Source organism: Burkholderia sp. AU31652 (assembly GCF_002223155.1).
GTDB lineage: Bacteria > Pseudomonadota > Gammaproteobacteria > Burkholderiales > Burkholderiaceae > Burkholderia.
The window spans coordinates 1-452,523 of sequence record NZ_NKFG01000005.1; the positions used below are offsets into that span (position 1 = coordinate 1).

The window sequence follows — 452,523 nt, forward strand, 5'->3', positions numbered from 1 at the left end:
TCGGTGTGATGCCTGCTCGGTGTGATGCCTGCTCGGTGTGATGCCTGCTCGGTGTGATGCCTGCTCGGTGTGATGCCTGCTCGGTGTGATGCCTGCTCGGTGTGATGCCTGCTCGGTGTGATGCCTGCTCGGTGTGATGCCTGCTCGGTGTGATGCCTGCTCGGTGTGATGCCTGTTTCGCTGGGATGCATGCATCGGTGCGTCGGAATGCTGCCTCGCAAGTAGGCCGCCCGGCACTGGATTCCGGCGCGGCCGGGAGGTGACCTTCGTTACTCGCCGTTTATCGCGCGCGGTTTATGCGCATAAACGTAGCGCCTGGATAGCGCGTTGGGGCGAAGTACGCAGGTCAAGTGGGATACCTCGATGCTGCATACCCAACCAGGTTGGATCACTCGCAACCTACGATCAGAAGCACCTGCCCTCCTGGCACGATCGCGCGCCACGCTTTCCGCGGAGAGTTTATGCGCACAAACTCTCCAGCTCTCAGCCGGGGCTACTCCATCGAACGATAGGGCAGTGCACGCTGCCCATGAGTCAACTCGCTACTCACACCGACGACGCCACACGCAACGCGACCGAGTCGCTCACCGACCTCGCAGGCATCCGCCACACCATCCGATCAAGTCATCTGCCATCGTCGCTTCGTTTATGCGCATAAACCGATAGCCCAAATGGCCAATGCGTAGTTGTCTAACGACAATTTCATTGAAATCCAAATATCGTCCTGTAGAATTCCAACGACCAAAATAGGAGTGAAAATTGGCCGCGGAAATCATTGCAGTCACTCAACAAAAAGGTGGCGTCGGCAAAAGCACGATTGCCATGCACCTCGGTGCCGCGTTCCATGAAAAAGGGAAGCGCGTCCTCGTCATCGACGCAGACCGTCAAAACACACTGGTTCACTGGTCGAGCGCATCCGGCGGCAGCGACACCGGCATTCCGTTTCCGGTCGTCAACCTGGCCGAAGCCGATGGCCAGATCCATCGCGAGATCAAGAAGTTCATCAACGACTACGACATCATCGTCGTGGACTGCCCGCCGTCGATCACCGAAAAAGTATCGGGCGTGGTCCTGTTGGCCGCATCGATTGCCGTGATCCCGACGTCGTCGTCGCCGGCCGATTACTGGTCGAGCGTCGGGCTGGTCAAACTGATCCAGCAAGCGCAGGTCATGAACGAAGACCTCCGCGCCGTCTTCCTGCTGAACAAGACCGAAGAGAAGCGCATGCTGACCCGCGAGCTCAAGCGTGCGCTCGAGGAACTCGGCTTCCCGTTGCTGAAAACGCAGATCCCGACCCGGGAAGCGTACAAGCAGGCGATGGCGCTCGGTCAGACCGTACTGCAGATGAACGATCGTGGCGGCAAGCTGGCCGCCGCAGAAATTCGCGCATGCGCCGACGAAATCGTCGCCATGCTGCCCTGACTTTATGCGCACAAAGGAGTCATATGAAACCCTCCCAATTTGCCAAAGGATTCCAAGCGCGCCCGGATATCACGACGAGCGAGAAGCGCACGGCGCTTGATCGACTCAATGCGATCGACGGCATCGTCAAGTCCGAGACACCTACGCCGGCACCGACCAAATCCGCGAAGAAAGACATCGCGCCGTTGCCCGCTCCCGAACTCACGCTCGATCCGTCGATCGATGAATCGGCGCAATATCGCGCGTGGCGTCTCGAGAATCGCTATGCGCCGGGGCAGGTGATCGAGCTGCCGCTGAAGGCGATCAAGCATAGCCCGTTCAATCCGCGGCACTTCTATCTGAAGTCGTCGATTGCCGAACTCGCCGTCAACCTCGCCAAGCAAGGGCAGCAGCAGGCGATCCACGTGATTCCGGACTACGAGAACCCGGGCACGTATTTCGTCAGCGACGGCGGCCGCCGCGTGCGGGCACTGAAGGAAGCGAACAAGGAATCGGTCAAGGCGATCGTGATCGACGTGCCGATCGGCATCCAGAGCTACAAGCTTGGCTACGATCTCAACGTCCAGCGCGATTCACAAACGGTGTTCGACAACGCCGTCGTATGGCGCCGCTTCCTCGACGACAAGCATTTCCAGAGCCAGAAGGAGCTCTCCGAGCACCTCGGCCTCGACGAATCGACGGTGGCCGTCGCGCTGTCGATCGGCAAGCTGCCGGAAGCGATCATGCAGGAAATGGTCGCGCGCCCTGATCGCTTCGGTTCGAACATGGCGTATCAGGTCGGCCGCTATCACAACGCGCGCGGCACCGAGGCGACGCTGCGGCTGATCAACAAGATCGTGTCCGACGATCTCAGCACGCGCCAGGTGTCGGACATCGTCAAGGGCCGCGTCGCGGCGCAGGAAACGCCGAAGGCCGCAGGCCGTCAGCGCTATGCGCAGCGTCTCGAGATCAAGCTCGGCGGCAAGTCGGTCGGCGACCTGAAATCGTATGGTGAAGATCGCATCGAATTGCGCCTGCGCGGTCTCCCGAAGGACAAGCGCGACGCGATCCTCGAGCAGCTCGAGCGGATGCTGTTGTCGGAGTGATGGAAACGGCCGGCAGGGCCTGGTGAGGACGCCGGGCCCGCCAATCGAGGGCGGGGCCGGCGGCGGCCCGTCAGCGGGCCTGAGCGGGCCTCAGGCGGCCCGCGACTGATTCAGCGTGAACGACAGCAGATCGCCGTCCGTCGGCTCGCCCCAGGTCCTCTGGGCCAGCCAGTCGAAAAAGGCCGTCTCGGCCAGCTTGGAATCGAGGCCGCGCTTGCGCCAGTCATCGCGCAGATGCGTGCCCATCGTCGGCAGTGCCTCCGATTCGAACGACTCGCGCGCCACTTCGCGCTCCGCGTCGCCCTGCTCTTCGTACAGCACCTTCGCTTCCTTGCGGCGGAACGCCGCGAACTCGCTCAGCAGGCGTGCCTTCAGATCGTCCGGCTGGGCCGCTGCAACCTTCGGGGACGGCGTGCCGGCAGGCAGCGCATCGACCGACTCGACCGGCGGCGCATAACCCTTCTTCAGCGCATCCTTGAACAACGCCGGCGCGCTGCGCACCGGCGGCAGCGTGGTGCTGCGCATCCGCTGCTCGGTCATCTGCAGTGCGGCACGAATGCGATTCTCCTCGCTGTCCGCATAGAGCGTCTGCGCTTCCTTCAACGGGATCCCGAGCTTCACCATCCGGTCGACCAGCGTGCTGTCGAACACGTTCGGGTGTTCGTCGAGCGCGAGCATCGGCTGCTTGCGTTCGGTCACGCGGAACTGGATCTCCGCGACCCGGCGCCCTTCACGGTGCTCGATCAGCTCGACGAAGATGTTGGTGACCGCATTGACTTCCGCGATCGCGGGACGCAGATAGTCGCGCTTGAAGTACTTGTACTCACGCTTCGCCTCGTCGCCGGCTTCCGTGTCGGGCGTGCCCGACAGGATCGGCCGCCACCATTCCCACGGCTCGCGCATCGTCAGGTGGCTCGGGTTCGTCAGGTAGCGCACGCAGATTTCGTACAGCGCGAGACCGGCGCTGCTGCGCAGCTGGCTCTGGAACTGCAGGCTCAGACGCGCATACTGGACCGGGTCGAGCAGCTTCTTCTTGATCTTCGGCGCGAACGAGAATTCGACCCACACGCGGCGGGTCGCCGGATCCTCGAGAATTTCCGCGTCGGCGATCAGCGTCGAGATCCCCCACTTCCGGCCCGGCTTCTGGCTCGACGTCCCCGTGCTCCATTCGACCTGCACCGACACCATGCGGCGCAGGTGTTCCTTCACCAGCGCGGTGTCGTTCGAATCGAAAGCGGAGTTGGCGACGATGTCCGACAGCAGCGCGCGATACGTATCGCCCGAGTCGTCGGCCTGCTGCGCCACGGCCAGCAGGACATTGAACAGCTTGCGAGTGAGGAGCGTGATCTTGCCGCTCTTCGGCTGAATTGCGATCGCCTCGACGGCCTTCCGCAATTCGGCTGAACTGGCACTCACCACATCCACATCGGTTTTCTTGGCGCGCTTCGTCGTGGCCATACGTCGGGTCGGAGGAGAAGTTTTCCGGAAGGATAGCGCCTGCGGTGAAGTGCGTCCAGAACGACATGCTCACCATAGCGGGTGAAGTGCGCGTGCAAAACGGCACTCACCCCAGACGCTCCCGAAAACCCTCACCGCTCCGGATTTGCAGCGTTCCGGACTCGTCCAGACGTGCTGCGGGATGCGCCGATTCACAGAATTTCCCCTGTGCAAGACACGTGCGAAATGGGCTCCCGTATCGGCTCACCTTTCGATTTGTCGTAATTTTACGACTGCGCAGCCGTGCGTTCGGCACAGGGTTGCGATCCCACGTCGATGCGCCTCCCGATCGCCCTCCATCGGCCTGTATGCATGTACAGGCGTGACTTGCCGGGAAATCGGAATCGGATCCGGCATCCCGAAAGACGCCTGCGAAACCGGCCCGCGCGACCCGATCAGGCGTGGTTTGCCGGCCCGGGCGCGCATTGTACAGCGCACAAACCGTATCGGGTCCCGAAAATACTCACCTCGAGCACAGTGACTTCATTCGTCCGGATATCGGCGAATGCCCGACACGCGGGGGATTCACTACCAAGGCCTCCCGAAAACGCTCACCTTACCTAAAAAATGCTGTGCCACCCCAGGCAGGGAAACGACTCCCGAAAAACCTCACCGTAACCGCCTCGGTATCAAAAATCCCAATGCCTTCCGATACTTATGCACAGAAGGCATTTGGCTGTGCGCCGCCGACATCACCCGAAAAGCCTCACCTTTCGACGGAAATCCTTCATGCGACAACCTCATGTCAGGCCCCGAAAAATCTCACCTGTGCCAAAAAGTGGCACAGCAAAAATGAGATTTCTTCCAGTCCTGGCGGGCTTTTCGACGAATTCAGCCGTTCAGAGGTCCCGAAAAACCTCACCTTTGACCATTTTTCGGGCAAATTCCATTCCCGAAAAGTCTCACCTGTGGCCGGCATCACAGCCTGTGATCGGGGCCCCGAAAAATCTCACCTCAAGGGGATCTGGGCAGGAAAACCCGCATTTCCCTCCCGAAAAACCTCACCTTTAGGGCTTCACAGGCCCTCACAAGCGCTTTTACTGTGCAAAATGGCGGTCGCTTCCCGGAAATCCTCACACCAAACACCCGTGGAGTCCCGTGAAACCTCACCTTTCAGAAAAACTGCCTAAAAGATGGGCAGAATCGGGGCGCGAAGAAGGTCCCGCAAATTCTCACCTATGTCTGCACAGGCAGAAAACTGTGCGGTCAGGCACGGTGCGGGTTCTGTGGCTGTGAGGCCCCGAAAAACCTCACCTTTGGTAAATCTCGTGTTTCACTGTGATCCCGAATCCGCTCACGACCTTTCCCGCAACGGCTCACGCAGCTCCCTGAACCCCATCACGTCAGCTCCCGCAGAAGATCACCTTGGCTCCCGTAAAACTTCACCTTGTCGGCCGGAAAGCCTTGCAGCATAAGGCTGTGCCGTGGCGTTAACGTTTTTAACTAAGGGTTCAAGGGTGTTTACTTCTAATACTCTCAAGACATCGGCTGACGAGTTTTCCACAGACACCCCAACCCCTGAACACCGACAGGCAATCGGATCCGCTGTCATGTGAAACAAATGCCGAAATTCGAGGTCTGCAGGAAAATGCTTGCGCGACAAGGACTTGGCTAACTTTCTTCGCTTTGTTTCACGGAATCCTGGACCACAGTCGACCGGATTGGCTCACGGACCCGATTTCTGTGCAAAGCGACGTAAATTCACAACGGCAAGCCGAAACAAGTATCGATAGATACGTATTTCGTTATGATTGCCACATTTCAATGTCTGTGAGCACAGCGATGACCCTGGACGAAATACGTCAAGCCATTCGGGACGAACTGGAATCGCTACGGGCGAACGGTGCACGACGGCAGGAACTGTCGCTGCACGCCTGCAAGCGGTTGTTCTTTGATCTCGGCATCCGGCCGTCGGCTGCCAATGTCCGCGATCTCACCCAGACCGGCAGCGCCAGCGATATCCCGAAAGACATCGACCATTTCTGGGAGCGCATCCGTTCCGCCTCCAAAGTCAGGCTCGACGGTGCCGCAATTCCCAAAGCCGTCGAGGAAAAGGCAGGTGCGTTGCTCGGCGCACTCTATGAAGAAGCGTTGAAAGCCGCGCGGGACAGTCTCGATGCAGATCGCGAGCAGGTTCGTGCCGGCATTGCCGACGCCGAACAGCGGTTGCGCGACGCAACCGTCCGCCAGGAGACGCTCGAAGGCGCGCTTGCACGTAGCGAAGCGAAAAACGAGCAGTTGCAGGCTCGCGTGACCGCACTCGAGGTCCAGCTCGCGTCGCAAACGACGCACGGTTCGGCTAGTGAAGCGACGTTGCTCACCACAGTCGCCCGACTGGAGAAGGAACTGGCGGCGGCCGCCGGCCGCGTCGAAGCCGAGCAGACGCAAAATGCGGCGCTGCGCGATCGCATCGATGCGCTGCAGGCCGAACTGCAGCAGCGCACCGAGCACTACGCGCAGCAAATCAAGGACGCAGTGGCCGAAGCCGAACGCCGCGTGAAGCCGATGCTGGTCGAGCTGGATTCGTTGCGCAGCATGGCGTCGACCTACCAGAGCGGTTTGCGCGACGTTCAACGCAAGGAATTCGATTTCCTGCAGCAACTGAGTTCGGCCAAGGCACGTGCCGACCGGCTCGAAGAGCAGTTGCGCAGCCAGGGTGATGAACTGGAACGTGCGACGCGCGATGTGAGTTCGTTGCGTGCGAGCCGCGGCATGAATCCGGAAATCGCCGCGCTGATCCGCCGCCTGGCAGATGCCGGGCAACTGGATGCAGAGGCGTTTGCCGCGATCGGCACCTCGCTGGATCAGGAGATTCCGGTGCCGGCCCATTGTCCGCATTGCGACGGTGAGCCGGAGCTGTCACACAGCGAAGAAGGTTTCGAAGTGGCCTGCCCCGAGTGCGAGCATGCTTCGGGCGCATGGCCGTCCCGATTCGAAGCGGCCGCGCGATTCGCGCACACGTGACGCCCGCACAGGCCGTACGGCACAGGTGAGACGATCCGGGGAGCTTGAGGTGAGTTTTTTCGGGAGCTGTGAAACGGTGAGGCTACGCCGCACAAGGCTGCTCACGGATCGCTTCGCGTGAGCAGCCAATTCGTGATCAGTGAGTTTCGTCGCTATCGGACGCGTCACCGTTGCTGTCGGCCAGACCGTCACGCCAGTTCTTCCATGCACGATGCAGGCGGTTCGACGAGATCGGCCGCATGAAGCCCAGCCATTTGCCGACCCGTTCGGGCGGCACGTCGTGTTCGAACAGTTCAGCCGCATAGGTATTGCGCAGCGTTTGCGGGCTCGCGCGCGCGGTGCGCGACGACGTGAGCCCGGCGGATTCGACGATCGCGTCGATCGCGCGTAGCATCGTCGCCTTGTGCATCGGCCGCCCGGCATGGGATGCCGGGAACACGAGCTCCCCCGGAATCTCCTGGCGCTTGCGCTCGGTGAGCCAGGCTTCCAGCAGCGCGATCGCGAACGATGCCAGGTGGGTTTCGCGTGCGAAATCCGGATGCGTCGACTCGATCCGCAGTGACGTTCCACTCGTATTGATGCAACTAATCGTAAGCGCACGTGCTTCGCCGGTTTTGATGCCGGCACCGAGAAAGGCGGCAACGAGTGCGCGGTCGCGCCGCTCTTTCCAGTACGCGGAACCGGATACGCCGATCGGCGAGAACAGGTACGCGAGCAACGTCGCGCGCTCGGCCGGCGTGAGGAAACCGGTCGGTTCGTTGTCGCGCGCCTTGCGCCAGCTCGCTTCGCCATCCTGAGCAATGAACCGGGCCGGGTTGGTCGACGCGTATTCGGTACGCCGGATGTGGTCGAGCACGCGCTCGATCAGCCGCAAATAGCGCATTCGCTGGGTTTTCCGGATCGGCAGTTCGCCGACGAAATTCGCGATGGTTGCGGTATCGACCGTTGCCAGATTCTTCTGGTGCGCGCGCATCCATGTGAGAAACGCGCCCCATTGTGCGCGATAGACGTCGGCTGACGAGCGGCGATAGTCCTGCATCGCGAGCCACGCATCGAATGCGGCTTCTGGCGAGACGATCCAGTCGGATGCGCCGCGGTCGAACAGATCTGTTTCTTCCGGGCGTGCCGGGGTGTCGGGAGAGGCGGGAAGAGACATGTGATTTATTCCGTTAGTTGCGTATATGGTAGCCCTTTCCGCAACGTCTCGGGCAGCAAGAGGCTGGACAAGGCCGCCATACGCGGCGGCCCGGGCTGGAAATCAGTCGCCCCATGCCTTGGCCGGGCGAGGAACGCGCGCGGGTGACGCGGTGTCGTTCGACGCGGTTGACGCTGCTTCATAGGCGAGAACCGCGAACGAAAATACGGCGGGCAGCGCATTCGAGCGCCCGAAGTCGATCGGATCGTCCGTTTCGGGAAACGTCATGTCCAACTGTCGTTCGAACAATTGACGCATGCCGGCGTCATGCCGGCTGGCAAAGCCGAGATCGGCAAGCGCCTCGGCCTCGATGGCGTGCAGCAGCCGCCACGTCAGCGGGACGCGCTGGTGGATGTAGCGCCCGGCGATATGCCGGACGATCAGCTCGAGGTCGTGCGCGGCAGCCTTGAAGCTGAGCGCGGCCAAATCTTGTTCTTCTGTCATTGCAGGCTCCTGTCGACCGGGCCGGCGCCTCGGTGCGCCGGCTCCGGCCCATGCATGGCGGAATGTCCGTATACTGTACAAACATACAGTACTTTCCGCAACTGGCCTGCAACAGACCCTTTGGCCGTCTGGCCAGCTATTCGCGCCGTCAGCGATGGATCACGATCAGCAATGCCCGCGCTTCGGTCTTGCCGGGATTGCGGATTGCGTGCGGCTCATCGGCCGGGTAGCGCGCGGTGTCGCCCACCTTCAGGCGCCGGCTGGCTGCCGCGGCTTCGATTTCCATCGCGCCCTGCAGCACGGTGAGGTGCTCGCGCGTGCCGGGCTCGTGGGCGTTCGATATCAGTGCACCGCCGCCCGGCAGCGTCAGCTCGTACCACTCGAACTTGCCGGCGAGGTCGATCGGGCCCCACACGCGCAACTGGTAGCGGCCGTCGTGGCCGGCGAGTGTCGGGATGTCGTGCGGGCCGTCTACCCGGATCGTCTCGGATGCCTTCGGCTGGGAGAACAGCTCATCGAGCGTGATGCCGAGCGCGTTCGTCAGCCGCCACGCCACGGCGATCGTCGGGTTGGCCTTGTCTCGTTCGATCTCGGAGAGCATCGATTTCGATACGCCGGCCGCGCGCGACAGGTCGTCGAGCGTCAGCTTGCGTTCATTGCGCAGCCGCTGGATCTGCTCGCCGACACGCGGCGGCGTTGCGGCCGGCGGTTGCGGTGCGGCGCTGGCGGGCGTGCGCCGCGAACCGGAGGAACTTGCCATCTGGATTCCGTTCGCTTAGAGTTGTTCGATATTTCGAATTCTAGTTCGGAATATCGGATAAATGCGGTCAACCGAACGACCGACTATAACAGTAGCAGGCCGTTGCGCCGCCGCCACGAGTGGCGCGTTGCGGAATGCGAAACCCTGTCAGGAGCTTTGCGATGCGTGATGCCTTTCTCGCCCAGGTGCGCGGGACGCTGGACCAGATCCGCGCGGACGGTTTTTACAAGACCGAGCGCGAGATCGCGAGTCCGCAGGCGGCGGACGTGCGGCTCGCCGGTGGTGCCGGCGTGCTCAATTTCTGCGCGAACAACTATCTGGGTCTGGCGAACGATTCGCGCCTGATCGACGCGGCGAAGGCCGGCCTCGACCAGGACGGCTTCGGCATGGCATCGGTACGCTTCATCTGCGGCACGCAAACCGTGCACAAGCAACTGGAAAGCGCGCTGGCCGCGTTTCTCGGCACCGAGGACAGCATCCTCTATTCGAGCTGCTTCGACGCGAACGGCGGGCTGTTCGAGACGCTGCTCGACGAGAACGACGCGGTGATCAGCGACGAGCTGAACCACGCCAGCATTATCGACGGCGTCCGCCTCTGCAAGGCGAAGCGCTTCCGCTACAAGAACAACGACCTGGCCGACCTCGAGGCGAAGCTCAAGGAAGCCGACGCAGCGGGCGCGCGCCACAAGCTGATCGCGACCGACGGCGTGTTCTCGATGGACGGCATCATCGCCGATCTCAAAGGCATCTGCGATCTCGCCGATCGTTACGGCGCGATCGTGATGGTCGACGATTCGCACGCGGTCGGCTTCATCGGCACGCATGGCCGCGGCACGCCCGAGCACTGCGGCGTCGAAGGTCGCGTCGACATCATCACGGGCACGCTCGGCAAGGCGCTCGGCGGTGCATCGGGCGGCTATGTCGCCGCGCGTCGCGAGGCCATCGAACTCCTGCGCCAGCGCTCGCGTCCGTACCTGTTCTCGAACACGCTCACGCCGAGCATCGCTGCGGCATCGCTGAAGGTGCTGGAGCTGCTCGGCAGCGACGAAGGCGCGAAGCTGCGCGAGCGCGTGCGCGAAAACGGCGCGCGGTTCCGCAAGCAGATGACCGAAGCCGGCTTCACGCTCGTGCCCGGCGCGCATCCGATCATCCCGGTGATGCTCGGCGACGCGCAACTCGCGACGAACATGGCCGACAAGCTGCTCGACGAAGGTGTCTACGTGATCGGCTTCTCGTTCCCCGTCGTGCCGCGCGGCCGCGCGCGCATCCGCACGCAGATGAGCGCCGCGCATACGCCCGAGCAGATCGACCGGACGGTCGCCGCGTTCGTGCGCGTCGGCAAGTCGCTCGGCATCATCTGACGGAGGCGCGATCATGAAAGCACTGGCAAAGCTCGAGCGCGGCCCCGGCCTCACGCTCACGCGCGTGAAGCGCCCCGAAGTCGGCCACAACGACGTGCTGATCAAGATCCGCCGCACGGCGATCTGCGGCACCGACATCCATATCTGGAAGTGGGACGACTGGGCGCAGAAGACGATTCCCGTGCCGATGCACGTCGGTCACGAGTATGTCGGCGAGATCGTCGAGATGGGGCAGGAAGTGCGCGGCTTCGCGATCGGCGATCGCGTGTCCGGCGAAGGCCACATCACGTGCGGTTTCTGCCGCAACTGTCGCGCGGGGCGCCGGCATCTGTGCCGCAACACGGTCGGCGTCGGCGTGAACCGCGAAGGCGCGTTCGCCGAGTATCTGGCGATTCCTGCGTTCAACGCATTCAAGATTCCGCCGGAGATTTCCGACGATCTCGCATCGATCTTCGATCCGTTCGGCAACGCGACGCACACGGCGCTGTCGTTCAACCTCGTCGGCGAGGACGTGCTGATCACCGGCGCGGGCCCGATCGGCATCATGGCCGTCGCGATCGCGAAGCACGTCGGCGCGCGCAACGTCGTCATCACCGACATCAACGACTACCGGCTCGAACTCGCGCGCAAGATGGGCGCGACACGTGCGGTCAACGTCGCGCGCGAGTCGCTGCGCGACGTGATGTCCGACCTGCACATGACCGAAGGCTTCGACGTCGGCCTCGAAATGTCGGGCGTACCGAGCGCGTTCACGAGCATGCTCGAGGCGATGAACCACGGCGGCAAGGTCGCGCTGCTCGGCATTCCGCCGGCGCAGACGGCGATCGACTGGAACCAGGTGATCTTCAAGGGGCTCGAGATCAAGGGCATCTACGGTCGCGAGATGTTCGAGACCTGGTACAAGATGGTCGCGATGCTGCAGAGCGGCCTCGATCTGTCGCCGATCATCACGCACCGCTTTGCGGCCGACGATTACGAGAAAGGCTTCGCCGCGATGTTGTCTGGTGAAAGCGGCAAGGTGATTCTCGACTGGACGGCCTGAGTGCCGAGAAGGGGCGGTGCGGCGTGTTTGCCGCCTGCCCCGTTTCTGTTTTACGTCTGCGTTTTCGAGTCGAAGCACGCGAATCCGCGCTCAAGGTGAGATTATTCGGGAGCTGTGTTTGCGCGCCGAATCGCGACACCGTCGCACATCGGTGACCAGCAATCGCACGTTCACTTCACCTGTCGGCAGCTGCCTCGCTTCCCGTCATCACGCCGTTCGGCACCTGGTTCCCCTCTTCCACGCACCTCCCTCCTTGCTTGCCGCGGGGTCGTTCGCTGCGCACGCCATGCGATGCCATGCCGAACCGCACCATCAACCGTGAGCCTTCACGCGTCATTGCGACTCACTCATGCGCGAAGCGATCGACATCGATGGATATCGACCGGTGCGCAGGCCGCTACTTGATCCGTTCACCATTCGCCCCTCGCGGGTCGAGCTGAAGACTCAACATGACGAGCCAGCGTTTCGGGCATTGCGGCGCGATGTCGGCCGGATCGCCGTGCGTGCCGGGAACGGTGACGAACCCGTGTTGCGCCGCGTATTGATAGGCGCGCAACGCGTCCGCCTGCACCCAGAAGCTGACGAGCGCGCACGTGACGAAGCGGAACAGTAGCACCGTCGCGGCATCCGGCGCGAAGCCGGCCATCACCAGCAGGCTTTCGAACGCGAACGCCAGCGCTTGAGCGACCGCGATCGTGAGAATCGTCAGCTTCAACACGCCGCGCAGCCGCCGCGCCGCACGCACCCGGGCCTGCCGGACGTCGAGCCGGGTGTGATCGTCGTCACCCTCGCGCTTCGGCATATCGTGTTTCATGAAGCGGCTCCGACGTGCCGCGTGACGTCGAATTGCGCCGTATCGCCGGCAACGATGCGACCGTTCCCGACGCTGACGGCTTTGCACAGGATCGTGCTGTCGTAGTTGTGTCCCGGAAAGCGCATCACATCGACCGGTTGAAATCCTTCGCGTCGATAGAAATCGATGAGCCGGACGGCCGCATACGGCGCGTCGAGCGCGAGGTGCGTCGCGCCGCGCGCGGCGGCCCGCCGTTGCGCGAACGCGAGCAGCGAACGGCCGATGCTGCGATCCTGCCAGACGGGATCGACGGCCAGTTGGCCGAGCGTTGCAACGTGCCGGCTGCGATACGGATCGCAGCGGGAATCGGGATCGTGCGAACGCATCGTCATCGTCGCGACCAGGTGCGCGTTGCCGAGCGCGACGAAGCACTCGCCGGTGAGCACGCGTTCGCGTGTCGCCGAGGCCGTCTGATCGACGCCCGGGCAGTTGAAGCCCAGTGCGCCAAGCGGTGCGAACGCGCGATGCAGCAGCGCGGTCAACGCGTCGTACGAATCGCTGCGCGGGTCGAAGCGCCGCACGACGACGCGGCCGTCGAGCCGCTTCGCATAAGCCGCATAGGCGCGCGCGGGGCGCGCGGATTCCGGTCGCTGCATGATGTCCTTTCGCCCAGACAGGGTGACCGAAGTGTAGTGAGCGTCGCGCGTTCGCTTCAAGAAAAAATGTCGTAAACGCGGCGGGCCACGTCACGCGGCCAGGCCGCGGTTCAGCCCTCTCGACGACAGGGCTTTTTCATGCGGGTGTTGACGGCGGAGAACGATCGTTCTACCGTAAACCCATGAACACACCTCACGACTCCTCCGCCGAACCGGGCGTTCGCGACCGGCTGCTCGATGCAGCCGAAGCGCTGATCTATTCGGGCGGTATCCATGCAACCGGCGTCGATGCGATCGTCAAGCGATCCGGCGCGGCCAGAAAGAGCTTTTATTCGCATTTCGAATCGAAGGAGGCGCTGGTCGTGGCCGCGCTCGAACGCCGCGACGAGCGCTGGATGCGCTGGTTCGTCGATGCGACGCTGGCGCGCGGCAAGGCGCCGCGCGCGCAACTGCTCGGCATGTTCGACGTGCTGCGCGACTGGTTCGGGCAGCCCGACTTTCACGGCTGCGCGTTCCTGAACGCATCGGGCGAGATTCCCGACGCGGACGATCCCGTGCGCGTCGTCGCACGCGAGCACAAGGCACGCCTGCTGGCATTCGTACGCGAGCGGTTCGACGCGTATGCCGACGAAACCGGCATCGAGCGACGCGGGCTCGCGCGTCTGGCGCGCCAATGGCTCGTGCTGATCGACGGTGCCATCGGCGTGGCACTCGTCACCGGCGATGCAAACGCTGCGCGCGACGCGCGCGCAACGGCCGAACTGCTGCTCGACGTGGTGTCCCGCTAGTCGAAGCAGCGAATCCGAACCGGCCGCGATTGTCCGCGGCCAGAACCTGAACAGGAGCAACCCATGTCCGCTTCCCCCGAAGTCCGTCCGCCCGTTCCGCCCTTCACGCTCGAAACGGCGCGCCAGAAGGTGCGCGCCGCCGAGGACGGATGGAACACGCGCGACCCGCAGCGCGTGTCGCTCGCCTATACGCCGCAAAGCCAATGGCGCAACCGCGCGGAATTCGTGACCGGCCGCGACGAGATCGTCGGGCTGCTGCAGCGCAAGTGGACGCGCGAGCTCGACTACCGGTTGATCAAGGAGCTGTGGGCGTTCGACGGCAATCGCATCGCGGTGCGCTTTGCATACGAATGGCATGACGACGCCGGCAACTGGTTCCGTTCGTACGGCAACGAAAACTGGGAGTTCGACGAGAACGGCCTGATGGCACATCGTCACGCGAGCATCAACGACCTGCCGATTCGCGAGCAGGATCGTCTCTATCACTGGCCGCTCGGCCGTCGTCCGGACGATCATCCGGGGCTGTCCGACCTCGGGCTGTGACGCACGCGTCGGCTCGACTCGACGGATCGACGAACGTATCACCAGGATGCAACGGTGAGGAAATTCGGGAGTCGGTGCGCTGAGGGTGAGATTTTTCGGGAGGAGGTGAAATGTTGCGTCGGACTGTGTGCAGTGAGCGGTTCGACGCGGCATCGCATCGGGCAAAGCGGACGTGCCGCACATGTTGGCATCGCGTGATGCACGTGTTCGCACGCAACGGTGTGCTTTACGGCGTGATGCATCTCACCGATCGCACAGCGCCGGCAGTGGATTGACGATCGGTGTGCACGCGCGCGATGTGCAACTCACCGATCGTGTCGACGTCGGATAGCGAGAGCCGTGCGCGTTGCGGTGCGGTATTGCTCACCACTCGATTCACCGTGCAGGCGACGGTACTCGCACGAGTGCGCAAATGCGTTGCGTGTTGCTCACCGCACTGCGCTCACCCCTCACCGATTCACGCAGTCACGACCCGGCGCGTGCGATCACGCCGGGCATGATCGTCAGCCCGCGATCCGCGCGGCGATTGCCTCACCCACTTCCTGCGTCCCCGCGTTGCCGCCGAGATCGCGCGAATGCGGCCCCGTGCGCAGCACGTCCTCGATCGCGGCGACGATCGCATCGTGCGCTTCGCGTTCGGGGCCGGCGCCGTTGCCGAGGAAGTCGAGCATCAACGCTGCCGACCAGATCATCGCGACCGGGTTCGCGATGAATTGCCCCGCGATGTCGGGCGCGGAGCCGTGCACGGGTTCGAACAGCGACGGGAACTTGCGGTCGGGGTTCAGGTTCGCCGACGGCGCGATGCCGATCGTGCCCGTGCAGGCCGGCCCGAGATCCGACAGGATGTCGCCGAACAGGTTCGACGCGACGACGACGTCGAAGCGGTCAGGCTGCAGCACGAAGCGCGCGCACAGGATGTCGATGTGCTGCTTGTCGACGGCGATGTCGGGATAGCGTTCGGCCATCTCGGCCGTGCGCGCGTCCCACCACGGCATGCTGATCGCGATGCCGTTGCTCTTCGTCGCGACGGTGAGGCGCTTCGCGCGCCGCTGTGCGAGGTCGAACGCGAATTTCAGCACGCGCTCGGTGCCGTGACGCGTGAAGATCGACTGCTGCACCACGATCTCGCGCTCGGTGCCTTCGAACATCGTGCCGCCGACCGACGAATATTCGCCCTCGGTGTTCTCGCGCACGATCATGAAGTCGATGTCGCCCGCGCGGCGGCCGGCGAGCGGCGACGGCACGCCGTCGAACAGGCGTGCGGGCCGCAGGTTGATGTACTGGTCGAACTCGCGGCGGAATTTCAGCAGCGAGCCCCACAGCGAAATGTGATCGGGCACCGTCGCCGGCCAGCCGACCGCGCCGAACAGGATCGCGTCCATGCCCGACAGTTGCGCCTTCCAGTCGTCCGGCATCATCTTGCCGTGCTGCGCGTAGTAGTCACAGCTCGCCCAGTCGATCTGGACGAAGTCGAAGCGGACGCCGAAGCGCGCAGTCACGGCGTCGAGTGCGCGCAGGCCCTCGGGCATCACTTCGCGGCCGATACCGTCGCCGGGAATCACGGCAATCTTGTAAGTCCTGTCGGTCATGCAAATCTCCTTGGCTGGGCGGCCGGCAGCCTGGGGCGGTAGCGGCGCGTTACATCATTCTATTTATTTCCATTCAGATTAAAATCACGCGAAAGGTTAATTGACTCTCCACGAATCGTGAACAAATCGCCGAATCTGGACGACCTGCGCGTGTTCAGCCTGGTCGTCCGCCTGACCAGCTTCAGCGCGGCCGCCGAGCAGCTCGCGGTGTCACCCGCCTATGTCAGCAAGCGCATCGCGTTGCTCGAGGCGCAGCTCGGCACGCGCCTGCTGCATCGCTCGACGCGCCGCGTGACGGTCACGGAAGCCGGCGAACGCGTGTACGCGCGCGCCGAGAAGATCCTCGACGACGTCGATCATCTCGTCGAGGACGTGTCGACCACGCGCACGGTGCCGCGCGGCACGCTGCGCATTTCGAGCAGCTTCGGCTTCGGCCGGCACATCATCGCGCCGGCGCTGCTCGACTTCACCGCGCGCTTTCCGCAGCTGAACGTGCGGCTCGATCTGTTCGACCGGCTCGTCGATGTCGCGGGTGAAGGCTACGACCTCGACGTGCGCATCGGCGACGAGATCGCCGATCACCTGATCGCGCGCCGCCTCGCCGCGAACTACCGCGTGCTGTGTGCCGCGCCCGACTATCTCGCACGGCGCGGCACGCCGCGCTCGCTCGCGGATCTCGCGTCGCACGACTGTCTGGCCATCAAGGAGCGCGATCACCCGTTCGGCGTGTGGCGGCTCAACGTGCGCGGTGAAACGGCAACGGTGAAGGTCGGCGGCGCGCTGTCGACGAACCATGGTGAAGTGGCCGTGCAGTGGGCACTGGCCGGGCGCGGCATCGTGTTGCGTTCGATCTGGGAAGCCGCGCCGCTGATCGAACGCGGCGCACTGTGTCGCGTGCTGCCGGACGCCATCCAGCCCGCGAACATCTGGGCCGTGTATCCGGAACGTGTCGCGGCGTCGGCGAAAGTGCGCGTGTGCGTGGATTTTCTGGTGGAGACGCTAGCCGGCTTGAATGCCGCCGCGGGTGACGAGACGGCTTGAAACCGGCTAAAGGTGAGCTTTTACGGGGGCATGTGCGGAACGTCGGCAGGCATTTGTTTCCGGCTCGCAATCACGTCGCGAGCCGGTAGCGTCGAACGGTTGCCCACGCTTCGCGGCCGCAATGTGCCAGGCCGGCCGACGATGGTGCCCGCACGCGGCTTACGCCGCTTTCGCCGCGCTTGCCGCGCCGAGCATCAGGTCGAGATTCTGCACGGCCGCGCCGGATGCCCCTTTGCCGAGATTGTCGAATACGGCGGACAGCAGCACCTGGCCGTGATCCGCATTGACGAACACGCCGAGCTTCAGGTCATTGGTGCCGTTCAGTGCTTGCGGATCGAGATGCGTGATCGCGTGTGTTTCCGCGAGCGGCGTGACGTCGACGTGACGCGCGTCGGCGTAATGGTGCGCAAGACACGCATGCAGCTGCTCACCGGTCACGCCGGCAGGAAGCAGGCGCAACTCGATCGGCACGGTGAGCACGATGCCTTGCCGATAGGCACCGTAGGCCGGCACGAACATCGGACGATTCGTCAGACCGGCATGCAGCTGGATCTCCGGCACATGCTTGTGCGCGAGTGCGAGGCCGTAGACCTGTAGCGGTTTGGCTTGCGAAGCATCGTTCGACTCGAATGCGTCGACGGCAGCCCGTCCGCCGCCCGAGTACCCGGAGACGGCATGGATGCTCACCGGGTAGTCGCGCGGCAGCAGGCCGGCCTGTTGCAGCGGTCGCAGCAGCGCGATCGCGCCGGTCGGATAGCAGCCCGGATTGGTGACGCGCCGTGCGTGCGCAATCGTCAGTGCGTGCCCGCTCGCCATCTCGGGAAAGCCGTAGACCCAATCCGGCTGCGTGCGATGGGCCGAACTCGCGTCGATCACGCGCACCGCCGGATTCCGGATGAAGCCGACCGCCTCGCGCGCGGCCGCGTCGGGCAGGCACAGGATCGCGATGTCGGCTGCGTTGATCGCTTCGGCGCGCCGCACGGGATCCTTGCGTTCGGTGTCCGGCAGCGTGACGAGCTGCAGGTCGTCACGCCCGCGCAGGCGTTCGTGGATCAGCAATCCGGTCGTGCCTTGATCGCCGTCGATATAGACAGTGGGCTGGCTCATGAGGGTCGCGTTCCTTCGGTTCGGTCGTCGGGAAAGCCGTATCGTCCGCCGAACACCTAGAATAGGAAAAGTTGAATTTGCTGACTGCGAGATTCAGTTTTCTTGAACGAGAGGTGAAGGATGCGAGAGATCAGCCTGGACCGCCTGCGCACGCTGGTCGCCATCGCGGACCACGGGTCCTTTGTCGCGGCGGCGCAATGGCTTCATCTCGCGCCGCCAACCGTCAGTCTTCACATTGCCGAACTGGAAAGCCGGATCGGCGCGCCGTTGCTGTCCCGCACGCGTGGCAACGTGCGGCCGTCTGCGATCGGTGAAGTGCTGGTGGAACGGGCGCGCCGCCTGCTGGCCGAGGTCGAATCCACGCTGGACGATGTGCAGCGGCAGGTGCAGGGGCTGTCCGGGCGCGTACGCCTCGGCGCATCGACCGGGGCGATCGCGCACCTGTTGCCGCAGGCGGTGGCCCGGTTACGCGACGCGCATCCGGATATCGATGTGCAGATCGCGGTGCTCACGTCGCACGACACGCTGGCGCGCATTGCGCAGGGCACGCTCGACGTCGGACTGGTGGCGCTGCCGCAGACGGCGGTCGCGGGGCTGTCGATCCGCGCGTGGCGACGCGATCCCGTGATGGCGTTTCTGCCGGCGGACTGGCCGCTTCCGGCGCGCGTGACGCCCGGCTACCTGGCCGCCCGCCCGCTGATTCTCAACGATGCGACCACGCGCCTGTCGCGGCTCACGACGGAATGGTTCGCGCTCGGCGGCCACCGGCCGGAGCCGCGGATCGAACTCAACTACAACGATGCGATCAAGAGCCTGGTCGCGGCGGGTTACGGCGCGACGCTGTTGCCCCATGAAGCGGGCGCCCCGCTACCCGATGCACGCATCGTCATGCGGGCGTTGCGCCCGGCGCTGTGGCGTGAACTGGGTATCGCGCATCGGGCGGGGCCGGTCGAGCGGGCGACCCAGCACGTGCTCGATGCGTTGTGGGCGCTGAAGGCGCGCTAGCGCGCGCACGACGGGACAGCCTGCGCGGCGGTTCGTGCCGGGCGCACGTGCGCATTCGCCGAGCGTCGTGTCAGAGCCGGTTGTCCTTCGCGAGCGTCAGCACGCGCGCCCAGCGCTGCGCATCGCGCTTGTCCGTCATTGGCAGCTTCCATTCGCTGCGCACGGCGTCGCGCACGCGCACGACGAGATGCCAGCGGCCGCCGATCGGTGCGGCCCGGCAGCCGTCGAGCTGCGACAGCGTATAGCGGCCGTCCGCGCCGTCGTGCGACAGCCACAGCAGCCCCTGCGTCGCGGACACCCGCAGCTCGCCCCACGCGCGATGCACGACGTGGGTCCAGCCTTCTTCCTTCGTATTCGGTGCGATGTCGCGTCGGCGCTTGATCCACCAGGCGACGAGCGCGATCAGGATCGCGGCGGCGAGCACGGCGGCCGCGATCGCAACCGGCTGGCCGAACTGCGCGGCGATGACGTGAAACAGGTGAACCGCGCCCCATCCGAGAGCGATGAGCGCGAAGAGTGCGATGAAGATCGGCATGGCGAATCGGAGAAGAGGACGGACCGGCGCATGCATCGCGCCGATCCGTCGCACACGGCATTACCGCTTGCGGTGAATGTCGTGCGTCACGAAGCCCGCGTCGTTGTTGGGCAGCGCGAGGCCGTCCTTGACTGCGAGCGTCTTGCGGATGTCGTCGAGACCCGCGGTCCAGTGGTCACGCATCGTCGACAGACCGAACTGATAGTCCTTGTAGTGATGCTCGTACGCCTTCTGCTGGTAGATCAGGTGCTGGATGTTGTACTTCTTGCTGCACGACATCGCATCGGCCTCGATGCACCACGGATCCGCCTTGCGCTGCTCTTCCGGCACTTGGTCGAGCACGTGGCGCAGCACGTTGCGGTAGCGCTGTTCGCGCTGCAGCGTGTCGGTGACGAAACGCGTGCGGCTCGAATACTGCACGTCCTTCGTGCGCTCGGCGACGTCGGCCATCGTGCGCGGCAGCGGCCCGCGTGCGCTCCACAGATCGACCTGGAACGCGAGCGTGTCGCGGCGCGGCCGGGCGCGGAGCACTTCCATCAGCGGCGTATTCGACACCACCCCGCCGTCCCAGTAGTACTCGCCGTCGATCTCGACCGGCGGGAACGCGGGCGGCAGCGCGCCGGACGCCATGAAGTGCTCGGGCGCGAGACGGATGCGCGAGTTGTCGAAGTACACGAAGTTGCCGGTACCGACGTTGACCGCGCCGACCGACACGCGCGTTTCGCCCGAATTGATCCGGTCGAAATCGCACAGCTTCAGCAGCGTCGCGCGCAGTTGCGACGTGTCGTACCAGCTGATCTTCTCCGGATGATCCGACACGCCCGGCAGCGGCGGCGGGAAGCGCGGCACGAAGAAGCCCTGCTGGCCCTGCATCATCGCGCTCGCGGCCTGCGACGCGGTGAAGAACGTGCGGACCTGGTCGATGCTGTTGAACAGCGCGAACTCGAATGCGGCCGGAATCGTCGGGAAGAACGCCGGCTTGCAGATCGTTTCCCAGAACTCGCGCAGCCGCTCGACACGATGCTCGGGCGCATTGCCCGCGATCAGCGCGGTGTTGAGCGCGCCGATCGAGATGCCCGCGATCCAGTCGAGCGGGATGCCCGCCTCGTGCAGCCCTTCGAACACGCCGGCCTGGTACGCGCCGAGCGCACCGCCGCCTTGCAGCACGAGCGCGATCGTCTCGTACGGCAGCGTGCGCGCGGCGGCCGGTGCGCCGGCCTCGTGATGCAGGTCCGCCGCATCGACGGCCTGCTTTTCGGTGCGGGCGTGCGGCTTCATTGCATGAACCAGCCGTGGCTGACGATGAACGACTGGCCCGTGAGCGCGGCGCTCGGGAAGGCCGACAGGAACAGCACCGTCTGCGCGACGTCCTGGACGGTCGTGAACACGCCGTCGACCGTATTGCCAAGCATCACCTTCTTCACCACTTCCTCTTCGCTGATCCCGAGCTCCTTCGCCTGCTCCGGAATCTGCTTGTCGACCAGCGGCGTGCGCACGAAGCCCGGACACACGACGTGCGAGCGCACGTTGTGCTTTGCGCCTTCCTTCGCCAGCACGCGGGCCAGGCCGAGCAGGCCGTGCTTGGCCGTCACGTACGCCGACTTCAGCGGCGACGCTTCGTGCGAGTGCACCGAACCCATGTAGATCACGACACCGCCGCGATCGTCCTTGTACATGTGCTTCAGCGCGGCCTTGGTCGTGAGGAACGCGCCGTCGACGTGGATCGCCTGCATCTTCTTCCAGTCGGCGAACGAATAGTTCTCGATCGGATTGACGATCTGGATGCCCGCGTTCGACACGAGGATGTCGACCGAGCCGAACGTTTCGGCCACCTTGTCGATACCGCTGTTCACGGCTTCCTCGTTCGTCACGTCCATCGCGACGCCGATCGCCTTGCCGCCTGCCTTGACGATTTCGTCAGCGACCGCGTTCGCGCCGTCCTGGTTCAGGTCGGCGATCGCGACGGCCGCGCCCGCTTTCGCGAGCTCGAGTGCGATTTCCTTGCCGATGCCGCTCGCGGCGCCCGTGACGACTGCGGTCTTGCCATTCAGGTTGCTCATGTTCGAATTCCCGTGGTGAAAGGATTGACAGGGAGAAAGGACTGCGGACGTGTTACTGAGCCAGGTAATCGTAGACGACTTCGCCGAGGCCCAGTGTCAAATCTGCGACGATGTGGCGGGCTTCGACGATTTCGAGCACGGGCAGGTCGGCCACCGGCGCGAGCGCATGCGGCGCCAGCTCGAGCGATGCGGGGCCCGTCCACGCGCCCTTCATCTTGATGTCCTGCATGTAGTAGCGCACCAGTTCGCAGACGCGCGCGGTGCCGTCGACGTGCGGGATGATCTTCAGCAGGAAATTGGGGCCGGCGAGACGCCTGGTCTGCTCGTCGATGTCGAGTTCCTTGTGCTTGTAGCCCATCGTGCCGGTGGCGACGCGCACCTTGCCGTAGTCGAGCGTGCCGAGGAGGTGGTCGGTGTTCACGTGCAGCGTGGGCGACGCGAGCTTCTTCGGGAAGCCCCACAACTCGCGGCCGCCGGCGATCGGCGGGTGATCGTCGAGATACATCGCGAGCGTATAGCCGCCCGGCTGGCCGTTGTATTCGACGGGAATCACCTGACCGCTTTCGGTGTAGTCGCCGAAGCCGGTCGAATCGGCCATGCGGATGAATTCGTAATGCACGAGCGGCTCGGTGACCTGCAGCGGCTCGGGGACGATTTCGCGGAGACGGTCCGGATCGGTGCGATACGTGATGATCAGGAACTCACGATCGACGAAACGGTAAGGGCCCATCGGGAAGGCGGGGCTGGTCAACGGCATCGCAAACGCTTTCGATCGGACATCGCTGGGTTTCATGCGGACTCCTTGTTGTTGATCGCTTCGTGGATGAGTGCTCGTAAGCTCGTAATCCTATGCCTGTGCGTTACCGTTGTGCGATGCCGCATATGGAATTAATTGTTGCCGATTTCGACGCATTCGCAGCGTAAATATTGAGATGAATGACGCAAACGGTCTGGATGGCACCCGGCGTCCCGATGTTTGCACGCGTCGATGACGCCACGATGTGAAAAAGGTGAGTCTTTACGGGATGCCAGGTGAGCCTTTTCGGGAGGCGGTCTCGCGGGAATATGACAAATGTGTGAACTTGTGTTGCAGTGCAGGCTCTAAGCGCGTTCGCGGCGGCGGGCTTCGTCGCGCGGTCGTCTTATTAAGCATCACTTAAGCGGGCGCGCCTTAGCATCGTTCGTAGCAGGCCGGGCAACCGGCCGATTTTTTATGCCCCACGCAACCGGATTCATGCAGACCCTCAATCTCACCCTCTTTTCCGCCATCAACGCCGGGGTTGCGCCGCAGCCGGGCGTGGCCCGCCTCGCCATCTTCGCCGCCGACTGGCTCGTCTATGCGTTGCCCGCGATGCTGCTGCTGACCTGGATCTTCGGCGCGCGCCCGACGCGGCGCCAGGCGATCGAAGCCGGCGTCGGCGTGTGCGTGGCGCTCGCGCTCGCGCAGGTCATCGGACATTTCTGGTTCTCGCCGCGCCCGTTCATGGCGGGCGTCGGCACGCAGCTGATTCCGCACGCGCCGGACAGCTCGTTTCCGAGCGATCACATGACGTTCGCGTGGAGCATGGCGGTCGGGTTGATGCTCGGCGGCACGACCCGGTTCACCGGGTTCGTGATGGTCGCGATGGCCGCGGCGATTGCATGGGGACGTATCTATGTGGGCGTGCACTGGCCGTTCGACATGGCAGGCGGCGTGCTGGTCGGCACGGCCGGCGCGCTGGCCGCGCACCTGTACGGGCAACGCGTGACCGCGCTGCTCGAACGGCTCGGCGATTCGGTGCATGCCGCCGTGATGGGCCGCCGGCACGCGCCGTAAGCGGCAGGAGAAAGGGCCGAACGCGGTCAGCCGGGTGTCTTGGCCGATTCGGCCGATGCGGACGGGCCAGCGCCCGCATCGTGCAGTTCAGCGGTATCGGCAGGGTGTTGCGCGGCGTCGCGGTCGAGTGCGCTTTCCTTCAGGATCGCGCACATCGCGACGAACAGCGCGAGTACCACCGCGGCAAGGCCGCAATAGCCGACGATCTTCAGGTTGCGAAGGAACGGCGAAGCGTGGCTTTCTTTTGTCATGACCGGGCGCTCCTGGGCGGGCTGCGGCGGCTGTCGCCCGACAGCGGCGTCGCACCCACAGATATATACCAGTCGCGATAGCGGTGCCAAGCCCGCTGGTGCGCCGACGCCACGATTGTGTCATCGGCCGGCCAACCTCAAGCGGTACCCGTTTGCCGGGCACCCGCATCCATCAGTCTTCCAGCGTTTCGTGCACGGCCGCCGCGCCGCGCTTCCAGTAGGCCGCCGCACGGATGCGCGACTTGTCGACGCCGCGCTCGCCGGTCAGGTGCTGGCGTACCGCGCGCATCGACAGCGCTTCGCCCGCCGCCCACACATAGCCGTCGCCGGACGGCGGCAGCGGCAGGTCGCGCACGGCATTCAGCAGCACGTCGCCGTCCGCCGCGTCGGCTTCGGCGCGGAAGCGCCAGATTTCATGCACGTCGGCGCGCGTGTCGAACGCGATCTGCGCGGTGCGATCCGCGACTTCCATCACGACGGCTACGCGCGCGCCGGCCGGCAATTCCTCGAGACGCCGCGCGATCGCCGGCAGCGCCGTATCGTCGCCGATCAGCAGGTGCCAGTCGAAACCGGTCGGGACGACGAACGAACCGCGCGGGCCGCCGATGCCGAGCCATTGGCCGACACGTGCCTGGGCGGCCCACTGCGACGCGGGGCCCGGGTGGTTCAGCACGAATTCCAGATCGAGCTCGCCGGCGGCGCGGTCGAAACGGCGCGGCGTGAAGTCGCGCGCGACCGGCTTCGGTTCGCCTTCCGGAAACTCGGGACCGTTCGCGCCGAGCGTCGGCAGCACGGGCCGTTCAGCGCCGGGCGGCGGGAAAAATACCTTCACGTGATCGTCGAACGACGCGGATTCGAAATCCGCGAGATCGGGGCCGCCGAGCGTGACGCGCAGCAGGTGCGGCGTGACGGTGTGCACGCGCAGGACCTGCAGCAAGCGGAACTTGAGGGTGTGGCGCACGCGGGTCACGGTGCGGTCGGATGTGTTCTGCATCAATCCGTTCTCCTTAGGGTTTGAGGGGGCGGCGCGGATTACGCACCGCTGCCGCCTTCGATTTCAGCCGTCGCGCGGCGCATGATGGCGGCGATGCGGCGCTGTTCGTCGGCGTCGGCGGCGCTCTTGTGCAGCAGCGCCCGCTTGAGTGCGAGACGCGCCTCGACGAACTCCGGCAGCCAGCCGGCTTGTGCTTCGTCCTGCGCTTCGTTGCCCGCCGATTCCCCGGCGAACGCGCGGCGCATGAATTCCATCTTGCGGGCGAGGTGCGTGAGACGCGCGAACAGCGTGTCGACGCGTTCGCGCTGCGCGTCGAGATGCACGCGGCCGGCGTCGGTCAGTGCATAGCGCTTGCGGTTGCCTTCCGCTTGCGACGCGACGAAGCCGACTTCTTCGAGATACGTGAGCGCCGGATACACCATGCCGGGGCTCGGGCTGTAGAAACCGTTCGAACGCGTGTCGAGCGCCTTGATCAGCTCGTAGCCGTGGCTCGGTTGCTCGGCGACCAGCGCGAGCAACAGCAGCTGCAGATCGTCGGAGCTGAACTGACGGCCGCGCGGCATGCCGTCGTCGCCGAAATCGCCAAAGCCGCCGCGCCCGCCACGGCCACCGAACGGGCCGCCACCGCCGAACGGATCGTGGCCGCGACGATGGCGGCCGATCGCGTACCAGAGACCGGCGAACCCGTCAGGGCGGGCATGCGCACCATGACCGTCGCATCGGGCATGGCCGCGGGAAGGGGTGTGTCGCATGATCGAGTCCTATATGTCGTAAAACATATCTAAAGATATATATCGAAAGATAGGTCGTCAAGGGGATTATTCAGGGCGGGATGGAGAGGTGGGGCTGTGGTGGAGGGCTTGCGGGCAGCCGTCCTCCTTCATCGAAAGTCGGCTTCCCACTGGCAGTTGCCGAATGCTGGCGCTGACCGATCCCTTGGGAGTGCGTGACATGACGTTCAAGTATGTCCAAAGCGCGCGGTCGCGAGCGGCGTTACTGTCAACAAGAGCGAAAAGGAAAAAGCCTGCTCTGCGAGCGGGGCATTTGAAGAGGTGGGGCAGGAAACTTGCCGAGGAATTACGTTCAAGCCAGTAAGCATGCACCATGTTTCTTGTCGCCGGTCGATCTGCAGGCTTCGTTGAGATAGCGGGGCAGGGGGCTTGGATGTAGGAGATTGGAATCCACATGGGCAGGCTCGGTGCGGGTCTGCGCGCGGGCATTCGAAAAATGCTCCGCGTGGAGAGGCTTGAGAGGCAGCCAGCGTTCGGAGCACTCCGCGTCGGTCCAGATATAGCGACGGAATTTAGTGTTCTTCGTCGAATAACATGAAAAATTGCTAATCGGTATCCCGGATTGTTACCTCTGCGTCACATTTTGGTAAACTTGCGCCCTGCCGCCGCCTATATAGAACAGCAACATCCGGCGGGTCATAACGAATCAAACTGAGAGACCGTCGTGAATATCCGAGAGTCGTTCCGCAATTTCGTATCGGGAATCGATGCGAATCGCCGGCCGGTCGTGCTGAAATGGGGTAAGGCGCAGCACGAGCTGGGATCGAAGATCGCGTTGCAGCACGCGAGCATCCGCGAAAGCATGATGACCGGTATCAGCGGTCACTTGACCTGCATTTCTCAGCAGGGCGATCTGCCTCCGAAGCTTTTCATTGGTGCCCCGGTCTCAGTCGGTATCATCACGGATCGCGGCCAACTTCATGCCATCAACGCAATCATTAGCGCCGTTGAGGTCGGCCGGACCGACGGGGAGTTGACGGTTTACCAGTTCACCGTGACCGACGCGTTGAACCTGCTGCAAAAGCGCACCAACTCTCGCATCTTCCGTAACGTCAGCGTTGTCGATGTACTTGGAGTCGTCCTGAGCGAATGGCGACAGCGTAGTGTGGCCCTTGCGCAGGCGTTCGAGTTCGACCTGTCGCAACTCGACAGATCCCGCTATCCGGTTCGCTCTTTCGTACGTCAGGTCAACGAATCTGATGCTCGTTTCATCTCCCGGATTGCGCGTCGCGACGGCATCACGCTGTTCGTGCGCGCCGGACGGGTAAGCGGGGAGACGAAAGACGGCGATTCGCCCGTGCATGCGCTGGTGTTCTGCGATGACCCTCAGAAACTGGGCGAGTCCGCCGCAGGTACAGTGCGAGTTCATCCACGAGACGCTGGAACGGAACAGCGCGATACCATCACCGCTCTGACGATGCGTCAGCAACTGATTTCGGGGGAATCGGGGCGCCCTTCGTGGGACTACCGATATGCCCGCGTGGACCACTCCAGTGCATCGACAAGGATCGACCAAGGCGAATCGGGTAACGATCTCGCGAAATTGCTGACGGACGTCGTGATCGACGTCCCGCATATGGCGGACTCGTGGGCAGACCACGAACGGATGACGGAAGATCGCATTCTGGCTCATGAAGCGCAGGCGGTGCGATACGACGGCGTGAGCGGAATTCGCGACCTTGCAGTCGGCTCATGGATCACGATCGCCGGAGAGGACGAGTGGGGCGCGCTCCCGTCCGACAAGCAGCAATTCGTGATTACATCACTGCACCACGAGATCTGGAACAATCTGCCCAAAGGGTTGAGCGAGCGTGCGCAGACACTGTTTGCCGCCAGCCACACGCTTCAGCAACCACGATCGCTGAGCGATGGGGACCCGTCCGGGCAGGATACGCGCTACGAAAATACTTTCTCGTGCGTACCGCGTGGCACGCCTCTCACGCCGCTTTACGATCCCAAGACTGACCTTCCGCCGACGCCGTTGATCACCGGGCGCGTGGTCGGGGTCGATGGCGAGGAGGTCAGTTGCGACGAGAATGGCTGCGTGTTCGTGCAGATTCTCGGGCAGGATTCCCGCGATCATGCGCACGCGCAGGGTGCCGGGACAAACAGCAACGAGAGCGACAGCGCACCGATTCGCGTGGCATCCAGTCTGGCCGGGCCGAATTTCGGCGAGACGTTCTTGCCGCGGGTGGGCACCGAAGTTCTGCTCGGGAGCCTCGGCGGAGATCCGGACAGACTGGTCATCATCGGCGTGCTGGCCAACGGCGCGAACATGCCGGCGAGTTTCACGCATACGGGCAGTTTGCCCGGCAATCGCTTTCTTTCCGGTATCAAGACGAAGGAAATCAAGGGGCAGCGCTACAACCAGCTTCGTCTCGACGACACACCGCAGCAAATCAGCGCGCAGCTTGCATCGGAGCATGCGCATAGCCAGTTGAATCTCGGCTACCTGACGCAACCGCGTGATAACGGACAGGGTGCTGACCGCGGCCAAGGCGCCGAATTGCGCACCGACGCGGCAGCCGCGTTGCGTGCGGCGCAAGGGATCCTTCTGACGACTTACGCGCGTACTCAGGCGAGCGGCGGACAGCTTGACCGCGATGAACTCGTCGGGTTGCTCGGCGAATGCGCGGAGCTGTTCAAGGCGCTGGGAGATTACGCTGGACAGCACGGCGGCACCGCCACCGATGCGACGGGGCAGCAAGCTGTCGTGACTGCCTTCAAGGAGTGGACGCCGGGCGGCCCTGCTTCAGGCGGCGATGGTGCGCCGAACGCCGACGCAAGCGATTCTCGGGCGCTGATGGCATTTGGCGCAAAGGCGGGTGCGCTCAATATCACTCCCAAGACTTACGTGACCTACGCCGGCGAGAACATCGATCAGATTGCGCAGCAGAATCTGCAATTCGCCGGGGGGCAGCGCGTGATCACGACGGCTGGCAAGGGCATCCACCTGTTCGGGCGCGGAGAAGGCGTCCGCGCGATTGCTGGCGAAGGCCCCGTTATCTTGCAGGCGCAAGAGGACACGCTTGCGGCGACTGCCCAGAAGGGGATACAGATCATGTCGGTCGGCGACGAAGTGTTGATCTCGGGCAAGTCGATCCGGCTCGTCGCGGAAGACGGAAGCTACGTGAAAGTCGGTGGGGGCGTCGAGGTCGGTTCCGACGGTGCGTTCACAGCGCATACAGCAGGACATGATTTCGTCGGCCCAAACACGGACCATGTTGCGCCGCCGGCGTTCAATCGCGGAGGAGCCGATCAGAAGTTCCGCTTGCGGTACCCCGGCACGGACGGTGACGGAACGCATCCCGTGCCGAATCGTCCGTACAAGATCACGCTGCGCAATGGCCAGGTCATTAACGGTGTCTCGGATGCACACGGGTTGACGGAGCTTGCATCGAGCGACGCGATGCACATTGCGCACATTCAGGTTTTCGACGCTTAAGGCAGGCGATCATGTCCGATACCAAAACCTCTTCGCCCCGGATCGTCGGCGAACATCAGGCGATTCTCAATTGCAACCGGCCGCAGAATGCGTTCGTCAATACCGATGTACAAAATCGTTTCCCGTGCACGACGATCCTGATCCATGGCGTGAATGACCTGGGAACGGATTTCGGCACGGTCGAAGGCGGATTGTGCGAGGGATTGAACGACCGCCTCGGTCGCACCGATTTCAAGGGCGCGGAGTACTCGCACGGCCGCATGGCGAACGACCCGAGCCAAGTGAGCGTTGCCGACATGATGAAGAACATGGACGACGTCATCTATCGTCGGCAAGAAAGCGAAGAGACGAGGAGCCCGTTGATTCCGTTTTATTGGGGACTGCGCGTCGGGAAGGAGGATTTGCCCCGGGACCCCAATAAGGCAACCGTCAATGGCCAATACGTCGACCGGTTCGGCAACCGCCTCGATGAGCACCGTGCGCGCAACGGCGGATTTTTCGCCAATGCGACCAACAACATCCCCGACATGTTCGACTCGAATTTCAAAGGGGGAATGGCGACGAAAATTCTCGACCGGATGCAGGGTGACCCGACGCATCCGCTTCGCGAGGCGGAAAATCGGCATTACATGGTGCTAGCAGCACGGCGGCTTGCGGCATTGGTGCGGCAAATCCGCCTTATCGACCCGGACGGGACGGTCAATATCATTGCGCACAGTCAGGGCACACTGATATCGCTGCTCGCCCAAGCCTATCTCGTCGAGGGGCTGACTCCAGACCAATGTGGCCCCGCTGACCGCCCTGCCGACACGTTGGTTCTGATCGACTCGCCCTACAGCTTGAGCGAGGAGTTCATGGATCGGCTGCTGCAACGCGGGGACCAGCAGCAGACGACTTATGCGCGTGCAAAGAGCCTGGCAAACCTGGTCGGGCATGTGGCGAGCGGCAAATATCCGACGCCACCATTCGATCAATTGAAGTACGAGTCGGGCCGGGACAATTTTGGCGTCGTCGGCCCGACGTGGGATCCCGCGCAGGCGAGGCGCCTGAGCGGGCCGCAAGGCAATGAATGCGTCGTGTTCGCCGAGCGCGACAATCGCGGCAAAGTGTATATGTACTTCAGCCCCGAGGACGCGACCGTCGGGCTGAGCGGCGTCAATGGCATGGGTTGCTCGGGCCTGCCCGACTCAATCGACGTGCGCGCGGCGCAGCAGGGAAGCAAGCCTGAGACTATCAATCTGCTGTCGGCGGCTTTCCGGCAGCGTATCTTTACCCGGCGTCTGCGGCAGGGCAAGCCGGTTCAGGTTGGTACGCCGCCCGGAAACTTTACGATACGGGAAAAGGGCGAAACATCCCACGGCTTGCCCGGAGGCTTCACGACATGGATCAAATCGGCGCAGATAAGCGTGGGTACCCAGCGCAATATCAATGGCGAAGCATTGACGCCACCATTTGATCCCGAAATGGAAGGCAATGTGCTGCCGGGAACGGCGGCAACGCCGCTCTCGAAAAATAATGGCGGCGAGTTTGCGCCCGGCAAGCAATCCATTGACCAGCTCGAAGCGGAAATTGCCTTGAGCACGAACAGTGGCGAAGGTGCGTTGCAGGCATTGCCTGCACAAACCATCGACTGGCCAACGAGTGAGGATGGGACGCTGCCGAACTCCACCGAGGTCGAGGCATCGTTGAATGCCGGCAAGGATCCTGACGATCAGTGCAAGGTGAGTCGGGTCGTGTCGATGGTGCCGCCGTCGCCCGGGCACATCGTCGTCTATCGGCAGGAGACGCTCAATGAAGCCAAGGTTCGGCTGATGAATAAGCATCAGGGGGAAAGCTCATATCACTCGGCGGTCATGAGCGGTCGCAGAAATCACCGCTGTGCGACTGCGTTCGATGTGTCAGTAGGCCAGGCGCGTGCGCTGGACGATCCGGACTGGGCGACGCTGCTGCGTGCTATCGCTGACTGGCGTACATCGATGAGCAGGATCGACAAATTGACAAAAGCCCATACGAACCTAGACGAGCAGACGCTGCACATCATAAGAGCGAACTGCGAATATTACGACCAAGGGAACTTCCCCGGAGAAGACGTCATTCCCAAGGCCTTTCCTGCAGGCGTTGTCAGCGAAACCATCGAGATGAGAAACGATGAAATCAACAAGCAGGTTCGAGCTCGTTCACTCCACCATATGCACGGTTGACGCTAAATGACGACAACTTCGGTCCCGCGTCTATCAGGATCGCGAATATTTATTTTCTTGTTCGCGAGCCTCACTTTGATTTGGCTCGTGGCATTCGAGTTGACTGCGAGATATGGATTTTCGTTTCTAGAAAATATGACGACGATAAGGCGATTGCTATTGTTGATCCTGCCGCCGCTGTTACTGGCTGGTGGCGTGAGCCTCACCTATGGTGCATCGCTGCGCAAGGACTCATCACGTCCAGAGGAAGCCAGTTCTGCACAGTCCGCTCAGAGTGTGGCGCCGGCAGGAGCGGGATCGCAGGATCCTCGATTCACATTGGAGATTCGGCGCATCGGCGTGACGGTTGACCGCTTCCGGCAACGGGCACTGTTGATGCGTCTGGATGAGACAGGGGCGAGCGGAACGCTGCTGCTGCAAGATCCCAAGCAATATCCGTGGTCAAGCGATACGCGCGATTCGGAATACGCCAAGCGCCAGAACAACGTATTCGGTTATGCATTGCGCAACTGGGTCGATTACTGGCCGATTCCCGTTATCGTACTGGGACCGCCCCGTAACGTCGTTGATCCGCACGCTGATCGCATGGCGACCCACATCAATAGCGCCGATAACGGCGCGGGCATTGGTAACACGCTATACATCCGGCTCGACGAGATTCACGGTGAGCATGGCGACACGGCGGTGGCGCGCCTATTCGATTTCTTCGACCAGCATCCGGATTTGCCAGCTGTAGTGGTATTGGCCGAAGATGGTCTTGTGACGCGAGGCTACATGCGCACGCCGAACGGTGATTATCTGGACAAGTCGAACGCGAACGGAAATTTCGTTCCGCAATATCCGGATAGTTTGGTCGCGATGCTGGTGACGCGCAAGGATCGCGTCGATCGGACGATTCGACCATATGTTGTCGATGCGCCGGAGGCGGTCGACAAGACCAAGACACAATTTGACGTCATCAAGCTGTGGAACTACTTCTGGGCGCAGCAGAAGTCCTATCCAAGGCCAGCGCCCGGTGTTTATGAAATGTCCTGGGACTATTGGCAATCGAAGCTCCCCGAATTCTGGAAGACCGCGTCGCCGAAGATGCCGGACGGCTTCAAGCCGAACCCGTGGGTGCCGATTCCGTGGACGACGTGGCAACTGAAGGAGTACGACAAATGGCCGGTCCTTGCCAATCTGCATCGGCCGGTGCGAGTCGATCTGAGCAACGGGCACGGGGCGCCGTTGAAGAAGGGCGAGCGAATCGAAAAGATCCGCGCCGGCTGGCAGCAGGCAGTGGGTACGCTTGCGCCCGGCGAGCAGCCGGGACGGATGTTCTACGATACCGGCACCTCGACCGCCAATCTCGCGTTGCTGGTGCAGTCGCTGCACGACAACCCGCAGCATATCGATCTTGACGACCCGAAAGACGCATTCGACATGCAACGCCGTATCGGCGGCGACACCGGAACGAGTTCGATCTGGGTTCAAAGCGCGCTGGCGCTGATGATGGGTTATGGCGACGGGAAGGCGAGCGCAGTGATCAACCTTAGGGATCCGCTGCATGCCACGATCGTTATGCTGACGCCGCCGGACGCCGCGTCGCGGCAGGCGCATCCGCAGACGTTTAGCTGGGATTTCTGACGGACCGGATCGACACGTCATGGGTCAAAAGCGATACATCATCGAAGGCGATGCGCACAGTCACGGCGGACGCGTTGTGTCCGGGGCGCCGAACTCGCGAATCAACGGGCGCGCGATCGCACGCTTGCACGATCCCGCGATCTGCGAGATTCACGGCCTGACCTTCATTGCGACGGTGTCGGGCCGCGCCCGGTTCGACGGGCAAGTCGCCGCATGCGACGGCGACTTGCTGGCATGCGGAGCACGCCTGATCGCGAGCCAGGATCAGACGGGAGGCTAACGGAAATGCGGGGCACGTGGGCGGTGCGCCTCGAGCCGGGCGGCCCTCGGCTGATGTCGCCGGTAACGCTCAGATCACGAATTCCATCGGCTTCGTGCCGCATTGCGCATCGGGCAACGGCTCGCCACGCTGCGTCGCGGCCAGCAACCGCCCGATCGCAATATGGACCACATCGGCGCGCACGCTCGACGGCGTGAATCCTGCGGCGTTGTCGAGCCCCTCGCGGTGCGCACGCATGATTCGCACATCTTGCTGGATCACCGAATGCGTGTAGAGGTGCAGCAGCGGTTTCAGCGCGCGCAACACCACCGCCGGCAACGCAAAGCGATAGCCGATGTACGTATAGACACGCGATCGACGCGTGTCGAGCGGCGTGATCTGGCTAATGATCAGAAAACTCGAGCGGCTACCCCAGTGGTAGTCGCACCGAGTGACGTTAGGTGCATAAAAATGATCGGTATGTCGAAGCGGTTCCCTGGACGGATTGGTCAGCCAGTCCAGCATGCCGATCTTGTCGCCGTCATCGTGATACGTGACTTCGATGCTCTGCTGCTTCAGTTCGACGGTCGCTCGTAGTCGCCGCCCAGTGGACGAGCGAAAGATCCGGTCGTGCACGAACACCGTATGCGGGACGTCCATGAAGTTCTCGACCAGCGCACCGAGATCGCCGTCGAACGTATTGACCATGTAGTACGACTGCCACGGCCGTTCGCCGTAATGCGGCATGTCGAATGGCCGATTCAGTGCTGGATCGCCTTGCCCACGATAGACCCAGACGAGGCCCTGCCGAATCAGCACCGGCAACCGGCGCTGACGATATGGGTAAGTCGTACCGGTCGGTCCGGCGCTTGCGCTGTCGATGCTGGGAATTCGGGTGACGCTGCCGTGCTGATCGTAATGCCAGCCGTGATACGGACAGACGAGACAGCCGTCGATGACTTTCCCGGCCGACAAGCGGGTGCCGCGATGCACACATTGATCGACGAGCGCGACGATCTCGCCGTCGGCCGCCCGGAATAGCACGATGCCGAGGCCGAGTACGCGAGTACCGAACGGTTTGTCTCGCTTGATCTCGGCTTCGGTGCTCGCGACGTACCATTGCTCGACGAGCGCGCCGAAGGCTTCGCCATCGGCATCCGGCGCGGATTCGTCGCACGGCGAGCACGTTGATGCGATCGATATGTTCAACATGAGCACGCGTCCTCGATAAATGCGCGGAGTGCGTTCGCCACGGCGGGCTTGGCCACCAGAGCGCGAGGTTTGACATCCCCAGCCCGGATGCATGCACGCTCATGGGCTCGCTGGACGAGATCCGCCAGCTGGGCAGCACCCCCGCGTATGCGAACCGCGCGCAACGGGCCAAGCTGGCCGACCGTGCGTGCGTGCCGGTAGTGAAAAGCGCGGGCGAGAGCCTGTTCCAGCGCATCGCCCAGGGCGGCGACGTCCGGCATATCGCTTGCAAGCAATAGCAGATAATGGGGCGGATCCACCTCCGCGCACGGAATCACGCAACCTTCGTCGCCCGGTTGCAGTAACTCGGAAAGCGACGCGGCCAGATAGGCTTCGTCCAGCTTTTCACCGACCAGATCGCTTTGCGTGTCCGCCCGCCCGACGAAGGCCACGCGTGGCGTTCGTCCCGCATATCCGGTTACACGGACCCGATCGCCGAGCCGATAGCGGTACAGGCCGCCTCCGGTCGTCACGACGACCTCGACCGTGTCGCCCGGCTTCAGTTCTTCCACGCCTATCGCGGTTCCATCATCGAGCAGGAACTCGAGGAAGTGGCTGCAGACGGCGAGGGGACAGCCGGCCGTATCGCCGAACGGCAGGCTGACCACTGCCTCGGTGGAAAACAAGCCTTTCGGAAGCCATGCGGCCTGCGGAAACAAGGTGCGGGCATGTGCGGCGTAGTGTTTGCTTGGACCGTCCATCCAGCAACTCACTGCCGCGAGTTGAGGCCACAGCCGGCCGCAGTGACCATCGTCGAGTGCGCGCCGCAGCGCGGCCGTACGGTTCGGCGGCAGCGAATCGAACAGGAAGGTGAGTGTATCGCGGCGTTGCGGCTCGGCGTCGTCGAACAGCGGACGAAGCATACTGGTCAGGAAGGTCGGGCTCCATACGCTGATGAAGGCCAGATCATTAGCGGCGATCAGCGCGCGCAACGTCTCGGTGCGCCACGCGCGAGCATCACCCGATAGCGATGGTACGACGAGCGTCGGCAGCAGATCGACGAGCGGGCTGCCGGCCAGATAGTCGAGATCGCTGTCCGACCCGATCATGATGCCGTTGGGAGCGCGTCCGCGCGCTTGAAGTGGAGGCGACATCGACCAGTACGCGCGGCCGGCTGCGACGCCGGGCACGGCGTGATGCAGATCGGAGAGCCAGACGACCAGTGCGAACTGCAATTCTTCGAGAAAGGCCGGCGTATAGGGGATGAGCTTTTGCTGCTCGCTGCCGCCGCTTGTGCGCTCGAAGAAGCGTGGCGTTTGCGCGGTCAGGATTGGAGCGGACTCCTGCAGTGCCCGATCGATCCATCGGGACACGCCTGCGTAGGGGGCCACCGGCACGCGCTCGCGAAATTGTACCGGATCCGCTATATCGGCGAACCCGTTGGCGATGCCGAACGCCGTGTGCTGATTGGCGGCGAGCAAGCGTGACAAATAGGCCGCCTGCGCGTCGCCCGGCGCGTCGAGCGCCGTGAGCCACGCGCAGCGAAAGGTTTCTGCAGCAGCGCCGAACGCGGCCCACGCATCCTGTGCACGCACGTGCGTCCTCACGTCAGAAATAGGTTTTTTCGAGTTGTGTCGGATCGCTTGGCAAACGCCGGGGCGCTTCGAACACATGCAGCCAACCGTACCACAGCGGCCGCGTCTCCGCCGCGTCGGAGCACGCATGAAGCTCCTGCCAGCGCAGGTTCGGACGTCGGTGATGCGTCAGGTTGTAGTTGAAGTTGAGGAATGCCCAGCGGATCAGTATGGGGGCACGCATGTTGTATGTGCCCTCGACAACGTCGAGCGGCGTGTGCATGTGATACACCCATTGGAGCGACGACCACGAAAACGCGAATGCGAGGTAGGCAAGCGTGATGTCGAGTACGCGCCAGTCCAGCAATGCCCCCAGTGCAATCCACGCGGCCACGCCTGCGACGGTTTCGTATCGAATTCGGCGAAATTCGGCCTGGCCGAAGTCTCTGAACGCGGCCGCATACGTATTGTCGTGTCCGTACTTCGCCCAACCATACGGAATGCGACTCGGAAGCACGGCCAGGACGAAGCTGCCGGCGAAACTCGCGAACCAGATGCCGCCGACGATCGCCGCGTAGTATTCGATTCGCTTGCGCCACAGCGAAGCGTCCGGCTCGACGAAGTCAACTCGCTCCGCAAGCGTTCGATTTCGCACGTGGTGACCGAGATGATTCACATGGATCAGCGTTGCCGCGGCGCCGAACATCGTCGATGCCCACCACATCATCAAGTAGTTGATTTTCCCGCGCCGATGCCCGAAGCCGTGGAATGTTTCGTGCATCATCGAAAACACACCTTGCATGATCAGGCAGAACGGTGCGAGCAACACCCAGCGCAGGGGGCTCGTACCATGCGATAGCCAGCTCAGGATGCCGGCCCATGCAACGCTCTGTAGTGCGAGCACGCAGAGATTCAGCCGATCGAACCGTCGCGAACGATTATCTATGGCGCTTGTATTGGCAACGAACATACAATTCGGACATGGATAGTGGCGGCGACGCAGAGCATACCCTCGATCGCCATCATCGAACAATATGTCCGCCTGCGCTGACCCTTCGCGCTACGCCACGATCGACCACGACCATGTACGCCAAACGAACCGACGATTCAAAGCATGAACGCTGCAACGACGCGGCAGACATCCGTCGGCGCAATCTGCGTTTTTGTTTTGCCAACCACATTCCGCGCTATTGGTATCGTGACAACCGCCGGGTGACGCGCTTTTTCGACGCATTCTCGATCATGTTTCCGCTTGGCGAGAAGTTCTTTGTCGATAGCGTGAGGCAGTATTGCGGCGCGCTGCCGGCCGACGGCACGCTCGCCGCGCAAGTGGATGCGTTCTTGTACCAGGAAGCCACTCACATACGCGAGCACCGCGCGTACAACCGGCGCCTGGCTCGCCAAGGCATGCCGGTTGACGCACTCGAGGCGCTGATGCGGAGACGGCAGGAACAATGCCGGCGTGTCGCGTCCCCGCTGCTTCAATTGACCTTCACAGCATGTCTTGAACACTACACCGCCATTCTGGCCGATCTGCTATTGCGCGATCCGGCCATTCTCGACGGCGTGGACCCATCGATGGCCGCGATCTGGCGGTGGCATGCGATCGAGGAAACTGAACACAAGTCCGTCGCATTCGACGTATTCCGCGCTTGCGGCGGCGGCGCGATCAAGCGCTATGTCATGCGGACGGCGGCGATGCTCGGTGTTACGGCATGCTTCATCGTCGATCTGGGCTATTTCATCGTCCGTCTCGCACGTGCCGACTGCGACGCCGGCAATTGGCGAAGCTGGGCACAGCTTGGCTGGTGGCTGTTTGGCGCGCCGGGCATTGTTACCCGCGTACTGCCCGCGTGGCTGGCATGGTTCTCGCCACGTTTTCACCCTGCCAGCATCGGGAATCCGGCCACGCTGGCTGCTGCCCGCGCCGCGCTCGCTGCCGATGGCGTGACAACGGAGCCGGCATGAGCGTACGGTGTCCCGCATGGTCGCCGTCCGGTTTCGATGAGTGGCGGCAACACTACCCATTGACGCCGTTCGAACCAGCGCCCGCAGCACTCGACTGGTCCGAGCGCTTCATCGAATGTTGGCACGCGCATGACGCCCACGCATCCATGGACACCGTCATTGTGCTGATTGCGGGACTCTATTCTGAGTGGATACCTGCTTGCTTCCGGCATGCTGCGCGAGCGTTGCGCGCCGCACGGTACCCAATCCTGCGTGTACCGGTCCGCTCGTCGCGCGCAGTTGCGGAGCAGGGTGCGCATATCGTGCGCAACCTGTATGCGCGGCTGCCCGCTGATCGCCGCTTTATCGTCCTTGCTCACAGCAAGGGTGGGCTCGATGCATTGGCGGCGCTGCATGCGGATTCAGGGCTTCGTGCTCGCTGCGACGGTATCGCACTCGTTCAGCCGCCCGTCGGCCCGAGTGCGGTCGTCGATGGCTTGCTCGACCAACGGGGGGCGCGCATCGATCCCGCATGGTTGGGGCGAGCCGCTGGAAGATTGCTGCGCACGCGCTGGCTGCATGCAGGTTCGCGCGATATCGGCAGCGGGCGCGACGCGGGCATCGCGACGCTGTTGTCTGCGGTGCCCGGTGGCTTGCATTGTGTGCATGTCGTGAGCTGGTCGATAGAACGCACGTCCCGGTTCGACGCACATCACTCACGCCTCGACCGCTACCGTCCCGGTTGTGCGCACGACGGACAGTTCTATCTCGACCACCAGGCGATTCGCGGCATGCCCCAAGTGTGCGTGCCGCATCTCGACCACGGCCAGCCTGTACTCGGCGGCGCCGGCTTCGATGCAGGGCGTTTCTGGCTTGCACTCGTTGCGCTCCTGAACGATACGCGAGCAGCAGCAGCGGTCGCGAGCGGTCAGACGAGATAGATCTCGAATCCCGGGATCGCTTCGGTGCCTCCCTGATCGAGTGCGCTCGCGCCGGGCGTGGATAGCGTGTATAGGTCCATCGGCAGTGCGGTGTATCGATAGCCGTGCAAGGCGGGCCATAGCGGATCGTGATCGTACAGGCAAAGCTGCAGCAAGGCATAGCGGCTCCGCTCTCGTTGCCAGACCGCATCGAGTAGTGCCTGTGCAATGCCTGGGTCGCGTCCGTTCACATGCAGATGAGTCAGGTAGATATCACGAAGCGGCTGACCGGGTGCGGCGATAGAAGGGCGTCCGAGCAAGGGTGCGATGGCGTTGAAGCTGTGGCGCAGCGCACCGAGCGGCCGCGGCAGACGTTCCAGGACGATGCGCTTGATACGCCCTGCATCCCACGGAGCAACACAGCCCACGATACGCCGCCGCGCGTTACGTGCGACCAGAAAGCGCTCGATTCCAAAGTCGGGCCAGGCGTTCAGGCGGCGCGCGAATTCATCCGTCGTAAAGACGCAACCGAAGGGTTGGGAACGAGACTCCTGATCCAGGAATGTGCGGAGCGCGTCGGCATCGGCGGCCGACGCGTTCGTGATCCTGACGGAACTGGTGCTCCGCGGAGTAATACGGCGCGCATAGATCGATACGTTGCTGTAGCCGCGCCAATGTCGAAATCCGAGCCGGGTCCGCTTGCCTGCGCCGAATAGCGATTGCGTTGCGATCCGGTTGTCGCGAATGACGCAGCAGTACGTATGCTGTACGTCTTCGTGCTGGGCGAGATCGGCGAGGCGATCGACGACATAGTCGACCCACGTGTGCGCTAGTTCGCGATCGGGTGCGATGCGCAAGTCGCCGAGGTAAGCGATGCGCTGCTTCCCGCCGGCGAGGTAACCGTCGCGAACGACCATGCTGGCTATTCCTTTGACGCGCCCGGCACTGTCCTCCGCGAGCCATGTTCGATAGTCGTTCGAATGACACCGATGCAGCGCGAAGTAATCCGGCGAACGATCGAAGCGAAGTGGTATCCCGCTGAGCATCGCATGACGTGTTTGAAACGCGAGGAGCCGTTCATTGTCGATCGCCGTGGCAAGCCGGATCCGCGTCATTGGCTCATTCACCGGTGAAGATTCGTCTCGCCATCGGGCGTAGGTTTTCCGGCGTCAGTTCGCACAGGCAGACGAGCTCGTTGCCGCACGCGTATTCTGGATTGCGCTTCAGAAAATACGCGACATCCGGCAGCCGTCGATGCACGTCGGGCACTTCGGCGAGGGCTGGGGCGAGGCGGCCTTGTGGTACCGGAAACTTGAGCACGCCGGACGAGGCGTCGTATGCGTGCCCGAAGCGCTCAACTGCCAGATGATCGAGTAGTGCCTGATTTACCGGTTCAGTCGGTTGATCGAATCGAGGGGTGAAATCATGTGCGAACGCTCGCAAGTAGCGGTATGTACGATGCCCTTTGCAGATCAGAAACCAGTATAGTGCCACGTCAGGCACGTTGCGTTTCAGCTCTCCGGCGAGTCGAATCCAGCAAAACGCGAGTTGCTGACTGCCCCAGCAGGCCGGATCCACGATCGTATCGCCGGAAAACAGGATGCGCAGTGTGGTGTCGCGCCACTGCTGCTCATATAGTTTCAACGTGGAAAAGCCGCGCAACTTGCCGGTGTCGTCGCGCATGATGACGCAATGTGTCTTGTCGTCGAGGTCGTTTTCGAAGCGTGCCTGTTCCGTATCCCGGTAACAGGTCGAGTAGAGCGCGTACATGTGTGCAACATCGACGTCGCGCAGCTGCGCACGTGTCATGGAACTGGCTCGAAGCGGCATAGCGTCGTTATTCATGCGAGCTGAAACGATTTATCATGATACGCGATTGAGCCGCTCCTTTTTTCATATGCGTGCCATACCTCCTGTTTCCGTCTCCGATTTACCGTCAGCGTTCGACGCGTGGCGCTGGCTCGCATTCTATGTTGCCGTGTCGGGTGCACTGTACTTCTGGGTCACACACGCACCGATGGCACCTGTGGCGCTGTTGCGTCCGGGACCGTACGATGCGGTCATTCCGCGTGTGTCCGCCAGCGTGCCACTTTATTTGAGTTACGCGCTCGTGATGCCGTCGATTGTCTGGTTCGGCCGATGCCGAAATTGGTTGCTGCCCGCGTTTTTCGCAGGTGCACTTGCCGCAGGCCTGTGTATCGTCAGTCATCTGTTATGGCCGACTGCCGTGAGCCGGTCGCCGGCTGCGACAGGATGGATCGCGTGGCTGTATCGGATCGACACGCCACTTGCCGCGAGTCCATGCGGGCATGTTGCGCTGCCGGTGGCGGTAACCGTGGTATTGGCGGCGCTACGTGTCCGTGCAGCGCGCTATTACGCTGCGTGGAGCGCAATGCTTGCGGTCACGGTCTTGACGACCGGGCAGCATCTGATCGCGGACATGCTTGTTGGACTCGCACTCGGAATTGGCGTTGGCTGTGCGACGACCGTGTTCATTCGTCTCGACGTTGACCTGCGTACGGCCGCCGCATTGCTGCTTGAATGGCTATGTATCGTCGTTACGCTGCGAGTTGCGTTATCGGTGGGGCATTGGGCTGGCTACTTCGTCGCTGCCGTTGTCGTCGCGACCCGGCAACACGCATTATTCATTTTGTATCACGACGCGACACACTATCACTTGACCCGCCGCCGTTTCGCGAACGACTTTTTGATCAACTTGGCAATCGGCGTGCCGGGGCTCGTGCCGATCGAATTTTATCGCCCGCTGCATCTCGCACACCATCGACACGTGGGGACCGCGGAAGATCCCGAGCGGAATTATCTGTACCACGCGCAGCCATGGAAATTCGAGCCGCTCGACACACTCCCGCTCGTCCGGCAACTCCTCGGTGATTTGCTCCTGGTCAACATGGTGAAAAACATGCGCGCATATCGGCGTGCGAACGGGCGTGGTGCGTCCATGTCACTGCCGTTGCTTACAGCGATAGCGACGTGGGGCATCCTGCTTTTGCCGCTCGTGCGTGCATGCACAGTACGCGAACTGTTGACGCTTGCGGCCCTTTGGTTCGTTCCTCTTGTGACAATCGGGGCACTGGTACAGAAGATCCGGAGTATTGCAGAGCACAGCGGCGGGCCTGGTGTCACGGCTGGCTGGAATGACTGGACTTATTCGTGGCGCGTCGGGTTACTGGGCCGCTTCTTCATCTGGCCGTACAACATCAACTATCACCAACAGCATCATCGCGAACCCGGCGTGGCGTGGCATCGCCTGCCCGGATTGCGTGCGTCCGACGACCCGGTTCTGTCTTCTCGGCAATTGCTTGCATTGCTCTGGTCGGGTGCCTCGCGCAGCGGTAGCCAAAGATAGAAAAATCCCGACGGCGCGCTGAAGATTCCCGTCGATCCTGGAGCGAAAGGTCGGCACGACCCGTCGCGATCCGTTTGACGCGTGCCGCGCAGCCATTGCACGCCGATCGCGTCATTCGACGGGCGCGTTTCGATGCGCGATCCGATCGCGAGTTGCGCGCCGCCATCGACCGGTGCGCATGGTCGTGCCGACACGTCTGCGTTTTCGGTTAATCGTCAGCCATTTTCTGCGAGTACCTGCCATCGACAGCGCTTCGCCCGCCGCCCACACGTAGCCGTCGCCGGACGGCGGCAGCGGCAGGTCGCGCACGGCATTCAGCAGCACGTCGCCGTCCGCCGCGTCGGCTTCGGCGCGGAAGCGCCAGATTTCATGCACGTCGGCGCGCGTGTCGAACGCGATCTGCGCGGTGCGATCCGCGACTTCCATCACGACGGCTACACGCGCGCCGGCCGGCAATTCCTCGAGACGCCGCGCGATCGCCGGCAGCGCCGAACGGATCGTGGCCGCGACGATGGCGGCCGATCGCGTACCAGAGACCGGCGAACCCGTCAGGGCGGGCATGCGCACCATGACCGTCGCATCGGGCATGGCCGCGGGAAGGGTGGTGTCGCATGATCGAGTCCTATATGTCGTAAAACATATCTAAAGATTTATATCGAAAGATAGGTCGTCAAGGGGATTTATTGGGGCTGGATAGCGCGCGAGGATAGGCTGGCGGCTCGGGGTGGAGATGGCCGTCGATGCGGTGCATCAAGTTGGCGTGTCGATCACGATGATCGAACCTCCGCGCGTCGCCGGCCTCTGCGGCCATTGACAGCGATTGATCGTGACGCGGCGGCGTGCCGGCACGTATCCGCTCGCCGATGACACCGCGAGAGATCGGCTGCGACGCAGTTGAACCCCACAGTAATTCACGTAATAAGATTTGATAAAACGCCGACGATAATTATTTGAATCCATGAAACTGTTTAATTTATTTTCTTTGGATCAAACAAAATTTCCGCGCCGGCAAAGGTATTTAAATCGACCCCGTCATTCAATGTGGTGACTCTGTCGATTGCAAGCCTGTCATGGCCTCCAGGGTGGTGAAGATTTTCGACCCTTTATATGCGAGCCGAAGATTCGTTGTAAATGTAAAGCATTGCAATATTAAAGTGGGATTTGAGTATTTCGATTGTGAAGCGTGATTTTATTTGGCAGGATTTTCATCAAGTTGCTCGAATTTAAAACAACAAAACAACCGACCATTCAATCAGTCGAAATAACACACACCGGATGAGCAACGATCCGAAGGGAAGTTGACGAAGAAACTGGTAACGAGGCGGCGAACGGTCGACACCGTTCGCGATCACTGAATCAATCGCTATCCCGGGCGTCGACGCGTCACTCGAGCGATCCGGGCGAATCCGATACGGGGCAGCCATGGCGATACTCAAGAACGATTCTTCCGGGCAAGCGTGCCTGCTCCGCGCGTATCACGTGTTCGGCCGCGACGCCGCGCGCTGCGATACGGTCATCCGCGACGCGTCGGTGTCCCGGGTCCACGCCCATATCCGCTGGGTCGGCGGGCGATGGGAGCTCCACGATCACAGCAGCAACGGCACGTCGGTATCGGGCGTGCCGTTGCGCGACGGCGAGCACGCGGTGCTGCAGCGAGGCGACGTGATCCGGTTCGGCAGGGCGGGTGTCGCGCCCTGGCGCGTCGAGTCGCTCGACGATCCGGCCGATACGCTATGGCCGGTACGGGGCGCCGTGCACCCGATCGTGCTCACGCCGCGCCAGATCCTGGCTGCCCACGCCGCGCAGCCGGTCACGATCGTCCGGTCGCCGGCCGGCGATTGGCTGTGCGACGACACGTTGCCGCCGCGCGCGCTCCATGACGGCGATGAAGTGTCGACGGGCGACGTCACGTGGCGCGTGGCGCTCGTGCGCCACGGCTCGACGATGACGCTGCGCGCGCCGGCCGATCCGGCCGTGCCGGCCCGATTGCTCGAATTCTTCGTCAGCCGGGACGAAGAGCATGCGCGTGCGCTGCTGCATGTTCGCGGCGGCGTGGTCGATCTCGGCGAGCGCGCGCATCACTACAGCCTCGTCACGCTCGCCCGCGCACGGTCGGCCGACATGCAGGCCGGCTACGACGCCGCCACGCAAGGCTGGATCGAACTCGACCGGCTGGCGCGCATGCTCGGTATCGATACGTCCCATCTCAACGTGCAGATTCATCGCGCCCGGAGCCAGTTCGCGGCGCTGCCGGGGCTGGACGCGAGTCAGCTGGTCGAGCGGCGGCGCGGCAGCGTCCGCTTCGGCGATTTCCCGTTCCGCGTCATGCGCGGCGAGCGCCTCGAATGCCAGTCGGTGCCGGGCGTCGAGCCGCGCATCGGCATGCATCGTCCGGCGCCGGATCCGGTCGTTCATTGCTCGTGAACGCGGAACGACAGCCCGGGTTGCCGACGGCGACACGCGCTCGCGGCGTGCCTCACGCGCATGAATCGCAGCAGGCCGCCGCGCCTTTCGCGGTGCTGGCCGGCAAGCGGCATTACCGGCTCGGTGCGCTGCTCGGCGAAGGCGGCAGCGGCGTGGTGTTTCGCGCGACTTGCGGCGAGACGGGGCAAGACGTCGCGATCAAGCTGATGCGAGACGATGTCGCATGGAACGAAGCCGAGCGCGCGCGCCAGCGCATGCGCTTCCGGCGCGAGACGAGCCTGTGCGAGGCGCTGCGGCACCCGAACATCGTGGCGCTGCTGGACCAGGGGGAAGCGCCCGACGGGCGGCTGTTCGCCGTATTCGAGCGCGTGCAGGGCCGGACCCTGCACGACCGGCTCGCGACGGAGGGGCCGCTGTCTGCCGTCGACACCGGATGGCTGATGGCGGAGGTGCTCGATGCGCTCGCGGCTGCACATCGCCGCGGCATCGTGCACCGGGATCTGAAGCCGCAAAACATCGTGCTCGCGATGGCCGACGACGGGCCGCACGCGAAGCTCCTCGATTTCGGGATCGGCGCGCTGTTGCCCGACGCGACCGAGATCGCGCCCCAGGCCGCGACGCTCGCGGCCGAGGTGCTCGGCTCGCCGTCGTACTGCGCGCCCGAGCAACTGCGCAACGAACCGCCGACGCCCGGAAGCGACCTGTATGCGTGGGGCCTGGTCGTGATCGAATGCCTGACGGGCGAAGTCGTGATGCAGGGCGCAAGCGTCGCCGACATTCTTTATCAGCAACTCAGTCCGGTGGATGTCGCGCTTCCGCCGTCGATCGCGTCGCATCCGCTCGGCTCGGTGCTGCGGCATGCGTTGAGCAAGCATCCGGCGCAGCGTGCCGCCTCGGCCGACGAACTCGCGGCGCAGTTTCGTGCGCTCAATTTCGCCGCGCTCATCGGCCCGTTCGATGCCGGCCGCGCAAGCCGCCGCACACGGCCGCAGCCATTCGCGCCGAACAGCGACGCGGCCGCAACGGCGGGCGAATACCGGCAGGTCACCACGCTGTGCTGTTGCGTGACGATCGCCGGAGACGGCCGGCAACGCCATGCGGGAACCGATCACGACGCCCTGCTCGACCGCTACGAGGCGCAGTGGCTGACGAAGTGCGCGGATATCGCCGTCGGCTATGGCGCGCAGGTCGACGAGCGGCTCGGCGACACGCTGCTGTTCCATTTCGGTCTGCAAGGCGATATCGATCGGCCCGCGCGCCGCGCGGCACGTGCGGCACTCGACATGGTGCGGGTGGCCGGGCGCGCGCGGTTGCCGGTGCCGGCCGAAGCCGGCTGTACGGACAGCGGCGAAGGCTGGCGCGTCGAATTGGCCGCCGCGATTCACGTCGGGCAGGTTCTCGCGCATGCGGCGCAGTGGGCGGGCGGATCGACGCCGGCCGCCGCGTCGCGGTTGTTGCGGCTGGCTGGGTCCGGGCAGATCCTGATCAGCGACGATGCGCGGCTCGCGCTCGAACGGCATGCCGACTTCCGGCCGACCGGGTTGCGGCTGGCGCGGGCGGGCCTCGCGCCGCAGCCGGTGCATGAACTGCTCGGCGAGCGTCGGGCCGATACGCCGTTCGATTCGCTCGACGGCGGCATGCGGGCACCGATGATCGGCCGTACGCGCGAACTCGATGCCCTGCTGCGTGCGTGGCAGGAGACGCTTGCAGGTCATCGTCGCGCAATGCACGGTGTGCCGCCGCGGCTCGTCGTCGGCGATGCAGGAATCGGCAAGTCGCGCCTCGTGCACGGGCTGTGCGAGACCGTGCGGGCACAGGGCCACGCGTTCGCGCATTGCGGATGCCAGCCGGAGCGGGAGAATCATGCGCTGTTTCCGATCCTGCGGTTCATCGGCGCGCATTGGCAACTCGACGCCGACAGTCCGGCCGACATCACGCGCGCGGCGATCGACGCGATGCTCGCGGCGCTCGAATGCGATCGTGCGGCGGCCCGTGTCGCGCTTGCGACCTGGCTGGGGCTGCCTTGCGATGCGAAGGCGGCGAGGTGGCCGGGCGCGCGCGAACAGGACGCACTGTTCGATGTGCTCGAGCAATTGATCGTGTCGCTCGGCAATGGCGCGCCGGTGTTGCTCGTCGTCGAGGATGTGCAGTGGATCGATCGCTCGACCGAGGATTTTCTGGCGTACCTGCAGCGCTCGCCGCGCGCGGCGGCGCTTTGCATCGTGCTCACGTCGCGACCCGCCAGGCTCGCGCGCTGGCGTGGCGTGACCGAGCGCCTGGTACTGCGCCGCCTGCCGCGCGACGACGCGCGGCGCCTGATGTCGGCGCACCTGGGCCAGGGCGCGCTCGATCCGGCCTGGCTCGACCCGCTCGTCCATCGTACGGCGGGCATTCCGCTGTTCATCGAGGCCGTTGCGCGCGAGCTGACGATGTGCGGCGCGGACGGCTCGCTCGCGGGGCTGCGGACGATGGACCCGTGCCCGCTTCCGCTCAGTCTCGGCGGAATGCTCGGTCGCGCGTTCGACCGGATCGACGATGCGCGCGGCACCGCGCAGCTCGCCGCGACGATCGGGCTCGAGATGGATGCGCAACTGCTGGCCGCGGCATCGCCGCATGATCGCGTCACGCTCGACGCGCACCTGCAACTGCTGCTCGAAGAGCGGATCATGTACGCGCAACATCGGCGCGATCGCGTGTTCTATTCGTTCCGCCATGCGTTGATTCGCGACGCGGCGTACGCGTCGATGCCGCCGGCCGTGCGGTGCGCCAACCATGCGCGAGTCAACCGCGCGCTGGCCGCGCAAGCCGATCGCGGCGCGGACGCACCCGCGTTCGGCGCCGACGAACACGCCACGCGCATGTGCATCTGAATCCTGCATTCGATGCACGGATGTCCCAGCGGTGCCGCCACCCGCGTCCTACAGTGGGCCAGATAGGCCGATCCGGCTTTCAGCGCCGGATCGGCTTCGACAATCTGGAGACAACCCCATGACAGCCGAGTACACCCTTCAACACCGGATCGCGGGCGACGCGTGTGACGCCGCGCAGGGCGAGTGGTTCGAGAAATTCGAACCGTGCACCGGGCACCTGCTTGCGCGCGTGGCGGCCGGCACCGGCGTCGACGTCGACCGGGCCGTGCGTGCGGCCCGCGCGGAATTCGACGGCGGACACTGGCGCCGGTTGCCCGGCGCGGCGCGAGCGAAGCTGCTGAACCGGCTGGCCGACCTGCTCGAGCATGACGCGGAACGCTTCGTCGAGTTGCTGGCGCGTGAACAGGGCCGCCCCGCGATGGAAGTGCGCATGATGGACCTGCCGATGTCGATCGACACACTGCGCTACTTCGCCGGATGGGCGGACAAGCTTGAAGGCCGCCAGATTCCGACCGGCGGCTTCATGGGACGCCCGACCGTCAACTACACGGTGCGCGAAGCAGTCGGCGTCGCCGGCCTGATCGTGCCGTGGAATGCGCCGCTGATGATCGCGTGCTGGAAACTGGCGCCCGCGCTCGCGGCCGGCTGCACGGTCGTGATCAAGCCGTCGGAGGACGCGCCGCTCGCGGTCGGGGCGCTGGCGGACCTGGCGGCGCAGGCAGGCTTTCCGCCGGGTGTCGTGAATCTCGTGCACGGCATCGGCGCGTCGGTCGGCGCCGCGCTGGTCAATCACCCGGGCGTCGACAAGGTCAGCTTTACCGGTAGCACCGAGGTCGGCCGCACGATCGCGCGCGAAGCCGGCGCACAGTTCAAGCGGCTGACGCTGGAACTCGGCGGCAAGGCGCCGCAGATCATCTTCGACGACGCGAATCTCGAGCAGGCGATCGCCGGCGTCGCGATGGGGCTGTTCGTCAACCAGGGGCAGACGTGCGCGGCCGGCACGCGCGTGCTGGTGCAGCGCCGTCACTACGACGACGTCGTCGGCGCGCTCGCGCATGCGGCGCGGTCGATCAGGGTCGGCACGCCGTTCGACCCGGCGACGCAGATGGGTGCACTGATCAGCGCCCGCCATGCCGACCGCGTGAAGACGCATATCGCCGTGGCGCTTCACGACGGCGCGACGATGGTCGCGGGCGACGAGCCGGTGCCGTCGCAAGGCTTCTTCGTGCGGCCGACGGTGTTCGCGAATGTCGATCCGGCGATGCGCATCGCGCGCGACGAAGTGTTCGGGCCGGTCGGCACGATCATGCCGTTCGATACGGAAGACGAGGCCGTCGCGCTGGCGAACGACACCGTCTACGCGTTGTCCGCCACGCTGTGGACCCGCGATCTCGCGACCGCGCACCGTACTGCCGCCCGTCTGCGGGTCGGCGCGGTCGCGGTGAACGCGTGGAGCCCGCTCGACGCACGGCTGCCGTGGGGCGGCTTCAAGGAGAGCGGCGTCGGGCGCGACCTGTCGCAGAGTGGGCTCGATGCGTACCTGGAGGAGAAGGTCGTCACGATCGCGATGTAGCCGCGCACGTGCCGGCTCGGAGACACAACAACAAGATCGCGGGCATTGCTTGCCCGCCTATCCCATTCGACAGACACATGACTACTCAAGACCTGACCTTCGATTACGTCGTCATCGGCGCGGGTTCCGCCGGTTGCGTCGTGGCCGCGCGGCTGATCCAGCAGAACGCCGGTTCGGTGCTGCTGCTGGAAGCCGGCACGCGCGACGACAATCCGTTTCACCGGATTCCGGGCGGCGTGATGCAGGTGTTCCAGAAGAAATCGTGGCCGTACATGACCGAACCGCAGCCGAACGCGAACGGCCGCAGCATGATCATCGCGCAGGGCAAGGTGCTGGGCGGCGGCAGTTCGGTCAACGGGATGATCTACATCCGCGGGCAGCGCGACGATTACGACGACTGGGCGACGCAGTGGGGATGCACGGACTGGCGCTACGACGACGTGCTGCCGTATTTCATGAAGGCGGAAGCGAACGAAAGCCTCGGGCCTGCGTATCACGGCCAGACGGGTCCGCTGCCCGTCAGCGAGAACCGTTATCGCCATCCGTTGACGGCTGCGTTCATCCGGGCCGGGCAGGAGATGGGGCTGCGCTACGTCAACGATTTCAACGGCGAAGTGCAGCAGGGCATCGGCTATTACCAGACGACGACGCGCAACGGCGAACGCGCAAGCACCGCGCAGACCTATCTGGCGTCGGTGCGCGACGACGTGAAGCTGAAGGTGGTGACCGGCGCGCTCGTGCACCGGATCCGGACCGATGCGGCGCGTGCGGTCGCGGTCGAATTCAGCGAAGGCGGCCACGCGCCCGTGTCGGTGCGCGTGCGCAACGAGGTCGTCGTGAGTGCGGGAGCGATCGGGAGTCCGAAGGTGCTGATGCTGTCCGGCATCGGGCCGGCGGAGCATCTTGCCGCGCTCGGGATCGATACGGTTGCCGCATTGCCGGTCGGCCGGAATTTCCACGATCATCTGCATATGTCGGTGCAGGCGTCGATTCGCACGCCGGCGAGCCTCTACGGCGAGAACACCGGGCTCCGGGCGATGCGCCATTTCCTGCAATGGAAGTGCTTCAGGAGCGGGCTGCTGACCAGCAACATCCTCGAAGGCGGCGCATTCATCGACACGCAGGGCACCGGGCGGCCGGACGTACAGTTCCATTTCCTGCCGCTGCTCGACAACTTCGACAATACGCCGGGAGAGAAGCCCCCGGCGAGCGAGCACGGCATGTCGGTCAAGGTCGGCCATCTGCAACCGAAATCGCGCGGGCGGGTGGCGTTGCGCAGCAAGGATCCGTCGGATCTTCCGAGGATCGATGCGAACTTCCTGAGCGACCCGGCCGACCTCGACGGCCAGATCCGGGCGGTTCAGGCCGGGCTCAGGATCCTGTCGGCGAAGGCGCTGCAGGCGCACGTGAAGGAAATCGTCGCGCCGGCTCGGATCGATGCGGACGACCTGCCAGCAATCGAGGCGTTCGTGCGGCAGGACATCAAGACCGTCTATCACCCGGCCGGCACCTGCAGGATGGGTACGGACCCGCGGACGTCGGTGGTCGACCAGAAGACGCTGCGCGTGCACGGCTTCGCCAATCTGCGCGTGATCGATTGCTCGATCTGCCCGCAGGTGCCGAGCGGCAACACCAACGCGCCGGCAATCATGATCGGCGAACGCGGCGCTGATCTGCTGCTCGGTCGGTGAAAGAGGCGGCGCAGGGCTGACCTGCGCTGACTTCGCGTCGGGCGATGCCGACGCCGTTTCGTTCGAATCAGAGCGGAAACACGGCCTTGAGCCAGAACGCCGCGCCTTCCGGGCGGTTTCGCACATCGGTTTCCATCTGGTATTTGGCGGTCACGAACCAGCCCTTCCCGCTGTCGTACTTGATCGACGGGCCGATCGCGAACGCACGGCCGCGATTGCCGGCGATGGTTTGCCCGGCCTGTGAGTCGTCCGTCATCTGCCGGTAGACATAGCCGCCCGCGCCGACCGTCAGCCCGTTGCCGAAACCCCAGCCCGCCGAATAGTCGACGATGAATTCCTGGCCGGACCGGTAGTCCGTCGCGTGGTTGCGCTGGTTGAAGGTCCACATCAGCTTTGCATCGAACACCGGCCCGGTACGGCCGCCGTACGAGATCCCCGCGATCGGCTGGATCGCCCAGACGTGTCGGCCGATGTTGGCCAGGTCGCTTTTGTCGTACCGGCCCGTTGGCGCGAAGAAATCGACGGCGAGCAGCGTGTGGAGCGTCGGCGTGACGTGCCAGCCGAGCGCCGGCCCGAACGTCATGTCGCCGACACCGGTTCGCCGCTGCGATTGCCCGCCCGCGTGCACGTCGAGCGTGACGAGCGGAAGCAGCGCATGCATGGCCAGCGACGCGCCGGCAAATGTGTAGGGTGTGACCCACACGATCCGTGGCGTCACCGAATAGGCAGTGATGCTGAAGTCCGGCGGCGCGACGTTGCGGCCGTCGTTGTCGCGCAGTTCGCCGGCGTGGTAGCGCTCCGCGTAGATCAGTGCATAGAGCCCCGGCGGCGGCAGTGCGCAGCACAGGTAGCCTTCCGCCCCGGTCGGGTAGACGGAGCCGCCGCCTTCGGTTGCGTGAGCGCCGTGCGCGACGACGAGCGCGGACAGCATCACGGAAAGGGATCGTCGTTTCATCGGTTGTCTCCTCCTGCGGCGCGCGAGCGGCCGCCGTTTGTCTTCGGGCGGCTTGCGTGACGGCATGGGCCACGCACGTGAAGCCCGGCCGGAAGCCGTTTTTCCGCCCGTCAGCAGGGTGCCGCGCCAGTTTTTCGCTCGCATGTGTTTGCGTGCAGAGCCGTCAGGAGTGCGGTGCATCTAGGGGAAATCTTTACAGCGTCAGGTAGCGTTCCGGCCACGCATGGGAGTTGTGCGAATGTTCTTTCGCATCGATGCGCCGTACGCTACGAGCCGATCCCCTCTCATCGGTGCTGGCCGGGCGCGTGTCGTCGCACATGACCGGAAGTCGGGCGAGTCGATCGTCGCGCCCGCTGCATGCGCACGCAGGCGGCCATGCAATGGACGTACTTGAAGGCCGGATATTTCTGGAGGCAAACGTCATGATCGATTCGGGTGCGCATCCGCCGCAGCGGGAAGGCGGCGTGCCGTGCTGGTCGGAGCAGATCCGGCATCGGTTCTTTCCGCTGGAGCTGAACGCCGGCGCGTCCGGCGAATTCGATGCGAGCGTCGACGTGTTCGATCATGCGCGCTGCCGCGTGGCGCGCATTGCGGCCAGCGCGCACAGCGCCTCCATCGGTCGCGACGCCTGCAAGACGCTGAAGCACCGCTACGTCAAGGTGATCTGGCAACTGAGCGGCGTGGCGAGGCTCGAGCAGGGTGCCAGCGAAGTGATCGTGCCGCCCGGGCATTTCACGCTGTACGAGGCGAGCAGCCCATACTGGATTCAAAACGACGCACACGGCGAATTCGTCACGATGCTGTGCGAAGTGGCCGACCACGACGCGCTGCTGGCGTTGGCCCGGCACGCGATCGGCCGCGCGATGCCGACGACGGGCGGCGCGGCCGTGGCGCTCGCGAGCCTGCAGGCGATGATCGCCGAGGGCCGGCGCATGAATCCGCGCAGCCGCTTCGGCGTGCTGGAACTGGTGGCGACGTTGCTCGCCGAGACCATCGATTTCGCGGACGGCACGGCGCCCGCTTCGCGGCGCAAGATCCGCGAGACGTTGCTGCGCGACGCGCAGCAATACATCCATCGGCATCTGGACGACGGCGAACTGTCGCCCGATCGTATTGCCGCCGCATTGAAGGTGTGCCGCCGCACGCTTTACCAGGCGTTCGAATCGATCGGCGAGCGGCCGCAGGCGATGATCCAGCGCCTGCGGCTCGAGAAGTGCCATGAAGTGCTGTCGCAGACCGGTGCCGACGGGGCGAGCATTACGCGCCTCGCGCTGCAGTCGGGGTTTTCCGATCCGGCGTATTTTGCGCGCCTGTTTCGCCGGCGCTTCGGCGTCACGCCGTCGCAGTGTCGGGATGCGGCGATGCAGGACGAGGGCGGTGCGGGATCGTCGGGTTAGTCGCGGCGTGCATTCGTTGCGATTCGAACCGACTCGATCGGAGGATGGCCGGCAGCGTGTGACGACGAACGCGGCAGCGCGGGCCGGCACCGCGCCTGCGTCGTCAGGCGATCCGAACACAGGGGCGTCGCCAGAATCCGCCGAGACGGCGGCCTGGAACCGCGTGCTGAACCCGATCCGCGCGATCGACTGCAGCGCGCCGCTCGACGCGCCGTTCGCATCCATCACGCCGTTGATCTGCGCGTTGCTGCCGTGGTCCGCGCGCTGGTGCACGCCCGCCACGTACACCATCGTGCGTTTCGACAGCCAGTACTGGACGGCGGCCAGGAGCTGGTGCGCGTGCGCGTTGTCGAGCGTGTCGTTGCCCTTCATGTACGTATAGCTCGCGCCGATCACCCATGCCGGCGACGGCCGCCATGCGGCACCGGCTTCCGCCGACCACGCACCCGCGCCGTTCTGCGCGTTGCGTACCGTCGTGAAGAGCGCCTTCCCGGTGACCGTGCCGAGCGTGTAGTGCACGCCCGCGCCCCAGTTGCGCACGCTGGTCGGCGGTAGCCCGTTCGTCGTGCCGTACTTCTGGTTCGTATAGGCCGCGCCCGCGCCGAACGGGCCGTTGTCGTAGCTCGCGCCGACGCTGACCGTGTTGTTCGCGCCGACCGACCCCGCGACGTTCCCGAAGCCGTACAGCGCGCCGACGGTCAGGCCCGACAGCGACGGGCTCGTGTACTTGACCGAATTCGCGACACGATTGCTGCCCGCGACGCGATCCCAGTCGAATGCGCCGGTCGGGTTGTTCGGCAACGCGAGCTTGTCGAACGGCCCGTTGCGAAAGCCGTACAGGCCGACGAGATCCTGCGCGATCTCGTTGCTGCTCGCGGCCAGCGCGTCGACCATGAACTCGTACTGGTTGCCGAGCGTCAGCGTGCCGTACCGGTCGTTCTGCAGCCCGACATAGGCGGTGCGCGCGAACAGCCCGCCGCCGATGATCGAGCCGTTGCCGAGCGAATACTGGTTGACGAGCCGGAAGATCGCGCGCGTGCCCGCGCCGAGATCCTCCTTGCCTTCGAAACCGAGCAGGTTCGGGAAGAAGATGTTGTCGTCGAACTTCGCGGCGCCGTGGCCGCCTTGATTGCTGACGTAGCTGATGCCGGCATCCATCAGCCCGAACATCGCCACGCTGCTCTGCGCGAACGACACGGCGGGAATGGTGCATGCCGCGAGCGCCAGAAGGGTCTTTTTCGTCATCTCCAATGTGCTCCTCACATGTTTCCGATCGAGTCGGATATTTTTTATTGGACTACTGATTGATATGAGCAAAGCTGAACCGGATGAATCCCGGCTCAGTGACAACCGAAGGAAATCGATGTGGGACGGGCATCGGCAGCAATCGCGGGCGTGCCGATGCCCGCTCAGCAGCGCGCTAGACCGTCGAATACCCGCCATCGACCGGCACGACCGCGCCGGTCACGAACGACGCGCTGGGCGAGCACAGGAACAGGATCGCGTCCGCGACTTCGTCGGCCGTGCCCCAGCGCCCGAGCGGCGTGCGCTCGAGGATGCGCCGCGACGCCTGCATGTCGGCCATCAGGCCGCTGCTGAGCGGCGTATCGATCCAGCCGGGCGCGACCGCATTCACGCGAATGCCGCGATCGGCCCACGCCTGCGCGAGCGAGCGCGTGAGCTGCGCGATGCCTCCCTTGCTCGCGCTGTACGCGGGCCGGTCCTTGCTGCCGAAGTACGTGTACATCGACGCGATATTGACGATGCTGCCGCCGTGTGCCGACAGCGCCGGCCGCGCGGCGTCGGAGGCACGCATCACCGACGTCAGGTTCACGTTCAGCACGAGCTCGAACTGGTCCATCCGGTATTCGTCCGCGTGCCGGCTGATGCCGACGCCGTTGACGAGCACGTCGAGCCGCGGCAGCGCCGCGATCGTGCGCGTCAGCGCATCGCTGTCGGTCACGTCGAGTTCCACGCAGCGAACGCCCGCATGCACGGGCGCATGCGGGTCGGCCGCATTGAGCCCGAGCGCGACGACCGACGCGCCGGCCTCCGCGAACCGCATCGCCGTGCGCGCACCGATGCCCGACGTGCCGCCCGTCACGACGACGGACTGCCCCTCAAACGCCCACTGACGACTCATGCTCGACGCTCCCGATGGTGTGCGCGCGACGGGCGGGCCGTTGCGCGGGTGAAACGAGGATCTTGATTTGCGCGCGGTCGGCGAGCAGCGCGTCGAAGCCGTCGGCGACGGCGTCTTCGAGCGACACGATGCGCGTGACGATCGACGTGAGGTCGAGCGCGCCCGACGCGACGATGCGCAGCAGGTCTTCGTACGCATGCCGGTAGCCGACGCTCGCCGTGAAGGTCAGCTCGTCGTTGACTGCGCGGAACGCGTCGAAGCCGGCATGCGGCATCAGGCCGACCATCACGACGCGTCCACCCTTGCGCAGTGCCTGCATCGCCGATTCGAACGTGGCCGGCAGCCCGGCCGCTTCGAAACTCGCATCGACGCCGAGCCCGCCCGTGGCCGCGCGGATCGCGTCCTGCAGCGCGGATGCACCGAGTGCGCGTGCGTCGAACGTATGCGTTGCGCCGAAGCGCGCGGCCGCCGCGAGCCGTTCGGGCGAGACGTCGACGGCCACGATCGTGGTCGCCCCCTGCAGTTTCGCGAGCATGATCAGCAGCAGGCCGATCGGGCCGAGGCCGAACACCGCACAGGTTTCGCCGAGCCGCAGTTCGCCACGCCGCAACGCGTGCAGCGCGACGGCCGCCGGCTCCATCACCGCGGCCTGCTCGAGACTCACGCCGTCAGGCAGGCGATGCAGCATGTACGCCCGCACGACCGCGAAGTCGGCCATGCCGCCGTCGCCCATCAACCCGGCGAAGCCCATCGACACGCACAGGTTGTACGACCCCGCGCGGCAATACGCGCACTGGCTGCAGCGATACTCGGGCTCGACCGCGACGCGATCACCCGCGCGCAGCGCCGTCACGTCGTCGCCGACCTCGACGACGGTGCCGCAGAACTCGTGGCCGAGCGTCAGCGGCGCGGTGCGGCGCGACAGCGGATGCGGCGTGTCGACCGGAATCGCGTGCGGGCCGTCCGCATATTCGTGCAGGTCGCTGCCGCAGATCCCGCAGTACGCGATCGCGATGCGCACGTCGCCGGGGCCGACGCGCGGCGTGTCGATTTCCACGAGACGGACGTCGCGCGGGCCATGCCATTGAAGTGCCCGCATGTCAGTGGCCTCCGAGGTTTTGTGGATCGAGATGGTTCGCGGCCGAGCCGGCGAGTGCGCGCTTGCGCAGCACGGCGGGCGCGGTCTCGACGAGGCCGAACGACAGCACGCACGCGAGGATCGCGCCGGCAGCCGACGTCCACATCGCGAACTGCAGGCCGTACTGGTCCGCCGCGAAGCCGGCAACGGTCGGTGCAACGAAGCCGCCGATCAACTCACCGGCGCCCATGATCAGGCCGAGCGCGCTGGCGATCGCGCGCGGCGGCACCGTTTCGGCCGGGATCGTCGCCATGAACAGCGTGAAGCAGCCGAGGCCCGTGTACGTGGCGAACACGAGCGCGCCGAGCGCCCACAGCGAGCCGGCATGGATCATCACGACCGGGCACACGGCCGCGATCAGCGCGAACACGATCATCGTCGGCTTGCGGCCGATCCGGTCGGAGATCGCCGGCACCGCGAAGCCCCAGAACACCCACGCGGCGCCGAGGCAGGTCATCACGACGCCCATGTCGGACGGCGACAGATGGCGGCTTTCCACGAGGAACACCGGCGCGAACGAGATGATCACGACGAACCACGTGAGAAAGAAGCCGCTGATCAGCACGCAGAGCAGGATGTTGCGCTCCTTCAGCAGCGCCCATCGGTTGATTGCCGCGCCGCTCGCGGCCGGCGCGCCGCCGGGTTCGGCCCGCGCGTGCCGCACGCCGCCGGGCGGCGCTTCGCGCACCCAGCGCCAGATGCAGAACGCGATCAGGAAGCCGGGAAGGCACGACACGTAGAACGCCTCGCGCCAGCCGTACGTGGTCGCGATGCCGATGACCACCGGCGGGCCGATCATCGCGCCGAGCAGGCCGGCGGCGGAGCCTTGCAGCAGGCCCATGTTCAGCCCGCGGCGGCTCGGCGTCGAGCTTTCGACCATCAGCGATTGCGACAGCGGCAGCACGGGGCCTTCGGCGATGCCCATCAGCGCGCGGAACGCGATCAGGCTCGCGAAGCCGCCGACGAGCCCCGACAGCGCCGAGCACGCGGAAAAGCCGAGCACGGCCGCGATCAGCAGCGGCTTGCGCGTGCCGCGCGCGTCGGACCACGCGCCCGTCGCGGCGCCGGACAATGCCCACGTAAGCGCGAGCGCGGACGACACCATGCCGAGCTGCGTGTTCGTCAGGTGCAGCTCGGCCGACATGAACGGGAACAGGAACGACAGCGCGAGGCGGTCGAAGAACACGAAGCCGAACGTCATGAACAGGATCAGCAGCAACCTGTTCTCATACGTCCACGCGGATCGGGAGGCGGAAGGGGATGTCATGGTGAGCCTCGCCGCGCGTCAGCGGAACAGCTTGTCGATCGCTTGCGCGCCGAGGCCGACCTTCTCGTAATGCGCCTTGCACATCGCGATGTACGAATGCACGTCGAAGTAGCCGTCTGGATTGCCTGCTTCGTCGAGCCAGATCAGCGGCCCCTTCACGATGAAGAACGCGCGCATCGGCTCCGGGTGATCGAACGCGACGAGCGTGTGGCCTTCGCCTGGCGTCTCGTACACGAAGTCGCCGCGCGTCGCGGTCCATTCGTGCTCCAGATAACCCCACTTTCCCGACAGCGTGTAAGCGAACACCTCGTGCGGGTGATAGTGCCGGTTCACGAGCCCGGCTTCCTTCGCCATCAGGATGTCGCACCATTTGTTCTGCGACGGCGAGATCCACAGCGGCCGCGACGAAACCGTTTCGGTGAACGGAACGTAATAGCGCTCGTCGTCGGTGGCCGCGTTCGCGATGTACGCTTCGGGCAGCGCATCGGGCTTGAACGGATTGGCAATCGGCGGGATGTTTTGCCAGAATTCGGCTACGGCTTTGTCGACCACGGTTTGTCTCCTTAGGTATCAGTTGTCGTGGGCTCGACTGTAGCCAGCCGGTGCGCGCCGCTCTTGACTGGGCTGGACGAATTGCTTGACCGCGCCGGACATTGCATCGCACCAGAATCCAGACGAACCATCCCCCAATCCGTGCCGCTCCGCACGACAGGCGCCCGCAGGAGGCGACGTGACGAATTCGACCGTTTTTTCCCGCACGCGAGGCTCGACGGCCGACGTGCCGGCGCGCGACAGGATGGCGTACTGGGATGCGTTCAATGCGGCGACGCTGGTCGGGCTGCGCTGTTCGTCGCTGTCGCCGGCCGGGCTCGAGGTCGAGAAGACCGATATCGCGTTGCCGGGCCTCGGCATCGCGGACATCAGCGGCCAGGATCACGTGATCGAGCGCAGCCCCGCGCTGGTGCGCCAGTTGCCGAAGGAGTCGCTGTTTGCGTGCCAGATCCTGAGCGGGCGCGCGTATTTCATCCAGCGAGACCGTTGCCTGCTCGCGGACGCCGGCGATGTCGTCGTCTACGACACGCGCGTGCCCTATCTGTTCGGATTCCTGACGCCGATGCGGCAGCTGCTGATCGATATCCCGATCACGACGTTCGACGACCGGCTCGATGCGGAACTGGCGGCGCTGCCGCTGCGGATCGCGCCGAAACCGGGCGCGGGCGCGATGCTTGGCGCGACGTTGCGCGCGAGCGTCGAGCGCTTCATGAAGGATCCGGTCGAGCGTGACGCCGCGCAGTTCGCCGAACACACGCGCACGCTGGTCGCGGAACTCATCGATGCGGAGGTGAACGGTGCGGGTGCCTCACGTGCGTCGCTGTCGTATCTGCTGACCGCGAAGCAGTACGTCGCGACGCATCTCGGCGATCCGGAACTCGGGCCGCAGGCCGTCGCCGACGCGGTCGGGCTGTCGCTGCGGCATCTGAGCCGGCTCTTCGCAGCCGAAGGCGAGTCGATCACGCAGCACATCTGGTCGGAACGGTTGTCGCATGCGTATCGCGAGCTGACCGATGCGCGGCTGCGCAAGACGAGCGTCGGCGAAATCGCGTTCCGCTGGGGCTTTTCGAGCCAGGCTCATTTCAGCCGTGCGATTCGCGAGCGCTATGGCGCGTCGCCGATGGCGCTGCGCGAGGCGGCGCGGGCGGACGGGGCTGATTCCGGCAGGTGATGCAGAGGGAGCGGCGGCGCGTGTCTCACGCGCCGTCTTTTTATTGTCGTGAACGAAAACGCCCGCGCGCCGCGTTGCGTTACTCCGCGAGCATGAATTCGGCGCAGCGTTCCGACATCATGATCGTCGGAGCGTTCGTATTGCCGGACACGATGCGCGGCACCACCGACGCATCGCAGATTGTGCGGCGGGCCGCCCGGACGCGCGCCATTGTACTCACCCGCCACTCACGAATGACCCGCCCCCGCGAATGCCGTGACAAGCGCGCGCACATGACACCGGCCGGTCGCGGAACCGCGCGGACTGCGCGATCCGATCGACCGGCCTGCTACAGCTGACTTCAGGCCGCGCTGGCTTCGTCGATCCGGCGAATGTCGTCCTGATCGAGCTGAACGCGGATCGCTTCGCCGAGCGATGCCAACTGCGCCAGCGACGTCGCGCTGGCGATCGGCGCGGTGATCGTCGGCCGCGCGATCTGCCAGGCGAGCGCGATGGCGGCCGGCTGCGTGCCGTGCTTCGCCGCCACCGCGTCGAGTGCCGCGAGGATGCGCAGCCCGCGTTCATTGAGATACCCGGCGACGCGATCGCCGCGCACGCTCTTCTTCAGGTCGGCCTCGCTGCGGTACTTGCCCGACAGGAAGCCGCTCGCGAGCGCGTAGTAGTTGACGACACCGAGCTTCAGGTCGCGCACGACCGGTTCGAGATCGCGTTCGTAGTCGGCGCGGTCGAGCAGGTTGTATTCGGGCTGGATGACCTGGTAGGCGGGCAGGCCGTCGCGCTTGCTGATGTCGGCCGCTTCGCGCAGCCGTGCGCCGCTGTAGTTCGATGCGCCGATGATCCGCACCTTGCCCGCGTCGATCAGCGTTTGATAGGCGCCGAGCGTTTCTTCGAGCGGGGCCGTATCGGCGAGGTCGCGATGCGAGAAATACAGGTCGATGTAGTCGGTCTGCAGGCGGCGCAGCGAATCGTCTACCGCCTTCAGGATGTTGTCTTTCGACAACCCCGCGCGCGCGCCCAGCAGGCCGACCTTGGTCGCGATCACGACCTGCTCGCGCTTGCCGGAGCGCTTGAGCCACTTGCCGATGATCGTTTCCGATTCGCCGCCGTGGTTGCCGGGTACCCAGGCCGAGTAGACGTCGGCCGTGTCGATGAAGTTGATGCCGGTGTCGGCGAGCGCGTCGAGCAGCGCAAACGACGTGTTCTCGTCGACGGTCCAGCCGAAGACGTTGCCGCCGAACGCGAGCGGCGAAACCTGGATGTTCGATGTGCCGAGGGTGCGTAGTGCCATGTTCTGCTCCGATATCTGCGGGTGACGGAATGGAACTGCGGGATGGGCCGAGACGATCACGGCGAGACGACGGGGTACGTGGTGCGGTCACGCCGTTGTCGCGGGACGCCGGACATTCTCGCCGATCGCTCCGAATCGTGCAGGCGGCGCACCGTCGCGATGGCGGACGGCCTGACGCGGATGACGGACGCTCCGTCCGTTGCGTGGGTACTTCGTGTGGCTGCGTTCGATCAGGAACCGATTTTTGTCGCGGCTGGCGCGACTTGACGCGGAACGGCGCGTGGGCGGAAGCAGGTGGGAGGGCGGGAACGTGGATGTTCCGGCATTGCGCCGAAGCGGGCGGGGACGACGGGCGGCGAGCGGCCGCCCGTGCGACGGTGAGCCGGTCAGCGCAACTGCACCGCCGCGAGAAACAGCACCATGCTGCCGATTGCGCCATCCAGTACGCGCCACGCCATGGCCTTGCGGAACCACGGCGCCAGCAGCCGCGCACCGTAGCCGAGCCCGAGGAACCACACGACGCTGACCGACATTGCGCCGATCGCGAACGCGAGCCGCGCGCCTTCCGGCTCGCGTGCGCCGGCCGTGCCGATCAGCAGGAACGTGTCGAGATACACGTGCGGGTTGAGCCACGTGAACGCGAGCGTCATCAGCACGATCGCGAGGCCGCTCTGCGGCGGCGGCGCGACCGCGTCGCCGCGCACGTCGAGCGTTTCGTGGCCCGGCTTGAACGCGCGGCGCAGCGCATTGATGCCGAACCACGCGAGATACGCGAGGCCGACGTACAGCACCGCGTGGACGAAGGTCGGATAGCGTTCGACGAGCGCCGACGCGCCGCCGACGCCCGCGCCGATCAGGATCATGTCGGACAGTGCGCACAGCAGCACGATCTTGCCGACGTGCGAGCGCATGATGCCCTGCCGCAGCACGAATGCGTTCTGTGCGCCGATGGTGACGATGAGCGAGCCGCAGAGTACGGCGCCGTGAGAAAAAGCGAGCCAGTTCATGGTGGGTGACAACAGTGGAAGCAGTAGACGAATGAATCGGGTAGCGCTAGTCTGCGGTCAGCCTGAAAATAAGAGAAGCTAAATCACCTAATGCCGATTAAGGAAATCTAATGCTCGACTACGCGTTGCTCGATGCCCTCGCGGCCGTGATCCGGCACGGCTCGTTCGAGCGGGCGGCCAAGGAGCTGAACGTCACGGCGTCGGCCGTGTCGCAGCGCGTGAAACTGCTGGAGGAGCGGGTCGGCAGCGTGCTCGTCAAGCGCGGGCAGCCATGCGTCGCGACGACGTCGGGTGCGCTGCTGTGCCGCCATACCGAGCGCGTGCAACTGCTCGAGGCCGAGCTGGGCGGCCGGATGCCCGCATTGCCGGGCCAGATCGCGAGCACGTGGCCGACGTTGCGCGTGGCCGTCAACGACGACAGCGTCGCGACGTGGTTCATCGACGCGGTCGGGCCGTTCTGCACGGAGCGCGAGACGTTGCTCGACCTCGTGATCGACGACCAGGATTACACCGCGTCGCGCATTCGCGACGGCAGCGTGCAGGGCGCGGTGACCGCGCAGGCCGAGCCGATCCAGGGGTGCCGATCGGAGCGGCTCGGGCGCATCCGCTATCGAGCGGTGTGCTCGCCGGCGTTTTACGCGCGCTACTTCGACGTGGGCATCACGCGCGATGCGCTGCGCCGCGCGCCGTGCGTGATGTTCAATCCGAAGGACGGGCTGCAGGCGCGTTTCATCCGGCGCGTGACGCGCGCGGATCTCGATCCGCCGCAGCACTGGATACCGCACGTCGCGGGCTACCTGCGTGCGTGCGAAACGGGATTGGGATGGGGGATGTGTCCGGACCGGATGGTCGACCGCCAACTGGCGGCGGGTGAACTGGTCGACATGTCGCGCGGGCGAACGATCGACATCGACCTTTACTGGCAGAGCTGGCGTTTGTCGATCGGCTGGCTCGACGATTTCAGCGCGGCGCTGAAGGCGCGCGCCGCGCTGTTTCTCGATTGACCGATCGCGTGACGCAGGCGGCGCGCGCGAGGTGCGCGCCGTGCGGCATCACATCAGACGTGATGCAGGCCGTCGAAATCGACGATCTGGACGTGGCGGCCCTGCATTTCGATCAGGCCGCGCTTCTGGAATTTCGACAGTGTGCGGCTGACCGTTTCGAGCGTCATGCCGAGGTAGCTGCCGATGTCTTCGCGCGTCATCCGCAGGTTGAATTCCGACGGCGAGTACCCGCGCTTCAGGTAGCGCGACGAGACGTCGAGCAGGAACGCGGCGACGCGCTCTTCGGCATTCAGCGAACCGAGCAGCATCGTTTGCGACGTTTCGCGCACGATCTGTTCGCTCATCAGCTTGTGCATGCGCAACTGCATCGAACCGGCTTCCGAGCAGAGCGTCTTGAGCGCGCTGTACGGAATCACGCAGACCGAGCTGTCTTCCAGCGCGACCGCGGTGCGCGGATGCGTGTCGTCGCAGATGCCGTCGAGGCCGAGCGCTTCGCCGGCGAGATGCAGGCCGGTGACCTGCTCGCGGCCGTCGTGGCGCGTCGCGACGGTTTTCAACGAGCCCGAGCGCACCGCGTACAGGTTGTCGAATGCGTCGCCTTCGCGGAACAGCGCTTCGCCGCGCTTGACGGGGCGCGCCGCGCAGATGACCGACTCGAGGCGACTGAGCGCTTCGGGCGCCAGGCCCTGCGGCATGCACAGGTGCCGCATGGCGCACGACGAGCAGTGCGCGGCCTGGCGAGGAGCCCAGCTACCGGCATGAGGCGTGGCGGCGGGACGTGTGGCGACGGGCGTCAGCATGATCGTTTACTCCGGCGTTGAATCGACGGAATCATTGTCCCACCGCAACTTGCCGCTGTCGGGTGACAAAACGTCGCGACTGCCCGCGCATGCCGAACGCTGCTTACGCAACCGTTTCGTCGACGTTGGCGGCCGCCGGAATCAGCAGCACGGGCAGCGTCGCGTGGCGCACGCACTGCTCGGCGATGCTGCCGAGCACGAGACGGCGGAACCCGCGGCGGCCGTGCGTGCCGAGTACGAGCAGATCGGCATCGAACGCTTTCGCGCCGTCGAGGATCAGCGACGACACTTCGTTGAGCGACGTCGCTTCGCCCAGCTTCGTCTCGCCCTTTACGCCCGCTGCCTGCATCAGCGCGGTGAAATCCTTCGCGAGTGCGTTGCCCTGCGCGACGAGCTGATCGCGCAGCACGGACGGATCGTAGCCGGGCACGTTGTAGTAGATCGCGGCGTTCTCGACGACGTAGAACGGTTGCAGCTCGGCGCCGTGCGATTTCGCGAGCGCCAGCGCGGCATCGAACGCATGGCGGGACGTGTCGCTGCCGTCGACGGCAACCAGAATACGCTTGTACATAGTGTCTCCGAGTGGCGGGTTGAAACGAAGTCGGCCGGATGGCCGATCGGGCTGGGCAATGCGCAATGCTGCGAGGCAGAGTAAACCAATGGCAGGGACTTTGCAGTGAGGTGCCGGTCGTGCCGCGCGGCGGCGTCGCTTCCGTTTGCGCGGCGCACGGCCAGGCACCTACGTATGCTGTGACACGCGACACGCGACACGCGACGCATGTCGTGCGACGTGGTGGTCGCTGTTGTCTGCATCGTCGGCGGGAAGGCATGCGCGCGCATCGGTGTCGCGTGTGGCGCACGCACACGCCTCGCCGCGCACGCCGATCGCATCGACACGACACGACAGTCACGCGGATGCATTGCCCGCATCGCCATTCAATCGCAACCGCGCCGTTTCGACATGACCTCGATCAACGCATGTGCGTCGGTGCAATTCACGGTGTGCATGACGCCGCCCGCGCTGCTGCGCGGAATCATTCGTTCGTGCATCGTGCACCGCGCGATTACCGGTGCACGATCGGCGCACGGTCGCGTACGCCGATCCCCAGCCATCGGCTAGTTTGCCGATACCGGTTCGCAAACGAACGATCGATTCAAACGCCGCGCCGGCTATCTCGGCACGGGCGTCAGCTCGAAGACGCGCTCTGGCCGACGCTGGTGGCCGGGCCAGTACGTGCTGCCGTACATCCGGTGGACGGGGCCGAACAGCGCGTCGCTCAGGGGCGGCGGCGCGTCGAAGCCCTTCTCGATCACCATGTAGCCGGCACGCAGCGCGAACGCCGGATGATTGCCGCCGGGGCGGCTGTCGAAACCGGCGAAGCCGTCGCCGGCTTCCGGCATCGCATTGACCAGCGACGCGTTGCTGCGCGTGATTTCGTCGGGCGAGATCGGCCCGCCGCCGGCAAGGCGTGCCGCCTCGCGGTTCTTGCCGTCGGTGTCGACCGTGCTGTCGTGCGTGTCGTCGTTGTCGAGCTCGATGCTGCGCGGACGCGAGCGATTGGTTTGACCGGATGATTCCATCGCGGCTCTCCTCGCGGCGAAGCGTTCCGGATCGAAGCAAATCCCGTTCCGGGCGTGACGGGAAAAGGCGCGCGGGCGATCGCCGCGGTCGCGCGACGCGCACTGATTTGTCATGATTTATTTCAGCTAGAAGACCCGTTTTCTACAGAGTATGATTCTTTTCCTGCGAAGCGGCGACAGGGGATTCAGTCGCGCCGCCTCTGCCCGCGCCGGGGGGCCGCAGCACCCCTTAAAGACGGGTAGTGAACAACAAAGCAAGGGACTAGAGGTGGCGGATTCATGCAAGCGACTACTGCCTTCACGCACCGCGGTTATCTGTTGAACTGCGCGCCCGCGCGCGCCAGTGACGGTTCGTTCAAACCCTACGTCGTGATCTCCCGATCGAGCGACGGGGAACTCGTTGCGAACCGATTTTTCCCGATCGAACTCCAGTTCAACGACGAAGGCGACGCGATCGCGCACGCGCGCGACTGGGCCGTGCGATGGATCGACGCGAGCAGCATCACGATCTGACGCCGTCGCGATCCCGTGGCATCGGCCGTCCGGCCGATCCCCGGCGTGCCGCTCCCGGACGGAAAACGCGGTAATCTTGCGGAACCCGTCACTTTATTAGCGGCCGTGCGACCGAGCGCGGCCGCCTGCATTGGCATATGTCGACATCACCCGCCCGTCAGTGGGGCCTTGAAGAAATCGTTGCCGGCTTGCGCGAGTCGCGCGAGGAACTCCATCGCACGCGCCATCCGCGCGGCATTCGCGAACTGCCGTCGCGCGATGCAATCTGCAAGATTGTGACCGGCCTGCGCGCGTCGATGTTTCCGACGCACTACGGCGCACCGGATCTGACCGACGAAAGCGTCGACTTCTACGTCGGCCACACGCTCGAAAGCACGCTGCGCATTCTGTCCGAACAGATCCGCCGTGCGCTGCCGTTCCTGCCCGAGCATGCCGATACGCCATTCGCGGAGCTCGACGAACGCGCGTTCGAAATCGCGCGCGAATTCGGCCGACAGTTGCCGGCGGTCCGCGCGCTGCTCGTCAGCGATATCCAGGCGGCCTATGCAGGCGATCCGGCCGCGCAGCACATCACCGAGATCCTGCTGTGCTACCCCGGCGTGCTGGCGATGATGCATCACCGGCTCGCGCATGCGCTGCACCAGCTGGGCGTGCCGCTGCTGGCGCGATTCATCAATGAAATCGCCCACTCGGCGACCGGCATCGACATCCACCCGGGCGCGCAGATCGGCCCGAGCTTCTTCATCGACCACGGCACGGGCGTCGTGATCGGCGAGACGGCGATCATCGGCGAGCGCGTGCGCGTGTACCAGGCCGTCACGCTCGGCGCGAAGAGCTTCCCCGCCGATGGCGAAGGCGCGCTGGTCAAGGGCAATGCGCGGCACCCGATCGTCGAGGACGACGTGGTGATCTACGCGGGCGCGACGATTCTCGGCCGTGTGACGATCGGGCGCGGCTCGGTGATCGGCGGCAACGTGTGGCTTACGCACAGCGTGCCGCCCGGCACGAGCGTCGCGCAGGGCAAGGTTCGAGAAGGCGGGAGCGCTGACAAGCCGTAACGCGGCGCGCGGCCGACGGCTGCCGGCCGTCGACGCGCGCACCGGTCAGTGCTTGCGGTCGGGCGCGCGGTGCTTGTACAGCACGTCCTGGTCGACGCGGATCAGGTTCTGCCCCGCATCGACGACGAAATCCACACCGTTGTACGCGTTGCCCGTCAGCATCAGGATCGCGCTCGCGACGTCGTCGGGGCCCGCGATGCGCGCGAGCGGCGTCGATGCGCGGCTCGCGTGCTCGAAGTCGGCCTGCGTCTGGTCGTCGCTCGGCAGCATCAGCCCGGGGAACACAGCATTCACGCGCAGCACCGGCGCGGACGACAGCGCGAGCATCTGCGTGAGGTTGCCGAGCGCGGCCTTCGCGACCGTATAGCTGAAATGGTCGCGGTGAAAGTTTTCCTTGATCTTCTGATCGACCACATTCACGACGACACCCTGCGTGCCGGCCGCGCGGGCCCGTTCGTAGAACGCGCGCGTGAGCAGGATCGGCGCGCGGCAGTTGACGGCCCACGCCTGATCGAACGCCGCGAGGTCGAAGCTCGGGAAATGGTCCTGCCAGAACACCGACGCGTTGTTGACGAGCACGTCGAGGCGCCCGAAGCGCGCATACACCTGGTCGATCAGCGCGGTGATCTGCGCGGCATCCGACAGGTCGGCCTGCAGCGCGACCGAATCGTGCCCGCGTTCGGCGATCGCACGGGCCGCCGCCTGCGCGGCATCGGCCGACCGGTCGTAATGCACCGCGGTGCGATAGCCGTGCGCGGCGAAATACTCGGCGAACGCGCGCCCGGCCCGGCGTGCGGCGCCGGTCACGAGCACGACGGGCGCGTGCGCCGCTTGCTTCGTCTGCTCCATTACGTATTCGTCAGATTCACGGAAGAAGGATTCGCGACGATCGACAGGAATTCGCGCCGCGTCGACGGATCGGTGCGGAATGAGCCGAGCATGCGTGACGTGACCATCTCGACGCCCGGCTTGTGCACGCCGCGTGTGGAAATGCACTGGTGCGCGGCTTCGAGGATCACGCCGACGCCCTTCGGCTGCAGCACGTCGAACAGCGTGTCGGCGATCTGCACGGTCATCTTTTCCTGGATCTGCAGGCGCTTCGCGAACGCGTCGACGAGGCGCGCGAGCTTCGAGATGCCGACCACGCGATGATTCGGCAGATACGCGACGTGCGCGCGGCCGATGATCGGCACCATGTGGTGCTCGCAGTAGCTCTCGAAACGGATGTCCTTCAGCACGATCATTTCGTCGTAGCCGTCGACTTCGCTGAACGTGCGCGCGAGGATGTCGCGCGGCTCCACCGCATAGCCGGCGAAGAATTGCTCATAGGCGCGCACGACGCGTGCGGGCGTGTCGATCAGGCCTTCGCGCGCGGGATCGTCGCCGGCCCAGCGCAACAGCACGCGAACCGCGTCTTCCGCTTCTTCGCGGCTCGGTCGGGATGCGGCCGGCTCGGGCCGCGCGGACTTCTTTTTAGCCATCTATCTGCTCCATCGAATGCCGCCGCCGGGGCGGCGCGGAATCCGGGCATTGTTTCATGCTTTCGCGGGGCGCGTGTGCGGCCCGGCACTCACTTCACTTCGGCCATTCGTCCTGCTCGTCGTTGAACAGCGACGCGACGACGCCGCGCAGCCACGCGGTGCGAGGATCGTTGTGATATTTGCGATGCCAGTGCTGCTTCAGGTCGAAGCGCGGCAGGGCCAGCGGTGGTTCGACCGGCACGATGAACGCGTGTTCCGCCGCATACGCATAGCCGATCGCGTGCGGCACCGTCGCGATCAGGTCGGTGCGGCTCAGGATGAACGGCAGGCTCATGAAGTGTGGCGTCTCGAGCACTGCGCGGCGCTGCATGCGCTGCTTCGCGAGATATTTCTCGAGCACTTCCTGGCTGCGGCCTTCGGCGCGCACCACCGCGTGCCCGCACGTGAGGAACTGCTCGACCGTGAACGGCGGCGCCTGCTCGAACGGATGGCCGCGCCGCATCAGGCACACGAACCGGTGCGTGAACAAGCGCTGTTGGAAGAAGTTGTTGCCGTCGAGATCCGGGAAGTAGCCTACCGCGAGATCGATCGAACCGGCTTCGAGCCCACGCCCGACTTCGTCGTGCGCGAGCGAGACCGAGCGCAGGTTCGCGTGCGGCGCGCGCGTCGCGAACGCCTGCAGCAGCTTCGGCAGGAACACGATCTCGCCGACGTCCGACAGCGCGATCGAGAACGTATGCGTGCTCGCGGCCGGGTCGAAGTCGTGCGGCGCGACGAGGCCGCGCTCGATCTGCGCGAGCGCGTCGCGGGCGGCCGGCAGCAGCGCGAGCGCGCGCGGCGTCGGCTCCATCCCGCGCGACGTGCGCACGAACAGCGGATCGCCGAAGTACTCGCGCAGGCGGCCGAGCGCCGTGCTCACGCGCGGCTGGCTGACGCCGAGCAGGTCGCCCGCGCGGCTCACGTTGCGCGTGTCGTCGAGCGCGACGAGGTAGGGAATGAGGTTCAGATCGAGCGCATCCATTGCCAGGCCAGTATCGTCAAAACGTATACAACATATCTCCTGAATCGCGTTGCCGCATAGTCGGGAAAGCGCTCAAATGTGTTCCATTACTCGAACCAATGTTCAGGAGACGAACAATGCGCACCCAAGTCGCGATCATCGGCGCCGGCCCGTCCGGCCTTCTGCTGTCCCATCTGCTGCGCCTGCAAGGCGTCGATTCCATCCTCGTCGAAGCGCGTTCGCGCGAATACTGCGAGAACCGCATCCGTGCCGGCGTGCTGGAGCAGGGCACGGTCGACACGCTGAACGAAGCCGGCCTCGGCGACCGGATGCGCCGCGAAGGGCTCGAACACCACGGCATCGAACTGCTGTTCTCGGGGCAGCGCCATCGCATCGACCTCTCCGAGCTGACCGGCGGGCGCGCGATCACCGTCTACAGCCAGCACGAAGTGGTACGCGACCTGATCGCGGCCGGCGTCGAGCATGGCCACGCGATGCACTTCGAGGTAAGCGACGTCGCGCTGCACGACGTCGAGGGCGAGCAGCCGTTCGTCACGTTCAAGCATGCCGACGGCCGCGAAGACCGCATCGACTGCGACTACATCGCCGGCTGCGACGGCTTCCACGGCATCGCGCGCCAGACGATTCCGGCCGAGCGGCTGAACACGTTCGAACGCGTCTATCCGTTCGCGTGGCTCGGCATCCTTGCCGACGCGGCGCCGTCGCTCGACGAACTCGTCTACGCGCATCACGACAATGGTTTCGCGCTGTTCTCGATGCGCTCGCCGACGGTCACGCGCTTGTACCTGCAGTGCAAGCCCGACGAAGATCTCACCGAATGGTCCGACACGCGGATCTGGGACGAATTGCACACGCGCTTCTCGAACGACACGGGCTGGACGCCGACCGAGGGCCGGATCACGCAGAAAAGCGTGACGCCGATGCGCAGCTTCGTGTCCGAGACGATGCAGCACGGGCGCCTGTTCCTCGCCGGCGACGCCGCGCATATCGTGCCGCCGACCGGCGCGAAGGGGATGAACCTGGCGGTGGCCGACGTCCGCGCGCTGTCCCGCGCGCTCGGCGCGCGCTACCGCCACGGCGACGCGACGCTGCTCGACACGTATTCCGCGACCTGCCTCGAGCGCGTGTGGCGCGCCGAGCACTTCTCGTACTTCATGACGAACATGCTGCATTCGTCGCCTGAAGACTCGCCGTTCGTCAATCGCCTGAAGTTTGCCGAGCTGAAATACGTGACGCGCTCGCGGGCCGCCGCGCAGGCGCTCGCCGAAAACTACGTCGGCTTGCCGTTCGACGACGCAGCGCCCCCCGAGGCAACCCGCCTTGACAACGCGCTGTGCGCGACTCTATGATCGGCCCATCGTTCGCTAATCGAATCTAGGTTCGAATAGCGAACAAAACCGGGATCGACATCGGCCCCGGCGCGGCACGCGGCACGCGCGTGTCCCCTCGACAGGCCGCGCATCGAGCCGCGGGTTCGTATCAGGAAGAGACATGGTCAACAAGATTTTCGAATCGCTTCAGTCGGCGGTGGCCGACATCCACGACGGCGCGACAATCATGATCGGCGGCTTCGGCACGGCAGGCATGCCGTCCGAGCTGATCGACGCGCTGATCGAACAGGGCGCGCGCGACCTGACGATCGTCAACAACAACGCGGGTAACGGCGAGACCGGCCTCGCGGCGCTGCTGAAGGCGAAGCAGGTGCGCAAGATCATCTGCTCGTTCCCGCGCCAGAGCGACTCGCAGATATTCGACGGGCTGTACCGCGCCGGCGAGATCGAGCTGGAGCTCGTGCCGCAGGGCAACCTCGCGGAGCGCATCCGCGCGGCGGGCGCCGGCATCGGCGGCTTCTTCACGCCGACCGGCTACGGCACCAAGCTCGCGGAAGGCAAGGAAACGCGCGTGATCGACGGCAAGCCGTATGTGTTCGAGACGCCGATCCACGCCGATTTCGCGCTCGTGAAGGCATACAAGGGCGACCGCTGGGGCAATCTCGTCTATCGCAAGACGGCACGCAACTTCGGGCCGATCATGGCCAGCGCCGCGAAGGTCGCGATCGTGCAGGTGTCGGAAGTCGTGCCGCTTGGCGCGCTGAACCCGGAACACATCGTGACGCCGGGCATTTTCGTCCAGCGCATCGTCGAGGTGCCGCAGGCCGCGCACGCGGCCGAGCTGGCCGCCGAACACGCATCGCAAGCCGCTTGAGGAGACCCGACATGAAACGACTGACCCGCGATGAAATGGCCAAGCGCGTCGCCCAGGACATTCCCGAAGGCGCGTACGTGAACCTCGGCATCGGCGTGCCGACGCTGGTGGCGAACCACCTCGATCCGAGCAAGGAAATCTTCCTCCACAGCGAGAACGGGCTGCTCGGCATGGGCCCCGCGCCCGCGCCCGGCGAGGAAGACGACGAACTGATCAATGCCGGCAAGCAGCACGTCACGCTGCTCACCGGCGGCGCGTATTTCCACCACGCGGATTCGTTCGCGATGATGCGCGGCGGCCACCTCGATTACTGCGTGCTCGGCGCGTTCCAGGTGTCGGCGAACGGCGACCTCGCGAACTGGCATACGGGTGCGCCCGATGCGATTCCGGCGGTCGGCGGCGCGATGGATCTCGCGATCGGCGCGAAGCAGGTGTTCGTGATGATGGAGCACCTGACGAAGCAGGGCGAGAGCAAGATCGTCGCGCAATGCTCGTATCCGGTCACCGGCGTGCAATGCGTGAGCCGCATCTATACGGATCTCGCCGTGCTCGACGTGACGGCCGATGGCCTCGCCGTGAGCGAGATCTTCACCGACCTGTCGTTCGACGAACTGCAGAAGCTGACCGGCGTGCCGCTGATCGACGCGACGCAAAAGGCCGCTGCCTGAACCCCGAGCGTGCCGGCGTGTGCGCTTGCGCGCAGGCCGGCACGCTTGGGTGGACAATAGGCGCACGCCGTTTCCCCAATCTGATGCCATGCTCGAAGACAGCGCCCGCCTGACCTCCCTCATCTGCGGCACCGAGCCGCTCAACCGGATCTGGTCGCCCCGCGCAACGATCCAGCGGATGCTCGACGTCGAGTCCGCACTCGCGCGCGCGCTCGCGGCGCAGCAGGTGATTCCCGCCGCCGCGGTCGCACCGATCGAACGCGCGTGCGATGCGAGCCGGCTCGACGCCGACGCGCTCGCGCACGGCGCGGCGCTCGGCGGCAATCTCGCGATTCCGCTCGTCAAGCAGCTCACCGCGCAAGTGAAGGCCGACGATCCCGAGGCCGCGAAGTTCGTGCACTGGGGCGCGACGAGCCAGGACATCATCGATACCGCCACCGTGCTGCAGTTGCGCGACACGCTCGACGTGCTCGAACCGATGCTCGACGACGCATGCGCATCGCTCGCGGCGCTCGCGCGCACGCATCGCGCGACGCCGATGATCGGCCGCACGTGGCTGCAGCAGGCGCTGCCGATCACGCTCGGCCTGAAATTCGCGCAATGGCTCGATGCGCTGCTGCGCCATCGCGCGCGCTTCACCGAATTGCGCGAGCGTGCGCTCGTGCTGCAGTTCGGCGGCGCGGCCGGCACGCTCGCGAGCCTGCGCGAGCAGGCGGCCGGCGTCACGGCCGCGCTGGCGGCCGACCTGAAGCTCGCGGCCCCGGCCGTGCCGTGGCACACGCAGCGCGACCGCATCGCGGAAGCCGCGTCCTGCTTCGGGATGCTGACGGGTACGCTCGGTAAGATCGCACGCGACGTGTCGCTGCAGATGCAGACCGAAGTCGGCGAGCTCGGCGAGCCCGTTGCCGCCGGCAAGGGCGGCTCGTCGACGATGCCGCACAAGCGCAACCCGGTCGGCTGCGCAGCGGTGCTGACGGCTGCCGTGCGTGCGCCGAACCTCGTCGCGACGGTGTTCGCGGGGATGGTGCAGGAGCATGAGCGCGCGCTCGGCGGCTGGCAGGCCGAATGGGATGCCTTGCCCGATCTCGCGCGCCTGACCGGCGGCGCGCTGGCGCAGATCGCGCAGATCGTCGCGGGTCTCGACGTGAACACCGAGCGCCTGGCCACGAACCTCGACATGACGCGCGGGCTGATTCTCGGCGAAGCGGTGATGCTCGCGCTCGGCGACAAGATCGGCCGGCTCGACGCGCATCACGTCGTCGAACACGCGTCGAAGGAAGCCGTGCGCACGGGCGCGACGCTGTTCGACGTGCTCGCCGCCGATGCGACCGTGTCGGCCCACCTGTCGCGCGACGCGCTCGCGCGGCTGCTCGATCCCGCTCATTACGTCGGCGAGGCGCAGGCCTACGTCGACGCCGTGCTCGCGCTGCACGCGGGCGCGCAATCACCAGGAGAACATTGATGCCTTTCGCCACTGTCAACGGCGTGAAACTGCATTACCGGATCGACCGTGCGGCGCGCGACGACGCGCCGTGGCTCGTCTTCTCGAACTCGCTCGGCGCCGACCTGCAGATGTGGGCGCCGCAGATCCGCCTGCTCACGCAGCACTTCAACATCCTCCGCTACGACACGCGCGGCCACGGCCATTCCGACGCGCCGGCCGGTTCGTACACGATCGAGCAGCTCGCCGGCGACGTGATCGGCCTGCTCGACCACGTCGGCATCGCCCGCGCGCATTTCTGCGGGATCTCGATGGGCGGGCTGACGGGCGCGGCGCTGGCCGCACGCTTCCCGTCGCGCATCGTTCGCGCGGTGCTGTCGAACACCGCCGCGAAGATCGGCTCGCCGGAAGTGTGGGCGCCGCGGGCGCAGAAGGCACGTGCCGAAGGGATGGCCGCGCTCGCCGACGCCGTGCTGCCGCGCTGGTTTACCGACGCGTTCGTCGAACGCGAGCCGCGCCTGTTCGATGCGATCCGCGACACCTTCGTGCATACCGACAAGGACGGCTATGCGGCGAACTGCGACGCGCTGAACGCAGCCGACCTGCGCGAAGAGGTGAAGGGCATCGCGCTGCCGGTGCTCGTCGTGACCGGCGCGAAGGACATGTCGACGCCGCCCGACCAGGGCCGCGCGCTGGCCGCCGCGATTCCGGGTGCGCAGCACGTCGAATTCGACGCCGCGCATATTTCGAACATCGAGTGCACCGACGGCTTCAACCGTGCGCTGCTCGATTTCCTGACCGCGTGAGGCACCGGCGATGGATGACCAGGAACGTTATGAAGCAGGGATGAAGGTGCGTCGCGCGGTGCTCGGCGACGCGCACGTCGACCGTTCGCTCGAGAACCGCACCGAGGTGACCGACGAATTCCAGAACCTGATCACGCGCTATGCGTGGGGCGAGATCTGGACGCGCGACGGCCTGCCGCGCCATACGCGCAGCCTGCTGACCATCGCGATGATGGTGGCGCTGAACCGCGGCGAGGAACTGGCGCTGCACCTGCGCGCCGCGCGCAACAACGGTGTGACGCGCGACGAGATCAAGGAAGTGCTGCTGCAGACCGCGATCTATTGCGGCGTGCCGGCGGCGAATTCCGCGTTTCATCTCGCGGACAAGATCTTCAAGGAGCAGGATGGGGCCGCCTAGGTGCGGCCGGTTAAGTACCTGTAGTCCGATGTTGAGCCGAGGCCTGCGGATGGTTCGCAGGCTTCGGCGATGAATGAACGCGCCGGCAGAGCATCGGCGCGCGGCGCACCGGATGGCCGGTGCGCGAACAAAGGCAAGACGTGGTTCCGAGGCCGCGTCGCTTATATATATCAGGAGACTCGCGATGAATCGCGCACCCGTGGTCGATGTCCAGACCTTCATCAACGAGCAGCCGTTCGGCGGTTTTCAATGGCTCGTATTCCTCATGTGTTTCGTGATCGTGCTGCTCGACGGCTTCGATACGGCTGCGATCGGCTTCATCGCGCCGTCGCTGCTCGGCGAATGGAACCTCACCAAACCTGATCTCGCACCGGTGCTGAGCGCCGCGCTGTTCGGCCTCGCGTGCGGCGCGCTCGTGTCGGGCCCGCTGTCCGACAAGCTCGGGCGCCGCTCGCTGCTGCTCGGCTCGGTGTTCCTGTTCGGCGTCGCATGCCTGATGTCCGCCTTCTCGACGACGATCGGACACCTGACGATCCTGCGTTTCATCACCGGCGTCGGGCTCGGTGCGGCGATGCCGAACGCGGTCACGATGATGGGCGAGTTCTGCCCGGACAAGCGCCGTGCGACCGTGATCAACCTGATGTTCTGCGGCTTCCCGCTCGGCGCCGCGTTCGGCGGATTCCTCGCCGCATGGATGATCCCGCATTTCGGCTGGCGCAGCGTGCTGATCCTCGGCGGCGTGACGCCGCTGCTGCTCGGCGTGCTGTTGCTGCTGAAGATGCCGGAATCGGTGCGCTTCATGGTCGCCAACAACCACGCCGTCGACAAGGTTCGCGCGACGCTCGCGCGCATCTCGCGCGATGCGCTGAACGCCGGCTCGTTCGCGCTGACCGAAGCCGCGCCGCAGACCGGCAGCAAGGGCCTCGGCGTCGTGCTGTCGCGCTCGTACATCGTCGGCTCGGTGATGCTGTGGCTCGCATACTTCATGGGGCTCGTGATCTTCTACGCGTCGATCAACTGGATGCCGATCCTGCTGAAGGATGCCGGCCTGACGCCGAAGAGCGCGACGCTGATCTCCGCGCTGTTCCCGCTCGGCGGCGTCGGCGCGGTGCTGTGCGGCGTGCTGATGGACCGCTTCAACGCGAACCGTGTGATTGCCGTGTGCTACGCGCTGACGGCGGTGAGCGTCTATGCGATCGGGCAGGCGGCGGGTAACGTCGGGCTGCTCGTGCTGGTCGTGTTCGTCGCCGGCGTGCTGATGAATACCGCGCAATCGTCGATGCCGGCGCTCGCCGCCGCGTTCTATCCGACCGAAGGGCGCGGCACGGGTGTTGCATGGATGCTCGGTGTCGGCCGCTTCGGCGGGATTGCGGGATCGTTCCTCGTCGCCGAGCTGACGCGCCGGCATTTCTCGTTCGCGGGCGTGTTCGCGACGATCGCCGTCGCGGGTTTGCTCGCATGTGTCGCGCTGCTGATCAAGCAGATGGCGCGGCCGCATGGCGTGACGCAGCCGGCAGGCAAGATCGAATCGCTCGGGCATTGAGCGAAGCGCGGGCCGGTGCGATGCGCCGGCCCCTGATACGGCGGCCGGCGGGCCGCCGGCTATTCTTCCGTGTCGTGTTCCCGCACGAAGTTGCGCAGATATGCGCGCAGCGCGGCCTCCCGGCCGCGATGATCGGCGAGGTTCGCGGCGCCCATGTCTTCCTCTTCACCGAACATCGTCGGCGGCGCGCTGTAGATACCGATCTCGATGTCCTCGCGCAGCACGCGAATCTCGTGCGTGAGCGGGCGATACTCGGCGATCCAGTGCATCCCCTCGATGTGTTCGCCCGCCCTCAGCAATGGCTTCATCGGCACTCTCCCGGCAGCAGCGGCGCATCCGGCGAAACGGCTGCGCGCGCCCGTAACAAAAGGGTACGCCTGCATCGGGCGAATCTCAACGGGCGCGCGGTGAGTGCTCACTACGCCAGCAGGTGCGCGATCAGCGGATACAGCGACAGGATCAGCAGCACGGCCATCGTCATGTTGAACAGGCGCAGCGCGCGGGGGTTCGACAGGAAGCGGCGCAGGCCGAGGCCGAAAGCGGCCCACAGGCAGATGCACGGGAAACCGATCAGGATGAACACGACGGCCATCCAGGCGGCGTTCATCCCGTAGTCGGCGGACAGGCGGACCGTCGTCGCGGCGGTCAGCACCATCATCCAGGCCTTCGGGTTGATCCACTGGAACGCGGCGGCTTCGATGAACGTCATCGGGCGCGGCTTGCCGCCGTGCGCCTTCACTTCACCCGACGTGCCGATGCGCCACGCGAGGTACAGCAGGTACGCGACGCTCGCGGCCTCGAGGATCGTGTACAGCAGCGGCATGCGCTTGAACGCTTCGCCGAGGCCGAAGCCGACGCAGAGCATCAGGATCGCGACGCCGATGCTGATGCCGAACAGGTGCGGCATGGTGCGGCGGAAACCGAAATTGACGCCGGAGGCGAGCAGCATCGTGTTGTTCGGGCCGGGCGTGATCGACGTGACGAGCGCGAACAGCATGCCGGCGGGCAGCGCGCTCAGGGTGAGGAATTCCATCGCGGATTCTCCATTCGGTTCTGGACTGGGATGGAGGTCAGTTTAGCGACGGTTTTCTGTACAGTACCGGTACAGTAGGGTTGACGAATGCCGGTACGGGGGAGGGGGTGAATGGGATTGCGGGCTTGTGTTGTTGTCTCTCGGAAAAGATGTCCGCAGTCTCAATAAGTTGTCTTTGAATAATTGGCTACCTTTCATGCGTTGGGCATGTAACCCGTATGGATAGGCAGAAATGATCGGAGAATATTTGGCAGTGACGGCCTACGACGCAATGTTTAGTCGATGGTGTCAGATCGATGTCGCCGCATTGACGACGCTCAATCGCCGTTTCACGTCTGGGTGTGTTTTCACAAGCCAATGGGGAGGTCGATGCTTAGTTCAGGGCGCAAGCCATCTGCCGAAGCTACTCGGCTCGTTCGTCTAACCCTCCCCGTGCAGGTCGATGTGGCACTTGAGTGCATCGCCAAGATTGGCTTCTATGGCCGCTCCGAGTCGGAGGTTGTCGTGATCTTGCTTTAGCGAGAACTTGATCGAATCGCCGGGGATGGCTTTGTCGATCGTCTTGATGACCTGACGAAGTAGACCTAGAGGCTCTGTGCAGCCTTTCTGCGCCACACACTTCCAATTGTCATGCCAATCGTGACGATGTGAGCCATGGCTATTTGTGTTGCTTTGCAACCCGGCCCACACTTGTCCTGGGAGTGTACGCCTGTCTGTGGCACTGCTTGTGGCTAGATCTCGTCGAGGGACCTAGGCGGGGTTGTGACATTCTCAAAGACGACTTTTCTGAGAATTTTCGTGGCCAAGGACATCTTTTCTGAGACAAGAAGCATGCGGTGTTCTCAAAAAAGATGTCCAAGTCCTTGATCTGTATAGGGGCCAAAAGCCCCCTTTTCTGCGAGCCCACATGTTTGTGATGCGGCGATCTGGTCGCGCGACGTCCCGCAACATCTCCGCGGCAACGTTGCGTTCGGCTCGGCCATTTGCCCCGGCTTGCACGTTGCCCACCAGACTGTGCAACGATTCGTTATAACCGTCCTCGCCTCGCCTCGCATCGGCTTGCTTTTCCTTGATTTCGGGAACGGCCTGCTAGTGATCGCCTTTTCTGATTGCCCGCAACTTCCATTCCATGAATAAAACCATTATTTGTTTACTTTAAAGAGTATTTCATTATGCTTTCTGTGAATTTCATTTATTTTCCGTTTGAGGATTTTTAACGGATCATAAAATTTTGGCGCTGAATTTGGACTCGAATGTTTGTTGACAGACGTTGGCAGGTTGACTAGATTAGCCCCATGAACGCACTTTTCGTTACGACTACCGCGACCACTACCACGACCGCCAACGGCGGGCCGGGGGGAGGTTGCACGTCGTAAGTCAGTGCCTCAAACCATCCCTAAGCCCCGCCGGAAACGGACGGGGCTTTTTTGTGCTCCGTCGACCGGTATCAAGTCAACGGAGAACATGATGGACGATTTCGATCACCGAGTGCTCGGCAACAAACTCGATCTGTTTCATCAGCAGGACGAAAGCCCGGGCGCTGTCTTCTGGCATCCGCGCGGCATGGTTCTTTATCGGGTTGTCGAGGAATATATCCGAGTCCGGATGCGTCAGGCGGGCTTTTCCGAAGTGCGGACGCCTCAGATCGTCTCGCGCGATCTTTGGGAACAGAGCGGTCATTGGGAGAAATTCGGGCGAAACATGTTTTCACTCGAGAGTGACAACAATCCGTACTGTCTCAAACCGATGAGTTGTCCGTGCCATGTGCAGGTTTTCAAAAAAGGCAGTCGGTCGTATCGCGATCTTCCAATCCGATATTCCGAATTTGGGGCGGTCCACCGGGCCGAACCGTCCGGGGCGTTGCATGGCCTTATGCGTGCCCGTGCGTTCACGCAGGACGACGCTCACGTGCTTTGCATGCAGGATCAGGTCGAGGTTGAAGTCGCACGATTCTGTGTGTTGCTGAAGACGATCTACGCAGACTTCGGATTTGGCGAATTCGATGTGGCTTTGTCGACGAGGCCGGCGGTCCGTGCGGGTGACGATGCGGTCTGGGATCGTTCGGAAGCGATGCTGGCATCCGCTGCGCGCGCGGCAGGTCTCGATTTCGCGATCCAGGCGGGAGAAGGGGCATTCTATGGTCCCAAGCTCGAATTTCATCTGCTCGACCGCCAAGGACGAAAGTGGCAGTGCGGAACGATCCAGCTCGATTTCGTATTGCCGGAACGGCTCGGTGCGTCATATGTCGCAGAGGACGGTGCGAAGGCAACGCCCGTCATGTTGCACCACGCGATCCTGGGAAGCCTTGAACGGTTCATCGGTATTCTTCTCGAACACTACGAGGGATGGTTGCCGACCTGGCTGGCACCGGACCAGATCGTCGTTGCGAACATTGGGAAAGATGACCGCGAATTTGCCGACAACGCGGCGTTCGCTTTCGAAGACATCGGCTGTCGGGTGCTGAGGGATTTCCGCGCCGAGCGCCTGCCGCGCAAGATCTTCGATGCAAGGGAACTGGCCGCGCCGATCGTCGCAATTGCAGGACGCAAGGAGGCGCTGGCCGGAGAGGTGTCGTTACGAATGAGGGACGGGGAGCAGCACGTTCTGACGATCAACGATGCGCTCGCGTACGTCAAGCAGCATGCGCGCGTCCCGTCAGCGACGCGGGTGTTCTGATTCGACGACGGGGCCGTTTCCTGCTATCGCAGGCGGATTGAGGGCGCCTTGAGAATTCATCGAATCGATTTTCAAACATAAATTGATTAGTAATTCTAAAAATTATGAGAGAAGCCAGAGAACGCGTCATTCTATGGGCCGAAGGATGTCGTGAGTCCGCATCGTGTCGGTGCGGTGAGCGGATGCTTGAGATGGTGTTCAAGATCGGCGGTTGCACTTGCATGGACGAACTGGGCCGGATGCTGGTCGACATCGGACGCCTGGCGGGATTTGACCATGTCTGTTACCAGGACTATCGAATGACGGGCGGGACACTGAAGAGCGGCCGCACACTGTCGAACTACCCGGAGGCGTGGTTGTCCCGTTATCGGGAGCGGGCTTACCTGATGATCGACCCGGTCGCGCAGCATGCGATGTCGTCGTTGACACCGCTGATCTGGTGCGACCGGATCTTCGCGACAACCGAACAGCGCGAACTTCGAGACGGAAGTCGCATGTACGGGTTAAGCGACGGAGTGTCGTTTCCGGCTCACAACAGGCATGGCGATGTGGCGTGCGTGAGCTTCGTTCGACAGGCGCGGGCGTCTGACAACGGCGATTTGCCCTTCGCCATTCCGTCGTGGGGCGCACTTGTCGCGAATCTGACGCTCGACACGTGCCGCAGGCTGGAGGCGCTGCAATCCGATGCACCGTGCCTCAGCGCGCGTGAACTCGAAATCCTGAAATGGGTCGCCGAAGGAAAGTCCAGTTGGGATATCTCGCGCATTGTCGCGTTGACCGAGCATGGCGTGCTTCATCACATCCGCAACATCATGAAGAAGTTCGACGTGCCGACACGCCGGCAAGCCGTTCTGATGGCATCCAGATTCGGATTGCTGTAACGCGTTGGTGACACGAGACGCGAAGTGGACCGGGACCGTGCGCGCGCCGATGCGTCAAATCACGCCACGTCGGCACGGGGACTACAAGCTTTTGTAGTGTGAGACCGCATCGAAAATCGGCAAAGTGGTACCGACGCAAGCGACCAGATCGACTTCTGATCGCCATACTCGGCGGCCGGCACAGGCGTTTTGTGCCGGCCCATCACAATCGCGATGGTAGATGAGGTGAACGCATGGCTGATGTTTGTGACGAAATTCTGAACCCGGTCGTCGATGGGGAAATCGATTCGCTGATGGTCAGTCTGCGCGACGGACTCGATGATCATCCGTTCCGGCACGTGTCGTCGTGTGCTGCACTGGAAAAAATCTTTCCGCACTACCTGGCGATGTCGCAGGCGTTTCCGTATCTGCAGGCGGGTGCGCAAGTTCACGCCGTTCTGGATGCCATTCAATCGAATCGACCGGTGGCGCGAGACGTCGAAATCACGAGCGTGGTGGGAAATTTTCTCTGTTGGGACGAGACGGGTGGCGCATACGTCATCGAACGATACGGCAAACAGGGACTGCAGGGCATTCTCGATACCGGCAAATGGTTTCACTCGAGCCTCCTGAAAAATGACATCGAGAGACTGACAGGACGCGTCGCGGTTCCGAATTTCAGCGTACCGACGGGGCCTTATCTGACGAAACTACTTGCCGGACTGGGTGCGAAGACGGCGCTCGAGCGGTGCGCGAACATGGTGGCGTTCGAACTGCACGCGAATGCGATGATCGACGCACTTTGGGCGTCGACGAGTCGTTGTTATGGTGTCGACCGACAAGGACTCGTTTATTTTCAATGTCACGTTGGCGGTGATGATCCTGCCGAGGCGTACCACGTCGAAATGACGAGACGAATGATTCAGCTCCTTGTCAGCGATGACGAAATTCCTGAATTCGCCGTACGGGTTGCGCAGGCCGTTTCCGACAACGTGTCGTGGTGTGCGGCGCTTGTTTCGCTGGCTGAATGAACATGAGCGCCGAATACGGTCCGGATCCGGTGTTGCTCGAGATCGACGCATATCGCGCGCGGCGAGGCGGGCTCCGCGATGCAGCTGCGATTGCGAAGGTCGTTGGCGCGATCGCGGTCGTTAGTTTGGTGGCATGGTTGGCGTGCCGATCCGGAAACGCAATGGGCCGGATCGTCCTGATGCTTGCCGAAGGTTTTGTGTTGAGCGGGTTCCTGAATCTCGCCCACGAATGTCTGCATCGAAGCCTGGTGAGTGCGAAATCCGTCAACGCGATCATCGGCAATCTGGCTGCGAATGTCCTGTTCGTAAACTTCACGGCCTATACCGACAAGCATCTGAAGCATCACCGGTGTTTGGCGACGGAAGAGGACACCGAGTCGGCCTCCCGATTCGACACGTTGCGTGCCTATGCGGGTGCGATGAGCGGTGTTGGTTTTCTCGTTTCGAATCTGCGACTGAACGTACATCTGATCGCCGGAGGCGCACCGTCCTATCTCGCAACAGTGCGACGGAAAGTGCGAGCGCGCAACGAAGCGCGGTTCATTGCAGCATGGTTGCTCGCCATCGCGGCGGCAACCTGTGCCTGGCCGTCGGCATTGGTTACGGCCTATATCGGTCCGGTGTTTTTTGCCTACTTCTGGTTGATGTTCTTCGGACTACCGGAGCATTACGGCTGTGAACCGGTGCAGCCGCGTTACCTGGCGTCGAGAACGATGACGACTAACGGCATCGTCCGGTTTTTCATGTGGAACGCGAATTTTCATACCGAGCATCATCGCTATCCGGGAGCTCCGGCACCACTGCTCGCCCGGATCGGGGCGCACCCGAATGTTGGCATTCATCGTGAATCGTCTTATCTGAAATGGCACTGGCGCGTTTGCCGGGATCTTATCCAACGTCGGGAGCACGGGGCAACTCATGGCTAAACTCATTGTAGGCAACGTCGATAACGAGGCAATGATCGGGGATACGAAGCGTGCATCGCTTCCGCTTCGTCAGGTGTCAGCGATTGCGGCAAGGCGCCTCGTATGGCAGATGGCAAGCGACGACGTGGCGATTCTGCCGTCGCCGGTATCGGTCCCCATGATCGAGTACGTATCGGCTGTGATGAGGCGTAGTCTTTCCACTACGCAGATCGTGTCACCGTCTTCCGATATCTCCGATCCGGTGGTATTGACTTCCGACCGCCTGCTCGATGAAGCGACGCTCGCTGCATTGCGTGGCCTTCGCGTCGGTGGCGCAGGGTGGACGGTTTACCCGTACTTTCATACGTCATCGGTCGGGTTGCTTTGCGATCAGCTCGACATCGCGCAGCCCGTGTCGAATGGATCGCACTTCATGGAACAGGCCGGTGCTGAACTTTTGAACCGAAAGGCCGTATTTCGAGCGCTCGCGTCGGGTCGGGTCGGATGTGCGGACGGGCGAGTCTGCCGGTCGTTCGGTGAGTTCTACCTGACGCTGCGTGACATGCTTGCGAAGTATGCGAGCGTGATTGTCAAGCAGGATGTCAATGCCGGCGGTGACGGAAACATCGCAGTCACACTCGAGCGTCGCACCAGTTATCCCGGTGTCCGCAAGGTGTATGCGCTGACGCACCTGTCGGACGTCGATACCGTATTCGCCCGTGACTTGTGGTCGAGACAGACCGACACGGCGGGCAACTGCCAGGTGGTCGTCGAACGGTTCCACGAAGGTTCGGATGTCCTGTATGCGGAATATGAGATTGGTGCGGACGCGATTCGGCTTGTGAGCTATGGCGACCTGCGGATGGACGCTTCGGGCGACAAGCGGGGCAATGGCATGATCATGTGGACCGGATTTCAAATCCCCAGCCAGTTGTCTCCGGGCGTGATCGACACATTTCTGGCGCAAGGCGACGTGCTTGCGTCGATCTCCCAGCGCCTCGGATTCGTCGGGCGCGCAAATTTCGACGCCATCGTGACCGACGACGGCGAAGTCGTCTTTACCGAGATCAACGGGCGTATCGGCGGTTGCAGCCATCTTGACGCGATCCTGTGCGAACTGGTGGGGCCGGACTACCTGTCCACGCACGCCGTCGTGACGCGCAACAGGGTGCCCGCTCGCGACCTGCGTGCTGCGCTGACTGTCTCGCATCGACTGACGCAGCAGCGCGACGAAGCCGGTGTCGTCGTCCTTACGGAAGATATGGCGGGTACAGGCACGATCGAATACATGGTATATGCGCGCAATTTGTCAGGTGCGCTTGCGCTCGAGCGCACGTTCCAGCGCGAATTCGAGATGGCTCAAGAATCAGTCGCTGTACCGGGGTGAAACGATGGATGCAATCAAGTTCACACGGCCCTCGGCATGGTTCAGCGGCATGGCCGACGGTGTGCCGGTTTCGACGCGGATCCTGCTGAGTTTTCAGTTCCTCGTGAATTTGTCTGTGTTCGGGTCGCTTCCGCTGCTCGCTGCGTTCCTTGACCTGGAGCGTCATCTGGACGCGGGCAGCGTTGCCAGCGTACTGACGGTGAATTTGCTGGCGAGCCGGTTGTTGCCGCTGGTGCTGGGTGCGTCGACGGATCGCTTCAGCAGCCGCGTGCTGGCAACACTTGGTCTGATCTGCCGCGCCGCGGGATTTGTCGGACTGGCGCTTACGCCGTCGTTTGCCGGACTGCTGATGTGGGCATTCTTGTCCGGGCTCGGCGCTGCGCTTTACGAAACGACCGCGTATTCGATCTTCGGTTCGCTCGATGCCGCGGTACGTCCAAAGGTGTTCGCGCTGAATAACCTGGCGCTCAATCTCGGCGCGCTGATCGGTCCGGCGGTGCTGATCGTCGTGCCGAACACGGACCGGACGTTACCGTTTCTGGTAAGCGGCATGATTTTCGCCGTGCTTGCGCTCGTGGCGCCCTGGATCTCAGGACGGAGAGCGAGCAACGCAGCTGCGGTACATCCGCTGCGTGGTTTGATGATCGCGTTTGGAGACAGACGGTTCCGCCGACTGTGCTGGGCGCTCGTTCCGTTCTGGACGGTGTATACGCAGATCTACGTCTTCATCCCGCTGACGTTTTCGAACGGCTCGAGCGGCTATAACGGCGTCAGGCCATTCTACATAACGAATGCGCTGGTTGGCATTGCTACAGCTTCGTTTGGCATGGGCTGGTTTCAGCGCACGACCTGGCGATCCATGATGACCATCGGGCACGCCGCGATGTGTTGCTGCTTCGCGATTGCCACACTGCTGTTCGATCACGGCTGGAGCGCTGGTGCGTCGCTGGTCATTCTGATTGCCGTCGCGGTCGTCTTCACGTTTGGTGAAAGCCTGATTCTTCCTGCATCGAATATCGCGCTCGCCGATCTGACGACCGATGGCAACGCCGGCAGCTATTTTGGCGCATCGGCGATCTCGTGGGCGATCGGCGGGATGCTCGGCAACTTCATCGGCAGCGCCGCGGCAAGCTGGACCGTGCATACCCTGGGGTGGGTCGCGTTCATGGGCATCTCCCTGATGGGTCTACTTGCATTCTGGAGATGGCATAAATGAATCGCGAGCCTGTCACGGGGAAGGGCGCGACGGGCACTGCCCTGACCACAGTGAGCCGCGCGCCTGCCGCACATTTCGGCTTCGTCAATCCGCCCGTATATCGAGGGTCGACAGTCCTTTTTGAATCATTCGACGAAATGGCACCTGGTGCGGCCCCTTATCACTACGGACGCTGGGGGACACCGACAACGGATGCGTTGTGCGATGCGATGACGGAAATCGAACATGGCGTTGCCGCGCTCGTGATGTGTTCGGGACTGGCCACTATCGCGACGGTGTTGCAGACGCTGGCGGCTCCCGAGGGGCGGGTATTGATCTCGCGTTCGTCGTATCCGGCGGCACGTAAATTCTGCGACGAGGTGCTGCATCGACAGGGTGTATCGATCGACGAATTCTCGCTGGCCGATCCGGCTGAACTGGCGGCGAAACTCGATGAACGGACGTGTGTGGTTTACCTCGACCTGCCGGGGTCGTCGCATTTCGATATGTGCGTGTTACGAGACCTCGTCGAGATTGCCGGACCCGTTCCGGTCGTTGTCGACAACACCTGGGGCACGCCGTATTTCTTCAATCCGCTCGATCAAGGTGCGAGCATCGTCATTCACAGCATGTCGAAGTACATCGGCGGGCACGCCGATTCGATGGTCGGCACAGCGGTGTTTGCGAGCTTCGACATGTACGAGCGCGTGAAGAGCGTAAGCCGTTTGACGGGGCAAGCCGTCGGTGCGGACGACGCGAATTTGGCTTTACGAGGATTGCGGACGCTGGCAGTCCGGATGGATCGGCATTTTCAGTCCGCGTGCGATGTAGCGTCGTGGTTGCGGGATCATCCGCTGATCGAAAGCGTTCACTACCCGCCGCTGGTCGGCGATAGCGGTCACGCCGCATGGCGAACACAGTATTCGGGTGCGGGCGGTGTGTTTGCATGCGTACTCAAGGATGGCGGCGAGGGGGCGGTCAGAAATGCCATCGACGGTCTCTCGCTGATCGGGCGAGGCTGGGGCTGGGGCGGTTACGAGTCCGTCGCTTGTCCGACCACGGTGTCTCGAGACAATGCCAGGCGTATCGGTATCCGGTTGAGCATCGGGCTCGAAGATCCCGACATGATTCGACAGGATCTGGATGTTGCGCTGCGTGCAGGGCACCGATGAAAGGCCGTGTGTATTTTCTGAAACGAGGGGCGATCAATGACGGAAGCAACACAATATATCTACGGAAATTGCCACTGTGGTGCGATACGCTTTCGCATTCGATCGACAGCGTCGCGCAAGGTGATCGATTGCAATTGCTCGATCTGTTTTGCATCGGGCTTCCTACACGTTCCGGTCGAGCACGACGATTTTGAGTTGCTCGAGGGTGGCGAGAAATTGACGCGATACCGCTTCAATACGGGGATTGCGGAGCACACGTTCTGCCGAGTTTGCGGCGTGAAGCCATTCTATCGTCCGCGTTCTCATCCCCGCGATTACAGCGTCAATCTGCGCTGTCTGGATCTTGCAGGGGCCAACGCTTTCGATGTGGTTCCGTTTGACGGGAAGAACTGGGAAGAAAACATCCAGTCCTTTCCGCAATGACTCGGCCGCGATGCGACAACTCCAGGAAATGAAACCCGTCGTCGGCGTGCTGTGCTCGGCGGAGGATATCGAGATACCGGGTTGGGGGTGCCTTTCCCATCAGGCGGTGTTCGACCGATATCTGCAGGCTGCGACGGAGTTTGGCGGGGTACTGCCGCTCCTGATCGGTTCGACGGACGATATTGCATCCGATCGAAGTCTCGACACGCTGCTCGATCGTCTCGACGGAATCATGCTGCCGGGCGGCGCGAGCAACGTCGACGTTGCGTTTTACGGCGGCACGCAACCACACGTCGGATCGCTCGACAGGACACGTGACAGGATGGCGATTCGTGTCGTCCGGGAGGCCATGGCATCGGGGCGCCCGGTGTTCGGGATATGCCGCGGCATGCAAGAGATCAATGTCGCGTTGGGCGGCACCCTTTGCGCGACACTTCACGACGAGCCAGGGAGACGGGATCACCGGGCGAATCGCACTCTGGCTTTCGAGGAGCGCTATCGGGACGTTCATGCGGTCGAGTTGGTGAGCGGCGGCTGGCTTGACGAGGCGATTCGGACAATGTCGCCGGATTGTCGGCGCGCTCATGTGAACTCGTTGCATGGGCAGGGCATTGCCGCCCTGGCGAACGGATTGAGTGTCGATGCATATGCCGACGACGGCACCATCGAGGCGGTGTCGCATATCAGGGCACCGATCTTCGGTGTGCAGTGGCATCCTGAGTGGTATGTGCGGGATAGTGTGTTGAACCGTGCAGTCTGGGCGCGGTTCGGTCGCGAATGTGCAACCTATTTGCGCCGTCGATTCGACGCCCAGTCCTGTCGGGATACGCCGACGGGGGCGGGCAACATTCTCAAAGACAACTTTTCCGAGAATATCCGGGGCCACGGACATCTTTTCTGAGACGAAGGACAGGCAGTCTTCTCAGAAAAGATGTCCAAGTCCTTGAACTGTCTAGGGGGCCAAAGACACCTTTTCTGAGAGCCCACATGTGGGGTCGAGTTTTTCGGCACTCGCTCGCGTTCCTCATCCACTGAGGCCGTCAGACCCTCGAGGCATGAATCAACCGTTCCCGAGTGAGCGCGTCGGGATGAAGCCGATCAAGCCGGGCGCGAACAAGCGACCCGGTGCGCCCGAGAATTGTTGAGATTGTGTGGCGTAGTTTTTTGACTACTGTCAAGGCCTTCGTATAAGAAAAATCGCGGCAAAGATACCGTATGAATATTCACGCCGGCACGCAAAAAAATCATTTAATAACATCGGCTTGCGTATTTGTATGAGTTTTCTGTTGTGAGAAAAGAAATACACAATTTCTATTTCTTCGTGGGGCTCGTTGCTTTCACTGCTCTTACACTCGCGATTCCCCAAACGGGCATCTATCCGGGCATGACCGACAGAACAAGGTCCCCGGGCGGTTGCAGACCGTTTATGAACAAGGTCGCGAGACCTGCATCTTTTTAGAAGGGAGCACCACGAATGAACAAGACCCTGATCGTTGCAGCAGCTGCGGCATCGTTCGCTACCGTCGCTCACGCGCAAAGCAGCGTGACGCTGTACGGCGTGCTGGACGCAGGCATCACCTACCAAAGCAACGTCCAGACCGCATCGGGCCAAGGCAAGTCGCGCTTCTCGATGGGTTCGGGCATTGACCAGAGCCGTTTCGGCCTGCGTGGCTCGGAAGATCTCGGTGGTGGCCTGAAGGCGATCTTCACGTTGGAAAGCGGCTTCAACATCGGTAACGGCAAGTTCGCGAACGGCAACGGCGGCATGTTCAACCGCCAGGCATTCGTCGGCCTGTCGAGCCAGTACGGCACCGTCACGCTGGGTAAGCAATACGACGCGACGCAAGACTACCTGGCACCGCTGACGGCAACGGGCTCGTGGGGCGGCACGTACTTCGCGCACCCGCTGAACAATGACCGCCTGAGCACGAACGGCGACGTCGCGCTGAACAACACGATCAAGTACACGAGCGTGAACTATGCCGGCCTGCAATTCGGCGGCACGTACTCGTTCTCGAACAGCACGAACTTTGCGAACAACCGTGCATACAGCGCTGGCGTGTCGTACCAGTTTGAAGGCCTGAAGCTGGGTGCGGCGTACTCGCAAGCGAACAACGCTGGCCTGTCCACGTCGGGCGCGGTGAACCCGTCCGTCGACACGAGCGGCAACGCGTTCGGCATTCAGGGCCGCACGCGTACGTATGGTATTGCCGCGGCCTATGCATTCGGTCCGGCTCAAGTCGGCGCGGCATGGACGCAATCGCGTCTCGACAACCAGACGAACGGCCTGGGTACGCTGCGCGCGGACAACTACGAAGTCAACGCGAAGTACAACCTGACGCCGGCCCTCGGCCTGGGCGCAGCCTATACGTACACGAACGCGAAGCAGAACGGCAACAGCACGCACTGGAATCAGTTCGGCGTGCAAGCTGATTACTTCCTGTCGAAGCGTACGGACGTCTACGCTCAGGCGGTGTACCAGCGTGGTACGAAGGGCGCCGGTTTGGGCGCATCGATCTACAACGGCGACATCAACGCGTTCCCGAGCTCGAAGGTCAGCCAAACCGCCGCAACGGTTGGCCTGCGTCACCGCTTCTAAGCGTGACGGCTGGCTAGTCAGTTCCGAAAAAGCGCCTTCGGGCGCTTTTTTTTGATGTCTGAATTGGATTCTTGAAAATCATCAGTATTGCGAAACGATGGAGAATTGTCGATTTTGGCGGGAATGTGACGGCGGAGTGAGGGAGCATGCTTGAGAGGTTGCGACAGTGCGTTGCCCAATATGGCTGGCAATGTTTGGCGAGCGAGTGGCTGGGTGTCAATTCACGTCATCCGTTCGCTTGCGCTCGTGGGCACGTTTTCGAGCGCGTGGCATTGACCCTGCTCTATCGAAATGGCGGTGCACCGGTCTGCATATCCTGTCAGCAGGAAGATATTCGTGATAGATGGTTGGCGAAATTGGCAGAGCGAGGAGGGACGCTTCTGAATGGTCCATTCATTGGATTATTCGCGCGTTACCAAATTCGTTGCGCAGCGGGGCACGAGTGGAGCGTGGAGGGAAGGAAGATCAGTGAGGGGCGTTGGTGTCCGAGCTGCGCGCATGGTGACGCGACGCGGCGAAGCTGCTGTTCGGAGGGGTTGGCCCGGCTTCACGCGAAAGCACAAGAGAGAAACGGGAAATGTCTTTCGGCTCACTATACGATCGAGAGTCGTCTATATCGATTCGAATGTGCAAAGGGGCATCGTTGGGAAGCGAGGGCAAACGATATCTTCCGGGGAACCTGGTGTGGTCGTTGCGCAAAATTGACCTCCTCCGGGCAGGTTGATCCCAATGGCTTGGCACGTCTGCAGGCGGCCGCCCGGGAAAAGGGAGGCGTTTGTTTGGCAGATGCCTATGTAGGTTCAGCCGAAAAATACCCTTTTCGTTGCGCGGTGGGACACGAATGGGTGGCAATAGCGAGTCAGATTTGGCTCGGACGCTGGTGTCGGCAATGTACGGGCCTCAAATTGCGTCAGACAATTGATGACATGCGAGCGCTTGCGGCCGCCCGTGGTGGACTGTGTTTGTCGACGGAGTATCAGGGGCGGCGGACCAAATTGACTTGGCAATGCCATCGCGGCCACGTCTGGGAGTCTCGGCCGATCAATATCAGTGCGGGAACATGGTGCCCGCAATGTGCGATTACTAACCGCACTCGCCGTAGAGACAATTGAGCGCGATACCGGCCTTAACGCTTCAGGACATGCGTATCCCGGTTGGCAACAGTACAGATCCCGCACAGCCCACCGTTACCGCGAAGTGCGGCCACGTCGACCAGACGGTTCCCTTGCACAATGCTCATCTCCCCCGTGCAAGACACGACATGAATGATGATGCGGTCTGCGCGAACTCGGCGGGCGCGCCGACAGCGAAATTGCACCGTGTGACGTGACAGGCGGAACGCGCATTTCAATTCATCGCATGCGCGTTCGCCAGGCGTCAATGAACGGTTCGGTAAGCGCTTTAGTCGTAGTACGCGTCGTCGTAGCGATGCTTGTTGCGACGCATCCTGCGCATGTTGTCGCGGTCTCGCGCGTCGTCACGCTCCCGCGCGTTGCGGCTGAGGTTGCCCCCCAACGCCGCGCCGCCGCCACCGCCGAGCGCCGCGCCGAGGAGCCCGCCGTTGCGGCCGCCCATCGCATGGCCGGCCGCGGTGCCCGCGCCGCCGCCGAGTGCGCCGCCAATGATTGCGCCGTCGCGCTCGTCGCGGTTCGCCGCGATCGCGCCGCCGGCGCCACCGCCGATCGCGCCACCCACCACCGCGCCGGTGCGGCCGCCCAGTGCGTCGCCGACGGTTGCGCCGGCGACACCGCCCAGCGCACCGCCGAGCGCGTTGTCCCAGTTGTCCGCCGCGGCCGGCAATGAAATCACCGCGGCCGCGGTGACGATGAATGCGGAGGCGATCTTCTTCAACATGCGAATGCTCTTCCTTGTGCTCAATCTGAAGTCCGGTTTCTTGCGTTGCTGCCGATTCGTTTCAACGAGTCATTTCAACGAGTCATTTCAACGAAAGGCCGGCGAAAGATAGCACTCCCATTCAAACCCGGTTCGCCATTGTCGTAACAGATTGTGTGCGCCCGGAAGGCCCCTTCGGCATCGCTACTTTTTTATTCCGAATCCATTGTTTCTCCATCAAACCGCACAAAGACGTCCATCGACGCCAGGCTCTCGCGGGACGCCGGCGATTTCACGCACGTCGATTTCGAGATCGCACCGCGCCTTCGAGCAGCACAGCAGCGCGAGGCCGCGGGTGCGCTCGTCATTGGACAGCGCCCAGATTGCACGCCGGAAGCAGATGCGCGATCGGACCGTTGCTTTGCGCTTCACTGCCTCGCCTCAGTTTCAGCCATTCACAGCGGGGAATGTGTGCGTCCATACGCGTTCTTTCGCCGTCAAGCCACACGCGCAACTGATGCAGGTCGATCTCTCGTTCGTGATAGCGGCGGAGCATGTCCTGAATATCGGGGTCCATTGCGGTCGTGCAGCTGATTTTCGACGGGTGTCGTCCGGGGGGGACAGCGTTGGAGACGGGTTTCCGATCGTCATAAATACGATGCGTCGCCTGTGTGTCAGGAATTGGCTTCCCTGACCTTGCCGCGCTCGGCCGGTGTCACGCCGAGCGCGCTCTGGACGGCCTCGTAGCGCGAGCCGACCTTGAGCTTCTCGAAGATGTTCTTCAGATGCCACTTGATGGTCTCGGGCGCGACCCGCAGCGCCCGCCCGATTTCCTTGTTCGACATGCCGCGGGCAATGTGATTGAGGATCTCGATCTCACGCGCGCTGAGCAGGTTTCGCGCGTCGCGCACGTCGCCGTCGTCCGTCGGCGTGCGACGCGGATCGAACGCGGCGAGCAGTTGGTCCACGAAGGCCGGTTGAACGGCATCGCGTCCGGGCGCTTCACGCCGCAACTGAGTCAGCAGGCGCAGCATCGGTTCGCCTTCGTCGACGAAACTGCCGATCATGCCGTTCGGCTGCGCATAGCGCAGCGCGTCCGTCAGCGCGGCCAATGCCGCTTCATGCGCGTGTTCCTGCTGGAGCGCCATGGCGTACAGCAGCGACATCCGTGCTTCCAGGTAGGTCATCCCGGCACGGGAGAGCGTGGTCCTCAACTCGCGCAGCCGTTCGGCGGCCCGATCCGGCCGGCCTGTCGCGATGTCGAGGCGTGCCTTGATCGCGCACCAGCTCGCCCACGTCTCGATGAAGCTGCCCATCGGCGTCGGGATCTGCTCGGGCATCAGCACGTCCAGTGCGTCGGCGGTTTCCCTTGCGCGATCGACCCAGCCCTGCTGCAGGCACAGCCGCACGATTTCCGCGTCACACGATGCACGCATGCGCAACCAGTGTCGGGACGCTGCGATTTCGCCGGCCTGCTGCAGGCACAGCAGCGCGGATGCGATGTCGTCGTTTCGCGCGTGGAGCCGCGCCGCGGTGCGGCAGTAGCTCGACAGGGAGCCGAGCGGGCACGCTTCCGCCGTGATGGCCGAGCGATCGTTGATCAACTGCCGTGCACGGGACACGTCATTCTGCTCGTAGCAGAGTGCCGCCAGGTAGCCCGCCGGAACCGCCGCCGCCGCCGACTGGCGGAACACGTTCGCTTCCGCATGCGCGATCGCCGACTCCATCAGCACCATCGCTTCCGGCAGGCGGCCGCTCACCAGCAGGTTCAGCCCGAACATGCATTCGCGGTAGACGTTGGCGTAGATGAAGTCGTGATCGTCGGCCGGCACGGCGGCTGCGCCGTGCCTGAGGTGCTCGACCTCGTCGAAGCGGCTGTCGTAGATCAGGCCGAAGATGTGCGCCGTTTCCCCGAGCCGCCTGACCCACGCGGACGCGGGCAACGACGAGAGGACGACTTCGCGTCCCAGTTCGAGTGACCGGTAGCTGTCGTCGTCGAAGCCGGAAATCGCCGCATCCACCGCGATCATCTCGATCGGCAGCGCCGCGTCGGGTTCGCCTTCTGTCCGCGTGCGATCGGCGTGATGGCGCGCAAAGTCGGATTGCGCGTGTCGCAGCACCTCGCCGGCTTCCGGCATGCGCATCAGGAACGCGAGCGCCCATGCATTCGCCAGTCGCAAGCGCAGCCGCGACTTCACCAGTTGGCGCGGCAGCTTGCCGATCAGGCTCAGCAGCGTGTTCACGTCGCTGCGATCCATCAACGCCGCTGCGCAGTGCTCGACCCAGATCGCGGCCTGCAGTGTGTCACCGGCGGCGAGCGCGTGACGCACGGCGTCCGGCCATTGCCGGGCATTCGCGAACCACTGGCCGGCGCGCTGGTGAAGCCGCGGCAATTCATCGGCCAGTTGCCGGGCGGCCCGCCGTCTCAGCGCGTCGGACAGCAATGCGTGATAGCGGAACCATTGACGCTCGTCGTCGAGCGCGCGGATGAACAGGTTGTGACGCTCGAGCCAGTCGAGCTTTTCCCAACTGCGTGCGCCGGCGCCCATGATGGCGTCGCAGAGGTCGGGGCTCAGGTGATCGACGATCGAGGTCCGCAGCAGGAACTGATACACGGGGCGCGGCAGATGTGACAGAACGGCGTCGTCGAGATAGGTGTCGATGCCGAATCGATTGCCGGCGAGATCGCGCGCGACCTTGGCGGCGTCCGTTTCTTCCTTCAGCGACAGCGACGCGAGTTGCAGGCCCGTGATCCATCCTTCGGTCGCGTCATTCAGCATCTCGACGGCGCCGCGATCGAGCGGCGCGGTGCCGGTGCGTGCGAAGAACGCCTGTGCATCGTCGGCGGAGAAGCGCAGATCCGATTCGTCGATCCGCAGAAGCTGGCCCTGCGTGCGGAACTGGGCCAGCGCCAGCCTCGGCTCGCCGCGCGCGCCGAGCAGGACGTGGAAATTCGCCGGCGCGTAGCGCAACAGGCGCGACACCACCGCACATACCGGGGGCGACGTGAGCCGGTCGAAATCGTCGAGGATCAGAAAGACCGGTTTGCCGCACGCGGCGATCTCGTTGAGCAGCACGGAGATGACCGTCTTGCCGGGCGTCATCGGATCGTGGCGCAGCAGCTTTTCTGCCTGCTGACCGACGCCGCCCGTGCCATGGTTCAACGAAGCAACGAGGTAGGCGCCGAGCTGATCGGGATGGTCGTCGTCATGGTCCAGGCTCAGCCACGCGACGAGCTGATGGCGGGTGCGGAGCACTTCGCACCATTCGGACAGCGTCGTCGTCTTGCCGAACCCGGCCGGCGCGATGACCAGCGTGACTGCGTGTTCGGCCGTCGCGGCCAGCTTCTTCGACAGCGTCCGCCGCGCGACTCGGAACCGGGGCGGGCGCGGTGGCGCCATTTTCGTCTGTATCAGCGAGAGATTCCAAAGGGGCTCATCGGATTCGGACGGCAAGTTCATGGGGGGAAAGTCCGGAATGCACCACATCATGTTAATGATAGTCGCCCCCACGACGATGGGGGTTTTCCCACGGTAGGGGGGCGATCGCATGGCACCCCCCCGTCGCCAGACTGCTGCCTCCCCTTTGGAGGGGGGCGAATCCCTCCGGCCTGCTCTTAGTCTTGCATTCAGTCCACGTCGGTCCGGCGCTGCGATACGGTCATCATCGTTTCGCATGACGTCGTGAACGACGTGCTTCGTCGAATCGCGCTCTACCGGAAATTCGTCAAGGAGTCCTGCGTGCATGCCGCATCGCCGGTCGGTCAGACGTCCTCGACCTGTACCTGCCTGCTGCGAACCACATCCGGGGAGCCGATGAGGTTCGCCGCCTGACGCACATGCGCATTCGCGAGCGTTGCCGCGGGTCGACGCGATTCGCGTACGCCATTCCCTCCATGTGCCGGGATCGGCCCGCCGCAGCCACATCGTTGGCCCGCGCGGGTCATCGTGAGCCGTGACGGTTCGATCGCCTCATGGTGAATGCCGGATGGCGTGTGGCGATTGATTGTCACTCGACATTCAATGCCGTCGATGAAGGCGATACGCGTCGTCGACCGCATCGACGCGCGCTCAGTTTCTGCCGGACGCGGCGCGTCCGGATCGGGAAGTCTCCGCTCGGCGCCAGCACCGGCCGTGACGGACAGGTTGTGACGTGTAGCGAAAGCGCCGATCGGCATTCCGCCGTGACGCGACATTGAAAATAACGATCTGGGTTTGGAGGATAGACATGAAATCGACATGGCGTCAGGGAACGCTCGGCCTGGCCATTGCTGCGTCGCTGGGCGCGACGTCCGGCATGGCGCATGCCCAGAGCAGCGTCACGCTCTACGGGGTGCTCGATGCCGCCGTGCTCTACACGAACAAGTCGCTGAATACGAGGACCGGCGCGAACGACGGCCACAAGTTCGCGATGGTCGACGGTGCCGCGGCGGCATCGCGATTCGGCTTGCGGGGCGTGGAGGATCTGGGCGGCGGGATGAAGGCGACGTTCGTCCTCGAGAGCGGCATCGACATCCCGAGCGGCGCGTTGGGCAATTCAAACGGCAACCTGTTCGGCCGTCAGGCGTGGATCGGGTTGAGCGGCGATTTCGGGGCGGTCAAGGCCGGCCTGCAATACTCGCCGTTCGTGCTGTCGCTGATCGGAACCGACCCGCGCGACGTGGCCTATTTCGGCAGCGGCGCCGTCATCTATGTCGACAGCGTGCTGGTGACGGGGCTGTTCAACCAGAACGCCGTGTCCTACACGAGCCCGGACATCGCCGGCGTCCAGGGTAGCGCGATGTTCGGACTGGGCGGGAAGGCGGGCGATTTCCAGGCGGGGCGGCAGTATTCGGCGAGCCTCAAGTACCAGCGAGGCGGATTCCTCGTCACGGCGGCGCTCTACAACGGCAACGCGGGCGGCACGCCGGGGACGCCGATTCCCAGCACCGTCCCGTTTACCGGACGGACCATCGGTGCGGCATACAGTGTCGGCAACCTGACCGTCAAGGGTTCCTACGCGCTCTACAAAGTGAGCGGTGGGTTCGACAGCCGCGTGTACGGCGCCGGGGCAAGTTACTTGTTCACGCCCGCGGTCGAAGCCGACGCGGGCGCCTGGCTGACGAGCGACGGCAACGATACCGGCAACCGTTCGGTGCTGACCGCGATCGGGTTGAGGTACTTCCTGTCGAAAGCGACGACGGTGTACGGGCAGGTCGGGGTGGTCCACAACCACGGCCTGATGAATACCGGGCTCGCGATCAACGGCGCGCTGCACGAGGGGCGCGGAACGACCGTCGGGACGGTGGTCGGCCTTCGTCATACGTTCTAGGCGGGAGCCTGCGCCGTCGCGGTGCCGACGGGGTACCCGGCGGCGTGCCGGCAGGGCGCGTCAGGTGTGCGCAGGACGGTTCCGGGGCGGCGATCCGGATACGGTAGTCCGTCAGTCGCGCCGCCTCACGCCCCGTCCCGCACCGCCATCGCGAGCGGCATCATCGCCGGCCCGATGGAGGCGAGCAGCCGCTCCTTCGATACGCCGTCGCGGGATTGCACGGAAATGCCGTGCAGCTGCGTCGCATAGAAATCGGCCAGCGCCTTGATGTCGGCGCCCCGCGCGAGCTGCCCCTGCTCGGCCGCGCGCTGCAGGCGTTCGACGATCGACTGCGTGCGTGCGCGCCGATGGACGGCCAGCCATTCCATGACCCCTTCGTTTTCCGCCGAATAGTTGGTCGCGGCGGACACCACCATGCAGCCATGCGGCTGGCCACGTTTGGTGTAGGCGGCAACGGCGTCGCGCAGCATCCGTTCGACGGCCGCGCGCACATCGGTTTCCTCGCCGAGCGCGCGATCGGCGAAGCCGCCTTCGCCTTGCTCATAGAGCGACACGGCTTCCTGGAACAGCGCTTCCTTGCTGCCGAAGGCGGCATAGATGCGCGCTGACGCGATGCCCATCGCTTCGACCAGGTCGGACATCGACGTGCCTTCGTAGCCGTGTCGCCAGAACGCGAGCATCGCGCGTTTCAGCGCCATGTCGCGGTCAAATTCTCTCGGTCGTCCCGCCATATCCCTTTCGTCCGTCGTCACATCGTGCGCCGATTTTATCGCGCGCCGTGTTGACACGCGCCTTTCCGTTACTCTATTCTTTGTCGATCAACAAACAATAGGAGTTGATCATGCGTACCCTCAGAGGCCCCAGTCTCCATCTCGCCCAGTTCGCCGACGATGCTGCCCCGTTCAACAGCTTGCCGAGCATCGCGCAATGGGCGGCCGGCGTCGGCTTCAAGGCGCTGCAGATTCCCGCATGGGACGGCCGGCTGTTCGACGTGGAGACGGCCGCGGAAAGCCAGGCCTATTGCGATGACATGAAGGGCATGCTGGCCGAACACGGGCTGGAGATCAGCGAACTGACCACGCACATCTTCGGGCAACTGGTCGCCGTGCATCCGGCGTACGACGCCATGTGCGACAACTTCGCGCCGGAAGCGGTGCGCGGTAATCCGGCCGCGCGCACTGCGTGGGCGCTGGATCGCCTCAAGCTGGCGGCGCGAGCTTCACGCCGCCTGGGGCTGACCGACATGGGCACTTTTTCGGGTTCGTTCGCGTGGCCCTACCTGTTTCCGTTCCCGCAACGGCCCGCCGGCCTCATCGAGACGGCTTTCGATGAACTGGCGCGCCGCTGGCGGCCGATTCTCGATGTCTGCGATGAAAACGGCGTCAACCTTTGCTACGAGATCCACCCCAGCGAAGACCTGCATGACGGCGTCAGCTTCGAGCGTTTCCATGCGCTGGTCGGCGAGCACGCGCGCTGCAAGATGCTGTTCGATCCGAGCCATTTCGTGCTGCAGCAGCTGGACTATCTCGCGTACATCGATATCTACCGCGACCACATCCGCATGTTTCATGTGAAGGATGCCGAGTTTCTGCCTTCGGGGCGTCAGGGCATTTACGGCGGCTACAGTTCGTGGCTCGAACGTGCCGGCCGTTTCCGTTCGCTCGGCGACGGTCAGGTCGACTTCAAGGCGATTTTTTCGAAATTTGCTCAGTACGACTACACAGGATGGGCGACGCTCGAGTGGGAATGCTGCCTCAAGGACCAGGAGGACGGCGCGCGCGAAGGGGTTGCGTTCATCAACGACCACATCATCCGGGTGACGGAGCGCATCTTCGACGACTTCGCCGGTGCGGCGGTCAATCAACAGCAGATCCACGACATGCTCGGCATCGCCTGAGCCGGCCCCCACTGCGAGGAACCATCGATATGTCCGCTCAACTTCAGTCGTCGTCGGCCGACGCTCAACGCTTCGATCATCAATACGTGCGCATCGACGGCCAGCGCATTCACTGCGTCACGGCCGGCGCGGGCACCCCGGTCCTGCTGATTCCGGGTTGGCCGCAAACCTGGTATGCCTGGCGTCATGTGATGCAGGCGCTCGCCGCGCGCGGCTTCATGGCCGTCGCGGTCGATCCGCCCGGCACCGGCTATTCCGACCGGCCGGATGCGGGTTACGACACGGGCCGCACGGCGGCCACGTTGCATCGCGTGATGGTGCAGCTTGGCTTCGATGTGTACCAGGTGGCCGGCCACGACGTCGGCATGTGGGTGGCCTACGCGCTGGCGAGCGATCACCCCGAGGCCGTGACGTCGCTGGCGCTCACGGAGGCGGTGATCCCCGGGCTGGCGCCCGCGCCGTCGATTTTCGCTCCGCCGGAAGAGAACATCTTCCTCTGGCATTTCATGTTCAACCAGCTGGCCGATCTGCCCGAGACGCTGATTGCGGGACGTGAACGGGCCTATCTGGAGTTCATGTTCAACCGGTGGTCGTTCCGGCGCGATTGTGTGGCCGTCGATGTGTACATCGACGCCTATTCGGCGCCGGGCGGCTTGCGCGGCGGCTTCGCCTATTACCGCGCGATTCCGGAGACGATCCGGCAGAACCAGGCACGGTCGCAGCGGAAGCTGACAATGCCGGTGCTCGCCATTGGTGCCGAACATGCGACCGGCGATGCACCGCTGGTCACGATGCGTGACAACGCGACGGATCTGCAGGGCGCGGTCGTGCCCGATTGCGGCCACTTCATCATGGAAGAGGCGCCCGACGCGTTCGTCGGCCATCTGCTGCCGTTCCTGGAACGGAGCCGCTGATCATGCCGGTCGATTGCGTCGTGCTGCCCGGATGATCCATGCGTGCATTCATATGGCCGGCGTGACGCCGACAGCCCGTCGGGTGTTCGACGTGGCTGGCGAGCAGATGCGCAGGGCTTTCCAGCGGTGAGCGCATGGACGAAGGGGACGTATGACGTGCGTGGTCGTACGGTCCGGCGTCCGCGCGATTTCGTGGGCGATCGGCGGGATGCTCGGCAACTTCATCGGCAGCGTCGCCGCAGGCTGGACGACGCTCACGCCGGGATGGTTCCTGTTTATGGGAATCGCGCTGACTGGTCTGCTTGCATTCCGCAGGCAGCGGCCGAAATAGCGAGGGCTACCTGCGCCGCTGAACCCGCGCCTTCGCACACTTGAACCACAGCCGCATCGCACCGACGCCGCCCGCGACTGTAATCCGTGGCAACAGGAACCGATCGTCGCGCATATCGGCGCAGCCGCGCCGGGTCGTCGTCGCGTTGCGGTAACCCGCGGCGGCGACCTGGTCGCGCACGCGCGGGTCCAGATCGCCGTACGGGTAGCAGAACGATTCGACCGTCTGGCCGCTCAACGCTTCGAGCCGCTGCTTCGATTCGACGATCTGAACCTCCGACACGTGCGCCGGCACGTGCGACAGCGCGACGTGGTCGAGCGTATGCGAGCCGATTTCATGGCCGTGATCGCGCCAAGCGAGCATGTCCGCGTGCGACATCAGCGGCGAGCGTGCGGTATCGGCGGCCGCATCCCAGTCGTTCTCGCCGCCGAACCGGCCGGCAACGAAGTAGCAGGTCGCGGTGAAGCCGAGCGCATCGAGCACGGGCATCGCATGCGTCAGCACGTTGAGAAAGCCATCGTCGAACGTGATGCCGAAGACCTTCCCGCTGCGCTCGCCCCGCAGGTACGGCTGCAGTTCGCGCACGCTCAGGCCGCGGTAGCCGAGCCGCCTGAACAGCGTCATCTGGCGGCGGAACGCATCGGGCGCGACGCTCAGGCTGCGCAGCCGGTCGGGCGGTGGCGGCGGCGTGCGGACCTGGTGATACATCAGGATCGGGTAGCGCGTGGCGGGCAGCAGCATGAGCGGGTCGCGGGAACGGGGAATTACGCGGCCTTGCGGAAAATCCGCAGGGTCTTGAAGTCGCCGATTTCGACGAAATCGGCATTCGCCGCCCATTGCTCGATGATCGGCTCGGCCTTCCGGTACGCCGACGAGCCCTTGTAGAACAGCAGGTGGCCGTCGCGCGCGGTGTGTCGTGCGAACAGGTCGAGCACTTCGGCGTCGGTCTTCGCGCCGTAGCGGCTGTTCGTCTCGTCGCGGAATTCGCACAGATGGAACAGCGTGACGACGTCGAACGCCGGCAGCAGATCCGAATTGCTCGTGTAGATGTCGCCGAAATAGGCCAGATAGGTCTTGCTTACCTCCGGTTGCCGTGTGACGAGATCGACGTACGACTTGTATTCCTTCGGCGACGCCGTCACGCCAAAGACCGTGTTGTTCAGGTGCGGCCGCGCGCATTCCACGCCGACATGGTGATGGCCGCCGGTGCCGAAGTGATAGATGCGGATGCCGTTGAGGCGCGCGGTTTCCAGCCATTCGACGAAGTGCACGTCACACGGGCACTCCTGCGTGCGCAGGTCCCAGTACTTCTTCCAGATATTCATTGCCATTAAACGGACCTCATGGATGTCACCCGACGATACGGGTTGTGGCGAATCGATTTCTGATAGACGGACAGCGTCGCGTCGATGAATCGTTCGAACGAGAATTCACGCTTGCCCTTCAGCCGCGCGCTGCGCCCCATCGCGCGCACGCAACCGGGCTCGCGCACGATCGCGCGCAGGATGGCCTCGATCGCTTCGGGCTCGCGCGGCGGGACGACCCAGCCGTCCACGCCCGGCTCGACGTTTTCGGGCAGCCCGCCCACGCGGGTCACGATCGCGGGGCAGCCGAGCGACATCGCTTCGCGGCACGCATACGACAGGCTCTCGTGGTACGACAGCACGAACGACACGTCGATGATCGAGAACGGAGTCCGCACGTCGTCGAGCCGGCCGGTGAAAGCCGTGCGCGCGGCCATGCGGTGCAGCGCGATCTGTTCGCGTTGCTCGGCGGTCGGCTCCGCGCCGACCAGCAGCACGCGAAACCGCTCGCGCTCGTGTTCGGGCAGGCGGCCCAGCGCCGCGATCAGGTCCATCCAGCCTTTCTCCGGCGCGGTGCCGGCACTGCTGCCCAGCACGATCGCGTCCGCGGCGGACGGCCCGAACAGCGCGATCTTGCGGCGACGGATTTCGTCACTGGCCAGTCGTTCGGCGGCCTGCCGGCGCACGCCGTGCTTGACGACGGTGACGTTCCCGTACGGCGACCGGAGCGCGAGCATGCCCGCGACGTAGTCGCTGACCGCGATGGTGTGGTCGGTGGCGAGGCGTGCGCGCAGCACGTTGCCGAAGCTGTCGGCGCGGTAGGTGTTGTGCTTGGTGAGCACGACGGCGGGCCGATACCGGCAGCCGAGCAGCGCGAGCATTACCTGCCGGTGATCGGCGGAGCCGTTCACATGGATGACGTCGAAGCGCTCGGCTGCGATCCGCTGGCGCAGCCGGAGGATTTCCTGGCACAGCCGGTTCCAGCGCGGTTTGAATTCCATGTCGAAGATGGCCACGTCGGGACTGTCCTTCAACAGTCGCGACAGGCGGCTGCCTTCCGGTGACGCGACGGTCACGCGATGACGCCGGCTCATCGCGGCGGCGAGATCACGGACGTAGGTGTCCTGGCCGCCGCCGTAGTCGCCGTGGAAGTTGGTATACAGAATGTTCATCACGATGCCGCCTTTCCCCGATCATTCATTGGGCAGGACTGCTGATAAAATGAGCGTGTCCGCCTGTTGAAAGCAATGACTCGAACCTGGTCCCGCGTTGTCGATGCGGGATCGCGCATCGACGCCCGGGCGGGGCGTCACCGCGAATCGTTTCCAAATATTACAGAAGCATTACGTACCGTAGTGTCGAGGTCTGCGCATCTTTGTGAACATGTGTCGCGATCGTTCACCGTGTCGTCACGCGGTGCGATGCCGCCGCGGAGGCGGAGAGTCCGGCGATAGGGTTCCTGTCGCCGGTGCATGGAGCGCGGCGAGCCCGGTGCGACCGGTGATGCGGCCCGATTACCCTCGTCGGCGGGGGCAGGATGCGGGCTGGATCGCGACAAAACCCGACTTTTCCACGGCATCCGGACGCAGATCAACCCCCTCGACTTTCAGATTCGAAAGCCGGGCGGCCATTTGCGTTAGAATGCCCCCCCTTGTCCGCCATGGCGACTGCCAATGGCGGACTCGTCGCACCCAGAGAGACGTGGGTTTCGATTCGTAGCCGGGCGCGGAAGATGTGCCAGCCGTTAGCAACATACGCTTTGTGATTTGGATTACTAATGAAGAAGAAGCACAACATCACCAAGTACATCGTTGTCGCGATGATTCTTGGAATCGCAGTGGGTTACGCCTGTCATAGCGCGTTTCCCGACCCGAACATGGCGAAGGAGGTCGCCGGCTACGTGTCGTTGCTGTCCGACATATTCCTGCGCCTGATCAAGATGATCATCGCGCCGCTGGTATTCGCGACGCTGACCGTCGGCATTGCGCAGATGGGCGACGGCAGTGCCGTGGGCCGCGTCGGCGTCAAGGCGTTCGGCTGGTTTTTCATCGCGTCGTTCACGTCGTTGCTGCTCGGCCTGCTGACCGCCACGATCCTGCAACCGGGCAGCCATCTGAGCCTGCCGCTGCCGGCGTCCGATGCGTCCCTCGGCCTGAAGACGGGCGCCTTCACGCTGAAGGACTTCGTGGTCCATCTGGTGCCGAAGTCGATCGCGGAAGCGATGGCGAACAACGAAATCCTGCAGATCGTCGTGTTCTCGATCTTCTTCGGCACCGCGCTGTCGGCGCTCGGCGAGTCGGGCAAGCGCCTGACCGGCGTGATCGACGATCTCGCGCAGGTGATGCTGAAGGTGACGGGCGCGGTGATGTGGTTCGCGCCGGTCGCGGTGTTCGCGGCGCTGGCGTCGACGATCACCACCCAGGGGCTCGGCATCCTGCTCACGTTCGCGAAGTTCATGGCGAGCTTCTATCTGGCACTGGCGCTGCTGTGGGGCGTGCTGACGCTCGCCGGCGTGACGTTCCTCGGCAAGCGTGCGTTCACGCTGATCCGGCTGATCCGCGAGCCGTTCCTGCTGTCGTTCGCGACGGCGAGCTCCGAGGCCGCGTATCCGAAGCTGCTGGACGCGCTCGACCGTTTCGGCGTGAACCGCAAGATCTCGAGCTTCGTGCTGCCGATCGGCTATTCGTTCAACCTCGACGGCTCGATGATGTACTGCACGTTCGCGGTGCTGTTCATCGCGCAGGTGTACGGCATTCATCTGCCGCTGGGCACGCAGATCACGATGCTGCTGATGCTGATGGTCACGTCGAAGGGGATGGCGGGCGTGCCGCGCGCGTCGCTGGTCGTGATCGCGGCGACGCTCAACCAGTTCAACCTGCCCGAAGCCGGGTTGCTGCTGATCATGGGCGTCGACATGTTCCTCGACATGGGGCGCTCGGCCACCAACGCGGTCGGCAACTCGATCGCGGCGGCCGTGGTCGCGAAGTGGGAAGGGCAGCTCGACGACCCGCGTGACGACAACGATCCGGGCAATGGACGCGCGATGCAGGTGAAGGCGCCGGAGACCTCGGCATCGGCATGATGTGCAGCAGTGCGGCAGCGCAGCGATAGGGGTGCGCTGGCTGCTTCCCGGTAGTGGATAATCGCCGGCCTGGATTCGAAACGGATTCAGGCCGGCGATTTGTTTTTGGGACGACGATTCCGTCTTGAACGCGGTCGTTTTCCTCGATTCCCTGATTGATACCTGGCGCTCGCCATTTCAATCCGTCGTCGTTGAACACACGGCGATATTCCCCCAGGTACGCGAAAGCCTGATTTTCCCGATCCCGGATTCGACGTGTAAGTGACCATTCACTGTCGCGCAGTCGCGCTCGCCATAAGCATGCTTGGGTGTCACGGGCAATGCCATTGGAGCCGAACCCGTGAAAATCGCAATGCCACGAGCGATTCGCAATTTTTTTCGATTTATATAACGCTATTCTCGCGCTGCGTATTATCGAACGCATGCTGCACGTAATACCGACTGCGCCGGATGATTCAGGGGAAGAATTTACGCATTACGGTTTTCAAGCCATCCGGCCGGCCCTTCATGTGAATGTTCGCACCATTCAGGAGAGCATCCGTCATGGTCGCCAGACAACGGTTTCAGGCTGCGCTTCTCGCCGCAGCGATCGCCGCGATTACTCCCGCCGTTTACGCAGGCAACACCACCGACTGGCTGGCGAATACGTACGGCACGCTCGCGGCCCACGTCGGCAACGTCGCGCGCGCGATGTGGGTCGCGCCCGAAGGCGTGATCTATACGGCGTCGATGTGGGACGAGGACGAGGGCGGCGTCGCGATCTACCAGAACGGCAAGAGCGTCGGCTCGATCGGCACGCACTCGGAGTTTCAGGGCAGCGCGATCACCGGTAACGCGACGTCGCTGTTCGTCGCGCTGCAGCCCGGCAAAACATACGGCAGCGGCGCGGTGGGGCGCTACAACCGCGCGACGAAGTATCGCGATCTTGTCATCCAGGTCAGCGCGGCGACCAACCAGCCGCGCATCGACGTCGTCACCGGGCTCGCGACGGCCGGCTCGCTGCTCTACGCGAGCGACTTCTACGGCAATCGCGTGCGCGTATTCACCACCGACGGCGTGTGGCAGCGGGACATCAGCGTATCGGCGCCGGGTGCGCTCGCGGTGGATGGCGCGGGCAACGTGTGGGTCGCGCAGAAGAGTGCGGGCGCGATCGCCGGCTTCAGCCCGGCCGGTGCGCTGCTGAACACGATCCGGATGCCGGCCGGGTCGGAGCCGTCGGCACTGGTTTTCGATGCGGCGGCCGGCCAGCTGCTGGTGGGCGACGAAGGCCCCGACCAGAACATCAAGCGCTATACGGTGTCGGGCCGGCCGGCGCTGGCCGGCACGTTCGGCGTGCGCGGCGGCTATCTCGACACGACGACGGGCATCAAGGGGCAGGTCGGTGCGCAGCGCTTCACGCGCATCGTCGGGCTCGGCAAGGACACCGGCGGCAATCTCTACGTGCTCAACAATCCATGGGGCGGCAGCTGGGATCTCGGCCGCAACGGCGCGACCGACATTCACGCGTACAGCAGCACCGGCAGCCTGCGGTGGACGCTGCAGTCGCTGAACTTCGAAGGGATCGCCGCGCCGGACCCGGTCACGGACGGCGCGCTGTTCTACGGCGGCACGCATGTGTATAGCGGCGGCGCGGGCGGCACGTTCGTCGCGAACACGGTCGATCCGTTCACGTATCCGGCCGATCCGCGCATCAACCTGAGCGACACGCAGCGCGGCGAGCATTTCGGGCTGCTCACGTCGGTGGGCGCGAACCGGATTCTCGTCGCGGCGGGCCAGAACCCGCCGGTCTTCTACTTCTTCCACTTCAACGCGGCGAACGGCTATATCGCGATCCCGGACGGCTCGATCCCGGGCCCCGCGTTCAACACGACGCGGCGCGTGACGAGCGGCTTCAGCATCGACAGCAAGGGCGGCGTGTGGGCCGGCCTCGACAAGACCGGCGCGATTACCCACTACCCGCTGACCGGTTTCGACGCGAGCGGCAAGCCGTCGTGGGGGCCGGGCGTCGCGACCCGCGTGCCCGACAGCATCCAGCCGCTCACGCGCATCGTCTATCTCGCGGACAGCGACACGATGGTGCTCGCGCAGGGCGCCATCGGGAGCAACGACTGGACGTCGATCGGTACGCGCATCGAGGTGTATCACGGCTGGAGCGCGGGCAACACGACGAAGCCCGACCCGGTGATCACGCTGCCGCACAGCGGCGCGAAATCGATCGACGCGGTGGGCAACCATCTGTTCGTCGGCTACTGGTTCAGCAGCAGCGGGCCGCTGTGGCCGAACGTCGACGCGTTCAACCTCACCACCGGCAAGCTCGACACCACGCTGGTCAACGCGAGCCCCGCGACCGTCGATACCAGCAGCGCGATCGATGCGATGTACAGCATCCGCGCATACCGCCGATCGAACGGCGAGTACGTGGTGATGAAGAACAACGTGAAAGGGAACAGCATCACCGTGTATCGCTGGACGCCCTGACTTTGATGAGGCATGCGCGGCCGCCTCGACCTCGGTCGGCGGCCGGGCTCGCGACGCCATGATGTGATTCATCGCGGTTTCGCGGGATTTCCATGGCGCTTCCACAGAATTTCCACATCACGCGTTCGTAATGACCGGCGTGCGCAACGCGCGCCTCACCGCCCGCCGGGCGGCTGTCCCGAACCTCCCGACACGGAAAACCCGATAAGGGCACAATGACAGCGGCATCGGCGGCACTGCGCGTGCCACGACGATGAACCGAATCGACTGACGGGTTGCGCCGGCGCATTGCTGCCCCGGTGCATGTGCGCGGCAACCCCTGCCGCGTTTTTTGAGCCGAAGTGACGAAAAGATGAAGACGAAAACCACCCCGAACCGCCTGTTGCTGATCGCCGTGCTGGCTGGCGCGCTGAGCGGGACTGCCCACGCAGAGACGGCGCCGGCCGTCGCGACCGTCGCGACGGTCAACGGTACGCCGATCACCCAGGCCGACGTCGATACGTTGCTGCGCGCGTCCGGGCAACCGGACTCGCCGCAGATCCGCCAGGCGATCAAGAATCAGCTGATCACGCGCGTGCTGGTTCAGCAGGCCGCCGAGAAGGCGAACTATGCCGACAAGCCCGAGGTCAAGGCGGCGGTGCAACAGGCGAAAACGAATGCCGAAGTGCAGCTGTATCTGCGCGACAACGTGAAGCCCGAGCCGGTGACCGAAGAACAGGTCAAGGCGCGCTACGACGAACTCGTGGCCGCGCTCGGCAAGAACGAGTACAAGCCGCGCCTGATCATCGTCCAGGATCCGGTGACGGCCGCGACGGTGCTCAGCGAGCTGAAGGCGGGCAAGTCGTTCGAAGGGCTGGCGCGTCAGTACAGCATGGCGCCGAGCCGCGATACCGGCGGCGAGCTGCCGTGGGTGAGCTTCCACACGCCGGCGACGGAAGGCAAGACGTCCGGCTTGCCGCTGCCGGTCGCGCAGGCGCTCGAGAAACTGAAGGTCGGCGCCGTGACGAACGATTCGATTCCGGTCGACGGCGTGCGGGCGATCGTGAAGCTGGATGCGAAGCGGCCGACGCAGGTGCCGGGCTTCGCGACCGCGAAGCCGGGGCTCCAGCAGCAACTGCAGGCGGCTGCCGTGGAGAAGGCGAGTGCGCAGATGATCGGCAACCTGCTGAAGGACGCGAAGATCACGCAGTGATGCAGTCACGCGGCGGCGTCGAAACGCCGGACGTCACGCGCGCCAGATCATGCTCGCGCTCGTGTCGGATTCCGACTCGCTGTGGAAGCCGAGCCGTTCGTAGAGCCGCCGCGCCGGGTTGCCGTGCAGCACGCTGAGCGACACCGGCACGTGCGCGCGTGCGGCGTCGTTCAGGAGTGCGCTCAGCACGGCTTCGCCGATGCCCCGACCCTGATGCGCGGGGAGGATCTGGATCTGGTGCACGTGCCACTCGTCGGTGGCGCGTGTCACCTTCAGCAAGCCGATGGCTTCGTCTTCTTCGCAGACGATCGTCGCATCGTCGAAGTGCGCGCGGATGCGCCGGTCGTGCGCGTCGTCGTCGGTCGGCATGCCGGCGCGTTGCAGGTGCTCCGTCATCGTGAGCTTGCGAAGCGTCAGCAGGAACGGCAGGTCGGCGGCAGACGCCGGGCGCAGGCGGATTGCGTGTGTCATCGTGCGGGCTCGTTCGTTCGGGAAGGCGGGATCGTCGACGGGAAGGTCGCCCCCCGCAGCGCATCATTCCCGATGACGGGCCGCAGGTCAAAGGGCGCCGTGCCGAATCCCGCACGCCTCCGTGGCCGATCATGCGGCGCGCCGGCCGGACACCTTCTGCGCATCCGCGAGATTGGCGATCAGCGTGTCGACCACGACGCGTTTCAGGCTCGCGAGCGCGGAAGGCGCATCGCCTCCACCCGCATGGAGGCACACGTCCACTGACGGCAGCGGCGGCAACCCGTCGCGCTCGCCAAGCTGCCGCAGTGCTGGCGGCACACCCACCATCGTTCTCGCCGTAATGCCCAATCCGCCCGCGACGCCGGCCCACAGGCTTTGCAGGCTGCCGGTCGTGTAAGCGAGTCGCCACGGGATCCCGGCCTTGTCGAGCGCATCGGTGCCGGCCTTGCGGAACAGGCATGGTGGCTTGTACAGCGCGAGATCCAGCGGCGTGCCCGCGCGCGGACGCACGTCGATGCCTTGCGGCCCGATCCACGCCATCGGCAGCGTGACCAGATGTTCGGCGTCGGCACGATGCCCGCGGCCCATCGCGAGCACGACGTCGAGTTCGCCGCCGTCGAGCCGGTCGAGCAGCACGCCGTTGCCGTCGACAACGATGTCGACGCGCACGCCCGGGTGCGTGCGCTTGAACTGGCCGAGCGCGACGGGCAGCCACGATTCGGCGAAGTCGCCCGGTAGCCCGAAACGCACGGCCCCTTCGATCGCCGCGCCGCGGATCGCGCCGACCGCCTCGTCGTTCAGCTCGAGAATGCGGCGCGCATAGGACAGCATCAGTTCGCCGGCCTCGGTCGGCACGAGGCCGCGCCCCTGGCGGCGAAACAGCGGCTGGCCGATCTGCGTTTCGAGCTTGCGCATCTGCTGGCTAACCGCCGACTGCGAGCGGCCGATCCGGTCGGCGGCGCGGTTGAGGCTGCCGAGCCGATCCGCGGCGATCAGCGTGCGCAGCGCATCCATGTCGAGATTCGGGAGCGTCATGATTCGGTTTTTCTTATAAATCGATTTCGAATTATCGTATTTATTGCATATTCCCGTCGCTACCATCAAGTGAACCGGTCGTTCCGGTTCACGGGGATGCGCGCCGTACGCGGCTGCGGATGCCCCGTGAGGTTGCTTCCCTTCTTTCTCACGAGGACAGTGAATGAACATCCGCTCGATATTCCGCCAAGGCTTTCCCGGCATGCTGCTGGCCGCTTCGATGATTCCCGGCGACGCATCGGCCGCGCCGTCGCTCGCGGGGACATGGACGTTGGTCGCGGCGGACGTACAGCATCCCGACGGCACGGTTGGCCGCGACTATGGCGCCGATCCGAAGGGGCTGCTGCTGATCGACGTGCACGGGAATTACTCGCTGCAGATCTTCAAGTCGGAGCGCCCGCGCTTCGCGTCGAACGACAAGGCGACCGGCACGCCGGACGAATTCCGTGACGCCGTGCTCGGCTCGAGCACCCACTACGGCACGCTGACCGTCGATCCCGCGAAAGACAAGCTTGCGTTTCACATCGTCAATTCGTCGTACCCGAACTGGATCGGGCAAACGCAGACGCGAAGCTATCAATTGAAGGACGGCGAGCTGAGCTACCGCGTTCCGCCGCGTGCGAACGGCGACATACCGATCTCGGTGTGGCGGCGAGTGGATTGAGGTCGGTGGGCGGCCGACGCGGGTGGCATGCGGGCGCGATCGCAGCCGGCCAGCCCGCATTGACCGATTGCCGGCGCAGGCCGGAGCCGATCGCCGTGCTGGCCGGCGCGCGCTCGGCTACCACGCCGTCGTGATCGCTGCCGGCCCGTCATGGGACGGAAAGTGCGGCAGTACTTCCTCGGCCAGTTCCTGGATGATCTCCGCCGCGGGCCGTTGCGAGAACTGGATACCGAGCGCGACATGATTCACGCCCGCCTCGCGCCATTCGTTCAGCAGCGCGATGAGCCCGTTGCGGCCGGTCCGCAGGATGAACCCGCCGCGCAGCGGCGTGCGCGGGTGATCGGGATCGTCCACGAGGTCGATCCATTCGTTGGTCATGTGCGGCCGGAATCCACCGTCGGGAATCAGTGCGCGCCACGCGCGGATTTTTTCTGCGAGTCGCAGCGGGCCGGCGCCGGTGTGCGAATCGCCGGGATAGGTCAGCCAGCCGTCCGCGTGCTCGGCGATCCACGTGAGCGACTGGCCCGATGCGCCGGTGACGATCAGCGGTACCGCGCCGGTGGTTGCCTTCGGGAGCAGTTCCGCACCGTCGAAGCTGCCGAGCGGTGATTCGATCGTCAGGTTTCCTGATCGCATCAGTTTGCGGAAATAGGCGACTGCGTGCGCGAACCGTTCGCCGCGCGATGCATGCGAGAGCCCATAGGCGGGAAACTCGATGGGCCGGTCGCCGGACGCGATGCCCATGACGAGACGGCCGCCCGACAACCGGTCGATGGTGGCCGCGCCCTTGGCCAGGTCGATCGGATGGCGCAGTGAAAAGATTGCGCTGCCGGTGGCGAGCGCAATGCGCGTGGTTCGGGCGGCGAGGAAGGACAGGTAGGTGAACGGGTCGAAGACCTGCCCCGCATCGCCGAACGACGGGTCGAACAGCGGCACGTCGCGTACCCATACGGCGGCAAAGCCGCGGCGGTCGATTTCCGTAACGAGGTCGGCCTGCCCGGTCAGGACGCGCATGTCGCCGTCGTAGGCGCGCAGCGGCAGGAAGATGCCGAGGGTCAGCTGGTTCGCGGCGAACATGCGCCGATAACCGGGGTGGGCGGAAAAGGCCGGATTCACCGCGCCGGTAGGCGCTTGCGAGGCATTCATGGCATGCATGGTCAGTGACGGTGTGGCGGTTCGGGAAGAGCGAGTCCTGGCGCGCGGTCGCTGCGTTGACGCTGTCGGGCGACCGGCCGACGCCGGGATCGATCATGGCGGTTTTGATTTAGACGGACTAAATCTGATGGCGCGCGTGTTTCGTGTGCGCTTGCGGAATGTTCGGCTACGCGTTGCAACGGGAAAAGCGATAATTTATGCCCGATGAGTTTAGGCAGGCTAAATCCCATGACCGCTGTTCCCCCGTTGCAGGCGCTGCGTACCTTTGTCGAAGTCGGCCAGCGCGGCAGCATCAAGGCTGCCGCCGAGGCGCTTCATGTCACGCCCGGCGCGATCAGCCAGCAGATCCGGTTGCTGGAAGACCGGCTCGGCGTGACGCTGTTCGAGCGGACGCGACAAGGGCTGCGCCTGACGGAAGCCGGCACGAGTGTTCATCCGTCGTTGCGTGATGCGTTCGCGCGGATCGACGCGGCGGTGGAGACGCTGGAAGCGAGCAAGGGGCGCCGGACGCTGACCGTCAGCACCGTGGCGACCTTCGCCGCCTCGTGGCTGGTCCCTCGCCTCGGGCGCTTCAACCAGCGGCATCCGGATATCGAGGTGCATGTTGAGGCGACGTCCGCGCTGGCGGACCTTCGACGCGATCGCGTGGACGTGGCTGTGCGTCACGGCCTGGGCGACTACCCGGGGCTGGACGTCGAGCGGCTGATGGCGCCCGTGCTGGTGCCGGTGGCCGGTCGCGGGCTGATCCCGAAGCGCGCCGGGTTGAAGGCGCCCGGCGATTGCCTGAAATATCCGCTGCTGCATGACGCCGACCGGGCCGACTGGCCGCTCTGGTTTGCCGCGCACGGTGTGGCCGACGAGCCGCGTGCCGCGCGCGGCTCAGCCTTCGAGGACGACTTCCTGCTGATTCGCGCCGCGGAAGCCGGGCAGGGCCTGGCGCTGGTGCCGGAGCAATACGCCCGTGCCGAAATTGCCGAGGGGCGACTCGAGCAGGTGCTGGATCTACCGTGGCCCGCGCGGTTCGCCTACTACGCGGTCACGCGGCCCGGTGCCACGCAACGACCGGAAGTGCAGGCGTTCATGGACTGGATCGTCGAGGAGTCGGCCGGCGACGCGTGAAGGGCGCCGGCGCGTGTACCGCATCAGCGGATGAGGTGGTCGTGCGCTGTGTCGTCGGTCGGTGTGCCGACCCGTTGCAGGTGCGCGTTCATCGTGAGCCGGCGCAGCGTCCGCAGGAATGGCAGGCCGGCAGCGGACGCCGGGCGCAGGCGGATTGCGTCTGCCATCACGCGAGCGCGTTCATTCGGGGTGGCACGCGCGAAGGGCGAACCCTGCTCGGTCGCATGGCGCACGCCGACGTCGCGCAGCAGCGTGAGGACGGGCAGGTCGATTTCGAGGGTGTCGCCTTCGACGTGCAGGATGGCGGTGTGGTCCTGCATCTGCACCTGCAGGATCTCGCGCCCGCGCAGCCATTTGAGGACGGCGAAGAGCCCCTTTCCCGCCTTCGGCGCGGCGATGCCGAGCGCGGTCAGGATCGTGACCGCATTGGCGAGCGCCGTGCCTTCGTTGCCGCTCAGCATGTCGCGCATGCGGCCGAGCAGTGACGTCGCGAGCGTGAAGTCGATGCCGAAACTGCCGGTCTTGAAGCTGCCGCGCACGTTCACCCGCGGCCGCACCTGATTGCCGCACAGCGCGCGGGTCGATGCGTCGAGCAGATCCCCGATGGCGAGCAGTGCGGGGCGCGAGTTCGCGCACGTCCATTTCCGACGATTCGAGCGCGGGCCCGTCGTAGGTGGCGCGAAAACGGCTCATGGCGCAGAGGGGGCCGGGATCGGCCGGGCCGGTACGGTTTTCATGGCGTAGGGTCATGCGGAAAGTGGGCGGATGTCGTGGACGATACTTGAAGCAGATGCTTTCGAATATCTTTCATGCTAGATGCGATCCACCGACCGCAGGCGATTTTGGCCGTCCGGCCAAGACGACGTTCTGACGTGTCCCGACCGTACCCGGCACACGCCGAACTTTTCCGATCCTTGCCCGGTCACAACCGCCAGCGCGCGGGCGCGCCGGCGCCTCGCACGGGGTTCCGGCCCCGGTATTCCCCGGCCCGCCCCGTCCGCATATCATTCGCACATCGCGCGCCTGCCGACCGCGGGCGCAGCACACAGGGATTCTCGATGGACACCAAACGATCGCGGCCGGGCCTCGTCGCCGCGCTGCTCTGGGCGACGCTGTATCTCGCGACCGGCTACATCTCGCACCGGTTCAACGGCCCCGTCCGGCTGACGGGCTACATCTGGCTGCCGGCCGGCGTGACGGTCGGCGCGTTCATGCTGCGGCCGATGCGCGAATGGCTGACGCTGGCCGGCGCGTTCCTGGTCGGGCAGCTCGCGCTGAGCGCCATCGAACAGGCCAGCCTGGTCAACGCGGTGCTGTTCACCGTCGACGAGGTCGGCGCGGCCGCGCTCGCGGTGTGGCTCGTCCAGCGCGTGCGCTTCTCGCTCGAAGGGCTGTATTTCCTGCGCTCGGTGATCCTCGCCGGCCTGATCGCGGGCGTGGTCGGCGCGATCGGCGGCGCGGCCTGGTACACGGTGGTCAAGGGCGCGCCGTTCTTCGACGTGTGGTCGGTGTGGGCCGCGTCCGATTTCGTCGGCGTGCTGCTGGTCACGCCGGTGCTCGCATCATGGTCGCGCTTTCGCGCGCACCGCTCGGGCGATCACGAGCGCTTCGACCTCGTGCTCGGCATGGTCTCGTTCGTGCTGGTCGTGGGCGTCGCGCTCGTGATCTTCGACGGCGACACGTCGCAGAAATTCGGCACCGGCGCGGGCTTCGCGCTGACATATATCCCGTTGTTCCTCACCGTCGCGGTGACGCTGCTGCTCGGCGGCCGCGCGGGCTCGTCGTCGGTGCTGGTGCTCGCGCTGATCGTGATCGAGCAGACCGCGCAGGGCGACGGCCCGTTCGCGTCGTTTCACGAGCATTACGGCAGTGCGCTGCTCGAGGCGCAGCTTTATCTGGCGGTCGCGTCGCTGCTGGTGCTGACGGCGAGCACGCTGAAGACGACGCGCGAACGCGTGCACGAGCATGCGGCCGTCCTGCAGAACAACATGGAGCTCGCGCTCGCGAGCGCCGGCCAGATCGCGTACGTGCTCGATCCGGAGTCGGGGCGGATCGAGTGGAGCGGCGACGTCGAGCGCGTGTTCGGCGTCGGCGTGGATGCATCGCAGATCGCGAGCGTGCCGCTCGTGCTCGAACGCGTGCAGCCGGGCGACCGCGATGCGCTGCGCGACTACTGGGATGCGGAGATCGCGGGCGAGGATCGCGCGTCGCTGTCGCTGCGCATCGTGCAGCGTGACGGCGGCACGCAGACGATCACCGATCATGGCGCGCCGCTGCTCGATTCGAATGTCGACGTGACGGTGGTGGCGGGTGTCTGGCAACTCGAGCGCGTGTGGCCGGCGGCGGACGAATGAGCGAACGCACGTCATGACGGGCCGCACGGGCGTCCTGCTGATCCACGGGCTCGGCGGCACGCAATACGATCTCGGTTCGTTGCACAAGGCGATGCGGCGCGCGGGTGCCGACACGCACATGATCACGCTGCCGGGGCACGGCACGCGCCCCGAGGATCTGGTCGGCGTGCGCGCGGAGGCGTGGCTCGACGCGGTGACCGAGCAGTATCGCGTGCTCGAAAACGAGTACGACACGCTGCATGTCGCGGGCATGTGCATGGGCGCGCTGGTCGCGCTGCTGCTATGCCACCGCGTGCAGCATGCGCGCGGCCGGCTCGCGTTGCTGGCCACGCCGGTGTTCATCGACGGGTGGTCGACGCCGTGGTACCGCGCGCTGCGGCACGTGCTGTACCGCGTGCCGGGTGTGGCGGAGCGGATGCGTGTGGAAGAAGGCGAGCCGTTCGGCATCAAGAACGCGACGATCCGCGCGATCGTGAAGAAGAAGTTCGAGCGCGAGGACAGTTTCCACTACGCATGGGTGCCGCTCGCATGCGTGCGGCAGGTCGACCGGATGCGCGACTGGGCGCTCGAGGCCGCGGCCGGCACGCCGTGCCCGACGCTCGTGCTGCATGCGCGCGAGGACGAACTGACGAGCCTGCGCTCGGCCGATTTCCTGCTCAAGACAATGCCCGATGCGCGCGGGATCGTGCTCGAGAACAGCTATCACATGATCTGCGCGGACAACGATCGCGACGACGTCGCGCGCCACGTGCTCGACTTCTTCGGGTTCGATCCGGTGCATGCGGTGAGCCCGGCGATGGCGCGCCGGATGGGACGGCTGGCATCCTGACGGGCGACGTGCGCGGCGCGGGATGCGCGATATTCGCTGCCCCCGGTACGCATCGGGTCTTGCATGCGTACCGCGGCGTGGCGAATTCATGCCGTTTCCGTTTCCGTTTCCGTCGCGCGTCGCGCCAGCAGGTTCGATGCGGCCAACTGGCCGCGTACCGCATCGATGGCGGCGTCGCTCGGCGCAATGCCTTCGAGGTAGATGAAATCGACCGTCGACAGGCCGATGACGGCGAGCACCTGCTTCAGGTACGGGGTCAGGAAATCGGGCTGCCGTGCCGCTGCGCCGGTGCAGATGCCGCCCGAGCGTACCAGCACGAGCACGGGGCGATCGGCGAGCAGGCCGAACTTGCCTTCCGGCGTGGCCGTGAACGTGCGGCCGATACGCAGCACGAAATCGATCCACAGCTTCAGCGCGGCAGGTACCGTGAAGTTGTGCATCGGTGTGCTGATCAACACGCCGTCGCTGTGTTCCACCTCCGCGATCAGTTGTTCGGAGTACGCCAGTACGGGATCGGAATCCGGCTGCCTCGTGACCACCGCATGCGCATAGTCGGCCGATAGCGAAGGCAATCCGGGTTGACCGAGGCTGCGCGACACGACCCGCGCATCGGGGCGGGCCGCCCGCCATTGCGCGATGGCTTCGTGCGCAATGCGTGCGCCCAGCGAATGACTGCCATGCGGACTGGCATCGACAAAAAGAAGGTTGTTCATCAGAGCGCCTGTAGTGACTGACTGAAATGCACGCCGCGGGACAGCAGCCCCTGGCGGAAATAGAAACGCTGCGCGAGCGCGTTGGAGAGCCCGGTATCGAGTACCAGCTGCAGGCAGCCGTGTTGCCGCGCGTCGTCGCGCACCGCATCGAGCAGCCGCTCGCCCAGCCGTTGATTGCGCGCGTGTTCGGTCGCGACCAGATCGTCGACATAGACGAAGCGCCCGTACAGCGTGTTTTCGAGGTGACGGTATCCCGCCAGCGCGACGACCGCGCCGTCCGGGCTGCCGTGCCGTGCGGTCAGCAGCACATAGCCTTGTTCGGCCTGGCGGTGCATCTGCCGCACGAACGCATCGACATCGGTCAGGTGCGGGCGTAGTTCTCGCATCACGTCGAACGTCGACCGGTATTCCGCGTCCGTCACGGCGCGTTTCAAATGGATCTCTGGCATCACGATTGCTCCACGGTAACGTCGTTACTGTACGAATCGGATGGCGTATCCTGAAGGTCCAAAAAGTGACTATTTGACTGGGACATGAAATTCGACGATCTGATGCCGGACCGTCATCTCGACATGCCGGTCTATCGGCAACTGGTCCGGCGCTTCCGCGAGGCGATCGAGACGGGCAAGCTGGCGCCGGGCAAGCGCGTGCCGTCGGTACGGAGCCTGGCCAGCGAACTCAATCTGGCACGCGGCACCGTCGAAGCGGCTTATCAGATCCTCATCGGCGAAGGGTACCTGGTCGCACATGGGCCGGCCGGCACCGTCGTGTCACCCCAACTGCCGGATGGCCGGCAGCCGCGTGCCGCGGCGCCCCGGCCGGACGAACCGCCGCGCGGCGATTCGACGGCGAGCGGGCCGAAGCCGTTCCAGATGGGCATTCCCGCGCTCGATGCGTTTCCGCGCATGCCGTGGATACGGCTCACCGGCCGTCATGTGCGGGCGATGGCGACCCCGTCGCTGGACTACGCGCCGCCACAAGGTCACGACGGGCTCAGGCGTGCGCTGTCCGCGTACCTCGGCGTGTCGCGCGGCATCGACTGTTCGGCCGGGCAGATCTTCATCACCGCGGGGTATCGCGGCGCGCTGGACCTGATCTGCCGGACCTTGCTGCGCCCCGGCGACGCCGGCTGGTTCGAGGATCCCGGGTATATCCACGCACGCCGCCTGCTCGAGCACGCGGGGATGCGGCTCGTGTCCGTGCCGGTCGACGACGACGGACTGTGCGTGGAAACGGGGCTGCGCCGGGCGGCCGATGCACGTTTTGCCGTGGTGACGCCGACCCATCAAAGCCCGCTCGGTGTCGCGCTGTCGCTGCCGAGACGCCTGGCCTTGCTCGACTGGGCCAGGCAGCAGCGGGCCTGGATCGTCGAGGACGATTACGACAGCGAGTTCCGATACCACGGTCGCCCGTTGCCCGCGCTCAAGAGCCTGGATCGCCACCAGCGCGTGCTTTACACCGGGTCGTTCAGCAAGGTGCTGTATCCGGGCTTGCGGCTGGGGTATCTCGTTGTTCCGGAGGAGCAGGTCGCGGCCTTTCGCGACACCGCCGGCTGGCTCGGCGGTAGCGGCCAGATGCTGATGCAATCCGTCGTCGCCGATTTCATGGAGCAAGGGCACTTCGCGCGCCATCTGAAGAAGATGCGGGCGCTTTATGCCACTCGCCGCGCGTGGTTGATCGATGCGTTGGGCAAGGTGTTTGGTGATGCGCTGCACGTTCCGCCCCGTGCGGGCGGCCTGCATGTGGTGGCCTATTGGCGCACGGCGGTCGACGATCGCGCCGTCGCACGCATGGCCGACCTGCAGGGCTTGTCCGTTCAGCCGCTGAACGACTGGAGCCCGGGCGGCCGGATGCCACCCGGCATGTTGCTCGGTTTCACGAACCTGACGTCGGCGCAGCAGGCGTTGACGCTGGTTCGGCGCCTGTATCGGCTCGTTCGTGTGTGAACCGGGTGTGGTGGATGACGAACCCGCGGGACGCCGGAGTACGTGCGACTGGCGCCACGATTTTGCGATTGTGTGACAGAGTTACCGCGACTGTTCTACGCATGGTCGATAACACCCCGTGATGTCGTCGTCCGAGTTCGTGCCTCATGGGTGCCTGGCACCATGTTTTCCGCCTTTCGACCGAGCTGACTTAACCGGCCTGGTTCGCATCATCGGCGGCGGCTCTCGGCCACAAGCGGTCTTCCAACAGTTGGGGCTAGAACGTTGACACCAGGGCTCCACGGACGCATGCTCCAACGCAATCGCCCGCGATGTTCCGGTGAGAACCATCCGCGTTGCGATGCGACTGATCCTGCGAATCGGGAGTGGCAATGGCAAAAAGTCGGAAGCGGGTCTCCCAACGACGCACTGCGATACACGCGGGATTATGGGTGCCGCTTTATTTTGCGCTCGCACCTTGGGCGTCGCTCGCATCCCCTTGGCAAGACCTCGAAGTACTGGGAAAGAGGTTTCGCATTGAAATCGACAAGGCGTACCAGAAGGTCCCCAAAAGCGGCTCGACCCAAGAGATAGATAAAGCCGGGGACATTACTTGGCTCGCAGTGCGCTACATTCCGCTCGGAAGTTCATTTGACGACGCCGAAGTTATTCTTCGCGCCGCCGGATTTGCAGTCGGAGCACGGCCGGGACCAAACCAGCCGGGGAATCTACCGCATAGATATGATGTTGTTGCGCGGATAGAGCAGTACCGTACAAGCTTACTTTTCTCGCGCACCGACGTGTCCGTACTTCTTTCGCCCAAAGCTCCCGGCGATTTTCAAGATGGTGTTTCGGCGGTTTTCGCATCGTTTACGACGAGTTATTTGTAGCGAAATTGCGATGCCGCTACCCCGCCTCCGGTCGCCGTGCGATCCGCGCTCGGGTCGCAGGCGACGCAAGACAGGTAGCCACGGCTTCGTATCCCGGTGCGCCGGGGTACGGCGCGACGCGGGCCGGCGGGCTATGGTTCGCGGGACACAGAATGATCGCTTCGTCGGGGCCGACGGCCGACAGGTCCAGGATCGCCGACGAGCGGGTCAGCATGAACAGCGGCCTCATGCCGTCGGCTCTGGCACGCTGCCGAAGGCACGCAATCAGCGCTGCCTGCGTCGGCTGGTCGAGATCCTGTTCGATCATGTCCACGACCCGGGCGCCGGCGCCGTCTGCCTCGAGTCCGGCGAGCAGCACGGTCAGCGCCGCAGACGCCGTGGCGCCTTCATCCGCGAGCCATGTCGCCGTGCGTTCGACCCGCGCCTTCAGCGCCGGATCGGCCCGCAACGCGGCGAAGGCAGCCGCGCCGCCGTCTTCCAGCCGGTCCAGCCCGATGAACGCTGCGCCAGGCAACGCGTCGGCGAGCCGATGCGCGAGACGGGTCTTGCCGCTGCCCAGCGAACCGATGATGTAGTTCAACGGACGGATATCGCGAAATTCGAACCATTCACCGTCCCACGGCCAAGGGAGGTTGAACGCAACGCCCGCGGCCGCCGGAGCGAGCAGGCGCGTCAGTTCGCCGTCGTCGGGCATGCGGCCGCGGGCAAGATCGGCGCGGATCGCGCGAACCTTGTCGACCTTGCCGACCAGATCCTGAATGCCGCGCCCGAGCGCCGCTTCATGCGTCGCCAGGGCGTCGCTCAGGCTGCGGGCGTCGCCGCCCAGCACGTTCGCGACCTGGGCCAGGCTCAAGCCGAGCGCGCGAAGCGCCGCGACTTCGGCCGCACGCGCCAGATCGTCCGGGCCGTAGGCGCGGTATCCGGCCACCGTTCGCCCGGGCGTGACCAGTCCTTGCCGCTCGTACAGCCGCAGCGCCTTGGCCGATACGCCAAGCCGCATCGCGGCTTCCGATGCGCTCAGGCCGCGCGTGACATCGCTCATGGGTCACCTTCGGGTCGTCGATTCGTTGCGCCCAGCATAAAGGCGATCCCAAGGGCCGGGTCAAGCGCGTTCGCGTGTTGACGTGAATCGACGAAGACGCCGGCCGCGCCGCGCGTCAGTCAGTCGGCCGCCGCGAATTCGTCGCGCAGCGCGTGATACAGCCGCCGATACCGCGCCAGCCGCCCCGCCAGCAGATCGACCATGGCGGCATCGGGCGCGACCGTCTCCGTGACGGGCGGCGCGACGCAGACCTCTGCGAGCGTGTCATCGGTCGCGGTCAGGCGTGCAAGCCGCGCCGCGCCGAGTGCCGCACCAACCGCGCCGTCCGCGTGGCGTTGCATCGCGAGCCCGGTCGCATTCGCGCACAGCCGCGCCCAGAACGCGCTCTTCGAGCCGCCGCCGATGAACGACACCGCGTCGAGCGTCGTGCCGGCCGCACGCAGCGCGTCGTAGCCGTCGGCCATCGCGAACGCGACGCCTTCCATCACCGCGTACGCGAGGTCGTATGCATCGTGCTCGTTGGACAGCCCGAAGAACACGCCGCGTGCGTGTGCGTCGTTGTGCGGCGTGCGCTCGCCACCGAGATACGGCAGGAACAGCGGCGCACGCGCCGGCTCTGCACGTTCGGCGCGCGCGGCGAGCACGCCGGCGGTCGTGCCGTGCGCGCGGGCGAGCCAGTCGAGGCTCGCGGCGGCCGACAGGATCACGCTCATCTGGTGCCAGCGCCCTTCGACGCAGTGGCAGAACGCGTGCACGGCCGCGTCCGGGTTCGGCGCGAAGCGGTCGTTGCCGGCGAACAGCACGCCCGACGTGCCGAGCGACAGGAAGCCGCTGCCGGCGCCCGTCACGCCCATGCCGATCGCGGAGGCCGCGTTGTCGCCGGCGCCGCCGGCGATCGTCACGGGCCCCGCGATGCCCCATTCGCGCCGCAGCGTGTCGCGCAGCTGTGCGGCCGGTGCGTTGCCCTCGACGAGGCGCGGCATCTGCGCGCGCGTCAGCTCGGTCGCGGCGAGCATCCGGTCGGACCAGTCGCGGCGCGCGCAGTCGAGCCACAGCGTGCCCGATGCATCCGACATCTCGGACACGAATTCGCCGGACAGGCGCCAGATCAGGTAGTCCTTCGGCAGCAGCACCTTGTGCACCGCGCGGAACACGGCGGGCTCGTATTTCGCGAGCCACAGCAGCTTCGGCGCGGTGAAGCCGGGCATCGCCATGTTGCCGGTGATCGCGCGCGATTCCGGCACCAGCGCCTCGAGCTCGACGCACTCGGTGCCGGCGCGCGTGTCGTTCCACAGGATCGCGGGGCGCAGCACCTGGTCCGCGCGATCGATCAGCGTCGCGCCGTGCATCTGCCCCGAGAGCGCGATGCCGCGCAGCGCGGCGAAGCCGGCCGGGTGTGCGGCGCGCACCGCCGCGATTGCGTCGAGCATCGCGTGCCACCACGCCTGCGGGCTCTGTTCCGACCAGTGCGGATGCGGGCGGCTGATCGACAGCGCGGCCGAGCCGGTCGCGAGCGGGACCGAACGGGAATCGGTGAGGAGTACCTTGACCTCGGACGTGCCGAGATCGATGCCGAGAAATGTCACGTGTGAAGCATCCTGTCTGGGGCGCGCAGCGGCGTGCGTCGCGGGGGCGGCGCGTCGTCGCGGCCGTGCGGTTCGTTGAGCCGGTGCAGCGCGCGGAACCTCGACGGCGGCACCTGCTTCATCGCGAGAAACTGACGGTTGAAATTCGACAGGTTGTTGAAGCCAACCCGGTAGCAGATGTCGGTCACCGTCAGGTCGGAAAACATCAGCAGCTCGCAGGCCTCGTTGATGCGCAGCCGGTTCAGGTAGCGCACGAACGACGAGCCGGTATGGCGGCGGAAAAACCGCGTGAAGGTGCTGACGCTCATCCCGGCGAACGCGGCGACGTCGGTCTCGCGCAGCATGCCGGGCAGGTTCTGCTGCAGGTACGACAGCACCTGGTTGATGGTCGACGACATGTAGTGCTGCGCGTCGCTGCGGTAGCCGGGGCCGGCGAGCACGCGCCGTTCGCGGCACGACGACAGCCGGTCGAACAGCGACATCAGGATCTCGACGCGCCGGCAGCCGTGCGCGTTCGCGAGTTCGAGCATCAGCGGCGCGACGTCGCGGCCGACGCGGTCGGGAAACTGCACGCCGCGCGCCGCGTCGTCGATCAGCTCGATCACCGGCTGCAGCTCGCTGAACGCGCCGACCATCTTCTCGATCGCATCGCGCGAGAACTGCAGCACGACGTCGCGCGACGGCACGCGTTCGCCGTCGGCGAGTTCGCTGACCCAGTTGTGCGGCAGGTTCGGCCCGGTGACGATCAGGTTGCCGGGGCCGAAATCGCCGATGTGATCGCCGACGAACATCTTGCCGTGCGACGACTGGATCAGATGAATCTCGTACTCGGGATGGAAGTGCCACTTCGCGACCGAGTGCGGATAGTCGTGGACCCACGCGCGGAACGATTCGTCGCGGTGGGTGGGAACGATCTCGAGATCCGGGTTCATCGTGTGCTCCGTCGGGGGCGTGCCGGCGTGCTACGAACGGGACATCGACCAGCCCGTCGCGGCGGGCGGCGTGGTGCGCGTCGCGGCCGCCGGCGGCGCCGCGTGCGCGATCGGGTTCGCGTCCGGCAGCGCGACGTTGCGCTCGGTGCCGGCGTCGAACAGATGCAGGGCTTCTTCGTCGAAGCGGAACGCTACCACGGCCCCCGGCGCCGGGGCCATCGGGGCCGGCACGAGGGCCGCGCACGGCTGGCCGCGCCAGTCCAGCGTGACGAGCGCCTCGGCGCCGAGCAGCTCGACGAGCTCGACCGTGCCGGTCAGTGCGAGCGTGCCCGGGGTCGGATCCGGTTCGGTGACGAGCCGCAGGTGGTTCGGGCGGATCGCGGCCTTCACCTGCTGGCCGTCGTGCAACCGGGCGAAGCGTGGCGACGCGAGCGGCCAGCGCGCGCCGTTGCAGTCGAGCAGCACGTTCGCGCCGACCCGCTCGATCACGCCGTCCGCGAAGTTCATCGCGGGCGTGCCGACGAAGCCGGCGGCGAACACGGTGTGCGGCTGCCCGTACAGCTCGGCCGGCGTGCCGATCTGCTCGATGTGGCCGCCGCGCATCAGCACGACGCGGTCGGCCAGCGTCATCGCTTCCAACTGATCGTGCGTGACGTACAGCGTGGTCGTCTTCAGCCGCCGATGCAGCCGCTTGATGTCGCCGCGCAACTGCGTGCGCAGCTTCGCGTCGAGGTTCGACAACGGCTCGTCGAACAGGAACACGGCCGGCGTCTTGATCATCGCGCGCGCGATCGCCGCACGCTGCTGCTGGCCACCCGACATCGCGCGCGGGCGGCGGTCGAGCAGCGCGTCGAGGCTCAGGATGCGCGCGACGTCACGCACGCGGCGGTCGATCTCGTCGGCCGGCACCTTCAGGCGCCGCAGGCCGAACGCGATGTTGTCGTACACCGTCATGTGCGGGTACAGCGCGTAGTTCTGGAACACCATCGCGACATTGCGCTCGCGCGACGGCAGGTCGTTGACGACCGCGTCGCCGATCACGAGCTCGCCGCCGGTGATCGCCTCGAGGCCCGCGATCATCCGCAGCATCGTCGACTTGCCGCAGCCGGACGGGCCGAGCAGCACGATGAATTCGCCGTCGGCGATCTCGAGGTCGAGCGGGTGCAGCACGGCGGGGCCGCCGTCGTAGTGCTTCGACAAAGCCTTGCAGATGATCTGGGCCATGGCTCAATCCATTTCGATCTGAATCTTGACGTCGCGCGGGTGGCCGCTCGCCGCTTCCTCGAACGCGCGCACGCCTTCGGAAAACGGGAACGTGCGCGAGATGAACGGCTTCACGTCGATCGCGCCGGACGCGATCAGCGCGAGCGCGCGTGGAAAGATGTTCGCGTAGCGGAACACCGATTCGATGCGGCCCTCCTTCGCCTGCAGCGCGACCACGTCGAGCGGCACCGGGGCGACCGGCATCCCGATCAGCACCGCGCAGCCGCCCGGGCACATCAGGTCGACGAGGCCCGCATACGCGTTCGCGCTGCCGCTGGCCTCGAACACGACGTCCGCGCCCCAGCCGCCGGTGGCTTCGGCCACGACGTCGGCGAGCGACTGCGTGCGCACGTCGACGGTCGTGACGGCGCGGTTGCCGGCGAACAGCGCGAGCTTGTCGGGCACGACGTCGGCGAGGATCACGCGCGCGGCGCCGCCGGCGAGCGCGGCGAGCGCCGTCATCGCGCCGATCGTGCCGGCGCCGATCACGACCGCGAGGTCGCCCGGCTTCATCGCCGCCTTCTTCGCGGCCTGCAGGCCGATCGACAGCGGCTCGACGATCGCGCCTTCGGCGAACGACACATTGTCCGGCAGCCGGTACGTGAACGCGGCCGGATGCACGACGAACGGCGTCAGGCAGCCGTGGATGGGCGGCGTCGCCCAGAAGCGCACGTCGGGATCGAGGTTGTAGAGCCCGCGCAGCGTCGCGGGCGAATCGAGGCGCGGCACGCCTGGCTCCATGCACACGCGGTCGCCGACGCGCAGGTGCGTGACGCCGGCGCCGGTCTCGACGACGGTGCCGGACGCCTCGTGGCCGAGCACCATCGGCGCGTCGACGCGAAACGGGCCGATGCCGCCGTGAACGTAGTAATGCACGTCGCTGCCGCAGACGCCGACCGTATGCACCTTGATCCGGACGTCGCCAGGGCCGACCGCCTGCGGCAGGTCGATGTCGCGCAGCGCGAGCTCGCGCGTGCGTTCGAGTACGAGTGCTTTCAACACATCCTCCTTATTTTCCCTTGACCATCGAATTGAGCAGGCGGCTCAGCATGCCGACGAACACGAGCGGCGGCAGCGCGAGCAGCACCGTCGACGCGTTGATCACGCCCCATGGCACTTCCTGGCCGAGCGACGTGAACGCGGATGCGACCACCGGCAGCGTCGCGCTGCGCGACGACGTCAGCGCGAGCGCGATCATCAGTTCGTTCCACACCAGCACGAAGCTGAACACGATGCCGCCGAGCAGCGTGCTCGCGCACACCGGCAGCGCGATATGCCAGAACACCGCGTACGGGCCGTAGCCGTCGAGCGCGGCGGCTTCCTCGATCTCGCGCGGCAGCCGGCGGAACACGGGGATCGACAGCCACGTGATGGTCGACAGCGTGACGAGCAGGTACGTGACGATCATCGACAGCTTCGTGTCGTACAGCCCGAGATCGACCCAGATCGCGATCAGCGGCAACGCGACCGCGACCGGCGGCAGGAAGCGCAGCGACAGCAGGAAGAACTGGATGTCGCGCTTGCCGCGTATCGGGTAACGCGCGATCGCATACGCGGCCGGCACGCCGAGCACGGCGCCGATCAGCACGGCCGCGCCGACGATCGCGATGCTGTTGCCGAGCCCGATCAGCACCTCGGGGCTCGACAGCACCTGCTCGTAGTTCGCGAGCGTCGGCGTGAAGATGAAGCGCGGCACGGGCGTGACGATGTCGAGCAGGTGCTTGAGCGAATTGAGCACGGCCCAGAACAGCGGGAACGCGGCGACGAGCAGGATCGCGCCGGCGATCGCGACAGTCGTTGCGGTCGAAACGGTCGCGGCGGTGCCGCGGCGGGCCATCAGTCGTCCCATTTGTTGACCCTCTTCCAGATGAGCGTGAAGACGAGCGTGGTCGCGACCATCATCAGCACGGCCATGCCCGACGCATAGGACACCTTGCCGGCGAGGCCGATGCCCTGCTGGTACGCGTACAGGTCGAGCGTTTCGGTCGCGATGCCGGGGCCGCCCTTGGTCATCACGTAGATCAGGTCGAACGAGCGCAGCGATTCGACCATCTTGATGAACACGAGGCTCACGAGCGGCGCCTTCAGCATCGGCAACGTGATGTACGCATGCACCTGCCACGTGGTCGCGTAGTCGAGCCGCGCGGCTTCGAGCGGCTCGGGCGGCAGCGTCTCCAGCAGCTTCAGGATCACGACCGCGAAGAACAGCCCCCATTGCCACACGTCGACCAGCGCGACCGCGTACAGCGCGAGATGCGGATCGGCGAGGAACGCGGTGTTCTCGATCCCGAGCATGCCGAGCAGCCAGCTCAGGATGCCGGTGAGCGGCGCGTACATGAATTTCCAGATGAACGCGGCCGACACGCGCGGCAGCAGCACCGGCATGATCAGCACCAGCGACGCGAGGCGGCGCCAGCGGCCGTGCACGCGCTCGAACAGGAACACGGCCAGCGCGATCCCGACCAGCACCGCGCCGGCCACCGTGACGACTTCCCACAGCACCGACACTTCGATCGCGTTCAGGAAGCGCCGGTCGGACGCGAGCCGGATGAAGTTGCGCAGGCCGACGTATTCGCTGTCCGGATAGCGCAGCACGCGGTTGCGCAGCGCGAGATTGATCGCGGCGACCGTCGGGACGAGGCTCAGGACCGCGAGCAGCGCGAGCGTCGGTGCGAGGAACACCCACGGCAGGCTCGTGCGGTCGCGGCGCGCGCGGCCGCGCCGGGCGGACGGTGCGGAAGGCGGGGCAGGGGCCGGACGGACGCCGAGCGCGCGTCCGCCGGCGCCGTCATTTGCGAGCGCCATGTTCGAGCGCGTCCTTCGCGTACTGGTCTGCGTCGTCGAGCGTGCCGCGCACGTCCGTCTGCGTGCCGGTGAACACCTGCTCGAGCGCGATGCCGAGGTTGTCGCCGATATCCGGCCACTGCGGCGTGCGCCAGATCGTCACCTGCGTGACCGGGTTGGTGTCGTTCAGCCCGGCCTGGATCTGCGGCGCGACGTGCTGCTTGAAGTACGGGCTCGCGATCGTGCTCGACCGGTTGTAGTCGCTGAACACGCCGTTGCGCAGCCGTGCCTGCTCCTGGTCCTTGCTGGTCGCCCACGCAATGAAGCGGCCGGCGGCCATCCGCGTGCAGTCGTCCTTCGCGCCGACCGCCGAGATCGCGAAGCCGTGGCCATAGGCGGCCGACAGCAGCGGTGCGGGCGGGCGCGTGTAGCCGACCTTGCCGGCCACGCTCGACTTGCTCGCATCCTCCATCCAGTCCGCGAACGGTGTCGACTCGATCATGAACGCGACCTTGCCCGAGCGGAACGCTTCGAGCGCGTTGCTCCAGTCGTAGGTCGCCGCGCCCGGCGGCGCATACTTGAACAGGTCGCTGTAGAGCTGCGTGGCCTTCACGGCGGCCGGCGAATTGAACGCGGGCTGGCCGCCCTTGTCGGTCCACGCGCCGCCCATCCCGAGCATGAACGGCGACCAGCGCCACACGTTCATTCCGGAGCCGCGCTGGCCGCGCGCGACCCAGCCGTACAGTTTCGGCGGCGCGTTGAGCTTCTTGATCGCGGCGACGAGCTGGTCGAGCGTCTTCGGCACCGGGATGTGCGCGGCGTCGAGCAGGTCGCGGCGGTAGAACAGGAAGTCGCCGCCGCCGATCAGCGGCGCGAAGTACGCGACGCCGTTGTAGCTCGCGACCGCGCGGCGGCCGGGCAGGAAGTCGTCGTAGTCGTATTCCTTCGGGTAGTACTTGAGGAGCGGCACGATCCAGTTGGCCGACGCGAATTCGGCGACGTTCGCCTCGTCGACGTAGTAGATCTGGTAGGAACCCGCGCCGGTCGACGCGTCGAGCCGCGACTTCGCGCGGCGGTCGTTTTCGCCGAAATAGCTGATCTCGACCTTGGTGCCGCTCTTCTTCTCGTAGTCGGCCAGCGACTTCTCCATCACCGACAGGCCGAGACTCTTCTGCGCGAGCACCCGGAGGGTCGGCACCTTGCAGACCTGCGCGGCCGCGACGCCCGGCAGACAGGCGCCGAGCAGCAGGCCGGCTGCGACGATTCGCATCTTGTTCACCCGTGTCTCCTTGATTCTGCTTGTTCGAATGCCGTCGATGACGGCAGGAACAATGGTGTGACGGGGGCGATGCGGGCACCACATCAAAAGAAAACGCCAACCGATACTTTTTGCTCAGGGTTGGTCGTGCGATGCACAAAATGTGGTGGTGGGGGGAGGCGGGCCGTGGGCCGGCGGGGCCGTATAGCTTCATATATCGCACGTCGGCCTAGGTACTTCGGCCGACTTCTCGATCCACACAAAGTACTGTATATATATACAGTTTGCGTGCATCATGCTGGACTCCTCAGGCAACAAAAGCAGGCTCTGTCTTCCGAATTCTTCACTTTCGTCATAAACTTCGTCAGTTGAAAAATGTAGGGATACCCCATCCGTTGTAGGGATGAATCAGGTGAATGTGGCATGAAAGACGAAATTGACGATATTGAAAGGGATTTCGCTACTTTGGCGAGGCTCGCGGCTGCGCAATCCTACGAGGATGTGCGGCTACTATTGGCTCGGCTGGTGCGGAAATATCGGCAGCGCAACCCTGATTTGGCTGCAATGCTTGACCAGAGCCTCAAGGCGACGCAAACGCGTAGCTCGGGCAGCTCGGTGTTGCGCCGCGACACGTCGCAACTTGATGCTCCACTGCCTATCGATCGGGACTCCCGTCTTGCGCTGATAAAGGAGTTTGATGATCGCGAGGGGCTTGACGTCCCGCTGCTTTCAGAGCCGCTCAAACGTCAGATCGAAGCCATTGTTCTGGAGCGACAAGAGCGCGAGAAGCTGCTCGCCCGAGGAATTGCGCCGACGCGTTCGGCCATATTGGTTGGCAAGCCGGGTTTAGGTAAAACGCTTTCGGCGCGATGGATCGCTAGTCAGCTAGGGAAGCCCCTATGGGTGCTGGATTTGACGGCAGTGATGAGCAGCCTATTGGGAAAAACCGGCAACAACCTTAGGGCGGCGCTCGACTATGCGAAGGCGAATTCCGCGATTCTGCTGTTGGATGAAATTGACGCGATCGCAAAGCGGCGTAGCGATGAATCCGATATAGGGGAATTGAAGCGTCTTGTTACCGTGATCCTTCAGGAGGTAGATCAATGGCCGGATACAGGCCTGCTGCTGGCAGCGACGAACCATCCTGAGCTAGTCGACCCAGCCTTATGGCGGCGGTTTGACGCGGTGTTAGAGTTCTCGGCTCCTGATGCGAATGCGACGGCCGCAGCAGTACGCCGCTTCCTTGGCCAAGATAGTGAGGTGCTTGCGCCGTGGGTGAATACGTTGGCGTCTGGTCTGCAGGGCAAATCACTATCGGACGTCGAGCGCGCTGTCATATCGCTTCGGCGTGGGCATGCGTTACACCACACGCCGACGGAAGTCCTCGTGGCGCAAATCGTTGGTACCAACATTGAGGTCCAACCTAAAGCGCAGCGACTGGAATTGGCTATCCAGATGGCCAAGGACGGCCAACACTCATACCAAGAGATCAGCAAATTGACCGGGGTGGCTCGAGACACGATTCGCAAACATGCCGGGCCATCTAGACGGCAAGGACGAGGGCTTAAGTAATGGTTGCAAGATATCTGATCGGCAAAGGCGAACTATTAACCTACTCAATTGACGCCCCAAAGAAAAAACCTGGCGAGAAGGCGCGTCCGTATACTTTGGCGGAGGCGAGGCGGGCGCTTTTGCCGCAGATTGACTCTGCAAACCAGTCTTTTGCGAGACTCCCGGACGCGGCCTGTCCCGATGATCTCGCAGTAGCTATGGTCACCCTCCATCCCGCGTACCTTGCGAAGTCGTACTTTCCGAGGCATCTGCTTCAAGCGGCTGGTCTACAGCATTTGGGTAGTCGTACTCAACGTGTTCGACCGAGAAAGAAGGCTTCTACGAAAGCTCCATCAGAATCCGATACCACTCAGCTCTTTGTTGCTGGGAGGCGCTCAATTCTACGAAATCTTGACGCTTACGCACGAACGCTTGAACCGGGAACGCGCGAAGGGATGGAATTTTCTCAGATCGAGAGCATCGCTCCTATGAGTCCGGTGGACCGTATCCGTCTCGGTTCGACTAGTGGGGTGCACGTTTTTGAAGTGGGCCTGCATGTCCCAGCCGGCGAAGACCCGGGCCAACTGCGCGCCATTTTCGCAAAGTACGCACAGACATGTGGTTTTGTCGTTAATCCTGCGTTCGATTTCCAAGCGGGGCAGCTACTGTTCTTGCCTGTCGAAGGGCCTCAGGAACACTTGGAGCGACTTGCACTTTTTACGCTAATGCGAGTTATTCGCGAGATGCCTCGCCTGCGTGCGGCGAGGCCGCTAACGCGAAGTACTCCAGTTGCCGTGTCGTTTGACCTTCCTGCCGGCGAGCCTTTGTCCAGAGAACCACGAGTGGCAGTGCTGGATGGTGGTCTGCCCGATGCCCACGTTCTCGGCGACTACGTGCGACGCTACTTCCTCTCGGATGAGGATGCAGATGATGTCGATCCCTACTTGGCGCACGGACTTGGCGTTACATCGGCGCTTCTCTTTGGTCCCATTGAGCCTGGTAGCCAAGCTCATCGCCCCTATGCGACGGTCGATCATCATCGGGTTCTCGACGCAAAATCGGATGAAGAAGATCCATACGAGCTGTACCGAACACTCGGGCATGTCGAGACGGTGTTGCTCTCGCGGTCATACCAGTTTGTGAACCTCAGCCTCGGCCCTGACCTCTGTGTTGAGGACAATGACGTTCACGCTTGGACTGCGGTCATTGATGACATTCTCAGTGACGGCGAAACGTTAATGAGCGTCGCAATCGGTAATAACGGAGAGAACGATGCCGAAGCCGGACTGAATCGCATACAAGTACCTGCAGATAGCGTCAATGCCTTGTCGGTAGGTGCAGTTAATCGAACCAGTAGCAATTGGAGTAAATCCAGCTACAGTGCTGTAGGGCCGGGCCGAAGCCCTGGACGAAGAAAGCCGGATTTGGTCGCATTCGGTGGTTCACCGCATGAATACTTCCACGTTGTTGCGCCGGGCAACAGGCGGGATTTGGTTGCAACTCTGGGGACGAGTTTTGCCGCACCCTTTGCACTACGCACTGCCGTCGGTATTAGCGCGATTCTTGGTAGCGCAATCGCCCCACTGACCATCAAGGCGTTGATGATCCACGGGTGCGAAACACAAGAAGGGGAGTCGGTCGACTCAGTAGGGTGGGGCATGGTACCCATCGATCTGAATACGCTGATTACTTGTGGTGATGGTGTCGCGCGCATTATCTATCAAGGTGAATTGCGTCCTGGCAAATTTCTACGCGCACCAGTGCCTCTGCCATTGGCACCTTTAGAAGGGAAAGTTACCCTTAGCGCCACGTTTTGTTATGCCAGCCCTGTTGACCCTCAGGATTCGAGCGCTTACACAAAAGCTGGGTTGGGCATCACTTTTCGCCCACACGTGGATAAGCGTAAGCCGGGAGCGCAGCACGCGACTCCGCAAAGCTTCTTCCCAGCCAACGAGTGGCGCACGGAAGCGGAGCTACGCGCAGATCTTCATAAATGGGAAACGGTCTTGCATGCGGAACATTCGTTCCGAGGGGCTAGCCTGAAGGAGTCGGTTTTTGACGTGCACTACAACGCACGCGATGCCGGTGGCGTGGCTTCAGGCGCAGAGCGCATTAGATACGCTCTCGTTGTGACGGTGAGGGCGCCGAAGCACGCAAACCTTTATCAGGACATTTTGAATACCCACACTGTCTTGCAGGCACTTGAGCCGCAAGTAACTCTGCCGCTTCGTAGCTGACGACGCATGAGTGTCATTTGACGCTCGAGGGATGGAGTGCGGAAAGCAGCGCTATCCGCGCGCCGGCCCGTGTGGCACGTCAAGCGCGATCCGGTACACCCGCAGCGCGTTGTCATGCCAGATCGCGCGACGCTCGGCATCATCGAGATGCGTCATCGCACGAGCGAACGTGCGCAGCAGCGCGGGATACGACACACGCAGCCCCGCCACCGGAAAGTTGCTGGCGAACAGGCAGCGCTGCGCGCCGAAGATCGCGATCGTGTCGCGGATGATCCGTGCGTTGTCCGCTTCGTTCCACACCGCGTCGCGCAGGCCGAGTTCGGAGATCTTCACGGTCACGCGCGGCGACGCGGCAAGCGCCTCCATGCCGCGTCGCCATCGCGCGAGGCCCGCGTCCGAGCGATCCCACGGCAGCCCTGCATGTTCGAGCACGACGTCGACATCCGGTGTATCGGCGAGCATCGAAGCCGCTTCCTCGAGATGCCAGAACGGCACGCGCAGATCCCAGCACAGCCCATGCGCGGCGAGGCGCGCCAGCGCGGCCGGCCAGCGCGGATCGCGCAGCGTGCCCGGTCCGTCGACTGACACGTTCGGCGCGGCCGAGGCGCGCGGCTTGAAGCGCACGCCACGCACGCGTGGCCACGCCGCCTGCTCGGCAAGCCGCTCATCCGCATCATCCGCGAGCAGGTCGACCCACGCGACGACCGCCGACGGTAGCCCATGCGACTCGGCGACTTCATGCAGCCAGCGCGTTTCCGCCAGCGCCTCATCACGCGCACGTTCGGCCTCGACGTGCACGCTCGCGACGATCGGTGCGCCCTGCGCCGCGTGCCGGAGCGCGTCCACCCTGAAATCGCGGCACAGCACCGCGTAGTCGCCGAACATGAAGCGCACCGGATCGTAGTCCTCCTGCAGCCACGGATAGTGCGCACCGGCATCGAGTCGCCACAGGTGATGATGTGCATCGACGAGCGCATCCGGCATGCCGTCGGGCGGTGACGCGTCGTGCATGTCAGCGCGCTCCCGCGAGCACGTACGACGCATCGGGCTCGCGCAGCGTTGCCAATGCGCCGACGAAACGCCACGTATCGAGATCGAGCTCGCGCACGTAGTCGTCCTGGAACGACACGTACGCGACGCGCCGCGACGGATGAAACGACAGCGCGGTCGGGTTCGCGGGCAGCGCGATGCGTTCGATCTCCTCGAGCTGCCGCGCATCGAACACGGAGATCGACTGCTCGCCCGAATTGGTCAGCAGCAGCAGGTCGCGGCCGTCGGGCGCGCTCGTGCGGTAGATGCGGTTCGGATCGCTGCGCGTCTTCACGCGGCGGCCGCAGGTCATCGTGTCGGTGTCGATCTCGACCAGCGTATCGTCGCCGCGATTCGCGACGAACAGCGTGCGCTCGTCGCTCGACAGCGCATTGCCTTCGGGGCGCGGGCCGGGCATCACAGCGCGCGGCGCGACGGTCGCGTCGCGCGGATGGAATTGCGTGACCGTATTCGACAGCAGATGCACGCCGTACGCACGGCTCGCATCGCGCGTGAGCGTGACGAGGTGCGTCTTCACGCCGCCGGACGGCACGGCCATGTTCGGCACGGGCTGTCGGGTCGGCTCGTCGAACACGAGCAGCATGTCGTGCGCCTCGCTCATCGCGTACAGCCGGCCGTCTCGGTCGCTCGCCATCCCGTGCGGCCGGTAGTACGGCCACAGGTCGAGCATGCGCGTATGCGTGCGTTCGACGAGATCGATCTCGGCGATCCGGTGATCGCCGTCATGGCCGCGTGACCACGCGGTCTCGATCCCGAAGATGCCGACGTAAGCAAAACGCTCGTTCACGTCGACGGTGAACTCGTGCGGGAAGTTCGGCAGCACGACGTGCTTGAGCGCGGTCTTGGTGTCGAGGTCGTAGAAGCTGAAGGTGTGGGCGCATTTCTGCACCAGCAACAGGATGTCGTTCATGGTGGGGTCTCCGTCGATTCGTCAGCAAGCCTGCGTATTCGTGTATCCGGTGTCAGTCCTCGCAGCGTTTCGGCAGCGTCAGCGCGAGCAGGCCGGCCACCGCGAGCGTGATCGCGAGGCTGTACACGCCGGCCGCCGCGCTCACGTGCTGGGTCAGCACTCCGACCGCATACGGGCCGCAGAAGCCGCCGAGATTGCCGAGCGCGTTGATCAGGCCGCGCGCGCTGCCGGCCGTCTCGACGCTGCAGAGCTTCGGCGGAATCGCCCAGAACACGCCGGCGGCCGCCTGCAGGAAGAAGCCGCAGCCGATCAGGAACGCGAACGACACGGCCATCGACGCATGCGTGAGCACCGACAGCGCCAGGCACGCGGCGAAGCCGACGAGCGGCAGCAGCACGAACAGGCGGCGCTTGCCGGTTCGGTCAGACAAATACGACGTGACGAACATGCCGATCACCATCGCGACATACGGGAGCATCGCGAGCAGGCCGATCTTGCCCATCCCGGTATGCGTGAGGTTTTTCAGCAGGGTGGGCAACCACATCGTATAGCCGTAGATGCCCACCTGATAGCAGAAGTTGATGGCGATCAACAGCCAGATCGTCGGGTTGCGCAGCAGCTCGCCGAACGACGCGGCCGCCGGCGTGCCGGCCGCGCGCTTGCGTTCCTGCTCTTCGCGCAGCGCGTCGAGGATGTAGGCCTTCTCGCGCGGCGACACCCAGCGCGCGGTCTCCGGGCCGTCGTCGGCGAACATCAGCCACACGACGAGGCACAGCAGCGACAGCGCGCCCGCACTGAAGAACAGGTGATGCCAGTCGTACGCGGCCAGGATGAAGCCGGACAGCGGCGCGGTGATCATGCCGGCGAGCGGCACGAACATGATGACCATCGCATTCGCGCGGCCGCGCTCGCGGTCGGGAAACCAGTGGCTGACCATCGTCAGCACGACCGGCAGCATCCCGCCCTCGGCCACGCCGAGCAGGAAGCGCAGCGTCAGCAGTTGCCAGGTATGCGTGACGAGCCCGGTCAGCACCGACAGCACGGCCCAGCTCACGAGCGACCATGCGATTAAGGTCTTGCCGCTGCCGAGCGCCGCGCGCCGGCCGCCGGGAATCTGCAGGAACAGGTAGCCGAAGAAGAAGATGCCGCCGGCGAGGCCGGCCATCGTCGCGTCCATGCCGAGATCGGCGTTCATCCCGCCGGGCATCGCGAACGCGATGTTCACGCGGTCCATGTACGAAATGATGCAGGCGAGCAGCAGCGGCGGAATCACGCGCAGCCAGCGGCGGCGCGGAATGGCTTCGCCGGCTTCGTAGGCCGGGGTGGCCGGGTTCAACAGGGTCATGGTGTCTCCAATCTTGGTAATGGCGGCGACGGTCTTCTGATGGACCGCTGTCACGCCGTGACGCGCCGGTGCGCAACGCCTTGCGGCGTTGCACGGGTGAACCGATGCCGGGTGCCTCGCGCCTAGCGCCCCCAGCGCAGCACGAGCGGATCGAGCCGCCGCGCCGCGTCGAGCAAGCCGGCGCGCACCTGGGGGTGCAGCTCGGGCCACGGTGCGCGCGGCGCGTCGCACGCGATCACGCCGCCTTCGCGCATCAGCGCCTTCGCGGTCAGGAATCCCGACTGACGGTTCTCGTAGTTGATCAGCGGCAGCCAGCGCGCGTACTGCGCGACCGCTTCGTCGCGACGGCCGGCGAAATACGCGTCGGTGATTTGGCGAATCCCGTCCGGATAGCCGCCGCCCGTCATCGCGCCGGTCGCGCCGGCATCGAGATCGGCGAGCAGCGTGATGCCTTCCTCGCCGTCCCACGGCCCCTCGATCGCATCGCCGCCGAGCGCGATCAGTTCGCGCAGCTTCGACGCGGCGCCGGCCGTCTCGATCTTGAAGTACGACACCGCGTCGATCTCGCGGGCGAGCGACGCGAGGAACGGCGCGGACAGCGCGACGCCGCTCGCGGGCGCATCCTGGATCATCAGCGGAATGTCGAGGCCGTCGGCGGCTTCGCGGAAGAACGCGCGCACCTGCGCCTCCGGCACGCGGAACGTCGCGCCGTGATACGGCGGCATCACCATCACCATCGCCGCGCCGAGTGCTTGAGCGCGCCGGTTACGTTCCGAGCAGATCCGCGCGCTGAAGTGCGACGTCGTGACGATCACCGGCACGCGACCTGCGACGTGCTCGAGCGTGGCGCGCGTGATCAGGTCGCGTTCGTCGTCGCCGAGCGCGAATTGCTCGGAGTAGTTCGCGTGGATGCAGAGGCCCTGCGAGCCGGCATCGATCATGAATTCGAGGCAGCGGCGCTGGCCGTCGAGATCGAGCGCGCCGGTCGCGTCGAAAATCGTCGGCACAACCGGAAAGACGCCCTGGTAGCGTGCGTGCATGGCGGGCCTCACTCGACGATGTCGAACTGGTCGAGGAATTCGGTCTTCAGCGTGAGGCCGAGGCCCGGCACGTCGTCGCGCAGTTGCACGAAGCCGTTCTCGGCCACCGGCTCGCCGTCGAAGATGTAATAGAACAGCTCGTTGCCGACCTCGACGTCGAACATCGGGAAGTACTCGCTCATCGGCGACGCGAGCGTGCTCATCGTCAGGTGATAGTTGTGCATCTGGCCCGCATGCGGAATCACCGGCACGCTGTACGCCTCGCACAGCGCGTTGATCTTGTGCGCCATCGTGATCCCGCCGACGCGGTTCGTGTCGTACTGGACGACCGACACGGCCTTGCGATCGAGCAACTGCTTGAAGCCGTACAGCGAGAACTCGTGCTCGCCGCCGGAGATCGGGATGCGCGTGAGCTGGTTCAGCTCCGCGTAGCCGTCGATGTCGTCGGCGATCACCGGTTCCTCCAGCCAGCGCGGCTGGTATTTCTCGAGCTTCGGCAGGATGCGTTTCGCGTATTCGAGGTTCCAGCCCATGTAGCACTCGAGCATCAGGTCGTTGTCGTAGCCGATCACCTCGCGGATCGCCGCGACCGACTTCAGGTTCTCGGTCACGCCCTGCTGCCCGTGCGCGGGCCCGTAGCCGAAGCGCATCTTGAACGCGCGGAAGCCTTCCTTTAGGTAGCGCTGCGCCTCGTCCTGCATCTCCTTCAGGTCGGTGCGGTAGAGCTTCGAGTAGTAGCAGGGGACCTTTTCCTTGGTGCGGCCGCCGAGCAGCTTGAACACGGGCTTGCCGACGCTCTTGCCGAGGATGTCCCAGATCGCGATGTCGACCGCCGAGATCGCGGCCATGCCGATGCCCTTGCGGCCCCATGCGTGGGTCGCGCGGTACATCCGCTGGTTCAGGTATTCGTAGTCCCACGGGTCCTGGCCGATCACGAGCGGCGCGAGGTACTGGTCGATGATCACCTTCGCGACGTGCGGCGCGAGCGCGACGTTGCCGAGGCCGACGATGCCGTCGTCGGTCTCGACTTCGACGACCGTCCATGAATGGAAGCGGAACGTGCTCATCGTTTCCTGCGGCGCGTACAGCAGGTCCATCGCGTTCGAGCAGAAGTTGCCCTGGGGCGGCACGGTCTTGCCTTTCCACTGGAAGACGCGGGCGCGCACGGATCGGATCTTCATCGGGTGTCTCCGGAGTTCGGTGTGATGTTGTCGTGTTGAGAAGCGGTCGGCCGGCGGGGCCGTCGGGTCAGGCGGAAATGGGCTGTGCGCGGCGCGCGGCGCCCATCCGGCACGCGATCTGCAGCGCTTGCCAGGTGGCGCCGACGTCGGCCGTGCCGCGGCCCGCGATGTCGTAGGCGGTGCCGTGCGCGGGCGTCGTGATCGGCACGGGCAGCCCGCCCTGCACCGTTACGCCGCGCGAGAAGCCGAGCAGCTTGATCGCGATCTGCCCCTGGTCGTGGTACATCGTGACGATCGCCTGGTAGTCGCCGGCCTGCGCCTTCAGGAAGATCGTGTCGGCGGGGAACGGGCCGTGGAACGGCGCGTCGGTCGGCCAGTCGCGCGCCTGCAGCTGGCGCACCGCCGGCTCGATGATGTCGACTTCCTCGCGGCCGCAGCTGCCGCCGTCGCCGCCGTGCGGGTTGAACGCGGCAATCGCCACCTTCGGCGCGGCGACGCCGTTCGCGAGCAGCGACCGGTAGATCAGTTCGGATGCCTGTTCAATCCGCTCGATGCTCAGGTAGCCCGGCGCATCCTTCAGCGGAATGTGCGACGAGATGCGCGCGGTCCACAGCTCGCCGAGCGTGTTGAATTCGCAGAAGTAGCCGGTCACGCCGAGCGCTTCGGCGAAGTGGTGCAGCTCGTCCTCGTGCTTCAGCCCGCCGAGCTTCATCGCGTACTTGTTCAGCGGCGCGAAGCAGATCGCGTCGATCTCGCCCGCGAGCGCGGCGTCAAGGCACAGGTCGAGCACGGTCAGCGTCGAGCGCCCGCCGGCCGCGCCGGGCTGCCCGACCGTGACGTCGGCCGGATCGATCGTGTCGAGGGCGACGAACGCGGGGCGTTCGGTCGACGGCCGGCCGCGCGCGGCGGCGAGCGACGCGACGGGTTCGACGTCGACCGTCACGCCCGCGACGCGCTGGCCGGTTTCCCACAGCCAGCGATCGCCGATCAGCACGAGATTTGCGCGGGCGGTGGCGTCGGGACGGGCGAGCAGTTTCGCGATCAGTTCGGCGCCGATGCCGGCGGGGTCGCCGAGCGTCAGCGCGACGACGGGCAGGGCGGCGGCGGGCGAGGGGGTGTTCATGCGGTGTCTCCGGTGGCGGCGCTTGGCCGTTTGTCTATCGGGTTCATGCTAGGTAGACGGAATGAGTCGGTAAATTGAAAACTCTTGATGAATCGATAACCTGGAGTAATCAAAGATGGGCTCGATCGACCGACGAGACTCGACGCCGCAGCTGCTGAACCGGCTGCGCATGCGGCAGATCGCGCTGCTGCTGGCCGTGGACGAATGCTCGACGCTGCGCGCGGCGGCCGACCAGATGGGCCTCACGCAGCCGGCCGCGACGAAGATGCTGGCCGAGCTGGAGAGCGCACTCGGCCAGCGGCTGTTCGATCGCGTCGGGCGCGGGCTCGTGCTGAATCCGGCCGGCGAGCGCGTGCTCGGCTATTTCCGCGGAATCCGCGGCAGTGTCGAGGCGTTGAACCGCGAGCTCGGCGAACTGCAGCTCGGCAGCGCGGGGCGGCTCGCGATCGGCAGCATCATGGCGGCGTCGCCGGGACGGCTCACCGAGGCGCTGGTGCAGTTGAAGGCGCGTTACCCGCTGCTGGCGATCGACATCGCGGTGGATACGAGCGACCGGTTGATGCCGCAGCTGCGCGAAGGTGTGCTGGAAGTGGTGATCGGGCGCCACGTCGGGACCGATTGCGATTTCCGCGTGGTGGACGACGAGGCGCTCGCGATCATCGCGGGCCGCGACCATCCGCTCGCGGGGGCGGGGCCGGTGGCGTTCGACGCGCTGCTCGATTACACGTGGATCCTGCAGCCGGCCGGCAGCCCGGCGCGCGAGGTCGTCGAGCGCGAGTTCAACGCGCGGCACCAGCCGATGCCGCGTGGGCTGGTCGAAACGGGGTCGATCCTGACGACGATGAACCTCGTCGACCGTTCGACGATGCTTGGCGTGATTCCGCTGACGGTGGCGCAGCGCAATGCGGAGCACGGGCTCGTCGCGATCATCGATTACACGCTCGAACAGAAGCTGCCGTCGTACGGCAGCCTTGTGCGGCGCGACCGGCCGCTGAGCATTCCCGCGCAGCAGTTTCTTGCGCTGTTTCACCGCGAAGGAGCCGGAGATGATGGCGGCGAGTAACGGCGCGGTTTGCCAGCCAAGGCGGCCGAGCCAGCCGCGCCGGCCGAGGTGGCCGAATCAGCCGCGTTGGCCGAATCAGCCGATCAGGCCGAATCAGCCCAGCCGGCCGAACCAGCCGAGCTACCCCGGCCAACCGAGCCAGCCGGGCCAACCGAGCCAGCCGAGCCAGCCGAGCCAACCGAGCCAACCGAGCCAGCCGGGCCAACCGAGCCAACCGAGCCAACCGAGCCAACCGAGCCAACCGAGCCAACCGAGCCAACCGAGCCAACCGAGCCAACCGAGCCAACCGAGCCAACCGAGCCAACCGAGCCAACCGAGCCAGCCGAGCCAGCCGAGCCAGCCGAGCCAGCCGAGCCAGCCGAGCCAGCCGAGCCAGCCGGATCAGCCGAGCCAGCCGGATCAGCCGGATCAGCCGGATCAGCCGAACCAGCCGAACCAGCCGGATCAGCGGAGCTAACCAAGCCAACCAAGCCAACCAAGCTAACCAAGCCAACCGCGCAAGCCGAGTCGGTCATGCACCACCATCGCGGAACGCAACGAAGCGTGATTGCGATGCCGGCGAGACGGCCGACGCAGGCGAAACCGCGACGACCCGCCTCAGTGCACCGACGGCGCCGCAGGCGCGTCAGCGAGCGCCGACCTCGATTCCGCCAACGAGCGATCCGGGCGAATCCGCAGCGCGGCGACGATGCCGATCAGCAGCATCGCGACCGAGCCGATGAACGGCACGGTCCAGCTCCCCGTGCGATCGACGAGATAGCCGAACAGGATCGGCGACAGGATCCCCGAGATCGCGGAACCCGCGTTCATCATCCCGCTCGCGATGCCGGCGTGGGTCGGCGCGATGTCGCTCGGCACGGCCCAGATCGGCCCGATCGTCAGTTCGAGGCACAGGAACGACCCCGACAGGCACAGCGCGACGCCGGCCGTCGAATGCACGACCGCGAGCGGCAGCAGGCACACGAGCGCGCCGACGAAGCTCGCGACGATCACGCTCTGGCGCGACAGCGCGAGGTTGCCGGTTTTCCGGTAGATCCGGTCGCACAGCCAGCCGCCGAGCGTGTCGCCGACCACGCCCGCGAAGAACACGCCGGACGCGAACAGCGCGGTCGACTTCAGGTTCAGGCCCTGGCCGTTCAGGAAGAACGTCGGCAGCCACGTGAAGAACAGCCACGCGGTCCAGCCGTAGCAGAAGTAGACGAAGATGGTCGGCGCCATCCGGCGGAACAGCGGCCCCCACGGCGTCGGGCCGGCGGGCGGCGCAGGGCGGGCGGTGCGCGTGCGGCCGGTGCCGGCTTCGTCGCCGAGCGGATGTTCGCGGAAGCCGACGATCCACCATGCGAGCCACACCAGCGTGACCGCGCCGATCACGAAGAACGCGGCGCGCCACGACAGCCAGGTCATCAGCGCGGCGACGATCGGCGGCGTGACCGCGTTGCCGAGCCGCGAGAACGAATGCGTGAAGCCCTGCACGACGCCGCGCCGCTCGCGCGGGAACCAGTGGGTGATCGCACGGGCCTGGGCGGGCAGCGTCGCGCCTTCGCCGATGCCGAGCAGCAGGCGCGCGGCGAACAGCAGCCCGAGGCTGTGCACGAGCCCGGTGGCGAAGGTCGACACGACCCAGATCAGCCCGCAGCCGATCAGCGTGATGCGGGCGCCGAACCGGTCGGCGATCCAGCCGCCGCCGATCTGGCAGATTGCATACGAATACGCGAACGCGGAGAATGCGACGCCGAGTTCGGTATTCGACAGGCCGAGTTCGGCCTTGATCGCGCCGGCCGCGGTCGCGAGGTTGACGCGGTCGACGTAGAGGATGAAAGAAAGCGCGCACAGCAGCCACAGCGTGTGGCGCCGTTGACGGTGGTCGTTAGGCATGTGTCTCACTCCATTCTCGTGCGCGGCGTGACAATGACGCTGCGTTCACTGGCCGGGCCAGCATCGCGCGGCGGCGGAGACACTGTCTAATGAATCTTTGGGATCAATCGATAACCCCAGGTATTCATTCCCGTTTCAGCGGCATCAGCCGCATCATCTGCATCAGCCGAACCCGACGCAACGGAGCACCACAGGTGAAGAATTGACCGACGACGAAGAACTTTCACTCCGCCGCGAGAGCCGCTTCTGGGACCTGCCGCCGGTGAAATGGTGGATCTGCGGGCACGGCCGCGACGGCTATTCGTTCCGTCTGCTGCTGTGGCCGCCGGTGATCGTGTTCGTGCTCGAATTCATCTGCATGCTGTTCGACGCGCTGTACACCGCCATCGGCATCAGCGCCGTCGCGACGCTGTTCCTCGGCTTCGCCGGGTACTACGGCGCGCAGCGCGAATGGCTGGTGCCCGCCGCGACCACGCGTGCGCTCGTGAAGGCGCGCATGAAGAAGGCGTCCGAGCGGTTCTCGTCGCTCGGCGTGGGCGCGACCGTGCTCGCGATCTTCGTCGCGGCGACCTCGCTGTCACTCGTGCTGTCGGGGCAGCCGGTGCTGGACACCGCCTGGAAGGACGCGGTGTCGATCTTCATCGCGCTGGTGTTCCTGCCGGTGTACGTGTCCGGCGCGGTGCGCAAGCTGGCGATCGCGCGCATCGAGGAACTGGAGGCGCTGCGCAACGCGACCCTCGGCACCCGCCTGACATTCGACCGGGCCGGTGCGGTGCGCGCGGTCGTCGTGCAGGGCGCGGCGGGGAAAGGAACGGTGTCCGTGCGGGAGTACACGGTGCTCGGGTTCAACCCGCCGCTCGAACAGGTCGGGCGCGAACCGGGCGGGTGATGGTTTAACGACGTAAAGGCGTGCGGCGTCTCGATGCAGAAGCAAGAGAAAGCCGCCTACACTATTGCATTTAAAGCGATTTCTCGATGTCGATTTAGACGCTTGGACATAAACTTGGACATGGATTCATGTCATCGCCAGATGCAGCCGCTCCCATACGCCGGCGTCCCGCCAATCTCGTAGACGTCGCCAGCCCGTCATACCACTGCCAAAGCCCAACTCCTGAGGGAGGTCTTCCCAAGGAATACCGGTCTGCAGTACATACAGGATGCCGTTCAGCGCTGCTCGATCATCGATCGTGCGCCGCCGTCCACCCTTGGGAGGTGGCGTGAACTTCGGAATCAACGGTTCCAGCGTCGCCCACAACTCGCTACTGATTTTGCGTGTCGCCATGCCGCGACGATATGACGTTCGCAGTCTCATGTCCAGGTTGTGTTAGCGACTCTAAAATGGCAGTCGCGCCTTGAGTTTTTCGATTAAAGTCGGTGGCATGGTGATCGTATAGTCCGCTTGCTTATCATCATCTTGGTAGGTAATGCTGTTTGGTCCGATGGTCAGAGGTTCATGACCCGGCTGCCCATCCCAAAAGACCTTGTAATTCCTTTTGACCTGAACTTGACCTTGTGCATCGAGCACGGTCAATTGAACGGAATCCATGTTATCGCCGAGGAAGTGGCTATTATTAACCCCGCTTCCACAGATGTTGATAGTATATTTTTCCCCTTGAAATTCTTTGATGCCACCATTCAGTTGCTGATTGTAGTTGTGCTTTGTGCAGTTGTAGCTGTCGCTTCCCATAAAGAAGTTTGCCCCAAAAATAACAATGGCGAGCCAAAAAATGATGATTGGCAGCATCTTGAGAAGTTCATGGGGGAACGATTTTTCCGTCTTATAAATGCGGTATGCTCTGTATCCAAAAAACAGTGCAATCAAAAAGAGAATTGTAACGCCGATCTCTTTGATGAAGTAAAGAGAGGCGATGACGAGTCCATTGTGCATGCTGTTTGGTAAAAGCCAATCGATGGCTAAGTATGCAATAATCAGCGCAGCAATTGATCCGGCGATCAGAAAGACATTTTTCACTGACCGATAGAAATACTGTCGTACGGACGGCATATGGTTCCCAGTTTGATGGTGATGGGTTTCGTGAGCTTGAACAGTTGAGGCTTACTGTAAATCATAAAATCTTCGCCTCTATTATGCTTCGAGCGCCACTCATTATAGGTTCGGTTGTAAACGGGCCAGTATACGTTTTTCTTTACCAGTTTCCCAAAAAATCCACGGCGTGTGTCAACTGGTTTATCGGTCTCTTTCTTGACTGAGAGGTAGTCCCAGTCAATTTCATCCTCTTCAATTTTATCACCGCTTATCCTAATTTTTAGCTCGGGCTTAACTTGACCGAGTAAATCATTGGCTGCTTCTAAATATGAGGTAATCATGTCTGCTTTATTCCAATGACCGAGGTATTGACTCTTTGATGGGTCGTCGTCATTGAGTGAGTAGTTATCCTTTATGTAGATGTAAATATGGGTAAGCTTCGCCGCTGAATTAATGCAGTATTCGTGGGATTGCTTTTCATATTTGAAGAATTTTTCATTCGTGACTTCAACCCTACCAATGGCAGCGTAGATGAGGAAGTTTCCCAGCGTGGCTGATAGATCGGTTAGGGTGGTTCCGCTAAGGGTGTCAAAGGTAGTGATCTTCTTCCTTTGAATTTGCCAATCTATATGAAACTGCCTGATGTCAGTTCCAATGGTTATGTCGAAGCTGAGGTTTGGACTTTGGCTTGCTGTTTCAGTGAACGCGGTAGTGACGTGCTGAAGAATTTTCTTTTTGATGAGGGCAAGTGCTTTTTCAGAATAAATGTCTTTTGAAAATAACTCATTTAATCTGCTTTTTACCTTGCCATACTTCAACGCCCAGTTAAGCGTGATGCTGATGTCATCTAAAGGCTGTTCGGAGTCAGGTTTGTCGTTGTAGATATGACTGGGACCGGCAAACCATCTTCTGGCAAGTTTGGCCGCCATGAACCAACCCATTTTTTCCATACCAACAGGGACATCCTGCAAGTCAAACTCAGGAATCTTGTCATGATCCTCAGCATCAGCAGCCTCTTTGGGAGGTGCAGGAGGCTTGGGAGATGCTTTGGGTTGTGCCGCAAGCAGCTTCTTGAACGCAGCCTCAGCCTCGACCTGTTCAGGGGTGGGCTTAGGTGGCGGTGGTGGGGGGGCTTCACCTGGCGCAAGCCGAGCGTATGAGATGCATTGAGGCGTGTTGATAGGCACACATCCTTGCGAACCAACATGAGCTTTCCACGTCGCCGTAGCAAAGGGAAGCACCGCAGGACTGATTTCGTAGTAAGGCAGTCTTTTGACATTTGCCATATTCTTGGCTGTATATTTTGGGGAAATAATCCACCATTCAAATGGTGAAAAATCTCGGGCTGAGCGCAGTCGAGCATCTATCTATACGGCGCGGATTGTCTCGTCGGAACATGGCTCAAGAGCGGGTAACGACCTTCGAGGAAGTATTTCTTCCCCTTCTCCTCTGTCTTGGTTGCTTGTTCAATATTGGTCGTCAATTTGATTTTCCTCTTGTAGTTTTTTTGTTGTATTTCAAAAATCTCTCCAATAAATAACAGCCTGCTGTGTGATTTTATATGGCATATCCGGAATTGGATTGCTGTCCAGATCGTGCAAGATGAATTGTTCGTCGTATCCCGAACCGCTTACAAAGGCGGTATGGGCAATTGCCGGGCTAGCAGGAGCAGCGCGTGCAATGAGCTTCGCGCCGCAAGTTGTAGGTGGTCTTCTGTAGCCACTGGTAACTCATTGTCGGTGAAGCTTGCCACTCCTTGAGCGACCTTGAAAATGTGGGGCGAACATTCTGGGCATGTGACAATGTCGCCGATTCGCACAGTGGGAATGTCATTCCAAGTATGGAAAGGATTTCAGGAGATGGTGACCCCTCCATGGGGCGTAAGATCTCCAACTACGATCTGAGATTTTCCGTTTATGTTTGCGCGCATGTTCATCGATGAATCTCCAATTATTGAGAAAAATCTCCGCCGTAGCCACTAGCCAGATTTCTGAGTGCAAGTCGTTTTGGCGAGTATTGCGGATTTAGGTTGTCACATTTGATGGGCGCTTGAATATGGGATGCGTATGAAAAAATACGGGATTCGCCAGTTTTTCGTACGAATATCGTTTTTTGTTGATCGTTATTTTCTGCATGCTGGTTTCGACATGAGTGCGCTGACGTTTGATTGCATCCGAACATCAGTTTTCCTATCGGCCCATATTGAGTCGAACTAGCGGCGCGACATCGTAGTGTTCTTGCGGTCGCGCCGCTGAATCTCCTTGAAGTATCGTTCGGCAAACTGATTCAATGTGGTGCTTTCCGGGCCGGCGACCTTGGCGCGCTGTTTTTTCTGTGCGGACGACTCGCCAACTGTTGCCATTTGCGATGCGCCATCGCGCATGAGTCTTGAGGGCTTGAGCGTAAGCGCTGGGTACTTGTCCAGCGTGAGCTTCTCGTATTTGCCGGTCAGTCTGTAGCGGTAGCGCTAGACCATGCCGCCTGTTGGAAATATCGCCAGCTACAGGTCGCGAACTTGATATGCGAGAAACCTAGGATTCGTGCGGGTATCAAGGGTATTTGCGTTCCTTGATGGAACTCGATGGATGTCAGGTCATTTACTAGGCCGGGAAGCGCGCGTGTTCCGCCGTCGGCGCGAGATTCTCGGGCCACTGCACTTCAAACCGCGTGCCGCCCGCGCCAGTCGGCACGCAGACGGCTTCGCCGTAGTGCGCATGGGCGATCGCCGCGACGACGGCGAGCCCGAGGCCGCTGCCGCCGGGCTGCGACTCGTCGATGCGCCGAAACGCCTTGAACACGTGCGGCGCGAAATCGGCCGGGATGCCGGGGCCGTCGTCCTCGACGCGCAGCCGGCACATCCCATCTTCGATGCGCGTCTGGATCCGGATCGCGCCGGGCACCGCGTGGCGGCGTGCGTTTTCCAGCAGCGCGAGCAGCGCCTGACGAATCCGCACCGGGTCGCAGCGCATGCGCCGCGGGTCGAGATCGAGCACCGGATGCTGGCCGGCGGCCTGCAGCGCATGGGCGAACACGTCGACCACGGCGCGCACGTCGGCGGCAAGGTCGGCGTCGCGGATCTCGATGCTCAAGTGGCCGCCATCCGCGAGGCTGACCACGCGCAGATCCTCGATCAGCCGCGTCAGCCCTTCGACCTGCGTGAGCAGGCTGCGGAACTGCGCTTCGTCGGGCTTGAACACGCCTTCGGCGAGCCCCTGCAGGCGCCCGCGCAGCACCGTGACGGGCGTGCGCAGCTCGTGCGCGATCGCGGCATTCCAGATCGCCTGTTCGTTGGTCACGCGCTTCAGCTCGTCGGCGAGCGCGTTGAAGTGGTCGGCGAGCAGCGCGGCTTCATGCAGCGAGCGGTCGCCTGCCACGGCACGCGCGTCGAGATCGCCGCGTGCGACGCGGCGAATGCTGTCCGTGACCGAATTGAGCGGCACGAGGATGCGGCGCGCGAGATTGACGGCGACTGCGACCGACAGCGCGAGGCCGACCGACGTGGTCGCGATCAGCCACAGCCATTCCGGTGCGGTCGGCAGCCAGTTCTTCGTGTTGAAATGCGCGGGCCAGTAATTGAACGCGACGTAGTAGAAGAGGATGGCGGTGAGCACCATCAGCAGCGTCACGCCGAACACCATCCCGGCCATCGTCAGCGCGATCTGCCGGCTCAGGCCGTCGAGCTTCACGTCAACTCCAGAGCTTGTAGCCGACGCCGCGCACGCTGACGGGCACGCCCTGCACGCCGAGGTCGTCCAGCTTCTTGCGCAGCTTGCTGACGTGGCTGTCCACCGTGCGCTCCAGCGCGTCGCCTTCCGGCAGGCAGGTGGCCATCAGCTCGGCGCGGCTGAACACACGCCGCGGCGCGCGCGCGAGCTGCGCGAGCAGCTTGAACTCGGTGAGCGTCAGCACGAGCGTGTGCCGTTCGCTGCCCACTTCGAGCGTGGCTTCATGGCGTTCGAGATCGATCTCGAACGGCGCGACCCGCAGCACGCGCTGCTCTTCCTGGCGGGCGCCGGCCATCGAACGGCGCAGCACCGCCTGCGCACGCGCGACGACTTCGGCGGGATTGAACGGCTTCACCACGTAGTCGTCGGCGCCGATGCGCAGGCCAGTGAGCTTGTCGATGTCCTGGTCGAGCGCGGTCAGCATGATCACGGGCGTGTCGCCGCGATGACGGATTTCGGCGAGCACCTTCCAGCCGTCGACGTGCGGCATCTGCACGTCGAGCAGCACGAGGTCGGGCTTGAGCTGCAGGTGCAGTTCCAGCGCGCGGCGGCCGTCGGCCGCGTGCACGGTGCGCAGGCCGCCGCGCGCGAGATAGGCGGTCAGGATCTCGGCGATCTCGGGTTCGTCTTCGGCGATCAGGACGAGCGCCTGGGCGTCCTGGCCGGCGCTGGAAGGGGGCGGGAGATCAGGCAGGGCCATTCGTGTGAGTCCATCGGGGTTTCCATCGAGTCGCCATACTACCGCATGGGAAACGCCGTCGAGCAGAGGTCGGGCGGTGGTCATCGCGTGTCGAGCGCGGTGGGCAGCGGCGGGCGCGGAGGCTGGGTGCAAGCGGGCTGCGGTGTGTTCCGGAAGCGTAACGCGTAAGGAATGCCGTTCGCCCTAAAATCGGCTCTCCTGTCTCCAGCGGCCATCCGATGCTGATGCTCACCCTTCACCCGCTTTCCGGCGAGTCGGCCAGCGACCGCGCCGACGTCTGGCGTGTCTTCACCGAAGCGCCTTCGTACGTGCAATGCGTCGAAGGCCGTTTGCCGACCCAGGAAGACGTCGACGATTTTTTCGACGGCAAGCCAGCCGCCAAGGCGGCGGCCGACAAATCGGTGTTCGGGTTGTGCGTCGGCGAGCACATGATCGGCTGCGCGGATGTCATCCGGGCCTATCCGGACGACGACTGCCTGTGGATCGGTCTGCTGTTGCTCTCGGAAGCGCATCAGCGGCGCGGTTACGGCAAGGCCGCGTTGGGGATGCTCGTCGACATGGCGAGGAAATGGGGCTACCGCACCGCGCAACTGGCCGTCATATCGACCAATCCTCGCGCCCAGGCCTTCTGGCAGCGCGAAGGCTTCGATGAAATTCGTCGCACGGTGAATCCGAGGTTTTCCGGCGACGTGATCGTCATGCAGCGCACGATCCGGTAGCACACCGCTTCTCGATCCTTAGAAACGGAAGCCGCCGCAACTCACCTATGCTCGGGGTGGATTGCGATTTCGAGTTCGGCCGGGATGCGGGCGTGATGGATATCGCACTCGCGTGACGGATTGTCGAACGTGCACCCCCGGCCAAACCTGGCGCCTGGTCCGGCTTCGTTTCGCTGTCGGAGGTCATGGCGTGGCTGTCTCGCGGATCATGGTGATCAATGACGTGCGATGGACGTCATGCCCGTAAATCGACTGCCGGCCCTCCCGGTGCGGGTATGCGCACGTTCCGGCCGGGCCGGCAGCGATTGTTTCAAACGGGCCTCTGCCTGCCCGGCTGGCGCGCGGCTGCGTCAGATTTGGCCCATCAGCACCAGTATCACGACGATGACGACGACCAGCCCGACGGTGCTCGAGGGCCAATAGCCCCAGCTTCGGCTGTGGGGCCATGCAGGAAATGCACCGATGAGTAGGAGAATCAGAATGATGATAAGGATCGTACCGAGCATCGCACCCCTCCTGGAACGGATTGGACTTCGCGGTTCTCCCGCCGAGAGTGAGGGGAGCAATGCGCGTGCCGCGACGGCGCGCGCCGAACAGCGGCAAGGCCCGCAGGGGGGCGGATTCACGGAATGAATACCCCCGAATTCAGAAAATAAAGTTTAAAAATGCGTCCTCGCCCCCTATGCTGAATTCTTCTGATCTGGCGGGCATGCGATGGCTGAACTATTTCTGGTACGGCACGGGCAGGCGTCCTTCGGTACGGACGACTACGACCGGTTGTCCGCGGCGGGCGAGCAGCAGGGCGTCTGGCTCGGCGAATACTTCGCGCAGCAAGCGCTCACATTCGATCGCGTGATCTGCGGCACGCTGAACCGCCACGCGCAGACGGTCGACGCGATCCTGCGCGGGATGGGCCGCGAAGGCGCGCCGGTCGACCGCCACCCGGGCCTGAACGAATACGACTTCCACGGGCTGTTCGCGGCCGCCGCGCACGACTACCCCGACATCGCCCGCCTCGCGGCCGGCTCGATGAAAGAGCATTTCCGCGCGCTGCGGCAGGTGCTGCAGCTCTGGTCGGAAGACAAGCTCGGCGATTCGGCCCCCGAGACCTGGGCGCACTTCCAGCAGCGCGTGGCCGACGCCCGCGCGGCCATTCGCCACGGCGGCGGCCAGCGCGTGCTGGCGGTGAGCTCCGGCGGGCCGATCGCGGTCACCGTGCAGCAGGTGCTGGCCGCCCCGCCGTCGAGCGCGATCGCGCTGAACCTGCAGATCCGCAACAGCAGTCTTTCGCAGTTTTTCTTCAACGCCGATGCGTTCCACCTCGCGTCGTTCAACGGCATCCCGCATCTGGAGGATTCCGAACGACACGCGCTGCGAACCTACGGCTGACCCACGAACGATCGCGACGATGACGAACCCTACCCAGCAACTCGACGTAGCCCGCCTCACGCGCTATCTGGAAGCGCACGTGCCGGGCTTCGAAGGCCCGGTCGACACGGAGAAGTTTGCCGGCGGCCAGTCGAATCCGACTTTCCTGCTGCACGCGAAGAGCGGCCGCTACGTGCTGCGCCGCCAGCCGCCGGGCGAACTGCTGAAGTCCGCCCATGCGGTCGACCGCGAATTCCGCGTGCTCACCGCGCTGTCGGGCACCGCGGTGCCGGTCGCGCATCCGGTTCACCTCTGCGAAGACCGCGACGTGATCGGCAGCCTGTTCTACGTGATGAGCTACGAGGACGGCCGGATCTTCTGGGACCCCGCGCTGCCGGAACTGCCGAAGGCCGATCGCGCGGCCTGCTACGACGCGTTGCTGCAGACGATGGCCGCGTTGCACGACGTCGATGTCGAGGCAGTGGGCCTCGCCGACTACGGCCGCCCCGGCAACTACTTCGAGCGCCAGATCGGCGTGTGGACGAAGCAGTACCGCGCGGCGGAAACCGAGCGCCTCGACGCGATGGAAACGCTGATCGACTGGCTGCCGAAGGCGTGCCCGGAGGACACGGGCCGGCCGACGCTGGTGCATGGCGATTTCCGGATCGACAACCTGATGTTCGCGCGCGACAGCTACCGCGTGCAGGCCGTGCTCGACTGGGAACTGTCGACGCTCGGCAATCCGCTCGCCGATCTCGCGTATCTCTGCATGTGCCTGCGGCTACCGTCCGGCGGGCAGGTGCGCGGGCTCGCGGGCCAGGATCGCGCCGAACTCGGCGTGCCGGACGAAGCGGCGATCGTCGCGCGCTATTGCGAACTGCGCGGCATCGAGCCGATCCGCGACTGGCACTTCTACCTCGCGTTCAGTTTCTTCCGGCTCGCGTCGATCGCGCAGGGCGTGAAGGCGCGCGCGCTGCAGGGCAATGCGTCGAGCGAGCAGGCGCTGCGCGTCGGCGCGATGGCCGGGCGGCTCGCCGAGCTGGCCGTCGGCGTGATCGACGCGCATCGCTGAAGCGGCCGGGCAGGACACCACATCAATGGAGGAGCACAGCAACATGGCAACGAATCTGTTCGACCTGACGGGCAAGATCGCCCTGGTGACGGGCGCGAGCCGCGGCATCGGCGAGGAAATCGCGAAACTGCTCGCGGAGCAGGGCGCGCACGTGATCGTGTCGAGCCGCAAGCTCGCCGACTGCCAGACCGTCGCCGACGAGATCGTCGCGGCAGGCGGCCGCGCCGAGGCGCTGGCCTGCCACGTCGGGCGGCTCGAGGATATCGCCGCGACGTTCGAGCACATCCGCGGCAAGCACGGCCGTCTCGACATCCTCGTGAACAACGCGGCCGCGAACCCGTATTTCGGGCACATCCTCGATACCGACCTCGCCGCGTACGAGAAGACGGTCGACGTGAACATCCGCGGCTACTTCTTCATGTCGGTCGAGGCCGGCAAGCTGATGAAGACGCACGGCGGCGGTGCGATCGTCAACACGGCGTCGGTGAACGCGCTGCAGCCGGGCGACCGGCAGGGCATCTACTCGATCACGAAGGCCGCGGTCGTCAACATGACGAAGGCGTTCGCGAAGGAATGCGGTCCGCTCGGCATCCGCGTGAACGCGCTGCTGCCGGGTCTCACGAAGACGAAGTTCGCGGGCGCGCTGTTCGCCGACAAGGACATCTACGAGACCTGGATGGGGAGGATCCCGCTGCGCCGCCATGCGGAGCCGCGCGAAATGGCCGGCACGGTGCTGTATCTCGTGTCGGACGCGGCGAGCTACACGAACGGCGAATGCATCGTCGTCGACGGCGGCCTGACGATCTGAGCGCGCGATGAAGATCGACAGCTATGCCGGGCAAGCCGTGATGATCACCGGCGCCGCGAGCGGCTTCGGCGCGTTGCTCGCGAGCGAGCTGGCCGCGATGGGCGCGCGCATCGCGCTCGGCGACCTGAATGCCGAAGCGCTCGAACGCGTGGCCGCGCCGCTGCGCGCGGCCGGCGCCGACGTGATCGCGCAACGCTGCGACGTGCGCGTCGAGGCGGAGGTGGCCGCGCTGGTACAGGCGGCCGCCGAGCGGTTCGGCCGGCTCGACGTCGGCATCAACAACGCGGGCATCGCACCGCCGATGAAGGCGCTGATCGACACCGACGAAGCCGATCTCGACCTGAGCTTCGCGGTGAACGCGAAGGGCGTGTTCTTCGGGATGAAGCACCAGATCCGCCAGATGCTCGCGCAGCGCGCCGGCGTGATCCTGAACGTCGCGTCGATGGCCGGGCTCGGCGGCGCGCCGAAGCTGGCGGCCTACGCGGCGTCCAAGCATGCGGTGGTCGGGCTCACGAAGACGGCGGCCATCGAATACGCGCGCCACGGCATCCGCGTGAATGCGGTATGCCCGTTCTACAGCACGACGCCGATGGTCACCGACAGCGATATCGGCGACCGCCAGGATTTTCTCGCGCAGGGCTCGCCGATGAAGCGGCTCGGCCGGCCCGAGGAAATCGTCGCGACGATGCTGACGCTGTGCGCGAAGGAAAACACTTATCTGACCGGGCAGGCCGTCGCCGTCGACGGCGGTGTCTCGGCCTTCTGACCGAACCGGACGAACGGAATCGAGGAGTCGATCATGGATTTTGGCTACACCCCGAAAGTGGAAGAACTGCGCAGCCGCGTGCGCGCATTCATGGACGCGCACATCGTGCCGCGCATTCGCCAGTGGAACGAGGAAGTGCATGCGGGCCAGTATCCCGTGTCGTTCATGGAGGAGCTGAAGGCGCGCGCGAAGGCGGAAGGGCTGTGGAACCTGTTCCTGCCGCACCTGAAGGACGACGAGCCCGGCATGGGCCTGACGAACCTCGAATATGCGCCGCTCGCCGAGATCATGGGGCGGGTGGGCTGGGCGTCGGAAGTGTTCAACTGCAACGCGCCGGACACCGGCAACATGGAGCTGCTGCACATGTTCGCGTCCCCCGAGCAGCGCGAACAGTGGCTGAAGCCGCTCTTGCGCGGCGAGATCCGCTCGGCGTTCGCGATGACGGAGCCCGACGTGGCGTCGTCGGATGCGACCAACATCACGACGCGCATCGAGCGCGTGGGCGACGAGTACGTGATCAACGGCCGCAAGTGGTTCATCACGAACGCCGCGCATCCGAACTGCAAGATCTTCATCGTGATGGGCAAGACCGATCCCGAGGCCGCGTCGCACCAGCAGCAGAGCATGATCCTCGTGCCGCGCGACACGCCGGGCGTGACGATCGTGCGCAACATCACGGTGGTCAATCACTACGCGCCGGAAGGGCACTGCGAGATCACGTTCGACAACGTGCGCGTGCCGGCGCGCAACCTGCTCGGCGAGGAAGGCAGCGGCTTCGCGCTCGCGCAGGCCCGCCTCGGGCCGGGCCGCATCCACCACTGCATGCGCTCGATCGGTGCGGCCGAGCTTGCGCTGGAGCTGATGGTCGACCGCGCGCAATCGCGCGTCGCGTTCGGCAAGCCGTTGAACAAGCACGGCACGGTCGGCGAATGGATCGCGCGCTCGCGCATCGAGATCGAGCAGGCGCGTTTGCTGGTGCTGAAGGCCGCGTGGATGATCGACAAGGTCGGCGCGAAGGCTGCCCGCAAGGAAATCTCGATGATCAAGGCGCTGGTGCCGACCGTCTATACGGACGTGTGCGACCGCGCGATGCAGGTGTTCGGCGCGGCGGGGTTGAGCCCCGATACGCCGCTCGCCGACCACTGGACCTGGGGCCGCGCGCTGCGCTTCGCCGACGGCCCGGACGAGGTGCACCTGCAGGCGATCGCGCGGATGGAAATCAAGGACGGCGAGCCGGGTTCGACGGCCGCGTACCTGACGCCGCCGCTGCGCGGCTGAGCATCGCGCCACGATGCGCAGGGCCGTGGACGAACGAGAGGCGCACGCCGTAAGATGCCGGCAAGGAGATCCGGCGATGCGCCTTTCGAAGATTGACCTGAACCTGTTCGTCGTATTCGACGCGATCTACACCAAGCGCAACCTGACGCGCGCGGCCGAGGTGCTGAACCTCACGCAGCCGGCCGTCAGCAACGCGCTGGCGCGGCTGCGCAAGACCCTGAACGATCCGCTGTTCGTCAGCACGCCGGCCGGGATGATGCCCACGCCGCTGGCCGAGAACATCGTCGGCCGCGTGCGCGAGGCGATGCAGCTGCTCGATTCAAGCGCGCACGAAGGCGACGTGTTCGATCCGGCGTCGTCGACGCGCGTGTTCCGGATGAGCATGAGCGACCTGACCGAGGCGCTGCTGCTGCCCGCGCTCGGCGAACTGCTGCAGACGCATGCGCCCGGCATGCACGTGCGCAGCTACACGATGGACCGCCGCGAAGTCGCGACCGCGCTCGCGAACGGCTCCGTCGACCTCGCGATCGACGCGCCGCTGATCGGCGATCCGCACCTGCACCAGGCGCTGCTCGTGCGCGACCGCTATGCGTGCATGATCCGCGACGATCACCCGTTCAAGGGCGACACGCTCACCATGGACGACTACCTTGCGATGGGGCACATCCACGTGTCGAGCCGCCGCAAGGGCAGCGGGCACGTCGACGCGGAGCTGACGCGGCTCGGGCTGCGCCGCACGATCCAGATGCGCGTGCAGCACTACATGGTCGCGCCGCTGATCGCGATGCGCGGCGATCTCGCGCTGACCGCGCCGCTGCGGCTGCTGCAACGCTATCCGGCGCGGATTCTCGAACTGCCGTTCGAGATGCCGGGCCTCGAATACTTCTGCTACTGGCATCGCAGCGCCGATCAGGACCAGGGCAGCCGGTGGCTGCGCGAGCAATTGATGATGCTGATGGGCGGGATTGGCGACGCGCAGTGATGCGTGTGCGGGGCACGTCAATGGGGGCGATGCGGCAGCGGTGCGGCGCCACCGCCCGTCACGGTCGAAACCGCGCCCGTCACGGCGCCGTGCGCTGTCCCTCTCTCGGCCCATGCCCCGTCCACCGCTTGAACGCGCGCCGGAAGTTGTGCGCGTCGCTGAACCCGACTTCGTGCGCGACGTCCTCGATCGACAGCCGCGGGTTGCTCAGCAGCGTGAATGCGCGCTTGCGGCGGATCGTGTCGATCACCGTCTGATACGACACGCCCTGATCGGCAAGCCGCCGCCGGAGTGTGCGCTCGCTCATGCACAGCTGCGCGGCGATCGCCGCGAGCGACGGTGCATGCCGCAGGTCGCGCCGCATGATCCGTTCGATCGATTCGAGAAATTCGGTGCCTTCGGGTTCGGGCGGCAGCGCGTCCTGCAGGAATTCGAGCGTCTGGCGATGCGCGAGCGGATCGTGCGTCGCGATCGGGCGGTTGCCGAGCGCCGCGTCGCACGAGAACAGGTTCTGCTCCTGTTCGAACCGCACCGGGCACGGGAACACACGCGCGTATTGCTCCGCATAGGCCGGCGGCGGGTAGCTGAGATCGACGCCCTTCGGCTGGAACGCGGGGCCGACGAGCGAGCGCCCGATCTTCATGAAGCTGCCGAACGCTTCCTCGACGAGGAACGCCTCGATGTCGGGTTCGAGGAAGACGTTGGTCGCGCGGATCGACAGCGTGCGTGCATCCGACGTCACGTCGAAGCGCAACAGCGGCCCCGTGTGGCGCTGCAGTTCCATCCCGACCGCGATTGCGTCCTTCAGCGTCGGGCTCGTCAGCATCGCGTAGCCGACCAGGCCGATCGACGCGATCGTCTCGCTCGTGCCGAGTTCGAGGCCGAGCGCCCGCCCCGGCGCCATCTCGAGCGCGCGGCGGATCATCGTGCTCGCCTGGCGCAAGGAAATCCGGCAAGACGGATTCGACAGGTCCGCGACGTCGAAGCCGAGCCCGAGGCACAGCCGCGTGGGGTCGATGCCCAGTTCCTTGCTTGTCTCCGCGAGGCACCGCAACAGATGGACCGGCAGATTCGCCGTCGTATAACGGTCGGGTTCGTCCATGGATGCTCCGTATTTTTTTCCATGGATTGTACTCGTCCCGCCCGGCCGGAAACCCGGTGCCGCCCCGGCCGCGATTGCCCACATCCCGCGCGGCTCCGCGTCAGAAATAGTGGCGCAGGCCGACCGTCGCGCCGAGCTGCGTGGTGCTCGTGCTCGGCGACTGCCCATTGATGCCGACCAGCTGCGCGCCGACCAGGCCGCCGCGATAGATCGCGTAGTCGACTTCCGCATAGAGCATGCTGCGCTTTGACAGGCTGTAGCCGGCGATCACCTGGAACTGGCGCGCGCGGCCGTCGAAGTCCGGCGTGTAGCCCGACTGCGTGGTCCACCATGCGTTGACGGCGGCCGTGAACGCCGACGTGAACCGGTAGGTCAGCCCCGCGAGCGCCATCTTGCGGCGCCGGAACCCGCCGGGCGTCGACGGATCGACCACCTGCGCGGGCGAGATGATGCCGAGCGCGGCGAGATCGGTCGAGCTGAACGGGCCGTTCGCGAACGACGTGAAGTCGTTGTCGCGCGCGTTCTCGATATAGCCGGCGTTGACGGTCGCGTTGCCGAGCGTGACGGAGCCGCCGCCGCCGTAGATGTCGAATTTCGCATGCGTGACGTCGTCCCAGCTGCGCATGAATGACGCGCCGACCGTGAACGGCCCCTTGTCCGGCGCGTACGCGATCGCCGCACCGGCCTGGCCACCGAGCACGCCGCCGCCCGCATGGCCGCCCGGCGCGTACTGCGCGAGCAGGTACAGGCTGCCGAGCTGCGCGCCGTACTGGATCATGTTGCTGGTGCGCGAGCCCGCGAGCATCGTCTGCTCGGGCTTGAACAGGTTGAAGTACGGATCCTGCGGGCCGGCCCACAGGTTCGAGCCGTAAGTCAGCGACACCATCTCGAACGGCACGTTGTACTGGCGCCCGAGCGCGAGCTGGCCGAGCGACGTCGACGTCAACCCCACGTACGCGACCTCGAAGAAGTTCGGCGCGCCGGCCGGCACGATCGCGCCGCTGTTCGGGCCGAAGTGGCTTTCCACGTTGAACTGCGCGGACAGCCCGCCGCCGAGATCCTCCTGCCCCTTGAGGCCCCAATAGCTTTCCGTCAGGCCGCCGCCGTCGGCCATCGAGATCTTGCGGCCCGTCGACACCGGCGCGCCGTCGGCGCCGTAGGACACGCCGTGGGTTTCGTAGCGGATGCCCGCATCGATCACGCCGTACAGCGTCACGTTGCTTTGCGCGTGCGCACCGGTACTGGCCAGGATCATCATCGCGCAGCACGCGGCGCGAACGCTATCGTGACGATTCATTGTTCTGGACTCCGCATCGAAAAGGGGGGGCGGCTCGGACCGCCGGAAACGAATGGTGAAAGCCAAATTTGCACGGGCCACGGCCGCGGCGGCCATTCGCGTGGTGCGTCGCGGCCACGCCATGTCGCACTGCGGTCAGGGCGACGGCGACGCGCTTGCCACCGCACCGGGCGCCGCGCGGCGCAGCGCGAGCCGCACGAACGGGGTGGCGGCCAGCACGGCCACGCACAGCACGTGGGCGACGCGCGCGCCGCCGAAGCGGCCGAGCAGCGCGCCCGACAGCGCGGTGCCGATGCCGGCCGCGAAGAACGTGACGACGAGCGTGCGCGCGACCAGCGAGCCGTCCGGGTCGACGTCGGACAGTATCCCGGTGAGGAACGGCACGATCACGAAGAACGCGCTGTTCAGCACGAACTGGCTCAGGAAGTACGCGCTGCCGCCGCGCGCGCTGAAGAACCATTCGATCGACGCGATCATCGCGAGCTGCGCGGCCCAGATCAGCGCGAGGCGGTGCTTGTGGCTGGCCGGATGCGACGGAATCGCCGCGCCGACGAAGCCGAGCAGCGACGACACCGACAGCAGCACGCCGATCGTCGTCGGCGACAGCCCGGCACGCTCGCCGACGAAGCCGGCGATCGCCCATTGCGACGCCTGCACGCCGTAGATGAGCGCGGTCACGACCCAGATCGCGATCACCGGCCGCCACGGCAGCGTGCCGGCGCGCACGTGGGTCTGCGCGGGGGCGCTCGCGAATGCGTCGATGCCGCGGATCGCGGGCGCCAGCACGGCGACGACGGCCGCCAGCAGCGCGAACACCCCGCGCCCGAGCCAGGTGGCCGGCAACGCGGAGATCAGCACGAGGATGCCGCCGTTGATGACGCCCGCGAGCAGGTTGATTTGACCCCACAGGCGGTCGGTCGACGCGCGCTGCGACACGCCGGACGCGACGACGACGAACAGCATCCCTTCGAACAGCCCCGTCATCCCGCGCGCGAGCGCCGCGGACACGATGCCGGGCGCGACCGCGCTGAGCGCCTGCCCGGCGATCGTGCCGACCAGGCCGGCCAGCGTGAACGGCCGCGCGGCGCGCGCGATCCGGTGCGACAGCAGCGCGCAACTGATCGCGATGCCGAGGATCTCGGCGCTGACGAGCGCGGTCGCGGTGCCTTCGTCGAGCCGGAAGCGCGTCATCACGGCCGCGACGAGGAACGGCGACAGGATCAGGCCGTTGGTGGCCGCGGCGAACGCGAACGCAAGGCGGACGACGGCGCCGGTCGACGGATCGGGGCGCGACTGTGCGGCGGCATGCAGGGTGGCGGTGCTCACGAGGCCTCCTGGTTGGATCGCGGCCGATCTTGTACGATGCCGGCCGTTTCAGGCATCGGGTGTGTCCCTCGGCGGGCCGGCGTGGCGCGAGCGGCTGAGGCTGCGCTCGCACTGGCGCTTGCGCGTTGCGGCAGGCCGAACAGCGTGCGCAGGTACGGCGTCAGGAAGCGGCCGTGCGGGTCCATCCGTTCGCGCAATGCGAGGAAATCGTCCCAGTGCGGATAGCACGCCGCCAGCTCGGCGGCCTTCATCGCATGCACCTTGCCCCAGTGCGGCCGCCCGCCGTGATTGCGGCAGATCGCCTGCACGCCCGAGAAGTACGCGTCGAACGGCATCCCGCGATACTGGTGCACCGAGATGCGCACGCTGTCGCGGCCGTAGTCCGGGCTCAGCCAGATATCGTCGCCGCGCACCCAGCGGTATTCGAGCGGGAACATCAGCGGGAAGCTGCGGCGCGCGATGAACGCGCGGATCTCGCGCAGCGCATCGGCGCCGCGTTCGGCCGGCACCGACCACTCCATTTCGTTGAAGCGCACGCGGCGCACCGTCGACAGCATCGCGTAGCTCGCATCCACGTGGCGGCCGGCCGACACCGTCGATGCGCACAGCCGGCTCAGCGCCGGGCACAGCGACGGCACGCGCCGGCCGAGCCCGCACAGCGCGCCGAACACCGTGTTCTCGAGGAACGACTCGGATGCGCGGCTTGCCCAGTGCACCGCGTCGGCCGGCTCGTCGGTCATGTCCCACGCCTTGGTCAGCACGGTGTCCGTATGCGGGAACCAGTAGAACTCGAACGAGCGATGCTTCGCGATCAGCGCATCCGCTTGCGCGAGGCAGTCGTCGAGCTGCATCCCGCCGCGCTCGAGGCGCAGCTTGAACGCGGGCACGAGGCGCAGGCCGATCTCCGTCAGCACGCCGAGCGCGCCGAGCCCGATCCGGCCGCCGGCGAACAGGTCGGGATGCGTGTCGGCGCTCGCGCGGATCTCGCTGCCGTCCGCGCACATGAAGGTCAGGCTGTCGATCTGCGTCGACAGGTTGCCGAGCGTGATGCCGGTGCCGTGCGTGCCGGTGCTGGTCGCGCCGGCGATCGACTGCACGTTGATGTCGCCGAGGTTCTCCATCGCGAGGCCGTGCGCGGCGAGCGCCGGGCCCAGCGCCCACAGCCGCGTGCCGGCCTGCACGCGCGCGACGCGCCGGTCGCGGTCGACGTCGATCACGCCCTGCATCGCGTCGAGCGACAGGATCACGTCGTCGGTCTGCACGAGCGGCGAGAACGAATGACCGGCACCGGCCGCGCGCACGGTGGCGCCGGCGGCCGCCGCGTCGCGCAGCACGGCCGCGAGCCCGGCGGGCGACGCAGGCGTCGACACGGTTGCATCAGGACTGCAGACATATCCCGACCAGTTGCGCCACATGGCTTTGTCTCCGTGGTTGTCGTTTGAATGGATTGAACGGGTTGACCGGTTTTGAACGACGGGCCGCGCGGCCCGCTAGAAAAAGCTCTTGCCTTCGCCGCGATAAGTGAGCGCCTCGCCGACCACGCGGCCGCCGCGGATCAGCAGCAGCGTGTTGAAGCGCTCGCACAGTTCACCGGCCTTCGCGTGTCGGAACAGGATCGGATCGCCGATCGCCGGTGCGACGCCGCGCGGCACGCGCACGGGCGTCTGCACCTCGCCCGCGCCTTCGTTGTCGATCAGTGTGCAGCCGGCCGGCAGCCACGGCCGCGGCAGGCGGCTCTTGCCGGCCGGGCCCGATGCGACATAGCCGCCGCCCGAACAGGTCACGATGCCCGGCTGCGGAATCCGCACGACCGGCAGCGCGAAGCCGGCGGCCGGCTGCGCATGAAACGCCGCGTAGTGATCGAACAGCGCGGGCGCGTAGAGGCCGGAGCCGGCCGCAAGCTCGGTGACCGACGCGTCGCCGAGCGTGCTCTCGATACTGCCGGTGCCGCCGCCGTTCACGAAGCGCAGCGCGTGGCCGGCGGCCGCGAGCGCCTGCACGGCCGCCTGGCGGCGCGCGTTGATCTCGCGCGCCGAGCGGCGCTTCAGGTGCCGCACCAGCGCGTTGCGGGCGGCGCTGCCAGGCGCCGTGTCGGCCACGCCGGCGATCTGTCCTTCGTAGCCCATCAGCCCGTCGAGCCGCACGTGCTGTCGCTCGCCGATGTGGTTCGCGAGCGCGAGTGCGCCGGCCGCGTCGCGCACCGGCGAGCGGTACATGCCGAAGTACAGGCCCGGATACGCGGACGACATGTCGAGATCGATCGCGAGCGGGATCGTCACGCGCTCGTCGTGGGCGATGCGGTCGATCGCGTCGACCTGCGCGGCGGCGTCGACCATCAGCGTGATCGAGCGGCCGCGCCGGAGCTGTGCGGCGACCGCGCGCAGGTCGTCGGGCTCGACGGCGGGATACGCGACGACGATGTCGTCGAACCCGCCGTCCGCGAGCCACGCGGCTTCCGCGGCCGAGTAGCACAGCAGCCCCTGCATGAATGGGCCCGCGGCGAGCACCGCGCCGATCAGGTCGCGCGAGCGCACCGACTTCGTCGCAAGCCGGATCGGCAGGCCGCGTGCGCGGCGCTTCAGGTCGGCGAGGTTCGCGTCGAGGCAGTCGAGGTCGACGAAGGCGGCAGGTAGCCGGCGGCCCGCGAGCGCGTCGCGATAGGTCGGATAGTCGTGGACGGCGGCGGGTGCGCGATGCGGAAGGTCTGCACGGCTCATGGAACGGGCTCGGCTGGGTGGGGTGGGCGTCGCGCCGACCGTTCGGCGCGTGTCGGAAACCAGCATAGGACTGGCCAAAATCACGACCAAGCGCTCAGCGGGTCGTTCGACGGGTCTTATCCGGCCATCCGTATCGGTCACGCCGATGTGTGACCACCGCGCGCCGTGCGGCTGGATCGCCGCTTGCTTGGTGTCGCGGCGCACACGGTACGTATCGGCCCGAACCGCCGCCGGACGGGCGTGACGCGCGACATGGCGCGCTTGGTCGAGCGACCACGTAATGCGTTTCAAACGTCTGGCGGGACGTGGCCGCTGCGAGCAGGTTTAGTGCCGGCGTTCTAGTGCCGCTTTTGACGGGATGCCGGATTCGACCTAGAACCTACTCGCGGATGCACCGGCGAAGAACGGCATGACGTGACGAGGAGGCGACGTGAAGAAGAACAGGGCACTCTGGCGGCACACGGGCGCGATCGCGGCGATCGGCGTGGTCGTCGTTGCAGTCTGGCGATATGAAGCGGCGACACCGGCGCAAGCCGCGTCGTCCGGCACAGCAGCGACCACGATGGCGAGCGCGCAGCCAGCCACAGCCGATACGTTCGGCAGCGGTGCTGCGGCGCCCGGCCCCGAGGAGCGGCGGCTCGACGTCGACGCGCTGCGCCGCAGCCTCGCGAGGCGCCCCGACGCGGATGCCGAAGTGCAGCGCATCGTCGCGTTCGCGCGCTTTCGCGACGAGGTTGCCGCGTATGGGAATCGCCGCAACAGCATGCCGCAAGCCGAGCGCGCCGCGCTCGCGCACCGGATTCTCGACGAACTCCCCGACCATGTCGCGCGCAACGAGATCGTGCCGGTGCAGGCCGAGGCGCTGAGCGCGGCGCTGCTCACCGATACCGAAGCCGATCCCGCGACGCGCGGCGCGGCGATCCGGTCGATGCGAGCGCAATGGGACGCCTATGCGCGGCAGACGGTCGGCCCGTCGCCGGCGCAGGACCCGCGCTATCTCTCGTACGAACAGCAGAGCCGCGACGTCGTCCGGCAGGTTCAGGCGAGCATTCCCGATCCCGACCAGCAACAAGCCGCAATCGCGCAGCGCCTGCAGGCGTTGCGGGTCCAGCTGTTCGACGGCGCTTCATCGTCCGGCGTGCACTGAGCGCCGAATCCGCGACGCCGAGGCGAAGCCCGGCGGCCGCGTCATGTCCATCGACAAGGAGGGGAGATGTCCACAGCACGAAGCTTGCTGCGCGCGGCCGTTGCCACGCTGCTCGGTTGCGCGGCACTGAACGGTCACGCCGCCGATACGACGATGCCGGATCCGGCGATTCCGTATTATTCGTGGTACGAAGTGACGTTGCCGGAGAGCACCGGTGCATCGTGCGGCAATGGCACGCCGATGCGCTTCTACGTCAATCGCGCGCAGTCGGACAACCTGCTGTACATGATGGAGCCGGGCGGCGCGTGCTGGGACTACGGCACCTGCACGCAGACGTCGACCGGCGCCGAGGCCGGCCTCGGCGGCTTCAACCCGGACGGCATCCCGCACAACTACATGAACGGCACCGCGAACCAGAGCCTGTTGTCGTCGTTCCTGTCGCCGCTGCTCACGCGGATGGATCTCGCGCATATTCTCGTCGGCGAACCGAAGGTCGAGACGCAGCAGTGGACACAGGTTTTCGTGCCCTATTGCACCGGAGATATCCACATGGGCAGCGCGGTGCGCAACTACACGTCGCCGAGCGGCGACTGGCGATTGCAGCACTACAGCGGGCTGAAGAACATCCAGGCCGTCGCGCAGTGGCTGACGTCGCACGGCTTCGGCAAGCCGAACCGGCTGCTCGTGTACGGGATGAGCGCGGGCGGCTACGGCACGCTCGCGAACTACGCGACGCTGCGCAATACGCTGCAGCCGCAGGCGCATAGCTCGCTGCTCGACGACGCCGGCACGGTCTTCAACACGCCGTTCGATGCGGACGCGGCCACGCATCCGTCGGTCGGCCTGTACGACCGCGTGCGCACCGAGTGGGGGATGACGGGCCCCGACGGGATGATCACCGTGAACAGCCGGCTGACCCGCCATTTCGATCCGGGCAACATGGGCAGCGCGTATGCGGCGCTGTCGGCGACATTCCCGCACGACCGCTTCGGCTTCTCGAGCTACCAGCGCGACAAGATCATCGCCGCGTATCACTATCGCGCGTTCGTGCCGGCCGTGATCGCGGCGCCCGACGACGCGACGAAGGATTCACTGTCGCTCGCGATGTTCGAGCAGGAGCTGGACGGGCTGAAGCAGACGCTGAACCCGTTGCCGAACTTCGGCTATTTCATGCCGTGGGCACGCAACGACTTCATCGCCAACCATCAGGTGACGGCGGTCAGCTTCACCGGGTCGGGGATCCACGAGCACGGCATCGACGCGAATATCGGCACCTTCGTCGACAACCTGCTGAACCAGCAGGACCCGGCTGAGACGCCGGTGATGAAGGCATTCCGCACGCAGCAGGGGTCGGATTTCACGTTCTCGACGTTTCTGGCGTGGATCGACAGCATCTTCAACCTGACCGGCGAAGCGGGGCCGATCTCGGGGCATCGGGCGTGAAGGGAGGCGGCGGTTCGCCCGAGCGGGCGAGCGCGGCGCAGTGCGGCGGCCGGGTGTCGGGCCGCTCGCCTGCGTCGATGCGTGGCCGTGCGGAGAAGCGGCGTTACGTTACGGCTTCACCACCGCAACCGCCGGCGCGCCTGAATCCGTGCCGGGCACACCGTTCGACCCGTAGGCCGCTTCGGCGCTCTTGCGCTCGGCCAGCCGCTTGGCCGCCAGGCGTTCCTGCGCGGCGACGATGTCACCTGGATAGTTGTCGCCATCAGCGGCGATCGGCTCGTAGCCGACCGATTCGAGGTCGAACAATTCCTGGCGCACCTGTGCACGCGTGAGCGTCGAGTGCGACGACTGCGCGTACGACACGGCCGGTGCGGCGAGGAGGGCGGTGGCGGTAGCGGCGACGGTGGCGATGGTGACGATGATGGATTTCACGGTTTCCTCAGACGGTTTCGTTGCGGTTCGGCGCGATGGCGGCTGGCTGAACCGACGAGACAAGTTTAGGAACCCGGATCGGCCGGATAAATGCCGATTCCTGTCCAACAGTGTTCCTGAATCCGTGACAGTGGGGGAAATACGGCGTCCTTGGTGCCCGGTTCTGGGTGGGTTGATTCGCGTGGAATGCCGATCGATGCGGGGCACGCCGCCGTTCCGTCAGACCGGCTATGCACGCGATGCCCGGCGGGCAGACGCATGCCTGCCGGGCACGGCTAGTCGTCGAAACGCGGAAAAGCCCGCTGGCGCTTCATGTCCTTCAGCCATTCCTTGACGTTCGCCGGATCGTCGAACTCGCGCAGCGTCAGGTTCAGGTCGTGGATGCTGCGGTGCGTGCCCGCGATGTCGCGCGTGAGCATGCGCATGATGGTATCGGGCGCGACCTTGACCGACGGCGCGATCCCGTAAGTCCGCCGGAAACCGGTCTCGACGTCCTGGATCTCCTGGTCCAGCTCGCGAAGCTGATCTTCCAGGATGCCGTTGTAGCGCGCGAGCCGATCCTCGCCGAGGCCGTTGATCGCGTGCCGGTCGATCTGTTCGATCTCCAGTTGCAGCTCCAGCAGTTGCAGGAGCTTGCCGTTCGCGTAAGCGTGGTTGACCCGCTGCATCAGCACGGTCTTGCGTTCCTGTTCCTGGGGATCGGTTTCGCGATCGGGGTGCAGCGCGCTCGCCAGCTTCCGGTAGACCTCGCGGATCGACCGGCTCGCTTCGGCCTGCTCGGCTTCGCGCTTCGCCAGCGCGGCCGATTGGCGGGGCGCTTTCTTGCGCTTGGCGCGCTGTGCCTCGCGGGCCGCGTGCTGGGCCATGTCCCGCTCGAACTGCGCGTCCAGTTCGGCCTGCATGCGTGCCATGAGCTCCTCGGGCGACAGCGCGTCGAGATCGTCTTCCTTCGTCACCCCGGGCGTCGATTCCGACTTCGGCTCCGGTTCCGGCTCGGCTGCTGCGTTGCTGCCGTGATCGGCGGCGCCGTGCCGGGCGTGGATGGCCTTCAACTGCGCGTCGTCGCTGAAGTCGAGCAAGTCGCGCGCCATGCTGGCGATCATCCCGGACAGGGTGTGCTGTTCCGCCTTGCTCAATCCCTTCTGCAGATACGCGTCGTCGAGCTGATTGAGCAACCGGATCCGCAGCGCGGTCGACGTCTGCTCGAGCGGCAACAGCTCGTCGACGAATTTCTTCTGGAAGGCCGGCATCGCGGCTTCCCACGCGCCGAGCCGCTCGCGCCGCTTCTCGATCTGCTGGACGAGCGTATTGAATGCTTTCTGGGCGTTCGACAGGCTGGCTGCCTCGTGGCCGGGCGCGATGGCGACCGCTGTTCCGCGACGTGCGGTCATGATGAATCTCCTTCGGCTGCGGCAGGACGCGCAGCAGCGCGGTATTTTAACCGGCCCGCCGTGTCTTCCTTGCCCGACGTGGCGCGGCTACTCCAGGAACAACTGCCCCTGCCCGGAGATCACGCGCTCGAAGTCGTCGCGCAGGAACGGCAGGATCGCGTCGGCCACGGGCTGCAACTGGCGGCTCAGGTAGAACGCATAGTCGATCGGCGAACGCATCGTTTCGAGCGGCTCGGGGCCGGCCGTCGTCATCACGTAGCTGATCCAGCCGCCGCGCTGATACTGCAGCGGCCGGCCCTGTGCCTGGTTGAACTCGTCGGCGATCCGCGCCGCGCGCACGTGCGGCGGCACGTTGCGTTCGTACTCGCGCAGCGGCCGGCGCACGCGCTTGCGGTAGACGAGCTGGTCGTCGAATTCGCCGGCCAGCGTGCGCCGCACGGTGTCGCGGATGAAATCCTGGTACGGCTCGCGGCTGAACACGCGCCGGTACAACTCGCGCTGGAACTGCTGCGCGAGCGGCGTCCAGTCGGTGCGCACCGTTTCGAGCCCCTTGAAGACGAGGTCCTCGCCACCGTCGGCCGCCGCCGCGAGCCCCGCGTAGCGCTTCTTGCTGCCTTCTTCCGCGCCGCGCACGGTCGGCATCAGGAAGCGGCGGTAGTGCCGCTCGTATTGCAGCTCCAGCGCGCTCTCGAGCCCGAAAGTTTCGCGCAGGTGCGTTCGCCACCAGCGGTTCACGTGCTCGACGAGTGCGCGGCCCTTGGTGCCGGCTTCGTCGTCATCGTGCGCGCGGCCGAGCCACACGAACGTCGAATCGGTATCGCCGTAGATCACTTCGTAACCCTGCGTTTCGATCAGCTCGCGCGTGCGGTGCATGATCTCGTGGCCGCGCATCGTGATCGACGACGCGAGGCGCGGATCGAAGAAGCGGCAGCCCGTCGAGCCTAGCACGCCGTAGAACGAATTCATGATGATCTTCAGCGCCTGCGACAGCGGCGCATTGCGCTGCCGCTTCGCGTCGTCGCGGCCTTCCCATACGCGGCGCACGATATCGGGCAGGCAGTGCGCGGTACGCGAGAAGCGTGCGCCGAGAAAGCCGGGTACCGACGCGTCGTCGCCGGGATTCGCGAGCCCCTCGATCAGCCCGACCGGATCGATCAGGAACGTGCGGATGATCGACGGATAGAGGCTCTTGTAGTCGAACACGAGCACCGAGTCGTACAGCCCGGGGCGCGAATCCATCACGAAGCCGCCGGGGCTGTTCTGCCCCGACACGTCGCCGAGGTTCGGCGCGACATAGCCGAGCCGGTGCATGCGCGGCAGGTACAGATGCGTGAAGGCCGCGACCGACCCGCCGGTGCGATCGGCCGCGAGACCGGTCACGCTCGCGCGTTCGAGCGCGAAGGACAGCAGGTCGGCCTTGTCGAAGATGCGCGTGACGAGCTCGCAGTCCTTCAGGTTGTAGCGCGCGAGCGCCGGCTTGTCGTGATCGAAGCGGCGCTGGATCTCGTCCATCCGCTGGTACGGGTTGTCGATCGACTTGCCTTCGCCGAGCAGCGCCTGCGACACGTATTCGAGGCTGAACGACGGGAACGTCCACGTCGCGGATTTCAGCATGTCGATGCCGTCGAGGATCAGCCGGCCGGCCGCGCCCGCGAAGAAGTGATCGGGCTGCTGGCCGTGCGCGCGCCAGTCGAGCACGCTGCCGCCGCGGCCGAGTTTCAGCGGGACGCCGTATTGCTCCGAATGGGCATGCAGGATGCGCAGGTCGAACTGCACGAGGTTCCAGCCGATCACCGCATCGGGATCGTGTTCGTCGAACCATTCGTTGAGCCGCGCGAGCATCGCGGGCCGGCTGTCGCAGTAGTCGAGGTTGAAGTCGACGGCGTTTGCTGCGTCGCTGTCGCCTCCGTTCGGCGGGCCGAGCATGTAGACCTGCCGTTGCCCGCAGCCTTCGAGCGCGATCGAATACAGCTCGCCGTGCACGCTGGTTTCGATGTCGAGCGACACGCAGCGCAGCGCCGGGCGATAGCCGTCGGCGGTTTTCAGCTCGGCGCTGGCCAGCGTGCCGTCGGGGCAGGGCTGCCCGCGAAACTGCACGCACGCGGTGATGAAGCGCTCCATCGCGTAGCGGTCGGGCGGCTGCACGTCGGCTTCGTAGACGTCGACGCCGGCTGCCGCGAGACGCTTCTGTAGCCCGGACAGATGGCGATAGCGCTTGCAATAGAGGCCGACGACCGGACGCTGCCGGAAGTCGCGCAGCGCGAGCGGGCGCAACTCGGCCTCGCGCTCGCCGGCCAGCGCGCGTTCGGCGAGCGCCTGCTGTTCGGCCGGAATGAACGCGACGGCTTCCTGCGGGCGCAACCGTACGCGGCGCGGACCGTGTTCGGTTGCCAGCCAGAACTCGATCTCGATGCCGGATGCGGTGTCCCGCCAGTGGCGGGTGAGGATGAAACCCTGCTCGAACGCCGTCAAAACGCTTGCTCGTGGTGGATGCCCAGGCGGCGGATTTTAGCGCTTGGGCGGGGGGCTTGCCGGAATGGCATGCACGACATTGTGCGCGTCTCGCTCGCCCCCGGTGTGCATTCGGTGAGTGCCCGCCGTCCCGCGCGGAATCAGGCAACGGCGAGCCGTTGCGCGACGCGCCATTCGGTGCGCGCTGTACCGGAAGGTTTGAGCAACCAGCGTCGCGCCGCTACCGCGTGCCGTTTTTGCGTCACGTATGCGTCGACGGCGAGTTCGAGCGCTTCGCCATCGATGCGCACGAGCGTCGCGGTCGCGCCTGATCCATCGGCGAACTCGACCACGGCCGGGTGCGGCTTTCCGGAGCGCGGCGCGTCGTGGTCGAGCGTGACGATGCTGCCGGGGTACAGGTGTGAACGGGGTGCGCGGAGCAGCAGGGCGGTGCGCATTGAAAGCACTCCGGACGTCGTGGTGCGGCAGTGGGATCGCTGGCGGCATGCACGAATACGAGCGGCAAATCCAGGCGTTCGATGATTTGAATGGCGTCCGATTGACGCCACGGAATCATCATTCGTAGAATCGCCGATCAAGAACAATATCATTCTGAGAGAGACGCCATGGTTGCGCACTGTCTGGTGGTCGCGATTGAGCCATGAACCGACACCTCTGGGTTGTCGTGTTGGCTGTTCTGTCGTGTGCGTGCACGAAACGGGAGCCCTTGGCGACGTCATTGCCCGACACGAGTGCCGGGCGCGCCAATCTGGTATTCACCTGCACGCATCAAGCGGACACCTTGCCGCCACTCGATCCACAAGCTGACAGCTTGTTTCGTTACGCGCGCGATGGCCGTCACCCGCAGGTTCCCGACATCGACCAGATCGTTCCACTGCCACCCGCAAAGCATCCCCCATGGGACGGCACATTCCAATGGAAATAGGATCGGCATGCGGCGACACCGCCGCTGAAGCCTTCGGACGAACTCATCAACAAGATGGCGAAAGCCAGGGATCTCGATCCCGCGACGGGGCTGCCGCTTTCGGGATCGGCGGACAAGGCCTCATGAGACTGACCCACCAGCAGACGTCGCATCCCGTTTGAGGTTGGATACGGTCGCGCAGATCGATCAGACCTGACTGCAACCCGGCATAAAGTGCGCGACACCCTGACGATACGCAGCGCCGGTTTCTCAAGAACAGGCCGGCAGGTCCGGCGCCGTACAACTGACAACTTCATCGACCCCGGAGTCCACATGAATTCACCCACTCGGCCCGTCTCGTTACCCGGTGCCGCCGCACTCGTCGCAGCGTTCATCATCACGGCGCTGTTTCTGTCCGGCCTCTACGCGCAGTGGACGAGGTTCTCGATGGACACGCAGATGCTGGCGTTGCAACTGGCCAGTTTCATCCAGAACCTGGTATTTCGAACGGGCCTGGTTTATCTGATTGTCCGATGGCACGGGGAGCATCGCGATCAGCTTGCGTTCCGTCGCCCCGCGAGGCTGCTCGCGAGCTATGCGTTATGCCTGCTGGTCTGGCAGATCGCACAGATATTCATCGTCCAGGTGGTGCTGCTGAGTCTGGCCAGAAATGGCACCCATCTGACGGTCATCGTGAACCTCATCGCGCCGGTGAGCGCTGCCCTTTATGCGCTCGTAGCCTGGTTCACATGGCGGCTCGTCACGCGCATGTTTCGCCACGATGCGCTCCCCGAGGCGCCGCGAGGTCGCGCGGCGCGGCCCGTTGCCGGGCTCGCGGCGTGGCTGTTCGCCAGCGTATGTCTGCTCTTGATGACGACGACGGTGCCGATGTTGCTCGACTATTTTGACGATGACCTCGCGCGCATGATGTTCGGCTACGTTGGCGCGGTTGCCGTTCCCGCGGCATTGGTCTTTGCGGGAACGCGACTCGGCCTGCCTCGCGACCTCGTGCGACTGCACGGCTGGCGTCTGCTGGGCGCGTCGCTCGCGGCGATGGCATCCACGTCGGTGGTGTTCTATTTGGCGGTGCAGTTGCTTGGCGGCATGCTGGGGGCGGGCGTGTTGTCCGGAATGATGGCGATTGTTGTTCTTGGCAGTGCCTTTGTGGCTTGTTGGGTGTGGTTTCGCGTGTTCTACGCGTCCGTGAGCCGCGTCACGGTTGACACCCCGCAGGGCATGCCGTCGCCGTAGCTTCAGGTTGTCGCGCGCGAGTCGTTTGAGGGGCCGGATCGAATCGGAACCATGACAAACTGAATCGCACGGGTTCCTTCCTGCCGGGTCGCCGCGAAGGTGTGCGCGACGGCGGCAGCGCGTATAGTGGGGCTAGCCTTGTCGCCGGTTCCATGGAACAGTCCTCGTATTCAGGCGTGACATCGTCCGGGCGTTGGGGCGTGCGGGGGCATCGATGCCCCGGGTCGGCATGGTGGATGTGTCGTCGACTTTGAAGCAGGCAGTGCCCTGGCTTGCACGAACCGGATCCGGACGAAACGGCGTCCCCATGAAAATCGATCGCAGCTCCATTCCCTGCTACCTCGTCCTTCGTGCCGGCTGGCCCCCCTATGTATTGAATGCGGACCGCCTGGTGCTCCGCCGCGAAGCGAGCCCGATGTTGCGCGCGTTCGCGCGCGCGCGTGGAGGGTTCGCGCATGTCGATGACGTTGCGTGGAACGTCTTCTCCGCCGCCGAGGGCCTTTCGGTGGTCGAGCGTCGGGAGACCGGGTTCTTTGCGCTGATCAATGGAACCGAGACCGAGCATCAACTGTGTTTGCTGGCCACCCTCTGATGTCGCCGCAGGGATGGCCGTGGTCGACGAATGCGCGTCCCGTCGGATCGTCGATCGGTGACGCCCGGACGGCGGCGGCGCAGTCCGCCCTTGCGCCGAAAGCGCTTGACACGCTCTGTGATGGCACGTACTGTCGGTCGGTGAAGTATTCAAGAAGCGCGATTGCTGCTCATCATCGACCGTAGCCTGCGGTATTCGTTGTCCTCCCCCTCCTTGATTCTTTCCCGAACCCGTCAGGGTGCGTTACGCACGTTCATTTTCAGGAGATCTAACATGGATACCGGTACCGTCAAGTGGTTCAACGATGGCAAGGGCTTCGGCTTCATCACGCCCGACAAGGGCGGCGACGATCTGTTCGCGCACTTCTCCGAGATTCGCGGCGACGGCTTCAAGACCCTCGCCGAAGGCCAGAAAGTCAGCTACGAAACGAAGAGCGGCCCCAAAGGCCTGCAGGCATCGAACATCACCCCGCTGTAATCGCCCGGAGCTGTCCGCCTCGTTCACGGAGCGGCGCGCAATCGCCGCTTCTTGCGCTACGTGCCGCCGTCGCGGGCGCCACGTGTGCCGATGCAGGCCCGGCAGGGCCAGCCGTTGCGCATCGGGATGTCGAGCCCGCGTGCACACCTGCGCGCCAACCGCTTTCGTAGCATGTACACGATCGGACGAGCAGCGCTCATCGGATCGTGTACACCGCGCAGCAGGAGAATCGCATGACCCGAAGTCAGTCACGCAGCAACAAGGCGCCGCCGCGCGTCAAGCCGGCCGTGGTGCTGCCCAAGCTCGGCACGGCACTGAACTGGGTGCCGCCGAAGCCGGCCCTGGATACGCAATCGGGTCCGAAAAAGCGCACGCCGGCTCCGCAATAGCGATCCGGATCATTCCGTCAGTCGAGAGGCGGCAACCGGCTGCGTCGCCAGGAGAGCGATTCTGGCGACGCCGGCCCGATCGCGACCGTCTTCGTCGGGACCAGGCGACGCGCTCCGCGCGACACCTCGCAACCCGACATCGTGCACCTGCGGCGCGTCCATGGGTTTTGTGCGTCATCCGGAATAAGTTGGGCGCTCGGCAAATGATGCGCGTATGATGGGTTCATCCGATCGACCCTGGTAAGCCGGTCGCTCGCTCCTCCACCTACCCGTTTGCTGCATCGCCCCGCCTCCGCGCTGCAACGTTGTCCCTTTCACCTCACTGGCCCGCCCCGTAACGGGGATGCTGGCCGGCCCTGTTCGCCCGTGCGATTCGTCGCGGCCGGACGCCAGGAGCTTGTCATGAGCATGCATATCTACCGTGGATTCGAGATCTATCCACTGATTTACCCTCACGCGCCGGCGCTGGATGGCAGCCCGCACAACTACGATGCCGGTTTCGATGCGGCAGTCAAGATTTGCCTGCGCGGCGATACGCTGACGCACAGCCAGACTTTCAGGTTGCGCGACAACGCCCCGTTCGGCAGTGCGGGCGATGCACGTCGTGCTTCGCTGCGCTACGCGGAAAACATCATCGACGACAATCGCGACAAACAAGGCTTCTTTTCCGGCACGCCTTGAGGCAAACCGCCAAGGCAACGCGATGTGTTGTCAATTCGGAGGACGAAATGATCATCGATGAACTGCTCGGCCTGATCAGGCGGCATGAGGTCATCAGGACCGACGCCGTCCTGCCCACCGGAATCGGCGATTCGGCGCGGTGCCATCAGCAGGAACTGCAAATGTTCGTGGCGGTACGCGCGTTGTCGATCGGAGCCGGATATTCGGAGTTCGAGTCCGACGAGATCGCGAGTGCCGTCATGACACGACTCGGCTAGTGTGCCGTTCAACCATTCGAAAACAGGATCACCATGACAACCGTTACGCTGAAGGTCAACGAACCGATCGATGTCGCGCTGCGACGATTTCGGCGCGATATCGAGAAAACCGGGCTGATTCGGGAGTTGCGCAGTCGCACGGGCTATGAAAAGCCCACGACGGAACGCAAGCGGAAAAAGGCGAGCGCCGTGGCCAGACAGCGCTTGCGCGCGAAGCGCATGTTGCCGCCGCGCAAAATGTACTAGGAGGGCATCATGTACACCATGCCGGCCGAGGCGCCGCCGTTTTTCCCGCTGACCAAATGCCAGGTCGATCTCGATCGGCAGACGGACATGGTGACGCTGCTGCCGAGCTTCTATGCGTTCGGATGCGAGTACACCAGCCGCGGTTTTCTGATCGGACGCGACGATGCGTTCAAGTTGATTGCCGCGCTGGAGAAGGCGCTCAGCGTCCAGGGATGAGCTGACGACGACGCGCTCGCGAGCATCGACAACCCAAGGGCGAACCATGCGTGTCACGACGAAGTACGTGGATCTGCTCTATTTCCTCGTTGTATTGCAACTCGTGACGCAACGGAAGACGCACGAGTGGCTGTCGTCGTTTCAACTCGTCGAATCGCTGCAAGGCTGGCTGGTTATCCATCGTGCGAAATGCGATTGGCGCGATCGTGTCTGGATAGGTCATGCTTCCCTTCAGATCGCGAAGGCGGCCCGCCCGGTCGACGACGCTGAATCGACGGGGACGGGCGCGCCACGGGATGCGCTGGCAGACCGGTTGAGTTTGCGGATGAAGTGCATCCGCTACCTGCGGGAGCATGTCTGAGCGTGGCCGCGCTCGCACGGGCGGCACGCGGGTGCCGGTCGGCGTCGAGCCGGCGTCAGTCAGGCGGGATCGTGCATGCGACTACGCCGCTACACCGCTACCCACGCAAAATCCTGTTTCAAATGCTCCAGCCGCTGCGGCCGCTGATACAGATACCCCTGCGCATACTGAATCCCGACCGTATGCAGCGCGCGATGCTGCGCTTCCGTTTCCACGCCTTCCGCGATGATCTTCAGGTCGTAGTGATGCGCCACGGACGCGATCCCTTCGATCAACCCGGCACTGCCGCCGTTCAGTTGCGAGACGAACTGGCGATCGATCTTCACGTAGTCGAACGGAAAGCGTGACAGCAAGTCGAGATTGCTGTGATGCGTGCCGAAATCGTCGATCGCGAACTTCGCGCCTTTCGCTCGCAGCGCATGGAACATCGCGGTGGTGCGCGCATTCTTCTCGAGCAGGATGCGCTCGGTGACTTCGAGCACCAGCGTAAAGCCCGGCGGCAGCGCGCGGATCGCCTCCTCGACGACGGACACGAACCCCGTGCGCTCGAGATCCTTCGGCGCGATGTTGACGGCGATGCGCAGCGGCGCGCACGGCGTCAGCGCGGACAGTTCCGCCACGGCTGTCCGCAGCACGAATTCGGTCACTTTCGGCAGCACCGCGCTCGATTCGACCTGCGGGATGAACACGGCCGGGCTGATGGCCCCCCACTTGGGGTGCTGCCAGCGCAACAGCGCCTCGACGCCGACGGTCCTGCGCGTCTCCACATCGACGATCGGCTGGTACACGACATGGAGCTCGTCGCGCCTGAGCGCGTTGCGCACGGCCTTCAGCAGCAGCCGGCGCGGCGCCATCGCGAGCAGGTAGGCCGCCATCACGAGGCCGTCCGCCAGCAGCACGATCGTGATGGCGATCAGCCGATAGTGCTGCCGGACCTGCGACGCATAGTGCGTGGATGCGGCAACCCGCACCGTGAACGGCCAGCGGGGTGACACGATCGTGCTTCCAACGACCGGCTCCGTGGCCGACTCCGGCGTGAATTTCCCGTGCTGGTCGAGATGGCCCGAACCCGCGATCGACAGCGTCGCGGTTTCCGTCCCGTAGCGGGCGCCATGCGCGAGCGCGTCGGCCACGTAGTCGCCTTCGATCAGGTAGAGCACCCCTGCGCCGGGTGCGGTCGCGTAAAACACGGGCAGCACCGGGATGCCTTGCTGGAACGGCGTCTGGCGCAGCAGCGTGACGAGCGTCGAGCCCGGTTCCGGCTCGTGGGTATATGCGCCGAGCGGCAGGTCGATCGCCCCCAGCGCCGACGAGCACATGACGCGGCCCTCGTGCACCAGCGCGACGGCGCGCAGATAGCGCAGGCGTGTGCCGATCTCGGCGAGCGTCCGGAATACCGCCGGGCATGGCCGCCCGACGAGCGCGGTCAGTTCGTCCACATGCCGCAGGCGCGCACCGTCCAGGATGCGATCCACCGAGGCCACGATGTCGTTCGCGATGACGCGTTCATGCTCGGTGACGGTATCGCGCGCGTAGCGGTCGGCAAGCGCGATCGCGAATGCCGGCACGAGCACGCAAACGATTACGGCGGCGAAAAAGGCGACCCGCGGCCATGCGCCGCTGCGCTGGAAAACGGCCTTCGAGCCTGGCGTGAACGCTGACATTCCCGCGGTCGCCTTGGGTGTTGTGTGTATGGAGAGGCGAGTCGAACCGGTCGATACACCCCCGGCGCATGCGTCATGCCGGGTTCGGGCCATGCGCGGTGCGTGCCGGGATCGCAATGCGATCGATGCTACGGTCGCGACGGGAATGTGCGGCGGACCCGGCGCAATCGGCCAATTATCCCGGAGGCTTGCCTTTATGAACATGTGCATGCAGCACCTGTACATAGACGTAGCACACCGAAAAAACCCCGGCCGCATGGTCTTGCGGCCGGGACAAAAAAACACCGTCTCTTGGCACGAGGATGGTGCGCGGCAAGTATAAGATGTGATGAGAGATTACGAAATATTGTTATTCAACTATTGGTGTAGTTTTGTCATTGTGTCTCGACAAGAAACATTCTTTCGGGATGCTGTCTTCGTCGACCTGCCGACGGCCTGTGATCGGTCGCCGCGCGCTACGGTCGCACGTCTCGCCGGAGCTTCGGGATGGAAGAAAATACCGCGCCCACGGTCATCGTGACCGATGGCGCAGCCGCGGCCGATGGCGGTTCGCTGTGGATCCAGATTGCCGTGAACGGGAAAGCCAGCAACTACTCGCTCAACCGCGCGCTCGCTGCGCGCGGCACGCCGCGCTACAACACCATCAGCGGTGAACGTGGCCCGCTTTCGAAAGGTGAACGAAAGGAGTTGCTCGCGCTGCTGTGCAGCATTGCCGATCCCGCGATATGGGCCGGCATGGTCGGCACGTTCGTGCAGGTGCTGCAGGCGTCAGGAGATGAGTGAACGATACGGTGCCGGCGCGTCGCGCGGGCAGCGCTTCAGAAATCGTTGCGCATCTTGCGCAGCAAATCACCGCCCGATTGATGCGTGTCCACCGCGGTGAGCACATCGGTCAGGAACCACGGCAGGTTCAGTTGCGTATTGGCATCGCTGACGCATACGCGGATCGGCGGCGCCTTTGACGGCGAGCGCGCGTCGGGCGTGGCGTCGCGGGACGGCACGCAGTTTTTTGCGTGCACTTGAACGGGCGCCGGTTCGGCGCTGCCGGACGGCGCACCGGCGGCGGCCGGCAAACTGACGGCGGCCAGCAGGGTCAGGAGAGCAACAGGGGCAACGCGTTTCATGGGATTCTCCGGCGATGCTCGTTCGACCGCGCGGGCGGACGCGAGTTCGTCGGCGGCACGCTTGCGCGCCGCGCTCAGCCGCGCGCGACGTTCGCTGCCCGCGCCGGTTGCCGGCTGCGCCACTGCTGCGGCGATTCGCCGGTCCAGCGCCGGAAGGCGCGCGTAAAGGCGCTGTGTTCCGAATAGCCGAGCAACCAGGCGACTTCCGCAAGCGTCAGCCGCGGATCGTTCAGGTGGTCGATCGCGAGCCGCCGCCGCGTGTCCTCGCGCAGTATCCGGAAGTTGAGCCCGAGTTCGGCAAGCCGTCGATGCAGCGTGCGCGACGACACATGCAGGTCCGCGGCGATCTGTTCGAGGCTCGCTTCGCCCTGCGTCAGCAGGCGCGCGACGGCTTCGCGCACCGACTGTTCGAGATCGTCCGTCTGCCGCAACTCGGCAAGCAGCGCGCTCGCCTGGCGTTCCATCATCTGCAGCAGTGCGTCATCCGGCTGGCGCAGCGGCTGCATGAGCAGATGCAGCGGGAACGCGAGGCGGTTCACCGGCTGGCCGAATCGCACCGGGCAGCCGAAATAGTCGATGTACGGTTGCTCGTCGCCGGGCGACGGATGCACGAAGCAGACCTCGTCGGGCCCGTGATGCGTGCCGGTGATGTTGCGTGCGAACTGGACGATGGCCGTCAGCGCCACTTCGTCGACGAGCGGGCCGAGCGGCTCGGGCGCGTCGTGCCATTCGATCGCGACCGACGTCGCCTCGACCCGCACCTCCATGCGCGCGACGTTCGCGATCAGGTGTTCGTATTGCTGCCAGCGCGCGAGTGCGGCGCCGGCATCGCGGCACGCATGGAGCGCATAGCCGAGCGCACCGAGATGGGCGGGCGTGATTCGCTGGCCGACGTGCAGGCCGAGCAGCGGATCGTCGAGCGCGCGCACCGCGCATTCGAGCAGGCGCCGCCAGTGAGCGCTCGCATACAGCGTGAGCCCGCGATCGTCCTCGGGCGGCCGCGCCTCGCCGAGCACGCGCGCGGCATCCTTGCCCTGCTCGGACAGATAGTCGAACAGCAGCCGCACGTAGGTGCTCGAGTAGTAGACGCGCTGCGTCGATAGCGGGGAGGCGGCGGGCATGGCGGAAAGTGTCAAGTAATCGTCGGCAAGTGTCAACGCGTGGCGACCCGCGCGCGACCATACTGCCGGTCAGTTCTTGATCGAGGCCGCGAACATGCCGACCGAGTTGATGACGTGGCTCCATGCGTTCCTGGGTAACGACGTGGACTGGAAGCAGGTGCTCCTGATCGGCATGACGCCGGTCTTCCTGATCGCGTTCGCAATCGAATATGCGGTGATGACCGGGCGCGGCCGCCGCGAGCCGTTTCGCTGGAAGGAGATCGTCGCGAACCTGTCGCTCGGCGCCGGCTATCAGGTGGCCGAGACCGTGATGGGGCTCCTGTTCACGGGCGCGATCTTCGCGTGGGTCTACCGGCACCGGCTGTTCGACGTGCCGGTGAACGGCTTCACGATCGTGCCGATCTTCGTCGTCGTGGAGTTCTGCTACTACTGGTTTCATCGCACGTCGCATCGCGTGCGCTGGTTCTGGGCCGCGCACGTGCCACATCACAGCGGCGAAGTGATGAACTTCACGACGGCGATGCGGCAGTCGCTGCTGAACGCGTTCGTCGGCGTGTTCGTGTTCTACCTGCCGCCGGTGTGGCTCGGCATCCCGCCGGCCGTCGTGCTGTTCCTGCTTGCGGTCGATCTCGCGTACCAGTACTTCGTGCATACCGAAGCGATCGGGCGGCTGCCGCGCTGGTTCGAGTACGTGTTCGATACGCCGTCGAGCCATCGCGCGCATCATGGCCGCAATCCGCGTTACATCGACCGGAACTACGGCGGCGTGCTGATCATCTTCGATCGCCTGTTCGGCACGTATGTCGAGGAAACGGAGCCCGTTGACTACGGGATCACGCGGCAGATTCGTTCGTATAACTTCCTGGTGCTGAACCTGCACGAATTCGTCGACATGTGGCGTGACGTGCTCGCACCCGGGCCCGCCCTGCAGCGGCTGAAACACCTGTGGATGCCGCCCGAGTGGGAGCGGCCGGGGCATCGGCCGATCCATACGTGGAGTGTCGAGCGCAAGGGCGAGGAGGAGACGGCGACAACCTCGCGTGCGATGCCCGACGAGGATGCGTCGGCGCCAGGGCGCAAGATCGTACAAGCCACCGGTACGCGATCCGGCTAACCTGCATGCTTTCCTCGGCGAAAGGCGCGGCGGGCAATGACGAAGAAAGTATTCTGGGACGATCCCTACCGGACGACGCTGGATACCGTCGTCAGCCACGTCGACGGCGATCGCGTGCGGGTGGACGCCACCATCTTCTTTGCGTTTTCCGGCGGGCAGGAAAGCGACGCGGGGTCGCTGGGCGGCTATCCGGTCATCCAGGCCGACAAGCAGGGCCTCGACATCGTCTATACGCTGCCGCACGATCATGCGCTGAGCGTCGGCGATCGCGTGACCTGGAGCATCGACTGGGCGCGGCGGTACCGGCTGATGCGTCTGCACTTCGCGGCCGAAATGGTGCTGCAGCTGGTCTATCGGCTCAGGCCCGGCATCGAGCGCATCGGCGCGCATATCGGGCCGGACAAGGCGCGCATCGATTTCGCGAGCGACACGAGCGTGGCGCCGCTGTTTCCCGAGATCGAATCGGCCGCGGCCGACCTGTCGAAGCGCGACCTGCGCATCGTGACCGATTTCAGCGATGTCGATGCGCAACGCCGATTCTGGCGGGTCGACGGCTTCGCGACGATGGCGTGCGGCGGCACGCATCCGGCGTCGACCGGCGAGATCGGCATGCTGACGCTCAAGCGCAGGAATACCGGGAAAGGCAAGGAGCGGATCGAGGTGATGCTGGTCGAGCCGGAGAGCGCCGGCGGGTAGCGGGGTGAGCGGGTTGCGTCATCCGCTGCCCGCGTCACCTCACTGATACCCGTAACACTGCTTCAACCCCGCGTAGTCGTAGAAGTGGCTGCCCGGCGCGATCTTCGCGCCGTCGCACGCGGCCTGGAAATCCGTTTCGCGCTCGTTGTACAGCATCTTCACGATGAGTCGCGAGCCGTTGCGGTAGACATCCCACTGCATGTTCGCGGCCATCGGCGACACCTGATCGCCGCGCCACGGATTGCTCGCGTATGTATAGGTCTGCGCCTGCGGCGTCGGCACGAACACGCTCTTCAGGTTCATGATCGACGCGAACGGAATCACGATCTCCGCGTGCGTGAAGCGCAGCTTCGCGGCGCGGGTCAGATCGCCGCGCGCGATCGCATCGACTTCGCCGAAGAAATCGTCCTGCAGCACCTTCGCCATCCGGTACGTGACGGGGTTCGCTTCCTGGATGCCCGGCCCCTTCTGGTAGTAGTCCTCGGCATCCTGCAGATACGCGAGATACTGCGCCTGCTCCGCGCCGATGTACTTCTCCATCGTGACGCCGCCGGTTTCCGCGGTCATCGCGGGCGCGACCTGCAGCAGGTTGTACAGCACGTTCACCGCATCGACGGCCGTTGCGATCTTCGTCTTGCCGTCGCCCTTCAGCGTGTTGGTGAACTTGCCGTCCGCCGACGTGAATGCATAGGTGCCCGTGTTCGCGAACGTGTAGCCGTCGGTGCCGAGCTTCGCGATGAAGGCCTGCGACACCAGCGCGGACAGCACCGTCTGCGCGACGTCGGCCGCCTGCGGCGCGGCCTTGATCGCGTTGAGCTTTGCGGCCACCGTCGCGTCGTTCGCATAGGCCTGGTATGCCTGGCTCGCCTGATAGGTCGCGTAGTACGGATTGCCGGTGTCGGTTACGAGATCGGTGGCCGGCTTCAACGAGTGGAAATACAGCAGGAAGCGGTTGGTGCCGGCCGGCTGCGCGACCGGCGCGTTCGCGGGATAGCCGGACGGCGCGGCGGGCAGCGTGATCGCCGTGGCCAGCGCCGGCTGCGCGGCCACGAGCGACGCGGAGAAATACGTCGAGCTGTCGACCGCGCGATCCTGGCCCGAGTTGACGACGACGACCTGCCGGTTGCCGGCCGCGAACAAGGCCGGCAACCGCTGCGCGAGCCGCGCGGCGAGCTGCTGGTGTTCGCGGATGCCGGTTTGCGTGAGATTGCCGTACCCGGGCGTCGAGATGCCCGCCACGCCATAGCCGAGCAGCGCATTGGCCTTCATCATCGCGACCGTGTCGGCCTTGAGCTGCGCGCCGAGCGTGGTCAGTGCGCCGTCGGCCTCGGCCTTGACCAGCATCGCGTAGATCGCGCCGTCGTACTTGAAGCCCGACAATCCACGCGAGCCGTGGCGCGCGACGAGTTCCGTATAGACGGGCGCGTAGCCGGCGGGCGGCGCTTCGTACGTCGCGGCGTCCTGCTGCGGACGGTACGGCGTCTTCGTCTGGTAGTAAGTCGCGGGTGTCGGCTTGGGCTGAGGCTGCGGTTGCGGTGCAGGCGTCGAACCGCTGTTGTCGGCAGAGGCCGCGGGTGGTGTCGAGTCGTCCCCGCCGCAGGCAGCGAGCAGCAGGCAGGTAATCGCGAGGGCGGTGGCGGTGCGGATCGGGCGTGTCATCGTGGCGGGCAACGGGCGGGACGAGGCAGGTTCGCGTCGTCCCGTCTCCGGGCGTGATCGGTCAAGCCCGGAAGTGTTGCAAGCGACTTTGACAGCAGAATGTCAGGATTCGGTCGGGCAATCGTCGGATTGCCGCCGGATCGAGGAAGGCCGGCCACCGTCGGCCCGTGTGCCGGCGTTCAGTGCAGGCCGGCCGATGCGATCGAGCGCACGGTGTCGGTGATGTTCACGCAGCGCGACAGGCCGAAATGCTCGGCTTCGCGGCGCTCCGGTTCGCTGCTCGCAATCGCCACCGCGCGTTCGGGCGGCACGCCGAGTGCCTGCAGCGCGACGTCGAAGGGATGCTGGTTTGATCCGGAGTCCTGCTGATTGGCGTCCGTGACGACGACCGAGAAGCGGTCGAGGTTCGCGCGGCCGAACTGGCCTTCGAACATGTCGCTGAGCCGTGCGGCCGGCAGCGTCGTGACGAGACCGAGTCGATATCCTTCTTCCGATGCTCGGTCGAGCCACTGGATGATCGCGTCGCGTTGATGGCGCGATTCATGCGAATCCGGTGTTGCTTCGATTTGCGCGAATGCTGCGTCGAGACGGGTGACGATGGCTTCGATGACCACGGTGATTCCTCTTCAGAGACGTGATGATCCGTTCGCCGACGGGAATGCCACACACCTTAGCGTCGATCCGGAAAACGCGACAAATTAATATTTATAGCCGACCCATACGATTCGACTAATGAATGGGGCGTCGAGCCAATGTGGACGCGGGATGCATGTCGCACGGCCTACTTCGCGCGAATCGCATCGTATCGACGGCCTTCGATGTGATGCACCAGATTCGCGCACGCGGTGAATGCACTGCGCATGTGCATATGAAAAAACGGCATATCGAGCGATGCACGCCCGATATGCCGTCTTGCGATCCCGCGTATGAACAGGCGTGATCAGTGCAGCTTGATCGACGGCTGGTTGCGGCTTTGCAGCCAGTGGCTCAGCGACTGGAACAGCGCGCGCTTCACGCCGACCACGCTGAACAGGTGCTTGCGATACAGGAACTTGTACAGCCCGATCGCGGCAAGCCCGTCGACGATCAGCGAGCGCGAACGCACACTGATGTCGGCCTGGTACACGGCGCCCGCATGCCCGAGCGACACGACGGTGCCCGCATCGCGGAACGTGAAGCCCGCCACCGGCTTGCCGGCGACGCGCCGCGCGAACGCGTTGACCAGGTACACGGCCTGCTGATAAGCGACCTGCGCACGCGGCGGCAGGAAGCCGTTCGCGCCGCCCGTCGGGCAGGCGGCACAGTCGCCGAACGCATACACGTGCGGATCGTCCGGCGTCTGCAGCGTATCGGTCACGATCACCTGGTTCGAGCGGTTGAGCGCGATGTCGCCGATCTGCCGCAGGAACGCGGGGCCCGCCACGCCGGCCGCCCAGATCGTGATGTCGCTCGCGAGCCGTTCGCCGGTCGAGGTCGTCACGGCGTCCGCGCCGACTTCCGCCACGCGGGTATCGGTCAGCACGTCGACGTTCAGCGCGCGAAGCTGCGCGTGCATCTTGCCGGACAGCCGCTCGTCGAGCACCGGCAGGATGCGCGGGCCGCCTTCGATCAACCGGATGTGCACGTCGCGCGCGGACACCAGCGCCTTGAAGCGGTACGTCGTCAGCTGCTGGATCGCATCGCGCAATGCCGCTGCCAGCTCGACGCCCGTCGCGCCCGCACCGATCACGTTGATGCAGATCGGCGCCGCGCGCCGCGCGGGCTGCTGCTCGGCCAGGTGATTCGCCTTCGTGCAGGCCGCGAGGAACTTCCGGCGGAAATCCTCGGCCTGGTCGAGGTTCTCGAGCGGCAGTGCGTGGCGCGCCGCACCCGGCACATTGAAGAAGTTCGTCACGCTGCCGACGGCGAGCACGAGATCGTCATAACCGAGCTCGCGCTGCGGCAGGATTTCCGTGCCGTCCGCGTCCTGCACGGCCGCGATCGTCGCGGTGCGTGCCGCGCGGTCGACCTGTTGCAGCGCGCCCTGCACGAAGCGGAAGCCGTGGCGCTTCGCTTGCGCCGCGTATTCGATCGTGTGCGAGGCCGGGTCGCGATGGCCCGATGCGGCTTCGTGCAGCAGCGGCTTCCAGAAGTGCGTCGGATAGCGGTCGACGAGCACGACTTCGGCTTGCCCGCGGCGTCCGATCGTATCGCCGAGACGCGTGGCGAGGTGCAGGCCGCCGGCGCCGCCGCCGACGATCACGATGCGCGGCAGGCGCGGGGCGCGATCCGTTGCAAGGTTGGGCGTGGTGTTGTCCATGTAGGGCTCCCGCTTTAATGACGATTCGGATGACATTGCTCAAGAACCGACGATATAGTTTCGAACCTACTCGAACAATTTAATGTTTATAAGCGACTCATATGTATTCACTTATAGGAAAGACCGCGACGTTCCGGCAGCTGAAGGCGCTGGACATGATTGCGCGGCTCGGCAGCGTGTCGCGGGCGGCCGAGGAACTGAACCTGACGCAGCCGGCCGTGTCGCTGCAGGTGCGCCTGCTCGAGGAGGCGGTGGGCGCCGCGTTGCTGCAGCGGGTGGGGCGCGGCGTGCAGCTGACCGCGGCCGGCGAGATCGTGTCGCGCTATGCGCGCGAGATCCTGCATCTGTGGAGCGAAGCCGGCGACGAAGTCGCCGCGCTGACGGGCGATCTCGGCGGCACGCTGCGGATCGGCGCGATCACGACGGCCGAGTACCTGATTCCGCCGCTGCTCGTGAAATTCACCGCGACGCGTCCGCATGTGAAGACTTATTTCAAGGTGGGCAATCGCGACGACATCATCCGCATGCTCGCCACGCATGAAATCGATCTCGCGGTGATGGGCAGCGCGCCGAAGGAACTGCGCACGCATGCGGTCGAGTTCGCGAAGCATCCGATGGTGTTCGTCGCGGCGCCCGGCCATCCGCTGATGCAGCGCAAGCGCGTCGCGCTGAAGGATCTCGAATCCGCGCACCTGCTCGTGCGCGAACGCGGCGCGGGTACGCGCTCGACCGTCGAGAGCCTGTTCAAGAACGCGGGTTACCGGTTCCATGTGGGCTCCGAACTGTCGAGCAACGAGGCGATCAAGCAGATGGCCGAAGCGGGGCTCGGCGTGGCGTTCCTGTCGTTGCACGCGTGTGCACTCGAACTGCGCACCGGGCTGCTCGGGCAACTGCCGTTCCCCGGCAACCCGATCGAGCGCGAGTGGTATGTGGTCACGCTCGCCGACCGGCGCATTTCGCAGGTCACGGGGCTGTTCCGCGATTTCCTGATCAAGCAGGGCGCGCCGGTGATCGACGGCGCGACGGTGGCGCCGCACGAGCGGCGGCGCAAGTAGGCGGATGCGTTGACCGGCCGGTCAGACGAGCCCGAAGTCGTCGTTGCTGTCGGGGATCGATGCGAGCAGCCGTTCGAGCCGGGTCCAGCCGACGATGCGCAGGCACCAGGCGGCGATGGTGGCGAAGGCGGTGCGGTCGTTGCGGGGGCGGGATGAGGGGCGATTGGCGGAAGGCGAGCGCACGGTGAACGCGGCGCGTTGCACGAGGCACTGATGGGGCATGACGGTCTCCGTAGGTGTCGGATGGGGCCATCGTAAGCGGCGCGGCACCCGCCGGCGCGCACGCAAGGATGGCCCTGAGCAGGAACGGATGATCTTTTTCTGCTCGACCCGGGCGGGCCGCCGGCAGGCCCGGCAGGCGGCCCGAAAACGCGTCACAATGCGCGTTCGACATCCCGATCCACAGGAGGAAGGCCATGAGCGATGCGATTCTCGCGGCGCCGACGGACAACGGCGTCCCGGTCAGCCTGCGCTCGAGCCGCGGGCTCGGCTGGCAGGGCTTCGGGGCGTCGCTGCTGGCCATCCGCGCGGGCACCTACCGGATTCCGGCGGCCGAGCATCACCGGATCGGCGTGCATATCGGGTCACCCGTTCGCGCGGATTGCGTGTGCGATGGCGAGCGTGTGTCGCGCATCCAGGCGCATGGCGACGTCGACGTGATTCCGGCCGGCCTGCCCGGCCAGTGGACCGACAGCGCCGACTGCCAGATCCTCCATATCGCGCTCAGCGACACCTTCGTGCGGCGGACCGTCGAACAGCTCGAACTGAAGCCGTCGCAGGGGCAGATCCGCCGCCGGCTGCAGGTGCGTGACCCGCGCCTGCAGCACATCGCGTGGGCGATGGCCGCCGAACTCGAAGCGGAAGACGCATCGGATCCGCTCTATGCGGAAAGCCTGTGCACGGCGCTCGTCGCGCGGCTGGTCGACGGCCAGCCGGCATTCCGCGAGCGCCGCCGCACGCTCGCGCCGAAGGCGGCCGCGCGCGTGATCGACTACGTCGAAGCGAACCTGGAGCGGCGCATGACGCTGGCCGAACTCGCGGCGCTCGTGTCGATCAGCGTGCCGCATTTCAAGGTGCTGTTCCGCGAGACGCTCGGGATGCCGGTGCACCAGTACGTCGTGCGGCGCCGGGTCGAGCGCGCGAAGGCGTTGCTGCTCGAAAGCCGGCTCAGCATCAGCCAGATCGCGCTCGAAGCCGGGTTTGCGCATCAGAGCCACATGGCGAACTGGATGAATCGCGTGCTGGGCGCGACGCCGACCGAGATTGCGCGGTCGGGGGCAAGGGGCGGGCTGCGGCTCGCGTATGACGGCGAAGGTAGCGGGGGTGACGCGTAGCGGAGCGATGGCGCCGCGCCGGAGATCAGTCGTCGCGCCGGATCCCGGGGCAATTGTCCAACAGGCTCCCGGACTGTTCCTCGGCTAGAGGCAGACCGTACGATTCGACGCGGAAGGCGAGGCAGCGGACGGCCCGCATGACAGCCGCCAGCCAATCCGTCATCCTTTCCTGCTGGTTTCATCCCTCCGTGCGCGCCGTTCCCGTCGCGCAAACCGACAATCACCGCACTTTCATCCTCTCAGGAGCGAATCGTGTTCGTGATCTTCGGTGCATCCGGCAACGTCGGCCAGTCGACCGTGACGGCCCTACGCAACGCCGGCCATCCCGTGCGCGCGGTATTGCGCGACGCACGCCATCGTGAACGTTTCGCGCAGCTTGGCTGCGACGTCGTGACCGCAGAGCTGACCGACGCGAACGCGGTCGCATCGGCGATCGACGGCGCGCGGGCCGTGCAGATCCTGTGCCCGGTGCCGGTCGCCGACCCCGATCCGGCCGCGACGATGACGCGGACGATCGACGTCGCGGCTGCCGCGCTCGCCGCCAACCCGCCGCCGGTGCTGCTCGCGCTGTCGGACTACGGCGCGGAGCGCGACGGCAACACGGGCATCACCCGTCTGTTTCATCACTTCGAGGAACGGCTGCGGACGATCCCGACGCACGTGACGCTGCTGCGTTCGGCTGAGCATCTGCAGAACTGGACGCGCATCCTGCCGGTCGCGCTCGGCACAGGCGTGCTGCCGAGCTTTCACCATCCGGTCGGCAAGGTGTTCCCGACGGTCTGGGCGCCTGATGTGGGCGTCGTCGCGGCGCGGCTGCTGCTCGATGCGCCGGAAGGCGGCAACGGTCCGCGTATCGTCAGTGTCGAAGGGCCGCGGCGGGTGAGTGTGACGGCGATCGCCGATACGCTCGCCGCGGCGGCCGGCCGGGCCATCGTCGCGCATGAGTTGCCGCGCGAGACGTGGGCCGCGACGCTGCTGCGCGCGGGCCTCAGCGAACGACATGCGCAGTTGATCGTCGATCTCTACGACGTGCACAACGCGGGGCAGATCGACGTCGAGGAGGGGGTATCGGAGCGGCTTTACGGGACGACGACGCTGACCGATGCGCTCGCGCAACTGGTGCGCCAGCACGCGCGGTAACAGTGGCGGCGACGCGCGTTACCCATCACACCCGCCGCCGAGCCTTGTTCAGTACCGCATACGAAAGTGACCCGATCACGATCCCCCAGAACGCGGCGCCGAGCCCGAGCCACGTCATGCCCGACGCGGTTGCGAGGAACGTGATCAGCGACGCCTCGCGGTGGTTCTCGTCCTCGAAGATCCCGTGCACGTTCGCGCCGATCGCGCCGATCAGCGCGAGCCCCGCGAGGATCGCGACGAACGCCTTCGGCAGCGCGAAGAACACCGTGACGATCGTGCCCGCGAAGAGCCCGCCGATCAGGTAGATTGCCCCGTTCGCGAGCCCGGCGATGTAGCGCCGGTCCGGATTCTCGTGCGCGTCCTTGCCGGTGCAGAGCGCGGCCGTGATCGCCGCGACGACGATCGTGATCCCGCCGAAGCACGCGACCACGAGCGACATCACGCTGGTCGCGGTGATGATCGGCCGCGCGGGCGTGTGATACCCGGACACGCGCAGGATCGTCATGCCCGGCAGGAACTGGCCGGTGAGGCTGACGACCACGAGCGGCAGCGCGAGGCTGAGCGTCGTGCCGAGCGTCCATTCGGGCGCGATGAAGATCGGGTGCGCGAGGCTCGCCGACACGTTGCCGAGATGCGTCATCCCGAGCAGCGTCGCGAGCGCGGCGCCCGTCAGCAGCACGAGCACGATGCTGTAGCGCGGCAGCAGGCGCTTGAAGATCACGTAGGCGGCGATCATCCCGAACACGAGCGCGGGCTGTTCCGACGCGGCGGCGAACGCATGCGTGCCGAACGGCAGCAGGATGCCGGCCATCATCCCGCACGCGATGCCGCGCGGAATGTGGCGCACCAGCCGGTCGAAATAGCCGGTCACGCCGATCAGCAGGATGATCAGCGCGGCCGTGATGTACGCGCCGACGGCCTGGTTGAGCGTCAGTTGCGGAAACAGGCCGACGAGCAGCGCGGTGCCGGGCGCCGACCACGCGGTGATGACCGGCACCTTCAGCTTCCAGCTCGCGAACAGGCCCGAAATGCCCGCGCCGATCGAGATCGCCCAGACCCACGACGACACCATCGCATTCGACGCATGGGCGGCCTGCGCGGCCTGGAAGAAGATCGCGAGCGGGCCCGCGTAGGAAATCAGTACCGCGAGAAAACCCGCGGTAATCGCGGAAACGGACCAGTCGTTGCCGATCGCGCGGATTGCGCCGGGCGGGGTGTTCGGTTGCATCGTCGTGGGGGCATGCGGCGCACGGCCGGGAGCAGAGCCGGGGCGAATGATTGTTGGAAGCCCCGGACGAGCCGCCATTCTGGGCATTGCCGACGCAATTGGCAATGCGCGGGCGGGAGCAAGAATGTTGGCGTTTCGTAAGGAATGCGCGGCGGGGCGGACGAATCGTCGGCTCCGCCGCACGTCACGTGCTGATCTGCAGCACCTTGTCGACCACCGCCACCTTCACACCGCTGCCCGTCGACAACGACGCCGTGCCCTGATCGAACGGATGCACGGGCGTATCGGTCGGCGTCCACGCATGGCGCGCGAGCAGTTCGCGATACCCGCCGCGAATCACGAAGCCGCCGCACTTCCGCGCATACGCGTCGCGGCGCATCCGGTACGCACGCGGCAGGTCGTACCACGGCAGCTTCGGCAGGTCGTGATGGACGAGGTGATAGTTGTTGTTCAGGTACAGCAGCCGCATCGCGAAGCCGGCTTCATTGATTGCGATGCGCGCCTTCGGATGCGGCGCGGCGCGGTGCTCGTACAGCGAGCGGATCATCGCGATCGACAGCGCGGGCCACGTGACCACGAGCAGGTAATACCACCACGGCACGCCGATCGCCCATTGCAGCCACGCGAGCAGCGCAACCACGCAGGCGATATGCATCGCCCACATCGGCAGATAGCGAAAGTCGCCGCGACGAAACGCGGCGAATGCATCGATGCACATCGCAAAGATGCTCAATGGCGGCCCGGCGATGAAGCGTCCGATGAAAGTCTTGCGGGCGACCGTCAGCATGCGGCGCCAGCGCGGCAGTTGCGCCCAGCGTTCGCGCGTGACGTAGTTCGTTTCGGGATCGACGCCCGGCACGGTCAGGTCTTCGTCGCGGTGGTGGTCGAGGTGCGTATCGCGATACAGCGTGTACGGATACCAGACCGTCAGCGGCGGATAACCGAGCAGCTTGTTCACGAGGGCGGAGCGTGTCGGGTGGCCGTGCAGCAGCTCGTGCTGTAGCGACAGGTGCCACGCGCCGAGCAGGATCAGCGGCAGCGTCGCGGCCGCGAGCGACAGGGTGCCGTCGCGCACGAGCAGCAGCACGGCGAGCCAGCCGCCGTAGATCGCGACGACCAGCAGCCAGGTCGGCCACTCGGTGCGGGCGGTGAAGCGGGTGTCGAGCGCGGCGATCGCACGCGCGTGGTCGACGTCGAAGTATTCGGCCATGGCGTTGAGGCGGATTGAACGGGCAGTGCGGGGAACGAGCGGTTGAACCGGTGCGCTCGGCCCGGGTGCGCAGGTGTCTCGCGGATCACGGTCGGCCTGTCCGTTATCACGTGCAATGGCGATGCTCGGGCAGGCATCAGGACGGTACCGGGATCGCGCCGCGCGGCCAACCAATCGATTCGCATTTGCTTATCGCCGCGCGGCCGATAAGCTTCAGGCGCGCTGCGCGACGATCAGCCCCCGTTTTACTGTGATCGAATCGGGTTTCGCTGCGTGAGCGTCGATGCGTAGAATGCCCGCATGAACTCATGGATCGCCGCCCTGCCGATGTATAACGTGACGCCGCGCCACGATGCGCTGTGGCGCGCCCTGCTGCGCGACACGCTCGATGCGTTCGCGAACGCGGGCGGGCCTGCCGATGTCACGCTTCCCGACGAACCCTTCGCCGACCTGCACGCGCTGTGGCGGCGCGACGATCTGCTGCTGTCGCAGACCTGCGGCTACCCGTACCGGATGCTGGGCCTGCGCGATGTCGTGCGACTGATCGCAACCCCCGTGTTCGATGCGCAGGGTTGCCACGGCGCGCACTACAGCAGTGTGCTGGTCGTGTCGGCACATGCACACGCGCACGGCGCGACGACGCTCGCCGCATGCCGCGGGCTGCGGGCCGCATTCAACGGTAGCGATTCGCACAGCGGGATGAACGCGCTCCGGCATGCGGTCGCGCCGCATGCACGCGACGGACGATTCTTCGGATCGGTTGCAGCGCTCGGCTCGCATCTGAACGTGCTGCGTGGGCTGGCTTCAGCGGAAGCCGATTGCGCGGCGATCGACTGCGTGACGTTCGCGTATGTGCGCGACGCGTTGCCCGAATTGCTGGAGGGCATCCGGATCGTCGGGATGACGGCCTCTGCGCCGGGTTTGCCGCTCATCGCATCGCGCGCGCTGCCGGAGTCGCAGGTCGCTGCGTTGCAGGATGCGCTGGACGTCGCGGTGGCGGCCGATGCGGAACGGGCACGCGTGCTACGGCTGACGCGATTCGAACGGCTGCTGCCAGCCGATTACGACACGATCGAGCGGTTCGAGCGCGAGGCAGCCGCGCATGGGTATCCGGCGCTCGCGTAGCAAGCAGGCGATGCGGGCGGCTTGACGGGGCGGCGGCCGATTGCCGAAAGCGGGGCGACGACGGCAGGTTGCCCGGGGCGATGCAAGGCCAGGGGCAGATTCAGGTTGGGCTTAGGCGCCACGGCGCGGCGATGCCGCCGCGACGCCTTCACGTTACCGCTTATTCTTCGTCCATCAACCGGACCTTGACCCGCTTGCCCTTGATCTTCCCGGCATTGAGCTTGCGCAGCGCATCGCGCGCCACACCGCGCTCGAGCGCGACATAGGTCGAGAACTCGGTCACGTTGATCTTGCCGATCTGCTTGCCGTCGAACCCCGCGTCGCCGGTCAGCGCACCGAGCACGTCGCCTGGGCGGATCTTGTCCTTGCGCCCGCCGAGGATCTGCAGCGTTTCCATCGGCGGCGTCAGCACGCCGTCGTCGGCCGGCGTCAGTTCCGCGAGCGGATGCCATTCGACGTCGCGCTTCTGCGCCTGCTCGATCGCACCGACGCGGCCCATCTCGTCCATGCTCGCCAGGCTCAGCGCCCAGCCGTCCTGATCCGCGCGGCCGGTGCGGCCGATACGGTGCACGTGCACTTCGGGGTCGGGCGTCACGTCGACGTTGATCACCGCTTCGAGCTGCGCGATGTCGAGCCCGCGCGCGGCGACGTCGGTGGCCACCAGCACCGAGCAACTGCGGTTCGCGAACTGGATCAGCACCTGGTCGCGTTCGCGCTGGTCGAGCTCGCCGTGCAGCGCGAGCGCGTGGAAGCCCTGCGCGTGCAGCACGTCGAGCAGGTCGCGGCACTGCTGCTTCGTGTTGCAGAACGCGATCGTGCTCACCGGCCGGTAGTGGTTCAGCAACTGGCCCACCGCATGCAGCCGCTCGTCCTCCGTTACTTCATAGAAGCGCTGGCGGATCTTGCTGTTGTCGTGGCGCTCTTCGAGCTTGATTTCCTTCGGGTTGCGCAGGAACTGCTGGCTCAGCTTCGCGATGCCGTCCGGATAGGTCGCGGAGAACAGCAGCGTCTGGCGCGTGGTCGGGCACATCCGTGCGACCTTCGCGATGTCGTCGAAGAAGCCCATGTCGAGCATCCGGTCGGCTTCGTCGAGCACCAGCGTGTTCAGCGCGTCGAGCTTCAGGTTGCCGCGATCGAGGTGATCCATGATGCGGCCCGGCGTGCCGACGACGATATGCGCGCCGTGCTCGAGGCTCTGCGCCTGCGGGCGCATCGGCGTGCCGCCGCACAGCGTCAGCACCTTCACGTTCTCTTCGGCGCGCGCGAGGCGGCGCACTTCCTGCGCGACCTGGTCGGCGAGTTCCCGCGTCGGGCACAGGATCATCGCCTGCACGTCGAAGCGGCGTGCGTCGAGGCGCGCCAGCAGCGCGAGCGAGAACGCGGCGGTCTTGCCGCTGCCCGTCTTCGCCTGCGCGATCAGGTCCTGGCCGGCCAGCGCGACCGGCAGGCTCGCGGCCTGGATCGGCGTCATGTCGACATAGCCGAGCTGCGCGAGGTTGGCGAGCGTGGCGGGCGTCAACGACAGCGCGCTGAACGGCGTGGCGGTCGGCTGGGTCATTCCAGGTCTCCGAGGTAGGGGCGGCCTTCCATCTGCTCGTAGACGACCTTGCCTTCGTCGTCCTCGAAGCGTTCGAGGTAGTTGCGCGCGCCGCACAGCGGGCAGCGGAACAGCAGCCCCTGGCCTTCGTCCTTGATGACGACGTCGGACTGCTCCCACGGCGTGCCGCAGCTCTGGTTTCGGCAGGTAAACACGGTCTTTCTCCAGCTGAATTCGGTTGATGGCGCGCCCGGGCGGGCGCGGCAACGGCGGGCGGCGCTCGCGCGGCTTGGGCGCGGGCCGCACCGGGCGTCGCTTGGATTGCGTCGATGCGGATGATGGATCGAGCGGCGACAGGGTCGCGCGTGCCGCAATTCTAGCGGAAGCGGGCGGCCCGCCGGGCGGTTTCGCCCGCGACCCGCCAAGAAAAACGGCCGCCCCGGAGGGCGGCCGTGTCGTGCGGCGCGAGGGTGTCGCGCGGCGCTCGGCGCGTTACAGCGCCATGTCGGTCGCCGCCTTCGCCGGGCGGGCCGGCGCGGTGCCGGTGGCCTGCGACGGCGTGCTGAGGTCGATCTTCGGCGGCGGCGACAGCTGCAGCACGTCGCTGGTGGTCGTCCATTCCTCGACGACCTTCGCCGGGCTGTCGTTCAGCTTCGTGCCGTAGCTCGGCACGATCTGGCGGATCTTCTGCTGCCACTCGGGCGTCGCGACCTTGTCCTTGAACACCTTCTTCATCAGGTTCAGCATGATCGGCGCGGCCGTCGACGCGCCCGGCGATGCGCCGAGCAGGCCCGCGATGCTGCCGTCCTGCGATGCGACGATCTCGGTGCCGAGCTTCAGCACGCCGCCCTTGACCGGGTCGCGCTTGATGATCTGCACGCGCTGGCCGGCTTGCCACAGGCGCCAGTCTTCCTTCTTCGCGTTCGGGAAGTACTCCTTCAGCGCGTTGAAGCGGTCGTCGTCGGACAGCATCAGCTGGCCGGCGAGGTACTGGACCAGCGGGAATTCGTCGACGCCCACGCGCATCATCGGCGCGACGTTGTGCGTGTTGGTGCTCTTGAGCAGGTCGAAGTACGAGCCGTTCTTCAGGAACTTGGTCGAGAACGTCGCGAACGGCCCGAACAGGATGATCTTCTTGCCGTCGATGATCCGCGTGTCGAGGTGCGGCACCGACATCGGCGGCGAGCCGACCGACGCCTTGCCGTACGCCTTCGCCAAGTGCTGCTTCACGACTTCGGGGTTGTCCGTCACGAGGAACGAGCCGCCGACCGGGAATGCGCCGTAGTCCTTCGCCTCGGGGATGCCCGATGCCTGCAGCAGGTGCAGCGCACCGCCGCCCGCGCCGATGAACACGAACTTCGCGTCGACCGACTGCGCCGGTTCATCCGAGTGCAGCTTGACCCAGCTCACGTGCCACGTGCCGTCGGCATTGCGCGAGATCTCGCGCACTTCGCTCGACAGCGACAGCGTGAAGTTCGGTTGCGTCTTCAGGTAGCCGACGAACTGGCGCGTGATCTCGCCGAAGTTCACGTCGGTGCCGATCGGCGTCCACGTCGCCGCAACCTTCTGGTTGCGGTCGCGGCCTTCCATCATCAGCGGCACCCACTGCTTGATCTGGTCGTAGTCTTCCGAATACTGCATGCCGCGGAACAGCGGGCTCGCCTGCAGCGCTTCGTAGCGCTTCTTCAGGAAGCGGACGTTGTCGTCGCCCCACACGAAGCTCATGTGCGGCGTCGAGTTGATGAACGAATGCGGGTTCTTCAGCACGCCCTGCTTGACCTGCCACGCCCAGAACTGGCGCGAGATCTGGAACGACTCGTTGATCTCGATCGCCTTCGAGATGTCGATCTTGCCGTCCGCCTTCTCCGGCGTGTAGTTCAGCTCGGCGAGCGCCGAGTGGCCGGTGCCGGCGTTGTTCCAGCCGTTCGAGCTTTCCAGCGCGACGCCGTCGAGGCGCTCGACCATGGTCATCGACCAGTCAGGTTGAAGCTCGTGCAGCCAGACGCCCAGCGTCGAGCTCATGATGCCGCCGCCCACCAGCAGGACGTCGACCTTCTTCGTATCGGCGGCATGCGCGGACGATGTCGCGACGCACAGCGCGAGCGCCGACAGTATTACCCGTAACGTTTTGATCACAGCAGATCCCTTTTTCAACTTGGATGCATCGGTTTGCCAAGCCGCCCGGCGCGGGTGTCGATCGCGATGAAACACGGATCCGGAGATCCGGACACGCGAATCCGGAATTCCGGATCGACGCCGCACGCCGTTGCATTTGCGCACGCGAAGCCGTCGGGAAGGACACCTTCGGATCGGCTGCCTGCGGGCAGGCAAGCGCCTGCGTCACAGTGGCGCACTACGCGCCCGGGCCCTTGCGGCAAGCCTGAGCGGAAGACGCTTCAGGTTGCGTGGAAAGAGGCCGCGCGCGACGCGTTTTGCGGAGGCGGGGTGGCAAGGGGCGCGTAATGTAACCGAACTCGTTTGCTGTGTCACAAACGAAAAAACCCGTTGTTTTTGTGGGGTTTTGTGTGTGTCCGGGTTTCCGGAATGGCGGTCGCGGGAAGCGGGAAAGCTGGGGATAACTGCGCGGGATCGGGGGTGTCGGGCGCGGCGTCGCACCGCGTCCCGATCACGTCATGCCATGTTGCGTCACTTCGCGAAATTGTTCCGGCAGAACTGCTCGTACGCCTGCGCCGAATTCGCGAAGCCCTTCTGCTTCGCGAGTTCCCACGGGCGCTCGCATTGCTGCGTTTGTTCGCACCACGAATAGCCGGCCGACGGGATGCAGCCGTGCGGATCGCGATCGCTGCCGGGCATCGGCGGCGGGGGCGGCGCGGCAGCCTCGGCCGGCGCCGACGCGGCGGCCGGCTCGGTGGGTTGCGCCGCACAGGCGCTCAACGCGAGCGCGCAGGCCATGGCGGCGGCCAGCGAAGCAGACGGAAGAAGACGTTTCATCAGGTAGCGCTCCATGGGATGACGATCGACAACGGATGCCCGGGCACGGGCGCGGAACAGCATGAACGGTCAGTCGCCTGGCACCGGCACGCGCGACGAGAACTTCACTTCACGCAACGCGAGGCTCGACTGGATCGACGAGACCCCGGCCTGCTTGCGCAGCACGTGCTCGACGAATTCCGCGTACGCGTCGAGATCGGCCGCGACGACCTGCAGGATGTAGTCGGCCGCGCCGGTGATCTTGTGGCAGGACGTCACTTCGTCGTGACGCCGCATCACGTCCTCGAAGTGATCCGAATCCTGGCCGGAATGCATGTTGAACGTCACCTGCACGAACGCGAACACGTTCATGCCGAGCGCGCGCCGGTCGAGGTTCGCCTGGTAGCCGGTGATCACGCCTTCGTCCTCGAGCCGCTTGCGGCGGCGCCAGCACGGCGTGACGCTCAGCGACAGCTTCTCGCCGAGCGTCGCGTTCGATAGCGCGCCGTCGTCCTGCAGCAGGCGCAGCATGGCGCGGTCGACGCCATCCAGTTCGGCCGAAGCGCGATTTTTGCTCATTTCCGGGAATCCGTAGGCGGTTTTCTCAAAATTGTACGAAACGCGCGCGTCGAAAGCAAAGCTATTGCCGGTTGCCGTCAATAAACTGTTGCCACCCTCACTGCAACACTCAACCATGCTCACGGTCTACAGCAGCGATCACCAACTGCATCGCGGCGTCGAACTGAAGGACGGCGCGATCACCGATTCGTTCGAAACCCCCCTTCGTGCCGAAACGGTGCTTGCGCAGGTGCGTGCCGCCGGCCTCGGCGACGTGATCGCGCCGAAGCCGTTCGACCGCGCCCACTACGCGGCCGCGCACAGTGCCCGCTACGTCGATTTCCTCGCCGGCGCGTGGGACGAGTGGACCGCCACGGGCCGCACCTGCCAGGCGCTGCCGCTCGTGTGGCCGGTGCGCGCGATGCCGGCCGCAGCCACCGCGCCCGCGTTCATCGACGGCAAGCTCGGCTTCTATGCGATGGACGCGGGCGCGCCGATCAACGCCGGCACGTGGGATGCCGTGAGCGCGAGCGCGAACTCGGCGCTCACCGGCGCCGACCTGCTGTCGAGCGGCGCGGCGCGCGCGGCGTTCGCGCTGTGCCGCCCGCCCGGCCATCACGCGGGCCGCGAGTACATGGGCGGCTATTGCTACCTGAACAACGCGGCGATCGCGGCGCAGCACTGCGTCGCACAGGGCGCCACGCGCGTCGCGGTGCTCGACGTCGATTTCCATCACGGCAACGGCACGCAGGACATCTTCTACGACCGCGCGGACGTGCTGTTCGCGTCGATCCACGGCGAGCCGCCGGTGTCGTATCCGTACTTCTCCGGCTACGCGGACGAGCGCGGCATCGGCGCGGGCGAAGGGTTCAACCTGAACCTGCCGCTGCCGAAGGGCACGCTGTGGGACACCTACTCGGCGGCGCTCGACCACGCGGCCGCCGCGATCGCCGCGCATGCACCCGACGCGCTCGTCGTGTCGCTCGGCGTCGATACGTTCGAGCACGATCCGATCAGCCATTTCCGGCTGCGCTCGCCCGACTATCTGCGCATCGGCGCGGCGCTCGCGCGCCTGAACGTACCGACGCTGTTCGTGATGGAAGGCGGCTACATGGTCGACGAGATCGGCATCAATGCGGTCAACGTGCTGCTGGGATTCGAAGGGCGCGCGTAACGCGCGGCACCGCAGCCGTGCCGCCGACAGGGTCGCGGCCCACGGTGCAGGACGCGCTGCATCACTGACCGAAACCGATTCGTCATCCGAACCACAACACGTCCCGCGTTGAACGGGGCCCACAAGACTGACCAGGAGACAGACATGCTTCGACATTCCATGACGGCATTCGCGGCAGCGGCGGCGCTCACGTGCGCGCTGTCCGCACACGCGGACGAGATCGTGCGCATCGGCCACGTCGCACCGCTGACCGGCGCGATCGCGCACCTCGGCAAGGACAGCGAGAACGGCGCGCGCCTCGCGGTCGAGGAAATCAATGCGAAGGGCCTGACGATCGGCGGCAAGAAGGTCACGCTGCAACTCGACGCGCAGGACGACGCGGGCGATCCGCGCACGGCGACGCAGGTCGCGCAGCGGCTCGTCGACGACAAGGTCATCGGCGTCGTCGGCCATCACAACTCGGGCACGTCGATTCCGGCGTCGCGCGTCTATCGCGACGGCGGCGTCGTGCAGATCTCGCAGGCCGCGACCAACCCGACCTACACGCAGCAGGGCTTCAAGACGACCTATCGCGTGGTGGCGACCGACGCGCAGCAGGGGCCGGCGCTCGCGATGTATGCGGCGAAGAACCTGGGCATCAAGACGGTAGCGGTGGTCGACGATTCGACCGCGTACGGCCAGGGCCTCGCGACCGAGTTCGAGAAGGCCGCGAAGGCCGCCGGAATGAAGGTCGTGTCGCGCGATGCGACCAACGACAAGGCGATCGACTTCCGCGCGATCCTCACGAAGATCAAGGGCGCGAACCCGGACGCGATCATGTATGGCGGCATGGACGCGACGGGCGGCCCGCTCGCGAAGCAGGCGCGCCAGCTCGGCATGCGCGCGAAGCTCCTCGCCGGCGACGGCGTGTGCTCGACCGACCTGCCGAAGCTCGCGGGCCCCGCGTCCGACAACGTCGTGTGCTCCGAGGCCGGCATCGCGCTCGAGAAGATGCCGGGCGGCGCGGCGTTCGCGAAGCGCTACGAAGCGCGTTATCACCAGCCGATGCAGGTGTATGCGCCGTTCTCGTACGACGCCGTGTACATCATCGTCGACGCGATGAAGCGCGCGAACTCGACCGATCCGGCGAAGGTGCTGGCCGCGATGCCCGCGACCGACTACAAGGGCGTGATCGGCGAGACGAGCTTCACGCCGCAGGGCGACCTGAGGCACGGCGCGATCTCGGTGTTCACGTACAGGAGCGGCAAGAAGGCGCTGCTCGATATCGTGAAGATGTGATGCGGCGGTGAAGTTGCATTGACGTTGCGAAGGCCGCGAAGCAGGCGGTGCGTCGCGGCCTTCGCCGTTTACAGCGCGTGCGTTTGCGCGCGTTCGGCGCGACGCTCCGCGTCATGCACGATGTGCAGCTCGCGCGTGCGGATCGGCAGCGCGCAGTGCGCGTCGGCGAGTGCCTTGCGAGCCTGCCGCGCCAGACGCCAGCGCATGTCCCAGAACTTGTCGGTGTGCGTCCACACGCGAACGTTTGCGACGACCGTGCTGTCGTCGAAGCGCATCACCATCACGTTCGGCTCCGGATCCTGCAGCACGTCGGGGTCGGCGAGCGCCAGCTTGCGCAGCGCGTCGAGCGCGCGATCGATATCGTCATGCACCGACACTTCCACTTCGAGATCGAGGCGGCGCGTCGGGTTGCGCGTGTAGTTGCGGATCGAGCTGCCCCACAGCGCGCTGTTCGGCACGTATTCGCAGATGCCGTCCGGCTTCGTCAGACGCGTCATGAAGAGCCCGACCTCGTCGACGGTGCCCGCGACGCCCGTGCCGCCGTCGATATAGTCGCCCACCTTGAACGGCCGCAGCAGCAGAAGCATGATGCCGGCCGCGATGTTCTGCATCGTGCCCTGCAGCGCGAGCCCGATCGCGAGGCCGGCCGCGCCGAGCACTGCGACGATGCTCGCGGTTTCGATCCCGAGTTGCGACAGCGCGCCGACGATCGCGACGATGCGGATGCCCCACACGGCGACGTCGCAGAGGATCGGCCGCAGCGTGTCGTCGACGCGCTCCTTGTTCGAGAGCAGACGGTTCAGCCAGTTGCCGATGCGTTTCGACAGCCACCAGCCGGCGACGAGCAGCGCCAGGCCGGCGCACAACCTGAGAGAAAGAGTGGACAGCGCGTTCCACAGGAACGTCCAGCGTTCCGGATGTAGTTGATCGAGAAACATTAACGGGATTCCGGGTTGAAGAAACGATGCGTGACGCGTGGCGTGCCCGCCGTAATCGGGCAGGCTTGCGCTCACGCGCCGGGCAGCGTTCGACTGTACGCGGCACACAATGGTTCGCCCGAACGGGTGGGGTCGAATGCCGCATGGCCGTGCCGTCAGGCCGCGAAATCGAGGTTTCGTTTTTGTACTAAGAGGCTTTTACATCAAATGAGACTAGTCCTATTCAGCCGATTCGATCGCACCGATACACTCGTTTTCACGTTGCCGGGTCGCGACGATCGTTCCTCCGCGATACCCGGTTCTTTCCCGATTTTTTACTGACAGACAGCGAGTGACGACGTCATGCGGTTAGACCTGCGTTTCCGTCTCGCACGCGAACAAGGTCAACCCGCACAGCGCGGCGTTCAGGGTTTCCCGATGCGCCGCGCGCTGCTGCGCGGTGTCATCGCGGCGGCCTGTGTGGCCGGCGCACCGGGTGCGGTGGCAGATGCGTCGCACGACGCCGCGCCGTTTTCGCCCGTGACGGCCGACCTTGTCGACGTGCCCTTTTTCAATGCCGCGCGCACGACGTGGGGCGGCTTGCACGCATCGACGGCCGCGCCGCTCGACGTTGCCTACACGTCGCATGCGTCGACCGCGCCGACGGCCGGCGAACGCGACGACCCGGTGGCGCGCTTCGGTGCCTGCGTGGCTTACCGCGTGCTGTGCGACGCGGCGCGCGGCGCGGTCGAACGCGCGTACGCGTCGAGGTTCGATTACGGTCTTGCGTCGGCGTTGCCCGCGACGGGCGAGCCCGCCGCGTTCGAACGGCGCCCGGTCGATCTTGCCGGCGCCGAGCCGTTCATGTTCGAGCAAGCCGAACGCGGCGCGCGGGCCGGCGCGATCGTCGGCAGCCTGCAGGCGTCGCTGGCGCGCGCCGATCTGCCGGCCGGCGTTGCCGCGCAGATCACCCGCCTGCTCGCCGGTCGCATCGACCTGAAACAGCACGGTGCGCTGGGCGATACGTTCCGCGTCGCCTACGAACCGGACAGTGAGGCCAAACTGCCGGGCGGCGTGCGCGTGACGGCGCTCGAGCTTCGCTTGCACGGCCAGCACGTCGCGGCCGTGTGGTTTGCGCCCGATGCCGGCTCGCCGGGCGCCTATTACGACCTCGACGGCATGCCCCTTGCCGGCGCGCGGTTTGCGATGCCGGTCAGCGCAAACCGGATCAGCTCGCATTTCGGTACGCGCGTGCATCCGGTCACCGGCGCACGTCACGTGCATTCCGGCGTCGATCTCGCGGCGCCGGCCGGGCGTGCGGTTCATGCGTCGGAGCGCGGCGTCGTCTCGTTCATCGGCACCGAGCCGCGCGGCTACGGCAAGTACGTGGTGATTCGTCACGACGGCGGTTATGCGTCGTACTACGCGCACCTGTCGGCATTCGAGCCGACGCTGCGAACCGGCATGCGGGTTGCGCGCGGCCAGCGTGTCGGCGCGGTCGGCAGCACGGGGACGGCCACGGGGCCGCATCTGCACTTCGAGGTTCGGCGGCATGCCCGTCTCGTCGACCCGGTCGCGCTGGTGCAGGCGGGCAAGGCAGCGAAGCTGAAGGGCGAACGGCGCGTCGCGTTCAATCGCGTGGTGCTCGATGCACGCACGCGGCTGGCTTCGGCTGGGTGGTCGCAGCCGGTGGCGACGTCGGAGCCTGCCGGATCGCGGGCCGGTTGACGGTTGGCGCGGTGCCGCCGGCCGTGGCGAGCCACGCCGCGGCCGATCAAGGCAAACCGCTTACGCAGCAGGTTCGACAGGCAACCAGATTTCCAGCACGCCGGCGCCCGTCACCGGATCGTAGTCCGCGCTGTAGCGCTCGAACTCGGGCGCGTCGACCGCCTTGAACCCTGACGTCGGCAGCCAGCCGTTCCAGATGCTGTAGAACGTCTGGTGCAGCGTGGAGATATGCCCGACGTGTTCGAAGACCGCATACCGCTGCGGTTCGAGTTCGATCCAGCGAAAGGGTGCGGGCAACCGTTCGCGGCTCGTCACTTCCACGCCCGCGATGTATTCGAAACTGCCATCCGCATCGGGGTTGCAGCACACGCCGTAGGTCACGTCGTCGACCTGGCCTGGAAGGGTACCGATGTATGGGATGAACGCTTGCCACAGCGCCGGAATGCCTTCGTTGGTTTCGAAGGTGTAGCGGTCGCTCATGCCGGCGATCAGCCGCTTGCCGGTGGTTTCGAAGCGTGACGGTACGACGTCGATGATCTTCAGTTCTTTCATGCGAAGCGGCTCCACTAGAGACAACCCGTCAAGGGTGCGCCGTGCCCGCACGTCTTCGGGCGTGATGCCGAAGCAATCGCGGAAGGCGCGCGTGAACGCCTCATGGGAGCCATAACCAGCATCGAGCGCCACTTGCAGGATGTCCGGCGCGCCTTGCGCCAGCGTGCGTGCCGCACGCGTCAGCCGCCTCGCCCGCACATAGCGCATCACCGGCCAGCCGGTGTTCATCGAGAACAGGCGCGAGAAGCCGAAGCGCGACATGTCGCAATTGGCGGAGATCCTGTCGAGCGTCAGTTCGCGGTCCAGTTTGGTTTCGATAAACCAGAGTGCTTGTCCTACCGGATTCATGGCTTTCCAATGAGCGTGTCGGGCGGACTATATGGTATCGGCGGCGGGGGCGTTTGATCGTTCTTGCGGGGCGGGGGCAGGCAGGGGCGTCCACGCGGATCGCCACGCCGGGCGGCGTGGCGATGAGGGGTTGCAGCGTGACACCGCTTAGCCGAGCGGCCAGTTCAGGAACACGATGCCGTCGTTGTAGTCGTCGTCGGTGCCGTCTTCCGAGCCGACGATCCCGAAGTACGACTTCTTGAAAATGTCGACCTGCCGCGAGCCGAGCCGCGACGGCTTGCCGTTCGCCATCACGATCACGCGCACACGCCCCTTGCCGGAGTCGAGCACCTTGGTGCCGAGGTTCTGGTCCTGCACGCCGGCGCCCTTGAACGTGGCGGCCGGTTTAGGGTTGTCGTCGATGTAGATGTCGATCGTCTGGTCGTTCGCCGCATTGGTGAGCGCGGTGACACCGAACTTGATGTTCGGCGGCAGGTTGAACGTGCCGTCGCGCTCGCCGCTGCCGCCGATCGTGCCGCTACCCGTGCTACCCGTGCTACCCGTGCTACCCGTGCTACCCGTGCTACCCGTGCTACCCGTGCTACCCGAGTCGCCCGGATTGCCGCCCGCGCCGGTTTCGCCGCTTCCGCTGCCCGACGACGACGATTGCGCGGCCGTGTCGCCGATCGCGGACAGGCTCGCGTACGAATCGATGTGCATCGCGCTGCCGCGCACGCTTTTCCACTGGCCCTTCACGAACGTGACGCCGGTGCCGACGTCGATCGTCGCGACGAGCGTGAACGGCATGCGCCCGGTGGCTTCGGGCACTTTCGACGAATAGGTGAAGCAGCCGTCCGCGACGACGCCCTTGTTGGTCGCGATCGCGAAATAGATGCCGGGGAAGTTGTTGCCGGTCGCGTACGGCGTCGGCACGTTGAGGATGACCTGCAGTTTCCCGTCTCGAATTTCTGCCTTGGCGATGTCGATGTACAGGCCCGGGATGTCGACGTAGGTTTCCGACGTCGCCACGGGGGCGCTGACGATCGAAGCCGAAAGGAGGGGCATGGATGTCTCCGTTTGGTAGGGCGGGTTTCGATGCAAAAGGGGGCGCCGCCGCTGAAGGCGGCGCGCAACCGCCGGCCGGCCCGGAGACGGCCGGCGGGGGTGAGGCGTCAGGTGCGTCGTCAGACGCGCGTCAGGTCAGCCGATCGGCCACTGGAGCACGACGATGCCGTCGTTGTAGTCGCTGTCGTGGCCGTCTTCCGACACGACGATCCCGAAGTTGACCGTGTACGGCGAGCCGTCCGATTTCTTGCCGTTGATCGGCGCGAGGCGCGCGTCGGTGGCCGACGGCTTGCCGTTCACCGACACTTCGAAGCGGATCTTGCCGTTGCCGGAATTCAGCGTCGCTTCGCGCGTGCCGTCGCGCGTCGTCAGCTTGTGATACGCGGCGGGTTCCTTGCTGTCGCCGATAAACAGCTTGATGTGCTGTTGCTCGGCGGCATTCGCGAAGAAAATCGCGCGGAAATCGGTATTCGGCGGAATCGAAAACTCGCCGGCGCGATTGGATGACGTTTGAGAATCGGCCATGCTTTCCTCCTGAGGAATGATGGATAAGGCTTCCAGCTGTGTCGCGCAAACGTTTGCCGTTTGAAATGCGACGTACCGAGCATGCCGAAAAATAAATAAAAAAATATTCGCCGGGGAATGGCCATTGTTCAGTAAATCGAAAATGGCGGTTAATCGATTTAATGAAATGCGTTTAATTGAAGGTATTTCGATATATTCGAGAAACTATATCGGCGGGCGTATCGATTTTCTGAACGATGCGCGGTTGCGCGGGCGGGGCGGGCTGGGGGAGGCGGGGGCAATCGGGCTTCGGCTCGGACGCTCGGCGTTCGCATATGGCAGCGTTGGTTTCAACATCAGCATCTCGGTCGTGGCCGCGCCCACCGGCCACCACCGAACGCCCACACCGAAACCCGATTGTTTGCAACAGGAGGGGGTGCGGCAACCGGCGAAGTACGTAGACCAACTCACTCCGAACGTGAACAGGGGCCTCACCGGCGCCGCACCCATGAAGCATAGCGATGGGGCGGCGCGCCGCCTATCGGACAGGACTGATTCTGAGCCATCAAATTCCGCGCCATGTGCGCCCAGCCCGTTGACAGCCCCCATCCCCCTGTGATTTGATTTCGGCCATGCAAGCTGCCCAGCCCCTCTTCTCGCTACGACTACTAGCCCGTTTCTCCGGGCTGGGTCTGCGGCTGCGCGCTTTCCATCTGCTTCTTTCCTGAAGCGCCAGATTTCCCCCGCATCACCGACCTGGCCCCGGTTGTCGACCGGCGCCTGAGTTCGTCCTTCTTCCGAATCGCTCCGCTCCGTCCCGGTCGCTCAACCGCCAAGGCTGTCGCTCGCCGTACCGCTTTGCCGTTGTGCCGTTTGCTTGCCGCTTTCACCCGTTTTCACCGCTGTGCGCGCAGCCTGCCACCCTGACGGATGGCCAGCGCGCCGCGGGTTCCCGACCCACCGACCGAGGACCGAACATCATGATGCTGAAGAACCCCGCGACGAAGTACCGACCGTTCACGCCCGTCAACCTGCCGAACCGGATGTGGCCGACGCGCACGATCACGCAGGCGCCGATCTGGATGAGCACCGACCTGCGCGACGGCAACCAGTCGCTGTTCGAGCCGATGGACGCCGCGCGCAAGATGCGGATGTTCAAGATGCTGGTCGCGATCGGCTTCAAGGAGATCGAGGTTGCGTTCCCGTCGGCGTCCGAGACCGATTTCAATTTCGTGCGCGAGCTGATCGAAGGCGGCCACATTCCCGACGACGTGACGATCGAGGTGCTCACGCAGGCGCGCGACGACCTGATCGAGCGCACGTTCGACTCGCTGCGCGGCGCGAAGCGCGCGATCGTGCACCTGTACAACGCGACCGCGCCGGAATTCCGCAAGATCGTGTTCGGCCTCGACCGCGACGGCGTGAAGACGCTCGCGGCGAACGCCGCCCGCACGATCAAGCGCTTCGCCGACGCCGCGACCGACACGCATTTCACGCTGCAATACAGCCCGGAAACCTTCACGGCGACCGAGCTCGATTTCGCGAAGGAAGTCTGCGACGCCGTGTTCGACGTGTGGCAGCCGACGCCGGAGCACAAGGCGATCGTGAACCTGCCGGCCACCGTCGAAGTCGGCACGCCGAACTTCTACGCGGACCAGATCGAATGGATGCACCGCAACCTCGCGCGCCGTGACGCGCTGATCGTGTCCGTGCATCCGCACAACGACCGCGGCACCGCGGTCGCGGCGGCCGAACTCGCGGTGATGGCCGGCGCGGACCGGATCGAGGGCTGCCTGTTCGGCAACGGCGAGCGCACCGGTAACGTCGATCTCGTCACGCTCGCGCTGAACCTGTACTCGCAGGGCGTCGATCCGGGCCTCGATTTCTCGCAGATCAACGAAGTCGCGCGCACGGCCGAGGAATGCACGCAGCTGCCGATCCACCCGCGCCATCCGTACGTCGGCGACCTGGTGTTCACCGCGTTCTCCGGCTCGCACCAGGACGCGATCAAGAAGGGCTTTGCGGTGCAGCGCCCCGATGCCGTATGGGAAATGCCGTACCTGCCGATCGATCCGAGCGACGTCGGCCGCACGTACGACTCGATCATTCGCGTGAACAGCCAGTCGGGCAAGGGCGGTATCGCGTACCTGCTCGAGCAGAGCTACGGCGTCGCGCTGCCGCGCCGCTTGCAGGTCGACTTCAGCGCGGCCGTGCAGCGCCTGACCGACGACAGCGGGCTCGAAGTGACGAGCGCGCAGATCTGGTCGCTGTTCCAGCAGGAATACGTGGAAGGCGACGCGCCGCTGCGTTATGTCGGCCATGAGCTGACCGAGCGCGACGGCCGCGAGACGATCGTGCTGACCGCCGACGTGCACGGCGAGCGCCGCGTGCTGCGGGGTGAAGGCAACGGCCCGCTCGATGCGCTGATGCATGCGTTGCGCACGCCGCTGCGGATCCAGCACTACGAGGAGCGTGCGTTGTCGCAAGGCGCCGATGCGAAGGCGATCGCGATCGCGGAACTGGCCGGCACGGGCGTGCGCGGCAGCGCGTTCGGCGTCGGCATCGACGCGAACCTGACGACCGCGTCGATCCGCGCGGTGATCAGCGGCATCAACCGCGCGTATGCGCGCGCGGACGACGCGGTGCAGGCGACGTTTTTTGCTGCGCAGCCCGCGGTGAAGGCTGTCGCGTAAGCGGGGGCACGGTGGCCGCGCCGGGGGTGACCGGCGCGGCTGCATCGTCGTGCGTGCGGTTGCTGCCGCACGATCCTGAGAGCGCGGCACGTAGTTCCGCTTTCATGAAATCCACCCACGCGCGGGTCTTCGCGTCGAGATGCTTGCGCGACGGATACTCCGAAACCTCTTCCGCCCGGTAATGGAATCACGATGCGGTTCGCGATGGCGGGGTGTACGGCAACGGCGTTCGTGCTGAAGGGAAGGGGACAGCATGATGGGGACGGATGTCCCATATTGACGCCTGACATACCTGACAGGCGATGACTTCTCGCAATGGGCGTATCGTGCATGCGGCGCGCGCGAGGCTGTTCTCCCGCGCCTATCACCATGAGGAGTGCGGCATGTCGAAGGATGATTCCCTGCGGGGACAGATCAAGGAGCAGGCCCAGGCAGCGGATCGCCACAATCTGGCGCGGCCGGCTGCGAACGGCGCGCTGTGGGCGCGCGGCCTCACGACGCAACGGGTCGCCGACCTGTTCCGGACCCTGCAGGGGTTGCCGGGGCACTGGATGCAACTGCAGAACGAGGTCAACGCCGGGAATCGCTATTTTTACGGCGTGCAGAACGGCAGCGTGACGACCGACGAAGGGAAGGCGCTGATCCGCTGGATCGCCCAGGCGGTCGTGAGCGCCGCCGGAGAGGCGCAGTTCGACTTCCCGTTGCAGCAACTGCGTTTCACCGCCGACATGGGCTGGCTGAAGCTCCAGCGTGTGCAAGGGCGTGTGATGGTGTTTTCGCAGCCGTAGGATGTCCGTCGGCCGCAAATCGGCAACGCCAGCGCCCGTGCTCGCCTATCAGCCGACGAGACCCCGCAGATCCGCGGCCAGCTCGTCGAGCACGGGCTGCCAATCGGCAAAATTCCGCTGGCGATAAAGCGCCGCACTCGGATAGAACGGGCTGTCACGCCGGTCGTGCTGCCAGATCCAATGCGGGTTCGCATCGAGCAGCACCCAAGTGGGCTGACCGAGCGCGCCGCTCAGGTGCGCGACCGACGTGCAGACGGTGATCACCAGGTCGAGCGCACCGACGAACGCGGCGGTGTCGTCGAGCGTCTTCCATTCGCGCGTCATGTCGGTCACGTCGAACCCGGCCGCTTTCGCGGCTTCGACGTCATGCTGCGCGCCCGGTTGCAGCGAATAGAACGCGACGTCCTTCTGCACGCCGGCAAACGCATCGGCGTAACGCTCGAGCCCGACGCGGCGGAAGCGGTTGCGTTGATGGTTGAGGCTGCCTGTCCACGCAAGGCCGACCTCCAGCCGCTTCTCGCCGGACAACGCGTGGCGCCATGCGTCGGTAGCGCCGGCGTCAGCATGGAGGTACGGCACGGACGTGAAGAGGGTGTCCGCGTCGAGGCCGAGCATCCACGGAATGCTCATCAGCGGCAGTTCGTAGTCGAAGTGGAGCAGGTGCTCGACGCGGGTGCGGGTATCGAACACGTCGGCGTGATCGCCGAGGCTGCGCTCGACCAGCGCGCCCATCTGCGGAAACACGTTCCACACGAGCCGGCCGCCTTCGCGATGCACGCGCTCCGCGAGCAGCGGCACGTAGCGACTGAACTGCAGCACGTCGCCGATGCCTTGTTCGCCCCACACGAGCAGCGTCTTTCCGGCAAGCGATTCGCCGCACCAGCGCGGCCGAGCAAACGCGGGCAGCGTGCCGCGCAGTTCCCCCGCACCGTGCCAGCGCGCCTCGTAGTCGGCCCATCCCGATGCGAAGTCGCCACGCGCGAGCCGTAACAGCGACAGGTTGTGGCGGTGCGTCAGGTCGTCCGGATCGAGCGCGCACGCGTGCTGCACGTACTGCTCGGCGTCGCTCCACCGTTGTGCTTCCTTGAGCACCGCTGCCGCGTTGTTGGCCGCGAGCGCGCTGTCGGGCGCAAGCGTCACGGCACGGGTGGCCGCGCGCAGCGCGCCGTCCAGGTCGAAGCGGTTGAGGCGCGTAATGACCGCGTTGGTCCACGCCTGCGCGTGGTTCGGATCGTCGTCGAGCGCACCTTCGATGAATGCATGTTCCAGGTCGGGGTCGTCGCCCGACAGTCGAATCGCGAGCGCGAGATTGTTCTTCAGCGACGGCCACGTGGGGGCGAGCGCGAGCGTCCTGCGATACGGAACGATCGCTTCCGCGTGCCGCCCGGCGATCTGAAGTGCATAGCCGCAATTGAACGCCGCCGCCGGCGACGCGGGATGCTGCTGCCAGTGCATGACCGCGAGCTCGGCAGCGCGCGCGAGATCGCCGCGCTCGATCAGCGTTTGCGTGGCGGCGGCGACGGATTCGTCGAGCATGCCGGGCGCGGCCTTCGCTTCGATCGGAGCGGTTTGCGTCGGATCGGCGAAATCGAGCGGAAGTCGGGGGATGTCGGCAAGCGTGGGCATGTCGTGCGGGGTGATCTGCATGTGAGTTCTCTCCGGGAAGCCGTTCGCGCGTCGGGGGGCGATCGGCTGCATCGTGAATCGGGGAGGGCTGGCCATACTTCGCGATTCGAAGCATGGCGCCGGATGGCGTCGCGGGCTGTCGTTCCGGTCGTGGCGGAAGGCTCGGTGCCGTGATGCACTCCACTTTATGCAGGTACCGTCGGCAATTGAATCGGACAAGTCCTAAACGGATTCATTTAGTAGTCTGATTGGTACGTAACTCGTACGAAAGTCGCCGGGAAGCCCGTTGGACGCGTGCGCGTAGGCCGAGTCTGATTCAGGCGTATCGCGGGGGCGATGTAAGACCCGTCTGATGGAGATCGATGTCGTCTGCGTTTTTAATGCGAGACATTCAGGGCCGGACGGTCGGCCTCGACTCGATCGAGAGGACAGACGATGTTCGATGTTGCGACGAAGAACCTGCGCGAAGCCGACGGGCGCATCCGCATGAACACGGACGACCTGTCCGCGCGCACGATCGACGCGGCGAAGAACGTGCTGCGACAGCAGCTCGAAGCGCAGGCGGATCAGCGGGCGATGGCTGCGCTGGTCGAGAAGCTGGCGGCGCAGGCGACGATTCAGCAGTAAGTTGGTGGTGTGTGAAGGGCTGCCTGGTGTGTCTGGCGACGTCCGTCAGACAGGATGGCAGCCCGCCTTTCGTTCACGTGGAATTCCCCGCTCGGTCTGTTCGAGCAGATGTGAGTCTGACGCGGGTTATGCGCAGACTCCGTGAATGGCTCGTATCAGAAGCGTCCGTATGCGGTCGTGACCCTGATCCGGATCCAAACATTCAAGCGGTTTCTGCCCGGCAAGCTCAGTGTGTGGCAACTCTATCCATTGGGCGGCCAGCACTTCGCATTCGAACAATTCGACCGCGAGCTGGAAGGTGTCACGCAGGCTGGCGAGACGATCAGATTCCGTGGGCAACACGCGCGCTGCGCGCGCAAGCTCGCGGAGGATCGATTGGTTCGGGAGGGTGAGCGTTGCAGAATCAGCCTGGTCCGATTGGTTGTAACGATCGTTCACGTTAAATTGAATACGCGTGGTATCGGAGGGGCTTCGGCGGCGACCGTTGGGCCCGGTCGCAGTCATGCTATCCATTGATGGCGCTACTCCTAACGCTGCCCTATGCGAGCGCCGAGGATATTCCGGTACTAAACACTTCCTTTCCAGGACGGGGTCTTGGTCACGCTGCGACAGTGATAGCAGCCGAACACGAGCGGCTTGCAGGCTGCACCACGATTTCCACATGCTGGCCCAGCGACACCAGCGCTTGCATCAGCCGCTCCAGAGAAATGTTCCGGAGTTGGTAGCGACGTACTTGGGACACCTTCGGTTGCGTCATGCTGATGATGGATGTCGTCTCGATTTGAGTCAGGCCGCGCGAGTCGATCAGTTCGTTGAGCTTGAGGGCGAGTGCGGCCTTGGCCGTCAGTGCCTGGGCATCATCGAAATCCAGGTCGACAAGCACGTTGTCGGTGCACTGAGGACATTCGTCGCGATTCATCACTGACCTATCCAAAGAGTGTGGTGCCGAAACTGTTATGGCGGCGGCCGGAACCGGCCACCGCACACACTACTTTCCGTCTACTTCACCAACCGTCAGACCGAAACCGTGATACCCACCGGCCCCGATTCCGTCGCGGGCCGCACCACGATTTCCACATGCTGGCCGAGCGATGCGAGCGTCACCATCAGCGTTTCCAGCGAAACGTTTCGAAGCCTGTCGCGCTGCTCGGGGGTGACCACCGGCCGGGTCATCTCGGCCAGCGCAGCAGCCTCTTCCTCACTCAGGCCGCGGGACGCGATCAGCGCATTGAGCTTCAGCACGAGCGTGGACTTAGCCGCCAGTTCTCCGACGTCGTAGAAGTCGAAATCGGCCGGCACGCCGTCGGTGTATTGGTTCGGGGCGTCGTGATTCATTGTGCTTCTCCTGCCATCACCGATTCCAGTTGCTGCCCCGTCGCGGGATCGCCATCGGGGCGTTCGTGCGTTACGCGACAATCGCTGCCCGCATCGTCGATCGGGGTAATCACCAGCCGCTTGTGCGATACCTCGATCTGCAAGCGTTGCTCCGGATCGAAACCCGCCGCTTCGATCCACCGGCCGGACAATTTCGTCCACAGATACATGACAGGCGGCGCCATGTCGGTCAGCCTGACGTGCGGAACGAGCCGGCCAGATTGAGAGGACGATTGCGGGGAGAAAAAACAATCGCGGAAATACGTCGGTGCGTTATGATTCGCGCCAGCCATGGTCAACTCCTTTGAAGTTGGTTGTGGTCAGCGGCCCGCAGGTGTTGTTGTCACCTGCGGGCCGCGCTCGTTTACACAGTGGATTTCGTTCGCCATTCCGTTACATGATTGGCATGTCGAAGTGAATGAACCTTCCACGCGAGAACGTGTAACCACTCTACCGAGATTGACTGCTGGCTGATATCGGTCTTGTACGGTTTTATCGACATGGGCCGTTCGGCCGATGTCTTGCGCGCTTGAAGTCCAACGATTCCGGGGCAGTTGCGCTGGCGAACCGCTTCGTCACCTCATCGCCGATATGTCAGAAAACGTGTCAGCCGACTGTTGCGACTCGCCAGCCGCACGTCGCACGAGGATCTCTTTCGCGTCGTGCCGATATCGCTCGAACTCACGCGCGAACGCCGCGGCGTCGCCCGCCAGCGCCAACGCTTCCATCGATGCGCGCAGACCGGAGATCTCATGCTCGCCGATCGTCGCGAAAGCGCCGCGCATGCTGTGAATCTCCGCTCGGGCAGCCTTCAAGTCACCGTCCTGGAGCGCCCGTGCGATTGCGCCATTCGACCGGTACGCGGTGTCGGGAAGCACCTTGTGCAGATCATGAGGCAGCGGCCCATACCGGCGCGATGGCGGTGAGGAATGCGGCGCCTGTGATGGACCCGTGTGCTTCGTGATCGCCAGCTCCAGGGACTTCAACGACGTCGGTTTCGCGACAATCTCGTCGATCCCCGCTTCCCGCGCGAAACGCAATACATCCGGCTCGGCATGGGCCGTCACCGCGAGAATCGGCCGCGCTCACGCAACACCCGCGTAAACGCATAGCCGTCGAGCCCCGGCATGTTGAGGTCGGTCATCACGAGCGCATAGTCATGTCGATCGACGAGGTCGAGCGCCGCCGCGACGCTGACGCGACGTCGGCCGGATAGCCTAGGACGTCGAGCTGGTCGTGAGTCAGCGGACGGTTCACCGGGTTGGCGTCGACGAACATCACGCGGGCATTGGGGGCATCCGCGTTCACATCGGCGCACGCGGCGCCCGGACGGTGACCGAGCGGCAGCGTAATGACGAAAGTCGAGCCGACGCCCGACACGCTGTCCACCACGATGTTGCCGCCCATCGATTCGACGAGCTTGTGGCTCAGCGCCAGCCCGATGCCGGTGCCGCCGAATCGTCGCGCGATCGACCTGTCGGCTTGCGCGAAGGGTTCGAATATGTGCGCGAGCTGGTCGGGTGTCGTCCCGATTCCCGAATTGCTGACGCGGATCGTCACCGGCGTCGCATCGACCGCCGATGCCGACGCGGAAAGCGCGACCGTCGCTGCGCCGGGGTACGTCGGTGCCGCTACGTTGCTGCCGACACGTGGTGCGTTCACTCCACGCGCCGCGACGATTCGTGGAATTTTCTAATTTCTTGGGCGGCTGCTCGTCACGACTGGCCGCCGCTTTTTTGATTGGTGTTCTTCGGCGTGCGCCCGAAATGCAGTGCGACCCTTCGCGCCATTCGCATGAGGGAATCGCATCGAACATCGTCCCGCAAAATCAGACCTGACTGATTTCCCGCTCACCGCGCTTCATCGACAATCGGGGTTCTGCGGGTCGGCGCGCCCCCCGCGCGCGCCGGACTTTGAGGCGTGTCCTCCTGGCGGCCGGTCATTTCGACCGGTCGCCTTTTTTATTTCCAGTCCGTTACCGAGGAGCACGATCGCGATGCCGGTCGACCGCCTGATCTCTGAAATCTTGTTCGGCTTCACCGGCCTGATCGGCATCATCAATCCGTTCGGCATGGCGTTCGTGTTTCTCGAGCGCACGCAATCGCTGACGGAGGCCGAGCGCGCGACGCTGTCGAAACAGCTCGCGACGAACGTGTTCTTCACGCTGCTCGTGATCTTTTTCATCGGTGCGCCGGTGCTGAATTTCTTCGGGATTTCGATGGAAGCGCTGCGGATCGGCGGCGGCTTCGCGGTGGCCGTGGCCGGCTGGTCGATGCTCAACGCGCCCGACGTGCCGGGCGGCGACAGCGCCGTGCATGGCGACGATCTGCCGAAGCTGATGGCGCGTGCATTCTTCCCGCTCACGGTGCCGCTGACGATCGGCCCCGGCTCGATCGCGGCCGGCATCGCGCTGCATGCGAACCGGGCTCGTACGGCCGTTGACTATCTGACCTCCGGCGTGGTGTCGGTTGCAGTCGCGGCGCTCGTCGCGTTCGCGATCTGGCAGATCTACAGCCGCGCGACGACGCTCGCGCGCTATCTCGGCAGCGAGGGGACGAAAGTGGCGATGCGGGTGTCGGCGTTCCTGCTGCTGTGCGTGGGTGTGCAGATCATGCTGACGGGGCTGGCGGCGTTCGCGCAGACGCTGGGCGAGCAGGCGGGGTGAGGGGCAGGCCATGCGGCTCACGGTGACGATCGACGACGATCTCTTTGCGAAGGCCGTGCAGATGACCGGACCAGGGGGGAACGAAGCGGACTTGTTGCGGGAGGTCATCAACACGCTGGTGCGTACCCAGGCCGCCAGACGTCTGGCGGCGCTGGGCGGCACATGGTCCGGCATGGCAGACATTCCACGGCGGCGCCCGGAACCGGAGTCGTCACGCCGTAACGTTACCTTGTCGGTTCGACTTGCCGGGATCCGGGCATAGCCGTTACAGCAATTTCGCCTGAACGCGTGCGATCCCCTGCTGCGCACAGGCTTCATCGAGATGCCCGCCCGGCGCACCGCCCACCCCCACCGCGCCGATCACTTCTTCGCCTGCCTTGATCGGCACGCCGCCGCCCAGCACCAGGAAGCCGTCGATGGCCGTCATCTGCGCGGCGGCCGGGTTCTTCTGCAGGTTCGCGGCGAGCGTGCCGGTCGGTGTCTTCGTCGACAGCGCCGTGTAGGCCTTGCGTTGCGACGCATCCACCGTATGCAGGCCGGCATGGTCGGCACGCAGCATCGCGCGTGCGATGCCGCTGCGGTCGACGACGGTGACGGCCACGTTGTAGCCGCTGGCCGAGCAGGCCTGGATGGTCTGCTGTGCGATTTCGGTCGCGAGGGTCAGTGAAAGATTCTTTTCCTGAAGGACTTGTGCGGAAGCGGCGGTGGTCAGCGTAGCGGCGGCGAGCGTCGCCAGGGTCGATCGAATGATCATGTGAACTCCTTATCGAAATGGCTGGAAGACGAGCGGCGTATCCAAGATGCGCATCGCGTGTCGTGATGGCCGGCGATGCAGCGACCGAACCGCTCGATGAACCCAGTTTCGAACAAGAGGAGGTGAAGCTGAATAGGACGGGGCCTATTTTGGATGCGGCGTATCGCTCGCACCGCGCTCCGGCAGCGCGACGCCGCAATGCGGGCAGCACGGTTCATCGCCCGTGGCCCGCCGTGCGTTGGCACGCGTGCGCTCCAGCGCCGACGCCACCAGCTCCGCGCCCATGATCCCGGTCGGAAACGCGATGATCCCGTAGCCGAGCAGGATCGCGCACGACGTGATGAGCCGGCCGAGCGGCGTATGCGGCGTCAGGTCGCCGTAGCCGGTCGTGCTCATCGTCACGGCCGCCCAGTACACGCCCACCGGAATGCTCGTGATGCCGTTCTCGGGCCCTTCGACGAGAAAGATCACGGTGCCGAGAATCACCGTCAGCACGAACATCCCGCCGATGAACACGAAGATCTTGCGCCGCGCGCGGGTCAGCGCCCGCATCAGCATCTGCCCTTCCTCGAGGTAGATCGACAGCCCGAGGATGCGGAACACGCGCAGCAGCCGGAGCAGCCGCACGTCGATCAGCGCATGCAGGCCGGGGAAGAAGAACGCGAGATAGGTGGGCAGGATCGACACGAGATCGACGATGCCGAAGAAGCTGCGCGCATAGTGCAGCGGCTTGGGTGCGGATAGCAGCCGCACCACGTATTCGACCGTGAACAGCAGCGTGAATGCCCATTCGGCCGCATAGAGTGCGTGGCCGTACCGTTCGTGCAGGTCGTGCACGCTGTCGGCCATCACGACGAGCACGCTCGCGACGATCAGTGCGAGCACCACGATGTCGAGGTTGCGGAGGAACGCGGGGCGCCGGGTGCAACGCGCGACGGTGTCGCGCAGCGCGTCGAAGGTGGACTGGAGTGCGGAAATCATGCGCCGGAGTTTACGGATCGCATCCGGCACGGCCAATCGGACGAGTCTGATTTCGGCGTCGCACGTTCCGCCGCGCGCGATCCGGCCTTACGCGTGCAGCGCATCCATCTGCCGGCGTGCATTCGCCAGCCCGGCCTCGACGCCGTGCGGCTTCATGTCGAGCCCTTCGGCATAGACGAATTCCACGTCCGAGATACCCATCAGGCCGAGCACGGCACGCAGGTAAGGCGTGACCGCATCCGTGTCCTGGCCGACGTGCACGCCGCCGCGGGAGCTGAACACGATCGCGCTGATGCCTTCGACGAGTCCCACCGGATAGGTCTCCGTGTACCGGAACGTCACGCGTGCCCGCGCGACGAGGTCGAACCAGTTCTTCAACTGGGTCGGCACGTTGAGGTTGTACATCGGCGCGCCGATCAGCAGCAGGTCGCTGCCCTTGAGCTCGGCAATCAGCTCGTCGGACAGCACGATCGCGCGTTGCGCGCGCTCGCTCGGATGGGCCGCGCCGCGCAGCGCGTGAAACAGCTCGCTGTCGAGCATCGGCAGGTCGGCGTCGACGAGATGGCGCACGATCACGTCGTCGGCATGGCCGTTGGCCTGGCGCTCGGCCAGGAACGTGTCGATCAGCGCACCGGTTTGCGACTGGCTGCCGTTGATGCTCGATTTAAGGACGAGGATGCGTGCCATGCGGGGGCTCCGTTGCGAAGGTGAGGACTGGAATCGATCCTATCAGCCACCTTTTATCTCCAAAAGCGATAAGATCGACGCATTGTGTAGCATATTTATCCCCAATCGCATGCGAAACAACCTGAAGGGCATCGATGTGTTCGTCGCCGCGGCGGAAGCGAGCAGCTTTGCGGCAGCCGCGGAGAGGCTGCACATCACGCGGTCCGCGGTCGGCAAGAGCATCGCGCGCCTCGAGGAGCGGCTCGGCGTCGTGCTGTTTCAGCGGACGACGCGCAGCCAGAGCCTGACCGACGAAGGCGCGTTGTTCTACGACCATTGCCTGCGCGCGATGGAGCAGATCCAGGCGGGCGAAGCGCTGCTGGAAACCGGCAAATGGCAGATGAAGGGGCGCCTGCGCGTGTCGATGCCGACGCTCTTCGGTCATCTGTGTGTGGCGCCGATCCTGATCGAACTGGCGAAGGCGCATCCGGAGCTCGATCTCGACCTGTCGTTCAGCGATCGTTCCGTCGACCTGGTCGAAGAGCGTTTCGACCTGGCGGTTCGCGTCGGCACGTTGCCGAACAGCAGCGAGCTGGTGGCGCGTCCGCTCGGCGAGCACCGGATGGCGTTCTGTGCATCGCCGGCGTACCTGAGCCGCTGCGGCGAACCCACGACCTATGAAGCGCTCGAACGGCACAAGGCGCTGGCCTACACGCGTTTCGGCCAGGTGCATCGCTGGCGCGTCATCGTCGACGGTCAGCTCGCGGAATTGCAGCCCGCCGTTCGTTTGCTGTCCGACGACTTGAGCGCGCTGATGGATGCGGCCATTGCGGATCTGGGCGTCGCGTGGTTGCCGTACTGGCTGGTGCGTGATGCGTTGCGCAGCGGCAGGTTGCGGGAGCTGCTGCCCGATCGGCCGGGCGTGATCTTTCCGATTCACGCAGTGTGGCCCTACACGCTGCATCTTCCGCTGAAAGTCCGGGCCGCCGTCGATGCGCTGCTGGAACATCTGCCGGCGCGGTTGGCCGCGGTCGAGGCGCGGATGTGACGAAGCAGTTGCCGCGGTTCTTTGGACGAGACGCGCGTTACTGCCCGAAGCGGTCCGCCGCGGCATCCTTCAGCCGCGCGGCGGTGATCTCTCCCATGTGCGATTCGACGAGGTTGCCTTTCGCGTCGAAGAAGAGCGTCGTCGGCAGCCCGCGCGAACCGTAGGCTTTCATCGCGTGCAGCGTGCGATCGAGCAGCACGTGATCGAACCGCAGCCCTTTCTGTTCGAGGAACGCGCGCACCGCCTGCGCGTCTTCGCCCTGGTTGACCATCAGCACCGTCATCCCCGGATGCTCCTGCTGCGCTTGCGCGAGGATCGGCATTTCGCGCTGGCAGGGCGGGCACCATGTCGCCCACAGGTTCACGACGACGGGCTTGCCCGCGAAGCGTTGCACCGGCACCGGCGTGGCATCGAGCGCTTCGAGCTGCAACGCGGCAAGCGGCGGCGCGCCGTGCTGCAACGTGGCGAACGTGCCCTGCGCGATGCCCCATGCGGCCACGCCCGCGAGCATGCCGGCCATCACCGGGCGACGCAGCGCGGTCAGGCGGCGCAGGCGCCAGCCCGCGAACACGATTCCCGCCGCGAGGCCGATGCGCCAGTCGAAGCCGCCGTCGCCGAGCGCGATGATCGAGCGCGGCGCGGCGGTGTATTCGTGCCACCACTGCGCGACGTAGCCGATGCGTGCGGCGAGCAGGCCGAACAGCAACGCATCGAGGATCAGGCTCGATGCGGTCTTGTGATGTCCGTCCGGCGGGCGACGCTGGATGAAACGGGCGACGAGCCACGCGAGCAGCGCGGCGACGGCTACCGCGACGACGCGGATCGAGAAGGGACCAATGCTCAGCATGAAAGGGCGGGACGTGATCGAGCGGGGCTGGAGAGGGGATTGTCCGCCATGGCGATGAAGCCGTCGACGGTCGTGCGGCGATTCGACAGGTCGCCGCGTATGGGGGTTCCCATCGAGAACGTAATGGCGCGTTGCGGATTCGATGGAGGCGGCAGGCTCAGGACGCCGTGATTTTCGCGCAGTCAGGTTGCAAATCAGACCGGTCTGATGGTCAGCGGAATCGCGTTCATCAACAATACGCAGGCCGGTCCGGAGTGGTGTCCGCCGGCATCCCGAACAGGGATCTCTCCTTGACGGCCGCTCTCCCCCGGGCGGCCGATTTTTTATTGTCATGCATGCGGGCGCGAATGCCTGGTGGCGGCCGGTGGGCGCGGCCGCAATCCGACTCCTGTCGGCTGATCAAACGGAATAGGACCACTGCCACATGCGAGCACCGGGCATTCACTCGCGCATTGCATGATGGTCGGTTCGCGACCGGCGAAACGATTCGTTGGCGGTGGCATGTGATTCACCGCCGTCGCCCGACGGGCTGCGCATCCGCGCTCCGTCGGGCGTCGGGTCTTACAGCTTCTTCGATGCTGCCGGTGCCGTGTCGGCCTGCGTGGCCGCGGTCGCCGGATCGAGCGTCGCGAGCGTCTTCTCGGTGAATTTCTCGTACAGCCAGTCCATGCGCATGCTGTCGATGCCGGCGATACCGCCGAGCGCATACGATGCCGACACCTTGAAGCGATCGAGAGGATGGTTGTCGGCATCGGTGAGCGTCACGGTCCCGTCGACATGATCGTTGCCGGCCATGAAGCCGAACATGACGGCCGAGAAACTCGAGCGCGTGCGAATGCCGGTGACTTCCACGTTAAGGTGCATCGCATCGGTCGAGCCGGCCGTCGCCAGCAGCTTGCGTGCGGCCAGCGCACTTTCGATTTTCCCTTTCAGGTTCTCGGGGCTGAATTTCAGGTTGTCTTTCAGCGCTTCCTGGGCAGCGTTGTCGAGCGTGACTTGCACGATCACGGGCTTCGAGCCGAATTTGGGCGTCGATGCCGTTGCGATGGCCCCCGCCTGATCGCTGGCGTCGCGTGTCACGCTGCTCGCGCAGCCCGACAGGAAGCCGATCGTTACCAGTGCCAGTGCGGCATGACGGAATACAGATTTCATGATTTGGTCTTTTTTAGTTCGGGTTATTTGAGGTGGCTCTGTGGCCGGGCGGGAATTTAACACCGGACGATTCGATTCAAAAGGTCGAAAAGATCGAAAATCGATTCGGCACGGCTTCATCGCCGCGTTTGGCATGCATGAAAGAGCCGGCGACTGCGCGGCGAAAGATTTCTCACACCCGTGATCGGGTCTTGCCGTCGCGGCGCGGGTCGCCGCGGTCACTCATTGCCCCGTGCCGGACACCGCGTCGCCGAGCCGATATGCCGTGAAGAACTCATACCAAGGTGACCCTTCCCCGACCGGCACGTTGAGCGCCGTCGTCCGCCGCTTCAACGCGCCGAACACGTCGTTGATCCGCGCCGTCTGCCCTGCATCGTTGAACGGATAAGGCCGCGCCCGGCCGGCTGCGAACGCGCCATAGGCGATCGCGAGCAGCCGCGCGCTGTCGTCGGTCGACGCGATCGAGCCGTTGATCATTGCCGCGAAGCGCGGCCGGTCTTCTGCGCGTGATCCGGACAGGCACAGGAACACGATCGCCGACAGTTCGTGCAGATCCTTCACGCGTAGCAGGCCCGGCAGCCGCGCGACGACCTTCTCGACCGGCTCGTCGCGCAGCGCATCGCTGAAGTCGAGCACGGCGGTCATCGGATTCGTGTCCGCTTGCAGGCGATCGAGCGGCGGCGGTGCGGCCGACGCGCTCGCCCCGTCCGGCGACGCTGCCGAAGCGGCCCGCAACGCATCAGCCACCTGCTGCGTCCATTCCGGAAAGATCATCCGCACGTTGCCGAATTGCTCGCCGCCTTCCGCGGCCGGATTCCATCGATACACGATCGTGCCGCCGCGAATGAACGGCGAATACAGGTGCTCGGGCGTTTGCGGCAGCGGCCGCCGGTTGATCGGCAGCCACGCGAGCGTCAGCCAGTCGTAGCGGCCGGTGGCGGGCACGGAAGGGCTCGAACTCGCGACGACCTGCCACGTGCCGCGATTCGCATAGCGGCGCCGCGCGTCGGGTACCGGGACGGTCTGGCCTTTCGCGGTGTCGAAGTAGCTCGTGCCGGTCACGTTCGTGCCGCTGTCCGCGGCCGGCGTGACGGTGGCGATGACCCACGACGCACCGTCCGCCCCACGGTAGTCGGACGGCTTGAGCGTCGCGACGTCGTGCACCATGCGCGTTTCCGCCGCGACGGGGCTCGGGGGGAGATTGGCGGGCGCGGCCAGGATGCTCGGCATGGGATGTCCTCGGAATCGGGTGCGCATCGTCGGGCGGCGGCGACGTGCAACGGCGCAGATTGTTTTATGTCACTGTAGAACGTCGCAGCCGGAAACGGAATCCGGTTGCGCGGCGCACCCCGCCGACGCGTTCCGCCGCTTCGGCTTACCATGCGCATCCTGAGCCAACGACGCACACCGGGCGGGAGCGCACATGACCGACACGACAGCCATCACCGAACACTGGACGCAGGTCGCCGACCAATGGATCGACTGGGCCGGCAAGCCGGGGCACGACGCGTTCTGGAAATACCGTGCGGGGCTCGCGGCCTATATTGGCCGCGATACCGGCCGCGCGCTGGAGATCGGCTGCGGCGAAGGCCGCGTGAGCCGCGAGCTGAAGGCGCTCGGCTACGACGTGACGGCGACCGACGTGGTGCCCGCGATGCTCGACGCCGCGCGTCACGCGGATTCCGCGCATCGCTACAAGCTGGCCGACGCGGCGTCGCTGCCGTTCGACGCGGCCTGCTTCGATCTCGTGATGGCGTACAACGTGCTGATGGATCTCGATGACATGCAGCGCGCGTTGAACGAAGCGCGCCGCGTGCTGAAGCCGGGCGGGACGCTGTTCATCTCGCTCGTGCATCCGTTCCGCGATCGTGGCGGCTTCGCGGGGCCGCAACCGGATGCGCCGTTCGTGCTGAAGGGCAGCTATTTCGGGCGGGAGCATTTCGATGGCGTGGAAACGCGCGACGGGCTGTCGATGCACTTCGCCGGCTGGTCGCTGCCGCTGCAGGCGTACATGGAGGCGCTGGAAGCGGCCGGGTTCGCGATCGTGTCGCTGCGCGAGCCGCCGCCCGACCACGCCGATACGGATCAGTTGAAGCAGTGGGCGCGCGTGCCGCTGTTTCTGTGGATGAAGGCGCGGCCGATCGTGTGAATTTCGCCGGGCTCTCAATTCCCCTTGTCGGGATCTGCCAGCAATTCCGAGCGACCGATGACCTGTCTCGCGGTATCGGCCCGATCCGCGTCCGAGAATCCGGCAGCTTCGATGTAGCGCAACGCATAGTCGTGCGCCTGGCGATAGAGGTGAGCGACGCGCTTGCCTTTGACAGAGACGTGAAGGCGCATGTCACGCATCTCCCATCGTGCGCTGCTCGGCCAGCACGTCGTCGAGCGTGCGCGCGTGTCCGCACGTCACCGCCCGCAGGTCATAGCCGGCGGCCTCAAGGAGACGAACGAGCGCGGATACGCTCATGTCGCCTCGCGCAAGCGTTTCCATGCGAGCGAGTGTGGTACGTGCGACGCCGGCGCACTCGGCCAGCTCTTTCTGTGAAAGCCCCGCTGAGTGGCGAGCATGTTTCAGCATCTCTCCAACGTCGGCCAATGTCGTCATCTGTAGCCCCATGGATACAAAAAATGATCATAAGGGTAATGTTGTGTCCCTTGGGCTACCAAATTACCGAGACGGCCGTTCCGAGGAGGGACCACGGCATGCAATCAAGTGAGGCGACTCAGGAGAGGGCATTGGTTCGCGTTTCGCCGCTCCGCTCAGCGCGACAGCTCCTTCCGATAGAGCACGGCCCCCGGCTTTGCCGCAACGGTGTCGTAGAGCCGCATCGCCGTGTGGTTCGTCTCGTGCGTCTGCCAGTACACGCGCTCGGCGCGATGCGCACGCGCGGCGTCGTACACGGCTTCGATCAGCGCACGGCCGACACCCTTGCCGCGTTCGCTGTCGAGCGTGAACAGGTCCTGCAGGTAGCAGGTCGGCCCGATATGCGTCGTGCTGCGGTGGTACAGGAAATGCACGAGTCCGACGAGCCGGCCGGCGCGCTCGGCGACGAGCGCATGCACCGGTTCGTAGCCGTCGAAGAAGCGCGACCACGTGAGCTGCGTGATGCGCAGCGGCAGGGCCTTATCGTCGAAGCGGCCGTAGAAACGGTTATAGCCGTCCCACAGCGGCAGCCACTGGTCGTAGTCGTGTTCCGTGACCGCGCGTACGGTCAGTCCGGTGTCGTTGGCGTTCATATTGGCGGACCTGTCGAGGAGAAGAGGGCGCGCCGCCGATTCGGCAGGCGCGTCGCAGGTCTCCACGATAGGAAGTTCGCGGCCCCATGGGTAGGCCCATGACGACGGCATTTCATGGTGCCACAGGCCGCATCATGCTCACGAGGTCGACTGTCCGTCAGAACCTGCTGCGATCCCGCCGGCTGTGCTTCGGGCTGTCAGGTTCGGCCCCCGCGCAACCCCGATGCTCGCGGCGCACGGCGAATCACGCACAGCTTGCTCCGGCCCACATGCGAGAAAAAGATCACGCCGCTCGAGTACCGGCAACACGTTCGGGATACGCCGACGGCGCGACCGCAATCGCGATCTTTCCTCGAACCCCGTTGTTGGGACGCTCCAGCAGGGCATGCGCGAGCGGAACGTCGGCGAGGGAATAGACGGCGCCAACGTGTGGCCGCAGCTGTCCGCGTTCGATCAACGCGCTCAACTCATCCAGCTTGCCGCGGTTTTGTCGCGTGAAGACGAAGTGATAACTCGCGTTCTTGCCCCACGCCTGAATGACGTTTTGTGGCTGGGCGATGTCCACGATCGTGACGACGCGACCAAGCTGGGCGAGCGCATCGGGGCTGCGCGACAGGGTGTTGCCGCCGATGGTGTCGAACACGACATCGACGCCGCGGCCGCCGGTGTCCCGCATGACTGCGTCGACGTAATCGTCCTGTTCGTAGTCGATGACCACATCGGCCCCCAGGCTGCGGGCGAACTCGACGTTTGCTTCGCGCACGGTCGTGAACACCCTTGCGCCGATGGCCTTGGCGAGCTGGATCGCCACATGGCCGACGCCTCCTGCGCCGCCGTGTACCAGAATGCTTTCCCCGACACGTAGCGCCGCACGCACGACCAGTGCTTCCCAAACCGTTCCGCCCACCAGGGTCAGGCTGCCCGCCTCGAGATGGCTCAACGACGGCGGCTTCTTCCCGACGATGCTGTCGGCCGCCACGTGGTACTCGGCGTAACTGCCTGGCCCGTCGAAGATTTGCGGGGTGTACCAGACTTCGTCCCCCGGCGAGAAGGCCTTCACACCGGGCCCGACGGCTTCGACCACGCCCGATACGTCGTGTCCGGTAATGGCCGGAAGGGGTACCAGGTCCGGATAGTCTCCCCGTCGAACCTGGTAATCCAATGGATTGATGGAGGTGGCATGGACGCGAACCAGGACTTGTCCGGCGTGCGGCACCGGCTTGGGTACGTCACGTAGCTCGAACGATTCCGGGCCGCCAAATGACTTGAGCAACAGCGCTTTCATTGCACATCCTCGTTTCGGTAAATAGGGATATCGAGAATTGTCGATATTATGGGGCAAAAAATTACAGGTCTTTCCCGATGGCCTTGGCCAGCGCACTGATGGCTGCTTCGTTACGCTTGTAGTAGGTCCACTGGCCGATGCGCCTGACTTCCACCAGGCCGGCTCGTTGCAGCGTCGCAAGATAATCGGACACCGTCGACTGCGACAGCCCGACACCTTCCTGAATACTGCTGACGCAGACGCCCACCGTATGAACGTCCCCTTCATCCTGCGGCGGGAAGTTCTTCACGGGGTCCTTCAAACCCTGCAGGATTTCAAGGCGAGTCCGGTTCGAGAGGGCTTTGAAGATGTCGAGCAATTCCATGGGCAGCGAGTATATCGAGAATTACCGATATGTCAATGTGAGCGCCGACCGCCGTTCTGTCGAGCCGGCACGGTTCAGGCACGACACTCGGCATGGCAAGCGCCTTCTGGAACGAAAGTCGTCAACCGCTCACGGGTTTTTTTGAACGGAACGGGTCTCCGGGAACCGCGCAACCAACACGTGCCGCCATCCCACCCGAACGCCACCACGCCACGCCTTTCACTCTGTTAGACTTTTTCGCCCATCGCCGCCATCCGGGCTGCGCCGCGCCCGGGTCATCCCGCCATGAACGACACCCGTGCGTCGCATCCGATCACCGAGGTCCTGCGGGCCTACTGGAAGGCCGATCGGCTGATGTTGCTGACGGTCGTGGCGGTCGTCATCCTGTCGAGCGCGAGCGCGGTTGCCGCCCCCTATCTGTTCTCGCGCCTGATCGACGCGCTGTCGCACCGCGGCGTGCTCCACGCGCTGATCCCGGGCTTCGTGCTTTATGCGGTGCTGCTGGGCCTGTCCAGCGCGCTGCAACGCGTGGTGCAGTACCTGGCGTTCATGAGCTCGGAGAACCTGGGCTTCATCACCAGCACGCGCTTTTTCGAGCGCATCCTGAAGAAGACCACGGCGTTCTTCGTCGAGCACAATCCCGCCGAAATCCAGACCGCGAACCAGCGTGGCAGCCGGGCGCTGTCGGTGCTCGTGCTGCTGAGCCTGATGGAGCTGATCCCCGGCACGCTGCAGATCGTGCTGACGCTCGTCACGCTCGGCGCACTGATCAATGTCGAGGTCGTGGTGATCACCGCCGCCTACGGTGCGGTCGCGGTGACGATCGCGATCGTCGGCGCGCGGCGCTCGCGCGCGTTCCTCGATCGCGCGATCGAGGCCGGGCAGGAGAATGCGCGCTTCGTCGGCGGCGCGATCAATGCGATGGAGACGCTTCGGCATTTCGGCAGCCATCGCTGGATGAACGAACGTTTCTCGGAGAAGGCGCGCGTCGTGCGCGACAGCTGGCGCGCGTATGTGCTGCAGCACGTCCGCTATCTCGCGGTGCTGGGGCTCGGCCTCGCGATCCAGTTCGCGGTGACGTTCTGGTTGCTGCTGCCGCGCCATGCGGCGGGCGCGCTGTCGATCGGCGACATCGTGTTGTTCAACACGTTGCTGCTGCAACTGAACCAGCCGTTCGAAATGATCGCGCGCGCGGTCGACGAGTGCGCACGCTCCCGCGCGGCGCTCGTGCCGTTCGCGGCGCTGTGGACGGCGCCCGAGGAACGGCAGGTGTCGCATGCGTCGGCGTTCGCGCCGCGCGACGGGCGCATCGTGTTCGAGCGCGTCGCCTATGCGTACGACAACGGCCGCGGCGTGACCGACGTCGACTTCGTCGCTGAACGGGGGGCGATCACGTTCCTCGTCGGCGAAACCGGCGCGGGGAAATCCACCGTCTTCAAGCTCGCGCTGAAGTCGATCGAGCCGACCGGCGGGCGCATTCTCGTCGACGGCGTCGATCTCGCTGAAATCGATCGCGCCGACTGGTACGGCGCGGTGGCCGTCGTGCCGCAGGATGTCGTGCTGCTGAACGAAAGCCTGGAAGACAACATCCTGCTCGGCCGGCCGCGCGATGCGCAGCGTCTGCATGAAGCGGCGGCGAAGGCGACGATCCTGACGTTCATCGAGAGCCTGCCGGACGGCTTCCGCACGACGGTGGGCGAGCGCGGGCTGAAGCTGTCCGGCGGCGAGCGCCAGCGCATCGCGATTGCCCGTGCGCTGTATGGCGAGCCGACCGTGCTGTTCCTCGACGAAGCGAGTTCCGCGCTCGACGAAGCCACCGAGCGCGACATCATGGAACACGTGCGGCTGCTGGCCCGCGACGTCACGGTCGTGGCGATCACGCATCGTCGCTCGGTCATCGGGCCGGCCGACAAGGTCGTGCGGCTCGGCGACGCGCGTGTGCCGGCGTAGCGCTGCATGACCTCATTCGCAGGCTCCGCCGGCCGTCGGCGCTCACCCGCGCAGCGGCGGATTGAGTTGCGCGAACGCCTGCTGGCGGCGATACGGGAAGTACGGATAAGGTGCTACCACCGCGCTCGCCGCATCGAGCTTCGCGACCTGCGCATCGGTCAGCGCCCAGCCGACCGCGCCGAGGTTCTGCCGCAGCTGTGCCTCATTGCGCGCGCCGATGATCACCGACGACACCGTCGGGCGCTGCAGCAGCCAGTTCAGCGCGATCTGCGGCACGGTCTTGCCCGTTTCCTCGGCGATCGCGTCGAGCGCATCGACCACGTCGTACAGGCGCGCATCGTCGACCGGCGGCCCGAAGCCGGCCGTTTCATGCAGGCGGCTGCCTTCCGGCAGCGGCGCGTTGCGCCGGATCTTGCCGGTGAGCCGGCCCCAGCCGAGCGGGCTCCAGACGAGCGCGCCAAGCCCCTGGTCGGCGCCGAGCGGCATCAGGTCCCACTCGTAATCGCGGCCGACGAGCGAGTAGTAGACCTGGTTCGCCACGTAACGCGACCAGCCGTGCCGATCGGCCACCGCCAGCGACTTCATGATCTGCCACCCGGCGAAGTTCGATACGCCGATGTAGCGCAGCTTGCCCGCGCGCACGAGATCGTCGAGCGTCGACATCACTTCCTCGACCGGCGTGCTCGCATCGAACGCGTGGAGTTGCAGCAGGTCGATGTAGTCGGTGTCGAGGCGGCGCAGCGCATCGTCGACGGCGCGGACGAGCCGCGCGCGCGACGTGCCCGCGTCGTTCGGGCCGCTTCCGGTCGGCAGGCCCGTTTTCGTCGAGATCAGCACCTGGTCGCGACGTCCGTTGATCGCGGCGCCGAGCACGCGCTCGGATTCGCCGTCCGAATACACGTCGGCCGTGTCGAACAGGTTCACGCCGGCTTCGAGGCAGATGTCGATCAGGCGGCGCGCTTCATCGACGCCCGTGTTGCCCCAGGCGCTAAACAGCGGGCCGGTGCCGCCGAACGTGCCGGCGCCGAAGCTCAGGGCAGGAACCTTGAGGCCGGAGCGGCCGAGGGTGCGGTATTCCATGGCGGGTTTCCTTTGGGGTGATCGACGGGTCGAGGGGCGGCCGCGAGGCGACGCATTGGCACACTGTATCGCTTGCGGATATTTCGGATAATTGGGCAGACTTCGAAAATATCGTTCGGAAGGGGCGAATAATGCTGCTCGACAATCTCGCGCTGTTCCTGCGCATCGTGGAGAAGGGCGGACTAGCCGCGGCGGGCCGCGAGTTCGGGCTGTCGCCGGCCACCGTGTCCGAGCGACTGGCTGCGCTCGAGCGCCACTACGGCGCGGCGCTGCTCACGCGCACGACACGCGCGATCAGCCTGACCGACGAGGGCCGCACGCTCGTCGACGGTGCGCGGCGCCTGCTGGCGGAGGCCGATGAACTCGAAGGCCGAGTGCGGCTCGGCGTGCAGACCTTGTCGGGGCCGGTGCGCCTGAGCGCGCCGGCCGACCTCGGGCGCGAGCGCGTGGTGCCCGTCGTCGACGCGTTTCTGGCCGAGCATCCGGGCGTCACGGTCGACCTGCATCTCGGTGACGGCTACGTGGATGTCGTCGGGCAGGGGCTCGATTTCGCGATCCGTCGCGGGGTGCTCGCCGACAGTTCGCTGCGCAGCCGGTCGCTCGGCCGCGCGCGGCGCGTCGTGTGCGCGTCGCCCGCGTATCTCGCGGCGCACGGCACGCCGCGGCATCCGGACGATCTTGCCGCACACGACTGCATCGTGATGCGCTTCGGGCAGGACCTGTATGCCGAATGGCCGTTCAGCATCGACGGCGAACCCCGGCGCGTGACGGTGCGCGGCCGGCGGGTGGCCAACGACGGCGCACTCGTGCGCGCGTGGTGCGTCGCGGGGCACGGCGTCGCACTGAAGTCGCTGGTCGACGTCGAGCAGGATCTGGCGTCCGGCGCGCTCGTGGAAGTCCTGCGCGCGTTCTCGCCGGGCGACGTCGATCTGCAGATCGTCTATGCGGGCAACGCCGTGCAGCCGCGGCGCGTGCGGGCGCTGATCGAACGGCTGGCGCAGGCGCTGGCGGCGTGAACGTGTTGGATGTAATTGCGTCGGACTCGACGTGACGACGCCAATTTCGTGCCCTTCGGGTGGTCATTGTGGCGAGTTCGCTTCGGCAACGGCGAAACTCGGCATGGGTTGTCCTCAGAATCGGATGCGCGTGATTGAACGGAAACGATTCGTAGCGGTGCGTATCGCGCTTCCGGCCAGAGGACTTTGCCGCCGGAAACGTAACTCGTACGTAGGCGCAAGAGTCATCGACGAAGAAGACGCGCACGGGGCCGGATCAACCGGGGCGGGCAAGGCCGCGCAATCTCATTTATTGTAGTAACATACCTACATTGATTGGTTTGAGGAGCCCATGATGACCATCACAACGCTCTCGAGTCGCGAACTTAACCAGGATGTGACCAAAGCGAAGAAGGCAGCAAAGGATGGCCCGGTGTTCATTACGGATCGTGGCAGGCCTGCCCATGTGCTGCTGAGTTTCGAGGAATACCAGCGTCTCACGCAGCAACGGCGCAACATTGCCGACGCGTTGGCCATGCCCGGTGTCGAGGACATCGAGTTTGAGCCTCCGCGCGCGGAGATCGGCATCAAAAAGGTTGATTTTTGATGATGTTCGTCCTCGATACCAACGTTGTTTCGGAACTCAGGAAGGTGCGAACCGGCAAGGCGGACAAAGGCCTGGTGGCCTGGAGTTCAACCGTCGACGCACCCACGCTTTTTGTCTCGGCAATCACGATCATGGAGCTGGAGACAGGCGTCTTGCAAATCGAACGCCGGGACACGGCTCAAGGTGCGCTTCTGCGGGCATGGCTTGACGGGCATGTCCTGCCGGAGTTCGCGGGTCGCGTGCTGCCGGTTGATACTGCGGTCGCGCAACGATGCGCACGACTCCATGTACCGGATCGGCGGTCGGAGCGGGACGCACTCATTGCCGCAACGGCGCTCGTGCATGGCATGACCGTCGTGACGCGCAATGTCGCCGATTTTGTTGAAACCGGCGTTCCTATCGTTAATCCGTGGGATTGAGCTAGCGAACCCTCCCTCTCGAACAATGAAACGGGCGCGGGTTCGTTGACAGACCGCGCATGCATTTCACGGTAACGCTTCCGCGCACCCCTTGCATCCCCCGCACTGGCGGATGGGCCGGGCCAACGGATAGTGCATTGCGCGGCCGCTCGCTCGGCCGTGCGCGGCGCGTGGTGTGCGCGCCGCACACGGCAGGCAGGCGCGTCGGGACGATCCTGCCGCACATGACGGATCGCAATGCGTTTCGGGCCCGACTTGTATGCGGAATGGCCGCTCGGCATTGACGGCGAGCTGAAGCGTGTTCCCGGCGCTGTGTGCAACGCGTTGCAGCGGCGCGCTTGCCGCGATCGCATCCGGTGCCGATACGGCGGGCAAATACACCCCAGCGTCAGCTCAAGTCGCCCTTCGAACCAATTGCACACATTTCGTCATTTAGCTAATATTCGAAACGTTAATCGCGCTCCGCATTCCCATGGACGACGTCACCCGCATCAGCGCACTGGCCAACGAAAGCCGTCTGGCCGTGATGCGCTGGCTCAAGCAGCCGCGCAAGCATTTCCCGCCGCAGCCGCACGGCGATGTCGACGAACTCGGCGTGTGCTGCACGTACATCACCGAGAAGCTCGGCATCGCGCCGGCTACGACCACGCGCCACATGCGCATCCTCGCGGATGCCGGGCTCGTGCAGGCGACCCGCGTCGGCAAGTTCACGTACTACAAGCGGATCGACGGCGCGCTGCAGCAGCTCGGCCGCGATCTTTTGCAACTCTGACTCACACCGAGGCAACCGACATGGACGAACTTGCATTGCTGGCCGACGCCGACCGGCGCGCGCACGCGTATCTGGCCGCGACGAACGAGCGGCGCGCGTTTCCCGACGCGGCCGCACTGGCCGGCCTGGCGGCGTTCGACGAGCCGCTGCCCGACGCGGGCCGCCCCGCCGACGACGTGCTGCGCCTGCTCGACGAGCGCGGCACGCCCGCGACCGTCGCGTCGAACGGCCCGAACTACTTCGGCTTCGTGATCGGCGCCACGCTGCCGGCCGCGGCGGCGGCCGAGCGGTTGATGCTCGCGTGGGACCAGTGCGCGTCGTCGTATGCGAATTCACCGGTGGCCGCAACGATCGAGCGCCAGGCCGCGCGCTGGGTCGTCGATGTGCTCGGATTGCCCGAAGGCAGTGCGGTCGGTTTCGGCACGAGCGCGACGGCCTGCACGCTCGTCGCGCTGGTGGCCGCGCGGCGCGCGCTGCTCGCACGCAAGGGCTGGGACGTCGACGCGGACGGCCTGATCGGCGCGCCCGAGGTGAAGGTCGTGATCTCCGAGCTGGCGCACATCACGGTGAAGAAGGCGCTGCGCGTGCTCGGTTTCGGGATGAAGCGCCTCGTCGTCGCGCCGGTCGACACGCATGGCCGGATCGATCCGGCACAGCTGCCGCCCCTCGACGACATGACGATCCTCTGCGTGCAGGCCGGCGAAGTGAACACGGGCGAGTTCGATCCGTTCGCGGCGCTGATTCCGCCCGCGAAGGCGGCCGGCGCGTGGGTGCACGTCGACGGCGCGTTCGGCCTGTGGGCCCGCGCCTCGTCGAAGCGCGCGCTGACGGACGGCATCGACGGCGCGGACAGCTGGACCACCGACGGCCACAAGTGGCTCAACACGCCGTACGACGGCGCGATGGTGATCTGCCGGGACGCGGCCGCGCTCGCGACCGCGATGAACAGCGACGCCGTGTACCTGAGCGGCGCGCAGGACGCGCAGAAGAACCTGAACCTCGAATTCTCGCGGCGCGCGCGCGGCATCCCCGTATGGGCCGCGCTGCGTTCACTCGGCCGCGCCGGCGTGGCCACGATGGTCGAGCGGCATTGCGCGCAGGCGGCGCGGGTCGCGGACGGCCTGCGTGCCGCCGGCTACGATGTGCTGAACCGCGTCGTGCTGAACCAGGTGCTGGTGCGCGCCGGCACCGACGATGAAACGGCGGCGATCCTCGCGGCCGCGCAGGCGTCGGGCGACGTGTGGTTCGGCGCGACGGTGTGGCAGGGGCGGCCGGCGTTCCGGATCAGCGTGTCGTCGTGGCGCACCGAAGACGCGCACATCGATCGTCTCGTGGCGTTGCTGACGGAGCTGCGCGGCGTGCACGTGCGCTGAGCATCATGCGCCGTCCGCGCCCTGAACGGTTGCAGCCGCCCCCTTCAGGCACTCGATGAAATGCAGCGCGGCGGGCGTCAGCAACGCATGCCGCCGCATCACGATCGCGACCGTCAACGCGGGCATCGGCTCGGCAAGATCCAGCGCGACGATGCCCCGTGACTTGCGTTCGACGTCGGCGAGCGGCCGTGCGAACACGCCGAGCGCATCCGTTTGCGACACGAGCCCGAGCGTCGCGGCAAACGACGGGCAGTGGATTACCCGCTTCGGTACGTCGATGCCGAACGGCATGAAGATCGAGCGCACCAGATCGTCTCCCTCGTCGCCGTAGCGCGGCACGCACCATTGCGCATCGACGAGCTCGCGCAGCGAGCGGGCGCGCGCGAGCCGATGCCGGCTTCTCGCGACGACCGCGAACGCCGTCCGGAACAACGGAATGCTCGCGAATTCGTCGGGGTCCGGTATCGCATTCGACAACTGATGCGTGACGATGAAGTCGAGCGAGCCGTCGCGCAGTCGCGCGAGATCCGTCGCGGTCAGCGCATCGTCGACGTTCAGCGTCGCGCCGGGCAGGTCGCGCGAGAACGCGGTGAATGCACGCGGCAGGAGCGTCAGCGCGACGGTCGGGCTGACCGCGATCGACACCGAGCCGGTCGTGCCGAGCCGCAACTGCTCGATTTCGTCGCGCGTGCGCTGGATCTCCTCGACGATCAGCCGCGCGCGAATCGCAAACGCGCTGCCGTAATCGGTCAGCGCAATTCCCTTTACGCTGCGGACGACGAGCGGCACGCCGAGTTCCTGTTCGAGCTCGCGCACGATGCTGCTGATGGCCGGTTGCGTGACGCCGAGCGCGCGCGCCGCGCCGCGAATGGTGCGATGCTCGGCGACCGCGAGAAACGCATCGAGCTGCTTGAGCTTCATGAATGACCGATCCGAATACGAAGAAAGCGCGGGCTGCCGGGTCGAACGCCGGGTGACAAGAAAAAGTTATCGACCACAACGAAATCTTGGATTTTTCTTATTGGATCGAGTGTATATGCTCGGTGCTTTTCAGGAGCGGTCACGATGCTTCTCGTTAACCAGCAACGGCTGTGGGATTCGCTGATGGAGATGGCGACGATCGGCGCGACCGCGCACGGCGGCAGCTGCCGGCTCGCGCTCAGCGACGACGACGCGCGCGGCAGGCGCCGCTTCATCGCGTGGTGCGAAGCAGCCGGTTGCGAGATCCGCATCGATCCGATCGGCAACGTGTTCGCTCGCCGGCCGGGCACGGAACCGGGTTTGCCGCCCGTGACGTGCGGCAGCCATCTCGACACGCAGCCGCTCGGCGGCCGCTTCGACGGCGTCTATGGCGTGCTCGCGGGCCTCGAAGCGATTCGTACGCTGAACGAGCGCGGCATTGAAACGCGACATCCGATCGACGTCGTCGCGTGGACCAACGAAGAGGGTTCGCGCTTCACGCCGGGCATGATGGGCTCGGCCGTCTATGCCAGTGCGCTGGATCTCGACTACGCACTGGATCGCCCGTGCATGCAGACGGGCGCGCTGCTGCGCGACGAACTCGAACGCACGGGCTTCGCCGGCCCTGCGCGCGAGCGGCAGATGCCGAAGGCGTATTTCGAAGCGCATATCGAGCAAGGGCCGGTGCTGGAGCAGGCCGGCTTGCCGATCGGCGTCGTGACGGGCGTGCAGGGCATCTACGAACTCGACGTCACGGTGACCGGCTTCGAGTCGCATGCAGGCACGACGCCGATGAGCGTGCGCCGTGACGCGATGGGCGTGGCGGCCGCGATGATCGCGGCGATCGTCGAGCACGGTCACACCTTCGACGACGATGCGCGCGTGACGGTCGGTCATGTCGCGTGCCAGCCGAATTCGCCGAGCACGATTCCGGGCAAGGTCCGGTTCAGCGTCGACGTGCGCCACCCGTCGCGACCGGCGTTGCAGCAACTGGTCGCCGACATCGAAGCGATCTGCATGCAGCGCACCGCGCTGCGTGGCACGAGCGTGCAGGTACAGACGATCGCCGAATACGAGCCGGTGGTGTTCGATGCGGCATGCGTCGAGCGCGTGCGGCAGGCAACGGCTGCCGCCGGCTATCCGTACAAGGAGATGTGCAGCGGCGCGGGGCACGACGCGGTGAACCTGTCGTACGTCGCGCCTTCCGCGATGGTGTTCGTGCCGTGCAAGGCCGGCTTGAGCCACAACGAAGCGGAAGATGCCGATCCGGTGCACCTCGCGCAAGGCGCGTCGGTGCTGGCGAACTTGCTGGCCGATTGCGCGCGTTAGCCGCGTGCGATGGCGGGGCCCGCAACCCCTCCGCAAGCGTGAAAATGTCGGACAATGGCCGCTGCGCGCGCCACGCCGGCGCCGCGTTCAACCAAAGCATTCACGTTTGCGAGATCCCCATGTCGACTCCCTTTCCCCGGGAACTGCTGAAGGCCGCCGATATCGCGAAGATGGAACCGATGCGCGCGGTGCATTCGCTGAATCCCAATGCCGTTCGTCTCAAGCGACAACTCAGCGACCTGACCGGCTTGACGCAATTCGGTGTTCACCTGCTCACGCTGATGCCTGGTCACGAATCGGCCGAGTATCACCGTCACCTGTACGAAGAAGAGTTCGTGTACGTGCTGTCCGGGACGGGCGCGGTCACGATCGGCGAACGCGCCAGTGAAATCGGGCCGGGCGATTTCATCGGCTTTCCGCGCGGCGGTGAAGCGCATACGGTGCAGAACACCGGCGATACGCCGCTTGAGCTGCTCGTTGGCGGGCAACGGCTCGAACACGACGTCTGCGAATACCCGCGACTCGGCAAGCGGCTGTATATCGCCGGCGAGCTCGAAGACTATGTGGATTTGCCGAAGCAGCCTTGATCGCCAATCGCGCATTCAATGCCCCATTCCACATAAAAACCGAATCAATAACCGCTTGTTTAGATAAACAAAATAAAAATTCGTAAAAACACGGGGTAGAGAAATCGCGTTTATTTGGGCACGCTTGTGCGCATTGTCCGCTCCTGGGCGCCGGTATTTCCACATGCCGGCGCGTCTTTTTCCCGGTGTGCGCATTCGGTAATAACGACACGCCCCCGGGATTTTCGACCGATCGGCCGGGCAAGCGGAATTCATCAAAAGCATCCTGATTTAAAGCTCAGTAGTTCGAATCACCATCCTGATTCAAGAACGATACGGAGACGGGCGATGTCCAGGAACTGGGGGTTGGGAACGGCGCTGCTGGCGCTGTGCGTGGTCTTGTCTGCCTGCGGTGGTGATGGCGATTCACCGTCGGTGGCCGCGGCGAACCTGTCGGCTGCCGCGCAGTCGCAGGGCAATGAAAACGGCAACGGCGGCAACGACAACGGTAACGAAAACGACAACAGCAACGGCAACGAGTCGTCGAAGAAAAACGCCGACATCCGCGTCGCGCAATACGTCAATCCGCTGATCGGCACCGACTACGCGACCGACCAGCCGGCCGACCCGGTCGGCTCGGGCCTCGGCGGCGGCACGTTCCCGGGGCCGACGGTCCCGTTCGGGATGATGCAATGGAGCCCGATGACGCCGACTGCCCAATACGACAGCAGCAAGGGCGACGGCTCCGGTTTCTCCGGCGGCTACTGGTACGGCGACACGTCGATCAATGCATTCAGCATCCTGCACCTGAGCGGCACCGGCTGCTGGGCGAACGGCGGCTACCTGAACGTGATGCCGCAGCTCGCACCGGGCGACGCCGGCACGCCGGCCAGCTTCACTCACGCGAACGAAACCGCGCAGGCCGGCTATTACGGCGTCACGCTCGGCAACGGCATCAAGGCCGAGCTGACGACGACGGTGCGCACCGGCTTCGCCCGCTTCACGTATCCGGCACTCGCGCAGGGCCAGCAGGCGACGATCGCGATCGATCCGACCGTGCTGAACAACCGCGCGCAGGGCACGACGGCCGACACAATCAGCCAGGTCGGCGACCGCGCGTTGTCGGGCACGATCGCGGGCGGCGGATTCTGCTGGGCCGGGCATGCGGTGCCCGTCTACTACTACGCGGAATTCAGCCAGCCGTTCGCGTCGAAGCCGGCGTTGTCGAACAACAGCCCGGTGACGGTGACGTTCAATGTCGACCGCAAGCATCCCGACGTGATGATGAAGCTCGGCATCTCGTTCGTCAGCGAAGCGAATGCGAAGGCGAACCTGCGCGCGGAGAATCCGGAGACGGATGCGCAAGGCAACCGGAACTGGCGATTCGACACCGTGCGCCGCGCGGCGAGCACCGCGTGGAACGCGCGCCTGAACGCGATCCAGGTCACCGGCGGCAGCGACGCCGACAAGACGAAGTTCTACACCGCGCTGTATCACGCGTCGCTGCACCCGAACGTGTTCAACGACGTGAACGGCCAGTATCCGGACTTCTACGCGTCGAACGGCGCAGCGGCCGCGCCGACACGTCAGGTCGAGAAAGGCCGCACGATGTACGCGAACTTCTCCGGCTGGGACATCGACCGCTCGTTCATCCAGCTGCAGGCGCTGCTCGACCCGGTGCGCACCAGCGACATCGTGCAGTCGCTCGTGCTCGATGCGAAGGCGTGCGGCGCGTTCCCGCGCTGGGCGTACTTCAATACCGAGACGGCCGTGATGCCGGGCGACGCGGGCTCGATCATCGTCGCGAACGCCCATGCGTTCGGTGCGACGAACTTCGACACGCAGGCCGCGCTGTCGATCATGAAGAACAGCACGGCGCCGGGCGCCGCGTGCGCCGGCACGCCGGTGATGGGCAGCCGCGCGGACTACGACCGGCTCGGCTACGTGCCGTCGTCGGGCTCGGGCGACAACCAGACCGCGTCGAACACGCTCGAATACGCGGTGCGCGATTTCGCGGTGTCGCGCTTCGCGACGGCGCTCGGCGACACGACGACGGCCGGCACGCTGCTGAAGTCGAGCGGCAACTGGCACAACCTGTTCGATCAGGGCGCGATCCAGCCGAAGACGTCGGCCGGCGCGTGGGTCACCGACGGCACCGGCTTCATGGAAGGCAATGCCGAGCAATACACGTGGTACGTGCCGCACGATCTCGCCAGCGTGGTCGCGCAGGCGGGCGGCGCCGCGCCGGTCGTCAAGCGCCTCGACACGTTCTTCACGCACCTGAACATCGGCACCGTGCAGCCGTATTTCTACGTCGGCAACGAAGTGACGATGGCCGTGCCGTGGGTCTACGCATGGGCTGGTGCGCCGTCACATACGCAGCGCGTGCTGCACGCGTCGCTCGCGAACGAGTTCGGCACCGGCGCGGCCGGGCTGCCGGGCAACGACGATCTCGGCGCGATCTCCGGCTGGTACGTGTGGGCCGCGCTCGGTCTTTATCCGGTCGTGCCGGGCGTCAGCGGCGTCGCGCTGTCGAGCCCGCAGTTCGAGAAGATCACGGTGCGCGTCGGGCAGAAGGACGGCAGCTACCGACTGTTGCACATCGTCGCGCCGGGTGCAGGCTCGGGCGACAACGCGTCGTTCTATGTGAAGTCGCTGAAGCTGAACGGCGCACCTTACTCCACCGCGTGGCTGCCGTTCGAGCAGATCGCGAAGGGCGGAAAGCTGTCGTACGCGATGACGGCCGACGCGAGCGCCACGACCTGGGGCACCGACGCATCGGCGATGCCGTCGTTCCCGCGGGCGGCCAGCGCGCCGTAACGGCCAGGGGGATCAACGAGCGGTTCTTGCCAACAGGATCGACGCAGAGAGAGGGAGGGACGAACGGATGAAGCTACGTCATGTGGTGGGTATCGGGTGCCTTGCCGTGTTGTCGGGGTGCGGCGGCGATCAGGGTTCGACGGATGCGAGCGTGCTCGCGCAGCGGTCGAACGTGCAGGGCAACCAGAACGATCAAGGCAACCAGAACGACCAGGGCGATCAGAACGATCAAGGCGAAAACGGCGGCGCGGCCAAGCGGTCGGTGCTGCACAGCGTCGATCCGATGATCGGTACCGCGAATCTCGACATCAACGCGGACTGGAGCAGCGGCGTGCGGGGCCACGGCCACGTGTACCCGGGCGCGACCGTGCCGTTCGGGATGGTGCAGCTCGGGCCGGACACGACCGGCGGTGCGCACACGCTGCCGTGGAACTGGGATCGCACGTCGGGCTACCAGTACGACGATCCGTTCATCACCGGCTTCACGCATACGCACCTGTCGGGCACCGGCATCGGCTCGGGCGGCGAAGTGCGGTTCCTGCCGACGCTGGCGCCGGTCGACACCGCGACGCTGGCGAAGGTCGCGGCCGATTCGTCGATCACCTACAACGCGTCGTTCAGCCACGACGACGAAAACGCGAGCCCCGGCTACTACCGCGTGAAGATGGCGCCGGTCGGCAGCGGCAACACGCCGTGGAACGTGCAGGGCGCGAAGATCCTCGCGGAGATGACGGCCACCGCGCATGCAGGCGTGCATCGCTACACGTATTTCCCGAGCGCGGCCGCGCAGAAGCGCAGCATGATCGTCAGCATCGACAACCCGATCGGCGGCTCGACCGCGAGCGGCAAGCTCCAGGTCATCGATGCGCAGACGATCGCCGGCTGGGAGATCACGAACAACTGGGCGAACAACAAGCCGACTTATTTCGTCGCGCGTTTCTCGAAGCCTTTCGATACGAAGCACGTTGCATTCAGCGCGGACGGCTTCAAGGCCTACCTGACGTTCACCGACGGCAACGACAGCGGCGGCGCGGTGACGGTGAAGGTCGGCATCTCGCCGTCGAGCGTCGCGGATGCGCAGGCCAATCTCGCCTCGGAAGTCGGCGCGAAGTCGTTCGACCAGGTGCGCGGCGCGGCCGAGCGCGTGTGGAGCGCCGCGCTCGACCGGATCCGCATCAAGGGCGGCAGCGCCGACCAGCGGACGATGTTCTACACGTCGCTGTACCGCACGATGCTCGCGCCGACCGTCTACAACAATGCGGACGGCAGCTACGTCGGCACCGATTCGACCAACGACGCCACGACGTCGCCGCCGACCACGAGCAAGCACGCGAATCCGGGTTTCGACTACTCGTCGACATTCTCGCTGTGGGACACCTTCCGCGCCGAGTCGCCGTTGATGACGCTGGTGCAGCCCGAGCGCGTCGACGGCTGGGTGAAGTCGCTGCTCACGCAGTTCAGGCAGAACGGCAAGGGCGAGCTGCCGGTGTGGCCGCTCGCGCAGACGGAAACCTTCACGATGGCCGGTCACCCGTCGATCCCGCTGATCGCCGATGCATACCTGAAGCACCTGACGAGCGCGGGCATCGACGACATCTGGACTGCATTGACGACCACGCAGAGCGCGAGCGCGCACGGCTTCGACCAGTACCGGCAGAGCGGCTACGTGACCGCGGGCGACAATGCGTCGGTGTCGACGACGCAGGATTATTCGTTCGACGACTGGGCGACGGCCGCGGTCGGCAAGGCGGCGGGCAAGAGCACGGCCGACTACCGGCCCTACCTGCAGCGCAGCCAGAACTACCGGAACGTGTTCAACCCGGTGCCGAACAACGGCTGGAAGTTTGCGCAGCCGAAGGATGCGCAGGGCAACTGGGTCGCGGGCTTCGACCCGACGGCCGCCGAGAAGACGGACTTCTCCGAATCGAATTCGTGGGTCGATACGTGGAACATCTTCCACGACTTCCCCGGCCTCGTGGCGCTGCTCGGCGGCAAGAGCCAGTTCATCGCGCAGCTCGACCGCACGTTCGATCCGGCCAATCCGCTGACCTTCCTCAACAACCAGGGCTTTCCGGACCTGACCGGACGCAGCGGCCAGTTCTTCGCGGGGAACGAGCCGGCGAACCACCTGCCGTACCTGTACGACGTCGCGGGGATGCCGTCGAAGACGCAGGATCGCGTGCGGTCGGTGATGGACGACATGTACTCGCTGACGCTGACGGCCGGCGATCGCGCGCTGCTCGGCGGCGACAGCCTGAAGGCCGCGCTGGCCGATCCGCGCCGCGTGCGCGATGCGGCGATTCCCGGCAACGACGATTGCGGGCAGCTGTCCGCGTGGTACGTGCTGTCCGCGCTTGGCATCTATTCGCTGAATCCGGTGGGCGGCGTGTTCTACCTCGGCACGCCGCTGTTCGAGGAGGCGACGATCGACATTCCGGTGGCGTCGGGCGGCGGGGACGGCAAGAGCCTGAAGTTCGGCGCGACGCGGCGCTTCAAGGTGACCGCGCATACGGCCGGCGGCGGCGCGCCGTCATCGGTCAATCGCTATGTCCAGTCGGTCAGCCTGAACGGCACGCCGCTGCATCGGCCGTATATCACGTACGACGAGATGAAGGCCGGCGGCACGCTCGATTTCGTGATGGGGTCGACGCCGAACGACGCGTGGGTGAGCACCTGGAACGGGCAGGATCCGAACAGCGCGCTCGCGCCGTCGCTGGCGCTGGCCGGCACGTAGAAGCGCAAGCGGCCCGCTGCAACGCGGGCCGCTTCTCCCCCCCTTCATTTGACGGGACGGTGCGGGGCGCGGCCGCGAAACAGGAAGCGGCCTGCCCCGGGAATCCGTCGTCGGGCCGCGCGGCGGGGACCCCATGCGCCAACGCGGTGACTGCTTCGGCGGCTCACACGCAAACGGGGCGCGACAGCAGGCGATGGTTTCCGTCCCGGCCGGCAGATCGCTCATGCCGCTCCGGCTCGGCATCGAATGGATCCGGCACCTGACGGCCGGCCGCTTCGGCTTGACCGATTCAATCCCGGTGGTGGTCGCCGTCACGTTCGTGTCATGGGGCGTCGTCGCGCTTATGATGCGGGAACGCCACTGACAGGGTTCCCCGATATGGACGCGCCGCTCCCGCCGATGTCTGCCCCGATTTCCGAAACGGAACCTGAAACCGAAACCGTCGCCGAGCCGCGCGCGTCGCGCGTGCATCGGCCGGTCGCGCTCGTCACCGGATCGACGTCGGGGATCGGCGCGGCGATCGCGCGCCGTCTGGCGGCGGACGGCTACGCGGTGATCCTGCATTCGCGCCGCTCGGCCGACGAGGGACGTGCGATGGCGCGCGAACTCGGCGGAGCTTATGTGCAGGCCGATCTCGCGGACGATGCGGAACGCGTGCGGCTGATCCGCGAAGCCGTGGCCATGCACGGGCGGCTCGACGTGCTCGTCAACAATGCGGGCGTCAGCCGCGTGATTCCGCATGACGATCTCGCTGCGGCGACGCCCGACGTGTGGCGCGAGATGCACGAGATCAACGTGATTGCGCCGTTCCGGCTCGTCGCCGAGGCGGAGGCCGCGCTGCGCGAGGCGGCGTCGCATGGGCGGGCCGGGTGCGTGGTGAACGTCAGCTCGCATGCGGGCGTGCGGCCGAAAGGCGCGTCGATTCCGTATGCGGCGGCGAAGGCCGCGCTCAATCACACGACGCGGCTGCTCGCGAAAACGCTCGCGCCGGCGATTCGCGTCAATGCGGTCGCGCCGGGGCTCGTCGATACGCCGCTCACGGCCGACTGGACGGATGCGCAGCAGCTTTGGCGCGAGCGCGCGCCGATGCGCCGTCCGGCGACGCCGGATGACATCGCGCAGACGGTCGCGATGCTCGTCGCGTCCGATTACGTGACGGGCGAGATCGTGATGCTCGACGGGGGAATGAACCTGACTTGAAGCGGGGACTCGGGGACTCGGGGACTCGGGGACTCGGGGACTCGGGGACTCGGGGACTCGGAGACTCGGAGACTCGGAGACTCGGAGACTCGGAGACTCGGAGACTCGGAGACTCGGAGACTCGGAGAAGCGGAGAAGCGGAGAAGCGGAGAAGCGGAGAAGCGGAGAAGCGGAGAAGCGGAGAAGCGGGAATGCAGTGATGCAGTGAAGCGGCCGCGAACCCGCGCGCAGATGTCACCTGCGCGATTACCGCGACCGCTAACTTGCCAAACGACGCGATCAGCCGAGCCGCGACCGCAGTTGCGCGAGTGCCTGATCGTGCGTGCGCTCGAACTTCAGCGGCGTGACGGCGACATACCCGTCACCCAGCGCGACCGTTTCCGAATCCGCATCGTCGTCGCGCGGCGCGCGCGAGAGCTTCAGCCAGTGATACTCGAGGTCGCGCGGGTCGCGCCCCGACACGATCTCGACGCCCTGCAGCGTACCGGCGCCCTGGTTCGTCACCTTGAGGCCGCGCACGTCCTGCGCGGGCCGCGGCGGGAAATTCACGTTCAGGCAGGCGTCGCCGTCCCAGCCCGCGGCCACGAGCTGGCGAATGACGTCCGGCGCAAGCGTGCGTGCCGTGTCCCACGGCACCGCGTTGCGATCGATGAAGGCCTGACTCAGCGCGATGGCCGGCACGCCGACCAGCATGCTCGTCATCGCGGCGCCCACCGTGCCGGAAAACACCGTTTCGGTGCCGAGATTCCCACCGCGATTCACGCCGGACAGCACGATGTCGGGCCGTGCGTCCTTCATCAGGTGGCTGATCGCGATGGCGACGCAATCGCCGGGCGTGCCGCGCACCGCGAAGCGGCGTTCGCCCTTGCGATGCACGCGTAGCGGTTCGTGCAGGCTCAGCGAGTGCGACGTGCCGCTCTGGTCTTCCGCCGGTGCGACGATCCACACTTCGCGCGCCAGTTGCGTGGCGACCTGTTCGAGCACGTCAAGGCCGGGGGCGTCGATTCCGTCGTCGTTGGTGAGCAGGACGCGGTCGAACAGCGGGCGGGTTTCTGGCATCGGGACGATCCTCGCGGAGTTGGGCAATGAGAGGGGAATGCAGCGTGGCGCAAGCCACAAGGCTAGCATTCCCGCGTGAGGATCGTCGTGTCGCGCGACGGGCGCGGATGTGAAAACGGGCGCATCGCGCGCCCGTTCGTCGGTGGCCGTGCCGCGGTGCGCGCGGCGGGTCGGAACCGCTCAGCCGAGCAGGTGCCGCAGCAGGCCGGCCGACACGACGCCGACGATGACGGTCGGCAGGATCGACAGGCGCGTCGCCGCGATCAGCGTGATGGCCAGCGCGAGCAGGTCGGCCGGGCGCGTCGACACGAAGGCCGGGGCGATCACCGAGATCAGCACGCAGCCGGGCACGTTCTCCATCACCGACGCCATCCGCGGGCTCAGCGTGCGGTTGCGCAGCAGCACGTAGCCGAGGATGCGCGACAGATAGGTGGTCGACGCCATCAGCACGATCGTCGCGACCGTGCTGAAATCCGGGAAATCAGGCATCGCGCGGCTCCCACAGCAGCGCGGCGATCAGCCCCGCGCAGGCGCCGGTCGCGACGTACCATGCGCCGGGCACGGCCAGGTGTGTGGCCGCTGCGACCACGAGGCTCACGAACCACGGGCGGCTTGCCCGCATTCCTTTCCACATCCCGCGCAGCAGCACCAGAAACACGGCCGTGAACGCCATGTCGAAGCCATATTGCTCGACGTTGCCGATCGTCGGGCCGACCGCCGCGCCGAGCGTGGTCATCGAGATCCACGTCAGGTAGAGCCCCATGCAGATGCCCGCGTAATAGGGCACGCTGATGTGCGTGGCCGAGCGCGCCCGGGCGTCGGCGAGCGACATCGCCCAGCTTTCGTCGCACATGAAGAACAGCGCGAAGAACGCGCGGCGGCGCGGCAGGCGGCGGATATACGGCTCGAATGCGGCGCCCATCAGGATGTGGCGCGAATTCACGAGGAACGACATCGCGACGATCAGCGCGATGTGCGGCGGCGATGACCACAGATGGATCGCCGCGAATTCGGAGCCGCCGCCGAAGTTCATGCCGGTCATCATCGGCACTTCGAACAGGCTCAGCCCTTTCTGCGCGGCCTGCGCGCCCAGCACGAGCGCGAACGGCACGAAACCCAGCATGACGGGCAGCGCCGCACGCAATCCGCGGCCCATCTCGGCGACATAGGCGGGCTTGTCGCGAAGCCCTGACGACGTTGAAACGCTACTGCTCATTACTCCTCCTTCGGGGGAGGAATTGTCTGCTTTTTTGACTCGAATCGGGTTGCGTTGTGGCCATATTTTTCTCAGAATTTGGCATTGAACGCGTGATTTGAAAATTTTTTGGAATCGGATGCCAATGAAACTTGACGCCATCGACCGCCGGATCCTGAGCGCGCTCCAGCGCGACGGCCGCATGCAGAACGTGGAACTCGCGCACGAGGTCGGGCTGTCGCCGTCGCCGTGCCTGCGGCGCGTGCGCCTCCTCGAGGAAGCCGGCGTGATCGAGAAATACGTGGCCGTGCTGAATCCCGCGAAAGTCGGCAAGGGGCTGACGATCTTCACGCGCGTATGGCTGAAGGGGCAGGACGCAGAATCGGTGAACCGTTTCGCGGAGGCCGTCCAGCAGATGCCGGAAGTCGTCGAATGCCACCTGATGGCGGGCGATTGCGATTTCCTGCTGCGCGTCGTCGCGGCCGACATCGATGATTACCGGCGTTTCCAGATGGAATACCTCACGCGCATTCCGGGTGTGCTGAGCGTGAAGACCGACATCCCGATGCAGAAGGTCAAGCTCACGTCGGCGCTCCCGACCTAGCGTGACGCGAGTGCATGGCCACGCGACGACGACGGGTCGACGAGCGGTCACGGCTCGGTGACAATCGTCCGATAGACTGACGAATCACGCTGCTTCGAGCATGTCGCCTGTGATATCGCGCGACGTTCGATGCGCAAGCAACTAACGGTCAATGTCGACGCAATCGGGCAGGCGGCGCTGCGCGCCGGATCGTGCGTCGGCGCGAATGCGTTATTTCTTGTCGAGCCATTCATGCAGCCAATCAACACTCCGTGGAATTCGCTGGAAATCGTCAAGCTCGTGCTGGGCGTGCTGACGCCGTTGTCGGTCGCGTGTCTCGGCTGGCTCGTCGCGCGCCGGCTGAAGCGGCTCGAACTCGTGCAGTGGACCAACCAGCGATTGATCGAGAAGCGGCTCGCGCTGTACGACGCGGTCGCGCCGCAGCTCAATGCGCTGCTGTGCTTCTACACGTGGATCGGCTACTGGAAGGACATCTCGCCGGACGACGTGATCCGCGCGAAGCGCGACCTCGACCGCACGTTCCATATCTACCGCTACCTGTTCGACGACGACGTGTACGACGCGTATCACACGTACATCCACGCGCTGTTCGACGTGCATACGGGCCCGGGCCGCGATGCGCGGATCCGTTCGCTGGTCCAGGCGCCCGACGGCGATCGCAGCGTGCACGGCTCGTATGAATGGAAGCCGGCGTGGTCGGACCGTTTCGCGACGGCGAATGTCGTGCCGAAGGACGACGTGCTGCGGTACTACACGCAGTTGATGGAGCGGCTGCGCGTGGCGCTGGGCGCGACGCGCTGAACGAAGCGCGGCGGTACGCGCACGGGTATCGAAATCCGCCACCCGGCGGCGCGGATACCCGCCCTTGCGCAAGAAGCGGATGCGGCGCGCGGCGGCGGCTGACATGCTCGCGGCATCCCCACTCGCGCGAGGTCCGTATGCGTGTCGATACCGGCTGCCAGCCGCTCATGATCCGTTCGCCGGAAGCGGGCCGGCGGCGTCTCTTCTCCGTGGGTTCACACGATCCGCATGACATGCGGTTGCCGATCGAGCCCGAGATCGGCGACATCGTCTTCATCCGCGTGACCGTGCGGCCGTTTCTCGAAGTGGCGAGCGCGACGCGTTCGTGGACGAATCACGTCGGGATCGTCGTCGGCGAGCGCGGCGGTGAGCCGTTGATTGCGGAGAGCACGTTTCCGCTATCGCGCGTCACGACGATGTCGCGGTTTCTTGCACGCTCAGATCGCGGCGCGTGCGTGATCGCGCGGCTGAAGCAGCCACTCGATGCCGCGCAGCGGCGCCGGCTTGTTGACGCGGCGATGCGCCGGATCGGCGTGGTCTACGACACGGGGTTCAATCTTGCGTCGCGCCGGCAGTTCTGCTCGCGGTTCGTGCGCGAAGTCGTGCGCGATGCGACGCGGATCGTGCTCGGCGACGTCGAGACCTTCGACAGGCTGCTGCGCCGGAATCCCGATCATCCGCTCGGCTTCTGGCGGGTCTGGTACTTCGGCCGGATTCCGTGGCGCCGCCGCACGGTGACGCCGGCGAGCTTGCTGGGTAGCGGGGCGTTGAAGGTCGTGGCGGATACGCGCAAGCACGTTGAAAACGTGTCCGAAGGTGACGATCCGGATAGCGTCTGACTCAAGCGAGCGGGGTCACGAACCTTTTGTCACCGGCCGACGCCCGCTTGAGCAGCGTATCGAGTGATGGCGCACGCCGGCTCGCCACGAACGCGAGCCGGTGTTACTCCACAGTGGGCGCGCTCGGCTCCGTGACTTCCACGATATCGGTCGACGCTACGCCGGCCGCTCGCCGGGCAGCGAGCATTGCGTCGAGCGCTGCAAATTCCTCGCGGTTCAGTCGTTCGTATTCAGTGCGCGACTCGGGGTCGGACAATGCGCGTTTGCGCAGATCGTCATACGTTCCCATATCAAACCTCATCAATTCGATTGCGCCAGCGTGATTCTCCGACAGGTTCATGACTACTGCCGCCCCGCCACCGCCAACCGCGCCGCCAGCCCCACGAACACCGAGCCGAGCAGATATTGCGGCAGCTTCGACGGGCGGCGGCGCGCGCCGATCCGCTGGCTCAGCCGGCTCGCGGACAGGATGACCGCGCCGTTCACAACGATGCCGATCAGGTTCAGCACCGTCGCCAGCACGAGAATCTGCACGGCGATCGAACCATGTTCGGGCCGCACGAACTGCGGAAACAGCGCGAGCACGAACAGCGCCATCTTCGGGTTCAGCAGGTTCGTCGTCAGCCCCTGGCGGAAGATCGCCGCGCTCGAGTGGCGTCGCGGCGACGCGACGGGCGACAGTGCGGTCGCATCCGAACGGAATGTCTTCCACGCGAGATACAGCAGATAGGCGGCGCCCGCGAAGCGCACGGCGTCATAGGCGAGCGGCACCGCGACGAAGAGCTGCGACAGCCCGAGCGCGGCCGCCAGCGCGTGGCAGTAGGTGCCGGCCTGGATGCCCGCGAGTGTCGCGAAGCCTGCCCGCGGGCCCTGGCTCACGCTGCGGGACGCGATCAGCAGCATGTCGGGGCCCGGCGTGGCGGTCAGCGCGAGACACGCGCCGGAGAACAGCGCGAGCGTGGAGAGGTCGAGCATGGGAATCCCTTTTGTGGATGCTGCGTAAAAGGGAGGTCAGTTTAGGAGGGCGCGCGAGGCCGGTCAATCGAACGAACGGACGATGGTCTGGCGGGCCGTCGAGGTCGATCGTCAACCCAGACGCGCTGCCTGCGGCACGCCGATCGTGCTCGACGCTGTATGAACGGCACACACCGATGCAGCGCCTGCGTGCGCGACCGCCGCATCGTTCAACGCTTGCGGCAAGCCACCTGATAATCGATCACGGTGTTCGCGGACGGCTTGTCCGGCTCGCCGCCGACCGTCGTCACGCCGAGCACGCCGGCGGCGCTCCGGTAGCGCAGCGCGCAATAGCCCATGCCGGTGCCCGAACATGCTTCGGCTTCGATGATGCCGTGCTTCGCGAGCGTCGCCGCGCCGTCCATCGCATCCGGCTTCTCGCGCGGGCGCAGCGGTTGCCAGCCTTTCGCGATCAGGATCCGGCGCGCGACGTCGAGCGGCTTGCCGTACACGTTGGGCACGACCGCGCGGCCCTGGCAGTATGTGCTTTCAGCCGCGACGCCGGTCAAGCGCAGGCCACCGTTCTCTTCATGCAACTCGCCGACGGGCGGTGCCGGGCCGTCGCCGCCCCAGATCAGCAGCGCGCCGCTTTCCAGCCGATCGGCCGTGCCGAGCTGCCAGCCCGCCTTGCGCGCCGTGTAGCCGAGCGCGACGAGCGTCGTGCCGTCGAACACGCCGACGTTGCCGTTGCGCGCGAAACAGATCGCGCTCGTGCCGGCACTGAATCCGCTCGCGAACGTGACGACGGTGTAGCGGCCGAGCGGCGCTTCTGAAGTCACGATCCAGTCGCGCTTCGCGACTTCACGGCCGGCCGCGGTGGTCGTCTTCGCGCGATATTGCGTGCAGAACGGGTCGAGCGACCCGTTCTCCGGCGAATGCGGCAGCACGCCGAGCGGTACCAGTGACGCGCCCGCGATATCGGAGGTCGTACGCAGCGTTTCGGCCGATGCCGTACCGCCGAGCGCGGCACATGCAACGGCCGCGATCGAAACGATCGAAGCCAGACCGCGGGCAAACGGCAACACAACGAAACGGGACACGCAGGCTGTCTCCGGGAAAAGGGGTACGGGAGCGATGATCGCGGGTTTTCGCCCGCGTAGCAGGATCGCGCGCATCGGCCGGCAGTTCACCTGCACGCCCCCGACGACTCAGCCCTTCGCGACGACGTCGATCCGCAGCGCTTCGCCGCCGTCGACGATGGCCAGCAGGCGATCGACGTTCGGATGCGCGCCCGGGCGGTTGCGTGCGTCGGCCGTATGTTCGGCGAACACCGCGAGGCCGTGCTCGGCCGCTTTCGCGTCGAGCGTGCCGAATGCCTGCTTCAGGTAGTGGTACACCGCGAGCGAGCCTTGCTTGCCCGGCTGGTTCTCGATGGTCGCGACCACGTCGCCGTTCGCGCCGACGAGATCGATGCGCGCGACGCCGTCGATGGCCGGCAGTTGCGCGAGGTTGTCCTTGAATACTTGGGTCGGTTGAATCACTGAAAACACTCCGTCGGTTCGGTCAGGGGCCAATGAGCATGGCCGGCCGTATCTTATCCGATCGGCCTCTGCGCACCGGCCGGCACGCGGGCGCCGGCCGTGTGCCACGCCAGCGCCGCGCTATCGTCCGGCGCCAACGATGCGGTTCAGGCATACGCGGTCGTTGCCCCAACGTACCGGCCATCGCGCTCCACGCGACTACCGCCCCGCACCGGCCGGCACGCCCGCATCGCGCGAGCGCTCGATATCGGGGCTGCGATACGCGCGCTCGGGAATCTCGGCGAGCCGCGAGGCATGCACCTGATGCGGCGTAAGGCCGTAAAATTTCTGGAAGCTCATGATCAGCGGCGACCACTTGTCCGGATCGATGCGGTCCGCATGACCGTCCATCAGCAGGTCGGGATGCACGTGCACGCGCTGGATGCGCAACTCGAACACGCGGATGTGGCCACGCACGTCCGGCGTTTCCTCACCGATCCCATGCGTGGCCGCGACGACCGCTTCCATATGCACCGGGCATTCGAGCGCACGCGGCGGCGCGACGGTTTGCGATGCCGCCTCGGTGAGCCCGGCCGTGCCGAACTTGTCGGGTTCGTACACGTAGCCCTTCGCGCGCTTGCCGTCCGGCACCGGGTAGGTGCCCGTCGTGCGTGCGATCCGGTCGACCGCGTGCGCCTGTGCCGACGACGGCAGGTTCAGCACGCACTCGCCGGTGCGCAGCAGGTTGCGGGTGGTCTGCGAACTGGCGGCGATGCCGATCACGCCGCGCCAGCCGAGCCAGAACGCGGACGAGATCGGCGCGAGATTGGCCGTGCCGTCTTCGTTCAGTGTGCTGACCAGCACGACGGGCGTGCCGAAATAGAGGATGTTCGGTTCGGTGACGCAATGCGGAGCGTTCATGATCGGTGCCTTCGTTGAGGGATCAGTCCGCATGCTGATCCTGTCGCGACGGCACGGCGCTCCGAATCTTGTCGTGTCATTCCGGAGGGGGCAGGAACGGCATTTGCACCGGGCAGGACCGCCCGGCATCGCGCGCGCTTTTCCGCTACAGTAGGAGATCGCAGGCCGCGCCCGCCGCGTCACACGGGCACGCGCGGCCTCGCTCCGCCAACGCACACGAGGGCCTGATGGATACCGAGCAACGCTACACCGCCAACGCGCCGACGCGCGCGGAAGTCGACGCACTGGGCGGCCCGACCGTCATCGAATTCGGCGCGAACTGGTGCGGGATTTGCGCGGGCGCGCAGCCGGCGATCGTCGCGTCGTTTTCCGCGCATCCCGCCGTGCGGCACCTGAAGATCGAGGATGGCCCGGGCCGCCCGCTCGGCCGCTCGTTCGGCGTGAAGCTGTGGCCCACCCTGGTGTTCCTGCGTGATGGTGTCGAAGTCGCGCGCGTCGTGCGCCCCGCCGACGCGAAGCAGATCGAAGCCGACGGCTTCGCTGCACTTGCCTGAGGTCACGACGATGCAACAGGCGATCACGCATATCGGCATCGACACGCGCGGCAGCGGCCTCGTCGAATTCACGTCGCAGGTGCGCGCGTTCGTCGACCAGCAGGCCATCAGCACCGGCCTGCTCACCGTGTTCTGTCGCCATACCTCGGCATCGCTGCTGATCCAGGAGAATGCCGATGCGTCGGTGCAGCGCGACATCGAGCGCTACTTCGCGACGCTCGCGCCCGAGGACACCACGCGCTACGAGCACGATACCGAAGGCACCGACGACATGCCGGCGCATCTGCGCACGGCGCTCACGCAGGTGCAATTGTCGATCCCGGTCGAGCAGGGGCGCATGGTGCTCGGCACATGGCAGGGGATCTACCTGTTCGAGCATCGCCGCGCGGCGCACCGCCGCGATATCGTGCTGCACCTGATCGGCGAGTAAGCGGCAACAAGCGGCAACAAGCGGCAACAAGCGGCGCCTCGCCGGCACACCGGCTCAGGCGAGCAGCTTCTCGACGAGCGTGCCGAGTTCGCGCAGGTGGACGGGCTTCGGCAGGAACGCGTCGAACACCTGCTTGTTCTCGCGCAGCGCGGCCGATTCATATGCGCTGACGCCGAGGATCGCCGGATGCCGGCCGTCGTCGTCGGGTACCGCGACCGTGCGAATGCGCCGCGCGACTTCGAAGCCGCTCAAGTCCGGCAGTTCGAGATCGATCACGACGATGTCGTAATGGCCCGTACCGAAGCGCGCGACGCCGCCCTGCCCGGTGCCGCACAGATCGGCGTCGAGGCCGAGCGCCGACAGCATCGCACCGAGCGTTTCGCGAGCGTTGTCGTCGTCGTCGACCACCAGCGCGCGCCGGTCGCGGTGTACGGCCGCGTGCGGCAGCGCGAGCGCGTCGCCGGCCGCGTGGCCGGCGGTGTCGATGCCGGGCACTTCGGCCGGCAGCGTCACGACGAACTCGCTGCCTTCGCCCACGACGCTGCGCACGTCCACATGCCCGCGCAGCGTCGTCACGATTTCGCGCACGACGGCGAGCCCCATGCCGATCCCGTCCACATGCAGCCCGACGGCGTCGTTCGCGCGATAGAACGGCTCGAAGATCTTCGACAGGTGCGGCTTCGCGATGCCGGCGCCCGTGTCGCGCACGGCGATCTTCAATTGCTGGCCGGCCGGCGCGTCGGCGAGCGTGATCGACACGTCGATCGACCCGCCGAGCGTGTACTTGACCGAGTTCTCGATCAGGTTCGACAGCACCTGGCGCAGCAGCTTGCGATCCGAACGGATCGTGAGGTCGTGCGGCTCGACCTGCTGCGCGATCGCGATCCGCTTCGCCGCGATCTTCTCGCGCAGCGGGTCGAGCACCTCGGCGAGCAGCGACGCCATGCCGACGGTTTCCCGTTCGGCGAGGCGCTTCGTCGAGCGCAGCTTGATGTAGTCGGTCAGATCCTTGACGAGCGCCTCGAGCGACAACGCGGAATTCTGCAGCCGCCGGATCGTCTTCAGGTTCGCCTCCGACTGCGGGCGCGCGAGCAGGATCTCGACCGATCCGCAGATCGCCTGCAGCGGCGTGCGCAACTCGTGGCTGACCATCCCGAGGAACGCGTTCTTCGCCTCGATCATTTCGAACGCGCGGTCGGACGCCTTGCGTTCCGCGTCGAGCGCCGCGTCCTGCCGCTCGAGCAGGTCGTCACGCGTGCGCATCGTATAGAACAGCAGCAGGAACAGCGCACACAGGATCACGCCGAGCACGATGCCGAGGATCAGGATCGCGCGCTGCTTTTCCTTCAACTGATGGAACGTGAAGTCGCGCTGCGCCATCTCGATCGCGCGGAAATAGTTCGCGAGGCCGTTGACCTTCGGCCAGTACGCATTGACCTCGTCGATGACCTGCTGCGCGTCTTTCGGCGAATCGCGCAGCAACGGGACTTCGCGCTTCAGGCGCGTCATGAATTCGCCGAGCGCGTCGATCTCGTTGCGCGCGCGCGGGATGCGCAGCCAGTATTCGGATACTTCCGACGGCCGCTGCAGAAAGCCGAACGACACCGACAGGCTGTCGAGCTGCATCTGCACGTGATTGAAGTCGTCGTCCTGGTGCGTCGCGTAGAGGATCAACTGCCGGTCGAACCGCGTATAGACGTTGCGGTATTGCGCGGCGGTCCAGAACACGCCTTCGCGCGGCCCTTCGAGCACGCCTTCGTTGACCGAGGTGGCGAGGAGGTCCCATAGCAGGAACGCCCACGCGGCGAACCCCATGATCCACAGCGCGCCGAGGACCAGGATGATTTTTCTATTTTTCCATCGCCGGCGCTTCATTTCACCGTCAGGCCGATGATCTGCCACGCGAACTTGGCTTCGCCGAGCGGCGTCTTCAGTTCATCGGGATACTGGTCGCGCGGGTACATGATCCACAGCGGGCCGTAGTTGTCGTTGCCGAGCACCTTGCCGTTCATCGTCCGCGCGAGGATCACGCCGTAGCGATCGGCGTCGGACACGGGAATCGTGAACGTGTACTCGTCGATGCAGCGAAACTCGATCTGCGTGCCGTGCGCGCCGACGGTCTTCAGGATGTCGGACAGGCGCGGGCCGGTGAAGGCCGCCTTCGGCGTCCAGCTCGTCGACGTGACGATCGTGTGCTGCGGCAGAGCCATCAGCGCCTGCTCGGAAAACACGTACGCTGTCTTGCCCTGCTGGTTGTGCTTGTCGATCTTGCCGTCGACGGTGAACGTGAACGACGAAGCAGCCCAGGTCGCGGCGGCCATGCCGAGCAGGCAGGCCGTCAGCAGGCACTTGGTCCAGATGGTCGAGATTCGCATGTCTTGCCCTCGGTCGTGCGATGGTGATGTGTCGTTGTGGTCTCAGTTCGCGGCGGCCGTGGCCGGCAGCGTGATTTTCAGTTCGCGCGCCACTTCGGCGAACAGGATTGGCAGGCGCACCGGTTTTTCCTCGCAGCGCGCGTTGTAGTGCGACACGATGTGCGCGATTTCGTCCTCGCTGGCTTCGCCGGTCGAGATCTTGCCGGTCAGCAGGAAGATCGGCGCGCCGCTGTTCTCGCTCGAGCGGATGCCGCGCACGAGTTCGGCGGCGGTCTGGTCGCCGAGCATCCAGTCGAGGATGTAGCCGTCGAAATCCTCGACCTCCAGTGCCTTGCGGAACGCCGCGCCGTCGAAGTACGGAATCGCGTTCACGCCTTTTTCGATGAAATATTCACATACCGTTTCAGCGACATCCTGCGAATCGTCGACCACGGCGATGCGTGCCGCATACACGTTCGGCTGGGTCGAGCGCAGTTCGATGACGTCGACCGGATACGTGCGGCCCTCGCGCGCGTGCTGACGCTCGGTGATCAGCCACTCGCCCTGCCACTGCAGCGCGACGAAATCCGTCTCGCTCTGGCTGCTGGCCTTGGTCGAGATCGCGGCGCGGCAGCGAAAGCGCCGCGACTCGATCACGAGCGTCGCGTCGATCATCTCGGCGGCGGCCGGCTGCGTGCCCTTGTCGTCGAGCAGGATCGCGGGCGGCACGCCGAAGTGCGTCGCGATGTCCTGCAACTGCGACAGGTTCCACGGGATCAGGCCTTTCATCTTGCGCGTGACGACCGAGAAGCTCAGGCCGAGCACGTTCGCGATCGTCGTGTTGTGACTTCGCGGCGGAATCCCGTTCCGGTTCAGTAGGTCGCGCACCTTGTTGGCGGTGATCAGATCGACGTTGGCCTGCTCGCTGTTGGGCATCTCGATGGGGTCTCCAGGGGTTTTTGGCGAGGGTGAGCATATCAAAACTGACGTGTCATGCAAGCTTTGAAAAAGCGAATGACCTTGACATGCCTTTTTTCTTCATTATTATTGCTCACCACGTCACTATTGTTTGTCGCGTCATGTTTGGAGATCGATGCCGGCAACAGCCGGAACAACGAAAAGCGACAGCAATGAAGCAGTGACGGAACGATTCGAAGAGAGAACCTGAGAGAGCCTTGGAGTGCGTGTCGGCGTCGGCGGATCGTATCCGTTGCGCCGCACGCCACCGGGTGCGAGCTCACGGGGGTGGGATAGCTCGAAGAATTGCGGCGCCAATAAAACCTGAGGAAAGTAACAATGTACCGCCGTTTGATCGCACCGGGGCTGCTGTTGCTATTGGCCGCGTGCGCGCAGGATCCGTCCCTCACCAGCAACACGGTGCGGATCTGCGACGACACCGGCTGTTCCGACCGTCCTAAAGATCAGGTCTCCTATCAAAAGAGGGACGATTCGGAAGACCAGGAAAGCCCGCGCATCGCTGCGCTGAAGCAGACCGCGAAGACCCAGCCGAAGGCCGCCTACGACCTCGGCCTGCGTTATTTCCGTGGCGACGGCGTGCGCCAGGACAGCTACCAGGCACTCAAGTGGATGCGCGAGGCCGCGGAGCGTGGCGACCTGCAGGCGCAGAAGGCGCTCGGCAGTTTCTACCTGTTCGGCCTCGAGGAAATGGGCTCCGACGCGCGCGAAGCGGAGAAGTGGCTGTCGATCGCGGCCGGCCGCGGCGACAAGGAGTCGAAGAAGCTGCTCGATCTGGCGCGCAAGGCCAAGAAGGAAGACGAAGAAGACTGGAAATGGCGCACGGAATGGCGTGACCGCTATTACGGCTACTGGTACTCGGGCTATCCGTACTACGGCGTCTGGCAACAGACGTACTGGTACTACTGACCGGGCCTGAAGCAACGGGGGCAGTCGCGGGGAGACCACCATCGCGCGCCAGCCGGGGGGCTTATCGAAGTTCGCACGAACACATAAGCCGAACAACGACTCTAAATCGATCGACAACGACATGAAGACCAACCTTTCCCAACGTCTCACTCAAGGTGCGCTGGCGGCAGCGCTGTGCGCGTCCGTGGCAGGCTGCGGCGGCGTGGTGACACCCGGCGGCCAGAACGCCGGCGTGACGGGCGCGGCGGCCGGCGGCGCGAGCGCCGGCGCCGATTCGCAACTGCAGCGCTGCACGTCGCCGCTGGGCACGATCGCGGTCGACGACGGGCGCAACGCCGACTGGTGGGGCCCGTTCGGCAGCGCGACCAAGATGACGACGATCGACCCGCTGCTGCGCCTGGCCGTGCAACAGTCGAACTGCTTCGTGATCACGTCGATCGGCAACCAGAAGAGCGACGCGCGCCTGTCGCGCATCACGCAGCTGCAGCGCAACTCGGGCGAATACCGTGCGGGCTCGAAGCAGCAGAAGGGCCAGCGTGTCGCGGCCGACTATTACATGGAACCGCAGATCGTCATCAACGATTCGCCGATCGGCGGCATCGGCAGCATGATCGGCGGGCTGATCGGCAACAGCGCGGTCGCGGCGGTGGCCGGCCACCTGCAGACGAAGGCCTCGGTCGTCACGTTGACGCTGTTCGACGTGCGCTCGGCCGTGCAGATCGCGGCATCGGAAGGCAGCTCGACGGCGACCAACTACGGTGCGGCGCTGGGCGGCTTCGGCGGCGGCGTGGGCGGCGCGCTCGCCGGCTTCTCGTCGACGCCGGAAGGCAAGGCGACCGTTGTCGCGTTCATCGACGCATACAACAAGATGGTCGTTGCGCTGCGCAGCTACAAGGCGCAGGACGTCAAGGGCGGCCTCGGCCGCGGTGGCCAGCTGCAGGTCAACTGACGTCCCCGGGCCGGCGATGCACCGCCGGCCGATTCGTGATTCCTGATTCGTGACTGTCCGTGTGCGCGGCGTGATCCGCGCGTACCGGCTTCGTTCGTCCTTTTTGCATTGAGGTGATCCCGATGAAAGCCGTTGCCCTGATCGCATTGACCTGTCTGGCGCTGACCGCTTGCGGCGGCGACGATTCCTCGCCCGCGGCGTCGGGCGGATCGGGCTCGAGCAACAACGGCGGCACCGGTGGAACCGGCGGCACGGGTTCGGGCGGGACGGGAAGCGGGGGCAGCGGTGGTTCCGGCGGCTCGGGCGGCTCGGGCGGCGCCACGCTGACGTGGCGCTACGAGGCGCAGCCCGTCGCGGCCGACAAGGCGAGCTTCCTGACGCTGGTCAACAGCGAAGGCGCGAAGGGCTACCGCTATCTGGGCGACTACTTCTACAGCGCGAGCAACGGCGGGACGCAATCGATCTTCGTGAACGACGGCACCGCGCAAACCTACACGTACCAGTTGCAGAACGCCCCGGCCGACCTGACGTCCTTCGTCAACACGGCCAATGCGCAAGGGGCGGGCGGCTACCGCTACGAAGGGCCGCTCACGTACGGCGATCTCTATCGCAAGGACGGCGGCTCGTCGGCGACGTACACGTACACGACGACGGGCTTGCCGGCCGACGCGAATGCGTTCCTCACGCAGGCAAACGGCCAGGGCCAGTCGGGCTACTGGTTCCTGGGGCCGATCGCGGTGGCATCGGTGCAGGCGAACATCTACATGAAGAACGACGCGTCGAGCGCGACCTATACGTACGACGCGCTGGCGCCGGCGTCGACCGTCAGCGACTTCATCGCGCAGGCCAACAGCGAAGGGGCGAAGGGGTATCGCGCGAAGGGTGCGATGGCGTTCGGCGCGGCGATCTCATGGGTCTACGTGAAGGACCAGACGCAGTCGCCGACCTTCACGTACCAGTCGGCCGCGATCCAGTCGACCGGCGCGAGCTTCGTCCAGCAGGCGAACACGTTCGGCGGGCAGGGCAGTGCGTATCTGAGCGACATGGCGCTCGGCGCTACGCCGCCGCTCGCGATGGCATCGTTCTATTTCACGCCGAAGAACTGCACGGGCTTCCTGTGCACGACGCTGAATCCGCTCACGCAGAACTGAGCGAACGACGCGGCTGCGACAGCCGCCGGCCGGGCATTTTTTCGAAGCGGGGCGAGGGCCGGAGAATGGCACTGCCCTGCTTTTTTGCATCCGGCACGGACCCGGCGATCACGTACGTCGTTCCGACCCTCGCTGACCGAATCGGGATGGGGATTTAGTTCAAGTTCCAAATAGTAATTAATTTATATTGGACGTGTACTAAACCGTTCATTTCGGACTGATTTTAGGAAAACCGTTTGGCATGATCGTGGCATTCCAATTCCCTGGGCCACTTTCGTCCGCGATACCGGAGCCGGATGCAGACGCGTTCCGGTGCCCCGGCGTCGTCGCATTGCGACATGCCAAACAGTCCGCTCCAATCCATTCGCCGCTATCAGAACATCTCGGTGTTCGGCGGCGGGATCGTCGTCACGATCCTGATCCTGATCGCCTGCGCGCTCGGGATGGGTTCGATCGTGTACGGCTATCTCGATGGTGAGCGGCACAACTTCCTGACGGGCATGGTGCAGACGCTCAACGAGATCAAGGTGAGCGAGACGTCGTTCCGCAACGGCGTGACCAATGCACAGCTGATCTGGCGCGAAACAGGGCCGGTGCCCGACGAGGTGGTCGACGCGTTCTATGAAGCGGGCGAGCGCACCGCGATCAAGCCTTATCCATCTGTCGTGTTCGGCGTATCGGAGCAGCCTGCCGACCGAGCCGAGGTGGCCCGCTACCTGTCGCTGTCGGTGCTGCTGGCGCGCATCTGCGCGGCGAGTTCGATCAATCGCGGGCACACGCTCGTCGGCTATCACTACAGCACGCGCACGGGCCTGCTCGGGCTCGTGCCGGATTCGGGCGCCGGCGGTGGCGTGCTTGCGACGCCGGAAGGCCGCGCGCGCGTGATGGATGCGCTGCGGATCGATTTCGGCACAGGCCCGGCGCAGGCGGCCGGCACCACCGGCCGCCCGCACGTGCACTGGCTGCCGCCGTTCGTCGATCCGATATCGGGCGCCGCGCGCATCCGGCTCGCCGCGCAGGCGCAGGTCGACGGCGAGCCGTTCGCGGTGCTCGTCACCGAATATGCGCCCGAGCACCTGCTGTCGTGGCAGATCGAGCATCCGGTCGACGGCGTATTCTTCGTGACGACCGGCGACAACCGTCTCGTCGCGGCGAGCGCCGGCGTGGCCGGCGATGAAGCACGCACCGGCCGCCTGCTGGCGCTCGATCCGTCGCGCGATCGCACGAAGCCCGAGCAGGCTGCGTTCCGCGACGGCTTCGTGATTTTCCACGGCACCCTCGATGCAACGGGCTGGACGCTGGCGTATGCGTTGCCGTGGACGGACGTCGTCGCGAACGTCGCGTGGCGGGCGAGCCTGCTGCTCGGCGCGTCGCTGCTCACCATCGCGATCATGTGGATCCTGCTCGTGCGCTTCCATCGCCGGGTGTTCGCGTCCGTCTATGCGCGCTCGCAGCGCGTGTTCGACAGCGAAGCGCTGTGCCGCAGCGTGATCGAGACGGCGCCGATCGGCCTCGGCCTGATCTCGCGCGCCGATGGCCACTTCATGCTCGTCAGCCCCGCGCTGGCCGAGATGCTCGCGCGGCTCGGCAGCGACTATCGCGCGCTGTCCGCGCAGGCGGTGGCGCGCTACGACGCGTTCATCGAAGGCGGCGCGGCCGGCGGCACGATGCAGACCGATTTCGTGCTGGCCGATGCGGATGCCGGCGCGGCGCCGCTGCATCTCGAGGTGAGCGCCAGCGGCGCGCGCTACCAGGAGATCGACGTGCTGATCGTCGCGGTTGCCGACGTCACCGCTCGGCGGCAACTCGTTCGTCAACTCGAGGAAGCCGTGCGCGCGGCCGATTCGGCGAATGCGGCCAAGTCGTCGTTCCTGGCGGCGATCACGCACGAGATCCGCACGCCGCTCAACGTGATCCTCGGCAATCTCGAACTGCTCGATCGTTCCGCGCTGGATGCATCACAGCACGGCCGCGTGCAGACGCTGCGTACCGCTGCATCGGGGCTGCTCGGCCTCGTCAGCGACATCCTCGATTTCTCGAAAATCGAAGCGGGTGCGATGACCGTCGAAGCGATCGAATTCGACGTGATCGGCGTGATCGAGCGCACGCTCGGCGCGTTCGCGCCGGTCGCGAAGGCGAAGGGGCTGTCGCTGTTCTGCGAAATCGACGCGAGCGATGCGCAGCGAATGCGCGGCGACCCGACCCGGCTCGGGCAGGTGCTCGGCAACCTGCTGAGCAACGCGATCAAGTTCACCGCCAGCGGGCACGTGCTGGTGCGCGTGTCGATTGCGTCGGCCGGATGCGGCGACGCCGAGTTGTCGATCGCGGTCGAGGACACCGGCATCGGCATCGCGGGCGCCGATCGGCACAAGCTGTTCAAGGCGTTCTCGCAGGTCGATGCGTCGATCACGCGCCGCTATGGCGGCACCGGGCTGGGGCTTGCGCTGTGCGATCGCCTCGCGGTCGCGATGGGCGGACGGATCGACGTGGCGAGCGTACCGGGCACCGGCAGCCGCTTCACGTTGACGGTGCCGCTCGGGGAGGCGGTCGTGCCGCTCGACGCGCATTCCGCGCGCGGCGTGCGCGCGCCGGTGATCGTCGTCGGGCGCACGGAATGGCAGCGCTTCGCGTTGCCGCATCTGCGCGCATGGGGCTTCGACGTCCACGGTTACGAGCGCCCGGCACTGATCCCGGCTGACAGTCGTGCGCGGGCTGCCGCGATCGTCCTGTTCGGCGATTCGGACGCCTGGTCGCGCGTGGAGCTCGACGGCCTGGGCGGCGCGTGCCCGGTCGTGCTCGCCACGCCGGACGGCCCGCTGCGAGCCTATCGGGCGGGCAGGACGATACGCGTGTCGAGTTATGCGCTGAGTGGCTTCAAGGCCGCGCTCGGGCAAGCGATGACCGACACCGGCGGCCTTGCCGCGCAACGGCCGGCGGGCACGCACGTGGAAGCCGCTCGTCCGGGCGCATGGCGTGTGGTGCTCGCCGGCATCGATTCCGTCACCAGCACCCTGTTGCGGGAGCAGTTTGACGTGCTGGGCTGCGAGGTGCAGACGGCCGGGTCGGCCGAAGCGGCGCTCGACCTGCTGGCCACCGGAGCGTGGCACATGCTGCTGGTGGACGCCGGCCTGCCGGACATGTCGGTCTGCGCGCTGGCGAACGCCGTGCGCGATCTCGGCATGGGCGGTGACGTGGTGGTCGTGACGTCGCATGTCGCGCCCGCCGACCGGCGGCAGTATGCGGACGCGGGCATCGACTGCGTGCTGACGAAACCGGTGACGCTCGCGCACCTGCGCGGCGCGTTGGCAGGCATCGCTCGACGGCGCGGTGCGCCGGAGCGGGGAGTCGGGACACAAGAACAGGACGTTGCGCACTTCGCACACGGTGGCACGGCATGAACGCGTGTCGATTGTCGTGGGCGGGCCCGACGAGGTCCGAAGGATGGAAGGCAGCGCGTCGCACGGGCTACGGCGGCGTAGATCAATCAGGTGAGAAGAGGGGAAGACCGTGCGCTACATGGTGAAAGTCTTCGTGATGTTGCTCGATTTCGCCACGCTTCCCGAGAAATCCAGACGGGATTTTCTCGGCAGGATGAACGAATTCCTGATCATGTCGCCGATGCAGAAGCGGCGCGCGATCACCGAATGGAAGCAGACGATCGAGGAACGGGGCGAATCGGGCGAAGGTGTCCACCGACCCTAACGGCGATTCGGATGCCGGCAAGCGCTCGATGCGCGGCCGGCTCGCTGCTGCGCGAGTGGTTGCAATGGGACAGGGATCGGGACGGGACAGGGCGAGCCCGGCGCTGCGTTCCGGCCCGGGAAGCCACTGCATGCGTCGGCGCGTGTCTCGTACACATGCGTAGTGCCGGCCCGGAAGGGCATGCCGATCGGCAACAGCCTGCGCGCGCGCGGCTGTCGTGCCCGTGCAGGGCATGTCGCACGGCGACGCGATTTACCGTAAGCATCAGCCTGTCGGCCGATGCTTACGGTCTTGCCCACGTTTTATCTTAAAATCGAGTCGCGCTTGCATTCTCCGATGTGTCGAATGCGGCGGGTCGAATCGACGGCCCGTCGGTTGGATGGAACGGAACCGGAACGGTTGCCCGCCCGCATCCTGCGGCTGTCGGTGAGTGCGCGATCAAAAGCCTCGGGGAGAAATGGGACGATGGATGAATTCTTTGTGCGTGTGATGGTGGCGGACGACCACCCATCAGCCGCGATCGGGATGTCGCAGGCGCTTGCCGACAGCAGCACGATCCGGCTCGTCGGTTCCGTGTCCAATTCGACCGATCTCGTGGCGGCGCTCGACGAGAAACCGAGCGACGTGCTGGTGGTCGACTACGTCATGCCCGGCGGCAAGTTCGGCGACGGGCTCGTGCTGCTGTCGTTCCTGCAGCGTCGCTACCCGGCGCTGAAGCTCGTGACGATCACGATGATCGACAACCCCAGCGTGCTGCATGCGATCCGCAAGCAGGGCGTCGGTTGCATCCTGAGCAAGTCGGATGCGATTTCCCACCTCGTCGGCGCGGTGCACGCGGCATACGTCGGCGCCAATTACCTGTCGCCGCATATCAAGCAACTGCTGGAGTCGGCGGGCACGTCGGATACGAGCCGCCCGCTGACGATCCGCGAGATCGAGGTGGTGCGGCTGTTCGGCGCCGGCTATACGGTCGGCGAGATTGCCACGCAGCTCCATCGCAGCAAGCAGACGATCAGTTCGCAGAAAACGAGCGCGATGAAGAAGCTTGGCATCGCGCGCGACGCCGACCTGATCCGCTATGCGAGCGACGGCAATCTGGCCGACGTGGCGGCGCCCGATGGCCCGGCCGCCGGCGAATAGCCAGTACGCCGCGCATCGTCATGCCGGATGCATCGGAAGCCGCACCGCACGACGGCGGACAGTCCGGCCGGGCGGCAAGCCGGACGCCATGCGCACCGAATGTGACCTTTCCGTCCGGCGCCGCCGATAACGATCCATGCCCGCAAAACTGAAAAGACTCGCGTCGCACGCGGCCACGGCCGTGACCGGCAACAAGGCGTTCGATCCGCACCGGGTCCGGCGTCAGCAGCAGTTCCTGCTGTACGGCGGCGGCACGGCGGTCACGCTGTTCATGCTCGTCTGTGCGGCGCTTGTCGTGCGGCTCGACGTGCAGGACTATTACTCGCGCGCGCGTTCGACGTTTCTGCAGCGCGAAACCGTGTTTTACGCGACGCAGCGGACCACGGACCGGTTGCTACTGGACCTCGGGAACCGGGTGGAACAGGTCTGGAACCGGGACGTGCAACCGTCGCCGGACGCGTTCCACTCATTTTCAGCGGAGCAGGGCCGGCTGCCCGTGCGGACCGGGGGCGGAGGGCAGCCGATCTTTTTGCTGGCCGGGATCGGGGCGGGCCATTCCGCCGAATCTTATACGCGGTATCTCGGCACCGTGCTCGGGCTGGTCGGTTCGTATACGCGATATCGGCCTCAGCCGGCCGGTGCCGAACCCTTCGGCGGCTATCTGATCGGACTCGACGCACCGTTCCTCGCCGTGATGGGCGAAGGGCTCGTTGCGCGCACGCGTGCGCTTCCACCCGATACGGACGTGACGGCGCTGATTGCCGGGCTGATGCCCACCGGTGCGGCGAAGCAGAAGCCCGACATGGAGAACGTCACGTTCATGCTCGATCGCCGCTTCGATCCGATCGCCGGGCGCACGCTCGTGCGGTTCGCCCGGCGGCTCGACGATGAAGCCGGGCGGCCATTCGGCTGGCTCGTGTTCGCCGGCACGTTCAACCTCAGCGACGTCATGTCGCCGGACTCGGACGACGAGGATGTCGCTGTCGTCGATGCGAGCCGGAATATCGTGTTCGGGCGGTTGCGCGATCCGGCGATGATCGGGCACGCGCTGGCCGGCGCACGCGATCCGTTCGGCAAGCACGTGACCGTGCGCCGGGTCGGCACGCGGTTCGTCGTCAGCGACCGCCTGCCCGATTCGAGTCTCGTCTTGATGACGACTTTCTCGTGGCGCAGCGTGGCGAAAGCGACGTGGGTCGGCGTGAGCGTGACGCTCGGCACGGCGCTGTTCGGCATTGCGCTGCTCTGGTTCACGATCGTCCTGTTCGACCGTCGCGCCCTGCTTCCGGCGAACCGGCGCGCGATCCGCCTGATCGAAAGCGAGGCGTTCAACCGGACGTTGATTCGCCATGCGCCGGCCGGGCTGCTGCTGCTGTCGGTGGCCGACGGCGATACGGTGGTGTGCAACGAAGCCGTGCTTGCCTACGACAGCGACGCAACGGGGCTGCCGCTCGGCAAGCGCATCTGGCAGGCTTATCGGGAGCGCGACGACGGCACAGGCGACCGGCGCCGCATCGTGCAGCACGAGTTCGCCGTCGAGCGGGCGGGACGCGAGACGGTCTATCTTGCCGTTCACGTCGTCAGGACCAAGTTCCGCGGCGTCGATGTGTTGCTTTGCACGCTGACCGACGTCACGGCCCGCAAGCTGACGGAAGACAAGTTGAGGGAAGCGCGCATCGCGGCGGACGATGCGAACAAGGCGAAATCGACGTTCCTCGCGACGATGAGCCACGAAATCCGCACGCCGCTCAATGCGATCGTCGGCAACCTGGAGCTCATGGAGCGAGTTCAACTGCCTGAGGTCGAGCGGCGCCGCCTGAAGACGATCGTGTCGTCGTCGGATGCGCTGCTGCGCGTGATCAACGACGTGCTCGACCTGTCGAAGGCGGAATCGAACCAGATGACGCTGGAGCAGATCCCGTTCGATCCGCGGCGCGTGCTGACGGAGGTCGCGGCGATCTTCCGGCCGCTCGCGGAAGCGAAGGGGCTGGCGCTCGAATGCGGTGTCGCGGCCGACCTGGCCGACGGCTACATCGGCGATCCGACGCGCTTGCGCCAGCTCGTGTCGAACCTCGTGGGCAATGCGATCAAGTTCACCGAGCACGGCGGCATCGCGATCGACGCGCGACTCGCGCGCGGCGACGCCGGCGTGCGCGACGTCGAAATCGCCGTGCGCGATACGGGCGTCGGCATTCCCGACGACGCGTTGCCGACACTGTTCGACGTCTACATGCAGGCCGATGCGTCGATCTATCGCCGATTCGGCGGCACCGGGCTGGGGTTGCCGCTGTGTCGCCGTATTGCGCGATTGATGCACGGCGAACTGACGGTTGAGAGCCGGGTGGGCGAGGGTTCGACGTTCACGGCAACACTGCCGTTGCCCGAGGCACCGGCCGGCTGGCGGAGCATCGAGCCCGAACCGGATGCGGCGCACGATGCGCGCACGCCGGACCAGCGCGATGACGTGGAACCGCTGCGCGTGCTGGTGGCCGAGGATCACCCGGCCAGCCGCGCGCTGTTGCGGGATCAGCTCGACGCGCTCGGCCACGACGCGACGATCGTCGAGAACGGGATGGAAGCGATGCGCGCGTATTTCGTGCATCCGTTCGATATCGTGCTGACCGATCTGAGCATGCCGCAGCTCGACGGTTTTGCGCTGGCGAATTTCCTGCGCGAGCAGGGCGCGAAGGTCCCGGTGATCGCGATGACCGCGCATGCGACCGATGAAGACCGGCGCCGCTGCGTGCAGGTGGGCGCGGCGGAGGTGGTGCTCAAGCCGTTGTCGATCGATGTGCTCGACGCGGTGCTGCGTCGGCATGACGGGCGGCACGGCGAGACGGCGGCGCACGCGCAGGCCGATACGCGTGTGCAGGCGCCGGTCGTCACCGGCGAAATTCGCCGCACCCTGCGCGAAGCCACGCTGCGCTCGCTGGGCACGATCGAGGCGGCGCTGTCGAACGGCGACGCGCATGCGCTTGCAGTGGAACTGCATTCGATGCGCGGCGGTTTCGCACTGGCCGGCGACAGTGTCGCGCGCGACGCGTGTGCACAGATGGAAACGACCGTGAATACGGGCGGCGCGGCGGCGTTCGAATCGCACTGGGACGCGTTCAGGGGCGAGATCGAACATGCACTGGAGCGGATCGGCCATTGAATTGCCGCGGCGATCGTCAAGGATCGCCCACCTGTCGGACAGCACGCCATGATGCCGTTCGACGCGCGGATTGAAATGACCCGCAGCAAAATCGGATAGCGGCGACTTCATTAAAAGAAAACAAGCGCGCCGCACGGGGATGGGTCGCGATCGCGTGGCCCCGCAGCGCATTGACGGATGCGCCTGTCCGATGAGCGGACAGGTCATCGTGATGGTGTTCCGCCGCCCGCCGTGGCACGACCGGTACGAACAAATCTTTAAAACGGCCTGACAATCAACGAATTAACGCGACAAATATTTTAATTTCATACTTGTACTAGGTATTTTGAAGTCGTTGTGAAAGGTTGTCCTATCGCCCACTTGCAGCTGCTCATCGAAAATTACGTCAGTGGAATTGATCTTCCACACGTTTGAATACTGATTGATTAATTAGTCGGTATTCGATCTCCGTAAATCAATCTTTTAAATTGAGATCCATCGATGAAACTCAGCAAACTCGTTCTGGCAATGGGCGTCACCACGGCACTGTTCGGCATGGCGCACACGGCTCAAGCCGAATCGGTGTCGAAGAAGATCACGCTGACCGCGCAGATCAACGACGGCATCTTCGTGTCGAAGCCGGACGGCTCGACGTGGTACAGCACGGAAGAGCTGCAGCCCACCGACTACACGCAAACGAAGTTCTCGAAGTCGCTGCCGATCCGCGTGTTCACGAAGAACTCCGACTTCAACATTTCGCTCGCACAGCCGCTGAAGCTGTCGAATGGCAACTACGAAATGACGAGCCCGGTGATCACGCTCGGCAGTGCCGCGGGTGAAAAGGAAGTCAAGTTCGGCGCGGTCCAGCCGATCAAGCAAACGGTCGCGGGCAACGGTGGCTTCGACGAAATCCACAACGTGAACATCAAGGTCGACGCACCGAAGATGGTCGGTTCGAACAGCACCAACGGCAGCTACAGCGGCGATCTCGTGATGGTGTTCGAGCCGGTCGCGGCAGCCGGCGGTGGTGATACGCCGGCCACGAAGTAACTCTCAGTAGTTCCCTCGCGAAGCCCCGCCTCGGGGGCTTCGCTCCCGCGCCTTGTTTCTGCGCCCAGGTGGCATTTCCACTCTGGATTCCGATTTCGTTCCTGTTGCCAAGAGAATAGCGTGTTGACCTATCGAGCTCCGTTTCCGTTCAATAGGCTGTGGCTCGGTGCATTCGTGCTCATCTCGTCGCAGTCGTTTGCCGAAGTCAAGGTGTCGTATGGCGTGCCTGAGGGGTTCAGCGCCGCTGAAATGGACGATAGCGCGAATTATGTCGCGACGTTCAACGGCAAGACGTTGCCGGGTTTCGTGCGTTATTCGGCGACGGAAGCAGCGCTCGATTTCGACGCGGCAAAGTACGCGGCAAACGGCGTTTCGCCGGATGATGTCGATATTATTCGCAACGTCATTTCCAAGGTTGACTACAAGCGGTGCAGCAAGGGCTGCGATATCGAGGTTGAGGGTTATTACGTCACGATCGACAAGCTCAAGCGCTCGATATCGATTCGCGATACGCGCGAGGATTACTTCGCACCACAAACGAGCTTCGGCCTGGTCAACAACCAGTCGGTCGACTTCCGCGCGTCGTCCGACGGTTATCGCGCCGCCAACCTGAATGGCGCGACCTGGGTCGGCCTGCCGTCGCGCAGCTTCGGCTACGTCAGCTGGTACGCGAACCGCACGGAAACGCGCGGCTCGAGCTACGGCTCGCAGGGCGTCTCGTCGTATTACCTGCAAAAGAACTTCGCGCGAACCTACGTGCGGGCTGGTAAGCAGAACAGCATCGACTACGCGTCCGGTTCGGTCAGCACGCTGCTGTCACCGAGTTTCGACCAGTTCGTGACATTCGGCAGCCAGAGCAACCTGCAGGTCGATCGCAGCGCGGGTTCGCTGGTGCTGTATGCGACGGCGGAAGGCAACTACGAGTTTTACCGGAACGGCCGCCTGATCATGAAGCGCCCGGCCGTGCTCGGCCGCAACGAGATCAGCTTCGCGGATCTGCCCGGCGGCTATTACCCGGTGCAGGTGCGCCTGGTCGACCGCAACGGCAACGTGATCACGCAGGAAATCCGCGAGATCAACAACGTCAACTTCGGCGCCGCCAGCGGCAATGCGTGGCATTTCACAGTCGGCAAGGAGATGAGCGAGCGCGGCGGCTTCCTGATGGAAGCCGCGATGAGCCGGAACTTCCGCCAGTTCTACATGAACGCGTCGACGCTCGTCGGCCGCGGTGGCGACTGGGCGGCGGAAGTGAACGTCACGCGCCCGACGCAGATTGGCGACGTCGACATCACCCCCACGCTCGGCGTGCTGGCGGGCGATCGCAAGGCGGGCGGCTACGTCAGCATGGCCGCATCGAGCGAAGCCCTCGGCAGCCTTTCGGCCAGTCATTATCTGAACAACGAGGTGTCGCGGTTCTATGCAGGCACGTCGAGCACCAGCGTGTCGTACAGCCGCACGCTGCGCAAGGCGACCGTCGGCTACAACTACCAGCAGTCGGGTTTCGGTGCGACGCACCAGGCGGAAGTGCGCTGGAACTATCGGCCGAACGGTTTGTGGGCAACGTTCGCGCTCGGCGTGCAGAAGGGCAGCTTCAGCCGCACGAGCGACGGATATGGCGTGTATTTCAACATGACCATGCAGCTCGATAAGGTTCAGGCGAGCTTCAGCGCCGCGCGCTCCGGCGGCCAGACGCAATTGAGCGGCGACTACCGGAAGGATTTCCAGGACGGATTCGGTACGACGACGCTCGGGGTCACGGGCAACCGCATCAATTCCGATTACGGCGTGAACGTATATGGCTCGCGTTCGGGCACACGCGGCGAGGCGTCGCTGAACGTCGGCTACAACGGCGATGCCTCCAACGTCGATTTCAACTATCGCGGCATGGTCGCGGCCAGCCGCGATGGCGTCGCATTCGGTCGCTACAGCAATGGCGGCAGCGCGATGTTGCTGCGCACGCCGAAGCTCGACGGAATGAACTACGGCTTCAACGTGGAAGGCAATCCGGTGGGCGGCGGCAGCACCTATGCGGTGCCGTTGAATACGTATTCCGACGTTGCATTCGCGCGCGTGTACAGCAACAACGACAAGCTCGACATGAATATCGAAGTGCCCGCCAACATCGTCCGCGCGCATCCGGGCCAGGTGTATGCGGCCAATGCGAAGGTCGACATCAACATGATCTACAGCGGCTTCCTGAAGGATGCCGATGGCAAGCCTGTCAGCGGCAAGATCGTCGAGACGGGGGACGTCGCGCATCGCAACGGCCTGTTCTCGATCGTCAGCAAGACGCTGCTGTCGCAGATCACGGTCGACCAGGGCGGGCATCGGTACACCTGCAGCCTCAAGGATGCAAGTGGCAGCGATTTCCGCTGCACATTGCCCGGGCTCAATGAATCAAAGGAGTAAGCATATGAAATTCAACGTGAAGCATTGGATGTTCGCTTGCGTTGCGCTGGCTTGCGCGACCGTGCAGCCCGCGCAGGCGGAAGGCGAACTGATGGTGATGCCGGCCGCGACCCGCGTGTACGCCACGCACGATCAGAAAGTGACCGTGCGGAACATGGGCGACGCACCGCTCTACCTGTCGATCACGCTGCAGAAGATCATGAATCCGGGCGTGACGCTCGAGAAGAAAGTCGACCTCGGGCAACTGGACAATCCGGGCGTGCTCGCCAGCCCGGACAAGCTCACGCTCGGGCCGGGCCAGAGCCGGCAGATCGAGTTGAAGTCGTTGATGGAACCCGCGCAGGAAGAGCTCTACCGGCTGTACGTGGTGCCGATCAGGTCGCTGAAGGTGGACGACGCGCCGAAAGACAAGATTACCGCGCCGATGTCGGTGGCAATCGGCTATGGCGTGCTGGTCCGGCATTTGCCACCGCCCGGCAAGTTGAAGGTGGCATGGACCCATCGCTGCGAGGAGGGCGGCATGACGCTGGAAAGCACCGGCAATGTGCGCACGTTGTTCTCGGACGTGTCGTATGACGGTGTGAAGCAGCCGCAGACGATCGCGGTATTCCCGGGCACGCCGCAGCATTTCGCGACCAAGCGCATGACGCTCAGTGTCGACGGTACACCCAACACGCTGCACTGTCCGTGATGAAGCGCACGCTGTGCTGGGCGCTGGGTGCGTTGGCGCTGCTTTGCTGCAGCGGCAGTTTTGCCGCGGGCATCCTGAAGTTGTCTCGCACCGAGCTCACGTTGTCGCCCGACAAACCCGCGAGCGAACTGTGGGTGGAAAACGTCGGCGATACGCCGTTGTATCTCGACATCTCGCAGCAGCGCGTCTCGAATCCGGGGTACATGCCGGAGCAGCTCGTACCGGTCGAAGAGGTGTCGCAGCCGACGTTGCTGGTCTTGCCCAATCGGCTAGTGCTGTCGCCGGGGCAGAAATACCGGATGGCGTTGAAAGCGCTTTCCACACCGGATGAGCCTCAAGTGTGGCGAGTGACATTCCGGCCCCGCGAGCACGTTGTCGTTGACGCTGGTCGCGACGGCGACACAACGGCGCCGCTGTTCGTCAGTATCGGCTACGGCGTGGTGATCTATCAGCTTAAAAACATGGGCAAGTAAGGGGCATCAGAGTAGTTGACGGGTAGTTGGCGGCGGGGGCGGCGCGAATACCTCCTGGCTTTCAGCGCGAACGGCCGAAATGATTTGATAATGGGTGGAAAAATGACATCTAAAGGACGAGTATTCAAGTGGATCGAAACGGCTTTCCTTATTTCGATCCTCTCGGTATTTGCCGATAGTGCGTTTGCATGGAGTACTGCGATACCGGGTTCGGTGATCGATAGATACGGATCTTGTTCTTGGAGCGAGAACGGCGATGGGACCAGTACGCTAAGAGTAAGAATCGATTTTAAACCGGGGTGGGATGTACCCCCCAGGGGGATCTTCCAGAGTCGTGGGATCTTGCTTTATACATACGACAAGTATGGAAATATGAACTTGTCTTCTACTCCGGCAAATTCGGTCACAATGAATGGTGTGCACAATAAGGCGATTTGGCAGGGCGGGTACGGATACTTGATGTACACCGGAGGGTTGGCTTCGAATCAGACGCCGGAATGGAATAAGAGAGGGGCTTTTGTCGCTGATGTGGAAGTTGTGATCAACAACAGTGTCGTCTCGGATTGGCCCGCGTTATCTATTCGAGCGGGTAATTACACGGACGATACGCATGTCGTGGAAGCCACGGGAGGGGCATATCTGGGGCGCTTCGGAACTGCTAGTAACTGCACGGTGGTTGATCCAGAGACGCCGCCATCCCCCCCGATCGTGCTCAAGATGAACGCACCTGATTGGAACCTTGGCGAGTTGCCGGAAGGTGATTCGGAAAAGATGCTGTCCGGCGCGGATCAGCTTTGTTTTACGTATGATGGTCCTGTTGTCAGTGGCAAGAAATTCGTGATCGATGCGACCAGCGTTAATGGTGTTGTCGGGAATCGCTACAGGTTAAGGAATGTGAGCGACGCAACACAATTCATCCCGTATGACGTGACATTGAACAGCGGTTCGTCGACCACTCATCTACCGAATACGAATAACACGGCGTTGTCTCTCAACAGTTCGGGAAAGACTTGTTTCGCTCCGACGTTCAAGACGACGGTGGGGCGCGAACTGAAAGAGGGCGACTACAACGACGTTCTTGTTTTTACGGTTGTGACGAAAGCGTAGGAGCGCGTATGAAACAGGTGATTCAACGTTGCGTGTGTGCCGGGTTGATCGGCGTGTCGGCCGCAGTATCCGCGGAGTCGGTGGTGCTGGACGGCAAGTTCACGAGCAAGGTGACCGCACGAGTCGTCAAACCAAACAAGCTGATCGTGACCGACGACAAAGGCGGTTGGTTCGAGCAGGGCATGGAGATGCAGCAACTCGGCGGGTGGGATACACCTTACGACGTGCAGGCGCGCTTGAAGGTCGTTTCGACCAGCGGGAAATTCCAGGTGCGCCTCGATTCGCCTTTGACGATTACGCATCGGTCGAATCCAGAACTTGTCTTTCGCAGGCCGGTTGTTCAACTGGGGCCGGATGGCGGCGTGTTGAAGCCGATTGCGGTCGGACAGGGCACGGAATTTCAGAATCCTGCGCCGCCGGTGGCGGGTACCGATTCGATTGGTTATTACAACCTCGATGTGTCGGCATACCCGCCCGCTGGGGATTTCAAATCTACCGTAGGTACATATAGCGGTGTGCTGTCGATGACGTTCGAACCGGTGATCAAGGCGCCTTGATGGTCGACGTGCGATCGAGCACGCATCAATCAGCGTCGTCGGAGATCGGGCGGACACCGGCCGAAGGAGATTTATCTATGAAACGAATTTCAGGCGCGCTGTTGCAGGTTGCTCGCGTGGCTGCGCTAGCCTTTCCCGTATCAGCCGCCGCTGCGATTGACTTGATTCCGAAGGACATCACACTAAAACACGACGTCGACTCGGTCCAGGTGGTCAATAATGGAGCGCGCACCGAGTACGTGAGTGTGTCGTTGTCGCGCCTGCTGAACCCCGGCGTGCCGCTGGAAAGCGAGCGTCTCGAAGCCGTTGGCGATGTCGCACAGCCGTCCCTTTATGCGTATCCGTTCCGAATGACGCTGGCGCCTGGCCAGACGAAGACCATCACGATCAAGGCATTGCGTGCGGTCGACACGGAAACGGTCTACCGACTCGACGTGAAGCCGGTCATCAAGGTGCTCGGCGCCGGCCATACGAAGCCGTCCGCCAGTATCGTTGCCAACCTCGCGTTCAGCGGGATCGTACGCCAGTTGCCGTCTAAAACCCGGGCGACGCTCGCCGTCACGTGCGAAGCGTCTGGTGCACGGCTGACGGCCACCGGTAATGTCCACTATCGCGTGGAAGGCGCCAAATCGGACGGACAAGATCTCGACGCTTTCAACGTGTATCCGGGTGTCCCGCTTCCCGTGTCCGGGCGCATCGTCGACATTCCCGGTCATTCCCTCTGCGACGGGGCGGCTGCGAAGTAAGCCCGCCCGATTGAAGATGCATGCGCGGTACTCGGGGAGGCACGCAATCGCGTACCGGTGCTGCAGCCGCCATGCATGCCGATGTTTCGGATAACGACACTCCTCTCTATCTTATCGAGTCCCGGTTTGGCGTCTCCGTTTGGATCGCTCCGTAGCATCGACTTGCCGTCGTTTTCGCGAATGATGTCGGCCTTGCCGGCGGTGATGTTCTCGCCGGTCGGCAGTGCGAAGGCGGGCAGGCTGACGATGCCGAGCAGGGAGAGAGCGGCGGCGACGCGCTTGGCGCTGCCGGGTTTGGCGCGCCGGCGCGCGGTTTCCCCGACCGCGCTCCAGCATCCCTGGGCCTGGTTCCAGGCCAGTGCGTAGGTTCTGTTCATGGTTCGGTCTTCCTGGTTGTTTTTCGGAAGTCCGGCCGACCTCGAAGGCCGATCGGCCGGAGGGTGACAACCGGCAGCCTCGCGGCCGCCGGCGACGAGCGGTCGGACCGCTCGCATCAGGCGACGGCATCCGGCATGCCGCTCAGGCGGCGGAGCCGGAGCCGTCCGGGTTCACGTCAGGGCTTCACGCGACCGTAGTTCACGCCGATCAGTGCGCCGTAGGACTGGTCGTAGCCAGCCTTCACGTCGACGCGGCTGGTGCTCGACGAGCCGTAGACGAAGCCGAAGTTGCCGCCGACGAGGCCGCCCAGTCGTGCGTAGCGGCCGCCGGAGACGGTGCCGCTCGACGACGACGCATTAATGAGGCCGCCGCTGTTGCCGACGAGGCCGCCGACGTAGCTGGCGTCGCCGCCCTTGACGGAACCCGTCGCGCGCGACTGGTCGACTTGCCCGGCCAGGAGGCCGACGAGGCCGCCGACATTGCTCTGCGTGCCGGCTTCGACGTCGCCCGACGCCGTCGAGCGTGCGACGGTGCCGCTCTCGTTACGGCCGACGAGGCCGCCGGCCGACGAGAAGTCGCCCGCCTTCACCGCGCCCGTGGCACGGGAATCGGCGATCGTCCCGGTATTGCGGCCTGCGAGGCCGCCGGCGTAGCTCGATTGCCCGGCCAGGACCTTGCCGTTTGCGCTCGACGTGCGGACGAGGCCCTGGTTGAGCCCCACGAGACCCCCCGCCGTGCCGGCGTTCCGAACGGTGACGGTACCCGATGCGTTGGCGGAATCCAGCGTGCCGGTGTTGACCCCGGCAAAGCCGCCTGCCGTGCCGTTGTCGCCTGCAGCCACGTCGCCGGATGCGTCGGACGCCTCGATGATGCCGGCATTCGTGCCGACAAAGCCGCCGACCGTGCCGCTCTGGTCGCCGGTCACGTTGCCGCTGGCGAGGGACGTCTCGATGAAGCCGTCGTTCGCGCCCGCGAAGCCGCCGAGCGTCGATTTGCCCGTGGCCCGGACCTGACCTTGCGCGTCGGACGCATGGATGCGGCCCGACTTGCCGTTGCGCCCGGCGAAGCCGCCGGCGAGGCTGTCGGCGCCGGCGACGACGTTGCCCGTCGCGGTCGATTCGTCGATGTCGCCGTCGTTGTAGCCAGCGAAGCCGCCGGCCGCCGCCTTGCTGCCCGCCGTCACGTTGCCGTTGGCCTGCGACTTCATGATCCGGCCGCTGTTCGTGCCGACGAGACCGCCGACGGTGCTCGATGCGGCCGCGAACACGTCGCCGTCGGCCGTGGACGCGTCGATGTCGCCCAGGTTCACGCCTGCGAGACCGCCTGCGACGCTACGCTCGCCGACGCTTACCTTGCCGCTGGCGCGCGAATCCGCGATGGTGGCCAGGTTGAGACCGACGAGCCCGCCCGCCACGGCATTGTTGCGCGCGGTCACGCTCGCGGACGACGACGACTGCTTGACGATGCCGCTGCCGTCGTTCATGCCGACGAGCCCGCCGACCATCGACTGGCTGCCCGTCGCGTTCACGCTGCCGGTGCTCGACGAGCGCTCGATCATGCCCGTGTTGCGCCCGACCAGGCCGCCCGTGGCGCCGTCGTGCGCGGCGTTGATCTGTACGTTGGCCTGGCTGTCGCGGATCATCGCCGATACCGGAGGCTTGTTCAGCAGCGTCAGGTTCTCGCCCACGAGGCCGCCGATCGACTGCGCGTAGCGATCGCCGTCGATGCGGCCGGACACTTTGGCGTGCTCGATCGTGCCGCCGTAGTTCGAGCCGACGAGACCGCCGATGATCGCCGTCCCCGTCGCCGAGACTGCGACGTTGTCGGCCGTCACGTTCGAGATCGTGCCCGAGTTGCTGCCGGCGAGCGTGCCGACGGAAATCGGATAGCCGTACGGCAGACCCGATGCGGTCGTCGCGATGTCGCGCAGGTTGAGGTTGGCGATGCGGCCGGCGTTGTGCGAGAACAGGCCGACGGTCGTCTGGCCCGGGTTGGAAATGCGCAGGCGCTCGACCGTGTTGCCGAGGCCGTCGAATACGCCGTAGAACGATTGGTTGCCGCCGATGCTGCGGAGGCTCGTATTGGCACCATCGATCGTGTTGCCGATCACGTAGCGGCCGCCGCGGTTCGAATCGACGTTACGCAGGTCGGCGACGGTATGGAGCACCTTGTAGTCCTCGCCGTTCGAACGGAACGACGCGTTGTCGCCGGACAGCGTCACGGCAGCGCCGTTGTTCAGCGTATGGCCGTTCTTCGAATTGAGTTCGAGGTGTGCATGGCGGCCGGTGAGCTTGACCGCCTCGTCGATGCGGATCTTGTCGGCGGCGTTGACGTTCAGGCTCGCGTTCGCGCCGGTGGCGGACACCGTTTGCTGCAGATCGACGTTGCCCTTCTGCGACGTGAGCGTGAGTGCGCGGTCGCTGTTCCACGCGACCGGGCCGCCGACCGTCAGGTCGCCCTGCGTGTTGGTGAGCGCGACGTTGGTGGTGCCGAGGTTGTTCGACAGCGTATCGGCATCGATCGAGGCGTTGGCCGGATAGAGACTGTCGATCTTGTTGTTTGCGACGCCTGCATTGGCCGCTTCGATGGTCCAGGTGCCGGCGGTGTTGCCCGCACGCGTGTCGACCGTGGCGTCGCGTGCAACGCGAACCTGCTGGCCGCGCGTGACGACGGAGCCTGCCGGCGCCTCGGCTTCGGCGGCGCTCGCGTCGAGCTTGCCGGCGACCGTGACCGTGTCGCCGTCGAGCGTGATCTTGCCGCCGTCGAGCGCGATCTTGCCGTTGAGGTCGGTGACGAGCCCCTTCGCTTCGATCGTGCCGGTGTTGTTGACGACGGCGTTCAGCAGGTTGCCCGCGGCGCGCGCGGTCATCAGCACTTCGCCGCCGTCGGCCTTGAGCAGGCCGCCGTTGCTGGCCTGCGCGTCGACGGCGCCGCCTTCGACCTGCAGGCTGAGCAGGTCGTTGCCGTCGAAGTTGACCTTGAACGCATTGCCGGCGCCGAGCGCGACGCGGCCCATCTTCGCCTGGATCACGCCGTTGTTGGACACGCGCGCGCCGAGCAGCGCGACGCTGCCGCCGTCGGCGGCGGTGATGCGGCCGTCGTTGACGATCGACGCGGTGGAGTTGCCGGAGAAACGATAGTTGCCGGCGAGGAAGTCGGCGTCGGCGATGTTCTGGGTGGAGGCGACGAGGCCGCCGACGTTGATCTGCGCGCCGGAGCCGAACAGCACGCCGTTGGGGTTGACGAGGAAGACTTTGCCGTTGGCGTCGAGCTGGCCGTGGATCTGGCTGCCGTTGTTGCCGACCACGCGGTTCAGCGCGATCGACTGCTTGCCGGGCTGATGGAACGACACGCGCTCGTTGCCGGCGATGCTGAAGTCGTTCCAGTTGGTGATGAGCTTGTCGGTGTGCTGGTTGATGGACATCGACTTGCCGTCTGCGTCGCGCAGAATGTCGGCCTTGCCGGCGGTGATGTTTTCGCCGGTGGGCAGCGCGAAGGCGGGCAGCGAGGTCAGGCCGAGCAGGGAGAGGGCGGCGGCGACGCGCTTGGCGCTGCCGGGTTTGGCGCGCCGGCGCGCGGTTTCCCCGACGGCGCTCCAGCATCCCTGGGTCTGGTTCCAGACCAGTGCGTAGGTCTTGTTCATGAGTTTTTTCCCTTTGAAAAAGGACTGGGAGATCGCTTCGACTTGGCTTGTATACCTAACGAAGCGCTGAAGGCGGAAAGACGTGGCATGCACGTTTCCGATGGTGCGGGCGGTTGCGCCGCCCGTGCTACTTGCGGCCCATCCCTGCCCGACGAGCCGCTCGTCGAATGCCGCTCAGAAATACTGGGCGGCCTGCAACCAGACGCTCGGCGAGCGCGTGGCCGATGCGACCGGATCGGCGTAGCCGATCGGCAGCGCGGCGGTGACGCTGATTTGATGGCGCGTGCCGAACCAGCTCGCGCCGATACCGAGCGACGACAATTGCACGGTATTGCGCTCGCGCGACCAGCGCTGCTTGCTGAGCTGGATGCGGCCCGTATCGGCGAATGCGCTCAGCTGCAAGCCGGGCGAGGCGAGATAGCGCAGTTCGGCCGTGGCCTGCCAGCCCTGGTCGCCGCTGCCGGCGCCGAGCGCGAACGCACGCACGCCGTACGGGCCGCCGAGGCTGAATTTCTCTGACGAGTCGAGATTGCGGGACGACAGTTGTGCGCTGAATTGCGTATAGAGCTGGAATCGCGAACCGAGCGATTGCAGTCGCAGTGCGCTGACATTCAGTTTTGCGAACTGGCCCATGGTGTGGACGTAGTAGTCCATGTCGAGCGGATCGTTGCCGCTCAGGTGACCGATGCCGACGGTCGCGGAGAAGCCGGTGCGGCCGCCGCCGCCGAGGCTGTCCTGGTGGTTGCCGCTCACGCCGAACGACCACAGATCGACGGTCTTGTCGTTGACCACGTCGAACGCGCCGTACACGTCGCGCAGGTGCTTGTTTTCGTAGACGACCTGCGCGTCGACGCTCGTGCGCCGGCTGCGCAGCAGCGGCTGCGTGACGAACGCGGAGCGGACGTCGGCGCCGCCGTGGTAGCGAAGTTCCTTCAGGCTGCCGCCGATCCGGTAGTTCATGTCGGAATAGGCGACGCCGACGCGAGTGGATGCGGGGCCGACCGGCACCTGATACGCCGCGCGGTAGTAGCGCTGGTTCGTGTTGCTCGTCAGGCCGCGCAGCGAGAAGCGATCGCCCAGGCGCAGCGGCGCGTTGACGTCGACGCTGCCGGTCGCGCGATAGCGGCCGGTCAGCGGATCGCCGAAGTTGTCGAGCTCGATCGAGCCGGTGGCGAAGCGGGCCGGTTCGGCATCGATCACGAGGTCGGTCGTGCCGGGTTCGCCGCCGGGGCGCAGCGTGCCCTTCGCATCGACGCCGGGCATCTCGTTCAACAGCATGAGGCTGCGCTCGAGACGGTTGCCGTGAGCGATTTCGCCGGGCTGTAGTGAAGCAAGCGGCTGACGCAGCGCGCGATCGAGCACGCGCGTGCGGTTGTGCAGTTCGATCTGCCCGTAGCGGCCTTCGACGACGGCGATGCGCACGACGCCGTGTTCGATGTCCTGGCGCGGCAGATACGCGCGGGCGAGGACGTAGCCGTGTTCGCGATAGTAGGTTGTGATTCGACCCGCGGCCTGTTGCAGGTCGCCGAAGCTCAGCTCGCGGCCGACGAGATCGACGAGTAGCGCGTCGAGTCGCGTGGCAGGAATCGCTGCGTTGCCTTCGATCGCGAATGCGCTGACCGGGATGCGCAGGCCGTCAGCCGCGGCAGGCGAGGGCTCTTCGCCTGGTGCGGGCATCGCGAGATCCGGTGCGGCAGGAGCGGGCAGTGCCGGGCGGAGTGTCTCGACGTCGCGTAGCGACTGGCCCGCATTGGGCACCTGGACCTGTGCATGCGCGATAGCGTGAAGCGATAGCGCGAGGCTGGTCAGGCACGCGATGCGGAACCGGCCTGATCGCCTTTCGGTGACTGGTTTGGCGTGGCCTGGCGGGCAGGCACGGAGCGCGGCCGCAACCGCAACCGCAACCGTGGCGGGAGGAGGGGCAGGTAATTGCGCCGGCATCGCGGGCGTCCCGGGCACGGCGTCAAGAGAATAGATGATGCGGATTTTCGACCTCGATCGGTTGCGCCTTTGGGCCGATGCATGGTCTTTCGCCTCGGCCGTTTGGAATGCCGAGGATGTTACGAAATGCTTCCTTGGATGAATATGGAACAAGTACGAGTGACTTGTCCCCATCATTCATTCTTGTCAGATTATTCGATTCACTTGCATCCGAGCTCAGGATGCCGATGCGTGGCGTCTCCACGACAGCCGCTTCAACGCAGCAAGCATCGGTCGCTCGATCCATGCATGACAGGCGTAGCCGCACGCGCAAACAGCGGCCAGCGTCGCGACCACGGCTGCCATGCCCGACCCCGTGACGGCATCGAGACGCACGCCGACGATCTTGTTCGTCGCGCCGATCACATACGGATGCAGCAAATAGATCAAATAGCTCGCATCGCCGAGCCGGGCGAGCGTCGCGTTTCGAATGGTCCAGCCCCACAGGTCGAGCGCGACCGCGGCGACGATCAATACGCAGGCCGGCACGCCCCACCAGAAGACACGTTCAAAGCCGGCCGGCGTGCCGAACAGGGTGGCGGCGAGCGGTATCGCCGCGAGCGCCGTTGCGGCCACCGCGAGCCACGCGACGCGCGGAAGACTTCCCGCGATGCCGGTTTCCAGAAGGCGACAGGCGAGCACGCCGAGCCCGAATTCGAGCACGAACGGCTGGCCAAGATGGGCGACGACTTCGCTAGCCGGGCCGCCGGCGGCCACGTATGCACAGAGCAGCGCAAGCGCGAGCGCCGAGAACGTCGTTGCATGACGGGCGCGAACGAACCCCATCGATCCGGCGATGGCGAGGTAGAACAGCATCTCGTATTCGAGCGTCCAGCCGTTGAGGTTCAGCGGCCCCCAATGGCCGTTCTCCTTCACGTAGGGCACGAACAGCAGCGACTTGACGAGATAGTCGATGCCGGCCGTCGTCGAATTCAGCCAGTGAGGCTTCACGACCGCGATCGCGAACACGCCGAGCGTGGTCAGCCAGTAGAGCGGCACGATCCGGATCAGGCGCTTGCGCAGGAAGTCGCGTCCCTCGCGCGGCGTGACGACGGACATGATGAAGCCGCTGATGATGAAGAAGACATCGACACCGGCCTGTCCGAACGGAAGCACGCCCATGTGATAACCGACGACGGCGAGCGCCGCGAGCGCACGTGCGCACTGGAGGTTACGGAAGAGGCCGGAATGGAAGGGGAAGGTCTGCATGTCGAGTTCAGCCGGTGGTGTCCGTGTGCGGCCGGTGATCGACCTTCGGCTTGGTTGGCGCGTTCGGTTGCCGCGTCCCGTTCATCGCTGCATCGCGCTTCGACCGGCACCGACCGGCCCGCGAATCGAATCCCGCGAACTGAAGCGCGCACAGCAACGCGACGCTCGACAGGTGGCGTGTATAGCTGCCGAGATCGGGTTCGAACAGCATCGATACGGCGACGTGACCGATGACGAAACAGGCGAGCAGGTCGCGCGCCGGATGCGAGCCATGCCGTGCACGACGCCACACGGCGGCCAGCACGATCCACACGAACAGCTGCATCGCGAGTTCCTTGGGTCCCACGTCGAACAGCAGCGGCAGATTCAACCGCAGCACCCCATACGCATAGTTCGCGCAGAAGGCAACGAACGAATCGGGCACGACCGGGTTGTAGAAACTCGTGCGCGCGCCGAACGGCGAACCATAGGCGAGATAGTCGGCCGCCATGTCGCGAGGATGCTGGAGCAGGTAGTACACGTCCGACGGCAGCAGGAACAGCGTGATCGCACCCGCGCCGATCAGCAGCGTCTTGCCGCGCCATGACACGTGCCGGAACAGGAACGCGGCCAGCGCGATCGCGAGAATCAGCGCGAAGTAGCTGCGCACGACGGCCGCGTAGCCGGCATAGAGCGCAACGACGGCCACGAAGGTCCACGCGGTCGAGCGCCGCTGCGCGATGCCGGCCAGCACGAGCGCGATCAGCACGACGAGCGTGTCCTTGCTCGCGACGAACAGGTTGAAGAACACGCACGGCGCCAGCAGCACGACGGTCGCGGCCAGCGACCCGAGGCGCCGGCCTTCGCCGACGATCCGCCAGATGAACACCGTGCCGATCGCGGCAACGAACAGCGACGTGCCGGCCGGGCCGAGCAGTGCATAGAACTTCGCGACCGCATCGAACGAGGTGCCCTCGTAGGTGCTGCCGCCGCCGATCTGGCTCTGGATCTTCTCCGCATCGCGGAACACGAACTCGGGCAGGAACGTGTCGGCCTTCGCGTAGACGATCCAGTAGACGAACACGATCATCGCGCCGACCGCGCGCGTCACGCCGCGGCTCAGTGCCGGGCCACCGGCAATCAGGTTACGCAGCATGCAGGGCCGCCTCCTTGCGCGTGGCCGCGCGGGACCGGCCGGTGCGCGCGACGATCAGCGCCAGCGTGGCGACGATGCCGGCGCTGGCTGCCAGATGCGCGATGGCCGCGCCCATCGCGCCGGCGTGAGCGATCAGGGTCCACGCAAGCGGCAGGTACGACAGCGTGAGCGCGATCATCGACAGCATCACGGCGACACCGGTACGCAGCGCGATCGCGGCCGTCCACAGCACGTCCGCCGCGCCGCGCAGCACGAACGACACGAGCAGGGTCGCGAGCAGCGCGAACTGGCCGGTGGCGGCCGGTTCGTGCGCGAGCGCGAGCAGGTCGCGATGCAGTGCAAGGACCGCGGCCGCCGCGATCGAGGTGACGGCCACGCTGGCCATCGTCGCTCGAGCGGCCAGCCGGGAGAAGGCATGCGGCGCGTCGGCCAGCACGCGCACGAAGCGCGGGCCGGCCGTCACGACGACGCTCGAGAACGCGAGTGCCTGGATCGCGTTGGCGATCGACCACGCGAACACGTACCGGCCGAGTGCATCGGCGCTCAGGTGGCCGCCGCCGATGAACCGCTCCGCGTATTGCAGCGACGCGAGGACGATGCCGGCCACGTAGAACGGCAACCCATGCCACCAGACCGACACCACGCCGCGTTCGCGCGCGGCCGGTGCGTGAGCCGTCCGCGGGCTGCCGCGCGCCTCGCGTGCCGCCCGGCGGATACGCCACCACGCAAGCGCGACGACGCACGCATTGGCCGCGAACCACAGGGCTAGGACCGCATCGATCGAATCCAGCACACCGACGAGCAGGCCCGCGCACGCGAGGCCGGCCCACGCGCCCGTGCGGACGAACAGCAGCAGCGAGCCGGCGCGCGGTCGATGCAGCGAGAACAGCCAGCCGTTCGCCTCGAATGCCGCGTGCTCGGACAGCGCGACGAACAGCACGCACCACGCGAGCCGCGTCGACAGGCCGAAGCGGACGAGCAGGCCGGCGTCGCCGTTGCTCGTCGCAATGGCGAGCGTCGCAATGAGCAGCAGGTAGAGCCCGCCGTACGCGAGGCAGAGGGTGCGCATCGCGCCGAACGCGGACAACGGATCGGCTTCGCTGAGCCGTCGGTTGAGTTCGGGGCTGAAGCCGAGGCCGAGCAGTTTCGACGCGATCACGGTCGCGGCGACCGCAAGCCCGTACGCGGCGACCGCGTCGAAGCCGAGCGTGCGCGCGACGACGATCGCGAGCGCGAATTTCAGGCCGAGCGCCAGGCCGCGCAGCAGCAGGCGCGTCAGCATGGCGTGACCTCGTCGGCTTCGATGGCCGTATCGATGTCGGAATCGGCCCGATGGGCGGCGCGCAGCGTGTCGATCACGCGCGCGCGTGCGGCGCGGATGCGTGCGAAGCCGCCCTGCGCGGCCTGCCAGAACGCCGTAGCCGCGCCGGGCGCGAGGATCGTCCGGCAGACGCGCGCCGGATCGAACTCCGCGCCGTTGACGACCCAGTCATCGAGTTTCATGTCCGCATACGCGCCGAAGCCCTTGCGTTCATAGCTGACGTGGAACGCGGGGACGCCATGCAGGATCGATTCCAGCGCGCCGTGCAGGCGAACCGACACCGTGACGTCCGGCCGGTCGGTTTCGAGAAGCGTCTTGAGCGGCGTCAGTGGTTCCTCGATGCCGAGGCTGCGGTAGTACGCGGGGTCGTCGTTGCCGCGCCCCGTGCTTTGCACGGCAAAGCTGACCCGGCACGTCGCGCGCACCTGTTCGACCAGCTGCGCGATCGATGCGTCATAGCGCGCGCGTCGTGTCGCGCTCCAGGCGGGGGCGCGGCGCAGCACGAAGGCGACATGGCGGACGGTGTCGCGCGTCGGCGCGGCCTGCCGAAGGATGGACTCGCCGCGATGTCCGAAGTCGAGCACCGCGAGATCGGGCGCGCGCCGCGTGTTGGGATTCGCGGCGAGGAAGGCGGCCGAACGGTCGTCGCGCACGAACACCGTATCGAACGCGCCGAGCAGCGACTGCAGATGCGTGCCGACGGCGCGTGAGGACAGCACCGGGCCGATGCTTTGCGGCAGATAGACGGCGGGCTTGCCGGACGCGCGCGCGGCCCGCATTTGCAGCAGGTGGCCGGCTTCGAGCTTGAGCGCTTCGAGGGCGGTGCGTGCGCGCAGATAGCCGCCGCCGACGCCGACGATCAGGTCGACTTCGTCGAGCAGGCCGCGCAGTGCGTTCAACCTGCGGTTCATTCGAATGGGCAGCGCGGCAGCGGCGGCACCGACGAGCCGGCGCTTGCCGCGTTCCGCGAGCACGGGCGCTGCCCATACGTCGTCGTACGCCGGAAACGAAGCCGGATCGGCCGCGACGATCGACACGCGGACGGCATCGCCGAAGGCTTCACGGAGCAGGCCGACGGACAGGTCGACCAGCAGGCCGTCACCGGAATTGCGGGCGCTATACGCGTGCAGCAGCGCGACGTGAGTAGGGTGCGTCATTCCGGACCTCGTCTGGAAAGGGTGTGATAGAGGTCGAGCGTGTGCGCGACCATCGTTTCGGCGGAGAAGTGACCGAAGGCCGCTGCGCAGTTCGCGCGCATCGCGTCGCGTGCGGCCGGATCGTTGGCGAGCGCGACGATCGCGCGGGCGAAACGCGTGGTGTCGTCTTCGTTCTGCACCACGACGCCGATGTCATGCGTGGCGATCAGCTCGGTCGCGCCGGACACCTGCGTGGCGACGATGGGCACGCGGGCCGCCATCGCTTCGAGGCACACGTAGGGAAAGCCTTCGTAGCGGCTCGGCAACGCGAACAGGTCGAAAGCGGAGAAATAGCGGCTCGCCTGGTTCACGCGGCCGACGACGTGAAGATTCGGCGGCAGATCGTCGACCTCGTCGCCGGCCGCTGCGATGAAGTCGCCGGAACCGATCGCGACGATCTGCACCGAGCGGCCGCAGTGGCGATACACGCCGCGCGCGATCCGCACGAGACGATCGATGCCTTTCTGATGATCGAAGCGCCCGACGAAACCGACGACGCGTGCGTCGAGCGCGATGCCGAGTGCGCGTCGTGCTTCCTCGCGCGACATCAGGGCGGGCGGCCGGACGCCGTTGACGATCGTCTTGATCCGTGCGGCCGGAATGCCGAGCGCTTCGTTCAGGTGTTGCGCCTCGTCGTGCGACACGGCGACGATCCGGTGCGTGCAGAGGCGGCCGAGCAGCCGCTCGATCGTTCCGTAGACGCGGCGCTGGCGGTTGCCCAGCGTCGGGTTCAGCGTATAGACCGCGTGCGGCGTGTAGACCTGCCGCCACGGCCCGACGCACAGGCGCGCGATCGCCCCGGCTTTCGAGCTGTGGCTGTGCACGATGTCGGGACGGATGCGCAGCAGGTGGCGATAGACGTGGCCGACCGCGAGCGCGTCGCGCCAGCCGACCGCGCGCTGCATCGGCACCGCCTGCACGCTTGCGCAGCGCGACAGCACGTGCGCATCGAGGATCGTGGCGTCGAAACGCGGGCCGTGCGGCACGATCAGGTGCAGTTCGATATCGTCGGCGGCGCTCAGTCCGTCGATCAGGTCGGCGAGATGGACGGCCACGCCGCCGCCCGCGGCTTCGACGACGAGGGCGATCCGCAGGCGCGCCGCGCGGGCCGGCGCGTGCCGGGCGCGCAATCCGGTTGCGGCGGAAGCGGCTGCCGGTGCGACATCGCGGCTTGCGGCGCGTTCGAGGTGACGGGTATCGCTCATCGCGGCTCTCCCCGGCGGTGCGACACGAGTGCGCGCAGCGTGCGGACGACCGACGAGGCCAGTCCGCAGCGCGACGGCGCGTAACGGTATTGCGTATAGCGATAGGCGCCGTAGCGCGAGCCGTACCGGCCGACGTGCGGATCGACGCCGTTGAGCAGCACGCCGCTCGCGGCGACACCGTTGTGCGCGAGGCGGCGCATGGTTTCGTCCAGCTCGGCGACGCGTGTCGACGCGGCGCGCGCCGTGAGCAGCACGGTGCCGGCGTGGCGGCCGAGCGTGACGGCGTCGGTCACCGCGAGAATCGGCGCCGCGTCGATCACGACGACGTCATAGCGGGCCGACAGCGCGTCGAGCAGGGCGGGGACGCGTTCGTCGTCAAGCAGTTCGGACGGATGCGCGGGCACCGCGCCGGTCGGGATGAAGTCGAGGCAAGGCACCACGTCGCGGTGGGTCACGTCGGCCGGCGCGGCCGTGCCGGACAGCAACTCGGCGAAGCCGCGCTCGCGCGGGACGCCGAGCGATTCGTGCAGATGACCCTTGCGCAGGTCGCCGTCGACGAGCAGCACGCGCTCGCCGTTGGCCGCGAGCAGCGCCGCGAAGTTCGCCGCGACGAACGACTTGCCCGCGCCCGGCGCGGGGCCGGTCAGCAGCAGCACGTTGTTGCGCGCGCCCTGCATCGCGAAGCGCAGCGCCGTGCGCAGGCTCCGCAGGCTTTCCACGGCAGGATCGTGCGGGTGCCGCGCACTCAGCAGGTTCGGCCCCGGTGCGTGCTGCGCGATGCGTCGCGCCATCTGCCGCTGCGCCGCCGAGTCGGGAATCGTCGCGTAGACGTCGATGTCGAGATGCCGCTCGATCTCGTCCGCGTGGCGGACGCCGCCGAACAGGAAGTCGCGCGCAAAGGCGAGCGCGATGCCGAACGCGAGCCCGATCAGCGCGGCCGCTGCGATGACGAACGGCCGCTTCGGGCGCACGGGATCCTCGGGCACGATCGCCGTATCGACGAGCCGCACGCTGCCGGTCTTGCCGGCCTTGACCAGTTCGAGCTGCTGCGTGTTCGCGAGCAGCGCCGTATAGAGATCGGTGTCGACCTTCACGTCGAGCATCAGCCGCACGGCGTTCTGCTGCAGGTCGGGCAGCCGTCGCACCTGGTGCTCGAAGCCGCGTTGCTCGCGGCCGAGCGTGGCGATCTGCGCATCGAGTGCGACCATGTCGGGGTGGCCCGGCGCGAAGCGCGTGGCCATTTCGTCGCGCTTCTGCTGCAGTTCGAGGCGGCGCGTGGTCGCGTCGGCCGTCTGCTGCAGGATCAGCTTCGCTTCCTCGGTCAGGTCGATCGTGCCGTTCGCGTTGCGCAGGTCTGTGTAGCGCTGCTCGGAGTCCTGCAGTTGGCGCTTGAGCACCGGCAGTTGCGCGTTGAGGAACGCGAGCGATTGCGCCGCGTCGGCGGACTTGCGCTCGATGTGCTGGCGCACGTAGTGGTTCGCCACCGCCTGAAGCTGCGACTGGATCCGTTGCGGGTCGGGGCCGCGCAGTGTCGCGACGATCACGCCCGACTGCTTGATCTTCTCCTGCACGTCGAGGCCGCGCCGCAGCGTGTCGATCGTCTCGGCACGCGATTCGCGTACGAGCGTGAAGCGGGTGGCAGGATTCGCGTCGATGTGGGCGATTTCGAGTGCGATCGGGCCGCTGGCGGTCGGGAACATCTCCAGGTGCCCGATGCGGCCGGTGACGGCCGACGGCAGCGCGGATCCGGTCAGCCGGTAGCGCTGGCTGTCGAGCCGCGTCAGTTCGAAGCGCTCGCCCTCGAGTGCCCGGGGGACGTCGAAGCGGGCAGCCACGATCGCTTCCTCGCCCCACGCATAGCCGCCGAAACCGAGGAGGCCGGGGGGCGCGAGGCCGGTGTTGAAGCGCGACACGAAATCGCCGACCAGCGGAAAGCGCTTCGGCTGCGCGACGATGTAGCTGCGCAACTCGTCGACGGCGCGCGTGACGACGAGCCGCGACGCGAGAATCTGCGCTTCGGCCGCGGCGTTCGACTTGATGTCGAACAGCGACGACACGTCGCCGAGCATGCTTTTTGCAGCGGACGTGTCGCCGCTGTCCTCGACCTGGAGCAGGATGTCGGCCTGGTATTGCGGCGCGGCGAGAAACGCGTACAGCGTGCCGGCGCCGACGCAGGCGGCGGTAGCGAGCGCGATCAGCCAGCGCTGGGCGGCGAGCACGTCGACGACGCCGGCGAGGTCGAGCTCGGCGCCGCGATCGTGCGATCGTTCGCGGGAAACGGGTGAGGTCATCGATTCGGTCCGGAAAGCGGGGTGGAGGAGGAAGCGGCCGGCGCGATGCGCGCGCACCACGCGTCGACACCGCGCTCGATGAGCTGCAGGCTGTGTTCGAACGACGCGCGCGGGCCGAGATAGGGGTCGGGGATGTCGAAGCCATGCGCGGCGGCGCCGAGGCGGAACACGCGGCCGCACAGGAACGGGTGGCGGCGCTCGAGCCAGCGCTTCTGCTCGAGGTCCATCGTCAGGATCAGGTCGGCGCGCGTGACATGCCGTGTCGACACCTGGCGCGCGCGGTGCGGGGCGAGGTCGAGGCCGCGCTCGCCCATCAGGTCGATGGCGTGCGGGTCGGCGGGCTGGCCGTCGAGTGCGCCGATGCCGGCCGACCGCACGTCGACGCCGGGCAGGCGCGCGCCGAGCAGCGCCTGCGCCATCGGGCTGCGGCAGACGTTGCCGACGCACACGACGAGCAGCGTGGCGATGGCGCTCATTTGACGGCGAGCGCCGCGGTGGCGCTGGTGTTGACGCCGGGCAGCAGCAGGCTCAGCACGCGGCTGAAGCGCACCAGGCCGTTGCCGTCGACGTAGACGATGTCCTTCGGCTGCAGCGCGAACTCGTTGGCGAGCACCATCGACACCGGCGAGCGCGCGTCGAGGTGGAACACCTGCGGATCGCCCGTCTGCGAGCCGCGGATCACGAACATCTGCGCGGCGTCGGCGGTATTCGCGTTCACGCTGCCGGCCTGCGACAGCGCGTCCGACAGCGTCAGCCGGCCGTCGCGCAGCGGCACCGCGAGCGACGGCTTGTTCACTTCGCCCATCACGTACACGCCGTAATCGCTGCGCGACGGCACGTGCAGCAGGTCGCCGGCAGCCAGCACGACGTCGGCCGGATTGCGGCCGTCGCGCAGCATGCGCGTCAGGTCGAGCGGATAGGACACCCCGTCGCGCACCAGCGTCATGCGGCTCTGGTCGGCGCCCGTGCCGAGCCCGCCCGCGCGGCCGAGCGCTTCGTAGAGCGTCATCGGCACGTCGTTGACGGGCTGCGCACCGGGCGTGCGGACTTCGCCGTCGATATAGACCTGCTGAGAGCGGAACGACGCGACGCGCAGCGTCACTTGCGGATGGCGATAGACGCGCGACAGCGCGGCGGCGAGGCGGGCCTGCGCGGCGTCGGCCGTGAGGCCCGCGACCGGCACGCTGCCGGCGAACGGGAACGCCACGTTGCCGTGCGGATCGACGACGAAGCCCGCGACCGGGTCGGCCGCGCGCGGCGCGTTCTGCTGCGCGGCGCCTTGCGCGGCCGCGAGTTCGGGGTGATCCCAGACGGTGATCTGCAGCACGTCGCCGGCGCCGAGGCGGTAAGCGCCGGGCGTGGCTGCCAGCGGGCCGGGCGGCAGGTTCGGCTGCTGCGCGGCCTGCGCGTCGAGCTGGCGGATCAGGCTGGCGTCGATCGTCGTGATCCGGAACGGCAGGGCACTCGCGTTGGCGTCAGCGTGCCCGGCCGGCCGGCCGTCGGTCGTGGTGGTCGGTGCGCTCATCTGCATGCCGGGTGCGAATGCACAGGCCGACAGCGCGACGCTGACCGCTGCGGCCAGCAGCGTGCGCACGCGGTAGGGACGTGCGGATCCAGCCCGCTCGATCGTGGCGGAAGTCATCAGTCATCCTTATCGTGGTGCGGCGACGCGCGATGGCGGTGCCGCGTGCGTATCAGTACGCGTTGCGGTGAGACCAGCCGCGCAGGGCGGTGGCCAGGACGATGCGCATGTCGAGGGCGAACGACCAGTTGCGCAGGTAGTGGAGATCGGCTTCGACGCGGCGCTGCATCTTTTCGACGCGGTCGGTCTCGCCGCGCAGGCCGTTGATCTGCGCCCATCCGGTGATGCCGGGCTTGACGCGGTAGCGGTGGATGTAGCCGTCGACGATCTTCCGGTAGAGGTCGTCGTGTTCGAGCGCGTGCGGGCGCGGGCCGACGACCGACATCTCGCCGCGCAGCACGTTGAGGAACTGCGGCAGCTCGTCGAGGCTCGTGCGACGCAGGAACGCGCCGACCCGCGTGATGCGCGGATCGGCGCGCGTCGCCTGGCACACTTCGCCGCCCGCGTCGTGCAGCCGCATCGTGCGGAACTTGAAGATCGTGAACGCCTGGCCGTCCGCGCCCTTGCGCTGCTGGCGGAACAGCACGGGGCCGTTCGACGACAGCCGGACCGCCGCGGCGATCGCGAGCAGCAGCGGCGCCAGGCCGACGAGGACGGTGGCCGCGAACACGCGATCGAAGATCGCCTTGTGCAGCAGCGCGCGCGACGACAGCGGCGACGCGACCAGGTTGATCGCCGGTGCGCCGACGAGGTCGATCATCTCGCCGTCGAACATCGCGAGCTTGCTGACGTCGGGCACGAAGCGGATGTTGACGAGATCGTCGCGGAACGCGTCGAGCACGGCCATCACGATGCGCGCCTCGCCGATCGGCAGCGCGAGCCAGACTTCGGGAATCGCGTGCGTGCGGACATGCTGGGCGAACGTATCGAGATCGCAAAAGCGCGGCATGCCGTCGGGGCTCGTCGGGTTGGCGCTGGCGATATCGAACGTCGCGGCTGCGCGGAATCCGGCCGACGGTGCGCTGGCGATGCGGTCGAGGACGGCGTCGCGATGGGCGCCGGTGCCGACGATCGCGACGAGACGATCGCTTTCCTGCGGGCGGCCGATCCGTTCGAGCGTCGTGCCGGCGACGACGCGCGATGCGACGAGCGCGATGCCGCTCGTCGCCGTCCAGAGCAGGTACCAGGGCAGCGGAATGGCCAGCGTCGGCGCGAGCACCCGCATCACGAGCGCCGCGCCGGCCTGCGCCGCCAGCCACGCGAACGCGGTCAGCAGCGCGGTGCGGTGCGTGGGGGTACGGGCGGGCGCGTGATAGAGGCGGAATGCGGGAAACAGCAGCAGCGCAAAGGTCGCCGCGCAGGCAACGGCGGCCAGTTCCGACGACCGATCGACGTCCGGGCCATGCAACACGAGCGCGGCGGCCAGCGCGCCGAACGAGATCAGTGCGACGTCAGCGATACGCGCGATCAGGCCGCCGGCGGTACGCGCTGTGTGCGCGTGCCGTGGTTCGAATGACATATCCATATACCCTTCTGCTGCCGTTCTGATTTAAAGGGACGCCCGTCGTTCCGATCGCGACGCGAAACCGCACGCTCGGCCGTAGCGGAGCGCGGCCGCTGTTTCCACTGCATGGGAAATGCCACCGGGGAAGGAGACGCTGCCTGGGGTGCCGGTCGACCTGATGCGCCGCAACGGTGCTATCCGAGCCTCGCGCGATGAAGGACGAATGCTTGCGAAACGTTGCGGCCGACACGACAGGGTCAATTTTCGGGAAGCGGGGGCCCGATTTAAATAGAACGCCTACTAAATGCCGTGTAAAAGGATTAGTACGTGTACGAATAAGCCGGATTGCTGTCCGAATGGGCGATTGACGAGTCGGACACGTCTTTAGAAAGACGCGCGATGTCGGCGCGCCGAGGCGAACGATTCGCAACGGACGGAGAGCGGCGGGCTAGACAGCGAGGGTTGGGGGCAGCCGAAGAAATGGCGTGCGGGAGGGCGGACGTGTAGGGGGGCAACGACAACGGCAACGACAACGGCGATCCGGGCGATCGCCGTGATCCAGGTGCCGGCGCGCGACTTTGGCGCACCGGCGTTTCATCTCGAATGCCTCAACCGTTCCGGAAAATCTCGCTATACGCGCTCAACGCCGGCACGCCGCCGAGATGGGCATACAGCACCTTCGACCCCGGCTCGAATTCCCCGAGCCGTACCTTGTCGATCATCCCGTGCATCGACTTCCCTTCGTAGACCGGATCCGTCAGCATGCCTTCGAGCCGCGCGCACAGGCGAATCGCTTCGAGCGTGCCGTCGTTCGGCAGCCCGTATTCGGGGCCGGCGTAGCGCGTGTCGAGCACCACGTCCGCGGCGGTGATCGGCCGGCCCAGATCGACGAGTTCGGCGGTGTGCCGCGCGATGCGCGTGATCTGCTCGTGCGTGCGCTCGGGCGTGGCCGATGCGTCGATCCCGATCACGCGGTCGGCCCGCCCGTCGGCCGCGAAGCCGACGACCATCCCCGCCTGCGTGCTGCCCGTCACCGAGCACACGACGATGTAGTCGAACCTGAAGCCGAGTTGCGCCTCCTGCGCACGCACTTCTTCCGCGAACCCGACGAAGCCGAGCCCGCCGAGCGGATGCTCGGAACAGCCGGCCGGGATCGGGTAAGGCTTGCCGCCCGCCTGCCGCACGCGCTCCATCGCTTCTTCCCAACTGCGGCGGATGCCGATGTCGAAGCCGTCGGACACGAGCCGCACGTCCGCGCCCATCATGCGCGACAGCTGGATGTTGCCGACCCGGTCGTACACCGGATCGTCGTAGTTGACCCAGTGCTCCTGCACGAGCACGCATTTCATCCCCAGATGCGCGGCGACGGCGGCGACCTGGCGCGTCTGGTTCGATTGCACGCCGCCGATCGACACGAGCGTATCCGCGCCCTGCGCGAGCGCATCGGGGACGAGGTATTCGAGCTTGCGCGTCTTGTTGCCGCCGAACGCGAGGCCGCTGTTGCAGTCCTCGCGCTTCGCATACAGCTCGACCTTGCCGCCGAGGTGTTCGCTCAGGCGCTTGAGCGGCTGGATCGGCGTCGGGCCGAACGTGAGCGGATAACGGGCGAAACGTTGCAGGTTCATCGGCGGGCTCCGGAAAGCAGGGGGCAGGGCGGGAAATCGGTTCGCTCGGTTGCGGCCGGCAGGCCGTGTTCCGACCAGAAAAATGATAGGCAGAAGCGCGAGAAATGAGCTTGCGAAATAAATTGCGCTGGCCTACGTTATGGACGATACGAGAACATGACAAGCAATTTTGATTCGCAGAACAGGAGGGCGACGCAATGAAATTAGATCGAGACAGCGCATCGCCGGCCGACGCCGCACCGGCGCTCGATCGCATCGACCGCGCGATCCTGCGGCAGTTGCAGCAGGACGCGTCGATCTCCAACGTGAGCCTCGCGGCGAAGGTGAAGCTGAGTGCGCCGGCGTGCCTGCGGCGCGTCGAGCGGTTGAAGGAAATGGGGCTGATCCGCGGCATCGTTGCGCTGCTCGACCCGAAGCTGCTCGGTGCGGGGATGCTGGTCGTGATCGGCTTCGTGCTGGATCGCTCGACGCCCGAAGCGTTCGCCGCGTTCGAGAAGGCCGCGCAGAAAGTGTCGGGGTGCGTCGAGTGTCACGTCGTGACCGGCGAATTCGACTACTTCATGCTGGTGCGCACGCGCGACAACGACAGCTTCAACCGGTTGCACGCCGAACAGCTGCTGTACCTGCCGGGGGTGCGGCAGGTGCGCTCGTTCATGGTGCTCAAGGAGATTCTGTCGACGCATGCGCTGCCGTTGTAAACAGGCGTGTTCGACGAATGCGCGCCGGACTGGCGCTTGCCATCCCCGTCAACCCGTCCATTTGCCGACGAAACGGCGACAGTCGCCCGACACCGCCGAAAGGGACCGAACGAGACGCACCCAAGCGCGTCGCATCTTCACGACGCGGCGCGAAACGATCGCGTATGCTCGTCCGTTCGGTGGCGCAGGCGGCCACCGCAGCCGATTCATTCGTGTGACGACCCATCAACGAGCGAGGACAGCATGGCCAAACAGACGATGGCGGAGTATCTGGCGAAGACGCTGGCGGCAGCCGGCGTCGAGCGCATCTGGGGCGTGACGGGCGACAGCCTGAACGGCCTGTCGTTCAGCCTGAGCCAGATCGGCTCGATCCGCTGGATGCATACGCGGCACGAGGAAAGCGCCGCGTTCGCGGCCGGCGCGGATGCCGCGTCGACCGGGCGGCTCGCGGTGTGCGCGGGCAGCTGCGGCCCCGGCAACCTGCACCTGATCAACGGCCTCTACGACTGCCACCGCAATCACCAGCCGGTGCTCGCGATCGCCGCGCACATTCCGTCGACCGAGATCGGCCTCGGCTACTTCCAGGAAACCCATCCGCAGGAACTGTTCCGCGAATGCAGCCATTTCGCGGAGCTGGTGACGAACGCGTCGCAGTTCCCGCGCGTGCTCGCGCGCGCGATGCGCACCGCGATCGACGAGCGCGGCGTCGCGGTGATCGTGCTGCCGGGCGACATCGCGCTCGGCGACGGCCCGGAAGAGCCGGCGGCGTGGAGCGAAGCGGCGCCGCCGTCGATCCTGCCGGCCGATGCCGATCTCGACCGGCTCGCGGCGCTGCTCAACGCGTCCGACGCGGTCACGCTGCTGTGCGGCAGCGGCACGCAGGGCGCGCACGACGAGGTGGTCGCGCTGGCCGATACGCTCGGCGCGCCGGTCGTGCATGCGCTGCGCGGCAAGCAGTTCGTCGAATGGGATAACCCGTTCGATGTGGGGATGACGGGGCTGATCGGCTTCAGCTCGGGCTATCACGCGATGGAATCATGCGACACGCTGCTGATGCTCGGCACGGATTTCCCGTACCGGCCGTTCTATCCGTCGAACGCGAAGGTCGCGCAGATCGACTGGAAAGGCTCGCAGCTCGGCCATCGCGCGCCGCTCGCGCTCGGCCTCGTCGGCACCGTGAAGGAAACGATCGCGGCGCTGCTGCCGCGCTTGACGCGCAAGACGCAGCGGCGTTTCCTCGAGAATGCGTTGAAGCACTACGCGGCGGCGCGCAAGGGGCTCGACGATCTCGCGGTGGCCGAGCCGCCGGGCCGCGCGATCCATCCGCAGTACCTGACGAAGATCGTCGACGAAGTCGCGGCGGAAGACGCGATCTTCACGGCCGACGTCGGCACGCCGACGCTGTGGGCCGCGCGCTACCTGACGATGAACGGCAAGCGGCAGTTGCACGGCTCGTTCAATCACGGCTCGATGGCGAACGCGATGCCGCAGGCGCTGGGCGCGCAGGGTGCGCATCCGGGGCGGCAAGTGGTGTCGCTGTCCGGCGACGGCGGGCTGTCGATGCTGCTCGGCGATCTGCTGACCGCACGCCAGCTCAAGCTGCCGATCAAGATCGTCGTGTACAACAACAGCCTGCTCGGCTTCGTGTCGATGGAGCTGAAGGCGGCCGGCTATCTCGACACGAACGTCGACCTGAGCCCGACCGACTTCGCGGCGATCGCGAAGGGCGCGGGCGTCTTCAGCGTGCGCGTCGAACATTCGGAGAACGTCGAGGAAGCGCTGCGCATGGCGTTCGCGCATGACGGGCCGGCGGTCGTCGACGTCGTCACGTCGAAGTACGAGCTCGCGATGCCGCCGAAGATCGAACTCGCGCATGCGAAGGGCTTCAGCCTGTTCATGCTGCGCGCGATCTTGAGCGGGCGCGGCGACGAGATCGTCGAGCTGGCGAGAACCAACCTGCGGTAATGCGGTGCCGCGCGCGATGCTGCGGGCAGCGCGCGCGGCGTAACCCATCGACGAACGTGCCGGGGTGCGTTCGTCTTCGCAGCACGCATTGAACAACACAAGCAACATGGCAATCGAGATTCGCGCCTACGAGGCATCCGACCTGCACACGCTGTCGGCCATCTGGTTCGACGCGTCGCTGCTTGCGCATCCGTTTCTCGGCGAGGCGCGGCTGCGCGAGCAGCGCACGCTGATCGAACAGGTTTATCTACCCAACGCGGAAACCTGGGTCGCGTGGCGTGGCGGCGAACCGGTCGGCTTCATCGGTCTGCTCGATGGTTCAATCGGCGGATTGTTCGTCGCGCCGGCGTTGCACGGCCACGGGATCGGCCGCGCGCTGGTCGAGCATGCGCTCGCGCTCAAGGGCTCGCTCGATCTGGAGGTGTATGCCGACAATCGCGATGCCCATGCGTTTTACACGCGGCTCGGCTTCGACGAAATTTCGCGGCGCGACGAGGACGACGAAGGCTTGCCGTTCGCGAACATCCTGATGCGCGCCACGCGCTGAACGACCGGTCATGCTGACGGCCGACGATCTTGCCGCGATCGAGACCGCACTGCAGCAGATCCGGATCGTCGGCGAGCGCTATCCCGCGCATTTCTAGCAGCACATCGACCGCTGACCGGGCGTGCGCCAGCTGATCCGGCACGAATTGGTCAGGCAAATCAGGGTCAATCTTCACGTCAGCTTAAGTTTGCGTTTCCTAGAATCGATTGACCGTCGCGTGTACAGCGACGGACCGATTCGCCCAGGAGGATGCGCATGAACCCTACCCGTTTCGCCGTAGCCCAGTTCCGCGCGGTCATCGGCACGCCGCCGCTGACCGCGCAAGCGCCGGAGGCCCGCCGATGATGTGGCCGAACGCGTGGCGTGTCTCGGCACTGTTCGTGCGCGAGTGGGTCGGCCGTCCGGCCGCGGTGGGCGCGTTGTGCCCGAGTTCGCGGCAGCTGGCGCGCGAAATGGCCGACGCGGTGCCGGACGGCGCCGGGCTGGTCGTCGAGCTCGGCGGCGGTACCGGCGCGATCACCGCGGCGTTGCTCGAACGCGGTGTCGCGCCGCGGCGGCTCGTGGTGGTCGAACGTTCGCCGGCGTTCGTCCAGCATCTGCGGCGACGCTTTCCGGGCATCACGATCGTGTCGGGCGACGCGCGGCAGCTCGAACGGCTGCTGCCGCCCGAGGCGCGCGTCGACGCGATCGTGTCGTGCCTGCCGCTGCGCACGCTGCCGCGTCAGGACGTGACGGCCATCATCGACCAGTGCCATCGCGTGCTGTCGGCCGACGGCGTGATGATTCAGTTCACGTACGACCTGCGGCCGCCCGGCCGTCATCCGCTCGGCGATTCGGCATTTGTTGCCTGCGGCAGCCGGATCGTGTGGGCAAACATACCGCCCGCGCGCATCGTGACCGTGCGCAGCGTCGCCGCCGAACACGCGGAATGACGTCGTCGCGCGTGGGGCGCCCGATCGTGGCGCCTCGCTCTCGCCTTTCATAAATCCTTCTAATCCTTCCAATTGCCATTCATATTGCCGTCACATCCGGTTCCTACCATCGCCTTTCATTTCGAAAGCATCAATGGCGGGGGGAGCGGGCAACATGAATCGAATCAAACTGGCGGCGCTGCTGTGCGCGGGCGCCTTTGCACTGGCCGGATGCGGCAGCGACGACGGCCCGACCAGCACGGCGCCCGCGCCCGTGCAGGCGGCGGCGCGCAACGTGATCTTTTTCCTCGGCGACGGCATGGGGATCACGACGCTGACGGCCGCGCGCATCTACGCGGTCGGTGAAGACGGCGCGCTCACGATCGACACGCTGCCCGAAACCGCGTTCGTGAAGACCTATTCCAACGATGCGCAGGTGACGGACAGCGCACCGTCGATGTCGGCGTACATGACCGGCGTCAAGACCAACAACGAAGTGATCTCGATGTCGCCCGACACGAAGGCGATCGAGCCGACCGCGAGCCTCACCGGCAACTGCGGCGCGAACAACGGCAAATCGGCTGCGACGCTGCTCGAGATCGCGAAGGCGCAGGGGCTGGCCACCGGTGTCGTGACGACCACGCGCGTCACGCACGCCACGCCGGCGGCGACGTATGCGCACGTGTGCCATCGCGACGCCGAGAACGATATCGCCGCGCAGCTCGTGCCGGGCGGCGCGGGCTACAACGGCGCGCTGGGCGACGGCGTCGACGTCGTGCTCGGCGGCGGCACGCAATTCTTCGTGCCGAAAGACGGCGGCGGCAAGCGCACCGACGGCCGCAACCTGGTCAACGAGCTGAAGGCGAAGGGCTATGCGGTCGCGCAGAACCGCGACGACCTGCTGGCCGCCGACGCGACGAAGGGCGGCAAGCTGGTCGGCCTATTCGCGTCGAGCCACATGAGCTACGACCTCGATCGCGGCGCGACCAAGGAGCCGAGCCTCACCGACATGGCGACGCGCGCGCTCGACGTGCTGCAGAAGAACCCGAACGGCTATTTCCTGATGGTCGAAGGCGGCCGGATCGACCACGCGCTGCACGACACCAACGCGAAGCGCGCGCTGCAGGACACGGTCGCGTTCGACAACGCGATCAAGGCCACGATCGACAAGGTGCGCAAGACCGATCCCGACCTGAAGAACACGCTGATCGTCGTCACGGCCGATCACGACCACACGCTGGTGCTGAACGGCTATGCGGCGCGCACGGGCAAGACCGAGGCGGGCAAGCCCGGCGTGCTGGGCGTGCTGCGCAGCTACCAGACCGGCGCGGTCGCGAAGGATGCGGACGGCGCGCCGTACACGATCATCGGCTTCGGCAACGGCGAGAACCGCGTGCAGGGCAGCCGCGCGGGCACCACGCTCACCGACGCGGTGACGGGCGCCGACGACTATCGCCAGGAGGCGGTCGTGCGCATGGACAAGGGCAGCGAGACGCACGGCGGCACCGATGTGTTCCTCGGTGCGATCGGCCGCGGAGCGGATGCGTTCCACGGCGTGATCGAGAACAACAAGGTGTTCGAGCTGGTGCGCAACGCGGTGCAGCTGTGAGCGCCGACCAAACGGGTACAGGGGAATACAGGATGTCGACCATCAAGTGCATCGCGGCGGCGCTGGCCGTCGCGGGTTTCGCGTGCGGCGCGGTGCAGGCCGCCGGCCAGGCGAAGAACGTGATTTTCTTTCTCGGCGACGGCATGGGGCCGACGACGGTGACGGCGAGCCGGATCTACAAGGTCGGTGAGTCGGGACAACTGACGATGGAGAAGCTGGCCCGCACCGCGCGCGTCAAGACCTTCTCGAACGACGCGCAGACGACCGACAGCGCACCGTCGATGGCCGCGTACATGACCGGCGTGAAGATGAACAACGAAGTGCTGTCGATGTCGTCGGACACGCGCGCGGTCGCGCCGGGCAACGACGTCAACGGCAACAAGACCGTCAACAACTGCGCGCCGGGCAACGGCCAGCCGGTCGCGACGCTGCTGGAACTCGCGAAGGCGCGCGGCAAGGCGGTGGGTGCGATCACGACGACGGAACTCACGCACGCGACGCCCGCCGCGACCTATTCGCACATCTGCCATCGCGACGCGCAGTACGACATCGCCGCGCAGGCGGCGCCGGGCGGCGCGGGCTACAACGCGGCGCTCGGCGACGGCGTCGACGTGCTGATGGGCGGCGGCCGCAACCACTGGACGCCGTTCGATCCGGTGGCGAACAAGCGCGGCCGCGCGGACGGGCGCAACCTGCTCAACGAGATGAAGGCGAAGGGCTACACGGTCGTCGCGACCCGCGATCAGCTCGCGCAGGCCGGCAACGGCAAGCTGGTCGGTCTCTTCAGTTCGACGAGCCACCTCGAGTACGAACTCGACCGTGTCGCGGGCAAGGGCGAAGGGCCGACGCAGCCGAGCCTCGCCGAGATGACGTCGAAGGCGATCGACGTGCTGTCGAAGAATTCGAACGGCTATTTCCTGATGGTCGAAGGCGGCCGGATCGATCACGCGCTGCACGGCACCAACGCGAAGCGTGCGCTGGAGGACACGGCGGCGTTCGACGAGGCGATCCGCGTCGCGTTGTCGAAGGTCGACCTGTCGAACACGCTGATCGTCGTGACGGCCGACCACGACCACACGATGACGATCAACGGCTATTCGAAGCGCGGCAACCCGATTCTCGACATCAGCCGCAACTATCGCGACGGCCAGCCGAGCAAGGACGCCGACGGCAACACCTACACGACGCTGGTGTTCGGCAACGGCGCGAACCGGCCGAACGTGCGTGCGTCGGTCGATTCGGCCACCGCGACGAATGAGGCGTATCTGCAGGAAGTCGGGGTGCGGATGGGCAGCGCGGGCTCGGAGACGCACGGCGGCGGCGACGTGATGCTGTTCGCCGACGGCGCGGACGCGAAGGCGTTCAAGGGCACGATCGACAACACGAAGGTGTTCGGTCTCGTGCGCTCGGCGTTCGGTTTCTGAATCCGTTGACTGCATGAGGAACGGGAACGCCCGATGAAACGTCAGCTTCTCTGCGTGCTCGCCTGCGGGTGGGTTGCGCTGCCGGCTCTTGCAGCGGCCGATCTCGACGCCGTGCTGCTGCACGAGAGCCGCACGGTGTCGGCCGACGGCGTGACGCGCACGACGATGTATCGCGAACGGATGGTGCGCCGTGACGGGCACGTGTGGGTCGAACGCGTGCTGCCCGTCGCGGCGGCGGGTGGTCACGGTAATGATCACGACCACGACCACGACGCGGGCGTTCGCACCGGCGTGCAGCCGGCCGCTGCCCACGCGGGCCACAAGCACTTCAACTTCCAGGCGGCCGCGCGGCACGTGACGTACGACGGCAAGACGGCGCGCATCGAGTACGTGGACGCGGCGAACCGGACGGTCGTCAGCGTGCCGCCGGCCGAGTACGAAACCACGGGCTTCGACGGCTCGTGGGACAACGCGTACTACGTCACGCCGCCGTCGCAGTTGAAGCGGCTCGCGGTGGCGAAGCGCGGCGACGTGCCCGGCACCCGCTGGTACGAGCAGGCGGTCGACACGCCCGGCGCGCGCGGCGTGAACCGGATCCTGTGGAGCGAGACGCTGCAGGCGCCGCTGTCGGTCGAGTACCGGAGCGCCGACGGCCGCGTCGTGCGCAAGCTGACCCTGACACCGGCGGCGGCCGCGCGGCGGGAGACGTTGCCGTGGCAGGCGCTCGCCAGCTATACGCGCAAGGAATACGCGGATTATCTCGACTGATCGACGAGGTCGACCGTCTGTACGCGGGGCTTGCGGTCAGGCCGGCCGGTATCGTCAAGCGATACGGCCGGGCCCTGGCCGATTTTTTTCTCCCGGCGACCCGGCAGCGATGGCCGATGACACGCTAGAAGCGCGCGCCATCCGGCACGCGCGTTGAAGGCCGCGACGCGACTCGCTTGATGAGGCGGTCGAGCGGCGTCGCATAGCCGCGCGCGATCGCCGCGCTCAGCGCCGCCGACAACACCAGATACGCAATCAGCAGCACCAGCTTCGCATCGCCGTGCGTGGCCGACGGCGGCCAGAACGTGCGCAGCCCGCCGAGCACGATCAGGTGGAACAGGTACAGCTCGTAGCTCAGCTTGCCGGCACGGCCCAGCGGCGCGAGCAGGCGGCCGTGCACGCGCTCGCCGTTGACGTGCGCGCCGATCAGCAGCACGGCCGTGCCGAGCGCCATCGCGGTGACGCCGACGACATGACTTTCCGCGATCGGCCACGCCAGATAAAGCGTGGCCATCGCCGCTGCGACGAGCCACTGCACGAGCGGCGCGGCCAGCCGCCGCCCGTTCACGCGCTCGGCCAGCAGCGCGGTGCAGCAGCCGATCGCGATGCCGTCGAACGACGCGAAGTACGCGTAGAGGAACCCGCCTTCATCACCGGCATGCGTGAAGCGGTACACGGGCCCGATCGCGGCGATGGCCACCCAGAACGCGACGAGCCGCGCATCGCGGCGCAACGCGATGCACAGCAGCGGAAACGACAGGTAGAACACCTCTTCGACCGACAGCGACCACAGCACGCCGAGCGCGTAGTTGACCCACCCGTACGCGCCGATCAGCACGTTCATCCAGAATGTCAGCGACGCGAGGTTCACGAGCCAGAACGACACGGCGATGCCCGCCGGCGCATGGTTCTGGAAGATCGGAACGCCGGCCGCCGCGAGGCCGTTGACCAGCGCGAGCAGCAGGAGCAGGCACGGGACGATGCGCGCGAGTCGCGACACGTAGAACGCACGCACGTCGACCGCGCCGAGGCTGCCCCAGCGGCGGCGCGCATTCGACGTGATCAGGTAGCCGGAGATCACGAAGAACATCGTCACGCCGTAGTTGCCGTTGCGCGCGATCGCATGCACGGCATCCCAGCCGAATACGCGGGCGAGCGACGTGTCGCGCAGCGAGTAGGGGATGTTGAAGTGATGCAGCAGGACGAGCACGATCGACACGCCGCGCAGCAGGTCGATCCGCGCGTTGCGCGGGCCGGTGCTCATTGCGGCCTGCCCGGTTCGGCGAGGGCCGGCAGCGTCGCCAGGAACGTATCGCGTGCGCGCAGGCCGGCGTTCGGCGTCTGCCGCTCGTCGTCCTGGATCAGGTACGCGAACGCGACCTTGCGCGGCCCCTTGGCCGCCCAGCCGACGAACCAGCCGTACGCGTGCGACGCATCGTACTTGCGCCCCGGCGACCCGGTGCCCGTCTTGCCATGCACGATCCAGCCGTCGGGCTGCGTGTCGATCAGCGTGATGCGCTCGGTCATGTCGAACGCGTGTGCGCTGACGGGCAGCGTCCGGTTCGCGATCTTGCGAATGAAGGCGACCTGCTCGAGCGGCGAGATGCGCAGCGACGCGTTGACCCACGCGCCCATCACACCGTTCAGTTCGCCCGTCGGGCTGGTCGCATCTTCGTTGCCGTAGCCGAATGCGGTCGTGTACTGCTGGAAGCGCGCCTGCCCGAGCGCCTGCGTGACCTGCTGCGAGTACCAGAAGATCGACAGCTTCATCCAGCGCGCCGGGTCGGTCGGCTCGCGCCACGGTGCGCCGCCCCAGTCGGGGTAGCCGGCGTGGAAGTCGAGCGTCGGCGTGTGCATGTCTTTCAGGACGCCCGCATCGAAGCCCATCAGGCTGATGGCGACCTTGAACGTCGACGCCGGCGTCACGCGGGTCGCGCAGTCGCCTTGCTGCACGAGCAGCTGGCCGGTGGCGGCGTCGGCGACGACGGTGCAGATCGGGCGGGCATCGGAAGTCGCGGCGGCCAGGAGGCCGGCGGCGAAGGTGAACAGCGCGCGGCGCCAGTGCTTCAAGTGACACTCCTCGGGGATGGGCTGTGGGTGCGCGAAAGGCGGCAGGCCGGGCGCAATGAAGGCGACGGCCGGCATCGGGGATCGTGGGGATGGCGGCCGTCGCGGAGATCCACAGTGTATCGGCGGATGGTCGTCCGTTGACCTGTCACGGCTGACGGGACGAGCGGGCGCTTTTTGCCGATTCCGGCAACATCGGCGGGTCGCGCGTGACGGCGCCAATGAAAAAACCCGCCGGCAGGCTTGCGCTTGCGGGCGGGCAAAGACACCTCGGGCAGACCCGCACGGGTGTCGCGTGAAGAACGGAGAACCGGGTTACATCAGAACTTGTGGCGCAGCGCGACGCGCACGGCCACCTGGTTCGACGTCGACGACGGCGCGTCGGTACCGGGGATGAACGCGTTGTCGAGGATCGAGTTCGTCTTGTCGCCGGCGATGTGCTGGTACGCGGCCTGCACGTACACGTCGGTGCGCTTCGACAGGTTGTAGTCGGCCATCAGCCCGGCCGAGTGGATCTTCGGCTTCGCGTTGCCGGTCGATGCGTCGTACTTCTCGAGCGACAGCACGTACTGCGCGCCGACCATGAACGCCGGCGTGACCTGGTACGAGCCGTTCACCTCGAAGTTCTGGTACTTGATCGCGCTGACCGTCGCGCCCGGGGCGATGATCGCGCCCGGCGTGCCGAGGTAGCCGTTGCCGGTCGGGTTCTTGTAGTTCGAGTTCGTGTACGCGACGCCGACCGTCGCCTGGCCGAACGTGTAGTTGATGCCCGCGCCGAACACGCGCATGCGCTCGGCGATGTAGCTCGCGTCGTTCGCGGTGATCGCGCCGGCCGAGCCGTTGCCCGGATGGTTCGCCTGCAGGTACGCGGCGCCGATCAGCAATCCGTTGTTCTGGTACTGCGCGCCGAAGCTGTACGCGCGGTTGTCCGAGAAGCTCGTGCTGTTGCTGAAGCTGTATGCGCCGCCGAACTGGAAGCCGCCGAAGTTCGGGCTCGCGTACTTCACCGTGTTGTCGAGGCGGAACGAGTTGTCGGTGTTGTCGTTGTCGAACGGGTGCGCGAGCAGGTAGCCGCCCCAGTTGCCGTTGGCCGTGGTCGGCGCGAGATAGTCGACGACGGAGTCGTACTGGCGGCCGAACGTCAGCGTGCCGTACTGCGCCTGGCTCAGGCCGACGTACGCCTGGCGGCCGAACATGCGGCCGCCCTGGTTGAGCCGGCCGCTGTTCACGTCGAAGCCGTTCTCGAGCTGGAAGATCGCCTTCATGCCGCCGCCGAGATCCTCGCTGCCCTTCAGGCCCCAGCGGCTGCCCTGCGCGTAGCCGCTCGCCATCTCGTAGACGTGGCCGGTGCCGACGTTGTTCGTATAGTTCAGGCCTTCGTCGATCACGCCGTACAGCGTGACGCTGCTTTGCGCGAACACGGGGGCCGCGAAGGTTGCCGTTACGGCGAGCGCCGTCAGGGTCTTTTTCATTGAGAGATCTCCGTGATATCCAGCTGGTATCGGTTGTCGTGAGCGCGCCCGGCGTGGCGCGCCCCGTCATCCGGGGCGACCCGATGCAGCGCGCGCGGCGCCGGGTCGCGCAACGCGCGGCGGCGCGGCAACCGGCAGCGTCGGGTCGTGTCTCCTCCGATGACACCGCGCATTCTTCCCAAGCCGGCAAGGAACCGAAAGCGAGTAATTTCGATGGATGGGATCGGGTTCGCCAATGGGGTCGCGACAGGCCGTTTCGACAGTCGAAACGGGGCGTGGCGTGCCGCGCTGCAACGCCGGCCGCGCAACGGCCGAACGCGGGGGCGGCGCGGCCCGCGCCGGGTCTTGCACGGGCTCGGAAAATCGGCCGCGAGGCCCGTCCGGCGGGCCTGACAGGGCGCCCAGGGATCGATCGACGCCGCCGATTGCAATGATCGGAATTACTCGTTTCCCTAAACAAATTGGCGGCGGAAACATGCAGGCTGACCGGACATGGATACGTCCACGCTTCGCCGGTCGCCGCGCATGCCGCGACGCACAAACAACAGATTCGATTTGGAGACGACCCACCATGCAGATTCGACGACTGAAAACGGTCCTTCTCGCCGCCGCGGCGATCCTGTCCGCGCCTGCCGCCCACGCGGCCGGCGGCGCGTGTACCGACGGCAAGACGGTCCATTTCGCGGGCATCACGTGGGAAAGCGGGTCGTTCGCGACCGAAGTGCTGCGGCAGATCATGGAGAAGGGCTACGGCTGCAAGACGGACGTCGTGCCGGGCAGCACGGCCGCCACCGAAACGGCGCTCGCGCGCAATGACCTGCAGATCTGGGCCGAGCAGTGGACGGGCCGCAGCGAGATCACCGCGAAGGCCGTCTCGTCGGGCGCCGTGAAGCTGATCGGCGACACGCTGCCGGGCGGCACGACGGAAGGCTGGTTCGTGCCCGACTACGTGGTGAAGGGCGATCCGGCGCGCAACATCAAGCCGGTCGCGCCGGGGCTCGTGTCGGTCGACGATCTGCCGAAGTACAAGCAGGTGTTCGCCGACGAGGAGGAGCCGGACAAGGGCCGCTTCCTGAACTGCCCGACGGGCTGGGACTGCGAGCGCGTGAACACGCGCCTCTTGCGCGTGCTGAAGCTCGACCAGTCGTACACGAACTTCCACCCGGGCACCGGCGCGGCGCTCGACGCGGCGATCGCGTCGGCGTACCAGCGCGGCGCGCCGATCGTGTTCTATTACTGGGGCCCGGCCGCGCTGATGGCGAAATACAAGTTCACCGCGCTGAAGATGCCGGCCTATAACGAAGCCTGCTGGAAGACGTTGCGCGACGAGAGCAGCACGCACCAGTGCGCGTCGTCGTACATGGTGTCGCGGCTGACGGTGGGCGTGTCGAAGCCGTTCGCCGATGCGAACCCCGATCTCGTCGGCGTGTTCGGCAAGGTGCGCTTCCCGATGGACTTCCTGAACCAGACGATCCTCGAGATGACCACGAAGAAGATCGACGGCGCGGCGATGGCCACGCAGTTCCTGAAGACCCGCCAGGACATGTGGAAGCAGTGGGTGCCGGCCGACGTCGCGCAGAAGATCGCCGGCAGCCTGAAGGGCGCGTAACCTGCGCGCGGCGGCGGGCCCGCGCCCGCCGCCGCCGTCACGCGCCTTCGCGGCGCGACGGAGAATCAAATGAACGGCTTCTTTCTGCACCTGTCGATCGCCGACTGGGTGAACGGCGCGCTCGAGACGTTCGTCGCGCAATACGGCGACGGCTTCCATCACTTCAGCGTGCTGGTGCTGCGCTACCTGCTCGTGCCGCTCGAAGGCGCGCTGCGCGTGGCGCCGCCGTGGCTCGTGCTGCTGGTGGTCGGCGCGATCGCGTGGAACGCGACGCGCCGCATCGGCCTCGGCGCGCTCTTCATGCTGCTGCTTTACGCGATCGGCTGCTTCGGCCTGTGGGACAAGCTGATGCAGACGCTCGCGCTGATGCTCGTCGCGACGGTGCTGTCGGTCGCGATCGGTGTGCCGGTCGGCATCCTCGCGTCGCGCAGCGCGTGGCTGCGCCGGATGCTGCTGCCGGTGCTCGACGTGATGCAGACGCTGCCGAGCTTCGTGTACCTGATCCCGGTGCTGATGCTGTTCGGCCTCGGCAAGGTGCCCGCGATCCTCGCGACGATCATCTACGCGCTGCCGCCGCTGATCCGCCTGACCGATCTCGGCATCCGCCAGGTCGATCCGGACGTGACGGAAGCCGCGCGCGCATTCGGCACGACGCGCTGGCAATTGCTCGTCAACGTGCAGTTGCCGCTCGCACGGCCGAGCATCATGGCCGGCATCAACCAGACGACGATGATGGCGCTGTCGATGGTCGTGATCGCGTCGATGATCGGCTCGCGCGGGCTCGGCGAGGACGTGCTCGCGGGCATCCAGACGCTCGACGTCGGCAAGGGCACGCAGGCGGGCCTCGCGATCGTGATTCTCGCGATCGTGATCGACCGGATCAGCCAGGGCTTCGGCCAGGAGCGCCGCGCCCGGCGGCGGCTCGCGCAGCAGCGCCGGCAGAAGGGCGCGTCGCGCGTGCCGTACCGGCTGCCGCGCAAGACGCAGTCGACGGGCGTCGATTCGAATCAGGCGACGCAGTCGTCGCGGGCATAGGAACGGAGGCAGACATGGCGACCATCGACGTCAAACACGTGTACAAGCTGTTCGGGCCGCAGGCCGCGCATGCGCGCGTGCTCGACCTGCTGCGCTCGGGCAAGCGCAAGGCCGAGGTGCTGGCCGAAACGGGCTGCAACGTCGGGCTCAACGACGTGAGCCTCGGCATCGAGTCGGGTGAGATCTTCGTGATCATGGGGCTGTCGGGTTCCGGGAAATCGACGCTCGTGCGGCACTTCAACCGGCTGATCGAGCCGACGGCCGGCGAGATCGTGATCGACGGCAACGACGTGATCAAGCTCGACGCGCACGGGCTGCGCGAGCTGCGCCGCTTCAAGGTCAGCATGGTGTTCCAGAACTTCGGGCTGCTGCCGCACCAGACCGTGCTCGACAACGCCGCGTACGCGCTGCGCACGCGCGGCGAGAAGCGGCACGATGCGGCCGAGGCCGCGCGCAACTGGCTGACGAAGGTCGGGCTCGACGGCTATGGCGATCACTATCCGGACGAGCTGTCGGGCGGGATGCGGCAGCGCGTCGGGCTCGCGCGCGCGCTGGCGGCCGATACCGACGTGCTGCTGATGGACGAGGCTTTCTCCGCGCTCGATCCGCTGATTCGTACCGAGATGCAGGATCAGCTGCTCGAACTGCAGGCGACGCTCGCGAAGACGATCGTGTTCATCACGCACGATCTCGACGAAGCGCTGCGGATCGGCGACCGGATCGCGATTTTGCGCGACGGCACGCTCGTACAGGTCGGGACGCCGGACGATATCCTGTCGCGGCCGGCGGATGACTATGTCCGGCGGTTCGTGGAGAAGCGCACGAGTGTGAACTGACGGGAGCATGAAGAACGGCGCGCCGCGACGGGCGGCGTGCTTTTTTCCGGCGCCATGGCGACGACACGCGATCGCCCACGAAAAACCGCCGCAAGTCTCGTGGACGTGCGGCGGTCTCGTCGTGATCGTCGAACACCGATCCGTGACCAGTAATCAGTAATCCCACAGAACCGGCACGAACCGGAATCCGTCGCCGTTCCTGGCGATATGACCGATGGACGGAAACGCGACGTGCGCGGCGGCCAGCAGCGCGCCGGTCTCGGCGGCTTCATTGAACAGTGCGATACGCACGGCGGCAGCCGTTTCAGGATCGTGCTCGAAGCCGTTTTGCCACTCGGGATGATCGAAGTTGACTTCGAAGATCGCATCGCCCGCGAACGTCAGCTTCTCGCCGTTCGATGCGATGTCCACGACGCAGTGCCCGGGCGTGTGCCCGCCCGTCACGCGCGCCGACACGCCTGCGGCGACTTCCACGGTCTGGTCGAACTGGACGATGTTTTCACCGTAGAGCGCCACGAACTTCTCGGCCGCCTTGCGCAGGGCCGGCGGCACCGTTTCCGGCATCACCGTCTTGCTGAAGTCCGGATTTTTCCAGAACGCCACTTCCGCGGCCGACACGTGAATGCGCACGTCCGGGCGCAGCTTGGCCTTGACGCCGTCGACGTTCAGCCCGCCGACGTGATCCATGTGCATATGGGTAATCACGATATCGGTGAGCGCGGACAAGTCGATGCCGGCCGATTCCAGACGCATCACCGACTTCCCGGCGCGCGTGAAGTATTCGAAGCCGTCGCCCACGCCGGAGTCGATCAGGATCAGGCGTTCGCCGCTGCGCACGAGCGCGATGTTCAGCGCCCAGTCGAACATGTCGCGTTGCAGGAAACGGCCGTCGAACCAGGCATTGCGGTCCGCTTCGCTCACGTTGGTGGACATGGTGGAGGTCGGCAGCGGCAGAATGCCGTCGCTGATCAGCACGACGTCGACGTCACCCACGCGGACGGCGTAGCGGGACGGCACGAGTTCGCCCGAACCTGGCTTGCCGAGGTCAGAGATAACCGGCTGAACATTGCGGGTGGTTTCGCTCATCATCAATAGTCCTATTCATCGAGTGGGGTAAGTCGCACTGCAGGGTGCGGGTCACGAGCACGACCACGAATTTCGCGCGTTTCGCTTCGCTCGCCTTTCAACCGGGCGTGAGAAGGATTGTAGTCAGGGGGATGAAAGGCGGAAGCACCGGGAGCGCACACATCATGTTGTTCGACCGGCAACAATCGACGACGGGCGGGAAGCGACGGGCAAGGCGACGGGCGGATGGATCGACGCGCCGTTCACCGACCGCGACGCTTCCTATCCGCAGACGGTTGCATGGCGGCTGTACGCTGCGCCGGTGGTGATCGGGCCGGACGCGCATGCGCTTGCCCGTCCGCCTGCGAGCGGGATTCTCCCGGCGAAACGCCGACGCCCCATGTTTGTCGGCGTGCGGCGAGCGTCGCCGGTTTCGACGTGCGGCCGCTACTTCGTGCCGAGCACGCAAGCGAGCGGATGCGACGGTACCCCGTTGCGATGGATGACCACCGACGCGAAGCCGGCTTCGGTCATGAGGCGAGCCAGCGTGTCGGGTCGGTACGCGTCGTACGGCGCACGCTCGATGTCGCGTACGGTGATCGCGGCGATGCCACCGCTTCTGACGACGCGGCGCAATTCACCCAGGCCGAGCGCCGGGTTGCGCCAGAAGTAGATGCAGTTGATCGAGAAGACCTTGTCGAACGCGTCGTCCGAGAACGGAAGCGCGTCGACGGAGCCGAGCGAGAGCCGTACGCGGCCTTGCTCGATGAACGCGCGATTCAGCTGCCTGGCGGCGGCCAGCATGGTCGCGGAATGATCGACCCCGGCGATGCGGCAGGATCGGGCGGCTTCAGCGGCGAGCCTGATCGCCTCGCCGGGGCCGAACCCGACTTCGAGTGCCCGCTCGCCGTCGCCGATCGCGAGCAGCGACAGCGTCCACACGTTGTCCGCCCGGTTGACCCGGCGCATGATGCGGCCCACGATCCATCCGACGAGGCCGCGCGGCCGGCCGGGTTGCCCGAGATGAGTGGTCATGGCGTTCTCCTTCCGGTTTGCCCGCGAGCAAACGGCGTGCCGCAGGCGCGGCACCCGGGAAAACACGGCGGCCACCGTTTCAGTGTGCGACGGTTTCCCGTTCGCCGGCCTGCGTGCCCGTCCTGTCGCCGTGCAGCGCATCCGCCAGGATCAGGTCCGCGCCTTTCTCCGCGACCATCATCGTCGGCGCGTTGATGTTGCCCGACGTGATGTTCGGAAACACCGACGCATCGACAATCCGCAGCGCCTGCAGCCCGTGCACGCGCAGCGACGCATCGACCACCGACGTCGCCGCGTCCGGCCCCATCGCGCACGAGCCGCACAGGTGATAGATCGAACCCGACTGCTCGCGGAAATATTGCAGCATCGCTTCGTCGGAATCCACCTGCGGCCCCGGCGAGATCTCCTCGACGGTCATCGACTTCAGCGCCGGCGCACGCATCAGCGCCCGGATCACCTTGCTGCCCTGCACGGCTTCGTCGAGATCCTTCTGCGTGGTGAGCGCATTGATGTGGATCTTCGCGGCATCTTCCGCGCGGTTCGACGCGATCTCGATCGTGCCGCGGCTCGTCGGCCGGCACGGGTTGAACGCGATCAGGAAGCCCGAATAAGGCTCGGGCTTGATGCTCGCACGATCGCTCTTCGGGATCCGGTACGACAGCGGGTTGAAGTAGAGCTGGAGGTTCGGCTCTTGCGCGTCGTCCGTGCCGCGGAAGAAGCCGCCCGCCTGGTTCACGCTCATCGCGAGCGGGCCGCGCTTCGTCAGCAGGTAGCGCAAGCCGATCTTCATCTTGCCGATGAGCGTGCCCATCTCGTCGTTCAGCGTCGGCCGGTTCGCCTTGAAGTAGAAGCTCACGCACAGGTGGTCCTGCAGGTTGCGGCCGACCGCCGGCAGCGCATGCACGAGCGGCACGCGCCGGCGCGCGAGCAGCGACGGATCGCCGACGCCCGACAGTTGCAGCAGCTTCGGCGTATCGACCGCGCCGGCCGCGAGGATCACCTCGCGCGCGGCGACGAGCGTTTCGTCGCCGTGCTCGCCCGCGACGACCACGCCGGTCGCACGCGTGCCGTCGAACGTCACGCGCCGCACGAGCACGCCCGAGCGCAGCGTGAGGTTCGCGCGGCCCAGCGCGGGGCGCAGGTACGCGAAGCTGCTGGAGCAGCGCTCGCCGTGCTTCGTGTTCAGGTCGTAGATGCCCGCGCCTTCGAACCGCGCGCCGTTGAAATCATCGGTGCGTGGCAGGTTCAGTTGCCCGCAGCCCTTCAGGAACTCGTGGACGATCGGATGCACGTCGGCCTTCATCGACGTGATGTGGATCGGCCCGGTCGAGCCATGATGCTGCGGATCGGTCGTGCCGGCCGCGTGGGTTTCGAGCTTGCGGAAGTACGGCAGCACGTCGTCGTATGCCCAGCCCGGATTGCCGGCGTTTGCCCAGTCGTCGTAGTCGCTGCGCTGGCCGCGCACGTAGACCATCGCGTTGATCGAGCCCGAGCCGCCGACCACCTTGCCGCGCGGGCAGTACAGCTTGCGGTCGGCGAGCTGCGCCTCGGGCTCGCTGTAGTACATCCAGTTGTAGCGGCGGTTGTAGTAGGTCTTGGTGAAGCCGACCGGCACCTTGAACCAGAACGACGCGTCGCGTTCGCCCGCTTCGAGCAGCAGCACCGAGTGCCGGCCCGATTCGCTCAGGCGGTTCGCGAGGATGCAGCCGGCCGAGCCCGCGCCGACGATGATGTAGTCGTAGCTCATGTCTGTCCTTTGCGCTCAACCCTTCGCGGGGGCGAGATCCTTCACGTCGACGGGGTGTTCGCCCATTTGCAGGTGAAGCCGTTCGCCGGTATACGGCGTGTGGCGCTTCACGACGTCCATGTCGAGCTCGATGCCGAGGCCCGGTTCGTTCGACGGGATGATGTAGCCGTCTTCCCAGCGGATCGGCGTCTTCACGACTTCCGCGTGGAAACCGCCCCACGTCATGATGCTTTCCTGGATCAGGAAGTTCGGCGTGCAGGTCGCGAGCTGGATGCTCGCGGCCGCGCCTACCGGGCCGTTGTACAAGTGAGGCGCGATCTGCGCGTAGTGCACTTCGGCGAGCGTCGCGATCTTCTTCGCTTCGAGCAGGCCGCCCACGCGCGCGACGTTCAGTTGCAGGATCGATGCGCCACCGGCTTGCAGCAGCTTGTGGAACTCGTACTTGGTCGTCAGGCGCTCGCCGGTCGCGATCGGAATCGACGTGTGCTTCGCGACTTGCGCGATCGCTTCTTCCTGGCCGGGGGGAACCGGCTCCTCGAACCACAGCGGGTCGTATTTCTCGAGCCGCTTCGCGAGCCGGATCGCCGACGACGGCACCATCTGCCCGTGCGTGCCGAACAGCAGGTCGGCCTTGCTGCCGACGGCCTCGCGCACGCGGCGGCAGAACAGTTCGCAGCGGTCGAGCACCTCGAGCGACAGCTGGTGGCCCGAGTAAGCCGTGTACGGGCCGGCCGGATCGAACTTGACGGCCGTGAAGCCGAGCTTCACGTTCTCGGCTGCGCATTCGGCGGCGAGGTCGGGATCGTCGTAGTCGTATTCGCCCTTCGCGTTCTTCGGGTACAGGTACGTGTACGAGCGCAGCCGCTCGTGGATCTTGCCGCCGAGCAGTTCGTACACGGGCTTGCCGGCGGCCTTGCCGATGATGTCCCAGCACGCCATCTCGAGGCCGCTGACGACGCCCATCATCGTGAGATCGGGCCGCTGCGTGAAGCCGCTCGAGTAAGCCTGGCGGAACAGCCGCTCGACGTGGTGCGGATCGCGGTTGAGCAGATGGCGTTCGAACACGTCGTCGATGATCGGCGCCATCGCCTTCGGGCCGAACGTCGCCGAGTAGATCTCGCCAACGCCTTCAATGCCGTCGTCCGTCTTCAGCTTCACGAAGATCCAGTACATCCCGCCGACATGCGGCGGCGGCACGGCAACGATATGGGTTTCGAGCGAAACGATCTTCATGCGGACTCCTGGATGCGATTGAGGCGGTACTTGAGGAATGCGGCGGCGCCCGCGCCGCAGAGCGCGATGGCCGCGATATAGCCGAAATAGAGCTGGTAGCCGTGCGCGCCCGGGTAGGTCTGCGTCACGTAGCCGTTGATCAGCGGCACGAACACGTCGGGCGAATAGCCGAGCACCGAGATCAGGCCGATCGCGAGGCCCGCGCAATGCGTCGGCACCTTGCAGTCGTCGAGCAGCGACCAGTACAGGCCGCGGATCGCATAGGTGAGGATGCCGATGAACAGCACGAGCACCACGAGCATCGCCTGCGGGCTGTGTGCCGGTGCGGCGATCAGCCCGACCAGCGACAGCGCGGCGAGCACCAGCGCCCAGAACAGCACGGACACCTTCGATACGCGGTCGCCGAGGAAGCCGCCGCCGATGCCGCCGACGGGGCGCATCCACAGCTTGAGCGTCGTGATGAAGCCGGCCGCCGTCGCGCTGAGCCCGAAGTTGCCTTCGTGCAGGTACGCGGAGAAGCTGTAGGTCGCCCAGAACACCTGGTAGCCGCAGAACACGATCGCGGCGACGAGCCACAGCTCGGGGATCGCCGCGAGCGTCTTCAGGTCGGTCAGCACGTTGCCCTTGGTGCGCTTCGTGGCCGCTGCACGGTCGCCCGTGTTCGACGGATCCTTCACCAGCGCGAGCAACACGCCGAGCGCGATGCAGAAGAACGCGTACAGGTGGACGACGAGCTTGAAGCCGGCTGCGTCAGTGCCGCCGCGTGCCTGCGTGACGTACGCGAACAGCGTGATCGCGATCGTCGCGAGCAGTGCCTCGACGAGGCCGCGGCCGCCGTCGAGCAGGCCGAAGAAGCGGCCCTGTTCGTCGGGGCCCGCGATCATGTTCACGCGCTTGATCACGGCGGCCCAGAACGTGAGGCCGGTGGTCAGCCCCCAGCCGCCGAAGATCAGCACCAGCAGGTCGAACGACGGCCCGGTCGCGTAGACGAGCCCGAGCGCGCCGGTGGCGAGCAGCGAGAAGCAGATCAGCCAGCGCGGCGACAGGCGGTCGGCCAGCCAGCCGCTCGGCAAATAGCTGATCAGGAAGATCGTGCCGAGCGACGAATACAGGTAGCCGAGCTGCACGTCGTCGATATGGAAGAACTGCAGCATCGTCGGCTGGTACACCTGCCGCAGATACAGCATCGGGTAGATCGCGCCCGCGGCGATCACGAGCAGCAGCAGTTGCAGGTAGCGTTGCGCGCGGGAATGCTGCGACGCGTGTGCGTCGAGTGCTTTGTCCTGCAATGCGAGCGACGCGGCGGGTGTCGACGGTTGGGTCGGCATGATGTCTTCCTCCATCAGGCATCCTTAACGCGGACGCCTGCAGATTTTTTATGTTCTGGTTGGGTCAGGGGCGGCGCGCGCGGCGTGGTGTTTGAGTGCGCGCGCCGGAAACGGTGCGTTTGGCGTGACGGCGTCAGTACTTCATGACGACGAGGCGCGTCTGCGTGAATTCGAGCATCCCGTGCTTGCCGTCGTCGCCGCCGAGGCCCGAGCGCTTCCAGCCGGCGTGGAAGCCCTGGTACGGATCGGCCGGCGTGCGGTTCACGTACAGCTCGCCGGCTTCGATCGCGTTCGCGACGGTCATCGCGGTGCGGTAGCGCTCGGTGTAGAGCACCGACGACAGGCCGAACTGGTGGTCGTTCGCGAACCCGATCGCTTCGTCGAGCGTCGTGTAGCGCAGCACGGGCATGATAGGGCCGAAGGTTTCCTCCTGCACGATCTCCATGTCCTGCCGTACGCCGGTGAGCAGCGTGGCCGGGTAGAAGAAGCCGGGGCCGGCCGGAATCGCGCCGCCGGTTTCGAGCGTCGCGCCGGCTGCGATCGCGCGTTCGACCATCCCGTGGATGTGCGCGCGCGCCGATGCGCTGACGAGCGGACCCATCCGTGACGCGTCTTCCGCGCGGTCGCCGATGCGCACGGCCGCCATCTTCTCCTTCAGCAGCGCGACGAAGCGGTCGTGCACGCTGTCGTGCACGTACACGCGTTCGATGGCCGTGCAGAGCTGGCCGCAATGGGTCGTCTTCGACGCGACGAGCGCGGCGGCCGCGCGTTCGAGGTCGGCGTCGGGCTCGATGATCGCGGGCGTCTTGCCGCCGAGTTCGAGCGACGGCTTCGCGATGTTCGCCTTGCAGTAGTCGAGCACCTTGCGGCCTGCGTTCACGCTGCCCGTCAGCGTGATCATGCCGACGGCCGGATGCGTGCACAGCGCTTCGGCCGTCGCGTGGTCCATCGTCAGGATGTTGACGACGCCCGGCGGGAAGCCGGCATCGTCGGCGGCTTTCGCGATCTCGAACGCGGACACCGGCGTGTGGTTGCTCGGCCGCACGACCACGGTGTTGCCGGCGATCAGCGCGGGTGCGACCTTGCGCAGCAGCGTGTAGACCGGGTAGTTGAACGGGATCAGGCAGGCGACGACGCCGATCGGCTCGCGCTGCAGGAACAGGTTCTCGTCGGGCGTGTCGCTCGGGATGATCTCGCCCTCGATCCGGCGCGCCCACTCGGCGTGGTAGCGCGTGATCTGGCCCGCGTAGACCGCTTCGTTCGACGCGTCCGCGACGCTCTTGCCGGATTCCCGCGCGAGCGCCGCGCCGATGTCGGGCGCGCGTGCGGTCAGCGCGTCGGCGAAGCGGTGCAGGTACGTGGCGCGTTCGGCGCTCGGCAGCTTGCGCCACGCCTTCTGCGCGGCGGCCGCAGCGTCGACGGCGGCGAGCGCGTCGGCCGGTGTCGCGGCCGGCACGCGCGCGAACGGCGCTTCGGTGGCGGGATTGTGGACGACGATGAACGTGTCGCTTTCCGGGGCGACGAAACGGCCGTTCACGTAGTTGCGTTCGGTGCGCATGAAGTGACTCCTCCGATGAATGCAGGCGGATCGCTTCGAGTGGCGACACGCGTGGCACGGGATAGCGGCCATTCTGTTCATGCGTTTAGCGCACGACAAACGACTTATTTTCGCGTCGAGCATGAGAAAAACGCACGTTACTCGGCGAATCGGCTGGAGTCGCCCGTCCGGCAAGGCTGCCGTGGCGTGGGCCCGTGGGGGAGCGGGCGGAGGGCTGTCGTATTTTCCGACTGGTCCGAGTGCGGACGGGCGCGGAAGCCGGTAAGGTGTCGCCCGCGGCCGCAGGTCGAGGGTGGCCGGGGCGGGTCGCGCGCTAGGCCAGCGGCACCTGCGGCAGCGGCGACGACGGTTCGAGATGGCGCTTCGCGAGCCACACTTCCTGCTGCAGCCAGTCGCGGAACTGGACGATGTGCGGCAGGTTCGTCTGCTCGGGCCGCGTGACGAACCAGTACGACTGGTGGCCGTCGACGTGCACGTTGAGCACCTGCATCAGTTGCCCGGTCGCGAGTTCGCGCGCGACCATGTGGCGGTCGGCGATCGTGATGCCGAGGCCGTCGATCGCCGCGCGGATCGCATGGTCGAGCAGGTCGAATTCGTAGCCGCCGCGCGTGTCGACGTCGGCGATGCCGGCTGCTTTCAGCCAGTGCTGCCAGGTCAGGTAGCGCTGGTCGTCGGTGGCGAGCACGTGCAGCAGCGTGAAGCGGTTCAGGTCGATCGGCGCGCCGTCCTGTCGCAGCCGCGCATACAGCGCGGGCGCGCAGACGGCGATATGCTGCTCCTGCATCAGCAGCGCGTTGTCGAAGCCGTCCCATTCGCCGTCGCCGAAGCGGATCGCGCAGTCGAGCACGCGCGATTCGCCGAGGCTGTCGTGGATGCGGGTCGTAAGGCTCAGCTCGAATTCGGGATGCGCGTCGCGCAGCCGGCCGAGGCGCGGCATCAGCCAGCGCGCGGCGAAGGTGGGCGGCACGTTCGCGCGCAGGCGGTTCAGGTGGGTTTTTTCCTGCAGGCTGCGCACGGTCAGCTCGATCTTGTCGAACGACTGCTGCAGCGCGCGCAGCAGCACGCGGCCGGCCGCGGTCAGTTCGAGCTGGTGATGGCGGCGCTCGAGCAGGGTTTCGCCGAGCTGGCCCTCGAGCTGGCGAACCTGGCGGCTCACCGCGCTCTGCGTCACGTTGAGCAGCTCGGCCGCGCGCGTGAAGCTGCCGGTGCGGCCGGCCATCTCGAAGGCTTTCAGCGCATTCAGCGCCGGCATCTTGCGTCTCACGGGGCGGTGTCGTGTTTGGTGCGGGATGCTTATTGTAGGCGGGTGGCGCGGGCGCGGGGTCGCTGAATGGCGGCGACGTTGGGCGCGGGGGTTTTACGGTAGGGCGGCTGGCGTGCCTCGTCGTGACAAGGCTGCCCGCAGGCGGGCCGGCGGTGCCGGCCGGCAACGACACGAACGATACGAACGATACGAACGAAGGGGACACACATCATGCGACGCCTGCCATCGTTGATCGCACTGCGATTTTTCGAGGAGACCGCGCGTCACCTGAGCTTCAACCGCGCGGCGGTTTCGCTGTGCGTGACGCAGGGGGCGGTGAGCCGGCAGATCCGGTTGCTCGAGGAAGCGCTCGGCGCGCGGCTGTTCGAGCGCGATCACAAGGGCGTGCGCCTGACCGATGCCGGCGAGCGGTTGCTGCCGTTCATCGGGCAGGCGTTCGACACGATCGAACGGGGCGTCGGCGAAATCGTCGCCACGCGGCCGGGTGCGAAGCGGCGGCTGACGGTGTCGCTGCCGCCGACGTTCGCGACGCAGTGGTTTTCGCCGCGGCTCGGCACGCTCGCGGAGGCGCTGCCCGACGTCGAGCTGTCGATCCGCACGGAGCCGGATGACGATTGCCATTGCCACATCCGCTTCGGGCGCGCGGCGCGCGCCGGGATGCAGTCGGAGCTGTTGATGATGGAGCGGCATGCGCTCGTCGGCGCGCCGCGCTATCGCGGCGATGCGCTGGATGTGCTGCTGGGCCGGTTGCCGTCGCTGCATGTGCTGCACGAAGGCAAGCGCCTGACGCTGTGGGCCGACTGGTGCGAGCAGGCGGGCGTGCCGCCGGCGCGGATCGGCGACGGCATCGAGTTTTCGACGCTCGAACAGGCGATCCGCGCGGCGCGCAAGGGCGCGGGGCTCGCGGTGGTCGACCTGAACATGATCGAGGAGGAGATCGGCGAGGGCAGCCTCGTGCGGCTGTCACCGGTGCAGCCGATCGGGCCGTTCGGGTATTGGCTCGATGTCGAGCCGGAGAGTGTGGCGGTCGAGCCGGTGGTCGCGTTTGCCGCGTGGTTGAGGGAGCAGGCGGGGAGGAGGGGGTAGGACCGCTGCCGGTGGGACGCGGCTGATCGGAATGCTGGAAAAATCGGATCAGTCCGCGCCAGTCCTGCTGTTCTCGCGGTGTTGGCGTCTGTCAACGATCGTTACGGGGAACGGCGATAGTCACGATCGTTGACGGCCTGGGCCATGCGGCTTCGTCGTCGTTGCCGGCTACCGGTCGGGGTCGTGCCCGAAGTGCATGAGTGTTTCCCGGCGCCCCCAGAATTCTATGTCGGCGATCGATTCGACAGGCAACTGGCACTTCGAGAGATCGATACGCCCGACGTTGAAGACGGCGCGTCGCGGCGGGGATACCGGCATGTTGGCCGTCCGCGTGTCGTGCCCGACGGCGGACTTGCGCATGACACGCGCCAGGCTGTGATGGAGCTCGGTTGTGACGAGCGCATCGAGGAGACGCCTTGCTTCGGCGCTGAGGGCGAGAGGACGCCGGCTCGACGGCCGGCCGCGCTTCGCCGTGGGGCGCGTGATCCGGAATCCGGCGATCGGCGTGTGCTTTGCGTTCATTCGTAAATCCCCTTTTCGATCAAGTAACGTTGCAGCGCCCGCACGGACATGCCGTGCGGTGTGACGTCGAATGTCATCCAGCGATGTGATCCCGCTACGCGCCAGAAATCCCGCCCGAATCGCGTCGCATAGAGCGCACGCAGCGACCGGAGTGATCCGTCGGCAAGACCGACCGGGTGCCCCTGGAAATACTGGAACAGCGCCGCTTCATCGCCGCACTTGTCCGGAATGGGCGCGTCGAAGCCGAACCGTGGCCATGCGTAGTACCCGAATAGCCGGCGCCCGCCCGGTTTGGGCGCTGCCTTCCGGCCCCCCGCTGCGAATGCAATGATTCGGCTGATGCCCAACTTATCGGATGCCCTGACGATTCGCCACAGCATCGCCGCGCCGAGTCCCGTGACTGCGTTATCGACGAGATCGATTGTCTTGAGCTCGAGTAGGGATGTGTCCGATTCTCGACGGACCAATACGCGGTTTTCGGATCGGATCCAGGTAGGGTGCGTGACCGAGAGCGTCAACCGGCCTCTGCTGTCGAGATAGGCCTGGATTTCCGATCCGGCCGGCGCGCCGCACAACGAAACGAGCAGTTCGTCGGGGACGCTGCCGCTCACCCCGAGCAACGCGGCGATATCGAGGTCGTTTCGATCGACCTCGAGCCGATCGTCGAAGTACGACGTTTCGTAGGGCAGAACATGACTGAGATCGACGGGGCGAGCGGGCATGGATTCCAGCGATGAATGGAAAGCCCCCAGCATATCGGCGCGAATCCCGCGGGCAGAGTCTGCCAAACGGCCAATCACGAGACGGAGCGCCCGCCCGTCCCGCCCGCCCTACGACCAGTCGAACGTCAGCAGCGCCACGCGGCTGGCCGGCTCGTAAAACAGGAGAATCGAGTCCGCGCCCATCGCGCGGTATTCCCAGCCGGTGACGCGGGCGACGAAGCGAAAGCGCGCACCGTCGGGGCCGAGCGGCCGGATGTCGTCGGGATTGCGGTCGTCGACCGGAAAATCCGACGTGCCCGACCAGTTGCCCCAGCCGACCGATCCGCCGAGCTGGTCGATCAGGTTGCACGGCTTTTCCTGGCTGAAATCGCGCTCGTCCGGCGCGTACTGGTTGGACGAGTAGAGCACGCCGTATTCGGCGAACCGCCGGCGCGCGGCTTCGATGCTGGCCTGCTGCTCGGCGTAGTGCGCCTCCAGTTCCGCGCGATAGCCCGCGTCATGCGTGCCGGGCGGGTTTTCCAGATAGAAGTAGCGCGGGTCGCCCAGCAGCGTGTAGCGGTCGTTCTCGTCGAGCCGGAACCCGATCCAGTTCGCGCGCAGATAGTCGTTGTGATACGCGGCCGTGTCCTGCCCGACGAGCCCGTCGTACGGTTCGACGGGACTGAGCAGGTGGATCCAGCCCTCCCACGACGGATTGACCGTCGACAGGTCGATCGACACCAGCGGATGCAGGTGGCGCGCGAGTGCGGCATGCGGCTCGGCAAAGACGTCGGCGTCTGGCGGGTAGACCTTCAGGCCAGGTTGTGGCGTGACGATGTCTTCAATCATGATCGCTGCTCGCACGGTGAGGGTCCGGTAAGGCTACACGAGTGCGCACGAAAACCGGATGAATGTCCGGCGCCAAAGCAGCCTGCCTGAAGCGCGTCCGGTTCCGTCCCTCCGCCCGATCGGCACCTCGAAAGCATTCGCGCCGATCTTTGGGAGACCCTCTTCTTGATAATAGTTGATAGGCGCGATACGCTCGATGGATCGAATTCAATCCGGTCGGGAGGTCGACATGATCAGTGCGGAACTGGGGCAGCAACTGGAGGCTTACGTCACGAAGCTGGTCGAATCAGGCCGCTACGGATCCAAGAGCGAAGTGCTTCGCGAAGGTGTACGCCTCATCCAGGATCGCGAGGCACAGCTGAACGCGCTGGACGCCGTGATTGCACGCAGCCTGTCCGATGCGGAAGCAGGGCACAGCGCCGACGCAGCGGAAGTCTTCGATCGGCTCGAGGCGAAGTATCGGGCCCAGGCGGATCGGCAGGCCTGACCGTGCGCCTGTCCGACTTTGCGATTGCCGAACTCGAAGCGATCGCCGATTACATTGCACGCGACAACCCGCAACGTGCCGTGACGTTCGTGCGGGAGGTTCGCGACAAATGCCTGAGCCTGGCCGCGATGCCGCTGGCGTTTCCGCTGGTGCCGCGCTACGAGCGCCACGGCGTGCGGCACCGCGTGTACGGCAACTACCAGATCTTCTACCGGGTCGTCGGCGATCCGCCTGCGCGGATCGACATTCTTCACATCCTGCACGGCGCGCGGGACTACGCATCGATCCTGTTCTGAGCGAACGTGCGCATCGCATCGCGTCCCAAATGAACGAACCCGGCCGCGGCCGGGTTCGTTCGAATCGAGCGCAGCATCGCCGCAGCGTATCAGCGGCTTGTCGACACGAAAGCCTCCATCGAGCACGATGAAGCTGGCGGCCACACAACCCGCCGCCCTCATCAATGCCCCGACGCCTCCTCCAGCGTCAGATGCTTCGTCTCCGGCGCCCACGCGATCGAAACGATCATCCCCACCAGCAGCACGCCCGCCAACGCGAACATCGTCGCGTGAAAGCCGAGCGTCGCGATGCCGACCGGCAGCAGGAACGTGCCGATCGCCGAACCGAGCCGGCTGCACGCGATCGCGAGCCCCACGCCGCTCGCGCGCACTTCGGTCGGAAAGCACTCGGGCGGGAACACGCCGACGAGGTTGCTGAACGCCGACATCGTCAGCGTGAAGATCGCGAACGCGACGATCATCGCGATGGCCGCCGACGACGGCAGCACCGCCAGCGCGACGAGCGACGCGCACGTCACCGCGAACGAGCCGATCAGGAAGCCGCGCCGCGACAGCCGGATCGTCAGCCAGATGCCGATCAGCGCGCCCAGCACGAGGAACCCGTTCAGCAGCAGGTCCGCGCCGAAACCTTCGGCGAGGCCGATCGTCTTCAGGATCGTCGGCAGGAACGTGTAGATCGCGAAATACGGAATCACGAGGCACACGAAGAACGCGCAGTTGAACATCGTGCGGCGGATCAGGTCACGCTGGAACAGCCGCGCGAAGCCGCCGTGCGCATGCGGCTCGGTCGAACCATCGAGCATCACGTGCGGCCCGAAATGCTTCGCGACGATCGCACGTGCTTCCTTCTCCCGACCCTTGCCGAGCAGCCAGCGCGGCGATTCGGGCGTGCCGATCCGCAGCACCAGCACGATCAGCGCAGGCAACGCGGCCGACGCGAGCAGCCAGCGCCATGCATCCGGCGTGGCGTCGCTGTACGCGAGGCCGAGCACGTTCGCGGCGACATAGCCGATCGTCCAGATCACGCTGAACGAGCCGAGCAGCGCGCCGCGATGCTTGCGCGGCGAGAATTCGGCGAGGATCGCATGGCCGACCGTGAAATCGCCGCCCATCCCGAAGCCGATCAGCACGCGCAGCACGCACAGTTCGAGCGGCGACGTGACGAAGCATTGCGCGAACGCGGCCGCCGTGATGATCACGAAGCTCGTCAGGAAGATCTTCTGCCGGCCCATCCGGTCGGACAGCCAGCCGAACACGAGGCTGCCGAAGAAGATGCCGATCAGCGCGGAGCTGCCGATCATCCCCATCCAGAACGCGTCGATCGGCATCTGCCGGCCGAGCGCGGCGAGCGCATAGCCGATCGTGCCGAGCGTGTAGCCCTCGGTGAAATGCGCGCCGAACGTCAGGCCGGCGATCTTCACGTGGAAGCGGTTGAGCGGCACGTCGTCGAGCGCGACGGGGCGGTGCGGCGCATCGGCGCCACGCGACAGCGGCAACGCGCGTGCGGTGCCGGATTGAACGTTGGCTTGAGTCAAGCTGTCTCCTGGATGGTTATCGGGCGCGCGGCGGCGCGCGCGGGCGGAGCGCCGCCGCGCGTGCCGTGCAGGGCGCCGCGCGGCCGGACGGCGCGCGGCGCGGGTCGACCGCGGGGAGCGGCCGGCGGTCAGCGGCCGAGGCCGGCCATCAGCGTGTACTTGAGTTCCACGTACTCGTCGAGGCCGTACTTCGAGCCTTCGCGGCCGAGCCCCGATTGCTTGACGCCGCCGAACGGCGCGACTTCTGTCGAGATGATCCCGTCGTTGACGCCGACCATCCCGCTCTCCAGCGCACCCGACACGCGCCATGCACGGCCGAGGTCGCGCGTGTAGAAGTACGCGGACAGCCCGAACGGCGTGTCGTTGGCCGCGGCCACGGCTTCTTCCTCGGTCGCGAAGCGGAAGCAGCCGGCGACGGGGCCGAAGGTTTCCTCTTCCGCGATCAGCATGTCGGCCGTCATGCCGGTCAGCACGGTCGGCTCGTAGAACGTGCCGCCGAGCGCGTGACGCTTGCCGCCGGTGAGCGCGTGCGCGCCCTTCGCGGTGGCGTCGGCCACGTGCCGCTCGACCTTGCCGAGCGCCGCTTCGTTGATCAGCGGCCCCTGGTCGACTTCACCCGCGAGCGCGTTGCCGACGCGCAGCTTGCGCACGGCATCCGCGAGCTTGCGCGTGAACGCGTCGTACACGCCGTCTTGCACGAGGAAACGGTTCACGCACACGCAGGTCTGGCCCGTGTTGCGGAACTTCGATGCGATCGCGCCTTCGACCGCCGCATCGAGATCGGCATCGTCGAACACGATGAACGGCGCGTTGCCGCCGAGTTCGAGCGACAGCTTCTTCAGCGTGTCGGCCGACTGCTTCGCGAGCAGCTTGCCGACCCGCGTCGAACCCGTGAACGACAGCTTGCGCACGACGGACGAACTCGTCAGCGTTTCGCCGATCGCGACCGCGTCGCCCGACACCACGTTGAACACGCCGGCCGGCACGCCCGCGCGCTCGGCGAGCACCGCGAGCGCGAATGCCGATAGCGGCGTCTCCTCGGACGGCTTCAACACCATCGTGCAGCCGGCCGCGAGCGCGGGGCCGGCCTTGCGCGTGATCATCGCCAGCGGGAAATTCCACGGCGTGATCGCCGCGACCACGCCGACCGGCTCGCGCGTGACGACGATCTGCGCGTTGGGCTTCGGGCTCGGGATCACGTCGCCGTACATGCGCTTCGCTTCTTCCGCGAACCATTCGAGAAAGCTCGCCGCATACGCGACTTCGCCACGCGCTTCCGCGAGCGGCTTGCCTTGCTCGCGCGTCAGCAGCTCGGCGAGCGCGTCGCGGTTTTCGAGCATCAGTTCGCCCCAGCGTTTCACGCGGGCGCCGCGTTCCTTTGCGGTCAATGCGCGCCATGCCGGAAACGCGTGTGCTGCCGCATCGATCGCGCGTTGCGTGTCGTCGGCGCCGCCTTTCGCGACCTTCGCGATCGTCTCGCCGGTCGCCGGGTTCAGCACCGGATAGGTTGCATCGCTCGCACCATGCGATTCGTGCCATTCACCGCCGATGAAATGGCCGGTCCTCAGAAATTCATTCATTGTGTGTCGTTCCTTCAGTGCCTCGGAGCTTCGTGATTCAGTGCATCAGTGCTTCAGTCCGTCGCGAAGCTGCCCTGCGCCGGACGCGATTCGCGCGCGATGCGCTTGCCGGCCGTGTAGTCGTTGATCAGGTCGCACGGCGTGTAGTTGCGTTCCAGCTCGTGCAGCTCTTCGTCGGTGAGCTGCGTTTCGAGCGCGCCGAGCGCGCTGTCGAACTGCGCGACGGAATCCGCGCCGACCAGCATGCTCGCGATGCCGGGGCGGCTCAGCACCCATGCCTGCGCGATCTGCGCGGGCGGCACGCCGCGGCGCTTCGCGACTTTCGCGACGGATGCCGCGATCGCGAGCGACGACGCATCGCCGTACATCTGCGCGGTGAAGAAGTCGGTCTGGTTGCGCGTCGATTGCGGCTCGCAGGTGAGCAGGCCGCGCGCGAGCGGGCTGAACACCGATACGCCGACGCCCTGGTCGATGCAGTACGGCACCATCTCGCGCTCTTCCTCGCGATACGCGAGGTTCAGCTGCAGCTGCATGTTGATCGGCTTGTCCCAGCCGTTTCGTTCGCAGGCCTGCATGATCTTCGCGAACTGCCACGTGTACATCGTCGATACGCCGATATAGCGCGCCTTGCCCGCCCGCACGATGTCGTGCAGCGTGCTCATCGTTTCCTCGACGGGCGTGTTCACGTCGAAGAAGTGCAGCATGAAGATGTCGACGTAATCCATCCCGAGGCGCTTGAGCGACCCGTCGATGCCGTCGAGCACGTGCTTGCGCGAATGGCCGCCCGCGTTCGGATAGCTGCCCATGTCGTAGCCGACCTTGGTCGTCACGACGAGCTCCTCGCGGCGCGCGTTGCGCTTCAGGATGCGGCCGACCACTTCCTCGCCGACGCCCGTCGAGTAGAAATCCGCGAGATCGATGAAGTTCACGCCGGCGTCGAGCGCGCGGCGCACGATCGGCTCGCTCTGCGCTTCGTCGAAGATCCAGGGCTTCCATTCGGGGGTGCCCATGTTCATCGTGCCGAGACACAGGCGGGACACCTTCAGGCCGGACTGGCCGAGGCGGACGTATTCCATGTTTCCTCCAGATGCGGCCGTCCGTCGCGCGTCGGCCGCTTGTCGTCGTCAGTTTTTCTTCGGGGTGTAGAACGGGTTCGACACGTCGCGGGCGGCGGCGAACACCGCGTCGCGATGCGGCAGCCCTTCCATCGCCGCGACGATCGCGTTGCGGCACGCGCGGTAGTTGTTCTCGAACACGGCGTCGAGGTCGTCCGTTTGCGGGTTCACCCAGTTCGCCGACACGACGACCCAGTCGTTCTCCGCTTCGGGCGGCAGCGTGCCGTTCTCGAGCGCTTCGGCCACGGCCTTCGCGATGCCGGCCTGCGACGCGCCCCACGTGGCGTTGCCGTGGAAATCGCTGGCGATCTGCGCCTTGTTCACGTACAGCGTGAGCGGCTTGGTCGGCACGCCCGGCTGCGCGATCACGACGAACGGCGCATGGCCGGCCGACGGCGTCGCGAGTGCGGTGGCGAACGCCTGGCCCGCCGGGCCGTTGCGCGGGCCGACCAGCACGTTGATGTGCGCGAGGTTGACGCCGGGGCCTTCGAAGCCTTCGCCGATGTAAAGCTGCCTGGGTTGAGATGCGGTCATTGCGGTGTCTCGTCGATGAGGTGAGGGTGAGGCGATTGTGGTGGGCCGTGAGGCGGCCGGTGAATCGATGTTTTCTGATCGGGCCATGAGTTTTCGTCGTCTCCGGGAAAGCCCTGAAGCCGGCCCGCGCACGCCCGCCGGGCGGGCCTCGGCCGTGGTCGTGACGGCGGGCGGGGCGGGAGCGGCGGGGGGGCATGCGCGTACCGGCTCCGGGTTTGTCATACCCGGGCAGGGGTTGGAGGGCCGAGCGCATCCGGACAACAATCGGCGTACTCCGAGCCCTATCTTTCGTCTTCCCTTCCTTTTTCGAAAGCGAGTAATTTCGATGGCTGCCATTCAAAAGCCCGATTGGTCGAAGCTCAGTTCGCTCGATCCGGAACTGATCCGGGCGTTCGTCGCGGTCGTCGAAAGCGGTGGCTTCACCGCGGCGGCCCGGCAACTGCATCGCACGCAATCGACGATCAGCCTGCGCATCCGCACGCTCGAGGAACGGCTCGACACGCACCTGTTCATGCGCAACAGCCGGCGGCTCGAGCTGTCGCGCGACGGCGAGAATTTCCTGATCCACGCGCGCCGGATCATCCAGGTGCAGAACGACGCGATCCTCGCGCTGAAGCAGGCGAGCAGCGACCGCGGCGTCGTGCGCTTCGGGCTGCCCGAGGACTACGCGGAGCTGTGGCTGCCCGACCTGCTGAAGTCGTTCTATGCGATGCGGCCGGGCGCGCGCCTGCACGTGCATTGCCGGATGTCGCTCGAACTGCTCGACCGGCTGCAGGCCGGCGAGCTCGACGTGGCGCTCGTCGTGCGGCACGGGCCCGGCGCGGGCGGGCGCGTGCTCGGCCGGCACGACGTCGTGTGGGCCGCGCACCGTGATTTCGCGCTCGACCGCCATGCGTCGGTGCCGCTCGCGCTGTTCCCGGAAACGTGCTGCTACCGGCAGCGCGGGCTGCAGGCGCTCGCGACGGCCGACCGGTCGTTTCACGTCGTCTACACGAGCCAGAGCCCGACCGGCATCAAGATCGCGGTGAACCACGGCGCGGCCGTGACGATGATCGACCGCTGCACGTTGCCCGGGAACTGGCGCGTGCTCGACGAGGCGGACGGCTTTCCGTCGCTGCCGGCGGCCGACCTCGAACTGCATCGCTCGCCGGGCATCTGCGATCCGCTGACCGACGACCTGGTGTCGCTGATCGAATCGATGGTCGACGAGCGGCGGCGCGCGTCGCTCGACGCTTTCGCCGCGTAACGGGACGAACCGACGGGCGAACCCGGCGCAGGCGAGGTTGACGCGCGCCGTGGCGCGCGACCACCGCGCACCCATGACGATCGCGCGGCCAGCTGCCGGCCGATGGCGTGTTGTGTCCCCTATGCCGTTTTTTGCACTGCCGCAGCGTTTTTTTGCACGACGTTTATGTCGTCTCTTCTAAGCTGGGGATGTGTCGAACAGCCGAGACGGCTTCCGTCCGCTCCATGACCTTCATTCATCCCGTTCCCGCCTTCCATGTCGCCGGCCGCCCGTTGCGCGCCGGCGCACCCGACAACGTCATTCCGTTCCCGCCGCCGCGCCCGCGCCTGCAGTTGCCCGTCACGCTGACGGCCGACTCCGGCGAACACGCGCACGCCCGCCTCGCGGCGCTGCTGCATTCCCCGCTCGGCGTGTACGTCGTCAGCGCGCGTGCCGTGCGCGACGTGGTTCACGTGCACTTCGACATCGCGCCGGAAGACCTGGATTTCACGCTGCACATGCTGATCGCGCAGCAGGCCGATGCGGTGATCGGGCCGGTTGCCCGCCGCCTGCGCATCGGGCCGAACGCGCGGTAAGTCGGGGAACGGTTATTGCTCGCTCGTGGATGGCTGGTCCGATGCGCCGCCCGATTGCCGATTGCCGGTCGCCGTGCTGTCCGTCGACCGACGGCGGACACGCGCGCGACACCGCGTGCGCGGCGCCGATCCTGAATACGGAGGGGTCATGCACCTCATGGAAGCAGTACCTGTCGCGCGGCCGGAGAGCCGCCGCGTACGGACGGCGTCGTTGCCGTCGGGCCAGCAGCTCGCGCGTCAGCTCGTGACGACGGTGCGCGTGGCCGAAGTGCTGCTGCACCAGGCGATCGTCGTGCCCGACCGGCATCAGTGGTCGGTCGACACCGAACGGGTCGACGCGGCCGGCGGGCCGCTCGCGGCGTGGGAAACCTGCGTGACCTGGCGGATCGGCAAGACGTTCGCGTCGACGGTCAGCCCGGCCGCGCGCGTCAACGATCGCGACCAGGTCGCGGTCGAGATCCGGCTTTATTTGCCCGAACAGGACTATGTGGCCGGGCGGTGCGTGAGCACCTTCGGCCTCCGCCACGGCAACGTGTTCGGCGCGACGCTGTCGGTCGCGTCGGGCGCGCAGTGGGGCTGGCAACGCAAGGAGCACGTCGCGCCGGAACACCGGCACGTGCGCGGCGATACGCTCGAGGCGCTCGTCGATACGGTCGCCGCGAACGTCAACGCGGCGCTGGGCGCGGCCGGGTTCGGCGCGACGCGCTGATCAGGCTTCGCCGGTCTGCCCGGTCTGCCGCTGCAGGTCTTCCATCAGCTGTTCCGCGAGAAAGTCGCACGGCGGCCGCTTCGACTTGGTGCTGCGCGCGAGGATCAGCTCGAGCGGCGGCAGGTCGGGCAGCCCGTGCGAGCGGCCGAGCATCGACAGCTGCGCGGGAATCGCGCAGCGCGCGAGCGGCGCGACGGCCAGGCCGGCCTCGACCATGCTGAGCAGCCCGAGCAGGCTCGGGCTTTCATAGGAGGTGCGGTACGGCACCTTCGCGCGTTCCAGGCTGCGGATCGCGTTCTCGCGCGCGACGCTGCCCGGCATGAACACCGCGATCGGCAGCGGCCGTTCTTCCCACACGCGCGGCCCGTTCGTCATCGCGGCCCACGCCATCGGCTCGTGGCGGATGAAGTCGCCGGACAACCCCTTGATGCGGGTGCCGCACACGAGATCGACGGTGCCGTCCTTGATCAGCGGCGCGAGCGCGCTGCTCGGCAGTCCCATCACCTGGATCTCGACCTTCGGGTAGGTTGCCGAGAATTTCTTCAGGACCGACGGCAGCAGCGACGACGCATAGTCGTCCGGCACGCCGATCACGACCTTGCCGGTCACTTCCGGCCGCACCACGGCCGCCCACGCCTCGTCGCGCAGCGCCAGCATTCGTCTGGCGAATCCCAGCAGCACCTCGCCTTCGCGCGTCAGCACGATGCTGCGCGGCTTGCGCACGAACAGCGGCCGGCCGATCGCGTCTTCCAGGCTCTTGATCTGCATGCTCACGGCCGACTGCGAGCGGTTCACGGCCTCGGCGGCGCGGGTCATGTTGCCGGTTTCCGCGACGGCGACGACGGTGGCCAGCACGTCGTGATCGAGCATCTTCATAGGTATAAGGAAAACTGAACGTAACGATCAGCATTATGCGTTTTTATTGTTGCTGTGTGTCTGCCATAGTGCGATCACGCTGACGTTTCGCCCGAGGGTGGCGTGGCGTTCGGGCCGGCCGAGCCGGCGTGCAGCACTGAACAGGAAAGCGTGGTGTCTCGATGATGGACCATCCGTTGCGCGCCGCACTGGCCGCGGAATTGCATGCCCGGCCGTTCCTGCGGCTCGCCGAAGCCGTGTCGCTCACGCATTACGCGATCTACGCGGACGGCCAGTCCGACATCCACGAAACGCTGCTGCACGCGCTGTGCCGCGACACCGGCATCGCCGCGCCGCACGAAGGCGCGACACACTACGCAGTGCAGTCGCCGAGCGGCTGGCACCTGAAGTGGGAACGTCACACCGAATTCTCGACCTTCACGTTCGTCGCGCCGCGTCGCGACACCGGCTATTTCGACGATCTCGCGATCGAAGGCATTCCGGCCGCGTGGTTCGCGCGGCTGGCCGGCATCCGCTTCGTCGCGGTGCGCATGGAGTTGCTGTCGGGCGACGCCGCGCGGCTCGTGTGCGGCGACCTGCGCCGCTGGATCGACGGGCCCGCGCTCGTCGGCAGCAACGTGCTCGGCGGCGGCAAGGTGTTCTGCGACTGGCACGTGCGCGACGACGGCTTCATGCGCTTTCTCGTGGTCGACGAGGATTTCCGCGAGGAGCAGGGCGGCCGGCTGCTGCAGCGCCTGCATGAAATCGAAACCTACCGGATGATGGCGCTGCTCGCGTTGCCCGTCGCGCGCCGGATGAGCCGCGAGCTCGACGAGATCCACGCGGCGCTGCACGCGCTGATGCAGCGGATGGACGCGAGCGGCGCGGACGGCGACGACACGGCGCTGCTCGTCAAGCTCACGCATCTCGCGGTGCGGGTCGAATCGCTGTCGGGATCGGGCGCACGTTTCAGCGCGTCGCGGGCGTACGAAAAGCTCGTGCTGGCGCGCATCCACGAGCTGCGCGAGGAGCGCATCGAAGGGATGCCGACGATCGCCGAATTCATGGAGCGCCGCTTCGCGCCGGCGATGGAAACCTGCCGCAGCGTATGGGCGCGCCACGAGCAGATCGCTGCGCGGATCGCGCGGGCGGTCGACCTGCTGCGCACGCGCGTGAACCTTGCCCAGGAAAAGGACGTGACGCGCCTGCTGGCGGGCATGGAGCGCACCGCGCGCAATCAGCTTCACTTGCAGCACGCGGTCGAAGGGCTGTCGGTGGCGGCCATTTCGTACTACGTGCTGTCGCTGGCGACGGCGGCGTTCAAGGCGCTGCACGTGATGAACCTGCCGGTCGATCCCGAGCTGGCGGAAGGCCTGCTGATCGCGCCGGTCGTGTTCGCGGTGATTCACATTACGCGGCGCACGCGCGCGCAGCTGGCGCGATCGGAGGCTGCGCATGACGGCGCGCCGGTGCATGCGGCGGCGTTGAAGCAGGCTGGTTAGAACATCTAAAACACAATCAATGAAAGGAATGGAGATGACTTTTTCGCAGACACAAGCGGGCTTTTACAGCGGTTTCGATGCCGCGTTCGACGAACCGGCACCGGGTGAGCCGGGCGCGCCGGACGAGCCGCGCGTGACGTCGTATCAGGCCGTGCTGCAGGAGCCGATGACGTCGCTCGTCGGGAATACGATCGATCGGCCGGACGTCGCGGCGGTGGCGATTCTCGGGTACAACTGACGCGATGGCATGCCCCGGTACGGGGCAACGCCGGCCTTCATGACCCGGCACGTCTCGAGACGTGCCGGGCGCGGTTCACTTTCCTTTTCCCCCTTTCCCCGCCTGCTGCGCCAGCGCCAGTTCGACGAACGCGCGCGCGGCCGCGCTTCGGTACGCCCCCTTGCGCTGCAGCAGCACGGCCGTGCGCCGCAGGACGGCCGGATCGAGCGCGACGGCAGCGAGATCGTCGTGCCCGGTCGCGATCGTCGCCGGCAGCAGCGTCGCGAGGTTCGTGCGGCGCACGATCTCGATCACCGCCCCCAGTGAATTCGCTTCCATCAACACGCGCGGCCGCACGTCGTGCTCGCGGAAATAGCGATCGATCTGCACGCGTGTCGCGAACTCGACCGTGAGCAGCACGAGCGACGCATCGTGCAGCGCGCGCAGGCCGGCCTTGCGTTTCCCGGCGAGCGAGTGCTTGCGGTTCACGACGAGCGCGAGCGTTTCGACCAGCAGCGTGTGCGCTTCGATATCCGCCGTCTGCACGTCCTCGAACGCGATGCCGACATCGAGCTCGTCGTCGACGAGCAGCGCCTCGATGCGCTCCTGCGACATCTCGCGCACCGATAGCGACACATCCGGATAGCGGCCGTGAAACGCCTCGACGAGCGGCCCGACGAGATAGCTCGTGAAGGTCGGCGTGACCGCGATCCGCAGCGAGCCGCGGCTCAGGTCCTGCACGTCGTGAATCGCGCGCCGGCCTTCCGCGAGATCGTGCAGCGCCTGCCGCGCATAGCGGAAATACACGTCGCCGGCGTCGGTCAGCCGCGTCACGCGCCCGGTGCGGTCGAACAGCTGCGCGCCGAGCGTCTCCTCGAGCTGGCGGATCTGCTGGGACAGCGCGGGCTGCGACACGTGCAGCGCGGCGGCCGCGCGCGTGAAGCTGCGGTGCTCGGCGACGGCGAGGAAGTAGTGGATATGGCGCAGCAGCATGGCGGTTCCTATAAGTCCTGCTTATCGGGTAGATCATAAATCAGTCTTTTACGTTATTGGAAGTCCGGCGTAACCTGCCCTTCATCGATTCCACCTGCCCCGGAGAACACACGATGAAGGACATCATCGAAGGCTTCCTGAAGTTCCAGCGCGACGCCTATCCGGAGCGCGCCGCACTGTTCCGCGATCTCGCGCGCAGCCAGAACCCGCGGGCGCTGTTCATTTCGTGCTCGGACAGCCGGCTCGTGCCCGAACTCGTCACGCAGCGCGAACCGGGCGACCTGTTCGTGATCCGCAATGCCGGCAACATCGTGCCGTCGTACGGCCCCGAGCCGGGCGGCGTATCGGCGTCGGTCGAATACGCGGTGGCCGCGCTGCGCGTGACCGACGTCGTGATCTGCGGCCATTCCGATTGCGGCGCGATGACCGCGATCGCCACCTGCCAGTGCATGGATCACATGCCGGCCGTCGGCCACTGGCTGCGCTACGCCGATTCGGCGCGCGTCGTGAACGAGGCGCGCACGCATCGCAGCGAACGCGAGCGGATCGACTCGATGGTGCGCGAGAACGTCGTCGCGCAACTGGCGAACCTGAAGACGCACCCTGCCGTGCGGCTCGCGCTCGAAGAAGGGCGCCTCGCGCTGCACGGCTGGGTCTACGACATCGAATCGGGCTGCATCGACGCCTACGACGGCGCAACCGGCCGGTTCGTCTCCCTGGCGGACCACCCCGAGGTCCGCGCCACGCCCGCGACGCTTGCCGTCGCGGCCTGAATCCGGATTGCTCCCACCCACCACGAGGAATTGCCATGATCCAGTCCCAGCACAGCCAGACCGCCCGCCACGCACTTGCCGAAACCATCGTGCTCGCGAAGGCGCGCAAGAACCTGTCGTTCGCGCAGCTCACCGAAGGCACGGGCCTGAGCGAAGCGTTCGTGACGGCCGCGCTGCTCGGCCAGCACGCGCTGCCGGCGCAAGCCGCACGCAGCGTTGCCGACAAGCTCGGCCTCGACGACGATGCGGTGCTGCTGCTGCAGATGATCCCGCTGCGCGGCAGCATCGACGATCGCGTGCCGACCGACCCGACCATCTACCGGTTCTACGAAATGCTGCAGGTGTACGGCACGACGCTGAAGGCGCTGGTCCACGAGAAGTTCGGCGACGGCATCATCAGCGCGATCAATTTCCGGCTCGACGTGAAGAAGGTCGACGATCCCGAAGGCGGTTCGCGCGCGGTGATCACGCTCGACGGCAAGTACCTGCCGACCAAGCCGTTCTGACGCCGGCGCGGCGCCGCGGCAGCGGTGCCGCGCAGGTTCCCGCCCGACGTGCGTGGGCCGCCGGCCGGCGCACGTTCCCGCCATTCCGTTTCAACGAGGACGCAGCCATGGATTTTGTGAAACGCACGATCGACCTTGCGATGAAGAACGTGGAAGAGGGCGGCCGCCCGTTCGCGACGGTGATCGTCCGCGACGGCGAGATCGTCGCGGAAAGCCCGAACCTCGTCGCGCAAACCAGCGACCCGACCGCGCACGCCGAGATCCTCGCGGTGCGCGATGCGTGCCGCACGCTCGGCACCGAGCACCTGAGCGACTGCGAGATCTACATTCTCGCGAGCCCGTGCCCGATGTGCCTCGGTTCGCTGTACTACTGCAGCCCGAAGCGCGTGGTCTACATCACGACGCGCGAGGACTACGCGCCGTTCTACCGCGACGACCGCAAGTATTTCGAGCTCGACACGTTCTACGCCGAATATGCGAAGCCGATCGACGAGCGCCGGTTGCCGATGGTGCAGCAGAAGCACGGCGATGCGATCAACGTCTACCGGCGCTGGAAGGAACTGAACGCGAAGTGACGTGACCCGCGCGGCGCACCGGCCGCGCCCGGCAGCCGCCCGGCTGCTCGTTTTCCCCACCCTCCGTTCCACCCGACGGCGCCCGTGCCGCCGGGCACCCGCACTGCCGCACGGGGCCGACTCGTGCCCCCGTTTTCCTGCCTCGCCAAACATCGATCCCGTTCAATGTCCGGAACCGAAATCCGCGATCCAAAAGCTTTTTGACGGGTTTAAAAATTCGCACTGGAGACGAAAGAAACGTGCGGAAAGCCCGATGAAAACCGATGAAATCTTCATGTCAGCCTGCGCAGCGACCTCGGTCGGTCGCCACGGATGGCCGCCGATCGCCGTGCGTTTCCCCACCCCTGTTTCGTTGCGCCATACGTTCCGGACGAGGAATCGCTCGATTCCTCTCCGCCAGCACCGTGCGGCTGCCCAGCCGTTCGCGCCTGACGCCTGAGATTCGCTTACCTGCTTACAACGGACCATCATGAAACGGGATTCATTCAGTACACCTGATGCGATGCATCGACCGACGACGGACATGCTCAAGCCGAACGACACGTTCGTGCGCATCGAAAACGTCGTGAAGAAATTCGGCGACAGCACCGCCGTCGACAACGTGAACCTGACGATCGCGAAGAACGAGCTGTTCGCGCTGCTCGGCAGCTCCGGCTGCGGCAAGTCGACGTTGCTGCGCATGCTCGCCGGGCTCGAGACGGCCACCTCCGGCAAGATCTTCGTCGACGGCGAGGACCTCGCGTCGCTGCCGCCGTATCGCCGCCCGGTGAACATGATGTTCCAGTCGTACGCGCTGTTCCCGCACATGACGGTCGAATCGAACGTCGCGTTCGGCCTGAAGCAGGAAGGCACGCCGAAGCACGAGATCAAGGCGCGCGTGGCCGACGCGCTCGCGCTCGTGCAGATGAGCAAGTACGCGCAGCGCAAGCCGCATCAGCTCTCCGGCGGCCAGCAGCAGCGTGTCGCGCTCGCGCGCTCGCTGGTCAAGCGCCCGAAGCTCTTGCTGCTCGACGAGCCGATGTCCGCGCTCGACAAGAAGATCCGCCAGAAGACCCAGCTCGAACTCGTGAACATCATCGAGAAGGTCGACGTGACCTGCGTGATGGTCACGCACGACCAGGAAGAGGCGATGACGATGGCCAGCCGCCTCGCGGTGATGAGCGAAGGCAAGATCGTGCAGATCGGCGCGCCGGGCGAGGTGTACGAGTTTCCGAACAGCCGCTTCTCGGCCGAATTCATCGGCTCGACCAACCTGTTCGAAGGGCGCGTGGTCGAGGACGAACCCGATCACATCTTCGTTGAAAGCGACGACCTCGAGGCGCGCATGTACGTGAGCCACGGCGTCACCGGCCCGCTCGGCATGCCGGTCGGCATCTCGGTGCGCCCGGAACGCATTCACGTGTCGCGCGAAAAGCCCGGCTCGAAACACAACTGGGCGCGCGGCGTCGTGACCGACATCGCGTACATGGGCAGCTACTCGCTGTACCACGTGCGCTTGCCGAGCGGCAAGACGGTCGTGTCGAACCTGTCGAGCTCGCACCTGATGCACGACAACGCACCGGCGTGGAACGACGACGTGTTCGTGTCGTGGTCGCCGGCCAGCGGCGTCGTGCTGACGCAGTGAGGACGCCACGATGAGAACCTCCGCTTCCACGTCCTCCACTCCGGTGTCGACCGGCACGACCGCCGCGCCCCAGGCTGACAAGCGCCGAGGCCGCTTTGCCGCGCTGTCGCGCTTCCTGCCGTCGGGCCGCAGCGTCGCGATCGGCGTGCCGTTCGTATGGCTGGCCGTGTTCTTCGCGCTGCCGTTCGTGCTGGTGCTGAAGATCAGCTTCGCCGACCAGGTGATGGGCATTCCGCCGTACACGTCGCTCGTCGAGATCAAGGACGGCGTCGTGCACTTCGCGCTGCAGCTGTCGCACTACGCGTTCCTGCTGCAGGACGACCTGTACATCGCGACCTACCTCAGCTCACTGAAGATGGCCGCCGTGTCGACGGTGCTGTGCCTGCTGATCGGCTATCCGATGGCGTACTACATCGCGCGCTCGGAACCGAACCGCCGCAACGTGCTGATGATGGCCGTGATGCTGCCGTTCTGGACGTCGTTCCTGATCCGCGTGTACGCATGGATCGGCATCCTGAAGGACGATGGCCTCTTGAACCACACGCTGATCGCGCTCGGCATCATCCACACGCCGCTGCGCCTCTATCACAGCGATGCGGGCGTCTACATCGGGATGGTCTATTCGTACCTGCCGTTCATGGTGATGCCGCTGTACGCGCACCTCGTGAAGATGGACCTCACGCTGCTCGAAGCCGCGTACGACCTCGGCGCGAAACCGTGGGTCGCGTTCACGCGGATCACGCTGCCGCTGTCGAAGAACGGGATCATCGCCGGCAGCCTGCTGGTGTTCATCCCGGCAGTCGGCGAGTACGTGATTCCGGAGCTGCTCGGCGGCGCCGACACGCTGATGATCGGCCGCGTGATGTGGGATGAATTCTTCAACAACATGGACTGGCCGATGGCGTCCGCGGTGACGGTCGCGATGGTGCTGCTGTTGCTGGTGCCGATGGCGCTGTTCCAGTACTACCAGGTCAAGGAACTGGAGGACGCGAAATGATCAAGCCGAGCAAACCGCTGTCGACGGGCGTCCTCGCCTTCGGCTTCCTGTTCCTGTACATCCCGATCATCAGCCTGGCCGTGTACTCGTTCAACGAGTCGAAGCTGGTGACGGTGTGGTCGGGCTTCTCGCTGAAGTGGTACGCGGCGCTGCTGGACGACGACGAGCTGCTGAGCGCCGCGTGGCTGTCGCTGAAGATCGGCCTGCTGACGGCCACTGCATCGGTCGTGATCGGCACGTGGGCGGGCTTCGTGCTCGCGCGCTTCGGCCGCTTCAAGGGCTTCACGCTGTACACGGGGATGATCAACGCGCCGCTGGTGATTCCGGAAGTGATCCAGGGCATCTCGCTGCTGTTGCTGTTCGTTGCGCTGGAGCAGATGTTCGGCTGGCCGAAGGGGCGCGGGATGGTGACGATCTGGATCGGCCACGTGATGCTGTGCGTGTCGTACGTGGCGATCATCGTGCAGTCGCGCGTGAAGGAGATGAACAAGTCGCTGGAAGAGGCGGCGCTCGATTTGGGTGCGACGCCGCTGAAGGTGTTCTTCGTGGTGACGCTGCCGCTGATCTCGCAGGCGCTGCTGTCGGGGTGGCTGCTGTCGTTCACGCTGTCGATCGACGACCTGGTGCTGTCGGCGTTCCTGTCCGGGCCGGGCTCGACGACGCTGCCGCTGGTGGTGTTCTCGCGCGTGCGGCTGGGGCTGAACCCGGAGATGAACGCGCTGGCGACGCTGTTCATCACGGCGGTGACGATCGGCGTGATCGTCGTGAACCGGATGATGATCGCGCGTGAGCGGCGCCGCATCGCCGACATGAAGGCGGCGTTCGCGGTGGCGTGAGGGCAGGGGTGGGGCAAGGGCATGAACGCGGCCGGCCACGTGATGCGTGACGACGGGTGACGAAGGCGACGGGTGAGCCAGCACGGCATGCCCGCCGCCGCGCTATAGTCGTACGATTCCCGCGCGGGGCGTTGCATGCCCGGCGGTGTCTCTCTTCGACCGAACGTGCCCCATGACAACGCAACCCGACGTTTCCATCCGGCTCACCGACACCGAACAGCCGGCCGCACACGACTTCATCAGCCGCAAGCTCGGCGAATTCAATCACGCGATGACGGGGCGCGCCGATGCGGCCACGCTCGACGTGTACGTCACCGATCCCGCGACCGGCGAGATCATCGGCGGCCTCACGGGGCGCACGTCGCTCGGCCTCTTCTTCATCGATCTGTTCTACCTGCCCGAATCGCTGCGCGGCGGCGGCTTCGGCAGCCGGCTGCTGCGAGAGGCCGAGGCGGAGGCGAAACGACGGGGATGCGCGCGTGCCGTGCTCTACACGATCTCGTTCCAGGCACCGGATTTCTACCGGAAGCAGGGCTACGAAGCGTTCGGCGAAGTGCCGTGCGAGCCGGAAGGGACGTCGCGCGTGTTCATGGTGAAGGTGCTTTGAGGCGGTTCAGCAGGCTCGTGTCGCGCGGCAAGTAAGGTGGCGCCGCGCGAGCGCCGGTATCCGGGCGAGGCGGCGTCACTGAATGCCGGCCCCGGGCCCGCGGGAGCCGCCCCGTGCGAACCGCCACGGGGCGCACCTTCCCCGCGTCAGCAATGCTCCAGCGCGTACGACAGGTCGGCGATCAGGTCGTCCGGATGCTCGAGCCCGACCGACACGCGAATCAACCCTTCCGACACCCCCGCCGCCGCACGCGCGTCGGCCGGCACGCCCGAATGCGTGGTCGACGCCGGATGGCAGATCAGCGACTCCGTGCCGCCGAGACTGACCGCCGACTTGAAGAGCGTCAGGTGGTTGATGAACCGGAACGCCTGCTCGCGGCCGCCGTCGAGGATGAACGCGAACGTCGAGCCCGGCCCGGTGCACTGGCGTTGATAGACGGCCTGGTAGGCCGGATCGTCGATGAGCTCGGGGTGCAGCACGCGCACCGGCCGATGCGGATTGTCGGCGAGCCAGCGGGCGACGGCGCTGCCGCTGCGGGCCGCCTGCTGCATGCGCAGCACGAGCGTTTCCATCGAGCGCGTGATCATCCACGACGAATGCGGGTCGAGCTGCGAGCCGAGCGTGCTGCGGACCGAGCGGATCTTCGTGATCGGCGCGCGAGCGCCCGTGACGCCGCCGGCGACGAGGTCACTATGCCCGCCGATGTACTTCGTCAGCGAGTACACGCTCAGGTCGATGCCCTGCCGCGACGGCTTCTGGTACAGCGGGCCGAGCAACGTGTTGTCGCAGACCGACAGCGGGCGATAGCCGTGGCGCGCCTCGAACGCGTCGATCTCGCTGCGCAGCCCTTCGAGGTCGAACAGCGCGTTGGTCGGGTTCGCGGGCGTCTCGATGTAGCACATCCGCACGTGGCCCTTTTGCGCGGCCGCTTCGAGCGCGGCGCGGATCGCGTGGGCGGACAGCCCGTCGGCGATCACTTCCGAGCGAATGCCCCACTCGGGCAGGAACTTCGAGATCAGCGTTTCGGTGCCGCCGTAAAGCGGCACGGACTGGACGACGCAGTCGCCCGGCCGCAGGAAGGTCAGCAGGATCGCGGCGATGGCCGACATGCCGCTCGACGTCACGACGGCCGCTTCGGAATCGTCGAGCAGGGCGAGGCGATCCTCGACGATCTCCAGGTTCGGGTGATTGAAACGGCTGTAGACGAGGCCCGCGCCTTCGCCTTCCGGTGAAGGCTTGCGCCCGGCCACGACGTCGAAGAATTCGGCGCCGTCCTCGGCCGTGCGGAACGCGAACGTCGACGTGAGGAACACGGGCGGCTTCACCGATCCTTCCGACAGGAACGGATCATAGCCGTACGACATCATCTGGGTTTCGGGATGAAGTTCCCGGTCTGCAATCTTGCGCTTGTGGTAGTTGCGATAGGCCATGCGGTGCTCCGTGCAGGGGGGGAGGAACGGCCGTTGCAGCGGTGGCATGACGCGCGCGGCGCCGGATAGGCACCGGCCGTTGCGACCGCGTGTGGCGATACTACCCCGAAGGCGCTGCTTCGTGACGCACCCCTGACACAGTCGTCAGGGTGTCGCCTGTTCGACGATCATGTCGTACAACGCACGCGCGGCCGGCGACAATTGCGCGCGCTTGCGCGTGACGAGCACGAGCGTGCGCGATACCGCCGGCTCGACGAGCTCGATCGTGCGGATCATCGGATACGCGTTCTTCTGGATCGCGAGCTTCGGCACCACGGCCGCGCCGAGCCCTTCCGCGACGAGCCCGAGCGCCGTCGAGCTGCGCTGCACTTCGTAGAACGAATGCAGCGACACGCCGCTCGTCTTCAGCGCGCCGTCGAGCAGCCCGCGATTGCCGCTCACTTCACCGGCGAAGATCAGCGGATGCGGCTGCAGCGCGGCCCAGCGAATACGCCGCCGCTTCGCGAGCGGATGATCGTCGCGGCACACCAGCACGTACGGATCGCTCGTCAGCGGCACGTTGACCAGCTCGGGATGCTGGTCGCCGGCGATGCCGATGCCGAACTCGGCCTCGCGATGCAGCACGGCCTGCAGCACCGACGCCGACGCATGATCGAGGATCTTCACGCGATCGTGCGGCCGGTGCGCGGAAAACGCGCGCAGGATGCGCGGCAGGTATTGCACGCCGACCGTCGGCACGCATGCGATCGTGACGTCGCCGCGCTGGCTCAGGCCGGTTTCGCGGATTTCGGTGAGTGCATCGGACAGTTCGTTCAGCAACCGGCGCGCTTGCGGCAGGAAGCGGCGGCCGATTTCGGTGAGCGTGGTGCGGCGTGTGGTGCGCTCGACGAGCGCGACGCCGAGGAAGGTTTCGAGCTTGCGCAGCCGCTGCGTGATGGCTGTCTGCGTGACGTGCAGCGTGTCGGCCGCCTGCCGGAAGCTGCCGCCGTCGGCGATGGCGACGAAGGCCTGGACACCGAGCGTATCGATTTTCATTAGAGATTTGAATCAATCACGATATTAAATTCATTTTACTGAACTCGGTGACGATCGCAGAATGCGGTGCATCGACGGCCACCGGCATCCCGTTCGCATCGAATGCAACGCCGTCCACGCCGACCACGCCGACCAGGAGAAACGACATGACGACCCCACTCGATCGATACGCGGCCCAGTACGTGCAATTCGAGGACGAACGCACGCGGCCGATCCGCGACCTGCTGGCCGCCGTGCCGAACACGCCGATCCATACCGCGATCGACATCGGCTGCGGGCCCGGCAATTCGACCGAGGCGCTGATCGCGCGTGCGCCGGACGCAACCGTCCACGGGATCGATGCATCGGCGGACATGATCGACGCCGCGCGCACGCGCCTGCCGGACCTGCGTTTCGATGTCGTGGATATCTCCACCTGGGACGATCCGGGCGGCTATGACCTGATTCTCGCGAATGCGGTGCTGCAATGGGTGCCCGCGCACGACACGCTGTTTCCGGCACTTGTCGGCCGGCTCGCGCCCGGCGGCCATCTTGCGGTGCAGATGCCCGACAACCTCGACGAACCCGCGCACCGGCTGATGCGCGAGGTCGCCGCGGCCGGGCCGTGGGCGGACAAGCTGAAGGGGGCTGCGCGCACCGAGCGGTTCGATGCGCGTGACTACCACGCGCTGCTGTCGCCGCTGTGCTCGCGGGTGGACGTATGGCGCACGACTTACTATCACCCGCTGCGCGGCGGTGCCGACGCGGTCGTGGAGTGGTTCAAGGGCAGTGCGCTGCGGCCGTTCCTCGCGGCGCTCGACGACGGCGAGCGCGCGGCGTTTCTCGCGCAGTATCGCGATGCGCTCGCCGGCCCGGGCGGCTATCCGGCGCTCGCCGACGGCACCGTGCTGCTGCCGTTCCCGCGCCTGTTCATCGTCGCGACGCGGGCGTAAAGCGACACTGATTCGGCCATGACACGCGGGCGGCCGTGCGTCAGCGCACTGGCCGCACCGATTCCGGGTCGACCGTGCGGATTCGCGCGGTCTGCCCGTCGCGCAGGTCCTTGTACCAGAACAGCGCCACTTCGCCGTCGTTCTCGTCGTCCGCGTACAGCAGGCGATCGTGTCCGCCCAGCACGAAGCCCGAGCGGGCATACGTGCTGCACGCGGCGACGTTGTTCGACTGCGTTTCCAGCCGCATGAAGCCGAACCCGTGGCCGCGCGCCCACGATTCGGCGGTCGCCAGCAGCAACTGCCCGATGCCTTGCCGCCGGTACTGGCGGTCGACGGCCAGCTCCGCGATCTCCGCCATCCCGTTCCAGCTCTGGCCGATGGCCACGAACCCGGCGAGCCGGCCGCCGGCCGTCGCGCGAAAGAGCGCCGTCTTGCCGGACGCCTCGTCCGCCCAGCCAGCCGGATCGAAGCCGTAATTCTTGCGCCGCGTCGGCAGCGCGCGAAGATCGAGCAAGTCCTGATACGGCGCGTTCAATTCCCAGGCGATGTCGAACGAGAAGTCGCATCGGTCCAGCTCGTCGGCGGGCAGCCCGCTCGTCTGTTCGATGCTGATGTGCTCGGCTCGGTCCATGTGTCGGTGTCCTGTCTTCTGCGGGATGCGTGGTGGTGTCCGTGATGCGATTGTCGGCGCCCTGATATGCGCCGCATGGAGTGTGTTCTGGCTTCGCTTTCATGCACCTGCACAATTCGCCGCGCGCGAGACCGGCACAGACCGGCCGTGTCCGAGGCGACGGAATGAGGTCGAGCGCCGAACCTGACGGACGCGCAAACGTGTGCGAGGTTCGCGCGCTCGCCGAGGCGCTCGTTCACTCGCCCGATTATGCTGGATTTCGGCGGTGGCCCTGTACTCGCATCGCTGCGATGACGGCCGTCGCGTGTCGTGTCTTCGATCCGCATGGCCGTCGATCGCATGTGGATGAAAGACGACAGGAACCCGAATGACTGTTTACGGTTGCGTGACAACTCGATATATTTCGCAAAATATATCGAAGGTCGTGGCGTCGTCAGGCGCCACGTCGTCCACCCGCTCCACGAAAGCCGGAAGAGATTCTGACCTGCATCGGCGGAGCAACGCGTCGTCGCGGCATGCGCAACCGGTGCGCGCGCTTGTCGACGCTGCAACACGAGCGGCCGCCCCACGGCATGCCGCTTCCGCAAGCCCACACTGGCATCGAAACGAAACATCGTGCACGCGCATGAGGTAGTGCTGCGTGCGGCGATCCGGTGGCTTGCGCTCGTTCATCAGCCGGTTCTTCGTCAACACGCCGCGCGTCACGCTGCGACGCAGGCGCGCGCGTCAACAACAAAAAGGAAGTGAGCATGAAAAAGACCATCGTGGCCGCGGCCGCACTCGGGATGTTCGGCACCGCCGCGCACGCGCAAAGCAGCGTCACGCTCTACGGGTTGATCGATGCGGGTATCACGTATTCGAACAAGGTCGCGACGACGGGCGGGCACGACAAGCTCGTCAAGTACGGTGACGGCGTCGCATCGGGCAGCCGCTGGGGCATCCGCGGCACCGAGGATCTCGGCGGCGGGCTGAAGGCGCTGTTCGTGCTGGAGAACGGCTTCAGCAGCGGCGACGGCTCGATCGGCCAGGGCGGTGCGATCTTCGGCCGGCAGGCATTCGTCGGCCTGTCGAAGAACGGCATCGGCTCGCTGACGTTCGGCCGCCAGTACTCGTTCTCGACCGACTACATCGGCGCGAACTATTCGATGGGCAGCCAGACGCCCGCCGGCAACTACGCGTATCACATCAACGATCTCGACCAGCTGACGTCGAGCCGTATCAACAACGCGGTGAAGTTCCAGAGCGCGAACTTCGCGGGCCTCACGTTCGGTGCGATGTACGGCTTCTCGAACTCGACGCAGTTCGCGGGCACGCCGACCACGACCGGCGCGAACGGTTCGCAGGGTTCGTCGAGCGCGTACAGCTTCGGCGCGAACTACGCGCAAGGGCCGTTCGGCATCGGCGCCGCGTACACGAACATCCGTTTCCCGAACGGCGCGCAGCCCGCGTTCGGCGTGAGCATCGCGAACCTCAACACGCAAGGGTTGCGCGACCTCGAGACGGTCGGCGTCGGCGCGCGCTATGCGATCGCGGCGGCCCTCGTGTGGGCGAACTGGACGCACACGAAGTTCGTGCCGCTGTCGGGCGAGACGTCGAAGCTGAACAACTACGAAATCGGCGGCCGCTATGCGTTCACGCCGGCCCTGAGCGGCGGTCTCGGCTATACGTTCTCGAAGCTCGACGGCCGCTTCGACGGCAAGTGGCACCAGGTCAACGCCGCGCTCGACTATGCGCTGTCGAAGCGCACGGACGTGTACGTGAGCGCGGCCTACCAGAAGGCGTCGGGCAGCAACACGATCAACGGCCGCGTGGTGCCGGTGCAGGCCGAGATCGGCTCGTCGGGATCGTTCATCGGCAACGCGGGCGCGAACACGCAGTTCGTCACGCGGATTGGCCTGCGTCACAAGTTCTGATATCCGGCACGGCCGTTCGGCGCGTTCCACGACGCTCGGCTCGTCTAGCGCGTGCCGCGTGGCCGGAAAAGCATTCGGGCGCGACGGGGTACGTCGCGCCCGAATGCGTGTCGGCCCCGTGCGGGCGGCCGATACCGGCTGACCGTACCGTCAGATGTTGATCGTGACGGGGCCCGCGAGCGGCGTGTAGCCGTCGTCGAACAGGAACCACGCATCGTACTGCCCCGACGCCAGCGAACTGTTCGCCGTGGACGAGAACAGCAGCGAGCCGCAGCTCTTCGGCAGGTACGCCCACGACTTGTAGCTGCCCTTGGTCGGCTGCGCGCCATGCGCGAAGATGCCCACCCAGTTCTTCGGGCTGTGGCTCCACGGCGGCGCGACGTAGTCGAACCGCAGCGTGCCGTACGTCGAGCCCTGCGACGCGAGCGCCGCGACGAACTTCTTGCTGGTATTGCCGATCGCCGAATCCGTGAGCAGCGTGCCGGATTGCGTCTGCACGCAGCCGGCCACCCGGCGCAGGAAGTTCGGATCGTTCGCGTCGCGGATGCTGGCGTCGTACCAGCCGCCGTCGCCGTACCACGTGACGGCCTGCGTCGCGCCGGCGGCGACGGTGTACGACTGCCGCGTGTTCATCCCGTAGGCGTTGTCGGTGAGCTGGAACGTCGTCGCGCTGGTCCCCGCCGAATTGTCGAGCGTGATCTGCACGTTGCCGTTCGCCACGTCGTAGCACAGGCTGATTTCGGCGGTCGATCCCGTGTTGCCGGACGAGCCGATGCTGCCGCGGAACGTCTGCAGGAAGCCGTTCGGGCCGTAGACCGAATAGTCGTAGCCGCCGCCGCTGTTCAGCGCGAGCGAATCCGACAGGTTCGTGCACGGGCTCGCGCCGGCCGCGATCGTGTAGTGGCGGGGGATCGTGCTCGTGCCGTCGACCCATGCCTGCAGGTGCACGCCCGCGGTGCCGGTGTTGGTCATCGTCAGCGCGAGCGCGCGGCCGGCGCGGTTGACCTTGCCTTGCACGAAGAACTCGTAGGGCAGGCGGCAGGCCGTGCTGCGGCCGGTGGCCTGCGCCGGCACCGCGGTGGTGGTCGGGTAGGGGATCGGGACGGCCGGGCCGTTCGGGTTCATGTTGCTCGCGGGCGGCTGGATCGCGGGAACCGCCTGGTCGGCGTTCGAGAAATCGAAGGCCGACGTCAGGTCGCCGCACACCGTGCGTCGCCACGGCGTGATGTTGGTTTCCTGCAGCCCGAAGCGCGCTTCCAGAAAGCGGATCACCGACGTGTGATCGAACACCTGCGAGTTGACTTTGCCGCCCTTCGACCACGGCGAGATCACGAACATCGGCACGCGCGGGCCGAGCCCGATCGGCACGTCGCCGCTGGCCGAGCCGTCCGATGCGGCGCCGCTGCTCGCGACGAATTCGGCGGCCGTCGAGACCGTCGACTGCCCGGTGCCGGCAGCGGCGCTGGCCGGGACGGCCGGCGGCATGTGATCGAACAGCCCGTCGTTCTCGTCGTACATGACGAGCAGCACCGTGCTGGCCCATACCGCCGGATTCGACGTCAGCGCATTGAGGACGTTGCTCACGTACCATTCGCCGCCGCTCGCGGCCCACGACGGATGTTCACAATAGGCGTAAGGCGCGGCGATCCACGACACCTGCGGCAGCGTGCCGTTGGCGACGTCGGCCCGCAGCTGGCTGAAGAGGTTCGTGTCGTATTCCTTGCCGCCGCCTGACGGGTCGATCTGCGTGCCGTTGAGCGCCGGCGCGAGCGGATCGCCGGCGCCGAGGTTCTGGTACTGCTTGAAGTTCAGGATGACGTTGTCGCCGTAATTGCCGTTCCACCAGAGATCGCTTTTCGAGCCGTTGTATTCGCCGTAGCCATGACCGGCATCCAGGCCGTTGCCCTTGTCCTGGTAGAACTTCCACGTCACGCCCGCCGTGTTCAGGCGCTCCGGCATCGTGGTCCAGCCGGTGCCCGTCATCGTGTTGGTCGTGTACGGCGAATAGCCGGTGACGTTGCCGCAGCACCCGGTCCACAGATACAGGCGGTTCGGGTCCGTCGGGCCGAGCATCGAGCAGTGGTAAGCGTCGCACACCGTGAACGCGCTCGCCAGCGCGTAGTAGAACGGAATGTCGTTCTGCGTGAAGTAGTACATCGTGCCGCTGGTCTTTGCACCGGCCCAGTTGTCGTAGCGGCCGTTGTTCCAGGCGCTGTGCGTGCCGCTCCAGCTGTGGTCGAGGTCGCCGTAGTAGGTGTCGCCGTTCGCCGTGCCGAAGGGCGGGGACGGGTTGAACGGGAACACGTAAGACAGCATCCAGGGCTGTCGCCACACCGGATACCCGCTCGAAATCACGACCGGCCGCGGATCGCCGAAGCCGCGTGCACCGCCCAGCGTGCCGAGGTAGTGGTCGAACGAGCGGTTTTCCTGCATCAGGATCACGACGTGCTTCACGTCCTGGATCGTGCCGGTGACGGTGGCAGCGGGAATGGCCTGCGCGCGCGCGATGCTTTCGGGCAGCATGCCCGTGATCGCGGTGGCGCCGGCGAGCTTCAGCGCATCGGCAATGAATTGACGTCGGGTTGTGGGTTTGTTTTGCATGATCGCTCTCTGTCTTGGATGGCTGGCCCGGGGGCCGGCGTCGGTCAGTGGCACGCGCTCGCGCAGTGCAGGACGGGCGTGGACGCCGAGCCCGGTGCGGCCGCGCGCGCGGCCGCCATGCTGGCTGGCGTGCCCGAGTCGCCGTCACCGCAAGCGGCCAGCGTGCACAGGAGTGCGATCATGAAAACGCCGCGCCAGTGCGGAAAGCGGCTTTCCGACCGATGCGACTTGACGATGGGCTTTCGATCCGATTCGAGTCGGATTCCTGAATGATCGAGACTGTTGCTGCGTGCTCCGTATTTCATTACCCCTCCAGACATGAAAAATGGACAGCAGAGGATATCGCCCGAATCAGAACAACTTCATGACAGGCCACCCGCGCGTGCCTGCCACGTGCAACAGCTTCGAGTCGGGATTGGTGGCGACCGGATGCGTGACGTAGTCCAGCAGCGGCACGTCGTTGATCGAATCGCTGTAGAAGTAGGTGCGCTCGAAATCGGACGGCGCGTAGCCAAGTGATGCCAGCCATGCGGTGGTGCGCACGATCTTGCCTTCGCGGAAGCTGGGCACGCCCGTGCTGCGCCCGGTGAACGCGCCGCCCGGCGTGCCGTCGTCGGTATCGAGCTCGATGCCGAGCAGGTGCTCTATGCCGAATTCCGCCGCGATCGGCCGCGTGACGAAGACGTTGGTCGCCGTCACGATGCAGCAGAGATCGCCGTTCTCGCGATGGCGGTCGACCAGCTCGCGCGCCTGCGGCGTGATCGCCGGGCGGATCACTTCGTCCATGAACCGCGCATGCCAGCGTTCGAGCACCTTGCGCGGATAGCGGGTGAGCGGTGCGAGCGTCACGGCGAGATACGCGTCCATGTCGAGCGTGCCCGCCGCATAGTGACCGTAATGCTCGTCGATCAGCGCCACGTGCGCGTCGTCTTCCCGCCAGCCGACCCGCGTGATGAAGCGGCTCCAGGCCTGGTCGCTGTCGAGCGGCAGCAGCGTGTGGTCGAGGTCGAACAGCGCGAGATGCTTGTACATGGGTGGTTCCTTGGGTTGCGTGCTTACGCGCCGATGCGCTTCTCGATCGCGTCCTTCGCGTTCCTGCCGTCGATGGTCGTGACACCGTCGAGCCACTTCGACAGCACGCCGGGGTTCTTCTTCACCCATTCCTTCGCCACGGCGACCGGATCGGCGTGATTCATGATCGGCACCATCAGCTGGTTCTCTTCGTCGGTCGTGAATGTCAGGTTGGTCAGCAGCCGGCCGACGTTCGGGCAGCGTTCGAGATAGCCGGGCGTGACGAGCGTATAGACCTTCGCGGAGCCGTAGTTCGGGCCGAACACGGTATCGCCGCCGTCGAGATAGGCGATCTTGTAGCTGATGTTCATCGGATGCGGCTCCCATGCGAGAAACACGATCATCCGGTGCTCCTGCACCGCGCGCGTGACCTGCACGAGCATCCCGGCCTCGCTCGATTCGACCAGCTTGAAGCCGCCGAGCCCGAACTCGTTCTTGTCGATCATCCGCTGCACCAGCGCGTTGCCGTTGTTGCCGGCGCCGATCCCGTAGATCTTGCCGTCGAGCTGGTCGCGGAACTTCGCGATATCGGCAAAACTCTTGAGGCCCTTGTCCGATGCGTATTGCGGCACGGCCAGCGTGTAGCGCGCGCCGATCAGGTTCGGCTGCGGCAGCTGGTGGACGGCGCCGGCATCGACGAACGGCTTCACCGTGGGCGTCATGCTCGGATCCCAGTAGCCGAGAAACGCGTCGATCTGCGCCTTCTTCACGCCGGCCAGCACGATCGGCGGCGACGCGATCGTCTTGGTCGCCTCGTAGCCGAGCCCATCGAGCAGCATCATCGCGACGCCGGTGGTAGCGGCGATATCGCTCCAGCCGACATCGCCGAGCGTCACCTTCCTGCAGACGTCGCTTTCCGACGCATGAGCGGGGGCCGTCGCCAGCGCCGCCAGCAGTGTGGCGGCCAGCATCCATGCCTTCTTCATCATGTGGGTCTCCTAAGCAAGTGTTCCGGATCGTGTTGCCTGAATGGTCTGACGATTGATCGTGCCGATCGGATGAAACAAGCGAACCTGGGTCTGGCTTTGTAGTTTTGCGTACCGTATATTAGAAAGCACAAAATCGCAAGAACGCACAAAAATACAACTCGCCGGTTGCCGAGGTTGGCCCCGGGCGGGCGGGGGGAGGAAGAGTCGGGCGGCGGCCCAGGCGGGCCGTGCTTCATCAGGTAGGCCAGGCAAAGCAAGGAGACTTCACATGATCAGTCAGCTGGAAATCGTGTCCCGCCTGTTGCTGGCGGCATTGCTCGGCAGCATCGTCGGCATCGAGCGCGAGCGCCTGTCGTGGGCCGCCGGATTGCGCACGCACATGCTGGTGGCGGTGGGCGCCGCGCTCGTGATGGTCGTGTCGGCGTTCGGTTTCGCGGATATCCAGGACGCGAAGAACGTGTCGCTGGACCCGTCGCGCGTCGCCGCGCAGGTGGTGTCGGGCATCGGCTTCCTCGGTGCCGGGTCGATCATGCTGCGCGGCGAGATCATCCGCGGCCTGACGACCGCGGCGAGCCTGTGGGTCGTGGCGGCGGTTGGGCTCGCGGTGGGCGGCGGCATGTATGTCGCCGCGATCGCCGCGACGGCGATCGTGCTCGCGATCCTGGCCGGCCTGAAGCCGATCGAGAAGCGCTTCTTCGCCGCGCGGCAGCGCTGGGGCGTGCGCATCCTCGCGAGCCGCGGCGCGGTGAAGCTGACGTCGCTGCAGGCGATGCCCGGCCTCGACCCGGCGCGCATCGTCCAGTTCATCATCGAGCAGGACGACGCCGAGCCGGACGACGACCGCATCCACGTGGTGTTTTCAAAGATGACGAGCCGCGAGTTCCAGGCAGTCCGTCAATCCCTGCAGACCCTCGCCGGCATCAAAACGATGGAGGAGAGCGCAGCGTAGTCCGCCGTTCGAATAACATTGGCGTTTATTCCGAGGACATTCCATGTGGCAAGAAGAGCGATACCAGAGGATCCGGCTTCTGTTATCGAAGATGCAGCGCGTGTCGACCGACCGGATCATGGCCGACCTGAACGTGTCGCGGGAAACCGTGCGGCGCGATCTCGTCGATCTCGAGGCGCTCGGTGAACTGAAGCGCGTACATGGCGGCGCGGTGCAGGTGGGTGACGAAGCGCCGATCGCCGAGCGCGCGCAGACGCACGTGAAGGCGAAGCTGGCGATCGCCCGCGCGGCGGCCAGGCTGGTCGCGGGCTCGCAGACGCTGTTCATCGATGCGGGCACGACCACGACGCTGCTGGCCGAGGAACTGGCGAAGCTGTCGGGCCTCACGATCGTCACGAACTCGATCGACGTCGCGCTGAAGATGCGGTCGAGCGACCCGGGGCAAGCGAGGAACGAAACGATCCTGCTTGGCGGGATGATCGGCAGCCGTGCGGCCGCGACCGTCGGCGACGGCACGGTTGCCGAGATCTTCCGCTACCGCGCCGATCTCGCGCTGCTGTCACCGGTGGGCGTCGATGCCGTGCGCGGTGCGACCAACTACGACCGGATGGAAACCGAAGTGGCGCGCGCGATGGTCAGCAACGCGGCGGACGTCGCGATCCTGGCCGATTTCAGCAAGCTCGGCACGAACAGCCGGATCAGCTTCTGCGAGCCGGCGCGGATCGGCACACTGGTGACGGACCCGAAGGCGGAATCGGTCGACAGCTACAAGGGCCTCAAGAAGGTCATCAAGCACGTCGTGCTGGCGTAGCGCCACGCAGTGCGGGGCATGATCGGCCGCCGTTATGCCGCCCATGCGGCGCACCTTCTGTCGGCCGGCTTTTTAGCGGCGTAATATATCCGCCGATACAACGCAGGCCTGTCCACCGACGGGCCGTCATGGAGGCGGGCGATGGAGATGGCAGGGACGGCGGCGCCCTCGGCGCATCAGGCGGAGGCAGGCTCGATCGCGCTGACGGGCGCATTCGAGCGGCCGATGACGGTGACGCTCGACGACCTGCGCCGGCACGCGGGCGCGACGGCCGAGCCGTTCGACTTGCGCTGCTTCACGACGAACCGCTTCATCCGCTCGGTCGCACCGTATCGCGGCGCGCGGCTGAAGGATCTGCTCGACGCGGCCGGGCTGCGCAACGACGCGCCGGGCGACTTCAAGCGCATGGTGTTCATCGCGCATGCGCACGACGGCTACGCGGTCACGTTCTCTTGGCACGAACTGTTCAACACGCCCGTCGGCGAACACGTGGTCGTCGCGTTCGAATGCGGCGACGCGCCGCTGTCGATCGACGACGGCGCGCCGCTGCTGTTCTCGGGCGCCGACCGCCTGCCCGCACCGCGCCACGTGAAGCGGCTGGCCGGCGTCGTCGCGCGCGTACTCGAGGTCTGAACCGGCGCCTGCCGCACCGGCCATCGTGTATGCTTGCCCGCATCGTTCAAAGGGCAGGACAACATGAAGACACCGGCACACCCCAAGCCTGAGGTGCGGTTCAGGATGCGTATCCAGCAAGCCGACACGATCGCGCTCGGGCCGGGCAAGGTCGCGCTGCTCGAAGCCGTGCGCGAGCACGGTTCGATTTCGGCGGCAGCGCGCAGCCTGAAGATGTCGTACCGGCGTGCGTGGTTGCTGATGGACGAACTGAACCGCTCGCTGAAATCGCCGGCGACGGTGTCCGAACATGGCGGGCAGAGCGGCGGCGGCAGCGTGCTCACGCCGGTCGGCGAGGAAATCATCCGCCTCTATCGCGGGATCGAGGCGCGCGCTTACGCGGCTTGCGCCGACGACATCGCCGCGCTCACGAAAATGGTTCGGCGCTGAAGGTGCGCGGACGCTGACAACGGGCTTTCACGGGCTCCCTGAAGGGCCACCCATGCGGCGAAGCGAATCAGATCCTAGCCGTGCCGCAGGCAAAAGCGCGACGCGTCGCCCGTGGCGGCATCCGATGCCATCCCGTCGCGCGACTGCGCATCGAGCCGCCCGATCAGCTCGACGAAACTGGCGACGCTCGCCGTGCGCAGCGGGTAGTACGCGATGTGGTGGCGTTCGCAGATGCGCTTGAGCAGGTTCATCGAATCGTGGTCGATGCAGTCGACCGGGAACACGACCATCCGCGCGCCCGGTAGCGTCGCCGCCAGCAGGCCCTTGCGATCCTCGATGCCGCCGTCGTGCAGCGTCACCTCGCCGCCCGCCGTTTCGACGATCCGCTTGATTGCGCGATTCGAGCCGGGACGCCCGCCGACGTACACCAGACGCGTACCCTGAAGCATCGACAGCGGATCGGCCGCGCGTTCGGCCGGATCGTCCGCCGACGCCTGCACCGCCTGTTCGATCGCGCTCGCTTCGGCGCGCAGCGTCTTCACCATCGCCATCAATTCGTCGAGCCGCGCGCGCATCGCGCGGGCGCTCGCCTGTTCCGCGGCGATCCGCTGCTCGGCTGCCTCGCGGCGGCTCGTGTGCAGTGCGAGCCGTTCGTCGCGCGCGGCCAGTGCTTCGCGCAGTTCGTGGACTTCGTCGCGCAGGACGCTTTCCGCCGCCAGCGGCTGCGCGCTCTGGCGGGCGGCGAGGGCATCGCGTTCCTGCAGCGCCGCGTCGCGCTGCGCGCTCATTTCGTGCAGACGCACCTGCTGCCGTTCGATCTTCGCGTGCAGCGCCGCATTCTCTTCCTCCAGCGCGACCAGCCGCCGGATATCGGCACGATTGGCCGCGCCGACCAGGTGCGACAGCATGTGCAGGTCGCCGAACGCGGCCTGGCGCACGCCCATCGTCGTGCGCGGATGCGTCATCAGCGCCCAGTATGCAGGTGGAATATCGCCGCTCTTCAGCGCTTCCTTCCAGCGCGCGAGGAGTTCATCCGCATCCTTTGCGCTGTCGAACGCGCGGATTGCGCCGGCGTAGCGCTCGTCGAGCGCCTTGTGCAGCGCCTTCGCGCCGGCCGTGCCGTCGATGGCGAGTTCGACGGCCGCGTGATGGATTTCGAGGTCGGTCGCGCGCTGGCGATCGAGGTCGGTGAACTTCGGCACGAGCCTGCGCAGTTCGTGCGTGGTCAGGCAGGTGCCGATGATCGAGCAGTGCAGGTTCGCATCGAGTTCGGACAGGCGCGCGCGGCGCTTCAGCTCGGTCAGTTGCGCGCGCGACGGCGCGCGGCATGCGTCGATCCGCGTGCCGGTTGCCGCGGGCAGGGTACCGCCGGGCGTCGAAAGATCCGCCGTGCGGGCAAGGCGAAAAGGCGGAGCGTGCATGTTGACCTCTGTCCGGCCTGGTCGGGCCGGGGACGGATGCGCGAAAGATTTGCGAAATATACCACGGAATATAACGCTGGAAATTCCGGGGAAATCACGGAGCAAGGCCGCGCGGCGCGGTCAGCAGAGCGCGGTTGAATCGTCGGTGAGCGGCAGTGCGGCGGGGGCTGGGGCCGGTGCCGGTGCTTCGGGCGAAACGGGGAGCGATGGCGGCGCGTGACGTGCCATCACGTACTCGACGCACAACCCGACGAACAGCACGTCGACACGCTCCAGCGCGGCGACCGCGTCGCGCATCGCGGCCGGGTCGTTGCTGAACGAGTCGGAAAACACGTCGTCGCGCGTGCGTTCGAGGCGGCGCGCGTGGCCGATCACCCGTTCGAGTTCGGGCAGGCGCGTGAAGCGGGCGGCGCGGGCGGCGTGTTCGAGCGTCGACAGCAGTTCCCGAAAGCCCATCGCGGACAGCGCATCGTCCGGCCAACCTTCAGCATGCGCCGCCGAGAACATCCGGATGAAGCGCACGACGCTGCCGCGCAGGCGCCGGAACGCGTCGACGACATCCGTGACCTGCTGTGCGCGCGCGTCGCTCGACAGCGGCCTGAGCGCGTGGATCTTGCGCGCGAGCGGCTGTTCCCGTGCGGCGCGCTGCGGGGCGCGATCCGTCGGCGTGCGGGGCATGGCGAGTCTCCGGAAGTGCGGGTATCGATATATTCTACGGAATATATCGAGTGCGCAGAAAAAGACGGCACCGTGGAGGAGACACGGTGCCGTCAACGGCCGGAGCGGCCGACTGGTCAGTCGATATCGCTTACGGCCGTTCCGGACGCGGCCGTGACGCGGAGGGACCTGCCGCCGGGCAGGAGGATCGGCGAGTGGCAGGACCCCCCATCCGGCCCAAAGCAGCGAACGTGCCTAATGCTGCCGTGCCACCGCCACCGCCGCCGGCAACACGACAGCCCGCGCACCCGCCGTCTGATCCACGGTCGCCCGGCCACCGTCGCGAAAGAACGCCTGCTCGGCGGCATTGTTCATCACGAGGATGCTGATGCGGCGGTTGATCGGCTCGTCCGCCACATTCTTGTCGAGCGGCAGGGCATCCGCGAGCCCGCGCACCTGGAGCAGCTTGTCTTCCCGCAACCCGCCCGCGACCAGCGCACGCCGCGCCGCGTTCGCGCGATCGCTGGACAGCTCCCAGTTCGAATAGCCCGTGGAGCCGTCGGGATACGGCGTCGAATCGGTATGCCCCGCGATCGACACGCGGTTGTCGACATCGTCGAGCGCCGATCCGATCTGGGTGAGGATCGCGGTGGCATAGTTTTCGGGTTGCGCGCTACCCGACGCGAACATCGGGCGCTTCAGCGAATCGACGATCTCGATGCGCAAGCCCTCGTTGGTGATCGCGATCCGGATCTGGTCCTGGTACGCGCGCAACGACGGGCTTTGTGCAATCGCCGCGGTCAGCTTCGCCTTCAGGCGTTCGAGCTTTTGCGTATCGACGATGCCGGCGAGTGCCGCGGGCGAGCTGGCCGGCACCGGTTGCGCTTTCGCGTTGATCGCCGGCGTCGGGTCGGACATGTCGCGGCCGCCCCCTTGGACCACGCTCGGGCGCGGCGCCTGCGCGTCCTGCCCGCCGGACAGCAACGTCGACAGCGGCGTGTTGAAGTAGTCCTCGATGCCCTGCTTGTCGTACTTGGAGACCGAGCCGAGCAGCCACATCAGCAGGAAGAACGCCATCATCGCCGTGACGAAATCGGCGTACGCGATTTTCCAGGCGCCGCCGTGATGGGCGTCGTGGTCCTCGCCTTTCTTGCGGCGCACGACGACGAGCGATGCCGCGACGGACGGTTTCGACGGGTTGGAGCGACTGTCGGCCATGGCGCCTCCGTTACGCGGCCTTGGGCGATTTCGTCGCGCGGACGGCCTCGTCGAGCTCCTTGAAGCTCGGGCGATCGGCGGTGAACAGCACCTTGCGGCCGAATTCCACCGCCACCGGCGGCGCGTAGCCGCTCATCGACGCGAGCAGCACGGCCTTCACGCACTGGAACGGCTTGGCCGCGGCGCGGCCCTTCGCGTTGAGCAGATCCGCGAGCGGACCGACGAAGCCATACGCGAGCAGGATGCCGAGGAAGGTGCCGACGAGCGCGCCGGCGATCATCTTGCCGAGCACGGCGGGCGGCGCGCCGACCGAGCCCATCGTGTGCACGACCCCCATCACCGCGGCGACGATGCCGAACGCCGGCAGGCCGTCCGCCATCTTCTGGATCGCATTGGCCGCGACCGACGCCTCCGCATGGTGCGTATGCAGTTCCTCGTCCATCAGGTCCTGCATCTCCAGCACGTTCACGTTGCCGCCCGACATCATCCGCAGGTAGTCGACGATGAAGTCGAGCAGGTGATGGTCTTCGAGCACGTGCGAATACTTCTGGAACAGCGGGCTTTGCTCGGGCGCATCGACGTCGGCCTCGAGCGCCATCATGCCGTCCCGGCGCGCCTTCTGCAGCAACTCGTACAGCAGCGCGATCAGTTCGACGTATTGCTGCTTCGTATAGCCGCCGCCCTTGAAACAGGTCGGCAGGGTCTTGAGTGTCTTCTTCAGCGTCGTGACCGGATTGCTGACGACGAACGCACCCAGCGCGGCGCCGAAAATGCATAGCAGCTCGAACGGTTGGAGAAGGGCCGGCACATGGCCACCCACACCGACAAAACTGCCGATCACCGACCCGATCACGACGATCCACCCGATGGCTACAAACATGATTACCTCGTCCGCGACTTGCGCTGCTGCATCCGTTGTTCAATAGCGAGCGGGGCGCCCGGCTGTCCCGCTCCATGCCCGCGATGGCGCCGGTTCGCTGCAAGACGACGTCGATCGGCGGGTGTTGATGCAATAACGGCGATCGTCTGGACAACTGAACCCGTGATTGCACGGATCCCGCGTGGCGCATGAGCTGCACACGTTTGCGCGTGCCGATGTGCGCAACTTTATTGATCGAAGTCAAAAAATGCGCGGCCGTCGCGTGAACGACCGGGCGGATGTGAGCGGGAAACGGGGCGGGAGTGATGCAGCCGTCTCCGAAAAAGGATGGCGCGGGATGCCGGGCAACGTGGCGTGCATCGCCGGTTGAACGGCAGGGTTTTCATCAGGACAACCGAGGCGCCGCACGATCCATCATGGCGAAAGCGCTATCGCAGCCAACCGCAGGAGGGCGCACCGTGACGTCCGATTCCATTCCCTCGACCGCCTTCGTGTTCGCCGGCGGCGGCAGCCTGGGTGCGATCGAGGTCGGCATGCTTCGCGAACTGGTCGCGAGCGGCGAACGGCCCGATTGCGTGATCGGCGCGTCGGCGGGCGCGATCAATGCCGCCTATTTCGCCGGCCGGCCGGACGCGGACGGCATCGCGATGCTTGAAGCGCTGTGGTGCAGGATCCGCCGCCAGGACGTGATGCCGTTCTCGATGCGCAGCCTCATCGCGATGCTGCTGCGCAACCGGCCGCATCTGGTCGAGGCCGACGCGCTGCGCCTGTTGCTGGAAAAGAACCTGCCGTATCGCCGGATCGAGCAGGCCGTGTTGCCGCTCCACATCGTCGCGACCGACGTGCTGAGCGGCCGCGAAGTCGTGCTGTCGGCCGGCCCGGTCGTGGATGCGGTGCTGGCCAGCGCGGCGATTCCCGGCGTGTTTCCGTCGGTCAGCATCGACGGCATGGAACTCGTCGACGGCGGCGTCGCGAACAATACGCCGATCTCGGTCGCGATCGCGCTCGGCGCCAAGCGGATCGTCGTGTTGCCGGCCGGGTTCGCCTGCGCGTTGCGCGTCCCGCCACGCAGCCCGATCGCGCATGCGACGCACGCGCTGACGCTCGTGATCGCGCGGCAACTGGTGCGCGATCTGGAGCTATACGGGGCGCGCGCGCACATTCATGTCGTGCCGCCGCTCTGTCCGCTCGAGGTGTCGTCCTATGACTACTCGCAGTGTGCGCAACTGATCGACAAGGCCGCGGCACGCACCCGCGCGTGGATCGAAGAGGGCGGCCTCGCGGCGTGTGCGATTCCAGGCCAGTTGCGCGAACACGATCATGCTGCGGTGCATTCGCATTGATCGTTGCTCACGCACCGTGCAGCCGCAGGGCCGACGAACGCCGGTTGCCGGGCCGCCTGGGCCTCGGTCCATAAATCGGTAAGAAAGACGGCACCGTGCCGCGAGACACGGTGCCGCCAACGGCCTCGAAGGCTCCACTGGTCAGTCGATCGCGCGCATCGCGTGGCGCAGCTCCTGATAGCTGCGCAGCCCCGCGACACCGAGTTCGCGCCCGATTCCGCTGAGCCCGAACCCGCCCCAGCACACGTGCGGGTAGATGAGCTGCGGCGCGTTGATCCACACGAGCCCCGCGCGCACGCGCTGCTGGAATTGCTTCGCGATAGCCGCATCGCGCGTCACGACGGTCGCGACGAGCCCGTAGCGCGTGTCGTTCGCGAGCGCGATCGCTTCGTCGTCGGTGCGGAACGATTTCACGCACGCGACGGGGCCGAACACTTCGTCGGTCCACAGCGGGTTGTCGGCGGCCGGCTCGGCGATCACGACGGGCGCCATGAAGAAGCCGTCGCCGCCGGCATCCGCCACGCGGCCGCTGAAGGCGACGCGTGCGCCCGCGTCGATGCCGTGCTGGAGCATCGCTTCGACGCGCGTGCGCTGCGCGGCCGAGATCAGCGGCCCCATCGCGACCTGTTCCGCGGCCGGCGGCGCGACGACGAGCGCGCGCACGGCGGTTTCGAACGCGGCCATGAAGCTGCGGTACACGCTGTCGTGCACGAGGATGCGCGCGGTGGCCGAGCACATCTGGCCCGCGTTCGTGAAGGCGCCCGCGACCGCGAGCGACACGGCGACGTCGAGGTCGGCGTCGTCGCGCACGATCAGCGACGACTTACCGCCGAGTTCGAGCGTCACGCGCTTCATGTCGACGGCGGCGGCCTGCATGACCTTGCGGCCGGCCGCGGTGCTGCCGGTAAACGAGATCTTGTCGATCAGCGGATGCGCGGTCAGCGCCGCGCCGACGTCGGCGCCGCCGTTCACGACGTTGACCACGCCGGCCGGCACACCGGCTTCGGCGACGAGGTCGAGCAGCGCGTGTTCGGTCGGCGACGTGAGTTCGGACGGCTTCAGCACGACCGTGCAGCCGGCCGCGAGCGCGGGCGCGAGCTTCCACGCGGTCGTGACCATCGGGAAGTTCCACGGCATGACGAGCGCCGCGACGCCGACGGAATCGTAGAAGCGCTCGGCGGTGACGGCGTCGCTCGGCAGTGCGACCGGTTCGGCCGTGAACAGCGCCGGGTCCTCGCACAGCTTCGCGTAGTACGCGAACGTCGCGGCGACGTCGCCGACATCGGCGTCGGCCTCGAACGGCGGCTTGCCGCTCACCTGCATCTGCAGCGCGGCCAGGCGATCGCGGGACGCCTCGACGCGCTCGGCGATCTTGGCGAGAATCCGGCCGCGTTCGGCCGGCGGCGTGTCGCGCCAGCCGGCGAACGCGTCGCGCGCGGCACGCACCGCGGCGTCGACGTGCGCGGCTGTCGCGAATGCCTGCCAGCCGATCGCGGCACCCGTCGATGCGTCGAAGATCGGCGCGCCGGGCGCGTCGGCAGGCGTGTGCACGGGCTGGCCGGCGATGTGCGCCGCGGGCAGCACGAACGTGGCGGTGGAACGGGAAAGCTCGGCGGTGGACATGAAGGTCATCCTGTCGGTCGGGTTAGCGGTAGGCGACGCCCGGCATCACGCAGAGCATCTCGAACGCGAGGTTCGCGCCGGTGAGCGCGGTGGTGCCGGTCGGATCGTACGGCGGCGCGACTTCGACGAGGTCCGCGCCGACGATGTTCAGGCCCTTCATCCCGCGCACGATTTCGAGGCCCTGCTGCACGGTGAGGCCGCCGATTTCCGGCGTGCCGGTGCCGGGCGCGAACGACGGATCGAGGCCGTCGATGTCGAAGCTCAGGTAGACCGGCGTGTCGCCGACGCGTTCGCGCACCTGCGCCATCAGCGGTGCGAGCGACTGGTTCCAGCACTCTTCAGCCTGCACGACGGTGAAGCCCTGCTGGCGGCACCAGTCGAAATCGTCCGCGTGGTAGCCGGTGCCGCGCAGGCCGATCTGCGTGACCTTGTCGCATTGCAGCAGCCCGTCTTCCACCGCGCGGCGGAACGGCGTGCCGTGCGCGATCTTCTCGCCGAACATCGTGTCGTTCACGTCCGCGTGCGCGTCGACGTGCACGACGGCGACCTTGCCGTACTTTTTATGCAGCGCGCGCAGGATCGGCCACGCGATCGTGTGGTCGCCGCCGAGCGTGATCGGCCGGCAGCCGTTCGCGACGATCTCGTCGTACGCCTCCTCGATGCGGCGCACCGAGTCCTTCAGGTCGTACGGGTTGGTCGCGACGTCGCCGATGTCGGCCACCTGCAGCGAATCGAACGGCGCCGCGCGCGTGGCCATGTTGTACGGGCGCAGCAGCACGGATTCGGTGCGGATCTGGCGCGGGCCGAAGCGCGAGCCCGAGCGGTTCGACGTGCCGAGATCGAGCGGCACGCCGACGAAGCACACGTCGAGGCCGTCGGTCGTCGCGGCTTGCGGCAGCCGCATCATCGTGGCGATGCCGCCAAAGCGCGGCATCTCGTTGCCGCCCATCGGTTGATTCAGTTCGCGGGGCATGGGCCGTCTCCTTTATTTGAGGTCAAGCGATCGGCCGATGGTAGAGGAGAACACGCGCGCGAAGATTTTGAAGTCGCAACGTTTACATCGACGGGCTTCGATGCAAGTGGCGCTACCGCATCGACGCAGCGCAACCGAACGCGGCCGCGCAGTGCGGCCCGGTGTGTCAGCGCGAGATGCCCGGCGATGCGGCGCCGTCGTGCGCGCTGGCGGAAGGGAATGCGGTGGAGGCTGAACCCCACGCGGCAAGCTCGCGTTTGGTGCGCACGCCCAGCTTCGCGAATGCGCGCTTCACGTACGACTCGGCCGACGCGACCCGCACGCCGAGGATCTCGGCCGTCTCCGGCACGGTCTTGCCGGAGAGCAGGTGCTTGCAGGTTTCGTATTCGCGCTTCGACAGCTTCACGCCGTCGGCCGCGATCCGCGCATCGAACTGCGCGAGCGGATGGACGTCGGGTATCGGGTGCGCGACGCGCCGCACGGCCGTGGTCGACGCATGCAGTTCGAGCAGCGGGAACAGCACGTCGCTGATGCTGCGAAAGCGGTTCATCTCGGCGAGCGTGAATGGCGGCCGGTCGCGGCCGCGCTCCAGCGCGATCGAATGCTGCGAATAGCGCGTGCCGCGCGCGAGCACGCATTCGTGCCCGATACGCACGTCGTCGAACAGCCGCTGGCGGAATTCGCCGGGCGGGATCGCCGCGATGTCGCGCACCACCAGCATCGTGCCCGTCTTGCCGCGCAGCCCCGCGAACAGCGGGTCGCTGTCGAGAAAGCGCTCGTAGTAGAGCGTCATCACGTCGGAGATTTCGGTGGATTCGGTATCGATGCCGCTGCTGCCGATCCATTCGCATCGATAGCCTGTGGGCATCGAGCCGTCGACGCGTGAGCGCTCGACGTGTGCGACGTCGAGCGGCACGACTTCATTGAGCAGTTGCGTGAGGCGCGGCACGAAGTGCGGCGTGCCGACCGTCTCGATCAGCTCGCCCAGCGCCTTGAACGACACGTTGAAACGGTCGTTGTCGCGGTGGAAGGGGTTCACGTTGAGCAGCATGCGGTTCCCCGGGTCAGAAGCCGGCGGATTGTAGCGTTCGCAACCGAAAACGTCATTAAGGGGAAACACCGTCGGTTGTCCTGCCGACCCGTTTGCCCCGGAAAACACCGCTTGTCCCCCCCGGAGGGGGGCATACCGGGGCAGTGTAAATGAGTAACTTTGTCTCTGCTTTTTTCAATCAAGAGACGAAAGATTCACATGACCAAACTGATCAAGGACATCCTGCCGCTCGGCGCAGGCATCGGCGAATTCACGAAGCTCGACTTCGGCATGGACGAAAGCGACTGGCGCGCGGCGGAAGGCAAGAGCGGCAACTACATCATCGGCTGGTGGGAAGGCAAAGCCGGCTCGGTGGAGTTTCCGGAAACCGCGGCCGACGAAGCCGTGTGGCTCGTCGAGGGCCGGATCGCGCTGACCGACGTCGAAGGCAACCGCAAGGAATTCACGCCGGGCCAGGGCTACCTGCTGCCGGCCGGCTTCGCGGGCCGCTGGGAGACGATCGAGGACGCGAAGAAGTTCTACGTGCTGCTCGAGAAGTCGTGATGTCCGAAGCCGCCGCCGAGCGCGTCGTCCGTGTGACGCGCGCCCGGCGTCGGTTTCGCTGTTCGGGTGTGATGGCTGGGATCATGGAAATGGAAGTCAAGACAAGAGAGACTGCACCGGAGGAGGCGCACGCGATGCGTGGCGCGCCGGTCGCACTGGGCGTCGAGGCGGCGCTCGCGAATACGAAGCTGTTCCCGTACTGGCTCGACAACCCGGCGGCGCCGGCCACCGAGCCGGAACTCGTCGGCGACGTGACGGCCGACCTGCTGATCGTCGGCGGCGGCTTCACGGGGCTGTGGGCGGCCGTGCAGGCGAAGGAACAGATGCCGCACCTGAACGTGGTGCTGATCGAGGCCGGCAAGGTGGCGCACGGCGCGTCGGGCCGCGCGGGCGGGATCATCTCGACGTCGGTGATGCACGGGCTGCCGAACGCGGTGCGCGTGTTCCCGAACGACATCGCGCAGCTCGAGGCATTCGGCCATCACAACCTCGACGGTTTCGAGGACACGCTGAAGCGCTACGACATCGACGCCGATATCGAGTGGAACGGCGAGATGACGGTGGCGGTCGATCCCGAGCACATCGCGCACCTGAAGGGCGACTACGACCTGCATCGCGAGTACGGGCACAACGTCGTGCTGCTGAACCGCGAGGAAACGCTCGAACAACTGAATTCGCCGCTGTTCGCGGGTGCGCTGTGGTCGCGCAACCGCAGCGGCATCGTGCATCCGGCGAAGCTCGCGTGGGGGCTGAAGCGCGCGGCGCTGACGCTCGGCGTGAAGCTGTACGAGCACACGCCGCTCGTGACCGTGACCGACGAAGGCAGCACGGTGTTCGTGACGACGCCGAAGGGCAGCGTACGCGCGCCGCGCGTGGTGTTCGGCAGCGGCACCGCGAAGGTCGGGATTCCCGACATCAACCGCCGCGTGATGCAGGTGCGCGACCACGTGCTCGCGACCGAGCCGCTCACCGACGAGCAGCTCGCGCGCATCGGCTGGAAGAATCGACAGGGCGTGTACGACACGCGCACGCAGCTCAACTATTTCCGGCTGACGAAGGACAACAACATCATCTTCGGCGGGCTGGTGAGCTATCACTTCGACGGCGACCCGGAACCGCACCAGGACGGCCAGCGCGAAACCTACTACCGGCTCGCGGAAGCGTTCTACCGCACGTTCCCGCAGCTGTGCGACGTGCGCTTCTCGCACGCGTGGGGCGGCCCGATCGACTACTGCTCGCGCGGCTCGGTATTCGCGAAGCGCTACCTCGGCGACAAGGCCGTGTTCGTCGCCGGCTATACGGGCTTCGGCGTCGCGGCGAGCCGGTTCGGCGCGTTCATGGGGCTGAACATCCTGTTCGACCGCGACAGCCCCGAGCGCAAGCTCGACATCGCGAACCAGAGCCCGAGCTATATCCCGCCCGAGCCGATGCGCTGGGTCGCCGCGAAGATCACGTTCCATGCGTTCGACGGCGCGGATGCGGAAGGCGGCTGGAAGCGCGCATGGATCAGCGGCATCAAGGCGATGGGCTTCCCGATGTAAGCGATGACGCGGTGGCGCGGCACCACGCCGGGCCGCCGCCGTCGCGACACAAAAAAGACGATCCCCAGAGGACACGGTTCGCGCCGCGGACACGGAGAGAGACACCAGATGAATGTAGTCAACCTGCAGGATGAAGCGCGGCAGGAAAGCGCGCTGTTCGTCGTCGTGATGCTGCTGCTCGGCATGCTCGGGCCGACGGTCTTCCTCGGCCTGCCCGCGATCGTCGGGCAGGTCGAGCGTCATTGGGGCTTCGGCGAAGCGGCGCTCGGACTGTCGAGCTTCATCGAAGTGCTCGGCGAATCGACAGGCACGCTGCTCGTCGCGTTCGTGCTCGGCCGCCAGCCGGTGCGGTGGGTGCTCGCGGGCGCGGTGACGCTCGCGGCCGGCGCGAACCTCGGCACGCTCGCGACGCACGGGCTGGTGGCGTATTCGGCGTTGCAGTTCATCGCGGGCGTCGGCTCGGGCGGGCTGAACGGCATCGCGCTGCGCTACCTGTCGTATTCGCGCGCGCCGGAACGCAATCTCGGGATCATGCTGATGGGGCAGGTGACGTGGAGCATGGTGCTGCTCGCTTACATCTTCCCGATGCTGAGCGACACCTGGGGCGCGCACGGCGTGTTCGGGTTCGTCGCGTGCGTGCTCGGCGTGTTCGTGCTCGCGACGCCGCTGTTTCGCCGCGGCGAGACGCTGGCCGCACCGGCGCCGGAAGGCGTGGCCGGCCGCATCGACCGCAACGGCGCGATGCTGGTGCTGTGCGCGCAGCTTGCGCTGTACGGCGGCGTCGGCGTCGTGTGGACCTTCCTCGAGAAGATCGGCACCGCGGCGGGCCTGAGCGGCCAGTCGGTGTCGCTGGTGCTCGGCGCCGCGAACATCGCGAGCCTCGTGATCTGTGCGGCGATGCCGAAGCTCGGCGCGGGCGCGGGCCTGCGCCGCTGGGCGCTCGTGAACCTCGGCGGTTGCGCGGTCGCGGCCGTGCTGCTCGCGCTGCCGGCCTCGGCTGCGACGTTCACGCTCGGCGCGATCGTCTTCATCGGCTGCTGGACCGGCGGCGCGCTGCTGATCTACGCGACGATTCCGCAGTACGACCTGGTCGGCAAGTCGGCCGCGTTGTCGCCGGGTTGCGTCGCGCTCGGCTATGGCGTCGGCTCGGTCGCGGGCGGCTCGCTGATCGAGCGCGCGGGCACGCAGTCGGCGCTGATCGCAGCGATCGTGCTGTGCGCGATGGCGTTCCTCTGCTACCGGCGGCTGCGGCCGGCCGTGTTCGGCATGGAACGCGCGCTCGTGGTGGCATCTGAATGACGGTGGCGACGCGCACCGCTGCCGATGGCGGCGCGCGTCCGGTTCGGTTCATCGGCGCAGGCGGCGAGCGTGACGTGCGAGGCGCGTCGTGCCAGCCGGCCGGGTAACGCGCACACGCGCAGCGGCTTGAAGCATGTTCTCGAATACTTCCGATCTCGATCTCCGGCTCATCCGGGTCTTTCTGGCCGTCGTCGACGCACGCGGCATCACGGCCGCCGAGGCGTCGCTCGGCGTGCGGCAGTCGACCATCAGCACGCAGCTGTCGGCGCTCGAAGCGCGCGTCGGCTTCAAGCTGTGCGATCGCGGGCGCGGCGGCTTTCGCCTGACGTCGAAGGGCGAGCGCTTCGCGGCCACCGCGCGCACGCTCGTCGCGGCCACCTCCGAATTCGTCGCACGGGTGCGCGACATCGACCGCAAGCTGGTCGGCACGCTGTCGATCGGCCTGATCGGCCAGGCGCCGCTCGTCGAGAACGCCCGCGTGGCCGATGCGATCGGCGCATTCCGCAAGCGCGACCAGGCCGTCACGTTCGCGATGAAGGTCGCGTCGCCGCAGGAGCTCGAGGAGAGCCTCGTCAACAACCAGCTCGATCTCGCGATCGGCTATTTCTGGCATCGCGTGCCGGGGCTGCTCTACACGCCGCTGTTCACCGAGCAGCAGGTGATCTACTGCGGGCGCGGGCATCCGCTGTTCCATGCATCGCGGCCCGTGACCGCCGACGACCTGCAGCTTCACGACTGGGTCTGGCGTACCTATCCGGTGCCGGAGGAACAGTATCCGCTGCCCGAGCGGCGCGTGACCGCGAGCGCGGACAGCATCGAGGCCGCGACGATCCTGATCCTGTCGGGCGGCCATCTCGGCTACCTGCCCGCGCATTATGCGGAGCCGTTCGAGCAGCGCGGGCTCGTGAAGGCGGTGGGCCGCACGACGTTCAGCTTCGACGTGCCGCTGCATCTCGCGATGAAGCGCAGCGCGAGCGACAAGCCGATCGTCGACGCGTTCTGCGAGGACCTGCTGCGCGCGTTCAACATCAAGGCGGCCGCGCTGGCCGCTTAGGGCCTGTTCACGCTAATAACGGGCTTGCGAACGCGCGTTGCCGGTCGTAGTGCAAGGAGTGAGGAGCGCCGTTTGGCCGAGCCAAACAAGCGACGATCGACGCCGCAATACGGCCGGCAAGGCACGTTCCCCTGTTCGGGAAAATTCATTCGTGGGGCTGGCCACCAGAAGGGCCGATCGCCGCGTCACGCTCCTCGCGAATACGTCGAGTATTCGCTTCGTCGCAATCCTTGCGCTCGGCCCTTCTGGTGGCCAGCGCAAGCCCGTTATTAGCGTGAACAGGCCCTAAGCCCGCGGCGCGCGTTCAGCAGTCGACCAGCGCCCAGTCGAACAGCTCGCGGCGCGTGCGCACGCCGAGCTTCGCGAACGCGCGCTTCACGTACGACTCGGCCGTCGACAGCTTCACGTCGAGCTGCTGCGCGGCCTCGGGCACCGAGCGCCCGCACAGCATCAGCCGGCAGATCTCGTGCTCGCGGCGCGACAGCTGCACGTCCTGCCGTTCCAGGCGCGCGTCGAAGCTCGCCTGCGACGCGGTGTTCACCGTCCCCGACGCCACGCGCCGCGCCGCGCAGGTGCGCGCATGCAGCTCGAACATCGGGAACAGCAGGTCGACCATCTGCCGGAAGTGGAACAGCTCGTCCATCGTGAACGCGGGCCGGCCGACGGTGCGCGCCAGTCCGAGTGCGTATTGCAGGTGCGCGTTGCCGTGCACGAGCATGCATTCCTGCTCGATGCCGGGCTCATCGAAGATCTGGCGGCGGAATTCGCCGTGCGCGATGCCTTCCACGTGACGCTGCACCAGCAGCGTGCCGGCCTTGCCGCGCAGCGGCGCGACCAGCGGATCGACCTGGCAGTAGTCCTGGTAATAGACATCCATCACGCGCAGCGTATCGGCCGCGAAGCGCAGGCTGCCGCTGCCGATCCATTCGACGACGAAGCCCGACGTGCTGCCCGTATCCGCGCGCCAGCGTTCGAGGTGGACGGCGTCGGCGTCGATGCTGTCGTTGACGAACTCCGTGATCGCGCCGACGAAATCCGGCGTGCCGACCGCGCGCAACGTCGCGCCGAGCGTGTCGGGGCGCACACCGATCAGGTAGTGGCCGCGGGCGGCCGGGTCGGGCTGGAGAAGTCGCATGGTCGGGCGTGGGCGGTCAGGGGACAGCACGACGTTACGCGAACGCCGTGCACGCGTCAGCCGGGAATTCACCGAATCAACCCCACCAATTTCGTACGTTGTCCCCAAAACGATGACAAGACCGTGCCCGCGGCGGCCGGAATTCGTCCAAGCCCCGGCAGCGGGGGGGCATACCGCCGTGAATCGTCTGCCTATAGTGAAAGCACTTCGAAAACCTGATCAACAGAAAGGACAGGCCATGCAGATGCAACCGACGCGCGCCGCCGTCAACGATTCAACGCCGGCGGATTTCGTTCTGACCAACGCGAAGGTCTACACCGTCGATCCGCACAAGCCGTGGGCACAGGCGGTCGCCGTGCGCGACGGCCGGATCGTCCACGTCGGCGACACGGCGGCCGTGCAGGCGTACGTCGGCGCGGACACGAAGGTCGTCGACGCGGCCGGCCGGCTCGTGTTGCCGGGCTTCGTCGAATCGCACTGGCACTTCGAGACGACCGCGTTCGCGTTCCAGGCGTTCGTGAACTACGAGGATCCGCAGAAGGTGCTCGCCGTGCTGCGTGAGTACGTCGAGTCGCATCCGGACGAGCCGGCGATCACCGGGATGGGCTGGGTGCAGGCGACGATTCCGCCGGCGCTGCTGCGCAAGGAGACGCTCGACGCGATCTGCGCGGATCGCCCCGTGTGCCTGCTGTCGACCGATTTCCATTCGATGTGGGTGAACTCGAAGGCGCTGGAGATCGCCGGCATCGACGCGTCGACGCCGCCCGTGCAGGAAGGCGCGAGCTGGTTCGAGAAGGACGCGGTGACGGGCGAGCCGACCGGCCTGATCGTCGACGGCGCCGCGTATTCGTTGCTGATGCAACGGATCAGCGCGGCCGGCCTGCTGCCGACCGGCATCGACCTGTACCTGAAATCGATCCCGCCGTGGCAGAAGAAGCTGTGCGCGGCCGGCGTGACGACCGTGTTCGACGCGGGCTTCTTCGACGCGAGCGGCGACCAGTCGCTGCTGTACGAGACGCTGCAGACGATGGAGCGCGCGGGCGACCTGAAGCTGCGCGTGGTGGGCAGCGTCGCGGTGATCGGCGAGATCGACGATCCGGTCGGCACGCTCGTCAAATACCGCGAGCAGTACGACTCACCGCTCGTGAAGGCGCGCGCGCTGAAGCTGTTCCTCGACGGCACGGAAGCGAACCACACCGCGTACCTGCTCGAACCGTACGCGGACCGCCCCGACACCTGCGGCGCGCCGACGATGCCGGCCGACACGTTCAACCATTACCTGGTCGAAGCCGATCGCGCGAACGCGAACGTGATGGTTCACTGCGTCGGCGACGCGGCGGTGCGGATGGCGCTCGACGGCTTCGACGCGGTCAACCGCACGAATCCGCCGCGCGACCGCCGCCACGTGATCACGCATGCGTTCCTCACGCATCCGGACGACATCCCGCGCTTCCGCCGCGCGGGCGTGATGGCGAACACGCAGCTGCAGTGGGGCGTGGTCGACGCGTACACCGAGCAACTGCGTGACCACTACGGCCACGCGCGCTGGAGCAACATGTACAAGTTCCGCACGTTCCTCGACGAGGGCGTGACGGTGTCGATCGGCATGGACGGCCTCGCGTGCCAGTGCCGCTGCCAGCACAAGCCGCTCGAGCACATCGAGTCGGGCCATACGCGTCAGCTCGCGGGCGAGCCCGATGCGCCGGTGTTCCCGGACATCGCCGAGCGCCTGAGCATTCCGCAACTGATCGCCGCGTACACGATCCACGGCGCGTACCAGCTCGGGATGGAGCACGAGGTCGGCTCGCTCACGCCCGGCAAGCGCGCGGATCTCGTCGTGCTGGAGAACGACCTGTTCGAGGTCGGCCAGTACGACATCGGCCGCATCGACGTCGCGCTGACGATGATGGACGGCCGCGTCACGCACGTGGGCGAGGACTTCGGCGCGCGCACGGGCGTGCAGGCATCCTGAGCGGTTTTCGGTTGGCGTGACGAAGTGACGACGGAAGCTTTCAAATCGCTTCCGTGTTGGGTCGATTGGGGCATCCGCCCGGAACCGGATGCCCCGATTGTGCGGCGTGTCCCCCTAACGGCAGGGCAGACCGGCCAATTTCCTCTGGCTACATTTTTCCGGACCGAAGCACACACCGTTCATCGCGAGCGGATCATGACATCGACGGAGGAAACCATGGCAGGGGAATGGAGCAAGCATCTGAAAACGGCATGCGCGGCGCTCGCGCTGGGCGGTGCGCTGGGGGCCGGCGTGCCGGCGGCGCACGCGGCGGACGTCGTCAACGTGTACAACTGGGGCAACTCGATCGGCAAGGCGACGATCGCGAACTTCGAGAAGGCGACCGGCATCAAGGTGGTCTACCAGGAGTTCGATTCGAACGAGACGCTGCAGGCGAAGCTGCTGTCGGGCACGTCGGGGTATGACGTCGTCGTGCCGTCCGACATCTTCTGGGCGCGGCAGCTGCAGGCCGGCATCTACCGCAAGATCGACAAGAGCCAGGTGCCGAACTACGGGCTGCTCGATCCGGAAATCATGAAGGTGCTCGCGAAGGACGATCCGGGCAACCAGTTCGGCATTCCGTGGACGTGGGGCACCGACGGGCTCGGGATGAACGTCGAGAAGGTGAAGGCCGCGCTCGGCAACGATGCGCCGCTCGACAGCTGGGCGCTGCTGTTCGACCCGAAGTACGCGCAGAAGCTGAAGCACTGCGGCATTTCGGTGCTCGATTCGCCGGTCGATGCGTTCGGGATGGCGTTCGTCTACCTGAAGAAGGATCCGAACACGACGAGCCCGGCCGACTACCAGGCCGCATACGAGCTGCTGAAGACGGTGCGGCCGTACATCACGCAGTTCAATTCGAGCAGCTACATCAACGACCTCGCGGGCGGCGACATCTGCCTCGCGCTCGGCTGGTCGGGCGACGTGAATTCCGCGCGGATCGCGGCCGCGTCCGCGAAGAAGCCGTATCACATCAAGTACGTGATCCCGACCGAGGGCAGCGCGATGTGGTTCGACATGATGGCGGTGCCGAAGGATGCGCCGCATCCGGACGCCGCGCTGAAGTTCGTCAATTTCGTGCTGTCGGAGAAGGAGAGCGCGAACCTGACCAACGACACGTCGTACCCGTCGGCCGTGCCGTCGTCGAAGCATCTGGTGCGCGCCGACGTGACGAGCGATCCGGCCGTGTTTCCGCCCGCCGACGTGATCCGCAAGCTGAGCCTCAGCAAGCCGGTTCCGCCTGAGCTGATGCGTCTGCAGAACCGTCTCTGGACGAAGCTGAAGACCGAGTAAGCCGGCCGCCGCTTCTCCCCACTCCCGACTACCTTTCGCGCGCCCCGCCGCTCATCGCGGCGGGCGGGGGCGCGCGCGTCCCGACGATCACCCACACCATGAAAATCACACACATGACGGCGCTGTGCCTGCTGGCGTTCGACGCCGCCGCGGCATTCGCGCACACGCCGCAGGCGACCGACGCGAGCCGGATGAAGGCGCTGCAGGCGCAGGTTACCGCGCTGCAGCAGCAGGTGAACGAGCTGCGCGCGAGCATGCTCGCCGCGAAGCCGGCCGGCGCGGCAACGACCGCCACCGCCGCCTCGGGCGGCGCGAAGATCGGCACGATCAACACGGCGGCCGCCGCCGCACCGGCCGCGGATGCGGCGCCGGCCTTCACGAACGACGACCTGCAGCAAATGCGCGAGCAGATCGCGAACGCGTCGCTGAAGGTCGACTCGCTGCAGGAAGCGGCGACCACCGGCCCGCTCGCGGGCCTGAGCATCACCGGCTACGTCGATCCCGTGTACCTGTTCAACCGCGCGCAGCGCACGTCCGGCTTCCAGTTCCTGAACCACGACCCGGGCGCGTACGACTACTTCAACAGCACGATCGGCGACGTCTACCTCGACATCAAGAAGACCTTCGGCGTCGGCCCGATGGCGCCGGCGGCGGAGGTCGTGATCCAGCCGAACCGCGGCTTCGGCAACGTGTTCAGCAACGCGCACGGCGGCATCGGCAACAACATCGTCACGCAGGCGGTGGTCACCGTGCCGCTCAGCACGACCCGCACCTTCGAGATCGGGATGATGCCGAGCCTCGCCGGCTACGAGGTGCAGCCGTCGACGCAGATGCTGACGCTCACGCACGGGCTGCTGTACGACTTCAGCGAGCCGGGCAACCTGATCGGCGTCGGGCTGAAGGGCTCCAACGCGGCGATGACGCGCTTCTGGCAGGTCGTGATCGGCAACGAGGTGCTGCGCACCGCGGGCGCGATCGCGAATGCGGCGAACAACACGACGAAGACCAACTGGACGCCGACGATCACCGCGCGCTTCGACAACGCGACGTCGACCGCCTTCGACTTCGGCGTCTCCGGGATGCTCGGCCGGCAGTCGCTGTTCTCGCCGTGCGCGCAGCCGGGCGGCTACGGCTACCAGTGCAACGGCGCGTCGCCGACCGGCCTCTACAAGTACGTGGAAGCCGACGTGACCTATACGCACGACAAGACGCAGGTCAACGCGCAGGTGGACTACGGCGAGCTGCAGAAGGGCGCATGGAACGGCGGCACCGCGCGCTGGTACGGGATGTCGCTGCTCGGCCATACGAAGTGGACGACGTCGTGGGTCGGCCGCATGGGCGCGACGCTGCGCTTCGACTACCTGAACAACACGTCGAACGGCGGCGGCGGCACCAACATCCAGTACGGGCTCGCGGGCGGCAACCCGTCGGTGAACGGGTCGAGCGGCTTCGGCATCGATCCGGCGTGCTTCCAGGGTTCGTCGACGAACGGCACCGAGTGCAAGGGCGCGCAGCGTTATGCGATCACGGCCGACCTGTTGTTCTATCCGACACAGCAGATCACCGTGAAGCTCGAATACCGCCACGACGCGGCGAACCATCCGGTGTTCCTGAAGAGCAACGGCACGTACGCGCGCAGCAACGACCTGGCCGGGATGCAGTTCATCTACTCGTTCTGACCGGCCGCACGATGCCTCACGCGCCGGGCCGCGCGGGCCCGGCGCATTCAACCCAGGAGATTTGACCTTGAAGCTGCACACCTTCGTGACCGACATCACCGATCCGCGCGAGCGCGGCCGCCTGATCGGCGAGCGCTTCGCGCCGGAGATCCGCGAGACGGTCGCGCTGTATCTCGCGTTCTTCCCGAAGCTCGGCATCGCGCCGCAGCGCGCACGGGAGATCGGCGAAGCGAGTCTCGCCACGCTCGGCGCGTGGTGCCCGCGCCTCGCCGCCGAAGTCGAGGCGATCGCCGACGGCGTCGACCTGCCGCGCTGGCAGCTCGCGTGCCTGAATGCACGCACCGAGATTCTCGCCACCGCACCCGCATCGGCCGAAGGCGAGTGCTCGACGACCGTCCATGCGCCGGCCGGCCCGCACGCACCGCGCACGCTGCAGACGTGGGACTGGCACGACAGCCTCGCACCGCAGGGGCTGCTGATGCAGATCGCGACGCCGCACGGCCGCACCGTCAAGCTGTTCTCCGAATTCGGGATGCTGGCGAAGCTCGGCGTGAACAGCGCGGGGCTCGGACTGCACTTCAACATCCTGCATCACGCGAGCGACAACGACAGCGCCGGCGTGCCGGTGCATGCGATCGCGCGGCGCCTGCTCGAAGACGCGACGACGGTGCAGGAGGCGATCGACATCGCGCGCACCGCACGCGTGAGCGCGTCGACGGTGCTGACCGTGTTCACGCGGCACGATGCGAACCCGCGTGCGGCGAGCATCGAGCTGAGCCCGTCAGGCGTGGGTGTGGTGGTGCCGCGTCCGGACGGCTGGCTGCTGCATACGAACCACTTCCTCGATCGCGCGTTGAGCGGCGGCGAGTGCATGCCCGACAGCTCGACCACGCGCGAGCGCTTCGCGCACCTGAATGACGTCGTGAACGGGATGACGAGTGCCGATGTGCGCGAGCGCGCGGCGGCGATGTGCGGGGCGGCCGGCGACCAGGCCGTCGTGTGTTTCCATCCGGACCTGTCGATGCCCGACACCGAGCGCTGGGAAACGCTGCTGACCGTCGGCATCGACACCGATGCGTGCGCGCTCGACTACGTGGCGGGCAATCCGCACGACCTCGCGCGGGATGGGGCTCTGCGGTTCTGACGTGACGCACGACGCACGATGCACGATGCACGATGCACGACGCGCGGTCAGCGGTAGCGGTAAGACCGGGCGGCACGTGCGTGCCGCCCTCGTGACGTTTACGCGTCGATGCGCTCGACCTTGCCAACGAGCAGCCCGTACGACAGGCTGCCGGCGAGCGCCATCGCGGCGATGTAGGTGATCGCCCGCGAGAAGTCGGCGCCGTCCACGAGCAGCCCGATCACGATCGGTGTCGCGATCGCGGACAGGTTGCCGATCAGGTTGAACACGCCGCCCGTGAGGCCGAGCAGCCGCGCGGGCGCGAGCCCCGACACGAGCGACCACGTGATCGACGCGAAGCCGTTGCCGAAGAACGCGATCGTCATGAACGCGATGACCCAGCCGGTCGACGTCACGTAGTTCGCGCCGATGATGCAGGTCGAGATCAGCAGCCCCGAGATGATCGGCAGCTTGCGCGCGAAGCCCTGCGATGCGCCGCGGCGCATCAGCCAGTCCGACAGCACGCCCGAGCACAGCACGCCGACGAACGCGGCGAGGAACGGCAGCGACGCGAGGAAGCCCGATTTAATGAAGTCCATTCCGCGATACTTGACGAGGTAGGTCGGGAACCACGTGAGGAAGAACCACAGCGTCGAGTTCAGCGCGAACTGGCCGAGATAGATGCCCCACAGCTTGCGCCGGCCGAGCACGACACCGAGGTCGCGCCACGTCGACGGCGCGCGTTCGGTGCGTGCCGCGACGCGGTCCTCGAGATCGACGAGCCCGCCGCCGTCGCGGATCAGCGCGATCTCGGCCGCGTTGACGCCACGAAACGCGCGCGGCTCGCGATATACCGCATACCAGATCGCGGCCCACACGATGCCCGCGAGGCCGGTTGCGACGAACACCATGTGCCAGCCGAGATGCACCTGCAGCCACGCGAGCACCGGCGTGAGGAACGCGAGGCCGACGAACTGGCCCGACGTGTAGCCGCCGATCGCGCTTGCGCGTTCGCGGGTCGGGAACCAGGTCGTCACCACGCGGTTGTTGATGGGATAGGCAGGCGCTTCGAGCGCACCGACCGCGAGGCGCAGCACGATCAGCCCGACGAACGAGCCCGCGAAACCGAGCAGCAGCGTCGCGGCCGACCATAGCGCGAGCGCACCGGCATACAGCACGCGCGGCGATACCATGTCGACGAGCCAGCCGCCCGGAACCTGCATCAGCGCGTAGGTCCAGCCGAACGCGGAGAACACGAGGCCCGCGCGCACCGGATCGATGTTCAGCTCCTTGAACAGCGCGGGCGCGGCGATCGACAGGTTGCTGCGGTCGAGATAGTTGATCACGACGGTGACGAACAGCAACGCGACGATCAGCAGCCGCTTGCGGCTCGGTGGCGTGGTGGGTGCCGCGGCCGAACGGGCGGCGGGATCGGATGCGATGCCGGCGCGCGCGGGCGGTTGTTCCGGCGGGTGGGCGTGGGTGCGCGACGCGGAATGGGCCACGGTTGTCTCCTGTGTTCGGTGCCCGGCCGTCGCCCGCGAACGGGGCGGCCGAATCGAATGGCGTTGGGGCGAACGTTAGAGCCGTGGCGGGAAGCACGTCAACATTTGGACAGGCATCCCTATTAATGGGACGTGACACGCTCAATATGTGGGAATGAGCGGCGATCACGCCGCCGCGTACATCAGTTGGCCGTCGCTTCCTTCGCGCTGACCCAGCCCTGCACCGCGCCCGCTTGCGGATTGCGATACCGCACCTTCAGCCACTGGAAATCGGCGCTCGCGTCGATTAGCTCGACCGTGTCGCCCGCGACGACGTAGCGGCGCGTGGGCGCATCGTTCATCGTATCGTGCAGCGGCAGGCGCGCCGGGCGCACCTTGAACGTGACGGTGCCGCCGCCGTACGCGTCCGGGCGGCGCGATACGCGCTTGCCTTGCGCGTCGTAGGTCAGCAGCATCGACGACGGGCCGGAATCCGCATCGATCAGGTCGCGCAGGTCGTCGGGAATCGCTTCGCTGGACTGGTACAGATACAGCTTGCCGCGCGCATCGTAGCGGTACGCATCGGTGTACCAGATCGGGCCGCCGCGGCAGGAGCTGTACAGCGTGCGTTCCTTCGGCTTCGCGACCACGTTGACCAGGTCGTCGCAGTTGCCATGCCGCATATTGCTCGCCGGCATGCGCAGCGGTTCGAACTGCTGGCGTGCGGCGTCGTACAGGTAGATGCCGTAGCTGTCGTTGACCATGCCGAGCGTCGCGTGCATGGCGAGATCGCGGTGGCCGTCGAAGTTGTAGTCGTCCGACGAGAGGTGATAGTGACCTTCCTCGTCGGCGGCGATCACGTCGAGCGTTTGCGTCTTGCCGCTCGGCAGGAAGCGCACGGTGATGTGCGCGCTGTCCGCGCGTTCGACGCGGGCCGTGACGGTGTCGTCGACCTTGAACGTGAGCAGCGGCTTGGCCGCGTGCGCGGCAGGCGCGAGCGATGCGCACGCGGCGAGCAGCAGCGCGGTCGCGGCAAGACTGGGAAGCGGGAAGCGCGTCATGAGCAGGCGTAAGAGCGAAAGTCGAGGAAGAACCGGCCGGCGACTGCCTAGCCGCGCGTGCTGTCGTCCTGAAAGCCGTTCTTGCCGACGAAGATCTCCTTCAGCGCGGCGCGCAGCGTGACCGGGTCGTATTGGCCGGGCGCGAGATGGATCACGTAGCGCGTCTGGCCGTCGAGCCGCGCGGCGAGCGCGGGTTCGATCTCGACGTCGATCGTGTCGTCCGTCAGGCGCACCGACAGATCTTTGACGCGCGCGTTGACCTGGTCGCGCACCATCACTTCGATCAGCGCGTCGTCCGGAAAGCGCGACAGCGCGAAGCAATAGTCCTGCTCGGCGTCGTGACAGTAGATGTTGGCGAAGCTTTCGTCGTCGTCGAGATCGGACGTCGCCGCGCCGATGGTGGCGTGAAGTTCCATGAGTGTGGGTTCCTGCGTATGGGAGCTGGGGTTATCGGGTGGAGTGGTGTGCTGTTTCGATCGCGGCGGCCGCATCGGGCGCGACACCGATATCGCACGACGCATCGGCATCGCGCGCCTTCAGCCACAGGCCGAATTCGCGCATGACTTCGACGACGGGCCGCAGCCGGTCGCCGTCGGCGGTCAGATCGTACTCGACCCGCACCGGCACTTCCGGATAGACGGTCCGCCGCACGAGCCCGGCGTCTTCGAGCGCGCGCAGGTCGAGCGTCAGCATGCGCTGCGAGATGCCGGGCATGTCGCGCCGCAGGTCGCTGAAGCGTCGCGGCCCGTCGAGCAGATACGACACCAGCAGCAGCCGCCAGCGGCCGCCGAGCAGGCGCATCGCTTCTTCAACGGAACATCCGGTCGCACTCGTTTTCATCGTGGCGAATCCTGGTCGGTAAATTTTTTGTGACTACGGCACAAACGACTGCCGTCTTCTCAGCCTCGCGCCGATGCGAGATATTAGCGCCCGCGTCGCGGCGAATCGATACATGGACAACCCACGAAGGACACGCATGAAGCTCTATCACGCTCCCGGAAGCTGTTCGCAGGCGATCTGCATCGTGCTGCGCGAAGGCGGCATCGACGCGGAAGTCATCAAGGTCGACGCGCGCAAGCATGTCATTGAAGACGGGCGCAATTACTACGATGTGACCGAACTCGGCTACGTGCCGCTGCTCGAACTCGACGACGGCACGCGGCTGCGCGAAGGGCCGGTGATCGCGCAGTATCTCGCGGATCTGTGTCCGCAGGCGGCGCTTGCGCCCGCCTACGGCACGCTCACGCGCTATCGGCTGTTGGAGTGGCTGAACTTTCTCACGGCGGAAATCCACAAGGGCTTCATTCCGCTGCTGTACGCGGTGCAGGCGGGCAAATACGTCGATCCGGCGAGAACGAAGCTCGACAGCCGCTTGGCCTGGATCGATCGCCAGCTCGACGGCAATACGTTCTTGATGGGCGACGCGTTCACGCTCGCCGATGCATACCTGTTCGCGCTGACCGGCTGGGGCAAGGCGGAATGGCTGCGGTCGGTGTACCACGCGGATATCGACCTGACCCGCTATGCGCATCTGCGTGCGTGGTACGAGCGGGTGCGGGCGCGGCCGGCGGTGCTGGAGGCCGACGGGCTCGCGCGGTAGCAGGCGACGGCGGTCGCGGAGTCGGCACGTCGTTACGCTTCATCGACGCGTCGCCACACAGCAAAACCCCGCGCTATAATCCCCGCCATGAAATTCCTCCGGACGCTCATCCTGCTGCTGCTTTGCGCGGTGCTGCCCATCAGCGGGCTGGCAGCCAGCGGCCTGGCCGGGGAATGTCCGATGATGCAGCAGGGCATGTCGATGTCGATGTCGATGTCGATGTCGATGGACATGGACGCCGGCATGTCCGCCGACATGCCGGGCTGCGATTCGATGCAGTCGTCGTCCGCCGGCAACGCCCACGCGAAAGCGAAGGGCACGGCCTGCAAGCTGACGGCGCAATGCCAGTTCGGCAGTCTCTATCATCCGGCCGCGCGCGCCGAAGTCAGTCGTCCCGCGGCATTCGCCAGCACCGTCGCGTTCCACTACGCGCAAATCCTCCCGGTCCGCGATCCGAACGGATTGTGGCGCCCTCCACGCATCAGCTGATCCCGATCCGATAGGTTCGCCGCATTCGCGGTGAGGTTCGTCCTGTATCAGGACGTGGAATCCCTATGGGGTTCCGCCGTTGGGGTTCAACCATGTCATTCCATCCCGGCATGCCGCTTGCGCGGTGTGCACGTCGGCGCGCGCCCATGCTTTGGGCGGCGCTGCTGGTGGCGGGCGCCGTTCACGCGCAGCCATCGCCTGTCACGCTGGACGCCGCGCTGCAGTCCGCCACCGATCATTCCGCTTCGATGCAGGCCGCGCAAGCGTCGGTGCGCGCGAGCGCGGAGGCGGCCGTGAAGGCCGGCCAGCTGCCCGACCCGATGCTCAAGGCCGGCATCGACAACCTGCCGGTCAACGGCGGCCAGCGCTTCACCGTCGGCCAGGACTTCATGACGATGCGCCGCATCGGCATCGAGCAGGAGTGGGTGTCCGGCGACAAGCGGCGCCTGCGCTCGGCGCTCGCCAACGAGCAGGTCGGGCGCGAGCGCGCCGGCTATCTCGCGCAGCTCGCGAGCGTGCGCCAGCAAACCGCGACGGCGTGGCTGAACGCCGTCTACGCGAAGCAGGCGCTCGCGCTGCAGCAGGCGCTGCTCGATCACATGAACCATGAGCTTGAAGCGACGAAGGCGTCGTATCGCGGCGCGAAGGCGAGTGCGGCCGATGTCGTCCAGGCGCGGGCCATGCTCGCGCAGACGCAGGATCAATTGCTGAAAGCGCGGCAGGTCTACCAGACCGCGCTCATCGCGCTGTCGCGCTGGACCGCCGTGCCGGTCGACGACGTTGCGGGCGCGCCGCCCGCGCCGGAATCGTTCGTGTCGTCGCTGCCGCCGGACGAGTTGCGGCTGTCGCAGCCGGCGCTGATCACCGCCGCCGACGATATCGCGGTGGCCGAGGCCGATACGGCCGTCGCGAACAGCGAACGCAGCCCGAACTGGACGTGGGAAGTCGCGTACCAGCAGCGTGGCGGCGCGTATTCGAACATGGTGTCCGTCGGCGTGACGATTCCGCTGCCGCTCAATCGCAAGAACCGCCAGAACCGCGACGTCGCCGAAAAGGCCGCGCTCGCGACGAAGGCGCGCCTGATGTACGAGGACACGCTGCGCCAGGTGCAGGCCGATATCCGCACGCAGTCCGCGACGCTCGCGAGCGGTCGTGCGCGCATCGCGAATCTCGGCGACGCATTGCTGCCCGCCGCCGACCAGCGCGTGCAACTGGCGAACGCGGCCTACCGTGCCGGCACAGGTTCGCTCGCCGATACGTTCGCCGCGCGCCGCGCGCAACTGGATGCGCAATTGCAGGTGCTCGATCTCCGGCGCGAGGTGTCGCAGACCTGGGCGCAGCTCGAATACCAGGTCGTGCCGTCGACGCTGGCCGCCGCGCAATAAAGGAGAACGACATGACGAAGCAAACATGGGCCCGCGCGGCCGTGCTGGCGTTCGCCGGTGCCGCGCTGCTCGGCACGGGTTATTTCGTGGGCGCACGCCATGCGTCAAGCGCCGCGACTGACGCCGCCGCGTCGGCCTCGACCGGCAAGCCCGGTTCGACGAGCGGCCGAAAGGTGCTCTACTGGCACGACCCGATGGTGCCGAACCAGCATTTCGACAAACCGGGCAAGTCGCCCTTCATGGACATGCAACTGCAACCCGTCTACGCGGACGAAGGCGGCGGCGCGTCCGGCATCCGGATCGATCCGGGCCTGCAGCAGAACCTCGGCATCCGCTATGCGACCGTGCGCCGGCAACAGACGGCGGCCGGATTCGATGCGGTGGGCACCACGCAGTTCGACGAATCGCGCGCGGACGTCGTCCAGTCGCGCGTGACCGGCTACATCGACCGTCTCCATGCGCGCGCACCGATGCAGCGCATCGCGAAAGGCGCACCGGTCGCATCGCTGTTCGTGCCCGACTGGCTCGCGCCGCAGGAGGAATACCTCGCGCTCAAGCGCGGCGGGATGGACGCCAGCCTGCTCGATGCATCGCGTGCACGGATGCGGGCGCTGTCGATTCCCGACGGCATGATCGCGCGCCTCGATCGCACCGGCCGCGTGCAGACGCACGTCGTGCTGACCGCGCCGGAAACCGGCGTCGTCAGCGAGCTGAACGTGCGGGACGGCGCGATGGTTGCGCCCGGTCAGACGCTCGCGAAGATCGCCGGGCTGTCGACGCTGTGGCTCATCGTCGAGGTGCCGGAAGCGCTTGCGCTGACCGTGCAGCCGGGGATGGCGGTCGATGCGACGTTCGCGGGCGACCCGGCACAGCATTTCACCGGACGCATCCGCGAAGTGCTGCCCGGCATCAGCACGAGCAGCCGCACGCTGCAGGCGCGCGTGGAGATCGACAACGCGGCGCTGAAGCTCACGCCCGGCATGCTGATGCGCGTGCGGGTCGCCGCGCGGCAGACCGTGTCGCGCCTGCTCGTGCCGTCCGAAGCGGTGATCGCGACCGGCAAGCGCTCGATCGTCATCGTGAAGAATCGCGACGGCCGGCTGCAGCCCGTGACGGTGACGGTGGGTAACGACGTCGGCAGCGACACCGAAGTGCTCGGCGGGCTGAACGAAGGCGACACGGTCGTCGCATCGGGGCAGTTCCTGATCGATTCCGAGGCGAGCCTGAAAAGCGTGTTGCCGCGGCTGGAAAGCGGCACCGGCGCGAGCGGGGCAGCGGCGATGCCCGCGTCGACGCCGAAAGCGGCGACACCGGTCTACGAAACCACCGGCAAGGTCGAACAGGTCACGGCCGACGACATCACGTTCTCGCATCAGCCCGTTCCGGCGCTCGGCTGGGGCGCGATGACGATGGCGTTCGGCAAGCCGTCGGCCACCGCGTTCCCGGACGTGAAGCCGGGTCAGACGGTGCGCTTCGCGTTCACGCAGGGCGACGACGGTTACCGGCTGACGAAGGTCGAACCGCAGGGAGGCGAATGATGATCGCGCACGTCATTCGCTGGTCCGTCCACAACCGCTTCCTCGTGCTGCTCGCCACCGTGCTGATTGCCGCATGGGGTGTTCATTCGCTGCGGCAGACGCCGCTCGATGCATTGCCCGACCTGTCGGACACGCAGGTGATCGTGAAGGCGTCATATCCGGGCAAGGCGCCGCAGATCGTCGAGGATCAGGTGACCTATCCATTGACGACCACGCTGCTCGGCGTGCCCGGCGCGAAAACCGTCCGCGCGTATTCGTCGTTCGGCGACGCGTTCGTCTACGTGCTGTTCGACGACCGCACCGATCCGTACTGGGCGCGTTCGCGTGTGCTCGAATACCTGAGCCAGGTGCAGAGCCGTCTGCCTGCCGGCGCGACGGTGTCGCTCGGGCCGGATGCGACCGGTGTCGGCTGGGTGGTCGAGTACGCGCTCGTCGATCGCACCGGCCGTCACGATCTCGGGCAACTGCGCGCGCTCAACGACTGGTTCCTGAAGTTCGAGCTGAAGGCGGTGCCCGATGTGTCGGAAGTCGCGAGCATCGGCGGCATGGTGCAGCAGTACCAGGCCGTGCTCGATCCCGACAAGCTGCGCGCATACGGCATCACGCAGGCGGAAGTCGCGAGCGCACTCGGCAGCGCGAACCAGGCGTCCGGCGGTTCGGTCGTCGAGCTGGCCGAGTCGGAGTACATGGTGCGCTCGACCGGCTACCTGCGCACGCTCGACGATTTCCGGCACGTGGTGCTGCGCACGAACGACGCCGGCACGCCGGTGCTGCTCGGCGACGTCGCGCGCATCCAGGTCGGCCCGGCGATGCGGCGCGGGATCGCGGAGCTGAACGGGCAGGGTGAGGTGACGGGCGGCGTCGTCGTGATGCGCTCGGGCAAGAACGCGCTGACCACGATCGATGCGGTCAAGGCGAAGCTCGCCGACCTGAAGCGTTCGCTGCCGCCCGGCGTCGAGATCGTCACGACCTACGATCGCTCGCAGCTGATCGCGCGCGCGGTGGGCAACCTGAAGCACAAGCTGATCGAGGAGTTCGTGATCGTCGGCATCGTCTGCGCGGTGTTCCTGTTCCACCTGCGCAGCGCGTTCGTCGCGATCCTGTCGCTGCCGCTCGGCGTGCTGGCCGCGTTCATCGTGATGCGCTACCAGGGCGTGAACGCGAACCTGATGTCGCTCGGCGGGATCGCGATCGCGATCGGCGCGATGATCGACGCGGCGATCGTGATGATCGAGAACGCGCACAAGCATCTCGAAGCGTACGACCACGCGCATCCCGGCGAGCCGATCACGGCCGCGCGACGCTGGGAACTCGTCGCGACGTCGGCCGCGGAGGTCGGGCCCGCGCTGTTCTTCTCGCTGCTGATCATCACGCTGTCGTTCATCCCGGTGTTTTCGCTGGAAGGGCAGGAGGGCAAGCTGTTCGCGCCGCTCGCGTTCACGAAGACCTACACGATCGCCGCCGCCGCCGGCCTGTCGGTGACGCTGGTGCCGGTGCTGATGGGCTATCTCGTGCGCGGCCGCATTCCGCACGAGCACGCGAACCCGATCAACCGCGTGCTGATTCGCGCGTACCGGCCGCTGCTCGAAGCGACGCTCAGGCGCCCGTGGGTCGCGATCGGCATCGCGGTCGTCGCGCTCGTGCTGACGGCCGTGCCGCTGTCGCGGCTCGGCGGCGAATTCATGCCGCCGCTCGACGAAGGCGACCTGCTGTACATGCCGACCGCGCTGCCCGGCATCTCCGCCGACAAGGCGAGCGAGCTGTTGCAGCAGACCGACCGGCTGATCAAGACCGTGCCCGAGGTCGACACGGTGTTCGGCAAATCGGGCCGCGCCGATACCGCGACCGATCCCGCGCCGCTCGAGATGTTCGAGACGACGATCAGCTTCAAGCCGCGCAGCGCCTGGCGGCCCGGCATGACGCCGGAGAAGCTCGTCGACGAACTCGATCGCACGGTAAAGGTGCCGGGGCTGTCGAACGTGTGGGTGCCGCCGATCCGCAACCGGCTCGACATGCTGTCCACCGGGATCAAGACGCCGGTCGGCGTGAAGATTGCCGGGCCGGACCTGGCCGGGATCGACGCGATCGCGAAGCAGGTCGAGGCCGCCGTGAAGCCCGTGCCGGGCGTGACGTCCGCGCTCGCGGAACGGCTGAACGGTGGCCGCTATATCGACGTCGACATCGACCGGCTCGCGGCCGCGCGCTACGGGCTGTCGGTGGCCGACATCCAGTCGGTCGTGTCGACGGCGGTCGGCGGCGACGATGTCGGCGAAGTGATCGCGGGGCGCGAGCGCTTTCCGATCAACCTCCGCTACCCGCGCGAGGTGCGCGATTCGGTCGAGAACCTGCGGCAGCTTCCGGTCGTCACCGCGCGCGGCGCGCAGATCCGCCTGAGCGACGTCGCACGCATCGCGATCGCCGATGGCCCGCCGATGATCCGCAGCGAGAACGCGCGACTGTCCGGCTACGTGTACGTCGATCTCCGCGGCGTCGACCTGAGCACCGCCGTCCGCACGATGCAGCAGGCCGTCGCGCGGCAGGTCGCGTTGCCGCCCGGCTATTCGATCGCGTGGTCGGGGCAGTTCGAGTATCTCGAACGCGCGGCGGCCAAGCTGCGCACCGTCGTGCCGGTGACGCTCGTGGTGATCTTCGTGCTGCTGTTCCTCACGTTCGGCTCGGCGGCCGATGCGCTGCTGCTGATGTCGACGGTGCCGTTCGCGCTGGTCGGCGGCTTCTGGCTCGTGTGGGCGCTCGGCCACGCGGTGTCGGTCGCGACGTCGGTGGGCTTCATCGCGCTCGCGGGCGTGGCCGCCGAATTCGGCGTCGTGATGCTGCTGTACCTGAAGGGCGCGCTGCAGCGCCGGCTCGACGCCGGCGAACCACTCAACGATGCGCTGCTGCTCGACGCGATCCGCGAAGGCGCGGTGCTGCGCGTGCGGCCCAAGGCGATGACGGTGGCCGTCGTGCTCGCCGGCCTCGTGCCGATCATGGTCGGGCACGGTGCCGGTTCCGAAGTCATGCAGCGCATCGCCGCGCCGATGGTCGGCGGCATGGTCACCGCGCCGCTGCTGTCGATGTTCGTCATTCCCGCCGCCTGGCTCCTGCTGCAGCGCCGTCGTGCGCGAAGCGCGGGCCATGCGTGGCATTCCGAAGCAGTTCCGCACGGCACGAACGTGCCATCCATCCCAACCGGAGAATCCCGATGAAGAAGTTGATTACCGTCACCGTTGCTGCTGCCGCCGTACTTGCTGTCGGCACGCTCGTCACCCCCGCCTTTGCAGCCGGCGACATGGCCGGCATGGACATGTCCGGCATGAAGATGTCGTCGGGCGGCATGGCCGAGTCGAATGCCGCGCTGACCGACGCCGAAGTGAAGAAGGTCGATGCCGCGACCGGCAAGATCACGCTGAAGCACGGCGCACTCGAGAACGTCGGGATGCCACCGATGACGATGGCGTTCAAGGCGAAGGACGCGGCGATGCTCGAGCACGCCCGTGCGGGCGACAAGGTCAAGGTGCGGATCGAGAAGGTCGACGGCACGCTGACGATCGTCAAGCTGGTGAAGGCGTCCTGACCTGAGCGCATGCCGGTGCGTCGCCCGTCCGCGAGGCGGGCGGCTGCACCGGTGCCGTGCGTGTCGGGCCGGAAGCCGCGAGTGCGGCCGGGTTTGACAGTGCGCGAAGGGCTGGGGAGCGGCCAAGCACGGGATCCGCACCATCATTTCAATAATGCTTGAAATGTCGAAATGATGGCGCTATCCTTCGCGCCATGGACTCCAATCTCGTCGTGCGCGCCCTGGGCGCGCTTGCTCATGAAGCGCGCCTGGCCATCTTTCGCGCGCTGGTCGTGGCCGGGCCCGAAGGGCTGTCGGCTGGTGCGATCGCCCAGCAGATCGGGCTGTCGCCATCGAGCCTGTCGTTTCATCTGAAGGATCTGTCGCATGCCGACCTGGTCACCGCGCGCCAGGACGGCCGGTTCATCTATTACGCGGCGAATTTCGAATCGATGAGCGGGCTCATCGGGTTCCTGACCGAGAACTGCTGCGCCGGCGCGGCCTGCGGCGTGCCGACGGCGCCCGATTGCTGCGGAGGCGATGCATGACCGGCTCGGACGTTGCACAACCGCAAGCCGTGGCGGCCCCGCCCGCCATCGGCTTCTTCGAGCGCTACCTGAGCGTGTGGGTGGCGCTGTGCATCGTGCTCGGCATCGCGCTGGGCCAGGCGCTGCCCGGGCTCTTTCAGCACATCGGCCGCATGGAATACGCGCAGGTCAACCTGCCCGTCGGGCTGCTGATCTGGGTGATGATCGTGCCGATGCTGGTCAAGGTCGATTTCGGCGCGTTGCATGAGGTTCGGCAGCATGTGCGGGGGATCGGCGTCACGCTCGTCGTGAACTGGCTCGTCAAGCCGTTTTCGATGGCGCTGCTCGGCTGGCTGTTCGTCCGGCAGCTGTTCGCGCCGATGCTGCCCGCCGACCAGATCGACAGCTATATCGCCGGCCTGATCCTGCTGGCCGCCGCGCCGTGCACGGCGATGGTGTTCGTGTGGAGCCGGCTGACGGGCGGCGATCCGCTGTTCACGCTGTCGCAGGTCGCGCTGAACGACAGCATCATGGTGATCGCGTTCGCGCCGCTGGTGGGCCTGTTGCTGGGGATGTCCGCGATCACGGTGCCGTGGGCGACGCTGCTCACGTCGGTCGTGCTCTACATCGTCATCCCGGTGATGCTCGCGCAAGTGTGGCGCAGGCTGCTGCTCGCGAAGGGGCCGGCGGCGTTCGACCGCGCGATGGCGAAGATCGGCCCGTGGTCCATCGCCGCGCTGCTGGCCACGCTGGTGCTGCTGTTCGCGTTCCAGGGCGAGGCGATCCTGAAGCAGCCGCTGGTGATCGCGCTGCTCGCGGTGCCGATCCTGATCCAGGTGTTCTTCAACGCAGCGCTCGCCTACGGGCTCAATCGCCTCGTCGGCGAGAAACACAGCATCGCGTGTCCGTCGGCGTTGATCGGTGCGTCCAATTTCTTCGAGCTGGCCGTGGCCGCCGCGATCAGCCTGTTCGGCTTCCACTCGGGCGCCGCGCTCGCGACCGTCGTCGGCGTGCTCATCGAAGTGCCGGTGATGCTGCTCGTCGTGCGCGTCGTCAACCGTTCGAAGGGCTGGTACGAGTGCGCGTGAAACCATTCAGGAATCCGGAAATGACCGACATCACGATCTATCACAACCCCGATTGCGGCACGTCGCGCAACACGCTGGCGATGATTCGCAACGCCGGCGTCGAGCCGCGCGTCGTGCTTTACCTCGAAGCGCCGCCGAGCCAGGCAGAGCTGCGTGCGCTGATCGCGGCGATGGGCGTGCCCGTGCGCGACGTGCTGCGGCGCAAGGGGACACCGTATGAAGCGCTCGATCTCGACAATCCGAAGTGGAGCGACGACGACCTGATCGGCTTCATGGTCGCTCACCCGATCCTGATCAATCGCCCGATCGTCGTCACCCCGCTCGGCACGCGGCTGTGCCGTCCGTCCGAGCAGGTGCTCGACATCCTGCCCGATCCGCAGAAGGGGCCGTTTGCGAAGGAAGACGGCGAAATCGTGATCGATGCGGAGGGCAAGCGTGTCTGACCGACTGAACGATCTGCCGCAACTCGATGCCACGCTCTTTCGCGTGCCGGACGCGAGCCGGCTGCAGCCCGCGCGGCCGTCGACGCATCCGCCTCGAATCGTGTTGCTCTACGGGTCATTGCGCACGCGCTCGTTCAGCCGGTTGCTGGTCGAGGAGGCGGCGCGGTTGCTGACGGCGATGGGCGCCGAAGCCAGGATCTTCAATCCGGCCGGCTTGCCGCTGCCTGACGATGCGCCCGACGACCACCCGAAGGTGGCCGAGTTGCGCGAGCTCGTGCAATGGTCGGAGGGCATGGTGTGGTGCTCCCCCGAGCGGCACGGCGCGATGACCGGCGTGATGAAAGCGCAGATCGACTGGATTCCGCTGTCGGTCGGCGCGGTGCGGCCGACGCAAGGCAAGACGCTGGCGGTCATGCAGGTCAGCGGCGGATCGCAGTCGTTCAACGCGGTCAACCAGATGCGCGTGCTCGGACGCTGGATGCGCATGCTGACCATCCCGAACCAGTCGTCCGTCGCGAAGGCGTTCATGGAATTCGGCGACGACGACCGGATGAGGCCGTCCGCGTATTTCGACCGGGTCGTCGACGTCATGGAGGAACTGGTCAAATTCACGCTGCTGACGCGCGACGTCGGTGCGTACCTGACGGACCGCTACAGCGAGCGCAAGGAAAGCGCCGAGCAACTGGCGCAGCGTGTGAACCAGACGCGCATCTGAATCGCTTGCGGGCCGGCGGCGCGACGATGCTTCATTCGCGCCGGGCAGCGGGATCGTGCCCGGCGCGTCCGTTGAGTCCGTTGAGCAGGATCAGCGCGCCAGCGTCAGGAACAGATACCCCGCATACCCCGCGCCGTTCGCGAGCAACGCCCAGATCGCGAGCCCGCGCGTGCGCGCATTGACGCGCAGCCACGCCGCCGCCGCGAGCGTGATGATCACGCCGGTCAGCACTTCGGGGCGCGGCTCCCACGGCGTCAGCATGATGCCGATCGCCGGCAGCAGCGTGCCCTGGAACACCATCGCGCCGGTGATGTTGCCGAACGCGAGCGTGTCCTTCCTGCGGCGGATCCACAGCACGCTGTTGACCTTCTCCGGCAGTTCCGTCGCGATCGGCACGATGATCAGCGACAGCAGCAGCGCCGCCGATACGCCCAGCACGTGCGACACGCCTTCCACGCCGTGGATGAAGCCCTTCGCCCCGCCGACCAGCAGCGCGACGCCGAGGAGCAGTTGCAGCGCGATCGTCGCGAGGTTGGTCGGCACACCGAGGCGCGACAGGAACATCGTGTGCGGCGCCTCGGTGCCGTGCCCGGCATCGACGAGCTGGCTCGACGCGCGGAACGTCATCACGACATACATCACGTAGATGCCGACCAGCATCGCCGCGAGCAGCGCGCGCACGGCCCCGTTGTGATGCGGGACGAACATCGCGGCGGTGGCCAGCGAGAACGCGGCGAGGAAGTAGTTCATGTCGCGCACGAAGCCGGTGCGTTCGGGCGCGATCGTGCCGCGCAGCCCGCGCGAGCGGATCACGGCGAGCGTCATCAGGAAGGTGGTGAGCGTCGCGAGCATCAGCGGCGCGCCGAGAATCGCGCCGACGCCGATCTCCTCGTTCACGGCCTGGTTCGCCGTGCCGCCTGCGAGCGCGAGCAGCGGCACCATCGTTTCGGGCAGCGCGGTGCCGACGGCCGCGAACAGCGAACCGGTGACGCCTTCGGAAATCTTCAGGCGTTCGCCGAGATGTTCGAGCGCGTTGGTGAAGACCTCGGCGGCGATGAGGATGACGACCAGCATGAACGCCAGTTCGACAAACATGAAAGTCATGCGGCACCTCCGCAGGCATGCGCGCGGACGGCGGCGAAACGCGGGGAGAGGGCGGTGGGGAACATGGGGACTCCGTGGTCGGACGCTGACAAACCATGGCGCATCCGCCGACGTCCGACCAGGAACGACGCGATGCGCCCATGGTCTCGCCAGGCCGATCAGGCTGAACGCGCCACGGCCGCAGGCCGAGTGTGTTGACGCGTTCGCTTTCCAGGGACGGAAAGCAGGCTACTCCCCAAAGACGAAGGGCAGTCTAGTCGAGCGGATTGCTTTCGACAAGCCTTCATCTCAAAAAATATACCCCTCTCCCCTATAGGGGCAGCCTTCCGGAGATATACTCCCCCTCCCTATGCAGGAGTCCGTCATCGATGAGTCATACCGTTCGTGAAAAACAGAAGCTGCTGAACCGCGTGCGCCGTATCAAGGGCCAGGTCGAGGCGATCGAGCGCGCGCTCGGTGACGAGCGCGGCTGCAACGAGGTGCTGCAATTGATCACGAGTTGTCGCGGCGCGATGAACGGGCTGCTGGCCGTCGTGCTGGAAGACCACATTCGCGAGCACATGGTCGATGCACATGGGCCGGACGAGCACGAAGGCAGCGCGACCGAGCAGCTGATCGACGTGGTGCACAGCTATTTCAAGTGATCGGGGTGGAGCATGAGCAATTTCACGAATGACGCGTTCGGCGCGGGGCACGACCATATCTTCCTTGGCGCCGCGCACGAGCAGAACGAGCGGCGGACGTGGATGGTGATCGGCCTGTGCGCGGCGATGATGATGGTCGAGATCGTCGGCGGCACGCTGTTCGGGTCGCTGGCGCTCGTCGCCGACGGGCTGCACATGTCGACGCACGCAGGCGCGATGCTGATCGCCGCGCTGGCCTATACCTATGCGCGCAGGCATGCCGACGATCCGCGCTTCGTGTTCGGCACCGGCAAGCTGGGCGACCTGGCCGGGTTCACGAGCGCGATCGTGCTCGCGATGATCGCGATCCTGATCGGCTACGAGGCGGTTGCGCGGTTGCTGGCGCCGGTCCCGATCCATTTCGGCGAGGCGATTCCGATCGCGGTGCTCGGTCTTGCGGTCAACCTGGCGAGCGTGTGGCTGCTGAGCGGCGGGCATCACGGGCACGATCACGGCCACCATCACGGGCATGGACACGGCCATGGGCACGCGCACGACGATCACGCGGACGAAGCCATGCGGGTGTTCTCGACAACCGGCGTGTTCGACGTATCGGTGTTCGAGGACGGTGTGCCGCCGGTGTTCCGGATCGCGCCCGCCACCGGCGGGTCGAGCGTCGACGGGGTGTCTGCATCGATCACGACCGTCCGTCCCGACCAGTCGCGACAGCATTTCACGATGGTGGCGCGGAACGGCTTCCTGGAGTCGCGGGAGACGATTCCCGAGCCCCATGCGTTCGAGGCGATCGTGACGCTCAACGGCCACGAGCACGCGCTGACGTTCGTCGAACACGATCATCATGAAGGCGCGCACGCTGCGGCGGCCCGCGATCACAACATCCGGTCGGCCTACGTTCACGTGATCGCCGATGCCGCGGTGTCGGTGCTGGCCATTATCGGGTTGCTGCTCGCGCGTGCCTTCGGCTGGGTCTGGATGGACCCCGTCGCGGGCATCGTCGGCGCGCTCGTCATCGCGAACTGGTCGTACGGGCTGATGCGCGATACGGGCGGCATCCTGCTCGACGTCAATGTCGATCGCAAGCTGGCGGAGCGCGTGCGTCACGCGATCGAGGCGTTCGGCGACAAGGTCAACGATCTTCACGTGTGGCGGGTCGGTCCCGGCCACATGAGCGCGATCGTGTCGGTCGAGACCGTCGATGCGGCGCGCGACGCGCGCTTCTACCATGCACTGGTCGAAGGCTTCGACGGCGTGTCGCACGTGACCGTCGAAGTGATGACGTCGGCAAAGGCAGCCTGACCGTGGCCGTGAAATCGCCGTGTATCGAGCTGTGCGCGTTCGATGGCCGCACCGGATTCCGCACGGGCTGCTTGAGGACGCGCGACGAGGCACGCGACTGGAAGAAACTGACCGACCATCGTCGGCACCAGATACTGAACGACCGCCATCGCCGCCAGGCGAAGATCCGGCGCGAGACGGGGGAATAGCGCGGGCCGGCATGTGTGTCGTGTCACCGGACTGCAGTAGTATCACCGGCATCCCGTGTCGGGATTCCTGAACCGCGAGCGACCCATGCAGACCGAACCGTCGACCGGCGTTCTTCGCCAGATTCCTCGCAGTGTCTGGTTGCTGGGCTGCGTCAGCCTGCTGATGGACGTGTCGTCGGAAATCATCCACAGCCTGTTGCCGATGTTCCTGATGGCGGGGCTCGGCGCGAGCGCGACCGCGATCGGCGTCATCGAGGGGATCGCCGAGGCGACGTCGCCGGTCGTCAAGGTGTTCTCCGGCACGCTGAGCGACTACCTGCGCAATCGCAAATGGCTGGCGGTGGCCGGATACGGGCTCGGCGCGCTCAGCAAGCCGCTGTTCGCGATCGCGCCGACGATCGGCGTCGTCGTGACGGCACGGATCGTCGACCGGATCGGCAAGGGGATTCGTGGGGCGCCGCGCGATGCGCTGGTGGCCGACGTCACCCCCGTCCACCTGCGCGGCGCCGCCTACGGGCTGCGACAGTCGCTCGACACGGTGGGCGCGTTCCTCGGGCCGCTTCTTGCCGTCCTCATCATGCTGGGGTGGCACGACGATTTCCGCCTTGCATTCTGGCTGGCCGTGATTCCCGGCGTGCTGGCCGTGGCGCTGCTCGCGTTCGGCATCGACGAGCCGGCGCGTGCGCCGGGCGAGCCGCGCGTCAACCCGATCCGACGCGATGTCGTCGCGCAGCTCGGCGCGCGCTACTGGTGGGTCGTCGCCGTCGGCGCCGTGTTCGCGCTGGCCCGCTTCAGCGAAGCGTTCCTGGTGCTGCGCGCGCTGGGCAGCGGCGTACCCGTCGCATTCGTGCCGCTCGTGATGGTGGCGATGAACGTCGTGTACGCATTGTCGGCCTACCCGTTCGGCAAGCTCGCCGACACGACGAGCCACAAGACGCTGATGGTGGCCGGGCTCGTCCTGCTGATCGCCGCCGATATCGTGCTCGCACACGGCGCGCATTGGGGAACCGTACTCGTCGGCGTCGCGTTGTGGGGGCTCCATATGGGGATGACGCAGGGGTTGCTCGCGACGATGGTCGCGCATGCCGCGCCGGCCGCATTGAGAGGCACGGCGTTCGGTGTGTTCAATCTGCTCAGCGGCGTGGTGACGCTCGTGTCGAGCGTCGTCGCGGGCATCCTGTGGGACCGGGTGGGTGCAGCAGCCACGTTCTACGCCGGGGCCGTGTTCAGCGCGGTGACCATCGTGTTGCTCGTCTGCATTCGCGCGTCATTTGCGGCCGTTCAGGATCGCTAGCCGGAAGGCGGCGAACGGGTTAGCTATCCGTGCCGCGCGGAAAATAAAGCGCGAACGTCGTGCGCCCGTCGCGGCTCGCGACCTCGACCTTGCCGCGATGCAGCTCCATGATCGATTTCACGATCGCGAGCCCGAGCCCCGCGTTGCGCGCCGCGCCGTGCCGCGACGAATCGATCCGGTAGAAGCGCTCGAAGATCTTGTCGACCTGTTCGGGCGGAATCGCGGCGCCGCGATTCGTGACTTCGACGACCGCGTAGCGGCCTTGCGCCGACACCGCGAGCTCGATCGTCGACGCGGCTTCCGCATGTTCGAGCGCGTTTGACGTAAGGTTGCTGACGGCACGCCGGAACAGCGTCGCGTCCGCGACCACCGGCGCTTCGCCGTGCACGTCGATGCGCACGCCGGCTTCGTCGGCCAGCGCCTGGAAATACGACGCGAGCCGGCGCAGCTCGCTGCCCGCATCGAACTCGGCGGTCTTCAGGTGCTGCCGGGCGTTATCGGTGCGCGCGAGAAACAGCATGTTCTCGATCATCCGCTGCAACCGTTCGCATTCCTCGATGTTCGAATCGATCAGCGCTTCGTATTCCTCGGTCGTGCGCGCGCGCGACAGCGTGACCTGCGACGCGCTGATCACGTTGGCGAGCGGCGTGCGCATGTCGTGCGCGAGATCGGACGAGAATTGCGACAGCCGCACGAACGCGCGTTCGAGGCGGTCGAGCATCCGGTTGACCGACGTCGCCAGTTCACGCAGCTCGACCGGGCCGCCGCGCGCGTCGAGCCGTGCGTTCAGGTTGTGGGCCTCGATGCGCGACGTCTGCCGGCCAAGGCTCTCGACCGGGCGCAGGCCGCGCGACGCAACCGCATAGCCTAGCGCGCCGACCAGCAGCGCGCCCACGGCCGCCGCGAGCCAGATGTCGACGCGATAGCTTTCGAGCAGCGACTGGCGATCGGTCGCCGTGCGCGCGAGCGCGACCTGGATCGCGTCGCCGGACGGCAGCGTTTCGCGTGCATAGACGCAACGCGACGTGCCGATGCCGGGCGGCGAACAGGTGAACGGCCCGCGGGCTCGGCTGGCCGGATGCGGGGCCGCGATCACCGACGCGAGCGTATTGCCGGCTTCGTCGGAATGCTCGACGAGCGCGCGGTCCTGCGCATCGTAGATGCCGAGATACACGCCCGGGTGCGACAGCAGCACCTCATGAAACACGGCCGGATCGGCACGCAGCGCGGCGATCGATCCGCTCGCGTGCGCCAGTTGCAGGAACTGGTTGAGCTTGCCGGAAATCTCGATGTCGTCGCGCCGCGTCAGCTCGGCGGACAGCGAGCGATACAGGTACGCGCCGGTCAGCGCGAACACGAGCGCGGCGACGACGGCGAACGCGAGCGTCAGGCGCCGCAGCAGCGAATACGAGCCGGGGCGGCGTGTCACGCACGATCCTCGAGCACGTAGCCCATCCCGCGGATCGTGTGGATCAGCTTCTTCTCGTAGGCGTTGTCGATCTTCGCGCGCAGGCGCTTGATCGCCGCATCGACGACGTTCGTGTCGCTGTCGAAATTCATGTCCCAGATCTGCGACGTGATGAAGGTGCGCGTCAGCACTTCCCCCTCGCGTTCGGCAAGCAACTGCAGCAGCGCGAATTCCTGCGCGGTCAGGTCGATGCGGGTGTCGGCGCGCCGCACGCGGCGGCGGATCAGGTCGACTTCGAGATCGGCAACCTGCAGGATATCGCGCACGTTGCGCGGCGCGCGCCGCAGCAGCGAGCGGATGCGCGCGAGGAACTCGGCATACGCGAACGGCTTGAGCAGGTAGTCGTCGGCGCCCAGCTCGAGCCCGGCGACCTTGTCCTCGATCGCCTCGCGCGCCGTGAGCAGCAGCACGGGCGTCTGCTTCTGCGCGCGCAGCCGCTTGAGTACCTCGAAGCCATCCATTTCCGGCAGCATTACGTCGAGCACGACGAGATCGAACTCCTCGTGCAGCGCGAGGAACAGCCCGTCCTTGCCGTTTTCCGCGACGTCGACCGTGTAGCTCGCCTCCATCAGCCCCTTGCGGAGGTACGACGCCATCTTGGGTTCGTCTTCGACTATCAGTATTCGCATGGTGGGGCAGGCTGTCCGTGAGTCATCCGTGATTCCAGCCGGTCAGTGTAACGCGTGAGCTTACGGCGCCGTGCGTGCGCGAAGGGTGACCGCCGGATGACGGAATTGTCATGAAATGCCGGTCATGTTTCGGCCATGTCATCGTCACCGCGGCGGCGATAAGCTGCGGCCGTCGTGTCCCCGGAGCGCGCCGTCGCGGCGCTGCGCCGGCCCATCCGGTCGTTGCCTGCGTGATTCCGCATCCATGTCGTACTGGCGCAAATTCCTCGTCGTCGTGCTGCTGGCGCTGAGCCTGCCGATCCAGTCGTTCGCGGCTGTGTCGATGGCGTGCGCGGGGGCGGTCGCGGCAATGACGCACGCGGAGGACGGGGCAAGCGCCGATGACGCGGTCGCGCCGCGTGCGATGCCGAGCGCGCTTGCTGGCCAGCATAAAGACGAGCACGCGCACGGCGATCATGCGCGACATGCACAGCCATGTTCCGCATGCGGGTCCTGCTGCCTCGGCGCTGGCATCGCGGATCTTCCCGCGATGTCCGATGCGTCGGGTATCGGTATCGCGCTCGCTTCCTTCGCTCCGACGCCGGTCGTCGTGTCGTTCCTGACCGGCGGCATCGACAGGCCGCCACGCGGGCATCTCGTCTAGACCCCGCCTGCGGCTTCGACCTGCCGCGCTCTGCAATCCGTTCCGGCATCCGCATCACGACCGCCGGACGACTCATGACGAGACCCATTCATGCGATTCATTACTGCGGCGCTGTTGAGCGTGGCGGCCCTCGTGCCGTCGCTCGCGCCAGCGCAAACCCCACTGCCTGATCCAGCGGATGCCACCGTGGCCGTGCCGGATATCACCGTGACATCCGTATTCGACGGCTACCGGCCGTATCGGGACGATGAGGGCCCCGGCTGGAAGCAACTGAACCGCGACGTGATGGAACGGCCCGCGAAGGGCCGTGCGACGGGCGGCGCGGCCGGAAGCGGCGCCGCGCATTCGAAGCACGGAGGCAGCGCGCAATGACGATGCTTGCGATATCGCCGAGGATCGCCGCGGCGGCGGCCGTGCTGGCCTTCCTTGCCGGCTGCACGACGTTTTCGAAGGACGGTGGCTTCGACGCGGTGTCGTCCGCCGCGTCGGAACGCATCGGGAAAGACGCGGTCGTGGTCAGGACCGACGCCGACCGCGAAGCCGTCGACAAGCGCACGAAGGAGCTGCTTGCGAAGCCGCTGTCGATGGACGACGCGGTGCAGGTCGCGCTGCTGAACAACCGTGGCCTGCAGGCGTCATATGCGGAACTGGGGTTGTCGGAAGCCGATCTCGTCCAGGCCGGCCGGTTGCCGAATCCGCGCTTCGCGTTCAGCCGCACCCGTGCCGGCGACGGCGAGCTGACGCTCGGCCGCACGTTCTCGGCGAACGTGTTCGCGCTGCTGACGATGCCGCTCGCGACGAACATCGAACGCCGCCGCTTCGAGCAGACCAAGCTCGAAACGGCCGACGCGATGCTGAAGGTCGCAGCCGACGCACGCCGTGCGTACGTCGAGGCCGTCGCGGCCGAGCAGGCCGCGAACTATGCGCAGCAGGTGCGCGATGCCGCGAGCGCGGCCGCCGAACTCGCGCAGCGCATGCGGCAGGCCGGCAACTTCAGCCGCCTCGATTACGCGCGCGAGCAGGCGTTCCATGCCGATGCGGTTGCGCAGCACGCGAAGGCGCGCCAGCAGGCCGTCGCCGCGCGCGAGAAGCTTACGCGCGCGATGGGCCTGTGGGGCGAACGCACACGGTACGCATTGCCCGAGCGCTTGCCCGACCTGCCGAAAGCGCGGCCGAACCTGCCCGATCTCGAGCGGTTCGCGATGAGCAACCGCCTCGACATCCAGGCCGCGAAGCTGCAGACGCAGGGCGTCGCGTCGTCGCTCGGCCTGAGCAAGGCGACGCGCTTCGTCAATGCGGTCGACCTCGGCTACGTGAACAACTACGAGACCGGCAAGGGGCACGAGCACGGCTACGAGATCAGCGTCGAGATTCCGCTGTTCGACTGGGGCGGCGCGAAGGTCGCGCGCGCCGAGGCCGTGTACATGCAATCGGCGAACCGGCTCGCTAAAGCGGCCATCGACGCGCGCTCCGACGTGCGCGAATCGTATGCGGCGTACGTGACGAGCTACGACGTCGCGACCCACTATCGCGACGAAGTCGTGCCGTTGCGCAAGACGATCTCCGACGAACTCCTGCTGCGCTACAACGGGATGCTCGCGAGCGTGTTCGAGTTGCTGACCGATGCGCGCGAGCAGGTCGGCGCGGTCAACGGCTACATCGATGCGCTGAAGGATTACTGGCTCGCCGAAACCGATCTGCAGATGGCCGTCGGAGGCCGGCTGCCGACCGACGGTGCCACGCCGCGCGCGACGCAATCCGTCGAACCCGCATCCCCTTCACACGCCGACGCTGCGCCGCAGCCGGCTTCTTCATCCGCGGCGCAACCGGCGCCCGCGACACAACCGCATCCGGAAGGTCATTGACATGGTGTCCCGTCGACAATTTCTCAGCGGCTCGGGCGCCGCGCTGCTGGGCGCCGCGATGGTCAGCAAGGCCGGCGCCGCGTCGCTGCCCGAAGCGCCCACGATGGCGAAAACGGCCACACAGCCGCCGCTCGTGCCGCCGAACGGCCGCCCGTACACGCCCGTCGCGACGCTGAACGGCTGGACGCTGCCGTGGCGGATGAAGAACGGCTGGAAGGAATTCCACCTGATGGCCGAGCCCGTCGTGCGCGAGATGGCGCCCGGCATGAACGCGAACCTGTGGGGCTACAACGGCCAGTCGCCGGGCCCGACGATCGAGGCCGTCGAAGGCGACAAGGTGCGCATCTTCGTGACCAACCGGTTGCCCGAGCACACGACGATCCACTGGCACGGGCTGCGGCTGCCGAACGGGATGGATGGCGTCGGCGGCCTCACGCAGCCGCATATCCCGCCCGGCAAGACCTTCGTCTACGAGTTCCAGCTGGAAGCGCACGGCACGTTCATGTACCACCCGCACGCCGACGAGATGGTGCAGATGGCGATGGGGATGATGGGCATGTTCATCGTGCACCCGAAGGATCCCGGCACGATGCCGGTCGATCGCGATTTCGTGTTCCTGCTCGCCGCGTACGACATCGATCCGGGCAGCTACACGCCGCGCGTGAACGAGATGACCGACTTCAACATGTGGACCTTCAACTCGCGCGTGTTCCCGGGCATCGATCCGCTGCCGGTGCGCGCGGGCGACCGCGTGCGGATTCGCTTCGGCAACCTGACGATGACGAACCATCCGATCCACCTGCACGGCTACAGCTTCGAAGTCGCGGGCACCGATGGCGGCTGGATTCCGCCGGCCGCGCGCTGGCCGGAAGTGACCGCGGATGTCGCGGTGGGCCAGATGCGCGCGATCGAGTTCACCGCCGATCGCCCGGGCGACTGGGCATTCCATTGCCACAAGTCGCATCACACGATGAATGCGATGGGCCACCAGGTGCCGAACCTGATCGGTGTGCCGCAGAAGGATCTCGCGCAGCGCATCGGCAAGCTCGTGCCCGACTACATGGCGATGGGCAGCACCGGCGGCGCGATGGGCGGCATGGAGATGCCGCTGCCCGACAACACGCTGCCGATGATGACGGGCACGGGCCCGTTCGGGCCGCTGGAGATGGGCGGCATGTTCACGGTCTGCAAGGTGCGGCAGGGGCTCGGCCGTAACGACTATCGCGATCCGGGCTGGTTCAAACATCCGAAGGGCACCGTCGCATACGAGTACACCGGCGAACTGCCGGACGGTTGAGCAGCAGCATGCGGCGGCTGCGTGCATGCGGCCGCCGGTTTCGTTTCATTCACTGGGAGTCGACACGATGAAGAAGGGACTGGTTTCGATGGCAATGGGGTGTGCACTGGTGTTTTCCGGCGCATCGTACGCGGCCGGCGACATGGCCGGCATGGACATGAGCGGCGGTGCGAAGCAGGAAGCCGCGGCGGCGCAGCGCATGTCGCACGGCGAAATCCGCAAGGTCGACACGGCCGCCGGCAAGCTGACGATCAAGCACGGCCCGCTCGAAAACCTCGGGATGGACGCGATGACGATGGTGTTCAAGGTGAAGGACCCGGCGATGCTGTCGCAGGTGAAAGCGGGCGACAAGATCGACTTCGTCGCGGAAGACGTGGACGGTGCGCTGACCGTCGTCGAGCTGAAGAAGCCGTGACGCGGAGCGTGCACATGAAGATCACGACCCTCACGCGGCTGGCCGCGATCGTCGCGACCGGTGCGATGCTCGCCGTCGCACCGATCGCGGCATCCGCGCACGGCAAGCTGGAAAGCGCGGCACCGGCGACAGGCAGCACGGTCGACACCGCGCCCGACACGGTGCGGCTCACCTTCAATGAAGACCTCGAACCGGCGTTCAGCTCGGTGAAGGTATCGGATGCGAACGGCAACGCCGTCACGCAGGACAAGGCGAAGGTCGATGCGGCGAACCCGCGCGTGATGACCGTCGCGATGCCGAAGCTCGCGCCCGGCGCGTACACGGTGCAGTGGGTGGCGATGACGGCCGACGCGCATCGCACGAAAGGCACCTATACGTTCAGGGTGAAGGGGTGAACGACGGTTTCATCGGTCTCCTGCGGCTGGTATCGGTGGCGATCCAGAACGCCGGGTTCGCCGTCGTCGTCGGCGCGCTGCTCGGCCGCCACTGGCTCGCGCGCGGCGCGTCGGCGTGGCAGCACGGCATCGGGCGGCGGCTCGTCGCGACGCTGCGCATCGCGTCCGTCATCTCGCTGCTCGCAAGCGTCACCGCGTTCTGGGCGCACTGCGCGCTGATGAGCGAGGTGTCGTTGCTCGAAACGGGGCCGGCCGTCTGCGCGATGCTCGCGGGCACCGGGTTCGGTCATGCGTGGCTGGCCGGCGCGGTGTTCATGCTCGTTGTCGTGGTGCTGTCGTTCGTCCGGCACGCGAACGCGTCGCGCTGGCCGTTTGCGATGTGGGCCGCGCTGGCCTGCGTCGCGCTCGCACGCAGCAACGGCGGACATCCGGTGGATGCCGGATTGTTCAGCGTGCCGGTGTGGATCGACTGGCTGCATCTGCTGGCGATCAGCGCATGGGTCGGGCTCGTGCTCGTGACGGCATTCAGCGTGATGCCGAGGCTTGCCACGATGCCCGCAAGCGAACGCACGACCGGCGCATCGTTCGTGCAGTCGCTGTCCGATGCATCGACTTACGCGTTGATCGTGCTGTTCGCGACCGGTGCGTACAACGGCTGGCGCGGCGTCGATACGCCCGCCAATCTGCTCGCATCGACGTACGGGCAGATCCTGCTGCTGAAGCTCGCGCTCGTGCTGATCGCGGCGGCGCTCGGCGGACACAACCGCTTCTTCGGGATGCCAACGTTGCTGGCTGCGTTGAAGGATCCGGCCGCCTCGATGCCGGCTGGTTCGCTGAAACGATTCGGCACAGTGCTGCGGATCGAGGCGGTCGTACTCGGCGGCGTGCTGATGGTCGCGGCCGTGCTCGTGTCGAGCGCGTTGCCGGGCACGGTGTAGCGAGACAGCGCGGAGCCGCGCAGCAAGACCACGCGGGGCAATCGTCACGGGCATGGTGGATTTTCATCAGACGATTTCCCCGCTTTTCAGGCGTAAACGCACGCTCGACGGCGATCGCGGCGTGATAACGACAATTACATATGCCTGTCTTCCGATTACCAAAAACTGTCATTGAGCACCGCTAAGCTTTCGCCACCCTCACAACCGGGATTCCCCGTCATGCGCTCGACAATCCGCCTCTTCACCCCGCTATTGCTGCTCCCGACGCTCGCTGCGCCGGTTTTCGCCGCCACGGCCGCGCCCGTCAGCCCGAACTGCGGCGGCAGCACGACGCCGATCGCCGATATCCAGGGGCCGGGCGCGCCGTCGCCGCTCGCCGGCCAGAACGTGTCGATCGAAGCGGTCGTCACCGCCGATTTCGGCGGCACGGACGGCTTCGGCGGCTTCTTCGTCCAGCAGGCCGACGCGCAGCGCCGCAACCAGCCGGGCGTGTCGGAAGGGCTGTTCGTCTACGCGCCGAAGGTGCGGGCGAAAGCGGGCGACCTCGTGCATGTGACGGGCAAGGTCGAGGAGAAATACGGCCAGACGCAGCTCACGCAGTCGGGTGCGATCGCGGTGTGCGCGAACAACCAGACCGTCACGCCCGTGACGCTCACGCTGCCGGTCGACAGCCCGAACGCGTTCGCCGCGTATGAAGGGATGCGGGTGCGCCTGCCGCAGACGCTGAACGTCACCGACAACTACGAGCTCGGCCGCTACGGCAGCGTGATGCTCAGCAACGGCCGCCTGCGCACGCCGACGAGCGTCGTGCCGCCCGCGCAGGCGCAGACGCAGATCGAGGCGAACGCACGCAACCGCCTGATCCTCGACGACGGCTCGAACAAGCAGAATCCCGCGACCGTACCGTACCCGGCGCCGGGCCTGTCGGCCGCGAACACGCTGCGCGCGGGCTACACGGTGCGCGACGTCGAAGGCGTGCTCGAAGTGCGTTACGGCGCATGGCGCGTGCAGCCGCTGCCGGGCGCCGCCGTGCCGGCATTCGAAGCCCGCACGAACCCGCGCACCAACGCACCGGCGCGCGATCCGAAATCGAACCTGCGCGTGGCGTCGTTCAATGTCCTGAACTACTTCAACGGCAACGGTCTCGGCGGCGGCTTCGACGATCCGAACAATCGCGGCGCGAAGAACTTCCAGGAATTCCAGCGCCAGGAAGCGAAGATCGTCAGCGCGCTGAAGGCGATCGACGCCGACGTGATCGGTCTGATGGAAATCCAGAACAACGGCTACGGCGAACTGAGCGCGGTGCGCCAGCTCGCGGCGAAGCTCGGCAACCAGTGGCGCGTCGTCGATCCGGGCGTGTCGCGCCTCGGCGGCGATGCGATCACGGTCGCGATGATCTACGACAGCCGCAAGGTCGAACCGGTCGGCCGCGCGGCGACGCTCGCGATCGACGACAAGAACCGCCAGCCGCTCGCGCAGTCGTTCCGGCTGATCAACGGCAACAAGCAGTCGCTGACGGTGGCCGTGAACCACCTGAAGTCGAAGAACTGCCCGGACGCCGCGAACGACGATCTCGACCAGGGCGACGGCCAGGGCTGCTGGAACCCGACGCGCACGCGCGCGGCGGCGAAGGTGGCCGACTGGCTCGCCGGCAACCCGACGGGCGTCGCCGGCCAGGGCGTGCTGCTGATCGGCGACTTCAACAGCTACACGTACGAAGACCCGATCCGCACGCTCGAATCGCGCGGCTACCGCAACCTCGTCGCACGCTGGATCGGCGCGAATGCGTACAGCTACGTGTACAACGGCGAAGCCGGCTACCTCGATCACGCGCTCGCGACGCTGCCGCTCGCATCGCACGTGAAGGCCGTGCACGAATGGCACATCAACGCGGACGAGCCGCTTGCGCTGCAGTACACGCTCGCGTACAAGTCGGCCGAGCAGCAGAAGACGTTCTACGCGCCGGATGCATATCGCTCGTCGGATCACGATCCGGTGCTGATCGATATCGCGCTGCCGGGCGGCGGGAAGTAATGGCGGATTGAATGCGGATGAAGCGCGGCGTGCGGCGAGGCTGCATGTCGCGCTTCATCCCTGCTGGAAGGCCAGCAATAGAAAGGGTAAATAATTCCGCTGAATTTTATAGAATTTGAGAAATCGGTATTTTATGGATGACGCGGTGCGGATAAGCGCATCGATTGAAGAATGGCTGAAGTGACTTGAATCATCGAATGGCGGCGCATTCATGCCGTCACGCCGAATTAATCGATCCCGGATAATTAAAATGAAAGAATGATTCCGGCGATCTGAAGGCTTTCGAAGCGCAACACCAACGCCGGTAAAGGATTGCCGGTTGTGCGATAAAAGCGGCAGATTCGGCGGATTATTGTCGATAGAGCGCGCAATGCGCGAATAATCCCGTTTTCTTTCAATTGCCAGACACTGTCCGCCGTTAGCATCATTGCGGGTTTTTTAATATCCGAATGATCTTTGACAACGCGGCGCAGCACCGCCTATTTTTGTGTTGTCGTAAATTTGGGTCATATAAAAGTTGTCCAAACTGCAGGGGGCGTCCGAGCACCATTCTCGCCAGCAGTTTGCTGTGTCTGTATCAAGTTCAGTCTCTTGGAAGTCCAATCCCCAACCGCCGACTGCCGACCGTGCAACGCGAGTGGCGGGTTCGCCTGCGCGTTCCGCAGGCGTTGGCGGCCTGTGTGAAACGGTATCCGAATCAAAGGACAGAGATGAAACCAGACAGGAGCTGTACCGGCAGCCGCCGTGGCCGTCACGGCCGGTTGGCCGGGCTAGGTGCATTGACCGTCATGACACTGGCGCTCGCGGCATGCGGCGGCGACGATTCGTCGTCCGTCGGTGCGTCGAGCCTCGCGCAGGCCACCGCCAGCCAGCAGGCCAGCGCGCAACAGGCGGCCGGGCAGACGCCGGCCAACCAGCCGTACGTCGACCCGGTTGCGTATTCGATGAATGCGACCGACGGCCTGGCCCCCGGGCAGGTGTCCGAGAAAGCCGCCGTCATGCATTACCAGTGGAAAAACGGCGGCACGACCGTCAACTACACGACCACCACCGGCCACCTGACCGCGCAGGACGCGAGCGGCAACCCGGAAGCGTCGATGTCGTATGTCGCATACACCGCGCCGAGCACGAACGGCAAGCCGCGCCCCGTCACGTTCGTCTATAACGGCGGCCCAGGCTCGTCGTCGATCTGGCTGCGGCTCGGCTCGTTCGCACCGACCCGCGTGGCCACGCCCGATCCGCTGTTCGGCAGCAACTGGCCGAACTATCCGCTCGTCGACAACGCCGAAAGCCTGATCGACACCACCGACCTCGTGTTCATCGACCCGCCCGGCACCGGGCTGTCGGAAGCCGTGTTGCCGAACACCAACCAGAAGTACTGGGGTTCGGATGCGGACGTGAACATCATGCGCGACTTCATCCAGCGCTACCTGAACGTCAACAGCCGCGGCACGTCGCCGATCTACCTGTACGGCGAATCGTACGGCACGCCGCGTACCGACATGCTCGCGCTGGCGCTCGAATCGGCCGGCGTGCACCTGACGGGCATCGTGCTGCAGTCGGCGATCCTGAACTACTTCGCGGATGCGGTGGAAGCCGTCGCGATCACGCAGTCGACGGAGGGGCTGCTGCTCGAAACCGATACCGTGGCCGGCTACCTGCCGGGTTATGCGGCGGTCGCGGCGTACTTCAACCAGGTGTCGCCGGCACCGGTGAACCCCGGTCTGTACGCACTGCAGACGGAACTGTTCACGACGCTGATCTACAACCAGCTGCAGAAGTACTCGCAGTCGTGGGTGTTGAGCCAGCTCGGCATTCCGGATGCGCTCGGCACGCCGGTGTTCCCGAGCGATGCGACGCTCAAGCTGTGGTCGATCCCGTCGAGCCTCACGCAACAGGCGCTGCGCGGCTACCTCAACGCGAATCCGTTCGGCACGAGCCTGCTGCCCGGGACGACGATCGGCCGGTATGACGGACGCGTGTCGTTGCCGAATTCCGATCCGCGCCTGCAGAACGACGGCGACCCGTCCGACATCCTGATCTCGCAGCCGTTCACGAACGCGCTCGCGACGCAGATGCCGGATTACCTCGGCTACACCGCACCGAACGCGACGTACCTGCCGCTGAACGACAACATCATCGGCGTCTGGGACTTCACGCACGACGGCCAGCCGATGCCCGACACGATCCCCGATCTGCTCGGTGCGCTGCAGCTCAACCCGAAGCTTCGCGTGCTCGCGGAGAATGGCTTCCACGATCTCGCGACGCCGTTCTTCAACACCGAGAAGCAACTCGCGCGGCTGCAGACGGTGAAGGGCCTGAATCCGAAGCTGCAGGTGAACTTCTTCCAGGGCGGCCACATGACCTACCTGGACGACGTCGCCCGTCCGCAGATGAAGCGGGACCTGAAGACGTTCTACAAGGGGGCGCGGATTCCGACGGCGCTGACGCTGCACATGCTGCCGCCGCCGTGGCCGGATGAAAACCCGCCGAGCGTGCCGACCGGCAGCGTCCCGGGCGCGACCGCCGGGACGACGCTGGCGGCGGCCCCGTGAGCGAGCCTGAGCGACGGACTCCTTGTCAAAGGAACCCTCTATTCATCCATTGAATGCGAGTGATCATGTCCCTAATCAAATTGATGCGGCGTATGTCTCCGTTGATCGTCCTCGGTGCCGTGATGAGCAGTGCCTACGCGTTGCCGCCCCAGGCGGTGGCGCCGGTGAAGCTGCCGCACGGCGGGCGCGGTGTCGACGGTCCGTTCTTTCCCGCCACGAAAGCGGCGCCGGTGTTGCCGTCGACCGGCGCGACGCTGCAGCAGCAGGCGCAGCAGCGTGTCGATGCGCGGCTCGGCGCCAATACGGTGCTGAGCAACGGCGCGGCCGTGACGAAGGCGCAGGCGCAGAGCAGCGGTCTCGGCTTCGTGTCGAAGCACTTCGACGAGATCGATGCGAAGCACACCGGCCGCGTGACGATGAGCGATGTGCGGCAGTTCATCCAGCAGCGGCAGGTGCAGGCGCAGCAGGAACAGCAGGACGAGTGACGTAGCAGGCAGGGTGGTGGCCGGTGCGGATTTTTGCGCACCGGCCGCCGAAAGGTGAACGACAGCGTGGACGACAGGCGCTAGAGGGCCTGGCGCGCGTAGCGCTTCGCGGTGGCCGACGGCAGTTCGCCGAACATCGCGCGATAGTCCTGCGCAAAACTGCTCAGGTGCCAGAAGCCCCACTTGGTGGCCGCGGTCGTCACCGAGTCGCCGAGCCGAAGCTCGCGGCGCACGTGGTTCAGCCGCACGGCCCGCAAGTAAGCGATCGGGTTCAGGTTCAACGTGTCCTGGAACGCGTATTGCGCGGTGCGCCGGCTCACACCGAGTTCCACGCACAGCTCGGCGATCGACAGCGGGCAGGTCGATGCGTCCTGCAGCCGCTCCCGCACCGCACTGACCAGCGACCAGTACTTCGTCGGGCGCACGATCTGTGCGCCGGCCTCCGGCGTCGCGGCCGTCATCACTTCCGAAATCGCGTACAGCACGGTGCGTTCGAGCAGTTCGATCCTGTCCTGCGTCGTCACGTCGTCGATGCGGGTGGTTTTTACGGCGGCGGCCAGTGTCTGGCGCAGCAGGTCGCGCAGATGATCGGCCACGCCGGTCGCCATCGGGATCACAGGCGCATGGGTTTGGGCACGCAGCGACGCGGCCACCGTGCGCAGCGCCTGCGTCGACAGCTTCTCCGGCTCGATCTCGACGTTCACGAGCAGATGGCGGTCGGGCGAGTAGAACTCGAAGGCCGGCTGGCTCGAGAACACGTGCAGGCTGTCGCGGCCGCTCTTCTCGCCGCACAGGCGCGCATGCCCTTCCAGCTCCAGCGGCACGGCCACGGCGATCCGCTCCGTCGGCACCGCGCCTTGCTGCAGGATGACCTTGTCGAGATCCTCGACCAGCAGCTTGATGCCGCCCAGCGACACGATCGACGACGAGCCGTGAAACCGCCCACCGGAGATCTGCGTGTAGTTCATGTTCCAGCCGTCGAACGCGCGCGCCTGTTCCTCCACGTCGGTGAACGCGCAGAACGCGACCGTTCGCGCGAACAGCGGATCGCCGGAGAAATCGCTCGGGTGGGCAGACGGCGTCATCGAGGGCGGAGGGCGGGAACGGGCGGGCTGGATCGATTCATTGTAGCCGCTCGTCGCGCCGGTTAAAAAGCACCGGACGGGTATCGTCTCGTCAAAACCCTGACTTGCCGAAATCCGATAGTGGAAAACCTTTCGGTACCTTACCGTTGGCACCCATACGACGCTGGAGAGACGTGATGGAACTTCCCCGTGGCGGATTCTGGAGAAACTGGGTCGGCAATCAATCGTGCGTGGCCGCGCACCTGGCGTCGCCCACCAGCGAGGCCGAGATCGCGGCACTGGTGCATGCCGCGACGCGGCAAGGCAAGCACGTGCGGTGCGCGGGGTCGGGGCACTCGTTCACGCCCGTGGTGGCCACCAGCGGCCTGCTGCTGTCGCTGCAGGACTACCAGGGCATCGTGGAGGTCGACGAAGCGCGCAAGCGCGTGACCGTGAAGGCCGGCACCAAAATCAATGCAGTGACGCGCCACCTGAAGGCACTCGGCCTGTCGCTCGTCAACCAGGGCGACATCGATTCGCAGGCGATTGCCGGCGCGCTGGCCACCGGCACGCACGGCACGGGGACGACGTTGGGCAACCTGTCGTCGCAGGTCGTCGGAATGCGCATCGTGCGCCCGGACGGCTCGATCATGAAAGTGAGTGACCGGCAGGACCTCGACCTGCTGCATGCGACACAGGTGAACATCGGGATGTTCGGCGTGGTGTCGGAGATCACGCTGCAGGTGACCGATGCGTTCTGGCTGCACGACCGCGTGTGGCGCGAGGACTTCGACGCGCTGATGGAGCAGTACGACGACCTGGCCGCGATGCACCGGCATTTCGGTTTCTTCTGGTGCCCGACGTCGGCCAGCCGTGATCTCTACTGCCTGCCCGACACGACGAAGGTGTCGAATTCGAAGAAGGACTACGACGTGTGCGAAATCAAGGTGATGGATATCACCGACGCGCGCACGTTCCATGAAGGCGAGCACGAGAAGATTGCCTACAGCTCGGAGGTGTATGCGATCCACTACGTGCCGAACTTCCACGAGCTCGAGTACGCAGTGCCCGCGCAACACGGCAAGGAAGCGCTGCGCCGCGTGCGCGAGCTGATCCTCACGAAACACCGCGACTGCATTTTCCCGGTCGAGTACCGCTTCACGAAGGGCGATCCGGCGTGGATCAGCCCGTTCAACCACCAGGACAGCGTCACGATTTCATGCTCGGGCGGCCCGAACGGCGTCGACTACTGGCCGTTCCTGAAGGACGTTGACACGATCCTGCGCGACTACGACTCGCGGCCGCACTGGGGCAAGCTGCATTTCACGAACCGCGAGGACGTCGATCGCTGGTTCCCCAAGGCCGAGGCGTTCCGCGCGCTGCGCCGCAGCGTCGACCCCGAAGGCCTCTTCCTCAACGATCACCTGCGGACGCTGTTCAGTTGAGCAGACCGAACGAACCAGAATGGAGCACGACACATGAATGTCAAGATTGACGGCCGCCTGGCCGGCAAGGTCGCGATCGTGAGCGGCGGTGCCGGCGGCTGCGGCGCCGCGGCGTCCGAACTGTTCGCCGCCCAGGGCGCGAAGGTCGCGATCATCGACCGCGACGGCGACGCCGCCGACACGCTCGCGTCCCGGCTGCGCGATGCGGGCCTGCAGGCGATCGGCCTCGGCGCCGACGTGTCGAAACAGGCGGAAGTCCAGCGGGCCGTGAGTGCCGCGCGGGAGCAGTACGGCAACGCGGACATCCTGTTCAATCACGCCGGCACGCTGATCGTCAAACCGTTCCTCGACATCGAGGAATCGGAATGGGACTGGTTGATGGGCGTGAACGTGAAGAGCATGTTCCTGATGACGCAAGCGGTGCTGCCGCAGATGCTGGAGAAGGGGCGGGGCAGCATCGTCTGCACGTCGTCGATTTCGGCGGTGTGCGCGACGCCGGGCGAAGTGCTGTATGACGCGACCAAGGGCGCGTGCCACATGTTCGCGCGGGCGATCGCGGTCGAGTATCGCGACCGCGGCATTCGCTGCAACGCGCTCGCGCCGGGGTTCATCCGCACGCCGCACGGGATGCGCGAACTGAAGGACCTGCAGGCGATGGGCGTCGACGCGACCGAGGCGGCGATCGCGGTGCAGCAAGGCCGCCTGTGCGAGCCTTCGGAAGTCGCGGCCGCCGCACTGTTCCTCGCGTCCGACGAGTCGAGTTTCGTCAACGGCACGCACCTGTTCGTCGACAACTGTTTCTCCGCCGTCTGATCGCGGATGCTCGCCAGATTCAACCGCTGCAAGGCGTTTGAATCTCGTCGTGACGCGTAGACATGAAAAAACCGACTCGCGGCACGAAGCCGGCGAGTCGGTTTTTTTTCAACCTGCTTCGAATCCGCTTCAGACAGACGGATCGACGTTCGCCTCGAGTTCGCGGATGCGCTCGAGATTGCGCGTGTCCTTCAGCACCGGCGGCCCCGCGAACGTGTTTCGCACGCCGAAGCCATACCAGATCACCATCAGCACCACCACGAAACCGACGAGCACGTACAGCACCTTCTCGTTCGGCGGCTGGATGCCGACATACGCGAGCACGCACGCGCCGACCAGCGCGAGCAGCGCACACGGCTTCGACCAGATTCCCAGTTGAAACGGGCCCTTGTCGGTCCACGAGCGTCCTTCGGCCAGCATCCCGGAGCCGATCGGCATCGCATACGAGATGAACAGGAACACCGCGCTGCCGGCGCTCAGCACCGAGAACGCGTCGCCGTACAGCGTGACGACGATCGCGAGCACCGCGCACGTCCAGATCGCGGGGCCGGGCGTACGGTGCGTCGGGCTCACGCTGCGCAGCAGCTTCGACGCCGGCAGGCCGCCGTCGCGTGCAAAGGCGTACACCATTCGCGACGTCGACATGATCGCCGCGAGCCCGCACACGTAGTTGATGAAGAACATCGCGAGTTCGAGGGTGACGCGCAACGCCTTCGGAATCGGCGCGAGAATCGCCTCGAAAAAGCCGGTGCCCTGCTTCATGCTGGCGGTCAGGTCGGGCATCACCAGCACGAACGCGCACACCATCACGTAGCCGAACACCGCGGACCAGAACACCGACCCGATGATGCCGCGCGGCACGTTTTTGGCCGCATCGTGCGTCTCTTCCGACGTGTGCGCGGAAGCGTCGAAGCCGGTGATCGTGTAGGTCACGAGCAGCAGGCCGGACAGGAACGCGAGCGGCGTGGCCTGCTTCGGCCATGCGCCGCCATCGACGCCGGTGAAATTGGTGAACGTCACCAACCGATGCGCGTCGAACGCGACCGGTGAGTAATAGAGCAGCGACACCACGAGCGCGATCGTCACCACGAAGATGAGATAGCCCGACAGGTCGGTGATCTTGCTCGCGATCCTGATGCCGCGCGCATTCAGGATCGCCTGCGAGATCGTGATGAACGCGATGAATGCCGTCTGATGCCACCAGGTCAGGCTGTCCGGGCTGACGCCGAACATCGGCGCGATCAGCGTCTTGAAGAACGGATCGTAGGTGCCGAAGTTGATCGCGGCGATCACGAAGATCAGGCCGATCAGGTTGAGCCACGCGGTCATCCACCCCCATTTCTTCCCGCCGAGGATCGCGCCCCAGTGATAGAGGCCGCCTGCGGTCGGAAACGCGGACGCGATCTGCGACATCGACACTGCGACGATCAGCGCGAACAGCGAGCCCAACGGCCAGCCGAGGCCGATCGACGCGCCGCCGGTGGCCGAAAACGCGAGCTGGAATGCGGTAATGCCGCCCGACAGGATGCAGATCACCGAGAACGACACCGCGAAGTTCGAGAAACCGCTCATACGTCTCGACAGTTCCTGCGCATAGCCCATCTTGTGCAGCAGGCTTACGTCACTGTCGGTGCCTGAATCAGGCTGGCGTTTTGCATCCATGGTCGCTCCGTCACGAATGTCCTGCGTGGCAGGACCGTCATCGCCGCCCGGGCCAAGCATCCTGGCCCGCTCCTGGGATTCGTCGGCGGCTCGCGATGCCGTGTCGAGCGGCGATCGCTTTCCAGTCCGATGCGTGAACGGTATGAAATCAAATTTCCCGGCTCTATCAGATTTCGGCAATGGAGTGAAAATCCCGAGGGATGCACCGGAACAGGGCGTGTCGGCCCGTTTCGTCGCCGGGAGGAGCGGGAGCGTGACGGAGGCGCGGCGGCGGGCGATCGCCGGATCGCCGCCAGGCCAGTGGCCCCGGACGCACGCGGGACCGGCGACGGCCTATTCCGCTTTCGGCGTGCCGTGTCGCGGTCCGAAGCGGGCGCGATAGTCGCGTGGCGACACGCCGACCTGCTTCGCGAACGCGCGCTGCAACGCGTCGATGCTGCCGAATCCCGACCGCTCGGCGATGCGTTCGAGCGGCCAGTCGGCCCGCTCCAGCAGCGCCTTCGCGCGCTCGACGCGTGCGGCCAGCACGAACTGCGCGGGCGATCGTCCGGTCTCCTTGAGAAAATTGCGCGCAAACGTGCGTTCGCTCATGTGCATCCGCGCGGCCAGCGCGGCGACGCCGAGATCGCCGGCCGGATCGTCGGCGATGTCGGCGAGCAGCGCGCGCATGCGCGGCGTCGCGTTGGCCAGCGAGCCGAGCCCGACGCTGAACTGCGCCTGTCCGCCGGGCCGGTGCATGAACAGCACGAGTTCGCGTGCGACCGCGAGCGCGGTCGGCGCGCCGCAATCCGCCTCGACGAGTGCGAGACACAGATCGATGCCCGCCGTCACGCCGGCCGACGTATGGAACGGCGGATCGCTGACGTAGATCGCGTCCGGTTCGATCCGCGCGTCGGGACGGAGCGCCTGCAGCATCGCGCACCGGTTCCAGTGCGTGGTCGCGCGCCGGCCGTCCAGCCATCCGCCCGCCGCCAGCACGAACGCGCCCGTGCAGATGCTCGCGATGCGCCGCGTGCCCGCGATCCGCGTGCGCAGCCACGGCAGCACGCCGGCTTCCGACGCGGCGTGGCGCAGCGCCGCTTCATCGCCGCCGGCGACGATGAGCGTGTCGATCCGCTCGGGCAGCGCCGCGAGCGCGGCCGTGCCGGCGAGGCGCAGGCCCGCGTGCGTGACGATGTCGCCGCCGTGTTGCGACGCGAGCGTGAGCCGGTACGGCGCGGCATGGTCGGGAAGATGACGGTTCGCGACCGCGAACACTTCCATCGGGCCCGTGATGTCGAGCGACTGGACGCCTTCGAAGCCGACGACGACGATGTCGCGTGCCGAACAGGTTGACTGGGACATGGCGGAAAGTGCGGTGGAGTTGTCCTTGTGACCGCGAGCATGATCCTTGTAATTTTCCGGACATGCAATCGACGGCTGCGGGTGAACGATGCGGGGACGGAAGACAGGCGGGGCGGTGCTGCTCGTGTGCGCGATGCTGGGCGCAAGTGCAGCGGGATGGCAGGTGCCGGTGAAGGCGGAGGACGCACGGCCGGTCGCCCAAGCGCTGACGATCGGCGCGCCGAAGGCGGGCCGCGCGCGGCCGCTCGTGGCGATCGTCGCGGACAACGCCGGAACGGAGACGACCGATTTCATCGTGCCGTACACGCTGCTGAAGACGTCCGGGGCGGCCGATGTCGTCGCCGTATCGGCCGATGAAGGCGAGGTCGAGCTGATGCCCGCGCTGCGCATGCTGGCCGATACGACGTTCGACCGGTTCGATGCCGCGACGCCTGCGGGGGCCGACGTGGTGATCGTGCCCGCGCTGCATCGCGCGGACAGCCCGGCGGTGCTGGCATGGTTACGCAAGCAGGCCGCCGCCGGCGCAACGATGGTGGCGATCTGCGAGGGCGCGGAAGTGCTCGCGAACGCCGGCGTGCTGCGGCATCGTACGGCGACGTCCCACTGGTATTCGCGTGAAGGCCTGCGTCGCCGCTTTGCCGATACGACGTGGGTCGACGATCGCCGCTATGTGATGGACGGCAACGTCATGACGACGACCGGCGTGTCGGCGTCGATTCCCGCTTCGCTGGCGTTGGTGAATGCGCTGGCCGGGCCGGCAGCGGCGCGCGAGACGGCGCGGCGCGTGGGCGCACAGTCATGGAGCGACGTTCACGACGGTAGCCGGTTCGCGTTGACGGCGCGTGCGGTGGCGGTCGCGCTGACGAACCGCGTCGCGTTCTGGCGGCACGAGACGTTCGATCTGCCGGTCGAAACCGGGTTCGACGAGCTTCCGGTTGCGTTGACCGCCGACGCGTGGGCGCGGACCTGGCGCAGTGACGTCGTCGCGACGGCAGACGCGCGCGTGGTCGAGTCGAGGCACGGGCTGCGGTTGCTGGCGCAGCCGGCGAATGCGCGGCACGCGCGCATGACGGTGCCGGCTGACCGGCGTGGGGAAGCGGTGCTGCCCGGTGTGCTCGGCGACATCGCGGCACGCTATGGCGATGCGACGTCAGGCTGGGTCGCGCTGCAACTGGAGTATCCGAGGTAGCAGCGTGTCGTGCGCGCCAGGCTGGCAATGCGTGCCTGGCTTGTGACGGAATTCGCCGGCGCCGGGGCTGGCCTGATCGAAGCCCGATTGCGCGCCGCGTTCGCGTCACGCCACCGACCGTGAAAGTTACGCGTGATCCGTCGCAAACAGCGCTTCCCAGCCGAGAAACGCGCCAAGCGGAATGATGTCCCAGTCGATCAGCCCGGCCTTCGCCAGCGGAAACTCGCGCAGCGCTTCGCGGGCGCTTTCGATCGACTCGCACTCCGCGATGATCGCGACGCCGGGGCGATCCTGACGGAAATAGATATCGCGGACGATCCCGCGCTTGAGCAGTTGCCACGCGTAGCGCACTTCGTCGAGCAGGTGCGGCTGATACGCGTCCGGGCGGGCGCCGGGCAGCGGGACGTCAAGGCACAGCAGTTTCATGTCGATCTCCTGGGAATGGGATGCTGCTTACGCGCTGGCCGCGAACCGCGACGCCAGTTCGGCGACGCGCTGCCCGAGGTGCGCGGCGGTGTCGAGGTCGCTCGCGATCGGTGACAGTTCCGGCGACACGTCGTCGGACTGCGCCATCGCGCCGAGCCAGCCGCCGATCCGGTTGCGCTCGTTCGTCGCGGTGCCGGCGAACAGGTCGAGCCCGACCCAGATCATCCCGTGCTGCGCGGCGAACAGCGTCATCGTCATCAGCGAGTTCAGCTTGTCGCCGTGCTGCGCGCCGGAATTGGTGAAGCCGGCCGCGACCTTGTTGCGCCAGGCTTGCGGAATCCACGCGGGGCGCGTCGAGTCCTCCATGAACTTCTTGAGCCGCGAGCTGATCGAGCCGTTGTACGTCGGCGAGCCGAAGATGATCGCGTCGCTCGCGGCGAGCGTCTCCCACGGAATCGCGCCGTCGGCGACCGCGACGAGCCGCACTTCCGCGCCCGGCACGCGCCGCACGCCTTCCGCGACGGCTTGCGCCTGTCGCTCGGTGTGACCGTGACCGCTGTCGAAAACGATGGTGGCAAGCATGGACATTCCTTTGCAGTCCGTTGAACGATGGGCTGATTGTGGGCGGCGCGGGTCGCAACCGGAAGTCGGGCCCGGGTTGAGTCGCTCTCAACTTCAGGTTGATAATCGGCGGCAGGCGAAGGTGTACCGTGCAACGTGTCGATCGAAGGAGGCTGCTTTGGATGTGTCACAACGCACGCGGGCGATCCTGTCGTTCGTGCATGCGGCCGATGCCGGCAGCTTCGCGGCGGCCGGGCGCATGCTCGGCATCACGTCGGCCGCCGTCAGCAAGAACGTCGCGGGCCTCGAGCAGGCGCTCGGCGTGCGGCTGATGAACCGCACCACGCGCACGCTGAAGCTCACCGACGAAGGCAGCGTGTTCCTGCGCGAGGCGCGCGTCGCACTGGACGCGCTCGATTCGGCGGTCGACAGCATCGTCGCGCAGCGGCTCGGGCCGCAAGGACGCGTACGCATCTCGACCAGCGCCGCGTTCGGGCGCGAGCATCTGCAACCGGTGCTGCCCGGGTTGCTGGCGCGTTACCCCGGCTTGTCGGTGGAGGCCGATTTCGACGACCGGATCGTCGACGTCGTACGCGACGGCTACGACATCGTCATCCGCGGCGGCAACATCCACGATTCCGCGCTGGTGTCTCGGCCGGTCTTTCGCCTGAATACGGTGCTGGTTGCATCACCCGCTTATCTGGAGCGTCACGGCATTCCGCGCGCGCCGGACGATCTCGTTGCGCACCGGCTGATCGCACGCCGGTTTCTCGGTGGCGGAGTCGCGACGTGGAGCTTCAGGATGCGCGGCGGGAGCATCGTGGCGGTCGATCCGGGCGAGACGGCGCTGCTGACATTCTCCGCGCCGGAGGCCGTGCTGCAGGCCGCCCGTGACGGGCTGGGCATCGCGCAGGTCGGGGTGCACCTCGCGTGGGCGCATCTGCGCTCCGGCGCGCTGAAGGTGCTGCTGCACCGCCATCACTTGCCCGGCAGCTACGAAATGGCGATGCAGTATCCGCATCGCGCATTGAAGGCGTCGCGCGTACAGGCGACGGTCGACTATCTGCTCGACGCGTTTGCCGCGAACGAGAGCCTGCATGTGCCGTTGAAGGCGCTGGATGCGTACGGCGCGTGAGGGCGCCGCGTTCCATGCGAGCGATCCGGCGTTCGTCGCGCTGGTGGCGCGCTTGCGCGCGAGCAGCAGCGAGTTCGCGCAATGGTGGGATGCGCATGACGTGCGCAGCGGCGTGTCGGGCCGGAAGGTGTTCGCGCATGCGCAACGGGGCGCGCAGCGTTATGAATGCGCGACGTTCCAGGCGAACGACGATCCCGCGCTGAAGCTGGCGATTTACACGTCGGTGAGAGGGGATGAGGGGGAATGACGTTGCGTTGATCGCCACCGCCATCCGGCCGCGCATCGAAGCATCGGCTTCGTGCGCGAACGCGGGTGGCGGAGCGTGACGGGGTGGTGTTCCCGCTCAGGCCGAAGCCGTGGCCGTGCGCCGGGCGGACAAGCGATTCCACAGCATGCCGGAGCGATTGCCGCTGCGGCAGTACGCGAGCACCGGCTTCTGCAGCGTGTCGACCAGTGCACCGAAGGCATCGATCTCCGCATCGCCGATGCCGTCGCGCTCGACCGGCAGGTAGCGTGCTTCGAGGCCCAGTTCGCGGGCTGCCGCGGCGATTTCGTCGAACGCCGGATGGGCGTCGCCTTCGCCGTCCGGCCGGTTGCAGATGACCGAGCGGAAGCCGGCATTGCGGATCGCCTTCAGGTCGGCCGGCGTGATCTGCCGCGACGCGGAGAAGCCGTTCGCCGCCGTCGCGCGACACTGTTCGATCGCCTGGCGGAAGCAGGCGATCGCGAAATCGACGTCCTGCTCCGTCGTAAAGCGGCCGAAGCTTACGCGCACGGTGCGGCCGGCCGTTTCCGCATCGAGGCCGATCGCGGTCAGCACGTGGGACGGTGCGCCGCTGGTCGAGTTGCATGCGGACGTCGACGACACGGCGAGCGCTTCACCGAGCATGAACGGGAAGAAGCCCGGCGCATTCACCGTCAGGCTCAGCGTGTGCGGGATGCGGCGCGCGGCGGCCGCGTTCTGCGTGACATCGCCGAGGGCGACCAGCGCGTCCGTCAGGCGCGCGCCGAGCGCCGCGATCCGTGCGGCTTCGCCGTCGAGCTTTTCAGCGGCCAGTTCGCATGCAACGCCCATGCCGACGATCTGATGCGTCGCGAGCGTGCCCGAACGCAAGCCGCGCTCGTGCCCGCCGCCGTGAATCTGCGGGGCGATTTGATCCGCGATGTCGCGGCGCACGAACAGCGCGCCGATCCCCTTCGGGCCGTACACCTTGTGCGCGGACATCGACAGCATGTCGATGCCGAGCGCGCGCACGTCGATCGGCGTCTTGCCGAGCGCCTGCGCGGCGTCGACGTGGAGCAGCGCGCCCGCGTCATGCACGATGCGCGAGATTGCGCCAATATCGGTCAGCGTGCCGAGTTCGTTGTTCACGAGCATCAGCGACACGAGGCCCGTATCGGGGCCGATGGCGGCCGCGACCGCGTCGGCGGTGATCTCGCCGTCGCGCGTGGGCGTGAGGAACGTGACCGACGCGCCGTGCTTCGCCAGGTTCGCCATCGTGTCGAGAATGGCCTTGTGCTCGATGCGGCTCGTGATCAGGTGGCGCTTGCCGGTCGCGTTTTCCGCATAGCCCTTCAGCGCGAGGTTGTTCGATTCGGTGGCGCCCGAGGTCCAGACGATCTCGTCGGCGTCCGCGCCGATCAGCGCGGCGACTTGCGCGCGGGCCTGCTCGACCTTGTCTTTCGCGAGCCGGCCGGCGGCATGCGAGCTCGATGCCGGGTTGCCGAAGATGCCGTCGAAGCCGAGGCAGGCCGTCATCGCTTCGATCACGCGCGGATCGGCGGGCGTCGTGGCGGCGTAGTCGAGGTAGTGCAGCGTGGTGGTGTCGCTCATGTCCTTCTCATGCTCGTTTCTTTCGGAATGGAAGAAATGATACGGGGGACAGAAGGGAAAAAGGATCCAAAGTTGGCTGGCGATTCAGCTTGATATGGAATAACGTTTTATCAGAAGTGGGATTGCGGGAATTTATTTTTATGACGACGGGCGGGTGAGACTTGCGTGTCCGCGGCCCATTTTGCGAGGGATGGTCGAGATGCAGTATGAACTGACGACGTTGTCGTGTTTGCTGCTGGAGCAGGATGCCGTTTCCGCCGGTGCGCACCGATGGGTAACGGATCCGGGGGCCGCGGGGCGTCTGCTTGGCGCATGGCGTTCGGAAATCGGCGAGTTGGGGCAGATCGTCGTGTTGCGCGGCTTCGACGATATCGACGAACTGCAGCAGGAGCGTCGACGTGCGTTGATGAGCGGCGGGCCGTTCAATATCGACGGGGACCACGTGGGTCTCAGCATGGAAACCTACGAACTGTTTCCGTTCCTGCCCGCGATCGAGCCGTCGACACTGGGCAGGTTCTACGAATTTCGCCGCTATTGGCTAAAGCCGGCCGGGATCGCGCCGACGATCGCCGCGTGGGAGCAGGCCGTCGGCCCCGCCGAAGCCTATACGTCGCATCTCGTCGCGAATATGTACGCGATCGACGGCCCGCCTCGCATTGCCCATATCTGGGGGTTCTCGAGCCTGGAGGAGCGCATGGCATTGCGCGCGCGCCACTATGCCGAGGGGCTTTGGCCGCCCAAGGGCGGACCGCAGCAGATCGAGCGGGCTACGTCGACGATTTGCCTGCCGGAGGCGTGGTCTCCGCTTTGTTGAATCTTTGGTGAAGCGTCGAAGAGGTCGCGGAATGCCGGCCCGGCCTGAGCGCCGGATTGCGGCGCCGGCACGCCGACACGCAACGCGATCGGCCGTGCCGCGAGCAGCATTCAGGGCTGCGCAGCGGACGCAGCGTGCGGAGCATGCACGGCATCCATGCCCTTGAGCAGTTCAGCCATGCGCCGTTCGATGTCGTCATATTGGCGTGCGATCTGCATTGCGTCGGGATCGTGAAGGCCGACGTCGCGCGTCGAAGAGAACGCCGTTCCGTGCACGGATTCGTACTGGATATCGATAGCGATATCGTTCATGGCCAGCAGCTTGAGCAGGATGGGCACGCATGGAGGGGGCGCCTTATCCGACAAGGCCAGAAGCGGGACGATCTCGCCGGCTTTCAGCGGATCGTCGGGGCGCGGCCAGCCGGTCCTGAAGCATCGCGTGGCGCCGACGCCTGCATCGGACTGGACGCGTGACCAGATACTGGGGCCGAGGCCGGTGTATTTTCGGGTTCCGATCGTCACGGTCATATTCTTGATGATGGCCGGCCCCAGCCCTGCATTTGAAAGATAAATGCCTCGCCTGTTTTCGGCGTCGTCGAAGTGCTGTGTTGCCACGACATAGGGTCGGTATATGAGTTCGTTACTTTTCATCGCGTCGTGAGCGGACCACGCCGAGACGATGGAAATGCCGGCGGAAACGATCGATACGATCGTCGCGTACCGTGCCGCATCCGGATTGATCGAAAACTTCATGGGACGTAAAAACCGTTGTGAATGGGGTTTGAGAGAAGTTCCGGGGGCGGGAATCGATCAGGTCGCCGTATCTTGTTCGTTCTGAATCGCCAATCGATAGGCATCCCGCACCCATGCCTGGAGTGCGGGCTCGTATCTGGCCGGGATCGTGATCGTGAGGGTGGTGAGGCGCGTACAGTTTCCCGGTAGCTCCAGATACCGCTGCCACACCTTCCGTACGAGCTGCGACATCGCGGAACACGTCATGCCGACTTCCGCCGCCACAGCCCGCTGTGATCGGCCCTTGACGAAAATCTCGTGTAGAGCCCACTGGTTCAAGGGCTTGATTCGTGTATTTTGCACGCGCAACAGGCGGAACTGTTCGGCAGTCATGCGTCGGGTCTTTTGCATTCAAACTCGCCCGGAAGTGTGAAGGGAGGAAATCAAGGTCGCGCCGCATGAAGTCTTGTGACCATCGAAGGCAGCGTCTCGACCTTCGACCTTGAAGGCCGTGTCGCCCTCGGCAATCTCGCAAGCGCCATGAATCGGACACGAGCATGGGTCGCCGATGCGGGCGACCGCGCGCCCCATCACCGTGCTTTTTCGGGCGCCGGATTCGACCCGGCCGCCGTGGGTGTGCGTATCTTCTACCCGGATAATTCCCCGCATGGGATTTCGTCCTCCAAATGGTTTGAGGTCTGACGCGGCGATCACGCTCGGATGAAGCAATCTGCCGCGCCGGTGCGCATCACCATGAATAGCCTTGCATGCCGTAATTCGTATCGTGCCGACGCCCCCACCACGGCAGATAGGCGTTGTTGCCGCCGCGTGCGCGGAACCAGTCCTTGTTGGGATCGATCGGCGTGAGCTTCGACGGTGGCATGACGGCAACCGCGACGGGATGCTCGGGATCGGTCGTGCCGGCGACCAATGCGTTGCCGCCGTAGTGATTGATCCGGCCGATGGCGAGCGCAACGTCGGTCAATGCGCTGCCGGTGCCCATGTCGCCGAGTAGGGCGGCTGTATTGAACGTCTGCTTCTGGTGGTCGTATTCCGGAAGCGTTTCGGTCAAGGTTTGTCCGAGCACCGCAAGCCGTGCCGACGATGCGTCGCTGCCTTTACCTGCGTCGTGAACGATGTAGTTGAGGTCGGCGGCCGCGATGCCGGCGTTGCGCGCCGCTTGGTCAATGGTCGCCTTCCACGCCTGCACGGTGCGGGTCGTGCCGACCTTCTTCGGAAAATCAAGCGTGTTACCGGTCGCGGCCTTGCCGATCCAGGCGAGGGGCTCACGCTCGGTGTTGAAGGTTGGGCCGGCGAGGAACAGCACGACAAGGTTCTCGTTGATCTGTGCGTCCGTGGGCGGGAAGTTGGGTGCATCCCAGTTCACTACCCAGACGCTCTTGTCGGGGTTCGCCTGCAGGTAGTCCAAGGCTTTGTTCAGGGACGTGAAGCCGGCGTTGGAGCCGCCTTGCGTGATTTGTACATCGGGGAGCGTGCCCTTACTCCACATCGTTGGAAAATGCGTATTCCCGATCGAAAACGATTTTCGAATCGAGTCCTGCAAATAGGTTTTCGACTCGTCCGCGTCGAGCCGTTCCGGAATCGCGAGCTCAACACGGATACCAGCCAACTCGCGCCAGTCCTTTTTGTCGGCAGGGTTTACCGTATAGAAATACTTTGAATTGGATGCATAGCGCGACCGAAGCAGTAGAGGAAACTCGAACATGTACTTTCGATAGAACCCTCTAAACGTTTCTGCACCGTCATTGCCATATGCGATGCCTGCTACCGATTGCAGGGTAGTAAAGGACTTCGGATCGGTTCGCACCATATCGTCGTTCTTGTTCGGAGACGCGAGTCCTTGCGTCCACAGTAATTGCCATTCGGTCGGGTAGTCCATGCGTTGCAACGGATTCAACCAGATCAAACCCACAACCTGCGCGACGAACGGCTTCGCCGCTTCTGCGACGGCCGGCACCGCATTCGCTACCGGCCCAGGGACAGGTGCGGAATGCGCCGACCGGATCATGGTCGTCGTGAACAGAAACATCACGAGTGCTGCCAAACTGGGTAGAACTACAAATCGTTTCATCGAATCTCCTGCTGCTCGACGTGGCAGATACGTTCACATGTAACGCGCGGCCGCGCCGGTGCGCATCACCATGAATAGCCCTGCATGCCGTAATTGGTATCGTGTCGGCGTCCCCACCACGGCAGATAGGCGTTGTTGCCGCCGCGTGCGCGGAACCAGTCCTTGTCGGGATCGATCGGCGTGAGCTTCGACGGTGGCCGGACAACGACCGCGACCGGGTGATCCGGATCGGTCGTGCCGGCGACGAGTGCGTTGCCGCCGAAGTGATTGATCCGGCCGATGGCGAGCGCGACGTCGGTCAATGCGCTGCCGGTGCCCATGTCGCCGAGTAGGGCGGCTGTGTTGAATGTCTGCTTCTGGTGGTCGTATTCGGGAAGGGTTTCGGTCAAGGTTTGTGCGAGCGCGGCGACGCGTGACGATGCGGTATCGCTACCGACGCCTGCGTCGTGGACGATGTACTTGAGGTCCGGAACCGCGACGCCGGCATTGCGTGCCGCCTGGTCAATGGTTGCCTTCCATGCCTGCACGGCGCGCGTTGTGCCAACCTTCGGCGAAAACGCTTGCGTGTTGCCCGTTGCGGCTTTGCCGATCCATGCGAGCGGCTCACGCTGCGTGTTGAAGTTCGGGCCGGCGAGGAACAGCACGACGAGGTTCTCGTTGATCTGCGCGTCCGTGGGCGGGAAGCTCGGCGCGTCCCAGTTGATCGCCCATACGGTCTTGTCGGGGTTCGCCTGCAAGTAGTCCAGCGCTTTGTTCAGCGATGTAAAGCCTGCGTTCGCGCCGCCTTGGGTGATTTGTACGTCGGGGGGCGTGTCGCGGCTCCAAAGCGTCTTGGGTGACGGCGGGCCGATTTCGAAGAAATTCATCATCCGATCGACCACGCGTGAATGGGCAAAGGCCAGATCAAGTCGGGGTGGAATGGCAACTTCGACGTGTATACCAGCGAGTTCACGCCAGTCCTGCTGGCTTTGGGATCCCACATTGTAGAAGTACTTCGCGTTACTAAAATATCTGGTACGTACCAGTAAGATGAACTTGTCCACGTACTTGGCGTAGAAGCCCTTGATCGTCTCCTGGCCGTCGTTGCCGTATGCGATACCCGCTACAGACTGCAAGGTAGTAAAGGACTTCGCATCGGTGCGAACCATATCGTCGTTCTTGTTTGGCGCGGCCAGTCCCTGTGTCCACAATAATTGCCATTGGGTGGGGTAGTCCATACGTTGCAATGGATTCAACCACATCAGGCCAACAACCTGCGCGACGAACGGCTTTGTCGGCTCGTCGGCGGTTAGCGTGGCATGCTCCCGGACAGGCGTGGCCCGTGCTGGACGCATTAGGACGGTGGTGAACAGAAACACCATGAGTGCAGCCAAGCCGGGCACGACAATGAATCGCTTCATCCAATCTCCGATTTCCAAATGGGCCGGGTCAGGTTGTTCTACGTGCGTCATCAGCGAGGCCATGAGCACGGTTGCGATCAACCATGTCGAAACGGCGACGGCGACACGTCGCGGCCATGTAGCGATCAGCATCTTCATACGACACCCCCGACCTTCAAATAAAGCTGGCCTTCACGCTCATCCACGATCGCGTTCGGCATCTTGCCTTCGCTTTTATCTGCATGTATCCATTCTTGGAGAGGCGTTCTATAGAGAGTGCCCGATGCAAAATAGTCGGCATACGTCTTGTTCGGAATATCTAGAGGAATACCGTCTCCCATCCGCCAATCTGCCTCAATCCGTAGCGCTTTCATTTGCTCGGGCGTCAGATAGCAAACCCCAATCGCCACATCGTACGCAAGCGCCTTTTTCGCATGCTCCGGATTGGTCATCGTCGTGGAGTGATTCGTCGGGCTGTTGGTCGAGCCACGATCGAGCCAATCGACAATCTGCTTGTCGCGCCATTCCTTGTAGCCCTCCGGCATTTCGCTCTTGCCGTCCTCGCCGATCACGTGGCCGTCGCCATCGAGCCATTCCGTATTCAGCGTTCGCCGCGCCTCCATCCGCATCAACGCGCGGTCCTCGTAACGCTGTCCGGCTTCGCTCTCTGCCGTGCCTTGCGCGACGCTGTCATTGTTCTTCGCCTCGTACTGATCGTAGGGATCGTCCGCGCGCTTGTCTGCCTCGCTCTTGCTTGCGTCGCGCCATGCGGCTGGAGGATCGTTGCCTTCGTTGAAGTCGCTTGTCGCATTGCCGTCCTTCGTTACGATGGGCTTGCCGAACCGCAATGCCTTCGGCGGGAACGGTTCGTCGAGTGCCGGCGCGTCCGCCACCACGGCCCAATCCTTCGGCGGATTGGCGTTCACGCGGAACATATTCAATGCCGAGCTGATCTGGGTCACGAAAAACATGATCGGCGCGGATGCAAGCGTGGCCGCCACCCCGAACACGGACTCGTTTCCCTTGAGCGCACCGATGAGATTGAACTTGGCAGGTGGCGAAGGCGGATACCAGAATCCCGACGTCGTTCCCTTTTTGCCATGCCGCCAGTCGTCTTCCCAATACTGATAGCGCTCCTGCACGCCAACCTGAAAGCCGGAGGCAAAGACGCGCTGCGTCAGCACGCCGGAGACGTTGATATCGTTCAGCTCGTTCTTGTCGATGCCACGCCAGCCGATGCCTTGAACCGTGATCGCCGAAATCACCTGATCGTGCGGACAGCAATACGCGGTGACGCGACCATACGTCGATCCGTTCAGGCCGTGGCGTACCCGATCGTCTTGTGCCGCATAAGACCGCTTGCTGGTCGGCGATACCCGTTCGTTCGCCATGTCTTCATCGATCTTGTCTGCGGAAAGTTCATAGGCCTTCCGAGTGCCGATGATCGACAGGAACTTGCCGAACGTTTTCGTGCGGGCGGTGTAGGTCTGCCGCCCGCGACGACCGCTGCCGTCCCTGGTCGCGCGTTGCGACCAGGTATCCATGAACGTATCGGATGGATTCGGGCCGTCTGCGCGCGCAAGACTGTACGGCGCATTCGCCAGCACGTAGGCGTCGGCCACGCAATGCCCGCTACGTCCCCACGGATCTCCGACATCGGGTAGTGCATCGCCGAAGAAGGCTGCGGTAAGGCCCACGATGTTGCCCTGGCTATGGCACACGACGGTAATCGGCACGTCGGCCTGCATGCGGCGAATCGACTCGATCAACCTCGCAAGGCGCAACGCCGCGAGCACGCCATATGCGCGGGGTGGCGCGCGATACAGCGGTCGATGGGTCGGGTTGATCCCCTGGACGGTCACCCACCCGGCCGCGCGGTCGTCGAGGCCGCCGTGCCAGAGATCGGGCAGGCTCGCGCAACCGTTCGTGAACGGGCCGCCGCCCCAGTAGTCCTTCTCGTTCAGGAAGATCTTGTCGCCATACTCTTTCAGCTCAGCGGCGGTCGCCCGATAGCCCCATCGGAAATGAATGACGGGAGAGAAGGACGGGTCGGATTTGATGTAGTTGCCGGACCAGAGCTTCGGATTCAGAAACCCGTCCGGCGTCACGCTTTCCGTGTACTTCGCCGGCACCAACTGCCCGGCCTCGATGCCGCGATACTTGAGTTGATCGTCCAGCCGCCCGAGCCGGCGATTCAGGCCAGCGCACAGCCCCTGCTCGGCGGCTTCGAACCATTCACCTTCGGAGTTCACCCCATGCACGAAGATGACGATACCGGGCAACGGCATTTGCTTGAGGCAGATCAGGCGGGTGTCTTTCGTCCACATCGAGACCCCGTCGCTCCGGCCGACGACGATCTGAGGTGGCTCAGGACGCGACGCAGCCGCGTCGGGCACATCGGTCTTCGCGGCGTGCTGATTGGTGCGGGTGTCCTCTTCCGGTCGAGGATCGAGAGATGAGTCGTTCATCCGGACTCCTGCGCTTTCGTTAAACATTCTTCTTGGTGAACTTCACCGCCAGCCTCTCGAACCGGTCGGTATCGACGGCCGGCAGTTCCCCTGCCGTGTCGGTCGTCAAACTCGACAGCGTTCCCGATGCCTTGCGTACCTGTCCGTCGAACCCCGGTGCGGCGTTACCGTCCGTTGGACGAATCAGCTTCGGGACGCGGCCGAGCGGAAGTTGATCGAATTTCGGCAAGTCGACGCTCATGCTTGCGGGGCCATCCCAGGCATGACCGTCCGATTTCACGGTGAACTTGCCAGGGCATCCCAGTTCGATATCGCCGCCATGCAGCCTGAGATACGCGCCGCCGGACGTGACGAATACGACTTCGTCGCTTGCCGTGCCGGCAAGCTTGCCGTCGGCCGCAGTCAACCGGATGTTTTTGCCGGACTCGATTTGCGTGTCGCCGTTCTGCGATTGAAGCGCGACTTTCCCCTGATGCGCGATCGCCGATACGCCGTTGCCGTGCGCGAACATCGCGACGCCGTGTCCTGCATGCAGATTGATTCGCTCGCCGCTCGTGATCTGCATGTGTTGCTGCGCAATCTGATCGATGTTCTCGCCCGCATACATGACGTGCGTTTTCGGCGTGACGTTCAGCGACCCCGCTTGCGCGCCGAACGCCATGAATGCGGAGGCTTCACTTGCCGCGCCCGCTTCCGATCCGTCGGGTTTCCAGTGACGGAATGCGTTGGCGAGATTGTCCTGGCCGGCCGTGTCGGCGGATTGCCCACCATGCTGGCCGGCATAATCACCGAGCGACTTGAACAACTCCGTGCATTGGTCGAGCAAGTGAATCAGCTCATCGCGGTCGAGCTGACCGCCGGTCGCGTGCGACCGCGCATAGGTCGTCAACAGCATGCCTTGGGCGGCGCGCAACGCCGCAGCGGCGTCGGTGCGCAGTTCCGCGCCTTCACCCCGGTCGCTCCCGTGTCCGTCCTTGCGCGGCTGCGTCAGGTAGCCGAGATTCAACTGGGTATGCGCATGTTCGCTTGCCAACTGCGCTGAGATTTGTGACGGCGTGTCGTCCAGTCGAAGCTGGTTGTGCCGGCGGCCCCTGATTTCCCGCGTCTTGATCCCGGACACGTAGCGGTTGCCCGGAAGCCCGCCGGTATGGCTGAAAGTCGCGGGCGGATTCGCGCCGTTGCTCAACACGCCGATGATCACCAGACGGTCGGGATCGCCCGACAGGTTCCCCAGCAAGACCTCCATGCCGACACGCGGCAGGAACAGCGCGCCGAAGCATTCGCCCGCGAGACTTGCCGCGACGCGAATCGGCGCGCTGTCACCGGCCAGGCCGTTCGTGCCGGCGCCTTGCGCGTGCGCATGGTCCGCCGGGTCCAGCCCATGAATCTGCACACGCACGCGGCCGGCCTTGTCGCAAAACACCTCTTCGCCCTGCGTGCCGACGATCGTCCCGGTCAGCAGGTGAACCGGCGGCACGTCGATCGCCGGATCGTAGGCCGGCTTCAGCGGCACGCCCCGTTGCACGCACGTGAAACTGTTCTCGTAGCGCGTGTCCGTTGATCCCGATGCATCGGGCGGCGGGGCGGTTGGCGTCAGATTGCGGCTTGCCGCGAACAGCCCGCTCGCGCGACCCGACAAGCCTGTCGGCAGGTTGTTCCAGATGACGTGTCGAATCGACGTGACGACGAACCGACGGCGATCGATCGACTTCATATCCAGTTCGGGATCGCCCGCCAGCGTGAACCCGTGTCCCACCAGCATGTCGCGCACGGTGCCGATGCCGTCGAAGTGCGCGGCTTCGAACTGATGGGCCAGCATCCGGTCTTGCGCGATGCGCGCGTGATCGTTCCACGAGTCGCCGACGTGCGGGATGTCGATCGCGACGTCGGTCAGCAGGCGCGCAAGGTCGTTCCCCGACTCGCCCTGGCCGATGCCGGTGACGGCCTCGAAGTCGTCCATACGAGCGGTCTTGTAATCCCACGACGGGCGGCGGACCTTGCCGGGCGACAGGCTCTGGTCGTACGCAAAGAGGGTGACGGTGTCACGTTGCTCGGCGCCGGCGTCGCGCGGGTGAAGGCGTACGATACCGGCCGGCGCGTCCGGCAGACGATGCGGATCGTCGCAGAACACGAGCGTGTGAATCGGCCGCTCATCGGTCACGCTGCGCCTTCCGTCGACTGGCGCGGCCGTCGCGAAGACCGTGATGCCTTCCCGGCGTAGCAGCCGCCGGATGAAGCGGGCGTCGGATTCGTTGACTTGCCGCGTCAGCTCGCGTGCCGGATACCGATCGGCCTGCAACGTCGACAGGTCGAAATCGAACGCTCGCGCGAGTGCGGGGCTACGCTGTTTCCACTCGTTCATCAGCGTCGCCAGAATCTCCGGCACGCTGCGCGAGCGGAACAGGCGAGCGTTCGTGCGACGATCCATCAGCGACAGGGCATCGCATACATGCAGCTGATACACGGTGAGTTCGCCGTCGGATTGACCGGTTCGCACTTCGTGCACGATCGCGTTGATGGCCCGGATGTTGCCCCGATCGGTCGTCAGCCGGACCGATACGGGCAAACCAAGAAACAGCGAAGGCGGCAGGTGATCGTAGGTCGACACGCAGGTCAGTTGCCCTTCGATGCCCGACATCAGCCCTTCGCGGATATTGGCGTGATGGAGCGCCAGCAGATGGCCGACCGCGCGTTGCGCCCGCCCGAAATGGAGATCGACCGGCCGCTTGTTCCCGACGGCCAGACCGGACGCAAAATCCCGGAATGCTTTTGTTATCGACATCACTACGATCTCATGATTTATGTTCTTGATTCGTATTGGTTCGAACGGGTCTCTCAGTGCAATAAACGAATGTGCTCGGAAATGTGTGGGGGAGAATATCAATCTCGCAGTGAATATGAAATGAATTTTTATTTTTATATAACGTTTTAGTGTTGGTGAAACGGTATTTGACGTTTTTGATGATTGTTTTATTTAACGGAGGTCTTGCTTCGAGGCGTGTTGGTCGTGACTGGAGGCGGGTGTGGTAATCGGTTGGGAGCATTTCTTGTTGTTCTAATCGAAGCCGGATTATTCAAATATAGTATTTGTCTTATATCGAATGAATCGCGCCGTGTTGCGGCATCCGAAAAGATGCGACTAGGATCGCGCTCGTATGGCCCGGGTGCGGTGGTGTGTTCCAGCGTTGGGTCGTTCGCTGCCTGCCGTCCGTGGGCGGCTTTTTTTGCATGGCTCGCTATAGGTCGCCTGCATGGAGCCGGAAAGTCATTCGCGAGCCGAAACAGGAGGCGTGATGAGTTCGAAAGAGAAGGAAGCGTTGCTGTTCGCCGACGATACGCAGTACGACGACCCGCGCATGCGGGTGGCTGTCAACAGCGATACGGAAATGCACGTCAGTTTGGGCCGACACGGGTGTGCCCAACTGCAAGCCGATGGTGTGGTCGCATTCGAGCCGACCCTTCCCGTAACTGACATTCGCGCGAACATTCTGGAACTCGCGTCATTCGCCGTCACGTTCGAGGACGGCAAGCGCGTCACCCGCGGGACGTATGCGGACGGGACGAGCTTCGTCGTGTCGATTGATCTGAGCACGGGCGCGTTGAGTGCGTCCGGACACGAGGTCATCACGATCGTGGCGACCGGTGGCGACCGATCCCATGCGGTCCTGACGTATTTGCCAAAGGTCAACCAGATTCGCAAGAAAACGCATTAGGCCCGCGGCCGGATGGCGTGACGAGTGATCCCGCCATCGTTCGCTTCTTTCGGGCGCGGCCGTTTCCATAGCTGAAAAGCTCGCCTGCAAGGGGTTTGGCCCCGATTGCGCTTCGAGCGATACAGGGTGAATCGCACCCTCTACCGGCTTGACGAGACCTCTGCCCAGCCTGTCGGATGGTGTTGCATGGCCCGCGTGAGCGGGCCAAGCGTAGGCGTTCGCGATGTCTATGAGGGATTCCCCCGCCACGTACGAGCGAGCGCCACGTCTATCTTGCGCGCACCCTCTCCACGCCCTTCCGCCGCCCCTTTCTGCCCACACCGCCCGATTATTTGCGTTTCGCGAATGGCGCGTTCGCCGGTTGTTCCATACCCGATTGGCGGCCGTGCACCTATCGTGGTGACGTCGGCTGATTGAACCCAACGCGTCGCACCCGAACGCCGGCCGGCACTTCCTCGCGATTCGCGTCGCACACAAAAGACATCGGACCGGGCTCATGCGCAGGCGCTGCGGCGCGCGCAGGCGAACCTGTGTCCACGGAGACGGACATGAAAGCAAACGAGTGGGATACCTCATACGAATGGAAGGCGGTCACGCTGCTGGCGCTCGGCTTCGGGCTGGTCGGCCTCGATCGCTGGCTGATTGCACCGCTGTTCCCTTCGATCATGAAGGACCTCAACCTGAACGCGCAGGACGTCGGCAACTGCATCGGCGTGCTCGGCCTGTCGTGGGGCATCTTCGCGGCGCTGATGGGCGGCATCTCCGACAAGATCGGCCGCCGCAAGGTGCTGATTCCGGCCATCATCGCGTTCTCGCTGCTGTCGGGCTTCTCGGGGCTCGCGGGTGGCCTGCTCGGGCTGATGGCGATTCGCGGCCTGATGGGCGTCGCGGAGGGCTCGTTCTGCCCGACGAGCTTCGCCGCGACGGCCGACGCATCGCATCCCCGGCGGCGCGGGCTGAACCTCGGCCTGCAGCAAAGCGGCTTCGCGCTGTTCGGGCTCGCGCTGTCGCCGATCATCGCGACGCAGCTGCTCGGCTTCGTGTCGTGGCGCTGGGTCTTTGCGCTCGTCGCCGTGCCCGGCCTGATCCTCGGCGCGATCATGTTCTTCGTGATCCGCGAGCCGAAGGTCACGAAGGCCGTCGCGTCGGAGCATGCGCCGGCGTCGCTCGGCCATGTGCTCAAGAGCCGCAACATCCTCGTGGCGATGGCCGCCTTGTGCTGCGCGATGACCGGCGTATTCGTGCTCGGCGCGCTGTTGCCGCTGTACCTGACCGACTACCTGGCGCTCGGCACGCAGAAGATGGGCCTCGTCGTGTCGGCGATCGGTTTCGGCGGTTTTCTCGGGCAATTCGGGTTGCCGGGGCTGTCCGACCTGGTTGGCCGCCGCCTCGCGAGCATCGTCGGCTTCGCGGGAACGGCCGTGATGCTCTATATCTTCCGCGGCCTCGGCCCGCAGCCGCTCGCACTGTTCGGCGTGCTGTTCGTTGCGTCGTTCTTCACGCTCGGGCTGGTGTCGCTGCTGTCCGGCCCGGTGGCGACGGAGGCCGCGCCCATCGGGCTCGTGTCGACGTCGATCGGCGTGGTGGTCGGGGTCGGCGAGATCTTCGGCGGCGGCATCGCGCCGGCGATGGGCGGCTACGTCGCCGCACACTTTGGCATCCAGAACATTCTGTGGCTGCCGATGGGCGCGGTCATGCTGGGCATCGTGGTCAGCCTGCTGCTGAAGGAAACCGCGCCGGCCGTGCTGCAACGTCGCATGGCGGCCGTGCAACCGGAACTGGCAGCGGGCGAGCAATCGCGGTAAGGCCATGGGCGGGCTGGGCGGTGCGTGCGGGCGGGCGTCATCGACGATTGACGTCGATTGGGTGACAGAGTGACGCCTCCCGCATGACACAGCCCGTGATCCGCACGGGTAGACTGCCGGTTTCGCTGTCGAAAAAAGGCGCGGTATGGACCGGTTCCTGAGCATCGAGGCATTCGTCCGGGTGGCGGAGGCGAGCAGCTTCGCCGAGGCGGCGCGGCAGCTTGGCGTGACCAGCTCGGTCGTGACGAACCGCATCCAGCAGCTCGAGAAGTTCGTCAACGCGCCGCTGTTCCATCGCAGCACGCGCCACGTGCGCCTGTCCGAAGTGGGCGAGGCGTTTTATCGCGAATGCGCGGAGGTGGTGGGGCGCGTCAACGAGCTGACCGACCAGATGCGCGAGCTGCGCGCGACCCCGACCGGACGGCTGCGCATCCAGATGCTGCCCGGTTTCGCGCTCGATCACTTCGGCGCGCCGCTGGTGGAGTTCAACCGGCGCTACCCGGGCATCCAGCTCGACGTCATCGTCAATGACCGTGTCGTGGACCCTGTCGAAGAAGGGTTCGACATCGCGTTCCAGATCTTTCCGCCGATCTCCGAGTCGCTGATCGAACGGCGGCTGTTCACCGTCAGGCGCCTCTTCTGCGCGTCGCCAGCGTACCTCGACGCGCATGGTGCGCCACAACATCCGCGCGATTTGCTGCAGCACACCACCGCGCTCTATTCGGGCTATCCGTCGCGCAACCGCTGGACGATGACGCGCGGCGACGAGGTCGTCGAAATGGAGCTGCCGGGCATGATCCGCTCGAACTCCGTGCACCTGTTGCGCGAGTACGCGCTGTCTGGTGGCGGCGTCGTGTGCCTGCCGACGCTCGTGGCGAGCGAGGCGCTCGTCGCGGGCCGGCTGGTGCCGATCCTGACCGACTTTCAGCTCGCGCCGCTGAGCTTTGCCGCGGTTTATCCCGCAACGCAGCGACAGGCGTTGAAAGTGAAGGCGCTGGTCGAGTTCCTCGCGGAAACCATCGGCGACGAATCGCCGTGGGATCGCCCCCTTCTGGAGCGTGGCTGGGTGCGTTGAAGCGCGCGGATTATTCGCGAAACGCAAATGCCGTAGTCGCCGTCCCGTGCCTTGTTGCGGTGGTCCCTTGCCCCTAGAGTGGAATCCAACAAGCGGTTCAACTCAGGAGACAGAAATGACCGACACGGCATTCCACACCGTCTTTGGCTCGCTCGACAGTTACAAGAAAGGCGAGATCGAAATCACGAGCGGCAGCGCTCAACACTACGCGTTCTCGAATGTCTTCGAGGTCGCATCGAAGTCGGCCCCTTATGAAAAGGTCGTCGCCGGCAAGAACCTCGAATACGTGATCGAAGTGCTGCGGACCGACGGTCAGTCGCCGTGGTTCGCGTGCGCGCACGACGAGTTCGTGATCCAGATGGATGGCGAAGTCCGGATCGAATTCATCAAGCTCGATACGCCGCCGCAATCGGGCCGCGGCACCGTGAACGCCGGCACGCAACCGGCCGGCCGCAAGATGGGCTACGTCGTATTGCGCCAGGGCCATCAGGCGCTGCTGCCGGCCGGCTGTGCATACCGCTTCACCGCCGGCAAGCCGGGCGTCGCACTCGTGCAGACCATCCTGGGCGAGCTGTCCGTGGAGAAGTGGGCCGACATCTGCCTGCACTGATTCGTCCGACCTCATTCGACACTTCCAGGAGACACGTTATGGCCACTCTCGACACCCTCGATACCTCCGCAGGCTTCGCCGCCGATCTGGTGCAAGCCACCGAAGCCGATGCCGTCACCGGCTACCGCCGCTTCCAGCTCGGCGCATTCGAATTCCAGCGCGACGAATATTTCGTGAAGATCAGCTGGCCCGCGAAAGGCCAGACCCGCACGCACGCGATGCCGGCGGACGCGTTCCTGCGCGCGATGATGCGCGACGTGGCATGGGGCTTCTTCTACGGCTGGGTGAACTTCGATCACGTGTTCGGCACGCGCAACCACTACGGCAAGGTGGACATGTATGCGGGCACCTTCAACGGCATCCTGAAGGACGCCGGCGTGGACTACACCGAGACCTTCGACACGCCCACGATCATGGCGACCTTCAAGGCGATGCTGCACGACTGGACGAACGAAGGCTTCGATCCGTTCGCGGCGCCCGAGGAAACCGGCACCGCGTTCGGGCGCAAGCACGGCGAGAACGGCTCGGCGATCGAGCGCACGCGGATCGCGACGCGCCGCATGCCGGGCCTCGAAGGCGATTCGCCGCTGCGCGACGACCTGCCGGTCAACCGCGCGTTCCTCGACGTCGCGCAGGACGAACCGGAAGTGCACGTCGAGCCGGGCTTCGAAGGCGAGCTGCACGCATTCAACCTGTTCAAGTACCTGTCGCGTTCGGACGTGACGTGGAATCCGTCGGTCACGTCGGTGTGCGGGCGCAGCCTGTTCTGCCCGACCACCGAGGAATTCATCCTGCCGGTGTTCCATGGCAACGACCGCGTCGAATGGTTCCTGCAACTGTCCGACGAAATCGTGTGGGACATCGGCGACAAGAACACCGGCGCGCCGCGCGCCCGCGTGACGATGCGCGCCGGCGACATCTGCGCGATGCCCGCCGACATCCGGCATCAGGGCTACTCCACGAAGCGGTCGATGCTGCTGGTCTGGGAAAACGCGACACCGAACCTGCCGCAGCGCTACGAGAGCGGCGAGCTCGCGCCGTATCCGATCGCGTTCTGAGCGGCGCGTCGGTTTCCGCTCGCGCTTCACGCCATACACCGAGGACGATTCATGCAAACCCAACTCTTCATCGACGGGCGCTTCGTTGACGCCGTCGACCGCGGCACGATCGACGTGCTGAACCCGCACGACGGCTCCGTCATCACGAAGATCGCGGCCGCTACCGCGGCGGACGTCGACCTGGCCGTCGAAGCCGCGACGCGCGCGTTCCCCAAATGGTCGGCGCTGCCGGCTGCCGAACGTGGCCGCTTGCTGCTGCGCCTCGCCGACGCGATCGAGGCCAACGCGGAGGAGCTGGCGCAACTCGAATCGCTGGACACCGGCCACCCGATCCGCGATTCGCGTGCGCTCGACGTGCCGCGCACGGCCGCGTGCTTCCGCTACTTTGGCGGCATGGCCGACAAGCTGCAAGGCTCGGTGATTCCTGTCGAGACCGGCTTCCTGAACTACGTGCAGCGCGCGCCGATCGGTGTCGTCGGCCAGATCGTGCCGTGGAATTTTCCGCTGATGTTCACGAGCTGGAAGATGGGCCCGGCGCTCGCGGCCGGCAACACGGTGGTGCTCAAGCCTTCGGAAATCACGCCGCTGTCGACGCTGCGCATCGTCGAGCTGATGGCCGAGGTCGGGTTTCCGGCGGGTGTCGTCAACATCGTCCCCGGCTATGGGCATACGGCGGGCCAGCGGCTCGCCGAACATCCGGGCGTCGGCAAGATCGCGTTCACCGGATCGACGGCCACCGGCCGCCGGATCGTCGAAGCGTCGCAGGGCAATCTGAAGCGCGTGCAGCTCGAACTGGGCGGCAAGGGCGCCAACATCGTGTTCGACGATGCCGATCTCGACGCGGCCATCAACGGCGCCGCGTGGGCGATCTTCCACAACCAGGGGCAGGCGTGCATCGCCGGCTCGCGTCTCGTGCTGCACGAACGCATCGCCGATGCGTTTCTCGAGCGCTTCGTGGCGCTCGCATCGTCGATCCGGATCGGCAACCCGCTCGATGCGAACACCGAGATGGGGCCGCTGACGTCGAAGCAGCACCTCGATCGTGTGCTGGCGTTCGTCGATGTCGCGCGCGAGCAGGGCGGCCGTGTGCTCACCGGCGGCAGCGCGCCGCAGGACCCCGCGCTCGCCAACGGCTACTACGTGCGCCCGACGGTCATCGAGGCGAAAAGCGCGACCGATCGTATCGCACAGGAAGAAGTGTTCGGCCCGTTCGTCACGGTGCTGCGCTTCGGCAGCGACGACGAAGCACTGGCCATTGCGAACGCAACCGAATACGGGCTGGGCAGCGGCCTGTGGACGAAGGATCTCTCGCGCGCACACAAGATGGCGTCGCAGATCAACGCGGGCATGTGCTGGATCAACTGCTACAAGCGCGTCAATCCGGGCAGCCCGTTCGGCGGCGTCGGCCAGTCGGGCTACGGCCGCGAGATGGGCTTCGAGGCGATGCACGACTACACCGAGGCGCGGTCGGTGTGGGTCAACGTCGACGGCAACGTGCCGCCGCACTTCAAGCGCTGAGGTTCGCCATGGATCGCTTCGTCTATCAGGGCACCCCGTCCCGCGTGGTATTCGAATGGGGCGCGCTCGACAGGCTGCCGGACGAGCTGTCGACGCTCGGCGCCCGCCGCGCGCTGATCCTGTCGACGCCCGAGCAGCGGCCGCTCGCCGAACGCGTGGCGGCGATCCTGGGCGAGCGTGCGGCCGGCATCTGCGCGCAGGCGGTCATGCACGTGCCGATCGAGGTCGCGCATGCGGCGCGCGAGATGGCTGGCGAACTGGAAGCGGACTGCTGCGTGGCGATCGGCGGCGGGTCGACGATCGGGCTGGGCAAGGCGATTGCGCTCGAATCGGTGCTGCCGATCCTGGCCGTGCCGACGACGTACGCCGGCTCGGAGATGACGCCGATCTTCGGGCTCACGGAAGGCCGGCTGAAGCGCACCGGGCGCGACGCGCGCGTGTTGCCGCGGACGGTGCTCTACGACCCGTCGCTGACGTTGTCGCTGCCGCCGGACATTTCCGCGGCATCGGGCATCAATGCGATGGCGCATGCCGTCGAGGCGCTGTACGCGGAAGACGCGAATCCGGTGATCAGCCTGATGGCGGAAGAATCGATCCGCGCGCTCGGCGAAGCGCTGCCCGTGGTCGTGCGCGATCCGGCGAACCGCGACGCGCGCAGCCGCGCATTGTACGGCGCGTGGCTCGCGGGAACCTGCCTGGGCGCGGTCGGCATGGCGCTGCATCACAAGCTGTGCCACACGCTCGGCGGCACCTTCAACCTGCCGCACGCGCAGACGCATGCGGCGATGCTGCCGCATACCGCGCACTACAACCACGCAGCCGCGCCCGATGCGCTGCGCCGCGTGGCGCGCGCGCTGGGCGGGAACGACGCGGCCGAAGCCGGCCCGCTGCTGTTCGCGCTGAACGTACGGCTCGGCATCGCGCCGGCGCTGGCCGACCTCGGGATGCCGGAGGCCGGCCTCGACGAAGCGGCCGACCTCGCATGCCGCAACCCATATGTGAATCCGCGGCCGATCGAACGCGACGCGATTCGCGCGCTGCTTCAGCGCGCATGGGAAGGGCGCGCGCCGCAATGAGTGGCCGGATACGCCAACGGAGACAACCATGAGCCTTGACCACCATGACGGTGACGCCACGCTGGCCGAGCCGGTCGTCGCCCGCTTCGACGGCATGCCGGGGCCGCGCTTGCGTGCGCTGATGCAGCGCCGCGTGCGGCATCTGCATGCGTTCGTCCTCGATCGGAGCTGACCGCCATGGCAAGATTTTTTGCGGTGTTTGCGACGGACCAGCCGGGCATGCGCGACGTGCGCGATCGCATGCGGCCGATTCACCGGACTTACCTGCGCTCGGCCGACCAGCACGGCGTGGTGGTGCGGCTCGGCGGCCCGACGCTGGACCCGCACGGCGACGCGATGAACGGCACGCTGCTCGTCGTGGAGGCGGACGACATTCAGGCGGTGATGCAGTTCATCGGCAACGATCCGTATGTGAAGGAAGGGTTGTTCTCGCATGTGGAGGTGCGGCCGTGGGACTGGAGCCTCGGCAATCCCGAGCAGAGAGTGTGAATCATGGACGCACGACAACTCTGCCGCGTTTCCGATGTGCCCGACGGCGGCGCGCGGGTCGTCGACGAAGCATGCATCGGGCGCCCTGTGATCGTCGTGAGACGCGGTGAGCACGTGTGGGCTTATGTGAATCGTTGCCCGCACTTTTCGGTGCCGCTCGATTTCGTGCCGGGTAGCGTTTCCTGCTATCGGTCGCAGGTGCTGATGTGCGCCCATCACAGCGCGCTGTTCCGGTTCGACGATGGCTTGTGTATCGACGGGCCGTGCTCGGGATCGGCGCTGGAGGCCGTGGCGGTGGAGGTGGATGCTGCCGCGTGGGTCGTCTATCGAGGCGCTTGATTCCGGTGATTTGATGAAGGGCGAGCAGGGCCGTTCAATGCGACGGCCATCGTGTTTGTCGATCAGTAAAGCTAATCATATTTCAGGTGTCTTGTAATCGATACCTGAACGACATCGATTCCTTGTGCAGCAACGAGCGAGCACCCGCCACATAGCAGGTGGTGGCCTCGCTTTTTCATAAAAAGACGGAGACGGAATGAAACTCAGGTTTGGAGCAGTGGCGATTCTCGCCGTGGCGCAGGGCGCATGGGCGCAGAGCAGCGTGACGATGTTCGGGCTGATCGACGCGGGCGTCTCTTATGTCAGCAACGAAGGTGGCGGAAAGAACGTCAAGTTCGACGACGGCATATTCGCGCCCAATCTCTTCGGCTTTCGCGGCACGGAAGACCTCGGGGGCGGATATCGCGCGATCTTTGCGCTGGTGAACCAGTTCTCGATGGCGAACGGCGCGATCATCGGCACGGGGATTTTCGGGCGCAATGCGTACGTGGGCCTCGAAAGCAACCGATTCGGCAGTATCACGCTCGGCAATCAGTATGACTTCATGGTGGATTCGCTGTTTTCGAAGAACAACGCGATTTCACGGGATATCTCGGGGTTGTACGGCTTTCGCGATGGCCCGTTTCAACGTCTCGCGCTTCCGGACAATCCGACCGGTGCATTCGATTGGGATCGCACGGCGGGTAGCAAACCGATCGCGAATTCCGTCAAGTACAGTTCGCCGACGGTGTCGGGATTTTCCGGTGGTGCCATGTATGCGTTTGGTGGGGTAGCCGGGTCGGTTGGCGCGGACAATGCGGTCAGCGCCGGGGTGAACTACGAGATGGGGCCGTTCGGCGTGGGTGCGGCGTACACGAACGAGAAATACGGCCCCGCGCCCGGCGTGCCGTCCACCAGCGTGCGCAACTGGGGCGTCGGAATGCATTACGACTTCGGTGTCGTGACGGCGAATGCGCTGATGACCACCGTGCGCAATTCATTCAACGATGCCGGCGTGTGGATGGCCGAAGCCGGTGGGCTGTGGCACGTCAGGCCGGATGTCGTGCTCGGTGCGAAGTACATGTACATGAAGGGCAATGAAGCAGTGAACAACAACCACGCGCATCAGGTCAGCGTGGCGCTTCAGTACCTGTTCTCGAAGCGGACGATGGTGTATGTGTCGGCAGACTACCAGCGCGCGAACAACGGCGCGAAAGCGCAGGTCAATGGCGTGCTGGATCCGAACGGGGCGTCGAGTTCCGCGAGTCAGACGGTGGCGCGGGTGGGGGTGCATACGGTGTTTTGACGGCGTCGTGGTGCCGCGCTTCATATGGTCAGCGGGTCGTCCGTCGGCTCATACGAGATCGCATCGTCGAGCACATCAAACAGAAAACGGGCCAGGCGGCCCGTTTTCCTTTCCACTTTTACCGCGCTGGCGGTTGCCATATGCGCTTACGCGGGATTCATGACGGCGCCGCCGCTCGCACCGAAATAATCCTTGACCACCCGCTTCGGCACAGCCGTACGCGTCAGTTCCGGAAGATTGCGCATCAAGGGGATATCGCCACCGCTTGCCTGCAACGTCACGCCGCACCGGGCGAAACATGCGACGGCATCCTGCACCGTACCTCGCTCCAGGATTTCGGTAATGCGATTGACGTTTCCGCGCAATTTAATGCCTTCTGCGATGCCAAGTTTGCTCATATTTGCCTCTTTTTCTAGAAAAGGTGCGTCACGGGGTGTGACGTGAGCGACTCTAGGGCATGGCGTGAGGTTCGAACAGCCATGCTAAAGTGATTGCATGATTGATAAACTCAAAGAATCCACCGAGCCGCTGTTTGCTCGTATCCCGGTGAGTCTCAAGAGGCGTCTGGTCGCCTCGGCGAAGACGCAGGGGACGAGCGTGGGACGGGAACTCGCACGTCTTCTCGAGGAGCGGTTCGACTCTGGGCTGTCGGCATCTTTGCAGCGCAGGTTCGACGAATTCCGGAGCGCTCAAGGTGCCGAGCGAGCAGTCTGGCTGGAGAAATATCAGACCTTTCTTGAGGCGCATTTGCTGGAATGTGTAAAAGCCGCACAAAACGGTGATAGTTCCGCGCTCGTCAAGCTCGGTAATTCAGTTCGAGCGGCTCGGCGCAATCGCCAACGTGGCCGTGCGGGGTTCGACTCGGGAATTGAAGCGCGAAAGCGCGAGTTGTTACAGGAGCAAGCAGCCAAGGACGAGGCGGCGAGGGTTCAGCGAAATTTCATATTTGGCGCCGGTGAGCCCATCGAGGATGTTCAGTTACCTCCCGAGGAGCGTTGGCGGCGAAATCTGATCGAGGTGCTGCATAAAATGCCGGCGGGGACTAAAAAGAAGCTGGCTGAAGGGCTCGGCTGGCGGTCGATGTCCCGCGTTAGTCACATACTTGCGCCGAAAGGCAAGAACGGGCATCGGCCGATTTCGGAGGAACTCGCAACGAAGATTGCAAAGATTCTCGAAATCGATTTTAACGTGCTCGACAAGATCGAGAGGGATCGTGGCGTCGCGAAAATTCTTCACGCTGGCAGTAAGCTGGAGAAGGTTCTCGATGACGTTACAAAAATAGGGCGCCGATTCAAGTGAGTTTGCATCGGGGGCCTGGCCGTCCGGAATCTCCCACGCGCAGGCCGGATCGAGTGCGCCATCCGACCATTTCTTGCCCACCACCCATTTTTCGGTATAATGAACCAACGTTCGGAATGTCGAACGTGAGAAGTCAAGCATCCAGAGTCGGATTCTCCGACGCCAACCTGCCCTCCCGGGCAAGGTGGACGCCTCTGAGGCGATGCGGCCGATTTACGGCAACGAAACGGGAGCAGCATGGCTGGCACCGGTTCGATAACCACTCATCCGGAGCAACCATGCGTCAAGCTACCTCTGCCTCCTGTCCGACGGTCTGTGAAGACTGGTCACACTACCTCCCTGGTTTCACGCTGACGCATACGGTTCATCTCGTGTCGAGACGGAATCCGGGCATCGTCTCGACCGCGGCTGCCGTGCTCGAAGGCGAAACCGCCACGGTCGATCGGTGGGCCATCACCCGCTGTGGTGACGTTCTCGAGCAAAAGATCGTTCTCGGGGAAATGACGGAGGGGCAAGCGGTTCGACTGCGCGAGCGGCTGGCCGCGCTCGATGGCGTACTGCGCACGAAGGTGGAGCATCATTTCGTGCGGGGTGGGTCGGCGACGGGCAACTGAATGTCACTGCCCCCGCCCGTCGCGCTGCTGCTCGCGTGTCGGGAATTGTTGTAGTCTGGGCAATACGATAGTGTGGCGCACCGGCCTGCCGTCGAACTGGCAATGATCCTATGATGTGTCGCGCAGGGGGCCGGTGAACTCGAACGGTTGGACCGTTACCGATCGTTTGAGCCTGCCGATCTCATCGTCGACCGATTCGCCAGAAAATCAGGAGTGTGTCGTGTTTCACCGGAGATCCATGTTGGGCCGTCGGAACGTGGCGTGCGTCGTCGCCGTGGCGACCATGCTGGCCCCGGTCTCGACGCGTGCAGCGGCCGACCATGTCAACGAAACGGCGAGCGTCGCGCCTGCCGTTTCGGCCAACACGTCGCTCACACGGCCGATCGTCGGCGACGATCCGGTTGCGATTCGGGAAGCGCTGGAGAAGCTGCACGTCAAAAGCGCGTCCCCGTCCCTGAGCGATCGCGTCCGCGGCCTGATCCCCGGCGTGGCCGACAAGCATGGCCAGAACGCCGACCTGGCCGCGGTCAACCTGGATCGTGAGGTCACTTTCCTGGTGCCGGTGTCGTACGGGCTGCGATATCAGTCGCAGAAGCATCTGTTGAAGGTGAACGTCGATCTGGTCGACGCCGACGGCGAAGGCCGGACAGGCATCCTGCTCAGAAAGGTCATTACCGGGCCGCGGGGGCGAGGGCTCGTGATCGCACCCGAGGCGAAGGCAAAAGGCTATATCCAGCAGATCGACATCATCGAACTCGATCCCGGAAAAGGCAGGAAGTCCACGGTGCGCGGCAGCGTGAGGCTGTCACCCGCTGCGTACGCGCAAGCGCAGGGCGGATTTGTGTTGGCTCTTTCCGGGCGACTGGTCCGGCCGTATCTGACCGAACACGTCGAGCACGCCGAGCCGAACAACGACGAGCCGACCGACATCACGACGAGAACTTCGAGGTTGTATCTCGATGTCGAATCCATTTCGCTCGTGAGTCAGGCGAGTGGGGCGGTGTTGTTGAAGAAGCTGAGTCTGTCGAAATAGCGAGTTGCTTGCGCGAGGTTTTGGCCGTTGAAGGGGGACGCAACGGAACATTTGGGGCGCGCGGGGTTGAGCGTGCGCACGCTGCAGCAGCGTTTTTCCAGCGATGTGGGCATGCCGCCGAAGCAGGTGATCTGTCGATCTCGCGGAACGGGCTCATACCCTCTCGGGTATCTCGGTCAGGCTCGCTTGACGCGCGATATCCAGCAAGCTGGCGGGGAAGACTCGGGCGGAGTATCGGCGGGGCCATGGTCGCGGCTGACGCCGCAGCATACGGCGGCGCCGCCACGTCGGGCCGGATTGTGATGTAGCGGAAACAGGGCGACGTCAGCCTGACCGTTGCCCGGTTGCGATGCGGGCAAGTCATTCCGGAAGACTTCTGCGCTATGCGCCGTCATGCCCGACCTGCTAAATTGCAATAGTTCTGGCTACATGCCGCCGCCAGTTCCGGTTATGCGTGGATCTCGTCAAAAAATCAATGGCATCTCCGCCTCGCTCAGGCACACCCAATCGAGGCGGTGTTTGCGCGGACACCCTGTACATCAAAACACCTGCTTTTACAATAATTTCGGTTATGGCCGTCCTCGATGACACGGACCGGCCGTACTACGAGCACAAGCTCACTGCGTGACATCCGAGCGGCTACGCTTGGACGTCGCTATAAACCGCCAGATTTTTCTTGATTCGAGCTGCGTCGAGGTCCTGTATTTCCTCAATCTGCTCGATTGCCGCGATGTAATCGGGTGGGAGTTTTGCCGCACGGGCACCATAAAGCACGTGATATTTGTACCAGTAATACGGCCTGAGTCCTGGCTCCGTCTTGGTTGCAAAATAAGTGAATGACGTAACAACTCCTTGGTCTGTCGGAACCTGAATCTCTTGTCGCTCATAGGTTCGACCGGCGTCTTCGTATTTGTCCAGGGCGGGCAGGCTGCCAACATCTATGGCGAACAGAACCCCCCAAACGCGGTGCTCTGGTTCCCCGGTGTGCTTGCAATTGCATTTGCCTGAGCCATCGATGGAAGCCTTGTCAAACGTGAGTTGGTACCCATCGAGATAGCCGTTCGCGATGTGCCGAATTGGTTTGATGCGGTCGGACAGCCGCGGCGCACTCATGTTGGACCCGTATGCAAAGTACGCGAATTCACTTGGTTTGAGCATTTCATCCCCTTAGTATTCAGCGCCCGCACCCTGATTGCTTAGACGTAGCCACGGCCCCTGCGTGAGCGCTTTGCGTGGCTATGCGGCAGTGCTGGCCTCGGCGCCAGCAAAACGTAGGGGCAAGAGGCTGATGGCCACCGTACACCCCGAAGGAACTCGAGTATTTCCATCTTTTCCAACATCGACAGTTGTTACGGCTCGTTGGGACAGAACGCCAATAGCCTCGCCCCTCTCATTGAATAGGGGGCCGCCGCTGGCGCCTGTATGCATCGCGTTGTCGATATACATGACGTCACACTCCAGCGTGCGGCGACCATCACCCGCCACAATGCGCCTGATGTTTCCAATGCGCCCTTGCTTGAAGAGGGGGCCGGTCATATCAGCCTGGTATCCTTTTTCCATTGCGGCCCTGAACGCATCTGTCCCTTCCGTTGCAGGAGAAAGCAGTCGGTCTACATCGAAAGGGAGCCGTAGCTCCTCTGAATAGCCGGCCATAAAAACGCGCTGACCGAGACGAGGGGTTTCCAGTGGAACTGGTATCCAATGAATATTGTGGGAGAAAGGAACTTTCGGATGCAGCACCGCAATGTCCAACTGGACATTGCTTGTAAAGCCCGAGACCTGTATCTCTGGACAACACATAACTACCGCGTATTCAGCTACTGGAACGCCAGGGAATTTGCAGAATATCTTCAGCTCTGGAGTGCTGTAGTCGGCCCTCCGAATAGGGAAACGTCCGGTCACAACATGTGCTGCCGTCAGAACCTGACCTTCGGTCGTGTACGCGTATCCCGTGCCTTCGCTGATTTTCTCGTCGTCAAGGAAGATAGTTATGTAGCAGCAGGCGGGCGAAATTCGACTATAGAGTTCTTCAAGCATGTCACATTAGCCTTTGGATGTGAGAAAGGGAATCGTCAGGATTGCATCTCTGACAGCGCACGGTTATCGGTTGGAATCAACCTCTAGCCGCACGAATTTCGGTGCGTCGACGAACAACCAAGTCTCTCCAAGATTCGAGCTTCTCAATGTCTTCACTGAGTTCATCAGGGTGCGGAATAGGTAACCTGCCGACCCGGACGGCGGCATCGTGCTCGAACTTTGAGCTTTTTCCCATCCCTACTTCAATCGCGCGATAGTCGTCGTCCGAGACAACGACTTCTCTCAATTTGAGTGTGGAGACACCCTCGCCGAAGCGTTGAATCGCTCCATTTAAAAGGACTTCTTCCACGCATCGCTCCCAAGCAAGGCGTAAATCACCGTACGCTCGCGCCGTGAGCGCGCGATGCCCGTCTTCATCTCCAGCGGCATGTACTTTGCGAATCTCCACGAGCATCTGCCGAAGCTTGCCAATGCGATTCTTCGTCCCGAGCACGTCGAAGGGAAGTCCTTCGGAATGCGCGCCGAATCCCTCTCTGGTACGACGGATGTAATTTGGCTGGAGCGTGGCTTTGAGTTCGTCAGCCTTCTGTTCAAGAATGCACAGGAAATAAATGTCGTGCGTGAAAATGATGACCTGCCGCTTGAGTGACTCTTCGACCAGACGCTCCGCGACTTCCCATCGGCGACGATGGTCGAGTGACGAGACGGGGTCGTCGAAGACGATGCCGCCGCGTCCACCGCTGAGCTTAGTTTCGGCGAGGAACGACGCGATAGCGATGGCGCGCTGCTCGCCTTCACTGAGAATGTCCGCAGGCGTCGCGCTACCCGGGAGTTGAAGCGTCAGCTTGAATTGCGTGCGGCCGCCGGGCGATTCAGGCTTCATGACGACTTGCAGTTCATGACACTTCAGCCTCTTGAGCTCCTCGTTCAGAGCATCTGCCAACTCCGTACTTGCAAGGGTTCGGGAAAGGTCTGTTGACTTACGAGAAATCCCACGCGTGTCCGTCCCTTCGATGCACTTTTGCAACTTCGCGCAATACTCGTATTTCGACATGGCCTCAAGCACGGCATCCTTCACTTCGCTGAGCTTGTGCCTTGCGTCGAGTTCCGTTCGCTCGGCCACCAGCTTGGTGCGGGCGACCTCGTCGGCGGAGGCATCGAGGGCCTTTGCCTGAGTTTCCAGTGTGTCGCAAACCTCTCCGAGTCGGACGATGGCGTCGTTTGGCACTGTGGACACTTTTTCCCACGACAGGGTGCCGCCGGAAGCGAGCAACGCTTCGGATTGTCGAGTCTTCAAACTGGCTTCCGATTGCTCGCAAAGCGGCAACAGTTGTGTGTCCAGCGTGTTCAGCTCTTCCTTCATGGCAGCGTCAATCGTGAAGTCGAGCTTCGCACCCTTTATCGAGTTATACGCGTCCTTCGCCAGGTTTCGCGCGTCCTTCGCGGCTTGCTCAACCCTGTCCTTGATGAACGCGTCGAAACGTCCCAGCCTGCCTGCACCTTCTGCGCCCAACTCGTTCTGGCAAAGAGGACACTTCGCGTCTTGAGCAAGAGCAGAAATATCGTGGCCGGCGTGGGAGATGGCTGCGAAGTCGCGAGCCGCATCGAACAGCGTCTTCCACTCATCGCCTCCAGTGCCAGGCAACTGACCAGGTTCACTTCGAAAGGCTTCCGCGGCGGCGTCAGCGACTTTCTTCGCGGCGTTCGATTTGCCAATAAGCTCCTGGAGATTCTGAAGCTTTTCGATGGAAACAATCCCGAGCCTCGTCTCTATCTGTGTCTTCAGTCCCTTTACACGTAGCGCCTTGTTTCGAATCTCTCGAGCTTTGGTCTTCGGGTCCGCTTCGGAAAGCGTCCTTGTCAAAACTTCTCGGCGTTTGACGTCCTCGTCCGACAGCGTGGTCAGCGCCGCAATCTCTTCTCTGGTGGTTTTCTTGGATATGCCGCTGAGTGCGCGACCGACGGCGGTGGTCTGGTTGATGAGCGTAGCGTACGCCGCATCGCTCGGTGACGAGTCGGTTTTCTCTTTCGTCGCGCGGGCCCTTAGTTTCCCGCACAGCGTTACTAGTCCTTCGAGAATATCGAGCCCGTACGGCACATACGCAAAGTCGCCTTGGTTGTCGATATACGCCCGGGCGCAGTGGGTGTCGAAGATTGAGATGTCGGCGAGCGGTATGGGCGGTTCTGCACGATGTTTCCACTTGAAGTCGACGGTCGTGCCATCGACGATAGTCTCAAACACAGCCTGTGCAATTCCGACATCCTTCGGGTCGAGATGCGCGTTGGGGAGGATGGGCTCCCTTCGGTCCCGCGCGCGGCAGGCGTGTTTGAAGATTCTGGAATAGCCAGATTTCCCAGCGCCATTTTCGCCGTAGATGACGGTCAAGCCGGTCGGCGAAATCGGGAGTCGGCCGCCTTGAACCAAGGCGTTGACGTGCTGCAACTCCTTGACGGCGACAATCTGGACCAGTCGGGCGGGATTGGTCTGGGGTGCGACCTCGGCGCTTTCCAACTTCTTGGCCACTCGGCCGTTCTCGTCAGGGATGCCGGATTCAGCTTTGGCAAGCGCATAGAGATCCTCGATGTCCTCGGGCGATAGCTCACGATTTACATACAGTCGGGCAATAGCGTCTTGCTGCCAGGCCGAAAGAGTCTTCGACCACTGGTAGATTTCATGGATGATTGTCACTGGTCAAGTCCCCTCTGAATTTATCGCGACCGAAGCAGTTGCTTTAGTTGGTGTTTTATTTGAAATGGGCTCTGAAATTTCGATGTTATACGTTCGTTTACAAAAGCGTATACCGAGAAATCAGTTTTTTTGACGAATACTGTTGCAAACGTTTTCGACAAGACGACGAAACGTCGGGAGACTATCGTCGGCAACGCCGAACGTTTCGCGATGCCCGGCTCGTGTTTGGGCATACATTCTTCGTTTCGGGACATTGGACGCTAGCAGAGCTGCGGCCTGGGGTGCAGGTGGAAAACTGACGCCGGCATGATTACTCAGCACGCAGAGACCCTATGCAACGTATGCCAGGATGCTCGGACAATCGCAAAAAAGGGCGCTGGAAATGGTTCCAGCGCCCCTTTGACAATAGTTCTGGTTACGCCTTGTGCGACAAGGCTCAGCGATAGGTCAGCCCCCGTAACCGAATTCACATGGAGGGGCCTGCAACTGAAATTAATGCAACTTAGCAGACCCGAATCGCTGATTCGGAGCCCCTCACTCCACCGTCACCGACTTCGCCAGATTCCTCGGCTTATCGATATCCGTCCCCCGCGCCAGCGCAGCGTGATACGCGAGCAGTTGCATCGGCACCGTATGCAGGATCGGCGAAAGCGGCCCGTAGTATTCGTTCAGCCGAATCACCTCGATCCCCTCGCTCGGCACCAACCCACAGTCCACATCCGCGAACACAAAAAGCCGGCCATTCCGCGCACTGACCTCATGCATGTTCGACCGGAGCTTTTCGAGCAGCATGTCGTTCGGCGCGACCGCAATCACTGGCATCTCGTCACTCACCAACGCCAACGGCCCATGCTTCAGCTCCCCCGCCGGATAAGCCTCCGCGTGAATATACGAAATCTCCTTCATCTTCAGCGCGCCTTCCAGCGCGATCGGATAATGCATCCCGCGCCCGAGAAAAAGCATGTTGTCGCGTCGTGCGAGCAGTTCCGACCAGGCCATGATCTGCGGCTCGAGCGCGAGCACTTTCGACATCGCATCCGGCAGATGCCTTAGCGCACGCAGATGCTCCTTCTCCTCGTCGTCGCTTAACCGCCCACGCACCTGCGCAAGCGACAGCGTCAGCAGAAACAACGCAACGAGCTGCGTCGAGAAAGCCTTCGTCGAAGCCACCCCGATCTCGATCCCTGCGCGCGTGACAAACTGCAGCGCACATTCCCGCATCAACGCGCTCGTGGCGACATTGCAGATCGCGAGCGTATGCATCATCCCGCTGCGCTTCGCGACATGCACCGCCCCGAGCACATCAGCCGTCTCACCACTCTGCGACACCGCGACAACGAGCGTGCGCGGATTCGGCACACTGTCGCGATACCGAAACTCGCTGGCAATTTCCACGCTGGCCGGCAGCTTCGCGATGCTCTCGATCCAGTACTTCGCCGTGAGCGCCGCGTGATAACTACCGCCACACGCGAGCAACAACACCGAATCGACGTCGTTGAAAACCCGCCAAGCTCCATCACCAAACAACTCCGGCATGATCGAAGACACATCGAGCAACGTATCGGCCACCGCCTGCGGCTGTTCAAAGATCTCCTTCTGCATGTAGTAGCGATACGATCCGAGGTCGGCCGCACCGCTATGCGCGGCGACCCGCTGCACCGCGCGTTCGACACGCTGGCCGGCTGCATCGACGATCCAGTATCGGTGCAGCTGGATATCGGCAACATCACCGTTCTCGAGGTAAGCGATGCGATCGGTAATCCCCGACAGCGCAATCGCATCCGACGCCAGAAAATTCTCCCCTTCACCGACACCCACGACGAGCGGCATGCCATCACGCGCGCCGACGATCCGATGCGGCTCGTCGCGGCACATTACCGCGATTGCATAGCTGCCGCGCAGTCGCGCAACCGCACGCCGTACGGCATCGAACAGATCGCCGTCGTACAGATGATCGATCAGATGCGCGATCGCCTCGCTGTCGGTCTGGCTCGCGAATACGTAGCCATGCGCCTGCAGTTCCGCACGCAGTTGATCGCAGTTCTCGATGATCCCGTTATGCGACAGCGCGATGCGCGCATTGGCGTCGCTCGGCGAGAAGTGCGGATGCGCATTGAGCGTGACGGGCGCGCCGTGCGTGGCCCAGCGCGTATGCGCGATGCCGGTGTAGCCCGACAGCGCATGCTCGGCGATCTCGCGCTGCAGGTTGGCCACACGATCGACGCTGCGGGCGCGCGCCAGCGCCCGGTCGCGGTACACCACGACGCCGCACGAATCGTAGCCGCGGTATTCGAGCCGCTTCAGGCCGTCGACCAGGTTCGGCAGGATGTCCCGCTGGGCGACCGCCCCGACAATTCCACACATATCGCGCTCCGTAAATGTCCTGTCTGGATCAGTGACAGCGATGGTAGGGCGAGCCAAATGGAATTAAATTTCAAAATACAAGAACAAATGAAACGAATGGTAGATCATCTATCATGTTGAAATTAAATTTCACACCCTGACCGGAAGGAGCCCCGATGGCCGGCATCACCCTCGACGATCTCGACCTGCGCATCCTCGCGATCCTGCAGGACGACGCGTCGGTGTCGAACCTGCAACTGGCCGAGCGGGCGCTGTCGTCGCCGCCCACCTGCATGCGCCGCGTGCGCCGGCTGACGGAAGCCGGCGTGATCCGTCGGCAGGTCGCGGTGCTCGACCCGGTAGCGATCGGCACGGCCGTCACCGCGCTGATCGAGATCAGCCTCGATCGGCAGACGGCCGAAGACTACGACGCGTTCGAGGCGTATGTGTGCGCGGAGCCGGCCGTCACGCAGTGCTATCGCGTGTCGCCGGGGCCGGATTTCGTGGTGGTGGCCGATCTGGCCGACGTCGCCGAATACGACGAATTCGCGCGGCGGCTGTTCACCGGCGCATCGAACGTCCGCAACGTGCGGACGTTCTTCTCGACGCATCGCGCGAAGTTCGAAGCGAACGCCCGGGTCACGCACGCGATGCGCAAGCGCGTGTGAGGTGATCGCACCATCATTCGCCATGCGTTCACGAATGCCTTCGCGACGTCATCACGTCATCACGCAGCCGCATCATCCGCGCCCATCAGTTGCAGCGGCTTGCCATACCCAAAGCAATGCGCGGGTTCCGGAAACACACGCTGCCGTACGTCGTGCGCGTACTGTCGGATCGCATCGCGCATCACCGCATTCGCATCGGCATAGCGCTTCACGAAGCGCGGCGTGTACGCATCGAATGCGCCGATCATGTCCTCGGTCACGAGCACCTGCCCGTCGCACGCGGGCGACGCGCCGATGCCGATCGTCGGGATCGTCAGCGTTTCGGTGATATGGCGCGCAAGCGCTTCGGCCGTCCCTTCGACGACGACGCTGAACGCGCCGGCCCGTTCCGCCGAACATGCGGCATCGAACACCTGCGCGGCCGAGCGCGGGTCCATCCCCTGCGCGCGGAAGCCGCCCGTCGCGTTGGCCCGTTGCGGCATGAGGCCGACGTGCGCCATCACCGGAATGCCGCGCTCGGTCAGGAAGCGGATCGTGTCGCCCATCTCGCTGCCGCCTTCGAGCTTCACGCCCTGCGCGCCGGTTTCGGCGAGCAGGCGCGCGGCGGAGCGATACGCTTGCGCGGGCGATTCCTGGTACGTCGAGAACGGCAGGTCGACGACGACGCATGCCTGCGCGGCGCCGCGCACGACGGCCGCACCGTGTGCAATCATCATGTCGAGCGTGACGCGCAGCGTATCGGGCATCCCGTACAGCACCATGCCGACGGAGTCGCCGACGATGATCACGTCGGCCACCTCGTCGACGAGCTTCGCCATCGGCGCGGAATACGCGGTCAGCGACACGAGGCTGCCGATGCCCTTGGTCGAACGGATCGCGGTGACGGTCTTGCGGGTGGTGCGGGTATGAGCGCTCATGAGCGGAAGCCGTGTGAAAGAAGAGCCGCCACGGTAGCATCGCGCTCGTTCGTGCAATGACCTTCGGAGGACGTCTTATGGTGCTGGCGGGACAATCGGGTGACCCTTACGCGGTGCCGCCGATGGCGCGCCTGCCGAGGCCGCTGTATGTGCGTGCGTTCGGGATTCCCGGCAACGTGAGCATCGACGCGCACAGTCATCCGTGGGCGCAGCTGATGTATGCGACGAGCGGCGTGCTCGAGGTATCGACGCCGTCGGGCCGGCACCTGCTGCCGCCGCACTATGCGATGTGGATTCCGCCGCACGTGCCGCATGCGGTGTCGACGCGCGATTGCGTCGCGTTCCACAGCCTGTATCTCGATGCGGCGATCGCGCGCGACGACGTGCACGACGATTGCGCGATCCTCTGCATGACGCCGCTGCTGCGCGAGCTGGTGCTCGCTACGGCCGAATTGCCGGTGAACTACGACGAGACGGGGCCGGACGGTGCGCTCGTCTGCCTGATCGCGGACCGGATCGCACGCATGCGGCAGGCGCCGCTGACGGTGCCGCTGCCGCGCGATCCGCGTCTGCTGAAAATCGCGCGGGCGTTGCATGCGGATCCGGGCGATACGCGCAATCTCGACGAATGGGGGCATCAGGTCGGCGCGACGCGACGCACGCTGTCGCGCCTCTTCCGGCAGGACACGGGGCTGTCGTTTACCGAATGGCGGCAGGCGGTGCGGCTGCTGGCGTCGCTGCCGCTGCTCGATGCGGGCGAGCCGATCGGCGCAGTGGCCGCGCAACTGGGCTACGACTCGACGTCGTCGTTCATCGCGCTGTTCCAGGCGAAATTTCAGGTGACGCCCGGTGCGTATGCGAAGCGTGAAGCGCGCCGGCCCGTGTTGAACGCGTGACGCGGCCGCACGCCTCCCCTCAGAACGCGAGCGCCTGTTGCACCGGATGGTGGGCGCCGCGCTCGAACCCCGCGCCTTCGAGCGACAGCAGCGCGCGCTTGCGATCGATGCCGCCCGCATAGCCGGTGAGGCTGCCCGATGCGCCGACCACGCGATGGCACGGCACCATGATCGACACCGGATTCCGGCCGACCGCACCGCCCACGGCGCGCGCGCCGCTCATCGGCAACCCGACGCGCTCGGTGATGTCGCCGTACGTCACGAGTTCGCCGAATGGAATCGCGAGCAGTTCCTTCCATACCCGTCGTTGAAACGCGGTGCCTCGCAGGTGAATCGGCACCGAGAACGTTTCGCGCATGCCGGTGAAGTACTCGGCGACTTCTTCCGCGACCTTGCGCGCAAGCGGCGACATCGCGAGCGCGTCTGCCTCGGTCACGATCGCAACCGGCGGGAAGTATTTCTGGCCGACGAAGTAGAGGCCCGTCAGCGCATCGTCCTCGATGCGCACGGCGATGTCGCCCAGCGGGCTCGGAATCAGGTGAGCGGGAGTCATCGCGACACATCTCCATGAAGGCGCCACACGTGCAGTGCGGCATACGCGCGCCACGGCGCCCAGCGCGCCGCATGCGGCGCGGATGATGGCACACGGGCGCGTTCGCTGCGCGCGGGCAGCCACGCATCGTCGGCCGGGAACGCATTCGGCCAGGCCATCGCGCGCATCGCGACGTACTGCACCGCGTGCTCGTCGAAGCCGGGCAGCGCGCGCAGTGCGTCAAGCGTCGTGTCGAGCGGCGCCATCGGTTCGAGCGAGAGCGTGCCGTCGTCGACGGCGCGGGCGAGCGACACGATCGCCCGTGCGGGTTCGCGCGCGATGCCGATCGTTTCAAGCGCGGAAGGCGGCAGGGCGGCCAGCGTCGCGGCGGAGGGCAGCGCGTGCGTGAGGCCCGGCGGCGCGCCTTTGATCGATGTGCCGAAACGTTCGGCGATGCGCGCCAGCACCGGCGCGCCCGCATGCGTCGCCGCAAGCTGTTCGCCTGCAATCGCTCGGATCGCGATCTCGACGCCGTCGAACGCGCCGGGGACACGCAGGCCCGGCGAGCCGCTCGCGAGTTCGCCGAGATGCGCGTCGATCACGTCGGGGCGGCTGTCGAGATCGAACAGCCGGCGCACACGCGCGAGCACGGCCGGTACGACCGGTGTCAACGAGGGCGATACGGTGACGGCCAGCGCGAAGCGCTGCGGCACGTGCGCGACGGACAGCCAGCCGGCAATACGCCTGCTACCGCCGTTGACGTTCGGGTTCGGCAATTCGACGACACGCGCATAACCCTGCGCATCGATCCGCTCGACGCCGTCGATCTGCCGCTGCGCGAGAAAGCGCATCAGGTCGTCCCACGCGAACGGCGGGCGATACGGCAGCGGGAACGTCATGTCGCCATCGGCCGACGCGCGGGCTCCTTTGCGCAGCCGGAGTGGATTGAGGCCGTACCGCTGCAGGAACAGGTCGTTGAAGCGCCGCACGCTGCCGAACCCGGCCGTGGACGCGACGACGGCCACCGGCAGCGCGGTATCGGTCAGCAACCGCTTGGCCATCAGCAACCTGTGCGTCTGCGCGAACTCGACCGGCGACACGCCGAACTGCGCGCCGAAGATCCGGCGCAGGTGGCGTTCGGTCACGCCGACACGCCGTGCGAGCACATCGACGGAATGCGCGTTCAGGAAACCGTCCTCGATCAGCGTGGCGGCCGCGTCGGCGAGCGTGCCGGACAGGTCGAGCAGTCCGTGGCCGGGCGCGAGCTCGGGGCGGCAGCGCATGCAGGGTCGGAAGCCGGCTTTCTCGGCGGCCGCGGCGCTCGGGTAGTAGCTGCAGTTCTGCGCTTTCGGCGGCTTCACCGGGCAGACGGGGCGGCAATACACGCCCGTCGTCGCGACGCCGACGAAGAACCAGCCGTCGAAGCGGCGGTTCCGCGAAAGCAGGGCGTCATAGCAGGTGTCGGGATCGAGGCGCATGAGACGACTGTAAACCATCCCGCCCGCCGATTCTGGCTGGAATCGGACATGTGTCTCGGCGGCCGCCCTCGCGCACGCCGGTCGGGAAAATCGGGGAAAAACGGTTAATGCCATGTAGTGAAACAGTCGTCTCTTTTGCGGTTGACTAATTTGAGATGACTCATCGAAATCCCCGACTGACAGGGCATGGGCGCACGTCCTATTCTTTGAAAAACGTTTTCCAGATTGATCGGCGGAATCGGCCGTGCGCGACAGGCGCGCCGCCGTCCGCCCCGGCGCCGGTCGCCGGTCAACGAATATCGTGCGGCGCGACGGGCGCGGCCGCGCATCGGAGACATTCATGCAATCTGCCGTCGTCGGCGCCGTGCGCGCAGCCGCCAGCCGCTACCGCTGGACCGTCTGTGCGCTGCTGTTTTTCGCGACCGTCATCAACTACATGGATCGGCAGATCCTCGGCCTGCTCGCGCCGATGCTCCAGCACGACATCGGCTGGAGCCAGGTGCAGTACGGCCGCATCGTGATGGCGTTTTCCGCGTTCTATGCGCTGGGCCTGCTCGGCTTCGGGCGCATCGTCGACCGGCTCGGCACGCGCATCTCGTATGCGCTGGCGATGCTGGTGTGGAGCATCGCCGCGATGCTGCACGCGGCGGTCGGCTCGGTGATGGGCTTCGCGTTCGTGCGCGCGCTGCTCGGCATCGGCGAGGGCGGCAACTTCCCGGCCGCGATCAAGACGACGGCCGAATGGTTCCCGCGCCGCGAACGCGCGCTCGCCACCGGCATCTTCAACTCGGGCGCGAACATCGGCGCGGTGTTCGCACCGGCGATCATCCCGGCGATCGCGGTGGCCTACGGCTGGCGCGCGGCGTTCGTGATCGTCGGCGCGATCGGCATCGTGTGGCTCGCGGTGTGGCTCGTGCTCTATCGCCAGGCCGATACGCGCGCGCTCGCCGCCGAATACGACGAGCCGCGCGACGAAGCGGAAGCGCTCGACGCGGCGAACGCGAATGCCGGCGCGCCGCGCTGGGGCGAACTGATCCGCAAGCGCGAGACGTGGGCGTTCCTGATCGGCAAGTTCCTGACCGACCCGGTGTGGTGGTTCTACCTGTTCTGGCTGCCGAAGTGGCTCAACGAATCGCGCGGGATGGACATGCAGCACATCGGCCTGCCGCTCGTCTGCATCTATGCGCTGACGACGGTCGGCAGCATCGGCGGCGGCTGGCTGTCGTCGATGCTGCTGCGCGCGGGCTGGAGCGTGAACGGCGCGCGCAAGACGGCGATGCTGATCTGCGCATGCTGCGTGCTGCCGATCGCGTTCGTGTCGCAGGTGCAGAGCCTGTGGGCCGCGGTGCTGATCGTCGGCCTCGCCGCCGCCGCGCACCAGGGCTGGTCGGCGAACCTGTTCACGACGGCGTCCGACCTGTTCCCGCGCCGCGCGGTGGCATCGGTGGTCGGCATCGGCGGGATGGCCGGTTCGATCGGCGGCGTGCTGTTCTCGGAAGTGATCGGCCAGGTGCTGCAGCGCACGGGCCACTACTGGGTGCTGTTCGCGATCGGCGCGTCGGCCTACCTGATCGCGTTGGGCGTGATGCACATGCTCACGCCGAAGATGAAGCCTGCGCAGCTCGACGCATGAGTGCGTGATCGCGCGTCGACAAACGAACGCGCCGCCCTTGGGCGGCGCGTTTTCTTTTGCAGGCGCGAAACAGGAAACTCAGCCGACCGCGGCCGTCGACGCGCGCATGATCAGCCGCGGCTCGAACGTCGAATAGCTCGCATCGGTGCGGCCCGCGAGCGCGTCGATCAGCTTCTGCATCGCGAGCTCGCCCATGTTCTCGCTCTGGATGTCGACGGTGGTCAGCGCGGGCGCCGCGTATTCGCCGTACGGCACGTTGTCGATGCCCGCGACCGACACGTCCTGCGGCAACCGGAAGCCGAGCGACGTGGCCTCCTTCATGAAGCCGAGCGCGATCAGGTCGTTGTAGCAGATCACGGCCTGCGGGCGCTGCGGCCCGAGCATCACGCGCGAACACGCACGCTCGCCGGCTTCGGCGGTCGGCGCATGCGCATCGTGCACGTCGAGCGTGAGCCCGGCTTCCGCGAGACAGTCGCGCGCGCCCTGGATCCGTTCGTCGTTCACGCGTGCCGTGCCGAAGCCGAGATACGCGATGCGCGTATGGCCGAGATTGAGCAGGTGGCGCGCGAGCATGTAGGTCGACAGCCGGTTGTCGATGCCGACGCTCGGAATCGGCAGGCCGGGGCTGCGACGCAGCAGCACGAGCGGCTTGTTGAGATCGAGCATCCAGCCGGCTTCGTCATCCGGCATCCGCGTGCTGACGATCAGCCCGTCGACGCGCTGCGCGAGCGCCTCGATCAGCGAGCGTTCGCGCGCCTGGCTCTCCTCGGTATCGACGAGCAGCAGCGTGTAGTCGTGCTGCAGCGCGACGCGGTTCGCGCCTTTCACCACGTTCGTGAAGTGCGGGTTGCTGATGTCGAGGATCACGAGGCCGATCGTGCGCGTGCGGCCGGTGATCATCGAGCGCGCGAGCGGGTTCGAACGGTAGCCGAGCCGCTCGATCGCCTCCTTGAGCCGGGCCTCGACGGTCGGCGAGAAGCGCTGTGTGCCGTTCACGTACTTCGAGACCGTCGCGACCGACACGCCGGCTTCCGCCGCTACGTCGCGGATCGTCGGGGAAACTTTTTTCATTCGAAGGGTAACGTTTTCGTTCCGTAAGGCCGGATTGTGGCAGAAAAAGGGCACACGCGGCCACGCGCCGATATCGGGAAAGTGCGGATGGCTGCCACCGGGTTCGACCATTGACGTTCGGCGGTGCGCCCGCGTATAGTTGGAAAACGTTTTCCGATTCAGTCAGATTTCAGGTCAGATGCAAGGAGATTCAATGAACGCCTCATCCACCGGCGCGCGCAAACCGTTCGGGCGCCTGCTGCTGACGGGCGCGGCCGGCAACCTCGGCCGCCAGTTGCGCGGCGCGCTCGCCGACTGGGCCGACGTCGTGCGCGTCAGCGACATCGCGACGCTCGGCGACGCGGCCGCGCATGAAGAAACCCGCGTCGTCGACCTGGCCGACCGGGCCGCGGTGATGCAGCTCGTCGACGGCGTGGACGCGATCGTCCACCTCGGCGGCATTTCGGTCGATGCGCCGTTCGACGATCTCGTCGGCGCGAACATCACCGGCACGTACAACCTGTACGAAGCCGCGCGCAAGCACGGCGTGAAGCGCGTCGTGTTCGCGAGCTCGAACCATGCGATCGGCTTCCATCCGGTCACGGAAGTGCTCGACGCCGATTCGCCGCTGCGCCCCGACAGCCTGTACGGCGTGACGAAGTGCTTCGGCGAATCGCTGTCGCGCTACTACTTCGACCGCTTCGGGATCGAGACCGTGTGCCTGCGGATCGGCTCATCGTTCGAAGTGCCAAAGAATCCGCGCATGCTCGTGACGTTCCTCAGCTATCGCGACTTCATCGAGCTGGTGCGCTGCTCGCTGCTGACGAACCGCGTCGGGCACGCGATCGTGTACGGCGCGTCGGACAACCCGGTGAAGTGGTGGGACAACACGAAGGCCGGCTTCCTCGGCTTCCGTCCGCGTGACAGCTCCGAGCAATTCGCCGGGCTGTTCCCGGTGACGGCGCCGACCGCCGACTACGATGATCCCGCGCAGCGGTTCCAGGGCGGCGGGTTCGTCGTCGGCGAGCCGATGGAGCGCAAGGGGTAGCCGGCACGGTGGGGCGAGGGCCGCTTCATTGACGACGGATTTGCGATTGCGGTAAAAGGAAAGCCATCCGGTGCGACAGGTTCCGCCATGCGGGGCCGCAGAACGACGATACGCACCGGACGGCTGCATGCGAAGCGCGACACGTGGGGGCACGATGTCGTGCTTCGCCGCAATCCGATCGAATAATCACAATATCGAGAGCAATGAAAAAAACCCTATTGGCGCTGTGCGCCGCGCTGGCCGTTGCGCCGGCATTTGCCGACCTGAAGGACGGCTTGGCCGCCTACGAGAAGAAGGACTACCAGACCGCCATCCCCGAGCTGACGACCGCGGCGAACGCGGGTAACGCCGAAGCAGCCGCGTTGCTTGGCAAGTACTACCGCTACCCGGGCAGGGACGACGAGCAGGCGGTGAAGTGGAGCTTCATCGCCGCCCAGCATGGCGACGTGAAGATGCAGTACGACATGGCCGTACGGATCGACGATATCGCGTGGCGGCTGTTCCGTCGTGAAGAGGATCCGGCCAAGCGCTATTTCCGCGTGGCCGCGGATTGCTTCCAGCTGGCAGCCGACCGTGGCTACGCGCCCGCGCAGAGCGCGCTCGGCTTGATGTACGACATGGGGTTGAAGCTGCCCGCGGACCTCGACAAAGCCACTGCGCTGTATCGTTCGGCCGCGCGCCAGGGCGATCCGCTGGGGCTCGAAAGCATGGGGACGCTCTATCAGAAAGGCCGTGGCGTGAAGCAGAACCAGCTGACCGCGTACACGTTCTACCTCGCGGCGCTGAAATCCGCAAAGGGCAGCCGCAAGGTCGAGTTCTCCGAGGTATCGGCCGCCGAGCTCGACGGCGTGCTGTCGGCGCGCGATCGGGAGAAAGCGAAGGCGACGGTCGACGCGTGGGAGCCGGGGCAGCCGCTCGAAGGGATGTAACGCCGCCGTCGGCGCGTGGCGGCCCAACAGCCCGATTGGCGACCGGCGGCGCGTAATGCTTCGTCAGCGCAGGATGTCGGTCGCCTTGTGCCGCGCGTCGACGCCGTCGATCAGGATCAGCGGGCCGCTCGCGTGCCGCGCGCGCAGCGGCTGGATCTGCCGGTACGCATCCGATTCGTACCACGCGCGCGCCGTGTCCAGATCGGGAAACGCGATCGCGATCAGGTCGCCGCGCCACACGCCTTCACGTACCTCCGGCCGCGCGCCGTGAATCACGAAATGACCGCTGAAAGGCGCGAGCGTGCCGTCGATGCGTTCGAGATATTCGACGATGTCGTCGCCCATCTCGACGTCGTGCAGGTGGGCGATGGCGTAGGCGGTCATGGCGGGCTCCTTGATGTGATGCGCTTCGTGCGTCGATGGAGCCATCATCGTGGCGCGGGCGGCGCGCGTCGATTACCTGCGACGTAAGCAAATCTGCGCGGCGAAGGGGGCAGGCGCGTGCCGGCAGACACACTGCGCGTGCGGCGCGGCAGCGTCCGTGCATACCGCTTATCCGCACGCATCGTCAGTCGCGGCACGGCAGCACGGCGGCGCTGCGTCACCGTCAACGCGTCTTGCTGCAAGCCGGATCGCTACCTCGCCGCTCGGCCGAATCACACCAGTAACCCGGCCGCCACGCTTCGAACGTGACCGCTTTCGCCGCATTGGCGCGCGTGACGCGCACCGGGTCGGCCTTCAGCGCATCGCCGTTCGGATCGTCGTTGAAGCGCCAGTTCCGGAACACCTCGCGATGGAACACCCACGTGCGATGCGCGCTGTCGTAGCGAAACGTGACACGGTCGCGCCAGTGGTCATGGCCCGCGAATACGCCCTGTTCGACCGTGAAGGTGCGCGGTTCGACCGTGAGCGCGTTCTCGGCGACGCCATCCAGATACGGGTCGCCCATTCCGCCTTCGTCGGCTTTCATGATCACGGCGTCGTTGCGCGCCGCGAGCCGGTAGTGCCCGTCCTTGTCCGGCAGGAAGATCATCAGCGGACGCAGCGACGCCTTGCGCATCGAGTCGTCGGGCTGATGCGCGACGACGACATAGCCGACATGGGGGCTGTCGGTCAGTCGCCCTGACGCGGCATCCATCGCTTCGTAGCCGGCGGGCAGCTGCGCGACGATCTCGTCCGGAAGGTCGGGGGCGGCGGGGCAGGCGAACGATGCAGGCGTATCGGCGCACGTCCTGGCGCAAGCGTTGCCGACGCCGATGCCGAACGTCAGCAGTGCGGCGACGAGGAATCCTGTGGTGCGGGGGATCGTCATGCGGATCGGGTCTTGAAGTCGCGCCGCGGAAGCCGGCGCACGCGCGTCGACTCGTCTCGCCGCCGCGGAGGTTGATTGTTTGTCAGATGACGCAGCGTAACCAGTCATGCGCGCTTGCGTGTCGGCCGCGGGACCGGCGCGGGCACCGGTGCCGACGCCGGCGCTTCTTCGGCCTGCGCGCACAGGCGGTCGAGCATCCGTTGCGCGGTTTCCGTGCAATCCTCGCCCTCCGGCTTGTTCTCGATTTCCTCGATCAGCACCTCCAGATGTTCCCGGTTCTGCGCGAGACGCTGTTCGAGCCGCACGATTTCGTCGACCTTGTGCCGCAGCGCGACCAGCAGCTCGTCGCGCGGCCACGCGCCGAGATCGGGCGGCAACACCGCGCGGATCTCGTCGAGCGCAAAACCCGCGCGCTGCGCGCGGTCGATGATCGCGAGCCGCGTCAACGCTTCCGACCCGTATTCCCGATAGCCGTTGGCCTGCCGGCGGGCCGGTTCGAGCAGCCCGCTCGCTTCGTAGAAGCGGATGCGGGACGCCGCGAGGCCGCTCGCCTTCGCCAGTTCGCCGATTTTCATGCTGTGCTCCAAAATGGCTTGACCTTAAAGTTGACTTTAAAGTTATCGTTGGGCATCGTCAATCGAGGGTGCCCTCCATGAACCTGTTTACACCGCTGACACTGCCCAACGGGGCGGTGATTCCGAACCGTCTGGCCAAGGCCGCGATGGAAGAGAACATGGCCGATGCGAACCACGCACCGTCCGACGCGTTGCTGCGCCTGTACCAGGCGTGGGCCGATGGCCAGGTCGGCCTGATCCTGACCGGCAACGTGATGGTGGACGGCCGCGCGATGACGGGGCCGAACGGCGTCGTGCTCGAGAGCGATGCGCATCTCGACCGCTTCCGCCACTGGGCGCAGGTGGCGCGCTCGGGCGGCGGGCAGGTCTGGATGCAGATCAATCAC

General features: G+C 65.6%; 426 protein-coding genes, 7 pseudogenes and 2 riboswitches (1 of these 435 only partly in view). Of the genes and pseudogenes, 218 read left to right on the forward strand and 215 right to left on the reverse strand.

From position 1 onward, the window contains the following. Positions 1-759: 759 nt before the first annotated feature. A complete protein-coding gene (gene parA, locus CFB40_RS17450; RefSeq protein ID WP_089431907.1) occupies positions 760-1,422 on the forward strand; it encodes a ParA family partition ATPase in 663 nt (220 codons plus the stop codon). Between the two features lie 23 nt (positions 1,423-1,445). After that, positions 1,446-2,507: a ParB/RepB/Spo0J family partition protein gene (locus CFB40_RS17455; RefSeq protein ID WP_089428721.1), complete on the forward strand. Its 1,062-nt coding sequence runs from the start codon at positions 1,446-1,448 to the stop codon at positions 2,505-2,507. Between the two features lie 90 nt (positions 2,508-2,597). On the opposite strand, the gene CFB40_RS17460 is transcribed toward CFB40_RS17455, so the two are convergent. After that, on the reverse strand, positions 2,598-3,965 hold the full coding sequence (locus CFB40_RS17460; protein ID WP_089428720.1) for a replication initiation protein: 1,368 nt from the start codon (positions 3,963-3,965) through the stop codon (positions 2,598-2,600). A 1,821-nt stretch (positions 3,966-5,786) separates the two neighbouring features. Here CFB40_RS17460 and CFB40_RS17470 point away from each other — a divergent pair. Further along, complete coding sequence (locus tag CFB40_RS17470; protein WP_089431908.1) at positions 5,787-6,968, forward strand: DNA-binding protein; 1,182 nt, start codon at positions 5,787-5,789, stop codon at positions 6,966-6,968. A 136-nt stretch (positions 6,969-7,104) separates the two neighbouring features. Here the strand turns inward: CFB40_RS17470 and CFB40_RS17475 are convergent, their stop codons facing one another. The 3 genes from CFB40_RS17475 to CFB40_RS17485 form a co-directional block, all read right to left on the reverse strand. Beyond that, entirely contained in the window at positions 7,105-8,124 is a 1,020-nt protein-coding gene (locus CFB40_RS17475; RefSeq protein WP_089431909.1) for a tyrosine-type recombinase/integrase, read from the reverse strand. 102 nt (positions 8,125-8,226) lie between these two features. Continuing rightward, complete coding sequence (locus CFB40_RS17480; RefSeq protein ID WP_089428717.1) at positions 8,227-8,607, reverse strand: DUF2471 family protein; 381 nt, start codon at positions 8,605-8,607, stop codon at positions 8,227-8,229. A 148-nt stretch (positions 8,608-8,755) separates the two neighbouring features. After that, complete coding sequence (locus CFB40_RS17485) at positions 8,756-9,367, reverse strand: helix-turn-helix domain-containing protein (protein ID WP_089428716.1); 612 nt, start codon at positions 9,365-9,367, stop codon at positions 8,756-8,758. Positions 9,368-9,528: 161 nt separating this feature from the next. Here CFB40_RS17485 and CFB40_RS17490 point away from each other — a divergent pair, with 161 nt between their 5' ends. After that, a complete protein-coding gene (locus CFB40_RS17490) occupies positions 9,529-10,728 on the forward strand; it encodes a glycine C-acetyltransferase (RefSeq protein WP_089431910.1) in 1,200 nt (399 codons plus the stop codon). A gap of 13 nt (positions 10,729-10,741) precedes the next feature. Next, complete coding sequence (gene tdh / locus CFB40_RS17495; RefSeq protein ID WP_011356765.1) at positions 10,742-11,770, forward strand: L-threonine 3-dehydrogenase; 1,029 nt, start codon at positions 10,742-10,744, stop codon at positions 11,768-11,770. Positions 11,771-12,167: 397 nt separating this feature from the next. Here tdh and CFB40_RS17500 read toward each other — a convergent pair whose 3' ends face one another. Both CFB40_RS17500 and CFB40_RS17505 read right to left on the reverse strand, forming a co-directional pair. Beyond that, entirely contained in the window at positions 12,168-12,584 is a 417-nt protein-coding gene (locus tag CFB40_RS17500) for a hypothetical protein (RefSeq protein WP_089428714.1), read from the reverse strand. Beyond that, positions 12,581-13,219 (reverse strand): GNAT family N-acetyltransferase, encoded by a 639-nt coding sequence (locus tag CFB40_RS17505; protein ID WP_089428713.1) that lies wholly within the window; start codon positions 13,217-13,219, stop codon positions 12,581-12,583. The genes CFB40_RS17500 and CFB40_RS17505 overlap by 4 nt, the downstream gene beginning before the upstream one ends. 182 nt (positions 13,220-13,401) lie before the next feature. On the opposite strand from CFB40_RS17505, the gene CFB40_RS17510 reads away from it, so the two are divergent. After that, positions 13,402-14,007 carry a TetR/AcrR family transcriptional regulator gene (locus CFB40_RS17510; RefSeq protein WP_089428712.1) on the forward strand — a complete coding sequence of 202 codons (606 nt, stop codon included), beginning with the start codon at positions 13,402-13,404 and terminating at the stop codon, positions 14,005-14,007. Between the two features lie 63 nt (positions 14,008-14,070). Next, complete coding sequence (locus CFB40_RS17515) at positions 14,071-14,550, forward strand: nuclear transport factor 2 family protein (RefSeq protein WP_011356761.1); 480 nt, start codon at positions 14,071-14,073, stop codon at positions 14,548-14,550. A 503-nt stretch (positions 14,551-15,053) separates the two neighbouring features. Here the strand turns inward: CFB40_RS17515 and CFB40_RS17520 are convergent. Next, entirely contained in the window at positions 15,054-16,139 is a 1,086-nt protein-coding gene (locus CFB40_RS17520) for a tartrate dehydrogenase (RefSeq protein WP_089428711.1), read from the reverse strand. 117 nt (positions 16,140-16,256) lie between these two features. On the opposite strand from CFB40_RS17520, the gene CFB40_RS17525 reads away from it, so the two are divergent. Next, positions 16,257-17,180, forward strand: coding sequence for a LysR substrate-binding domain-containing protein (locus CFB40_RS17525; RefSeq protein WP_089428710.1), 924 nt, complete (start codon positions 16,257-16,259; stop codon positions 17,178-17,180). Positions 17,181-17,339: 159 nt separating this feature from the next. Here CFB40_RS17525 and argC read toward each other — a convergent pair whose 3' ends face one another. Beyond that, positions 17,340-18,287, reverse strand: coding sequence for an N-acetyl-gamma-glutamyl-phosphate reductase (argC, locus tag CFB40_RS17530; RefSeq protein WP_089428709.1), 948 nt, complete (start codon positions 18,285-18,287; stop codon positions 17,340-17,342). 120 nt (positions 18,288-18,407) lie between these two features. Here argC and CFB40_RS17535 point away from each other — a divergent pair, with 120 nt between their 5' ends. Further along, the gene (locus CFB40_RS17535) at positions 18,408-19,292 is read left to right on the forward strand and encodes a LysR family transcriptional regulator (RefSeq protein WP_089431911.1); all 885 of its coding nucleotides are present in this window, start codon (positions 18,408-18,410) and stop codon (positions 19,290-19,292) included. 70 nt (positions 19,293-19,362) lie between these two features. On the opposite strand, the gene CFB40_RS17540 is transcribed toward CFB40_RS17535, so the two are convergent. Genes CFB40_RS17540 through CFB40_RS17555 form a run of 4 tightly spaced genes read right to left on the reverse strand, consistent with a single transcriptional unit; the run spans position 19,363 to position 22,680 of the window. Beyond that, a complete protein-coding gene (locus CFB40_RS17540) occupies positions 19,363-19,827 on the reverse strand; it encodes a hypothetical protein (RefSeq protein ID WP_089431912.1) in 465 nt (154 codons plus the stop codon). Between the two features lie 60 nt (positions 19,828-19,887). Then, the gene (locus CFB40_RS17545) at positions 19,888-21,105 is read right to left on the reverse strand and encodes a patatin-like phospholipase family protein (protein WP_174976032.1); all 1,218 of its coding nucleotides are present in this window, start codon (positions 21,103-21,105) and stop codon (positions 19,888-19,890) included. Next, on the reverse strand, positions 21,102-21,887 hold the full coding sequence (locus tag CFB40_RS17550; RefSeq protein WP_039344578.1) for a 3-hydroxybutyrate dehydrogenase: 786 nt from the start codon (positions 21,885-21,887) through the stop codon (positions 21,102-21,104). Before CFB40_RS17550 ends, CFB40_RS17545 begins: the two co-directional genes overlap by 4 nt. A 52-nt stretch (positions 21,888-21,939) precedes the next feature. Next, positions 21,940-22,680, reverse strand: a complete 741-nt coding sequence (locus CFB40_RS17555; RefSeq protein ID WP_039344575.1) for an acetoacetate decarboxylase — start codon at positions 22,678-22,680, stop codon at positions 21,940-21,942. A gap of 441 nt (positions 22,681-23,121) precedes the next feature. On the opposite strand from CFB40_RS17555, the gene CFB40_RS17560 reads away from it, so the two are divergent. Beyond that, the gene (locus CFB40_RS17560; protein WP_089428706.1) at positions 23,122-23,703 is read left to right on the forward strand and encodes an undecaprenyl-diphosphatase; all 582 of its coding nucleotides are present in this window, start codon (positions 23,122-23,124) and stop codon (positions 23,701-23,703) included. Positions 23,704-23,729: 26 nt separating this feature from the next. Here the strand turns inward: CFB40_RS17560 and CFB40_RS17565 are convergent, their stop codons facing one another. From CFB40_RS17565 to CFB40_RS17575, 3 genes are all read right to left on the reverse strand, one after another. Beyond that, positions 23,730-23,954: a hypothetical protein gene (locus CFB40_RS17565; RefSeq protein ID WP_089428705.1), complete on the reverse strand. Its 225-nt coding sequence runs from the start codon at positions 23,952-23,954 to the stop codon at positions 23,730-23,732. A 172-nt stretch (positions 23,955-24,126) separates the two neighbouring features. Then, positions 24,127-24,948 (reverse strand): siderophore-interacting protein, encoded by an 822-nt coding sequence (locus CFB40_RS17570; protein ID WP_089428704.1) that lies wholly within the window; start codon positions 24,946-24,948, stop codon positions 24,127-24,129. A 38-nt stretch (positions 24,949-24,986) separates the two neighbouring features. Then, on the reverse strand, positions 24,987-25,700 hold the full coding sequence (locus tag CFB40_RS17575) for a PadR family transcriptional regulator (protein ID WP_089431913.1): 714 nt from the start codon (positions 25,698-25,700) through the stop codon (positions 24,987-24,989). Positions 25,701-26,403: 703 nt separating this feature from the next. On the opposite strand from CFB40_RS17575, the gene CFB40_RS17580 reads away from it, so the two are divergent. The 4 genes from CFB40_RS17580 (at position 26,404) to CFB40_RS17595 (ending at position 33,291) form a co-directional block, all read left to right on the forward strand. After that, entirely contained in the window at positions 26,404-29,184 is a 2,781-nt protein-coding gene (locus CFB40_RS17580; protein ID WP_089431914.1) for a type VI secretion system Vgr family protein, read from the forward strand. A gap of 11 nt (positions 29,185-29,195) precedes the next feature. After that, positions 29,196-31,385: a T6SS effector phospholipase Tle3 domain-containing protein gene (locus CFB40_RS17585; protein ID WP_089428701.1), complete on the forward strand. Its 2,190-nt coding sequence runs from the start codon at positions 29,196-29,198 to the stop codon at positions 31,383-31,385. A 153-nt stretch (positions 31,386-31,538) separates the two neighbouring features. Beyond that, positions 31,539-33,011 (forward strand): type VI lipase adapter Tla3 domain-containing protein, encoded by a 1,473-nt coding sequence (locus tag CFB40_RS17590; protein WP_256976825.1) that lies wholly within the window; start codon positions 31,539-31,541, stop codon positions 33,009-33,011. A 19-nt stretch (positions 33,012-33,030) separates the two neighbouring features. Then, positions 33,031-33,291, forward strand: a complete 261-nt coding sequence (locus tag CFB40_RS17595; RefSeq protein WP_089428699.1) for a PAAR domain-containing protein — start codon at positions 33,031-33,033, stop codon at positions 33,289-33,291. A 69-nt stretch (positions 33,292-33,360) separates the two neighbouring features. On the opposite strand, the gene CFB40_RS17600 is transcribed toward CFB40_RS17595, so the two are convergent. The 3 genes from CFB40_RS17600 to CFB40_RS17610 are packed head-to-tail and all read right to left on the reverse strand — an operon-like array spanning position 33,361 to position 37,005. Next, positions 33,361-34,575 (reverse strand): aromatic ring-hydroxylating oxygenase subunit alpha, encoded by a 1,215-nt coding sequence (locus CFB40_RS17600; protein ID WP_256976826.1) that lies wholly within the window; start codon positions 34,573-34,575, stop codon positions 33,361-33,363. Then, positions 34,476-36,056: a GH3 family domain-containing protein gene (locus CFB40_RS17605; protein WP_089429205.1), complete on the reverse strand. Its 1,581-nt coding sequence runs from the start codon at positions 36,054-36,056 to the stop codon at positions 34,476-34,478. The genes CFB40_RS17600 and CFB40_RS17605 overlap by 100 nt, the downstream gene beginning before the upstream one ends. A 13-nt stretch (positions 36,057-36,069) precedes the next feature. Further along, positions 36,070-37,005 carry a fatty acid desaturase family protein gene (locus tag CFB40_RS17610; protein WP_089428697.1) on the reverse strand — a complete coding sequence of 312 codons (936 nt, stop codon included), beginning with the start codon at positions 37,003-37,005 and terminating at the stop codon, positions 36,070-36,072. Between the two features lie 113 nt (positions 37,006-37,118). Here CFB40_RS17610 and CFB40_RS17615 point away from each other — a divergent pair, with 113 nt between their 5' ends. Then, positions 37,119-38,003: a metal-dependent hydrolase gene (locus CFB40_RS17615; protein ID WP_089428696.1), complete on the forward strand. Its 885-nt coding sequence runs from the start codon at positions 37,119-37,121 to the stop codon at positions 38,001-38,003. 59 nt (positions 38,004-38,062) lie between these two features. Then, positions 38,063-38,923, forward strand: a complete 861-nt coding sequence (locus CFB40_RS17620; protein WP_256976827.1) for a hypothetical protein — start codon at positions 38,063-38,065, stop codon at positions 38,921-38,923. Here the strand turns inward: CFB40_RS17620 and CFB40_RS17625 are convergent. Next, positions 38,911-40,017 (reverse strand): hypothetical protein, encoded by a 1,107-nt coding sequence (locus CFB40_RS17625; RefSeq protein WP_089428694.1) that lies wholly within the window; start codon positions 40,015-40,017, stop codon positions 38,911-38,913. The genes CFB40_RS17620 and CFB40_RS17625 overlap by 13 nt on opposite strands. 4 nt (positions 40,018-40,021) lie before the next feature. After that, entirely contained in the window at positions 40,022-40,711 is a 690-nt protein-coding gene (locus tag CFB40_RS17630; protein WP_256976828.1) for a hypothetical protein, read from the reverse strand. Between CFB40_RS17630 and CFB40_RS17635 the strand changes: the two genes are divergently transcribed. After that, positions 40,710-42,269 (forward strand): fatty acid desaturase family protein, encoded by a 1,560-nt coding sequence (locus CFB40_RS17635; protein ID WP_256976829.1) that lies wholly within the window; start codon positions 40,710-40,712, stop codon positions 42,267-42,269. The two genes, CFB40_RS17630 and CFB40_RS17635, sit on opposite strands and share 2 nt — an antisense overlap. A gap of 225 nt (positions 42,270-42,494) precedes the next feature. Here CFB40_RS17635 and CFB40_RS17640 read toward each other — a convergent pair. After that, positions 42,495-42,761: pseudogene (locus CFB40_RS17640) on the reverse strand (siderophore-interacting protein); the annotation flags it as partial. Beyond that, positions 42,718-42,882: pseudogene (locus tag CFB40_RS39100) on the reverse strand (PadR family transcriptional regulator); the annotation flags it as partial. The pseudogenes CFB40_RS39100 and CFB40_RS17640, both read right to left, overlap by 44 nt. A gap of 809 nt (positions 42,883-43,691) precedes the next feature. Here CFB40_RS39100 and CFB40_RS17650 point away from each other — a divergent pair. The 4 genes and pseudogenes from CFB40_RS17650 (at position 43,692) to CFB40_RS17665 (ending at position 50,827) form a co-directional block, all read left to right on the forward strand. Continuing rightward, complete coding sequence (locus CFB40_RS17650) at positions 43,692-44,693, forward strand: FHA domain-containing protein (protein WP_089431917.1); 1,002 nt, start codon at positions 43,692-43,694, stop codon at positions 44,691-44,693. 47 nt (positions 44,694-44,740) lie between these two features. Further along, positions 44,741-47,551 (forward strand): annotated as a pseudogene (locus CFB40_RS17655) (TOMM system kinase/cyclase fusion protein); the annotation flags it as partial. Positions 47,552-47,681: 130 nt separating this feature from the next. Further along, complete coding sequence (locus CFB40_RS17660; protein WP_089428690.1) at positions 47,682-49,136, forward strand: aldehyde dehydrogenase family protein; 1,455 nt, start codon at positions 47,682-47,684, stop codon at positions 49,134-49,136. A gap of 77 nt (positions 49,137-49,213) precedes the next feature. After that, positions 49,214-50,827 carry a GMC family oxidoreductase gene (locus CFB40_RS17665; RefSeq protein WP_089431918.1) on the forward strand — a complete coding sequence of 538 codons (1,614 nt, stop codon included), beginning with the start codon at positions 49,214-49,216 and terminating at the stop codon, positions 50,825-50,827. Positions 50,828-50,894: 67 nt separating this feature from the next. On the opposite strand, the gene CFB40_RS17670 is transcribed toward CFB40_RS17665, so the two are convergent. Further along, positions 50,895-51,782, reverse strand: a complete 888-nt coding sequence (locus CFB40_RS17670) for a SphA family protein (protein ID WP_089431919.1) — start codon at positions 51,780-51,782, stop codon at positions 50,895-50,897. A 422-nt stretch (positions 51,783-52,204) separates the two neighbouring features. On the opposite strand from CFB40_RS17670, the gene CFB40_RS17675 reads away from it, so the two are divergent. Further along, positions 52,205-53,179, forward strand: a complete 975-nt coding sequence (locus CFB40_RS17675) for a helix-turn-helix domain-containing protein (RefSeq protein WP_256976924.1) — start codon at positions 52,205-52,207, stop codon at positions 53,177-53,179. Between the two features lie 156 nt (positions 53,180-53,335). On the opposite strand, the pseudogene CFB40_RS17680 reads toward CFB40_RS17675, so the two are convergent. The 5 genes and pseudogenes from CFB40_RS17680 to CFB40_RS17700 form a co-directional block, all read right to left on the reverse strand. Beyond that, positions 53,336-54,424, reverse strand: a pseudogene (locus CFB40_RS17680) (porin); the annotation flags it as partial. Between the two features lie 175 nt (positions 54,425-54,599). After that, positions 54,600-55,322, reverse strand: coding sequence for an SDR family NAD(P)-dependent oxidoreductase (locus tag CFB40_RS17685; RefSeq protein ID WP_089431920.1), 723 nt, complete (start codon positions 55,320-55,322; stop codon positions 54,600-54,602). Beyond that, positions 55,300-56,421 carry a 2,3-butanediol dehydrogenase gene (locus CFB40_RS17690; protein WP_089431921.1) on the reverse strand — a complete coding sequence of 374 codons (1,122 nt, stop codon included), beginning with the start codon at positions 56,419-56,421 and terminating at the stop codon, positions 55,300-55,302. The genes CFB40_RS17685 and CFB40_RS17690 overlap by 23 nt, the downstream gene beginning before the upstream one ends. Position 56,422: 1 nt before the next feature. Beyond that, a complete protein-coding gene (locus tag CFB40_RS17695) occupies positions 56,423-57,727 on the reverse strand; it encodes an MFS transporter (RefSeq protein WP_089431922.1) in 1,305 nt (434 codons plus the stop codon). Positions 57,728-57,745: 18 nt separating this feature from the next. Continuing rightward, positions 57,746-58,279, reverse strand: a complete 534-nt coding sequence (locus tag CFB40_RS17700) for a 2,4'-dihydroxyacetophenone dioxygenase family protein (RefSeq protein ID WP_089428683.1) — start codon at positions 58,277-58,279, stop codon at positions 57,746-57,748. Positions 58,280-58,457: 178 nt separating this feature from the next. Between CFB40_RS17700 and CFB40_RS17705 the strand changes: the two genes are divergently transcribed. Then, on the forward strand, positions 58,458-59,450 hold the full coding sequence (locus CFB40_RS17705) for a helix-turn-helix domain-containing protein (RefSeq protein WP_089431923.1): 993 nt from the start codon (positions 58,458-58,460) through the stop codon (positions 59,448-59,450). Between the two features lie 340 nt (positions 59,451-59,790). Here the strand turns inward: CFB40_RS17705 and CFB40_RS17710 are convergent, their stop codons facing one another. Together CFB40_RS17710 and CFB40_RS17715 are read right to left on the reverse strand one after the other, a co-directional pair. Then, positions 59,791-60,738 carry an aldo/keto reductase gene (locus tag CFB40_RS17710; protein ID WP_089431924.1) on the reverse strand — a complete coding sequence of 316 codons (948 nt, stop codon included), beginning with the start codon at positions 60,736-60,738 and terminating at the stop codon, positions 59,791-59,793. Between the two features lie 386 nt (positions 60,739-61,124). Further along, entirely contained in the window at positions 61,125-61,745 is a 621-nt protein-coding gene (locus CFB40_RS17715; RefSeq protein WP_089431925.1) for a LysE/ArgO family amino acid transporter, read from the reverse strand. Positions 61,746-61,855: 110 nt separating this feature from the next. Between CFB40_RS17715 and CFB40_RS17720 the strand changes: the two genes are divergently transcribed. Further along, a complete protein-coding gene (locus tag CFB40_RS17720) occupies positions 61,856-62,749 on the forward strand; it encodes a LysR family transcriptional regulator ArgP (RefSeq protein ID WP_089431926.1) in 894 nt (297 codons plus the stop codon). A gap of 53 nt (positions 62,750-62,802) precedes the next feature. On the opposite strand, the gene fnr is transcribed toward CFB40_RS17720, so the two are convergent. From fnr to CFB40_RS17735, 3 genes are all read right to left on the reverse strand, one after another. Beyond that, on the reverse strand, positions 62,803-63,549 hold the full coding sequence (gene fnr, locus CFB40_RS17725) for a fumarate/nitrate reduction transcriptional regulator Fnr (RefSeq protein ID WP_085038217.1): 747 nt from the start codon (positions 63,547-63,549) through the stop codon (positions 62,803-62,805). A gap of 103 nt (positions 63,550-63,652) precedes the next feature. Further along, positions 63,653-64,120 carry a universal stress protein gene (locus CFB40_RS17730; protein WP_089431927.1) on the reverse strand — a complete coding sequence of 156 codons (468 nt, stop codon included), beginning with the start codon at positions 64,118-64,120 and terminating at the stop codon, positions 63,653-63,655. A gap of 599 nt (positions 64,121-64,719) precedes the next feature. Beyond that, the gene (locus CFB40_RS17735) at positions 64,720-65,130 is read right to left on the reverse strand and encodes a DUF3005 domain-containing protein (protein WP_089428675.1); all 411 of its coding nucleotides are present in this window, start codon (positions 65,128-65,130) and stop codon (positions 64,720-64,722) included. 279 nt (positions 65,131-65,409) lie between these two features. Between CFB40_RS17735 and CFB40_RS17740 the strand changes: the two genes are divergently transcribed. Both CFB40_RS17740 and epsC read left to right on the forward strand, forming a co-directional pair. Continuing rightward, on the forward strand, positions 65,410-65,643 hold the full coding sequence (locus tag CFB40_RS17740; RefSeq protein ID WP_011356723.1) for a hypothetical protein: 234 nt from the start codon (positions 65,410-65,412) through the stop codon (positions 65,641-65,643). Between the two features lie 137 nt (positions 65,644-65,780). Next, complete coding sequence (gene epsC, locus CFB40_RS17745) at positions 65,781-66,701, forward strand: serine O-acetyltransferase EpsC (RefSeq protein WP_046548857.1); 921 nt, start codon at positions 65,781-65,783, stop codon at positions 66,699-66,701. Positions 66,702-66,746: 45 nt separating this feature from the next. Here the strand turns inward: epsC and CFB40_RS17750 are convergent, their stop codons facing one another. The 3 genes from CFB40_RS17750 to CFB40_RS17760 all read right to left on the reverse strand — a co-directional run bounded on the left by CFB40_RS17750 (position 66,747) and on the right by CFB40_RS17760 (position 69,203). Continuing rightward, positions 66,747-67,550 carry an SDR family oxidoreductase gene (locus CFB40_RS17750; RefSeq protein ID WP_089431928.1) on the reverse strand — a complete coding sequence of 268 codons (804 nt, stop codon included), beginning with the start codon at positions 67,548-67,550 and terminating at the stop codon, positions 66,747-66,749. Beyond that, complete coding sequence (gene folE / locus CFB40_RS17755) at positions 67,550-68,182, reverse strand: GTP cyclohydrolase I FolE (RefSeq protein WP_089428673.1); 633 nt, start codon at positions 68,180-68,182, stop codon at positions 67,550-67,552. Before folE ends, CFB40_RS17750 begins: the two co-directional genes overlap by 1 nt. 94 nt (positions 68,183-68,276) lie before the next feature. Then, positions 68,277-69,203, reverse strand: coding sequence for a LysR family transcriptional regulator (locus CFB40_RS17760; protein ID WP_069250399.1), 927 nt, complete (start codon positions 69,201-69,203; stop codon positions 68,277-68,279). 116 nt (positions 69,204-69,319) lie between these two features. On the opposite strand from CFB40_RS17760, the gene pobA reads away from it, so the two are divergent. The 7 genes from pobA (at position 69,320) to CFB40_RS17795 (ending at position 76,263) form a co-directional block, all read left to right on the forward strand. After that, positions 69,320-70,552 (forward strand): 4-hydroxybenzoate 3-monooxygenase, encoded by a 1,233-nt coding sequence (gene pobA / locus CFB40_RS17765; RefSeq protein ID WP_089428672.1) that lies wholly within the window; start codon positions 69,320-69,322, stop codon positions 70,550-70,552. A 142-nt stretch (positions 70,553-70,694) separates the two neighbouring features. Further along, positions 70,695-71,408 (forward strand): 3-oxoacid CoA-transferase subunit A, encoded by a 714-nt coding sequence (locus CFB40_RS17770; protein ID WP_011356717.1) that lies wholly within the window; start codon positions 70,695-70,697, stop codon positions 71,406-71,408. An 11-nt stretch (positions 71,409-71,419) separates the two neighbouring features. Further along, on the forward strand, positions 71,420-72,076 hold the full coding sequence (locus CFB40_RS17775; RefSeq protein ID WP_089431929.1) for a CoA transferase subunit B: 657 nt from the start codon (positions 71,420-71,422) through the stop codon (positions 72,074-72,076). Between the two features lie 88 nt (positions 72,077-72,164). Continuing rightward, the gene (locus tag CFB40_RS17780) at positions 72,165-73,538 is read left to right on the forward strand and encodes a 3-carboxy-cis,cis-muconate cycloisomerase (RefSeq protein WP_089431930.1); all 1,374 of its coding nucleotides are present in this window, start codon (positions 72,165-72,167) and stop codon (positions 73,536-73,538) included. Next, positions 73,538-74,323, forward strand: coding sequence for a 3-oxoadipate enol-lactonase (gene pcaD / locus CFB40_RS17785; RefSeq protein ID WP_089431931.1), 786 nt, complete (start codon positions 73,538-73,540; stop codon positions 74,321-74,323). The genes CFB40_RS17780 and pcaD overlap by 1 nt, the downstream gene beginning before the upstream one ends. A gap of 10 nt (positions 74,324-74,333) precedes the next feature. Next, a complete protein-coding gene (gene pcaC, locus CFB40_RS17790) occupies positions 74,334-74,720 on the forward strand; it encodes a 4-carboxymuconolactone decarboxylase (RefSeq protein WP_046548861.1) in 387 nt (128 codons plus the stop codon). 184 nt (positions 74,721-74,904) lie between these two features. Beyond that, complete coding sequence (locus CFB40_RS17795) at positions 74,905-76,263, forward strand: MFS transporter (RefSeq protein WP_089428669.1); 1,359 nt, start codon at positions 74,905-74,907, stop codon at positions 76,261-76,263. Positions 76,264-76,322: 59 nt separating this feature from the next. Here CFB40_RS17795 and CFB40_RS17800 read toward each other — a convergent pair whose 3' ends face one another. Next, on the reverse strand, positions 76,323-76,571 hold the full coding sequence (locus CFB40_RS17800; protein WP_089428668.1) for a hypothetical protein: 249 nt from the start codon (positions 76,569-76,571) through the stop codon (positions 76,323-76,325). Positions 76,572-76,681: 110 nt separating this feature from the next. Next, positions 76,682-77,296, reverse strand: coding sequence for a LysE family translocator (locus CFB40_RS17805; protein WP_089428667.1), 615 nt, complete (start codon positions 77,294-77,296; stop codon positions 76,682-76,684). A gap of 1,467 nt (positions 77,297-78,763) precedes the next feature. On the opposite strand from CFB40_RS17805, the gene thrS reads away from it, so the two are divergent. From thrS to CFB40_RS17855, 10 genes are all read left to right on the forward strand, one after another. Further along, on the forward strand, positions 78,764-79,972 hold the full coding sequence (gene thrS, locus CFB40_RS17810; RefSeq protein WP_081053821.1) for a threonine--tRNA ligase: 1,209 nt from the start codon (positions 78,764-78,766) through the stop codon (positions 79,970-79,972). 191 nt (positions 79,973-80,163) lie between these two features. After that, positions 80,164-80,853: a helix-turn-helix transcriptional regulator gene (locus CFB40_RS17815; protein WP_174976017.1), complete on the forward strand. Its 690-nt coding sequence runs from the start codon at positions 80,164-80,166 to the stop codon at positions 80,851-80,853. A gap of 233 nt (positions 80,854-81,086) precedes the next feature. Beyond that, positions 81,087-81,863 (forward strand): hypothetical protein, encoded by a 777-nt coding sequence (locus tag CFB40_RS17820; RefSeq protein WP_059791120.1) that lies wholly within the window; start codon positions 81,087-81,089, stop codon positions 81,861-81,863. 2 nt (positions 81,864-81,865) lie between these two features. Continuing rightward, positions 81,866-82,789: a fatty acid desaturase family protein gene (locus CFB40_RS17825; protein ID WP_174976016.1), complete on the forward strand. Its 924-nt coding sequence runs from the start codon at positions 81,866-81,868 to the stop codon at positions 82,787-82,789. Next, positions 82,782-84,155: a peptide ligase PGM1-related protein gene (locus CFB40_RS17830; protein WP_059791123.1), complete on the forward strand. Its 1,374-nt coding sequence runs from the start codon at positions 82,782-82,784 to the stop codon at positions 84,153-84,155. The genes CFB40_RS17825 and CFB40_RS17830 overlap by 8 nt, the downstream gene beginning before the upstream one ends. Positions 84,156-84,159: 4 nt before the next feature. Further along, positions 84,160-85,371 (forward strand): MFS transporter, encoded by a 1,212-nt coding sequence (locus CFB40_RS17835; protein WP_059791125.1) that lies wholly within the window; start codon positions 84,160-84,162, stop codon positions 85,369-85,371. Then, positions 85,368-86,522: a trans-sulfuration enzyme family protein gene (locus tag CFB40_RS17840; protein ID WP_089428664.1), complete on the forward strand. Its 1,155-nt coding sequence runs from the start codon at positions 85,368-85,370 to the stop codon at positions 86,520-86,522. The genes CFB40_RS17835 and CFB40_RS17840 overlap by 4 nt, the downstream gene beginning before the upstream one ends. Before the next feature lie 36 nt (positions 86,523-86,558). Further along, entirely contained in the window at positions 86,559-86,945 is a 387-nt protein-coding gene (locus tag CFB40_RS17845; RefSeq protein WP_089428663.1) for a GFA family protein, read from the forward strand. A 10-nt stretch (positions 86,946-86,955) separates the two neighbouring features. Next, positions 86,956-87,846: a gamma-glutamyl-gamma-aminobutyrate hydrolase family protein gene (locus tag CFB40_RS17850; RefSeq protein WP_059791126.1), complete on the forward strand. Its 891-nt coding sequence runs from the start codon at positions 86,956-86,958 to the stop codon at positions 87,844-87,846. Between the two features lie 573 nt (positions 87,847-88,419). Beyond that, a complete protein-coding gene (locus CFB40_RS17855) occupies positions 88,420-89,544 on the forward strand; it encodes a porin (protein WP_089431932.1) in 1,125 nt (374 codons plus the stop codon). 1,401 nt (positions 89,545-90,945) lie between these two features. Here the strand turns inward: CFB40_RS17855 and CFB40_RS17865 are convergent. From CFB40_RS17865 to CFB40_RS38050, 4 genes are all read right to left on the reverse strand, one after another. Continuing rightward, complete coding sequence (locus tag CFB40_RS17865) at positions 90,946-91,398, reverse strand: glycine zipper domain-containing protein (RefSeq protein WP_089428660.1); 453 nt, start codon at positions 91,396-91,398, stop codon at positions 90,946-90,948. 216 nt (positions 91,399-91,614) lie between these two features. Beyond that, a complete protein-coding gene (locus CFB40_RS17870; RefSeq protein WP_089428659.1) occupies positions 91,615-91,809 on the reverse strand; it encodes a hypothetical protein in 195 nt (64 codons plus the stop codon). A 242-nt stretch (positions 91,810-92,051) separates the two neighbouring features. Next, the gene (locus CFB40_RS17880) at positions 92,052-95,123 is read right to left on the reverse strand and encodes a LuxR C-terminal-related transcriptional regulator (RefSeq protein WP_143329855.1); all 3,072 of its coding nucleotides are present in this window, start codon (positions 95,121-95,123) and stop codon (positions 92,052-92,054) included. Between the two features lie 17 nt (positions 95,124-95,140). Continuing rightward, on the reverse strand, positions 95,141-95,572 hold the full coding sequence (locus CFB40_RS38050; protein ID WP_143329856.1) for a hypothetical protein: 432 nt from the start codon (positions 95,570-95,572) through the stop codon (positions 95,141-95,143). A gap of 32 nt (positions 95,573-95,604) precedes the next feature. On the opposite strand from CFB40_RS38050, the gene CFB40_RS17885 reads away from it, so the two are divergent. Continuing rightward, positions 95,605-96,687, forward strand: coding sequence for a porin (locus CFB40_RS17885; protein ID WP_089431935.1), 1,083 nt, complete (start codon positions 95,605-95,607; stop codon positions 96,685-96,687). A 125-nt stretch (positions 96,688-96,812) separates the two neighbouring features. Here the strand turns inward: CFB40_RS17885 and CFB40_RS17890 are convergent, their stop codons facing one another. Next, positions 96,813-97,418, reverse strand: coding sequence for a TetR/AcrR family transcriptional regulator (locus CFB40_RS17890; protein ID WP_089431936.1), 606 nt, complete (start codon positions 97,416-97,418; stop codon positions 96,813-96,815). A gap of 110 nt (positions 97,419-97,528) precedes the next feature. Between CFB40_RS17890 and CFB40_RS17895 the strand changes: the two genes are divergently transcribed. The 3 genes from CFB40_RS17895 (at position 97,529) to CFB40_RS39110 (ending at position 99,829) form a co-directional block, all read left to right on the forward strand. Next, positions 97,529-98,584 (forward strand): sugar phosphate isomerase/epimerase family protein, encoded by a 1,056-nt coding sequence (locus CFB40_RS17895; protein ID WP_089433235.1) that lies wholly within the window; start codon positions 97,529-97,531, stop codon positions 98,582-98,584. A gap of 29 nt (positions 98,585-98,613) precedes the next feature. Continuing rightward, entirely contained in the window at positions 98,614-99,498 is an 885-nt protein-coding gene (locus CFB40_RS17900) for an alpha/beta fold hydrolase (protein WP_089428654.1), read from the forward strand. Between the two features lie 208 nt (positions 99,499-99,706). Further along, a complete protein-coding gene (locus CFB40_RS39110) occupies positions 99,707-99,829 on the forward strand; it encodes a hypothetical protein (protein ID WP_256976831.1) in 123 nt (40 codons plus the stop codon). 6 nt (positions 99,830-99,835) lie between these two features. On the opposite strand, the gene CFB40_RS17910 is transcribed toward CFB40_RS39110, so the two are convergent. The 3 genes from CFB40_RS17910 to CFB40_RS17920 are packed head-to-tail and all read right to left on the reverse strand — an operon-like array spanning position 99,836 to position 102,305. Continuing rightward, positions 99,836-100,570 carry a polysaccharide deacetylase family protein gene (locus tag CFB40_RS17910; protein ID WP_089428652.1) on the reverse strand — a complete coding sequence of 245 codons (735 nt, stop codon included), beginning with the start codon at positions 100,568-100,570 and terminating at the stop codon, positions 99,836-99,838. 23 nt (positions 100,571-100,593) lie between these two features. After that, entirely contained in the window at positions 100,594-101,160 is a 567-nt protein-coding gene (locus CFB40_RS17915; protein WP_241025846.1) for a hypothetical protein, read from the reverse strand. Continuing rightward, positions 101,160-102,305: a glycosyltransferase gene (locus tag CFB40_RS17920; protein ID WP_089431937.1), complete on the reverse strand. Its 1,146-nt coding sequence runs from the start codon at positions 102,303-102,305 to the stop codon at positions 101,160-101,162. The genes CFB40_RS17915 and CFB40_RS17920 overlap by 1 nt, the downstream gene beginning before the upstream one ends. A gap of 605 nt (positions 102,306-102,910) precedes the next feature. On the opposite strand from CFB40_RS17920, the gene CFB40_RS17925 reads away from it, so the two are divergent. The 3 genes from CFB40_RS17925 to CFB40_RS17935 all read left to right on the forward strand — a co-directional run bounded on the left by CFB40_RS17925 (position 102,911) and on the right by CFB40_RS17935 (position 107,885). Continuing rightward, a complete protein-coding gene (locus CFB40_RS17925; RefSeq protein ID WP_089428650.1) occupies positions 102,911-104,215 on the forward strand; it encodes a dicarboxylate/amino acid:cation symporter in 1,305 nt (434 codons plus the stop codon). A 543-nt stretch (positions 104,216-104,758) separates the two neighbouring features. Further along, positions 104,759-106,693 carry an SMP-30/gluconolactonase/LRE family protein gene (locus tag CFB40_RS17930; protein WP_089431938.1) on the forward strand — a complete coding sequence of 645 codons (1,935 nt, stop codon included), beginning with the start codon at positions 104,759-104,761 and terminating at the stop codon, positions 106,691-106,693. A gap of 352 nt (positions 106,694-107,045) precedes the next feature. After that, entirely contained in the window at positions 107,046-107,885 is an 840-nt protein-coding gene (locus tag CFB40_RS17935) for a peptidylprolyl isomerase (protein ID WP_089428648.1), read from the forward strand. Between the two features lie 33 nt (positions 107,886-107,918). On the opposite strand, the gene CFB40_RS17940 is transcribed toward CFB40_RS17935, so the two are convergent. After that, positions 107,919-108,356, reverse strand: coding sequence for a GNAT family N-acetyltransferase (locus CFB40_RS17940; RefSeq protein WP_089431939.1), 438 nt, complete (start codon positions 108,354-108,356; stop codon positions 107,919-107,921). 129 nt (positions 108,357-108,485) lie between these two features. Further along, positions 108,486-109,391 carry a LysR substrate-binding domain-containing protein gene (locus tag CFB40_RS17945; RefSeq protein WP_089428646.1) on the reverse strand — a complete coding sequence of 302 codons (906 nt, stop codon included), beginning with the start codon at positions 109,389-109,391 and terminating at the stop codon, positions 108,486-108,488. Between the two features lie 163 nt (positions 109,392-109,554). Between CFB40_RS17945 and CFB40_RS17950 the strand changes: the two genes are divergently transcribed. Further along, positions 109,555-110,055, forward strand: coding sequence for a lipocalin-like domain-containing protein (locus tag CFB40_RS17950; RefSeq protein WP_089431940.1), 501 nt, complete (start codon positions 109,555-109,557; stop codon positions 110,053-110,055). A gap of 117 nt (positions 110,056-110,172) precedes the next feature. Here CFB40_RS17950 and CFB40_RS17955 read toward each other — a convergent pair whose 3' ends face one another. Further along, positions 110,173-111,132, reverse strand: a complete 960-nt coding sequence (locus tag CFB40_RS17955) for an LLM class oxidoreductase (RefSeq protein WP_218828885.1) — start codon at positions 111,130-111,132, stop codon at positions 110,173-110,175. 306 nt (positions 111,133-111,438) lie between these two features. Here CFB40_RS17955 and CFB40_RS17960 point away from each other — a divergent pair, with 306 nt between their 5' ends. Beyond that, positions 111,439-112,329: a LysR substrate-binding domain-containing protein gene (locus tag CFB40_RS17960; protein ID WP_089428643.1), complete on the forward strand. Its 891-nt coding sequence runs from the start codon at positions 111,439-111,441 to the stop codon at positions 112,327-112,329. A gap of 23 nt (positions 112,330-112,352) precedes the next feature. On the opposite strand, the gene CFB40_RS39495 is transcribed toward CFB40_RS17960, so the two are convergent. After that, the gene (locus CFB40_RS39495) at positions 112,353-112,874 is read right to left on the reverse strand and encodes a hypothetical protein (RefSeq protein ID WP_373452682.1); all 522 of its coding nucleotides are present in this window, start codon (positions 112,872-112,874) and stop codon (positions 112,353-112,355) included. A 513-nt stretch (positions 112,875-113,387) separates the two neighbouring features. Between CFB40_RS39495 and CFB40_RS17975 the strand changes: the two genes are divergently transcribed. After that, positions 113,388-114,683, forward strand: a complete 1,296-nt coding sequence (locus tag CFB40_RS17975) for an MASE1 domain-containing protein (protein WP_089431941.1) — start codon at positions 113,388-113,390, stop codon at positions 114,681-114,683. Between the two features lie 13 nt (positions 114,684-114,696). Then, positions 114,697-115,512 carry an alpha/beta hydrolase gene (locus CFB40_RS17980; RefSeq protein WP_089431942.1) on the forward strand — a complete coding sequence of 272 codons (816 nt, stop codon included), beginning with the start codon at positions 114,697-114,699 and terminating at the stop codon, positions 115,510-115,512. An 86-nt stretch (positions 115,513-115,598) separates the two neighbouring features. Here the strand turns inward: CFB40_RS17980 and CFB40_RS17985 are convergent, their stop codons facing one another. Continuing rightward, a complete protein-coding gene (locus CFB40_RS17985) occupies positions 115,599-116,225 on the reverse strand; it encodes an FMN-dependent NADH-azoreductase (protein ID WP_089431943.1) in 627 nt (208 codons plus the stop codon). Further along, complete coding sequence (locus tag CFB40_RS17990) at positions 116,225-116,674, reverse strand: GNAT family N-acetyltransferase (protein ID WP_089431944.1); 450 nt, start codon at positions 116,672-116,674, stop codon at positions 116,225-116,227. Before CFB40_RS17990 ends, CFB40_RS17985 begins: the two co-directional genes overlap by 1 nt. Positions 116,675-116,758: 84 nt before the next feature. Here CFB40_RS17990 and pdxR point away from each other — a divergent pair, with 84 nt between their 5' ends. Next, positions 116,759-118,171 (forward strand): MocR-like pyridoxine biosynthesis transcription factor PdxR, encoded by a 1,413-nt coding sequence (gene pdxR / locus CFB40_RS17995; protein ID WP_089431945.1) that lies wholly within the window; start codon positions 116,759-116,761, stop codon positions 118,169-118,171. A 431-nt stretch (positions 118,172-118,602) separates the two neighbouring features. After that, the gene (locus CFB40_RS38055) at positions 118,603-119,040 is read left to right on the forward strand and encodes a hypothetical protein (RefSeq protein ID WP_143329857.1); all 438 of its coding nucleotides are present in this window, start codon (positions 118,603-118,605) and stop codon (positions 119,038-119,040) included. A 16-nt stretch (positions 119,041-119,056) separates the two neighbouring features. Here CFB40_RS38055 and CFB40_RS18000 read toward each other — a convergent pair whose 3' ends face one another. From CFB40_RS18000 to CFB40_RS18035, 8 genes are all read right to left on the reverse strand, one after another. Beyond that, positions 119,057-120,082: a MerR family transcriptional regulator gene (locus CFB40_RS18000; RefSeq protein ID WP_089431946.1), complete on the reverse strand. Its 1,026-nt coding sequence runs from the start codon at positions 120,080-120,082 to the stop codon at positions 119,057-119,059. A 119-nt stretch (positions 120,083-120,201) separates the two neighbouring features. Then, positions 120,202-121,668, reverse strand: a complete 1,467-nt coding sequence (xylB, locus tag CFB40_RS18005) for a xylulokinase (protein WP_089431947.1) — start codon at positions 121,666-121,668, stop codon at positions 120,202-120,204. After that, complete coding sequence (locus CFB40_RS18010) at positions 121,665-122,600, reverse strand: AraC family transcriptional regulator (protein ID WP_089431948.1); 936 nt, start codon at positions 122,598-122,600, stop codon at positions 121,665-121,667. Before CFB40_RS18010 ends, xylB begins: the two co-directional genes overlap by 4 nt. 30 nt (positions 122,601-122,630) lie before the next feature. Then, entirely contained in the window at positions 122,631-123,824 is a 1,194-nt protein-coding gene (locus CFB40_RS18015) for an ABC transporter ATP-binding protein (RefSeq protein ID WP_089431949.1), read from the reverse strand. A 3-nt stretch (positions 123,825-123,827) separates the two neighbouring features. Continuing rightward, positions 123,828-124,862, reverse strand: a complete 1,035-nt coding sequence (locus tag CFB40_RS18020) for an NAD(P)-dependent alcohol dehydrogenase (protein ID WP_089428634.1) — start codon at positions 124,860-124,862, stop codon at positions 123,828-123,830. A 10-nt stretch (positions 124,863-124,872) separates the two neighbouring features. Beyond that, positions 124,873-125,712, reverse strand: a complete 840-nt coding sequence (locus tag CFB40_RS18025; protein ID WP_089428633.1) for a carbohydrate ABC transporter permease — start codon at positions 125,710-125,712, stop codon at positions 124,873-124,875. Further along, positions 125,700-126,668: a carbohydrate ABC transporter permease gene (locus tag CFB40_RS18030; protein WP_241022388.1), complete on the reverse strand. Its 969-nt coding sequence runs from the start codon at positions 126,666-126,668 to the stop codon at positions 125,700-125,702. Before CFB40_RS18030 ends, CFB40_RS18025 begins: the two co-directional genes overlap by 13 nt. Next, complete coding sequence (locus CFB40_RS18035; RefSeq protein WP_373452693.1) at positions 126,652-127,917, reverse strand: ABC transporter substrate-binding protein; 1,266 nt, start codon at positions 127,915-127,917, stop codon at positions 126,652-126,654. The genes CFB40_RS18030 and CFB40_RS18035 overlap by 17 nt, the downstream gene beginning before the upstream one ends. Before the next feature lie 411 nt (positions 127,918-128,328). Here CFB40_RS18035 and CFB40_RS18040 point away from each other — a divergent pair, with 411 nt between their 5' ends. Together CFB40_RS18040 and CFB40_RS18045 are read left to right on the forward strand one after the other, a co-directional pair. Further along, positions 128,329-129,477, forward strand: coding sequence for an AAA family ATPase (locus CFB40_RS18040; protein WP_089431951.1), 1,149 nt, complete (start codon positions 128,329-128,331; stop codon positions 129,475-129,477). A 434-nt stretch (positions 129,478-129,911) separates the two neighbouring features. Further along, positions 129,912-131,693, forward strand: a complete 1,782-nt coding sequence (locus CFB40_RS18045) for a S8 family peptidase (protein ID WP_241025843.1) — start codon at positions 129,912-129,914, stop codon at positions 131,691-131,693. Positions 131,694-131,744: 51 nt separating this feature from the next. Here CFB40_RS18045 and CFB40_RS18050 read toward each other — a convergent pair whose 3' ends face one another. The 6 genes from CFB40_RS18050 to CFB40_RS18075 form a co-directional block, all read right to left on the reverse strand. Next, complete coding sequence (locus CFB40_RS18050) at positions 131,745-132,704, reverse strand: amidohydrolase family protein (protein ID WP_089431953.1); 960 nt, start codon at positions 132,702-132,704, stop codon at positions 131,745-131,747. A 1-nt stretch (position 132,705) separates the two neighbouring features. Further along, the gene (locus CFB40_RS18055) at positions 132,706-133,653 is read right to left on the reverse strand and encodes a YncE family protein (RefSeq protein ID WP_089431954.1); all 948 of its coding nucleotides are present in this window, start codon (positions 133,651-133,653) and stop codon (positions 132,706-132,708) included. Positions 133,654-133,705: 52 nt separating this feature from the next. After that, positions 133,706-134,998 (reverse strand): MFS transporter, encoded by a 1,293-nt coding sequence (locus tag CFB40_RS18060; protein WP_089431955.1) that lies wholly within the window; start codon positions 134,996-134,998, stop codon positions 133,706-133,708. Between the two features lie 122 nt (positions 134,999-135,120). Continuing rightward, positions 135,121-136,038 carry a dihydrodipicolinate synthase family protein gene (locus CFB40_RS18065; RefSeq protein WP_089431956.1) on the reverse strand — a complete coding sequence of 306 codons (918 nt, stop codon included), beginning with the start codon at positions 136,036-136,038 and terminating at the stop codon, positions 135,121-135,123. 8 nt (positions 136,039-136,046) lie between these two features. Then, on the reverse strand, positions 136,047-137,219 hold the full coding sequence (locus tag CFB40_RS18070; RefSeq protein WP_089428626.1) for an L-rhamnonate dehydratase: 1,173 nt from the start codon (positions 137,217-137,219) through the stop codon (positions 136,047-136,049). 67 nt (positions 137,220-137,286) lie between these two features. Then, positions 137,287-138,342 (reverse strand): 4-hydroxythreonine-4-phosphate dehydrogenase PdxA, encoded by a 1,056-nt coding sequence (locus tag CFB40_RS18075; RefSeq protein WP_089431957.1) that lies wholly within the window; start codon positions 138,340-138,342, stop codon positions 137,287-137,289. Positions 138,343-138,457: 115 nt separating this feature from the next. Between CFB40_RS18075 and CFB40_RS18080 the strand changes: the two genes are divergently transcribed. Beyond that, on the forward strand, positions 138,458-139,405 hold the full coding sequence (locus CFB40_RS18080) for a LysR family transcriptional regulator (protein WP_089428624.1): 948 nt from the start codon (positions 138,458-138,460) through the stop codon (positions 139,403-139,405). 597 nt (positions 139,406-140,002) lie between these two features. Here CFB40_RS18080 and CFB40_RS18085 read toward each other — a convergent pair. After that, on the reverse strand, positions 140,003-141,280 hold the full coding sequence (locus CFB40_RS18085) for an MFS transporter (RefSeq protein ID WP_089428622.1): 1,278 nt from the start codon (positions 141,278-141,280) through the stop codon (positions 140,003-140,005). A gap of 202 nt (positions 141,281-141,482) precedes the next feature. Here CFB40_RS18085 and CFB40_RS18090 point away from each other — a divergent pair, with 202 nt between their 5' ends. Continuing rightward, a complete protein-coding gene (locus tag CFB40_RS18090) occupies positions 141,483-142,169 on the forward strand; it encodes a hypothetical protein (protein ID WP_089431958.1) in 687 nt (228 codons plus the stop codon). 141 nt (positions 142,170-142,310) lie between these two features. Here CFB40_RS18090 and CFB40_RS18095 read toward each other — a convergent pair. The 7 genes and pseudogenes from CFB40_RS18095 to CFB40_RS18120 form a co-directional block, all read right to left on the reverse strand. After that, positions 142,311-142,562 (reverse strand): annotated as a pseudogene (locus CFB40_RS18095) (transposase); the annotation flags it as partial. A 51-nt stretch (positions 142,563-142,613) separates the two neighbouring features. Then, positions 142,614-143,252 (reverse strand): hypothetical protein, encoded by a 639-nt coding sequence (locus CFB40_RS18100; RefSeq protein WP_256976832.1) that lies wholly within the window; start codon positions 143,250-143,252, stop codon positions 142,614-142,616. After that, on the reverse strand, positions 143,249-144,553 hold the full coding sequence (locus CFB40_RS18105; RefSeq protein WP_089431959.1) for a DUF6402 family protein: 1,305 nt from the start codon (positions 144,551-144,553) through the stop codon (positions 143,249-143,251). Before CFB40_RS18105 ends, CFB40_RS18100 begins: the two co-directional genes overlap by 4 nt. Positions 144,554-144,897: 344 nt before the next feature. Then, positions 144,898-145,101 (reverse strand): annotated as a pseudogene (locus tag CFB40_RS39115) (PAAR domain-containing protein); the annotation flags it as partial. A 378-nt stretch (positions 145,102-145,479) separates the two neighbouring features. Beyond that, a complete protein-coding gene (locus tag CFB40_RS38680) occupies positions 145,480-145,629 on the reverse strand; it encodes a hypothetical protein (protein WP_174975508.1) in 150 nt (49 codons plus the stop codon). Positions 145,630-145,867: 238 nt separating this feature from the next. Further along, positions 145,868-146,953, reverse strand: coding sequence for an ATP-binding protein (locus CFB40_RS18115; RefSeq protein WP_089428618.1), 1,086 nt, complete (start codon positions 146,951-146,953; stop codon positions 145,868-145,870). Position 146,954: 1 nt separating this feature from the next. Beyond that, positions 146,955-147,692 (reverse strand): response regulator, encoded by a 738-nt coding sequence (locus CFB40_RS18120; protein WP_089428617.1) that lies wholly within the window; start codon positions 147,690-147,692, stop codon positions 146,955-146,957. Positions 147,693-147,910: 218 nt separating this feature from the next. On the opposite strand from CFB40_RS18120, the gene CFB40_RS18125 reads away from it, so the two are divergent. After that, entirely contained in the window at positions 147,911-148,411 is a 501-nt protein-coding gene (locus tag CFB40_RS18125) for a GNAT family N-acetyltransferase (RefSeq protein WP_089428616.1), read from the forward strand. 350 nt (positions 148,412-148,761) lie between these two features. On the opposite strand, the gene CFB40_RS18130 is transcribed toward CFB40_RS18125, so the two are convergent. Next, complete coding sequence (locus CFB40_RS18130) at positions 148,762-148,917, reverse strand: DUF3309 family protein (protein ID WP_089428615.1); 156 nt, start codon at positions 148,915-148,917, stop codon at positions 148,762-148,764. 208 nt (positions 148,918-149,125) lie between these two features. Here CFB40_RS18130 and CFB40_RS18135 point away from each other — a divergent pair, with 208 nt between their 5' ends. The 6 genes from CFB40_RS18135 to CFB40_RS18160 all read left to right on the forward strand — a co-directional run bounded on the left by CFB40_RS18135 (position 149,126) and on the right by CFB40_RS18160 (position 154,685). Next, complete coding sequence (locus CFB40_RS18135; protein ID WP_089428614.1) at positions 149,126-149,800, forward strand: histidine phosphatase family protein; 675 nt, start codon at positions 149,126-149,128, stop codon at positions 149,798-149,800. A gap of 19 nt (positions 149,801-149,819) precedes the next feature. After that, the gene (locus tag CFB40_RS18140; RefSeq protein WP_089431960.1) at positions 149,820-150,851 is read left to right on the forward strand and encodes a phosphotransferase; all 1,032 of its coding nucleotides are present in this window, start codon (positions 149,820-149,822) and stop codon (positions 150,849-150,851) included. 43 nt (positions 150,852-150,894) lie between these two features. After that, positions 150,895-151,659: an SDR family oxidoreductase gene (locus tag CFB40_RS18145; RefSeq protein WP_089433236.1), complete on the forward strand. Its 765-nt coding sequence runs from the start codon at positions 150,895-150,897 to the stop codon at positions 151,657-151,659. A gap of 7 nt (positions 151,660-151,666) precedes the next feature. After that, positions 151,667-152,425 (forward strand): SDR family NAD(P)-dependent oxidoreductase, encoded by a 759-nt coding sequence (locus CFB40_RS18150; protein WP_089431961.1) that lies wholly within the window; start codon positions 151,667-151,669, stop codon positions 152,423-152,425. A 33-nt stretch (positions 152,426-152,458) separates the two neighbouring features. Next, positions 152,459-153,703 carry an acyl-CoA dehydrogenase family protein gene (locus tag CFB40_RS18155; RefSeq protein WP_089431962.1) on the forward strand — a complete coding sequence of 415 codons (1,245 nt, stop codon included), beginning with the start codon at positions 152,459-152,461 and terminating at the stop codon, positions 153,701-153,703. Between the two features lie 76 nt (positions 153,704-153,779). Continuing rightward, positions 153,780-154,685, forward strand: coding sequence for a LysR family transcriptional regulator (locus CFB40_RS18160; RefSeq protein ID WP_089431963.1), 906 nt, complete (start codon positions 153,780-153,782; stop codon positions 154,683-154,685). A 79-nt stretch (positions 154,686-154,764) separates the two neighbouring features. On the opposite strand, the gene CFB40_RS18165 is transcribed toward CFB40_RS18160, so the two are convergent. The 5 genes from CFB40_RS18165 to CFB40_RS18185 all read right to left on the reverse strand — a co-directional run bounded on the left by CFB40_RS18165 (position 154,765) and on the right by CFB40_RS18185 (position 161,127). Next, positions 154,765-155,787, reverse strand: a complete 1,023-nt coding sequence (locus CFB40_RS18165) for an AraC family transcriptional regulator (protein WP_089431964.1) — start codon at positions 155,785-155,787, stop codon at positions 154,765-154,767. Between the two features lie 100 nt (positions 155,788-155,887). After that, entirely contained in the window at positions 155,888-157,084 is a 1,197-nt protein-coding gene (locus tag CFB40_RS18170) for a porin (RefSeq protein ID WP_089428602.1), read from the reverse strand. A 135-nt stretch (positions 157,085-157,219) separates the two neighbouring features. Further along, on the reverse strand, positions 157,220-158,410 hold the full coding sequence (locus CFB40_RS18175; RefSeq protein ID WP_089431965.1) for an MFS transporter: 1,191 nt from the start codon (positions 158,408-158,410) through the stop codon (positions 157,220-157,222). Next, positions 158,407-159,825 (reverse strand): D-arabinono-1,4-lactone oxidase, encoded by a 1,419-nt coding sequence (locus CFB40_RS18180; protein WP_089431966.1) that lies wholly within the window; start codon positions 159,823-159,825, stop codon positions 158,407-158,409. Before CFB40_RS18180 ends, CFB40_RS18175 begins: the two co-directional genes overlap by 4 nt. Before the next feature lie 75 nt (positions 159,826-159,900). Then, complete coding sequence (locus CFB40_RS18185; protein ID WP_089431967.1) at positions 159,901-161,127, reverse strand: amino acid deaminase/aldolase; 1,227 nt, start codon at positions 161,125-161,127, stop codon at positions 159,901-159,903. A gap of 430 nt (positions 161,128-161,557) precedes the next feature. Between CFB40_RS18185 and plcR the strand changes: the two genes are divergently transcribed. Further along, on the forward strand, positions 161,558-162,274 hold the full coding sequence (gene plcR / locus CFB40_RS18190) for a phospholipase C accessory protein PlcR (protein ID WP_089431968.1): 717 nt from the start codon (positions 161,558-161,560) through the stop codon (positions 162,272-162,274). A 66-nt stretch (positions 162,275-162,340) separates the two neighbouring features. Further along, positions 162,341-163,717, forward strand: coding sequence for a pectin acetylesterase-family hydrolase (locus CFB40_RS18195; protein ID WP_089428597.1), 1,377 nt, complete (start codon positions 162,341-162,343; stop codon positions 163,715-163,717). Between the two features lie 108 nt (positions 163,718-163,825). On the opposite strand, the gene CFB40_RS18200 is transcribed toward CFB40_RS18195, so the two are convergent. The 4 genes from CFB40_RS18200 to CFB40_RS18215 form a co-directional block, all read right to left on the reverse strand. Continuing rightward, complete coding sequence (locus CFB40_RS18200; protein WP_089428596.1) at positions 163,826-164,149, reverse strand: DUF4148 domain-containing protein; 324 nt, start codon at positions 164,147-164,149, stop codon at positions 163,826-163,828. 275 nt (positions 164,150-164,424) lie between these two features. Continuing rightward, positions 164,425-165,540, reverse strand: coding sequence for a J domain-containing protein (locus tag CFB40_RS18205; RefSeq protein WP_089431969.1), 1,116 nt, complete (start codon positions 165,538-165,540; stop codon positions 164,425-164,427). Between the two features lie 87 nt (positions 165,541-165,627). Beyond that, positions 165,628-168,012, reverse strand: a complete 2,385-nt coding sequence (locus CFB40_RS18210; RefSeq protein WP_089431970.1) for a DNA polymerase II — start codon at positions 168,010-168,012, stop codon at positions 165,628-165,630. A gap of 140 nt (positions 168,013-168,152) precedes the next feature. Continuing rightward, a complete protein-coding gene (locus CFB40_RS18215) occupies positions 168,153-168,449 on the reverse strand; it encodes a hypothetical protein (RefSeq protein WP_089431971.1) in 297 nt (98 codons plus the stop codon). A gap of 392 nt (positions 168,450-168,841) precedes the next feature. Here CFB40_RS18215 and CFB40_RS39120 point away from each other — a divergent pair. The 10 genes and pseudogenes from CFB40_RS39120 to CFB40_RS18265 form a co-directional block, all read left to right on the forward strand. Further along, positions 168,842-169,133: pseudogene (locus CFB40_RS39120) on the forward strand (DUF6396 domain-containing protein); the annotation flags it as partial. A 116-nt stretch (positions 169,134-169,249) separates the two neighbouring features. Continuing rightward, positions 169,250-170,167: a hypothetical protein gene (locus CFB40_RS18225; protein ID WP_089431972.1), complete on the forward strand. Its 918-nt coding sequence runs from the start codon at positions 169,250-169,252 to the stop codon at positions 170,165-170,167. A 307-nt stretch (positions 170,168-170,474) separates the two neighbouring features. Next, entirely contained in the window at positions 170,475-170,759 is a 285-nt protein-coding gene (locus CFB40_RS18230; RefSeq protein WP_089429199.1) for a hypothetical protein, read from the forward strand. A gap of 273 nt (positions 170,760-171,032) precedes the next feature. Beyond that, positions 171,033-171,236 carry a cold-shock protein gene (locus CFB40_RS18235; RefSeq protein WP_089428591.1) on the forward strand — a complete coding sequence of 68 codons (204 nt, stop codon included), beginning with the start codon at positions 171,033-171,035 and terminating at the stop codon, positions 171,234-171,236. 233 nt (positions 171,237-171,469) lie between these two features. Beyond that, entirely contained in the window at positions 171,470-171,625 is a 156-nt protein-coding gene (locus CFB40_RS38685) for a hypothetical protein (RefSeq protein WP_174975490.1), read from the forward strand. Positions 171,626-172,027: 402 nt separating this feature from the next. Then, entirely contained in the window at positions 172,028-172,306 is a 279-nt protein-coding gene (locus CFB40_RS18245) for a hypothetical protein (protein ID WP_089428589.1), read from the forward strand. Positions 172,307-172,353: 47 nt separating this feature from the next. Further along, positions 172,354-172,563, forward strand: a complete 210-nt coding sequence (locus CFB40_RS18250; RefSeq protein WP_089428588.1) for a hypothetical protein — start codon at positions 172,354-172,356, stop codon at positions 172,561-172,563. A 33-nt stretch (positions 172,564-172,596) separates the two neighbouring features. Next, positions 172,597-172,809 (forward strand): 30S ribosomal protein S21, encoded by a 213-nt coding sequence (gene rpsU / locus CFB40_RS18255; protein ID WP_006754722.1) that lies wholly within the window; start codon positions 172,597-172,599, stop codon positions 172,807-172,809. A 9-nt stretch (positions 172,810-172,818) separates the two neighbouring features. Continuing rightward, positions 172,819-173,025, forward strand: a complete 207-nt coding sequence (locus CFB40_RS18260) for a hypothetical protein (RefSeq protein ID WP_089428587.1) — start codon at positions 172,819-172,821, stop codon at positions 173,023-173,025. A 67-nt stretch (positions 173,026-173,092) separates the two neighbouring features. After that, on the forward strand, positions 173,093-173,386 hold the full coding sequence (locus tag CFB40_RS18265) for a hypothetical protein (RefSeq protein ID WP_143329858.1): 294 nt from the start codon (positions 173,093-173,095) through the stop codon (positions 173,384-173,386). 89 nt (positions 173,387-173,475) lie between these two features. Here CFB40_RS18265 and CFB40_RS18270 read toward each other — a convergent pair whose 3' ends face one another. Further along, positions 173,476-175,050, reverse strand: coding sequence for an EAL domain-containing protein (locus CFB40_RS18270; RefSeq protein WP_179255288.1), 1,575 nt, complete (start codon positions 175,048-175,050; stop codon positions 173,476-173,478). A 486-nt stretch (positions 175,051-175,536) separates the two neighbouring features. Between CFB40_RS18270 and CFB40_RS18275 the strand changes: the two genes are divergently transcribed. Continuing rightward, positions 175,537-175,833, forward strand: a complete 297-nt coding sequence (locus CFB40_RS18275) for a hypothetical protein (RefSeq protein ID WP_089431974.1) — start codon at positions 175,537-175,539, stop codon at positions 175,831-175,833. A gap of 35 nt (positions 175,834-175,868) precedes the next feature. Here CFB40_RS18275 and CFB40_RS18280 read toward each other — a convergent pair whose 3' ends face one another. Both CFB40_RS18280 and CFB40_RS18285 read right to left on the reverse strand, forming a co-directional pair. After that, positions 175,869-176,174 carry a hypothetical protein gene (locus CFB40_RS18280; protein ID WP_089429198.1) on the reverse strand — a complete coding sequence of 102 codons (306 nt, stop codon included), beginning with the start codon at positions 176,172-176,174 and terminating at the stop codon, positions 175,869-175,871. A 74-nt stretch (positions 176,175-176,248) separates the two neighbouring features. Beyond that, positions 176,249-177,295, reverse strand: a complete 1,047-nt coding sequence (locus CFB40_RS18285; RefSeq protein WP_089431975.1) for an AraC family transcriptional regulator — start codon at positions 177,293-177,295, stop codon at positions 176,249-176,251. Positions 177,296-177,389: 94 nt separating this feature from the next. Here CFB40_RS18285 and CFB40_RS18290 point away from each other — a divergent pair, with 94 nt between their 5' ends. Together CFB40_RS18290 and CFB40_RS18295 are read left to right on the forward strand one after the other, a co-directional pair. Next, positions 177,390-178,409, forward strand: a complete 1,020-nt coding sequence (locus CFB40_RS18290; protein ID WP_089431976.1) for a sterol desaturase family protein — start codon at positions 177,390-177,392, stop codon at positions 178,407-178,409. 36 nt (positions 178,410-178,445) lie between these two features. Next, entirely contained in the window at positions 178,446-179,105 is a 660-nt protein-coding gene (locus CFB40_RS18295) for an alanyl-tRNA editing protein (protein ID WP_089431977.1), read from the forward strand. 39 nt (positions 179,106-179,144) lie between these two features. On the opposite strand, the gene CFB40_RS18300 is transcribed toward CFB40_RS18295, so the two are convergent. The 3 genes from CFB40_RS18300 to CFB40_RS18310 all read right to left on the reverse strand — a co-directional run bounded on the left by CFB40_RS18300 (position 179,145) and on the right by CFB40_RS18310 (position 183,063). Next, the gene (locus CFB40_RS18300) at positions 179,145-180,764 is read right to left on the reverse strand and encodes a histidine-type phosphatase (RefSeq protein WP_089431978.1); all 1,620 of its coding nucleotides are present in this window, start codon (positions 180,762-180,764) and stop codon (positions 179,145-179,147) included. Positions 180,765-180,943: 179 nt separating this feature from the next. Continuing rightward, positions 180,944-181,378: a phosphatase gene (locus CFB40_RS18305; RefSeq protein ID WP_043178987.1), complete on the reverse strand. Its 435-nt coding sequence runs from the start codon at positions 181,376-181,378 to the stop codon at positions 180,944-180,946. Positions 181,379-181,704: 326 nt separating this feature from the next. Further along, positions 181,705-183,063 carry an NAD(P)/FAD-dependent oxidoreductase gene (locus tag CFB40_RS18310; protein WP_089431979.1) on the reverse strand — a complete coding sequence of 453 codons (1,359 nt, stop codon included), beginning with the start codon at positions 183,061-183,063 and terminating at the stop codon, positions 181,705-181,707. A gap of 101 nt (positions 183,064-183,164) precedes the next feature. On the opposite strand from CFB40_RS18310, the gene CFB40_RS18315 reads away from it, so the two are divergent. Beyond that, positions 183,165-184,118, forward strand: coding sequence for a LysR family transcriptional regulator (locus CFB40_RS18315; RefSeq protein ID WP_046548935.1), 954 nt, complete (start codon positions 183,165-183,167; stop codon positions 184,116-184,118). Positions 184,119-184,139: 21 nt separating this feature from the next. On the opposite strand, the gene CFB40_RS18320 is transcribed toward CFB40_RS18315, so the two are convergent. Further along, on the reverse strand, positions 184,140-184,340 hold the full coding sequence (locus tag CFB40_RS18320) for a hypothetical protein (protein ID WP_089431980.1): 201 nt from the start codon (positions 184,338-184,340) through the stop codon (positions 184,140-184,142). Between the two features lie 194 nt (positions 184,341-184,534). Between CFB40_RS18320 and CFB40_RS18325 the strand changes: the two genes are divergently transcribed. Both CFB40_RS18325 and CFB40_RS18330 read left to right on the forward strand, forming a co-directional pair. Beyond that, positions 184,535-185,452, forward strand: a complete 918-nt coding sequence (locus CFB40_RS18325) for an AraC family transcriptional regulator (protein WP_089431981.1) — start codon at positions 184,535-184,537, stop codon at positions 185,450-185,452. 252 nt (positions 185,453-185,704) lie between these two features. Next, on the forward strand, positions 185,705-186,592 hold the full coding sequence (locus CFB40_RS18330; RefSeq protein WP_089431982.1) for an NmrA family NAD(P)-binding protein: 888 nt from the start codon (positions 185,705-185,707) through the stop codon (positions 186,590-186,592). Between the two features lie 25 nt (positions 186,593-186,617). Here CFB40_RS18330 and CFB40_RS18335 read toward each other — a convergent pair whose 3' ends face one another. Beyond that, positions 186,618-187,820, reverse strand: coding sequence for a benzoate/H(+) symporter BenE family transporter (locus tag CFB40_RS18335; RefSeq protein ID WP_089431983.1), 1,203 nt, complete (start codon positions 187,818-187,820; stop codon positions 186,618-186,620). 184 nt (positions 187,821-188,004) lie between these two features. Further along, a complete protein-coding gene (locus tag CFB40_RS18340) occupies positions 188,005-189,030 on the reverse strand; it encodes a fatty acid desaturase (RefSeq protein WP_089431984.1) in 1,026 nt (341 codons plus the stop codon). 300 nt (positions 189,031-189,330) lie between these two features. On the opposite strand from CFB40_RS18340, the gene CFB40_RS18350 reads away from it, so the two are divergent. Further along, entirely contained in the window at positions 189,331-190,155 is an 825-nt protein-coding gene (locus CFB40_RS18350; RefSeq protein ID WP_089431985.1) for a phosphate/phosphite/phosphonate ABC transporter substrate-binding protein, read from the forward strand. Positions 190,156-190,315: 160 nt separating this feature from the next. Here the strand turns inward: CFB40_RS18350 and dbpA are convergent, their stop codons facing one another. The 5 genes from dbpA to CFB40_RS18375 form a co-directional block, all read right to left on the reverse strand. Next, positions 190,316-191,713 (reverse strand): ATP-dependent RNA helicase DbpA, encoded by a 1,398-nt coding sequence (gene dbpA / locus CFB40_RS18355; RefSeq protein WP_039344267.1) that lies wholly within the window; start codon positions 191,711-191,713, stop codon positions 190,316-190,318. Beyond that, complete coding sequence (locus tag CFB40_RS18360) at positions 191,710-191,907, reverse strand: hypothetical protein (RefSeq protein ID WP_011356541.1); 198 nt, start codon at positions 191,905-191,907, stop codon at positions 191,710-191,712. Before CFB40_RS18360 ends, dbpA begins: the two co-directional genes overlap by 4 nt. A 277-nt stretch (positions 191,908-192,184) precedes the next feature. After that, entirely contained in the window at positions 192,185-193,828 is a 1,644-nt protein-coding gene (mqo, locus tag CFB40_RS18365) for a malate dehydrogenase (quinone) (RefSeq protein ID WP_089431986.1), read from the reverse strand. 510 nt (positions 193,829-194,338) lie between these two features. After that, the gene (locus tag CFB40_RS18370; protein WP_089433238.1) at positions 194,339-194,644 is read right to left on the reverse strand and encodes a hypothetical protein; all 306 of its coding nucleotides are present in this window, start codon (positions 194,642-194,644) and stop codon (positions 194,339-194,341) included. Positions 194,645-194,713: 69 nt separating this feature from the next. Beyond that, positions 194,714-195,202, reverse strand: coding sequence for an Lrp/AsnC family transcriptional regulator (locus tag CFB40_RS18375; RefSeq protein ID WP_089428572.1), 489 nt, complete (start codon positions 195,200-195,202; stop codon positions 194,714-194,716). 115 nt (positions 195,203-195,317) lie between these two features. On the opposite strand from CFB40_RS18375, the gene CFB40_RS18380 reads away from it, so the two are divergent. Beyond that, entirely contained in the window at positions 195,318-196,355 is a 1,038-nt protein-coding gene (locus tag CFB40_RS18380) for a histone deacetylase family protein (protein WP_089431987.1), read from the forward strand. 144 nt (positions 196,356-196,499) lie between these two features. After that, complete coding sequence (locus CFB40_RS18385; protein WP_089431988.1) at positions 196,500-197,633, forward strand: branched-chain amino acid ABC transporter substrate-binding protein; 1,134 nt, start codon at positions 196,500-196,502, stop codon at positions 197,631-197,633. Between the two features lie 68 nt (positions 197,634-197,701). Here the strand turns inward: CFB40_RS18385 and CFB40_RS18390 are convergent, their stop codons facing one another. Then, positions 197,702-198,571 (reverse strand): mechanosensitive ion channel family protein, encoded by an 870-nt coding sequence (locus tag CFB40_RS18390; protein WP_089431989.1) that lies wholly within the window; start codon positions 198,569-198,571, stop codon positions 197,702-197,704. Between the two features lie 342 nt (positions 198,572-198,913). On the opposite strand from CFB40_RS18390, the gene CFB40_RS18395 reads away from it, so the two are divergent. Further along, positions 198,914-200,278 carry a M23 family metallopeptidase gene (locus tag CFB40_RS18395; RefSeq protein WP_089431990.1) on the forward strand — a complete coding sequence of 455 codons (1,365 nt, stop codon included), beginning with the start codon at positions 198,914-198,916 and terminating at the stop codon, positions 200,276-200,278. Positions 200,279-200,338: 60 nt separating this feature from the next. Here CFB40_RS18395 and CFB40_RS18400 read toward each other — a convergent pair whose 3' ends face one another. The 3 genes from CFB40_RS18400 to CFB40_RS18410 form a co-directional block, all read right to left on the reverse strand. After that, positions 200,339-201,178 carry an AraC family transcriptional regulator gene (locus CFB40_RS18400; protein ID WP_089428567.1) on the reverse strand — a complete coding sequence of 280 codons (840 nt, stop codon included), beginning with the start codon at positions 201,176-201,178 and terminating at the stop codon, positions 200,339-200,341. A 147-nt stretch (positions 201,179-201,325) separates the two neighbouring features. Beyond that, positions 201,326-202,222, reverse strand: coding sequence for a fucose-binding lectin II (locus CFB40_RS18405; protein WP_089431991.1), 897 nt, complete (start codon positions 202,220-202,222; stop codon positions 201,326-201,328). Positions 202,223-202,357: 135 nt separating this feature from the next. Then, on the reverse strand, positions 202,358-202,747 hold the full coding sequence (locus CFB40_RS18410; RefSeq protein ID WP_043178912.1) for a fucose-binding lectin II: 390 nt from the start codon (positions 202,745-202,747) through the stop codon (positions 202,358-202,360). Positions 202,748-203,709: 962 nt separating this feature from the next. Here CFB40_RS18410 and leuA point away from each other — a divergent pair. Beyond that, positions 203,710-205,419 (forward strand): 2-isopropylmalate synthase, encoded by a 1,710-nt coding sequence (gene leuA / locus CFB40_RS18415; protein WP_179255315.1) that lies wholly within the window; start codon positions 203,710-203,712, stop codon positions 205,417-205,419. Between the two features lie 383 nt (positions 205,420-205,802). Next, positions 205,803-206,207: a hypothetical protein gene (locus CFB40_RS18425; RefSeq protein WP_011356516.1), complete on the forward strand. Its 405-nt coding sequence runs from the start codon at positions 205,803-205,805 to the stop codon at positions 206,205-206,207. A gap of 48 nt (positions 206,208-206,255) precedes the next feature. On the opposite strand, the gene CFB40_RS18430 is transcribed toward CFB40_RS18425, so the two are convergent. Further along, positions 206,256-207,854: a hypothetical protein gene (locus CFB40_RS18430; protein WP_089431993.1), complete on the reverse strand. Its 1,599-nt coding sequence runs from the start codon at positions 207,852-207,854 to the stop codon at positions 206,256-206,258. A 414-nt stretch (positions 207,855-208,268) separates the two neighbouring features. Here CFB40_RS18430 and CFB40_RS39125 point away from each other — a divergent pair, with 414 nt between their 5' ends. Further along, a complete protein-coding gene (locus CFB40_RS39125) occupies positions 208,269-208,460 on the forward strand; it encodes a hypothetical protein (RefSeq protein WP_089428563.1) in 192 nt (63 codons plus the stop codon). A gap of 126 nt (positions 208,461-208,586) precedes the next feature. On the opposite strand, the gene CFB40_RS18440 is transcribed toward CFB40_RS39125, so the two are convergent. The 6 genes from CFB40_RS18440 to CFB40_RS39140 all read right to left on the reverse strand — a co-directional run bounded on the left by CFB40_RS18440 (position 208,587) and on the right by CFB40_RS39140 (position 211,496). Beyond that, positions 208,587-208,973 (reverse strand): antitoxin Xre/MbcA/ParS toxin-binding domain-containing protein, encoded by a 387-nt coding sequence (locus tag CFB40_RS18440; protein WP_179255289.1) that lies wholly within the window; start codon positions 208,971-208,973, stop codon positions 208,587-208,589. 85 nt (positions 208,974-209,058) lie between these two features. Further along, on the reverse strand, positions 209,059-209,379 hold the full coding sequence (locus CFB40_RS18445) for a helix-turn-helix domain-containing protein (RefSeq protein ID WP_089428561.1): 321 nt from the start codon (positions 209,377-209,379) through the stop codon (positions 209,059-209,061). A 95-nt stretch (positions 209,380-209,474) separates the two neighbouring features. Continuing rightward, the gene (locus tag CFB40_RS18450; RefSeq protein WP_089428560.1) at positions 209,475-209,795 is read right to left on the reverse strand and encodes an XRE family transcriptional regulator; all 321 of its coding nucleotides are present in this window, start codon (positions 209,793-209,795) and stop codon (positions 209,475-209,477) included. Then, on the reverse strand, positions 209,792-210,127 hold the full coding sequence (locus CFB40_RS39130) for a SymE family type I addiction module toxin (RefSeq protein ID WP_089428559.1): 336 nt from the start codon (positions 210,125-210,127) through the stop codon (positions 209,792-209,794). The genes CFB40_RS18450 and CFB40_RS39130 overlap by 4 nt, the downstream gene beginning before the upstream one ends. Before the next feature lie 282 nt (positions 210,128-210,409). Further along, positions 210,410-210,901, reverse strand: a complete 492-nt coding sequence (locus CFB40_RS39135) for a hypothetical protein (RefSeq protein WP_256976837.1) — start codon at positions 210,899-210,901, stop codon at positions 210,410-210,412. 76 nt (positions 210,902-210,977) lie between these two features. Then, a complete protein-coding gene (locus CFB40_RS39140; RefSeq protein ID WP_254600294.1) occupies positions 210,978-211,496 on the reverse strand; it encodes an ATP-binding protein in 519 nt (172 codons plus the stop codon). 334 nt (positions 211,497-211,830) lie between these two features. Here CFB40_RS39140 and CFB40_RS18465 point away from each other — a divergent pair, with 334 nt between their 5' ends. Then, positions 211,831-212,499 (forward strand): MarC family protein, encoded by a 669-nt coding sequence (locus CFB40_RS18465; RefSeq protein ID WP_089431995.1) that lies wholly within the window; start codon positions 211,831-211,833, stop codon positions 212,497-212,499. A gap of 10 nt (positions 212,500-212,509) precedes the next feature. Further along, complete coding sequence (locus CFB40_RS18470; RefSeq protein ID WP_089431996.1) at positions 212,510-212,761, forward strand: type II toxin-antitoxin system VapB family antitoxin; 252 nt, start codon at positions 212,510-212,512, stop codon at positions 212,759-212,761. A gap of 3 nt (positions 212,762-212,764) precedes the next feature. Here the strand turns inward: CFB40_RS18470 and CFB40_RS18475 are convergent, their stop codons facing one another. From CFB40_RS18475 to CFB40_RS18485, 3 genes are all read right to left on the reverse strand, one after another. Beyond that, positions 212,765-213,247, reverse strand: coding sequence for a GlcG/HbpS family heme-binding protein (locus CFB40_RS18475; protein ID WP_373452694.1), 483 nt, complete (start codon positions 213,245-213,247; stop codon positions 212,765-212,767). 150 nt (positions 213,248-213,397) lie between these two features. After that, the gene (locus CFB40_RS18480; protein ID WP_089433239.1) at positions 213,398-214,234 is read right to left on the reverse strand and encodes an ion transporter; all 837 of its coding nucleotides are present in this window, start codon (positions 214,232-214,234) and stop codon (positions 213,398-213,400) included. Positions 214,235-214,321: 87 nt separating this feature from the next. Continuing rightward, entirely contained in the window at positions 214,322-214,921 is a 600-nt protein-coding gene (locus CFB40_RS18485; protein ID WP_089431998.1) for an NAD(P)H-dependent oxidoreductase, read from the reverse strand. Between CFB40_RS18485 and CFB40_RS18490 the strand changes: the two genes are divergently transcribed. Further along, on the forward strand, positions 214,920-215,948 hold the full coding sequence (locus CFB40_RS18490; RefSeq protein ID WP_256976839.1) for a LysR family transcriptional regulator: 1,029 nt from the start codon (positions 214,920-214,922) through the stop codon (positions 215,946-215,948). The genes CFB40_RS18485 and CFB40_RS18490 overlap by 2 nt on opposite strands. 37 nt (positions 215,949-215,985) lie before the next feature. Here the strand turns inward: CFB40_RS18490 and CFB40_RS18495 are convergent, their stop codons facing one another. The 3 genes from CFB40_RS18495 to CFB40_RS18505 form a co-directional block, all read right to left on the reverse strand. After that, positions 215,986-216,795 carry a TlpA disulfide reductase family protein gene (locus tag CFB40_RS18495; protein ID WP_089432000.1) on the reverse strand — a complete coding sequence of 270 codons (810 nt, stop codon included), beginning with the start codon at positions 216,793-216,795 and terminating at the stop codon, positions 215,986-215,988. Between the two features lie 561 nt (positions 216,796-217,356). Further along, on the reverse strand, positions 217,357-217,947 hold the full coding sequence (locus CFB40_RS18500) for a DUF4410 domain-containing protein (RefSeq protein WP_089428551.1): 591 nt from the start codon (positions 217,945-217,947) through the stop codon (positions 217,357-217,359). Between the two features lie 222 nt (positions 217,948-218,169). Beyond that, positions 218,170-219,177 (reverse strand): hypothetical protein, encoded by a 1,008-nt coding sequence (locus CFB40_RS18505; RefSeq protein ID WP_089428550.1) that lies wholly within the window; start codon positions 219,175-219,177, stop codon positions 218,170-218,172. 193 nt (positions 219,178-219,370) lie between these two features. Between CFB40_RS18505 and CFB40_RS18510 the strand changes: the two genes are divergently transcribed. Beyond that, a complete protein-coding gene (locus tag CFB40_RS18510) occupies positions 219,371-220,096 on the forward strand; it encodes a class I SAM-dependent methyltransferase (protein ID WP_089432001.1) in 726 nt (241 codons plus the stop codon). Positions 220,097-220,110: 14 nt separating this feature from the next. Here the strand turns inward: CFB40_RS18510 and CFB40_RS38695 are convergent, their stop codons facing one another. The 5 genes from CFB40_RS38695 to CFB40_RS18530 all read right to left on the reverse strand — a co-directional run bounded on the left by CFB40_RS38695 (position 220,111) and on the right by CFB40_RS18530 (position 222,833). Then, positions 220,111-220,287 (reverse strand): hypothetical protein, encoded by a 177-nt coding sequence (locus CFB40_RS38695; protein ID WP_174975413.1) that lies wholly within the window; start codon positions 220,285-220,287, stop codon positions 220,111-220,113. A 1-nt stretch (position 220,288) separates the two neighbouring features. Next, on the reverse strand, positions 220,289-220,552 hold the full coding sequence (locus CFB40_RS18515) for a helix-turn-helix domain-containing protein (RefSeq protein ID WP_089428548.1): 264 nt from the start codon (positions 220,550-220,552) through the stop codon (positions 220,289-220,291). A gap of 155 nt (positions 220,553-220,707) precedes the next feature. Further along, a complete protein-coding gene (locus tag CFB40_RS18520) occupies positions 220,708-221,184 on the reverse strand; it encodes a GNAT family N-acetyltransferase (RefSeq protein ID WP_089432002.1) in 477 nt (158 codons plus the stop codon). 283 nt (positions 221,185-221,467) lie between these two features. After that, on the reverse strand, positions 221,468-222,469 hold the full coding sequence (locus tag CFB40_RS18525) for a zinc-dependent alcohol dehydrogenase family protein (RefSeq protein WP_089432003.1): 1,002 nt from the start codon (positions 222,467-222,469) through the stop codon (positions 221,468-221,470). 61 nt (positions 222,470-222,530) lie between these two features. Continuing rightward, entirely contained in the window at positions 222,531-222,833 is a 303-nt protein-coding gene (locus CFB40_RS18530) for an ArsR/SmtB family transcription factor (protein ID WP_089428545.1), read from the reverse strand. Positions 222,834-223,118: 285 nt separating this feature from the next. Here CFB40_RS18530 and CFB40_RS18535 point away from each other — a divergent pair, with 285 nt between their 5' ends. After that, a complete protein-coding gene (locus tag CFB40_RS18535; RefSeq protein ID WP_089432004.1) occupies positions 223,119-224,783 on the forward strand; it encodes an ABC transporter ATP-binding protein in 1,665 nt (554 codons plus the stop codon). Positions 224,784-224,825: 42 nt separating this feature from the next. On the opposite strand, the gene CFB40_RS18540 is transcribed toward CFB40_RS18535, so the two are convergent. Continuing rightward, complete coding sequence (locus CFB40_RS18540; protein WP_089432005.1) at positions 224,826-225,863, reverse strand: aldo/keto reductase; 1,038 nt, start codon at positions 225,861-225,863, stop codon at positions 224,826-224,828. A gap of 131 nt (positions 225,864-225,994) precedes the next feature. On the opposite strand from CFB40_RS18540, the gene CFB40_RS18545 reads away from it, so the two are divergent. The 5 genes from CFB40_RS18545 to CFB40_RS18565 all read left to right on the forward strand — a co-directional run bounded on the left by CFB40_RS18545 (position 225,995) and on the right by CFB40_RS18565 (position 230,029). Further along, the gene (locus CFB40_RS18545) at positions 225,995-226,879 is read left to right on the forward strand and encodes a LysR family transcriptional regulator (RefSeq protein ID WP_089428542.1); all 885 of its coding nucleotides are present in this window, start codon (positions 225,995-225,997) and stop codon (positions 226,877-226,879) included. Between the two features lie 334 nt (positions 226,880-227,213). Then, complete coding sequence (locus CFB40_RS18550) at positions 227,214-227,465, forward strand: type II toxin-antitoxin system Phd/YefM family antitoxin (RefSeq protein ID WP_089429196.1); 252 nt, start codon at positions 227,214-227,216, stop codon at positions 227,463-227,465. Beyond that, positions 227,465-227,884, forward strand: coding sequence for a type II toxin-antitoxin system VapC family toxin (locus tag CFB40_RS18555; protein WP_174975468.1), 420 nt, complete (start codon positions 227,465-227,467; stop codon positions 227,882-227,884). Before CFB40_RS18550 ends, CFB40_RS18555 begins: the two co-directional genes overlap by 1 nt. A 472-nt stretch (positions 227,885-228,356) precedes the next feature. Beyond that, positions 228,357-228,656, forward strand: coding sequence for an ArsR/SmtB family transcription factor (locus CFB40_RS18560; RefSeq protein ID WP_085038359.1), 300 nt, complete (start codon positions 228,357-228,359; stop codon positions 228,654-228,656). Positions 228,657-228,676: 20 nt separating this feature from the next. Further along, the gene (locus tag CFB40_RS18565) at positions 228,677-230,029 is read left to right on the forward strand and encodes a pyridoxal phosphate-dependent decarboxylase family protein (protein WP_089428540.1); all 1,353 of its coding nucleotides are present in this window, start codon (positions 228,677-228,679) and stop codon (positions 230,027-230,029) included. A gap of 3 nt (positions 230,030-230,032) precedes the next feature. Here the strand turns inward: CFB40_RS18565 and CFB40_RS18570 are convergent, their stop codons facing one another. Beyond that, positions 230,033-230,950, reverse strand: a complete 918-nt coding sequence (locus CFB40_RS18570; protein ID WP_089428539.1) for a LysR family transcriptional regulator — start codon at positions 230,948-230,950, stop codon at positions 230,033-230,035. 144 nt (positions 230,951-231,094) lie between these two features. Between CFB40_RS18570 and CFB40_RS18575 the strand changes: the two genes are divergently transcribed. The 6 genes from CFB40_RS18575 (at position 231,095) to CFB40_RS18595 (ending at position 239,638) form a co-directional block, all read left to right on the forward strand. Continuing rightward, positions 231,095-232,318: a Zn-dependent hydrolase gene (locus CFB40_RS18575; protein ID WP_089432006.1), complete on the forward strand. Its 1,224-nt coding sequence runs from the start codon at positions 231,095-231,097 to the stop codon at positions 232,316-232,318. 119 nt (positions 232,319-232,437) lie between these two features. Further along, a complete protein-coding gene (locus CFB40_RS18580) occupies positions 232,438-232,905 on the forward strand; it encodes a cupin domain-containing protein (protein WP_089429195.1) in 468 nt (155 codons plus the stop codon). Between the two features lie 327 nt (positions 232,906-233,232). After that, positions 233,233-235,704 (forward strand): GH92 family glycosyl hydrolase, encoded by a 2,472-nt coding sequence (locus tag CFB40_RS18585; RefSeq protein ID WP_089432007.1) that lies wholly within the window; start codon positions 233,233-233,235, stop codon positions 235,702-235,704. 67 nt (positions 235,705-235,771) lie between these two features. Next, complete coding sequence (locus CFB40_RS18590; RefSeq protein WP_089432008.1) at positions 235,772-238,438, forward strand: GH92 family glycosyl hydrolase; 2,667 nt, start codon at positions 235,772-235,774, stop codon at positions 238,436-238,438. A gap of 223 nt (positions 238,439-238,661) precedes the next feature. Further along, entirely contained in the window at positions 238,662-238,802 is a 141-nt protein-coding gene (locus CFB40_RS38700; RefSeq protein WP_179255111.1) for a hypothetical protein, read from the forward strand. Between the two features lie 14 nt (positions 238,803-238,816). Further along, positions 238,817-239,638, forward strand: coding sequence for an SDR family NAD(P)-dependent oxidoreductase (locus tag CFB40_RS18595; RefSeq protein WP_089432009.1), 822 nt, complete (start codon positions 238,817-238,819; stop codon positions 239,636-239,638). A 279-nt stretch (positions 239,639-239,917) separates the two neighbouring features. Here CFB40_RS18595 and surE read toward each other — a convergent pair whose 3' ends face one another. The 3 genes from surE to CFB40_RS18610 form a co-directional block, all read right to left on the reverse strand. Then, positions 239,918-240,697, reverse strand: a complete 780-nt coding sequence (gene surE, locus CFB40_RS18600) for a 5'/3'-nucleotidase SurE (RefSeq protein WP_089428534.1) — start codon at positions 240,695-240,697, stop codon at positions 239,918-239,920. Positions 240,698-240,877: 180 nt separating this feature from the next. After that, positions 240,878-241,186 carry an AzlD family protein gene (locus tag CFB40_RS18605; protein WP_011356491.1) on the reverse strand — a complete coding sequence of 103 codons (309 nt, stop codon included), beginning with the start codon at positions 241,184-241,186 and terminating at the stop codon, positions 240,878-240,880. Continuing rightward, the gene (locus CFB40_RS18610; protein ID WP_089428533.1) at positions 241,179-241,913 is read right to left on the reverse strand and encodes an AzlC family ABC transporter permease; all 735 of its coding nucleotides are present in this window, start codon (positions 241,911-241,913) and stop codon (positions 241,179-241,181) included. Before CFB40_RS18610 ends, CFB40_RS18605 begins: the two co-directional genes overlap by 8 nt. Positions 241,914-242,037: 124 nt before the next feature. On the opposite strand from CFB40_RS18610, the gene CFB40_RS18615 reads away from it, so the two are divergent. From CFB40_RS18615 to CFB40_RS18625, 3 genes are all read left to right on the forward strand, one after another. Then, positions 242,038-242,496, forward strand: a complete 459-nt coding sequence (locus CFB40_RS18615) for an Lrp/AsnC family transcriptional regulator (protein ID WP_006486309.1) — start codon at positions 242,038-242,040, stop codon at positions 242,494-242,496. A 231-nt stretch (positions 242,497-242,727) separates the two neighbouring features. Further along, entirely contained in the window at positions 242,728-243,297 is a 570-nt protein-coding gene (locus CFB40_RS18620) for a hypothetical protein (RefSeq protein WP_069252831.1), read from the forward strand. A gap of 137 nt (positions 243,298-243,434) precedes the next feature. Beyond that, positions 243,435-244,136, forward strand: coding sequence for a YebB family permuted papain-like enzyme (locus CFB40_RS18625; RefSeq protein WP_089432010.1), 702 nt, complete (start codon positions 243,435-243,437; stop codon positions 244,134-244,136). A 103-nt stretch (positions 244,137-244,239) separates the two neighbouring features. Here the strand turns inward: CFB40_RS18625 and CFB40_RS39145 are convergent, their stop codons facing one another. The 5 genes from CFB40_RS39145 to CFB40_RS18650 all read right to left on the reverse strand — a co-directional run bounded on the left by CFB40_RS39145 (position 244,240) and on the right by CFB40_RS18650 (position 247,531). Further along, positions 244,240-244,476, reverse strand: coding sequence for a hypothetical protein (locus CFB40_RS39145; RefSeq protein ID WP_256976840.1), 237 nt, complete (start codon positions 244,474-244,476; stop codon positions 244,240-244,242). Between the two features lie 2 nt (positions 244,477-244,478). After that, the gene (locus CFB40_RS18635; RefSeq protein WP_089428531.1) at positions 244,479-245,111 is read right to left on the reverse strand and encodes a LysE family translocator; all 633 of its coding nucleotides are present in this window, start codon (positions 245,109-245,111) and stop codon (positions 244,479-244,481) included. Positions 245,112-245,320: 209 nt separating this feature from the next. Beyond that, complete coding sequence (locus CFB40_RS18640) at positions 245,321-246,190, reverse strand: hypothetical protein (RefSeq protein WP_089428530.1); 870 nt, start codon at positions 246,188-246,190, stop codon at positions 245,321-245,323. A 108-nt stretch (positions 246,191-246,298) separates the two neighbouring features. After that, on the reverse strand, positions 246,299-246,631 hold the full coding sequence (locus CFB40_RS18645) for a DUF2322 family protein (protein WP_041493406.1): 333 nt from the start codon (positions 246,629-246,631) through the stop codon (positions 246,299-246,301). Positions 246,632-246,829: 198 nt separating this feature from the next. Then, the gene (locus CFB40_RS18650) at positions 246,830-247,531 is read right to left on the reverse strand and encodes a flavin reductase family protein (RefSeq protein WP_089432011.1); all 702 of its coding nucleotides are present in this window, start codon (positions 247,529-247,531) and stop codon (positions 246,830-246,832) included. Positions 247,532-247,758: 227 nt separating this feature from the next. On the opposite strand from CFB40_RS18650, the gene CFB40_RS18655 reads away from it, so the two are divergent. Together CFB40_RS18655 and CFB40_RS18660 are read left to right on the forward strand one after the other, a co-directional pair. After that, positions 247,759-248,085: a thioredoxin family protein gene (locus CFB40_RS18655; RefSeq protein WP_039369742.1), complete on the forward strand. Its 327-nt coding sequence runs from the start codon at positions 247,759-247,761 to the stop codon at positions 248,083-248,085. Between the two features lie 10 nt (positions 248,086-248,095). After that, positions 248,096-248,515, forward strand: coding sequence for a secondary thiamine-phosphate synthase enzyme YjbQ (locus tag CFB40_RS18660; protein ID WP_089432012.1), 420 nt, complete (start codon positions 248,096-248,098; stop codon positions 248,513-248,515). Positions 248,516-248,569: 54 nt separating this feature from the next. Here CFB40_RS18660 and atsR read toward each other — a convergent pair whose 3' ends face one another. From atsR to CFB40_RS18675, 3 genes are read right to left on the reverse strand one after another with little or no spacing between them, the layout of a single operon-like run. Next, complete coding sequence (gene atsR, locus CFB40_RS18665) at positions 248,570-250,390, reverse strand: hybrid sensor histidine kinase/response regulator AtsR (RefSeq protein WP_089432013.1); 1,821 nt, start codon at positions 250,388-250,390, stop codon at positions 248,570-248,572. Next, positions 250,387-250,890, reverse strand: coding sequence for a molybdopterin-dependent oxidoreductase (locus tag CFB40_RS18670; protein WP_069250582.1), 504 nt, complete (start codon positions 250,888-250,890; stop codon positions 250,387-250,389). The genes atsR and CFB40_RS18670 overlap by 4 nt, the downstream gene beginning before the upstream one ends. A 42-nt stretch (positions 250,891-250,932) precedes the next feature. Beyond that, positions 250,933-251,805 (reverse strand): response regulator, encoded by an 873-nt coding sequence (locus tag CFB40_RS18675; protein WP_069250583.1) that lies wholly within the window; start codon positions 251,803-251,805, stop codon positions 250,933-250,935. Positions 251,806-252,165: 360 nt separating this feature from the next. Between CFB40_RS18675 and CFB40_RS18680 the strand changes: the two genes are divergently transcribed. From CFB40_RS18680 to CFB40_RS18740, 14 genes are all read left to right on the forward strand, one after another. After that, positions 252,166-252,753, forward strand: a complete 588-nt coding sequence (locus CFB40_RS18680) for a tetratricopeptide repeat protein (protein WP_089432014.1) — start codon at positions 252,166-252,168, stop codon at positions 252,751-252,753. A gap of 121 nt (positions 252,754-252,874) precedes the next feature. After that, positions 252,875-253,702, forward strand: coding sequence for a hypothetical protein (locus CFB40_RS18685; protein ID WP_089428523.1), 828 nt, complete (start codon positions 252,875-252,877; stop codon positions 253,700-253,702). 122 nt (positions 253,703-253,824) lie between these two features. Next, on the forward strand, positions 253,825-254,853 hold the full coding sequence (locus tag CFB40_RS18690; RefSeq protein ID WP_089432015.1) for a hypothetical protein: 1,029 nt from the start codon (positions 253,825-253,827) through the stop codon (positions 254,851-254,853). A gap of 338 nt (positions 254,854-255,191) precedes the next feature. Further along, positions 255,192-258,251 carry an ATP-binding protein gene (locus CFB40_RS18695; protein WP_179255290.1) on the forward strand — a complete coding sequence of 1,020 codons (3,060 nt, stop codon included), beginning with the start codon at positions 255,192-255,194 and terminating at the stop codon, positions 258,249-258,251. A 118-nt stretch (positions 258,252-258,369) separates the two neighbouring features. Further along, positions 258,370-258,555, forward strand: coding sequence for a hypothetical protein (locus CFB40_RS18700; RefSeq protein ID WP_174975451.1), 186 nt, complete (start codon positions 258,370-258,372; stop codon positions 258,553-258,555). A gap of 465 nt (positions 258,556-259,020) precedes the next feature. Then, complete coding sequence (locus CFB40_RS18705) at positions 259,021-259,695, forward strand: response regulator (RefSeq protein WP_089428519.1); 675 nt, start codon at positions 259,021-259,023, stop codon at positions 259,693-259,695. Positions 259,696-259,831: 136 nt separating this feature from the next. Next, complete coding sequence (locus CFB40_RS18710; RefSeq protein ID WP_089432017.1) at positions 259,832-262,846, forward strand: hybrid sensor histidine kinase/response regulator; 3,015 nt, start codon at positions 259,832-259,834, stop codon at positions 262,844-262,846. A gap of 480 nt (positions 262,847-263,326) precedes the next feature. Beyond that, positions 263,327-263,875 (forward strand): CS1 type fimbrial major subunit, encoded by a 549-nt coding sequence (locus CFB40_RS18715; RefSeq protein ID WP_089428517.1) that lies wholly within the window; start codon positions 263,327-263,329, stop codon positions 263,873-263,875. 249 nt (positions 263,876-264,124) lie between these two features. Continuing rightward, a complete protein-coding gene (locus CFB40_RS18720) occupies positions 264,125-266,284 on the forward strand; it encodes a TcfC E-set like domain-containing protein (protein WP_089433240.1) in 2,160 nt (719 codons plus the stop codon). A 4-nt stretch (positions 266,285-266,288) separates the two neighbouring features. Then, positions 266,289-266,975: a pilus assembly protein gene (locus CFB40_RS18725; RefSeq protein WP_373452683.1), complete on the forward strand. Its 687-nt coding sequence runs from the start codon at positions 266,289-266,291 to the stop codon at positions 266,973-266,975. Continuing rightward, positions 266,975-267,448 carry a hypothetical protein gene (locus CFB40_RS18730; protein ID WP_089428516.1) on the forward strand — a complete coding sequence of 158 codons (474 nt, stop codon included), beginning with the start codon at positions 266,975-266,977 and terminating at the stop codon, positions 267,446-267,448. The genes CFB40_RS18725 and CFB40_RS18730 overlap by 1 nt, the downstream gene beginning before the upstream one ends. A gap of 378 nt (positions 267,449-267,826) precedes the next feature. Then, positions 267,827-268,555: a hypothetical protein gene (locus CFB40_RS38080; RefSeq protein ID WP_143329859.1), complete on the forward strand. Its 729-nt coding sequence runs from the start codon at positions 267,827-267,829 to the stop codon at positions 268,553-268,555. 8 nt (positions 268,556-268,563) lie between these two features. Next, on the forward strand, positions 268,564-269,112 hold the full coding sequence (locus tag CFB40_RS18735) for a hypothetical protein (RefSeq protein ID WP_089428515.1): 549 nt from the start codon (positions 268,564-268,566) through the stop codon (positions 269,110-269,112). A 77-nt stretch (positions 269,113-269,189) separates the two neighbouring features. Beyond that, positions 269,190-269,858, forward strand: a complete 669-nt coding sequence (locus CFB40_RS18740) for a hypothetical protein (RefSeq protein ID WP_256976841.1) — start codon at positions 269,190-269,192, stop codon at positions 269,856-269,858. Here the strand turns inward: CFB40_RS18740 and CFB40_RS18745 are convergent. The 13 genes from CFB40_RS18745 to CFB40_RS18805 form a co-directional block, all read right to left on the reverse strand. Further along, on the reverse strand, positions 269,825-270,235 hold the full coding sequence (locus tag CFB40_RS18745) for an ESPR domain-containing protein (protein ID WP_089428514.1): 411 nt from the start codon (positions 270,233-270,235) through the stop codon (positions 269,825-269,827). The two genes, CFB40_RS18740 and CFB40_RS18745, sit on opposite strands and share 34 nt — an antisense overlap. 176 nt (positions 270,236-270,411) lie before the next feature. Beyond that, a complete protein-coding gene (locus CFB40_RS18750) occupies positions 270,412-273,972 on the reverse strand; it encodes a GLUG motif-containing protein (RefSeq protein WP_256976842.1) in 3,561 nt (1,186 codons plus the stop codon). A gap of 81 nt (positions 273,973-274,053) precedes the next feature. After that, entirely contained in the window at positions 274,054-275,556 is a 1,503-nt protein-coding gene (locus CFB40_RS18755) for a ShlB/FhaC/HecB family hemolysin secretion/activation protein (RefSeq protein WP_254600300.1), read from the reverse strand. 480 nt (positions 275,557-276,036) lie between these two features. Continuing rightward, positions 276,037-277,068 (reverse strand): acyltransferase family protein, encoded by a 1,032-nt coding sequence (locus CFB40_RS18760; protein ID WP_089432021.1) that lies wholly within the window; start codon positions 277,066-277,068, stop codon positions 276,037-276,039. A 7-nt stretch (positions 277,069-277,075) separates the two neighbouring features. Beyond that, a complete protein-coding gene (locus CFB40_RS18765) occupies positions 277,076-278,203 on the reverse strand; it encodes a hypothetical protein (protein ID WP_089432022.1) in 1,128 nt (375 codons plus the stop codon). Beyond that, the gene (locus CFB40_RS18770; RefSeq protein ID WP_089432023.1) at positions 278,193-279,485 is read right to left on the reverse strand and encodes a polysaccharide biosynthesis protein; all 1,293 of its coding nucleotides are present in this window, start codon (positions 279,483-279,485) and stop codon (positions 278,193-278,195) included. Before CFB40_RS18770 ends, CFB40_RS18765 begins: the two co-directional genes overlap by 11 nt. Next, the gene (locus tag CFB40_RS18775) at positions 279,479-280,681 is read right to left on the reverse strand and encodes a polysaccharide pyruvyl transferase family protein (protein WP_089428507.1); all 1,203 of its coding nucleotides are present in this window, start codon (positions 280,679-280,681) and stop codon (positions 279,479-279,481) included. The genes CFB40_RS18770 and CFB40_RS18775 overlap by 7 nt, the downstream gene beginning before the upstream one ends. Continuing rightward, positions 280,678-281,925: a glycosyltransferase family 4 protein gene (locus CFB40_RS18780; RefSeq protein WP_089432024.1), complete on the reverse strand. Its 1,248-nt coding sequence runs from the start codon at positions 281,923-281,925 to the stop codon at positions 280,678-280,680. Before CFB40_RS18780 ends, CFB40_RS18775 begins: the two co-directional genes overlap by 4 nt. Continuing rightward, positions 281,922-284,216 carry a polysaccharide biosynthesis tyrosine autokinase gene (locus CFB40_RS18785; RefSeq protein ID WP_089433243.1) on the reverse strand — a complete coding sequence of 765 codons (2,295 nt, stop codon included), beginning with the start codon at positions 284,214-284,216 and terminating at the stop codon, positions 281,922-281,924. The genes CFB40_RS18780 and CFB40_RS18785 overlap by 4 nt, the downstream gene beginning before the upstream one ends. Then, complete coding sequence (locus CFB40_RS18790) at positions 284,213-284,692, reverse strand: low molecular weight protein-tyrosine-phosphatase (protein ID WP_089428505.1); 480 nt, start codon at positions 284,690-284,692, stop codon at positions 284,213-284,215. Before CFB40_RS18790 ends, CFB40_RS18785 begins: the two co-directional genes overlap by 4 nt. Further along, complete coding sequence (locus CFB40_RS18795; protein WP_089428504.1) at positions 284,689-285,858, reverse strand: polysaccharide biosynthesis/export family protein; 1,170 nt, start codon at positions 285,856-285,858, stop codon at positions 284,689-284,691. The genes CFB40_RS18790 and CFB40_RS18795 overlap by 4 nt, the downstream gene beginning before the upstream one ends. A gap of 52 nt (positions 285,859-285,910) precedes the next feature. Next, positions 285,911-287,323: an undecaprenyl-phosphate glucose phosphotransferase gene (locus CFB40_RS18800; RefSeq protein WP_089428503.1), complete on the reverse strand. Its 1,413-nt coding sequence runs from the start codon at positions 287,321-287,323 to the stop codon at positions 285,911-285,913. A 587-nt stretch (positions 287,324-287,910) separates the two neighbouring features. Next, positions 287,911-288,927 (reverse strand): 1-aminocyclopropane-1-carboxylate deaminase, encoded by a 1,017-nt coding sequence (locus CFB40_RS18805; protein ID WP_089428502.1) that lies wholly within the window; start codon positions 288,925-288,927, stop codon positions 287,911-287,913. 197 nt (positions 288,928-289,124) lie between these two features. On the opposite strand from CFB40_RS18805, the gene CFB40_RS18810 reads away from it, so the two are divergent. From CFB40_RS18810 to CFB40_RS18840, 7 genes are all read left to right on the forward strand, one after another. After that, positions 289,125-289,625 carry an Lrp/AsnC family transcriptional regulator gene (locus CFB40_RS18810; RefSeq protein ID WP_089428501.1) on the forward strand — a complete coding sequence of 167 codons (501 nt, stop codon included), beginning with the start codon at positions 289,125-289,127 and terminating at the stop codon, positions 289,623-289,625. A 243-nt stretch (positions 289,626-289,868) separates the two neighbouring features. Beyond that, positions 289,869-291,590 (forward strand): ubiquinone-dependent pyruvate dehydrogenase, encoded by a 1,722-nt coding sequence (gene poxB, locus CFB40_RS18815; RefSeq protein WP_089432025.1) that lies wholly within the window; start codon positions 289,869-289,871, stop codon positions 291,588-291,590. Between the two features lie 106 nt (positions 291,591-291,696). Beyond that, positions 291,697-292,137 carry a GNAT family N-acetyltransferase gene (locus CFB40_RS18820; RefSeq protein WP_089432026.1) on the forward strand — a complete coding sequence of 147 codons (441 nt, stop codon included), beginning with the start codon at positions 291,697-291,699 and terminating at the stop codon, positions 292,135-292,137. A gap of 341 nt (positions 292,138-292,478) precedes the next feature. Then, on the forward strand, positions 292,479-293,069 hold the full coding sequence (locus tag CFB40_RS18825; RefSeq protein WP_089432027.1) for a class I SAM-dependent methyltransferase: 591 nt from the start codon (positions 292,479-292,481) through the stop codon (positions 293,067-293,069). Positions 293,070-293,223: 154 nt separating this feature from the next. Beyond that, on the forward strand, positions 293,224-294,657 hold the full coding sequence (locus CFB40_RS18830; protein WP_089432028.1) for an alkaline phosphatase: 1,434 nt from the start codon (positions 293,224-293,226) through the stop codon (positions 294,655-294,657). Positions 294,658-294,689: 32 nt separating this feature from the next. After that, positions 294,690-296,081 (forward strand): alkaline phosphatase, encoded by a 1,392-nt coding sequence (locus tag CFB40_RS18835; RefSeq protein ID WP_089432029.1) that lies wholly within the window; start codon positions 294,690-294,692, stop codon positions 296,079-296,081. A gap of 33 nt (positions 296,082-296,114) precedes the next feature. Continuing rightward, on the forward strand, positions 296,115-296,849 hold the full coding sequence (locus CFB40_RS18840) for a hypothetical protein (protein ID WP_089432030.1): 735 nt from the start codon (positions 296,115-296,117) through the stop codon (positions 296,847-296,849). 124 nt (positions 296,850-296,973) lie between these two features. On the opposite strand, the gene CFB40_RS18845 is transcribed toward CFB40_RS18840, so the two are convergent. The 3 genes from CFB40_RS18845 to CFB40_RS18855 all read right to left on the reverse strand — a co-directional run bounded on the left by CFB40_RS18845 (position 296,974) and on the right by CFB40_RS18855 (position 300,388). Continuing rightward, positions 296,974-298,113 carry an acyltransferase family protein gene (locus tag CFB40_RS18845; protein WP_089432031.1) on the reverse strand — a complete coding sequence of 380 codons (1,140 nt, stop codon included), beginning with the start codon at positions 298,111-298,113 and terminating at the stop codon, positions 296,974-296,976. Next, a complete protein-coding gene (gene blaOXA / locus CFB40_RS18850; RefSeq protein ID WP_089432032.1) occupies positions 298,110-298,919 on the reverse strand; it encodes an OXA-1043 family class D beta-lactamase in 810 nt (269 codons plus the stop codon). The genes CFB40_RS18845 and blaOXA overlap by 4 nt, the downstream gene beginning before the upstream one ends. A 317-nt stretch (positions 298,920-299,236) precedes the next feature. Next, entirely contained in the window at positions 299,237-300,388 is a 1,152-nt protein-coding gene (locus tag CFB40_RS18855) for a porin (RefSeq protein ID WP_089432033.1), read from the reverse strand. Positions 300,389-300,959: 571 nt separating this feature from the next. Between CFB40_RS18855 and CFB40_RS18860 the strand changes: the two genes are divergently transcribed. The 3 genes from CFB40_RS18860 (at position 300,960) to CFB40_RS18870 (ending at position 303,868) form a co-directional block, all read left to right on the forward strand. Then, on the forward strand, positions 300,960-301,997 hold the full coding sequence (locus CFB40_RS18860) for an ABC transporter substrate-binding protein (protein ID WP_069250603.1): 1,038 nt from the start codon (positions 300,960-300,962) through the stop codon (positions 301,995-301,997). 69 nt (positions 301,998-302,066) lie between these two features. Then, complete coding sequence (locus CFB40_RS18865) at positions 302,067-303,032, forward strand: ABC transporter permease (protein WP_089432034.1); 966 nt, start codon at positions 302,067-302,069, stop codon at positions 303,030-303,032. A 14-nt stretch (positions 303,033-303,046) separates the two neighbouring features. Beyond that, the gene (locus CFB40_RS18870) at positions 303,047-303,868 is read left to right on the forward strand and encodes a quaternary amine ABC transporter ATP-binding protein (RefSeq protein ID WP_089432035.1); all 822 of its coding nucleotides are present in this window, start codon (positions 303,047-303,049) and stop codon (positions 303,866-303,868) included. Positions 303,869-304,021: 153 nt separating this feature from the next. Here CFB40_RS18870 and CFB40_RS18875 read toward each other — a convergent pair whose 3' ends face one another. From CFB40_RS18875 to CFB40_RS18905, 7 genes are all read right to left on the reverse strand, one after another. Next, complete coding sequence (locus tag CFB40_RS18875; RefSeq protein ID WP_089432036.1) at positions 304,022-304,954, reverse strand: MBL fold metallo-hydrolase; 933 nt, start codon at positions 304,952-304,954, stop codon at positions 304,022-304,024. Positions 304,955-305,380: 426 nt separating this feature from the next. Further along, complete coding sequence (locus tag CFB40_RS18880; protein ID WP_179255291.1) at positions 305,381-305,968, reverse strand: class I SAM-dependent methyltransferase; 588 nt, start codon at positions 305,966-305,968, stop codon at positions 305,381-305,383. Between the two features lie 79 nt (positions 305,969-306,047). After that, on the reverse strand, positions 306,048-307,715 hold the full coding sequence (locus CFB40_RS18885; protein ID WP_089432038.1) for a GMC family oxidoreductase: 1,668 nt from the start codon (positions 307,713-307,715) through the stop codon (positions 306,048-306,050). A gap of 15 nt (positions 307,716-307,730) precedes the next feature. Continuing rightward, the gene (locus CFB40_RS18890; protein WP_089432039.1) at positions 307,731-308,948 is read right to left on the reverse strand and encodes a mandelate racemase/muconate lactonizing enzyme family protein; all 1,218 of its coding nucleotides are present in this window, start codon (positions 308,946-308,948) and stop codon (positions 307,731-307,733) included. Next, positions 308,945-310,276, reverse strand: a complete 1,332-nt coding sequence (locus tag CFB40_RS18895; RefSeq protein WP_256976843.1) for an MFS transporter — start codon at positions 310,274-310,276, stop codon at positions 308,945-308,947. The genes CFB40_RS18890 and CFB40_RS18895 overlap by 4 nt, the downstream gene beginning before the upstream one ends. A gap of 133 nt (positions 310,277-310,409) precedes the next feature. Beyond that, a complete protein-coding gene (gene aldA, locus CFB40_RS18900; RefSeq protein ID WP_089432041.1) occupies positions 310,410-311,834 on the reverse strand; it encodes an aldehyde dehydrogenase in 1,425 nt (474 codons plus the stop codon). Between the two features lie 313 nt (positions 311,835-312,147). Continuing rightward, positions 312,148-313,086 (reverse strand): LysR substrate-binding domain-containing protein, encoded by a 939-nt coding sequence (locus CFB40_RS18905; protein ID WP_011356424.1) that lies wholly within the window; start codon positions 313,084-313,086, stop codon positions 312,148-312,150. Between the two features lie 222 nt (positions 313,087-313,308). Between CFB40_RS18905 and CFB40_RS18910 the strand changes: the two genes are divergently transcribed. Then, on the forward strand, positions 313,309-314,184 hold the full coding sequence (locus tag CFB40_RS18910; protein WP_089428480.1) for a LysR substrate-binding domain-containing protein: 876 nt from the start codon (positions 313,309-313,311) through the stop codon (positions 314,182-314,184). Positions 314,185-314,352: 168 nt separating this feature from the next. Here the strand turns inward: CFB40_RS18910 and CFB40_RS18915 are convergent, their stop codons facing one another. From CFB40_RS18915 to CFB40_RS18925, 3 genes are all read right to left on the reverse strand, one after another. Beyond that, complete coding sequence (locus CFB40_RS18915; protein WP_089428479.1) at positions 314,353-314,706, reverse strand: hypothetical protein; 354 nt, start codon at positions 314,704-314,706, stop codon at positions 314,353-314,355. Beyond that, positions 314,703-315,461, reverse strand: a complete 759-nt coding sequence (locus tag CFB40_RS18920; RefSeq protein ID WP_089432042.1) for a hypothetical protein — start codon at positions 315,459-315,461, stop codon at positions 314,703-314,705. The genes CFB40_RS18915 and CFB40_RS18920 overlap by 4 nt, the downstream gene beginning before the upstream one ends. 75 nt (positions 315,462-315,536) lie before the next feature. Beyond that, a complete protein-coding gene (locus CFB40_RS18925; RefSeq protein ID WP_089428477.1) occupies positions 315,537-316,256 on the reverse strand; it encodes a hypothetical protein in 720 nt (239 codons plus the stop codon). Between the two features lie 229 nt (positions 316,257-316,485). Between CFB40_RS18925 and CFB40_RS18930 the strand changes: the two genes are divergently transcribed. Together CFB40_RS18930 and CFB40_RS18935 are read left to right on the forward strand one after the other, a co-directional pair. Next, positions 316,486-316,743, forward strand: coding sequence for a type II toxin-antitoxin system ParD family antitoxin (locus tag CFB40_RS18930; RefSeq protein ID WP_089428476.1), 258 nt, complete (start codon positions 316,486-316,488; stop codon positions 316,741-316,743). 2 nt (positions 316,744-316,745) lie between these two features. Further along, entirely contained in the window at positions 316,746-317,039 is a 294-nt protein-coding gene (locus tag CFB40_RS18935) for a type II toxin-antitoxin system RelE/ParE family toxin (RefSeq protein ID WP_373452684.1), read from the forward strand. Positions 317,040-317,200: 161 nt separating this feature from the next. Here the strand turns inward: CFB40_RS18935 and CFB40_RS18940 are convergent, their stop codons facing one another. The 4 genes from CFB40_RS18940 to fae form a co-directional block, all read right to left on the reverse strand. Next, positions 317,201-318,535: an MFS transporter gene (locus CFB40_RS18940; RefSeq protein WP_254600299.1), complete on the reverse strand. Its 1,335-nt coding sequence runs from the start codon at positions 318,533-318,535 to the stop codon at positions 317,201-317,203. A gap of 167 nt (positions 318,536-318,702) precedes the next feature. Next, entirely contained in the window at positions 318,703-320,154 is a 1,452-nt protein-coding gene (locus tag CFB40_RS18945; RefSeq protein ID WP_089428473.1) for an NAD-dependent succinate-semialdehyde dehydrogenase, read from the reverse strand. 53 nt (positions 320,155-320,207) lie between these two features. Next, positions 320,208-321,230, reverse strand: coding sequence for an aldo/keto reductase (locus CFB40_RS18950; RefSeq protein ID WP_039369873.1), 1,023 nt, complete (start codon positions 321,228-321,230; stop codon positions 320,208-320,210). A gap of 48 nt (positions 321,231-321,278) precedes the next feature. After that, positions 321,279-321,803 carry a formaldehyde-activating enzyme gene (gene fae / locus CFB40_RS18955; RefSeq protein WP_011356415.1) on the reverse strand — a complete coding sequence of 175 codons (525 nt, stop codon included), beginning with the start codon at positions 321,801-321,803 and terminating at the stop codon, positions 321,279-321,281. Positions 321,804-322,128: 325 nt separating this feature from the next. On the opposite strand from fae, the gene CFB40_RS18960 reads away from it, so the two are divergent. The 3 genes from CFB40_RS18960 to CFB40_RS18970 all read left to right on the forward strand — a co-directional run bounded on the left by CFB40_RS18960 (position 322,129) and on the right by CFB40_RS18970 (position 324,333). Continuing rightward, a complete protein-coding gene (locus tag CFB40_RS18960) occupies positions 322,129-323,049 on the forward strand; it encodes a LysR family transcriptional regulator (RefSeq protein WP_089428471.1) in 921 nt (306 codons plus the stop codon). A gap of 224 nt (positions 323,050-323,273) precedes the next feature. After that, on the forward strand, positions 323,274-323,624 hold the full coding sequence (locus CFB40_RS18965; RefSeq protein ID WP_089428470.1) for a hypothetical protein: 351 nt from the start codon (positions 323,274-323,276) through the stop codon (positions 323,622-323,624). 148 nt (positions 323,625-323,772) lie between these two features. Next, positions 323,773-324,333, forward strand: coding sequence for a hypothetical protein (locus tag CFB40_RS18970; RefSeq protein WP_089428469.1), 561 nt, complete (start codon positions 323,773-323,775; stop codon positions 324,331-324,333). On the opposite strand, the gene CFB40_RS18975 is transcribed toward CFB40_RS18970, so the two are convergent. Next, a complete protein-coding gene (locus CFB40_RS18975; protein ID WP_089428468.1) occupies positions 324,334-325,209 on the reverse strand; it encodes a LysR family transcriptional regulator in 876 nt (291 codons plus the stop codon). A gap of 161 nt (positions 325,210-325,370) precedes the next feature. Between CFB40_RS18975 and CFB40_RS18980 the strand changes: the two genes are divergently transcribed. Beyond that, entirely contained in the window at positions 325,371-326,690 is a 1,320-nt protein-coding gene (locus tag CFB40_RS18980; RefSeq protein WP_089428467.1) for a DUF3422 family protein, read from the forward strand. A gap of 34 nt (positions 326,691-326,724) precedes the next feature. Further along, the gene (locus tag CFB40_RS18985) at positions 326,725-326,928 is read left to right on the forward strand and encodes a hypothetical protein (RefSeq protein ID WP_089429190.1); all 204 of its coding nucleotides are present in this window, start codon (positions 326,725-326,727) and stop codon (positions 326,926-326,928) included. A gap of 75 nt (positions 326,929-327,003) precedes the next feature. On the opposite strand, the gene cynR is transcribed toward CFB40_RS18985, so the two are convergent. Further along, positions 327,004-327,900 (reverse strand): transcriptional regulator CynR, encoded by an 897-nt coding sequence (cynR, locus tag CFB40_RS18990; RefSeq protein ID WP_089432045.1) that lies wholly within the window; start codon positions 327,898-327,900, stop codon positions 327,004-327,006. Positions 327,901-328,013: 113 nt separating this feature from the next. Between cynR and CFB40_RS18995 the strand changes: the two genes are divergently transcribed. The 3 genes from CFB40_RS18995 (at position 328,014) to CFB40_RS19005 (ending at position 329,754) form a co-directional block, all read left to right on the forward strand. Beyond that, positions 328,014-328,673 carry a carbonic anhydrase gene (locus tag CFB40_RS18995; protein WP_089428465.1) on the forward strand — a complete coding sequence of 220 codons (660 nt, stop codon included), beginning with the start codon at positions 328,014-328,016 and terminating at the stop codon, positions 328,671-328,673. A gap of 35 nt (positions 328,674-328,708) precedes the next feature. Next, on the forward strand, positions 328,709-329,179 hold the full coding sequence (gene cynS / locus CFB40_RS19000) for a cyanase (RefSeq protein ID WP_089428464.1): 471 nt from the start codon (positions 328,709-328,711) through the stop codon (positions 329,177-329,179). 107 nt (positions 329,180-329,286) lie between these two features. After that, entirely contained in the window at positions 329,287-329,754 is a 468-nt protein-coding gene (locus tag CFB40_RS19005; RefSeq protein ID WP_089428463.1) for a nucleoside deaminase, read from the forward strand. A gap of 162 nt (positions 329,755-329,916) precedes the next feature. Here the strand turns inward: CFB40_RS19005 and CFB40_RS38705 are convergent, their stop codons facing one another. Further along, on the reverse strand, positions 329,917-330,279 hold the full coding sequence (locus tag CFB40_RS38705; protein WP_179255285.1) for a hypothetical protein: 363 nt from the start codon (positions 330,277-330,279) through the stop codon (positions 329,917-329,919). On the opposite strand from CFB40_RS38705, the gene CFB40_RS19010 reads away from it, so the two are divergent. The 4 genes from CFB40_RS19010 to CFB40_RS19025 all read left to right on the forward strand — a co-directional run bounded on the left by CFB40_RS19010 (position 330,257) and on the right by CFB40_RS19025 (position 333,818). Then, complete coding sequence (locus CFB40_RS19010; protein ID WP_256976925.1) at positions 330,257-331,378, forward strand: ABC transporter ATP-binding protein; 1,122 nt, start codon at positions 330,257-330,259, stop codon at positions 331,376-331,378. The genes CFB40_RS38705 and CFB40_RS19010 overlap by 23 nt on opposite strands. Positions 331,379-331,388: 10 nt before the next feature. After that, positions 331,389-332,375, forward strand: a complete 987-nt coding sequence (locus tag CFB40_RS19015) for an ABC transporter permease subunit (RefSeq protein WP_089431801.1) — start codon at positions 331,389-331,391, stop codon at positions 332,373-332,375. Then, positions 332,372-333,211, forward strand: coding sequence for an ABC transporter permease subunit (locus CFB40_RS19020; protein WP_089431802.1), 840 nt, complete (start codon positions 332,372-332,374; stop codon positions 333,209-333,211). The genes CFB40_RS19015 and CFB40_RS19020 overlap by 4 nt, the downstream gene beginning before the upstream one ends. 172 nt (positions 333,212-333,383) lie before the next feature. Next, a complete protein-coding gene (locus tag CFB40_RS19025; protein WP_089432047.1) occupies positions 333,384-333,818 on the forward strand; it encodes a GNAT family N-acetyltransferase in 435 nt (144 codons plus the stop codon). A gap of 146 nt (positions 333,819-333,964) precedes the next feature. Here the strand turns inward: CFB40_RS19025 and CFB40_RS19030 are convergent, their stop codons facing one another. The 3 genes from CFB40_RS19030 to CFB40_RS39150 all read right to left on the reverse strand — a co-directional run bounded on the left by CFB40_RS19030 (position 333,965) and on the right by CFB40_RS39150 (position 336,431). Next, positions 333,965-335,248 (reverse strand): cystathionine gamma-synthase family protein, encoded by a 1,284-nt coding sequence (locus tag CFB40_RS19030; protein ID WP_089432048.1) that lies wholly within the window; start codon positions 335,246-335,248, stop codon positions 333,965-333,967. Between the two features lie 144 nt (positions 335,249-335,392). Beyond that, the gene (locus tag CFB40_RS19035; RefSeq protein ID WP_089428458.1) at positions 335,393-336,283 is read right to left on the reverse strand and encodes a LysR family transcriptional regulator; all 891 of its coding nucleotides are present in this window, start codon (positions 336,281-336,283) and stop codon (positions 335,393-335,395) included. 16 nt (positions 336,284-336,299) lie between these two features. Further along, a complete protein-coding gene (locus tag CFB40_RS39150) occupies positions 336,300-336,431 on the reverse strand; it encodes a hypothetical protein (RefSeq protein ID WP_256976844.1) in 132 nt (43 codons plus the stop codon). On the opposite strand from CFB40_RS39150, the gene tam reads away from it, so the two are divergent. Beyond that, the gene (gene tam, locus CFB40_RS19040) at positions 336,430-337,215 is read left to right on the forward strand and encodes a trans-aconitate 2-methyltransferase (protein ID WP_089432049.1); all 786 of its coding nucleotides are present in this window, start codon (positions 336,430-336,432) and stop codon (positions 337,213-337,215) included. The two genes, CFB40_RS39150 and tam, sit on opposite strands and share 2 nt — an antisense overlap. A gap of 40 nt (positions 337,216-337,255) precedes the next feature. Here tam and CFB40_RS19045 read toward each other — a convergent pair whose 3' ends face one another. Then, positions 337,256-337,846, reverse strand: coding sequence for a GNAT family N-acetyltransferase (locus tag CFB40_RS19045; RefSeq protein WP_089432050.1), 591 nt, complete (start codon positions 337,844-337,846; stop codon positions 337,256-337,258). 749 nt (positions 337,847-338,595) lie between these two features. Here CFB40_RS19045 and CFB40_RS19050 point away from each other — a divergent pair. Beyond that, entirely contained in the window at positions 338,596-339,759 is a 1,164-nt protein-coding gene (locus CFB40_RS19050; protein ID WP_089428455.1) for a porin, read from the forward strand. 150 nt (positions 339,760-339,909) lie between these two features. Here the strand turns inward: CFB40_RS19050 and CFB40_RS19055 are convergent, their stop codons facing one another. The 4 genes from CFB40_RS19055 to CFB40_RS19070 form a co-directional block, all read right to left on the reverse strand. After that, positions 339,910-342,360 (reverse strand): phosphocholine-specific phospholipase C, encoded by a 2,451-nt coding sequence (locus tag CFB40_RS19055; RefSeq protein WP_089432051.1) that lies wholly within the window; start codon positions 342,358-342,360, stop codon positions 339,910-339,912. A gap of 44 nt (positions 342,361-342,404) precedes the next feature. After that, positions 342,405-342,542, reverse strand: a complete 138-nt coding sequence (locus CFB40_RS39155) for a hypothetical protein (protein WP_241022396.1) — start codon at positions 342,540-342,542, stop codon at positions 342,405-342,407. 169 nt (positions 342,543-342,711) lie between these two features. After that, positions 342,712-343,392, reverse strand: coding sequence for an HAD family hydrolase (locus CFB40_RS19065; protein WP_089428452.1), 681 nt, complete (start codon positions 343,390-343,392; stop codon positions 342,712-342,714). A gap of 23 nt (positions 343,393-343,415) precedes the next feature. Further along, the gene (locus CFB40_RS19070) at positions 343,416-344,360 is read right to left on the reverse strand and encodes a choline ABC transporter substrate-binding protein (protein ID WP_089432052.1); all 945 of its coding nucleotides are present in this window, start codon (positions 344,358-344,360) and stop codon (positions 343,416-343,418) included. A gap of 268 nt (positions 344,361-344,628) precedes the next feature. Here CFB40_RS19070 and CFB40_RS19075 point away from each other — a divergent pair, with 268 nt between their 5' ends. The 4 genes from CFB40_RS19075 (at position 344,629) to CFB40_RS19090 (ending at position 347,182) form a co-directional block, all read left to right on the forward strand. Then, positions 344,629-345,309 (forward strand): MgtC/SapB family protein, encoded by a 681-nt coding sequence (locus CFB40_RS19075; RefSeq protein WP_089432053.1) that lies wholly within the window; start codon positions 344,629-344,631, stop codon positions 345,307-345,309. Positions 345,310-345,352: 43 nt separating this feature from the next. Then, entirely contained in the window at positions 345,353-346,120 is a 768-nt protein-coding gene (locus CFB40_RS19080; protein ID WP_089428449.1) for a DeoR/GlpR family DNA-binding transcription regulator, read from the forward strand. Between the two features lie 141 nt (positions 346,121-346,261). Then, complete coding sequence (locus CFB40_RS19085) at positions 346,262-346,753, forward strand: molybdopterin-dependent oxidoreductase (protein WP_089432054.1); 492 nt, start codon at positions 346,262-346,264, stop codon at positions 346,751-346,753. A gap of 105 nt (positions 346,754-346,858) precedes the next feature. Continuing rightward, positions 346,859-347,182 (forward strand): winged helix-turn-helix domain-containing protein, encoded by a 324-nt coding sequence (locus CFB40_RS19090; RefSeq protein WP_034188511.1) that lies wholly within the window; start codon positions 346,859-346,861, stop codon positions 347,180-347,182. A gap of 74 nt (positions 347,183-347,256) precedes the next feature. Here CFB40_RS19090 and CFB40_RS19095 read toward each other — a convergent pair whose 3' ends face one another. From CFB40_RS19095 to motA, 4 genes are all read right to left on the reverse strand, one after another. Then, the gene (locus CFB40_RS19095; protein WP_089432055.1) at positions 347,257-348,603 is read right to left on the reverse strand and encodes a DUF2325 domain-containing protein; all 1,347 of its coding nucleotides are present in this window, start codon (positions 348,601-348,603) and stop codon (positions 347,257-347,259) included. Positions 348,604-348,723: 120 nt separating this feature from the next. Next, positions 348,724-349,281, reverse strand: coding sequence for a hypothetical protein (locus CFB40_RS19100; RefSeq protein ID WP_089428446.1), 558 nt, complete (start codon positions 349,279-349,281; stop codon positions 348,724-348,726). A gap of 234 nt (positions 349,282-349,515) precedes the next feature. Then, entirely contained in the window at positions 349,516-350,478 is a 963-nt protein-coding gene (gene motB / locus CFB40_RS19105) for a flagellar motor protein MotB (RefSeq protein ID WP_089432056.1), read from the reverse strand. A 10-nt stretch (positions 350,479-350,488) separates the two neighbouring features. Next, positions 350,489-351,358: a flagellar motor stator protein MotA gene (gene motA, locus CFB40_RS19110; RefSeq protein WP_089428444.1), complete on the reverse strand. Its 870-nt coding sequence runs from the start codon at positions 351,356-351,358 to the stop codon at positions 350,489-350,491. 181 nt (positions 351,359-351,539) lie between these two features. Between motA and CFB40_RS38090 the strand changes: the two genes are divergently transcribed. Further along, positions 351,540-351,728: a hypothetical protein gene (locus tag CFB40_RS38090; RefSeq protein WP_143329861.1), complete on the forward strand. Its 189-nt coding sequence runs from the start codon at positions 351,540-351,542 to the stop codon at positions 351,726-351,728. A 46-nt stretch (positions 351,729-351,774) separates the two neighbouring features. Beyond that, on the forward strand, positions 351,775-352,701 hold the full coding sequence (locus CFB40_RS19115; protein ID WP_373452685.1) for a patatin-like phospholipase family protein: 927 nt from the start codon (positions 351,775-351,777) through the stop codon (positions 352,699-352,701). A gap of 141 nt (positions 352,702-352,842) precedes the next feature. On the opposite strand, the gene CFB40_RS19120 is transcribed toward CFB40_RS19115, so the two are convergent. The 3 genes from CFB40_RS19120 to CFB40_RS19130 all read right to left on the reverse strand — a co-directional run bounded on the left by CFB40_RS19120 (position 352,843) and on the right by CFB40_RS19130 (position 356,348). After that, entirely contained in the window at positions 352,843-354,324 is a 1,482-nt protein-coding gene (locus tag CFB40_RS19120) for an aldehyde dehydrogenase family protein (RefSeq protein ID WP_089433245.1), read from the reverse strand. A 22-nt stretch (positions 354,325-354,346) separates the two neighbouring features. Beyond that, positions 354,347-355,297 (reverse strand): agmatinase, encoded by a 951-nt coding sequence (gene speB / locus CFB40_RS19125; RefSeq protein ID WP_089428442.1) that lies wholly within the window; start codon positions 355,295-355,297, stop codon positions 354,347-354,349. A gap of 166 nt (positions 355,298-355,463) precedes the next feature. Beyond that, positions 355,464-356,348 carry a helix-turn-helix transcriptional regulator gene (locus CFB40_RS19130; protein ID WP_089432058.1) on the reverse strand — a complete coding sequence of 295 codons (885 nt, stop codon included), beginning with the start codon at positions 356,346-356,348 and terminating at the stop codon, positions 355,464-355,466. Between the two features lie 198 nt (positions 356,349-356,546). Here CFB40_RS19130 and CFB40_RS19135 point away from each other — a divergent pair, with 198 nt between their 5' ends. From CFB40_RS19135 to CFB40_RS19150, 4 genes are all read left to right on the forward strand, one after another. Further along, on the forward strand, positions 356,547-356,891 hold the full coding sequence (locus CFB40_RS19135) for a cupin domain-containing protein (protein ID WP_089428440.1): 345 nt from the start codon (positions 356,547-356,549) through the stop codon (positions 356,889-356,891). An 83-nt stretch (positions 356,892-356,974) separates the two neighbouring features. Next, positions 356,975-358,432, forward strand: coding sequence for an NAD(P)/FAD-dependent oxidoreductase (locus CFB40_RS19140; protein ID WP_089428439.1), 1,458 nt, complete (start codon positions 356,975-356,977; stop codon positions 358,430-358,432). 108 nt (positions 358,433-358,540) lie between these two features. Continuing rightward, positions 358,541-359,731 carry an MFS transporter gene (locus CFB40_RS19145; RefSeq protein ID WP_089432059.1) on the forward strand — a complete coding sequence of 397 codons (1,191 nt, stop codon included), beginning with the start codon at positions 358,541-358,543 and terminating at the stop codon, positions 359,729-359,731. A 133-nt stretch (positions 359,732-359,864) separates the two neighbouring features. After that, positions 359,865-360,785 (forward strand): LysR family transcriptional regulator, encoded by a 921-nt coding sequence (locus CFB40_RS19150; RefSeq protein WP_039353976.1) that lies wholly within the window; start codon positions 359,865-359,867, stop codon positions 360,783-360,785. A 304-nt stretch (positions 360,786-361,089) separates the two neighbouring features. On the opposite strand, the gene CFB40_RS19160 is transcribed toward CFB40_RS19150, so the two are convergent. Beyond that, entirely contained in the window at positions 361,090-361,920 is an 831-nt protein-coding gene (locus CFB40_RS19160; protein WP_089432060.1) for a helix-turn-helix transcriptional regulator, read from the reverse strand. A gap of 238 nt (positions 361,921-362,158) precedes the next feature. Here CFB40_RS19160 and CFB40_RS19165 point away from each other — a divergent pair, with 238 nt between their 5' ends. The 4 genes from CFB40_RS19165 to CFB40_RS19180 all read left to right on the forward strand — a co-directional run bounded on the left by CFB40_RS19165 (position 362,159) and on the right by CFB40_RS19180 (position 368,047). Beyond that, positions 362,159-363,892 carry an amidohydrolase gene (locus tag CFB40_RS19165; protein ID WP_089432061.1) on the forward strand — a complete coding sequence of 578 codons (1,734 nt, stop codon included), beginning with the start codon at positions 362,159-362,161 and terminating at the stop codon, positions 363,890-363,892. Positions 363,893-364,108: 216 nt separating this feature from the next. Continuing rightward, positions 364,109-365,224, forward strand: a complete 1,116-nt coding sequence (locus tag CFB40_RS19170; RefSeq protein ID WP_089432062.1) for a polyamine ABC transporter substrate-binding protein — start codon at positions 364,109-364,111, stop codon at positions 365,222-365,224. Positions 365,225-365,322: 98 nt separating this feature from the next. After that, positions 365,323-366,903, forward strand: coding sequence for a DUF3138 family protein (locus CFB40_RS19175; RefSeq protein ID WP_089432063.1), 1,581 nt, complete (start codon positions 365,323-365,325; stop codon positions 366,901-366,903). A gap of 67 nt (positions 366,904-366,970) precedes the next feature. Further along, positions 366,971-368,047 carry a C45 family autoproteolytic acyltransferase/hydolase gene (locus CFB40_RS19180; protein ID WP_089432064.1) on the forward strand — a complete coding sequence of 359 codons (1,077 nt, stop codon included), beginning with the start codon at positions 366,971-366,973 and terminating at the stop codon, positions 368,045-368,047. Between the two features lie 98 nt (positions 368,048-368,145). Here the strand turns inward: CFB40_RS19180 and CFB40_RS19185 are convergent, their stop codons facing one another. The 4 genes from CFB40_RS19185 to CFB40_RS19200 form a co-directional block, all read right to left on the reverse strand. Then, positions 368,146-369,531: an MFS transporter gene (locus CFB40_RS19185; RefSeq protein WP_089432065.1), complete on the reverse strand. Its 1,386-nt coding sequence runs from the start codon at positions 369,529-369,531 to the stop codon at positions 368,146-368,148. Between the two features lie 182 nt (positions 369,532-369,713). Further along, complete coding sequence (locus CFB40_RS19190) at positions 369,714-370,571, reverse strand: XAC2610-related protein (protein ID WP_089432066.1); 858 nt, start codon at positions 370,569-370,571, stop codon at positions 369,714-369,716. Positions 370,572-370,618: 47 nt separating this feature from the next. After that, on the reverse strand, positions 370,619-370,987 hold the full coding sequence (locus CFB40_RS19195; RefSeq protein WP_089428430.1) for a hypothetical protein: 369 nt from the start codon (positions 370,985-370,987) through the stop codon (positions 370,619-370,621). 31 nt (positions 370,988-371,018) lie between these two features. After that, a complete protein-coding gene (locus tag CFB40_RS19200) occupies positions 371,019-371,411 on the reverse strand; it encodes a winged helix-turn-helix transcriptional regulator (RefSeq protein WP_089428429.1) in 393 nt (130 codons plus the stop codon). A gap of 136 nt (positions 371,412-371,547) precedes the next feature. On the opposite strand from CFB40_RS19200, the gene CFB40_RS19205 reads away from it, so the two are divergent. The 10 genes from CFB40_RS19205 to arsH all read left to right on the forward strand — a co-directional run bounded on the left by CFB40_RS19205 (position 371,548) and on the right by arsH (position 381,909). Continuing rightward, positions 371,548-372,171 carry a glutathione binding-like protein gene (locus CFB40_RS19205; RefSeq protein WP_089432067.1) on the forward strand — a complete coding sequence of 208 codons (624 nt, stop codon included), beginning with the start codon at positions 371,548-371,550 and terminating at the stop codon, positions 372,169-372,171. Between the two features lie 87 nt (positions 372,172-372,258). Then, positions 372,259-372,660 carry a hypothetical protein gene (locus CFB40_RS19210; RefSeq protein WP_089432068.1) on the forward strand — a complete coding sequence of 134 codons (402 nt, stop codon included), beginning with the start codon at positions 372,259-372,261 and terminating at the stop codon, positions 372,658-372,660. Between the two features lie 92 nt (positions 372,661-372,752). Further along, positions 372,753-374,045, forward strand: coding sequence for a TolC family protein (locus CFB40_RS19215; RefSeq protein WP_306427342.1), 1,293 nt, complete (start codon positions 372,753-372,755; stop codon positions 374,043-374,045). Between the two features lie 11 nt (positions 374,046-374,056). Continuing rightward, a complete protein-coding gene (locus CFB40_RS19220; RefSeq protein ID WP_089432070.1) occupies positions 374,057-375,583 on the forward strand; it encodes an efflux RND transporter periplasmic adaptor subunit in 1,527 nt (508 codons plus the stop codon). Continuing rightward, positions 375,583-378,789, forward strand: a complete 3,207-nt coding sequence (locus CFB40_RS19225; protein WP_089433246.1) for an efflux RND transporter permease subunit — start codon at positions 375,583-375,585, stop codon at positions 378,787-378,789. The genes CFB40_RS19220 and CFB40_RS19225 overlap by 1 nt, the downstream gene beginning before the upstream one ends. Continuing rightward, positions 378,786-379,157 carry a copper-binding protein gene (locus tag CFB40_RS19230; protein ID WP_089428424.1) on the forward strand — a complete coding sequence of 124 codons (372 nt, stop codon included), beginning with the start codon at positions 378,786-378,788 and terminating at the stop codon, positions 379,155-379,157. The genes CFB40_RS19225 and CFB40_RS19230 overlap by 4 nt, the downstream gene beginning before the upstream one ends. A 194-nt stretch (positions 379,158-379,351) precedes the next feature. After that, a complete protein-coding gene (locus CFB40_RS19235; RefSeq protein WP_089428423.1) occupies positions 379,352-379,684 on the forward strand; it encodes an ArsR/SmtB family transcription factor in 333 nt (110 codons plus the stop codon). Further along, a complete protein-coding gene (gene arsB, locus CFB40_RS19240) occupies positions 379,681-380,751 on the forward strand; it encodes an ACR3 family arsenite efflux transporter (protein WP_089432071.1) in 1,071 nt (356 codons plus the stop codon). The genes CFB40_RS19235 and arsB overlap by 4 nt, the downstream gene beginning before the upstream one ends. A gap of 20 nt (positions 380,752-380,771) precedes the next feature. Next, a complete protein-coding gene (arsC, locus tag CFB40_RS19245) occupies positions 380,772-381,194 on the forward strand; it encodes an arsenate reductase (glutaredoxin) (RefSeq protein WP_089432072.1) in 423 nt (140 codons plus the stop codon). Continuing rightward, positions 381,172-381,909 carry an arsenical resistance protein ArsH gene (gene arsH, locus CFB40_RS19250; protein WP_089432073.1) on the forward strand — a complete coding sequence of 246 codons (738 nt, stop codon included), beginning with the start codon at positions 381,172-381,174 and terminating at the stop codon, positions 381,907-381,909. Before arsC ends, arsH begins: the two co-directional genes overlap by 23 nt. 90 nt (positions 381,910-381,999) lie before the next feature. On the opposite strand, the gene CFB40_RS19255 is transcribed toward arsH, so the two are convergent. Beyond that, positions 382,000-383,013, reverse strand: a complete 1,014-nt coding sequence (locus CFB40_RS19255; RefSeq protein ID WP_089432074.1) for a sodium:calcium antiporter — start codon at positions 383,011-383,013, stop codon at positions 382,000-382,002. Positions 383,014-383,086: 73 nt separating this feature from the next. Continuing rightward, positions 383,087-383,262: riboswitch (yybP-ykoY riboswitch) on the reverse strand. 119 nt (positions 383,263-383,381) lie between these two features. Here CFB40_RS19255 and CFB40_RS19260 point away from each other — a divergent pair. The 4 genes from CFB40_RS19260 to CFB40_RS19275 all read left to right on the forward strand — a co-directional run bounded on the left by CFB40_RS19260 (position 383,382) and on the right by CFB40_RS19275 (position 386,435). Beyond that, positions 383,382-383,657 (forward strand): metal/formaldehyde-sensitive transcriptional repressor, encoded by a 276-nt coding sequence (locus CFB40_RS19260; protein WP_089428418.1) that lies wholly within the window; start codon positions 383,382-383,384, stop codon positions 383,655-383,657. Between the two features lie 12 nt (positions 383,658-383,669). Further along, the gene (gene dmeF, locus CFB40_RS19265; RefSeq protein WP_089432075.1) at positions 383,670-384,953 is read left to right on the forward strand and encodes a CDF family Co(II)/Ni(II) efflux transporter DmeF; all 1,284 of its coding nucleotides are present in this window, start codon (positions 383,670-383,672) and stop codon (positions 384,951-384,953) included. 2 nt (positions 384,954-384,955) lie between these two features. Further along, the gene (locus CFB40_RS19270; RefSeq protein WP_089432076.1) at positions 384,956-385,141 is read left to right on the forward strand and encodes a DUF1289 domain-containing protein; all 186 of its coding nucleotides are present in this window, start codon (positions 384,956-384,958) and stop codon (positions 385,139-385,141) included. Between the two features lie 85 nt (positions 385,142-385,226). Further along, on the forward strand, positions 385,227-386,435 hold the full coding sequence (locus tag CFB40_RS19275) for an MFS transporter (protein ID WP_089432077.1): 1,209 nt from the start codon (positions 385,227-385,229) through the stop codon (positions 386,433-386,435). A gap of 19 nt (positions 386,436-386,454) precedes the next feature. Here CFB40_RS19275 and CFB40_RS19280 read toward each other — a convergent pair whose 3' ends face one another. Both CFB40_RS19280 and CFB40_RS19285 read right to left on the reverse strand, forming a co-directional pair. Further along, positions 386,455-387,864, reverse strand: coding sequence for a heavy metal sensor histidine kinase (locus tag CFB40_RS19280; RefSeq protein ID WP_089432078.1), 1,410 nt, complete (start codon positions 387,862-387,864; stop codon positions 386,455-386,457). Next, positions 387,861-388,532: a heavy metal response regulator transcription factor gene (locus CFB40_RS19285; protein ID WP_089432079.1), complete on the reverse strand. Its 672-nt coding sequence runs from the start codon at positions 388,530-388,532 to the stop codon at positions 387,861-387,863. Before CFB40_RS19285 ends, CFB40_RS19280 begins: the two co-directional genes overlap by 4 nt. 115 nt (positions 388,533-388,647) lie before the next feature. Here CFB40_RS19285 and CFB40_RS19290 point away from each other — a divergent pair, with 115 nt between their 5' ends. The 8 genes from CFB40_RS19290 (at position 388,648) to CFB40_RS19325 (ending at position 396,119) form a co-directional block, all read left to right on the forward strand. Next, positions 388,648-389,175, forward strand: a complete 528-nt coding sequence (locus tag CFB40_RS19290) for a hypothetical protein (RefSeq protein WP_256976845.1) — start codon at positions 388,648-388,650, stop codon at positions 389,173-389,175. 90 nt (positions 389,176-389,265) lie between these two features. Continuing rightward, positions 389,266-389,547, forward strand: coding sequence for a hypothetical protein (locus CFB40_RS19295; RefSeq protein WP_089428412.1), 282 nt, complete (start codon positions 389,266-389,268; stop codon positions 389,545-389,547). Beyond that, positions 389,544-391,040, forward strand: coding sequence for a TolC family protein (locus CFB40_RS19300; protein ID WP_089432081.1), 1,497 nt, complete (start codon positions 389,544-389,546; stop codon positions 391,038-391,040). Before CFB40_RS19295 ends, CFB40_RS19300 begins: the two co-directional genes overlap by 4 nt. Position 391,041: 1 nt before the next feature. Further along, positions 391,042-392,337 carry a multicopper oxidase family protein gene (locus CFB40_RS19305; RefSeq protein WP_089432082.1) on the forward strand — a complete coding sequence of 432 codons (1,296 nt, stop codon included), beginning with the start codon at positions 391,042-391,044 and terminating at the stop codon, positions 392,335-392,337. Between the two features lie 67 nt (positions 392,338-392,404). Then, the gene (locus tag CFB40_RS19310; protein ID WP_089428409.1) at positions 392,405-392,752 is read left to right on the forward strand and encodes a copper-binding protein; all 348 of its coding nucleotides are present in this window, start codon (positions 392,405-392,407) and stop codon (positions 392,750-392,752) included. Between the two features lie 14 nt (positions 392,753-392,766). Continuing rightward, positions 392,767-393,147, forward strand: coding sequence for a copper homeostasis periplasmic binding protein CopC (copC, locus tag CFB40_RS19315; RefSeq protein ID WP_089432083.1), 381 nt, complete (start codon positions 392,767-392,769; stop codon positions 393,145-393,147). After that, positions 393,144-394,085 carry a CopD family protein gene (locus CFB40_RS19320; RefSeq protein WP_089432084.1) on the forward strand — a complete coding sequence of 314 codons (942 nt, stop codon included), beginning with the start codon at positions 393,144-393,146 and terminating at the stop codon, positions 394,083-394,085. The genes copC and CFB40_RS19320 overlap by 4 nt, the downstream gene beginning before the upstream one ends. A gap of 219 nt (positions 394,086-394,304) precedes the next feature. After that, positions 394,305-396,119 carry an ExeM/NucH family extracellular endonuclease gene (locus tag CFB40_RS19325; RefSeq protein WP_089428406.1) on the forward strand — a complete coding sequence of 605 codons (1,815 nt, stop codon included), beginning with the start codon at positions 394,305-394,307 and terminating at the stop codon, positions 396,117-396,119. A 245-nt stretch (positions 396,120-396,364) separates the two neighbouring features. Here CFB40_RS19325 and CFB40_RS19330 read toward each other — a convergent pair whose 3' ends face one another. Next, complete coding sequence (locus CFB40_RS19330; protein WP_254600269.1) at positions 396,365-396,595, reverse strand: hypothetical protein; 231 nt, start codon at positions 396,593-396,595, stop codon at positions 396,365-396,367. 234 nt (positions 396,596-396,829) lie between these two features. On the opposite strand from CFB40_RS19330, the gene CFB40_RS19340 reads away from it, so the two are divergent. Both CFB40_RS19340 and CFB40_RS19345 read left to right on the forward strand, forming a co-directional pair. Then, complete coding sequence (locus CFB40_RS19340) at positions 396,830-398,674, forward strand: S10 family serine carboxypeptidase-like protein (protein WP_089432085.1); 1,845 nt, start codon at positions 396,830-396,832, stop codon at positions 398,672-398,674. 53 nt (positions 398,675-398,727) lie between these two features. Beyond that, positions 398,728-399,159: a 2-oxoglutarate dehydrogenase gene (locus CFB40_RS19345; RefSeq protein ID WP_069250688.1), complete on the forward strand. Its 432-nt coding sequence runs from the start codon at positions 398,728-398,730 to the stop codon at positions 399,157-399,159. A gap of 80 nt (positions 399,160-399,239) precedes the next feature. On the opposite strand, the gene CFB40_RS19350 is transcribed toward CFB40_RS19345, so the two are convergent. Further along, complete coding sequence (locus CFB40_RS19350) at positions 399,240-400,244, reverse strand: helix-turn-helix domain-containing protein (RefSeq protein WP_089428404.1); 1,005 nt, start codon at positions 400,242-400,244, stop codon at positions 399,240-399,242. 176 nt (positions 400,245-400,420) lie between these two features. Here CFB40_RS19350 and CFB40_RS19355 point away from each other — a divergent pair, with 176 nt between their 5' ends. Next, positions 400,421-401,668, forward strand: coding sequence for a D-arabinono-1,4-lactone oxidase (locus CFB40_RS19355; protein WP_089432086.1), 1,248 nt, complete (start codon positions 400,421-400,423; stop codon positions 401,666-401,668). A gap of 33 nt (positions 401,669-401,701) precedes the next feature. Next, positions 401,702-402,481: an SDR family NAD(P)-dependent oxidoreductase gene (locus CFB40_RS19360; RefSeq protein ID WP_089432087.1), complete on the forward strand. Its 780-nt coding sequence runs from the start codon at positions 401,702-401,704 to the stop codon at positions 402,479-402,481. A gap of 129 nt (positions 402,482-402,610) precedes the next feature. Here CFB40_RS19360 and CFB40_RS19365 read toward each other — a convergent pair whose 3' ends face one another. Together CFB40_RS19365 and CFB40_RS19370 are read right to left on the reverse strand one after the other, a co-directional pair. Beyond that, positions 402,611-404,143, reverse strand: coding sequence for an amino acid permease (locus CFB40_RS19365; protein WP_089432088.1), 1,533 nt, complete (start codon positions 404,141-404,143; stop codon positions 402,611-402,613). A 333-nt stretch (positions 404,144-404,476) separates the two neighbouring features. Then, positions 404,477-405,487, reverse strand: coding sequence for a GlxA family transcriptional regulator (locus CFB40_RS19370; protein WP_089432089.1), 1,011 nt, complete (start codon positions 405,485-405,487; stop codon positions 404,477-404,479). An 88-nt stretch (positions 405,488-405,575) separates the two neighbouring features. On the opposite strand from CFB40_RS19370, the gene CFB40_RS19375 reads away from it, so the two are divergent. Then, positions 405,576-406,676, forward strand: coding sequence for a DJ-1/PfpI family protein (locus tag CFB40_RS19375; protein WP_089432090.1), 1,101 nt, complete (start codon positions 405,576-405,578; stop codon positions 406,674-406,676). A gap of 126 nt (positions 406,677-406,802) precedes the next feature. Here CFB40_RS19375 and CFB40_RS19380 read toward each other — a convergent pair whose 3' ends face one another. Together CFB40_RS19380 and CFB40_RS19385 are read right to left on the reverse strand one after the other, a co-directional pair. Beyond that, positions 406,803-407,102, reverse strand: a complete 300-nt coding sequence (locus CFB40_RS19380) for a superoxide dismutase (RefSeq protein WP_089428398.1) — start codon at positions 407,100-407,102, stop codon at positions 406,803-406,805. A gap of 27 nt (positions 407,103-407,129) precedes the next feature. Next, positions 407,130-407,684, reverse strand: coding sequence for a flavodoxin family protein (locus tag CFB40_RS19385; protein ID WP_089429187.1), 555 nt, complete (start codon positions 407,682-407,684; stop codon positions 407,130-407,132). Positions 407,685-407,841: 157 nt separating this feature from the next. On the opposite strand from CFB40_RS19385, the gene CFB40_RS19390 reads away from it, so the two are divergent. Continuing rightward, positions 407,842-408,798, forward strand: a complete 957-nt coding sequence (locus CFB40_RS19390) for a LysR family transcriptional regulator (protein ID WP_089432091.1) — start codon at positions 407,842-407,844, stop codon at positions 408,796-408,798. Further along, positions 408,782-409,045 (forward strand): MmyB family transcriptional regulator, encoded by a 264-nt coding sequence (locus tag CFB40_RS19395; protein ID WP_256976846.1) that lies wholly within the window; start codon positions 408,782-408,784, stop codon positions 409,043-409,045. Before CFB40_RS19390 ends, CFB40_RS19395 begins: the two co-directional genes overlap by 17 nt. A gap of 96 nt (positions 409,046-409,141) precedes the next feature. Here the strand turns inward: CFB40_RS19395 and CFB40_RS19400 are convergent, their stop codons facing one another. Next, the gene (locus CFB40_RS19400) at positions 409,142-410,632 is read right to left on the reverse strand and encodes an aminotransferase class V-fold PLP-dependent enzyme (RefSeq protein WP_089432092.1); all 1,491 of its coding nucleotides are present in this window, start codon (positions 410,630-410,632) and stop codon (positions 409,142-409,144) included. Positions 410,633-410,831: 199 nt separating this feature from the next. Here CFB40_RS19400 and CFB40_RS19405 point away from each other — a divergent pair, with 199 nt between their 5' ends. After that, on the forward strand, positions 410,832-411,446 hold the full coding sequence (locus CFB40_RS19405) for an NIPSNAP family protein (protein WP_089433247.1): 615 nt from the start codon (positions 410,832-410,834) through the stop codon (positions 411,444-411,446). Positions 411,447-411,556: 110 nt separating this feature from the next. Here CFB40_RS19405 and CFB40_RS19410 read toward each other — a convergent pair whose 3' ends face one another. The 7 genes from CFB40_RS19410 to CFB40_RS19440 all read right to left on the reverse strand — a co-directional run bounded on the left by CFB40_RS19410 (position 411,557) and on the right by CFB40_RS19440 (position 420,898). Further along, positions 411,557-412,198, reverse strand: coding sequence for a hypothetical protein (locus CFB40_RS19410; protein ID WP_089432093.1), 642 nt, complete (start codon positions 412,196-412,198; stop codon positions 411,557-411,559). Between the two features lie 57 nt (positions 412,199-412,255). Then, positions 412,256-412,588 carry a TrfB-related DNA-binding protein gene (locus CFB40_RS19415; protein ID WP_174975079.1) on the reverse strand — a complete coding sequence of 111 codons (333 nt, stop codon included), beginning with the start codon at positions 412,586-412,588 and terminating at the stop codon, positions 412,256-412,258. Then, positions 412,589-412,846 carry a PAAR domain-containing protein gene (locus CFB40_RS19420; protein WP_089432094.1) on the reverse strand — a complete coding sequence of 86 codons (258 nt, stop codon included), beginning with the start codon at positions 412,844-412,846 and terminating at the stop codon, positions 412,589-412,591. It abuts the gene before it with no gap. Positions 412,847-412,925: 79 nt separating this feature from the next. After that, complete coding sequence (locus tag CFB40_RS19425) at positions 412,926-414,269, reverse strand: virulence factor (RefSeq protein WP_089432095.1); 1,344 nt, start codon at positions 414,267-414,269, stop codon at positions 412,926-412,928. 65 nt (positions 414,270-414,334) lie between these two features. After that, complete coding sequence (locus CFB40_RS19430; RefSeq protein ID WP_256976847.1) at positions 414,335-415,807, reverse strand: virulence factor; 1,473 nt, start codon at positions 415,805-415,807, stop codon at positions 414,335-414,337. Then, positions 415,804-418,116 carry a T6SS effector phospholipase Tle3 domain-containing protein gene (locus CFB40_RS19435; protein ID WP_256976848.1) on the reverse strand — a complete coding sequence of 771 codons (2,313 nt, stop codon included), beginning with the start codon at positions 418,114-418,116 and terminating at the stop codon, positions 415,804-415,806. The genes CFB40_RS19430 and CFB40_RS19435 overlap by 4 nt, the downstream gene beginning before the upstream one ends. A 19-nt stretch (positions 418,117-418,135) precedes the next feature. Then, a complete protein-coding gene (locus CFB40_RS19440; RefSeq protein ID WP_089432097.1) occupies positions 418,136-420,898 on the reverse strand; it encodes a type VI secretion system Vgr family protein in 2,763 nt (920 codons plus the stop codon). Positions 420,899-421,409: 511 nt separating this feature from the next. Between CFB40_RS19440 and CFB40_RS19445 the strand changes: the two genes are divergently transcribed. The 11 genes from CFB40_RS19445 to CFB40_RS19490 all read left to right on the forward strand — a co-directional run bounded on the left by CFB40_RS19445 (position 421,410) and on the right by CFB40_RS19490 (position 431,084). Next, on the forward strand, positions 421,410-421,829 hold the full coding sequence (locus CFB40_RS19445; protein ID WP_089428390.1) for a hypothetical protein: 420 nt from the start codon (positions 421,410-421,412) through the stop codon (positions 421,827-421,829). 548 nt (positions 421,830-422,377) lie between these two features. Continuing rightward, positions 422,378-423,634 carry an MFS transporter gene (locus CFB40_RS19450; protein WP_089432098.1) on the forward strand — a complete coding sequence of 419 codons (1,257 nt, stop codon included), beginning with the start codon at positions 422,378-422,380 and terminating at the stop codon, positions 423,632-423,634. A gap of 145 nt (positions 423,635-423,779) precedes the next feature. Next, a complete protein-coding gene (locus CFB40_RS19455; protein WP_089432099.1) occupies positions 423,780-424,709 on the forward strand; it encodes a LysR family transcriptional regulator in 930 nt (309 codons plus the stop codon). Between the two features lie 115 nt (positions 424,710-424,824). After that, positions 424,825-425,319, forward strand: a complete 495-nt coding sequence (locus CFB40_RS19460) for a hydroxyquinol 1,2-dioxygenase (RefSeq protein WP_089428387.1) — start codon at positions 424,825-424,827, stop codon at positions 425,317-425,319. 38 nt (positions 425,320-425,357) lie between these two features. Next, positions 425,358-426,377, forward strand: coding sequence for a hydroxyquinol 1,2-dioxygenase (locus tag CFB40_RS19465; protein WP_089428386.1), 1,020 nt, complete (start codon positions 425,358-425,360; stop codon positions 426,375-426,377). Between the two features lie 51 nt (positions 426,378-426,428). Then, complete coding sequence (locus CFB40_RS19470; RefSeq protein ID WP_089428385.1) at positions 426,429-427,895, forward strand: aldehyde dehydrogenase family protein; 1,467 nt, start codon at positions 426,429-426,431, stop codon at positions 427,893-427,895. An 8-nt stretch (positions 427,896-427,903) separates the two neighbouring features. Continuing rightward, entirely contained in the window at positions 427,904-428,971 is a 1,068-nt protein-coding gene (locus CFB40_RS19475; RefSeq protein ID WP_089432100.1) for a maleylacetate reductase, read from the forward strand. Between the two features lie 28 nt (positions 428,972-428,999). Then, positions 429,000-429,143 carry a hypothetical protein gene (locus CFB40_RS38710; protein WP_179255292.1) on the forward strand — a complete coding sequence of 48 codons (144 nt, stop codon included), beginning with the start codon at positions 429,000-429,002 and terminating at the stop codon, positions 429,141-429,143. 5 nt (positions 429,144-429,148) lie between these two features. Further along, the gene (locus CFB40_RS19480) at positions 429,149-429,460 is read left to right on the forward strand and encodes a YciI family protein (RefSeq protein WP_089432101.1); all 312 of its coding nucleotides are present in this window, start codon (positions 429,149-429,151) and stop codon (positions 429,458-429,460) included. Positions 429,461-429,463: 3 nt separating this feature from the next. Next, positions 429,464-429,799, forward strand: a complete 336-nt coding sequence (locus CFB40_RS19485) for a Rieske (2Fe-2S) protein (protein ID WP_089432102.1) — start codon at positions 429,464-429,466, stop codon at positions 429,797-429,799. Between the two features lie 196 nt (positions 429,800-429,995). After that, a complete protein-coding gene (locus tag CFB40_RS19490) occupies positions 429,996-431,084 on the forward strand; it encodes a porin (RefSeq protein ID WP_089432103.1) in 1,089 nt (362 codons plus the stop codon). Between the two features lie 146 nt (positions 431,085-431,230). On the opposite strand, the gene CFB40_RS19495 is transcribed toward CFB40_RS19490, so the two are convergent. Beyond that, a complete protein-coding gene (locus CFB40_RS19495; RefSeq protein ID WP_089432104.1) occupies positions 431,231-431,482 on the reverse strand; it encodes a hypothetical protein in 252 nt (83 codons plus the stop codon). A 97-nt stretch (positions 431,483-431,579) separates the two neighbouring features. Between CFB40_RS19495 and CFB40_RS19500 the strand changes: the two genes are divergently transcribed. The 3 genes from CFB40_RS19500 to CFB40_RS19510 all read left to right on the forward strand — a co-directional run bounded on the left by CFB40_RS19500 (position 431,580) and on the right by CFB40_RS19510 (position 434,030). Further along, positions 431,580-432,383 (forward strand): hypothetical protein, encoded by an 804-nt coding sequence (locus CFB40_RS19500; protein ID WP_089432105.1) that lies wholly within the window; start codon positions 431,580-431,582, stop codon positions 432,381-432,383. Between the two features lie 132 nt (positions 432,384-432,515). Beyond that, a riboswitch (SAM-I-IV-variant riboswitch) is annotated at positions 432,516-432,619 on the forward strand. A gap of 42 nt (positions 432,620-432,661) precedes the next feature. Beyond that, positions 432,662-432,997 (forward strand): hypothetical protein, encoded by a 336-nt coding sequence (locus tag CFB40_RS38715; RefSeq protein ID WP_179255107.1) that lies wholly within the window; start codon positions 432,662-432,664, stop codon positions 432,995-432,997. Positions 432,998-433,235: 238 nt separating this feature from the next. Further along, positions 433,236-434,030 (forward strand): hypothetical protein, encoded by a 795-nt coding sequence (locus CFB40_RS19510; RefSeq protein ID WP_256976849.1) that lies wholly within the window; start codon positions 433,236-433,238, stop codon positions 434,028-434,030. A 639-nt stretch (positions 434,031-434,669) separates the two neighbouring features. Here the strand turns inward: CFB40_RS19510 and CFB40_RS19515 are convergent. From CFB40_RS19515 to glmS, 4 genes are all read right to left on the reverse strand, one after another. After that, positions 434,670-435,188 (reverse strand): gamma-glutamylcyclotransferase family protein, encoded by a 519-nt coding sequence (locus CFB40_RS19515; protein ID WP_089432107.1) that lies wholly within the window; start codon positions 435,186-435,188, stop codon positions 434,670-434,672. 78 nt (positions 435,189-435,266) lie between these two features. After that, positions 435,267-436,067 carry a S1 family peptidase gene (locus CFB40_RS19520; protein WP_089432108.1) on the reverse strand — a complete coding sequence of 267 codons (801 nt, stop codon included), beginning with the start codon at positions 436,065-436,067 and terminating at the stop codon, positions 435,267-435,269. Positions 436,068-436,143: 76 nt separating this feature from the next. Then, positions 436,144-438,756, reverse strand: a complete 2,613-nt coding sequence (locus tag CFB40_RS19525; protein WP_089432109.1) for an AAA family ATPase — start codon at positions 438,754-438,756, stop codon at positions 436,144-436,146. Positions 438,757-439,290: 534 nt separating this feature from the next. Continuing rightward, entirely contained in the window at positions 439,291-441,120 is a 1,830-nt protein-coding gene (glmS, locus tag CFB40_RS19530) for a glutamine--fructose-6-phosphate transaminase (isomerizing) (protein WP_089432110.1), read from the reverse strand. Positions 441,121-441,275: 155 nt separating this feature from the next. On the opposite strand from glmS, the gene CFB40_RS19535 reads away from it, so the two are divergent. Beyond that, positions 441,276-441,767 carry an Lrp/AsnC family transcriptional regulator gene (locus tag CFB40_RS19535; protein WP_060312384.1) on the forward strand — a complete coding sequence of 164 codons (492 nt, stop codon included), beginning with the start codon at positions 441,276-441,278 and terminating at the stop codon, positions 441,765-441,767. A gap of 59 nt (positions 441,768-441,826) precedes the next feature. On the opposite strand, the gene panB is transcribed toward CFB40_RS19535, so the two are convergent. After that, positions 441,827-442,684 (reverse strand): 3-methyl-2-oxobutanoate hydroxymethyltransferase, encoded by an 858-nt coding sequence (gene panB, locus CFB40_RS19540; protein WP_089432111.1) that lies wholly within the window; start codon positions 442,682-442,684, stop codon positions 441,827-441,829. A gap of 77 nt (positions 442,685-442,761) precedes the next feature. Between panB and CFB40_RS19545 the strand changes: the two genes are divergently transcribed. Beyond that, positions 442,762-443,580, forward strand: coding sequence for an AraC family transcriptional regulator (locus CFB40_RS19545; RefSeq protein ID WP_069250717.1), 819 nt, complete (start codon positions 442,762-442,764; stop codon positions 443,578-443,580). Positions 443,581-443,599: 19 nt separating this feature from the next. Here CFB40_RS19545 and CFB40_RS19550 read toward each other — a convergent pair whose 3' ends face one another. Further along, the gene (locus CFB40_RS19550) at positions 443,600-444,133 is read right to left on the reverse strand and encodes a methylated-DNA--[protein]-cysteine S-methyltransferase (protein ID WP_089432112.1); all 534 of its coding nucleotides are present in this window, start codon (positions 444,131-444,133) and stop codon (positions 443,600-443,602) included. Further along, positions 444,130-445,608 (reverse strand): bifunctional transcriptional activator/DNA repair enzyme AdaA, encoded by a 1,479-nt coding sequence (locus CFB40_RS19555; RefSeq protein WP_089432113.1) that lies wholly within the window; start codon positions 445,606-445,608, stop codon positions 444,130-444,132. The genes CFB40_RS19550 and CFB40_RS19555 overlap by 4 nt, the downstream gene beginning before the upstream one ends. A gap of 322 nt (positions 445,609-445,930) precedes the next feature. On the opposite strand from CFB40_RS19555, the gene CFB40_RS19560 reads away from it, so the two are divergent. Next, complete coding sequence (locus tag CFB40_RS19560) at positions 445,931-447,223, forward strand: MFS transporter (RefSeq protein ID WP_069252842.1); 1,293 nt, start codon at positions 445,931-445,933, stop codon at positions 447,221-447,223. A gap of 78 nt (positions 447,224-447,301) precedes the next feature. Here the strand turns inward: CFB40_RS19560 and CFB40_RS19565 are convergent, their stop codons facing one another. Continuing rightward, entirely contained in the window at positions 447,302-448,405 is a 1,104-nt protein-coding gene (locus CFB40_RS19565; protein WP_089432114.1) for a LacI family DNA-binding transcriptional regulator, read from the reverse strand. An 82-nt stretch (positions 448,406-448,487) separates the two neighbouring features. Between CFB40_RS19565 and CFB40_RS19570 the strand changes: the two genes are divergently transcribed. Then, positions 448,488-449,321: an NAD-dependent epimerase/dehydratase family protein gene (locus CFB40_RS19570; protein WP_089428365.1), complete on the forward strand. Its 834-nt coding sequence runs from the start codon at positions 448,488-448,490 to the stop codon at positions 449,319-449,321. A 203-nt stretch (positions 449,322-449,524) separates the two neighbouring features. Then, a complete protein-coding gene (locus CFB40_RS19575) occupies positions 449,525-450,250 on the forward strand; it encodes a tetratricopeptide repeat protein (RefSeq protein WP_089428364.1) in 726 nt (241 codons plus the stop codon). A gap of 63 nt (positions 450,251-450,313) precedes the next feature. Here the strand turns inward: CFB40_RS19575 and CFB40_RS19580 are convergent, their stop codons facing one another. From CFB40_RS19580 to CFB40_RS19590, 3 genes are all read right to left on the reverse strand, one after another. Next, the gene (locus CFB40_RS19580) at positions 450,314-450,634 is read right to left on the reverse strand and encodes a DUF1330 domain-containing protein (protein ID WP_089429181.1); all 321 of its coding nucleotides are present in this window, start codon (positions 450,632-450,634) and stop codon (positions 450,314-450,316) included. Between the two features lie 223 nt (positions 450,635-450,857). Next, the gene (locus CFB40_RS19585) at positions 450,858-451,562 is read right to left on the reverse strand and encodes a hypothetical protein (RefSeq protein ID WP_089432115.1); all 705 of its coding nucleotides are present in this window, start codon (positions 451,560-451,562) and stop codon (positions 450,858-450,860) included. 104 nt (positions 451,563-451,666) lie between these two features. After that, positions 451,667-452,137 carry a MerR family transcriptional regulator gene (locus CFB40_RS19590; RefSeq protein WP_089432116.1) on the reverse strand — a complete coding sequence of 157 codons (471 nt, stop codon included), beginning with the start codon at positions 452,135-452,137 and terminating at the stop codon, positions 451,667-451,669. A 77-nt stretch (positions 452,138-452,214) separates the two neighbouring features. Between CFB40_RS19590 and CFB40_RS19595 the strand changes: the two genes are divergently transcribed. Then, a protein-coding gene (locus tag CFB40_RS19595) for an NADH:flavin oxidoreductase/NADH oxidase family protein (protein WP_089432117.1) crosses the window boundary here: on the forward strand, positions 452,215-452,523 show its 5' portion. Its footprint extends 936 nt past the window's final position; the window shows 309 of its 1,245 coding nt (coding positions 1-309); it begins with the start codon at positions 452,215-452,217; its stop codon lies beyond the right edge, outside the window.

Excerpts from the sequence above, each read along its gene's own strand:
- CFB40_RS17455 (WP_089428721.1), top strand. The coding sequence starts at position 1,446 with ATGAAACCCTCCCAATTTGCCAAAGGATTCCAAGCGCGCCCGGATATC.
- CFB40_RS17460 (WP_089428720.1), bottom strand. The coding sequence starts at position 3,965 with ATGGCCACGACGAAGCGCGCCAAGAAAACCGATGTGGATGTGGTGAGT.
- CFB40_RS17470 (WP_089431908.1), top strand. The coding sequence starts at position 5,787 with ATGACCCTGGACGAAATACGTCAAGCCATTCGGGACGAACTGGAATCG.
- CFB40_RS17475 (WP_089431909.1), bottom strand. The coding sequence starts at position 8,124 with ATGTCTCTTCCCGCCTCTCCCGACACCCCGGCACGCCCGGAAGAAACA.
- CFB40_RS17480 (WP_089428717.1), bottom strand. The coding sequence starts at position 8,607 with ATGACAGAAGAACAAGATTTGGCCGCGCTCAGCTTCAAGGCTGCCGCG.
- CFB40_RS17485 (WP_089428716.1), bottom strand. The coding sequence starts at position 9,367 with ATGGCAAGTTCCTCCGGTTCGCGGCGCACGCCCGCCAGCGCCGCACCG.
- CFB40_RS17490 (WP_089431910.1), top strand. The coding sequence starts at position 9,529 with ATGCGTGATGCCTTTCTCGCCCAGGTGCGCGGGACGCTGGACCAGATC.
- tdh (WP_011356765.1), top strand. The coding sequence starts at position 10,742 with ATGAAAGCACTGGCAAAGCTCGAGCGCGGCCCCGGCCTCACGCTCACG.
- CFB40_RS17500 (WP_089428714.1), bottom strand. The coding sequence starts at position 12,584 with ATGAAACACGATATGCCGAAGCGCGAGGGTGACGACGATCACACCCGG.
- CFB40_RS17505 (WP_089428713.1), bottom strand. The coding sequence starts at position 13,219 with ATGCAGCGACCGGAATCCGCGCGCCCCGCGCGCGCCTATGCGGCTTAT.
- CFB40_RS17510 (WP_089428712.1), top strand. The coding sequence starts at position 13,402 with ATGAACACACCTCACGACTCCTCCGCCGAACCGGGCGTTCGCGACCGG.
- CFB40_RS17515 (WP_011356761.1), top strand. The coding sequence starts at position 14,071 with ATGTCCGCTTCCCCCGAAGTCCGTCCGCCCGTTCCGCCCTTCACGCTC.
- CFB40_RS17520 (WP_089428711.1), bottom strand. The coding sequence starts at position 16,139 with ATGACCGACAGGACTTACAAGATTGCCGTGATTCCCGGCGACGGTATC.
- argC (WP_089428709.1), bottom strand. The coding sequence starts at position 18,287 with ATGAGCCAGCCCACTGTCTATATCGACGGCGATCAAGGCACGACCGGA.
- CFB40_RS17535 (WP_089431911.1), top strand. The coding sequence starts at position 18,408 with ATGCGAGAGATCAGCCTGGACCGCCTGCGCACGCTGGTCGCCATCGCG.
- CFB40_RS17540 (WP_089431912.1), bottom strand. The coding sequence starts at position 19,827 with ATGCCGATCTTCATCGCACTCTTCGCGCTCATCGCTCTCGGATGGGGC.
- CFB40_RS17545 (WP_174976032.1), bottom strand. The coding sequence starts at position 21,105 with ATGAAGCCGCACGCCCGCACCGAAAAGCAGGCCGTCGATGCGGCGGAC.
- CFB40_RS17550 (WP_039344578.1), bottom strand. The coding sequence starts at position 21,887 with ATGAGCAACCTGAATGGCAAGACCGCAGTCGTCACGGGCGCCGCGAGC.
- CFB40_RS17555 (WP_039344575.1), bottom strand. The coding sequence starts at position 22,680 with ATGAAACCCAGCGATGTCCGATCGAAAGCGTTTGCGATGCCGTTGACC.
- CFB40_RS17560 (WP_089428706.1), top strand. The coding sequence starts at position 23,122 with ATGCAGACCCTCAATCTCACCCTCTTTTCCGCCATCAACGCCGGGGTT.
- CFB40_RS17565 (WP_089428705.1), bottom strand. The coding sequence starts at position 23,954 with ATGACAAAAGAAAGCCACGCTTCGCCGTTCCTTCGCAACCTGAAGATC.
- CFB40_RS17570 (WP_089428704.1), bottom strand. The coding sequence starts at position 24,948 with ATGCAGAACACATCCGACCGCACCGTGACCCGCGTGCGCCACACCCTC.
- CFB40_RS17575 (WP_089431913.1), bottom strand. The coding sequence starts at position 25,700 with ATGCGACACACCCCTTCCCGCGGCCATGCCCGATGCGACGGTCATGGT.
- CFB40_RS17585 (WP_089428701.1), top strand. The coding sequence starts at position 29,196 with ATGTCCGATACCAAAACCTCTTCGCCCCGGATCGTCGGCGAACATCAG.
- CFB40_RS17595 (WP_089428699.1), top strand. The coding sequence starts at position 33,031 with ATGGGTCAAAAGCGATACATCATCGAAGGCGATGCGCACAGTCACGGC.
- CFB40_RS17600 (WP_256976826.1), bottom strand. The coding sequence starts at position 34,575 with ATGCATCCGGGCTGGGGATGTCAAACCTCGCGCTCTGGTGGCCAAGCC.
- CFB40_RS17610 (WP_089428697.1), bottom strand. The coding sequence starts at position 37,005 with ATGTTCGTTGCCAATACAAGCGCCATAGATAATCGTTCGCGACGGTTC.
- CFB40_RS17615 (WP_089428696.1), top strand. The coding sequence starts at position 37,119 with ATGTACGCCAAACGAACCGACGATTCAAAGCATGAACGCTGCAACGAC.
- CFB40_RS17625 (WP_089428694.1), bottom strand. The coding sequence starts at position 40,017 with ATGACGCGGATCCGGCTTGCCACGGCGATCGACAATGAACGGCTCCTC.
- CFB40_RS17635 (WP_256976829.1), top strand. The coding sequence starts at position 40,710 with ATGGAACTGGCTCGAAGCGGCATAGCGTCGTTATTCATGCGAGCTGAA.
- CFB40_RS17630 (WP_256976828.1), bottom strand. The coding sequence starts at position 40,711 with ATGACACGTGCGCAGCTGCGCGACGTCGATGTTGCACACATGTACGCG.
- CFB40_RS17650 (WP_089431917.1), top strand. The coding sequence starts at position 43,692 with ATGGCGATACTCAAGAACGATTCTTCCGGGCAAGCGTGCCTGCTCCGC.
- CFB40_RS17660 (WP_089428690.1), top strand. The coding sequence starts at position 47,682 with ATGACAGCCGAGTACACCCTTCAACACCGGATCGCGGGCGACGCGTGT.
- CFB40_RS17665 (WP_089431918.1), top strand. The coding sequence starts at position 49,214 with ATGACTACTCAAGACCTGACCTTCGATTACGTCGTCATCGGCGCGGGT.
- CFB40_RS17670 (WP_089431919.1), bottom strand. The coding sequence starts at position 51,782 with ATGAAACGACGATCCCTTTCCGTGATGCTGTCCGCGCTCGTCGTCGCG.
- CFB40_RS17675 (WP_256976924.1), top strand. The coding sequence starts at position 52,205 with ATGATCGATTCGGGTGCGCATCCGCCGCAGCGGGAAGGCGGCGTGCCG.
- CFB40_RS17685 (WP_089431920.1), bottom strand. The coding sequence starts at position 55,322 with ATGAGTCGTCAGTGGGCGTTTGAGGGGCAGTCCGTCGTCGTGACGGGC.
- CFB40_RS17690 (WP_089431921.1), bottom strand. The coding sequence starts at position 56,421 with ATGCGGGCACTTCAATGGCATGGCCCGCGCGACGTCCGTCTCGTGGAA.
- CFB40_RS17695 (WP_089431922.1), bottom strand. The coding sequence starts at position 57,727 with ATGACATCCCCTTCCGCCTCCCGATCCGCGTGGACGTATGAGAACAGG.
- CFB40_RS17710 (WP_089431924.1), bottom strand. The coding sequence starts at position 60,738 with ATGGCACTACGCACCCTCGGCACATCGAACATCCAGGTTTCGCCGCTC.
- CFB40_RS17715 (WP_089431925.1), bottom strand. The coding sequence starts at position 61,745 with ATGAACTGGCTCGCTTTTTCTCACGGCGCCGTACTCTGCGGCTCGCTC.
- CFB40_RS17720 (WP_089431926.1), top strand. The coding sequence starts at position 61,856 with ATGCTCGACTACGCGTTGCTCGATGCCCTCGCGGCCGTGATCCGGCAC.
- fnr (WP_085038217.1), bottom strand. The coding sequence starts at position 63,549 with ATGCTGACGCCCGTCGCCACACGTCCCGCCGCCACGCCTCATGCCGGT.
- CFB40_RS17730 (WP_089431927.1), bottom strand. The coding sequence starts at position 64,120 with ATGTACAAGCGTATTCTGGTTGCCGTCGACGGCAGCGACACGTCCCGC.
- CFB40_RS17735 (WP_089428675.1), bottom strand. The coding sequence starts at position 65,130 with ATGGAATCATCCGGTCAAACCAATCGCTCGCGTCCGCGCAGCATCGAG.
- CFB40_RS17740 (WP_011356723.1), top strand. The coding sequence starts at position 65,410 with ATGCAAGCGACTACTGCCTTCACGCACCGCGGTTATCTGTTGAACTGC.
- epsC (WP_046548857.1), top strand. The coding sequence starts at position 65,781 with ATGTCGACATCACCCGCCCGTCAGTGGGGCCTTGAAGAAATCGTTGCC.
- CFB40_RS17750 (WP_089431928.1), bottom strand. The coding sequence starts at position 67,550 with ATGGAGCAGACGAAGCAAGCGGCGCACGCGCCCGTCGTGCTCGTGACC.
- folE (WP_089428673.1), bottom strand. The coding sequence starts at position 68,182 with ATGGCTAAAAAGAAGTCCGCGCGGCCCGAGCCGGCCGCATCCCGACCG.
- CFB40_RS17760 (WP_069250399.1), bottom strand. The coding sequence starts at position 69,203 with ATGGATGCGCTCGATCTGAACCTCATTCCCTACCTCGTCGCGCTCGAC.
- pobA (WP_089428672.1), top strand. The coding sequence starts at position 69,320 with ATGCGCACCCAAGTCGCGATCATCGGCGCCGGCCCGTCCGGCCTTCTG.
- CFB40_RS17770 (WP_011356717.1), top strand. The coding sequence starts at position 70,695 with ATGGTCAACAAGATTTTCGAATCGCTTCAGTCGGCGGTGGCCGACATC.
- CFB40_RS17775 (WP_089431929.1), top strand. The coding sequence starts at position 71,420 with ATGAAACGACTGACCCGCGATGAAATGGCCAAGCGCGTCGCCCAGGAC.
- CFB40_RS17780 (WP_089431930.1), top strand. The coding sequence starts at position 72,165 with ATGCTCGAAGACAGCGCCCGCCTGACCTCCCTCATCTGCGGCACCGAG.
- pcaD (WP_089431931.1), top strand. The coding sequence starts at position 73,538 with ATGCCTTTCGCCACTGTCAACGGCGTGAAACTGCATTACCGGATCGAC.
- pcaC (WP_046548861.1), top strand. The coding sequence starts at position 74,334 with ATGGATGACCAGGAACGTTATGAAGCAGGGATGAAGGTGCGTCGCGCG.
- CFB40_RS17795 (WP_089428669.1), top strand. The coding sequence starts at position 74,905 with ATGAATCGCGCACCCGTGGTCGATGTCCAGACCTTCATCAACGAGCAG.
- CFB40_RS17800 (WP_089428668.1), bottom strand. The coding sequence starts at position 76,571 with ATGAAGCCATTGCTGAGGGCGGGCGAACACATCGAGGGGATGCACTGG.
- CFB40_RS17805 (WP_089428667.1), bottom strand. The coding sequence starts at position 77,296 with ATGGAATTCCTCACCCTGAGCGCGCTGCCCGCCGGCATGCTGTTCGCG.
- thrS (WP_081053821.1), top strand. The coding sequence starts at position 78,764 with ATGGACGATTTCGATCACCGAGTGCTCGGCAACAAACTCGATCTGTTT.
- CFB40_RS17815 (WP_174976017.1), top strand. The coding sequence starts at position 80,164 with ATGGTGTTCAAGATCGGCGGTTGCACTTGCATGGACGAACTGGGCCGG.
- CFB40_RS17820 (WP_059791120.1), top strand. The coding sequence starts at position 81,087 with ATGGCTGATGTTTGTGACGAAATTCTGAACCCGGTCGTCGATGGGGAA.
- CFB40_RS17825 (WP_174976016.1), top strand. The coding sequence starts at position 81,866 with ATGAGCGCCGAATACGGTCCGGATCCGGTGTTGCTCGAGATCGACGCA.
- CFB40_RS17830 (WP_059791123.1), top strand. The coding sequence starts at position 82,782 with ATGGCTAAACTCATTGTAGGCAACGTCGATAACGAGGCAATGATCGGG.
- CFB40_RS17835 (WP_059791125.1), top strand. The coding sequence starts at position 84,160 with ATGGATGCAATCAAGTTCACACGGCCCTCGGCATGGTTCAGCGGCATG.
- CFB40_RS17840 (WP_089428664.1), top strand. The coding sequence starts at position 85,368 with ATGAATCGCGAGCCTGTCACGGGGAAGGGCGCGACGGGCACTGCCCTG.
- CFB40_RS17845 (WP_089428663.1), top strand. The coding sequence starts at position 86,559 with ATGACGGAAGCAACACAATATATCTACGGAAATTGCCACTGTGGTGCG.
- CFB40_RS17850 (WP_059791126.1), top strand. The coding sequence starts at position 86,956 with ATGCGACAACTCCAGGAAATGAAACCCGTCGTCGGCGTGCTGTGCTCG.
- CFB40_RS17855 (WP_089431932.1), top strand. The coding sequence starts at position 88,420 with ATGAACAAGACCCTGATCGTTGCAGCAGCTGCGGCATCGTTCGCTACC.
- CFB40_RS17865 (WP_089428660.1), bottom strand. The coding sequence starts at position 91,398 with ATGTTGAAGAAGATCGCCTCCGCATTCATCGTCACCGCGGCCGCGGTG.
- CFB40_RS17880 (WP_143329855.1), bottom strand. The coding sequence starts at position 95,123 with ATGCACGCAGGACTCCTTGACGAATTTCCGGTAGAGCGCGATTCGACG.
- CFB40_RS38050 (WP_143329856.1), bottom strand. The coding sequence starts at position 95,572 with ATGTCGCGTCACGGCGGAATGCCGATCGGCGCTTTCGCTACACGTCAC.
- CFB40_RS17885 (WP_089431935.1), top strand. The coding sequence starts at position 95,605 with ATGAAATCGACATGGCGTCAGGGAACGCTCGGCCTGGCCATTGCTGCG.
- CFB40_RS17890 (WP_089431936.1), bottom strand. The coding sequence starts at position 97,418 with ATGGCGGGACGACCGAGAGAATTTGACCGCGACATGGCGCTGAAACGC.
- CFB40_RS17895 (WP_089433235.1), top strand. The coding sequence starts at position 97,529 with ATGCGTACCCTCAGAGGCCCCAGTCTCCATCTCGCCCAGTTCGCCGAC.
- CFB40_RS17900 (WP_089428654.1), top strand. The coding sequence starts at position 98,614 with ATGTCCGCTCAACTTCAGTCGTCGTCGGCCGACGCTCAACGCTTCGAT.
- CFB40_RS39110 (WP_256976831.1), top strand. The coding sequence starts at position 99,707 with ATGCTCGGCAACTTCATCGGCAGCGTCGCCGCAGGCTGGACGACGCTC.
- CFB40_RS17910 (WP_089428652.1), bottom strand. The coding sequence starts at position 100,570 with ATGCTGCTGCCCGCCACGCGCTACCCGATCCTGATGTATCACCAGGTC.
- CFB40_RS17915 (WP_241025846.1), bottom strand. The coding sequence starts at position 101,160 with ATGGCAATGAATATCTGGAAGAAGTACTGGGACCTGCGCACGCAGGAG.
- CFB40_RS17920 (WP_089431937.1), bottom strand. The coding sequence starts at position 102,305 with ATGAACATTCTGTATACCAACTTCCACGGCGACTACGGCGGCGGCCAG.
- CFB40_RS17925 (WP_089428650.1), top strand. The coding sequence starts at position 102,911 with ATGAAGAAGAAGCACAACATCACCAAGTACATCGTTGTCGCGATGATT.
- CFB40_RS17930 (WP_089431938.1), top strand. The coding sequence starts at position 104,759 with ATGGTCGCCAGACAACGGTTTCAGGCTGCGCTTCTCGCCGCAGCGATC.
- CFB40_RS17935 (WP_089428648.1), top strand. The coding sequence starts at position 107,046 with ATGAAGACGAAAACCACCCCGAACCGCCTGTTGCTGATCGCCGTGCTG.
- CFB40_RS17940 (WP_089431939.1), bottom strand. The coding sequence starts at position 108,356 with ATGACACACGCAATCCGCCTGCGCCCGGCGTCTGCCGCCGACCTGCCG.
- CFB40_RS17945 (WP_089428646.1), bottom strand. The coding sequence starts at position 109,391 with ATGACGCTCCCGAATCTCGACATGGATGCGCTGCGCACGCTGATCGCC.
- CFB40_RS17950 (WP_089431940.1), top strand. The coding sequence starts at position 109,555 with ATGAACATCCGCTCGATATTCCGCCAAGGCTTTCCCGGCATGCTGCTG.
- CFB40_RS17955 (WP_218828885.1), bottom strand. The coding sequence starts at position 111,132 with ATGTTCGCCGCGAACCAGCTGACCCTCGGCATCTTCCTGCCGCTGCGC.
- CFB40_RS17960 (WP_089428643.1), top strand. The coding sequence starts at position 111,439 with ATGACCGCTGTTCCCCCGTTGCAGGCGCTGCGTACCTTTGTCGAAGTC.
- CFB40_RS17975 (WP_089431941.1), top strand. The coding sequence starts at position 113,388 with ATGGACACCAAACGATCGCGGCCGGGCCTCGTCGCCGCGCTGCTCTGG.
- CFB40_RS17980 (WP_089431942.1), top strand. The coding sequence starts at position 114,697 with ATGACGGGCCGCACGGGCGTCCTGCTGATCCACGGGCTCGGCGGCACG.
- CFB40_RS17985 (WP_089431943.1), bottom strand. The coding sequence starts at position 116,225 with ATGAACAACCTTCTTTTTGTCGATGCCAGTCCGCATGGCAGTCATTCG.
- CFB40_RS17990 (WP_089431944.1), bottom strand. The coding sequence starts at position 116,674 with ATGCCAGAGATCCATTTGAAACGCGCCGTGACGGACGCGGAATACCGG.
- pdxR (WP_089431945.1), top strand. The coding sequence starts at position 116,759 with ATGAAATTCGACGATCTGATGCCGGACCGTCATCTCGACATGCCGGTC.
- CFB40_RS18000 (WP_089431946.1), bottom strand. The coding sequence starts at position 120,082 with ATGAGCGATGTCACGCGCGGCCTGAGCGCATCGGAAGCCGCGATGCGG.
- CFB40_RS18010 (WP_089431948.1), bottom strand. The coding sequence starts at position 122,600 with ATGAACCCGGATCTCGAGATCGTTCCCACCCACCGCGACGAATCGTTC.
- CFB40_RS18015 (WP_089431949.1), bottom strand. The coding sequence starts at position 123,824 with ATGGCCCAGATCATCTGCAAGGCTTTGTCGAAGCACTACGACGGCGGC.
- CFB40_RS18025 (WP_089428633.1), bottom strand. The coding sequence starts at position 125,712 with ATGGGACGACTGATGGCCCGCCGCGGCACCGCCGCGACCGTTTCGACC.
- CFB40_RS18030 (WP_241022388.1), bottom strand. The coding sequence starts at position 126,668 with ATGGCGCTCGCAAATGACGGCGCCGGCGGACGCGCGCTCGGCGTCCGT.
- CFB40_RS18035 (WP_373452693.1), bottom strand. The coding sequence starts at position 127,917 with ATGCGAATCGTCGCAGCCGGCCTGCTGCTCGGCGCCTGTCTGCCGGGC.
- CFB40_RS18040 (WP_089431951.1), top strand. The coding sequence starts at position 128,329 with ATGAAAGACGAAATTGACGATATTGAAAGGGATTTCGCTACTTTGGCG.
- CFB40_RS18045 (WP_241025843.1), top strand. The coding sequence starts at position 129,912 with ATGGAATTTTCTCAGATCGAGAGCATCGCTCCTATGAGTCCGGTGGAC.
- CFB40_RS18050 (WP_089431953.1), bottom strand. The coding sequence starts at position 132,704 with ATGCACGACGCGTCACCGCCCGACGGCATGCCGGATGCGCTCGTCGAT.
- CFB40_RS18055 (WP_089431954.1), bottom strand. The coding sequence starts at position 133,653 with ATGAACGACATCCTGTTGCTGGTGCAGAAATGCGCCCACACCTTCAGC.
- CFB40_RS18060 (WP_089431955.1), bottom strand. The coding sequence starts at position 134,998 with ATGACCCTGTTGAACCCGGCCACCCCGGCCTACGAAGCCGGCGAAGCC.
- CFB40_RS18065 (WP_089431956.1), bottom strand. The coding sequence starts at position 136,038 with ATGCACGCACGCTACCAGGGCGTCTTTCCGGTTGTGCCGACGATTTTC.
- CFB40_RS18070 (WP_089428626.1), bottom strand. The coding sequence starts at position 137,219 with ATGAAGATCCGATCCGTGCGCGCCCGCGTCTTCCAGTGGAAAGGCAAG.
- CFB40_RS18075 (WP_089431957.1), bottom strand. The coding sequence starts at position 138,342 with ATGAACACCCCCTCGCCCGCCGCCGCCCTGCCCGTCGTCGCGCTGACG.
- CFB40_RS18080 (WP_089428624.1), top strand. The coding sequence starts at position 138,458 with ATGGGCTCGATCGACCGACGAGACTCGACGCCGCAGCTGCTGAACCGG.
- CFB40_RS18085 (WP_089428622.1), bottom strand. The coding sequence starts at position 141,280 with ATGCCTAACGACCACCGTCAACGGCGCCACACGCTGTGGCTGCTGTGC.
- CFB40_RS18105 (WP_089431959.1), bottom strand. The coding sequence starts at position 144,553 with ATGGCAAATGTCAAAAGACTGCCTTACTACGAAATCAGTCCTGCGGTG.
- CFB40_RS38680 (WP_174975508.1), bottom strand. The coding sequence starts at position 145,629 with ATGGCAACAGTTGGCGAGTCGTCCGCACAGAAAAAACAGCGCGCCAAG.
- CFB40_RS18120 (WP_089428617.1), bottom strand. The coding sequence starts at position 147,692 with ATGGCCCTGCCTGATCTCCCGCCCCCTTCCAGCGCCGGCCAGGACGCC.
- CFB40_RS18125 (WP_089428616.1), top strand. The coding sequence starts at position 147,911 with ATGCTGATGCTCACCCTTCACCCGCTTTCCGGCGAGTCGGCCAGCGAC.
- CFB40_RS18130 (WP_089428615.1), bottom strand. The coding sequence starts at position 148,917 with ATGCTCGGTACGATCCTTATCATCATTCTGATTCTCCTACTCATCGGT.
- CFB40_RS18135 (WP_089428614.1), top strand. The coding sequence starts at position 149,126 with ATGGCTGAACTATTTCTGGTACGGCACGGGCAGGCGTCCTTCGGTACG.
- CFB40_RS18140 (WP_089431960.1), top strand. The coding sequence starts at position 149,820 with ATGACGAACCCTACCCAGCAACTCGACGTAGCCCGCCTCACGCGCTAT.
- CFB40_RS18145 (WP_089433236.1), top strand. The coding sequence starts at position 150,895 with ATGGCAACGAATCTGTTCGACCTGACGGGCAAGATCGCCCTGGTGACG.
- CFB40_RS18150 (WP_089431961.1), top strand. The coding sequence starts at position 151,667 with ATGAAGATCGACAGCTATGCCGGGCAAGCCGTGATGATCACCGGCGCC.
- CFB40_RS18155 (WP_089431962.1), top strand. The coding sequence starts at position 152,459 with ATGGATTTTGGCTACACCCCGAAAGTGGAAGAACTGCGCAGCCGCGTG.
- CFB40_RS18160 (WP_089431963.1), top strand. The coding sequence starts at position 153,780 with ATGCGCCTTTCGAAGATTGACCTGAACCTGTTCGTCGTATTCGACGCG.
- CFB40_RS18165 (WP_089431964.1), bottom strand. The coding sequence starts at position 155,787 with ATGGACGAACCCGACCGTTATACGACGGCGAATCTGCCGGTCCATCTG.
- CFB40_RS18170 (WP_089428602.1), bottom strand. The coding sequence starts at position 157,084 with ATGAATCGTCACGATAGCGTTCGCGCCGCGTGCTGCGCGATGATGATC.
- CFB40_RS18180 (WP_089431966.1), bottom strand. The coding sequence starts at position 159,825 with ATGTGGCGCAACTGGTCGGGATATGTCTGCAGTCCTGATGCAACCGTG.
- CFB40_RS18185 (WP_089431967.1), bottom strand. The coding sequence starts at position 161,127 with ATGAGCCGTGCAGACCTTCCGCATCGCGCACCCGCCGCCGTCCACGAC.
- CFB40_RS18195 (WP_089428597.1), top strand. The coding sequence starts at position 162,341 with ATGTCCACAGCACGAAGCTTGCTGCGCGCGGCCGTTGCCACGCTGCTC.
- CFB40_RS18205 (WP_089431969.1), bottom strand. The coding sequence starts at position 165,540 with ATGACCGCACGTCGCGGAACAGCGGTCGCCATCGCGCCCGGCCACGAG.
- CFB40_RS18215 (WP_089431971.1), bottom strand. The coding sequence starts at position 168,449 with ATGCGCACCGCCCTGCTGCTCCGCGCACCCCGTTCACACCTGTACCCC.
- CFB40_RS18225 (WP_089431972.1), top strand. The coding sequence starts at position 169,250 with ATGAATTCACCCACTCGGCCCGTCTCGTTACCCGGTGCCGCCGCACTC.
- CFB40_RS18230 (WP_089429199.1), top strand. The coding sequence starts at position 170,475 with ATGAAAATCGATCGCAGCTCCATTCCCTGCTACCTCGTCCTTCGTGCC.
- CFB40_RS18235 (WP_089428591.1), top strand. The coding sequence starts at position 171,033 with ATGGATACCGGTACCGTCAAGTGGTTCAACGATGGCAAGGGCTTCGGC.
- CFB40_RS38685 (WP_174975490.1), top strand. The coding sequence starts at position 171,470 with ATGACCCGAAGTCAGTCACGCAGCAACAAGGCGCCGCCGCGCGTCAAG.
- CFB40_RS18245 (WP_089428589.1), top strand. The coding sequence starts at position 172,028 with ATGAGCATGCATATCTACCGTGGATTCGAGATCTATCCACTGATTTAC.
- CFB40_RS18250 (WP_089428588.1), top strand. The coding sequence starts at position 172,354 with ATGATCATCGATGAACTGCTCGGCCTGATCAGGCGGCATGAGGTCATC.
- rpsU (WP_006754722.1), top strand. The coding sequence starts at position 172,597 with ATGACAACCGTTACGCTGAAGGTCAACGAACCGATCGATGTCGCGCTG.
- CFB40_RS18260 (WP_089428587.1), top strand. The coding sequence starts at position 172,819 with ATGTACACCATGCCGGCCGAGGCGCCGCCGTTTTTCCCGCTGACCAAA.
- CFB40_RS18270 (WP_179255288.1), bottom strand. The coding sequence starts at position 175,050 with ATGTCAGCGTTCACGCCAGGCTCGAAGGCCGTTTTCCAGCGCAGCGGC.
- CFB40_RS18275 (WP_089431974.1), top strand. The coding sequence starts at position 175,537 with ATGGAAGAAAATACCGCGCCCACGGTCATCGTGACCGATGGCGCAGCC.
- CFB40_RS18280 (WP_089429198.1), bottom strand. The coding sequence starts at position 176,174 with ATGAAACGCGTTGCCCCTGTTGCTCTCCTGACCCTGCTGGCCGCCGTC.
- CFB40_RS18285 (WP_089431975.1), bottom strand. The coding sequence starts at position 177,295 with ATGCCCGCCGCCTCCCCGCTATCGACGCAGCGCGTCTACTACTCGAGC.
- CFB40_RS18290 (WP_089431976.1), top strand. The coding sequence starts at position 177,390 with ATGCCGACCGAGTTGATGACGTGGCTCCATGCGTTCCTGGGTAACGAC.
- CFB40_RS18295 (WP_089431977.1), top strand. The coding sequence starts at position 178,446 with ATGACGAAGAAAGTATTCTGGGACGATCCCTACCGGACGACGCTGGAT.
- CFB40_RS18300 (WP_089431978.1), bottom strand. The coding sequence starts at position 180,764 with ATGACACGCCCGATCCGCACCGCCACCGCCCTCGCGATTACCTGCCTG.
- CFB40_RS18310 (WP_089431979.1), bottom strand. The coding sequence starts at position 183,063 with ATGGACAACACCACGCCCAACCTTGCAACGGATCGCGCCCCGCGCCTG.
- CFB40_RS18315 (WP_046548935.1), top strand. The coding sequence starts at position 183,165 with ATGTATTCACTTATAGGAAAGACCGCGACGTTCCGGCAGCTGAAGGCG.
- CFB40_RS18320 (WP_089431980.1), bottom strand. The coding sequence starts at position 184,340 with ATGCCCCATCAGTGCCTCGTGCAACGCGCCGCGTTCACCGTGCGCTCG.
- CFB40_RS18325 (WP_089431981.1), top strand. The coding sequence starts at position 184,535 with ATGAGCGATGCGATTCTCGCGGCGCCGACGGACAACGGCGTCCCGGTC.
- CFB40_RS18335 (WP_089431983.1), bottom strand. The coding sequence starts at position 187,820 with ATGCAACCGAACACCCCGCCCGGCGCAATCCGCGCGATCGGCAACGAC.
- CFB40_RS18340 (WP_089431984.1), bottom strand. The coding sequence starts at position 189,030 with ATGGCCGAATACTTCGACGTCGACCACGCGCGTGCGATCGCCGCGCTC.
- CFB40_RS18350 (WP_089431985.1), top strand. The coding sequence starts at position 189,331 with ATGAACTCATGGATCGCCGCCCTGCCGATGTATAACGTGACGCCGCGC.
- dbpA (WP_039344267.1), bottom strand. The coding sequence starts at position 191,713 with ATGACCCAGCCGACCGCCACGCCGTTCAGCGCGCTGTCGTTGACGCCC.
- CFB40_RS18370 (WP_089433238.1), bottom strand. The coding sequence starts at position 194,644 with ATGAAACGTCTTCTTCCGTCTGCTTCGCTGGCCGCCGCCATGGCCTGC.
- CFB40_RS18375 (WP_089428572.1), bottom strand. The coding sequence starts at position 195,202 with ATGAGCAAAAATCGCGCTTCGGCCGAACTGGATGGCGTCGACCGCGCC.
- CFB40_RS18380 (WP_089431987.1), top strand. The coding sequence starts at position 195,318 with ATGCTCACGGTCTACAGCAGCGATCACCAACTGCATCGCGGCGTCGAA.
- CFB40_RS18385 (WP_089431988.1), top strand. The coding sequence starts at position 196,500 with ATGCTTCGACATTCCATGACGGCATTCGCGGCAGCGGCGGCGCTCACG.
- CFB40_RS18390 (WP_089431989.1), bottom strand. The coding sequence starts at position 198,571 with ATGTTTCTCGATCAACTACATCCGGAACGCTGGACGTTCCTGTGGAAC.
- CFB40_RS18395 (WP_089431990.1), top strand. The coding sequence starts at position 198,914 with ATGCGGTTAGACCTGCGTTTCCGTCTCGCACGCGAACAAGGTCAACCC.
- CFB40_RS18400 (WP_089428567.1), bottom strand. The coding sequence starts at position 201,178 with ATGAATCCGGTAGGACAAGCACTCTGGTTTATCGAAACCAAACTGGAC.
- CFB40_RS18405 (WP_089431991.1), bottom strand. The coding sequence starts at position 202,222 with ATGCCCCTCCTTTCGGCTTCGATCGTCAGCGCCCCCGTGGCGACGTCG.
- CFB40_RS18410 (WP_043178912.1), bottom strand. The coding sequence starts at position 202,747 with ATGGCCGATTCTCAAACGTCATCCAATCGCGCCGGCGAGTTTTCGATT.
- leuA (WP_179255315.1), top strand. The coding sequence starts at position 203,710 with ATGCTGAAGAACCCCGCGACGAAGTACCGACCGTTCACGCCCGTCAAC.
- CFB40_RS18425 (WP_011356516.1), top strand. The coding sequence starts at position 205,803 with ATGTCGAAGGATGATTCCCTGCGGGGACAGATCAAGGAGCAGGCCCAG.
- CFB40_RS18430 (WP_089431993.1), bottom strand. The coding sequence starts at position 207,854 with ATGCAGATCACCCCGCACGACATGCCCACGCTTGCCGACATCCCCCGA.
- CFB40_RS39125 (WP_089428563.1), top strand. The coding sequence starts at position 208,269 with ATGTTCGATGTTGCGACGAAGAACCTGCGCGAAGCCGACGGGCGCATC.
- CFB40_RS18440 (WP_179255289.1), bottom strand. The coding sequence starts at position 208,973 with ATGGATAGCATGACTGCGACCGGGCCCAACGGTCGCCGCCGAAGCCCC.
- CFB40_RS18445 (WP_089428561.1), bottom strand. The coding sequence starts at position 209,379 with ATGAATCGCGACGAATGTCCTCAGTGCACCGACAACGTGCTTGTCGAC.
- CFB40_RS18450 (WP_089428560.1), bottom strand. The coding sequence starts at position 209,795 with ATGAATCACGACGCCCCGAACCAATACACCGACGGCGTGCCGGCCGAT.
- CFB40_RS39130 (WP_089428559.1), bottom strand. The coding sequence starts at position 210,127 with ATGGCTGGCGCGAATCATAACGCACCGACGTATTTCCGCGATTGTTTT.
- CFB40_RS18465 (WP_089431995.1), top strand. The coding sequence starts at position 211,831 with ATGCCGGTCGACCGCCTGATCTCTGAAATCTTGTTCGGCTTCACCGGC.
- CFB40_RS18470 (WP_089431996.1), top strand. The coding sequence starts at position 212,510 with ATGCGGCTCACGGTGACGATCGACGACGATCTCTTTGCGAAGGCCGTG.
- CFB40_RS18480 (WP_089433239.1), bottom strand. The coding sequence starts at position 214,234 with ATGATTTCCGCACTCCAGTCCACCTTCGACGCGCTGCGCGACACCGTC.
- CFB40_RS18490 (WP_256976839.1), top strand. The coding sequence starts at position 214,920 with ATGCGGGGGCTCCGTTGCGAAGGTGAGGACTGGAATCGATCCTATCAG.
- CFB40_RS18485 (WP_089431998.1), bottom strand. The coding sequence starts at position 214,921 with ATGGCACGCATCCTCGTCCTTAAATCGAGCATCAACGGCAGCCAGTCG.
- CFB40_RS18495 (WP_089432000.1), bottom strand. The coding sequence starts at position 216,795 with ATGCTGAGCATTGGTCCCTTCTCGATCCGCGTCGTCGCGGTAGCCGTC.
- CFB40_RS18500 (WP_089428551.1), bottom strand. The coding sequence starts at position 217,947 with ATGAAATCTGTATTCCGTCATGCCGCACTGGCACTGGTAACGATCGGC.
- CFB40_RS18505 (WP_089428550.1), bottom strand. The coding sequence starts at position 219,177 with ATGCCGAGCATCCTGGCCGCGCCCGCCAATCTCCCCCCGAGCCCCGTC.
- CFB40_RS18510 (WP_089432001.1), top strand. The coding sequence starts at position 219,371 with ATGACCGACACGACAGCCATCACCGAACACTGGACGCAGGTCGCCGAC.
- CFB40_RS38695 (WP_174975413.1), bottom strand. The coding sequence starts at position 220,287 with ATGCGCCTTCACGTCTCTGTCAAAGGCAAGCGCGTCGCTCACCTCTAT.
- CFB40_RS18515 (WP_089428548.1), bottom strand. The coding sequence starts at position 220,552 with ATGACGACATTGGCCGACGTTGGAGAGATGCTGAAACATGCTCGCCAC.
- CFB40_RS18520 (WP_089432002.1), bottom strand. The coding sequence starts at position 221,184 with ATGAACGCCAACGACACCGGACTGACCGTACGCGCGGTCACGGAACAC.
- CFB40_RS18525 (WP_089432003.1), bottom strand. The coding sequence starts at position 222,469 with ATGAAAGCGCTGTTGCTCAAGTCATTTGGCGGCCCGGAATCGTTCGAG.
- CFB40_RS18530 (WP_089428545.1), bottom strand. The coding sequence starts at position 222,833 with ATGGAATTGCTCGACATCTTCAAAGCCCTCTCGAACCGGACTCGCCTT.
- CFB40_RS18535 (WP_089432004.1), top strand. The coding sequence starts at position 223,119 with ATGAACGACACCCGTGCGTCGCATCCGATCACCGAGGTCCTGCGGGCC.
- CFB40_RS18540 (WP_089432005.1), bottom strand. The coding sequence starts at position 225,863 with ATGGAATACCGCACCCTCGGCCGCTCCGGCCTCAAGGTTCCTGCCCTG.
- CFB40_RS18545 (WP_089428542.1), top strand. The coding sequence starts at position 225,995 with ATGCTGCTCGACAATCTCGCGCTGTTCCTGCGCATCGTGGAGAAGGGC.
- CFB40_RS18550 (WP_089429196.1), top strand. The coding sequence starts at position 227,214 with ATGACCATCACAACGCTCTCGAGTCGCGAACTTAACCAGGATGTGACC.
- CFB40_RS18555 (WP_174975468.1), top strand. The coding sequence starts at position 227,465 with ATGATGTTCGTCCTCGATACCAACGTTGTTTCGGAACTCAGGAAGGTG.
- CFB40_RS18560 (WP_085038359.1), top strand. The coding sequence starts at position 228,357 with ATGGACGACGTCACCCGCATCAGCGCACTGGCCAACGAAAGCCGTCTG.
- CFB40_RS18565 (WP_089428540.1), top strand. The coding sequence starts at position 228,677 with ATGGACGAACTTGCATTGCTGGCCGACGCCGACCGGCGCGCGCACGCG.
- CFB40_RS18570 (WP_089428539.1), bottom strand. The coding sequence starts at position 230,950 with ATGAAGCTCAAGCAGCTCGATGCGTTTCTCGCGGTCGCCGAGCATCGC.
- CFB40_RS18575 (WP_089432006.1), top strand. The coding sequence starts at position 231,095 with ATGCTTCTCGTTAACCAGCAACGGCTGTGGGATTCGCTGATGGAGATG.
- CFB40_RS18580 (WP_089429195.1), top strand. The coding sequence starts at position 232,438 with ATGTCGACTCCCTTTCCCCGGGAACTGCTGAAGGCCGCCGATATCGCG.
- CFB40_RS18585 (WP_089432007.1), top strand. The coding sequence starts at position 233,233 with ATGTCCAGGAACTGGGGGTTGGGAACGGCGCTGCTGGCGCTGTGCGTG.
- CFB40_RS18590 (WP_089432008.1), top strand. The coding sequence starts at position 235,772 with ATGAAGCTACGTCATGTGGTGGGTATCGGGTGCCTTGCCGTGTTGTCG.
- CFB40_RS38700 (WP_179255111.1), top strand. The coding sequence starts at position 238,662 with ATGCCGCTCCGGCTCGGCATCGAATGGATCCGGCACCTGACGGCCGGC.
- CFB40_RS18595 (WP_089432009.1), top strand. The coding sequence starts at position 238,817 with ATGGACGCGCCGCTCCCGCCGATGTCTGCCCCGATTTCCGAAACGGAA.
- surE (WP_089428534.1), bottom strand. The coding sequence starts at position 240,697 with ATGCCAGAAACCCGCCCGCTGTTCGACCGCGTCCTGCTCACCAACGAC.
- CFB40_RS18605 (WP_011356491.1), bottom strand. The coding sequence starts at position 241,186 with ATGCCTGATTTCCCGGATTTCAGCACGGTCGCGACGATCGTGCTGATG.
- CFB40_RS18610 (WP_089428533.1), bottom strand. The coding sequence starts at position 241,913 with ATGAGCAGTAGCGTTTCAACGTCGTCAGGGCTTCGCGACAAGCCCGCC.
- CFB40_RS18615 (WP_006486309.1), top strand. The coding sequence starts at position 242,038 with ATGAAACTTGACGCCATCGACCGCCGGATCCTGAGCGCGCTCCAGCGC.
- CFB40_RS18620 (WP_069252831.1), top strand. The coding sequence starts at position 242,728 with ATGCAGCCAATCAACACTCCGTGGAATTCGCTGGAAATCGTCAAGCTC.
- CFB40_RS18625 (WP_089432010.1), top strand. The coding sequence starts at position 243,435 with ATGCGTGTCGATACCGGCTGCCAGCCGCTCATGATCCGTTCGCCGGAA.
- CFB40_RS39145 (WP_256976840.1), bottom strand. The coding sequence starts at position 244,476 with ATGAACCTGTCGGAGAATCACGCTGGCGCAATCGAATTGATGAGGTTT.
- CFB40_RS18635 (WP_089428531.1), bottom strand. The coding sequence starts at position 245,111 with ATGCTCGACCTCTCCACGCTCGCGCTGTTCTCCGGCGCGTGTCTCGCG.
- CFB40_RS18650 (WP_089432011.1), bottom strand. The coding sequence starts at position 247,531 with ATGAACGCTCCGCATTGCGTCACCGAACCGAACATCCTCTATTTCGGC.
- CFB40_RS18655 (WP_039369742.1), top strand. The coding sequence starts at position 247,759 with ATGGATACCGAGCAACGCTACACCGCCAACGCGCCGACGCGCGCGGAA.
- CFB40_RS18660 (WP_089432012.1), top strand. The coding sequence starts at position 248,096 with ATGCAACAGGCGATCACGCATATCGGCATCGACACGCGCGGCAGCGGC.
- atsR (WP_089432013.1), bottom strand. The coding sequence starts at position 250,390 with ATGAAGCGCCGGCGATGGAAAAATAGAAAAATCATCCTGGTCCTCGGC.
- CFB40_RS18670 (WP_069250582.1), bottom strand. The coding sequence starts at position 250,890 with ATGCGAATCTCGACCATCTGGACCAAGTGCCTGCTGACGGCCTGCCTG.
- CFB40_RS18675 (WP_069250583.1), bottom strand. The coding sequence starts at position 251,805 with ATGCCCAACAGCGAGCAGGCCAACGTCGATCTGATCACCGCCAACAAG.
- CFB40_RS18680 (WP_089432014.1), top strand. The coding sequence starts at position 252,166 with ATGTACCGCCGTTTGATCGCACCGGGGCTGCTGTTGCTATTGGCCGCG.
- CFB40_RS18685 (WP_089428523.1), top strand. The coding sequence starts at position 252,875 with ATGAAGACCAACCTTTCCCAACGTCTCACTCAAGGTGCGCTGGCGGCA.
- CFB40_RS18690 (WP_089432015.1), top strand. The coding sequence starts at position 253,825 with ATGAAAGCCGTTGCCCTGATCGCATTGACCTGTCTGGCGCTGACCGCT.
- CFB40_RS18695 (WP_179255290.1), top strand. The coding sequence starts at position 255,192 with ATGCCAAACAGTCCGCTCCAATCCATTCGCCGCTATCAGAACATCTCG.
- CFB40_RS18700 (WP_174975451.1), top strand. The coding sequence starts at position 258,370 with ATGGTGAAAGTCTTCGTGATGTTGCTCGATTTCGCCACGCTTCCCGAG.
- CFB40_RS18705 (WP_089428519.1), top strand. The coding sequence starts at position 259,021 with ATGGATGAATTCTTTGTGCGTGTGATGGTGGCGGACGACCACCCATCA.
- CFB40_RS18710 (WP_089432017.1), top strand. The coding sequence starts at position 259,832 with ATGCCCGCAAAACTGAAAAGACTCGCGTCGCACGCGGCCACGGCCGTG.
- CFB40_RS18715 (WP_089428517.1), top strand. The coding sequence starts at position 263,327 with ATGAAACTCAGCAAACTCGTTCTGGCAATGGGCGTCACCACGGCACTG.
- CFB40_RS18720 (WP_089433240.1), top strand. The coding sequence starts at position 264,125 with ATGGACGATAGCGCGAATTATGTCGCGACGTTCAACGGCAAGACGTTG.
- CFB40_RS18725 (WP_373452683.1), top strand. The coding sequence starts at position 266,289 with ATGAAATTCAACGTGAAGCATTGGATGTTCGCTTGCGTTGCGCTGGCT.
- CFB40_RS18730 (WP_089428516.1), top strand. The coding sequence starts at position 266,975 with ATGAAGCGCACGCTGTGCTGGGCGCTGGGTGCGTTGGCGCTGCTTTGC.
- CFB40_RS18735 (WP_089428515.1), top strand. The coding sequence starts at position 268,564 with ATGAAACAGGTGATTCAACGTTGCGTGTGTGCCGGGTTGATCGGCGTG.
- CFB40_RS18740 (WP_256976841.1), top strand. The coding sequence starts at position 269,190 with ATGAAACGAATTTCAGGCGCGCTGTTGCAGGTTGCTCGCGTGGCTGCG.
- CFB40_RS18745 (WP_089428514.1), bottom strand. The coding sequence starts at position 270,235 with ATGAACAGAACCTACGCACTGGCCTGGAACCAGGCCCAGGGATGCTGG.
- CFB40_RS18755 (WP_254600300.1), bottom strand. The coding sequence starts at position 275,556 with ATGCCCGCACCAGGCGAAGAGCCCTCGCCTGCCGCGGCTGACGGCCTG.
- CFB40_RS18760 (WP_089432021.1), bottom strand. The coding sequence starts at position 277,068 with ATGCAGACCTTCCCCTTCCATTCCGGCCTCTTCCGTAACCTCCAGTGC.
- CFB40_RS18765 (WP_089432022.1), bottom strand. The coding sequence starts at position 278,203 with ATGCTGCGTAACCTGATTGCCGGTGGCCCGGCACTGAGCCGCGGCGTG.
- CFB40_RS18770 (WP_089432023.1), bottom strand. The coding sequence starts at position 279,485 with ATGCTGACGCGCCTGCTGCTGCGCGGCCTGGCGCTCGGCCTGAAATTC.
- CFB40_RS18775 (WP_089428507.1), bottom strand. The coding sequence starts at position 280,681 with ATGACGCACCCTACTCACGTCGCGCTGCTGCACGCGTATAGCGCCCGC.
- CFB40_RS18780 (WP_089432024.1), bottom strand. The coding sequence starts at position 281,925 with ATGAGCGATACCCGTCACCTCGAACGCGCCGCAAGCCGCGATGTCGCA.
- CFB40_RS18785 (WP_089433243.1), bottom strand. The coding sequence starts at position 284,216 with ATGACCTCACCCGTTTCCCGCGAACGATCGCACGATCGCGGCGCCGAG.
- CFB40_RS18790 (WP_089428505.1), bottom strand. The coding sequence starts at position 284,692 with ATGAGCGCCATCGCCACGCTGCTCGTCGTGTGCGTCGGCAACGTCTGC.
- CFB40_RS18795 (WP_089428504.1), bottom strand. The coding sequence starts at position 285,858 with ATGACTTCCGCCACGATCGAGCGGGCTGGATCCGCACGTCCCTACCGC.
- CFB40_RS18800 (WP_089428503.1), bottom strand. The coding sequence starts at position 287,323 with ATGGATATGTCATTCGAACCACGGCACGCGCACACAGCGCGTACCGCC.
- CFB40_RS18805 (WP_089428502.1), bottom strand. The coding sequence starts at position 288,927 with ATGAACCTGCAACGTTTCGCCCGTTATCCGCTCACGTTCGGCCCGACG.
- CFB40_RS18810 (WP_089428501.1), top strand. The coding sequence starts at position 289,125 with ATGAAATTAGATCGAGACAGCGCATCGCCGGCCGACGCCGCACCGGCG.
- poxB (WP_089432025.1), top strand. The coding sequence starts at position 289,869 with ATGGCCAAACAGACGATGGCGGAGTATCTGGCGAAGACGCTGGCGGCA.
- CFB40_RS18820 (WP_089432026.1), top strand. The coding sequence starts at position 291,697 with ATGGCAATCGAGATTCGCGCCTACGAGGCATCCGACCTGCACACGCTG.
- CFB40_RS18825 (WP_089432027.1), top strand. The coding sequence starts at position 292,479 with ATGATGTGGCCGAACGCGTGGCGTGTCTCGGCACTGTTCGTGCGCGAG.
- CFB40_RS18830 (WP_089432028.1), top strand. The coding sequence starts at position 293,224 with ATGAATCGAATCAAACTGGCGGCGCTGCTGTGCGCGGGCGCCTTTGCA.
- CFB40_RS18835 (WP_089432029.1), top strand. The coding sequence starts at position 294,690 with ATGTCGACCATCAAGTGCATCGCGGCGGCGCTGGCCGTCGCGGGTTTC.
- CFB40_RS18840 (WP_089432030.1), top strand. The coding sequence starts at position 296,115 with ATGAAACGTCAGCTTCTCTGCGTGCTCGCCTGCGGGTGGGTTGCGCTG.
- CFB40_RS18845 (WP_089432031.1), bottom strand. The coding sequence starts at position 298,113 with ATGAGCACCGGCCCGCGCAACGCGCGGATCGACCTGCTGCGCGGCGTG.
- CFB40_RS18855 (WP_089432033.1), bottom strand. The coding sequence starts at position 300,388 with ATGAAAAAGACCCTGACGGCGCTCGCCGTAACGGCAACCTTCGCGGCC.
- CFB40_RS18860 (WP_069250603.1), top strand. The coding sequence starts at position 300,960 with ATGCAGATTCGACGACTGAAAACGGTCCTTCTCGCCGCCGCGGCGATC.
- CFB40_RS18865 (WP_089432034.1), top strand. The coding sequence starts at position 302,067 with ATGAACGGCTTCTTTCTGCACCTGTCGATCGCCGACTGGGTGAACGGC.
- CFB40_RS18870 (WP_089432035.1), top strand. The coding sequence starts at position 303,047 with ATGGCGACCATCGACGTCAAACACGTGTACAAGCTGTTCGGGCCGCAG.
- CFB40_RS18875 (WP_089432036.1), bottom strand. The coding sequence starts at position 304,954 with ATGAGCGAAACCACCCGCAATGTTCAGCCGGTTATCTCTGACCTCGGC.
- CFB40_RS18880 (WP_179255291.1), bottom strand. The coding sequence starts at position 305,968 with ATGACCACTCATCTCGGGCAACCCGGCCGGCCGCGCGGCCTCGTCGGA.
- CFB40_RS18885 (WP_089432038.1), bottom strand. The coding sequence starts at position 307,715 with ATGAGCTACGACTACATCATCGTCGGCGCGGGCTCGGCCGGCTGCATC.
- CFB40_RS18890 (WP_089432039.1), bottom strand. The coding sequence starts at position 308,948 with ATGAAGATCGTTTCGCTCGAAACCCATATCGTTGCCGTGCCGCCGCCG.
- CFB40_RS18895 (WP_256976843.1), bottom strand. The coding sequence starts at position 310,276 with ATGCCGACCCAACCGTCGACACCCGCCGCGTCGCTCGCATTGCAGGAC.
- aldA (WP_089432041.1), bottom strand. The coding sequence starts at position 311,834 with ATGCGCACCGAACGCAACTACGTGAACGGCCGTTTCGTCGCCCCGGAA.
- CFB40_RS18905 (WP_011356424.1), bottom strand. The coding sequence starts at position 313,086 with ATGCCGGCGCTGAATGCGCTGAAAGCCTTCGAGATGGCCGGCCGCACC.
- CFB40_RS18910 (WP_089428480.1), top strand. The coding sequence starts at position 313,309 with ATGCGACGCCTGCCATCGTTGATCGCACTGCGATTTTTCGAGGAGACC.
- CFB40_RS18915 (WP_089428479.1), bottom strand. The coding sequence starts at position 314,706 with ATGAACGCAAAGCACACGCCGATCGCCGGATTCCGGATCACGCGCCCC.
- CFB40_RS18920 (WP_089432042.1), bottom strand. The coding sequence starts at position 315,461 with ATGCTGGGGGCTTTCCATTCATCGCTGGAATCCATGCCCGCTCGCCCC.
- CFB40_RS18925 (WP_089428477.1), bottom strand. The coding sequence starts at position 316,256 with ATGATTGAAGACATCGTCACGCCACAACCTGGCCTGAAGGTCTACCCG.
- CFB40_RS18930 (WP_089428476.1), top strand. The coding sequence starts at position 316,486 with ATGATCAGTGCGGAACTGGGGCAGCAACTGGAGGCTTACGTCACGAAG.
- CFB40_RS18945 (WP_089428473.1), bottom strand. The coding sequence starts at position 320,154 with ATGAATGAATTTCTGAGGACCGGCCATTTCATCGGCGGTGAATGGCAC.
- CFB40_RS18950 (WP_039369873.1), bottom strand. The coding sequence starts at position 321,230 with ATGGAATACGTCCGCCTCGGCCAGTCCGGCCTGAAGGTGTCCCGCCTG.
- fae (WP_011356415.1), bottom strand. The coding sequence starts at position 321,803 with ATGACCGCATCTCAACCCAGGCAGCTTTACATCGGCGAAGGCTTCGAA.
- CFB40_RS18960 (WP_089428471.1), top strand. The coding sequence starts at position 322,129 with ATGGCTGCCATTCAAAAGCCCGATTGGTCGAAGCTCAGTTCGCTCGAT.
- CFB40_RS18965 (WP_089428470.1), top strand. The coding sequence starts at position 323,274 with ATGACCTTCATTCATCCCGTTCCCGCCTTCCATGTCGCCGGCCGCCCG.
- CFB40_RS18970 (WP_089428469.1), top strand. The coding sequence starts at position 323,773 with ATGCACCTCATGGAAGCAGTACCTGTCGCGCGGCCGGAGAGCCGCCGC.
- CFB40_RS18975 (WP_089428468.1), bottom strand. The coding sequence starts at position 325,209 with ATGAAGATGCTCGATCACGACGTGCTGGCCACCGTCGTCGCCGTCGCG.
- CFB40_RS18980 (WP_089428467.1), top strand. The coding sequence starts at position 325,371 with ATGATGGACCATCCGTTGCGCGCCGCACTGGCCGCGGAATTGCATGCC.
- CFB40_RS18985 (WP_089429190.1), top strand. The coding sequence starts at position 326,725 with ATGACTTTTTCGCAGACACAAGCGGGCTTTTACAGCGGTTTCGATGCC.
- cynR (WP_089432045.1), bottom strand. The coding sequence starts at position 327,900 with ATGCTGCTGCGCCATATCCACTACTTCCTCGCCGTCGCCGAGCACCGC.
- CFB40_RS18995 (WP_089428465.1), top strand. The coding sequence starts at position 328,014 with ATGAAGGACATCATCGAAGGCTTCCTGAAGTTCCAGCGCGACGCCTAT.
- cynS (WP_089428464.1), top strand. The coding sequence starts at position 328,709 with ATGATCCAGTCCCAGCACAGCCAGACCGCCCGCCACGCACTTGCCGAA.
- CFB40_RS19005 (WP_089428463.1), top strand. The coding sequence starts at position 329,287 with ATGGATTTTGTGAAACGCACGATCGACCTTGCGATGAAGAACGTGGAA.
- CFB40_RS19010 (WP_256976925.1), top strand. The coding sequence starts at position 330,257 with ATGCATCGACCGACGACGGACATGCTCAAGCCGAACGACACGTTCGTG.
- CFB40_RS38705 (WP_179255285.1), bottom strand. The coding sequence starts at position 330,279 with ATGTCCGTCGTCGGTCGATGCATCGCATCAGGTGTACTGAATGAATCC.
- CFB40_RS19015 (WP_089431801.1), top strand. The coding sequence starts at position 331,389 with ATGAGAACCTCCGCTTCCACGTCCTCCACTCCGGTGTCGACCGGCACG.
- CFB40_RS19020 (WP_089431802.1), top strand. The coding sequence starts at position 332,372 with ATGATCAAGCCGAGCAAACCGCTGTCGACGGGCGTCCTCGCCTTCGGC.
- CFB40_RS19025 (WP_089432047.1), top strand. The coding sequence starts at position 333,384 with ATGACAACGCAACCCGACGTTTCCATCCGGCTCACCGACACCGAACAG.
- CFB40_RS19030 (WP_089432048.1), bottom strand. The coding sequence starts at position 335,248 with ATGGCCTATCGCAACTACCACAAGCGCAAGATTGCAGACCGGGAACTT.
- CFB40_RS19035 (WP_089428458.1), bottom strand. The coding sequence starts at position 336,283 with ATGAAAATCGATACGCTCGGTGTCCAGGCCTTCGTCGCCATCGCCGAC.
- tam (WP_089432049.1), top strand. The coding sequence starts at position 336,430 with ATGACGACCCCACTCGATCGATACGCGGCCCAGTACGTGCAATTCGAG.
- CFB40_RS39150 (WP_256976844.1), bottom strand. The coding sequence starts at position 336,431 with ATGTCGTTTCTCCTGGTCGGCGTGGTCGGCGTGGACGGCGTTGCATTC.
- CFB40_RS19045 (WP_089432050.1), bottom strand. The coding sequence starts at position 337,846 with ATGGACCGAGCCGAGCACATCAGCATCGAACAGACGAGCGGGCTGCCC.
- CFB40_RS19050 (WP_089428455.1), top strand. The coding sequence starts at position 338,596 with ATGAAAAAGACCATCGTGGCCGCGGCCGCACTCGGGATGTTCGGCACC.
- CFB40_RS19055 (WP_089432051.1), bottom strand. The coding sequence starts at position 342,360 with ATGCAAAACAAACCCACAACCCGACGTCAATTCATTGCCGATGCGCTG.
- CFB40_RS39155 (WP_241022396.1), bottom strand. The coding sequence starts at position 342,542 with ATGATCGCACTCCTGTGCACGCTGGCCGCTTGCGGTGACGGCGACTCG.
- CFB40_RS19065 (WP_089428452.1), bottom strand. The coding sequence starts at position 343,392 with ATGTACAAGCATCTCGCGCTGTTCGACCTCGACCACACGCTGCTGCCG.
- CFB40_RS19070 (WP_089432052.1), bottom strand. The coding sequence starts at position 344,360 with ATGATGAAGAAGGCATGGATGCTGGCCGCCACACTGCTGGCGGCGCTG.
- CFB40_RS19075 (WP_089432053.1), top strand. The coding sequence starts at position 344,629 with ATGATCAGTCAGCTGGAAATCGTGTCCCGCCTGTTGCTGGCGGCATTG.
- CFB40_RS19080 (WP_089428449.1), top strand. The coding sequence starts at position 345,353 with ATGTGGCAAGAAGAGCGATACCAGAGGATCCGGCTTCTGTTATCGAAG.
- CFB40_RS19085 (WP_089432054.1), top strand. The coding sequence starts at position 346,262 with ATGGAGATGGCAGGGACGGCGGCGCCCTCGGCGCATCAGGCGGAGGCA.
- CFB40_RS19090 (WP_034188511.1), top strand. The coding sequence starts at position 346,859 with ATGCGTATCCAGCAAGCCGACACGATCGCGCTCGGGCCGGGCAAGGTC.
- CFB40_RS19095 (WP_089432055.1), bottom strand. The coding sequence starts at position 348,603 with ATGCACGCTCCGCCTTTTCGCCTTGCCCGCACGGCGGATCTTTCGACG.
- CFB40_RS19100 (WP_089428446.1), bottom strand. The coding sequence starts at position 349,281 with ATGCCCCGCACGCCGACGGATCGCGCCCCGCAGCGCGCCGCACGGGAA.
- motB (WP_089432056.1), bottom strand. The coding sequence starts at position 350,478 with ATGGCCGACAGTCGCTCCAACCCGTCGAAACCGTCCGTCGCGGCATCG.
- motA (WP_089428444.1), bottom strand. The coding sequence starts at position 351,358 with ATGTTTGTAGCCATCGGGTGGATCGTCGTGATCGGGTCGGTGATCGGC.
- CFB40_RS19115 (WP_373452685.1), top strand. The coding sequence starts at position 351,775 with ATGGCGAAAGCGCTATCGCAGCCAACCGCAGGAGGGCGCACCGTGACG.
- CFB40_RS19120 (WP_089433245.1), bottom strand. The coding sequence starts at position 354,324 with ATGTCCACCGCCGAGCTTTCCCGTTCCACCGCCACGTTCGTGCTGCCC.
- speB (WP_089428442.1), bottom strand. The coding sequence starts at position 355,297 with ATGCCCCGCGAACTGAATCAACCGATGGGCGGCAACGAGATGCCGCGC.
- CFB40_RS19130 (WP_089432058.1), bottom strand. The coding sequence starts at position 356,348 with ATGCTGCTCAACGTGAACCCCTTCCACCGCGACAACGACCGTTTCAAC.
- CFB40_RS19135 (WP_089428440.1), top strand. The coding sequence starts at position 356,547 with ATGACCAAACTGATCAAGGACATCCTGCCGCTCGGCGCAGGCATCGGC.
- CFB40_RS19140 (WP_089428439.1), top strand. The coding sequence starts at position 356,975 with ATGGAAATGGAAGTCAAGACAAGAGAGACTGCACCGGAGGAGGCGCAC.
- CFB40_RS19145 (WP_089432059.1), top strand. The coding sequence starts at position 358,541 with ATGAATGTAGTCAACCTGCAGGATGAAGCGCGGCAGGAAAGCGCGCTG.
- CFB40_RS19150 (WP_039353976.1), top strand. The coding sequence starts at position 359,865 with ATGTTCTCGAATACTTCCGATCTCGATCTCCGGCTCATCCGGGTCTTT.
- CFB40_RS19160 (WP_089432060.1), bottom strand. The coding sequence starts at position 361,920 with ATGCGACTTCTCCAGCCCGACCCGGCCGCCCGCGGCCACTACCTGATC.
- CFB40_RS19165 (WP_089432061.1), top strand. The coding sequence starts at position 362,159 with ATGCAGATGCAACCGACGCGCGCCGCCGTCAACGATTCAACGCCGGCG.
- CFB40_RS19170 (WP_089432062.1), top strand. The coding sequence starts at position 364,109 with ATGGCAGGGGAATGGAGCAAGCATCTGAAAACGGCATGCGCGGCGCTC.
- CFB40_RS19175 (WP_089432063.1), top strand. The coding sequence starts at position 365,323 with ATGAAAATCACACACATGACGGCGCTGTGCCTGCTGGCGTTCGACGCC.
- CFB40_RS19190 (WP_089432066.1), bottom strand. The coding sequence starts at position 370,571 with ATGACGCGCTTCCCGCTTCCCAGTCTTGCCGCGACCGCGCTGCTGCTC.
- CFB40_RS19195 (WP_089428430.1), bottom strand. The coding sequence starts at position 370,987 with ATGGAACTTCACGCCACCATCGGCGCGGCGACGTCCGATCTCGACGAC.
- CFB40_RS19200 (WP_089428429.1), bottom strand. The coding sequence starts at position 371,411 with ATGAAAACGAGTGCGACCGGATGTTCCGTTGAAGAAGCGATGCGCCTG.
- CFB40_RS19205 (WP_089432067.1), top strand. The coding sequence starts at position 371,548 with ATGAAGCTCTATCACGCTCCCGGAAGCTGTTCGCAGGCGATCTGCATC.
- CFB40_RS19210 (WP_089432068.1), top strand. The coding sequence starts at position 372,259 with ATGAAATTCCTCCGGACGCTCATCCTGCTGCTGCTTTGCGCGGTGCTG.
- CFB40_RS19215 (WP_306427342.1), top strand. The coding sequence starts at position 372,753 with ATGTCATTCCATCCCGGCATGCCGCTTGCGCGGTGTGCACGTCGGCGC.
- CFB40_RS19220 (WP_089432070.1), top strand. The coding sequence starts at position 374,057 with ATGACGAAGCAAACATGGGCCCGCGCGGCCGTGCTGGCGTTCGCCGGT.
- CFB40_RS19225 (WP_089433246.1), top strand. The coding sequence starts at position 375,583 with ATGATCGCGCACGTCATTCGCTGGTCCGTCCACAACCGCTTCCTCGTG.
- CFB40_RS19230 (WP_089428424.1), top strand. The coding sequence starts at position 378,786 with ATGAAGAAGTTGATTACCGTCACCGTTGCTGCTGCCGCCGTACTTGCT.
- CFB40_RS19235 (WP_089428423.1), top strand. The coding sequence starts at position 379,352 with ATGGACTCCAATCTCGTCGTGCGCGCCCTGGGCGCGCTTGCTCATGAA.
- arsB (WP_089432071.1), top strand. The coding sequence starts at position 379,681 with ATGACCGGCTCGGACGTTGCACAACCGCAAGCCGTGGCGGCCCCGCCC.
- arsC (WP_089432072.1), top strand. The coding sequence starts at position 380,772 with ATGACCGACATCACGATCTATCACAACCCCGATTGCGGCACGTCGCGC.
- arsH (WP_089432073.1), top strand. The coding sequence starts at position 381,172 with ATGCGGAGGGCAAGCGTGTCTGACCGACTGAACGATCTGCCGCAACTC.
- CFB40_RS19255 (WP_089432074.1), bottom strand. The coding sequence starts at position 383,013 with ATGACTTTCATGTTTGTCGAACTGGCGTTCATGCTGGTCGTCATCCTC.
- CFB40_RS19260 (WP_089428418.1), top strand. The coding sequence starts at position 383,382 with ATGAGTCATACCGTTCGTGAAAAACAGAAGCTGCTGAACCGCGTGCGC.
- dmeF (WP_089432075.1), top strand. The coding sequence starts at position 383,670 with ATGAGCAATTTCACGAATGACGCGTTCGGCGCGGGGCACGACCATATC.
- CFB40_RS19275 (WP_089432077.1), top strand. The coding sequence starts at position 385,227 with ATGCAGACCGAACCGTCGACCGGCGTTCTTCGCCAGATTCCTCGCAGT.
- CFB40_RS19285 (WP_089432079.1), bottom strand. The coding sequence starts at position 388,532 with ATGCGAATACTGATAGTCGAAGACGAACCCAAGATGGCGTCGTACCTC.
- CFB40_RS19290 (WP_256976845.1), top strand. The coding sequence starts at position 388,648 with ATGCCGGTCATGTTTCGGCCATGTCATCGTCACCGCGGCGGCGATAAG.
- CFB40_RS19295 (WP_089428412.1), top strand. The coding sequence starts at position 389,266 with ATGCGATTCATTACTGCGGCGCTGTTGAGCGTGGCGGCCCTCGTGCCG.
- CFB40_RS19300 (WP_089432081.1), top strand. The coding sequence starts at position 389,544 with ATGACGATGCTTGCGATATCGCCGAGGATCGCCGCGGCGGCGGCCGTG.
- CFB40_RS19305 (WP_089432082.1), top strand. The coding sequence starts at position 391,042 with ATGGTGTCCCGTCGACAATTTCTCAGCGGCTCGGGCGCCGCGCTGCTG.
- CFB40_RS19310 (WP_089428409.1), top strand. The coding sequence starts at position 392,405 with ATGAAGAAGGGACTGGTTTCGATGGCAATGGGGTGTGCACTGGTGTTT.
- copC (WP_089432083.1), top strand. The coding sequence starts at position 392,767 with ATGAAGATCACGACCCTCACGCGGCTGGCCGCGATCGTCGCGACCGGT.
- CFB40_RS19325 (WP_089428406.1), top strand. The coding sequence starts at position 394,305 with ATGCGCTCGACAATCCGCCTCTTCACCCCGCTATTGCTGCTCCCGACG.
- CFB40_RS19340 (WP_089432085.1), top strand. The coding sequence starts at position 396,830 with ATGAAACCAGACAGGAGCTGTACCGGCAGCCGCCGTGGCCGTCACGGC.
- CFB40_RS19345 (WP_069250688.1), top strand. The coding sequence starts at position 398,728 with ATGCGAGTGATCATGTCCCTAATCAAATTGATGCGGCGTATGTCTCCG.
- CFB40_RS19350 (WP_089428404.1), bottom strand. The coding sequence starts at position 400,244 with ATGACGCCGTCTGCCCACCCGAGCGATTTCTCCGGCGATCCGCTGTTC.
- CFB40_RS19355 (WP_089432086.1), top strand. The coding sequence starts at position 400,421 with ATGGAACTTCCCCGTGGCGGATTCTGGAGAAACTGGGTCGGCAATCAA.
- CFB40_RS19360 (WP_089432087.1), top strand. The coding sequence starts at position 401,702 with ATGAATGTCAAGATTGACGGCCGCCTGGCCGGCAAGGTCGCGATCGTG.
- CFB40_RS19365 (WP_089432088.1), bottom strand. The coding sequence starts at position 404,143 with ATGGATGCAAAACGCCAGCCTGATTCAGGCACCGACAGTGACGTAAGC.
- CFB40_RS19370 (WP_089432089.1), bottom strand. The coding sequence starts at position 405,487 with ATGTCCCAGTCAACCTGTTCGGCACGCGACATCGTCGTCGTCGGCTTC.
- CFB40_RS19375 (WP_089432090.1), top strand. The coding sequence starts at position 405,576 with ATGCGGGGACGGAAGACAGGCGGGGCGGTGCTGCTCGTGTGCGCGATG.
- CFB40_RS19380 (WP_089428398.1), bottom strand. The coding sequence starts at position 407,102 with ATGAAACTGCTGTGCCTTGACGTCCCGCTGCCCGGCGCCCGCCCGGAC.
- CFB40_RS19385 (WP_089429187.1), bottom strand. The coding sequence starts at position 407,684 with ATGCTTGCCACCATCGTTTTCGACAGCGGTCACGGTCACACCGAGCGA.
- CFB40_RS19395 (WP_256976846.1), top strand. The coding sequence starts at position 408,782 with ATGCGTACGGCGCGTGAGGGCGCCGCGTTCCATGCGAGCGATCCGGCG.
- CFB40_RS19400 (WP_089432092.1), bottom strand. The coding sequence starts at position 410,632 with ATGAGCGACACCACCACGCTGCACTACCTCGACTACGCCGCCACGACG.
- CFB40_RS19405 (WP_089433247.1), top strand. The coding sequence starts at position 410,832 with ATGCAGTATGAACTGACGACGTTGTCGTGTTTGCTGCTGGAGCAGGAT.
- CFB40_RS19410 (WP_089432093.1), bottom strand. The coding sequence starts at position 412,198 with ATGAAGTTTTCGATCAATCCGGATGCGGCACGGTACGCGACGATCGTA.
- CFB40_RS19415 (WP_174975079.1), bottom strand. The coding sequence starts at position 412,588 with ATGCAAAAGACCCGACGCATGACTGCCGAACAGTTCCGCCTGTTGCGC.
- CFB40_RS19420 (WP_089432094.1), bottom strand. The coding sequence starts at position 412,846 with ATGCGGGGAATTATCCGGGTAGAAGATACGCACACCCACGGCGGCCGG.
- CFB40_RS19425 (WP_089432095.1), bottom strand. The coding sequence starts at position 414,269 with ATGAAACGATTTGTAGTTCTACCCAGTTTGGCAGCACTCGTGATGTTT.
- CFB40_RS19430 (WP_256976847.1), bottom strand. The coding sequence starts at position 415,807 with ATGAAGATGCTGATCGCTACATGGCCGCGACGTGTCGCCGTCGCCGTT.
- CFB40_RS19435 (WP_256976848.1), bottom strand. The coding sequence starts at position 418,116 with ATGAACGACTCATCTCTCGATCCTCGACCGGAAGAGGACACCCGCACC.
- CFB40_RS19440 (WP_089432097.1), bottom strand. The coding sequence starts at position 420,898 with ATGTCGATAACAAAAGCATTCCGGGATTTTGCGTCCGGTCTGGCCGTC.
- CFB40_RS19445 (WP_089428390.1), top strand. The coding sequence starts at position 421,410 with ATGAGTTCGAAAGAGAAGGAAGCGTTGCTGTTCGCCGACGATACGCAG.
- CFB40_RS19450 (WP_089432098.1), top strand. The coding sequence starts at position 422,378 with ATGAAAGCAAACGAGTGGGATACCTCATACGAATGGAAGGCGGTCACG.
- CFB40_RS19455 (WP_089432099.1), top strand. The coding sequence starts at position 423,780 with ATGGACCGGTTCCTGAGCATCGAGGCATTCGTCCGGGTGGCGGAGGCG.
- CFB40_RS19460 (WP_089428387.1), top strand. The coding sequence starts at position 424,825 with ATGACCGACACGGCATTCCACACCGTCTTTGGCTCGCTCGACAGTTAC.
- CFB40_RS19465 (WP_089428386.1), top strand. The coding sequence starts at position 425,358 with ATGGCCACTCTCGACACCCTCGATACCTCCGCAGGCTTCGCCGCCGAT.
- CFB40_RS19470 (WP_089428385.1), top strand. The coding sequence starts at position 426,429 with ATGCAAACCCAACTCTTCATCGACGGGCGCTTCGTTGACGCCGTCGAC.
- CFB40_RS19475 (WP_089432100.1), top strand. The coding sequence starts at position 427,904 with ATGGATCGCTTCGTCTATCAGGGCACCCCGTCCCGCGTGGTATTCGAA.
- CFB40_RS38710 (WP_179255292.1), top strand. The coding sequence starts at position 429,000 with ATGAGCCTTGACCACCATGACGGTGACGCCACGCTGGCCGAGCCGGTC.
- CFB40_RS19480 (WP_089432101.1), top strand. The coding sequence starts at position 429,149 with ATGGCAAGATTTTTTGCGGTGTTTGCGACGGACCAGCCGGGCATGCGC.
- CFB40_RS19485 (WP_089432102.1), top strand. The coding sequence starts at position 429,464 with ATGGACGCACGACAACTCTGCCGCGTTTCCGATGTGCCCGACGGCGGC.
- CFB40_RS19490 (WP_089432103.1), top strand. The coding sequence starts at position 429,996 with ATGAAACTCAGGTTTGGAGCAGTGGCGATTCTCGCCGTGGCGCAGGGC.
- CFB40_RS19495 (WP_089432104.1), bottom strand. The coding sequence starts at position 431,482 with ATGAGCAAACTTGGCATCGCAGAAGGCATTAAATTGCGCGGAAACGTC.
- CFB40_RS19500 (WP_089432105.1), top strand. The coding sequence starts at position 431,580 with ATGATTGATAAACTCAAAGAATCCACCGAGCCGCTGTTTGCTCGTATC.
- CFB40_RS38715 (WP_179255107.1), top strand. The coding sequence starts at position 432,662 with ATGCGTCAAGCTACCTCTGCCTCCTGTCCGACGGTCTGTGAAGACTGG.
- CFB40_RS19510 (WP_256976849.1), top strand. The coding sequence starts at position 433,236 with ATGTTGGGCCGTCGGAACGTGGCGTGCGTCGTCGCCGTGGCGACCATG.
- CFB40_RS19515 (WP_089432107.1), bottom strand. The coding sequence starts at position 435,188 with ATGCTCAAACCAAGTGAATTCGCGTACTTTGCATACGGGTCCAACATG.
- CFB40_RS19520 (WP_089432108.1), bottom strand. The coding sequence starts at position 436,067 with ATGCTTGAAGAACTCTATAGTCGAATTTCGCCCGCCTGCTGCTACATA.
- glmS (WP_089432110.1), bottom strand. The coding sequence starts at position 441,120 with ATGTGTGGAATTGTCGGGGCGGTCGCCCAGCGGGACATCCTGCCGAAC.
- CFB40_RS19535 (WP_060312384.1), top strand. The coding sequence starts at position 441,276 with ATGGCCGGCATCACCCTCGACGATCTCGACCTGCGCATCCTCGCGATC.
- panB (WP_089432111.1), bottom strand. The coding sequence starts at position 442,684 with ATGAGCGCTCATACCCGCACCACCCGCAAGACCGTCACCGCGATCCGT.
- CFB40_RS19545 (WP_069250717.1), top strand. The coding sequence starts at position 442,762 with ATGGTGCTGGCGGGACAATCGGGTGACCCTTACGCGGTGCCGCCGATG.
- CFB40_RS19550 (WP_089432112.1), bottom strand. The coding sequence starts at position 444,133 with ATGACTCCCGCTCACCTGATTCCGAGCCCGCTGGGCGACATCGCCGTG.
- CFB40_RS19555 (WP_089432113.1), bottom strand. The coding sequence starts at position 445,608 with ATGGTTTACAGTCGTCTCATGCGCCTCGATCCCGACACCTGCTATGAC.
- CFB40_RS19560 (WP_069252842.1), top strand. The coding sequence starts at position 445,931 with ATGCAATCTGCCGTCGTCGGCGCCGTGCGCGCAGCCGCCAGCCGCTAC.
- CFB40_RS19565 (WP_089432114.1), bottom strand. The coding sequence starts at position 448,405 with ATGGTCGAACCCGGTGGCAGCCATCCGCACTTTCCCGATATCGGCGCG.
- CFB40_RS19570 (WP_089428365.1), top strand. The coding sequence starts at position 448,488 with ATGAACGCCTCATCCACCGGCGCGCGCAAACCGTTCGGGCGCCTGCTG.
- CFB40_RS19575 (WP_089428364.1), top strand. The coding sequence starts at position 449,525 with ATGAAAAAAACCCTATTGGCGCTGTGCGCCGCGCTGGCCGTTGCGCCG.
- CFB40_RS19580 (WP_089429181.1), bottom strand. The coding sequence starts at position 450,634 with ATGACCGCCTACGCCATCGCCCACCTGCACGACGTCGAGATGGGCGAC.
- CFB40_RS19585 (WP_089432115.1), bottom strand. The coding sequence starts at position 451,562 with ATGACGATCCCCCGCACCACAGGATTCCTCGTCGCCGCACTGCTGACG.
- CFB40_RS19590 (WP_089432116.1), bottom strand. The coding sequence starts at position 452,137 with ATGAAAATCGGCGAACTGGCGAAGGCGAGCGGCCTCGCGGCGTCCCGC.